A 461,373-nucleotide genomic window follows, 5' to 3' on the forward strand; every position below is an offset into this window, starting at 1 on the left:
GCTGCGGCAGTGGGTGAGAAGGGCCTCTTCAGTCAAGGAGCTGGCGTCGCGTGCAACAACATATGCAACGCCAACCTCACCCCATTTTTCATCTGCGACGCCAACCACTGCGACTTCTGCCACACCTTCGTGGCTCAACAATGCGGCTTCGACTTCTGCCGGATACACATTCTCTCCGCCACTGATGTACATGTCTTTGAGGCGGTCAGCGATGATGTGGAAACCATCGTCATCGCAGCGAACCAAATCACCTGTGCGGAACCAGCCATCTACAAATGCAGCAGCCGTTTGATCGGGCTTGTTCCAATAGCCCTTGGAAATAGATGGACCACGAATCCAAAGTTCGCCCACTTCACCTGGCTTCACATCGCCACCCTCACTCCTGACGATCTTCACGTCGATGAGTGGTGCAGGGAAGCCTACACTGCCGTGACGGGTGGATATCGCTTGATGATCAATTGGCATATGTAGAACGGTACCAGCTTCGCTCATGCCGTAGCCATTCACGAGAGCAACGCCATCCGCGAGATAGGCTTCCACCAAAGGAGGTGGCAAAGGCGCCCCTCCGATAAAGATCGCCTTCAATCGCTTCATCCGTTGCCCTGAATATCCTGGCTGATCGCGCAGGATGGTCGCCATCTGTGGCACAGCAAAATAATGGGTGACTGCGAGATCCTCGTTATTTAAACACTCGATCGTGCGCTCGGGAAGAAAGCGATCCGACACAACCAGCGTGCCGCCCATCATCAACGTCGTCCGCGCAATCGCAACGAGACCTATCGTGTGGAAGAAGGGCAAATCGCAGAACGTAACGGCCCCCGGTGCCACCTCGCCTACTACGGAAAAATTATAGGCGGAGTAAAAAAGATTAGCCCGCGTGAGGATCACGCCCTTCGGAGCGCCTGTGGTGCCGGATGTATATAAAAGAATGGCAGGTTCTTCGCCAGTTGCAGGCAATGGCGTAGCGGGTTGTGCGGCCTTGATCAGCAGTTCGAGCGAATTATCCTCCCCGAGGTAGGTAATCGCCGCCAGTCCGGTCCGTATTTTTACGATTTCAGCCGTGACGGTATTAAACTCATCTTCATAAACCAGCAGTTTCGCATTGCAATCAGTGACAATGTCAGTCAATTCCACTGCACCTAAGCGCCAATTTAACGGCACGAATATGCAGTTTACTCTTTGACAGGCAAAGGCGAGAACGAGTTGATCAATGCTATTACGGCCAAGGGCAGCGACCGTAGTTCCGGGAAGATCATCACCTAGCAAAGTCTTCAATACAGATGCGCAACGACCTATCCGCTCGTCCATCGCGCGATAAGTAATTGACTGGCCGTTCACCAAAGAATGGGCGGCGATGCGCGTTGGAGAGATCTTTGCGCGATACGATACCGGATCTCTCGCCAATAACGTTTCAGAATAATGCTGCGCAGAAAGATCCCCACTGAACATAGACATCCTTGCCTCCTCCGATTGTGATCGCCTCCACGATCATTGTATGCAACACTTACAATCTAACTTGGCGGAAGGCAAGTCTCACGGATGGTGCTCACTGCTTGTTTCGCTTACAATCACAAGTGACCGCTGTGATCTGCTTCTTCGCATGGAATGATGGATGCCCCTAAATAACGATGCAAACGACACAATCTATCCGATGGCATCACACGATTTACCGTCGCTCGATTCAAACTGGCTCAAAGGCTTGGTTGGCTACAATCTTCGAATGGCTCATGTTGCATTGCACAGAGATTTTGCGATGAACATGGGGGCTTTTGACCTGACACAGAAGCAGCTCGCGACGCTCGAATTGATCGCCGCAAATCCTGGAGCATCCCAGGGTGACGTCGCGCAAGTTCTATCGATGGATCGCGCTACCATGATGGGCGTCATCAAGCGGTTGATGGCGAAGAACCTGATCGAGAGAAAAGCTTCCCAGACAGACCGCCGCAGACATGAGATACGCCTGACGGATCATGGGAGGCACGTGTTGAGCGAGGTGCATCAAATTATTGAGCAGCACGAGAAAGAGTTTTGCTCGGTTCTTAGCGAGGCAGAATGTGCCTCGCTGGTAGATATGTTGACGCGGCTTTATAAGCGACGCGGTTGATGGGATTTAAATCGCGCTTGCCAGGCGATCTTCAATATAGATGTCTAATAGCTTGCGAGAAACTGGGCCGGGCGTTCCGTCGCCGATTATTGAGTCGTCTACCTTGACGACGGGCGTAACAAAGGCGCCGGCGGAAGTAATGAACACCTCTGCTGCATTACGCGCTTCCTCCACCGTGAAAGCGCGCTCCTCGACGGTTAGCGCCGCCTCGCGTGCAAGTTTTAGCACCGAAGCGCGTGTGATACCATGAAGGAGGGCATTGGTTAGATGCCGCGTTACGAGGTTTCCGTCTTTCGTCACAATGTGCACGTTTGACGAACTGGCTTCGGTAATGAAGCCGTCCTCAACGAGAAACGCATCATCCGCACCCGCCCGAACAGCCTCCATCTTCATCATGGAGGAGTAGAGCAATTGCACGGTTTTGATCTGTCGGTTCGCCCAACGGCCTTCCGGCATTGTCTTTGCGGCAAGCCCCGTTTTCCACTTCGGGTTATCAAGAATGTTCTTTCGCTGGGTGAACATGACAATGCTCGGCTTCATATCAGAAGCGTAGAGAAAATCGCGATCAGCCTCTCCACGGGTAATTTGCAGATAGATCAGGCCACTATCGAGATCATTGCGCGCAATAATTTCCCTGTGGAGCGCTAGAAGCTCGGCTTCAGTCACCGGAGCCGAAATGCCCAGAGATTCCAGCGAGCGCTTGAGCCGTGCCACATGGCCAGGATAATCTATGAGCTTGCGGCCAATCACAGCGGTGACCTCGTAAATAGCATCGGCAAACAGAAACCCCCGGTCGAATACAGACACCTGAGCCTGTTCTTCAGGAACCCATTTGCCGTTAACGTAGACGATGCGGGACATTTTGTTCTCCATATCTGCAAAGGGCGGACAACCGCGTGAGACCGCCAGACGATCCCACATTTAGCAACTACATGATTCGGGCAATGAAGAGGCCAATTAGATGTTCCCCGTCTGCCTTGACGCGTGCAGTCACGGCTGGAACAAAGCAGCAGAAATGGAGAAATCACTCATGCAGAACCCGATTGCGTTTGTTTCCCGGCTAAATGAGCAAGAAGAGCTGGAATGGCTGGAAGTCTTGCGGCAACGCATGCCTGCGGAAACCATCATCTCCTTCAGACAACTTAATCCTGAGCTTAAAGCACGCATAGAGCTGGCAATCGTTGCCAATCCCGATCCAGTCGAAGTCGCGCAGCTTTCATCCCTCACCTGGATTCACAGCCTTTGGGCAGGTGTAGAACGTTTGGTCACGGAACTCGGCCCTGCCGCACCGCCCATCGTTCGTCTGGTTGATCCTGAATTGGCGCGCGTGATGGCTGAGGCCGTGCTTGCCTGGACCTATTATTTGCAACGCGACATGCCAGCCTATCGCCAACAGCAGGCCCTCAGCGAATGGAAGCCGCGACCTTATCGTCACCCCTCCACGCTTCAGATCGGCTTGCTTGGATTGGGAGAACTCGGCAAGGAATGTGCACGCAAATTGCTGGAAGCGGGATTTACTGTTCAGGGCTGGAGCGCCAGCCCAAAATCGCTGCCAGGCGTCGAGGCATTGACTGGCGAAGACGGCTTAACGAAGCTTCTGTCAACAAGCGACATCACCATCTGCCTTCTGCCCCTGACACCGGCAACACGGCACCTGCTTAATCGTCAACGGTTGTCCGTGATGCCTCAAGGCGCCTCCATCATAAACTTTGCGCGCGGAGCAATCATTGATCACGCTGCACTTGTTGATCATCTGAACGCGGGACACATTGACCATGCGGTCCTTGATGTTTTCGAGCAAGAGCCCTTGCCGCAGGCCTCCCCTCTCTGGAGTCACCCACGTATCACGGTTCTCCCGCATATTTCCGCCCCCACAACGCATGAAAGTGCAGCATCTATCGTGGCGACAAACGTTGCTCTTTGGCGAAAGACCGGTTTGCTGCCGAAAACCATCCAGCCCTCCCGCGGCTATTGACCGCAACTGACGAACTCCATGGAACCAAGTGTGTCCACTTGAGTTGCCGGGAAAAGGGTGCGGCTTAGCAGGCCTCGAAAGGGAAGAAGGTTGCGTCCTTCACCTGCGACCGCTGCCCATTTCTCGATACTCATACGGAGGTGCGCCATGGCCGATCAGGACACTGTAAAATACGAAGGGCCTGCGGGCGGTTGGGGCTCGCTTCGCGGCATCACCCGTATCTTTGGCAAGGAATGGCCAACACCGGGTGTGCTTGAAACCCTTTCGCAGCAAAACAAACCGGGTGGCTTTATGTGCACATCATGCGCATGGACAAAGCCCGCCAACCACAACGCTTTCGAATTTTGCGAAAACGGTGCGAAGGCGACGCTGTGGGAACTGACCACGCGACGCTGCACACCAGAGTTTTTCTCTAAACACACTGCAACCGAATTGAAGGAGTGGAGTGACTACGATCTGGAGCAGACTGGTCGCCTTACCCATCCGATGCGCTTCGATCACGAGTCCGATCAGTATGTCCCATGCTCCTGGGATGAGGCTTTCGAGGGCATTGGCAGAGAATTAAAAGCGCTCGACCCAAAGAGCGCGATTTTCTACGCCTCTGGTCGCGCCAGTCTGGAAACCTCCTACCTCTACGCGCTGTTCGGACGGCTCTACGGTCATAATAACCTGCCAGACAGCTCCAACATGTGCCACGAAACCACATCGGTTGCGCTTAAGAAGGTCATTGGCGCTCCAGTTGGCACCTCGATCTATGATGACTTTTCCACCTGTGATGCAATCTTCTTCTTTGGGCAAAATACGGGTTCAAACAGCCCTCGCTTCCTCCACCCCCTTCAGGATGCGGTAAAGCGTGGTTGTCGGATTGTCACCTTCAATCCCGTGCGTGAACGCGGGCTTGAGGCCATGATCAATCCTCAAAGCCCAACCGAAATGCTGACCCGCCACGAAACGAAGATCTCCAGCTACTATCTGCAGGTCAAGGCAGGCGGGGATATCGCCGCCCTCATGGGTCTCTGCAAGCATGTGCTGGCAAAAGACGATGAAGCACAGGCAGAAGGAAGGCATGTTCTCGACCGAGACTTCATCAAGCAGCATACGCATGATTTTGACAGCTTTGAGCAACTGGTTCGAGGAACGTCCTGGGATGAGATTGAGGCACATTCAGGCCTCACGCGATTGGCCCTGGAAGAGGCAGGCCAGGTTTATGTCGAGGCAGAGCGTGTCATCGGCATCTACGGCATGGGCCTCACACAGCAGGTGCATGGCTTCGATAATATCGGCATGTTCGTCAATCTCCTCCTGATGAAAGGAAACATTGGCCGGGATGGGACAGGCATCTCCCCCGTTCGCGGTCACTCGAATGTGCAGGGTCAGCGCACCGTCGGCATTTCGGAAAAGCCGGAACTCGTTCCTCTCGACAAGCTGGAAGCGATGTTTGGTTTTTCCGCACCACGCGAAAAAGGTCTCAACACTGTCGATGCCTGCCACGGCATTCTGGATGGAAGCGTCAAGGCTTTCATCGGCCTTGGTGGAAACTTTGTTCGCGCCATACCAGAACAGGAAGCCATGGAAGCTGCATGGCAGAAAATGCGCCTGACGGTTCAAATTGCCACCAAGCTCAATCGCAGCCATTTGTTTAATGGTGAAGTTGCCTATCTTCTACCCTGCCTGGGACGGTCCGAAGAGGATCTTCAGGAAAGCGGCTCGCAGATTGTAACCATCGAAGATACCTTCAGCTGCATTCACGGCTCAATCGCGCGGCGAAAGCCAGCCAGCGAACATCTGAAATCCGAACTTGCGATCGTTGCGGGCATGGCAAAAGCAACCTTGTTGCCTAATCCCAATGTACGTTGGGATGAATGGGTGGGCGATTACAGCAAGGTCCGCGACCTGATCGAGCAAACCTATCCGGATCAATTTCACGACTTCAACAAGCGCGTCTTCACGCCAGGCGGTTTCTATCGCGGCAATAGCGCCCGTGAGCGAATCTGGAAAACAGAGAGTGGTCGGGCTGAATTCACCGTTCCCAAGCAGTTATCGGCTCATGGATTTGAGGAGGCGCCTGGTCGCTATCGTCTCATTACCTTGAGAAGCAATGACCAGTTCAATACGACGGTTTACGGCTACAGCGACCGGCTTCGTGGTATCGAAGGGACACGCAGCGTGCTGTTGATGAGCCCGAAGGAAATCGACGCCGCTGGCTTGCATGCAGGTCAGGTTGTTGGTCTCGCATCCGACGCAGGGGATGGGCGCAAGCGCTATGTTGGCGGTTTAACAGTCACACCATTCGATTTGCCTGATGGATGCCTGGGCGGTTATTACCCTGAGCTAAATCCGCTTATTCCTCTCGATCATCATGACCAGGCTTCCAAGACACCAGCATCGAAAGCCGTGCCAGTGAAGATCGTGACGTAACCAAAACAGGTCCGGCATGGTCGTGACGGGAGCAATGGCCAACGCCATGGCTCCCCTTGCCGTTCAACCCATACGCTCGGAAGCGTAGCTACCCGGGCTCGGCGGGAAAACGATTGTGCGGTTACCGTTGATAAATGTGCGGTGGTGGATGTGCGCATGAATCGCCCGCGCCAGCACCTGTGCCTCAACATCGCGTCCAAGCGAAACATAATCATCCGGCGACTGGGCATGGGTGATGCGTACCGTATCCTGCTCGATGATCGGGCCTTCATCCAGGTCCGCAGTCACGTAATGGGCGGTTGCACCAATCAGCTTTACGCCGCGCTGATAGGCCTGCTTATAAGGATTTGCTCCCTTGAAGCTCGGCAGGAATGAGTGGTGAATGTTGATGATCTTACCAGACATCTTTTTGCAGAGATCGTCAGATAGAACCTGCATGTAGCGCGCAAGCACGACAAGCTCCGTGCCGGTCTGCTCAACCAGGTCCAGCAACTGGGCTTCAGCGCGGGGCTTGTTTTCCTTTGTCACCTTGATGTGGTGGAAGGGAATGTCATGGTTCACCACGACTTTCTGATAATCGAAATGGTTGGAGACGACACCAACGATATCGATGGGCAGAGCACCGATCTTCCAGCGGTAAAGCAGATCGTTCAGGCAGTGGCCAAAACGCGAAACCATCAGCAGCACTTTCATGCGCTCAGCAGAATCGTGAATTTCAGCCTGCATGTGAAATGCTTCTGCAACGGGTTTCAAGCCCTCGGCAAGGGTGTCACGATCAACACCTTGCTCTGAAATAAACGAAACGCGCATGAAGAAGCGGCCGGTATCAAAATCATCGAACTGGGAAGAGTCGACGATGTTGCAACCCTTTTCCGCAAGGTAACCCGAAAGCGCGGCAACAATGCCACGGGCAGTTGGACAGGTTACGGTGAGGACGTAATTCATCGCGCAATTCCTTCAAACGCAAAGTCAGCTATGAACACCAGGGTGCCGTCCGCCTTTTGGCGTGGAGACACAGACTTGTCGAGAGCTTGAGGAGACTTCGGCGAAGGAAACAACAAACGACACTTGATGTGGCGTGTCCAATGCTCCCCTTCCGGCTCCTGCCCTATGCTTTCGATGCTATTCGGGAAAAGGGTGGCGCCTTATCCAGATATCGGCAAGGCAGAGTGCAATCACGCCAGTTTTGGTAAGAGCCCATAATTGAAAGAAGGCTGGCCACAGCGCAGCCAGCCTTCCAATGATTGAGATCGTCCAAATCGATCAAGTGCGAACCTTGGTCGGAACGTCAACGCTAGCTTTAATAGCGTTCGAATAGGGGCAGATGCCATGCGTGATTTCGACAAGCTTTTGGGCTTCTGCCTCATCCATGCCGGGCAGGTAAACTTCCAATTCAGCCGTAATGCCAAAGCCACCTTCTGAACGCGGGCCAATTCCAACCGTCGCGTTCACGGTTGAGCCGTCTGGAACCTTGGTCTTCAACTGCTGCGCGCCGACGCGAAGTGCACCGAGATAGCAAGCGGAGTAGCCAAGAGCGAACAGCTTTTCCGGATTTGCACCGTCGCCGCCCGGGCCACCGAGTTCCTTTGGAACCACCAGCTGCAGCTCCAGCGTGCCATCCGCAAGCGAAGTCTTGCCGTCGCGTCCACCGCCAGAAGCAGTTGCACTGGTCTTGTACTTTGCATCAACAGACATAGGTCTTCTCCTCAGGGTAGGCGGAATTTCTCTCTTCCGCAATTCTATTGTGCACAATCTATGTAGCTGCCGACGTCATGTCAATGCCTTGCAATTAAATTGTGCGCCAACTATATTTTCCCTATGAAACAAGCGGACAAAATCTTGGCTCCGGACGGGCTGGACCAGATGCTTTGCTTTGCCATCTATAAGGCCGAGCAAGCTTTCAACCGCGTCTATAGGATCGCGCTAGAGCCTTTGGGCCTCACGTATCCGCAATTTCTCGCTATGCGCCTTCTTTGGCGGGAGGGAAGCCTTTCTGTGGGCGAACTCTCTGAGAAACTTGGCTTGGACTCAGGGACGGTCACTCCACTTGTCAAACGCCTGAGCGCAATGGGGCTTGTGACGAAGGCGCGCCGGGCAGATGACGAACGTCGCGTGGATATTTCATTGACCGAAGAAGGTCGCGCCCTCGAGTCAAAATCCGCTACAGCACTCGAATGCGTGTCTAACGCCCTAGCTATGGACACTGAAACTGCCGCTGAAACGCTATCCACTGTCAATCAACTGACGGCCAATCTCACAGCTTCGACAGCCCCACTGCCTCCCAATCAGAAATAGTAGCATGAAAACATGAGCGCGCCTCTCTTGTTTTTCATCTAAAATATGATTTAGAAACTCCACTTACAGACGCCGGTTGAGGGGTGAGACTTGTGGAGATTTCTATGAAAATATTCGGTGCCAAGCCAACACGAATGCACGGCGCGCGCAGGCTTGCTCTGCTTGTCGCATCAACCTGCCTCGTTCAAGTCCCCGTGTCAGCGACGGCCCAACAAGGTGAGCAAACGACTGTCTTGCCAGAAGTTCTCGTGCAGGGCTCCACTTATCAAACTGATACCACCGATAGCTATACGACCGATATGATCAGTGTGGGCGATAAGGATACGCGCTCACCGAGAGAGATTCCGCAATCAACCACAGTGCTCACACGGGAGCGCTTGAAAGACGGCAACTTTACCTCGCTCGATACCGCCCTGAAGAAAACGCCGGGTGTCGTAGTTCTTTCCAACGACGATGGGCGCTCAAGCCTCTATTCTCGCGGCTTCGAATTCGACTCTCTCTATCTCAATGGCCTGCCGACGCCTCTCTCAAGCATAAACGGCACCCAACCGGATATGGCGATTGTCGATCATGTGGAAATTCTACGGGGACCCTCCGGCCTCTTCGGCGGCACCGGCGAACCGGCTGGCGCCATCAATATGAGGTTGAAGCAAGCCTCGGATGAATACCGGGCAAGTGTAGACACCATCTATGGTTCCTTCGATAACAAACGCATCGAAGGCGACATCACAGGGCCTTTGACCGAAGGCGGCGAAGTTCGCGGGCGATTGGTGGGTGCACTCTCAGCAAAGGATGGCTTTGTCGATGGCACATGGAACAAGGTCGGTCTGTTTTACGGAACCATTCAGGCAGATATCACCGACAACACCACTGCAACCCTTTCCGTCAGTCATACGGCACGTCACATCAAGCCCTTTAATGGCCTTCCCACCCTTGCCAACGGCACACTGCTCGATCTCGATCGTTCTACCTTTACGGGGGCTGATTGGAACCGCTTCGACAATAAGGTTACGAACTATCTGGCCGAAGTGGAACATCGCTTCGATGATGGTGGCCATGCGAAGATTTCCGCGCTCTACTCAAAGGTTGATGTGAACGCTCTGTATGCCTACGCAGCCGGACCTGCCAATGCTTTCGGTGTGGTGCCGAGCGGCACCGCATGGCTGGGGCGCGACTATTCGGAAGATTCATATGCCATCGATGCACATATTAGCCGCCCCTTCGAGTTGATGGGGCTGGAGAATAATATCATCGCAGGCGTTGATGTTCGCGGTACCGATAGCACCCTTTATTCACCACGTGGGACGATTGCCGGTGCGCAACGACTGAGCGACTGGAATACAGCAGTGCGCAGGCCCACCGTCAATTGGGGAACCGCAACGAAGGCGCAGAGCGATCAGTTCGGTCTTTATGGCCAATGGCGCATCAAACCTCTCGATCAGTTGACCCTTATCGGAGGGGGCCGGTTCAGCTGGTACGATGCCAAAAGCGGTTCCAGCAAAATCAGCGAGGATAGCGAATTCACGCCCTATGCTGGCATCATCTACGATCTTAACAGCTGGCTTTCGGCCTATGGTAGCTACACGGAAATCTTTCAGCCGCAAAATGTCACTGACGTGAACGGCAATATGCTCAATCCGCGCAGCGGACGCCAATACGAGGTTGGTTTGAAGGCAGAACTCCTCGACGATGCGAATGCAACGCTTGCCTATTTCAATCTCCAGGATAAGAACCGCGCTGTAGCCGATCCCAGCAATACTGGCTTTTCCATCGCAAATGGCGAGGCCAACCTGCAAGGCGTGGAAATGGAGCTATCTGGCACCATTCTTGACCGTTGGGAAGCGACTGCTGCTTACACCTATACCGACACATCTTACAAAAACACCAACCGGGCAGCGGGTTCGGAATTCTATACACCTGAGCATATGGTGCAGCTCTGGACCAAATATACCTTCGATGACCGCTTCGCCGCGCTGGACGGCTTCTTCATCGGCGGTGGCGTGAAGGTCTTCAGTTCATTCAAGAACGTGGCGCGGACTGCCGCTGGGGGTGCGACAACCATAGAAGCGCCGGGCTATGCAGTGGTGGATCTACAGGCGGGCTATAAGTTTAATGAGCATGTGACAGCAAGCCTGACCGTATCCAATGCCTTCGACAAGACCTACTATGAGCGGGTTGGCGGCACGTCAGTCTTCAATTTTTACGGTGAACCGAGAAGCGTCATGCTTCGCGTGGGCACGACCTTCTGATGAAAGCGAGTGGGATCGCGAAAGCGGTCCCTTTTCAGCTGCCATAGGCGAACAAATCGCCGGGATTCCAGACAGACAAAACGCCTACGATGCTGAAGATGACGGATAGCGCTACGAGAACGAGGAGAAGTCCGAAAATACCTTTTCTCACCGTCATGTCCTTGTCGATAACTCTGCTAATTCAGCGGAAGAGAGAACGATGGCATTCAACTCTTCCTCATGCGGCGCAATTTAGAGTGTCCCAGAACCTCATTCAACCCGGCGTATGAAATGAAATGCTCGAAAAGCAAATGTTGAAAAATCCCGCCCCGCCTGAGAAAGCGGGACGGGCAGTCAGTCACCTTAGAAAGGCGACTCGGGGAAGTAGTAGTTCTTGGAGTTGTCCTTGGTGATCAAGGTCGCATCGAGCGTGTAGGTGCCGTGAACTGGAACCTGATCGTAAATGGCGGCAGCCGTCAGTTCCATGGCCGTGCCGACCATTGATGGCGGATAGAGCACATTGACCGGCACCATCTTGTCGCCGTCCATGACCTTCTTGATCATGTCCTTTGAGCCTGCGCCACCGATGACATACTTGATATCCGTTCGCTTTGCCTGTTCGATAGCCTGCAGAACGCCCACAGCCATGTCGTCGTCCTGGCACCAGACAACATCGATCTTCGGGTATTTGGTTAGATAGTCCTGCATCACCCGGAAAGCGTCGTCACGGTTCCAGTTGCCGAACTGGCGATCGAGAACCTTCACCTTCGAACCTGCAATACCCTTGTCGAAACCATCCTGACGCTGCTGGTCAATCGGGATCGGTAGACCACGGATGACCACGACCTGTGCTTCCGGCGTATTGGCCTTTATATATTGTCCGGCGACTTCTCCAAGCGCTGGATTATTGCCCGCGACGTAGAGGTCGCGAACCGAATTGTCGTTGCTGGAAGGCGCACGATCCACGATGGAGACGAAGGTGCCCTTCCCCTTCACTTCCTTGATCGCGTTGACCAGCGGATCTGGGTCAGTCGGCAGAATGACAAGCGCATCGATGCCTTGTATCTCCAGGTCCTGAATCGCATTTGCTTGCGTTGCCGGGTCTGGTGAGGTCTTCACCACGACCTTGAGGCCCGGATGCTCCTTCATTAGCAGGTCCGCTACGCGATTGGCGTGATAGACCACACCCGCCGTCCAACCGTGATCTGCCGCCGGAATGGAAACACCGATGGTTTTTGTATCTTGCGCCAGGGCCTGAGCAGCCCCCAGCATTCCCGCCACGGCGATGGCGAGCCCAAATGCCTTTTTCATGTCATCCTCCCAATGATGCGAAAGGTCTTGATTTTACCTGCGCCGGGCGACCCTCAGGCCCGGCAGGTCAGCTTCTGCGCGCCAGCGACCGCTGTACGAGCATGGCAACGATGATGATCGTGCCCTGGATGGCGCCGATCAGATATTCGGAAATGAAATTGGACAGCAGCATGATATTGCCGACCAGTTCCAGGATGAAAGCTCCGCAAATTGTGCCCCACACACGACCTGCGCCACCCTTCAACGCTGTTCCACCGACAACGACAGCGGTAATGGCCTGAAGTTCCCAGAGAATGCCAGTGGTGGCCGAAGTGGAGCCTAGGCGCGGCACATAAAGAAGCACAGCAATCGCAACACAAAGGCCTTGGATAACGAAGGCAATCATGCGCACGCGGTCCACACCGATGCCGGAGTAGCGCGCGACATCACGGTTTGAACCGACGGCCGTGACATGGCGCCCGTAGCGTGTGCGATAAAGAATGAATGCCGCCACAAGCGTCACCGCTAGGATGACCAGAATTGGAACCGGAACGCCAAGGATGGAGCCAAAATAGACGGGTCGATAAAGCGTTTGCTGCTCGGCGGATTTTAAGGTGATTGCCCCGCCCTGCGAAAGCCAGGTCGTCAAGCCGCGATAGATTCCCATCGTTCCAAGCGTAGCGATAAAGGGTTCGATCCGCCCAACCGTGGTGATCAACCCATTTGCAAGACCACAGAGCGAACCGACGATAACCGTTAACGCCACTGCCGCCGCCAGCATGAGCGAAGGATCGGCAATAGCGCCGGAATTCATAAAGAGGATCATGAGACTGGCGACAAAGGCGACCATTGAGCCAACCGACAAGTCGAGATCGCCGGCTGAAATCACGAAAGTCGCGCCAACGGCGATAATGGCTATAAAGGCAGACCGGGTCGCGACATTGGCCAGATTGGCAATGCTGATGAAGTTCGGATTGACCAGCGCTCCGATAATCAAGAGCAGAGCAAGTGCCGCAAAAGGCGCGACTGCCCGAAGGTCGATTTCCCGCCAGCTCCGCTGTCTTCTCACCTGCGGAGTGAACTCGGTTTCCACGGTCATGATCCCCTCTTCCCTGCTGCCGAATGCATCATTTTTGTCTGCGTCCCTGCTGCTATCGGCGTAGTTGCGGCTTTGCTTAATCCTGCTGCATAGCGCATGATTACTTGCTCATTCACGTCCTCACCTTCCAGCATGCCCACAATGCGCCCCTCACGCATCACGGCGACGCGGGTGCACAGGCCGATGATCTCCGTCATCTCGGAAGAGACGACGATGATCGACCGCCCCTCACGTGCGAGTGCTGCAATGAAGTGATAGATTTGCTGCTTGGTTCCAACGTCGATACCGCGCGTCGGCTCATCGATGATGATGATGCCGGGTTCAAGCTCCATGATCTTGGCCAGAAGCAGCTTCTGCTGATTTCCGCCAGACATGCGCCCTGCCCGAACATTCTCGTCCCTCACACGAATATCGAAGCGGCGCCTGGCTCTTTGTACTGCCTGAGCTTCACTGCGCGTATCGAGATAACCATGGCGCACGTGCTGCCCGATGGATTGCAGCGTCAGGTTCACCGCCATGCCTTCACCAAGCAGCAAACCGCAGCCTTTGCGATCCTTGGTCATATAGGCAAGACCCTGTTGAGCCGCGGCGTGAAAGTCAGACGAGGAAATCGAGCGTCCACGAATTTGCACCGCGCCGGAAAGTCTAGGCTTTAAACCTGCGACTGCTTCCATCAGTTCGGTACGTCCGGACCCGATCAAGCCGGAAAAGCCCAAGACCTCCCCACGACGCAGCTCGAAGCTTGCATCCTTGACATAGCCCGTGGTCAAACCTTCGACAGAAAGAACAACCTCTTCATCGACATTCGGCTCGTGCTTGGAAGGGTAGAGGGTGGACAATTCGCGACCCACCATGAGCTGCGCGATGGCTTCGCCGTCCAGAAGCTTTGTGGGCGCTGTCTTCACCCATTGGCCGTCTCGCAACACCGTAACCCGATCGGTGAGCTCCATGACCTCGTCAAGTTTATGCGAAACGAATACGAAACTTGTACCCGTAGCGCGCAACCGCCGCACTTGGGCAAACAGAATATCGGTTTCCTGGCGGGAAAGAACGGCAGTCGGTTCATCCATAAAAATAACGCGGGCTTCTCTCGATATCGCCTTGGCGATCTCCACCATCTGCTTTTCAGCGACAGTGAGAGAGCTAATAAGCGCATCTTCATGGATCGGCGTGCCAAGCTGATCGAGGATCAGCCGGGTTTTGCGCTTCATTAGGCGCTTGTCCAAAATTCCAAACCGCGTAATTTCACGGCCCAGAAACAAACTTTCACTGACTGTCAGGTGGTCGGCGAGGTTGAACTCCTGATGGATCAGGACAACGCCCAATGCTTCAGCTGCACCGTTCGCGGGCATAGTGACGGGTGAGCCGTCCAACAAAATTCGCCCAGACGTAGGTTGTTCAAAGCCGGAAAGGATTTTGACGAGCGTTGACTTACCCGCCCCGTTCTCACCCATGAGGGCGTGAACTTCTCCGGGCTGAACTTCAAAATCCACGCTGAAGAGGACCTGAACTTCACCAAATGATTTGGAAACGCGCTCAGCCGCAAGAACAGGCGCTTGCGCACCGTCAGTAACCCCGCTCATAATGCCCTCCCGACGGCTCCTCAACCGCCTTATATGAGCAGTATGTAAACCTTTACATGAGTGATGTAAAGGTTTACATCGTTATATATCCGATTTTTGTTGAAGCAGTTCCGTTGGCACAAACTTGCGCTATAAGGGTGGGAAACGGATGGAACCCAGCAAGCGATGACAAGTCCTGCAACAATTGAAGATGTGGCGCGTCTTGCAGAAGTGTCTATCGCAACTGTCAGTCGTGCAATTCACTATCCCGAGAAGGTTGCAAAATCGACGCGGCAGCGGGTGAACCAGGCTATCGCCATCACCGGCTACACCACGAATGCAATGGCCCGTTCGCTCCGTATGGGCCGCTCCAACATGATTCTGGTTTTGGCGCCCGATATCAGCGACCCGAATTTTTCGTCGATCCTGATTGGATTGGAAAACGAGGCTCGCGCCAATGGCTACGGTGTGCTGATCGGGCATACGCAAAACGATGCGGATCGGGCGCTTGAATACTTAAAATTTGTCAGCTCCGGTCAGGCAGCTGGCCTTGTTCTTTTTACAGGCCATCAACCGTTTGGCGAGGATGCAACGATTGAACGTTTGCCGCCCGCAGTGGCCGTGTTCGAGCCTATGTTCAACAGCAGCTTGTCTTTTGTGGGCGTGGACGATCAGGCGGGTGGCCGAAAGGCGGCGGAACATCTGCTGGCGGCAGGGCATCGCCGAATTGCCTTCATCGGAGATAGCAAGACCCGCCTTGCCTATCAAAGGCGTCGCCAAGGCTATGAGGCCGCGATGGATGCCGCTCGTATTCCCTCTCAGCAAAGAATGATTCTTGGCGGCGATGGGACAACCGAAAGCGGACGTTTGGGTATGGAGCAGCTATTCATGCGCGATACTTTGCCGACTGCCTTTATGTGCGTGAACGACGCAACTGCCATTGGCGTTGTTAACGGCTTGATTGCACGCGGCTACGACGTTCCGCGCGAATTTTCGGTCATTGGTTTTGATGACATTCCGCAGGCGACGTATGTTAAACCCGCGCTCACGACGATCAGGCAACCCCGTAGCACGATTGGCAAAAAAGCCATGTCACTGCTGCTGGCAAGCCTGGAGGATCACCAAGCTCCGCCTCAGGAGCTTTTGATCCTGCCAGACCTCATTGTAAGAGGCTCTGTGAGCTGATGCTCAACGTGATCCGCGAAACGAGCCTTCGTTCATCTCGCTTGGATCATGATGAACCGGAATCTCCTTATCCGGCCCTTTCTGCCCGGGCGGAATTTTATGAGCCGTTCCATCCTCTGATCCGGTGATTACGGTGGGCTTTGCGCTTGCAACGCCGGACGCCTTCGGATCAGCCTGTGATTGAGCGAACTGGCCTTTGGCATCAGCTTCAACATTGCTCTTTGAGTGAGACATCTGAGTTCTCCCTTGGTTAGTTGTCAAACCTGGGAAGTTCATTAGGGTTCCAGCTTCTTTCAAGGCTCCTTGCTCAGGTCTGTCTGCCGATTGGAATAAACGATCATCGGCCCATAGCCGCCATGGCCAGACGTATCGCTTCGCCCCGTTGTACTCTCAAACAAACCCGCTCCCCGGCCTCCATCCAGGAAAAGTGCGTTTGGGCAGTGAAGCGCCGTCTGAAACACAGAGGCGAAATCAGCGAAATTTACCGCATCGTCGCTCACCAGGAAGCTCACCTGATTGCCTTCGCACACCCCCACGCCGCTGCGCCTGCGCTTGTCGGTTGAATTGGAAATAAAGATGGAATTTATCTTACCGTCGATCACCAGCATGGGACCTGATTGGGTCGCAAAAACCACGTCCGGTTTGGTCGCGGCAAATTGCCCCGTCGACAAGATGCCTGCCCCTTTCGCTGTCAAATAAAATACGCCATTCGGCTGTTTGTAGAAATTCGGAACTGCCCCGCCACCACCTTCAACTTTGCGAAGATTAAGTGGTGTCAGCACTTTGCCCTCCTCGACGTAGAGACCAACGGGCGAAAAGTTAGCGTCATACATGCCAGCGTTCAGAGCAAAAACGAGCTTTCGATCTCGTCCCGCCAGATCATCCGCCAACCGGGAAAAGTCTCTGAAACTTTCGCCCTTCGGGTCACGCCAGGCCAAACCCAAACCACCACTTGGCAAGGGGACGCGGCAATGGGTGTAGCGATTGCCCTCAACAACAAGGGCCTGACAAACCTCGTCCCGTTCCTCCTCGGCTGCTGCATGCGTGAAGCCAGGATACGTTTCAATTAGAAGAAATAGTACGACAATCTGCCACCAGAGATTTTGTCTCATTCTTCCCCCCTTTGAAATCGCAGTTTCACAGCCTATAAGCGCCCGAACCCTTGCGGCGCGCAATGCTTGTATCTTATACGCGCATTGTGGTGCCGAACCGAAAAAGCAAGCCAATATGCTCACAAAAAAAGGAAAATACGGCCTGAAGGCGCTCATCCATCTTGCACAGTTGGAGAGCGGCCAAACGGCATTTGTTGCGGATATTGCAACGAAGAATAATATTTCGAAGAAGTTCCTCGATACCATTCTGCTTGAGCTTCGCAATGCTGGCCTTTTGCGCTCCAAAAAGGGGCCGGGCGGTGGGTACGCGCTGTCAAAATCAGCTCAGGACATCTACATAGGGGAGGCAATTCGTGTTCTTGACGGACCGCTTGCGCCCATTCGTTGCGCCAGTAAAACAGCGTTCGAGCCTTGCGAAGATTGCGAGCATCCAGAAGATTGTCAGGTGCGTGCTGCTATGACAGATGTTCGCGACGCAATGGCGACAATTCTCGACAATATGACATTGCAGGAATTCGCCAGAAAAGGCGCAGCAGGCGCATTGCCGAAAAATTCCGAAGTGTTTTTCGCCCAACATGATGGGTAGATGCAGCGGACCATACTGCGCGCATAAAACGAAACTACGCCGCACCCTTTGGGCGGAAATACCTTTCTGCAAATCTGTTCGCTAGCGGATTGCGCGGATGAATAGCGCTGCCATCAATCACTTCAAGCTTCCCAGCGCGGTTGAGCGTGTGCAGCTTGTGACCCGGCCAATCCGAACCACCTGGCCTCAAGGAGCTGATAAGGCTCTGGGAAAATCCGACCTCGTCCAAACGGTCCACCTTCATCAGGTTCAGGCCAGTGCCATACCCATTCCGACAATCCTGTACAGGACGGAATAGCTGCCCATTTCGTTGGATGAGGTTTCCGGCAGGTCGGGCAAATCGATCGTCAACAAGGATGGGATTGTGGGGATGGGGAAGCCATGGGCCGAAGAGATCATCGGATGACCAGATAGCGAGCGTATCAGAGTATCCACCAAAGGCGGGACGCACCACGGCAAACATCCACAGACGTCCTGCATGACGTGTCAGCGTCACATCGGCAGCTTCCACGCCCTCTATAAGGGTGGCGCATGCCTCCCAGTGGAGCGGAAAATCCACGGCGCGGTATAGCGTTACCTTTCCGCTCAGGGATGATTCGGGGATCATGTAGAGTTGATCTCCCTCCTGCCACAGAAAGGGGTAGGAAAGGTGCCAAGCCTCCTCCAGAACAGGCATAAGGGGTCCCGGTTGGCCGTTTTCGTTAAAGATGCAGTACGAGATGATGCCTTTGTTCGTCTTGTACGGCAGCTCCTCCACGAAAAGGCAGGTTTTCCCTTGCCAAACTATCGGTACCGGGTCAGCCAAAAATCGCCCCGCTAGCGCCGGTAAAATGCTCCAGCGCTCTCCCCCGAGGTCATGCCGGGCCAGCACATCATTATTCTCTTCGCTAAATCGCCAGCCCACCCGCCAGTAAGGCGCGTCACAGCATAGCTTATAAAGTGCCTTGGCTGCGGCGGCAGCCACACTCTTCGTGGTGCGAAGCGCAATTTTTGAGGCTGAGATAGATCTTGGAGCAGGCAAGGACCCAACTTCGACCGAAGAATAGCCTGTTCTCGTCGCTCTGGTTTGGACGGATTTCGCGAGCAGAAGCATGGTGCGTGACCACACGGCTTCCATGGCACCGGCATGCCCATCTGCGGCTTCCAATGACGCACAGCCACAAGAACAAACAGTCTCTCTACCGTCTTCAGAAACCTCTACAACAGAGATCTCTGGCGTTCCGTGGAAAAAGAGGGCCGCTGAAAGCCCCTGTTCCCCTCGCGCACCATTGAAACGTGGTTGTAGTACTCGGAAACGGCCCTCAAGCTGTTCACCGGCAGATCGTAAATCAAGCACGATTTCCGCGTGATTCAAATCGGCCTTATCGCATAGAGAAATACTCTTGGTGTCGATAATCTCAGTCCAGCTATCAACGCGACCACGCCCGAGAACCAGCCTTTCCAAATCCAGCAGAAGTTGAAGGCTGCGATCCCGCCCCGATCCATCGCAGCCGAAAATCAGAACCTCAGTCGCGCCGCTGGCAATAAGATAATCGCGGAGCGCCAAGACCCAACGAGACAACACAGCCCGCTCGATCATAATGGCGATACGGCCTTGTACCCTGGGGAGGCCTTCCATCACTGGACCTCCGGAGACTTATCGCCGAGGATAAGGTGCCGGTAGCTGTCGACCATCGTTTCCAGCGAGTAGCGGGCAGAGAGCAGCCGCCCTGCTTCCGACAGGGCTGCGTATCTCCCGGGATCGCGCAACAATTGCTGTATTCGCTCGGCGAAAACTCTTGAATCGGTTACATCAACAAACTCAGCGCAAGAGACGCCATCGACAGCCAAAACCTCTTTCAAGACTGGCAATGGGCTACAAATCGTCGGCACGCCCGCCTGTGCAGCCTCCACCGCTGCAAGTCCAAAGGTTTCCGCAGCGCTTGGAAAGACGAATACATCAAGACAACGCAGGAAATCTCCGATCCGGGCAGCATTCATTTCGCCGGAAAAGTGAACACGCTCAGCCACATGAAGGCGCTGCGCCTGCGCCTGCAAACGCTCCTTATCTGGCCCCTGCCCCGCAATCGCGAGATGGAGGCCAGGCAGCAAGGGCAGAGTGGCAATGGCAAGCTCAATTCGCTTCAGTGGATGCAGGCGAGCAACTGTACCGATCAGGGTTCCAGGTGTCGGCAATTGAAACTTCTGCCGTGCCTCAGCTTTGGTTAAGGTGGAGTGTCTCGTCGCAAACCCATGCTCGATGTAAACCAAGCGCTGTCTGTATCGCGCTGGGTGTGTCTGATAATCTCGTAGGGTTGCCTTTGAATTGACAGTCATTGCATCGTACGTGCCTAAAAGACCGAGCCATTTGTCAATTTGCCGAACGAATGGCTTGATTGTCGCTGGTGCTGAGACATGATTGGCAATAATGCGCGGCACCTTCAAAAGCCGTCCAATCGGCGCGGTAACAATATTACCGTAATGCTGAAAGGGCAGAAGAACGTCCGGCTTGATGTTGCGGATCAAGCGAACAGTGTTCCAGATGAATTTCGCAATCTCCAAAGGTGTCTTGGGTGCTCGCTCTGCTGCGAAATGCGCATTCGGGAACTCGTCACAGCCCGCGGTTTTCCGATAGAGGAAGAGGTGATGCACCTCAAATTCTGGCCCAGCCTCTGTCGTGTAGCCACTCAACCGCTCGCCGAGAAGTCGGGAAATTTCCTGTGCCCCGGCAAGTTCAGCTTGCGTTTGCACAAATAACAATTTTCTAGGGCGACTTCGGTTGGCGACTGGCTTTTGCATCTACCCAAACTTTGCTTGTCACGCGACACTTGAGCTTGCCTTATTGCAGTCAAAGCTGAAATTTAGCTTTAACGCACATTTTGCTTCATCGCGGAGCTTGGTGCATCCAAAGCGCCAGATTGTATTGCAGCTCCCAACACCACGCCTGCGAAAGCCAGAAGAGAGGCAAGCGCCAAGGGTGCAAAATAGGCTTCCTCCTGAAAAAGGCCGTTGGTCACAACCCACAGGATGGCAAAGCCGAGACCGGCGTGAAGGGGATGACCGGTATAATCTGCAAGCTTCACAAGATGCCGCGCAATCCAGATGTAGCAACCGATAACAAGCACTGCGGAAAGGCCCATCTGGTAGAGCAGCACGCCTACCGAACTCTCAACGGGAAAAGGCGTGTAACCCAACGACTGAGCCTCTGACCAGTCAATCGTATCGAACAAGGGAGACAAGTTACCGCCAGCCCCAATGCCATGGCCGAGTGGATTGCTCAAGAATTCCCGCAGACCCGACATGAGCCCTAGGACGTGGAAGTCGCCGATCTGTCGTCCGACAACAATGCCAAGCACTGCAAAAGCGCAAGCCGCGATGCAGTGCAGACCAAGTGCCACGCGTCCGCCAAACAGTAAAAAGACGCAAAAGCTCACAGAAGCCATGAATACCGTCAAAACTGCTCCCTTCACACTGCACAGCATCAGCAGCAAAAGCAGAAGCGTCGCTTGAAGTATACGTCCGCGGAAGAGAGCAAACATGGCGAAAAGCGCCACACTGTAAGCGAAGCTGATAGCGTGCATGTTCGGCCCGAACAGGCGCATGACACGGATGCCGATATCCTCCAAAATGGGTGAATTGAAGAACGTGATGCGGAACGTATCGGTTAGGCCCGTTGCAACAATGCCGGTTTCTCGCGCCGATTTATCAAGCGCCAAAGACATCCAATTCGCGGCCCCAGTCAGATTCCAATAGGAGACTGAATTGGTGACTTCCAGCCAGAAATCCCGGTAGACGAATTCCACGAAGCCGCACATCATGGCAAGCATTCCAAGCCCAGCAAGCGGCGGACCGAGACGCACGGGATGGATGGCCAATAAGGTTATGCTGATCTGAAAAAGCAGCAGCGGCATGGCGACATTGCGCAGGTTGACCACAGCGGCCATGCCATAAAGCGTAAAACCGAGCACGAAATACAACCCGACCAAAACCAGCGCGATCATCGTCCATTTCAGGAATCGCACCAGCATCGTCGGCAAGGGTCTGTAACGCGTGCATGTTAGCACTGCCACTGTGAGCCAAGTGATACAGACAGTGAAGAAATTATATGCCCTGATCATGTCGAACTCGGTGTCGGACGCAATGTAGCCGCTCAACAGGGATACGATCAGGTTCTGAAACATAAACGAAAAGAGAATGACGATGAGCGTCATTCCAGGCATCAGGATAGCTGTGGCCGAAACCAGAACGAAAGCGAGCAAAATGCCGAGCACCGGCGAGACGATGTGACCTATTAACGGAACCGCGACGATAAAGGCGGCATAGGCAATGGCGCCTGCACCGGAGAGAGCGGCGCCGAAATGCTGCTGCAGCAGCACTGCCTTCTCGCCATGTGGTGACGCCGCAATATCCAAACCAGATTCCGTTCATTCCTAGAGGGCTGCAATGCTCTCTGCCCTCTTTCACTAGAAATTAGAATATGCACATAACCGATTGGTTAACTCGGGATTTATCTCTCGAGCGTATCTGTATTTCTTCGACTGAGCTGAAGCGATGAGGAAACTGGATGTCCGCTTGGGATAGGCCGCGTGGACGGCGCGAACCTTCACCTGCGCCGACCACACAAGGCAGTTTGCTGGCCTGGATGCCTGCCGCTGCAAATCAGGACGAAAAGCCTGCGTACCGTTACCAGAGCTATTTCGATGTATCTACACTCGCAAGCTTCGTTGTCAGTCGCCTGCGCATCATTCTGTTGCTCAGCCTCGTCTTGATGGTCGTTCTAACAGCCTTATTCCTCACAATATCCTTTCCTTTCAAAGCCTCTGCAATCGTCTTCGTCGATCCGCGTGATCAAAAAGTGACCCTCCAGGAAGAGGTAATGCCAGCGATTGGAAGCGATGCCGCCGTGCTGGAAAGCATGGTGCAAATCGTGCGCTCCGACGGTTTCCTCATCGATTTGATGCGCAAGCTGAACATGCTGGACGGCGCGGATTGGACCGGCACGCCAAAACAGCTGGAGCTATTAGGCAAGCTACGCAAACAGATTGTGATCGAGCGCATGGGCGCGACCTATCTTGTCAACGTTTCCTATCTCGGCTCAACGGGCGAAGAAGCAGCCCGCATTGCCAATGAAGTCGCAAATGCATTCGCTGCCCAACAGAACGGGCAGAGAAGCAGCGCAACGGAAGCTGCGTCTAAAGCGCTTGCCGACCGACTGGTGGACATCCGGCAGAAGTTGAATAGCTCTGAAGAGGCTGTTGCCCGCTTCAAAGCAGATAACAATATCGTTTATGTCGATCAGCAAAACACCGTACAGATGCGCCAGTTGACGGATCTTACGCAGCAACTGGCTGCCATTCGTAACGCCACGGGCGAGGCCCAAGCGCGTTATAACGAAAGCGCCTCAACCGGCACCCTCACTCGCTCCACAAATCAGGGGACTGAAGAAAGCGAGCAGCTTGCTTTTCTGCGCCGACAACTCGCGCAGTTGGAACAGATTAAGGCACAGCAAATGCAAAATCTGGGGGCGCGGCATCCGAGGTTGCAGGAAACGCAGCGGATGATCCAAGGGGTTACAGCTGAAATAAGTCGTCAATCGCAACGAATGGTTGGCCAGCTTCGCTCGGAGCGAGACATCAATGTATCGAAGCAGGAAGAGTTGCAAAAACAGATTGATGACTTGAGCGCGCGCATCGCCAAGACCGAACAAACCAAGGTGAAGTTGGCTTCATTGGAGCGTGAAGCCGCTGCTGATCGTGAAATTTATGAACAGCTTCTCAGCCGCAACAAGGCCACCTATGAGCTATCGTTCATCCCGACCGATAATGTTCGCGTCGTTTCTCCAGCAGTTGTTCCTGTGAAATCGACACGGCCTCCACTCAGCCTGCTGCTGCCTGTTTTGGCAATCCTCAGCCTCATCATTGCTTTGGCACTGGTCATTCTTGGCAATATAGACAGTCTGCGCCGCAGGGCATGAGCACTCCTTTCTATGATCAACAGGCGGCAGACGTGACGGGCACCAAAATCGAAACTGCAGCCACAGGACGAAGGGCTAAGATCTGGCGGTTGCTGCATCGCTTCGACCTCGTCAGCATGTCCGGCGCTGTCGGCATAAAAGTGGTTATGGTTGCGCTTAACTTCCTGTTGATTACGCTCGCGGCACGATCCCTGTCGACCGAGGCTTTCGGACAGTACTCGGTTTTATTCTCAGCGACTGGCTTGCTCTACATTTTCGCGACCGGTGGCCAAGAACTATTCGTCGTGCGCAGTTGGAGCGAGTTTTTCGCGAACCGCGACGAACCGCACCTGAAGGGTGCAATCCTCTTTACCACTGGCGTCGCGGTCATCGGCTCTTTGCTGGCCGCTGCCGTGTTCTTACTCTGGACACCAGGGCAAATTGGCCATGAAGAGGTCTTTGCCGCCCTCGCCTATCTCATCCTGATGGGATGGCTTCAAATTGCTTTGCATGCCGTCAGAACGGAACTTGGCGTTTTCAAAGCCGATGGACTGACCACCATCATGAGCAACAGCGCGCCCATCTTGTATCTCGTCTTGTGCCTCTTGACCGGTGAAGCAGCCACCATTGCCGGTCTTTTTGTAACCCTGGCACTGGGAAGCGCACTATCTCTCTCCATTGAAGTCACGCTGGCCCTTCGGCAAATCAGACAGAAGTTTCCTGAGCTTTCGTTGATCAAAGCCAATTATGCGTTGCGTACATGGGTCGCGCGATCAACGAAGTTCTGGCTCTCCAGTGCGCTTGAAGCTGTCAATCAGTACGTTGATGTGATTGTCATTTCTTATGTTCTAGACCCGGCAGCGGCAGGGGCATATTTCGTTACGGTGCGCCTGTCCAATTTGTTTGGCGCAGCAGCCGATGCGATCAATATATTCACGATCAGGCATCTACCCGGCCTGCTCTTTCGAAAAGATGCTGAGGCAATAGATCGCACCCTCAACAACGTCGCCTGGCTTACCTTGAGCCTCATTGTCATCGGAATGCTGGGTATTTCGGTTGGCGGTTATTTCGTCCTCGGCTTCCTGAATTCGGAATATGTGCACTATTTCGGGGCGCTTCTGGTTCTTTGTATTGGAACATGCGCTCTTGCCGCTGCCAGAACCTCTGCAATCACGTTAATGCTCACCGGTCATGAGGGGCTATATCTTGCGATCACCGCGATTTTCACTCCCATTCGCGTTCTCGGTGTTATTCTCGTTGCACCTCATTTTGGCGTGATGGGTGCAGTAACGGTGACAGCGATCTGCTTTTTTGCTCAGGCCGTTGTTCTGCGTGCAAAAGCAGCGATGTACGCTGGTTTCGATCCTTCAATTTTTCGTCTTCTTAAAATCAAAGTCCAATAGACGAAACCTATTGGTTCAAGGGTGCCTGCAGTTACGCTCCAATCCACTTGCGGAACGTGCTCGTATGCGACACATATCGTATCTGGGCGCTATGGGAGGCTGGGAATGGAGCAGGTGAAATATTCGGCACCCGCCCGTGCGTTGCACTGGATCGTGGGCTTTCTTGTCCTACTGACATGGCCGCTCGGATATCTCATCAAATTCACGGATCAAAGCGTAAAGCTAGATTTTTATCTTCTACATGAATCCTTTGGGTTCATGGTCTTCTGGTTCATGCTTGTCCGGGCTCTGGTCAAGCTAGTTTCAAGACAGCCGTCAAAGGTATCAGGCTGGGAGGGCGCTCTCGCGCGTACTGTCCATCTGCTGCTTTATGCCTCTTTGGTTTTGATGCCGCTTTCCGGCTTCCTTGCTACCAACGCTCATGGGTTTCCGCTTAAGTGGTTCGGGCTGTTACCGATCTGGAGCCCGATTGGCAAGGACGCTAACATTGCGCCGCTTTTTTCGACCGCCCATGAATGGATAGGGTGGATCATTCTCGCGCTGTTTGCGTTACATGTGTCCGGGGTCCTTTTTCATCACCTCGTTAAGCGCGACAACACATTGTATAAAATGCTTTGAGGGGGGTCATCGATGCGCCGTGTCCAGATGAGAGATGCCACTTGGTCTCACCTTCTGACCATGCGCGGACTTGCGCCTGATACCAAACGAGCTGGCACGGATGCTGCCTATGCCCTTTATGCGCCACTTGCTGCGGCCAAGGGTTCGTTCGTACTTGCACAGGTTGGCCAATCGCTTGACGGCCGTGTGGCAACACCCTTTGGCGACGCGCGAGATATCTCAGGTCCGGATGGGCTTGCACATCTGCATCGGTGCAGGGCACTGATGGATGCGGTTATCGTCGGTGCCGGAACAGTCAAGGCGGATAATCCACGTCTTTCTGTTCGAGAAGTAGAAGGCGAGAACCCTGTCCGTGTGGTTATCGATTGCCACGGACAGTTAGCGGGCGATGAGGGCCTGTTTCATGATCGCGGTGCACCGGTGATCATTATCAGATCAACCACTGCTGAGAAAAAGCCGCTGCCCGCGGAGATAATTGAACTTCCGCGCCATGAACATGGGCTTTGCCCGCGCGAAATTCTCGACGGCCTTGCGGAGCGTGGCCTTCACAGGGTTCTGGTCGAAGGTGGAGCCCGGACCATTGCCCGTTTTATCGATCAGGGCCTCGTTGACCACCTTCATGTCTGTATTGCGCCCTTGATTATCGGGTCGGGACCAGCTGGTATTTCCCTCCCACCAATCCGCCTGCTGTCGGAAGCGCAACGTCCATCAACAGAGGTTTTCAGCTTGGGAAGCGATATCCTGTTCGACTGCCGCCTAAGTGATCAGGAAACATGCTCACGCCTTCCAAGCAAGAAGATCATTGTGGCCGACCAGGCAGCTCTGGTCTCTGTCGATTTGGTCTAGCCGAAATTCGAGCCATCCTCGCACTGCACTCTCTGTAAGGCGGCCGACTTCACACACGGGCGCGACCATTCCATTCAGGAATGCACGCTGCAACTCCGCCTGTGCTGGTCCCAAAACCCAAGGGCTGGAGGCCATTTGCGTTCGGTATTGCAAGGCGCGAAAAGCACCTTCCAGATGCCCACTAGCCTGTGGACCCAACGCTAGCCCGAAACCTTTGTCACGCCGTTGATGGCTGTTGAAGTCTCGCACCACAGCATCATCCAGTTCATGTCGTGTCGCGAACTCGATCTGGCCATTGTAGTTAAGTGCCGCGTAAAATGTGGAGCCGAAGGCTGCAAGTGTCTCAGCCAACTGTTCGCAAAAGTCCGCCGAAGCAAGATCGAAGAAGGCGGAAGCCGTCAACAATGACGCGTTTTCAAGCGGCAGCGTGGAGAGATCACGCAGATCAAGCTTGAGAAATTTCGCTTCATCGACAGATTGCCGCGCCTCATTGAGCAACCGTTCATCATAGTCCACAAGCGTCCAGCGAGTGTCGCGTGGGAACAGTGACGAAAGCGTGCGATAAGTGGATCCTGTTCCGCATCCTATATCGACAACTCGTGGCTGATCGACATATGAGAGGCGCTGTGCGGCAAGATTAGCAAGTTCTCTATCACGAGCGGCTATGTCGGCGGGCTCTCTGAGAGCAAGCCAGGATGACTCAAAACCGCTCATGCAATCTCTCTCAATTTCTGGGAAATTATTGTCGCGGTATCGCTCCATGCGGGAAGCCTTGCACCTGCTTCGGCTGCAGCGTGTCCGTAGCGCTGACGCAAATCAGCATCAAGAATAAAGCTACGTAAAGCCGCACTAAAGGCTCCGACATCATCCACGTCTACCAGGATGCCAGCATCATGCGCCACAACTTCGGGAACTGCGCCTGCTCGACAAGCGACAATTGGCAAACCATGCGCCAAAGCCTCAGCAAACACCATTCCATAACCTTCGTAGCGGCTGGCCAAGGCAAAGATATCCGCCGTCGCCATCAGTTCGCGCGCATCTGGCAATTCACCTGTGATAGACACGCGGTCTTGAAGCTCGAGACTCTTTACCAATGCACGCAACTCACGCGCCGTTGCGGGGTCAAGCTTGTCACTTCCTGCGATGGTGGCGCGCCAGGAAATGTCACGCAGCTTGTTCAGCGCCTGAAGCAGGACATCATGGCCCTTGCGGCGGATCAGGCTGCCCACTGAAACGATATGTGGAACCTCATCTCGGGAGGGAACGCGTGTCGCCGGTTCTGTTCCCGGCACAGCAACCGTCAATCTCTCGCGACGCACATCGTAAGAGCTTTCCAAGGTACGGGCGGTTGCAGGTGACGTAACAATGATATGGCGCGCCGTCTTCAACGCCAGCCGCTCGCTCACTTCCAACCGCAGCTTGTCAGCGGGCTCCAAGCCCGTTTCCAAGGCAAGGGGATGATGAACCAGGGCGATTAGTTTCAGCCGCTTTTCCTCGCGCTCGGCCCATTCATGCAAGACTCCGAAGGCTAAGCCATCGATCAGGATGAGAGCGTCGTCTGGCAGGGCAGATAGCAGCCGTTCGGCCTCAAGCTGGCTGGTAGCAGAAGGAAAGGGAAAACCGGCGCCCAGCGGCAGCGGGCTCACCGTCCAGCCCAGCTTACCCAGTTCAGATATGACCTGGCGGTCATAGGCATAACCGCCGGAATTGGTGGCAATATCGCCAGGAAAGGCGAAAATCATGTTGTTGATCATAGATCCGCCTCATACCAGCCGCGTGCAGCATGGCTTTCATGCAGCAGAACACGCAGGCGGCAAATGCGCTGTCCCCCCGGTCCCATTTCGCCGTTCCGAACCGCACCGGCCAAAGCGTCGAAGATGTGCTTTGCCAGGAATTCAGTCGTGGTGACTTTTCCCTTGAACTGCTCCAGCTCATCGAGGTTTTGATAGTTGAGCGGCTTCAAGGCTTTGGAAAGCGCAGTTGTTGCAAGGCCGATATCGATAGCCAGCCCATCCTCATCCAATTCGCGGGTGAAAAAAGCCGCGTCGACCACAAAAGTGGCTCCATGCATGCCTTGAGCGGGACCGAACACCGGACGAGGAAGGCTATGGGCAATCATGATGTGATCACGGACTTCAACTGCAAACATCAAATCTCTTTCTCTAGTAGCGCACGCGATGACACAGCGTGGATGTGGTGGTTAGTATTCGGGCGTAATCCTGTGGCAAATCTGAGAACTGGCTTTCACCTGAGATCAATATATCCAGTGAAGGTTCACATAGAAGCTGCATCGCTTTTTCCAAGCGTCGTCTGTAACTCCATCGCGCTCGCTGAACCTTGGCGACATGTCCGACCTGAGAGCTAACGAGCGACAGACGCTTTGAATGAAAGGCGCCTCCCAAGGATAGGCTGACCTGACGCTGACCGTACCAGCTTGCCTCCACAATACGGGCTTCAAAACCTGCCAGATCAATTGCCTGGGACAGTGCCGCCGAGGCACCGGATGCATTGATCAGGCAGTCAAATTCGCCCTCAAGCCCGTTAGGCGATGTGAAAGCGATGCCAAGGCTCGAGGCAAGGCTTGCGCGTTCCAGATCGGGATCGACCAGTACCAGATCCACTCCTGCGATCTTTGAGGCAAGGAAGGCGACGAGTGTTCCAACAACCCCTGCTCCAAAAACGGCTACGCGTTCGCCGGGCAGAATGGATGCGTCCCATACTATATTGAGCGCTGTCTCCATATTTGCGGCAAGCACGCCCCTTTCCGGTGGCAATTCGGCAGGTAGCGGGATGAGATCAACGGTTGGAACCACGAAGAGGTTTTGGTGAGGGTGCAGGCAAAATACGGTTTGACCGAGGATATCAGCCGGGCCTTCCTGCACTTGCCCCACCGCACAGTAACCGTATTTGACCGGGAAGGGAAATTCCCCGCCCATGTGCGGCCCCCGCATCCGTTCATGCTCGCTTTCCGGTACCAGACCCTGCAAAACCGTAGCTTCCGTGCCGCGGCTGATGCCGGTGAATAGCGTTTTTACCAGAGCCATCCCCTGTTCGACAGGATGGAGCGGCTCTCGCCGAAAGGTCACATGCTTTGATGTTTCGCACCAAAGACTCGTGGCGACATTACGCTGTCTTTGCTCATCATGCAGCTTGGAATAATCTGCGGTCAATGGCATGTCCTTCATCATCGAACCACCAAAATCTAGGGTATTTTCAGTAATTTAAAGAGGCAGAACCTTCATTTTTTATTGTTCGTCTTCCCGCAAATCCGCTGAACAACTCATCACGTAAAGCGTTTCAGATCATTTCGCTGAATTGGTACAACCGGAATCTGACAGGAGACTTCAGTATGTCCATGGACAGTCCCTTCGCACGTCTTGTCGTCAACCCCGCCATTGAGATTGAACGTGCGGTTTCCGAACTTCGTTATGGACGGCCTATTGTTTTGGTAGATGGTGATAGCGCCATAGCAGTAACTGCGCTTGATAGCCTGGCTCCGGAAACATACGATCAATTTGCAGCAGTGAGTGGCGGCAAACATGAGCTGATACTGACAGCGGAAAGAGCAGGACGCCTAGGGTTGCATGCGACGGCAGCGATCAGCCTGCCGCTGCTCAATGTTTCCTTTGAGAAGGCATCCAAGCTCGCCTATGCGCTTGAGGTAGAAACGTCGATAAATGTACTTCCGGCGAGTCTGCTGATGAGCCAGTCAATGGAATTGGCGATGATTGCTTTGCTGCTGCCCGCTATGGTTTGCACAGTCATTGAACCGAAAGATGCGCGTTTTTCCGGCTGCATGACGCTTCAGGCCAACATGCTTGCTCAAGGCGGCACTGCGCGACAGAAGTTCCAGCAGGTCGCTCGCACCCCTGTTCCCTTGAAGGATCATGGGATGGCCGAATTTGTGGTGTTCCGCGGCGGTTTAGCGCAGAAGGATCAGGTCGCTATTGTCGTCGGCAAACCGGACTTTTCCAAACCGATGCCGATCCGGATTCATTCTTCCTGCATCACCGGCGACCTTTACGGCTCATTGAAATGCGATTGCGGCGATCAGCTGCGTAACGGGCTGGACCTGCTGCGTCAGGCGGGCGGCGGCATTCTGCTCTACCTCGATCAGGAAGGTCGCGGCACAGGCATTGGCGCCAAGATGCGAGCCTATGGCTTCCAGCATCGTGGCCTCGATACGATAGATGCAGATGCCGAGCTTGGACTTTCCGCCGACCATCGCCGCTACGAGGCAGCAGTTGCGATGTTGGGCCTTCTAGGCGTAAATGAAGTCATTGTCTTCACCAACAACCCCACGAAGATAGCCGCGCTCAAACAAGGCGGAATTGGAGTTCAATCCCGCACACCAGTTCTGGGTAGGGTTACGGCAGAAAATGAGAACTATCTTCGCACAAAGACGCTTCGGGCGGGCCATTTGCTTGAACTCGATAGTCTTGTGGCTGCGGAATAAGGAAGCAGAGCATGTCCTTGGCGCAACGTGATGCGCTCCCCGCATCACAACCCGGCGCAGACCACATACCCGCAGTCCTTTTGCGCAGTTCGCTAAAGGTGTTGGGGTTTGTCTACCTGATTTCGATCGGTCTTTGGTGGGTAGCGGCGCAAAAACTGCCGCTGCAACATCACGTCCCCTTTGCGGCAGGCGGTCTGCTCGCAGTGATCTATGGCTTGGTCATCTATGGGCTTCCGCGACATCGCCATACGAGTTTTGGCTATGCCAATCTAGTTACGTCGTTACGGGCAGGCTTTGTCAGCCTCGTCGGTGCAACGGTTCTCCTGTCTGAAGGCTTTGGCGATGCCCAGTCTGAAACCTTGGTTTGGGCGTTTTGCGGCGCGGTTCTGTTTGCCCTCGCTCTTGATGGGGTAGATGGCTATCTTGCACGCAAGTTTCGTCAGCAGTCTGAACTCGGCGCACGTTTCGACATGGAAGTCGATGCGCTTTTGATCATGATCCTGGCCATCGCGGCCTATGCGCTTGGGAAGGCTGGCTTATGGGTGCTGGCTATTGGAGGGATGCGCTATCTCTATTTTCTGAGCCAACAATATCTGCCTGCTTTACGAAGAGAACTCGCGCCATCCGGCCGCCGTAAGCTGGTTTGCGTGGTTCAGGTCGTTGCACTTTGTCTGGTGGCGATGCCCGTGATCCGCGAGCCACTGTCGGGATGGATCTGCCTCATCGCGCTTCTCTGTCTCATTTATTCGTTTGCAGTGGACATCTACGATCAAATGCGCGGGGCATGAACATCATCGCCGTATGAATAAGAAGAGCAGGCCGGGTGCCGCGCCAGCTAGCGCCAGTGCACCGTAGATGATGCTTGTTGCCACGCCCTGTGCGCTTGTAAGACCTGCGAGGGGCCAAAGTGCAGCAGCAGCAGCCTCCCTGGTTCCCCAGCCACCAAAGCCGCTCGGGACCACCATGGAAAGAAGCGTGAGAGGGACTATCATCAGCATTTTTCCCAGGTTCAGCGGTGCATTGATAGCCTCTGCACAGACCATGAAAAGCGCCAGATAGGACGCAGTAATCGAAAGGCTAAGTCCGAGTTGGACCCAAAGCGCACCCTTGCGCCAGAAGACATTGAGAAGAGGGCGCCGCCACGACCGGAGGCGACTAGCGAATATTGGGAGAACGACGATGCCCGCCGCAATCACCACCATGACGATAAGCACGGTGACCAGCGCCCGGTCGAACCCTAAGGACCACTCCGGCCAAAGGACGAAGCCCAGAACTGCAAAGACTAAAAGTCCGATTTGCCCCGACGCTCTCTCCAATATAACAGCGAGACCAGAACGACGTAGACCGCCTTCTTTCTCGTGGCTCGCGCGGTAGGCCCGCAATGCGTCGCCAGCGACACCCCCCGGTAACAGCTGATTGACTGCCGTCGCCACATAATATTCTCGAACGGCTTTAACAGGCGGAAGCTCGAGGCCCAAGCGGGATGCAGTGAAGCGCCAACGAAAAGCAGAGAGAATGATTTGCACCTGCACAATCAGCAGACCAACTGCGATATCGGCTGACGAAACTTTTGAGAGCGAATCCAATAGGCTGGCGAAATCGAGATGGCGAATGAGAAAAAACAGCGCTATCAGCGCAATGATAGTGCCAGCCACGCGAGCTATGCTCAAAACACTTTCCCCTTCGCCCGATGCCACTGGTGTGGTGTCAATCGCTCTTTACGCAGCTATTCTTAAACCGGACTGATGCGATGGTAAAATCCTCAAGATCGGAAGCGTTTAGAAACGCTCTGCCACGAGGCATAGGCTTTGTGCTTTTGCTTTGGCTATTGCTTGATTTGCCGGACCATCCCGGCGCATTTTCTCTAGAGGCGTTTTACCGGCTGCCTCTGGAAGTCCCTGCTATAATTTTACTACTACTGATTTGCCCTGCCAGAGCACGCAGCGCCTTTATCGCTATGCTTACGCTGCTGGCGGCGACCATCCTCTTTCTCAAGATTGCGGATATCGGAACCCAGGCTGCGTTTCAGCGACCTTTCAATCCCTATCTGGATAGCAAGATGATCCTGGATGGATGGAATGTGCTTTCTGGAAGCGTCGGGCCGTTGAAAGCGGCCATTGCGATTGCCATTGTGATGATAACTTTCGGCTGCTTTCTATGGCTTTTCAACTATACGGCGGGTTTTCTGGCCTTGACCGATCTGCAAGAGCGAAAGCCCCTGGTCGCCGTGTGCATCATACTGTCACTCACCGGGGCCGCGCTCCTTCACCTTCAGAACCAAACCCGTTGGACAGCAAACTGGCGCATCGAAGCCAATGGCCTCTTCTCTTTATCTGAAAGAAGCAGTCTCATTCTGCACTCTATTCAGGACATGCGTGTTTTCGAGAAAGATCTGATGGCAGACGATCCCGCAGCCCGCAATGACGTACTATTCAGATCAGTCCGTGGACAGGATGTTTTCGTCATCTTCGTAGAATCTTTAGGAAGAAGCGCCTTACAAGATCCGAGATATGCATCGCTCATCCAAAACCGGTTGTCTCAGGAGCAGGCCCGACTTTCTGCTGCCGGTTTTCAAACGGCCAGCACCTGGGTGCAATCGCCAACGGTAGGCGGCCTTAGCTGGCTTGCTCATGGCACTTTCATGTCGGGCCTTTGGGTGGATAGCCAAGCCCGCTATGACCGGCTCATTCGAAGCAAGCGGCAAAGCCTCAACCGGCTTTTTCAGCAAGCGGGGTGGCAAACTTTCGCAGCAATGCCCGCCATCACCATGGATTGGCCAGAAAGCCGCTATTTTGGCTATGAGACGATCTATGCCGCTAAAGATCTGGGTTATGAGGGCAAACCCTTCAATTGGATAACCATGCCTGACCAGTACACTCTTGCTGCTATCGAACGGCTAATACGCACACCCACGCCCCATCGCCCAGCTATGATCGAGACTGCGCTGATTTCCAGCCATGCGCCCTGGACGCCAGTCGCCAGCATGATCGATTGGAACTTGGTCGGCAACGGCATGATTTTCAACAATCAGGCGGAAGGTGACCAGTCTCCTTCCGATGTCTGGAAAAATCCAGACAATGTTCGTGATCACTACATTCGCACGATAGACTATAGTCTTCAGGCGGTTGGTAGCTATGTCGCGAATTATGGCCGTGATGCATTGTTTATTGTGATTGGGGACCACCAGCCTGCAGCAATTGTAACTGGTCCTAACGCTTCCAGGGATGTGCCGCTTTTCATCATGACAAAAAATTCCGATGTCATCGAAAAGTTCAAGCGCAGCGGCTTCGTGAACGGAATGCTGCCAAAAGACCAGAGCCCTTTCGGGATGGATCGCCTACGCAACCTTCTGGTTGAGACACTATCTTAGGATTGAGATAATAGAACCTCAGATAAGCATTCCGTGCGGGGCGATTTTTATATCGTCAAAGGTTAGAATTTGGTTCAATCTTAAAGCATGAGCGGGCGGTTCAGTCATTCCCATCCGAAACAATATTATGTCAGGAGCGAGAGCGTAGGGGCGAAGCTGGGTAAAATTTTTTAACAACCTGCCTTGCAATTCCTAGCTCTGACACAATCAAATGAGAGCAGATATCGGAAAATCTAAATTTGAGCTTGGATTTAGAACACGATAGCTCTATGCCGCCCTTGATTTATTCACTGTTTAATTGGGCCTGTTCGATTTATTAAATGATCAGGCTAAAATATACCTGCCGCTTTCTATTGCAATTTGACTAGGCCATTCCGTACAAAAATTACATATAAGCACCCCGTCAATTGAGAATTAATTTCTGTTTAACTACGATACTTCAATTTTTATCGTATCCGCCCCTGTCAATCATTTAGAAATGATCCACTCCGCACTATTGCAATCAGTTCGTGATTATTTCCTACTTATGATTGTATTCTTGGACGCGTGAATGATTGATTGGGAGCATAAATCCAGCCTCAAAGGGAATCGCCTCACTTGGCGCAGTTCCATTATGGGAAAAATCACGGTCTTCCTGCTTCTGGCTGTGGCGCTTGCCTATGTTTCAGGTGCCGCGACCGGCTGGTTCATGATCGAAAGCAGCCAGCGGGAGGATTGGAAGCGACAAGCCAGCACCAATGCTCAGATTGCCAGCAGCTCCATACGCAGCATTTACTCATTCGTATCCGTCGATCTGACACCCGCAGGCCAGATCGTGCGCATTGTATCAGAGCGCATGATTGGTGATGACCAATCCGTGCTCGACACCGGCTTCGTTCCCGTTGATGTGCTAGCTCTCGCCTCCATGCAAACCAAGGAGAGGCTCTGGCTGCTAGCCTGGGACGATCAGAACCACCGCATGGTATCCATGACCGATAGCGATGGCGGCTCAGCCAATGTGCCAGTTCTTCTGGATGATCTACGCAGCGCAACCTCGCAAAGTGACTTCAACTCATTCAAAACCGGCTTTGCACGGATTGGAAAAGAGAAATACTACATCTCGCTTCTGCCCATCAGCACACCGGATGGGCAGCTGCTTGGGGCGGTCGCGGCCAGCGCCGGCGAAGCTGGACGCCTTCTGGAAATACGCGACACCTTCTATAAAAACTCACTACTTTCCTTCGCCATCATCATGTCGGCAACCGGTGCCGCGATTATTTTTCTGATGCACCGCCTGTTCCATCCTGTCCCGAGACTGATCGAGGCATTGAAACGTATCGCGCGTGACGAAACCGGCATACCTACACCATTTCTGCGCCGGCGCGACGAGATAGGTCAATTGGCAAATGCAGTTGAAACCCTGCGCGAAGCGGTGGTGGAGCGGGAGCATTTGCGACAAATGCGCGAGGCCGCGCGGGAGTTGGAGCACTTGGCGCATCATGATGCTCTCACCAACCTGCCGAACAGAGCGTTCCTTCAAAAAACGCTGAGCGGTATGCTCGAGAAGCAAATCGATAGTAAGACCACGATCAATGTGATGTTGCTGGACTTGGACAAATTCAAGCCCGTCAACGATACCTACGGTCATGCAGTGGGTGATCAGGTCCTTATCCACGCCTGTAAGCGCGTCAGTATGCTTCTGGGACCAGATGACATATTCGCGCGGCTAGGCGGCGATGAGTTCGCGCTCATACAAATTGTCGCCCTCAATGCACGCAAGGAAGCAGAACGGCTTGCCAGCCGCATCATTGAGGCCATTGCACGTCCCTTCCAAATTAACGATCTGTCACTGCGCATCGGCGCCAGCATCGGCATTGCCAGCGCACCCCAGCACGGCACAACATCCAACAAGATCCTCAGCAATGCAGATGTAGCCCTTTATATGTCAAAGGGCGCCGGTCGCGGTTGTTTTCACATCTTTGAGCCAGGGATGACCATGGAAGCCTCACATCGTTCGACAGCAGAACTGGAATTGATGCAGGCCATCGGCCAAGGGGAGTTCCTTCTGCATTATCAGCCGATCATCCGAACACAGGATCAGGCTGTCTCTGGCTATGAGGCGCTTGTGCGCTGGAAACACCCTAAGCGAGGAATTGTCCCTCCAGATCAATTCATTCCTCTCGCAGAAGAAACCGGCATGATCGTGGACCTCGATCGGTGGGTTCTGAAGCAAGCCTGCACAGATATGGCAGAGCGCGACGCAAACCTTTCTATTTCTGTAAACGTATCAGCACTTGGCCTTCTGCGGACCGATCTACCGGATTTCATCCGCGCCACACTTTTTGAAAGCGGGCTCCTGGCGCATCGTCTGGAACTCGAGATCACGGAAACTAGCCGCGTGGCTGAACAAACCTGCCTATCGGTCCTCACACAGATCCGCGAGATGGGCGTCGGAATTGCCATTGACGATTTTGGAACGGGCTTTGCCTCGCTTTCTTACCTCGTTGATCTGCCGGTCACGCGCATCAAGCTCGATAGGCGTTTTGTATCAGGCGTGGTGGATAGCCAGAAATGTCTCAACATCATCTCGTCCACAGTATCACTCGCGCGCTGTCTCGATATTGAGGTCACCGCCGAAGGAATTGAAAATCATGAACAGTTTGAACTGCTGAAAGCAGCTGGATGCAAAACGTTTCAGGGTTACCTGTTTGGCAGGCCCCAACTCCTTGAGAGCCGAGACACCCGTATGCAGATCTTGGCGTAAATTATAAAGGATAGCGACATGCAGAGCAGCAGCGTTTTAGACTGGAAAGCTTTGATGAAGCGCGGTTTGGGCAAAGCACTGCCCTTTCTTTGTTTTGCTCTGACGTCGCTGACAACGACGACCGCTACTCTCGCTGCGGGAAGTGCCCAAGTTGATACGCTAAGTAAAATCCGAAAAAACGGCGTGATTGTCATCGGCTCACGCTTGGCGGAACCCCCTTTTGCCTATGTGGTCGATGGTCATGCGACTGGCTATTCCACTGAGTTATGCCAGCGCGTTGTCGAAGAACTTAGGGTGCAGTTAAATCTGCCCAAACTGGAAATCCAGTATATTCCGGTTACATCTGCCACGCGCTTTGTCATGATCCGGGCTGGCAAGATTGATATGGAATGCGCTGCCACCACAAACAATTCTGAACGTCGCAAAATGGTGGATTTCAGCTACCCGCATTTCGTAACGGCCACTCGATTTGTTTCGCTCAAGAAAAATCATTTCGACCGCATTGCCGATTTGATGGGCAGAACCGTGGCTGCCACGACCGGAACTGTGAATTTGGATCAGCTCTACTCGGTCAACAAATCGCAGAGCTTGAACATCTCCGTGTTGCTGAGCAAGGAAAACGCCGAATCCTTCTCGCTGGTCACCTCGGGAAAGGCTTCGGCATTTGTTATGGACGACATTCTGCTGGCAGGTCTCGTCGCTGCATCCACTACGCCTGAAGAATACGTAATTTCTAAAGATGCGTTTAGTCATCCTGAACCCTATGGCCTTCTTCTCCCACTAGGGGATCGGGAGTTTAAGAGAGCAGTCAACGCAAGCTTACAGAAAATATACAGAAGCGGCGAAATAGTGAAGCTGTACAAGAAATGGTTTGAAGAACCTATTCCACCTAATCAGCAAAATATGAGAATGCAAATGTCTCCAGAGCTGCGCGAAATATTTGAAAATCCTAAGGAATATTTGGATTAATCATTCAATGAAACATTTTTTTGCAAAGACTCTACTGTCTGCATTTGTTTTGATTGGCGGTTGCGCCCAGGGTGCGTCAGCACAGGAGGCAGCTGGACAGATCCAAGTGAAGCCCACAGTAGAGCGTATGCGTGAGACGGGCAAAATCATCATTGGTTATGGCACGGCACCGCCCTTTTCCTTCAAGGATGTTCAGGGCGAGGTGGCGGGATATTCCATCGATCTTTGCTCGGCCATGGTCGAAGAGATGCGCAAAGAGCTCAATCTGCCTGGACTCAAGATCGAGTATACCCCCCGCACGCCGTCAAACCGCCTTCAATTGCTCAATGACGGCACGATCGATATCGAATGCGCATCGAGCACAAATACGCCCGAACGCCGTAAGGTGGCTAATTTCTCTCAACCGCACTTCATTATGCAGACTCGGTTCGTATCACTCGCCCGTAACAACATTCATTCCATTGATGATTTGCGTGGCAAAAGCATTAGCGTGGTCTTAGGTACAATCAACATCAGCCAGATTTTGCAGATTTCGAGGGAACGCAAGCTAGGACTGGTTTCCGTACCGGTAAGTGAGGTGAAAGATGCCTTCAACCTCGTGACAATCGGCAAGGTTTCAGCATTCGCTATGGACGACGTGCTGCTCTACAATCTGGTCGCACAATCGGGCCAGCCGCAGAGTTATGTTGTCAGTTCGGAAAATCTCACTGAACCTGCACCCTATGGCTTCATGACGCGCCTCAATGATCCCGAATTCGCTGCGCTGGTGAACCGTTCGCTTTCCAAAATTTATCACAGCCCGCAGATACAGCAGATCTATGATCGGTGGTTCATGCAGCCAATTGGGGACACGAACCACATTCTCAATTTGCCAATGAGCGAGGAATTGAAAGCGTCTTTTGCCAATGCCAATTGAATAGAAAAAGGGCCGGTGCGTTGAACACCAGCCCCAAATTCGAATAATCTATTGGCTCATGCTGCCTGCATCTGAGCATCGAGTGGGATCTCAACATCGATTTCCAAAATGGAGAACCGATCGTCACGATCCATCTTCACATGCACACGGTCACTATCAAGTTCCACGTGCTTGGCAATGACAGCTAAAATCTCCTCACGCAGAAGTGCAACGAGATCATTGCTGGTTGCCACTCTTTCATGCGCCAACAGAACTTGCAGTCGTTCACGCGCCAAAGGCGCGGAAGAGCGCTGCTTGTTGAAAAGCCGGAAAATGTTCATGCGGCCCTCCGTGCGAAAATTTTACCGAACAGGCCACGCTTTTCTTCTGGCATGGTGACGGGAACGTCTTCTCCGGCCAGACGGCGTGCGGCTTCAAAATAGGCTTGGGCCGGCGCGGACTTTATGTCGGCAATCGTCACCGGAGCCCCGATGTTCGAAGCTTTGAGAACATCCATGCTTTCTGGAATGATGCCCAGCAGCGGGATGGACAAGATTTCCAACACGTCTTCGACCTTCAGCATATCGCCCCGCTGGGCGCGGTTCTGGTCGTAGCGGGTCAGCAACAAATGCTTTTCCATGCGCTCGCCGCGTTCTGCCTTTACCGTCTTGGAGTCGAGCAGGCCAATGATGCGATCCGAGTCACGTACCGAAGAAACTTCCGGGTTCGTAACGACGACTGCAATATCGGCATGGCGCATAGCGAGAGTTGCGCCCCGCTCGATACCTGCCGGGCTATCGCAAATGACCCAGTCAAAGTAGCGCTTCAGCTCGTTGATAACCCATTCCACACCTTCTGGAGTGAGATTATCCTTATCGCGCGTTTGGGAAGCTGGCAGGAGAAACAGGTTTTCCAAACGCTTGTCGCGGATCAGCGCCTGCGTGAGCTTCGCATCACCCTGAATGACATTTACAAGATCGTAAACTACGCGGCGCTCGGCACCCATGACGAGGTCGAGATTGCGCAGGCCAACATCGAAATCAACGACGACGACTTTTTCATTGCGCTGGGCCAAGGCTGCACCCAAGGCTGCCGTAGACGTCGTCTTGCCGACCCCGCCTTTGCCTGACGTAACAACAATTACCTTCCCCATCATTCTCTCCTGTCTGCGAGCCGGAAGCTCAATTAAGTTTCTCGGTCAGAATTGCATCTCCCTCGAGCCAGACTTGTACCGGTTGCCCCAGCATGTCTGTCGGAAGATCCTCCGCCATTTTATAGATCCCATCGATCGCGATCAGTTCGGCTTCAAGCTTTCGGCAAAATATCCGGGCTTGCGAATTACCGACGGAGCCCGCCATGGCCCTGCCCCGAAGCGCTCCGTAAATATGAACCGAACCACCGGCAATCACTTCTGCGCCAGAGGCAACCGATCCAACGATTGTCACATCACCTTCTGTAAAGATGATGGATTGCCCGGACCTTACGGGCTCATTGATGACCAGCGACTGCAAAGTTTGGCGCGGCTGGGTCAACACCGTGGCCTGCGCTTCGGTAGCGTCAGCCGCAGGCTTATCCGTAGGCTCTTCTGTCGCCTGAAACGCAGGCTGCACGTCCTGAACTTCAACATCGCCGGCAGGGCGACCACCCTTCAACAATGGCGGCATACCCTGCGCCATCATGGAATGACGCGCTCCTTCAATGCCCATGATGCTGACATTGCGCTCAGCCAACTGTGCCAGAAATTCCGTCAGTTGTGTACGATCTATAGCCAGATCCGTTACATCTAGAACAACCGGGCGTCCTAGGAAAAAGCCCGCAGAGCGCTTGGCAAGATCGTCCAGGCGCTCCAGCCAGTTATCCAGCGGGAGGTCGGGCGTGAGCACGACAGCCAGGAATGAGCGGCCCTTGATGCGGATCGAGCGAGCGTCTGTTTGCACTTTGTTCATCTACGTTAAGAATTCGTTTATGCTGGTAGCCGGAACTTGGTTAACAAATGGTTAACGACGCATTGGCTGCAAACTCGTGGCGCAGGGTGCATCATGACCAGTTCGAATCCACTATCCGGCCCAAACTTCATGCTCTTTCTGTCGCCCGCAAAGCTTTCGTCAAGCTTGCGGCTGCGGCAAAATCAGCCGAATGGGCCATGTCTGAGCGATCACTATTTGTTAAGAACTGACGTTAGGTGAGGCAAAGGCTCAAAAACGAAAAAGCCCGCCGCGGGAGGAGCGGCAGGCTTTTACGAATAACCGAATGGCAGCTTGGGAGGAGGAGGAGGAGCTGCCATTCCAACAAACAGGTCTGGGAGGAGGAGATGACCTGTTTGAATGCGAAGGCTGCGGGAGGAGGAGCAGCGCTTCGATGACCGCGTATATAATCCGTAATCCGACTTATCAAAGCGCAAATGCTGCACCGCAGCTATGCGCCTAGCGCAAATCAACGAGATACGCTGCCGCGAGCAACAGCGCGAATTTCGCTGCGATTAATGCCAAGGTCCGCCAGTTCCCGGCTGGACATACGACCCAGCTCATCAACGGTCTGGCGATACTTGCGCCAATTCTGGAATGTGCGTGCGAGGTTCATAACCTAGCCCTTTCTTGTTCAAAACACGAGGTGACCGGTCTTGATGACCGATCCTTCCGTCTGAACATCAAATGGGCATTGCCAGCGATGATGATAAGGCACAGCCTAACAATGCACCTATGCACTAGCAGCAAAGGTTCACGGTTGGCTAACCTCCCCAGGTTTGCCGTAGTACCCTCAGCCAATTCTCATGGGCAACTTTTCTGATCGAGGCGGTATCAAACCCGCGCAGACGAAGCAGATCCAGAAGCTTGGGAAGTCCTGCTGCATCCTTCAACTCATTGGGGACCGTCGTTCCGTCAAAGTCCGAACCGAGCGCGACGTGGTCTATGCCTATGCGTTCGGCGATATAACAAACATGGTCTGCGATAAGATCGAGAGGTGTATCGAGATTTCTGATCCCGTCGTCACGCAGGAACAGAACACCGTAATTGATGCCAACCAGGCCGTTGCTTTCGGCAATTGCATCCAGTTGGCGGTCTGTGAGGTTGCGGCTGTGCGGGCTGAGCGTATGCGCGTTGGAATGCGTTGCGACAAGCGGTGCTTCCGTTAGTTTCGCAATATCCCAGAACCCTTGCTCATTCATATGAGAGAGATCGATAAGAATACGCAGCGCGTTGCAGGCCTTCACGAGCGCCCGTCCTGCATCCGTGAGCCCTGGTCCGATGTCCGGGCTGTGCGGAAATCGAAATGGAACTCCATGGGCGAAAACATTGGGCCTGCTCCAAACCGGCCCGAGACTGCGCAAGCCTGCCTGATGAAGCACATAAAGCGCATCAAGGTCCGGACCGATCGCCTCCACTCCCTCGATGTGCAAAACGGGGGCGAATATTCCTTGGTCAATGCAGGACGAAAGCTGATCGGCCGTTCGACAGACCTTGATGCGTCCAGCCGATCTCGCTTCCAATTCAAACAGACGCCGCGCCATGCCTAGCGTCTGGCGCAGAGCGCTACCTTCTTCTGGCGGCACGAAGTTACCCTCGGCATCTGGCGCATGAGTGGGAGAAGGCACGAAGATGGCGAATAGCCCCCCTGCCAAGCCGCCAGCCTGGGCTCTTGGTAGATCAATATGACCCCGCGCTTCGCCTTCCAGAAAAGCGCCAACGGGGTCCGTCTGTGCGGGCTGCATCATGCGCAGCAGGACATCATTGTGGCCGTCGAAAATGGGAACGAGAGTGTGAGGGGCCATCGAGACCTCCGATTCTGGAAATGATGTCTTCGTCCTAAGCGAGGCCGCTCGGGAGTGCAAATACGTATCTATCAGTGAGGGCTGATACGTCCATGTTCAGCTAGGAAATCGAGTAGTGCCCTGACGCGGGAGGGAATGGGTCCTCCCTGCCCGACATAAACTGCATAAAATTCCTCCAGATCTCCTGGATTGAAAGCCTCCAATACCGGCACCAGACGACCTGATTTCAAATCATCCTGCAACAGAAAGCTGCCCATCCGGGCTATGCCGACCCCCGCCAGTGCCATTTGCCGCATAGCTTCGCCATCGTTGATTTGAACTCGCCCCGCGGGCGTGATCAGCAAATCATTCCCATCCACTCGGAATGGCCAATCGCGAACGCTACGGGAATAGGAAAAGCGTAGCAGGTCATGGCTTGCCAGATCTTGCGGATGCTTTGGCTCTCCGCGCGCAGCTATGTAGTCGGGCGAGGCAACAACCACCATATGGGTTTGACCAAGCTTCCGCGCAATGAGGCTTGAGCTTTTCAAAGGTCCTGTGCGCACCGCAATATCGGCGTGATCAGCCATGAGATCCACCACCTGATCGGTCTGCGCCACATCAAGTGTCACAGCCGGAAAGCGCGCCAGAAACCGAGGGATCAGCGGGTTGAGAACATGGACGCAATACACCGAACTCGTGTTCAACCGGATTCGGCCAACAGCCTCGACAGCTGAGGCTGCGGCCCTTTCAGCATCCTCAATACTCGCAAGTATTGCAACGGAACGCTCATAGAAATCCTGCCCCTCAGGTGTGAGCTTCAACTGACGGGTAGAACGGTTGATCAGCCGAACGCCCAATCGCCGCTCTAGCCTCGTCATGAGCTTGCTTACCGCCGACGGCGTCATCGCGAGCTGTCGCCCTGCTGCAGAAAGTCCTGCATTTTCGACAACGCTAACGAAAACTTCCATCTCCGCAGCGCGGTTCACATCCAATTTCGCCATTGTTGAATTCAAGTCATAAATGATGATCCTTCAGGCATTCTAGTTCAAGGAGCAAACCGAATCTATCTCGTTGCCATCAATTCCAACAAAAGGATGAGCGACTATGCCTCTTGCTCTCTATGCCTTGGCGGCAGGTGCCTTCGGCATCGGCGTCACGGAATTCGTCATCATGGGCCTTCTCAGGGAAGTGGGCGCGGATATGGGGGTCACGATTGCCCAGGCCGGACTTTTGATATCCGGCTATGCCTTGGGCGTGGTGTTCGGTGCACCACTGATGACAATTGTCACGGCCAAAATGCCCCGCAAGCGCGTGCTGATGGGCCTGATGCTAATCTTTATCGCGGGTAACATCATCTGCGCCGTCGTGCCGACTTATTCGCTGATGATGGCCGCTCGGATTATCACGGCACTCGCGCATGGAACCTTCTTCGGAGTGGGGTCTGTGGTCGCATCAAGTCTCGTGCCGGCTAGCAAGCGGGCCAGCGCCATTGCGATCATGTTTACCGGCCTCACCGTTGCCAATGTTCTAGGCGTGCCATTCGGCACGTGGCTTGGTCAGAATTGGGGATGGAGATCGACTTTCTGGGCAGTCGCCGCGGTCGGGATGATTGCGTTCGTTGTACTGAGTGCCATGCTGCCAAAGGATCAGACACCGCCAGAGGTGACTGATTGGCGAAAGGACTTGCGCGCCATTGCGCGCCTGCCCGTGCTTCTTGGCCTCGCCACCACCGTCTTCGGCTATGCGGGCGTCTTTACCGTCTTCACCTATATCGCACCACTCCTGACACAGACTGCCGGATTGCCGGACAGCGCAGTATCACCAATCCTCCTCGTATTTGGCGGCGGCATGATCATCGGTAACATCCTGGGTGGAAAATTGGCTGATCGGTACCTCATCGGCACGGTCGTCGGTAGCCTTGTTGCCCTTGCGCTCGCGCTTGCTGCGATGCCCTCAGCTTTTGCAGCGGCATGGTCCGCGATAGCTATCGTCGGGATTGCCGGCGTTGCGGCCTTCGCCACTGTTGCACCCTTGCAGATGTGGGTGATGGAAAAGGCAAAGGGTGCTGGTGAGGTTCTCGTCTCCAGCTTCAATATTTCCGCATTCAATCTTGGCAACGCGCTCGGTGCCTGGGCTGGCGGATGGGTGATTGAACGGGGTCCAGGGCTTCAGAACCTACCCTATGTTGCGGCTCTCTTTCCGGTTGGTGCCATACTGCTTGCAGCTTTTGCAACTTGGAAAACTGTCGCTCAGTCCACCGACGCCAGACAAGCATGCAAGCCAGCCGCTTGATCTCGGGCAGACAAGGACCATGTCCTATCTTAACTTCCATTACAAACTGGCAGTCCTTACCGACTGCCCATGCGATCCATCTAAGCGATGCCGAAAGGAACAAAAATGCACACAGTCAAAGCCAATGGCGCCAATATTCCAGCCCTCGGTTTCGGCACCTTCCGCATGTCGGGAGAAGAGGTCATGCGCGTCGTCCCGAAAGCGATACAGCTTGGGTTTCGCCATGTGGATACGGCGCAAATCTACGGCAATGAGGCTGAAGTCGGCGCGGCTATCCAACAGTCCGGTGTTTCACGCAACGAGATTTTCCTGACAACCAAGGTGTGGGTGGACAAATTCGCCCATGCAGATTTCATCGCATCCGTCGATGAGAGCCTGAAGAAGCTGAAGACCGATTACGTAGACCTTTTACTTCTTCACTGGCCCCAGAGCGATGTGCCGTTGGCAGAGCGGATGGCCAGCCTGAATGAGGTGAAGCGAGCGGGCAAGGTCAAAAATATCGGCATCTCTAATTTCAACATCGAGTTGATGAATGAGGCCGTGAAGCTGTCGGAAGCACCTGTCGCTAGCAACCAGGTTGAATTTCATCCCTATCTTGATCAGTCGAAGCTTCTCACCGCTGCGCGTCAACTGGGCGTATCACTCACTGCCTACTATTTGATGGCAGATGGCAAGGTGCCCAAGGATGCGGTTCTGAAGGACATCGGTGCTCACCATAACAAGACAGCGGCACAAGTGGTGCTGCGCTGGTCCGTCCAGCAGCAGGATGTCATAGCTCTTTCAAAAACAGCTAATGTGGAGCGCCTGCAGGAGAATTTCGATATTTTCGATTTCGAACTGACAGAGGCGGAAATGGCGGAAATTGCCAAACTGGCAAAGCCAGATGGCCGCATTGTTGACCCCGGTCATCTGCGCCCACCGCATTGGGATTGATTTTAAACAAAAGCAAGCACCCTCCGCCCATCAGGTGGAGGGTGCGCGGAATCAGCGTTTACGCACAAACTCGGTGCGCAACACTAGCCCCTTGATGGCATCGTGGCGGCAATCGATTTCTTCTGGGTTATCCGTCAGGCGAATGGAGCGGATGACGGTCCCCTGCTTCAAGGTTTGGCCAGCACCTTTAACCTTCAAATCCTTGATGAGCACGACGCTATCGCCATCGGCAAGCGAGTTGCCGGAAGCGTCCCTCGCCTGTGCTGCACTCGCCGCTTGCGCCTTTACTTCCGAGGCAGGTCGCCATTCGCCGGTAGCTTCGTCATAAATATAGTCATCATCATCAGCAGCAGGCATGGCATTCTCCTTGTTCGAACAGACCTGCCGCTTACAAGGCAAGGCTCCGAAAAGTCAAAGCGTTACGTAGATTTTGCCTGCGAAACGCCCTCAGGCTTGTCTTTCGTCAACTCAAACTGCAGTTTCATCCGCGGGAAGCATCACTATCTCGCCTCTTACGCCTATTACTGCGCCGCGTTCCATCGAAAAAGGAGGACGGCTTTCTTGCCACCCAAGCCACAAATTTCGCCATTTCGGGATCGGCCAGCAAGGCATCTACCGTGGAATAACTTGTTTCCAATTCGGCCTCCGAAAACAGAGCGTGGATTTGGCGATGGCAAATACGGTGAAGCGTCTGTGTGACGCGACCCCCGCGGCTCTTCGGTACCATATGGTGCTCATCGCGCTGATCCTCTGGAATGTCACGTCCGCATAGGGGACAGATCACCTCAGTTGGCGGATGGTACCAAGCCGCAATTTTTTCACGATGTTTTCGAGCCATGTCACACCTTTTCGTCCCCCAGATATGGTTAGAGGTGACGCCGGAAGCAATGATGGCATGGCTTGACCTTGCCTCGTGCAAGGGCTCTTTGGAATAAGCACCTGCTGACATGCAGGAGGGAGACCAATATGGATCAGCATGACCCTGCTCAAATCACTCCGCCTAATAAAGGCTGGCATGAGCTCGTTGTTGCGCCATATGGCCTGAGGCTGATGGTGATCTCGGCTGGCATTGGGCTGCACGCTTTCAATGAAGTGGCAATCGCGCCGGTCCTCCCAATCGCCCTGGATTTGTTGGGCGGCATTTCATTGCTGCCCTTCGTGTATGCGGCCTTTTTCGCATTCGTCATTGTTGGTGGTCTTTCAGCCTCTCCCTTGCGGCGACGCTTCGGTACAAGGCTAGCGCTTTCCACCGCTGGAATACTTTACCTCACGGGTATGAGTATACAGTTCACCGCTATGAACGCGCCTAGCCTGCTTCTGGGGAGAATTGCGCAAGGATTGGCGGATGGTTGGATTGTTGCCCTCTCCTACTCCCTCATTGCAGATCTTTTCCCGCCAAGGCTTGTGCCACGAATCTTCGCTGTTGAAGCCATCCTATGGGCTGCCGCTGCCGTCCTTGGTCCTTTTGCCGGCGGCTTGACAGTCCAATATTTCGGCTGGCGTACCGCGCTAGTCGTTAGCGTTCCCTTGGTGTTGGTATTGTTTTCGGTTTTGCCGTTTGCGCTTCCCAAGCAAGATGTAACGCAAGGTGCGCAAACACGACACCGGTTGCTTCCGCCAAAACTCTTCACGCTGAATTCATCTGTGGGTCGTGGCAGCTGGCTGTTGTTGCTCATGATGTGTGCACAGGAGTGTATCGACTGTCTTTCTCGCCTATACACTGCATCATCGCCTTGGTCTCGAACCCGTAAAAGTAGGTCTTGTGTTGGTAACCTTGGCGCTGAGCTGGAGTTTGGGGGCCATTCCCATTGCCAACATAGATCACTTGGAAACCCGTCAGCGGATCATGCGCATCGGTCCCTTGCTCCAGATCTTTGGCGCAGGCCTTGTATCGACCGGTCTCTATACCGGTCACATATGGCTCATTCTGCTGGGGCAGATTTCAAATGGGCTCGGCTTTTCGATGGCTTTTGCCAGCGCGAGCCAGGCTATCATCGAGGATGCGGAGCCCGAACATCGCATGACCACCAGTGCCTTGCTTCCGTCACTTGAGACCAGCGGCTTCGTCCTGGGTTCAAGCATCATCGGCGGCATCGCCTCCTTGCTCGGCGCGCAAGCCCACTTGGCGTCTACATCGCCTACTCCGGTTATATTTTATTTGTGGGGAAGTTCGGCCTTCATTTCCCTTCTCGCCTTCTTGGCAGCGCGTGGTGTGACCGTAAAAATTCGAAGTGCGTGAACAAGCTTTACATCCTTCACCAAAATCTACTCGGTTATGACGTACAATTTTTCAGCACATGCCGAGGCTTTATTCACAACTTACATGATATTCGGATAACAATGCTCATATTTTATGCAACATAAGGAAGTATCAACAATTGGCATCTATAACGGTCACTCTACCTCCTTGGCGAACGCTACAGAGTAGCTTGCCATTCCCCCTGATATATCGAGGCTAAAGTGAGCATATTCGGCAACTTGAAAATTAGCACCAGAGTTATTTTGGTTGCCGCGATCCCGATGATCGCATTGATTGGCGCAGCCATTCAGGACAATGCAAAGAGGCTGGAGCGCGCTTCCGAAGCGAAATCGGTGGCGGAAATCGCTTCCATGGCACCCGTCATTGGTGCAACAATCCATGAAATCCAAAAAGAACGTGGCGCTTCCGCAGGCTTCGTCGGCGCCAAGGGCGTCGGCGAATTCGGCCCGCTTCTCGATAAGCAGAGAGCCGCTGCGGATGCCGCAATTGCAAATTTTAAAGCACTCAACCTTGACCGGAATGATAATGCGGGCGGGCCTGCCCTTCGCGAACTGGCGCTGACAGCTCAATCCAAGATCGATAAGCTCAAGTCGATGCGCGAAGACGTTTCCTCTCTGAAAGCGGGCGTACCGGACATAGCCGCCTACTTCGCAGACACGATCGGCAGCCTGATCAAGATAATCGAGTCGATGAGTTCGCTGACCACGGACAGTTCTATTTCGAACCGCGTCATTGCATATTCTGCTCTTTTGCAGGGGAAAGAACGGGCAGGCCAGGAACGCACGATTGGCACAGCAGCCTTTGCAACGGGCAGCTTTACACCAGAAGGATACCAGCAGTTTGTGAAGTTCGGAGCGATGCAGAACGTCTACTTCTCCGACTTTAACAGCTATGCGGGCGTAGAAGCGCGCGCTGCCCTTCAGGCCGCCCTCGCAAGTGACGCAGGTAAGTTGGTTGAGAGCCAGCGCGCCGTGGCCCTCAAGAACCCATTTGGCGGGTCTATGTCCTCTGTTTCGGGGGAGGAGTGGTATAAGGCCGCGACGAACCGCATCAACGCGCTCAAGGCGGTTGAAGACCAGACGGGCCTGGAACTGAAAAATTATGCATCGGAAACGGCTGCAGCCGAACAGCAGGGCCTCATCATCTCCCTCATAATTTCGGGCTCCGTGCTCGCGCTAGTTTTGGCACTGGCGGCGCTTGTGACCCGCTCTATCACCCTACCAGTAACCAAGATCGTATCCACAATGCGTGATCTTGCATCTGGCAATGCTGATGCGCCGCTTGATGTTGTGTCCGACAGGAGCGAGATCGGCGAGATGGTGAAATCCGTGGCCGTGTTCAAGCAGAATGCGCAGGATCGCATCCGGCTTGAAGCAGAAGCGCAAGCAAACCGCTCACTTTCAGAGCGCGAGCGGCTTGAGCAGCAAAAGCGCCAGGAGCAGGAAGCCGCGGAAGTTCAATATGCGGTCGATACATTGGCTAGGGGCCTCGGAGCCATGGCCAACGGCAAGTTAAGCTATCGTATCGATCAAGCTTTTGCCTCACGGCTCGATAAGATCCGCGTTGATTTCAACGGCGCTATCGAACGTCTTGAAGACGCTATCATTGATGTCAGCGGGAATGCGCAAGCCATCGCGGCTGGATCAAACCAGATCCGTTCCGCTGCCGACGATCTGGCACGGCGCACAGAACAGCAGGCAGCTTCAGTGGAAGAGACTGCCGCCGCGCTTGAGCAGATCACAACAACGGTTGCAGATACGAGCCGCCGTGCAGAAGAAGCCGGACGTCTGGTTAGTGCCACGCGTGAGAACGCCGAGCATTCAGGCGTCGTCGTCACCAATGCCATTGGTGCAATGAAGGCTATCGAAGCATCATCCAGTGAGATCTCCACGATCATCGGCGTGATCGACGAGATTGCCTTCCAGACCAACCTGCTTGCACTCAACGCTGGTGTTGAGGCGGCGCGTGCAGGCGAGGCTGGCAAGGGCTTTGCAGTTGTTGCCCAGGAAGTCCGCGAATTGGCGCAGCGCTCCGCAAGTGCGGCCAAGGATATCAAGACCCTGATCGCCAAGTCAGGCGAACACGTGAAGAGCGGCGTAAACCTTGTTGGTGAAACAGGTGAGGCGCTTGGGAAAATCGTTGAGCAGGTAAAGGAAATCAGCTCGAATGTTCACTCGATCGTAGAAGCATCGCGCGAACAGGCGACCGGCATCAAGGAAATCAATCACGCTGTTTCGCAGATGGACCAGGGTACACAGCAAAACGCAGCTATGGTGGAAGAGTCCACAGCTGCCAGCCATTCGCTGGCAAGAGAGGCAGAGTCGCTGTTCAATCTGGTCGGCAAGTTCGAGACCAGCGGCCAACCGCATGGCGCCTTTTCATCCACCCAGAATGCGGAGGAAAGAACCTCACCAGCCAGACATCTGCTCAACCGCGTCAAGTCTTCACTGACCGGACGCGCCGCCTAGCGATTGAGTTGTTAGGATAGTTCGAAGACAAATGGCGGCAGTTTCTGCCGCCATTTAGGTATTTAAAACGCACACCGAGGCTCATCCCTCGTTCTTCAGGGAGCAGAGGATACCAGCGAAAAATGCGCACCTTGCGGATCGACGGCATTAACGATGAAGCTGCCGCCGGGCACCTCTTGCGGACCGAATATGACTTGGCCGCCCTGAGCCTTGATCTTCTCGACCAGGTTGCCCACGGATGGCACGATGACGTAGTATCCCCAGTGCGGGACCGGCACCTGAGGCGGACGTGACATCATGCCGCCCACGGCCTGCCCCTGGTGCGCGAAGATCAGATACTTGCCCATATCCCCCATGTCGATGGCATGATCGAGCGTCCATCCGAAAATCTTGCTATAAAAGGCTAAGGCTTCCTCGCCGTCATTTGCCAGAAGTTCATGCCAGCCAAACGTTCCGACCGATCCCACCGGTGCCATTGGTGACACTTCATCCCGAGGCGTCGGTGTCATAAGGCAAATGACGGCTCCGTGCGGGTCAGCAACAACTGTGAAACGTCCAACATCTGGGATATCGCTCGGGTGCTTGAGCACGGATCCGCCCTCGCGTTCGAAACGCTCGGCTATTTCATCGACATTGTCTACCGCCACATAGCCGGTCCAATTTGGGGGGACATTGCCAGCCATCTCTGCTGGAATTTTCATGTAGCCAGCAACGCCGCAATCATACTCGCCTGCTCGCGTATCGAATATTCCGTATTCCGCGCCGTATTCCCCGGGCATGGGCATCCGCTTCGTCTTCCAACCGATGATGCTCGTATAAAAGTTCTCAGCACCTTGCATGTTGGTGGTCATCAATTCGCACCAAATAAACTTGCCGTGGATGTCTGACATTACATTCTCCTCCCGATGAGATCTGCCTAAGCCCGTAATGTGCAATCTTGACATTTAGGTTGATATCAACATATATACCCTATGTCAAACGAAGCGCTGATTCCTTTTGCTACAACCATCCATGTTAGAGATCATTGCCTTTGCCTGCACGCCCAACGGGCCGCACGCGCACTCGGTCGGCGGTTTGACCAGGCTTTGAAGCCCGTAGGGCTCACAAACGGACAGTTCTCACTCTTGATGTCCCTGAACCGACCCGAGCCCGCCCCAATGGGTTCCGTCTGCGCTGTACTGGCTATGGATCGAACAACCTTGACCGCCGCTCTTAAGCCGCTTGAAAGGAGAGGTCTGGTGAGGATCATGACAAACCCTAAAGATGCACGCAGCCGTTTGCTTGCCCTCACCCGCGAAGGTCAGCAGCTTCTAGCTGACGCACTGCCCGTTTGGGTTAAAACACACGGGGAGTTAGACGAGCTACTTGGCAGCGGTGGCTCGGATGCTTTGCGTCGGGGTCTTTCTCAGATCACTTAAGCGTAAGATCTGGCAAGCGCTCGGCCACACGCGGATCGCCTCGAAAATCGCTGAGGTCAAAACCAATGCGAGCTCTTGGAAATTCACAGAGCGCCTGAACATGCCCTTCCGTGAGTAAAATACGCCAGGTTTGCCGAGCTACAGGCTCTCGTTCAGCAAAGGCATTGGCTGATAGCAGAGCTATGTTCAGCCGGCGTTGCGGGTCGCGAATAGATTGGTAAAGGATTGCTTCAATACCGGCAGCGCGCGCGTTGTCGGCCAACGCCTGGCAGGCAGCGTAATCGGTTGGGTGGGTCCAGAGCACATCATCTTCGACCAGCGGCGGTGACGACAGATTTATCGACCGCTCCGTTACCATCCGAGCGGCAAATGCCGTGTACTCACATGGGTTGGAGGGCAAGGGCGTGGCAGGAGATTCCGCAAAGAACAGCAGGCGATAAAATGCCATTTCCGCAACAGCGGTTGCTATGGTTTTTGCAGCATAGAAAACACCAAGCGTTTTTCCTGCGCGGCGGAAGCGAGAACCGTGTGGATAGACAGCGCCATAGCGAAACGGCGTGGAGAGGAGATAATCCAGACCCTGAGCTTCAGGCGGCAAAAGCGGCTTCGTATTCTCAAGAAGGCTTTCAAGCAGAACCTGCTCATCTACTGTATCGACCAGCTTCATGGTCGACACTTGGTGCTGGGCTTCCACCAAGCGCCAGAAATCGCTGTTTAGGCGCTGCGCCTCAGATAAGAGCGCGGCGGGCGTCCAGGTAGCCAAGGACATCGGTCAAACCTGTAATGGTCATGATCTTCTGCTGTGGCGAGCCGCCCAGCGCCAAGTTTTGGTTTCGAAGCCATGCGCGAGCCACCGCCTCATCTCCGCCTGTGATGGCATCCAGAGAGCGAAACAGCCGAATGAAAAGAAGGGCCAATTCAAAAGATTTTTCTTTTTGCGACAGAACAATTTCACCTCGTTTCAGGCGCGATACCGAGGCCTCAGAAAGCCCAAGGATATTACCCAGGTGGCGTCCGCTGATTTCAAGACGCTCCGCTGCACTGAGCAGAGCCTTGCAAACGACACTGCTGGCATTAATCGACAGGGCGGTTTCATGAGAAATATTCATGGCACATCCTTTCACAGGAAAGGTAATGCGCCCTAGCAATATTGGCAAGAGTGGAAACTTGGTCTTCTGCCTTGTGCTGGACCAATTTTCGACGCTATCCCCGTAATCGATATTGCTCATTCACCAGAAGGCTCGACATGCTTCGCAAACTTTATGCCTGGACCATGGCGCTAGCGGCAAAGAAAGCTGCTGCTTGGTGGCTTGCCGTCATTGCGTTTGTCGAGAGTTCGTTCTTTCTGGTGCCTGCAGATGTGCTTTTCGTACCCATGGTTCTAGCCAGGCCGCGGCGCGCATATCTCTATGCAGGAATTGCAACTGTCGCCTCCGTTCTGGGCGGCATCCTTGGCTGGATGATCGGTCACTACGCGTTTGAGGCCATCGCCAGGCCAGTTCTCGCCTTCTACGGCAAGCTGGACACCTTTCAGAACTTGGCTGGCTCGGTAAACTGGGAAACGATCCTGCTTCTTCTCGTGACGTCTGGCGCTGCACACCTGCCACCAATCAAGGTTGTGACAATCCTCTCCGGCGTTGCGAACTTTTCGCTGGGCTGGTTTATCCTTTCAGCCATTGTGGCCAGGGGTGCGCGCTTTTTCGCTCTCGCCTGGCTGTTGAACCGGTATGGCGAGGGAATGCGGCATTTCATTGAGAAGCGCTTGAGCCTTGTGACAGGCATGGCGGCTGTCACCCTGATCGCGCTTTATCTCGTCTATCACTTTTTGAAATAGGCAATGCAGCCTTTTTACCGTTTGAGGCTGCCAAGGATACCACGCACCAGCGCGCGGCCAATCTGATTGGCGACCTGACTTGCGACGGATCGTGCTGCACTCTTCATCGCTGCCTCTATTACCGTTTCGCGCTGATATCCGCTTCTTCCGCTCGCTGCCTTCTTTTTCAGTGCAGGCTCTTCTTCCCGATCGTCGCCGAAACCGGGCAAGGTCCAGCGGCCTGCGGCACTCCCGTCTTCGGTTTCTTCCTTAACCTCAACCTCGGCGCGCCTCGGAACCTCTTTTTTTCCAGCCTTCTCTGCCCGAGCCATCAGGATTTCAAAAGCAGATTCGCGGTCAATATCTTTGTCGTACTGACCCGCAACAGGGCTGCAATGAAGAACCTTCCCGCGTTCATCATCGGAAAGCGGTCCAATCCTTGCCGAGGGCGGGCGGATCAGGGTCCGCTCTACCATGGAAGGCGCACCCTTGCCCTCAAGGGTGGAGACCAGTGCCTCACCGGTACCAAGCTGGGTTATCGCATCCTCGGTCTTGAAGTCTGGATTGGCCCGGAAGGTCTCGGCTGCGGTCTTCACAGCCTTCTGTTCTCGCGGAGTATAGGCCCGAAGCGCGTGTTGCACCCGATTGCCCAATTGAGCCAACACAGTTTCCGGGACATCCAACGGGTTTTGCGTGATGAAGTAGACGCCGACACCCTTGGAACGGATCAGGCGAACCACTTGCTCCACGCGTTCAAGCAATACCTTGGGCGCTTCCGAAAAGAGAAGATGCGCTTCGTCGAAGAAGAATACCAAGCGCGGCTTTTCAGGATCCCCAACTTCCGGCAGTTCCTCAAAAAGCTCTGATAACAGCCAAAGGAGAAAGGTGGCGTAAAGTCTGGGGTTCATCATCAAGCGATCTGCGGCTAGAACGGAGATCACGCCCCGCCCATCTGGCGCAGTGCGCATGATATCTGTGATCTTTAGAGCAGGCTCTCCAAAGAAATGCTCCGCCCCCTGCTGCTCCAGCACAAGAAGACCGCGCTGGAGCGAGCCAACGGACGCTTTCGAAACGAAACCATAACGTTGGGAGATATCGCTGGCATGTTCTCCCATGTAGTTGAGCAGCGCCTGCAAATCCTTAAGGTCCAGAAGTGGCAAACCGCCTTCGTCCGCAATTTTGAAAGCGATGTTCAGCACGCCTTCCTGCGCATCGCTGGCATCCATGAGGCGGGCAAGAAGAAGAGGCCCCATCTCTGCCACTGTGGAGCGAACGCGGTGCCCCTTCTCACCGTATAGATCCCAGAAAATCGTTGGGAAGGCCGCGTTGTCGTAGTCCGCAAATTGGATCTGTTCGGCGCGCTTGAGGAGGAAATCCTTCGGCTCCCCGATTGCTGCAATCCCCGATAGGTCGCCCTTGATATCCGAACAAAACACAGGAACGCCTGCGGCGGAAAATCCTTCCGCCATGACCTGCAAGGTAACGGTTTTGCCAGTCCCTGTTGCGCCTGTCACCAAGCCATGCCGGTTGCCGAATTTCAGCGTAAGGTACTCGGCCTTCTTCAGCGTATCATCCACATGGCGGCTGCCGCCGAGATAAAGTTTTCCAGCCTCATCCATGCAACTGCCTCCTGCCTCGAAACGTTCAATGCTTTTAAAGGTATAGGGTGCGTTGAGGTGAACGGCAACGCCCAGGCGTACCGAGGATGACAAGGATGGCATATGTAATGACGGCAAAGGATAAAGCGCACGGTCGAGATGCGGAGCATCCCGGCCAAATCCCGATGAAGGGCATGAAGGATGTGCTCTACCGCGTCTACCTGTCGCTTACAACGGACCGCGTCATGCTGGTTGCCGCTGGCGTGACCTTCTATCTGCTTCTGGCGATATTCCCGGCAATGGCGGCCTTGGTATCGGTCTACGGGTTTGTCGCCGATCCATTGACCATTGCCTCACGAATTACGTTCCTTGCTCAGGTCATGCCCTCTGATGGGCTCAACATATTTCTTGATCAATTGACAGCACTTGCAACCGAACAAAAGAGCGCATTGAGTTTCGGATTGGTCTTCGGTCTCCTCGTTGCGCTTTGGAGCGCGAATAATGGTGTCAAAGCCATGTTCGAAGCTATGAATATAGCTTATGGCGAGTCCGAGAAGCGTAGTTTCATCCGTTTGAATCTAGTCTCTCTCACGTTTACTTTTGGAGCATTGATTGCAGCCATCATTCTGATAATTGCGCTTGGCGTCATTCCAGCCATGATTGCGTTCTTGAATTTGGATGAAACCGCTGAAGCTCTTTTGAGCCTTTTGCGTTGGCCCTTGCTGCTCGTACTTTCGACGCTGGGTATCTGCCTCCTCTACCGCTATGGGCCTAGCCGTGAAGCAGCAAAGATGCGTTGGTTAAGCTGGGGAGCGGCGCTGGCAGCGCTTGTGTGGCTGCTGGGCTCATTCGGGGTGACGTTCTATCTCTCGCATATCGCCAATTACAACGCGACCTACGGCACTTTGGGAGCATTGATCGGCTTTCTCTTCTGGACCTGGATTTCCGCAATCATCGTCATCATGGGTGCGGAACTGAATGCGGAACTCGAGCATCAGACAGCGCTGGATTCAACGACCGGCGAACCAAAGCCGATGGGTTCGCGAGGGGCTGTCATGGCAGACAGCCTGGGCGAAACCATATCGTGAATAGAGCGGCAGTATGCCCATTGCCACCCTTGCGCAGACAAGCGGTTTTCTTTACTTTGACGTTAACGTCAAAAAAGTGAGGAGAGGCTCATGAACGAACTGGTAACGCGCGTTGCGGACAACGTAGGCATTGCACCGAATGTGGCTGAAAAGGCCGTTGGCATGATGCTAGGTTTTCTGCAGCGCGAAGCAGATGATGCAGCAGTTGCACGCATGATCCAGGCTATTCCCGGCGCTGTTGAATTGGTTGCCCAGTTCAACGGCGAGGGTAAGAGTGGCGGCCTCTTGAGCGGCCTGATTTCCAGCATGGGTGGCGGCGTCATGGCGCTCGGCCAGCAGCTTATGAGCCTAGGTCTCGGTATGGGAGAAATCACTGCACTTGCGCGCGAGACGATTGCCGTTGCACGCGAGCATGCGGGTTCCGAAACCGTTGATGAAGTGGTGAATTCCGTTCCCGGTCTCAGTCAGTTCGTGTAATTCGATACCATATCTTTCAGCATCGTGGCCGTTCGTGAGAGCGGCCATTTGCATATTTGGAATATGTGCAGCAGTCACAACTGACTATTAACCAGAATTTGAAATTATAAAATTCTATCTAATTTTCCGCCCCACTTAGCCATTATGTGTGGTGCAGCTTTTCAAGGGGACTGGGGATGATCGATCAGGTGCGGTGTGTACGTGCGTTGTTGATGGCAACGTTGTTTGGTTTCTGCGCCTTCATTTTCGCCCTGCCCGCCCAAGCTGGCTATGCACATTTCATCATGGACGCAAATTCAGGCAAGGTTCTGGATGAGCAGAATGCGGATGTTCTGAACCACCCTGCATCACTCACCAAGATGATGACGCTCTACATGGTTTTTGAAGCCCTGCATGACGGCCGTCTGCGCTGGGATCAGAAAATCACAATGTCTGTTAATGGTGCGCGCACGACACCCACGAAACTGGGAATCCGCGCCGGGGAAACCTATACGGTTCGTGAAGCCGTCTATGGGATGATCGTTAAATCCGCCAATGATGTTGCGGAAGGCATGGGTGACCATCTTTATGGATCTGAGGATCGATTTGCCGCAGCAATGACCCGCAAAGCGCGCCAATTGGGCATGAGCCGCACGGTGTTTCGTAACGGTTCCGGCTTGCCTGACATGCAGCAGGTTACGACGGCGCGAGATATGGCACGCCTTGGCTTGGCTCTCATGCGCGATTTCCCCCAAGAATATAAGCTGTTTTCGACGCCCGCCTTCAGCTTCCGTGGCAAAACAATTCGCGGTCACAACAACCTCATGTACCGCTATCGGGGCATGGACGGCATTAAAACCGGTTACACGAATGCTTCCGGTTTCAATCTCGTCAGCGCAGTCAACGACAATGGCCGCCGGGTAATTGGAGTTGTCCTGGGCGGCAAATCTGCCAGGAGCCGCGATTCACAGATGGCAGCTCTTCTTGATAAGGCAATGCCACGTGCCGCACAGCGCGGCGGCACCCTGGTCGCATCGGTTTCTACGCCGCCCATCCAGCCGCAGGTGGAAGCCAAGGTGCGTCTGCCCCGCACCTCCGTTCCAGTGCCAGTCGCTGTGCAGACTGCTGAACCTGAATCTATTATCGAACCTTCAACAGAAGTGGCTGTTGCCGCGCCCGCCGCACCCGTGGTTTCCGAGCGCTATAAGAAGACAGGTCACTCCCTCGCTCCCGCAGAGCCTAGCAGCCCGGCCCTCGGCTTTGCCGAACCCGTGGTCACAGGCAACATTCCATTCCGTCAAGCCAGTGCACCCGGCTGGCGCATTCAGTTGGCCGCATCGGGCAGCGAAAATGATGCAATTATGCTTCTCGGTCGTGCCATGCCAAAACTGGATGGCAAATTCCAGAACGTCACTCCGTATACGGAAACTGTTCACAGCGGCGCATCCGTCCTTCACCGTGCCCGTTTCTCTGGCTTCAGCAATCAGGCAGCGGCGCAATCCGCCTGCAAGGTGCTAGCCTCCGCCAAGTTCGCCTGCCAGGTGGTTCCAGCAGGAGGTTGAGTCCGCTTTCCCTCGACGAAATCCGCTGACCCAGTTTGCTGCACGCTCTCGCATTTCGCTTAAAGTTCAGAGATAAAAAATGTATGAGGAATCCGACGCGCGCAAAATGAAACATATAATGCGCCGCGTTCTAATTTTCTTCATATTAGGACCAATCAGTGGGCGCCGAGTAAATATCATGCTCAACTTTGAAGGCGCCAAACCTTCTTATTTACTTATGAAAAGCATGAGATTTTATAATGGATTTGCATTTTCAACGCAATAAATAGATGAGAAATTGTGCATCTGCTCTATTATGCGGCTTTCCACGCAAAATATTATCAAGATGTAAACATCTGATGCCTAGATTTCACGTCACCGGCCTTACGAGGATCGGGGCTGTAATTCCGCATGACAACTGGATATGTGAACCTTCGATGTTTGCATCTCGTCATCTGGAATATTGAGGGCCTCATAAGACTGGGTCCGTCAATTCTCTGTGCCTGAGGTGCATATGACTATCCGACTCAAACTTCTTGCATGCCTATCCCTGCTTGCGACATCGATCCTCGTCATCTCTGCTTTCTCATTCTTTGCGCTGAACGCACAATCGCGTCTTACCAATTCCATTGTAGTCGACCGCGTTATTCCGATGGAGCAACTGAAGATAATCGCTGATCGTTATGCGGTGAACATCGTCGACACCGCCCACAAGGTTCGTGCGGGCACACTGACAACTGAACAAGGCATATCCAATATCCAGCTGGCTCTTCGCGACGTTGATGAGCACTGGAAAGCATACCTCGCGACCGAACTGACGCCCGAGGAAAAACAAATTGCAGATCATGTTCGCAATGTTCAGGAAGCAGCCAATTCTGCCGTGCAGGAATTGCTGCGTATCCTCAATGCAAAGGATGCTCCTGCCCTTGCCGAATTCGTCAGTATCAAACTTTATCCCGCTGTTGATCCCATCGGTAGCGATATCGGGCAGTTGATTGACCTGCAGATCCGCGTTGCGAAGGAAGGTTTGGCCGAAGGCAATGCCATTAAAGACACGATCATCTTGGTCATGATTGCTTTGTCCGCCATTGCCACGATTGTGACCGGCTTCTCGGTCTGGACTGTTATTGCTGGCGTCATCAGGCCCGTTAACTCAGTGACATCTGCAATGGATGCACTCGCCAAAGGCAATGTTGACGTGTCCATTTATGGCGAAGGCAGACGTGATGAAATCGGTGCGATGGCATCAACAGTCGCGGTGTTTCGTGATAACGCCCGCGAACGTATTCGGCTCGAAGCAGAGGTTTCGGCTAGCCGGACGCTTTCCGAGCGAGAACGTATGGAACGCGAGCGTTTACAAGCAGAGGAAGCTGCCGAAGTGCGCCTGGCCGTTGAAAGCCTTGGGCACGCGCTGGTGCAACTGTCGAATGGCAAGTTGAATTACCGGATTTCTCAAGCCTTTGCCACGCGTCTCGATCAAGTGCGTGTGGACTACAATGAGGCGGTGGCTAAGCTCGAAGAAGTCATCTTGCGGGTGGGTCAAAATGCGCAGGGTATAGCCGCAGGCTCCAACCAGATACGCGTCGCAGCCAACGATCTTTCTAGGAGAACAGAACAGCAGGCAGCCTCTGTGGAAGAAACCGCAGCAGCCCTGGAGCAGATCACCACCACTGTTACCGACTCCAGCCGACGGGCTGATGAAGCGGGCCGTCTGGTTGCTGAAACGCGCGCATCTGCAGAGTATTCCGGCGAGATCGTCAGCCGCGCCGTCGATGCCATGCGTGCCATTGAATCTTCATCTTCAGAAATCTCCAGCATCATTGGCGTGATTGACGAAATCGCGTTTCAAACCAATCTTCTGGCCTTAAACGCAGGCGTGGAAGCCGCCCGCGCAGGCGAAGCCGGTAAAGGCTTTGCAGTGGTTGCCCAAGAAGTGCGCGAATTGGCGCAACGCTCCGCCAAGGCCGCGAAAGAGATCAAAACGTTGATCGGCAAGTCTGGTGAACAGGTGAAACAAGGCGTCAGTCTGGTTACGGAAACCGGCAAGGCCCTTCAGCACATTGTCTCTCAAGTCCAGTCTGTCAGCAGCAATGTGAGTGCTATTGTCGAAGGTGCGCGTGAGCAGGCAACGGGCCTGAAAGAAATCAATAGTGCAGTGAATACCATGGATCAGGGCACGCAGCAGAATGCAGCCATGGTGGAAGAATCGACTGCGGCAAGTCATTCTCTTGCACGGGAAGCGGAAGCTTTGTTTCACCTTATTCAGCGCTTCGAAGTCAGTTCCAACAGCGGTGCGGCTGGCGCTGCAGTTTCGCAGCAGAGCTATTCCATATCTGCTGAGCGATACGCTGCCTGATGATGATGGCCGAACGGTAGCCACACCCTTGTCTGGGTCTGCTCTTGAGCAAATGGTCCCATCCTCCAGGAACCTCGGCCGACGGCCGAGGTTCGATCAATCGTGGAGGAACTGGAATGTTAAAAGGCAGCGATCCTTACGGTTCGACCGAGACGAGCACCGAATATGATGGCCAACACCAATACAGTCGGAAGGACAGACCCTCCGGCTCTCTGACGGCAGTGATCATTGCTGCCGCTTTTTTACTTATTGCAGTTGGGGGTTTTTTGTTTTGGCCCCAAGCCCCGGGTGGCGATGCATCACCTGGCGAAGCGGTCATTTTGCAAGAACCTGGCGCTGGTCCCAATAGCGAGAAGTAGGGACCGCAAAAAAGGCGCCCCGATGAGGCGCCTTTTAATCAGTTGATTAGGTGGGACTTACTGCCAGACGATGATGCGCGCCTTGTTCGGCACACGCTCGTAAAGATCGATGATATCCTGGTTCAGCATTCGCACGCAGCCCGAAGAGACAGCCTTGCCGATGGAATTCCACTCAGGATTTCCGTGCAGGCGGTACAGCGTATCCTGGCCGTTTCTGAAAATGTAAAGAGCCCGCGCACCGAGCGGGTTCATCGTGCCAGGCTCCATACCACCGGTCCCCGGCGCGTACTTTGCCAGTTCCGGCTGGCGGGCGACCATTTCTGTTGGCGGTGTCCAACGCGGCCACTTCTGGCGCCATTGGATCACACCTTCGCCAGACCATGCAAAGCCTTCGCGACCAATACCAACGCCGTAACGCATGGCAGTCTCACCACCCGGTTCGATGAGATAGAGGAAACGAGACTGCGTATCGACGATCACGGTTCCTGCCGGTTCACCGGTCGTGTTTGGCACGCGCTGGCGATAGAAGCGTGGAGGAATCTTCCAGTAGGGAACGGCGGGAATGACAAAGCCGCCATCAACCATCTGGCCATAGGTGGCATCCAGTTCGGGTGTGCGACCTGCAGGAAGTGACGGAGCGAATGCCGGCGATGTGGCGGCAATCGGCGTGAAACGTTGCGGGCCTGAGGAGGCGCAGCTTGCGAGAGTGGACACACTACCCACAGCCAGGAGGCTGAGCAGGCGGCGGCGGCTGAGGAGATCAGTTGTCATGAGGCCGATAATACTTCTTCACTTGAACGGCGGGAGGAGAGCCGAGCGGCACTCCTTGAGGAAAAACGCCAACCAACGGACGAAGGCGACTTTGGTTCCCCGAATGTGGCAACAAGGAGTATAGAGCGCCTTAATTTAGAGGATAGTGGCGCACACCACATCTCTTTGTGACCTGACTGTGATCAAGAGACCACACAATATGACTACAAGACAACAATTGGGCTGGAGGCTGGCACGCGATCATACAAATCGATCACGTCTTGGTTGAGCATGCGCACGCAGCCCGAGGATGTGCCCTTGCCCACAGATTGCCAATCAGGGGTGCCGTGAACACGGTAAAGCGTGTCCTTGCCGTCCTTGAAAATATAAAGTGCGCGCGCACCAAGGGGGTTGTTCAAGCCCGGCGTCGCGCCGCCTTCGGCTGCCGCGAATTGACGAAGCTCTGGCTGGCGCTGCACCATTTCGGAGGGCGGCGTCCAACGCGGCCACTTGGTCTTCCATTGGATAACGCCCCGTCCTGACCAGCCATAGCCATCCTTGCCGATGCCAACGCCGTAACGGATGGCCTTACCATTCGACTGAATAAGGTAGAGGAAACGCTGTTTGGTATCGACGACCAGGGTGCCCGGCGCCTCTGTGGTTTGGTAATCAACCTCTTGTCGCAGATAGCGCTGGTCGATGCGAGAATAGGGTATTGCTGGGAGCGTATGACCTTCATCACGAATGGAAGCGTAATAGGTGCGATTGACTGGGTTGGAAATCGGCAAGCCATAGGTTTGGTGGAACTGCGTCTGGTAGAGCTGCCGCTTTTGCGGAATTGGCTGAGCCTTCTGCGTCGGTTGCATCTGCGGCTCAGGCGGTGAAGACGGATTGTAGAAGACAGGAGCAGTCTGCTGCACAAACACATCCGGGTTCATCAAGCTGGTATCCTGCACGAAGAGGCAGCCAGACAGACTGCTGGACGTCATCAGGATGATGGCGAACTTGGCAAAGGGCAGCGAACGAACAGAGTGAAACAGCATGGAACAGCTTTCGGCAGGATGACGTCGAAGACGATCCTGCCAGCCGCAACTGGCGCGAAGCTGGACTGCCGATCGTTCAAGCTCCGTATTGCTTGAAGAACTTGATGCTTTCGGCGATAGCCCCCGGCACCACCCCATTATGGGTTCCCGGTAGCAGTCGATGATCGATTTTCACGCCTGCATCCCTTGCACGCTCCATGGTCAATTGATGCGCATGGTCGAAGGGCCGCTCCTCCGTTCCACGCAAGAGCAACGTTGGGCATTTGATGCTGCCGCCGAAGCAAACCGAGGAGCGCATGACGAACTCCTGCTCGTTCTTCGGGTCGAAGCGAATTTCCTTCTGGTAGCGGCCAAAATAACGCCAGGCATCAACGCCTGCGGAGATAGGCACTGCTGCCTTGAAACTTCTCACAGTCATGGAGGCAAGAATGGATAGCGTGCCGCCATTGCTGTGACCGGCAAGAAAGAGGCGATTCCTATCAATGCCGGGCAGCCCCTCGAGGTAGCGAGCAGCAGCAAGAGCGTCGGAGGTTTCATCATAGAAACCGGAATAGTTTCCTGCCTGCCCGTTCTCCCCCCGGAAGGATGGCAGCATCACCACAAAACCCGCATCGGCGTAGGCTTTCATCATTTGCCAGTGGCCCTCGCCAGTCGCATTCCCACCGTGCAGAAAAAGAACTGCAGGCTTCAGTGACGTCGAAGGCTGATACTCATTCACCCAGGCAATAAGCGGCAGCGATCCTTCCGGCCCGCCCGGATAAGTTACTCTTTGCGCGCCATCCGGCTTGCCCAAAGGCGGCGCAACCTCTGGCGCCGGTCCGTCAACGATCAACCTTGTTTTGAACCGTGCGCGTGCATCCGCATAATCCAGCTTTTCGAGCGGCGGCATTTCCGGCACCGAAAAAGGCAGTGGCTTGTCTGCCATGGGCGTTGGCTGTGCAGGCGAAACAGCAGCATTGGCCTCCGTCACATTCTGTTCCTCAGCTAAAAGCTTGCTGGGAACAGCCAAGCTCACTGCAATGGCGGAAAGAAGAAGGCGGCGGTTAATCTGCATTGAAGAGCCCTCGCACCAGATATGCATGACGTATCAGTTAAATCACGGTCCGCAAACAGGCTATGCCTGCTGTTCATAGCAACACTACGTGAGCAGCATCAGGACCGATCTACTCTAGCTCCAACTTTCGCTTCTACCATTGCAGTCAAAGTCTCGAGCCGATCGGCGTCGCGGGGAAGCTTGTCCGTACGCAGACGTGATATGCGAGGAAACCGCATGGCTACTCCAGACTTGTGCCGCGAGGAGCGATTGATCCCTTCGAAGGCCACCTCAAGAACAAAACCGAAATCTGGTTGTGCTCGCACAGACCGGACCGGGCCAAACCGCTCAACCGTGTTATCGCGCACAAACTTGTCCAGCACCTCAAGTTCCGCATCGGTGAAACCGAAATAGGCCTTGCCGACCGGCACCAGCTGCTCCGCACCGTCAATGTCAGTCCATACGCCGAAGGTAAAATCGGAGTAATAGCTGGATCGCTTGCCATGCCCCCTCTGGGCATACATCATCACGGCATCGATGTTAAATGGATCGCGCTTCCACTTGAACCACGGTCCTTTTAATCGTCCGGCCTGATAGACGCTATCTTTCCGCTTGATCATCACCCCCTCGATCACCGGATCAGGCGGATCGAGCCGTAGATGATCGAGTTGCAGCCAGCTTTCGAACGAGACTAAGGGGGAGAGATCGAAGCGATCATGCGGCGCTTGTTGGATCAGTTCAGCCAGCCGCACGCGACGCTGAACAAATGTTTCACTGCGCACATCGACATCGCTTTCAAAGAGAAGATCATAGGCCCTCACAAAGGCTGGGTAATCACTGATCATGCGGCTGTTGACCGCTTTGCGGTTCAGGCGTTGCTGGAGATCGGAGAAGGAGCGCGTCGCGCTATTGGAACGTGCGGTGCCGCCCACCAGAAGCTCGCCATCGACAACCCCTTCGAAGTTAATGGCATCGATCACATCCGGGAATGCGCCGGATATGTCATCGCCGGAGCGGGAGTAGAGCTTGCGGGTGCCGCCAAAGCTCGACATCTGGACGCGAATGCCATCCCATTTCCATTCGGCTGCATAATCGGCGGGATCGAGCTTATCCAGATCCCCATCATCCACCGGATTAGCCAGCATGACGGAATGGAAAATTGCAGGCGTTGCAAGCACAGGCTTGTCAGATCGCCCCTCAAGCCAAGAGAATAGCTCAACATAAGGTGGCTCAAGACCATGCCAGAGCGTCTCGATTTCCGTCACATCCTTACCGCTCATCTCTGCCAGCGCCTGCTTGGCGAGACGCGCCGAAACACCAATACGGAGAGACCCCGTCGCAAGTTTGAGGAATGCGAAACGGCTGGAGTGATCAAGATGATCAAGCAGATCGCGCACCGCCGCCCGCACTTCGGTACGACCGAGGCTGTTCATCCGTTGGATGACGGAACTGAGGCTTGGTTGATCCCCATCGGGCACGCGCTCCTTTTGCCCCCCATCCCAGATAAGGGAAATGGTTTCCGCCAGGTCCCCCACATAATCGTAGGAATACTGGAACAGCACCGGATCGAGCTTTTCCAGTGCAAGTTCCTTGAGGAGAGCGGGCTTGATCCCCTTCAAATCCAGTGTGCCAGCCAACGCTGCCAGACCATAGCCTCTGTCGGGATCAGGCGTTTCACGAAAGTAATCGCTCAACAAGGTGAGCTTGCCGTTGCGCGATGGAGTGAGAACCAGCCTGTCCAGTAAGGTCGCAAAGGGTTTCATCGTTTCAATCCCCCTCATCTTCATAGCCGACAAGATGCAGCGGGCGCGCGGGGATGCCCTGAAGCTCGCACAAACGCACAAGCGCTTCTTCGCGACCATGCGTTACCCAAACCTCCTGAGGCGCAATCTCGCGGATCGTTTCGAGAAGTTCGGGCCAATCGCAATGGTCAGAGATAACCAGCGGCAATTCCACCCCACCCTGCTTGGCACGTTGTCTCACCATCATCCATCCCGAAGCGAAGGAAATGAGCGGCTCGTTGAACCGGCGAGCCCAGCGTTCCTGGAATGCCGACGGCGGCCCCACAACAATGGCACCGTGGAAGGCCGAGGGATCTTTCTTTTCCAACGTGGCAGGCCGAAGCTCACCCAAATCTACGCCTTGCGACACATAGTATTCGCAAAGTCTAGCCAGTGCACCATGGATGAAAATGGGCTTGTCATAGCCGCAATCGCGGATGAGCCGGATAACCCGCTGCGCCTTGCCAAGCGAATAGGCGCCTACAAGGTGCGTTCGCTCTGGAAACTGCTTCAGGGAAGCCAACAGCTTGCGAGTCTCTGCTTTTGGATCAGGATGGTGGAAGACTGGAAGCCCGAAGGTGGCTTCTGTAATGAAGACATCGCAGGGCACTGGCTCGAAAGGCGTACAAGTGGGATCCACACCACGCTTGTAATCACCAGAAACGACAATACGCAGCCCGTCCTTTTCGATGGCGATTTGCGCGGACCCCAGCACATGACCGGCTGGATGGAAGTGTACGGTGACGCCGTTTACATCAATCCGTTCGCCCAAGGCAGCGACCTGCTCCTGAAGCGTGAAATCCTCTCCATATCTGATGGCCATGATGTCTAGCGTTTGCTGGGTAGCAAGAACACTACCATGGCCCGCTCGGGCATGGTCCGAGTGGCCGTGCGTAATTAACGCTCGCTCGACAGGCCGCACCGGATCGACATGAAATCGGCCAATCGGGCAGTACAGACCGGCCGGGGTTGGATGCAGCAGCGCCTCTGGTTTCATGAGTCATAACATAGGCGACAGAACCACCTTTGAAAGAGCCAGTTCAGCGGCTCTTTTCCGCAATTGGCAATCGCACCGGCTTCAGCATCACGGCAGCCAGCAAACCAACGGCTGCAAAGGCAGCGGCGGTGAGGAACATTGGCTCAAACGCTGCAGCATAGGCATTGGCGACAGCTTGGCGCGCAGTGTCTGGCAGCTGCGCCAATTGGTCCGGAGAAATGGCACCGGCATTGGCAACGCCAGGAATAGTGACGCCATGCATGGATGCGGAAATGATCGCCCCGTAAACGGAAATCGCTATGGCTGCTCCGCCCATGCGCGTCAGCGTCACCGCACCAGTGGCAGATCCTACGTCAGCACGCGGCGTTGCATTCTGCACTCCAATGATTGGTGCCTGTTGACCAAGACCGACTGCAAGCCCTTGGAACAGCATGATGGCAGCCACGATCCAAAGCGGCGTGCCCGCGTGCAGTTGCGAAAAGGCGACAAGCATCAGGATGTTGAGAACGAGCCCCGCTACACAGAAAGGCTTGTATCGCCCCGTGATCGAGATGAGCCGGCCTGCCGATAATGAACCGATAACGATGCCGCCAGTGATCGCAATAAAGAAGAGGCCAGCCTGTGTTGGCGACAACCCAGTGGTGGTTTGCAGGAAGAGCGCAAAGTAATTGACCATGCCAATGGCAACGCCGCCAGTCATCAACGACACGATGAGAAATAACGAAAACGTGCTGTCCTTGAAGAGACGAAGTGGCACAATGGGTTCAGGCACCCGGCGCTCTACAGCAACCCAAGCAAGTGCGGCAAGCAGACCGATGACGAACACCATGGCTGCCTGCCAAGTGAAAAGCGAGCCGAACAGGGAGATAGCGTCCGTCATTAAAACGACGCACGTGCTTGCGGCAGCGAGCAAAATCGCCCCCAAATAATCGATCCGTGGCTGACGATTTGGGCGCCGGTTTGGAAGAAGGAAAATCAGGCCTGCGAGCACCACAATGCCAATGGGTAAGTTGATAAGGAAGATGGAGCGCCATCCAAACAGGTCGCTCATTGTACCGCCGATCAGGGGACCGATGCTGCCTGAAGCCATAATCACAAGGCTGGAATAGCTTTGATAGCGAGCGCGCTCACGCGGCTCAAACAGATCGGCATTGATGGCAAAGATGGAAACCATGATACCACCGCCGCCAAGCCCCTGAAACACACGCGCTGCGATGAGCGAATTCATGGACCAGGCAAGGCCACAAAGAAGCGAGCCAATTGCAAAGATCGTGACGGCGGCGATCATGACGTACTTGCGACCGAACAGGTCGCCCAGTTTGCCATAGACAGGCATGACTGCGCTTGTTGCGAGGAGAAAGGCGGAGCCCACCCAGCCGAATCGTTCCAATTCCCCGAACTCACCGACAATCGTTGGAAGGGCTGTGGAAACGATCTGGTTATCGAGCGTCGCCATGAACATGGCGGTTAGAAGAAATGAAAAGATGACAAGCCGCATTGCGTGACTGTTCACCAAAGGCTGCGGCGGGAGGGAAGACATATCCATTGACAAATTCCTGACATTCCGAAAAGAAATGTGCTAAACGCATATAATTGTCAATGACAATAACATTAGTCGATCGTAAGCTTGAAAGTGATACCGCATTTGATAGACACACGCACATGACTGATAAGGCGGATTTGACAGCGCGGGAGTGGGACGAAGAGACTGTTCGCGTGGGTGACACCATGACGCGGATGCGCTTGATGATGGGTCGGCGTGTTATCAGCCGTCTGGCCATTGATCGCGTGTCGCCGGGTCTGGATATAACACAGCTGGACACTCTGGATAGTGTTCGCCGTATTCGGGTGGAAGGTGGAGAAGCAACCGTGGGCGCAATTGCAGAAGCAATGCGGCTCGATGCTTCCCGTGGAAGCCGCCTCGTTGCAGATTTGGTCGGGCAAGGCATTCTGGTAAGGGTCGCATGTCAGGAAGACGGACGTCGCTCTCTGGTAGAAATTACTGAGGCCGGGGAAGCACTGCTAGCAGAGGTCAGGTCGGTCAAGCAGGCAATTGTAGAGCGCGCCATGAATGAATGGACGCTTGATGAGCGGCGTCAATTCGGCATCTTGTTTGAACGCTTTATTGAGAGCTTTGAACGCATTGCCCAACCAACGGATCGCGCCGACACTTAAAGCATGTCGGAGCGCCCTTTAACGCACTATTGGCTCGGACCTGATCTAAATTTCGAACTCTGCTCCGAATGTCTGCGGACAGCGGCCTGAAATCTCAAGCGTGTCACGCCCGGCTGCCTTGGCGCCATACATTGCCGCATCCGCCTTTGCGATCAACTCTTCCGGGGTCGTGCCGTCGTTTGGGAAGAAAGCCACTCCCATACTACAGGTTGGGTTCATTTTGAGACCATCAAACTCGATCGGCGATGAAATCAACTCTCTGATTTCCCCTAGTCTGCGAATGACGCCAACTTCTTCCTGCACCGGATTACTGAAGACGATGGCAAACTCATCCCCTCCGAGCCTCACAACGAGATCGCTTGCGCGAATTGATTGCGCGATGCGCTGAGCAACGGTTTTAAGAACCTCATCGCCCATCGCGTGACCGCAGCCATCGTTGATCTGCTTGAAGTTATCGAGATCGAGATATGCGACGGTCACCTTCCGCGATTCCCTGCGTGCCTCGTGTAAAGCCCGACTGAACTGCGGCCAAAAAAGCGTGCGGTTCGGAAGGCCTGTGAGAGGATCGTGATGAGCCAGATGCTGCATCTTGCGCTCCGTATGGGAGCGCTCGATAGCGATACCGGCCAAATCCGCCGCCATCGCAGTAAAGAGCGTTTCCCTTTCTGTCGGTTCGCGAACGGTTTGAGAGTAGAGAGCGAACGTGCCGAGGCCAACGCCATCCGAGGCCAGCAGTGGAGTTGACCAGCAGGAGCGCAATCCAAATACGCCAGCAAGCTCCTTGAAATCCTCCCAAAGAGGATCGACCTGAATATCCTTGACAACGACGCCAGTACGCCGCCAGGCGGCTGTTCCGCATGACCCGACACGCGGACCTATGCGAAGGCCATCAACCAGCTTGTTGTAGGCATCCGGCAAGTCTGGAGCGGCCCCATGGCGCAAGGTTTCTCCGTCTTCATCCATCAACAGAATAGAGGCGGTAATGTCTATGAGCGCGTGCTGCACGACCCGGCAGATATTGGCAAGGATGTCGGGCAGCGGATGGCCCCGCGCGATCATATCCAGTGTCAACGCATGAGCGGACTGCAACTCCTCATGCTGCTTACGGTCGGTGATATCACGAGACATCACCATCAGTCCCACAACCTGACCATCATCATTACGCAAAGGCATGCGCGATGTCGCATACCAGATTGTGCGTCCAGTGAAGTCAATGACGCGTTCCTCACGCTCGTCCGATTGGCCGGTACTAATCAGCTGGCGCTCGAGCTCCAGGCGTTCGTCTGCATAGTGATCTGCCAGCAACTCTCCACTGAAGGCATCGGGACAGTTCCCTCGGATGCGCCTCAGGGCCGAAGCATTGGCAAAAACAAGCCGACCCGAACGGTCGGTCATGTAAACCTCTTCGCTGAACTGGTCCAAAAGGGTACGTGCATCGAGCGTTTGCATGACCAATGCGTCCCCGCCGATGTCTGAATATTCCGTCGAATTATGGATCAAGCGATGGCGCAGGTGCGTGAGTGATTTTTCCGGCCACCCAGCGGTCGCCATGCCAGCAATGCCATTCGTCATGCTTACCCTCCCCTCGCGCTCAGTCTGTCGCTTTCGGATAGACCTTCCTCTCATCATAGGGCGGTCAGGCAACTTAACTATGCACGCATCAGTCCCGTACGGGAAATTATGGAGAAGAAACCCTTCCTGTTACTTAATCGGCAAGGTAGAAAGTTGAGATCATCCCGGAAAGCCGGTCAAAAAGGTGTAGGCTCGTCTCATTATGGGATAAAATGCACCAGTAACTTATAGTCGAAGTTAATGGAAAACACACGCAACCTGCTGACACGACGGAAGTTTTTACCTCTAATCATTGCAGCAGGAGCAGTGGGTCAAGCTGCACTGGCGCAGAGCAACGGCAGCAATGGCAAGCCAGGTACAACCTCGCTGCGTGGCACAAGTGGACCGGAAAGCTTCGGCCTCGTCGCGGACGCGGGATCAACCGATACGAGACGTTTTACCGAGCTGATGCGCAGAGCCGTAGCCCAGAACCAACCTCTATTTCTATCACCAGGCACCTACGATCTATCTAAACTGGAACTGCCGGATAGATTGCAGCTGACTGGCATCCCGGGTTCAAGCCGCATACGGTTCTCCGGCGAAGGGCATTTCGTCCATGCGAGTAATCTGAATACGCTTCGCCTTTCAAACCTGGTTTTCGATGGGGGCAATCGCGCTATCAGTTCCGGTGCGAAGGCGCTGATCGAATGCCGCAATGTTTCCGATCTGACGATTGAAAACTGCGAAATCCTTGGATCAGCGACAAGCGGAATCTATCTTGAAAACTGCAGGGCCAAAGTTCGGGAAAACCGCATAGGCTTTGTCACCGACTACGCGATCTACGCTGTTGATAGCTCTCAAAGTTCCCTTACCGATAACGAGGTGAGCGATTGCGGAAACGGCGGGATATTGGTTCACCGATGGAACAAGGGCAAAGACGGAAGCGTAGTTCGTGGCAATCGCATTTCGCGCGTCCGTGCGGATAACGGGGGCACAGGCCCCTTTGGCAATGCCATCAACATCTACCAGGCCGACAATGTCATCGTAAGTGACAACCACATTGTCGACAGCGCCTTCACCGCTGTGCGTGCCAACACAGCCTCCAACATTCAAATCATCAACAATCAATGCCTTAACAGTGGTGAAACGGCCATTTACTCCGAATTCAGCTTCGAGGGAGCGTTGATTGCAAACAATCTGGTTGATGGTGCCGCGAACGGCATATCGGCTGTGAACTTCGACCAAGGTGGGCGACTATCCGTCATTAACGGCAACCTCGTGCGCAACATCCGCGATAAAGGACCCTATGTTCATGATAATGTCGGCTTTGGTTTTGGCATTGTTGCGGAAGCCGATGCAGTCATTTCTGCGAATGTCATAGAAGATATTGCGCGCTTTGGGATTTTGGCTGGCTGGGGGCCGTACCTGCGCAATGTGGTGGTCAACGGCAATATGCTAAGGCGGTCGCAAACCGGGATAGCGGTCTCTGTCGTCGAGGAGGCGGGGAAGGCCATCATCACCAACAACCTCTTTGAGACCGTACCGAAGGGTGCCATCGTCGGCTACCGCTGGCATGATGCCGTCACCCAAGACTTGGTGGATGCTCCCAAGCTGCCAGCTAATCTGACCCTGAGCGGCAACAGTAAGATCTGACACCCCTTGCTTTTTGGCAGTCTTCAATATCGTATCACGCGATCTGAAATGCAGGATCAATTATCATGGTGAAAATCTACGGTGCCTATCGTTCACGTGCCACCCGCCCGCTTTGGCTCATGGAAGAAATCGGCATGCCTTTCGAGCATGTGCCGGTTCTGCAATCCAAGCGGCTGGACAATCCGCAAGCAGCGGATGCACCGATCAACACAACCTCGCCAGCTTTCCTCGCCATCAATCCCATGGGAACCATCCCTTCACTGGAAGACGATGGATTGATCCTTCACGAGTCGCTTGCAATTACCCTTTACCTGGCCAAAAAGTACGGCGGTGATCTTGGTGCGAAGGATCTGGCTGAGGATGCGCAAATGCTTCAATGGTCACTCTTTGCCGCAACAGAAATCGAAGCTGCGGCTTTGAAAATTACGTTCTCGGCCATGGGCGAGCAGACTGCCGAGACAAAAGCCATTATTGACAACGCAGCACACAGCTTGGTGCGCCCTTTCGATGTTCTGGAGAAACACTTTTCCGATCATGAATTTTCAGTGGGTGCTCGCTTTACCGTAGCCGACATTAACTTGGCAGAAATTGTTCGCTACGCGCAGGCGAATGCGGCGCTTTTTGAGAACCGTCCGCACCTGAAGGCTTGGCTTGAACGCATGCAAGCACGGCCCGCGTTCAAGACGATGTGGAACAAGCGCACGGCTGAACCTGCATCCGGCCCGGTCTAACGGACAACCGCTTTTCTATGGTCTGACGCCTTGCGCGTCAGGCATTTGCTTCAGCTTCCAATGCGGCCTGAACTGCCGGACGCGCCAGCATACGCCGGTAATGGGCCTCAACTCTCGGAAATTCGGCGATTTCGACACCATCACCCTTTAACCAGCTAGACATGACAAAGAGATAGGGATCGGCGACAGTGTAGCGATCACCCATGACCCATTGCCCATCGAGGTCGGCTTCAATGAGGGCAAAATTAGCTCGCATCGTATCGGGAACCTTGCGCCGCATATCCTCAAATGAAGTCGGTTCGCTTGCCCAGCGATAGCCGCGCGGTCCATGAGCGTGGGCCACGTGCACGCTCGACGCAATGAAGCTGTTGAAGGACTGCAATCTGGCCAATTGAAACGCATCTTCCAAAGGCGCGAGTTGCTTGTCCGGAACCATCTGCGCGATGAATAGCAGGATCGCTGGCGTTTCCGTCAGCGTACCTTTCTCGGTTACCAAAGCTGGTACCCGGCCCTTCGGATTGATTTTGAGATAATCATCCGAACGCTGTTGGTTTTCGCCAAACTTTAGGCGTTTCAGTTCGAACGCCAGTCCGGCTTCACGAAGCGCGATATGGCTGGCAAGCGAGCAGGCGCTTGGTGAAAAGAATAATTGAAACACAACGTAACCCTCCAAACCTATAGGCATACGAGTAGCACGTTCTACTGAATGGGTGATCCAATTCCTCTGTCATCACGTCTTTAGGACCAAAATTAAGGTGACCGGAGGATACCATGATGTGCAAGCCCCGACTGGCCGTCAAACTGATGGCGATGCTGCTGGTTTCAACGCCTATCAACTTTTTTCAGGCGGCCCAAGCAGCGGATGAAGCCTTTACCGCCCCTGAGATACAGAAAATGATTATCGGCAAACGCGTTTATCTTGCCACGCCCATGGGCGGTGAATTTCCGCTGAACTATCGGAGATCCGGGGTGGTGGATGGATCGGGCGAAGCCGTTGGTCTCGGTCGCTTTGCCCAACCCAATGATAGTGGCAAATGGTGGATCAAGGGCGACCGCCTCTGCCAACAGTTCAAGACCTGGTACAAAGGCGCGCCCATGTGTTTTGAGCTTTATAGAACTGGCGAAACGACCCTACGCTGGATTCGCGACAATGGCCAAAAAGGCACAGCGCGCATCGGCGAGGGTATTTAATTCAACAGCTTTGTCGGACGGATGACGCCAACCGGTATCCCATTCCAGTTTTTTATGGTCCGGCTTGCGAGCCCTTCGAGCCTGGCACGCGTCTCGCTATTGGGCTCGAAATATCGCGCCAGCAGTGCGAAGATCATGCATTCCGCTGCACGCGTCGTGCCATCTTCGCACTTCACGGCCATGGCCAAACCCTGCTCCGGCAAAGCAGCCACGAACACTCCTTCTGCGCCGGTTTTAGCAAATATTTTACCCGGTGCGATTTGCATGACCTTCGTGCAAGCGCGATCTGTTCCGGCCACGAAAAATGGCTCGGTCATGCAGGCTTCCATAAGCCGCCTGGATGCCGTCGCCCTCAGCGCTGATAGACCGATCCCCGTCGTCATCCGGGCAAATCCGAGCGCTAGCGAATGTAGCGGCAGCGCGTAGGTTGGGATTGAGCACCCGTCCGTTCCGCAGAGGCCGGGGCTGAGCTTGGCGCCGGTTAGCTTCTCCATGACAGCTCGAATTTCTGCCTGAAGCGGGTGATCGTAATTGCTGTAACCCTCGTGCGCCCAGCCAGCATGGACACAAGTGCAGACAAAACCACAATGCTTGCCGGAGCAATTGTTGTGAAGCGATGTCGGTGCATCCAACATGCGCACCTGATTGATCAAGGTTTTCTGATCCAGCGACCAATGGGCACCGCATTCCAGCGCGCCGACATCTCGACCCGCTTTGAAAAGCATTGCTGATGCTGTTTCCACATGGGCCTGCTCTCCGGAATGAGAAGCACAAGCCAGCGCAAGCTCTCGCTGTGTCAGGCCAAAAGCGTCCGCAGCCCCCGATTCAATCAGCGGCAAGGCTTGCATCGCCTTGCAAGCTGAGCGCGGGAAGATTGGCGCTTCGACATCTCCAATCGAGAACAGGGTCTTACCACGACCATCCACCACCACGGCCATGCCACGATGCCAGCTTTCGACATACTCGCCTCTGGTCACTTCAACTGTCACGGGATTTTGCATGGAGTTGCCCACATTTCGCTGCCATTGATGCCTTGATAGCCTGAACCCAACGCCTCAACCAGTTCGTTTTGCCGGATATCCGCGTGATGACATCCATCTTAATTATAAAACGTATGGCCTTGGCAATTTTCCTTATCTATCTTCTACCTACATTTGCGTCCGCCGCTTATTGGGCATTGCAGAAACGGCCCGGACGATGGAGCGAAGCAAATTGGGGGTCGGCGAAGCTTCTGCCTGATCCTGCAACACAGCCGGATGCCGCCGTTTACGTTTTCTCGGCAACGACCGGCGGTTTAAAGGGCGCGGTGTCCAGTCATGCCTGGATCGTTATCAAGAACAAGAATGCCAGAACCTATTCCCGCTACGACAAGGTGGGATGGGGCAGTCCCATCCGGCGTAATGGCTGGGCCGCAGATGCGTTTTGGTATTCCAACGAGCCACATATCGTCGCGCAGTTCAGCGGAGCGGCGGCTGAGCGTTTGATTCCGGATGTGGAAGCAGCGATAGCGGCTTATCCCTACTCTCAGCCAGGTAGTTATACGATTTGGCCCGGACCTAATTCCAACAGCTTCGTCGCCTTCGTTCTCAGAAGTGTTCCACAACTCGGAGCGGTACTACCACCACATGCTGTCGGGCGGGATTATCTCCCCAATGGCAAATTTCTGCATGTTGATGAAGACTGGCGCGACTTCCATGTGACACTGCGCGGGTTGGCAGGCATTTCTGTGGGCGCGCGTAGCGGCCTGGAGGTGCATTTCCTCGGTCTGGTTGCCGGACTTGATCTCTCGCGGCCCGGCATAAAAATTCCGGCGATTGGACGCATCGGCATCTGAAAAAGCCTAAAACAGAAAAAGGGCCGCTTGCGCGACCCTTCCATGAGTATTGGTTCGATGACGAACCGGATGATCGCTTAGAGCAATCGATACCTTGGAGGTGAAGTCAGGTCGGGGACTGCCCCAACAAAACCGCAACCTTTCCCATGTCCGTCCTGCAAACCGCATTCTCATTAGACATCGGATCACCTCCTTTCGTTTCGTTGAACATGATCACAAGGTAGGCATCGCGGCGGCCAATTGCAAGGCACGAATTACGACAGATCGATGTGCAACGTGACAATGATTTAGAGGCGAAAACTCCTGATCTTCGCACTTCCATCCAAGACTTCGCTGAGCCCGGAAGGCTAGGATTTGCGAGTTGCCACAGGGAGAATTTCATGAAGCATATTTTAACAGGCATCGCCGGCGCCACAATTTTCCTGCTCATTCCCGCCTTGCACGCAAGCGCCGAGGATGGCGCGGCTCACAACATAGCCTTCTGCTTGAAACAGGATAGTAGGATCGATTTGACACCGCTTGGGAAAGGCGAGGTTGGCGTTATCATAACAAACGTTGGTGTCTCCTCCTCCAACATTAAGGGTAAAGTCGTCGTTAGCGCCCATAACAGGCATGGAGCAGAAAAAATTAATAGCTTCTGGAAAAGCGGGATGGCGCAAAAGCTCCCGCTTATCGGGGGTAGCTGCTACAATCTTACGGTCATCTCAAAGACCAGTGATTCAAAAGAATGGGCCTGCATGACAGTGGACCCAAATGTCAGCGGCTCCGCCATGACCTTCAGCGCAGGCGTCATATCGGGTTTCATCGGCGGCGTCAGCGATGTCAACAATGCGGCTCCTCGACTGCATTGCCCGCCACAGGATGCATAACAATTACGGGCTGCTAACCTATCTGGTTGGCAGCCCGCCGTAGCAACTATCCGTTACGGAGCACCCTGTTGTGATTATGGCACGATCCAGCGCCTGCTCCCCGCTGGTCTTTGGCTGTCTGAGCTCTCAGCCTCGCACTTTCAGCACGATCTTGCCGACGTGACTGCTGGTTTCCATCAGTTTGTGCGCATCGACAACCTGATCGAACGGAAGCAACGAGTGAATGACAGGGCTTATCGTCTCGTCGGCCAAGAGGGGCCAGACATGGGAAACGAGTTCATCGCGGATTGCTCGCTTCTCATCTGCCGTGCGTGGTCGCATGGTCGAGCCGGTGATCGTCAGCCTTTTCACCATGATGGGGCGCAGGTCTACCTTCTCGGCGATATTGCCACCAAGGAAGGCGATCATGGAGAGGCAGCCATCCTTGGCAAGAACGGATAGGTTCTTCTCAAAATAAGGCGCGCCAATCATATCCAGCACGACATCCACACCCTTGCCGCCGGTTGTATCCTTGATCACGGTGGCAAAATCTTCCGTCTTGTAATTGATCGCCTTTGCAGCGCCCAATCTCTCACAGGCGGCACATTTTTCGGCTGAACCTGCCGTGGCGTAAACGGTTGCGCCAAAAGCCTTCGCAAGTTGAATGGCCGTGGTGCCGATGCCTGATGTGCCGCCATGGATGAGGACGCTCTCACCCTCGGTCAGGACCGCCATTTGAAACAGATTTGCCCAGACAGTGAAGAAAGTTTCTGGAACGGCTGCCGCCTTGACGGCGTCGTAACCTTTGGGGAAAGGCAGCGCCTGACCGGCAGGTAAGACGCAATATTCTGCATAGCCACCGCCATTGGCCAAACCGCAAACTTCGTCGCCAATGGCAAAATCAGTCACACCTTCCCCGACAGCAACGACACGACCTGCCACTTCAAGGCCGAGAACCGGGCTTGCATCCTTAGGGGCAGGATAATTGCCCTGACGTTGCGCGACATCAGGGCGATTGACGCCCGCTGCTTCCACTTCAACCAGGATTTCATCTCTCCCCACTTGGGGTACTGGGCCGGTCGCGAAGGTCATGACCTCCGGTTCACCGAAAGTGGGCAAATCAACGTGGCGCATGGTGGATGGCAAAGACATGACTAAAATCTCCCTTTCGAGCAGGTGCGAAACATAGGGCGTGTCTCTACCCGTTGAAAGGTGGCGCATCGCCACGCTGGATCTAGCTACATGTTAGAGACGTGCAAACCGCTTTCACTGCTCTTGGCGCTCTTCTTGATGTTGGCAATTTCGGCAGACAGCCGTCCTACGTCATCCAGAAGCAGGCCTTTGGGCAGTTCCAGCACCCCGATAGAGCAACGCAGAAGCGGAAACTCGCGCTCTGTACCACTTCGGTCGTAACCACGGATGCGACCTGCCGCTCGATCCTCCGCCGAATAAAGCTGCACCACATCGTCGTGGAAGTCTGACAGCAGTCGGCCCAGGATTTCCTGGGCCTCATCCAGCGTCCAGTCCCGAAGGCCGATGAAGAAATCATCACCCCCCACATGGCCAAGGAATGCACCATCGGAGAAGAAGTAGCGCTTCATCAGGGCTGCAAACAGCGTGATTGCGTGATCGCCCATGTGAAAGCCATAGTGGTCGTTAAATGGCTTGAAGTGGTCGAAATCGCAGTAGCAAAAGAAGCGGGTCTGATCGTCGTCTCGCCCCGCCTCAAGCATGAAATCGTGAATGGCACGATTGCCTGGTAGCCCAGTAAGGGGGTTCTGGTCCTGCGCTATCTTCAACTGTTTTTCGTTGATGACACGGATGAGCGAGGCGGCTGACACGATACCGGCATAGCGCATATTCTCAGTGAGGATCACGCAATCGCTGCCATCCATATTGGCGAAAATATTCATCAGACGTTCGGCATTGGCATCCAGCCCAACGATGGGCGCGCCTTCGACGAAATGGGCGATGGAACGCTCATAGATCTTGTTTTTCAACAGGTCCCGACCAAACGGGCGATAGATGTATTCCTTCAGATGATGTTCGCTGATGATGCCGCGCGGCTCCCCATTGGCATTTAGAACCGGGAAAAAGGCTTGGCGTGGGTTGGCGCGAAATAATTCGAAAACGCTGTCGATGCTTTCGTGCTCATAGACAGTCGGTAACATCTCGATCTGCTTGCGGATCAGAATTTCATCGAGAGATTGGCTGCTGCGGCGCGCACGTCCCAAATCTGCCAGATGCGGGAAAGCGGGCTGCAACTCGCTGATAAATGTCGTGGGGCGGGCAATGAACCAGCCCTGCACCATATCGACACCGAATTCACGGCAGGCGAGGCATTCCGCCTCTGTCTCCACCCCTTCGGCAATCACGCGGATGCCAAGCACATGCGCGATGTTGACGATATTGCGAACCAAATGGCGCTTGCGCGGGCTTTCATCCAGACCGGAAATGAAGTGACGGTCGATCTTGAGATAATCTACAGGGAAATCACAGAGTAGTTTAATCTCGGCATGGCCGACGCCAAAATCATCGATGGCGAGCTTGAAGCCCGCCTTGCGCATGGTTTGCATCAGCGTGGCAAACTTCGGGGCGCTGGTATTGTCAAACCGCTCGGTGAGCTCAAAACAGACGGATGAGGGCGGGATATCTGCTTGGCGCAATTGTTGCAAAAGGCGCTCGACGATTTGTTCTCCATCCTGGATAAGTCGCCCGTCGAGATTAACGAACAGCGTGGAATGAGCGAAATCCGGCACCATGGCGAATTTCGCCAGAGCGCGGGCAGCAAGCATCTGCTCCAGCGCCAGTAAGTGCCCGCCTTCGACCGCAGTGTCGAGAAGCTCCAAAGGCGTATCGAACCCTAAGCGGTCGTGCCCCCGCATCAGCGTTTCATAGCCGAAAACCTTGCCGGTAGACAGCTCGACAATCGGCTGAAAGGCGTTTTCGATGACAAGTTTGGCCAGGTTGAGCAACTGACCATCGGCAAAGCGCCGAAAGGCAGCCGTCTCTAACGGTGCAAGCCCGGACATAACGTCATTCTCCCTGACTTCTTGTTTTATTGTGAGGGTAGATCACATCGAAAGTCTGAAAAGAGTCTTTCCGCTGCATGAAACTTTTGTGACGAAATTGCTCTCGCTCTCAGCTCGATTTTTTATTGATTGATCAGTCAATCAAAAATATATTGGCGACATTCAGGAGTCGATTATGCCCAAGCTCGGAATGGAACCTTTGCGCCGAAAGGCCTTGGTGGATGCCGCACTTAGAACCATTGGCAGCCATGGCTCGCTCGATGTGACGATGTCCGATATTGCGCGTGAGGCTGGCGTCTCGCCCGCACTGGCGCATCATTATTTCGGCAGCAAACAGCGACTGCTTATCGAGACTATCCGCAGTCTGCTGAGAGCATTGCGTGCCAATGTTGCGAAGGCGTTAGAAGAAACGGAGACTGCCCGGAACCGGGTCTCAGCCATCATCCGCGTTTCTTTTCATGCAGATCAATTCACTCCAGAAACTGTCGCGGCCTGGCTTGCCTTTTATGTCGAGGCACAACGTTCGGAAGAGACGCGGCGACTGCTCATTATCTATTCAAGGCGTCTGCATTCCAACCTCTTGCACGCCCTCAAACCTCTGACCTCAAGAGATCATGCAATACGAATTGCAGAAGGCACCGCTGCCTTGATCGACGGGCTGTACATCCGCCAATCCTTGCGCGCCGCCCCCCTTTCCATCGACGCATCCATCGCCCTGGTGGAAGACTTCGTGAACAACCAACTTACCGCCGCCGGAGATCAACCATGAAAGCACAACCCCTCGCATCTCATTTCATTGATGGGGAATATGTGGAAGATGCCGCCGGAACGGTCATCGAGAGCATCTATCCCGCCACTGGCGAAGTCATTGCCCGCCTTCATGCTGCCACGCCTGCCATAGTCGAGAAGGCGGTTGCTGCCGCAAAGCGAGCGCAAAAGGAATGGGCGGCGTTGAGCCCCATGGCGCGGGGCCGTGTATTGCGTCGCGCCGCAGACATTATGCGGGAGCGCAATCGCGAATTATCGGAACTGGAAACGCTCGATACCGGAAAACCCATTCAGGAAACCATTGTCGCGGACCCGACTTCCGGCGCGGATAGCCTGGAATTTTTTGGCGGTATCGCAGCCACGGCACTCAATGGCTCGCAAATCCCGCTCGGCGGCGATTTCGCCTATACCAAGCGAGTACCATTGGGTGTCGTCGTCGGCATCGGAGCCTGGAATTATCCGCAACAGATTGCCTGCTGGAAAGCGGCACCGGCTCTGGCTTCAGGCAATGCCATGGTGTTCAAGCCATCGGAAGTCACGCCGCTTGGGGCATTGAAAATCGCAGAAATCCTGATCGAGGCTGGACTTCCGAAGGGCGTTTTCAACGTCATCCAAGGCGACCGTGACACCGGTCCTATGCTCGTCTCTCACCCGGATGTGGCAAAAGTTTCTCTGACTGGCTCTGTTCCCACGGGACGCAAGGTTGCTGCCGCGGCAGCCGGCCAGTTGAAGCATGTGACCATGGAGCTTGGGGGCAAATCGCCTCTCATTGTTTTTGAAGATGCCGATCTCGACAGCGCAATCTCAGGCGCGATGCTTGGAAATTTCTACTCCAGCGGCCAGGTCTGTTCCAATGGCACACGCGTCTTCGTGCATGCATCAATCAGGGAGCGCTTTCTGGCCCGGCTGAAGGAGCGAGCAGAGAATATCATCATCGGTGACCCGCAGGATGAGGCAACCCAGATGGGGCCCCTGGTTTCAAAGGTACAGCAGGAGAAGGTTCTCTCTTACATCGAAAAAGGCAGGGCGGAGGGGGCTAGGCTCATAACCGGCGGCGGTATTCCAAACTCTGTCTCTGCGGAGGGATATTACCTCCAGCCGACCGTTTTTGCCGATGTGAAGGACGAGATGGCAATTTCCCGCGAGGAAATCTTTGGGCCAGTGATGTGCGTTCTGGACTTCGCGCATGAGGATGAGGTGATCTCGCGCGCCAATGCTACGGAATTTGGCCTTGCCGCCGGGGTTTTCACAAGCGATCTCAGCCGCGCGCATCGCGTCGTCGATCAGTTGGAAGCAGGTACGCTGTGGATCAATACCTACAATCTCTGCCCGGTTGAGATTCCATTCGGCGGCTCCAAGCAATCCGGCTTTGGACGCGAGAATTCCGCGGCGGCCATCGAGCATTATACCGAGTTGAAGACGGTGTATGTCGGCATGGGCAAGTGCGAAGCGCCATATTGAACCGAAGAAAGGCCATTGCCATGAACCAGGCAGACTTCGTTATCATCGGTTCCGGCTCGGCAGGGTCTGCAATGGCCTATCGCCTTTCGGAAGACGGCACGAATTCCGTCATCGTACTGGAATTCGGCGGGTCCGATATAGGTCCCTTCGTGCAGATGCCAGCGGCGCTGGCCTTTCCCATGAATATGGACCGCTATAACTGGGGCTACGTTTCCGAGCCGGAGCCGCATCTTAACGATCGACGCATGATTGCGCCGCGTGGCAAGGTGGTTGGCGGTTCTTCATCCATCAACGGCATGGTGTATGTGCGCGGCCACGCCGAAGACTTCAACCGCTGGGCCGATATGGGAGCTACTGGCTGGTCCTATGCGGATGTTCTTCCCTATTTCAAGCGAATGGAAAATGCGCACGGGGGTGAAGATGGTTGGCGCGGCACCGATGGCCCTCTTCATGTGCGGCGTGGAGAAGTTCGCAACCCGCTCTATCGAGCCTTCATCGAAGCCGGACAACAGGCAGGATTCCCGGTCACGGACGACTATAATGGATCGAAGCAGGAAGGTTTCGGCCTTATGGAGCAGACCACATGGGCCGGACGGCGCTGGTCTGTTGCCAATGCCTATCTGAAACCCGCCTTGAAGCGGCCGAACTGCAAGCTTATCCGCTGCTATGCGCGCCGCGTGACCTTTGAAGGTAAACGCGCAGTTGGTGTGGAGGTGGAACTGAATGGACGTATCGAAATCATTCGTGCTAACCGCGAAGTGATTATCGCCGCGTCTGCATTCAACTCTCCAAAACTTCTCCTTCTGTCAGGGGTTGGCCCCGCCGAGCACCTGAAAGAGATGGGCATTGATGTCGTGGCAGATCGTCCAGGCGTGGGGCAGAACCTTCAGGATCATCTGGAATACTATCACCAGTTCAAATCCAAGCTGCCTATTACGCTTCACTCGCGCAATAACTGGTTCTGGAAGGGTGTCGTGGGGGCGCAATGGCTGTTCTTCAAGAAAGGCCTTGGCACCTCCAACCAGTTTGAGGCGGCCGCGTTCATTCGTTCAGCCGCAGGCGTCAGATGGCCAGATATTCAATATCACTTCCTGCCCATTGCGGTTTCCTATGATGGAAAGTCTGCAGCTGAAGGTCATGGCTTCCAGGCGCATGTCGGATACAATATGTCCAAGTCCCGCGGGTCCGTGACGCTGCGGTCGCCTGATGTGCACGATGCCCCAGTTTTACGTTTCAACTACATGAGCGACCCGGAAGACTGGGTGAAGTTTCGCCATGCAGTTCGGATTACGCGGGAAATCTTCTCGCAACCCGCCTTTGCGCCGTATGTGGAAAGTGAAATTCAACCGGGGAGCAAGGCTCAAAGCGATGAAGAGATCGACGCTTTCCTGCGGGAACACTTAGAAGGTGCCTATCACCCTTGTGGCACAGCCAAAATGGGACGTGAAAGCGATCCAATGGCCGTTGTCGATCCGACATGCAAGGTAATCGGCGTGGCAGGATTGCGGGTGGCGGATTCTTCGATCTTCCCGCATGTCACTTACGGCAATCTCAACGGCCCCTCGATCATGACAGGCGAGAAGGCAGCCGATCATATTCTTGGTCGAGAGCCTCTACCGCGAAGCAATCAAGAGCCCTGGATCAATCCCAACTGGCAGGTCAGCGACCGGTAGGAAAAGCGCTCCGGGACCGACGGAATTGCCAAACGTCTTCGTTAAAGTGTGTGAAGACAATATCTCACCACAACGGAAGCAAGCAGGTCGATCTGTTGAACTCAGGCATATTTCCATTCATCGTCGTCGCGGCTTGCGCGGCGGGATAAAATGAGCGGTGACCCGGACGCAGAACTGGTGACGCGTGTGGCCCGGGGTGACCCTGAAGCCATGCGCATCATGGTTTCTGCAAAGTTGCCGCGCCTTCTGGCTCTTGCACAGCGCATGCTCGCCGATCGGGCAGAAGCAGAGGATGTGGCGCAAGAAGTGTTCCTGCGCATCTGGAAACACGCCGGAACCTGGCGTCAGGGTTCGGCAAAATTCGATACGTGGGCGCACCGTGTTGCGTTGAACCTTTGCTATGATCGGCTGCGCAAGCGTCGGGATCTGCCATCAGACGAACTGCCAGATCAAGTCGATCCCAGCCCTTTGCCAGATGCAGGTCTTTTGCATCAAGATGAGCAGGGACCACAAGTCGAGCGAGCGCTGCAGAAACTGCCTGCCCGGCAGCGAGAAGCCATTGTGCTGGTCTATTACCAGGATATGTCGAACCGCGAGGCTGCCGAGGTCATGAAAATCAGCGTGGATGCATTGGAGAGCCTCCTTTCGCGGGGTAGACGCAGCCTTCAGAAAACCCTGTTGGGAGAACGAGACGATGTCTGAGACACCTAAGACCGACCGGGCACTGCACGAGCTTCTCAAGAGTTACAAAGTGCCAGAACCTGATGCCGCCCTCACCGGCAAAATCCTGAGCTTCGGCACCTACCAAGCCGAAAAACGCAGGCGCATTCGCAATTGGTTGATCGGTGCCGGGTTAATCGGGGTCGGGCTGGCCGGCGGTCTCAGTGGAGCAGCAACCGTAGCCGTTGTCATCCCCGTTCAACCCTATGTACGTGCTGATCAGGAAACGGCGTTCGGCCTGGTGCAAACTGACAGCGAATCCTATCGATTTCAGGAGGAACAATGATCGAATTGAGTTTCCGAAGGATCGTCGTTGGACTTTTGGCGCTGAACACATTCCTGCTAGCAGCGGTCCTGGGTGGCGCTGGCTTCTATCTCTATGGCAACACGAGCCAGCCCCCATCGCGGCTACCGCTTGCTGGCGAGCAACTACCAACAAAGGAGCGGGATGCCTTTCAAAAGGCCTTGGCCGATGCGAGGCGCGAGCTTCGCCCGGTTCAGTTGGAAGCACGCCAAGCGCGCGTAGAGGCCGCAGCTCTTCTCGGAAAGCCGGAACTTGATGCAAAAGCACTTTCTGACGCCTTGAAACACGCACGGGATGCTGAGATTGCGGTGCGCGCCGCAGCGGAAGAAAGCGCCATTCGTTTTGCGAGCAATCTGCCGCTAGAGCAGAGACGGCGGCTTGCCGATGCCCTGATTGGGCGAGAAGCACCCAAGACACTTGCCACAAAATGACCTTGATTGAGAAGCGACGGAATTAATCCCCTTCCTCCGTTCAATGACCGATAACGAAATGGAGTTCGTATCGGCCATGGCAAACCCTAAGGATCTGGATGCTGCTTTGGCGCTTTGGCGCTTCGGCCTCGGTGCCAAGGAAGGCAGCATTTCCGCAATCAAAGATGATCCCCGCGATCTGCTTTTGCAGGAAGTAACGGAAAAAGCGGTTCCGACACCGCAAGGCGGAACACTGCGGTCCACACCAGACCTGCTCGTTTCGCTTTATGAGTTCCAGGCGCAGGAAAAAGCCGAGCGAGAGCGCCCTGCCTCACCAGCGCCTGCCATGGACCCGACAATGGCGCAGGCCAAGCCAGAAAAGCGACCTTATCTTCCGCAGCAGATCCTGCTGGATGAAGTGGATGCGCGCTTCAACGGCACAATTCACGAGCCGATGATTGGCTTTGGTGAGCGGTTGGCAATGTTCTGGTCAAACCACTTTGCAATCGCCACAGGCAAAAGCGGCGAGGTTCACATTGCGGCAGGCGCTTTTGAGCGGGAGGCAATTCGCCCGAACCTTTTCGGCACTTTCGAGGAAATGCTGATCGCTGTAGAAACGCATCCTGCGATGCTGGTCTTCTTGGATAACCGCCAGTCTGTCGGTCCCAACTCGCCCGCCAACAAAAACGGCAAGCGGGGCCTGAACGAAAATCTGGCGCGGGAAATCATGGAGCTCCACACGTTGGGGGTCGACGGGGGCTATACACAGGCCGACGTGACGTCCTTTGCCCGCATCATTACTGGTTGGACGGTGTACCGCAACGACAATAAGCCCGGCCCCCAAGGCACATTCAGCTTCAACGCGAATGCTCACGAGCCGGGCGATCATACCGTTATAGGTACAACTTATGCGGAAGGCGGCGTAGAACAAGGCAAGAAGGTGCTGCGCGATCTGGCACGCAGCCCCGCCACCGCACGGCATATTGCTTTGAAGCTGGCGCGGCACTTCGTTGCCGATGCACCGCCATCGGAACTGGTGACGCGAATGGCTGCTGCCTACACCAAATCTGGCGGCAACCTTTCCGTAGTGTATAAGGCGATGCTCACCTCTGATCAGGCATGGGAGCCCAGCCTGCAGAAATTACGCCCGCCTGTGCAATACCTTGCAGCGCTTCTGCGCAGCACGGGCTTGCAGCCCAAGCCGCAGCAGATCGTTTCGACACTTCGTGCGCTGGGTCAGCCTCTATGGGACCCTTCCGGTCCCAACGGTTTTTCCGATGTGGCTGATGGATGGGCGTCCTCCGAAGGATTGGCAACGCGCATTGATGCGGCAAACTGCTTTGCTCATCTCTTACCCGGCTCTCTTGATCCCCGCAGTTTTGCCGCAGACCGGCTCGGCCCGCTTTTGAGCGACGATACCTTGCAGGCAATTTCTCGTGCTGAGACCCGTCCACAAGGACTGTCATTGGCTTTCCTGTCACCCGAATTCCAGAGGTGCTGACTATGTTGTGCGAAAACCTCAACCCCACCCGGCGCGCTATACTTGGCGCATCCGGCGCACTCTTCGCTTGGGCTTTCATGCCGAAATTTGCTCATGCGGCTCAGGGACGCGACCCGCGTTTCGTCACGATCATCCTGCGAGGCGCGCTCGATGGGCTGACTGCCGTGCCGCCTATTGGCGATCCCGACTATGAAGCCCTTCGTCAATCGACTGCCATGCATATGGACGGCGATAATCCTGCCTTGCCGCTCGATGGCTTCTTTGCGCTGCACCCGTCCATGCCGAATTTCCAGCGCATGTTCCAATCCCGCCAAGCGGCGGTGGTGCACGCCAGCGCCACCCCCTACCGCGAGCGCTCTCATTTCGATGGCCAGGATGTACTTGAAAGCGGCTATACGGCACCGGGCCATGTGGAAAGCGGTTGGCTGAACCGACTGTTGGAAGGTTTGCCAGCTGGAGAAAAAATTGCACCCGGCCCCTCGCAAAAAGTGCGAGGCCTTTCGGTTGGCTCGACGGCACCGCTTGTCATTCGAGGTAAGGCCCCCGTTCTCGGCTGGGCTCCCTCCATTCTTCGGCAAGCCGATGGCGATCTGGCACCCCGCCTGGCAGACCTTTATGGCAAAACTGATCCCTTACTTTCAAAGCTTCTGAAAGAGGGGATCGAAACCGGCCGGATTGCCGCCGGGCTGGATATGAAGGCAAAGGGCGGCGCGGGTGATCCGAACGGCATGGAGCAGATGGCGCGTGGTGCAGCACGGCTTCTGGCACAGGAAGACGGGCCGCGCGTTGCAGCGCTCGCCTTCGAAGGTTGGGATACGCATGCTCAGGAAACCGAGCGTCTGGCGAAGCTGCTGACGGGATTGGACAATGCGCTGCTGGCTTTTCAACAGGAGCTAGGTCGCGCCTGGGCGGATACCGCGATTGTGGTCGCAACAGAATTTGGCCGCACAGCGCGTATCAACGGAACGCAAGGTACAGACCATGGCACAGCCACCACAGCTTTTCTGGCCGGAGGCGCGGTTCGCGGGGGTCGTGTTATCACGGATTGGCCTGGTCTAAAGGAGAAGCAGCTATTCGAAGGCCGCGATCTTGCCGCTACGACAGATTTGCGCGCTGTGATCAAAGGCGTCGCTGTCGATCTTTTGGGTGCAGACGCCGCTCATCTGGCTGAAGCAGTGTTTCCCGGCTCACAGAGCGTATTGCCAATGAAGGGGCTGATTACATAGCAGACAGAGAGAATTCGGATAATCCTTTCGGGCCGGTTGCACCTCCAGTGCCGGTCCGCTTTTTTGTCTTCATCAGCAATATCGAGTTGCATCTTCTGGCTTGGAGGCGTTTACAAACAGTCTCTGCCCCTGTCGGAATTAGCCATGCCCCTCATTCATCGCCGCACTCGTTTTATCCGCCGCTCACGTGTCATGCGTGGCTCTTGGAATGTGTGGAAGCCACGCATCGTCTTCTGGTTAGGCGCTATCGGCATCGGCGTGGTCAGCGTGGGTTTTGCAAAAGCGGCGGATTTTGCGCAACAGCTCTTCAAATCGATTCTGTCGTTTAACAGCGTCTCTTTCGTCTCACCTCTGGTCCTCACACCGCTCGGCTTTGCACTCTGTGCCTTTCTTGCCATTCGCTTTTTTCCAAACTCGCAAGGAAGCGGCATTCCGCAAGCCATTGCGGCGCGACATATGCATGATGATGGAGCGAGACACTGGCTGCTTTCACTGAAAGTGGCGGCTGGAAAAATTCTGCTGACCGTGATTGGTCTTTTCTGTGGAGCTTCGATTGGCCGTGAGGGGCCTACGGTTCAGGTCGGCGCGGCGCTCATGCTAGCCAGCGGGCGTATCGGCGGAATGGTTCAGGCGCGCGGCCTGATCCTCGCTGGCTCTGCGGCAGGCATTGCGGCAGCCTTCAACACGCCACTTGCTGGTATCGTTTTTGCCATCGAAGAAATGAGCCGGACGTTTGAGAGCCGCTCAAATGGATTGGTTCTTACTGCTGTCATTCTCTCAGGTCTTGCAGCACTGGGGCTCGTCGGAAGCTACACCTATTTTGGGGCAACATCTGCAGGTGCGAAAACTGGAATGGATTGGCTGCTCGTCCTGGTGTGCGGCCTGGCCGGTGGCGCTTTGGGAGCGACGTTCAGCGCCAGCGCTTTGGCCGCTGCAAAACGAATCCGCCGCTTTGCGCAACCCGCTCCCTTGAAAAGAATGGTTCTGTTTGCACTGACATGCGGCTTCGCCGTTGGTCTGATCGGAATTTTGTCTGGCGGTGAAACATTCGGAACTGGTTATGAACAGTCGCAACATATCCTGTCTGGCGAAGCTCCCGCTCCGTTATTTTTTGTAGAAAAATTTCTGACTACCTTTCTGTCCATGGCATCGGGCATACCCGGTGGTATCTTTGCCCCGTCCCTTACTGTTGGGGTGAGCCTTGGCGGTACCATTGCATCCGCTCTAGGCGGCAGCATTGCGCTTGGGGCAATACTTGGAATGGCTGGATATTTCGCCGGTGTGGTGCAGGCTCCCATGACGGCTTTTGTCATTATCATCGAAATGACAGGCAATCATGAAGCCGTCATTCCAATCATGGCTGCCTCCATGCTTGGTTATATTACTTCCCGTCTTATCTCGCCAGAGCCGCTTTACCACGGGCTATCCCGGACCTTCCTCGCGGAGGCGCTTCGCCGCCATCGCCAAGAACGCAAAAGCGATCCGCTCGTGTCTTCACAGCCATGAGAACTGGGTGTTGACGCGCTGATTCATACACAAATGGTTATAGGAAAGATGGTTTTTTTTATTTGCCGCTCCTGCCAGCATCTGTAAGCATCACACACTAACGAAGGCAGTTCCATGGCGCGTTTTATAGTTCGGGACAAGGAGGGATGGAGGCCCTCCCCGAACGGAAGCAAGCCAAAGACCGTACTTCCTGATAGCTTAAATCACTCTGGGAGGAGTTCATGTTGCGCAAGATCCTGGTCGCTGGCCTATCTATATCCGCTTTGGCCCTGACGGCCTTTTCCGCATCCGCTGCCGATGTGGTATTGAAACTGCATCAGCTTCTGCCACCGCAAGCAACAATTCCAGCAAAAGTGCTCGCGCCCTGGGCAGAGAAAGTCAAAGCAGATTCAGGCGGGCGAATTGAGGTCGAACTTTACCCGGCCATGCAGTTGGGCGGAAAGCCAAGCGATCTGGTCGATCAGGTAAAGGATGGTGTCGTCGATATCATCTGGACGCTTGTTGGCTATACGCCTGGACGCTTCCCAAAATCGGAAGCTTTTGAACTGCCCTTTATGGTCACAACGGGTGAAGCAACTTCGCTGGCGTTTTACGACTACTACGAAAAGAACCTGAAGGATGAATTCAAGGACTATCACGTCTTGGCAGTGCATACGCATGGACCGGGACTGCTGCATACAATCGCATCCAAGCCGATCAAGTCTCTGGATGACATGAAGGGCCTCAAGCTTCGCGGCACATCCAAGGTCGTGAACCAGATGCTGCAGGCAATGGGTGCAGCAGCTGTTGGCATGCCGGTCACCGCAGTTCCTGAATCGCTTTCCAAGAGCGTTATCGACGGCACGGTGGTGCCATGGGAGGTGACGCCGTCCATCAAGATCGCCGAACTTGCACCAAACCATACGCAATTTTCAGGCAAAACCGGGCTCTACACTGCCGCCTTTGTTTTTGCCATGAACAAGGACAGCTACGACGCCCTCCCTGATGACTTGAAAAAGGTGATCGACAATAATTCGGGCAAGGAACTGGCTCGCAAATTCGGCATCGCAATGGACCAGGGAGATCTGAATGGGAAGGCTATTGCCGATAAGGCCGGCAATAACACCATCACCCTTGATGAGGCTGAAACGGCCAAGTGGAAGGCGTTGGGCGAGAAAGTGACCCAGAACTGGATTGCTGAAATGGATGGCAAGGGCTTGAACGGCTCTGCACTCTATAAGGATGCGGTGGACCTCATTCAGAAGAATAGCAAGTAAGTTCCCTCAGCTCTTCGGGCGTCACGTGCGCGGGGCGCCCGGAGCTTTTTATCAAAGCACGCCCAAACATTGGGGCTCTCCATGACATCTTCACAACGCTCTGCCTTTGACCAGCTGGAAACCTTCATTTCACGCTTGGCTATCGTGCTCGTCGGCTTTAGCGGCCTCAGTCTTGTTGCAGCGTGTCTTCTGACAGGCATTTCCATCATCGGCTCCCTCAGCATACGCCCTGTACCGGGTGAGATTGAACTGGTTGAAGCACTATGCGGCCTTGCTGTTTTTGGCTTCCTGCCATTCTGTCAGCTCAAACGTGGCCATGTAGGCGTCGATCTCCTGATCAGCGCCTTCGGGCCGAAAGCGATGAATTTCACCCAGCTTATCGGTGATATCGTGATCGCTGGACTGTTCCTGCTGATCACCTGGCGACACGGAATCGGCTTGATGGACAAGTTCGGCAATGGCGAAACAACGCCGCTGCTGTTGCTGCCGATCTGGTGGGGATATGCCATTGCGATGGCTCTGCTCATCGCCAATGTCATTGTCTGTCTTTTTGTGGTGGCTGCGGACATTCGCGATATTCGCCAAAAGAAAATCATTACCGCGGCCATGGGGGCGCACTGATGACCAGCATTGAAATCGGCCTTTGGTCATTCCCGGTTCTCATTCTTCTCATTTTCATGCGCGTTCCCATCGGTGCCGCCATGCTGGCTTGCGGGGTGGTGGGCACATATCTTGTGCTAGGGCGCTGGACCCCGATTCTATCGCAACTGAAATCGGTCACCTGGTCGACCAACGTCAATTATTCGCTCTCTATCATTCCACTGTTCTTGTTGATGGGTCAATTTGCGGCCCGCGGTGGCATGAGCCAGTCCCTGTTCAATGCGGCAGCAGCATTCCTGGGGCATCGAAAAGGCGGCGTCGCTATGGCAGCGGTTGGCGCTTGCGCCGGCTTCGGTTCAATTTGCGGGTCTTCACTGGCAACCGCTGCCACCATGGCGCAAGTGGCCCTGCCGGAGCTGCGGCGTCATGGCTATGCAGGCGGGCTGGCGACAGCAACACTCGCAGCAGGCGGAACGCTCGGCATCCTCATCCCACCCTCTGTGGTCCTCGTTATTTACGCGATCCTGGCGGAACAAAACATCGCCAAACTGTTTCTTGCAGCCTTCGTGCCTGGCATTATTGCTGCGATTTCCTATCTCATCGTCATTGCTATCTATGTTCGATTGAAGCCGGAAACCGCTGGGCAAGCACCACGAATGCCGTGGAGTGAGCGCATACCAGCCGTCATAGCCGTATGGCCTGTGGCAGTGATATTCTTCCTGGTTGTGGGTGGCATCTATCTCGGCTGGTTCACGCCTACGCAGGCAGCGGCTATTGGTGCTGCGGGAGCGGGACTGGTTGCCTGGAAAGCAGGTGGCCTTGATCGGAAATCCCTTATTGCCTGTTTCAAGGAGACCGCGGTTTCCACAGGCATGATCTTCTTCATCGTCTTGGGCGCGACCGTCTTCAACTCGTTTCTTGCCTTTTCACGCCTGCCTCAGGTCGGCGCAGAATGGGTAACGGCCCAGGGCTTCTCGCCGATGACAGTATTGGTCATCATCCTGGTGCTTTACATTATCTTTGGCTGCATCATGGATTCGCTCTCCATGATCGTGCTGACCATTCCGATCTTCTTCCCGATTGTCACGGCCATGGATTTTGGCATGAGCCCGGAGCATTTTGCGATCTGGTTCGGAATTCTGGTGCTGATGGTAGCCGAGATTGGAATGATCACCCCGCCCGTGGGCCTCAATCTCTTCATCATATCAGCCATGTCTCGGGAAGTGCCGATCCGGGAGACCTATAAAGGGATCGTGCCTTTCGTCTCGGCAGATCTCCTTCGCATCATTCTTTTGACGGCGTTTCCGATTATCTCGACATTCCTGGTTTGAACGGCAGGTTTTCAAGACACCTTGCCCGGCGCTGCCATCGTCGCAATGCCGGGCATTTTTGCGTGATGCTGCTTTGTTACACGGCGCATCAAGGGGTGTAGAGATCTCGCGTTAAGCTACGACCGTTCCAAGCGCGCCTTTGAAGTTGTCCCCCAACGATACCATTGCGCACTTACGCACGAGATACTGTAGCAGAAGAGAATGTATCGCTGCGTGTATTTTCTTTATAGACACGCATTTGGTGTATTTGTATATTGCTGCTGGCTGGACGCAAGGCCAGTCTCAAATGCAATAATTTTTCAACAGGGAATTCAGAATCGGAGCAATAGATAAGCTCCACGCATATATTCGAAAGAATTTGAGAACAAATTTTTAAAAGCACTTTGTCCTTGGGGCTCGAGTGAGTGGTATCCTCCCCTTGCTCGATGAAAATGCCGCACAACCTCGGCGTTTCTACGGCTCGCCTGTCATGGGCTGCCGTCCCCTCAAGGTTGTTCAAGCTAGCGAAGAACTTAACTTTGCAGCAAAGATGCACAAGCCAGCCCAATCATCGCTTGAATACACCTTTGATACCGCCAGCGATCAGCAGCGTAACATCGCACAAAGCGCTGAGAGGAAGCGCTCCGCCTTTAGCGACCAGATAGCGAGGCTGCCACTGCGGATCGAACTTCGCCTTGAAGCTTTGCACCCCGCGGAAGTTGTATAGTTTTTCACCGTGCTCGAAAACAAATCGGCAGAGACGGTGCCACAATGGTGCGCAGGTATGGTTGGAGAGCCCAGCCAGCGGTGCCATTCCCATGTTAAGCGTCTGAAATCCATCTGCCTTCAGCTTTTCCATGATGCGCACGAACAGCAAATCCATCATTCCGCGGTGAGTTCCCGGAATATGGCGCATAAGATCAATGAACGTATCGCGCTCGCTGGAGGCTGTCATCACACTCGCAAATGCAACAATACGTCCTTCCAGACGAATGATGGCAACGGGACTTTTGCAAAGGTAATCATTATCAAACCTACCCAGCGAAAAGCCTTTTTCGGCCGCATTATGGGCATTCAGCCACATATCGGAAACCGCGCGCAGTTCTGGCAAATGGGCAGCCACCTGGTCCGCCGGTATCCAGGAGAAGGCCAGGCCATCTCGTTCTGCCCTGTTGACAGAGCGCCGCAGTTTTAGCCATTCACCGCCCTTTAGATCAAACCCAGGCAGATTGACGATGGCCTGCTCCCCCAGTTTATGAGCGACGAAACCGCATTCAATTGCCAGAGGCAGAAACCGCGACGACACCTGATAGAAGACCGGCCTGCATCCCGCAGCGCGTGCCCTTGCTATGAAAAGGCGGACCGTTTCCGGCCAATGCTCGACGGGGCCAACCGGATCGAATAGCGCAACCCAGGAACGATTTTTAACCGCATACATGATGAAGCACTGCCCTGTGGAAGACAGGATCAGTTTCTTGTCACCTAACAATGCCAATCCGGCGCTTGCATTGGCTTGGCTCTCAAGAATTTGACTGATCTGCTTGGGCTCAATCCCAAAATCATGCGCGGGCTGAAAGCGAATAGGCCGAATGAGGCGCCGGCGCCCGGCCCAAGCGCCGATGAGCGCTGCCATTGAAAGCGTGGCACCTGCACCGGGTACCATCTTCGTTTTGCCCCACAACTCGAGTGCAAGCACTCCCTCATCCAGAAACAGGTAAAGGAAAAGCCCAGTGGCAAGTAACAGCGTGGTCGCAAAGCCCACGGTCTGGGAAGAGAGGTGCCCGTTCTGAGGCGTCGCGGTAGCGCTATGCTCTGCGGTAGGGTGGTCCATGAAAGTTGTTCCGTAGGTGCTTTAACAGCAAAACTGCTGCCTTTTGACAGCTGAACCTTATCTCACGCATACGTGAAGGTTCGAATAAAGCTCACGGTTTCACACATGCTAACAAAATCCTGAATATGAGCGCGACCTGTGCCATGTAGGCCACGCTCATCTTGTCTTCAGGGCCTGTCAAAAAGAGTCCATCGGGTCGGGCGGAAGCGCAATTCTGCACCAAGCGTCACCTGCGCGTCTAGCGGCACTTCGATTTCGACGTGATGCGCCTCGCCGCCATTGCCGATGTCAATTTCTGCAATCCTTGTTCCCGCAAGACGACGGCAGGCCGTGACTTTTCCGAACAGAGCTTGGTCGTCGCCGGTTAGTTGCACATCCTGAGGACGGAAGAATAAGGTCTTTGGTCCTTTGCTGGTCTCATCGATCCCGATGGGCAGGCCGTCGAAGATAATCTTACTATCGGCTGCTTCGACCGGCAGGTGAGAGCTCTCACCAATGAAGGAAAAGACGAAAGGCGAGCGAGGATGATCATAGACATCATCAGCCGAACCGACCTGCTCGATTTTGCCTTGGCTCATCACCACGACGCGATCTGCAAGCTCCAGCGCCTCCTCCTGGTCATGCGTAACAAACACCGTTGTATGGCCGGTACGATCGTGAAACTCGCGCAACCAGCGACGAAGTTCCTTGCGCACCTTGGCATCCAGAGCACCGAAAGGTTCGTCGAGAAGCAAAATCTTCGGCTCAATGGCCATGGCGCGGGCTAATGCCACACGCTGTCTTTGCCCACCGGAGAGTTGGTTCGGGTAACGTTTCTCAAGGCCGGAAAGCTGCACCATCTCCAGAAGTTCAGAGACCCGGCGGCGGATTTCTGCTTTCGAGGGACGGGTAGCGGCGGGGCGAACCTTCAAACCGAAGGCAATGTTCTCCGCCACAGTCATATGGCGAAACAGCGCGTAGTGCTGGAAAACGAACCCGACATTCCGCTCCTGCACTGTCCGGTTCGAAGCATCTTCCTCACCGAAAAAGATTTGACCCGTGCTCGGTTGGTCGAGCCCTGCAATCAAGCGCAGCAGTGTGGTCTTGCCGGAACCTGAGGGACCGAGCAGAGCAATCAATTCGCCAGAACGAATATCCAGCGAGACATTGTTCAATGCCGGGAAGTTTGCGAATTCCTTGACGACGTTAGAGACCTTGACGTCCATGAAACAGCCTTTCAATGCCTGCGTCCGCCGGCACCGCCGGCCCCGAAGCGCAGTTCGAGAATTGTTTTGAGAGCAAGCGTCAGCAGCGCCAAAGCTGCGAGCAGGGATGCTACCGCGAAGGCCGCCACGAAGTTATATTCGTTATAGAGGATCTCCACATGCAGTGGCATTGTATTGGTCAAGCCGCGCACATGGCCGGAGACAACGGAAACGGCACCGAACTCTCCCATGGCCCGCGCATTGCAGAGCAACACACCGTAAAGCAGCCCCCATTTGATATTCGGTAAAGTGACATGCCAGAAGGTTTGCCAGCCAGAAGCACCAAGTGAAAGGGCAGCCTCCTCATCCCCGCTACCCTGATCCTCCATGAGGGGAATAAGTTCACGCGCAACAAAGGGGAAGGTGACAAATACCGTAGCTAAAACGATGCCCGGCACGGCAAACAGGATTTCAACGCCGTGGCTTTTAAGCCAAGGCCCGAGGAGGCTTTGGCTTCCGAACAGCAGCACATAAACGAGGCCAGAAATGACTGGTGAGATCGAAAAAGGCAAATCGATCAAGGTCATCAGAAAGGCCTTGCCGCGAAAATCGAACTTGGCGATGGCCCAAGCCGCCGTCACTCCAAAGATGGTGTTAAGTGGCACCGCAATAGCAGCAACCGTCAAAGTCAAGCGAATGGCGGACACAGCATCCGGGTCGGCCAAAGCAGCAAAATAATCTTCCGCACCCTTCCTGAATGCTTCCACGAATACCGCAATCAGCGGCAGGAAAAGAAAGAAGGCGAGAAAACTCAATCCAAGCAGGATCAGCAGCAGCTTGGTCAGCGGGCCTTCATCAGCGGGACTGCGAAATTTGGGGGCCGCCCGGTCAGCCATGACCATACCTCCTACGGCTCCAGATTTGGATCAGGTTGATGACCAGCAGCATGGCAAAGGAAATCGCGAGCATAATGCTGGCTATAGCGGTCGCACCTGCATAGTTGAATTCCTCAAGCCGAATGACGATGAGCAGCGGCGCAATTTCCGAAACATAGGGAATATTGCCCGCGATAAACACGACCGAACCATATTCACCAACACCACGAGCGAAAGCCAATGCGAAGCCCGTCAGGACCGCTGGGGCCAAACCGGGCAGCAGAACCTTGAACACCGTTTGAAAGCGGTTCGCGCCAAGCGTGGCCGCCGCTTCTTCCACTTCGCGGTCAATCTCTTCCATAACTGGCTGAACCGTACGAACGACAAATGGAAGACCAATAAAAATCAGCGCAATAATAATTCCCAGAGGGGTGAATGCGATGCGCAGCCCAAGTGGCATGAAAAGAGAGCCGATCCAGCCATTGGGTGCATAAAGTGCGGCCAGCGCGATACCAGCCACGGCTGTGGGCAGGGCAAAGGGAAGGTCCACCATGGCATCGATCAGGCGGCGGCCCGGAAAATCATAGCGAACCAGTATCCAACAGATCAACACGCCAAAAACCGCATTGATCAGTGCTGCAACAAGCGCAGTTCCAAAACTGATGTAAAGTGCCGCCAGCGTTCTCTCATCTGTCAGCACCGCCATAAAGGGCTGCCAGCCCATCGATGTCGTGCGCCAGACAAGCCCGACCAGCGGTATAAGAATAATGAGTGACAGATAGGCGAGCGAAAAGCCGAGTGTCATCCCGAAACCCGGGATGATACTCGGCTGCTTCAATCGCCACCGTGACGTGGTCAATGAGGCCATTCTGAAGAGACCTTTCGTTCCCCAAATTCAAGACCCCGAAGCGAAGTTCACTTCGAGGTCTTCAGTCAGTGTGTTCAGCGACCCGGCTTATAAATCTGGTCGAAGATGCCTCCATCGCCGAAGTGCTCTGGCTGAACCTTTTTCCAACCACCAAAGATGGGGTCGTCAATGGTGACGAGCTTGATATTCTCCGGCAAGGCTTTCAAAAGTTCCGGCTTTACGACGGCACGGTTGCTGGGACGATAAAAGTGCTTGGCCGCGATGTTCTGGCCCTCATCCGAATAGAGATATTGGAGATAGGCCTCTGCCACTTTGCGGCTGCCCTTTGCATCGACATTGGCATCGACGACGGCGACCGGCGGTTCTGCCAAGATCGAGATTGGCGGAACGACGATGTCGAAGGCGTCCTTACCGAATTCCTCTCCAGCCAGATATGCCTCATTTTCCCAAGCCAACAGCACGTCACCAATCTGCCGCTGAGCAAAAGTTACCGTAGAACCACGGGCGCCGGAATCCAGAACCGGAGCGCGCTTGTAAAGATCGGCAATATAAGCCTTGATCTTGTCCTGATCGCCCTTGAACTCCTCATTCGCCCAAGCCCAGGCTGCGAGGTAGTTCCAGCGAGCGCCACCAGAGGTTTTCGGGTTCGGCGTCACGATCTGAACATCGCCCTTCACCAGATCGCCCCAGTTATGGATGTTTTTCGGATTGCCCTTGCGAACAAGGAACACAATGGTCGAAGTATAAGGAGAGGAATTGTTCGGCAGGCGAGAGCGCCAGTCAGCCTTTATTTTTCCGCCATTTTCAACAATGGCGTTGATGTCGCTTTCCAGCGCCAGCGTCACAACATCCGCTTCCAGTCCATCGATCACAGAGCGGGCTTGCTTGCCAGAACCGCCATGTGATTGCTGAACGGTCACAGTTTCGCCGGTCTCAGCCCTATAGTGCTTGGCAAATGCGGCGTTGAAATCCTTGTAAAGCTCTCGGGTCGGGTCATAAGACACGTTAAGCAGAGTAGTGTCAGCAAAGACTGGCGCAATCGCGCCAAATGAAACTGCGATGCCAAGAGCCGCGCTCGCCAGTCCCTTCATCAGTTTCTTCATGACTGTTCCTCCGTGGGCTGAGGAGGTTAATGTCTACTGGATTGGTAGAGTTGACAATCACCTGTTTAACGAAGGCAAAACTAATTCCCTGACGGCATGGACTAGCGCAATAAACCGGCAAGTTTTCGAAGCAGCAACGCAAAATCAACCCAGCATTCATAATTTATTCAGAAATGTTGATCTTCTGCACGTCAGGAAAATACGTGGTTTTGCGCCTCAAACGGGTTCCAGCGACGTGGATTTGAGCGGATCTACACCGCTCAATGCATCCGCAATTGTCGTGGTGAAAAGAACCTCACGCGTGGCATCGGCCACGCGGGCAAAGACGTGGCGGATTTCGCACTGGTGCTCGCCATCGCAATCCTCACAGCGTCGATAAGCGGTCACCGACAGGCACGGCAAGGGTGCCACCGGCCCATCAATCAGGCGAAGGACCTCGCCGAAGGTGATTTCAGAAGCTGGCCGTTGCAGAAGATAACCACCCAGCTTGCCACGGCGGCTTTCGACAATGGCGTTTCGCTTCAACTCCAACAAAATCTGTTCCAGAAACTTTTTCGGAATGCCCTGCTGCGCTGCGATTTCACTGATGAGCAAAGGACGAGCGCCATCGGCCTGTGCAAGTGCCGTTAGCGCACGAAGTGCATATTTTGCTTTCTGCGAAATCATGGACGGTACGCAAACACGGAAAATCGTTGAAGGCTCAACTCGCAACAGCAGGCGGGTAGCGGCTGATGCCAGTCCTGCGAATGAGAGGGCTTTCAACGGTGCTAGCGCAACTACGGTAAAAATACAAATCCCTCATCGTTCCGCCACGGAGGGAGGCTTCGCACGTGCGCGATAGATTTACTCGCGCTACGAAAACTTGGAGACGCATTTGCTCCTTTGCCACGGCAATAGGGAAGGCCGTTTCTGGCCTGTCGAGCAAAACCGGCCGATACTTTCATCAACAAGAATGGATTGGTCCATGACACAATACGATTTCATCACAGAAGCACCGAGGCTCGACACCCAACTGGCCGCTCTCGATCTCGCCGGACGGCTTCGGCTTGCATCGGGTATTGGCCACACGGTTTTCACCACAAGCCTTGGCATCGAGGATCAGGTCATCACCGCAGCCATTGGAGCTGGAGAATTTCCCATAGAAATCGCAACCCTCGAGACTGGAAGGTTATTCCCGGAAACCCTCAAGCTCATCGATGAGACCGAGAGCAGTCTTCGTGTAAAAATTCGTCGCCACTTACCGAAACAGGACGACGTTGACGCTTATGCAGCCCAATACGGCCTGAACGGCTTTTACGATAGCGTAGAGGCCCGGCACGCCTGCTGTCATGTGCGCAAACTGAAGCCATTGGCGGAAGCTCTGAGTGGTGCGCAGATCTGGATTACCGGCTTGCGGCGTGGCCAATCTGGCAATCGGGCAACGACGCTTTTTGCGGAATTCGATGCCGAGCGCAATCTGTTGAAGATCAATCCGCTGGCCGATTGGTCGCTGGACCAAATCAATGCCTTCGTTGAAGACCACCAGGTTCCTATCAATCCACTGCACGCACGAGGCTACCCTTCCATCGGATGCGAACCCTGTACACGCGCTATAAAACCCGGAGAACCCGAGCGAGCAGGACGATGGTGGTGGGAAAACGATGAGAAGCGGGAATGCGGCCTGCATGTGCCGGAAGCATCCTCCACCATTGCTCCATCCCCCCACTGATATCCCTCTCATTTCCCTCTGCTATACGCCATCAACGCACATGGCCCCCCGCAGAGGTACCAGCGCAAGGCCGCGCCGCGGCAACAAGGACAGATAAGATCCATGCACACGCATACATCGGAATATGATCCGCATTCGAAGGACCCCGTCGTCAAGGCCCCGCTCGATCCACATCTCAAAGCTTTAGAAAATGAAGCCATCCACATCTTCCGCGAGGTGGCTGCCGAGTTCGAAAATCCTGTGATGCTGTATTCGATCGGCAAGGATTCTTCCGTCCTGCTGCATCTGGCACGCAAAGCTTTCTTTCCAGGCCGCATTCCGTTTCCGCTACTTCACATCGACACGGGCTGGAAGTTCCCGGAAATGATTGCGTTTCGCGATGAGATGGCCGAGCGCTTCGATCTCGATCTCGTCGTCCATACCAATCCGCGCGGAGCTGAAGAGGGCATTTCACCTTTCAGCCACGGATCGGCCTATCATACGGATGTGATGAAAACCGAAGCGCTACGCCAAGCCCTCGACGCTGGCAAATATGATGCAGCTTTTGGCGGCGCACGTCGCGATGAAGAGGCAAGCCGGGCCAAGGAGCGCATCTACTCCTTCCGCACGCCGGACCACAAATGGGACCCGCGCAACCAGCGTCCAGAACTGTGGAGCATCTACAACGGTATGATCCGACGGGGGGAAAGCGTTCGCGCCTTCCCTCTATCCAACTGGACCGAAGTTGACATCTGGCGTTACATTCAGGCGGAAAACATTCCCCTGCCTCCTCTCTATTATGCCAAGCCACGCAAATACGTGGAGCGGGACGGCATGTTGATGTGGGCGGAAGATGCACGCTTTAAGCCGCTGCCCGGTGAGGAAATACAGGAGGGCATGCTTCGCTTCCGCACGCTTGGTTGCTGGCCGCTGACAGGCGGCATTCGCTCCACGGCAACCACCCTGGACGAGGTGATAGCCGAACTTGAAATTGCCACCGTCTCTGAACGCCAGGGCCGCGCTATTGACCGCGACCAGGCTGGATCGATGGAAAAGAAAAAGCGCGAAGGATATTTCTGATGACCGCTCAAGCTCACAACGTTGCCGCAGGCGCCAGCAATGTCGTTCCCATCACCGATGCAGTAAAGGCAGTGCGGGATTCGCGTCCGCTTCGCCTCATCACCTGTGGCTCAGTCGATGATGGCAAATCCACGCTTATCGGTCGTCTTCTTTGGGATACGAAGGCCGTGAAGGAAGATCAGGCCGCAGCCCTTTCCCGTGACAGCGGCAAGCAGAACGATCTCGGCCTGCCGGACTTTGCGCTCCTTCTTGATGGGCTCCAGGCTGAGCGAGAACAGGGCATCACCATCGATGTTGCCTACCGCTATTTCTCGACCGACCGTCGCTCCTTCATCGTTGCCGATACGCCCGGACACGAGCAATACACTCGCAACATGGCAACCGGAGCGTCCACCGCTGATCTCGCTGTTCTGCTTGTCGATGCAAGAGCGGGCCTTCTGGAGCAAACGCGCCGCCACGCCACCATCGCATCCTTGATGGGCATTAAGCAGTTCGTGCTTGCGGTCAACAAGTTCGATCTAATTGCCTATGACAAGGCAGTCTTTGAAAAGATTGCGCACGAGTTCAAGGAGCTGGCACTTGCACTCGGTGTGCGCCAGATCACATCCATTCCAATGTCTGCCCTCAAGGGCGAGAATGTAGTGTATGGCGCAAGCGCTGCGATGCCTTGGTATGATGGCCCGACATTGGTGGAAGCTCTGGAACTGGCAACCACCCGCTCTGCTCAGGCAGGCGGCTTTCGCCTGCCGGTTCAGCGTGTTTCTCGTCCGGGTGAAAGCTTCCGTGGCTATCAGGGTACCGTCGCTGGCGGTTCGATCAAGCCAGGAGATTCCGTGGCCATTCTGCCCTCGGGCATGGTGGCGAACGTCAAGCAGATCGTCACCTTCGATCTGGTGCGGAACGCGGCGGTTGCCGGAGATGCTATCACGCTGGTGCTAGACCGGCAGGTCGATGTATCGCGTGGCGACATGATCGTTTCGCTTGATGCGCAACCTATGACAGGACTCAATTTCGATGCACAACTCGTCGCCCTGCAGCCGGGAGGCATCGAACCCAGCAAGCGCTATTGGCTGAAGGCGGGCTCAAGGCGTCAGCGGGTGACGGTAAAGCCAGTGTCCCAGTTAGAGCTTTCCACCGGCAAATGGCTGGCGCATTCAGAAGCCTTCGCCATGAATGCCATCGGCAAGGTTCATCTGAATTTCGACGAATCCGCAATCTTCGACGCCTACGATCAAAACCGTACAACGGGCGCCTTTATCCTGATTGATCCCGATACCAATAACACGGTTGCGGGTGGAATGATCACGGCCAAGCGCTCCGATCTCGGTGGTCTTCATCGCGATAGTCACCGCGTGCTGCTCTCACTGCCTGCTGACCTGGCTGAAGAGATTTTGAGTGGCGAGGCCCTGTCCAGCCGTCGCGATGAAGTTGAAATTCGTCGCGTTAGCCAACAGCAGGCAAAGGACATCTTCGAAGACCTGAACTGATTGCCCTACAGCATGTCTTGCAGCGGATTTCAGTGCAACGAAATGCGTTCAAGCAAGAGCCAAAAGCATCAGTTTCAAAACTGCACGTTAGCGATGGCGTTGTAGGTCAAAAAACACTTAAGCCCCCGCAGGCACCTGCCTTGCGGGGGCTATTCGGTTATCCAACATGTATGTAAACTATGTCAGTTGTGGGCGACTTGCTTGCTGCTACGAAAGGACCTCATCAGAAGGTGGCACCATGCGCGATCCATTAGCCTTCGTCGCTTTGCCAAACCTTTGATAAAAGACGCCTGAGCTGCTCGCGCTCGCTCAACGAGAGCCGGGCGAACGCCTGATCCTCGTGTTTTTGGAGCAGGGCCAACCATTCCTGGCACGCTCTCACACCCTGTTCTGTTGGCAATAACCGCTGCATTCGTTGGTCAAGCGGATCGGCCTCACGGGTCACAAGCGACTTGCCCTCAAGCTCTGCAAGAATGGCAACGATGTTTGCCCGCTGCATGCCCAGCACCCGGCAAATGTCGGCAGAGGTGGTGCCGGGGCGTTCGATGATTTTAACAAGCACACTCAGCGGCACCAGCCGCGTGCCCAATGGATCAAGCACGGTTGCCGCACCTTGTAGATCAATAATCGAAGCTCGGCGCAGATGGTAACCAATAAGGTCTTCCAGCCGCAAAGCCAGAGCCTCGGTTTCCTGTAATTGCATCTTTTTACTCATGCGCCACTCATATCTTTTGCTTGCAAATTTCATATCGCTATGTGATATAGCAGTCAACCGCTATGGCATATAGCGATCAAGTTCCCGGATGTCCGGGTGTAATGGGAGGAGATTACATGCAACACGTTCTTATGCGAATTGCCGGAAAGACACATTCTTCATCCAGCGGGAAGACCTTCGCAAGACAGAATCCCGTGACCGGTCAAACTGCAAGTGAAGCAGCAGCCGCTACCGTGGCCGATGCCATTGCTGCAGCAGATGCTGCTGAAGCCGCACTTCCTGCATGGTCTTCGCTTGGACCCAACGCTCGCCGCGCCGCACTCCTAAAAGCTGCGGATGCTTTGGCAGCGCGCGCTGACGCCTTCATAGCAAGCATGGCTGCCGAAATTGGCGCGACCAAAATGTGGGCTGGCTTCAACGTCATGCTGGCATCGTCCATGCTTCGTGAGGCCGCCGCTCTGACCACACAGGTTGCTGGTGAAGTTATTCCTTCTGACAAGCCGGGTTGCCTGGCGATGGCCATCCGCGAGCCTGCCGGTGTCGTGCTGGGTATTGCACCGTGGAATGCTCCGGTGATCTTAGGCGTTCGCGCTCTGGCCACCCCGCTTGCCTGCGGCAATACCGTTGTTTTCAAGGCATCGGAAATCTGCCCTCGCACGCATGGCCTGATCGTTGAAGCTTTGGAAGATGCTGGTCTGCCGGCAGGCGTGGTCAACCTGGTCACCAATGCACCGGAAGATGCAGGCGATATTGTCGGCGCACTGATCGACCACCCTGCTGTTCGCCGCATCAACTTTACCGGCTCCACCCGTGTGGGTCGCGTGATCGCAGAGCGTGCAGCCCGCCAGTTGAAGCCGGTTCTGCTGGAACTGGGTGGCAAGGCTCCCCTGATCGTACTGAAGGACGCCGATGTGGATGAGGCGGTCAAGGCTGCCATCTTCGGCGCGTTTTTCAATCAGGGCCAGATCTGCATGTCTACCGAGCGGATCATTGTTGCGCCGGAAATTGCCGATGAATTCGTGGCAAAGTTCACCGCACGCGCCTCTCAGTTGAAGGCTGGCGACCCCAGCGAAGGCAAAGCGCCACTCGGCGCAGTGGTCGACGCTCGCACCGTTCAGCGCGTGGAAGCTTTGATCGCAGATGCTGCGAAAAAGGGAGCGACCGTCACCAGCGCCGGTGCGACCGAAGGCGTGTTGATGCCTGCACAGGTGGTTGACCGCGTAACCTCTGAAATGGACATCTATTCGGAGGAAAGCTTCGGCCCCGTCGTCGCCATTCTGCGCGCCAAGGATGAAGAAGACGCCATTCGCTTGGCCAATGACAGCGAATACGGCCTTTCGGCATCCGTGTTCAGCAAGGATACCGCACGCGGCCTTTCCATCGCCCGGCGTATCCGGTCCGGCATTTGCCATGTAAACGGCCCAACCGTTCACGATGAAGCTCAAATGCCGTTCGGCGGCACCAAGGCCTCTGGCTATGGCCGCTTCGGCGGCCGTGCAGGCATTGCCGAATTCACCGAGCTTCGCTGGATCACCATGGAAACGCTCCCCGGCGCATTCCCGCTCTGATGCTTTTGAATTTAAGTTATGGAGGCCGCAATGGCCAATGATGTTGATACAGTTGCCTATGACGTTACCGATGGCATAGCCTGGGTGAAGTTCAACCGCCCGGATAAGCGCAACGCCATGAGCCCTACTCTAAACCGGGCGATGATGGAGGTTCTGGACGAACTGGAATTCCGCAGCGATGTGGGCGTTCTCGTTCTCACCGGCGAGGGATCGGCCTGGACGGCGGGCATGGATCTGAAAGAATACTTTCGCGAAACCGAAGCGGAAGGCCTGAAGGGCGTGCGCCGCTCGCAACGGGAAAGCTATGGCTGGTGGCGTCGCTTGCGCTGGTACCAGAAGCCGACCATCGCCATGGTCAACGGCTGGTGCTTTGGCGGTGGCTATGGTCCGCTCTTCGCTTGCGATCTGGCATTCGCAGCAGACGAGTCCAAATTCGGTCTTTCTGAAATCAACTGGGGCATTTTGCCAGGTGGCGGCGCCACCAAGGTGGCCGTGGAGCTACTGCCGTTCCGCAAGGCAATGTATCATGCCATGCTGGGAGAGCCGATCGACGGCAAAACAGCAGCGGAGTGGGGTCTGGTCAATGAGAGCCTGCCATTGGCGCAGCTGCGCGAACGCGTCACGACGGTTGCCAAGATCCTGCTGGAGAAGAATCCGGTTGCTTTGAAAGCCACGAAGGATGCTGTTCGCCGCGTAGGTGTCATGACCTACGATGAGGCGGAGGATTATCTGGTTCGCGCCCAAGAAGCCGCCAATTCCTACGACAACGACGGCCGCAAGGAAGGCATTCGTCAGTTCATCGACGAAAAGACCTACAAGCCTGGCCTCGGCGCTTACGACAAAAGCAAAAAAGCGAAGTAAGCCCGATAAGAACCCCGCCCCGTGCGGGGTTTTCACTGCCCAGTTCAATCAATGCAAACTTGATGCTTGAGCTGTGCCATCTCGACTCAAACCGGATATCCCGCTATCGACTGAGCCCTCCTGAAAAGAGATGGGCGATGACACAATACGATGTTGCAGTAATTGGTTTGGGCGCGATGGGCAGTGCAGCGCTGGCGCATCTGGCTGCGCGAGGATTGAAAGTCATCGGCTTTGAGCGGCAGTTCCCTGCCCATAGTCTCAGCTCCTCCCACGGCGATAGCCGCATCATACGCCTCGGTTATTTCGAAGATCCAGCCTATGTTCCGCTGTTACAGCGGGCCTATGAAAACTGGGCTGCACTTGAAAAACGTCTGGGCGAAGAGATCCTGACGATGACCGGCGTTCTGCAAATCGGCAAGCCGGAAAGCGACCTTATTCGCGGCACACTTGCGTCTTGCCAGATGCATGATCTTCCGCATGAAGTGCTGACGCCTGACGCTGTCACCGCGCGTTTCCCCGCCTTTCAAATCGACCCTGACGAAGTGGCGGTTCTTGATCCGCAGGGTGGCTACTTGCGCCCGGAGAAGGCGGTTTTAGGCCACCTTAAGCTTGCCGCGGAAGACGGCGCGGTGATGCATTTTGGCGAAACCATCCGCACAATGGAGAGTGAAGCCGATGGTCTAAATCTGACTTCAGATCTGGGCATTTATCGTGCGAAGCGCATTATTGTCGCAACCGGGGTCTGGATCAGCGAACTTGTGCCTCAAATGAAATCCATCGCGCAGCCTTTGCGGCAGGTCGTTGCTTGGTATCAGTCGAACCAGCCAGCACTGGCCGATCCCCAACGGATGCCCTGTTTCATCCGCGATGAAGGCGAGGAAGGCAGTTTCTTCGGGTTTCCGGCCATCGGACCGCAAGGGGTCAAAATTGGGCGGCACCTGCATCTCAATCAGTCTCTTGAACCTGACCGGCCGAACGCACCGATAGACGAACAGGACGAGGAACTGCTAAATCGCTTTGCAGCCAAGCGCCTGCCAGACGTTGCATCTCTAATGAGAAATGCAACGACATGCCGCTATACCATTTTACCCGGCGAACGATTCCTGATCGACTTGCACCCCGAAAACCAGAACATTGTTCTTTGTTCGGCCTGTTCAGGCCATGGCTTCAAATTCGCCAGTGTGATCGGTGAAGCGCTTGCAGACCTCGCAACACAGGGCAAGACCCAGCTTCCGATCGACATATTTGCTTATCGAACACATTTTCCCAACGGATAAATGTCTTACTGAAACGCACTGTTTCCGTCGAACATCGTAAAAGCACTTGCATTTTACCGCCTTGGCTCCCTATTTTAAGAGTGTTCTCAGGGCGGGGTGAAACTCCCCACCGGCGGTAACAGGCGCAAGCCTGAAGCCCGCGAGCGCTTGGTGGCGTCGCCATCAAGGTCAGCAGACCCGGTGCAACTCCGGGGCCGACGGTTATAGTCCGGATGGAAGAGAGCAAGCAGATAGCGTCTCCATGCCTTGTGGAGCGTGTTCGTGCCTGTTCGCCCAAGGGCAGTTTTACGTGTGCCGAAAGCACACAAGAACATAGCCGAGTTTTGGCTTAACCCTTGAAAGGCAGATGTAAATGAGTTTTTCTACCATTGACGAAGCCATTGCTTCGATGAAAGCGGGCAAGATGATTGTCGTCGTTGACGATCATGGCCGCGAAAATGAAGGCGACATCATTGTCGCCGCCGATGCCACGACATCCGAACATATCGCTTTCATGATGAGCCAGGCACGAGGCCTGATCTGCATTGCCATGGAAGATGAACGCCTCGATGCGCTTGAAATGCCCTTGATGGTGCCGAACAATACGGAGCTTCACAAAACCGCCTTCACTGTATCAGTGGATTATCTTCCCGGAACGACAACAGGGATTTCAGCGGCAGATCGTGCAGCCACCATTCGTGCGCTTGTTGATCCAGCAGCCAGGCCGGAAGAGTTTGCGCGTCCGGGTCATATGTTCCCACTACGTGCCAATGCTGGCGGTGTTCGGTCGCGTCCGGGTCACACGGAAGCAGCCGTTGAACTTGCTCGCCTTGCAGGACGCTATCCGGCTGGCGTGATCTGCGAAGTGGCCAAAGAAGATGGCACCATGGCACGCCTGCCAGATCTTGAGGAATTCGCGAAAAAGCACGGCCTGGCACTCATCGCAATTGAAGATCTGATCGCCTATCTTAACACTCGAGACGGGACACGCGCTTCTGCTGCGGCGTGAAGATGAGGCATCGGGGAGAGACTGCAAGGCTCTCCCCGGCACTTGACTACATCAGGAACTGGATATGCAGATGTCCATGATGTTGCGACGTCGAGACGTGGGCCTCGACTTTGAAGACCCGCGCAATCAGATTTTGCGTCAGCACTTGCTGGGGCGAACCACAGGCAATTAGCCGCCCCTCTTCCAGCACCGCGATCACATTACAGAAGCGAGCCGCCAGATTAAGATCGTGGATAGCAACGACGGTGGTGATCGATAGCTTCGACACGAGCTTCAGGATTTCGATCTGATGCTGGATATCGAGATGATTGGTCGGTTCATCCAAAATAAGGATGGAAGGTGACTGTGCCAAAGCCCGCGCCAACTGAACACGCTGACGCTCGCCCCCGGAAAGGGTGTGCCAAAGCTGATGCCGGCGGTTTTCAAGGCCTACATGCGCCAGGGCCTCTTCCACGATCTGTTCATCCTCCTCCGTCCAAGCAGAAAAGGCGGAACGATAAGGCGTTCTGCCGAGACGCACGACATCGAGAACGGTAACGCTGGCATCGGTGGAGGGATGTTGCTCCACAACTGAGACCTGCCGCGCCAATTCTCTGCGTCCGAAGCGGGCAATCGGACTATCATCCAGCATAACAGTACCGCCGGTCGGTGCTCGTAAACCGGCAAGCAAGCGGATGAGGGAGGATTTTCCTGAGCCGTTCGGCCCGATCAGACCCAAGGTTTGCCCGGTTTGCACATTGAGAGTGACCTCATCGACAATGATTTTGCCGCCGGATGTCCATTTAACCCGGTCTGTTCCGATGCTCATGCTTCTCTCCTTGCTCGGAAAAGAATGAGGGAAAAAAACGGAACGCCCACAAGCGCGGTAACGACGCCAATTGGCAAAACCTGCGGTGCAATGATGATGCGGCTGACAATGTCCGCAACCACCATGAACAGGGCCCCTGCCAATGCACAGGCTGGCAGAAGCCGCAAATGCTGCGGCCCGGTAACGAAGCGGACCGCATGAGGAATGACGAGGCCGACAAAGCCGATTGCGCCGACAATGCTGACAAGCGTAGCGGTCATCAGTGCCGTTGCGAGAAGCAGCAACACGCGAACGCGCCGGACCGGAATTCCCAACGAACGGGCGGCATCCTCACCAAACGTAAAGGCATCCAGAGCTCTCGAGTGCCAGAGGCATACCAACAACCCGCCGCTGACCACGACTGCTGCTGCCACCACATCCGGCCAACGAACGCCAGAAAAACTTCCAAGCAGCCAGAACATGACACTGCGGGCCTGTTCGGCATTCGCTGACGTTGAAACGATATAGGATGTCAACGCGCTGAACAATTGCGACGCAGCTACGCCCGCAAGGATCGTCCGGTCTGCAGACTGCCTCCCACGCGTCAACATGATCACGAAGAGAAAGGCCACGAGAGCGCCGCAAAATGCGCCAACGGAAAGCGATATCGTGCCTGCGCCGATGCCAAGCAGCATGACGGCGACAGCTCCCGTAGAGGCTCCAGCGGAAATGCCCAACACATAGGGTTCAGCCAAGGCATTGCGAAGCAGCGATTGAAGAATGGCACCGGACAGTGCCAGTCCCGCACCGCAGAACGTCGCCAAAAGCGCTCGGGAAAGCCGATAGTCCCAGATCACGCCATCCTGTATTCGCGGAATGACGACCGCACTTAGACCGAGACGATTGGTCATCGCAGCAATCACGGTTGCAAAGGGAATAGTCATCTCACCGATGGCAACCGCAGACAGAATGGCGACAGCGAGAGCCATCAACACCAGCACACCAACAATCACCATCAAGCCAGTTCTGGCGCGCCTCATGGTTCACCCTGCCCGAAGGACTGGGTCACCTTTCTGAATAGGCAAGCTAAAGCCACTTTAGTGCTCCAACCCGAACTGATTGATTGCCTTTGCCAGAACTTCAATTCCGTCAATGGTGCGGAGTGTCGGGTTCATGGATTGCGCATCCATCATGACAAAGCGCTTCGCTTTCACCGCCGTCATCTGACTTGTCACCGGATCTGACTGGAGAAATGCCAGTTTTACGGCAGGATCGTCCGCAGGGTAGCGGCGGCGGTCCATGGTGGCGATGACGATGACAGCCGGATCAGCCTCTGCAATGGTTTCCCAACCAACAAGTGGCCACTCCTCTTCCGTCGAGACAACATTGCGCGCACCAATGCTTTTCAGGATGTAGGCTGGAGCACTATTCTTGCCTGCGATGAAGGCATCGCCCTTCGTTTCCTTGCTGGAGAACCAGAATACGATTGGCATGTTCTTGGCCTTTGCGCCCGCAATGCTTGCCGTCGCCTCTGCTTCACGGACCTTCAGGTCCCTTATCAATGCCTGACCCTTGTCCTGCACATCGTAGATTTTCGAAAGCTCATCAATCTCGCGATAGATGAGATCCATCGTGAAAAGCTCGGCACGTACACCATCGCCCCCATTTGTATTCGTTTTGGCAACGCAATCGGCTGGCGAAATATAAGTATTGATACCAAGATCGTGAAACTGCTCACGCTTGCCAACGGAGCCCATGGGGCCAACGTGCCATTCGAATTCCGCTGTCACGAGATCAGGCTCCAACCCAACAACGGATTCAAAGCTTGGATCGTTATCCGCCAACCGCTTGATATGGCTGTTGGCCTCTGCAAATTGCGGAAGCACAGGTCCGACCCAAACGGCGGTTCCTGCAACCTTGTCCGCCAGGCCCAGCGCATAAAGCACCTCCGTCATACCCTGACCGATGGAAACGGTCTTCGACGGCGCCTTCTCAACGGTAATTGTACGGCCGCAGTTTTCAACCGTCAGCGGATATTGGGTGGATTCAGCCGAAGCCAAGCTTGGCAGTGCCGCAACAAAGGCGGCGATCAAGGCAATTCTCATATCCTGTCCTTTGAATAATCAGGTTCATAGGCAGGACTACGCCGCGCCATTGCAATGGCGTGCGCAAAACGGGCGTGCGAAATTATCGCATGCAACATCGATCTCTCTCCCTGCCGGAGCCCCTCGTCCGGATTTGGTTCGTTTTGCCACGGCAGGTCTCCTGACTTGCGGCTCTGACGCTGCCCATCCCTTCCCGATCCGAGGATCAGTGGTCATGATGGATTGCTTGCCGCTTACAGTTGCGAGGGCAGTCCCGGAATAGGTTCAGATGAACCTCACCGTGTTCCCTTTTCATCTGCGGATGCAGAACCGTAGCGACCTACTGTTAGGGGCGGCGCGGACACTTGTCCAGAAGCTTTCGCGGACGGTATGCAGATTAGACTTGCCTTCTTTCTTTGATGCTCCTTCTCTGGCAAGCCAAGTGGAACGCGTACCCAACGAGGTCAGGCGAATGAAGCACCGGAATTTCCTGAAAAGCCTGTTCAAAGCGGCCGTTGACGCAGCAGACCCCAGTAACGGCCTTTCGAAGTTCCTCCCCTCACCGCCTAATAATGGAAAAACGGTTGTTGTCGGTGCAGGCAAGGGTGCAGCACAGATGGCTGCGGCGTTCGAAAAGCTGTGGCCCGCCCCGCTGTCTGGCGTCGTCGTTACTCGATATGGCTACGGCTGCGAAACGAGGCAAATTGAAGTGGTGGAAGCCGCCCACCCGGTACCCGACGAGGCAGGGCTTAGAGCGACTGAGCGTGTTTTCTCAGCAATAACTTCGCTTGACGCCGATGATCTGGTGATCGCGCTCATCTGTGGCGGTGGCTCGGCTTTGCTACCCGCCCCGCCGGAAGGTCTTACTCTGGCCGATGAAATTGCGCTGAACGAAACGCTGCTTGCATCCGGTGCGCCCATTTCCGTAATGAACACCGTGCGCAAGCACGTCTCTCGCATCAAGGGTGGAAGACTGGCGGCAGCGACAAGGGCGCGGGTGGTCAGCTTCATCATTTCTGACATTCCGGGCGATAATCCCGCCCATGTCGCCTCTGGTCCCACGATTCCGGATGGATCGACCCGGCAGGACGCAATGGAAATGGTGGACCATTTTCGCCTTCATCTGCCGGAGAATATTCTGGCCCATCTCCGCTCAGCCGCCGCTGAGGCACCGAGGCCGGATCATCCGCTCTTTTCGCGCAACACACACCACGTTATCGCGTCGGCTGGTCTATCCCTGGAGGCGGCAGCTGGTGTCGCGAAAGCGAAAGGCTTTACGCCCTACATACTGTCGGATTCGATGGAGGGTGAAAGCCGCGATATTGCGCTTGCTCATGCCGCTCTCACTCGCGAAATTTTAACCAAAGGCCGCCCCTTTAATCGGCCTGCTGTTCTTCTTTCGGGCGGCGAAACAACTGTCACCCTGCGATCCAAGCAAGGTAAAGGCGGCCGCAACAGCGAATTTGCGCTTGCTCTTGGTCTGGCGCTCGAAGGGCAGAGCTTCAACGCGCTCGCAGCAGACACTGACGGCATCGACGGCTTCGGTGATCATGCGGGCGCTTTTTGCGACGGCACGACGGCTACGCGCCTGCGCGAACTTGAGCTCGATGGAAGGCATTACCTCGCGCAAAATGACAGCTTCGCCGCTTTTGATGCTCTTGGTGACCTCTTCGTTACCGGCCCAACGGGTACCAATGTCAATGATTTCCGCGCCATCATCATCGATTAAACCTAGGCATTGTTGCACTCACTGCAATACGCAATGAATTTTGTAGCCGATAGTCGAACCGCACCATCCAGACTATCTTCGCCGTCTAAATGCCTGAGGCCGCGAGCGCCCGAGAGACAATGCCGACGGAGAAAAGTCATGGAAAACCAGCACGAAACCGGACTGCATCATGTGACACTGATCACGCGGCGCGTTCAAAACAATGTGGATTTCTACGTTGGTTTCCTGGGTCTGCGTCTCATCAAGCAGACGGGTGGCTTTGAGGATAGCCGTCAGCTCCATCTGTTTTATGGTGACCGTACTGGCTCTCCGGGCTCAATCATCACATTTCTTGTGTGGGAGGACGGTTCGCCTGGGCGGGTTGGTAATGGGCAAGTCTCCGAAGTCGCATTCTCTGTTCCAATCCACAGCATCGGAAACTGGATGACGAAAGCGCTCTCCCATGGGCTGCGTGTTGAAGGGCCTGTCAAAGAGTTCGGCGAAACCGTATTGAGGCTCAAAGATCCGGACAGCGTCATCATTAAACTGGTCGGCGCAAATTTGCCCGCTTCAGCAGATGATGATGCCATTTCGCGGTTGAGGGGGGTTACGCTCTTGACCGAAAAACAGCCTGAGAGCATCGCATTCCTTGGCAAATTTGGATATCGCGTTGAGCAACGGACAGGCAATACGACGCGCCTTCGCTCCGACACCGACATCGTCGATATTCGCGATGCTACCGGATATGTTCCGGGCATCCCCGGCACCGGCACAGCGGATCATGTCGCCTTTCGCGCGCCCACAGTTGAGGCCGTCGCAGAGATGAAGCACGAATTGGAAGCAGATGGCTCCGGCGACATCAATTTTCATGACAGGAAATACTTCACCTCCCTCTATGTTCGGGAGCCAGGCGGGACATTGATTGAGTATGCGAGCGACGAACCAGGATTTTTGGTGGATGAAACCGAGGGGGAATTGGGACGGACGCTCTTTGTGCCCTCAAGCGATCCCGCGGAAATTGCCGCACAGCGCGTTCTGCTTCCGCAGTTCTCCCGCCCGGGTGAGCCTCGTCCACCCCATAGGGACCTACCATTCATCCATAGGCTTTGGGTGCCGGATGATCCCGATGGCAGCACATTAATCCTGCTCCACGGGTCGGGCGGCGATGAAACCGATCTTATGCCTATAGCGAACCGCGCTGCCCCCCACGCAACCCTCATCGGTGTGCGAGGCCGCGCCACCGAAGAAGGCGCACCTAGATGGTTTCGCAGACTGCCGGAAGGGCTATACGATCAGGCGGATATCGAGGCTGAGGCAGAGGCTTTTGAAGCTTTCGTGGACGGCGCGGTTGCGGGCTATGGGATTGATCGGGATCGGCTCGCCTTCATCGGCTACTCGAACGGTGCAAACTTTCTCACCGCCGTTATGGCACGGCAGCCTGATGCTGTTGAATCTGCGGCGTTACTGAGGCCGATACCCGTGCTGGAGGACTGGCGGGCAAGGTCTATGGTGGGGAAAAAGGTTTTGGTGGTCTCCGGTGGGAATGACCCCTTCATGGAAAAAGCCAGGCTGCTGCAAGACATATTGACAGCGAATGGGGCGATCGTGACCCCGACGCAAATCGTTGCAGATCATGCTCTGGTTAAGGAGGACGCCGCAGCTATCGAGGAATGGCTCCGGGCAATCAAAATCTGAATGCGTGAAAGGGCCGCTGTCGACAGCGGCCCTAATCGCTTTTATCAGCTGTTCTTTTCTGCCTGGCGCACTTCATGCTCTGCCTTGCCCTTCGTCGCGGCACTGGACCCTTCATTGGCATGCGCATCCGGTCCGGCGGTGATGACGCCGCGATCCGGGTTGTCCTTAGCCGCCTGCGGCTTACTCTGCTCGTTGCTCATCGAAATCTCCTCTTGGTTTCTTAAGTTCAACGACCTGCTGTCTGGCTTGGTTCCTCTTTGACTTATCTCTTCCCATAAAAAAACCTCCCCCGGCAACACCGGGAGAGGCTGAACAAAACCCTTAGGCGGAGGGGCTTAGTTCAGATCGAAACGGTCGGCGTTCATCACCTTGGTCCAGACGGCAACGAAGTCCTTCACGAACTTTTCCTTGTTGTCGTCCTGGGCGTAGACTTCCGCATAGGCACGCAGAACCGAGTTGGAACCGAACACCAGATCAACGCGCGTTGCTGTGTGCTTGACGGCACCCGTCTTGCGGTCACGGATTTCGTAGGTGTTGCTGCCGGTTGGTACCCAGCTATAGGCCATGTCCGTCAACGTTACGAAGAAGTCGTTGGTCAGCGTGCCTGCACGGTCTGTGAAGACGCCGTGCTGGCTGCCACCGAAATTGGTGCCGAGCACGCGCAGGCCACCAACCAGAACCGTCATTTCGTGAGCGGTCAGGCCGAGAAGCTGTGCACGGTCCAAAAGCATTTCTTCCGGGCTGACAACATAGTCCTTCTTGACGAAATTGCGGAAACCGTCAGCCAGCGGCTCAAGCGCTGCAAAGCTGTCAGCATCGGTCTGGTCTGCCGTTGCGTCGCCGCGGCCTGGCGAGAACGGAACGTTGATAGAGTAGCCCGCAGCCTTGGCAGCCTGTTCCACGCCATAGGTGCCAGCGAGAACGATAACGTCAGCAACGCTCGCACCGAATTCCGCGGCAATCGGCTCAAGAACAGCAAGAACCTTTGCCAGACGCTCGGGCTCGTTGGCCGCCCAATCCTTTTGCGGAGCAAGGCGAATGCGAGCACCGTTGGCACCGCCACGCATGTCGGAACCGCGATAGGTACGTGCGCTGTCCCAGGCTGTCGCAACCATATCCGAAATCGTCAGGCCCGACGATGCGATCTTTGCCTTCACGGCAGCAACGTCGTAATCCTTGCGGCCAGCGGGAACCGGGTCCTGCCAGATCAGGTCTTCCTTCGGCACATCCGGTCCAATCCAGCGCGCCTTCGGCCCCATATCGCGGTGAGTAAGCTTGAACCAGGCGCGGGCAAAGGTTTGCGAGAAGTAGTTCGGGTCGGCCATGAATTTCTGGCAAATGGCGTTGTAGGTTGGATCAACCTTCATAGCCATATCGGCGTCAGTCATCATCGGCATGCAGCGGATCGAAGGATCTTCAACATCTGCCGGCATATCTTCTTCTTTGATGCTGACAGGCTTCCACTGCCACGCACCAGCCGGAGACTTTGTCAGCTCCCAATCATGACCGAACAGCATATCGAAGTAACCCATGTCCCACTTGGTCGGGTTCGTCGTCCATGCACCTTCGATGCCACTCACCACCGTATCGCGGCCAATGCCTCGGCCCTTGGTGTTCATCCAGCCAAGACCCTGGAATTCAGCGCTTGCTGCTTCTGGATCTGCACTGAGGTTTGCCGCATCGCCATTACCATGCGACTTGCCGATGGTATGGCCACCAGCCGTCAAGGCTACGGTTTCCTCATCATTCATCGCCATGCGGGCGAATGTTTCACGGATCTGAGCTGCGGTTTTCAGCGGGTCGGGGTTACCGTTAACGCCTTCCGGGTTTACATAGATCAAACCCATCTGGACAGCTGCCAGCGGGTTTTCCATGGTCTCTGGCTTGGTAACATCTTCATAGCGGTTGTCAGAAGGTGCGAGCCACTCCTTTTCCGAACCCCAGTAGATGTCCTTTTCAGGATGCCAAATGTCTTCGCGACCGAATGCAAAGCCGTAAGTCTGCAAACCTGCGACTTCGTAGGCAACCGTGCCGGAAAGAACCATGAGGTCTGCCCAGGAAATCTTGTTGCCATACTTTTTCTTGATCGGCCACAAAAGGCGGCGGCCTTTATCGGTGTTGACGTTATCCGGCCAGCTGTTCAGCGGCGCAAAACGCTGGTTACCAGTGCCAGCACCGCCACGGCCATCGGCCAGGCGGTAAGAGCCGGCAGCGTGCCAGGCGACACGGGCAAACATGCCCACATAGCTGCCCCAATCCGCTGGCCACCAATCCTGGCTCTCGTTCATCAGAGCGCGAAGATCGTTCTTCAGCGCTTCAACGTCGAGCTTCTTGACTTCTTCACGATAGTTGAAGTCCTTGCCAAGCGGATTGGTCTTGGTGTCGTGTTGATGCAGAATGTCGAGGTTCAGCGCGTTCGGCCACCAAGCCGTAACCGGCTTGTCAGATGCAGTATTACCACCGTGCATGACCGGACATTTGCCAGCCGAATTTGTTTTGTGTGCGTCCATAGCGTCCTCCGACGAGCTTCATTCAAGCTTGAATTCACATATTGTACGAACTTCAAATGGTTGGCCGCATCGTGGCGGCGAACAACTGCATTACGAACTTCTTTCAATGGCGCACCGCTATCAAACGAGTTCCATAAATTCCAATTGTATCTTCTAACCACTGCGATATGTAGAGGTTATGAATGGCCTTACTATGAAACACCTTCGTTACTTCGAAGCTTTGTCGCGGTTGCGCCATTTCGGACGCGCGGCAGAAGCGTCTTCAATTTCTCAACCTGCCCTATCCGTGCAGATTCGAGAATTGGAAGACCTTATCGGGGCACCTCTTGTAGAGCGTGGTAGTCGCCAAATTCGCCTTACGGGGCTAGGAGAGGAGTTTGCCGAACGCGTGCGTACCATTCTACACCTTGTGGATGACCTTGGCGATTTGGCTCGAACGGCGAATGGCCCGTTGCGCGGTCGTCTGAGGCTAGGCGTCATACCAACTGTCGCACCCTACCTTTTACCGGATGTCATAAAAACCTTATCTTCAAACTATCCTGGTCTCGATCCACGCCCTCGCGAGGCGATAACGCAGCGCTTGATCGAAGATTTGATGGAAGGGCGCCTGGACCTTGCAATCGTTGCACTGCCCGTTTCAGAGGCATCACTCGAAGAATTCCCGCTTTTCGAAGAAGAGTTTGTGCTCGTGCGCCCAAGGGAGGATGAGCACAAGCCGGTTCCGAGTTCAGACAGACTGCAGGAGATGCGTCTCCTGTTGCTGGAAGAAGGTCACTGTTTTCGCGATCAGGCTCTTTCTTACTGCAATATCTCGAACGCACCGCCACGGGATTTGATGGAAGGCAGTTCTTTGTCCACGCTTGTCCAAATGGTAGGTGCAGGTATTGGTGTCACTCTGGTGCCGGAAATGGCGATCCCCATAGAAACACGCTCTGCAGATGTGTCGATCTCTCGCCTCGCTGAGCCTAGACCCCGCCGTCGCATCGGCATGGTGTGGCGGCGAACAAATCCGCTGTTTGCATCATTCTCTCAAATTGCCGATGTTGTTAAGCAAGTGGGCTTGCAAAAGCGTTTTACTGAACGCTAAGAGAGAAATACACAATCCAGGGATGAGGCCCTGGGTGAATTAACTTGCATGCTTTCTATAATCCTTTAGAGGAAGCTGACTTATCACCGCTCCAATAGATATTAGATACGCTGCATATGAGTAAATTTGGTCTCGATACAGACTCTGGCAGCAGCAGTAGCGAGCAGGCCAATATTCTTTTGGTGGAAGATTCCGCATCGCTGATGAATCTGATGCGCGACAAGCTTGAGAACCGCCTCAATGCTGTCGTTCATTGTCAAAAAACTCTTTTTGATACACGAAAAACGCTTGAGACACAGAATTTCACGCTGGCGATTACAGGGCTTACATTACCTGACGCTCCCAACGGAGAGATTTTGGACTTACTGGCGGAGAAGAATGTTCCCACAATCCTCTTCTCCTCATCCCTGGTAGAAGATCTTGCCAAGAATTATGCCGCACGTCGATTGATCGACTACATTGTCAAAGAGAGTCAATCCTCTATCGACCAGGTGGTATCTGCAGCGGCGAAAATCATAGAGAACCGCTCCGTCTCCATTCTTGTGGTGGACGATATGAACATCATGCGTTCAGATCTGGTTGGCTTTCTGACGCGACAGAATTTTCGTGTTCAGTCAGCTACCACCGGACGCTCGGCCCTTCAGATCATTAAGGATGATCCCTCCATAGAGCTTGTCCTCACCGATTACTTCATGCCCGATATGGACGGGTTTCAACTGACGAAAGAGATCCGCGCGCGCCACGGCTCGGACAAAATCAGGATTATTGGTATATCCTCGTCTTCGGATCGGCATCTCTCGGCGTCTTTCCTGAAAGCAGGCGCGTCCGACTTCCTCTACAGGCCCTTCTTCCCCGAGGAGCTGCAATGTCGGATCGATAACAACGTCGAGACGCTGTTGCAGTTAAAGCGACTGCGATATCTGGCGGATCGCGACCCGCTAACGAGCCTGTTCAATCGCAGGGCGTTTTTTGAACGTGCGTCGAATTACATGGCGCAGCTGAAGCAGCAAAGCGAAAGCGGTTCCATTGCCATTCTCGACATCGACCACTTCAAGCGGATCAATGACACATTCGGGCACGAAACCGGCGATCGAGTACTGAGAACCATGGCCTCGCTGCTGCGCGAGGAGGAACAGCAACGCGGCGTGGTGCCCGCCCGTCTGGGCGGGGAAGAATTTGTGCTTTTATTTCCCGAGCGACCGCCTGAAGCTGCACAAAAACAGGCCGAAAACCTGTTGAAGCGGGTTCGTGCTCACGCTTTTGCATCGCCGGAGGGCGTGTTTCACCTCACTGCTTCCATGGGCATGGTGGCACTGGTGCCAGGAGAAGCGCTCGACAATCAGCTCAATGGTGCCGATCAAATGCTCTACATGGCCAAGAAGAACGGTCGAGATCGAATTTGCAGCGATCAATCGCTTGAAGACTTCATGATCTGACCACGATCGATCAATTCGTCGCTGGCATAGATGACGCGAGTGGATCTGTAATGTAGAGGCTGAGGTGAGACAGACGTCCAGAATGTTTGAACGACGGTGTCGACACAGGCGGGATTGAGCACCGAATGAGAAAGACTGTGGCAGTTGGTAAATTTGATACTCCGGGCGAAATGGGATTGACGCTGGCGGAAAGCCTTGCAGGCCGCATTCGGGATAAAGTCGTTTCAGGCATCCTCCCCCCTGGCAGCCATCTTTCGGAAGTTGCACTTTGTGAGGAGCTTGGCGTTTCGAGAAACACTCTTCGGGAAGTTTTCCGCCTTCTCACGAAGGAGGGGCTGTTGAAGCACGAGGCCAACCGCGGTGTCTTCGTCAGTACCCCCAGCATGTCCACTATCGTCGATATCTACAATCTGCGCCGAATGATTGAATGTCAGGCGCTGGCGCAGGCCGATCCGCGACACCCCGCGGTGATAAAGATGCGGGCCTCCGTGGAAGCAGCCATTGCCCATCGGCAGAGCGGCCAATGGCTGAATGCGGGAACCGATGACATTGCCTTTCACGCGGCGATTGTCGAACTGGCAGATAGCCCAAGGCTCAACGCCTTCTTCGCACAGATTTCGCTCGAACTCAGGCTGGTTTTCGGGCTTCTGCGAGATCCGGAATATCTGCATGCACGTTACGTGGATAAAAACCAGCTGATCCTAAACCAGCTGGAAGCCGGACAGCCGGTAGAAGCTGCACAGACCTTGCGCGACTACCTGTTTGACGCAGAACGGTTTATCCTCGCCGCCTACACTCGGATCATCTCTTAATCACGTACGCTTCAACCCTTGTAGAAAAATCTCCAGAATCTTGAGCGCGCGGTTCTGCCAGTCATCACTTGGCTGCGCATAAAAGATGCCGAAGAGTGTCAGCAAGAGATCATTGGCGGTGAGATCATCTCTCAGGCTACCGCTGTGAATGGCGCGATTGAGGAGATTTTCCAAAGCCGAGACCATGCGGCCATAGGTATAGGCTTTAAGATCGGAACCATGAGTAGAGGGCTGCAAAGCCTCCATCATGCCCTTTTTGGCAGCAGTCAAACGAACGAGCGCATGTAGCCAGCGACGAAGCGCCTCAAAGGGCTCCAGTTCCTTTTCCACAAGCTCATCCGCTAGCGAGCAGATAAGTTCGACTTCATGGCGATAAACCGCCTCGAACACAGCCTCTCGCGTGGGAAAGTGCCTATACAGCGTACCGATGCCCACGCCTGCGCGTTTGGCTACGGCTTCCAACGTGGCCTGCCCTGCCTGCTCAGAAAAAACTTCCGTAGCGGCTTCCAGCAATTTCTCCCTGTTGCGGATGGAATCCGCCCGCTCTCTCCTCCTTGTCTTCTGGTTCTCAGGTTCCATTTTGAAGTTTCTGCATATAAGCCACTTGCTAAACGGAGGGTGCCTCCGTATAACTATCCTCGTTCAAACTCGTTGGCTATAGATAATCACGCCAATGATCGCACAACGGGTCATGTTCCAAAAGCGTAACTGCGTGCCTGCGGGCTCTCCTATTTCCAAGATCACTCACACTGAATGGGGCACACATGTCACTCTCCATCAGCATTACCATAAATGGTGAGGCGAAAACGATCATTCTAGACGATTTTCGCATTACACTTCTCGATCTTCTGCGCGAAAGACTGCATTTAACCGGCACCAAGAAAGCATGTGACCGCGGTCAATGTGGTGCATGTACGGTTCTGGTCGATGGACGTCGTCTCAATTCCTGCCTGTGTCTGGCTGCAAGCCTTGATGGCTCATCTGTCACCACCATTGAAGGGCTGGCGAACGGCGAGGTACTTCACCCACTGCAACAGGCATTCCTGGAATGCGACGGTTTACAATGCGGATTTTGCACGCCGGGTCAGATTATGAGTGCGGCAGGTCTGCTTGGCGAAGGACATTCTGACCTCGATATCGAAAGCGTGCGAGAACTCATGAGCGGCAATATCTGTCGCTGTGGTGCGTATCAGGGCATCACGGAAGCCGTTCTTTCCGTTTTGGATGGAGGCAAGAAGGCCTCTGAAAGGAGTGCGGCATGAACCGTTTCGATTATCGCCGTACGGCCACCCTTGAAGAAGCACTGAACGCACTTTCAGAACCCGGCACGTCCATTCTTGCTGGTGGTACCAACCTGCTGGATCTCATGAAGATTGGCGTTGCACGGCCCCAGCGTCTGGTCGATATCAGCCGCATTTCTGCACTCAACACAATCGAGTGGCAGGCGGATGGTTCTGTCAGGGTGGGTGCCATGGTTCGAAATTCCGACCTCGCCTATGACGCCCGCTTTTTAAAGACCTTCCCTATGGTATCGGAAGCGCTTCTCTCCGGTGCTTCTGCTCAACTGCGCAATGCGGCCACTGTGGGCGGTAACCTGTTGCAGAAAACGCGCTGCGCCTATTTTCAGGATACGGCCAGCCGGTGCAATCGCCGAAATCCCGGCAGCGGATGCGACGCATTGCAAGGCTTGAACCGCCTTCATGCCGTTCTCGGCTGGAGTGAACACTGCATCGCCACCCATCCTTCCGATTTTTGCGTAGCATTGACAGCGCTCGATGCCAGTGTCGAGCTCGCTGGGCCCTCAGGAACCCGTATGCTGTCGCTTGAAAGCTTCTACCGATTGCCGGGCGACCATCCCGAACAGGAGCATGAACTGGCACCCGGTGAGATCATTGTCGCGCTTTACCTTCCAGCCATTGCGGCGTCGTTCTCAGGTCTTAGCCGATATCTGAAGCTTCGTGAAAGAACGTCTTACGCCTTTGCCGTGGTCTCCGCCGCTGCGGCCCTGAAGGTGAAGAATGGCACGATAGAAGAGGCGAGGCTGTGCCTTGGCGCAGTTGCAGCCAAACCCTGGCGGGTACGGGATGCGGAAGAGTTCCTCAAGGGCAAATCGCCAAGTCCTGTTCATTTCGAAGAGGCTGCGGCTATTGCACTTTCAGGTGCCCAACCCTCCGGCCAGAACGCGTTCAAGATCGAACTTGCAAGGCGCATTGTAAACAGGGCCCTGTTGGCCGCGCATCAAGGCACGCCGGAACGCTATCCGGCCCTGCCAGCCTCACCCTTCTCCACTATTGCAGGAGATGCTCATGTCGCTTGATCCCACACTCATCGCTCCTCGGTTCGGCTCCAATGCTGGCCAACCGCTGACACGCCGAGAAGGTGCGTTAAAGGTAACCGGCACAGCACGCTATGCTGCGGATAACCATCCAGAAGACGGTCTTTACGCTGTCATGGTTCCAGCACGCATATCGCACGGTCGTGTTACCTCTCTCGATACTCACACGGCTCTTTCTCATCCGGGCGTGATCGAGATTCTGACACCTGACAACCCGCCTGAGCTTTCACACGACCCCGAAGAAAAGCTACCGCCTTTCGGCTTTCGGATCGAGGTTCTGCAAAACAATGAGGTTCGGTACGCGGGTCAGCCAATTGCACTCGTCGTGGCTGAAACACTGGAGGCCGCCACAGAAGCGGCAACCTTGCTTAACCCTGTTTATGAGATTGCGCCGGCCCGCGCGACTTTGCAGGCAGGCGAGCGCTTTCAACCCGAGACGGTCGGCGTTGGGGGCGAGCCACGCAAGGCACATGGGGACATAGAAGAAGCGTTTTCCCATTCCGAACGGGTTGTCGATGGCGACTATCACACGCCCGCCCAATACCACAACGCGATGGAACCGCATGCGGTGGTGGCTACTTGGGATGGCGTTCACTTAACCCTGGATATGCCCAATCAGGCGCTCGCTATGAGCTGCAACACCTATGCCACCTATTTTGGCATCCCGGCCGAAAATGTTGTCATACGGTCTCCGTATCTCGGTGGCGGCTTTGGTTCAAAAGCCATAGTCAATGGCCCACAAGTCCTTGCGATAGCAGCAGCCCGCAAGTTGAACAGGCCCGTAAAACTGGTGCTGTCGCGTCAGCAAATGTTTGGCCCTGTTGGCCATCGCGGCGAAACATGGCAGAACCTTCGCATTGGCTTGAAGAAGGATGGACGCATCAGCGCTATCCATCATCGAGCCTTGTCTGCGACGTCCACATTCGATGACTTTCTCGAGCCCGCCGCCAATGCATCCACGTCACTCTACGCGGCAGATGCCTTGTTGTCCGAACATGAAGGTCTGCGCCTGAATATCGGCACGCCCGGCCCGATGCGCGCACCGGGTGAAGCCAGTGGTTCTGCTGCTCTGGAGGTGGCCATGGATGAGGCTGCTGAAGCTGCAGGCATGGATCCATTGGCTTTCCGGCTTGCCAATTATGCAGAAACTGAGCCCGGCACGGGACGACCTTATTCGTCCAAGGCCCTGCGTGAATGCTATGAGCAAGGAGCGGCCAGCTTCGGGTGGTCGCGCCGTCCCTTGGCACCTCGACAAATGCGGGACGAAAATGGGTTTCTCGTTGGCTGGGGCATGGGAACTGCACTCTTCCCATGCCCTCAATTCCCGGCGGCGGCGAGAACTACGTTGCGGGCAGATGGCAGCGTGCTGGTGGAAACCGGCGGCATCGACATGGGACAGGGTGCATGGACCGCACTGGCTCAAATTGCAGCCGAAGCGCTGGGGCTCGACCCATCTCAGATCGAGTTCCGTTCAGGGGTCTCCACCCTGCCCGATGCAGGCGTTGCCGGCGGTTCCGGCCACACCGCCAGCGCTGGCCTTGCCCTCAGCAATGCAGGGCTCGATGCCATCTCGCAACTGACAGACATAGCGACCAGCGATCCTTCATCCCCGCTGTTCGGCGCAGGCAATATCGGCGTCATTGCCAAAGCTGGGCGCCTGATACGCCGAGATGATGAAAGCCGTGGCGAAAGCTTTACGGACATTCTTGCGCGGGCGGGCAAACAGGAAATTATTGGCACCGGTAAGGCCGAACGCGATCAGGATCTCGCTCAAAAGAATGCCATGTATTCTCATGGAGCGGTGTTTGCTGAGGTAAAGATCGATCCCCTTCTTGGCCAGGTCCGAACGACGCGTCTTGTCGGCGCTTTTGCTGCCGGGCGGATCATCAATCCACGCTTGGTCAGGAGCCAGTATTACGGAGGCATGATCTGGGGTATTTCATTTGCCCTGCATGAAGCGGCCAGTGTCGATCATCGTAGTGGTCGCATCATGAACGCGGATTTGGCGGAATATCACGTCCCCGTCAACGCAGATGTTCCACCCATGGAAGCGATACTGATCCCGGAGAGCGATCCTTACGTAAACCCGATCGGCGTCAAAGGCGTGGGTGAAATTGGCATAACCGGCACTGTGGGTGCCATCGCCAATGCAATCTGGCATGCGACCGGAACGCGGGTGAGGAGTTTCCCCATCCACATCGAAGATGTTCTCGATCTTTAAACACGAGGCTCCGGCTGAAAGGCCGGAGCCTCTCGAATAGACACCAGAGGTGACCGCATGTTTCTCGACCTTAAAAACTACAATCCGAGACCAGAGCCACCACCGCCGCAACCCGAAAAACCAAGCCTCACGTTGCAGCAACAAAAGATCATGGCCTGGATTATTTGCTGCAACGTTCTGCTGTTACTCATTGCTCCAATTGGCGGCGCAACCGCGATACAGGGTTTGCTATCGTTAATCATAGATTAACAGCCCTCTGAATTTACCTCATACGCTTCGTGGTAGCATCATTTCAATCAATGCGAATTTATCCGCAGTATATCTAACATTATTTATTTTCCAGAATTGCCTTGACGGCAATCGAGATTGACACATTTCCAGCGAGCCTCATGACGGGCCCCGACCGTGCAATGATTAATAACAAATTTACTTCCAGAAACTTCGAGCACGGGGAAGCTGGAGGACAGCCGAAGAGGCCGCCCTTGTCTTTCCTGAGTAATGCCAGCATTCGCACAAAAATCCTCACCCTTGTCGGCTCAATCGTGGCAGTGGGTGTTATCAGCATCGGCATTATGGCAAATAGCTATAAGAATGCCGATTCTCGCTATACCGACTTTATGTCTACGGACATGAAATCGACCATGGAAATGGCGCGTTCCACCACTTCTCTCATCGCCTCGGCAGCCGCAGCCTATGAAGTTGTGATGGTGGACGACGCCACCGCGCGACAACTCAACTCAGTACAGGCTTTTCAAGAAGGTGAAGCTTCGCTTTTTCAGCGTCTGGATAGCGCCGCAACACTAAGCCCTGAGGATGCTCAAGACATTAGAGGCTTCGCCACACGCGCCCGCTCTATCATGGACGGTTTGAAGCAGGCGATCCAACTCGATACGTCCGGTAAGGCTGCGGAAGCCGGCATGATGCTGACAAAGGTTCAGCCGCAAATTGCCGATTGGCGAAACGACCTGCGTGATTGGAACAATGCGCGTCTTGATCGACTAAATGCCAAGTCAGCTGAACTTAGCGCACAAACCGACAGCACCATTGTAACCACACTTTCGCTGGTTGCGGCTCTTTTCGCCGCGATCTTCACAGCTTCAATTTTCATTGCTTCACGCGGCATCATCAACCCGATCAATAGCTTGCGCGCACGCATGACAGCGCTTGCAGGCGGCGATACTGACAGCTCGATCAACGGGATTGATCGCGCGGACGAGGTCGGTAAGATGGCACAAGCCGTAGCCGTGTTTCGCGATAATGCGTTGGAGCGGGTGCGACTTGAAAAGGAAGCGGAAGAAAACCGTAGCCTTAGCGAAAAAGAGCAGACCGAACGGCAGGCACGTGCTGCGAAGGAAGCTGCCGATGTTCGTTTTGCGGTCGATAATATAGCCGGTGGGCTCTCACGTCTTGCAGACGGTGAGGTGACTCATCGCATTGACGCTCAGTTCACTGAGAGCCTTGACCAGGTTCGCGTTGACTTCAACAATTCGGCGGAAAAACTTCAGAGTGCCCTGCTACGCGTGGCTGAAAACGCACGTGGTATCGACGCTGGCGCCAATGAAATCAAATCCGCCGCAGACGATTTGGCAAAGAGAACAGAACAGCAGGCAGCAGCCGTGGAAGAAACCGCTGCGGCACTGGAACAAATTACCACGACAGTAAAAGATTCCACACGACGTGCACAGGAGGCTGGATCATTGGTTTCCCGGACACGCAAAGGGGCGGAAGTCTCCGGTGAAGTGGTGCGCAAGGCAATCGTCGCCATGGGCAAGATTGAGAATTCCTCGGGCGAGATCAGCAATATCATTGGCGTTATCGATGAGATTGCCTTTCAGACGAACCTGCTTGCACTCAACGCTGGCGTCGAAGCCGCACGCGCCGGAGAAGCAGGTAAGGGCTTTGCTGTTGTTGCACAGGAGGTTCGAGAACTAGCTCAACGCTCAGCAACAGCCGCCAAGGAGATCAAGGCGCTGATCGTGACATCAAACGAGCAAGTGCGCGAAGGCGTGCAACTGGTGGGAGAAACGGGCAAAGCGCTGGAAGCCATCGTTTCTGAAGTTCACGAGATCAATCACCATGTGAGCGCCATCGTTGAATCGGCTCAGGAGCAATCCTCAGGACTTCAGCAGATCAACACTGCCGTCAACCAGATGGATCAGGACACCCAGAAGAATGCAGCGATGGTCGAGGAATCTACTGCGGCCAGTCACAGCCTTGCAAGGGAAGTCGCTTCGCTGAACGCTTTGCTGGCACAGTTCCGCCTTGGTGCATCGACGCAGTCACAGCAAGCACCTCTTTCCCGACCGCAAGAAGTGCCTCACTCGCCGGCACGAGCGTTGGGTCGCCGTATTGCTGGAGCCTTCTCAGGAAATGCCGCAGTGGCCAAGCAACCAGTGGATTGGTCCGAGTTCTAACACTGCAGCGCAGGATCGTCCAAAGGCCGCGCCTGGTGACGCGGCCTTCCTGCCTCTGCCAGATTGCTGGGAACCGGCAGCATATCCAACCGTTGGCCGCTCACGCACAGCAGGAGGACGCATGAGTAAGGACGATAGAAACACTCTCGACAAGGATGAAATCTGGAAGGATTTCCAATCGGCAGTCAACATGGCTCCATCTCAATTGGAGAAATGGCTTGAAACCGACGAGAGCAAGAAAGTCGGCTACAGCGAGAACGGAGGCGAAAGCGTCGGGCACCACTCGGGCAGGCGCATCGTGGCCATAAAGCACAAAGGCCGCTCCGACCTAACCGATGACGATTATACCCATATGAAAAAGGTGATTGGATATGTGCATCGTCACCTTGCTCAAGGTGGGCCAGGTAAAGACAAACACCATTCAGCTTGGCGTTACTCACTAATGAACTGGGGGCACGATCCTATGAAGGCGTAGTGAGTTCAATAATGAATGAGGCGCCGAACACGGCGCCTCATTCAATTTCAGTGTTTTGAGCTATCCGGCTCGGACATCTTGCGATGCTGCTTTGCAAGCATTCCCGAAGGTGTGACATTGGCGGCAGCCGTCAGAAGCTTATTCTTCCAGCCGGCGACCACATCGCCTTGACCGTCCATCATTGCCTCATAGCCGATTTGGGCAACAAAAGCTGGATCGTCCTTCTTGGCCTGGCCCACAGGCGTATCCTCCATATGAGCACGTTCGAAGAACTCGGTATCCGTCGCACCCGGCATTAGGCAGGTCACGGAAACGCCCGTGTCCTTCATCTCTTCTCGTAGAGCAAAAGAGAAGGAGTTGATGAAGGCCTTTGTGGCATTGTAGACGGCTTGGAAGGCCCCGGGCATGAAGCCTGCGATAGAGCCGGTAAACAGGATGCGGCCCTGCCCTCTCGTCCGCATCTGGTTTGCGATTACGTGCACGAGATAAAGGGTACCGGTGATGTTTGTGTCCACCACGTAGTGAACTTCATTCAGATCCTGATCGAGAAAATCATTCCCAAGCCCTCTTCCTGCATTGGCAAGAAGCATGTCCACTGGTCGTCCAAGCGCTTCTATACCGGCTGTCAGACGATCAACGCCATTAGTGGTCGCAAGGTCCACCTGCATGGCCTCTACCTTTACGCCGAATTCCCTCAGCTGTGAAGCCGCCTGCATGATCCCGACCTCATTGGCTGCGATCACAAGATCGTAACCATCCTGAGCTGCGCATTTAGCGAGTTCATAGCCAATGCCACTGGAGGCACCTGTTACGACGGCCAGTCCTTTTGCAGTTTCTACAGGGTTCATGACTGTCTCCTCAGGGCTTCAGAACGACTTTGACGCAGCCGTCCTTCTTGTCGCGGAATGTCTTGTAAAGATTAGGTCCATCTTCAAGGCTGCCACGATGGGTGATGATGAATGAGGGATCGATCTGGCCTGTCTGCACCCGTTCCATCAAATTCGGCAGGTATCTCTGAACAGGCGTCTGGGCCATCTTGAAGGTGAGCCCGCGATTGATAGCAGACCCCATAGGGATCTTGTCGAGAAGACCCCCGTAGACCCCAACGATTGAGACCGTTCCGAAATTTCGGCAGCAGTGAATGGCCTGACGCAGCACATGCGGGCGATCCGTGCCCATGAAGGTTGCGACCTTGATGCGGTCGAGGCGAGAATCCCAGCTAGCGGAAGCATCAGCCTCTGTTCCGACTGCATCGATACACGCATCCGCGCCGCGACCGCCGGTCAGGTCCATGATCTTGTCATAGATATCTTCGTCGCGGAAATCGAGCGTCAGTGCTCCAGCTTGCGACGCGAGAGCCAACCGCTCCGGCACCGTATCGATAGCGATGACACGTTCGGCACCCAGCATGAAAGCAGATTTGATCGCCATAAGGCCGACCGGACCACAGCCCCATATCGCAATCGTATCTGTCGGCTGGATGTTGCAGAACTCGGCTGCCATATATCCTGTGGGAAAGATATCGGATAGAAACAGCACCTGCTCATCAGTCAAGCCATCCGGCACCTTGATCGGCCCAACATCCGCATAAGGAACTCGCAGATACTCTGCTTGTCCGCCGCTATAGCCGCCCAGGAGGTGGCTGTAACCAAACAGACCCGCCGGGCTATTGCCCCAAAGTTTGGTGACCTTTGAACGCGAAGGTTCTGGGTTGGATCGCTCACAGCCAGAGAAGAAACCACGCTGGCAAAAGAAGCATTCGCCGCATGAAATAGTGAAGGGCACGACAATCCTGTCGCCCACTTTCAGCTTCGAATTGTCCTTACCAACCTCTACAACCTCACCCATGGTTTCGTGGCCCATCACATCGCCACTATGCATATCCGGCATCACACCATCGTATAGATGGAGGTCCGAACCGCAGATTGCGCAGGCGGTAACTTTGATGATTACGTCCCGGCCATCTTCAATCTCCGGATCGGGAACGCTTTCGCAGCGAATGTCGTGTTTGCCGTGCCAGGTAAGTGCTTTCATGCGGAACATCCTCGTCGAGTGCAGCCGGTTAACATGAGGGCCGAACAGAACGCATCGTGGATGGTTCCCTTCGACTTGGGTGCACATTTGAAGATGAATTGGAACCTCCGCATTCGCTTCAGGTTCGGTGGCCGGCAAAACCACAAAGGAGAATCTGATGGTTACCATGGTCGGCAACGAATCCACTATTGAGAAGCTGGTGACGAACCTCATCTATCTGGAACGCGATGCCATTGCGGCCTACGAATCGTGCATCGAGCGACTGCGTGATCCTCAGTTGAGCAGCCAGATTGCGGCCTTTCGCCAGGATCACCTGCAGCATCTGGATGTGCTGAATGAAATGGCACGTGAACTCGGTGCCGAAGCGCCAACTGAAGGCGACATGAAGCAGATGCTGACAACAGGCAAGATTGCGCTTGCAGACCTGATGGGAGATTCCGCAATTCTCAAAGCCATGAAAACGAATGAGGATGATACGGTGACGGCCTATGAGCGTGCATCGCGCCATGAGGCTGCCATTCCCAAGTCTCGCGCCTTCTTCGAGAAGGCTTTGCACGACGAGGAGCGCCATCGCAGCTGGATGGAAAATGCTGCCAAGCAGATTTGATCTCAGGCATCAGAGCGGGGCCGCTGAGGCGGCTCCTGCTCGATCGGCCTACCTAACTTAAATGTCGGACAACTTCCTTTTGTAATATGTGGGTATTCTGAAACAAAATTACCCTCAGCACTGATAAAGTGTTGTCATTGATGAGTATGAATGGCACTTGCTGAACATGCGTCAAATGCCTCGACGCTTCAGGAGATCTCATCATGAACTTCACGCTCAATCGCCGCCAAGCCCTGATTGGCCTTAGTGCAGCCAGTGCTGCCGCATCTTTCGGATTTCCAGCACTCAGCGCTTCCAAACGCAACCTGGCTGTCCTCACGCTCGCCAGCCACGCACCTGGCTTCATTGCCTTTGAGCGCGGCTATTTCAAAGACGCGGGTCTCGATATTGAGTTGAAGTTCTTCGAAGCCGCCCAGCCTATGGCGGTTGCGATTGCCTCCGGCGATGCGGAATTTGGTGTGACGGCCATGAGCGGCGGGCTCATCAGCCTTGCGCAAAAGAACGCTGTAAAGGTCGTCGGCGGTGCCTTGACTGAGCAGAAGGGCATTGTGGGCGCGGTCATTCTGGCGTCTAACAAAGCTTACGAGGCTGGTTTGACCAGTCCAGACAAACTTGCAGGCAAGAGTTTCGGTATCACCACAGCGGGCTCCTCCTTCCATTTCATGGCCCACAAGATTGCTCAGGCGAATAATATCAAGCTAGCGGATATCCAGCTTCGCCCACTGCAGAAACTCGGTGCGATCGTCGGTGCCCTGTCGACGGGGCAGATCGATGCTTGGGCCATTCAGGCCAATGTAGCCAATAAAATGATCCGTGAGGGAGCGGCAAAACAGATCGGTCTTGTGGCCGATTATGCGCCCAATTATCAGGTCACCACTGCCTTCACTTCTACCAAGAATGCCAGCGAAAACCGCGAACTGACCACGAGCTTTATTACTGCTTATTCGAAGGCGGTGGCTGACTACAATGCTGCCTTCGTTGACAAGACAGCAAGCGCCGACGAGCAGGATGCACTGGCAAAGCTCGTCTATAAATATGTCGAGAAGGACAGCGCTTACGAAGTTGCCAAACAGAACCTGATTGAGGGAGCTATGCGGATCAATCCGGGCCTTGCCCTGTCGCTCGATAGCTGTGTCGAGCAACTTGATTGGTTCAAGAATGAAGGCATGGTGAAGGATGATATTTCCAAGGAACAGTTGTTCGACACCTCCTATGTCAAGACGATCTAAGGACCTCACGCATGTTGAAGTGCCATTTGCGGTGACGGCCTTATGGACCTGAAGCTCCAGAACATTAGTCACCGCTATGGTGCGATGGAAATCCTGCGCGATATTTCTCTTGATATCCCGCAGGGCCAAATCATCTGCCTCATTGGCCCTTCCGGCTGCGGGAAATCGACACTCCTGCGGTTTCTGGGCGGATTGGAACGCCCGGATTCAGGCCAAGTGCTTCAAGTCGGTGAGCCACCAACGGGCTGCCTCAACCCATTAACCTACGTGTTCCAGCATTTTGCATTGCTGCCGTGGCGCACGGTTGAAGGCAATATTCGTCTCGTACTTGAAGATCATGGTCTCACTGGCCATCAAATGGATGCCATTGTGACCGATGTTCTGGAGCGGACACGTCTTTCCGACTTTAGAAACGCATTGCCAAAACAACTTTCTGGTGGAATGCGCCAGCGCGTTGCCATTAGCCGCGCCCTTGCCGTGCGCCCTGCGGTGATGCTGATGGATGAGCCTCTCTCAGCACTCGATAGCCAGACACGCGAACTGCTGATGGACGATCTGATTTCGCTCTGGACACGACAACCCTTTACTTCGGTCTATGTCACGCACAATCTCAATGAGGCCGTTCGACTGGGCCACCGGGTTGTCGTGCTTTCTAGACGTCCAGGGCGTATTCGAGACGTCGTCGATATCAACATTCCGCTCGCTGAGCGACATCTGGGCGACCCCACCCTTGAGCAAAAGCAAAAACAGCTTTGGGAGCTTATGCGTGAAGAAGCCATGGCTGCGGACAAGGAACTAAGCGATGTCTGACACGAGCACGATGTCTAAAACGGCTGCGTTGCCCATGGGCGGCGAGCATGCCGTAAAGCCCGTCGTCTTCCGTGGCGGCGGTTTCTCGCCCGTGCCGGTACGCGGCGTAGCCATTCTTCTTTTTTTCTTACTGGTTGTTTTGGCTGAGATCGGAACCAGACTGGGAATCATTTCCAACCTTACTCTCCCTCGCCCTTCCGCCGTGCTGGAAACGCTTGTCGAACTTTGGAAATCTGGTGGCCTGTGGCGGCATCTCCTGCCGTCACTTCAGAGGCTTTTCGTCGGCGCAAGTCTTGGCATCGTAGCAGGCATTTCGCTTGGCGTTCTCATCGGCCTCTTCAGCTATGTGCGGGCTGGGCTGGTTCCGCTCGTTGCCGCGCTTTTCCCCATTCCAAAAATCGCGCTGCTGCCGCTGTTCGTCATCTGGTTTGGTATCGATGAAATGTCGAAATATGCCCTGATTGCCTTCGGTACATTCACGCCGACCGTGGTTGCCACCTACGGGGCAGTCGACAATGTCGATCGATCACTGATCCGCATGGGCCAGAGTTTCGGGCTAAGCTGGTGGTCCATTGTGCGCAAGATTGTGCTCCCCGGAGCCTTTCCTGCAATCCTGTCTGGATTGCGCGTGTCGATCTCCATCGCCATCATTCTGCTGGTGGCTGCGGAAATGCTGGGCGCTCAATATGGCATCGGCGCTTATATCCTTGAGGCTGGTTCGCTCTACGATCTCGAAAAACTATTTGCCGGAGTGACGATTCTTTCCACAATGGGCTTGATCGTTAACTTTCTGATTGGTCAGGTAGAGCGTATCTTCCTGAGTTGGCGGTGACGCCCGTTCCAAGAGCAAGAGTTGAAAATATTGCAGCCACACCCATGACGGATGGCGCTTTGGCGCTATCTCACCTGCACAGCCCCTGAAATAGCGAAGCGCCGTTTGATGAATAGCAAAACTGTCGGCTACCTCTACGTCCTGTCGGCAGTGATCATCTTTGCAGGGCAGGACGCCTTCTCAAAATTTCTGGGTGCCAAATATCCGCCGATCATGGTGACCATGATCCGCTTCTGGGCATTCGCGGTATTCGTGCTTGCTCTTGCGGCCACGTCAGGCGGTATTCGTCAGGCTTTGAAAACGAAACGGCCAGTCCTTCAGGTGACTCGCGGCATCCTGCTGGTCAGCGAGATTGTCGTGGTGATTTTTGCTTTTACGAAAACGGGGCTGGCCGTTAGCCAAGCCATTCTCCAATCAACGCCTTTGATCGTGACCATTCTTTCTGTGCCACTCCTGGGGGAGAAGGTAGGCATCCGGCGCGGCGCGGCTATCGTGGTCGGTCTGATTGGCGTTCTCATTATTCTGCGTCCAACGGACGTGCAGTTTGAGATGACAATGCTGATTCCCCTGACGGCGGCTTTCATGTATGCGCTTTACGGGATTGCGACACGCGCCGTGAGCCGGCACGACACCGCTATTACAAGCGTCGTTTATGCTGGTTTGATTGGTGCCGTGTTCATAAGCTTGATCGGCCCATTTTACTGGACACCGATCCACATGGAAGATTGGCCAGCGATGATCGCGCTTTGCATCTGCGGCAGTATCAGCCATTACATGCTGATAAAGGCGTATCGGCTACTGACGGCGATCGAGGTTCAACCCATCACCTATCTGCAACTGATCCTCAGCATTATCATCGCCACCACTTACTTCGGTGAGACGGTGACCTGGAATATGATCGCCGGTGCTATCATCGTGGTGGGTGCAGGACTGTTTACGGTGTGGCGGGAACACCATCTGTCAAAGAGACAACCTGCACCGGAAACCTGATCAATCATCAGCGGGTGCAAGTCCATCGAAGACCTCTAGAAGGGCATCGACAATGGCTTGCCCTAACGCATTGCCGGTCAAGCCGAGCTTGCCTTCGTCCATGTCACGTGCAGCAATGGCAAGATCACCACCTTGTTCAGCAACAATGGCCTGGGCTCGCTCAATAGCCCATTGGGCGAAATCTGCGCGGCTTTCAATAATCACGGTTTCCATGGCAGTCTCCTCGGTCTGTTAGAGCTGCCACGTCCGAAAGGTTACGACATCTCGTGATATTTATCGCGTGCAGCACTCAGGCACGCAGACGCTCGTCAAAACTTGACTTGCCGAGATCGTTTAGCGCTTCTTGGTGATGCGTTAGGAGATCGAGCAAGGTTTGCGAACCGTAAGGCTTTTCAACGAAATGACAACCGGCTGCAAGGTCTGCAGCACTTGGACGATGTGCCCCAGACGTCACAATCACAAGACTTCGGGAGTAGCAGGTAGAAACCAGCCGCATAAGGTCAAAACCATTCAACGCGCCTGGCATATCCACGTCGGTAATCACCGCGTCGATACTATCAACCTGTCCGAGGATAGCCACGGCTTCCAGCACATTGGATGCCTCGTAGACGCGGAAGCCCTCATCCTCCAGCAGCTCTGTCAAAGCGAGCCGAATAAGGATTTCATCTTCCACAACCAATACGGACTGCCGATCCTTAGCCATGTGAGCCACTCCTAACCTGTCGTCCCACAACGCCCGTAAGCAGAATTCAGTCTGGCCCCTTCCACAACTCTTTGCTAACATGTTTAATAAAATACCAAGATTTACACGTTTACTGCCTTGGCGTGCATAAACTCATGCATTCCATCGCGCTTCAGCGAGATCGACCTCCCGCACCAACCGTCTTGCCAGATCGTCGGGAAGCCGTCCTTGTCTGCTCAGGCGAAACAGCGCATCGCGCTCCGCCCTGACTGCAGCCAATCGAAGCCGTCGATCAATAAGCTCCATCGCCTTCAATTGCTCCGCCTCCTGCCCAGTTTTTGAGCGCCCCTCAATTCGCAGGCGGTAAAGCTCCATCAACCGAGCACCAGCCTGCGCGTAGAGATCAATGTCAGACCGTCCCTCACCCAGCTCATGCTGAACTTTTTCAATTGCCCGGATGGCAGCTTCTGCCGCCGTAATGCGTGCTTCATCCTCCTGTTGCTGGTGATCCGGCTCTGGGGGAAGCTGCAAATTCTTCAGCAAAGGTGGCAGGCCAATACTCGCGGCGGTCAAGGAGAGTATGATGACGCCGACGGCGAGGAAGATTGCCAGATCGCGTGCCGGAAACGGCGTGCCATTATTCAGAACCAGCGGTAAAGTGAGAATACCTGCAAGCGTGATTGCTCCCCGGACACCTGCAAGCGAGGTCGCAACAATCAGCTTCCAATGGGGCCGAACGAACTCCTGACCGCGAAGACTGGCGCGGAAAAGCGTGAAACGCAGGGATACCCATACCCATGCAAGCCGCAACAGCGCGAGTCCGACCGTAATGGCGACAACATAAACGATGAGCCAGACAGGCTCATGATGACCCGTCTCGCGAACCACACGGGCGGCACCAGAAACGATGCGCGGCAGTTGTTCTCCGAGTAGAACGAAGATGACGCCATTCAACGTAAATTGCAGCATATCCCACACGGCGGTTCGGCGTACCCGTGTCAGCGGTGTTGCGCGCCCGCGCTGTTCAGCATAGCTCATGGTGATACCTGCAGCGACGGCTGCCAGAATGCCAGAACATTTAAGATGTTCAGCAACCAGATAGGCCCCAAAGGGAATGAGGAGGCTGATCAGGATCTGTGACCCGCTTTCCTCACCGAGCTTGCGCGAAAGGTAATCCTTTGCCTGCGTGACCGTCCAGGTCAGTGCGACGCCCACGATAATGCCGCCAAGGGCCAGCCAGATGAAAGTGCCGAAGGCAGAAGAGAGCGAGAAACTGCCAGTGAGCGTCGCCGCGACAGCAAAACGCATACAGACGAGGCCAGAGGCATCATTCAACAGCGACTCGCCTTCCAGGATGTGCATCAAACGCTTCGGAACCGGCACCTTGGCAGCAATTGCGGACACGGCAATCGGATCTGTTGGCGAGATGATGGCGGCCAGCGCAAAAGCGACTGTCAACGGCATGGCGGGGATGAGCCAATGGATGAAAAAGCCCATACCCAAAACCGTGAAAACGACAAGTCCCAGAGCAAGCTCGAGGATAGTCGCCCTATCTTTGAAGAGGCCTTCCTTGGGGATGCGCCATCCGTCGAGAAACAATAGCGGCGGCAGGAACAGCAGAAAGAAAATATCAGGATCAAGTGTTACGCCAGAACCCGTTACGCCAGCTATCGCGGCACCGAGGGCAATCTGCACAAGAGGAATCGGTAAACTGATGGGAGAGAGCCGCACCACAATGGAACTACCCACCACCGCGACAAGCAGGATGAGGGCGATGCTGATGCTTTCCATAATGAATTCCAGACTTAACTTCTTAAGGACCCTTACGCTGGCGAATGTGCCGCCCATACTGAGCACGTCAACCAACAAAAGGGAATAAAGCCATAAATTGAAGAAGGCCCGCCGAAGCGAGCCTTTTCCTTTTCGTCCCTTGAACCTAAGCCCTTAAAACTCATCCCACTTTTCAGCGGCACTGCCCATGCCGACAGCACTAGCCACCTTGGCCAGCATCCTTCGCGCTGGAGAGGCCGCCGGGGCATGGCCGGATCGAGCCGCTTCAACACGTGGAGACTGCGAGCGACCATCCGTACCGCCGACCTCAAACTGTGAGATGATCTCACGTAGGCGCCGGACTTCCGAAGCAAGCGTTGCACTGGCCGCGTTGGATTCCTCCACCATGGCAGCATTTTGCTGCGTGACCTGATCCATCTGGTTCACAGCCGTGTTGACCTCGGCAAGACCCACAGACTGTTCCCGTGCCGAGGTCGCAATCGCATCAAGTTGCGTATTGATGGTGATAACCTGCTGCTCGATAACTTTCAAAGCCTCCCCGGTATCCTGTACCAGCTTGACGCCCGTGCTAACTTCATCACCCGAATTACGGATGAGGTCCTTGATTTCCTTCGCGGCCTGGGCAGAGCGTTGAGCGAGCTCACGAACTTCCTGTGCGACAACTGCAAAGCCCTTACCAGCTTCACCTGCACGCGCCGCTTCGACACCCGCGTTCAAGGCAAGCAGGTTTGTCTGGAAAGCAATCTCATCGATCACACCGATAATGTTGGAAATCTGGCTCGACGACTGTTCGATCCGCTGCATTGCGCTGACAGCACTGGAAACCACTTCTGCAGACCTTCGAGCAGATTGGTTTGCCTGAATGGCCACATGACGGGCCTCTTCCGTGCGTTTGGCGGCGTTCGAAACGTTGGTCGTGATCTCGTCCAAAGCAGCAGCAGTTTCTTCAAGCGAAGCAGCCTGTTGCTCCGTTCGCTTCGACAAATCTTCGGCACCCTGGCTGATTTCACGTGCACCACTATCAATGGAGCCGCTGGCATCCGAGACAGAGCGGAGCGTATCTGCCAACTGAATGACCGCCGAGTTGAAGTCTGTACGCAAGCCTTCAAAATCAGCCGCAAAGGGTCGATCCAGACGGAAGGTGAGGTTTCCTTGTGAAAGGTTCTTGAGGCCCTGCGCCAGGCCGGATGTAGCCTGTTCCATATCTGCCGCACGCAGGCGATCCTGCTCGGCTGTGCGTGCACGTTCGGCCTCGGCAGCAGAGCGGGCACCGGCCGCTTCACTTTCCAGTTCGCGCGCTTTTAAACCGTTATCCTTGAATACCTGGACGGCGCGTGCCATGCCACCCAATTCATCGCGGCGCTCGGTGCCATCGACTGGGGCCGTGAGATCGCCATTGGCCAGAACGCTCATTGTGGAAGCCATGGATTGTACGGGACGAACAAGCCAAGAGCGGATTGCAACGAACGAACCCAGAATGACGGCTGCGAGGCCGACAAGGAACCCGCCGATTGTCATCAAAATAGTGTTTGTAGCAACGTCACTGAGGGCATCAGAGCGTTCAGCCGCGATTTGACCAAGTTCGGTGACGGCCTTGGTCATTCCAGGTGTGATCTGAACAAAAAGCGGTTGGCAGTCCTTCAGAAAAAGAAGCTGGGATGTGACAACGTCCGCTTCACTTGTAGATTTGCGCGCGGCATCGATGGTAGGCGCGCATACCTCATTGAGGATATGCAGGCCCTGAGCCTTGAGTTCCGCAATGGCTGAATAGGATGGAAGCGCAGCGGTTGCCTTATCCATAAATTCAAGGAACGACTTCTGATTATTGGCAAGATCCTTGTTGATAGCAGCATTCTGCTCCTCAGTTCTCGCCATCAATAAATCGCCAATGGACGCTCTTGATGCCTGAAGCGCTCTGTTTGCGCGCGCGAGATAGGTTGTTGCAACAGACTCACCATACAGGAGCTTGCTATATTCAGCGTCGATGAATTTGATCTGTAAAGCAGCATAGGATGCCGCCCCGAGGGAGAAAAGGCCGAATACAGCCAGAATGGTCATGAACTTTCCGATGATCGAGACGTTCTTCAAGATCTGCTCCCAGGCAATAGAACTCCACGAATGGCCGCGCAAATCATTCACCGGACATACTGATGTAAGGCTGGATTTAAGGCATGACCTCTCCGCCGATCTCCAGCCATGAAGAGAGGTGTTCATCGATAGAGGTAGGTGTTCAATGGGAAACGAGGGTGTATGACATCACAAACCGCTGTGGAGACGATCTATTTATTCATCGTATCTCATTCGCCCATGGATTGAACTTCGTCCTCCGCCTGAGCCTTCTCCTCATCCGGGCGCCGTCCTACTTATGCGCAAAATAATTAGGCTTCTCTAATTGACGATAAGTTAACATAGAAGAACATTCAATTTCGCCAACAACATAATATAATTTTTAATTTCAATAACTTAGGTTTTGTATGTAAGTTTTCTTCTATTACAAATGAGAGAGGGGTTCTGATTGTTAGATTTCAATCTCAGCGAGGGTTTTACGAGATTAGGAGAGTAATTGAAATCAATGAACCAAAGCAATGCTTCCACTTCCAGTATAACATTGATGAAAAAGATAGCGTGTTTGACATCATTTCTCGCCTTGGGGTGGTCCTCGGGTTTGGTAGACAAGGCTTTTGCAGAGGACCATTTGGCAGAGCCTGCTTGCCTCTACTCACAGCGACAGGGCGAGCAAACGATCTGCATCCGCAAAAAATCGTTCAACTCTGATCTTTGCCAGGCGATCGAACACTACGCGCGAGAAAACCAACTACCGGCCGCCTTCTTCGCTCGGCTGATCTGGCGCGAGAGCTTATTTCGACCAGAGGCCGTTAGCGCCAAGGGCGCCGAAGGTATCGCACAGTTCATGCCCGGGACCGCGAAGCTGCGCGGTTTGCAGAACAGCTTTCACGTTCTCGATGCGCTGGAGACATCAGCACAATATTTGAAAGCGCTGGAACTACAATTCGGGAATCTTGGCTTTGCCGCCGCAGCTTACAATGCCGGTGAAAATGGGCTTTCGCGCTTTAAAGCCTCTGGACGCCTGCCGCTTGAAACCCGCGACTACGTTTTCGCAATTACTGGGAATACCATCGAAACGTGGCGAGATAAGCCGCCTGAGCAAGCAGCGCCGGAGCTGGAGGACAATCAAACCTTCGTCAAAGCCTGCGTAACGCTTGCTGAAACGCGCCGCATGAATGAACCAGTGCTGGCCAATTCTGCTGATTGGGCACCCTGGGGTGTACAGTTGGCTGCGCATCACAGACCAGCCATCGTCAACCGGTTATTCACCCTCGCAGTTAGTCGACTGCCAGCACCCTTCAATGCGGAACGCGCAGTCATCGTGCGCCAGCGAGGCGGCAATTTCGGCTTCCGCCCGCGCTATGCTGCCCGGATAGGACGCGAAACGCGCGCGGAAGCAAATGAGCTCTGCGGAGCAATAAAGGCATCCGGTGGTGCCTGTACCGTCTTTAAGAATTAGCTTGCTCTACCAGCAGCAGAAGCCGCCATCGACAAGCAGATCAACGCCCGTTACGAAGCTCGCCGCATTGGAAAGCAGGAAGACGGCAGGTCCGACCATTTCATCGACATTGGCCATGCGCTGCATAGGCGTCTGCTCCTCAAACAGCTTCGTCTGATGCACCATCTCCGGCCGCGTATTCATCGGTGTTGCCGTGTAGCCGGGAGAGATAGTGTTAACGCGAATACCGCGCCCGACCCATTCCATCGCCATGGATTTTGACATGTGTATCACGCCCGCCTTGGACGCATTATAGTGGCACTGCATCAAGCCGCGATTAACGATCACACCGGACATGGATGCGATATTGACGATCGCGCCGCGACCATGCTTCAGCATTGCCTGTGCCTCTGCCTGGCAAGAGAGGAAAACACCCTTCAGATTGATGTCCATCATCGTCTGAAATTGCTCTTCCGACATTTCTTCCGCCGGATTGGCATTGGCAATTCCAGCAGCGTTCACAGCCAGAGAAAGCGCCCCAAGTTCTGCCTCGGTGCGAGCCACAGCCTCAACCAATGAAGACTTTGACGTCACATCCGCAGCAATTTCGATTGAGCGACGGCCTGAATTTGCTATGAAATCAGCCGTCTGTTTCAAGCCATCATCGGTGCGGCGATCCAGAAGCGCTACATCCGCCCCGCACTGCGCTAATCCCATCGCAATGCGCTGGCCAATGCCGCTACCCGCGCCCGTGACCAGAGCCACCTGCCCTGACAGATCGAAAAGTTGAGGTGCATTGAGCCGAATGTCAGACATTGGGCTTCCTTTCCTTACAGTGTTGCCAATTCCATAATCGAAACATCATTCGCATGATCGTGGTCGAGAATGCCGGTCTGTTTGCCTTGGGCAAGAACTAAGATGCGATTGGAGACGCCGAGCACCTCCTCCAGATCGGAACTCACGACAATAACCGCGACGCCCTGACGCGCCAGATCAGCGATGATTTCGTAGATACCTGCGCGAGCCCCCACATCGATGCCACGTGTCGGCTCATCCAGCACCACCACTTTGGGATTGCGAATGAGCCATTTGGCAATAACGACTTTTTGCTGATTGCCCCCAGAGAGATCAGAGGCCGGTTGCTCTGCCTTGCCCTTCACGCCGAAGGCAGAGATGGCTTTCTCCACCAATGCAGATTTTTTTGAATGGGTGATCCATCCGCTATCAAACCGGTCGAGGTTGGCATAGGCGACATTCTCGCCAATCTGATGCTGGACGACGAGACCTTGCAGCTTGCGATCTTCCGGCACCATGACGAGACCTTTCGCGATCGCATCGGCAGGGCTTGAAAGTTTCAGCACCTCTCCATTCAAGCACACCTCACCGTCCAGCACAGGATCTGCGCCGCAGATGCAGCGCACCAGTTCCGTACGCCCTGCGCCGATCAACCCGGCAATGCCAAGGATTTCGCCTTCATGAACATCGAAACTCACATCTTCAAACGCGCCATCAGCTCCGCTCAGAGCCTTTACCTCGAGAACTTTGCGGGTTTTCGGTTCTGGCAAAGCGGGGAACATCCGCTCCAGCGAGCGGCCGACCATGCTTTCCACAATCGTGCGAACCGGCGTTTTGCTATCGGCAAATTCGTTAACGCGGTGACCATCGCGTAGTACCACGATGCGGTCTGCGATCTTCGCAATCTCTTCCATGCGGTGAGAGATGTAGATGATGCCGACACCTTCTGCCCGGAGTTTGCGAACCTGTTCAAACAAAGCTTCTGTTTCAGCACCGCCAAGGGCGGCGGTCGGCTCATCCAAAATCATCAGCCTGGCATTCAGTGCCAAGGCCTTGGCGATCTCAATCAGTTGCTGATTGGCAGTCGAGAGACCGGCCACTTTACGTGTCGCTGGAATATGCAGGTTGAGACGCGCCAACTGCTCCTGCGCACGCCGCACCATCTCAGCACGATCCAGAACTGCGTTCTTCATTGGCCATCTGCCAATGAAGACATTTTCAGCAATGGAGAGTTCCGGCAGAAGCTGAAGCTCCTGATGGATCAGCACAACGCCTTTGTTGATCGCTTCCCGTGGGGAGGCCGGGGCGTAGGGGTCACCGAGCCAGCTCATCGAACCTTCTGAGGGCGTTCGCGATCCGGCGATAATACCTGAAAGGGTGGATTTCCCGGCACCGTTTTCACCGAGAAGCGCAACGACTTCGCCGGGATAGATGTCCAGATCCATCTTATGCAGAACCTGCACCGGACCATAGCTTTTGCTAACGCCCTTCAAGCTCAGAAGCGGTTCCTTCACAGCATTCTCCTCAAAGCATCCGTCGCCTTCGATCAAGAAAACGGCCCCGCCATGACAGCGGGACCGTCTGGGAGGTATCAGGGATGGTTGGCGATGAAGCCTGCGACATTATCCTTCGTGGTGAGCGTCGCATCCTGAAGCTGGACCGCGGGGACCTTCTCGCCAGCCACCAGCTTTGTCGCCATCTCAACAGCCATACGACCCATCTTTTGTGTCTGCTGGGTCGCGGTCACATCGAATACGCCGTTTTTCAGGGCTTCAAGCGCCGCTGTATCGCCATCGAAACCGCCAACGACGATCTTCTGGGAAGGATTGGCTACCTTAATGGCCTGTGCGGCACCGAGAGCCAGACCATCAGCCTGCGCAAACACGATGTTCACATCCGGGTTTGCCTGCAGCATGTTCTGCATGATCTGGAAGCCTTCGTCCTGGCTCCACAGGTTCGACCACTGTTCGGCAACAATCTTCACGCCGCTGTTGGCTTTGACGGATTCCATGCAGCCCTTGGTGCGGTCGACTTCAGGAGTCGTACCCTTCTGGCCATGAATGATGACCATTTTGCCCTTACCGCCAGCTTGCTTGATAATGTAATCACATACGGCCTTTGCAGACGAAACGGAGTCCGTTGCGAGGAATGTGTCGCCCGGTGCGCCATCGGCGTTACGGTCTACGTTGACAACCGGCACCCCGGCAGCTTTTGCAAGCTTTACAGGCACAGTCGCGGCAGCAGCGCCAGCCGGGATGTAGATCAGAGCATCAATGTTCTGCGTCAACAGATCCTGAATCTGGTTGACCTGAGTGGGACCATCGCCCTTGGCATCAACAGTGATGACTTCGAGGCCGCGCTTCTTGGCTTCTGCTTCCACTGACTGCTTGATCTGGTTGAAGAAGTTTGCCTGCAGATTGGCGACTGCCAGACCAATCTTCTTGGCTTCCTTTGCCTGGACAGAGCCAAGTGAGATAGCCAGAACGGCGGCAGAGGCAAGCAGAATACGTGCGAATTTCATTATTTCCTCCTGGGGTTTAAGCGGCATGAAGGTTAGAACCTCCTCCCTCATGGCCGTTGTGACGCCCTCCCCCATTCAGGGAGGGTATTGAACGCGGAAGCCTGAAGCCGCTGGAAAGACACTAGCGGCTGCGCTTGCGCAGAGTTTCGGCAGCGACGGCGACAACAATCACGACGCCGATGATGACCTGCTGCAGGAATGGTGAGACGTTGAGAAGATTGAGACCGTTGCGCAGCACACCGATGATCAGGACACCAATCAGCGTTCCGCCAATTCCTCCAGCCCCGCCGGAAAGTGACGTCCCGCCGATTACCACGGCTGCAATCGTATCAAGTTCGTATCCAAGGCCGCTCGATGGCTGTACGGAATCCAGCCGTGCTGCAAGTACAATACCCGCAAGCCCTGCCAGCATGGAGCAGAAGACATAAACAGCGACAGTCACGCGCTGCACATTGATGCCCGCCAAACGAGCCACTTCGGGGTTACCGCCAACAGCATAAAGCATGCGACCCTCAGCCCTGAAGCGCAGGAATATCCACGCTGCAAGAGCAACGATCAACATGATGAAAACGGTTGCCGTCAAGATGCCGAAATGGCGGTCGATCGCCAGCATCATGAACCAATCCGGGAAGCCGACAATTTGCTGGCCATCCGTAATCATGTTCGCAACACCGCGCGCCACCGACATCATGGCAAGAGTTGCGATGAAGGCAGGCACCCGAAAGCGCGTGATCATAAGACCAATGGCAAGCCCGCTTATGGCAGAGGCAACAAGCGCAAACGGAATGGCAACAGCCATCGGAAGGCCTGCGACATTGGCAGTCCACCCCATCACCATCATGGAGAGCGCAAGAACTGAACTCACCGACAGATCGATACCGCCAATCAGGATCACGAAGGTCATACCAACGGCCATGATGCCGAGAACGGTGATCTGATCGAGAATATTCAGCCCGTTTCGTAACGACAGGAAGCTATCGCTCATCACACTGAGGAAGATGCAGAGCGCCAAGAGCCCCAGCAATGGCCCTGTAGCGCCAGACAACCAGGCGAGGCCTTTTCTTGTTGAAGTTCCTTGCTTTACATCCAGCGAAACCATGTGTCCTCCCGACCGATCACCGCAAGCGGCATCAGGTCTGCATAATTATTCGCGCTTGTTATTTAATTCGATAGCAATGGCAGGAGTGGCTGTCAACTCAGATATGCTGACCGTCTGTGTACCGTCTGCGAATATATTTTTTCTCCTCCGGGTTGACTCGAATCCAGTTCATGCAAAAATATCTCTAGTCGCATATTTATGCATTGAGAGGTTTTCATGCAGTCGCAAGAACTGGAGCACATGGCGCGCCAAATCCGCAGACGCGATCTTCAAGCCGTGTTTGAAGCTGGAGCAGGCCATATCGGCGGCGAGATGTCAGCCATCGATATCATGACCGCACTCTACTTTCGCGTACTGCGGATTTACCCAGACCAGCCGAAGCACCCGGATCGCGATCGCTTTGTGCTCTCGAAGGGTCATACGGCGTGTGCGCTTTATGTAACCCTCGCAAAGCGTGGCTTTCTCCCGGAAGAGGAGCTGAGCACCTTTCTTCAACCCGGCTCACGCCTGAATGGGCATCCCAACTGCAACAAGGTTCCCGGCGTCGAGACGAATACAGGCCCGCTTGGCCATGGCTTGCCGGTTGCCGTGGGCATGGCGAAGGCCGCTAAGCTTTCCGGTGCCAGCTATCATACCTATGTGATGACAGGTGATGGCGAAATGCAGGAAGGCTCCAACTGGGAAGCCATTATGGCCGCTGCGCAATTTGGCTTGAACAACCTGACGCTTATCATTGATCACAATCGGTTTCAGCAGGGTGCCGCCCTCGCCGACACCAATGATATTGCGCCTTTGCGTCCAAAGCTTGAAGCCTTCGGGTGGGAGGTTTCCGAAATCAACGGGAACCAGATGGCCGAAGTTGTCCCTGCTCTGGAACGGCGATGCGACCGTCCCCATTGCGTGGTTGCCCACACGAACAAGGGTCATGGCATTTCCTTCATGCAGGATCGCGTGGATTGGCACCACAAGGTTCCCAACCGAGAACAGTATGAAATCGCACTTGCAGAACTTTCGGAGTCGAATTGATGAACGCCCTTGCTCCCGCAAAAAATCTGCATGATTGCCGCGATGCCTTTGCAGAAACCCTCGAAAGATTGGCCGCTTCAAATGAGACAATCGTTGCGGTATGCAACGACTCCGTTGGGTCTTCCAAGCTCGGTGGCTTCAAGTCGAAATTTCCCGAACGCCTCGTCAATGTCGGCATTGCAGAGCAGAACATGGTGGGTGTTGGCGCAGGCTTGGCCAATGGTGGCCGGCTCCCCTTTGTTTGCGCTGCGTCCTGCTTCCTGACAGGGCGTGCATTGGAGCAGATCAAGGCCGATATTTCCTATTCGAACGCCAATGTGAAGCTGATCGGCATTTCCTCTGGCATGGCCTATGGCGATCTTGGTCCAACGCATCATTCCATTGAGGATTTTGCGTGGACGCGTGTTTTGCCAAACCTTCCGGTGATCGCACCCTGCGACCGGATTGAAACTGCAGCCGCGGTTGAATGGGCTGCCAGTTATGACGGTCCGTGCTTCTTGAGGCTGTCTCGTGTTGGCGTTCCTGATTTGCTGCCCGAAGGCCATACTTTCGTTCCGGGTAAGGCAAACCTGCTGCGCGAAGGCAAGGATCTAACGCTCATCGCCAACGGTACGCTCACCCATCGCATGATGAGTGCGGCTATCATGCTGGCGCAGCAGGGCATCGAAGCTCGAGTGCTGAACATGGCAACCGTGCGGCCTATCGATGAAGACGCAATTGTTGCGGCAGCAGAGGAAACAGGCGCCATTCTGACGGCAGAAGAACATTCGATCTTCGGTGGCCTTGGTTCTGCCATTGCGGAGGTGGTTGTCGATCACGCGCCGGTTCCGATGAAACGGCTGGGCGTGCCAGGCGTCTACGCCCATACCGGCTCAGCAGAGTTTTTGCTGGATGAATTTGGAATGGCTCCATCGGCAATCGTGGAAGCTGCTCTTGCTCTTTTGAAACGCAAGTAATTCAAAAGCACGAGCGGAGGCCGGTATGACTGCCGGCCTTTTATATGAATGGGAGGTTTTTCAACGTGCGGGCCATTCTTGCAATCGATCAGGGCACAACCAATTCAAAAGCTATCCTGGTTTCAGAAGAGGGCCAGATCCTGTCCCGTGGTTCATCTGCAGTGGGGATATCCTACCCGCAACCCGGCTGGGTTGAACAAAGCCCGGATCGAATTTGGGCATCTGTTTGTGAGGCCATCGCAGTCTGCCTGGAGGGAAAGGATACCGTTAACGTCGAAGCAATCGCCATTTCCAATCAGCGCGAGTCCGTCACGATGTGGGATGCAGAAACTGGCGAAGCGTTGGGTCCAGTTCTGAGCTGGCAGTGCCGCCGCACGGCAAATGACTGCAAAATGCTGTCCGATGCCGGGCATTCAGCCCGCGTGATGGAGTTGACGGGTTTGCCCCTCGACCCCATGTTCCCGGGCTCCAAAATGCGCTGGCTTCTGGAACGCGCTCCATCGGGCAGCCACGTGCGTCTGGGTACCATTGACTCATGGCTCATACACCGCTTCACGAAGGGCGCGGCGCATGCTTGCGATGCGTCCAATGCCGCCCGAAGCCAGTTTTTGGATCTGGAAAGACAGATCTGGTGCGATGAACTATGTGATCTTTTTGGTGTCGATAAATCCTGCCTGCCGACCATACAGGATAGTGCAAGCCGCTTCGGTGTTACCTCCGGCGTACCTGGTTTGAAGGACGGCATTCCAATTGCCGCAGCGATAGGCGATAGCCACGCTGCACTGTTTAGCCACGGTGCGTTCAACCCAGGCGATGGCAAAGTGACATTCGGCACCGGGTCTTCGATCATGACTACGCTATCTTCTTACGTTCCGCCGCAGGACGGCATTACCACCACGGTGGCCTGGCGTTTGAATGGAAAGCCTACCTTTGCTTTCGAAGGCAATATTCTGGTCTCTGCCGCCAGCCTGCCATGGATGACAGAAATTCTTGGGCTGCCAGACGTAGCGGCCCTTTGCGACCTGGCAGCATCGGCAGCACCAGGCGGGCCGGGGTTCGTTCCTGCCTTCGTCGGTCTTGGAGCGCCCTACTGGGATACAGCATCGCGGGCGCTTTTTTCGCAGATCAACTTTTCCACGACACGTGCGCAGATGGCACGTTCCGTTACTGACTCCATTGCTTTCCAAGTGCATGATGTGGTGCGCTGCATGCAGGCGCAGTCTCCCGAACCCATTGGTAGGCTGTTCGTTGACGGCGGTCCGAGCCAGAACCGTTTCCTCATGCAGTGTGTGGCCGACATATTAACACACAGCCTCATTCAACGCGATGCACCGGAAGCATCTGCTCTTGGTGCCGCCTATCTTGCGGGTCTTTCTATCGGCATCTGGAGCAGTCTTGATGACATTGCCGCACTTTCTGCAGGCGGTAATGTGATTGCACCAGAACAGACTGACTCCGAATTGCGTCTCACAATCTGGCGCGACGCACTTGCCCGCTCGACCTATGTCGCTCCAACCGCTAAAACGTGAATAATAATTCACGACTGGAGAGCAAGGTGGGTCGCATCAACGAGCTTAGACTAATCACGCGTGTGGCGCAGATGTATTACATCGAGCGCAAGCGACAGGCAGACATTGCCGAACACCTGCATCTCTCTCAGGCCACGGTATCGCGTATGCTGAAAAAGGCCGAAGCCGAAGGTATTGTTCGCACCAGCGTCATCCCGCCAGCTGGCACCTTCAGCCATTTGGAAGACGGATTGCGCGAACGCTTCTCAATTCCGGAAGCTATTGTGGTGGACTGCTCCGAAGATCGGGATGGAGCGATCATGTCGCGCATCGGCGAAGCTGCAGCTCATTTGCTGGAGGCGACACTTTCGCCAGGCGAGGTCATTGGCGTTTCAAGCTGGAGCCAGACCATCTTCAAGATGGTTGAAAACATTCATCCGCAGAAAGGCGCTCTCGCTAAATATGTCGTCCAGACTTTGGGTGGAATGGGAGACCCTTCGGTCCAAACCCATGCAACACAGTTGACCACGCGCCTCGCCAGGTTGACCGGTGCAGAACCTAAGCTTCTGCCGGTTCAGGGTCTTGCCTCGTCTCGGGAAGCGAAACTCTTGATGCTCTCCGACCCATTTGTGCGAGAGACCACTGACCTGTTTGGCAGCATTTCATTGGCCATTGTAGGCGTTGGCGCGGTAGAGCCTTCGGAACTTCTCGCGCGCTCCGGAAACATCTTCTCCACGCGCGAACTGTCCGATCTCGCAGAGGCCGGAGCGGTGGGCGACATATCCCTTCGGTTTTTCGACAAGAATGGCAAGTCTGTCAAAACACCTCTGGATGATCGTGTCATCGGGCTTCCCTTGGAAAACTTGAGCGGCGTGCAGCGCGTGATCGCGCTTGCGGGCGGTCAGAAGAAAACCGAGGCAATAGCCGGAGCCCTAAAAACCGGGGTTATCGACGTTCTGGTGACAGACAAATTTACCGCGGAGCGACTTGTCGCAATGCCGGGATAGACCATGAAAGGGAGGATCATGAAGCGCTTTGAAGGACAATCTGTTTTTATCACTGGTGGCAACAAGGGCATCGGCTACGGCATAGCGCGCCGGTTTGCGGAGGAAGGTGCCAAGGTTACCCTCGCGGCCATTGAGAAAGACACGGCAGACATTGCCCGCCAACTCGGTGAAGACACTGGCGTTCCTACAATCGGCCTGAGCTTGGACGTGCGCGATGCTTCTGCTGTTCGCGCTGCCTATGACGAAGCAGAAGCAAAACTCGGCCCGCTCTCCATCTCTGTTCAGAATGCCGGTGTCATTACCATTTCCAAAATCGAAGATCTCGCTGAAGACCAGTGGGATCTCAACATGGAGGTCAACACCAAGGGCGCATTCCTGTGCTGCCAGGAGGCTATTCGCCGGTTTAGAGCGAGTGGCACGAAGGGACGCTTGATCAACACGGCATCCGGCCAGGCGAGGCAGGGTTTTGTTTATACCCCTCACTATGCCGCATCCAAGTTTGGCGTGATCGGTTTGACCCAGAGCCTTGCAAAAGAAGTGGCCGCAGAAGGCATTACTGTGAACGCCATCTGCCCCGGCATCATTCACACCGACATGTGGGACTATAATGATCGTGTCTGGGGACAGATGCTTGGCAATTACGGGCCGGGCGAACTCATGGCGGAATGGGTGCGAAACATCCCCATGAAGCGGGCCGGAACGGTAGCGGAAGTTGCCGGCCTGGTTACATTCCTTGCATCACGCGACGCAGAATACATTACCGGCCAGACGATTAATGTGGATGGTGGCTTGATCATGTCGTGAGCCTGGTTGGATAGTCAGAGGATTCCCCATGCCCTAAACCTGCCCCTTCCTGTCATTTCCCGGAGATTAAGCTCTTCGATCAATCGTAAAGCGGCCCGTTGTGTGATTTGAGCTGCATCCGCCACCATCTCTGCCGAGACGACAGGTTTTGTCAGCACGATTTTTACGACCTCCGGCAATCGGGAGGAGGCGCGGCGACCGATTAGCCGCCGCTCCATCAACTGTTTCGCCAGCAGAAGGCGATCATGCTCTTTCAGTCCTTGCTCTGCAGCAAATTGAATGGCGCGCAGAAACGCTAGAAGGCGCACCTCTATTTTGCGATGGGTTCGTTCTTCACGCGGGATGGATTTAAGCCCTAGATTCAAGCTAGGTAGCAGCGAAATACTGGCCGTATTCCTTAAATTTGCTGAGACGAGAAGTCTGCCAAGCCAGGATTGCCGCTGGAAGACTTCAATCTTCTCCCAAGCATCGAGAAGAATTGCCGCCTGAAGCAGGGCCGGTTGATGGTGAACGCGGGACACGAATTGCAGCCACTCATTCAAACGCGCATCCTCATTCCAGTCGATGTCGTAAATGAGTGGATCACGTGTCCTTTGCTCCACGGTACGCCCAACTGCATCTTGCAACGTCAACTCGCTTCGGGCCAGCAATGCATCCATTTCAGCAATTTCTCGGGACAGATGATCGAGCCCCTCGTCATCTGTTGCTAGCGGCATTTGCTTTCGTTCAGGTGCGATAGCGTTTGCCGTTTCACTTGTGGCTTCCGTTTTGCCATGCCTGCGAAATGCGTTGATACTTGTCGCGCTGAAACACCAATTCTTGCATTCGCCGTCCATCCGGCGTCTGGTACGCAACACTTCGCGGGCTATTGTCAGTTCATGGCTCGGTGCCCGAACATCCTGCCCGGCATCGTGCAGAACAAGTTCCTCCGCATGAACGAGTTCACCATCAATCCAAAGCGACGCGCAAGCCTCCGCAAAGTGACTACGCTCCAGGAATCCATCCCGTATTGGAGACCGCCCTATTCTTTCATCGAGCCTCGCCAGTTCCGCTGATGCTTTGACGAGCGGATAAACGAGTTCTTCCAGTGCAAATTTGGGCAACGTGTAAGACATTGAAAACATATTAAACAAAGACTTAAACGGACGCTAGCATTCAGTTACTGTCCGCCACTGGATTAAGCCTCGTTTTTGGCTGAAGGCAGGTAAGCTGGTGACATGTGAAGCGCGTAACCTTGAATGTAAGGTGACCCTATTTCTACCAACTCCCACCGATTCGCACCACAGCATCCATTAGCTTTGTATCCATCTATCGGGTTGGGTGGGCTTTATCATGGGTGTGGTTCTCCCCTGAAGATGCAGCGCTCGTAAAAGAGACATGACAAGGGGAACCGGGGAAAAGGCTTGTCGCTCAGACCTCTTCGTCAGATCGCAGAAGTAAGCCCCGGGATTTTGGAGACTATCTGCCTTCTGTAGCATGCAACCAATTACAACAGAGGCATTGATAAGACCCATTGCTGCGATGCCGCGCTGGTATGTTGCAGCCGAGATCCCAAGCATAGAGCGCGCCAGAGATGCCGCAGAAGTCAGATCGTGCCAGTTGCTGACACTCCCTTGCGGCCCGTAGTTTGTGATGTCTGGGCAAGCTCGTAGGAGTGTGTCCAAAGGAAGAGAAGCAGTCTTATTTCCAGGCGATTTTAAATCTTCATGAGCAAAATTTGGTTGCTGCATTCTCAACGTTTGTTCGTTTTCAGATTCAGGAAGAGATTCGGATTCTGACTCCTCTTTGTGGCGGACATTTAGACCGTCATTGCCGGACAAAAGTTCGGTTTTTTGCCGATTTTCGAGGGATTTAACGACGTCAACTTTAAGCTGGACCAGTTGCTCAAGCACTGCCGTGATCTGCGACAAGTTAGCCGAACGTGGAAGCTCTGCGAGAACGCTGCTCAGCCGTGCTTCAAAGCTTTTCTGCTCGGACGTTGTCGTGATACTGAGCAGTTTGCGGATGTCGCGCCGGCATAGCGAAAGTTCGTCCTTGCGGCGCTTCAATTCCAGCCGTTTTTCCGCGACCTGTTCAGCCATATGAGAGAATTCACGCGCGCGCTTCACCAGCGGCTGCAGACTGAAACCGAAAGCAGATTGAATTGATCCCGATCTATTGCGGTGAGCATAGCGCTTGCCATTCGGGCTATCGTGCCGCTCGATAATGCCAGCATCGGTCAACGTCAAAATATTTCGCCTGAGCGTGCGACTGCTGATCCCATGCGAACGCATAGAAAGCTGCTCGTTTGAAGGGAAAACGACAAGCATGCCGTCAGCTTTCAATTCGACGTCGGGATGGAATGACAAAAGAGCGTTAAGGACCGCTAAAGCACGATCTTGCAGACCGAGCGTTTCGCGTGCTTCACAGATGTCACGGTAAACTTTCCATTTGTCGACAGCGACTTTTGCTTCGGTGTGGGAAGACACTATCTGTCTTTTCACCAAGGCAAGCGTCACCGACCGCCGCCCAAAAGGCGTCGTTATATTGCCGCTGTGCATTTTCCTTCACCTTCCACAAGGCAAAAGAAATCCGCTCACCAAAACGGTGCCAAAAACTCTTGACTGCGATTCGTGAAAATGCGATTCTCTGTCTTGCTTAAGGATGTGAGAAGGGCTTCCACGACGGAAACGTTTGGGGGCCTTTTTCTTTTGCTACTTAGCCTTTCCTGTCTGTTTCAAATATTCGCTATGCAGATGCGGCAGTTTTTCGGAAATGAATTCCGCAAAGCCCACAGACACTGCTTTGTTAAAACTGATTTTGGAGCCAGAACGCGAATGCGCGATGGTTCCTATGATCAATCCGCCTGCATGGATCTCACGTGCTCCGGATCTTTCGGAAGCAGCTTCCTGCTGAGCCTTGAGTGCGGACATGGCGAGAGTAAAGCGATCTGCACCATCTTTGGCGCGGGATAATGAAGCGTGAATGCGCTCACTAGCGGCTTCAGTCTGCTGCCAGATTTCAACCAGCTCCATCCAGCGACGACGCCCCTTATCGGGGCTACGGCCAATGAGGCGCAGAGCTTCCCCCGGAATAACCGAGGCAATCCGTATCATTTCGGAGATGTGCGACTTTCCGGTCGAGAGAGAGGCACAGATAACGTCTCGGCTGAAACCAGCTTGTTCTTGCGCGTAGGCGAAGCTGCATTTTTCGATGAAGGTTAGATCATCACGATTGGTGTTTTCTTCACCCTGGTAGATGATTGCCTGTTCATCGGTGAGCTCTTTAACAATTGCACGAAACTTGAGGCCCAAAGCGCGTGCCGCCGCCAAACGTCTGCGGCCATAGACGATTTGAAACGGCTTTGAGCCGTCTGAAACAGGGCGCACAAGACCAGGAACAATTTGTCCCTGCAGACGCATGGATTCCAAAATCTCTGCCATTGCGCCATCGTCGTAAGCGCCATCAAAGCGGTCCTGGATAGCTGACTCAGCTATCTGATCGACTTCGATCTCGGCAATGCGATCGCCTTCCTTCAACAGGCGGTCGAGAATTTCTCCCCTCTCCTGCATCTGGCGGATACCGTCTGCTACCTTCTTGAGGTGCGGCGATTGCGATGGCGGAGCCGTGGGTTGCGGTACAACTGCGGCCGGAGCCTGCATTTGCCCCAATACATTGGCAAACATGCCTTTGGAATCTTTACGGCTCATACACGCCCCCATGCAGACCAAATGAGTTTTTCGATCTCTTCGTTCGCGGCATTGAGAGATTCAATTGCACGGTCGTAGGTTTTTGGTGATGAGAAGCGACTGCGTTGCACTTCGTACAGGCTTTGCTTCCACGTGAGAGCATCCGCGACAGCTGTGGATTTGATCATCATGTTCAACAGCAGGTTCTCGCCGAAAACCTGCCGCATCAAAGCAGCCATATTGGCCTGCGGATGATCGTTCGGTTCAAACTTGGTAATTAGGAAGCGTGCAAAATCCCAGGACACTGAAGCCCCAATGTCGTTGAGGATCTGCATATAGGATGAAGCAAGCTCCAGGAATTTGCCCGTTGCGTCGACATCCAGCATATGGGCCGGCACCGGGATAATGACGCCTGTTGCAGCCGTCAGCGAAGAAAGCGTGAGGAAGTTCAGCGAAGGCGCGGAATCCATCAGGATAATATCGTAATCGTCTGCTACCTGTTCGAGCGCTTGCGATACCCGAAGCAGGAAGCTTGTGCCGCTTTTGCGCATTTCCAAGGCGACAGCCGTTTCGAACTCAGTCAGCTCAAGACCGGCGCAAATCACGTCCATACCCACGATATGGGTCTTGTGAATAAGCTCGCGCGTTGGCCTTGGATTTTCGAAGCGAATTGCGGCGTAAAATGTATCGTCGTTTCGGGGATCAAAACTAGGCAGCGTGCCGTGTAGGCTGGTGAGCGACGCTTGCGGATCGAGATCAAGTGTCAGAACACGGTAGCCCTTCAGCGCCAGATAATGTGCCAAATGGATTGTTGTTGAAGTCTTGCTGGAGCCGCCTTTAAAATTGGTAACAGAAATGATCTGGCAGCCCTCACCTTCTATGCGACGCGGGTTCATCCATTTCTTGCGACCATTCTCAGCCAGCATCATTCTCAGCTCGAGAATCTGCTCGAGGGTGTACATACGGCGGCCATTGCCGCTGACTTCCGGTGTAGGGCCTTTTTCCTTCTGCACGATCTGCCGGATATAGGCTTCCGACACGTCCAGCAGGGCTGCGACCTCTGCGGCTGGGAAAAGGCGCATCTCACGTTTGGAGTCGGGTGGATATTGCGCGAGCGTTAGGCTTTGCAAAGCGCTATCGAGCTTCGTCGAGAAGCTCTGCATAAAATCAAGGCTGCTTAGGTGGCGGTTCACGATTCGGGTCCTCGGTTCATGCGATCAGATAAAGTCAGCCTTGGTTAACAGCTCGTCAACGCAAGCGATGTTTCGGAAAATTTCGAAACTTCGCCTATTCAGCGCAACTACAAACTTATATCGATTCGGATGAGGGAGGAATGGCCCAAAAGTTCCCCGCGGGGAACTAGGGTCAAAGAGCGGGAAGCCTCCTTTTATCGGTTCCCCGCGGGGAACTGGAGTAAGATCAGACACTCGACCGGTGTGACGGGCGCTGCAAGGATGCTCAGAGGTTAGCCTGCCTCACAACCCGCCAGTCCGGTCTGCCAAGGTTCATAGGCCAAGGATGCACCTCCCGGTCGTTGAAGTATACAACTTCAGTAAGGGATGATGCAAATTCAGGGCGGACTGTGGCGTCATTCATCCAGCCTGATACATAAGCATCACCGCCTTCATAGCCGAGTTCGGCAACCCAGACTTCTTTGCCAAAGGGAGCAACGAGTTCGTAGCCTGGTCTAAGCGCCTCTGCGAAAGTGCGTGGCGCACCGAAGGCAAGCCGGTCGAATTGCTCCAACCCGAATACAGAAAGCCCGATAAGGTCGACCTGATCGTTGCCGGGATAATATCCGGTCAAGTTTGGGAGACCCTTCGGCGACCACATAAATCGAGCGCTGGGTGCTTCCTGACGAGCAATGCCAATCATCCGTCGCCAAGCGGCTTTAAACTCCTCAGGTGCCCAACCCGCCCAGGAGAAGCGGCCAGTGGTATCCTCCATCTCTTGCGCCCAGCGAATAACCACGGGGCGTGTGAGGCTGCCAGCCACTTTGGAAATCTCGCGCATATTTCCGTCATAAGTGCCGTTGAGGATACGCCGTTTCAGTTCATCGCTGGAAATGCGCCAGTTCTCGTCCCATGACCACGGCTCAATGGTGATCAGCAGGTTTCGACTACGCGCCGAGGCGTAGCTATCGGCAGCTTTAAGCGATGAAAGGTCTACATCCTCCCAGGGTAGGAAAAGTGCCTCAGTTGCAACGCCTGTTTGGCTCCCAAAATCCCCCCAAGGATCGTAGGCTCCAAAGGCAAGCCCGCCATCTCTCAACAAAGGGCGCTTGTCTCGAATGGCCTGCTTATCTGGAAGGTTGGCTATGGAGCGGCTCAGCATGCCTGAGCCTGCAAGGCCACCCGCAGTCAAGGCTAAGATAGAAAAGCTTCGTCTCGATATCCGTGGCATGATCATCACCCTTTCTGTTTGAGCCGAAGCGATTGCTGGAAACGAATGGCCGGTGCCGTGACCGTATCAGTGGCAGTGAGTTTCCGGACTTCATCAGATGCCCTGATTTTCGCGTGGCGAAAAATGTACCACTTGCCATCTGGGTGTCGGCGTTGGAAGATCACGCGCCCTGCCCGCATATGGCCAAAGCAGGTTGCGGCAGGTCCCCCGCCATCACGAGATGTCCATCGCGCGAATATGCACAGCTTGCCGTTATCATCGATTGTCCAGCGACCTACACCAATGGACGATTTACCCTTCTCAGTCGTGTAGGCGATGAACCGCATCCCTTTGAGAGAAAACCTGCCGCCGCCCGAATTCCATCGCCAGGTCTTGTCTCCGTAGAGGCTCGACAGGTCTTGCGCAGTCAGTGGCGTGACGGATTGGGAGGCCTCTGCCGCAAAAACGTCTCCGGTCGAAGTGAGAAGCGTGATCAGGGCTAGGCTTACGGCTGTTGCGTAGAATTTCATGTTCTGCCCTCCGCGGCCCACAAGCGCGAATATCCGTCATTCCTTGGGCCGACCCACTGAACGCGGAATTTATTGATTGTCGATTTGCCGCCCAGACCGGCACCGGCCACCTTAAATTGGGTCTGCGTGAGGCGCACAAAGTTCTGGCCTTCCGCTAGCGACGCAACTGCAAGCGGAGCCTGTTCCTCAAGTGTGGACAGTGGGGCGAGGAATACGAACAGTGAGGCAACAGCCGTCGCACCTATTGTCGACATGGTCGGTGCCGCTCTCAAACCCTGCTCCATGACGTGTCGTGCGAGGATGAGGTAGGCGCCACCTGCATACAGAACGATGTTGATGAATGAGAAAATGAAGAAGCCGTGTGCCGCGCCATCGGATGGTGCGCAGGCTATGACAATTGCGGTGGTTAGGGACAAAGAGAAATAAGGCGCGAGTACGTAAGGGGTTAGTGCTGAAGTTGCACCCCGCCCCTTCGGTGTGATCCGAAAATCAACGAACCCGTTGCAGAGGTGATCGCGAAGCGCAAACAGGCAACCAAGGAGCGCCCAAGGCCAGCGCAAACAAATAAAGGCAATGACTTCCCAGCCGAAAAGCTTGGCATTAGAAGGACGATAAAACCTGGTGGCCCGCCAAAAGAAAGCAGCCGCGATGAGAACTGCAGAGATAGGCAAAGAATGCAGCATGAATGCTGGCCAAGTCACCAAAGCCAGTGATCTGCCAGAGATCAGAGCCACAAGCGGCAGAGCAAAAATGACAAGCATAAACAGCGATGATAACGGATACCAAAGCTGCGCGAAGAGAAACTGAAATCGCAGCTTGGCAGGCAGGCCTCGAACGTAACGCGGCGAGTATCTCAAAAGAATTGTCGTCAGGCTTCGCGACCACTGAAATTCTTGGATTGCCAGATCAGTGAACGTTTCCGGCCCATCGCCATGCGCAATTGCATCCACAGCATGAAGCCCGCGCCATCCATGCGCATTCATCATCAGGGTGGTGGAGTGATCTTCCGCAAGTTCTGGGCCTAGGCCACCGATCTGCTTCAGTGCCTTGGTTCGGACTGCGTAATGGGAGCCAATGCAGAGGGGGGCCCAGCCGTTATTATAGCCTAATTGCAATGCCCCGTGGAGGCTTGCTTCGGCAAACAAACGACCTCGTGCTGCCCACCTTCGCGCCGCGTTCGCATCGCATATACTGGGAGCGGACACGTAACCGACTTGGGGATCGTTAAAGGCTCTGAGGACCGCCGCAAGATAGCCCGGATCAGGGGCGTGGTCAGCGTCGAATTGAGCGACGAAATCGTAACGATCGTATCCTACAGTATCGTAGAAATATGCGAGATTACCTTCCTTACAGCGTGTACGTCGCGGCCATTCACTCCGATGATAGGCAACCACGCCTTTACGGCTCGAAATGCCGACGCTATTTGCGGCACACCACGCTTTAACTTCATCGGATGGATCTTCGTCTGCCAGCCACACATCAGGCTGAATTGCGCAATTCTGCTGCATCATGGCAAGCAGCGTGCGCTTAACGACTTCGAATGGTTCGGACGGTGCCTTGGTCACTACCATCGCAACACGACCTTCAGCCAAAGGTGAAAGCGGATTGACCCGTTTGCCGAAGTAGAAAAGAAAAATGAAATAGGCTGGAACGAGGGTAATCCACGCCATGACGAGCGTGAGCAGAACAAAGGTGGACCAACGATCGATGTGCTCGGGGTTCAACCACCAGGCCCAGAAATAGGCGAGGGCGACGCACCACAGAAGAATGAAGAGCATATAGACCCGGCGCGCCCAACCCTGGAAAACCGGTAAAAGGTGCGCCGTTGTGCAGGTTGGGAGAGGGCGAACCAGCTTCATGGTCTTACCCTCAAGCCGAAACCCGGAGCTGCGGTCAAAATGATGTCCCGCAGAGTAGAACGTTCGGCGGAAAACCCCAAGGTAACCCTTGCAGCAGTTGCGTCCGCAACGAGTCTTGCCGGGTCGCCTGAACGGCGCGGCGAACACCGAATTGGTACGTCGGCTCCAATGAGATCAGTAATTGCCGTTGTTATGTCGAAAATCGAGTAGCCTTTGCCAGAGCCAAGATTGAGCCGGAGATTTCCGCCCCCGTTAAGCAAATGGTGCACAGCCGCTACATGAGCCTGCGCAAGATCCGAAACGTGCACGTAATCACGAACGCAGGTGCCATCATGCGTCGCATAGTCGGTGCCGAAAATATCGAGTGCCTCAATCTGGCCTGCTGCTGCCATCAAGGCGCGTGGAATGAGATGCGTTTCTGGATCATGCCGCTCAAACAGCTCGCGATCTGGATCAGCACCGGCAGCGTTAAAATAGCGAAGCGTGACATAGCGTTGCCCATAGGCCATCGCATAATCGTCAAGCGCCATTTCCAAAATGAGTTTGGTCCGTCCGTAGGGGTTGATGGGTACCTGGGCTGAACTCTCGCTTATCGGTAGCTGCTCGCAGAAACCATATGTAGCACAACTACTTGAAAAAACGATATTATTCACACCTGCATCAAGGCAGGATGACAGAAGACAGAGACCCTTAACGACATTATTTTCATAGTAGCGTCGGGGGTTTTCAATGGATTCTCCGACATATGCGCTGGCGGCGCAATGAACGACGGCTAAGGGACGATAGGTATCCAGGCACCCTAAAAGTCGGGTGCTATCGCCGAGGTCGGCGGTGATCAAAGGCCCCCACCGCACCTGATTAGCATGGCCGGTTGAGAGATTATCGTAAACTACGGGTGTAAAACCGGCATGGCGAAGCGCTTTGCAGATATGGCTGCCGATAAAGCCAGCGCCCCCGGTGACGAGGACATGCTGAACCATATCACGCCACCTCGAACGAGCTGTGGAAGTTGTCGGCTTGGGCCAGCACTCTTTCGAAATAACGGACTGTGCGCTTTAGCCCCTCCTCCACCTGGACAGTAGGTTTCCAATCGAGTTCGGCTTGAGCCTTGGCAATATCCGGCCGGCGCTGTCGCGGGTCGTCGACTGCTGCGGGCAAGTGCACGATACGAGAGCGTGAACCCGTCAATGCGCGAATAATATGCGCCAATTGTAGGACGGGATATTCGACCGGATTACCAAGATTGGTCGGGCCGGTCACCTGGTCATCGGTGCGGCTCATCCGAATGAAACCTTCTACGAGGTCATCGACGTAGCAAAGGGATCTCGTCTGCAGTCCGTCGCCATAGATAGTCATATCCTCGTTTTTCAGAGCCTGCACGATAAAGTTTGAAACGACGCGTCCATCATCCAGCCGCATGCGCGGGCCATATGTGTTGAAAATCCGGATCACCTTGATTTTCACCTGATGCATGCGGTGATAGTCGAAAAACAGGGTTTCTGCGCTGCGTTTGCCTTCGTCATAGCAGGCACGTGGTCCAATCGGGTTCACGTTACCCCAATAGCCTTCCTGTTGCGGGTGTTGGAAGGGATCGCCATAAACCTCGGAGGTGGAGGCTTGCACCACAACCGCACGGTTCCGTTTCGCCAGGTTGAGGCAGTTAATGGCTCCGATGACATTGGTCGTGAGGGTTCCAATCGGATCACGTTGGTAATCAATGGGTGAGGCGGGGGAGGCCAGATTGAAAATGAGCGGCGCCTCCGCTTTGAAAGGAAGGCGGACATCGTGGTGAATTGCAGTGAAACCCTGTCTTGTCGCCAGATGCGCAATATTGCTTCGACGTCCGGTGGAAAAGTTGTCAATGCAGGCGACGCTGAAGCTGTCGTTGAGCAAGCGCTCACAAAGATGCGACCCAAAGAAGCCCGCTCCGCCTAGGACCAGCGCGTCGGCTGCAACGGCAGTACCGGTTTGCTTCTGAAACCCATCTCGAACGGAAAGAATTCGACTCATAGCACCCACTCCAACACGGCTACTGCAAACATGAGGGTTCCAGCGTGGCGAAAGACGCCCCGTTCAAACCGGCGATACTGCGGAAATCATTGAGTTATTGAGCCACGAGGATAAAAGTTAATCAATAATCAATAATGTTATCACTAAAATGGAGTAGCTTAAGAACTAAGCCTAGTACTGTTGAAGCGAGCGGTATCCATAACCGCGCTCTCAACGTAGCGGGTGAGGATAAGGAGAAGGCCTTTGGCCCGAATTTCAGAATTCGTCATGCTGATGGGGATTGTGGCTACAGTCGGGTCGATTTCCTCCTGCTCATCCCTATCGCCAGATCCCGCCTCGCATGCAGCGGTCGCTCCTAAACCTTCTGCATCCGATCTCCAAAAACCAGTCCGCAAACTGAAGGTCGTGAGCGCCACTCTCATTGACCCGATGCAAACGGCAGCGCTCACGCCCGTTGAGCCACATCAGTTTTCGGCTTCACCTTATATCTGCACGCCCAGCGGGTTTGGCCAGAAGGCACGCTGCGTCCTACGCTAGCGCCATATCCTCAGCCTTCCCCATTTCGATCCATATCGAAAAAGCGAGACGCAGCTTCGGTGCGATTGCGCACGTGCATCTTTTTATAGATGTTTCGGATGTGTACCTTGACGGTGTTCTCGGATACACGGAGACGGTCTGCAATAATCTTGTTCTGCGTACCTTTACAGAGCAGATCCAAAATCTGGATCTCGCGCGCTGTCAAAGCCATTGCCCCGGAAGCAAATCGAGAGAGACTGGTTGATGGAGAGGTGTGCCTCTCAGCATCCAGGTTCGGAAGAATTGCGGGTTGGGAAGTTCGGCGCAGACGTTGCAGCAAGGCGGACGGAAAATGCTCACCGCCCTTCATCAGCAGTTGTATAGTCGCCATGAACACGTCAAGACGCATGTCCAAGGGTAGAATACCGTTGATAACGTTGTTTTCCGGCAATGAACGCAACAGATTCTCCGCGGCATCAAGGCTCTCCACCACAATTCCTACAGAGGCATCCATATCGTTCTCGTCAAATAAATCTATGATATGCAGGACGTCGCTCGCGCTTGGCCTGTAGAGCAAAATCAGTTGAGAAGACATGAGTTCCGCATGACGCTGGTCATAAACAGAACGCATGCGAAGAATTTCGTGGTCCGCAAAATTTTTGGATAGTACTTCCGTAATACATTCTGCCAGGAGATCACTTGCCGAGATCATCGCAATGGTGCTGGGCCCGATCTTGTGAGCGAAATCCCTGGTATTCCTTGGTTCGTGAGACTCTGTCATAAACATCACTGCCCCCCAATGAAACTGACGACTTGTGACTTCCCTAACTCAGCCGGCTCTTATTAATTATTTATTATGAATGTTAGACGAAAATATTGGGGGTACCAATCACCATTTTGGGTTATCTGGCTCCAACCTGTATTGCTTTCTTGGGAGTTCTCGATCTAGCGCTCTGATTCTTCGCGCTGATTTCGCATTAACTATAGTGGTATCAACCAGCGTTGATCTTCCTAAAGCAAACGGTGGGGCGCATTACGCGAACTGACTAGCCCACTCTGGTCCGTAACGATTTCACCGCCGTTTCACTCAGTGACAAGATACCACCGCTGTCACTACCTCCACTGCTAGCTAAGCCAGGGCCTCGTTTGCCGTATTGAATGGGCTAATCAGATTTCGTGTCTATCAAGACAATTCGAATTGCGGTTGAGTTGGGGCATCGGATGGAACCGCCGGTGTAACGAGTAAAGGGAATGGTTCGCTCCGATCTCAACGCCGGTAACGAAATCACGGTGCATCCGCCGCATGTATAGCTTTGCGGATTGCTTATCTGTGTCTTCTCCCCGGAAAGCATCGCCGCAGGCGTTTGTGTGAAGTGCACGCCTGCATCCCAAATTCGGAGCATTTTAAGCACAAAAGTCCCGTTGAAGATGAAAGGGATTGTGTCTGCGCTCCGGTCATCAACGAAGGAGGAATGGCATGTCTTACCCTCACGGTTCCAACGAAACAAACACCACGGCTGTTGGCGCTCTCGCAGAAGGTTTCGCCAACAGTGCTATCAACTCGACTGAAGTTGACGATGGCTCGACAGGTTATGTCGGCGGAATGGCCAATGGCGATAACCGCAACAACACCGACAACAGCGTTGATCTCGATCTTAAGGCCAATCTTGAGCTGAACAACGGTTCAAACCGCGATAACAGTTATGATTGGAGCTATGACAGCAAGTCCATCTCCGACAATGACAATATCTCGGACAATGATACCCAGATCATCACCAATACCGAGACCAAGGTCAGCTCAGATTATGACTGGAGCTATGACAGCAAGTCATTCACGCATACCAATACCGAAACCGATACGGACATTAAAACGATCACGGACAATCATTCGGTGACCGATGATCATACGGCAACGGGTAGCTTCAACAGCAGCGATACTGATTTTGCAGTGCTCGAAGATGTAAAAGACTTCGGCAATTTGGGTATCGCAGGCGGCGATCTCACCTTCAATCTTGGTGATGATTTCTCGTTTACGCTCGATGTCGACAACATCCTGAATGGCTCGCTGAATGGTGAGGGCAATGACTCAGGCTTCAGCGCGGTTCAGGCCAACCACCTCGCCGATCAGGATGCTGCTTGGGAAGTTCGGATGGAGAATTCCGGTGCGGAAAACCATCTGTCGGCCAATGCAGGCGAAGCGCATGGCGCAATCGGCATGGATATGGACGGCAAGGGCTGGGACCTCAAGACGGGCGACGACGCAACCGGCACGAGCACGGCCGATGCCTCGGCGATTCTCGCGAATTCGGGCTTCCACTTCGAGTTCGTTCAGGGTGCAAACATGCTGAGCAACGCCATCGACAGCAGTGTCATCGGCGGTGACTCGCATACAAGCAATGTCGGCGAAGACACCGGCCACTGACGTCATCCGTCAACAGCAAGACAGCCTGCACCGGCACAGCGAGGCCGGTGCAGCAATGACGTTCGAAACACGTGCACATCACCCTCGTCTTCCGTATTGGCAGTGAGGGGAGGGATCGCATCCAGGATGCGGATGAAACGTGGGAGGCGGGGACATGTACGCAGACAAGATTACCGAAATAATCGCCCATTTCATCGGCCACTTCGATCTGGTGACCGAAGAAATGAGACTTCGGCAAACCCCGAATGGCGGCGCTGTCGTCGATGATCCAGACACGCCTTCTGGGCCCATAACCCCCCTCGCACCAGGCTTTGCTTCCGATCTTGCATTGGAGGATTATAATCCGCAGGTGAATTATGTCGGCCCGCATATGAGGCTGCTGCCTGCAAAATGGGTTCCCCAGCGTCTCGACCAATTACCTGAAGAAGCACGTGGCACGCGTTACTTCTTTGATGTCGAAACCGGTACGCCTCGACCAATAGCATCACCCGTGTACGAGCCACCGGAATTTCTGAAAGTCCATGTGGGGCCGGGTTCTGCCATATCGCACATGGTTCAGGTCAACCTAATGCAAGACGATGATTTCCTTAATCTCGTTGATGACAAGCGGGATACGGTCGATCTTCAATTCGTAAATCAGCGCTTACAGGACTATACGGCACTTGCGTCAGCGCAGACCCCATTCAGTGATCTTCATCGCACGGATAATCTCGTAGAACTGAAAGACATCTGGCACGAGGGGCACGACTTCGCGCAGACCCTGCAGCAGCAAGTTCAAACTCAGTCATTGGCTTCACTGGTCACCATCGAGGAAGCACTCGAGCATGGAGAGCATTCTCTTGCGGTTTCCGGCCACACGCTTTCCGGCGTCTACATGAATGGTCAGATGGTATCTGCGCCGCCCATACTTGATGAGCTAATGCCAGAACGTGGAATTGCCGCACCACCCGAGAAGCCGGAAAAGAGTGATGTTTCGTTGGAGGAGAAGTCGCCAGCGCATGATGCGCTTGTCGTTGCCGCCGGAGCCAATGTTTCCGCGAACATTGTGAACTTGACGGACGTTGGCATCGTCTCCCCCGTACTCAGCGTCATGGGTGATTACCACCAGCTCAATGTCATCAGCCAGTCCTACGTCTATAGCGATCATGACAGTCTTTCGCATGATTCCGGCAGCGATGGTTCCAGTGATCCACTAACCGATCCTTTCCATTCGCTTGGAACGACGGCGATCAATCTCGCAACGTTTACCCATTCGGATTGGGGCCAATCCCCTGCTTCAAATAACAGCGCCGATAACGATGATCCGGTCTTTCCACAGAGTTGGCGCGTGAGCGTCGTAGATGGTGATGTCAGCTTTGTGAATTGGATCGAGCAGTATAATTTCGTCACTGATAACGATCAGATGAAGCTCACCTTCATGGGAACGGATACTTCCGTCATCATCGGGGGCAATGCAGCAGTCAATCTCGCGAATTACTTCGGCTTGAGCCTGCAATATGATCTTATCATCGTCGGCGGCCATGTGCTCGACATGAACATCATTAGTCAGATTTCCGTTCTCTATGACAATGATTGGATTTCTGCCGAGAGCTACGGAGAGGGCTTCACGGCCCAAACCGGCAATAATCTCATCTGGAATGGCGCTTCCATTCATGAGGTCGGCTCGCCAGACCGGTTCGAACCTATGGCGCAAGGGATGCGGGATGCCGTGGATGCCATTGAGGCACGCGATCCGTCCATGCCCACTTCACTAGCCCAAAACGAAAACTTCGAGGGTCTCAGCCATCTGAACGTTCTCTATATTACCGGCAATCTTTATGACGTCTCCATCATCAAGCAGGTCAACGTGCTGGGAGATGCAGATCACGTTCGGCAAATGGCGAATGATGCAGCTGCCCATTCACCGGATGCGACCATCAGCGTTGATACCGGCAGCAATGCAGTCGTCAACATTGCTTCCATCATGGATTATGACAGCTTTGGCGGAACGACCTATGTAGGCGGTCAACTCTATTCCGACTCCATCCTCATCCAGAGCGGCATCATCGAACCTGATGACACGACACCCCAAGCGACCACACCGAGACTGGCGAATGAAGTTATCGCGTTTCTCGGGGACGAGGCGGGGGAGGGCGCGCCAGCGCAGGATGGCATCATCAACGGCGGACATGACCTATCTTGGTCCCTCGCCCATCCTGTTGATGTGATGCAGACCGCAGTTGCATGAGGAATTGGAAACTAAGCGACGAGACAGCTGCGAAAACGAAGCTTTGGGGGATTTTATCGTGAACTCGCAAGTACCTCGGTGGATCACCGGAAAGCCGGTTCCGAACAGTCCGGATATGGCTCGACAACCTGCCGGCACTTCTCCATCTGATGACCAACTTACGGAGATATGCATCTCGGCTATAGACAAGGCCGTGGATGATATTCGCCAGTTGTCTAAGCCTCAAACCGAAGAAACCGCTAAGACCCCGGATGTGGATGCGCGGGTTTCGCCCACAATGCCACTTGGCAAAACGATCGAGGGTGAAAAAGGACCGCTTCAATTCAAGGATTTACGTCCCGGGTCCGGCAATGGCGATAACGGCAAAGCCACGGACGGCGGTGGTGGAGGCGGCGGCGGTGGCGGCCACAGTGGCTTTCACAAACGCAGCGGCCCTACCAATTTTGCCGCAAGCCTTGCCAAAGCCATCGCGACGATGCGGCGCAATATGGCAATTGTCATGGTCTTCACCATTGCCATCAACGTGCTGGTGCTAGCCATTCCGCTCTATTTGTTTCAAATTTCAGACCGTGTCTTGACCAGCCGTTCGATAGATACGCTGATCATGTTGACGAGCATCATCCTCGGTGCCGTTGTCCTCCAGGCCTTTCTGGATTCCATTCGACGTTTCATTCTCATGCGCACAGCAGTGGAAATGGAGGTGCAATTGGGCGCACCGATCCTCAGCGCCGCTGCCCGCGCATCGCTGCATGGCACCGGCAAGGATTATCAGACCCTGCAGGATCTGCAGCAGATACGTTCATTCCTCACCTCTGGCACGTTGGTCGCCTTTCTCGATGCACCTTTGATGCCGCTTTTCGTGATTGTCGTTTATCTCGTCCATCCGCATCTGGGACTGATCATTCTAACGTGCTGCGCAGTTCTTTTCATCATCGCCTGGCTTAACCAGAGGTTCACGGCTCGCCAATTTGCCGAGGCGAACGGATATCTCACCCGCGCCAATTTCCATCTGGAATCGATGGCGCGAAATTCGCAAATCATCAATGCCATGGCGATGATCCCCGAAGCGGTACGCATGTGGGGGCACGAAACCGCAGGTTCTCTGAAAGCGCATGTGGCGGCCCAGGATCGTAATATTGTCTTCACAGGCTTCTCAAAGGGTGCGCGCATGATCACACAGGTCGCTCTGCTTGGTTGGGGCGCGCATCTTTCGCTTTCTGGCGAGCTTACGGGGGGGATGGTTATTGCGGCTTCGATTGTTTCTGGCCGTGCGCTGGCGCCCGTGGAAGGTGCTATCGAAGGGTGGCACCAGTTCAATAAGTCAGCCGCTGCTTACGGACGTATCAAGGGACTGCTCGTCAATTCGCCTTTGAATTTTCCACGTCTGCGTTTGCCAAACCCGGAGGGAAGGCTTGAAGTTGAGCGCATTCTATTCGTTCCGCCGCCACAGAAGAAAGTCATTCTGAACGGAATTTCCTTCTCGCTGAAAAAGGGGGAGTCGCTTGCCATTATCGGTAATTCCGGATCGGGTAAAACGACACTCGGTAAGATGCTGGTCGGTTCAATTTTGCCCACTTCCGGCAATGTGCGGCTCGATCTTATGGATCTACGCAATTGGGACCAGCGGCAGTTTGGTGAAAGCATTGGCTACCTTCCCCAAGACGTCCAGTTGTTCCCCGGCACGATTAAGGCAAATATCAGCCGAATGCGCGATGACGTGGATGATCGCGAGATTTATCAGGCAGCCGTTCTGGCCGATGTGCATGAATTGATTGCAGGCTTTCCTCAAGGGTATGAAACCGTTGTCGCTGCAGATGGTGCTCCACTTTCGGGCGGCCAGAAGCAGCGGATCGCGCTCGCCCGCGCTTTCTTCGGCAACCCAAAACTCGTTGTGCTTGATGAGCCAAACTCCAATCTCGACACGCAAGGTGAACAGGCTCTCGCCAATGCACTTTTGCACGCCAAAAAGCACGGCATTACCACAGTGACGATCACTCAGCGTCCCGCTCTTCTCCAGGCGGTTGATAAAATCCTTGTTCTGAAAGATGGCTCCGTTGCCATGTTCGGTGAGCGAATAGAGGTGCTGAAGGCGCTTTCTGGAAAAACGGGAACGAGTGAGCGACCCGCACCACGACTGGAGGATCGGTAAGCGCCATGTCGGGAGGTCTCTCCGTAAAAAATGCGACAGCCCCCGAGTGGTATGCGGAGGTTCCGCGATCCATTCGGCTCCACTGTTTCATCGGTCTTTCCGTGTTGCTGGCTTCATTCGGTGGCTTTGGGGTATGGGCCAGCACGGCACCGCTTGCATCAGCCATCATCGCCCAAGGCAGTTTCGTTGCAACGGGTAATAACAAGATCGTGCAGCACCTCGAAGGCGGCATCATTCAGGATATGAAGGTAGGGGAGGGGGACCGTGTGCAGGAGGGGGATGTTCTTCTGACGCTTGATCCCACGGCCGCTCTTTCCAATGAACGTGCGTTGAAACTGCGTCGTTTACGCCTTGAAGCGGTTGTAGTGCGGCTTCGTGCGGAAGCCCAGGGCCTGAAGCAATTGACCTTGCCGGAAATCGTCACCAAAGAAGCGGCTGATCCGGATGTGGCGGCCATTATTCAAAGCCAGCAGGTGATCTTCAACAGCAAGCGGATCAAGCTCGAAGAGCAGTTGAACCTGATCGAGAAGAACATCCGGTCACTGGAATTCCGCCGTGCAGGTTATCAAGGGCAGAAAATCAGTTTTGAGCGACAGCTTGCCCTGCTTTCGGAAGAGCGAGACGCCAAAGCCAAGCTCGTAGAGATTGGCCACACCCGGAAAATGGACCTGATGGCCGTGGAGCGGGCGGTTGCAGATGCCATGGGCGAAATTTCCCGCCTCCAAGGTGAGATCAACGAAACCGAAGCGCAAATCGACAAATTCCATCAGGAAGCAATCATCGACGTAAACGCTAATAAACAGGCCGCTCTCGATGCGTTAGAAACGGCAGATGCCGATCTCGATAGTGTGCGAGAGCAAATGGTTGAGGCTGCAGGCGTACTGGAGCGCACCGTTATCCGCTCGCCTGTCACTGGAACGGTTGTGCGAGCCTACTATCACACGTCGGGCGGCGTGATTACCACTGGTAAGCCGATCATGGAAATCCTGCCAGCAGGCGTGCCGCTCATCATCGAGGCGCAGATCCTGCGCACATCCATCGACCAGATACACAAGGGTCAGCCTGCTGCTATCCGACTTTCATCCCTGAACAGGCGCACCACTCCGGTTCTTAAGGGAAAGGTGTTTTATGTCTCGGCGGATTCGGTGGAGGAAGTTTCTGTCGGCGTTCCGAAGGATGTCTATATTGTGCGTGTCGAAGTTCCGGAAAATGAGCTGACACGTGTGCATGATTTTCATCCCGTACCGGGCATGCCCGCGGATGTCCTGATCCAGACTTCAGAGCGCACTTTTTTCGACTATCTGGTCAAGCCGGTCACAGACAGTATGGCCCGCGCTTTCCTGGAGCGATAGGTCATGGGGAACGTGCCGGATATCCTTCTGAAGATAGGTCGTCTGAACTACGTTTGGACCAATACCGAAAGTCTGCTGATTTATGTCATCGCGCACTTGATGGCAGTCGATAAGGAAACGGCCGTCATTGTTTTCCTGACATTGAACACAACGCGCGCGCGGATTGATCTGGTGGAGCGGCTTGCCAAGCGCCGCTCTACACTTGCCAATGATCGCAAAGAAATTCTGGATGCTATGGGCCGTATCAAGCGGGCGTCCAAGGTGCGGAATAAATACAATCACAGCATTTATTCCTTCAATGAGCAGGGTGAAATCACAGCGACTCAACTCATGAGACTGGTCGAGACGGAGGATTCCGTTCGTTATGGCAAGGTTGAAGAGCTGGATGATCGCGAGTTGGACCAGCTGGAACGATCAATCTCTGAAATCGCCGATATTGCAAAGGCGCTTTGGCGTTTCATCCACGCCAGCCCTCGCCTGAAAGGCGAAATCTGAGGCATCGAATTCCAGGTATTTGGCTAAACTTGGTTGGGGCAGGGGAAAGCTATGTTCATCGACGTGATTGAAACTGTGCAAGGTTTGGCAGACGCAAGACGTGATTGGGAGGCAGCCTGGGAAGCAGACGCGCACGCCCACTATTTCATTTCCTGGGACTTCATGTTCCGCTTCTTGAAGTCAAAACAGAGGTGGCTGGTACTTGCTGTTCGTAGGGACAGAGATGCCGGAAGCAGTCACATCGCGTTTTTACCGTTGAGGCTGCAAACCAGGCAAAACGAAGATGGGCTATTCGTGGACGAGTTCTACATGGCTGGCAATTACGTCTGTGACTATACAGGTTTTATAGCGCAGCCTGAATTTGAGAGCGACGCCATAGAGGCTTTTGCAGGCTGGTTTTCGCAACAGAGCTGGTATCAACTCAAGTTGGATAATATTTTCGGCGCGAATGAGAGACGGGAAGCATTGGTTCAAGCGCTGCAAGGTCCTTTAGTGATGTTTCGAGATAGCGCACCGCCTCTCCGCAACGGTTTGGATAATACTATCTGTCCGGTTGTCGCGTTGCCGGATGATCTGGAACTCTACCTGACCCGCACGCTGGGAAGTCGAACCCGCAAAGAGGTGCGCCGTTACCTGCGCTGGATGGATTGCGAAAGCGAATACCGGATTACCCATAGCATGTCTGCAACGGTGGAGCATGACCTCGATATTCTGTTTCATTTCTGGCGCATTCGATGGTCGGCAGAAAAAGGAGAAAAAACCGAAGGCATGATCAAGAGCACACGCCAGATGCTGATGACGTGCCATGACGCGGGTGATCTGGATGTCGTAGTACTATGGAAGGGCGAGCGACCGCTGGGCGTCAATGTCAACATTCTCGACCGTCGCAAGCGGCGTCTTCTTTTTTATATTACCAGCCGTGACCTCACCTGGACCGCTGATCCTGCTCCCGGCCAGATGCTTCACGCGCATTGCATCCGGCAGGCGATTGCAGAAGGCTTTCACTATTATGACTTTTTGCGCGGTAATGAGCCCTACAAGTTTGCCTATGGGTCAATAGAGCAGCGCATCACGTTTACCCTGTTCCGTTCCCGCAGCAACCTGAATACCCATGGGTATTTGAACAGTCGCAGCATTCGCTTTGTCTATGAACAGGCTCTTAGGCTTTATGGAGAAGGTAAGAAAAATGAGGCGGAAATTGCGTTCGGACAGGTTTTGAAAGCAGCGCCAGGGCATCGCGGCGCTGAGTTTGGTCTTGCGAACCTTCTGTTTGATCGTGGAAAGCTACCGGAGGCGGAAGCCGCATGGCTTGCACTTCTGCCCCGTGTTGACGATCCGGTTCCCGTCTTGCTGAAACTGGGGGATGTGCGATTGGCGAGAAAGCGTTACGCACTGGCGGAGGAAACCTTCGGTTCGATCTGCAGGGTTCGCCCTTCGCATCTTGAAGCACTGTATAAGCGGGCCGTGGCACTGGTTGCCATGCATCGTAAAGAAGAAGGTTTCCTGATTTTCTCTGAGGTTGCCGGAGTGCAAACCTCTAGGCCCAGTGAACAATTTCACGTCGAGAAGGCGCGGCAAGCCCTGGTGAAGATCGCACTTTCGGAAAGCCAGAAATACACCGCCTCTATGACCCCGCTTCCGATCGCGGAACGTAAGCAGGTGGAGAACCACACGATACATTAGGCCGCACTCACAAAGAGTGACTTGATTTCAGTCAAGGCATGCTGATCATCCTTGTTTAATCTTGCCGCTGGGAGGGACGGCATCGTGATGACAGGATGAGTAATATGCTGGAAGACCGTATCAGACGCCCCTCTTTGCTGGACAAGCTTGCGACGCCAAAGGAAGCGGCAGCGCTGATCCGAGATGGGATGACCATCGGAATGAGCGGGTTTACCCGTGCCGGCGATGCCAAGGCGGTGCCGGTGGCGCTGGCCGAACGAGCGAAAACCGATCCATTCCAGATCACGCTTCTTACCGGCGCATCCTTAGGACACGATATTGATCGAATGCTGACGGAAGCGCATGTCCTTGCTCGCCGTATGCCGTTTCAAACCGATCCGACGTTGAGGGCAGCCATCAATCGCGGTGAAGTCATGTTCGTTGATCAGCACCTGTCCGAAACGGTAGAGCATCTTCGGGCAAATCAGCTTGGCCCCATTGATTATGCCATCATCGAAGCTGCTGCCATCCGCGAAGATGGAGGCATCATACCGTCCACCTCCATTGGAAATTCAGCAAGCTTTGCGATCCTTGCCAAAAAGATCATCGTGGAAATCAACCTCCTCCAGACGCTTGATCTAGAGGGTCTGCACGACATCTACATTCCAACGCGCAGACCCATGCGCGAGGCAATTCCTGTTACGGCTTGTGATAGCCGGGCTGGATTGCCTTTCATTCCGATCGATCCCGATAAGATCGCCGCCATTGTTATCACGCAGCAGAACGACAGCTTCTCGACGGTTGAAGCAGCCGATGACGACACACAGGCTATCGCCAACCATCTGATTGGCTTTTTCGAGAAAGAGGTTCAGCTCGGTCGGCTTGATCTTACCCTTAACCCCTTGCAGGCGGGCATCGGCACAATTGCCAATTCGGTCCTGGCGGGGCTTGCAGCCGGACCCTTCCATCACCTGAGGCTCTACAGTGAAGTGCTGCAGGATAGCACTTTCGATTTATTTGATGCGGGCAAACTCAGTTTCGCCTCTGGCTCATCTATCACGCTCTCATCGGCCTGCGCGGCAAGGGTCTATGAAGATTTCCGCCGTTACAAGGATCGTCTTGTGTTGCGCCCGCAGGAAATAAGCAATCATCCGGAGGTTATCCGGCGGCTGGGTGTCATTGGAATCAATACCGCACTTGAGGCGGATATTTACGGCAACATCAACTCAACGCACGTCAATGGCACGCACATGATGAACGGGATTGGTGGTTCCGGCGATTTTGCCCGTAATGCCTATCTGTCGATTTTCGTGACGAAGTCACTCGCGAAAGCAGGTCGCATCTCGTCTATCGTGCCCATGGTTTCCCATGTCGACCACACCGAACATGATGTGGACATTATCGTGACAGAGCAGGGCTTGGCTGATCTTCGCGAATTGGCACCCAGGGAAAGAGCGTTGGAGATCATCAGAAACTGCGCCCATCCGAGCTATAGTGCCGAGTTGATGGACTATTATACACGCGCTGTGCAGAGAGGCGGTCACACGCCGCATATTCTCGAGGAAGCTCTGTCCTGGCATGCTCGCGCACATCAAACCGGCTCGATGAAGGTGGCTTGATGAAGTAACGCGCGAGCGGAATGTGCGTCAGCGGTCGTCCTTCAAGGCATCCAAGGGACCTTCGAGTGCCGTTCTCGGCGCAACCAGTTGCGGCTCTACGATGCTGATTTGAGGTGCTGCTTCCTCCGATTCCAGAAGCTCGAATCCCTTTTCCAGCATCTCGGAAATGTTTGGCCGGATCATGTAGACCGGAAAAGGCAGGAAGGAACCAAACGGATCATAATCGAAACAGCCAACGACGATGTCCCCAAAAACTTCACCGTCATGTTTGCCCATGAAGCGCAAAAGGCCTTCAAAGTTTATCGATGAATTGATGAAGAAGCACCGTGGCAAGCTGCCGTGGCGATCGTAAAAGCGCTCGAACGCCAACGCGGTCATGCTCGGTGAATAGCCGGTGCTTTCCATGTCATCACCGGTGCCGCAGCCAAAAATCTCGGCCTTGGCGGAATGGAAGCCAATAATGCGCTCCCGGCTGGCGTGGTCATCACGGCCACCAAACATATAAACATCATCCGGGCTTAGCGGACCCATCTGCTGCGCATGACGGATGATTGCCGCTGTGAGCGCCTTCGCTCCTTGGCGGTTATCGGAAATCACTGAACTCGCCAGCTCCCCCGGTAGGTCGATATTGACGTGAGGAATATTTGCGCGTGCGCAAACTCTGTGAACGCCGTCTGGATCGGTGGCCCCCGCAATGAAAAGTGAATCTATGGAATAGGCTACCAATGTCTCTACCACGCGCCGCTCTTCCTCCGGATCTCGTCGCCCCGATACGACAACCGGCAAAAGACCACGATTACGCGCTTGCACCTCGAAAGTTTGGGCCATGGAAGAGAAGAAGCGCGTGTCGTAGACCGGCAGAAGCAGACCCGCCAAGCCGGACCTGGAACTGCGCAAAGCCCGCGCTTGCAGGTTGGCGGTATATTTCAACTCCTTGGCAAGAGACATGATCCTCTTGGCCGTTTCCTCTGATATCCGACGCTTGCGCCAGGTGCCATTCAGCACGGCGCTGACGGTGGATGCCGAAGCACCTGACCGGGTTGAGAGATCGTAAATCGTTGCTTTCTTTTGTTCTTTTTCGCCCATGCCGGATTCTCCCCGCTCCTGGCACTGTGTAGATCACACGCCCTCTTGACGAAAGAGAGCTTGGTGATAATGTAAGTGCACCATCGATTGTGCAAGTAAGAAATATCGATTGTGCTATGATGGTTCGCTAGAGGAGCGACGAGGGAGGAGCCTTGCGTAAGGCTTCAGGAATTAGGCCGCTGAGCATTGGCTCTGGCGGCAATGCCGTTCCGCGTCAGGGGATAAAAGAGGAGGAGGCCCCATGAAGAAAGTTCTTGCAGCCGCGCTTGGCGTTTCGCTGGCGCTTTTCGCATCCACCGCATCATTTGCTGCCGAAACGAAAATCGGCGTTGTCGTAAAGATCGGCGGCATTCCATGGTTTAACGCCATGGAGGCTGGCATCAAGGAGCAGAGCAAAAAGCTTGGCGTCAACGGCTTCATGGTCGGTCCAACCAGCGCTGATCCCGCCCTTCAGGTTCGTGCGATTGAAGACCTGATTGCTCAGAAGGTTGATTTTATCGGCGTGGTGCCAAACGACGCCAAGGTGCTGGAGCCTGTGTTGAAGAAGGCGCAGGCAGCTGGCATCAAGGTCCTCACGCATGAGTCGCCAAAACAGGCAGGTGCGGACTGGGATTTTGAGCTGGCCTCTGCAAAGGGCTTCGGTGAGGCCCATGGCAAGCTTCTCGCTGAAAAAATGGGTGGCAAAGGCTCCTACGCGGTGTTCGTAGGTTCCCTCACCGTGCCGCTACACAACGCCTGGGCGGATGCGGCCATTGCCTACATCAAGGCGAACTACCCCGACATGAAGCTGGTAGGTGATCGGTACGGTGTTGCTGAAGATCTCGACAAGAGCCGCTCGACGGCGCTGGATCTGATGTCCGCCAACCCGGATCTCGCAGGCTTCCTGGCATTCGGTTCGCAAGGTCCGATTGGTGCAGGCCGCGCCGTGGAGGAACGCCGCAAGGATGGCAAGGTTTTCGTTATCGGTCCATTCTCTCCGGGCCAGGGCGCAAAGCTGATCAAGAGCGGCGCATTGACCGGCGGCTTCATGTGGAATCCAAAGCAGGCTGGTGAGGTTTTCGTAACGCTTGCTGACCGAATTGCCAAAGGCCAGGCACCTAAGGCAGGCGAGACGATCGAGGGCCTCGGGACCATCAATCCAGACGGCAACACAATCGTGGTCGATCAGCTTTTGAAGATCGACAAGGAAAGCATCGATAAGCTTGTTTCCATGGGGCTCTGATCCTCCCTGAGCCTTGGACTGGCCGCGTGTGAAGATCGCGCGCGGCCTTCTCCTCCATGACGTCATATAGAATCGGATGACTGCCTCGATGGCGGTTAGACGAGGGAACGTATCACAATGAGCGTAGAGCCGCTTCTCTCCCTGAAAAACATCAAGGTAACCTTCGGCGGGGTGCGAGCTCTCAAAGGTGTTTCCTTCGAGGTCAATCCCGGCGAGGTGCATTGCCTGGCTGGCGAAAACGGGTGCGGCAAGAGCACCCTGATCAAGGTCATCACAGGTGTTTATAAACCTGAAGATGGTGCTGAGATTGTCTTTGACGGCCAGCCTATTGCAGCAATGACGCCGACACTGGCCCAATCACTCGGCATTCAGGTGATCTGGCAGGATCTGGCGCTGTTTGGCGAAATGTCCGTGGCTGAGAACATAGGCTTCCAACTCGCGGTAAAAGGCAAATACGGGCTGATCAACAAGCGCGCCATCGAAGAGGCGGCTGAGAAGGCATTGGCGCGACTGGGCGTAAGCCTGGATATTCATAAACCTCTTAAAGAGTTGCCCATTGCGCAGCGGCAGATCGTGGCGATTGCCCGTGCGCTGGTCGGTGACGCGCGTCTGGTTTTCATGGACGAGCCAACAGCATCGCTCACGCAATCGGAAGCGGATTATCTGATTGGCATTGTCCGCAATCTGTCGGCATCGGGTGTGGCCGTCGTTTTCGTTTCCCATCGCTTGGCGGAAGTCTTGGAGATTTCACATCGCATCACTGTGTTGCGGGATGGGGCACTGGTTGGCGTTTATCCCGTAGAAGGGATGACGCAGTCGCGTGTGACCGAATTGATGACTGGCCGCAATTTCGACAGCGCCGTCATAGCTACGGATCACGACCATGCGCCGGTGGTTCTTTCAGTCAAAAATCTTAGCCGCAATGGCGAATTCAAAGACATCTCATTTGACTTGAGGCGCGGCGAAACACTGGGTCTTACAGGTCTTTTGGGAGCAGGGCGCACCGAACTGGCTCTGACCTTGTTCGGCATGCACAAACCGCATTCCGGGGAAATCTTGCTGGAGGGACAGAAAGTCAACTTCGGTTCCAACCGGGACGCGATCCGTGCCGGTGTCGCCTATCTTTCCGAGGATAGGCTCTCGCTCGGACTCAATCAGCCGCAATCCATCGCCGATAATCTCGTGATGGCTTCATTGGACAGAATCTTGTCTGGTGGCCTGATCTCACCAACGCGCAAGGCAAATGTCGTTACCCGATGGATCAGGGAGCTCGGCGTCAAGATTGGCACTGCCGATGATCCGATCCGCACGCTTTCCGGCGGCAATCAACAACGCGTGGCGATTGCGAAGTGGCTTGCCATCGGCCCGAAGATTTTGATCCTCGATGCGCCGACCGTAGGCGTCGATGTGGGTGCCAGAGCCGGTATTTTTGAGATTGTTCGCAAGCTTGCTGCCGAAGGGCTGGCTATCATCATCATTTCCGATGAGCCACCCGAAGTCTATTTCAATGCCGATCGCGTGATCCACATGGCAGATGGTTGCTTCCAGGCCACCTTTGACCCGCGTCAAACTTCACTGACTGAATTGGAGTCCGCCGTCTATGCGTAGGCTCATCCAAGATAATACAACCGAATTCACCCTCCTAGTTGTGACCCTGCTGCTATGCATCGGCCTGTCGTTCGGTACAGATCGGTTCCTGACGATCTCCAACGCTTTTGATGTGTTGAACGTATCGGCAGTTAACATCATCTTTGCGGTCGGCTTGTTGGTCGTCCTGATTTCAGGTGGCATTGATATTTCTTTCGCCGTTGCTGCGTCCGTCGTGCAGTATGTCACCGTTCTTGCACTTGTCGCCTTGGGTGGCGGCAATTGGGCTGAGGGCTTCATCATTGCAGGTTGCGTCGGTATAGGGCTGGGCTTGATCAACGCCTTCCTGATTTACCGGCTTCAGATCATTTCAATTGTCGCGACGATATCGACCTTCAACATCTTTTTCGGATTGTTGATGTTCTTCACCAAGGGTGTGTCGATTTATAACCTGCCGGATTGGCTCTCCAACCGGGTCGTCTTCTACGAGCACGAGATGGGAGACGGCTCCTGGGTGGAGCTGACGCTGCCGGTCGTGGTGATGATTCTCTGCTGCATCGCCACATCCTTCATGATCTCCCGCACCACGACGGGGCGCAAGCTCTACGCCTTTGGCGATAATCCTGAAGGTGCAAGGCGGTTCGGCATTAACATCGGTGCCATGCATTACATTTCGTTCGGCTGGCTCGGTCTGATGGCTGGGATCGCAGGCCTCATGCAGGCGCATTATGCACAAGAGGTCGTTCCCAACGCCCTTTACGGGCGTGAACTGGATGTGCTGGCGGCAACGGTACTGGGCGGTGCTCGCCTTGGTGGCGGCAAGGGTTCGGTGCTGGGATGCGTCCTTGGTGTGTTGCTTGTCTCGATCACGCAGAACGGCCTCAACCTGATGGGTGTTTCTCCTTTTGCCTTCAAGATGATCGTCGGCGCCATCATCCTTGCCGCTATCACGCTGTCTTCCGCACGGTTCGACAAGCTTTTGCCGGACGCTCTGAAAAGCTCAGCACGTAAAGGAAATCAGCGGTCATGAAGAGCCTTATTCAGAAGTTCAACGCGACCTTCGGCGCGGATATGGGTGGCCCGGTCAGCGCCTTTATTGCGGTCATGCTGATTTTTGGGTTGGCGGCGGATAACTTCCTTTCCATGGCGACCTTCGGCTCCGTGGCCTTTCAGTTGCCGGAGCTGGGTCTGTTGACCTTAGCCATGCTGCTGCCGTTGTTGACGGGTGGGATCAACCTATCCATAACGTTTGCGGCCAATCTCTCTGGCCTTGCCGCTGCTTGGGTATTGCAGGCTCATGGCGGCGCCGATGCGCCCGCAAGCGCCTTTACGCTCGCGTGCTTGGCAGCGCTTGGCACCGGAGCCGCTGCCGGTGCGCTGACGGGCGTGGCCATTGCATACACCCGCGCGCATCCAATCCTTGTCACGCTATCGATGATGATATTCCTGCGTGGGTTGGGAGAGTTTCTCACGCGCGGTGGAGATGTTTCGGGCTTTCCAGCCTATATCGCACCCATTGGCCATGGATCACTTTTTGGCCTGCCGATACCGCTCTTGATCTTCATCGTCTGCGTAGCAGTTTGGCATGTGCTTCTGACGCGCAGCAAGCTGGGCTTTGGCCTGCTGATGATCGGTTCAAACATGGAAGCAGCAGATTATTCGGGCCTGAATACCCGAAAGATCGTGGTGCTCGTCTATACACTGTCAGGCATCATGTGTGCCGTTGCGGGCATCATTATGCTCGCCCGCTTCAACTCAGTGCGGGTCGGTCACGGTGAATCCTATTTGCTGATCACCGTGCTTGCAGCCTTTTTGGGCGGGGTCAATCCCTTCGGCGGTTTCGGCCGCGTTCTGCCGGTCTTCGTGGCTCTTATCGTTTTGCAGTTGCTCTCCTCGGGACTCAACCTGATGGGGGCAAACCAGCATCTCGCGACAGCACTTTGGGGGGTGTTGATGATCGTAGTCATGGCCGCCCGCACCCTTGCTTCAAACTATCGCATTTTCTCAAGAAAGTAGGCCTGACGTGCAGGGATTTGGTATTCACGCAATGATGTGGACCACTGTGTGGGACCACGCAGGGGCAGAACGCGCGATAGCAGGCGCGGCCCATTACTGTCAGGATTTCATCGAAATTCCCTTGATCGACCTTTCTTCCGTTGATGCGAAATACAGCCGCACCTTGCTGAAAAAGCATGAGCTACGCGCAGCATGCTCGCTTGTTATGCCGGAACCTGCCTGGCCCTCGCGACGCCCGGACGCAGCCGTTGAGCACCTGATGTCCGCGCTAAATACGGCTTGCGAAATGGGTGCGGAAGCTCTGACCGGCGTCACCTATGGCGGCACCAATGAGCGCACCGGCTTTCCGCCGACGCAAGCGGAATATGACAACTTGACCCGTGCCCTTGGCGCTGCCGCAAAGCACGCCAAAAGCCTTGGGCTTCAGTTCGGCATCGAGGCCGTCAACCGCTACGAAAACCACCTGGTAAATTCTGCGGCGCAAGCCGTTGCGCTGGTGGAGCGGATCGGCCTGGAGAACGTCTTCGTCCACCTCGACACTTTCCATATGAACATGGAGGAGAAGGGCGTTGCCAATGGCATCATCGCGGCGCGCAACCACCTCCGATACATGCACATGTCGGAAAGCGACCGCGGGACACCGGGTTACGGCAACGTACCGTGGGATGAAATCTTCTCCGCACTCGCTGCCATTGGCTTCAAGGGTGCGCTGACGTTGGAAAGTTTCGCGGCAATGCCTGTCGAAATGGCTGGTTCAATCTCTACCTGGCGCCCAGTTGCGCGCGATGCGGAAGAGGTGTTGGGAAATGGCCTGTCCTTCCTTCGCAACAAGGCCATTCAGTATGGGCTCGTTTGAAAAGGAATAGCACCATGACAAACGTGACCTCAAGCAATCTGCAAACGGCAGCCAACGCCATCGTCAATGCCTCGCTCGAGCGGTTCATTGCTCTTGGTAGACGACGCATTCTTGTCGCTATCGCTGGTGCGCCCGGCTCGGGCAAATCGACACTGGCCGAGCTTGTTGTCGAATTGCTTCAGGCACGGCATGGCATCCAATCCGCACTGTTCCCTATGGATGGCTATCACTATGACGATAGCGTCCTGACGCAGATGGGACGCCTGACATTCAAGGGGGCAATAGACACGTTCGATGCCCACGGACTGCGGCACATGCTGCAGCGGTTAAAGAACAATGAGGACGATGTTATCGCGGTGCCGGTTTTCGACCGTGCAATAGAGATTGCACGTGCCGGTGGACGGCTCATTCCCCATTCGACAGAGATCATCGTCTGCGAGGGCAACTATCTGCTTGCTCAACAAGAACCTTGGGACAGGATCAAATCCATCTTCGATTTGAGCGTCTTCGTCGATGTGCCGCTGGAAGAGTTACGGATGCGGCTGCAAGGCCGCTGGCGTCGGCTCGGTCTGTCTGCCCCTGACATCGACAGGAAGGTTGAGGAAAACGATCTGCCAAACGGCATTTTCATCACCACCAACAGCGCGGAGCCCGATCTTCGCGTCAGCAACAGCGAGTGAGGCAGCCCGAATTTCGGGCCGTTATCGATGCGTCATAATCAAAGGGAGTGTTCCATGAAGCACGGAATTTACTATTCATACTGGGAGCATGAATGGAGCGCCAAGTTCGGCCCCTATGTTGAGAAGGTCGCCAAGTTAGGCTTCGATCTTATTGAGGTCGCGGCACATCACATCAACGAATATAGTGATGCTGAGCTCGCTGACATCAAGCAAAGCGCGATCGATAACAACATCATTCTGACTGCTGGCATAGGTCCGTCGAAGAGCAAGTACCTGTCCTCGCCAGACGCAGAAGTTCGCAAAGCTGGCAAAGAGTTTTTCGAGAAGACGCTCGCGAATGTCGCCAAGCTGGATATCAAGACAATTGGCGGTGCGCTGCACTCCTATTGGCCGGTAGATTATTCACAGCCAGTTGACAAGGAAGGCGACTGGGCGCGTGGCGTAGAAGGTATTCATGGTATTGCGGATTTTGCCAATAACCTTGGCATCAACCTCTGCATCGAGGTGCTCAATCGCTTCGAGAACCACGTTCTCAACACCGCAGCAGAAGGCGTTGCTTTTGTGAAGCAGATCGGCAAGCCAAACGTCAAGGTGATGCTCGATACGTTCCACATGAACATCGAGGAAGACAGCTTCGGCGATGCGATCCGCGCGGCTGGCCCACTTCTCGGCCACTTCCACACCGGTGAAAGCAATCGTCGTGTTCCTGGCAAGGGACGGATGCCTTGGCATGAAATCGGTGCCGCTCTGCGCGAGATTAACTACACCGGAGCTGTTGTTATGGAACCCTTCGTCAAAACGGGCGGTACAATCGGCTCGGACATCCGTGTGTGGCGCGATCTGACGGATGGTGCCGACGAAGCCAAGCTGGATGAAGATGCCCGCAATTCGCTGGCCTTCTCCCGCTTTGTTCTCGGCGGCTGACCCGCACCTTCGAAACAGGCTCTCTTTCGCCATTGGATTACAAGAGGGCCAACATCATCGCTCATCGCAGATGGAAGGTTGATGATACCTTCGCGCAATGGCTGGCACCACGACATCCATCTTTGCCGAAACCGGCAAAGGTGGATGTGTCAGTTCAGGCAGCCAGCGATAATTGTATTGTTCGCTCAGCTATATTGATCTGAGCGATATGGCCCGAGGTCGGTGGTAGCGCCCACAGCGCGATCAGTTGCCAGATTCTGCCTATGGATTTGAAGTCCAAACGCGGTTGCGTCGTTTTCTCGAGCTGCAGTCCAGGTCGGTTCGTATCAACCAGACCTACATCAAACTCCCAAGTAAATGGTGCTATCTGTTCCAAATCATGAACGAAGGGTGGCTTTCGAGCCTGCTGGATACGGGTGGAAAACGTGGTTTCCCCTCCTAAGATATTTGAATATAGTAGAATAATATTCTGAATCAATGGGCTTGGGAAAAATAAGTCAAGCCCATAAAACTAGTAGTTGCGATAAATTTCGGCTCGGTCAAGGATGTGATGCGTCTGTCAAAAATAATAATTATTACGACGCTCTCAATAAGTACATTATTTTAAAAATAAGCAAGCGTATGAAGATAGATATTTTGGGCAAAAAATAAATAATATTCGATTTTATAAATTCTATATTTTGGCGAACGAATGAAAAATAAGTCAATTTCTGATGTATATGTAGGAAGTCGGTTAGGTTTGTGCGAAATAGACCGCTCCGTAGCGCTGAAATTTTTGTCGCTGGACAGCTATCACAACGATATACTTCCGAACAGTTCGCTGACTATGGGCTTGATAAGATTACTCAGCGCATTCGAACTCTTGTGCAACCTGACCATTCGCGATCAGTCGCTTGCCCATCAAGAGATAAGAGTACTTGAAAATTCGCCCCTCATGGCGCAGTTCGGCGAAATCATCCTTGGTCTTCGTGAATGGGCTCGGGGTAACGGTGAAGCGGCTCGCCCGCATTTTTGTGCCCATCTCGACTGCTATAGTGAAGATTATATCGTACTCTTCATGCTACACATGTTCGATTTCCTGCACGGCCAGCCTGATTTATACTATCAGTATCTCCTTGCGGATGCCCGAGGTGACGATCCTGACTTCGGACCATATTACAAAGGCATGGTGGCATTTGCCATGTGCGAGAACTCACAACCTGCCGAGGCTTTGCCTTTGGCGACGCAGGCGTGCAATCGCTTCCCTCTCAACGATATCTACTCAATACACGCACTTGTTCACTGCTGGCACGGGCTCAACGACCATCGTAGCGTGGTAGATTTCCTAGAGGCAAGCAAACCTCAATGGCTCGATAATCCGGGCATGAACATGCACGTCCACTGGCACCTCGCCGTTTCCAATCTGGAACTCGGTCTGATCGATAAGGCAGTCGAAAATTACTGGAGTTTCCGTAAGCTGACGTCTTGCATTCATGCCGAACAGGATCTTGATGCGGTCAATTTCTGCGTACGCATGTTTACGGCGGGCCTTCCCAGACCAGATTTTTATAATGAATACAAGATCCTGGCAAAAAACTGGGCTCCGTCTATTTATAATTCACTGTCGTACTTCAACGATGTTCACGCAGCTTTTGCCTTTTTGATGTCGGGGGAAAGAACCCTGATGCAAAAGTTGCTCGCCCGACCGAGTCTGAGCGGAGTTGGCGCTGAAACTGTGAGGACAGGCGAAGAAATTCTGCGATCCATTTCAGATTTTATGAATGGCAATTTTTCGGCCTGTGTAGATCGGCTAACGGCAACGCGCCCCTACTGGCACCGAATTGGCGGTAGCCAGGCGCAGCGGGAAATCCTTGATCTGCTCTGTAATGCCGCCGAGGCAATTATGCGGATGGGTCAATGGAGCCACTATCCGAGATCATCCGCCGTACGCATACATACTTCCTAAGGAGATGCTTAATGAATATGACCATGGAGCGCCGCTCCGAATATTTTGCCGTGGATTCGACGGTTGGCATACTGCAACAGCTGCTGGCTGAAAGCGCCACCAATGGTGAATTCTGGGGGCGCCTGTCGCAAACCTCAATCCGTCCGGAAGCGCCGGTTGAGACATTCATTGAAGTTTCCGATGATATTCAGGGGCACCTAGTCCAGTTAAAGGGTTTGCTGACGATCACTTTTCCAAAAGAGACCACCGCGCGTATCATCGTTGTTGGCGGTGGAATTCAGATTACCTCAGTGGATGACACGAGCAACTTTCTCAAGCTGGGTGAACAGTCAGAGCAGATCGCCGATACCACGATGACTATAACCCCGGTAAGTGGATACGGTGACTGCTGGATTCTCGTGCTGTACGAAGGCGATGCCCCGGTAATGAGCCTAGCTGAAGGCGCAGCGACTGTCGCCGCGCCCTATTACTGGGGTTATGACAAACGCTATGCACAGACTTATGAGGCTGGCGGCGAGACTTGGGAGGCGATGGAGCCGAATGAGGTCGTGACGCGGTTCATCGGACAGCTTATCCCGGATAAGTCTGCTGGACGAATTATTGACCTGGGCTGCGGTGAAGGACGGGATAGCCTCTGGCTGGCGGCCCAGGGTTACGATGTCACCGGCGTGGACGTGGCTGCCGCGGCACTTGATCGGGCTCGCAGCTTGGCGAGGGCCCAGGGTTTGACGCCGCTCTTTCTAGAGCGCGATGTCTGCTACCTTCGCGGTCTTGCACCCGCCCATTATGACGTTGCCTTCAATATGGGCTGCCTGCACATGATGGACGACCCAACGGACCGTAGCCGCCACCTCAGGCGCGTGTACGAAGTGCTGAAGCCCGGTGGCACACTTGTAGTCAACCACTGCAAGGAGAACTGGTTGAAGGGCTTCTGGTCCATCGAGGATTATGAAGCCGTGAAAACTGCAGTCCCTGGTGATGTGATCCCGCGACGTATCCGGTTATCAGACGGATCGATCAAGGTGGTCGAAATGGAAATGTTGCACCACAAGGCAAGTCCGGCGGAAGAGCTCGTTGAGGAGTTCCGCGCTGCGGGTTTCATCGACATTGAAATTCTCGATGAGAACCATTTCACCTTCGGAAACTCGGCTATCCTATTTTGCAAACGGCCCGCCCAATGATCAACACATTCCTGTTTCTCATCCTTTGCCTGAGTTGGGGATCGACCTGGATTGCAATCAAGGTGGGAGTTGAAACTGTTCCCCCGCTCTTTTTTGCAGGCAGCAGGTTCCTCGCCGCTGGAATTCTGATCATTGGGGTAACCCGCCTGCTCAAAGGCCCAACAGAGGTCCGTATTGCACGAGCTGATATCTGGCCATTGACGATCATGTCGGCGCTCGTCGTATCCATATGCTTCGCGTTGATTTTCTGGGGAGAACAGTATGTCTCGGCCAGCGTTACTGCGATCGTGGTTCAGGGTATGATTCCTATTTTCCTGCCTTTCTTTGCGACGCTGCGTGGCTACGAAGAGCTGACCGGATCGCGCAAGCTGTCTATTATCCTTGGCTTAGGGGGGCTTGCGTGCATATTCGCGCCAGGGTTTAGCGCTAGTGGCACTGGCGAGGCGAATATTGGCCTCGAAATAGCAGGTCTCATGGCTATCGTTGTAGGCACGACTGCCTATTGCTATGGCTCCGTCTGGGGCCGTCCCATACTGAGCCGCAATTCCGCGGTGGCTGTTGCGGGCTGGCAGAACCTTTTAGGAGGCATCATTGTGCTGGCGATATCCATCCCGCTTGAATTGCCGTTCGCTCAGCCTGGCGCTTACGCTTCCCTTCTTGTTCCCAAGATCGCGTTTGCCTGGGTCTGGCTTGTTGTCATTGGGTCGGCGGTCGGCTTTGTGCTCTTCATCGTTCTGTTAAAAGCCTGGGGCGCAAGCAAGGTTTCCCCCTATGCTTTCGCAACTCCGATTGTCGCCATTGTGTTGGACTACTTGTTGTTCGACCGCGTTATCGGGCATATCGAGTTCGTTGGTCTGGTTATTATTTTCGCGGCTATGGGTGTTGCCTTTTACAAGCCAAAGGCGAAGGCTGCCCAGAAGATTTGAAGCGGAATAAAAACAGCCCTACCGGAATACTGGCTGTGGCGGTCAAGACATCGCCACAGTGTGGCTAAGCCTTATGGAGAATCATATTTGATAGGACGTCGAGAAGGCTCTCATGAAATGAGCGTGAAGCCGCAAGGCATTGGCAATGACCTCGGCTGGAACAGGGTGAGCATTCCGAAAAATACGCGGCTCTGTGATCATGCTGTCAATTGAAATTCAATCTGCAGGGTCCATAAATGCCACGCACGCTTTGGCGATAGAAAAAAATTGGGCGGCGCAGAGTGCCGGCATCGAGCTTGATATCGCCGTCCGCGGCGTGCAGCAGTGCACCGATGAGGGTTGCGTCGTTGCCAGCCTTGAAGTTGATGCCGTGGGCGGGAACGATGTTGGATCCTGAGGGCCATGCCTTCAGGCCGCCTTCAAAGCGTGCTCTGGAAATCTGCACAGCTTGAGTAAGTGGAATATCTGCCTAGCTTCAGCTTGGATGCCAGGGCCAGAAGATATCATGACGAGACGAAGCGCCAGAACCTTAGCCCGGCTTTCAAGGCAAAAAGTGTCGCTCGCCGCCAATCGCGGGGAGCAGAGGCTGGTTGTCCAGCCCGACGAATGATGTCGACAGAAGCCATGGTTGTGCAGAAGCTCTCGAATACCGTCGGAGGTAGTCAAGCAGGCAAGCCGTTCCCGCACGTCGAACCTGCATCTTCCGCCTGCTGTTCACAGAACGGAAACGCAGAGTTTCGCCGCCGATCCCATGCACCCTGTCGTACCACTGATGCGCAAGCGCGTCGCAACTGCTATGTCCGTCCATGTTTCCCAAGGCATTACCCCAGAGCCTGACCATTATGTAATGCTCATCGAATTCGTTACCTGCCCTTGGCTTGTAGCCCTGCAAGGTAATCCGGCGCAAGGCGGCACGGCGCGCGCCAGGGGCTTTGAACTCCACGATGACCGGAATCCTGCGTGCTCTTCTGTTCTCGGAAGTTAAGCCAGAAGTCCATTTCAGGGCACGGGCTTTGGACGAAGAACGCGCCTATACCGGGCTGGGACATGCAGAATGAGCTTTGAAAGCCAGTGCCAGCTGCTTGTCGAGCGGTTCTGGTTTATATATGTCTCTACCGTTGTAAATGGCGAATATAAATGAAACCTAGCAAATTACTCATTGCTGGCGCGGGCGGTCTGGGGCGGGAGGTTCTCGCTGTTCTCACTGCCTCAGGCAAAGTTGTCGGTGGATTTCTTGTTGAGGCAGGCTACCCAGAAAGCGAGGTAGCCGGTCTTCCCGTTTTTTCTGATCCGGGAATATGGGCCTCGGCTGATTTAATTGCATTGGCAATTGGAGATGTGAGGGTTCGCAGAAGGTTATATTCTCTGTTTTCAAATAAATACCTAACTGTTATACACCCTGTAGCCAATATCGGACCACGTGTGTCTATCGGAGACGGCTCCCTGATATTGGGCTTGGTAAATATCACATGTGATGCTCAGGTTGGCGCACATGTTCTGATAAATCCCGGGTGCACTATCTCACATGATTGCAGCATTGGGTCGTTCTCCAATCTCGGCCCCAACGTTGCCCTAGCTGGCAATGTCGTCATCGGCGAAAACGTCAACTTGGGTACCGGTGCCATCGTTCTTCCCGGTTGCCGGGTAGGCGATAATGCGACTGTAGGAGCGGGCGCAGTCGTGGTTACCGATGTCGCTCCGGGATTAACCGTGTATGGTGTGCCGGCCAAACCGCCTTTGAAAAGTTGACTTGCACGGCTCAGCTTAAAGCTCTAGTGCGATAAAGAGACCGTTTATTATCTGCGGAGTACCCTGTGATACCAGTGCTTGTGCCCAAGCTGCCTGAAGTTGAAGCTCTCATTCCATACCTTCGGCTAATCGACGACTCACGCACGTACAGCAACTTCGGCGCTCTTCACCGCAAGTTCGCAAGCCGACTAGGGGATCTTACCAATGCTGCAGCCATTGCCCTTACCTGCAACGGTACAATCGCAATCGAATTAGCATTGCGTGCATTGGATCTGCCCCGCGGTGGGTATTGTTTCATGCCAGCATACACATTTATCGCCAGCGCCCATGCGGTCGTCAATGCCCGCTTGACCCCCTATTTTCTCGATGTTGATGAGAACAGCCTCATGTTAACGCCGGAAATCGTGAAGCAAGCACTTCGGGACGGGAGCGAAAAGCCAGCCGCTATTCTTGTCGTAAGTGCTTTTGGTGCGCCCCTGGAGATAGACGCTTGGGACGCGTTTTCTGAGGAATATGGCATACCCGTAGTCTTTGATGGCGCTGCGGCAATCACATCCATCACCGAAGTCGGCAAAAGCACTATATGCGTTAGTCTTCATGCCACAAAGACGCTCGGCATAGGCGAAGGAGGAGCGATCCTTACCTCAGATAGCAAGCTGGGCGCTCGCATCACTTCAATGACAGGCTTTGGCTTCATGGGTGGCGATAGAATGTCACACATTCGAGGCGGCAATTATCGTATTTCGGAGTATGCTGCAGCGGTCGGGCTGGCGGCTTTGGATACCTTACCTGATCGAATATTGCAGTTGAAAGCTGCGACTGATTTGTACAGGGCTGAGTTGCCAAATAAGAAGGCTTGCTTGCAAAATGGCGCTGGCGAAAATTGGGTGTCATCGACCTTAAATATCCGAATTCCCGGAGTCGATGTTGACGAAACCATCAAACGACTCAACGCAGCCGAGATATCATGGCGCCGTTGGTGGGGCCGTGGATGTCACACCCATCCAGCGTTTGCGATGTTACCTCGAGCAGAACTCGAGGTAACTGATATCGTTGCGGAGCAGATTATCGGTCTCCCATTCTACCATGACATAACCCAGAACCAAGTCAGGGAGGTTGTCCAGTGCCTGCGGTAAGTGCTCCGCCTCTTTTGAGCTTTATAATTCTATCTTACAATTACGAAAATTATATTGCATCAACTATTGACAGCATCTTACGGCAAACAATTAGAGACTTCGAAATTATCGTTGTAGATGATGCTTCTACTGATAACTCTCGGGCTGTCGTAGAGCAATTCAAGGATCCCCGCATCCGTTTGTACTGCAATGAAGTTAACTTGGGCGGAGCACGTTCGTACAATCGAGCTGTGGAGTTGGCTCAGGGGGATTGGCTTGTTAATCTTGACGCGGACGACTGGATTGCTCCGGAAAAATCAGCGGCGCAACTTGCGGCAGTCCACGCCAAACCAGACGTTGATATTATCGGCAGCCATGTGTCGTTTTTTGACGAGAACGGCAACCCGCATCCGGACAGGATAAAGTTTGAGCAGTATAGCAATTCGGGGATAGATCTAAACCTCTTGGACTCGTGGATTGGCCGAAACACGCTGTGCAGGTCATCAACCATGGTTCGCCGGTCTGCTCACCTGCGAATCGGGCTCGACGATGCGGATATGGTGCGGGCTCCGGATTATGAACTGTGGACCCGGGCCCTGAGATTGGGATGTCGTTTTGACATTGTCCCGGAAAAGCTGACATTCGCTAGAATTCAGCGCAGAGGCGTTACCCATGGCGACCCGATAGGTGCAATGTTGGAGAAAGCGTGGATTGGCATTCGTAATCTTCGCCCTCACGCAGAAGCAATTGCGGCTTGGCCTAGTTTTGAAAATCTCGTCCGAGCAGTAGCTCACGATCCCGTTCTTTCGGCCGTTGATACCAAGAGCCGTTATCGGCTTTTTGCCGCGCTGTTCATGGATCTGAATTTGGAGAATTTCGCGGAGTTTAGCGTTTTTTTGAAAAGCGATAATCCTCAGTTAGAGATGATTGGGAAAAGGATGCTCGCTGTTTCTCTTGGAGTCGATAGCGGTAAGGATCGTCTAATAGAAAAACTTTATAGCGATATCAGCCAGTACATCGAGGCACGCGATTACTGGAAAGCGTTTGCAGAGGCGTCCCCCAGGAACCCAACGCTGCTGAAGGGAAATTGGCTCGGAAGGTTCCTCCGTAACACCATGCGCGGTCTCGCCCGATGACCTCTCATCAAGAAGGAAAGAAATCGGATGAGTGACAGGAAATCGGTCATCGCACTCTTGCCATTTCTCGTGAAAGGCGCCCTCTCACTGATCGTATTGCGCGCGATGAGGGACCGTGGGTTCGACATCACTATTGGCTATTACATGCCGAAAGCCGAAGGCTATAGTTCGGACGATTGCACTGATTTCAGGGACGCGGGTCGCATCTTGAACCTGGTTGATTTGGCGCCGTCAGAAGCCGTTAACCTGATAGTCCAGACTTGTCGGGAAAGAGACACACATCTCCTTCTGCAAATCGGCGCTCCGCATGCCTATAGGCAAATCCCGTATATACGGGAGAGAGTGCCAAGTCTGCAGATTTACGACCTACTGTATAATCCGATAGGTCATACGGTGAACCACTTTCTCTACGAGGCAACATTTGACGCGGCGTTGGTCGAGAGCCGCGCGATGGAGAGGTTCATTCGTGAAAATACGACGCTGTCAAACAAGACGATCTATGTCGTAGAGAGCGGTATTGATCTCACCGATTTTATCCCGCCCAATAATCCCGCAGGAAATCAGAACGAGTTTGTCGTTGGCTATGTCGGTCGTATGTCGCCGGAGAAAAATCCTTTGGGCTTCATCGAGCTTGCTGAACAGCTAGTATCTAGAGTACCCAACTTGCGGTTCAGCATGTTTGGTGAAGGTCCACAATTAAAGGAGGTGGAGGAACGCATCCGATCGAGCCCAGCATCTGCCCTCATCACGCTCGAGGGCTATATCGCCCATGTTCGAGATGCAATGTACAAGATAAATTGCCTTGTTGTGCCTTCAAAGCTTGACGGACGCCCCAATATCATAATGGAAGCGAATGCATGTGGCATACCTGTCATTGGCGCCCCCGTGGGAGGTATACCAGAGCTGATAGAGGAAGGCGTCAACGGTTATCTACGATCCCCGTTAGATGTTGATAGTATAGCGTCTGTACTTTCGGATTTGATCGCCGATTCGTCTCTGCGTTTGTCGGTGATGTCGAATAGCCGGTCGGTTGCGACAAAACGGTTTGATCGTCTTAGAATGTTTGACGATTACGCCAAGGCCCTCGCTTCGCCTTCTTGATCTTTCAGTTTGAAGGGCGTGGCTTGATACAATTTGTTAATGCAATATGACGGCTTCAGGTCGACGACAGGAGGCCCAGCCTGTTGCCGTTGTAGCCTTCTCTCAAGGGTGCCCACCACCATTCGTTCGCAAGATACCAGTGAACCGTCTTCTCTATGCCGCTGTCAAAATTTTCCAATGCTTTCCATTCTAATTCCGTTTCGAGCTTTGTGGCATCGATAGCATACCGCGCATCATGGCCGGGCCTGTCAGGAACATAGGTAATCAGTTCTTGATGATTCCGTCCCTCGGGCCGAATCTCATTTAGCAAAGTACATATGCGGTTGACGACGTCGATGTTCCGACGCTCGTTACGGCCGCCAACGTTATACGTTTCGCCGACGCGGCCACGCTCTGCAATGATATCCAAGGCTCTGGCGTGGTCCTCCACATAGAGCCAGTCACGGATATTGCAGCCGCTTCCGTAGACGGGAAGAGGTTTTCCTTCCATCGCGTTTAGAATTGTTAAGGGAATAAGCTTTTCAGGAAAATGATAGGGTCCATAGTTGTTTGAACAGTTGGACACAATGACTGGCAGTCCATAGGTGCGTGCCCAGGCTTTCGCTAGATGATCAGATGCGGCTTTCGAAGCGGAATATGGTGAGCTTGGATCATAAGGCGTTTCTTCGTTAAAGAGTCCCTCAGAGCCGAGCGATCCATAAACTTCGTCAGTCGAGACATGGAGAAAGCGGAATTGTTCCTTAGGCTGTCCCCGAAGACTACTCCAGTACCTGCGGGCACATTCCAGCATCGTAAAGGTACCAGAGACATTCGTTTCAATGAAAGCTTGGGCGCCGGTAATTGAACGGTCAACATGGCTTTCTGCCGCCAAATGCATGACCCGGTCGGGTCGAAAGGCTTCAAATGCAGCGCTGATTGCGTTGCCATCCACAATATCCGCTTTGAGGAAATGATATCCGGGATTACCATTAACCGTCTGAACCGAGCTGAGGGTACCCGCGTAGGTAAGCTTGTCAATGTTGAGAACACTGAAGCCCTTTTCCAGGACTAGATGGCGCACAACCGCCGATCCGATAAAGCCAGCACCGCCGGTTACCATCACTCTCATGCAAAAATCGCTCTTCTCATCTTATGGCTTGCCTCTCAAATGCACCCTTATCAATGCGGTTGTAATAGCGCAACATTCAGTGAACGCACAGATTCCTGTGCCAGAATGTGTGGCGCGGGACGTCGAATTAGATCTCAGCTGAATTCAGGTGCACTTGTATTGCAAACGCCCGGCGCTCACGTCAAGTGTTGCTTAAAATGATCGGCTTGGAATTCAGGGGCAAAAAACGAAGCCGCACATCAAGGATGGTTGCTGTAATGTGCATCATCAACAGATAGATGGTCAGACGCAATAAAGCTGCATATTTAGCAAAAGTGCTTCCAACATTGGCGTTTCGGGCCAAGCGGATCGGTGTTAAGCACCATCAAAAGTGAGCTGGGCTTGGACAGTGAAATACCATAAGATCTCACTGTTTTACGTGGGTTACCCATAACTTCGCGGATCAACTTGGTATGCGTCAGAGTAAAGAAGTTCGAACCATCCGAGATGCATGTTTCGAGCTTAATTATCTGAAAAAGATGACAGGTTAGCAACGCGATAGGCGAGCTTGGAGCGGCAGGTCATCGTTGGCCAAAGCCATATTTGAGGTACGATAACGCTGCTTCGTACGTCAGCGACTTGTCAAAGCATACCTAAGCAAACTAAATGCCGTCGTGAATATGAAATTATCTGGTGATGTCAGCGTGATGAGTTTCTATAGATCGTACTCTGCCGGCTCTGCCGAGTTTATGGATGGTATCAGGAGCTGGCGCATATGGCACTTGCTCGGGACAGCAGACCTGCGTCGTAGGCACTCAAGGTCCAAGTTTGGGCAACTTTGGATAACGCTTTCTACTGGGGTGACCATCTTGTCGCTTGGGCTCGTCTGGTCCTTGCTCTGGCGAATGCCAGTTTCTAGCATTATGCCCTATATAACCGTGGCTATGATAGTTTGGGGATTTATTTCCAGCACATTGACCGAATCCACTGGAGCGCTAATCTCCATCGGCAATCTATTTCTTAATCAAAAGACAAGTTTCTCTGTCGCAATATATTCTCTAATTTACCGCAATTTGATTACCGTAGGGTATAATTCCGTAATCATAGTAGTCGTTTTTACCTTTTTTCATGTAATGCCAACGTGGCAGATCTTCTTACTGTTTCCCGGACTTTTGCTGACATTAATGTTCCTGCTCCCTGCTTGCTATGTGCTTGCGCTCATCACTACTCGTTTTAGAGACGCCGCTCCCTTGACGCAGAGCATCATACAGATTGGTTATTTCATAACCCCCGTTCTCTGGCAACCTGAGTTCATCCCCCAGAACTATCAGTGGATCAACCTGGTAAACCCGTTTTCCGTGTTTCTATCGCTTGTCCGTGATCCGCTTCTGGGGGTGGAAACGTCAGTGTCCGTGTGGCTTGTTGGATTTGCCTACACTGCTACAACTTGGCTGGTAGGGTTGCCCATCATCGGTGCGTACCATAAACGCGCGATTTACTGGATCTGACACATGGCACACATCCACCTCAATAACGTTTCCATCTCCTACCCAATCTTTAACTCGCATTCGAGGTCGCTTAGAACAGCGGTGTTTTCCAAGCTCGGTGGCAACATTGTTTCGCACAACAATACAGTGGTTGTCGACGCGATCAAGGATCTCACTCTGAATCTGGAGAATGGTGATCGTATCGCCTTACTGGGCCACAATGGTGCCGGTAAGACTACTCTTCTGCGGACATTTGCGGGGGTTTACCCGCCGCTGAGAGGCACGGTGGATATTGAGGGGCGTATAAGTTCGTTTACCGACATTACGCTCGGTATGGACATGGAAGCCAACGGCTGGGACAATATTATCTTCCGATGTGCATTCATGGGGCTCACCTTCAAGGAAGCCTCCGAACTCGCTCCGTCCATTGCCGAGTTTTGCGAGCTTGGAGACTTTCTGGATATGCCAGTACGCACCTATTCCTCCGGAATGTTTGTACGGCTGGCATTCGCCATCTCGACTTCCATCGAACCGGACATCGTCATCATGGATGAAATGATCAATGCGGGCGACGCTCAGTTTATTACCAAAGCAAGAAAACGCATTGAAAAAATCCTCGGTAATGCAAGCGTTTTTGTGATCGCGTCCCATGATATTTCGATTACTAAACAGTTCTGCAAGACAGCTCTCTGGTTGGATAAAGGTGTCGCAAAAGCGATTGGCCCTGTCGATGAGGTGACGCAGGCTTATTTGGCATCGAGAGAGAGCCAGGCATGATGCTTATGCACCCGATCCCTCCGAGGCACGCGATTCAGCAATGATAGTAACTTTCATATTGGATCTCACGCGGTGAGGCCAAACCGGATCAACAGAATGAGATCGATTCTCCGCGCGCGCGTTATTCGCGCGCTTCACCTGCTGAGGACAGCTTTAGTGCTGGTTTGTAGCGGTCGGCTGGATGTGATCTATGTTACGCTGCGCCGCAAGTTTGCTTCCGTCCAACTAGCGCCGATCGAGTATTTGACTGTCGATGCGGACGATATTTCTTCAATAGCGGCTAGACCTCTGCTTGAAGGATCTGGATCACAGACGAACGACAACGCAGACAGTCCGCTGTTATCCGTTATTATTCCCTGTTTCAACTATGGCCGATATCTGGAAGGAGCCATCGCTTCCATTCTCAATCAAACGTTCCAGGATCTTGAGATCATAGTTGTGGAGGGCGGATCTACGGATGGCGAAACCCCCGAGATTGTCAGAAAGCTGCAGACACCAAAAACTCGTGTCATTGTCCATGATAAGCCGACCCTTGTTGGGGCAAACCGCAATGCGGGGATTTTGGCTGCGAAAGGAAGATTAATCTGCTGTCTCGATGCCGACGACACGTTGGATCCTACATACCTCGAAAAAGCCGCTTATCTTCTGGAGGCACATTTTTACGACATTGTCTCCACCGGCATAAATTTTACCGGTGCCCGCACGGGTAAGATCGATGTGATGGAATCGCCTGATCTAGAGGCCATGGTAAATGGTAACCATATCACCACCTGCGCTGTCTTTCGTAGAAGTCTTTGGGAGCAGGTCGGAGGCTATTTCGATACCGGAAAGGGTCAAGACCACGTTGCTGAAGACTGGGATTTTTGGTTGCGTTGTGTGGCCGCCGGTGCTCGGGTTCGCAATATTACGGGCGAACATCTTTTCAATTACTTTGTCCATGACAGAGGGTCGTTATCATCCTCGGACGTCCGAAGCATAGCCTATCAGCGAAAATCAATCATGAACAGGAACAAGGTGCTACTCACAGCGGATGCGATGACACGTTCCAAATGCAACGCATTGCGCCGGCAGATTCGCGTCCCTGAAGGAAAGCTCCCTCTCTCGTGGAAGAGGTCAGCCGGTCGGTCTTTGCTGGTTGTAGTTCCGTTCATGATCATTGGAGGTGCCGAGAAGCTTCTTGCGTCAGTGATCCGCTACCTTGTCAATGAGGGGTGGAGTGTGACAGTCGTTTCTACGCTACCGCAGCAGGGGCTCGATGACGCGAGCGCGTGGTTCAAAGAAATTACGAATGAAGTCTATTTGCTCCCACGATTCTTACATGAATGGGAGTACGGAAGCTTTTTTCATTACCTTATCCGGTCCCGCCAGTTTGATGTGGCATTGCTGGCCGGAAGCCGCGTTTTTTACGAACTTCTCCCGAATCTTGCGGCGACTTACCCAAAAATGGCTGTCGTGGATCTGTTGTTCAATACAGAAGGTCATACACATTCTCATATTGAATTTCGGCCGTTCCTGACATCGGCCATAGCAGAAAACCCTGAAGTCATTTCTTGGATGAAGAAGCAAGGCTGGGCAAGCGAGCAAATACACCTGGTTGAAAGCGGTGTCGATGTGGCAGCTTTTGATACTGAACGTTCGCACAGGTTGGTAAATGAACTCGCCCTTCAGGATGACGATATTGTCATAGGGTTTTCTGGTCGGTTGGCCGACGAAAAGGCGCCTGACATTTTTGTTCAACTCGCTGCTGCACTCAGCGATGAGCCATCGCTGCGCTTCATTATGACGGGTGGGGGGCCGCTCAAAGACGAGATCGAGACAGCAATCAGCAAACTACCTATATCTTCTCGATTTCAGTTTTTGGGAATGGTCGATAGCACAAAAGAATACTTTGCAACCTACGACATTTTTGTGTTGCCATCCCGTATTGATGGCCGCCCAATTGCATTGTTGGAAGCTTTGTCATCGGGTTGCGCCGTGATTGCGTCAAGCGTTGGCGGCGTTCCGGCGCTGATTGAAGGATCGGGTGCCGGCATCCTTTGCGCGCCTGCTGATAAGTCCAGCTTCGTAGACGCGATACGTTTGCTGATTTCTGATAAAGTCAAATTGGCATCCATGAAAAGAGCAGCGCGAGCGCGCGCCAATCAGCTATTCTCCGTGCAGAAAATGGGCTGCGATTACGTCAATGCCCTTGAAGCCGCAATAGAAGCAAAACGCGGGGTCAGTAGTCGGAGCGCAGTCGGCGGAGACATTGAAGGGCAAGTCGGCGCATAAACTTCATGACTGTCCAGACGACCAAGACATAATATTGAGGCGTCCTAATTAGCCCCTTCTGCCTTAAAAGTTGATGCGTTCGTATCTCACCAAGCTGCATGTCGAGCATCTTCGAACTTAGGCCGCTTGCTCCAAAAGCTGCTTTATGCGCCCTTGCTAGTACAAGATTGATCTTGCTGCCTGAGATACCTGTCAACAAATTGGCCGCAACGAATGCATAATCTTCACCAGCATACCATTCTGGGAACATGAAGCGAATTGCATCGCGCCGGATGAAGACTGTCGATATCGAGGCGGGATTTTTTAACAAGATTTCGGTGCGGCTAAAGCCGGAAACGCTGACGGTTGTCAGCACTGGCCATTGTTTTCCAGAAAATGACTTCAGGTGGGCAGTTAGCGCAGGCTGTTGCGGCGCTTGCATCAGCCGCATCTGCAGCTCGATTTTCTCTGGATGCCATTCGTCGTCGGCGTCAAGAAATCCGATATAGGGTTGACAACCAGCCGCTATACCTACGTTGCGCGCTCCACCCGGCCCAAGATTTTGCGTCAGCGTCAAAAGCTTAATTGGCAGATGTGCGAAGGCCGGCAGAATTTTCGCGCAGGTGTCGTCGCTACTCGCGTCATCCACAACAATGATTTCCGCTGGTGGCCTTGTCTGGTTTTCAACAGATGACAATGCCCTCGCGAGGGCATTTCCATCCCGGAATGTGGGTATGACAACGGTTAGCGGGGCCGCAGTCACAGGCCGCGCGTCCTTAACCTTCGCGTTCATGCGAAAGCATCGCAGAGAGAATTCCCTTAATGTCAGGCATTGCCACGTTAAGTCCAAGCGCGGCAAGCTTTTCATTGCTTCCGATCACTACGTCGAGATCGCTTGTACCGCGAAGATGACCTTGCAGCTGGTGCTCAACGTTCAAACCGGATGACGCTATCAATTGTGCAACGATATCCTCTAACTTCAGCCCCGCGCCACTGCAAATGTTGAATACCTGACCTTGTGTCCCGGGAAGCCGAGGCAACTCCGCTATTACTCGTGCGGCCTCCGACACGTCGACGAAGTCGCGTACGCTGTGGAGGGACCCTGTCCTTAAAACGCCACCGCCGTCCTTCATGGCACTTATCTGACGCACGAAACTACCCAACGCAGTGCTTGCTGGTGCGCCGGGACCGATCGGGTTGAACAGGCGTGCCACGGTGACGTGCAAACCCGATCCGCTTGCGGCCATGCCGTTAAGTGTTTGTGCCAGTTTGGAGATACCATATGGCGACAAAGGACTGCAGACGTCCGTCTCGCGCGCAGTCATATCAGGCGAAACGGGTTTTCCGTACTCCGCTGCGCTGCCGATGAGAACGACTTTGGGCTTGACGCGCGTTAGCGATGCACCAACCAAAATTCTATGCGCATAGATGACGTTCGCCTGATAAAGAGCTTCTAAGTCAGAAGCATCACTCTTCCCGGCAAGATGATAAATGAAATCTACACCCATCTTGTCGAGTGCCGCGGAGATTTCGACTGCCGTTGAATTCGACGAAAGCGGCAAACCTGTGATTGTTTGGCCCGTCTGATTGCGAATGAGAGGAATGACTTCGTCGCCCCTTACAACGAGCTCTCGGCAGAGATGCTTGCCTAAAAAGCCGTTGGCACCTGTTACTAGGGCTACAGCCATCTTTATGCCTTTAGAAAAAGACTTCGTTGCGTCTCGAACAGCTCCTGTGCCGAGGCGTAGTCGTCTGGGCGACCGATGTCCAGCCATATGCAGTCCTGCTGCTGACATTGGACAGTCTTTCCGTTTGCCTGGAGTGTCTGCATCAGGTCCGGCATATCCAGACGCTTGCCGATCTCAAGATGAGGCGCGATGGCATCCCTGTTCAAGATGTAGAGCCCCATGCTTACGAGGTGAGAGTAGGAAGGCTTTTCCTTATAGCCGATTAACCGCATCTGCTCGTCGACTTCCACGAGGCCGAAATCAATCTTGAGCTTACGTTCATAAACGGCAATTGAGGCGCTCGCCTTACTGTCTTCATGCTTCCGTCTCATCTCCTCAACTGAGAAATTTGTAAGGAGATCGCCGTTGGTGACGATAAAATTTTCACCAGCCTGGTCAAGGATCGCTGCAATGGGTCCTGCTGTGCCCAGTGGGGTGTCTTCCAATACGTAGTCAATGTTCAGACCGAATGCGGAACCATCGCCGCAGAAGGCACGAATGAGGTGATGGAGATGGTTTACAGCCAGAATTACGTCTTCTACCCCAGCCGCTTTTAACTGCCGTAGCAAGAGCTCCAGCACCGGCATGTCTCCCAACGGGACCAGGGGTTTGGGAAAAGACGCGGTAAACGGCTGCAGCCGCGTACCCTTGCCTCCAGCCATGACGACAGCTTTCATCGGGGGGCCTCTCTCTGCTATTAGACGGTATATTCAGAAGGACGGTAAAGCCCGATGTTTCTTTCTACGAACGAAATTGTTTTCCTTAAGCCGTCTTCCGGGGATGTGGCCGGGCTCCATCCGAGCAATCGTTTCGCTTTACTGTTATCGGAGACGAGCTTGAGCACTTCACTTTCGGCAGGTCGCAATCTTTTCTGATCCTGCGTTATGGGCTTGTCACAATTCATCAACTTCAGGATGGTGGTTGCAAAATCGCCGATGGATGCCGTGGTTCCAGTTCCCAAGTTGATTGTCTGGCCATCAATCCCGCTTGTTGCACCCGCCAGAAGAAAGCCGGTCACGGTGTCATCAACAAAAGTCATGTCCCGCATTGGATCAAGTGCGCCTAGCTCGATGATATCCCGCGTGGCAGCTTGAGAAATGATTGTGGGGATAAAGGCGCGCGCTGACTGCCGCGGTCCAAATGTATTGAATGGACGCAGGGTAACGACAGGCGTTGCGAAAGATCGAAAATAGCTTTCTGCAATCTTGTCAGCACCAATTTTGGAAGCGGAGTACGGCGACTGACCTTGCAGCGGATGATCTTCATCAATTGGTTCGCGCAGGGCAGTACCATAGACTTCGGAGGTGGAGGTATGCACAACTCGGCTCGTTCCAAGGCGACGTGCAGCTTCAACGACGTTCAGCGTGCCCTCGACATTGGTGCGTACATAACTTCTAGGCGCGACATAGGAGTAAGGGATCGCAATCAACGCAGCCAAGTGAAAGACAACATCTTTAGCCTGGCAGACATTCATCACAAAATCGGAGTCCTCCACATTTCCGGCAACCACGTGAAGTGTACGCTTGATCTCCGCGTCAGCGTGCTCAAGATTTCCCCAGTGGGACGAAGAGCCATATTTAATCATGGCTGTCACGTTTGCACCAAGTCTGGCCAGAGCTTCGGCCAAGTGGCTACCGATAAACCCCCCTGCACCCGTTACAAGTACGTTCTTACCACTGTAAAAGCTCTGGAGGTCGATCATTTGCAAAATTCTCTTCTTCTAATGGCTGCAATGCCGCAATTAGCGCATGTCGGGACTTCTCACAAGATTTAAATAGATGGCAGTAATTCGGGGAACGATGTTCTCGGTGGAAAATTTTCGTTCGAAATCCGAGCGAGAGATCAATCCCATCTGCTTCCGCATTTCTTCGTCACGAGCAAGCCTGATCAAAGCCGCCGCAACAGCTTGGATGTCTCCTGCAGGAGCTAAAAACCCGTTCAATCCGTCTTTGACGATAGACCGGCACCCCGCCACATCATAAGCAACCATCGGCAACCCCGTCGCGGCTGCCTCCAGAAGAGAACGTGGCATTCCCTCACGCTCCGAAAGAAGGATCGCAATATCAGCACGCTGCCAGATTTCTGACACATCGGCTGCCCATCCATGCCATGTTATTCCGTTCAGCTTGGAATATTCCAAGAGCTGGCTTTCTGTCAGGCTGGTTATATTCTCAGGGTCGGGGGTACCCCAGAGCTCCAGGTTTAAGTCCTCAGTCTTTCTAGCTAACTGAACCGCTTTAATGGCTTGGTCTATTCCCTTCGCCTTCAACATTCTGCCAAGGTAAAGCACTGTTACAGGCAACTTGCCGTCGCGATTATCCTTGACCCGAAATGTATCAACGTTAATGCCCCATCCGCCGATCACGACCTTATGCGCCAGTTTAGGAAATTCGCTCGCGTCATCATCATTCTCGAATGTGAACACAGCCCGAGATCGCAGGGGAAGCAAGGAGAGGGCAAGCCGAACCATAGCTCGCGCCATCCTTAACGACAGCGCTTTTCCACTCCAGAGGTAGCCGAGCCCAGTAAGAGAATATATTCCAGGAACGGCGGCACCCAGAACATTGGCAAGCCCTCCCAGAATTACTGATCGAAGCGCGATTGCATGAATAACATCTGGCCGCTCCTGCATGAGAATTGATCGTAGCCGGTAAACTGTTAATAGAAGTGAGGCTAAGCCGACTGAGGATCGATTCGCCGAGAGGTTGATCAACCGGAACCCGTCGCGTTCCAGTTTATCGGTATCGTTACCAAACTTGGTCACAATGACGACTTCAAAGCCAGCGTCGCGAGCGGCTCTTGCTATCGGCAGGAAGTGGGTAGTAAAAAACCATTGCTCTGTGACAATATAAACAAGCCGGAATTTTCTTTTTCCAAATGTCACGCGATCGCCTTGGATTTGAGAAGAGACATTATGGATGCTTGGCAGTCCCGCTACAGAAGGCCTCACCAAGTGAACCGACTACGCAGGCTGCCGATAACAAGAGCACTCCCATCAAGCCTTGAAAAATCATTCAACCAAATCATTCCAGAGCCACAGACGACCATAGGCTTATTGTTTTCAATTCGCCATATTTTACCGGGCTGTCTAACCTCAAAGACTATGTCATCGACGACGGATGCGGAACGGATTCGAATTGCTTCACCGTTCAGAACGGTCTTAGCCCCATCGTAGGGGTAGCCTGTTGCGGCAACAAACCGGGCGACCTGATCAGCGGACCAAGACCAGTCAATGAAAAAATCGTGATCGTCTCGCCAGATCGAATACGTTGCAGCTGAATGGTCCTGCTCCTTGGCAGTTATATGACCAGATAACCAAGATTGAGCAATTTCCTTAGACATATCTGCCATCGTGGATGCTTGTCGTGTCAATGCTTCCTTTATGGTACAAGGGTAGGTTACTTCAAACGCCGCCTGTGACACAATAGGGCCGGCGTCTACCTCGTCAACAGGGAGAAGCGCAGTAACTCCGATTTGGCCTTCTCCGCGGACGAGTGCCGTGACCGTGGGCGCAAATCCTCTGTACCTCGGTAGCAGGGAATCGTGAAACACCACTGTCGATGGGGTTACGGTTGGAAAAAGGTACTGCCAGCCAACAACGAAAATCAATTCGTCTGCCGTGAACTGCGGCTTTTTGGTGATCTCCACCTCAACTCCGGCAGAAATTGCCGTTTGACGAATATCTGAGAATGAAGCTGAAATGTCGTCGCTCTGGTTGTACGTAATAACTTTCGACACCGGGATACAGAGCTCTAATGCCCGCTTAAGATATACAGAACCCTTCAGGCCTACCAAGCAACAGGTGACGCGGGGATTGTTCTGCTTGCGGCTCATAATGCAGTGTCTTCCAGTCCATTGCCTTCGATAAACCGGTCAACAATGTAAACGGGACGGCCCTTTGACTCTATGAGCGCACGCCCAATGTACAGCCCGGTCAGTCCTAGGCCAAAGATTATATATCCGCTAAGAAACCAAAGGGATAGCATGACGCTGGTCCATCCTTCAACGCGAAACACGCCATTGAAGTGCAAGATAAGCAGAAGAATGGAGCCAACAAATGTGAGCAGCGAGATCAGCATCCCAGACAATGTCATGAGTTTAAGCGGCTTGTCTGAAAAGCCGATAATGATGTTCGTCGCGAGGCCGAGTAGCTTCCTGAAGGTATAACTGGATTGTCCTTCAAATCGTCCTGCATGTTTTATTTCGATAGACGTCTGGTTGAAACCAATCCATTCGATCATTGCGGGGAAATATTTTGATTGCTCGGTCCAGCGATTGAATTCACGAATAGCGCGACTGTTATAGACGCCAAAGTTGGCAATTTCAGAACTTTGATGGGTGTCGGTCAGAAAACTGAGTAGGGAATAAAAGGCTTTTGACGCCGTTCTTCTGTAAAGGGAATCACTACGATTGGTCCGGCGTGCTCGGACGATATCATAGGAACCAAGAGTGGCTTTGTGCAATAGGATTGGCACTTCCTCAGGTTGATCCTGAAGATCGCAGTCCATTACTACAATCCATTCACCCTTGGCTCTCATAAGCCCTGCCTGGATCGCCGCATGCTGTCCAAAGTTACGTGACAAACGCAGCCCTTTAATGAACTGGCTTTCCTTTACGAGCTTCTCGATGACGACCCAGGAGCCTTTCGGGCACCTGTCGTCGACCAATACGATCTCATAGGAGCGCCCAAGGGAACGGCAGACAGAATCAATCCGCTCTGTCAACGGAACTAGGCTGTGTGGAGAGCCGTACACCGGGATCACGAATGATAGAGAGCACATTTTACCAATCCCGGAAGAACTTTAATATCTTCTCAATGATCTCTGACTGAAATTCATCAACGCCAACGAACATTGGTAGGCGTATCAAGCGGTCACTAGTGTCATCCGTCACATCAAGAGATCCAGCAGCGCGTGACAGCTGCTTTCCAGCAGGCGATGAGTGCAACGGGATATAGTGGAATGGAGCATTAATGCCATCAGCCCGCAGTCGAGCGACCAGCGCATCACGCTGGTTTCTTCCCGAAGTCAGCAGATAATAGAGATGCCCGTTATGCACGCAATTGCCCGGTATAATGGGTCGGCGAACCGCGCCTTGCGCTTCCAGAGCCTCAAATGCATTGTGATACGTGTTCCAGCCCTCAACCCGCCGGGATGTAAAGTCTCCGGCGCTCAAAAACTGTGCCCAAAGGAACGCCGCCGTCACCTCGCCGGGTAGGTATGATGACCCGATATCAACCCATGTGTATTTATCAACCACCCCGTTGTGGAACGCGGTCCGGTTGGTACCTTTCTCTCGTATTATATCAGCCCTGTCGCAAAGTTCGACTTTATTGACTAGGAGCGCTCCTCCCTCGCCGGAAACAACGTTTTTCGTTTCGTGAAATGAGAAGCACGCAAGATCGGAAAGGCGGCCGGCTGGCACGCCCGCATAAGAAGAGCCAAGCGCCTGGGCAGCATCTTCAATGAGTGTGAGCCCATGCCGGTTGGCAATTGCAGAAATCGCGCTCATTTCTGCACAGACACCGGCATAATGAACGACCATTATTGCTTTTGTTCTTGAAGTAATCGCTGCCTCGATTTTCGTCTCGTCAATATTCAGCGTATCTGGGCGAATATCGACGAACACGGGAATTCCACCACGAAGGGCAACAGCGTTGGCGGTTGAAACGAATGTAAAGGAAGGCATAATGACTTCATCGCCAACGTCTATGCCAGCGAGTATGGCAGCCATTTCCAAAGCGGCAGTACAGGAATGAACAAGCCGGGCAAAGGGAGAACCTACGCTCTCTTGCAGCCACTGCTGGCAAAGCTTCGTGTAGCGCCCATCACCAGAAAGGTGCCTCTGCTGCAAGGCGTCGGCGATGAATTCCAATTCTTGACCTGTTAACGGGGCTATGTTGAAGGGCACGGGCATCTTTTGGACAAAGTTCCTTTGCGTTTCGACAGCAGAAGCCATACAGAATGCTGCCGTGCCGTTGAAACAGGTTCGGAATTGCATTTCAAGCCTTGTTTTGACAAGGCATCGGTTAAGGAACCGAAATGGAGATCAGATTGCTGCTCAGTGAATTGACCATCCCTTGGAGATTGTATGGACGGCTTATAAAGCCATTTGTACTAATCGTCTTTTTGGGTGTCCTCTCCCGTGGACAAACGATTTTCTTTCCGTTTCTTTCAATCGATACTTATGAAGTTGCAGCGGCTGGCGATCCCTCAGTCAAATATCAGACACTCATTCAACAAGGCCGTTTTGGCCTGATGGCGTTGTGGTGGCTCAGGGGAGAGCTAGGCATCTGGGGGCCGGCTGCGAACTCGTTTTCACTGGTTCTATCCGTTCCGGTGCTAACTCTGTCGGGTCTCATTTTCGCGTTCGCAATTTCTCGGTCGATGACAGTTACAGCAGCGACGATTTTAGCTGCGGTTTATTGTCTTCATCCGTACCTGACAGAAATATATTATTTTTCTGACGCCGCCTTCAATATCTTCTTTGCGATGCTTCTCAGCGCCATCGGGTTGCTATTCGCATTGCAGGAAGATCGGCAGCCAGCGGCATGGGGTATAGGCGTAATATCTATTGCCGTCTCTATATCGATTTATCAGTTGGTGGTCGCCCATCTTGGTACCGCATGGCTTTTATCGGTTGTTGCCCGAAGCCTTCGGGAAAGCGATGATGAATTTTCGATTATTCGGCGATATCAGCGCCAGATTCGGGCGCTGGCTATCATGGCGGTTGCGCTGGCACTTTATTTGTTGATGGCATCTCTTGTAGCTCGGTATACCGGGTGGGAACTGGATGGGCGAAACGGCTTCTCAGGGTTACTCGATATCCGTACGAAGGCAGATGCCATTCGTCAGGCGCTTAGCCTAGGCTATTATCCATCTGCGCAACTCGTGCCGAAACTTGCAACCAACCTTCTGTTAATCATCCTCCCAATCAGCGCAACTTGCCTGGTTTTGAAAGCATGGTTGAGGCGTGGATTTTGGATCTCAGGGGCGGTTTTTTTATGTCTCGTCGTGGCGTTCGTCTGGTCTGCCAGCGCATCGGCGGCAGGTAATATCATATGGATCGTTCCACGTGTTGTCTCACCCGCATCCCTATTCGTTGGAGGTGTTCTGGCTCTTGCCATGCAGGAACTTAACCTCACAGTGAGACGTGTCCTTCTGGCGCTCGTCGCTGTCATTCTTATCTGCTACATCGGCGCGTCCAATGCCATTTTGTATGACCAGCGCCGTATCAATTTATGGGATGCGCAACAGGCAAACAGGATTGTTTCACGCCTGGAGCTGCAGCCGAGATTCGCCGAAATGAACAAGGTGGCGTTTGTTGGCGGTCAATGGTGGCGTACAACACCTTTGCCGACAGCAATTGGCGACATGAATGTGTCTGCGCTTGCAGTGGGTTGGGCAAAGGTGCAGCTAATCTCCCAGGCAACGGGATACCGCTATCCATCGTTGACTGAGACAGAGCAGGCCGCCGCCGAGCGTAAATGTCAGGATCGTCCTGTTTGGCCGGATATCAATTCGGTCTTCATCGACGGTGATACGGGCATCGTATGCCTCACCCGGCCGAAATGATGCCTCGTTTCTTGGTTTCCAGAGGAAATCCGATCTTGGCTCAAACATTATTCAAATTATATCTGCGGTTTCGGGAGGTTATTATCTTCGGCCTTGTCGGGATAGTCACAAACCTTTCCTTCTTGCTATTGTTCGTCATCCTAACGAGGCTCGACACCCTGCCTCAGACAGCTGCAACAATTTGCTATATCGGGGCTCTGTTATGTGGATATGTCTTGAACCGGTCGTTGTCATTTAGGGACGAGGCGCCGTTAAAGCAGACCATAGGGAAATACATAGCCCTATATGCCATTGGCTATGTTCTCGTTATGGCCATGCATCATTATCTTCCTGTGTTTGGCCTCTCTTCCGGTGGTATTCAAGTACTTGCGATCTTCATTGTTACTGCGTTCAACTTCCTCGTGATGAAGTTTCTCATTTTTACAGGTCATGACCATGCTTGACATTGCTGCATTCATTCGCCGCTCCTTTACAAACGCAGAGCAGATAGGTGACCTACGCTGGGTGGGCCCGCACACTCAAAAAATTGCCTATGACGAGGACTTGCATGGGCAGCATGCCGTGTTCGAAGAAGAATCGTTCTGGTTCAGGCACCGTAATGCTGTATTCGCCGACCTTATCCGCGAATTCAAGCTTCAGCAGCCCTTGGTCGATATGGGCGGCGGTACTGGCATTGTCTGCAAAGCCCTGCAAAAGCAGGGCTTTGCAGCACTGAACCTTGAGCCAACAGAATTTGGAGCGTTGCAGTCTGTCAGACGCGGCGTGCCGACAGTGCAGGCGACGATGCAGGAGGCAGGCGCCGCAGCCAACTCCCTCCCGAGTGTGGGTCTATTTGATGTTCTTGAACATATCGCTGATGACGCTAAGACACTGAGGGGTATCTTTGATGCGCTGGAGCCCGGAGGTTTCCTCGTCGTTGCGGTTCCTGCTTATAGTTGGCTTTGGTCAAACGAGGACATCAGAGCTGAACACTGCCGCCGCTATACGAAAAATAAACTTGTTGAAGATTTACGCGCCGTAGGATTTGACGTCCCATTCAGTTCCTACTTGTTCTGCTTTCTTGTTCTGCCAGTATTTTTGCTGCGTACCGTAACAAGCATGGGCGGCAGGATAAGGAGAGATGTGCCTGAGAACACCGAGCGCCGACATGTCCCAGGACGATTTTCCCGATTGGTCGTGGATTGGATGTTGCGTACTGAAAGAAAGCGTCTCGCTAAAAGATTGACGCTTCCTTTCGGCACCAGTGTTCTGGCAGTCGCGCAAAAACCATTGTTATGAAGACTATCTTTCGTTGAGAACTTTCAAGAGGTAGTCCCTATAGCTGGCGCTTGGAATAGCCTTTATTGTTTCAAGCAGCTGATTTTCCGAGATCAGTTCGGAGCGGTAGGCAACTTCCTCCGGGCAGTAGACTTTCAACCCCTGACGCTTCTCGATAGCATGCAAGAAATTTCCCGCTTCCATGATCGACTCAGGCGTGCCGGTATCAAGCCAAGCAGTACCGCGACCAAGTTTGATGGCATGTAAACGGCCTTCTGCTATATATTGACGATGGACTTCGGTAATTTCCATCTCGTTGCGGCTGGATGGAACAACTCTGAGAGCATGTTCGGGGGCATCACCAGGAAAGAAGTAAACACCAATGGAAGCCCATGTGGACTTGGGAGAAGATGGCTTTTCCACAACCTCAGCGACACTTGAATCGGCGTTAAACGTTATCACTCCAAAATTCTGAGGATCCGATACCCTGTAACCAAATATGACGGCAGCATTGTTTTCCAGCACCAACCTCTGAGCATCCTGCATGGCTCCGCGGACATCTTGGCCGAACAAGATGTTGTCACCTAATAGGAAGCAGAAAGGGCTACCATCGAGGAAGTCCTTAGCCAGAGATAGGCCGTCCGCTATCCCTCGCGGTTGATCTTGCGTGATATACGAAAACCTGGCGCCAAACTGCTCTCCAGTACCCAGCAGCCGCTGCATTGGCTCCAGATCCTCAGGATTCGTGATAAAGAGGATATCACTAATTTTTTGAAGCAATAAAAGTGATAAGGGGTAATGGATCATCGGCTTGTCGAAGACGGGTAGCAATTGTTTACAGGCGATCAGCGTTGAGGGATACAGTCTCGTACCTCTTCCGCCCGCCAGTACCACTCCCTTTAAATTTCTCGTCACCAGATATGCTCCATGTTACACGCACCGCCATCAAACGTGGCTTCGACACGCGGCTGAGCACGTGCCTCGAAAGGCTGGATACCGCAATTCTTGCGGAAATTCCACGGTGCGCCTGCATCTTTTCTATTTGTAGGAGCGTTGCATGAAGTTGGCGTTGCCCTCAAAATTCCTGATTAAGATTTGTGTTTGACGATTGTAGTGCTTGCGGGATGATTGGTATTCGCAAGCATGTATAATTCCGCTCCGCATTGCGCACGTATCCAATCTTGCGCGCGTTTGCATTGCTGGCAATTTGAATTTGTATGGCTAACATCTGTCAGGCACTGGCGGTGGCAAGCTCAACGCGCTCACGGGCACTATCTAGGTGGAGATGCGGCCATTACTGTGGCCAAGGCAGCAAGGACAGCCTCTGTGAGGGCGGGGAACGATGGCTCAATCGTCGTCAAATTTTAGGAAGCTACGCCGCTTGCGGAATGTTATCGAAGCCGATGATGGAGAGACCATCTGGCACCGAGCGATCATCAACTTTTCTCGCGGAAACAAGAAACCTTGCGTCACAGGTCTGTTACATAGATATCCACGTCAATTTTCGCTTTTCGCAATAGAGCTTTGGCTGCCTCCCGTCCAGTATGCGGTGGGGCGTTCGCTCCAATGAAAAAACTTCGTCGCCGTTCTCTAGATTGTCTCTTCAAAAGCCGTTGTTCGTCTGACGTGGGTAGAGCGAAGACTGCCTCTGTAACGACGGCGATCTTGTTAGCAACGGGCAAAGATCGGACGTTTAGCAGCAAGGCAAGACCCGATGATGCCATCGCTGAGAATGACATCAAGGTCGGCACGGTTGGCATTGCGATTGACCAAGATTAGCTTGGCGCAATTAGCAAGACACTGGTCAACGATTGATACCGGAGGTTCTCCATACAGCACGGCAATAGCTCGTACTCGATACTCGAATATCAGTTCGATCAGATGCACTAATGTTGCTTCTGGCATCGGCGGCATTAAGAAGCAAGCATCGCTGGCCTCGTCGCAACAGACCGAGGCTCAACCTCACCCGCTGTTTTGCAATAGATGGCGAGGACAAACTAGCGCCCACAACTCCTTTCAGGTTGAAGCTCGAGATATTTAAGGTTTGCGCCAGGCTGTTTACCCTGTAGCCGAGTTCCTCTGCCGCCTTCATCATACGTTGGCGCACATCCGGTGAAACACTTGCACCACGCGTAAACGTTCTTAAACTGCCGAACGTGAAACGCCAGCTTTCTGCGCAACATCTATTGACCTTACAAAGCTCTTAGCCATCAAGGTGCTCGTTGTCCTTATGAACCCGAACCTGTACTAGGGTTGATTGAAGCCTTGCAATGCACTCGCGTGCATCTCTTGTGATGCCGGGATGCCCTTTTGAACCTTCGGAAGCATGTCGGTAACCAGAGATGCTGATAAGGTATTTTTAGCATGCAAAGGTGTTCGCAGCACTTTGATCGAAAATAAGACTTCATCTTTCCGCACCAGCAAATCCCGCGGCACAGCAAAACGAAGTCGATTCGAAGTGCTTGAATAGGCCCCCACATACTTGAAAACCGCCTTTCGTGTCAGAAACGAAGCCGCGCATTGTCCTTGACATTTTTCATCACAAAGAAGGTTCGGGTTTGTCTAACGCCTGGTAAGGCGATGAGCTTTTGACCGTGAAGCTTGTTAAAATCGGCCATGTCTCTTACCCGTATTTTCAAGAGGTAGTCGAAGTCGCCCGCGACCAGGTTGCAATCAAGAACCTCCTTCAGTTCCAATACGGCACCTTCGAATGCCGCAAAACTTTCAGGTGTGGAGCGGTCCAAGACGACGCCAACCATCACCAGAGCTGCGAGACCAACGGGCTCAGGCGCGATTTCTGCACGTACCCCCGTGATAAAGCCCTCGTCAAAGAGACGTTGTGTGCGCCTATGACAGGTGGCCGCACTCACGTTCACACGCACCGCCAGTTCCGCGTTGGTCAATCTTCCTTCGGCCTGCAATGCCCGAAGAATACGCAGATCAATACGATCCAGAACCGTGCTGGAAGAATCTTCCATTATTGATGCTCATAATTGCTAAACAAGCGAAGTTTACCCCCAAAAGGTTCCAGTTGGCAACAGTTGGTGCCCAAGAACGAGAGCACCTTTCACCGCAAATCCGTTAGCGTTTAGTCGCAATGTGGGGCAGGTTGAAGGAGTTATGCATGTCACTTCTTGCTAAATTTGAGCGATATCCACTTACGTTCGGTCCAACGCCGATCGAGCATCTCCCACGCCTTAGCGCCGCTTTGGGCGATGAGGTTCAAATCTTTGCTAAGCGAGATGACTGCAACTCAAGTCTTGCCATGGGGGGCAACAAACTTCGTAAGCTCGAATATATTATTCCAGACGCGATTGCATCTGGCGCTGACACTCTCGTTTCCATTGGTGGTGTTCAGTCCAACCACACGCGAATGGTGGCAGCGGCAGCTGCGAAGATCGGTATGAAATGCGTTGTTATCCAAGAGAAATGGGTGCCACATTACGATGCGGTCTATGATCGCGTGGGTAATATAATGATGACCAGGCTCATGGGAGCCGACTCGCGACTTGTAGACGACGGTTTTGACATTGGTATTCGCAAGAGCTGGGAGGACGCCATTCAGTCTGTCAAGGATGCAGGCGGCAAGCCGTATGCTATCCCCGCTGGCGCTTCGGTTCATAAGTACGGAGGTCTTGGTTATATCGGCTTTGCCGAAGAGGTGGCTGAGCAGGAGAAGGTACTTGGATACAAATTCGATTATATCATCGTTTGCGTCGTTACAGGTTCAACACAGGCGGGCATGATTGTTGGCTTTGCCGCGCAAAATCGCGCTGGCCGCGTAATAGGTATCGATGCATCAGGAACTCCGGACCAAACCAGATCACAGGTGCGAGCCATCGTGGACAGTACTTCGAAACTAGTAGGACTGGGACGCGAAGTCCGAGACGAAGAAATCATCATCAATCCTGATTATGCTTATCCAGCCTATGGTGTGCCCTCGGACGAAACCAATGCAGCTATTCGACTGGCGGCTCGGACTGAGGCGATGATCACAGATCCGGTATACGAAGGTAAATCCATGCAGGGATTGATCGACCTTGTACGCAAAGGTTATTTCCCGAAAGGCTCCCGCATACTTTATGCGCACCTTGGAGGCGCTCCGGCGATTAATGGCTACAGCTATTATTATCGCGAGGGTTGAGAACGCTTGAGGCTCAAATTCACTTAGATCCAAGACGGATAAAGCCTTATGAGCTGGGATCCGCGTTGAATCAAAGGCCCGCAGAGTACAAACTGCGGGCCAAGTGAAAAATCAGGATTCGCCGATCAGCAGTTCCGCACAATAGCTCGGTCCCTTTGCGCCTGGGCGGTCAGCCACGATGCGAATGGACTGAATACGGTATTGCGAGTCAGCGGTAATCTGAGCGCTGCAGCTTACGCTCAACGTGCGGCCTTCCTTTGTCTTGATGCGGTTAAAGCCACCGCGCCAGTTGTAAACTGTCTGCGAGCCGCTTTCGCTATCGCTGTAAGGAGGCGCGAACCGGGCGAAGAAGGAACCAGCAGACTTGCCTTTCCAATAGGTTTCAACCGGATTGGTAGCTACTGGCCCTGCCGTCGTACAACCTGATACGAGACCAGCCAGTACTGCCACCGCGATCAAACGATAGTTCATGTATACACCCTTGTTACAGCTGCCGCAGCTTTCATGCGCCGCCTATAGAGATCGGAGAGAGAGCAGCTATTGCACCGCTCTTGCAACTGCAACTACCCATTTTTTACCATGGTCGCGAGAGGTCTGCGCTTAGATGAAAAAAATTCCTTTTCACGTGAGATTTCTGCCACGGTTGCGGCCAGAGCATCTTTACGACAATTGAGTTTTGTTAAGGAGAAGCTAAATAAATGATTTCGACTTCTTGCTATGGCAAAACGTGATAGCTAAAATTAAACATCGTAATACATCTTCTGTGTGTGTAGGTTGGCGACTCTACAATCAGGGGCGATTTTCGCCTGGGTTGTAAAACTTCGTGATAAGGTAATACAGAGTGCGACGCGGACGATCAGAGCGAACAACGCTATTTGACGTGGCTAAGAAAGCCGGGGTTAGCCCCATTACCGTTTCACGCGTTCTGCGAGATCCGGCAAAGGTTTCAGCAGAACTCCGGGGACGCATCCTTGAGTTGATCGAAGTCATGGGTTACGTGCCGGATCAAGCAGCACGTGCCCTTGCAAGCAAACACAATTCAACCTTCGGCGTGCTTGTGTCTGCAATGACAAGCCCTGCCTTCGTCAGCTTTATGCGCGGCATCGAGGAGCGCGTTCGAGATACGGACTTTCGCGTACAATACGCAAACACTCATTACTGTGTAGAGGAAGAAAAGCGGCAGGTACGGTTGCTTCTTTCACAAAACACAGCGGGCATCATACTGGCGGGTATGGAAGGTTTGGACCAGGTTACGGCACTTCTCAGTCAGGCGACCTGTCCAGTCGTTCAGGTGGTGGACGTGAACCTGGAAACGGCCGGTGCGTCAATTGCCATTGACCACATAGAGGCTGCTGCGACAGCAACGGAATATCTCCTTAAATGTGGCTATCGCCGTATCGCCTTTTTTGGAGGCACGACAGACGAGCGGGGACGCCGGCGGTCGATTGGTTATTCTCGCACCATGAAAAACGCTGGCCTCTTCGATGAAGCGCTTATCTATAGCGACAATAATAGCAGTGCCCCCACCGGGGTGAAATTGTTGCACCAGGCACTTCACGACCATCCCGACCTGGATGCCGTTCTGTGTCAGATCGATGAATTAGCTCTCGGCGTTCTTTTCGAAGCTCAGCGAATGGGTAAGAGGGTTCCGGAAGAGCTCGGTATTTGCGGTTATAACGACTTGCAGTTCGCTGCGGTCATGCAGCCCCCGCTGACCACTATACGTGTTCCCCTGTTCGAGATGGGCTATCGCGCCGCGGACATGATCATCCGCGATATACATGGCACATCGCAGCCACGACCTGTCGTAAATCTCGGTTTCGAACTCATTGCCCGAGGGACCACGAGGCCCCTGCAGGTCTGAATAGCGTTTGCTCCGGTTTAGTCGTCAGATTGGAAAGCAGCGCGTCCCCTGGTTAAGTCCTTCAACAGTGTTAGTGTCTTATCCCGGTGTTCCTCCGGAATGCTGAAGGTGATGAGTGCGCCTTCAGAATGAAAGTCTTCCGAGCATATCTGGACATTGGCCAAAGCAAGCAGGCGTGCTTTGCACAGAGCAAGATCACCAAATGGGACATCGACGGATAGGCTTACAGACGGAATAATGAGTTGTTTTGCGGCTGCTTGAAGACAGGCTGTCGCCGCGCCGCCATAGGCTCGCATCAAGCCGCCGCTTCCCAGTAATATTCCGCCGAACCACCGGGTCACCAAGACGCAGGCCTGATCGAACTCTGCCCCCTCTATGGCTTTGAGAATCGGCTTTCCGGCAGTTCCAGAGGGTTCGCCATCATCGCTGAAGCGATAATTGCTGCCCAAACGCCAAGCCCAGCAATTGTGGTTGGCATCGGCCTGTGCATTGGCTTGCAGAAAAGCCTTCGCTTCTTCTTCATCGGCGATCGGAGAAGCGACAGCCAGGAACCGGCTGCGCTTGACCTCTTGTGTGACGCTGCATGTCTCAGTGAGACGAAACACTGCTCATTTCCTTCCTGGCGGATTGAGCACCATCTCTACGTTCGCAACGTCTATTCGTCTATGGTGAAGCGATAACCCACCCCAGGTTCGGTCGTGACGATCCGCGGCTGGGTCGCGTCCTTTTCGATCTTCTGTCGAAGCTGGCCAATAAACACGCGCAGGTAATGAAGGTCATCGCCGTGCGCCGGTCCCCATACAGAAGTTAAAAGCGTGCGGTGGGTGACTACGCGGCCCGCATGGCGTGCGAGCAAAAGAAGAAGATCATATTCCTTTGGCGTGAGGTGGATAGTCTCTGAACCACGAAGCACGACGCGCCGGACCGGATCAATGGTCAATCCATCGGCTTCGATGGTGGTAGGGATGGCATCCGCCTTATTGCGGTGCCTAAGCGCCGTGCGCATTCGCGCTGTCAGTTCTCCGATGCTGAATGGTTTTTCCACATAATCATCCGCGCCAAGATCAAGCGCCGCAATCTTTTCGCTCTCCCGATCGCGGGCAGAAAGGATGATGATGGGAATATCGCTCCAGCCACGGAGCTGGCTGACTACATCTTTGCCGTCCATGTCCGGTAAGCCAAGATCGAGAATAACGAGATCGGGAGCCAGTGTCGCCACAGCCTTCATGGCATCCGAACCGTTGGCGGCTTCCAGAACGTCATAGCCTGCAGCCGTCAGCGCAGGCTTCAGGAAGCGTTGAATTTGCGGCTCATCATCCACGACCAGAATGCGTGAAAGGCTCATGATAATTCTGCCGTCGGTTTGCATGAAACTGGGAAACGCATGACGATACGGGTGCCTCGTTTGCGAATGGCTGGGCTTTCTGCGTGGATTGTGCCGCCCATCGCTTCCACAAAGCCTCTCGCAATAGAGAGGCCGAGACCGGTGCCGGGGGCGCGCCCATCCGGTTTGCCGCGTCGGTAAAACTTTTCGAAGACGCGCTCAAGATCTTCGCGCGGAATGCCCTTGCCCATGTCCGTCACGGAAATCTGAACTTCCTTGTCGCCTCTGCGCACGAATACGCTGATCGGATCAGTACCACCATATTTCACGGCATTGTCGAGAAGGTTGAACAGGACCTGTCCCAAGAGAACTCCGTCAGCCTGAATGAGTGGCACATCTGTTGCGATACTGGTCTCTATCTGGCGTTCAGGCATATAGCGGCGTGTCCTCTCTACAGCAGCCTGAACCACATCAGTGGGGTCCACCCAATCCCGTTTGGGCGCAAGCGTTCCTGCTTCGATGCGCGTCATGTCCAGCAGGTTTGCGACGAACCGGCTCATCCTCCCACTTTCTTCCTCAATGGATTGAAGAAGATCGTCACGGCTTTCCTCGCTCATATGTTGACCGAGTTGGCGCAGGCTGGTGACAGCGCCGGTAATGGTAGAAAGCGGCGTGCGCAAATCATGCGAGATTGAAGAGAGGAGGGCCTCCCGATAGCGCTCACCTTCCAGGCGCGCCGCCTGCACGACTGTTTCATTGGCCAGCCGTGCACGATCAAGTGCTATCGCGGTTTGGTCGAGAGCTGCGGCCACTGCGCGTTCTTGGTTAGGATCGAGATCTACTTCGCTGCGGGCAATGCCGCAAACGCCAACGAGCCCATGCGGGCCGAGCAGAGGGCGAAACTGGAAACGGCTATTGGGCAGGGTGCCAGTACGGTAACCAGCCTGTTCTCGCTTTTCTTGCGTCCATCGTGCGGCAGCCAGATCCGTCACATCCAATTCGATATCAGGTGGCCACGCGCCCGCGACCTGAAGCTCTCTTCCCTGCTCCGTCAACATTACCACCTGGCGCTTTAACCCGGACTGCAGTTGGGACACAGCCAGCCAGATTGCGTCTTCTGCCTTCTCCGCGCCAGCAAGCTTGCGGGAAAATTCGTACAAGGATTGCAGCGCCTTTGCTCGCGTTTGGGCGATATCTGCCTGTTCGCGAATGCGCGAGGCAAAACCGCCTGCAACCATGGCAACGATCAGGAACATGAAGAGCGCAAACACCTCGTGCGGAGCAGCAATGGTGAAGGTGTGGACGGGCGCGATAAAGAAGAAGTTATAGGCAAGCGTGGACAGGATGGCGGCACCAAAGGCTGCTATGTAGCCACCCGTCATCGCTGAGCCGAGTACAGCCAGAAGATAGACGATGGATATATTCGGCAGATCAATGATGTTCTCTATGGCGCGACCGATCACCGTCATGACGGAGACGAAACCACACGCAATGAGCGGAGAGATACCGAGAGCGGGCATCTTCAGATTTGGAATAAAAGAGGGATTGACCTCGAGGTCTCTCTCGTCCGGCGTGATGATGTGTAGTGAAATGCCGGAGGATTGCGCCTCCAGAGCCGCTGCAAGCGTTTTCGAGAAAAAGCGGAGGGGATTGCGACGGGAGGCGGCGCCAATGACGATTTGTGTCACATGCTCGCGACGGGCAAGTTTCAGGATTTCCTCAACGAAGTCCTTGCCAATAAGACGGCGGCTCTCTGCGCCCAGCTCCTCGGCAAGGCGAAAAATGCGCTCGATCCTTTGCAGCCGGTCACTGGTTTCCGTTTCGCGGTCTGCCCTTTCTGCGGAGACCACGATCCAGGGTGCATTGAGGCCTGAGGCCAGTCTACCCGCGACCCGCACCACCTTTTCCGATAGGGCGTCTGATCCTACGCAAACGAGAAGCCGCTCCCCCGTTGCCCAGGGGCCATCAATGGCGTTCTGCTTGAGGTAGTCGACCATCTGATCATCGACGCGATCAGCCGTGCGCCGGAGCGCCAATTCACGTAGGGCCGTTAGGTTGCCGAGCCGGAAGAAGCGATCAATCGCACGCGCTGCGCTATCCGGCAGGTACACTTTACCGGCCTTCAGACGCTCGATCAATTCAGTCGGGGGAAGGTCCACCAGCAGCACTTCATCTGCACGCTTTAGCACTATATCGGGAACGCGTTCTCGCACCGTAATGCCAGTTATCTGTGCCACAAGGTCCGCAAGGCTTTCTAGATGCTGGATGTTAAGTGCAGTCCAGACATCGATGCCAGCCGAAATCAGCTCTTCAATATCCTGATAGCGCTTGGGATGGCGACAGTCTTCCGGGTTCGAATGGGCAAGTTCGTCCACCAGAATGATCCGGGGCTTGCGCGCGAGCGCCGCATCCAGATCAAATTCCTCTAGCGTGCCGCCCCGATGTGTAATCGTGCGGCGAGGAAGCATTTCGAGCCCTTCAAGAAGGGCCGCTGTTTCGCTGCGACCGTGCGTTTCCACAAGGCCAACAACGATATCCTCACCATCTGTCTTCAAGCGTCTGGCCCGTGCCAGCATGGCATAGGTTTTTCCAACACCGGGTGCTGCCCCCAGAAAAACTGTCAACTTGCCCCGGCGGTCTTTGTCCGCCAGGGCAAGCAATGCATCCGGGTCTGGTCTGCGGTCGAACTTGCGGTCTTCTTTGTCCGCCATTCAAATACTCATGGTTTCATGGCGTCCAAGGCCATATTCAGCTGTAGCACATTGATGCGAGGTTCACCGACAATCTCAAGGCTTCTGCCTTCCGTTTGTTGTTGCACCAGAGCCGCAATCTTGCTGGCATCAAGCCCACGTGCCTTCGCAACACGCTCCACCTGCTCCTTTGCGAATGCGGGCGAGATATGCGGATCAAGACCGGAACCGGAAGTCGTAACCCCGTCGCCAGCAACCGGTGCTGCAATGCCAGCAGCCACAAGCTTCTGCACATCGCCGTTTACACGATCATGCAGCTTGATCGATGTCGGGCCAAGGTTGGAGCCTGAGGATGAGGAAGCATTATATGCATCCGGGCCTGTAGCGGATGGCCGAGACCAGAAGTAGCGATCAGACGTAAAATTCTGCCCGATGAGCGTCGAGCCGATGATCTTTCCGTCCTTTTCGATGAGCGAGCCATTTGCCTTGAAGGGCAGAGCTGCCTGTGAAACGCCTGTCACGGCAAGGGGGAAAGCGAGACCAGTGACGCCAGTCATGAGCACAACAAGAGTAAAAGCGGGGCGGATGTGGTTAAGCATGGTTACACCAGATGAAGAGCGCTGACGGCAATATCGATGATCTTGATGCCGGCAAAGGGCAATGCGAGTCCACCCAAGCCATAGATCAGAAGATTACGGCGCAGGAGTACGGCAGCACTTGCGGGTCGATAGGCAACGCCACGCAGTGCAAGCGGAATGAGCGCGACGATGATCAGGGCATTGAAGATAACGGCTGACAGAATGGCGGATTGGGGAGATGCAAGGCCCATGATGTTGAGTGTTGCGAGCGCCGGGTAGGTCGCCACGAACAAGGCGGGGATGATGGCAAAATATTTCGCGACGTCATTGGCAATGGAGAAGGTCGTCAGCGAACCGCGTGTCATCAGCAATTGCTTGCCTATTTCCACGATTTCAATCAGCTTGGTCGGGCTGGAATCCAAGTCCACCATGTTGGCAGCTTCACGGGCAGCTTGGGTGCCTGTCTGCATGGCCACGCCCACATCGGCTTGCGCAAGTGCTGGGGCATCGTTGGTGCCGTCCCCGCACATGGCGATCAAGCGTCCACCCTGTTGCTCACGGCGGATATAGGCAAGCTTGTCCTCCGGCGTTGCCTGGGCGAGATAATCATCCACACCCGCTTCCGAGGCAATAGCTGCTGCTGTGACCGGATTGTCCCCTGTAACCATCACAGTGCGGATACCCATGGCGCGCAGAGCGGCAAAGCGTTCCTTGATGCCGGGTTTTACCACGTCTTTCAGGTGAATGACGCCGAGGAGGTTTTCTCCATCGGTGACTCCGAGTGGCGTGCCGCCACTGCGCGCAATCAAATCGACAGATTTCAGGAAATCCGAAGGTGCGTTTTGTTGTGTCAGTCCGGCGAACTTCAGCACCGCATCCACGGCACCCTTGCGCAGCGAACGCGCTCCCACATCGACACCGGAGAGACGTGTTTCAGCGGTGAAGGCGATGACAGCATCTGGAACGATGTCCTTGGCTGAGACACCGAAATCACCTGTGGCCAAGGCAACGATAGAGCGGCCTTCTGGCGTTTCGTCGGAAAGGCTGGCTAGAAGCGCGGCTTCGGCCAATTGCTCACGGGTCACGCCCGGCACTGGCAGAAAATCACTGGCCATGCGATTGCCATAGGTAATGGTGCCGGTCTTATCGAGCAGAAGCGTATCCACGTCACCTGCCGCTTCGACTGCGCGACCAGAGGTCGCAATCACATTGAAACGAACAAGGCGATCCATCCCCGCAATGCCGATGGCGGAAAGAAGGCCGCCGATCGTCGTTGGGATCAACGTTACCAGCAGAGCGGCCAGAACCGTCACCGAAACCGGGGTACCGCTGTAGCCTGCCAGGCCCCAGATCGTGACGCAGACGAAGAGGAATATTAGCGTGAGTCCGGACAAAAGGATCGACAGTGCGATCTCGTTGGGCGTTTTCTGACGCTGCGCACCTTCGATCAAGGCGATCATCCGGTCAACGAAGGATGAGCCCGGTGCAACCGTGATGCGGATTCGGATTTCATCGGAGAGAACCTGGGTACCGCCCGTGACAGCGGATCTGTCGCCGCCAGATTCACGAATGACCGGAGCAGACTCACCCGTGATGGCGCTTTCGTTGACCGATGCGACACCTTCGATGACTTCGCCATCACCAGGGATGAGTTCGCCAGCCGCGACCAGAACGATATCGCCGATCTTGAGGTTTGGTGCGGCTATGGTTTCCGTGCTGCCATCGGCTTTAAGACGTCTGGCAACCAGTTCGGATTTGGTCTTCTTCAGGCTGTCTGCCTGCGCACGTCCACGGCCCTCTGCGACAGCTTCCGCAAAGGTCGCGAAGAGAACGGTGAACCATAGCCATGCGGCAATCTGGCCTGAAAAAGAGGCGGAGCCGCCGATTATCAAATCGCGAACGAACAGGATAGTCACCAGTGCCGCCACGGTCTCTGTGACAAAAATCACCGGGTTACGGAGCAACAGCCTGGGATTGAGCTTCCGGAAGGCATCGCCAATGGCCGGAAACAGGATAGATCTATCGAAAAGACCGGGAGCTTGATGGTCTTTGGACATAGGATTTCCTTTAGAAGGTTTGGCCAGCCAGCATTGCAAAATGTTCTGCAATGGGGCCCAAAGCGAGTGCCGGGAAGAACTGAAGGCCGCCAAGGATGAGGATGATGCCGATCAAAAGGCCGACGAAGAGCGGTCCATCGGTAGGAAAGGTGCCGGCGGAAGCTGGCGTCTTTACTTTTCCCGCAAGAGAACCTGCAATTGCCATGACTGGTACGACATAGGCAAAGCGACCGAGCATCATCGAGATACCAAGTGTGCTGTTATACCAGAGGGTATTGCCTGAAAGGCCTCCGAAGGCAGAACCGTTGTTGCCCGCGGCGGAGGTAAAGGCATAGAGAATTTCCGAGAGCCCATGGGGACCTGCCGTGCCGATACTTGCGACTGCTGCAGGCAACATGGCGGAAATGGCCGAGAAGCCGAGGATAACTAAAGGCAGGACAAGCACCGCCAGCATGGCGAAGGTCATTTCGCGCCCTTCGATCTTCTTGCCGAGAAATTCGGGCGTACGACCGACCATCAGACCAGCGACGAAGACGGAAAGCAGTGCGAAAATCAGCATGCCGTAAAGACCGGACCCCACACCGCCGGGCAGAACTTCACCCAGTTGGATCAGGAACATTGGTACGAGACCACCAAGTCCGGTAAAGGAGCCGTGCATGCCATTGACGCCACCATCCGACAGGCCGGTGGTCACGGCAGCATAAAGCGCTGTCATGGCCTGACCGAAGCGAACTTCCTTGCCTTCCATATTGCCGAGGGAAGGATCGACACCGAGAGAGGTGAGAATTGGATTGCCTTGCGTCTCGGCCCAATAAATGACGCCGACCCCGGTGATGAGCAGCACGGCCATGGCCGTGATCAAGGCCCAGCCCTGGCGGCGATTTCCGACCATTTCACCGAATGCATAGACCATGGAAGCGGCGATCCATAGCATGGCAAATATGTTAAGATAGTTAGACCAAGCCGTTGGGTTTTCGAAAGGATGCGCCGCATTGGCGTTAAAGAAGCCGCCACCATTGGTACCAAGCTGCTTGATGGCTTCCTGAGAGGCGACTGGCCCAAGCGAGATGACCTGCTTTGCACCTTCCAGCGTTGTGGCTTCCACAGAGGCTTGCAGTGTTTGCGGCAATCCCATCGCCACAAATGCCAGGGCCACGACTACGGCGATAGGCAAGAGGATGTAAAGCGTGGCACGTGTGCTATCGACCCAAAAGTTTCCAAGTGTCGATGCCTTGGAGCGGGCCAGAGCGCGCGTCAAAGCCACGGCCAATGCCATGCCGGTTGCGGCAGATAGGAAGTTCTGCACGGTGAGGCCCGCCATTTGGCTGAAATGGCTCAACGTGCTTTCGCCGCCATAGTTCTGCCAGTTCGTATTCGTGACGAACGAAACAGCCGTGTTGAAGGCGAGATCCGGTGTCATGCCTGCGAAACCTTGCGGGTTCAGTGGCAAGTAAGCCTGAAGCCGCAGGATTGCATACAGCGCAAGAAAGCCCGCAATAGAAAAGGCAAGCATGGACAGCGTATAGGCTAGCCAACCTTGCTCTCTATCGGCGCGGATGCCAGCGAGGCGATAAAAACCGCGCTCCATCCAACCAAGCAGAGGGGAAAGGAATGTGTTTTCGCCATGGAAGACCTTCGCCATATGGAGCCCCAAGGGCTTAATGGTAAGGAGAACGGCAGCGAAAAGGAGGCCGATTTGCAGCCACCCGATAATGGACATGATGTTCTCCTGAAGTCAGAAGCGCTCGGGCCGCAAAAGCGTAACCACGAGATAGATGCCGAGAGCGATGGCGACGAAAAGGCCAAATAGGGGTTCGAGCATGATGGCAGCCTTTAGAACCGGTCGAGCGCACGGGCGTATAAGGCCAGCAGCAACAGAGTGCCGCAGCCGAGTGCGATGAAGATGAAGTCGAGCATGTGTCTACTCCTGTAGGGACAGGAGTTTGGATATGCTTTCTGATGGTCAGAATTCGATTGGGAAGCCGTACCAGTGATATAAGGAAAAGATAAAGACGCCGCTTATGCGCGCCTTCAACTTGGCTTGGATGCAGGGAGCGGCCTTCCACGCCGTTTCAAATTGAAGAGGTTGCCCACCACGATGAGGGCAGCACCCGCTGCGGTAAATCCGTCTACTGCTTCCTGATACAAAAGATAACCTATGAGAGCAGAGGCGGGAACGCGCAGGTAATCCATGGGCATGACGACCGTCGCATCGGCATAGCCAAGCGCGCGCGCCATGCAGAAATGCGCGAATGTGCCGCTGAAGGCGATGAGGAATATCCAAGGCCAGATCTCGGCGGACGGCCAAACCCAAACGCGCAGAGCCGGTACCAAACCGAAGATCGACTGGATGATGAGCATCCAGAATATGATCTTCGTTGCACTGTCTGTCCCGGTCAGGAACTTCGTCATGATGAAGGAGATGGCGAAAACGAAGGCAGCGCCCAGCACAATGAGATGCCCCGGATTGAGCGCAGTCGTTCCAGGATGGACAATCAGCACCACGCCTGTCAGGCCAAATACAATGGCGATGGCTTTACCAATCGTAATGCGCTCTGAAAGAAAAAGCGCCGCCATAATTGCGGCCCAGATCGGAGCCGTAAATTCAATGGCAATGACCTGTGCCATCGGGATCATTGTGAGGCCCATAAGCCATGCAAATTGCCCGATATAATGGGCAGCATTGCGTGCAATGTGGCTTGGCAAAACGGGTGTTTTCATAGCCCGAAATCCACCCTGGCGCAGGACGAGAGGAATGAGCATGAAGAAGGCGATGACGGAGCGCATCTCCATAACCTGAAACACATCAAGCTCTCGGGTGATTGCCCGGCCTGAAATAGCCATAAGCAGCAGCAGGCCAATGGAGGCAAGCATCCAGATTGCTGCCTTAAGAGCGTTGGACGGCGCTGCCTGCATTTCAATTACCTTTCCCATTTCGTGCCGCACAACCTGCATGTGAGGGACATGCGAGGGTGTAAAAATGCGCGCGTTTCTCCTTAAACGATTTTCCAGCTCTTGCCGCACAAAAAGCGGCGCGTTCTATTTCCGTCGATGACGGTGATTTGAGAACTGAAATTAATGGAAAATTATCGGCTACACTGCTTCTTTGGATGTGAAGTGCGAATATAATCAGATGAATACAGGGTTCGCTGTCCATCTCCACGGAGATCGCAGGCTCTAGGCGGGTATTATGCTTGTTTTTCTCATTGATGACAGTCGGTCCATGCTCTCTGCGATGCAGGATGCTCTATCGAATGTCGAAAATTGCAGAATTCAGGCATTTCTAAACCCGCGTGATGCACTCAAAGCCCTTACGCATATTACGCCTGATCTCGTTCTGGTGGACTACGCCATGCCGGAAATGAGCGGCATCGATGTCATTTCGGCAATCCGCCGCAACGCCGCCAGCGCAACGGTGCCCGTCATCATGATTACATCCAACACTGAACCAGCCATAAAGCTGAACGCCATGGCTGCGGGCGCTACCGAGTTTTTGAGCAAGCCTGTCGATCATGTTGAACTCAGCCTTCGCGTGCGTAACCTGCTGAGCATTCGTGCCGAGCAAATTGCACTTGCCTGTAAAGCGCAGGAACTTCAGACAAAATTTGAAGAGGCATTGGCACGCGTTGAACGGCGTGAGGAGGAGATCATTTGGCGGCTTTCACGGGCAATCGGCTGCCGGGATCGTGAGACAGGAAATCACCTTGATCGCGTTGCGCTGATGTCCCGTATGATTTCCGAGGAACTTGGTTTCGATAAGCGGCAGGCTCGAATTATATTTCTGGCAACCCCTTTGCACGATGTAGGCAAGCTCGCGGTTCGCGATGCTATTTTGATGAAGCCAGGACGCTTGACCGCGGATGAGTTCATCGAAATGCAAATGCATACGGAATTTGGCGCAGACATTCTCAAAGACAGTGCCAGTGAACTGATCCAGACCGCGCAGCGCATCGCGGCCAGCCATCATGAGCGTTGGGATGGCTCCGGTTATCCTCGGGGTTTAAAGGGAACCGATATCCCAATCGAAGCCCGTATTGTTGCGGTTGCCGATGTGTTCGATGCCCTCTGCTCAGAACGCCCTTACAAAACGGCTTGGCCTGTCGAGAAGGCATTTGAGGAAGTCCTGAAAGGCAGCGGAACCCACTTCGACCCATCTTGCGTTGCAGCCTTCCGTCGTCGCTGGCAGGAAATTCAGGTGCTGTTTTCGTCAATCGATGAAGAGGATGTTGACGAGGCCGTGCCAATTCGTAAGGCCGCCTCAGCCTGATCAAATCCTGAAGCTACCTAGAACCGTCAGATTTTCATTACGCTTTAAGTTCTTGTTTTACGGCACGTCGTAATGGCAAAATCGCCGCAGAATTTCGCGCGAGATGCTGTAGCACCATGTTGATCATGGTGCCGTTTGTCATTGATCTGTCATAATATACTGGACCTTGCGCAAAATCATCATTAAGCGAAGACAGAAGACGGCTTTAGCTCAGCGTGAATGGGCGCGAAGGCCAGGTTGTGCCATGGGCAATCGCGCTCATGGCAAGTTGGGATTTTGTCAGGTTCACAATGGTTGTCATGCGGTCGCACGAAAATGCGGTTGTACAGGAACTTCGGCAGCGGATGGCTTTGCAGAGAGAGCCGGCGCGCGTGGAGCGTATGGACCTTCAGGGGCAGACTTATTGGATCAAAAGGCCTGAGCATCATTCATTTCTCTGGCGCCTGCGTAAGGGCGATCCGCTTAAATCTCTGCATAGGGAAATTTTTGGCTACCAGCAGTTGAATTCCTTGGGGTTGGCCGCTGCGCCGTTGGTGGATTCAGGCGATGATTATTTCATCACTGCAAATGCGGGCGTCTCCATTGCTACTCTCTACCACGATCAGAAGGAGACCAACGAGGAACGCGGGCGCGCGTTATGTACTGCCGCGAAAGCTCTTCGCGATATTCATTCGGCTGGCATGGCGCATGGTCGTCCAAATTTGAAAGACATGTTGTGGGACGGCCAGAAGGTCTACTTCATTGATTTCGAAATGTTTGGCGTCGTTCGCAATCCGCGCCGCGCGCAGATTCTGGATCTCCTTATGTTCGCGCTGAGCTGCTTTGCCATTGCCAATAATTCACCGCCCCAAACGCGTGAGGCGCTACTCGCTTACCGCGACCTTGATAACGGCGGCATTTGGCAGGGGGCGGTTACCTGGCTTCGTCGTCTTCAGCCGGTACGGCTTCTGGTCAAACCTTTGTTGCGCAGCAAAAAGCGTCTGCGCGACGTTCGCGCTTTTTGCGCGATGATGGATATGATGCTTTCGATCGAAGAAGAGGCACGATAATCCGTCTGATTGTGAATTAGCGTTTTAGCACATCGGCAGCATTTAAAAAATGCAGTCTGCCGCAAACTTGTGCAATGCGCTAAAGACAGGGAGTAGTCGCTTCTCGGAAATTCATGATGTCCTTTCTTCAGCGTTTAAATCCCGCCATTGTGCCTGTCAGTTTGAAGGAGCGGCTGAGAGCATCGCTCGGCGCGTTGACGGGCATCTTGCTGACAGGGTTCGTGAGTTCGCTGGCTGTCGATTCTCACGCCGCGGTGCCGTTATTGGTTGCGCCCATGGGGGCCTCCGCAGTCTTGTTATTTGCCGCACCAGCTAGTCCTTTGGCCCAGCCATGGTCGATTCTGGGTGGCAATACGGTAGCGGCCTTGATCGGGGTGACCTGCGCTCTGCTTATTCCCCATCCGCTGCTGGCGGCGTGCGGTGCAATTGCCGCGGCCATTGCGGTCATGCTGATGTTGAACTGCCTGCATCCGCCAAGTGGTGCCGTTGCGCTCACGGCGGTTCTCGGAGGGCCTGCAATTCAGCAGGCCGGATATTGGTTCGTCCTGTCGCCAATCGCCATTAATTCCATCATTCTCCTTCTGGTGGCCTTGCTGTTCAATAATCTCACAGGGCGTCGTTATCCGCACATCGTGTCAAAACCATCTAGTGCGCCAGTGACCACCGACCCTTTGCCCAGCCACCGGTTGGGTGCTACGCAGGAGGATATCGAGGCTGCCATTCGTGACATTGATGAGGTTGTTGATGTCAGCGCTGACGAGTTGGACGAGTTGTTTCACAAGGCGCAAATTCGCGCTTTTGAGAGACACGCCGATGTGGTTACCTGTGCGGACATCATGTCGCGTGATGTGGTGACTGTCGCCAGCAGTAGCGATTTGAAGGCGGCGTGGCGGCTTCTGATGGCGCGTCATGTGAGAGCTCTGCCGGTCATCAGAACCGACGGAACCTTGGTGGGAATCGTAAGCCTTGACGACTTCCTGCGAAACTCCATGCTTTCGGATGCGGGAACTCTTAATCTCGGCTTTCGGCGGCGTCTCTCAGCCTCGCTGAAGCGCGAGGCCCTGCCGAAAACAGTCAACGATATTATGAAAAGCAAGGTCCAATCGGCACTTCCCGACACCAGAATCAGCCGACTTGTCTATCCCCTCGTGGATCAAGGGCTTGATCAAATCCCGGTCGTCGATGATCAAAATCGTTTGGTCGGGGTGGTTTCTCAATCAGACCTGCTTGCTGCTCTGTTTCAGCAGCGTCTGGACCAGACGGTCGCGTTTTGACCGGTTGTCGTCCCGCACATCTATGGTCGGGCATTAAACCTCCTGTTGTACGATTTTCAATCTCTGATATAGCAACTTAATATTAGAATTTACCGAATGTTAACCATAGCTATGGGTAAGTGACAGGATATCACGAATCGCCTTGAGCATCCAAAAAGGCGTTCCATGTTCGAACCTGTCCTTAAGGAAACGCTGTGGTTGAGGTCCGTTTGACTTTGGTGGCGCTTTTAATAGCCTTAGCTGGATGCAGCACGACCGGCGGAGTGAAAACACCAAGCGGACCGGAACTTGTTGCCGCCGACAAGGCACTCCTGATGCCGCCACCGGGTGGGCCAGCCATTGTCGGCGTGGTTCAGAATGCACACGGCAATGGCACGGAGCAGACAATTTCGCTGGCAACCAACAGTCGCGTTCCCGGGCAAAACTACTTCAAGGTTACCTTCAACGGCGGGCGGCAGGCGGGCGAGCCAACAAACATTGCCTATAGACCGGTCAGTGAATCGTCCATTCGTCGGGAGATTGCGCAGGCTGCTCCAGGTGTCCGTCTCAATCGCTCGTCGCTATACCTTCAAAATGCTTATGGACCTTTTGGCTATGCATCTGGACACACACGCACGGGCGATATGTGTCTTTATGGCTGGCAACAGGTCCGCTCTCGCAGCACGGGTAGTGGAATTGGGCGCGATTTCGGCATGATCCAGGTTCGCCTCCGGCTTTGCGATGCACGTGCGACTGAGAATGAACTATTAAGTGTACTCTACGGATACACTATTGTCGGTACGTTTCAGGGCGAAATTTGGAATCCCTACGGCAGCCCGGCGCCGGTTGATCCAAGGCTAGGGCAGGGCGGACAGCCAATCTATCCGAACCCGAATGTGGCAGCACGCAACATGGCGTTTGGATATTCGACGCCAGAACTTGTGACGACATCATCCATAAAGCCAACAGGCGCCAGGGCCAAGATGACACGGGTTGCGCCATCTCCGGTTGCCCCAATCGCGCAAAATATCAATCCTTCACAACCTGTCCAACCTACGCAGAACCTAAGCATGGGCGTCACAGTTAGGGTTCCAGCTCCGCCTACATCTGCGGTTACTACCAGTCCGAGAGGAAACGTAACTTCCGTTACGATCCCATCACCTGAATGCATAGGCAGTGAAGCCGCTGCGGCTAGCTGCAACAACAAGGGCAATCCTGCGCCCGCCTTCTGAGGGGGTGGGTTGTTGCCGAAGGAATGACGATGCGCAATGTGCCAAGCATTATTCTTTGGGCATTTATGGCCATCTGCGTGATCGGCTTGATCACCTTGCCAGTGAACCTGCAGACGCAGCTCATTCTGAGCATCACTGTCGTGACCATTATGGGAGTGTTGAAAATCCTGGATATTGGCGGGCGGTGGCGGCTGGTAGCTCTCGCATTCGGCATGGCCATTGTTTGGCGCTATGTTTACTGGCGCACAACCGAAACACTTCCTCCTATCAATCAGCCAGAGAATTTTATCCCAGGCCTGCTTCTCTATCTGGCAGAAATCTACAGCGTCATGATGTTGGCGCTCAGCCTGTTTATTGTCGCGATGCCGCTGCCGTCTCGCCCATCACGGGCCGACAGCCAAAAAACATTCCCTTACGTCGACGTCTTCATCCCCACATATAATGAGGATGCGGTTCTGCTTGCCAACACATTGGCTGCCGCCAAAGCGATGGATTATCCCGCTGACCGGCTTACCGTCTGGCTGCTGGATGATGGTGGAACAGTTCAGAAGCGAAACGCGCCGGATGTGCGCGAATCCGAATCTGCCATCGCCCGTCATGCTGAACTCACGGAACTGTGTCGCGCACTCGGCGTGAATTACCTGACCCGCGAGAAAAACCAACATGCGAAGGCGGGAAATCTCAATAATGGTCTTGCCCACTCAACGGGAGAGCTTGTTGCCGTATTCGATGCCGATCATGCTCCAGCCAGAGACTTCCTTTTGGAAACAGTCGGCTATTTTGAGGAAGACCCAAAACTCTTTCTCGTGCAAACGCCCCATTTTTTCCTGAACCCAGATCCACTGGAGAGAAACCTTAGAACTTTTGAGCGGATGCCAAGCGAGAATGAAATGTTCTACGGCATTATTCAGCGCGGGCTGGATAAGTGGAATGCGGCGTTCTTCTGCGGCTCCGCAGCGGTTTTGAGCCGCAGAGCGCTCGAAACGACCAAGGGCTTCAGCGGTCTGAGCATCACGGAAGATTGCGAAACAGCGCTCGAACTGCACAGTGCGGGCTGGAACAGCATCTATGTCGATAAGCCCCTGATTGCCGGTCTGCAGCCAGCAACCTTCGCCAGCTTTATTGGACAGCGCAGCCGTTGGGCCCAAGGAATGATGCAAATTTTGCGTTTCCGTATGCCCTTTCTCAAGCGCGGGCTCTCCTTGCCGCAGCGGTTCTGTTACATGTCCTCAACGCTGTTTTGGCTATTTCCTTTTCCGCGCACGATCTTCCTCGTCGCGCCATTGTTCTACCTCTTCTTTGATCTGGAAATTTTCACGGCCTCCGGCGGTGAGTTTCTGGCCTATACGCTGGCCTACATGCTGGTGAACCTGATGATGCAGAACTACTTGTATGGTTCTTTCCGTTGGCCTTGGATTTCAGAGCTTTACGAGTTCGTGCAGACGATCCATCTGCTTCCGGCGGTGATCTCTGTCATGCTCAACCCTCGCAAGCCGACTTTTAAGGTTACGGCGAAGGATGAATCTGTATCGGTCAGCCGCTTGTCAGAGATCAGCCGCCCGTTCTTTATCATTTTCGCAATCCAGATCATTGCCGTTCTGGTTACAATCTACCGCATTTATACCGAGCCATATAAGGCAGACGTTACACTGGTTGTCGGCGGCTGGAATCTCATCAATCTCATTCTGGCTGGCTGCGCACTTGGCGTGGTCTCAGAACGTGGTGAGAAATCCTCTTCGCGGCGAGTGCGCGTGCGCAGGCGCTGCGAATTTGGCATCGGCGATCAGTGGTATTCGGCATCCATAGAAGATGTGTCCGTCGGCGGCACCGGATTGCAGGTTTTTGGAAGGGACATGGCAAGTGTCGCCCCTGGAACCGAGGCGGCCATTCGCTTTCGCCCCCATGGTAGCACCGAGATGGCAACACTACCTCTCGTTGTTCGCGGGATCACGAATTCTGGAGATGTCTCGCTGTTGGGTTGCCAATACAGGCCGCGAAGCCCACAGGACCATCGCTGGATCGCCGATTTGATTTTCGCCAACTCCTCTCAATGGGAGGAATTCCAGAAGGCACGGAGATACAATCCCGGCATTCTGCGAGGCACCATATGGTTCTTAGGCCTCTCTCTTTACCAGACCAGCCGTGGACTGCTGTACTTCTTCCGCGGAATGGGGAGAAGCACATGATCAAGCGTCATCGCTTCTTCGCAGCGCTCTACGCCTTGACGTTTTCGTTCTCAATGGCATTCATCGACTCGGCTTGGGCTGAGCCATTTGACATGTCGCCGGAACGACCTGCGGCATCCCCAACCGCCCCCCAGTTCCCGACTCCAGATTTAAGGTCGCTTCAGAGAACCCAGCCCACAGCCGTCTCGCCACAGCCACAGCCGCAGCCGGTTGTAAAACAGGAGGGTGCAGCCCGGCGCTATTTGATACCCACCGACGAGATGACGCTGGCTGGCGAATTCTCCCGTAATGCCTGGACAATTTATTTAACGGAAGGTGAGGCAAGGCTGCCAGCGAGGCTCAATCTCAGCTATCGCAGCGCTGTAGTCATTGCCCCTGAAGCGTCGCGCTTTTTTGTTTTCATCAATGGCCGAAAGCTGGTCGAGGAGCCAATTGCGGCAGCAGATGCGTCCAAGGCGCTCACTGCCGATGTTCCAGCCGGGATGTTGCAGGCAGGTGCCAACCGCATCGAGATGCGTGTCGATCAACGCCATCGAACAGATTGTGACGTGCGCTCCACTTACGATCTCTGGACTGAAGTTGATCCGGCAGAGACGTTCCTGGCTTTTGACGGGAAGGTAGAGAGCGAACCTCCAATAGCTGAAGCAATTCGTGCTGTTGGGGTAGATCAATCAGGCAATACAGAATTCCATATCGTTCTGCCTGCGCTGGGTCAGCCAGTTTCCGTCGCGCCGCTCCTTCGCCTCACGCAAGGCTTGTCGCTTTTGGCTGCAATGCCGAACCAGAATTTAACCTTCAGCCAAACGGGTCTTGGCACCGCATCTGCCGGAAAGATGGAGGTTTTGGTTGGAACGGCGGCTGAGCTGCAGCCCATTTTTCCTGCCCTGCCTGACATTGCTCAACGTTCAGGTATTGCAGTTCTCGTGCCCCACCCGAATTCGAACCAAAGCATGCTGCTCGTATCTGGCCCGAGCTGGGGAGAGATCAAGACTGCCATCGAAGGTCTCGTCGCACCACTCGACCGTGCAGCCAATGTACGGCGCGATGTGATTAACACACAGCGTTGGGCAGCTCCGGATGCGCCCCTTCTCTTTGGCGGTGAGCGCTTGCCTCTGTCGCAGCTTGGCGTCGATACCATTGAATTTCCCGGGCGGCGTTTTCGAACCTCGTTCAACATCGCTGTCCCTGCCGATTTCTATGCGAATGCCTATGGCGAAGCCAGACTGCTGCTAGATGCGGCCTTCGCGAATACGGTCCTGCCGGGGAGTCACGTCGATGTTTATGTTAATGGAAACATTGCCTCCACCGTTCCGATTACCTCCACAAAAGGAGGTATTTTCCGGCACCTTCCAATCAAGGTTGCACTCCGTCACATTCGCGCAGGTGTTAACACCATTGAATTGGAGGCTGTTATCCTGACGAAGGAAGATGCAGCTTGCGCGCCCGGGGCCACTGCCTCCGCAGAGCCCCGCCTAGCTCTGTTCAACACTTCTGAATGGGTGATGCCGAAATTTGCCCGGATTAGCCAGAATCCCAATCTCGTTGCTCTTTCAGGTACAGCTTTACCTTATGCACGGGCCGCGGATCCACTCATGGTTTCGATGGACCGTTTCGATGCTGAAACGCTGGGAGCGGCTTCCACATTTCTGGGAAAACTGGCGCTGATGGCTGGGCACCCTGTCGCGACGGATCTTCTAGCGTCCGTAACAGCCATCGGCGAACGAAATGCGATCTTCTTCGGATCGATTTCGCAAATGCCGCCCAAGCTCCTCACCCAGATCAACCTATCTCCCGACATAGCTACAACCTGGCGACCGGGAACCAATGTTCAGGCTCAGACGACCGAGACCTCTCAGACATTCGATAAGTGGCGTTCAAGAGTGAGCGGTGGAATATGGAGCGGGCAAGTCAGCGTTTTACAAGAATGGCTCCTTCGCAATTTCGACATCTCGTCCTCTTCGTTACAATTTATTCCAGGTGCTGATACTCCTTTCGCACCCTCGACCAATCAGAGCCTGCTTGTGGCTCAAGGTCCAAGCCCTGAAGGAAGAGCAAGCTGGACAGTGGTCACGGCACCCACTGCGAGCGATCTGAGAGAGGGACTAACAGCGATTTCGCAGCAGCATCGCTGGTTGCAAATTGCAGGTCGTGCGACGGCATTCATGGCAAAGACAGATGAGGCACAGGTGGTTCCTGCTTCTCACATCGAGTATGTGCGAACAGGCCCATTGTCTTTTGCAAACTATCGGCTCGTGCTCGCCAACTGGCTGTCGACCAATGTTTTGTTCTATGCGATACTTTTGGTTGTATTCACCGTCCTATTCGGGCTTTTGACAGCGTCCGTGCTGCGCCGGCTGGGGAGGGACAAATGATCTTGCGATTAATTGCTATGATGATGACCTTGCTTATTGGCACGATATCCCATGCGGCTGAGGCAACCATAACGGCCTCCGAGTGGTCTGCATACAAAGCTAAGTTTCTGGATGCGAGCGGACGCATCGTCGATAACGGCAATGGCGGTATCAGCCACAGCGAAGGCCAGGGCTATGGTCTACTGCTTGCCTATCTTGCAAACAGCCCCTCAGATTTCGAGCAGATATGGTCGTTTACACGTACAGAGCTTTTGCTCCGAGACGATGGATTGGCAGTTTGGAAATGGGACCCTTCGACCACGCCGCATGTCAAAGACATCAATAACGCGACAGATGGCGATTTGCTGATTGCCTATGCGCTTGCCCTTGGCGGTGCGCAGTGGCAGCGGATGGATTATGTCGAGGCGGCTGCACGTATTGCGCGAGCGGTCCTGAACCATACCGTTATCGCAGCCAGCGGGCGAACGATATTTTTGCCAGGCGTTCTCGGTTTCCGGGCCGAAGATCGTGACGATGGTCCTGTCGTGAATCCATCTTACTGGCTTTTTGAAGCCATGCCTGTCATGAAACTGCTCGCACCTTCTGATCAGTGGGACAAGCTTACTCAGAGCGGGCTGTCTATTCTCAAAGATCTTGGCATAGGTCCAACCAAGCTTCCGCCGGAATGGGCAAGTCTTCGCCAAAAACCAAAGGCTTCGACTGGGTTCGAGCCGCAATTTTCTTACAATGCCATCCGAGTGCCGCTCTATCTGGTTAGAGGTGATGTGCAGGATTCCGATCTTCTGAGACGTATTATGAATGGGATGGTGGATGGCAATGGGGTGGTCTCCATCATCGACCTGCCGAGCGGGAAACCCGTCGAGCAATTGAAGGACCCCGGCTACCAGATCGTGCATGATCTGGCCGAATGTGTGCTGGATGGAAAGCGTCTGCCAGAAACAGCACAGCAATTTCAGCCGGAATTCTACTATCCTGCTACGCTTCAATTGCTCAGTCTGGCATATGTTAGGGAGAACCGTCCCACGTGTCTTTGAAACTCCCAATCGCGCTTTTCACGGTAGCAGCCATCGGTGGCGGCGTCATGACTTCGCTGAAGCAGAACCAACCCGCTCCATTGCCTACAGAATTGGTACAATCAACGGCGCATGAGCGGCAGCCGAGGCTAGCCTTGGCTTCCTCCATCGATGATCCGGCATCCGTTGCGGAACAAATTCGTAGTGTTCAGGCGAAGCCCGCTGCGCCCCAAGCTTCCGTCGCCACTCCTTTCGCGGACGAGTTGGAATTGAGCCAAGTGAACCGCTCAGCGCCGACACCACAGCCCGCATCACCTGCTCCGGCACAAACACCCACTCAGACGCAGTCCAATCCCGGGCCGGATCTTTCCGCTCTGCGTTACTTTGCAGCACGCGGCGATACTGCACGGCTTCAAGCGGAAATTGCGCGCCTGCGATCCCTCTATCCTAACTGGACCCCGCCCGATGATCCCTTGGCCGTCCCCGTTGGCCGTGATGAGCGTCTCGAAGCGATGTGGAAGCTCTATGCGGATGGCAAATATGCAGAAGTGCGAAAGGCTATCGCAGACCGCCAAGCCAGCGAAACCGGCTGGCAGCCGCCACAGGATTTGCTTGAACGCCTGACCGTGGCCGAAACGCGTATTCGACTGGTTAATGCTTCCGATCTGAAGCAGTATGAAACAGTGATTGATCTTGCTGCCCAAACGCCGAGCTTAAGAACTTGCAGCGATGTGGATGTGCTTTGGCGTCTGGGGGAGGCATTTGCGAAGACGGACCGTGAGGACCGTGGCGTGGCCGTCTACCGCTACATCCTGGATAATTGCGATGACAAAGAGCAGCGTCTCGCGACAGTGCAAAAAGCGTCAACCGTTCTGAGCCCGCAAGCTTTCGCGCCTTTGCTGGCGCTTGAGAAGAATGATGAGTTTGCTTCTATTCGGGATGATCTGTCTCGCGACAGAGTTGCCGCCGCCAATGACAAGCCGGGCACGGATGTGGCGGATGAGGATCTTGCCAGGCTCCGCGCTCTAGCGGAGAAACAGGGCAAAGCCTCAGATGCGCTGCTGCTGGGTTGGTATGCGTTGCGGCATAACAATATTGAAGATGCCGAGAAATGGTTCCGAAAGGCTCACGCCACTGAAGATACATCGTCAGCCTCCCAAGGCTTAGCTCTAACGCTTATCCAGCTGAAGCGCCCGGTCGAGGCGGAAGATGTAATGTACAAATGGCGAAACGACTCTGAGGAGGCAACGGCTACATATCTTGCAACAACCGCCAACCTTTTGGCAGGCGATCCGCCGCCACAGTTAGAGGAAGAGGTTTTGGCTCGTGTGGCGCAGATGGTCGTTGAGAAAAAATATGTTCCGACGGCCCAGCAGCTGGGCTGGTATGCGCGTGCATTCAATCAACCCCAGACTGCTATCCAATGGTTCCAGACAGCTCTCAGCTGGAAACCGGATGATGAGCCGTCCGCCTATGGACTTGCGATCACCCGACAGCAAATGAACGATGCAGCTGGAGTGGCAGAGATCCAGCGCGCATGGGCGGCGCGGTCGCAACGTATTGCAAATCTTGGCATGATATCGACAACTGCATCCAATGTCGGTGTTGCGCCTGCTGGGCAAGTTGCTCAATCCGTGTCTCAATATGCGGCACCGGTGCAACAGATGGCGAAAACCGCGCCGCCGACTGCGGTGCGTAACGAGCCTCGTGCCGTGGGAAGAAGTGCTGCCTCGGGTTCCTCGCCACGGCAGGCATGTTCGATCAGTTCCAACCCAGCAGGGTTGTCTACGTCCTCCGCTCTGGCGCAAGGGTGGTGCCTGATGGAGTTGAACCGCCCCTTGGAGGCTGCAAACTCTTTCGAGGCAGCACTGTCATCCACTGACAGCAAGGTCCGTCAGGACGCTGCCTACGGCCAGAGCCTTGCCTATCTGCGCCTCGGTCTCACGAGCAAAGCAGCGGTTTCTGCTGCCAAGGCACCACAACAGGCCAATCGATCTGCCGAACTGCAAATTGCAATTCTTGCAGATCGCGCCAACGCTGCCTTCAATTCCGGTCGCTTCCGTGAAACACTCGTATATCTCGATCAACGAGCCACGCTCCAGCCGGAAAGCACGGACCTCATGGTGCTGCGCGCCTATGCCATGATGAATCTTGGACGCCCCAGCGATGCTTTGCGCATTTTTGAGGCTGTAGCGGAAACGGGCAATCGCGATGCCGCAAGGGGCATGGGCGAAGCGCGGGTGGCGATGGGTCTGCGAGAGAATTGACGATCAGGCCCCAGCGCGAGGCGTAGACCCAGTGATTTTGCGATAAGCGCGATAGAATGCGCTGGGTTCGCTATACCCCAGTTGATTTGCGATATCGGCAATGTTCAACGTCTGCTCCTTCAGCAGACGTTCTGCAAGAGAGGCTCTGATTTCGTCTTTGATTGCTCCAAAGCTCTGCCCCTCTGCCTTCAGGCGCCTTCGCAAAGTTGCGGGGGCAAGCTTTAGAGTAAGCGCCACCTCTTCAAATTTTGGCCATTCCAGCGGCGTCATGGCGAACAAAATTTGACGAATTCGCCCTGTTAATCCTTGGTCATGTCGATAACGAACCAGAATATTGGCTGGTGCATCCCGCAGGAATTGCTTTACGGCCTGTTCGTTGCGAACGACCGGCAGGCGAAGCAGCGCGGCATCAAAAACTAATCGTGTCTGCCTGCTATCGAAATACACCGGCGCGCCGAAAAACTGATGGTAGTCCTCGCGCTTCTCAGGCGCTGCACAGGCAAATTCCAGCCTGCGTAGGGGCAAGCGGCGGCCAACCAGCCAACTGGTGACACCCATGAGGATCAGCCAATAGGTGCGGAAGGCAAAGGCGCTTCTTGGTTCGATACAGCGGAGCCAAACTTGCGCTTCTGACCCCGAACGGACGAGTGAGCCGCGCGGGTCGTCTAGAACCACATCAAGAAACAGCAGGGCACGCTCAATGGCCTCTTCCAGAGTTTTACAGCTCAAAACGCAATAGCAGAGCAAAGCAAAACTACCAGGGCGCATGGGGCGGGCACCAAGGTTGAAGAATTCATCCTGCACTTCCGATGCAATTCGCCACCACAATTTCCCATAAACCGCGTTCGAAACGGGCTCTGAGGATTGGGAAGTCAACCCGCATTCCTCCAACAGAGGAAGCGGATCAATGCCTTCATCCCGCAAGCATTGCAGAGCATCCTCCACAAAACCAGAGGATATCATTCGCCGTTCCATAGCCGCACCTATTGCAAAAACGATCATGCAAGATGTTGCATCCCGCCATTGTTTGCAATGCAGGGCGAATTAAATTTCGTCTGTTGATCGGTTCTGGAGGGGACCGGACACAAGGGAGGTATTGCAGAATGCACGGTAAGGACGCCAAGTCTGGCTTGCCATCTTACGAAGAAGCCATAAGTGGCTTTTCACTTGCGGAGTGGGTTGAGCGCCTGTCAGGACATTTCGAGCAGGGCATCAATGCATGCGTGGAATGCTGTGATCGCCACTGCGGCGGAAATCGAACAGCTCTGCGGTACATCGCGCCAGATGGTCACCTGGAGAGCTTCACGTTCGAAGACCTGAGGGAAATGGCGTGCCGTATCACAAATGTTCTGGCCAAGGCAGGTGTCAAACCGGGTGATACGGTGGCAGCCATGCTGCCACGCACGCCAATCTTGCTCGCATCCATTCTCGCGGTGTGGCGGATGGGTGCAGTTTATCAACCGCTCTTCACGGCCTTTGGACCGCTTGCCATTTCTCAACGGCTAAAGACCGGCGAAACCAAGGTTTTGATCACCAATGGTGCGAACCGTGCCAAGGTGGACGACGTGGATCGTCCCGTGCAGGTGCTTTTCGTGACCAATGGAGAGGAACAGGCACCGGAAGGCGATATCGACCTTCGTGCGGCGATGACGCTAGCACTGCCAAGTTTCGAGCCTGTTATGCGGCGCGGCGATGAGCTTATGATGTTGATGTCAACATCTGGAACCACCGGCACGCCGAAGGGTGTTCCCGTGCCTTTGAAGGCACTTCCTTCGTTCGAAGCCTATATGCGCCGCGCTGTTGATCTGCGAGAAAGCGATGTATTCTGGAATGTGGCTGATCCGGGTTGGGCCTATGGCCTCTATTACTCCGTGACCGGGCCGCTCCTGATGGGATGCGCAACGACCTTCACCGAAGCTCCCTTCAATGCCAAGCAATTCAACGATGTCGCTCACCAAATTGGTGTCACAAATGTTGCCGGCTCGCCAACCGCTTTCCGGCTGCTGATGGCCGCCGGGCCGCAAGCATTCGCGCCGCTGAAGGGCCAGCTTCGTGTGGTGAGCAGTGCGGGCGAGCCCTTGAACCCAGAGGTCATCCGATGGTTCGATGCGCATCTTTCGGCTCCCATTTACGACCACTACGGACAAACAGAGCTTGGCATGGTGGTGAACAACCATCACGGTCTGGCACATCCGGTTCGGCATGGTTCCGCGGGCTTCGCCATGCCGGGTTACCGGGTGGCCGTCCTTGATGATGAGGGTCAAGAGCTTGGCCCGAACCAGCCCGGCATCCTCGCTATCGACATGCGCAATTCACCGCTTCTCTGGTTTTACGGCTATCACCGGCAGGAGACCCCCGCCATCTCAAATGGCTTCTATAGGACAGGCGATACGGTGGAATTGGAGGATGATGGTTCCGTCAGCTTTATCGGTCGTGCGGATGATGTGATTACGTCATCCGGCTACCGCATCGGGCCGTTCGAGGTGGAAAGCGCACTCATCGAGCATCCGGCAGTGGTCGAGGCCGCAGTTATAGGCGTGCCTGACCCGGAGCGGACGGAGATCGTCAAAGCCTTCGTGGTCCTGGGGCGCGGCTATAATGCGGCATCTGAATTGGCGGATGAATTGCGCCAGCACGTGCGCAAGGCGCTTTCGGCCCACGCCTATCCCCGCCTTCTCGATTTTGTCGATGAGTTGCCGAAGACGCCAAGTGGCAAGGTGCAGCGCTTCATTTTGCGCAAGGCGGAAATTGAAAAAATGGCCAAGCAGGAAGGTTCAGCAGCATGAGGATTGAGAACCGCGTTTTTCTTGTAACGGGTGCAGGTTCCGGTCTCGGCGCAGCCACAGCCAGACTTCTGGTCGATAACGGTGCGAAGGTTGTTCTTCTCGATATCAATCAGGATGCAGGCATCAGCATGCAATCCCACCTGGGTGAGGCAGCGCGTTTCAAAAAAACAGATGTCACCAAGGCTGAAGATGGTGTCGCTGCCATCGATTTTGCCCGTACGGAATTCGGTCATATCGACGGACTAGTCAATTGTGCCGGTGTTGCGCCGGGCGAGCGCATTGTGGGGCGAAGCGGGGCGCACGGGCTCGATTCCTTCGCACGTGCGGTTTCCATCAATCTTATCGGCACCTTTAATATGCTGAGACTGGCTGCCGAAGCTATATCCGCCCAACAACCGGATGAGACTGGCGAGCGTGGCGTGATCATCAACACGGCCTCTGTTGCAGCTTTTGATGGGCAGATAGGGCAGGCCGCCTATGCAGCATCCAAAGGTGGTGTGGCTTCGCTCACCTTGCCGGCGGCAAGAGAGTTGGCGCGACATGGCATTCGTGTCGTAACAATCGCGCCAGGCATTTTCGAAACACCGATGATGGCTGGAATGCCGCAGGAGGTTCAGGATGCTCTCGGTGCATCGGTTCCGTTCCCGCCACGCCTGGGCAAACCCCATGAATACGCATCCCTCGTTCAGCACATAATCGAGAACCAGATGTTGAATGGCGAAGTAATTCGTCTTGATGGCGCATTACGGATGCCGCCGAAGTGACAGGATCAGGAGACAAGACCATGAATAAGCAAGATCCGGTTGTTATAGTGGGCATGGCGAGAACGCCGATGGGTGCGTTTCAGGGCGAGCTTTCTTCGCTCAGCGCCAGCGAGCTCGGCGCTGCCAGCATCGCGTCCGCTATTGAGCGTGCTGGTGTCTCGGCAGAATCGGTTGAGGAAGTTCTCATGGGCTGCGTACTGGCTGCGGGCCAGGGACAAGCACCGGCACGGCAGGCAGCGATCAAGGCGGGTATTCCACTGAGTGCGGGTGCCACCACCATCAATAAAATGTGCGGCTCTGGCATGAAAACGGCAATGCTTGCGCATGATCTGCTGCTGGCGGGCAGTGCCGATGTTATCGTTGCAGGCGGCATGGAGAGCATGTCCAACGCGCCATATCTGTTGCCGAAAGCCCGTTCCGGCTATCGCATGGGCCATGGGCAGATGATCGACCATATGTTCCTGGATGGGCTGGAAGACGCCTACGATCGCGGCAGGCTGATGGGGACATTTGCGGAGGACTGCGCCCAAGCCTATCAATTCACTCGCGAAGCTCAGGACCAGTATGCCCTTGGCTCTCTCGACAAGGCACAAAAGGCCATCGCATCCGGCAAATTTAGCCAGGAAATTGCGCCAGTGGGTGCCAGAGCCGGGAAGGGGGATGCTACCGTAGCGACGGATGAGCAGCCGGGAAAGGCGCGTCCGGACAAAATTCCCACTCTCAAGCCAGCCTTTCGTGAGGGCGGCACGGTGACAGCAGCGAATTCCTCATCCATTTCCGATGGTGCAGCAGCACTGGTGCTCATGCGTGCGTCAGAAGCGGAGAAGCGTGGCCTGACGCCTTTGGCACGGATCATCGGCCATGCAACTCATGCCGACCAGCCAAGTCTATTCCCTACAGCGCCAATTGGTGCCATCCGTAAGCTCATGGAAAAGACCGGCCTTTCAACGGATGAGATCGATCTTTTCGAGATCAACGAGGCTTTCGCGGTTGTTGCCATGGCTGCAATTCGAGATCTGTCGTTGCCTGAAGATCGGGTGAATGTGCATGGCGGGGCCTGTGCACTTGGGCATCCCATCGGTGCATCCGGCGCGCGCGTTCTTGTCACCCTTCTTTCGGCGCTTCAAACCTACGATCTGAAACGTGGCGTGGCCTCACTTTGCATCGGTGGCGGAGAAGCAACGGCTATGGCAATTGAACGAGTGAACTGATTCACTTGTAAAGCACCACCAGAAAGCCTTGAGCTATTCCTTCACCGATATTGGCGATGGAATGGTACACGTCTGCGGGGTAACGTGCCGTCTCCCCACCTTTGAGCCTCACGGTGCTTTCGGCGCTCGTCACCTCAATGCCGTCGGTCAGGGCAGTGAAATGCTCGAAAGTCCCCAAAGCATGGGGCTCACTTTCAAGCTTGCCGCCTGGCTCAATTTCTACTTGATACCATTCCGACTGGCCAGCCAACCGCGGAGAGCTCAGAATCTTAAGGCGACAAGAGCCGTCTGCGCTGCGGATTTCCGGCGTGTGGGATGCGGAGGTGACTTCGATCTGCTCGCTTGCAATGGCCGAAGCGCTAGCGCCGATCAGCTCAGAGAAATCGATTTCCAGCGCTTGCGTCAGGCTCCACACGACGGCAAAGGTTGGATTGGCCTCTCCACGCTCTATCTGGCTCAGCATGGATTTTGAAACACCGGATTGAAGCGAAAGCTGCTCTAATGTCAGCTTTCTCTGCTTGCGTTGTTTTTGAATGGCTGGGCCAATGCGCGGTGTCTTTTTCGACATGTGAAACCTTCAATGTGTGCCCGCTCAATATCACGTTTCCGCTATGGTGGAAATCAACTCCCCAGTTCGCAAGGAGTGGATTGACAAAAAATCCGATATAACGGATTTGTACATTAAATCGGAAATCGGGAGGTTCCATGAACAGGGATTTCAACACGCGCATCTCGTCTATCCTGTCGCAGATCGAGGCTGATGGGCTTTACAAGCGCGAGCGGCAAATCACCAGCCAGCAGAGCGGTGCGATCCGCATCGCTTCCCCAGACGGCGAGCGGGATGTCGTTAATCTCTGCGCCAACAACTATCTCGGATTGGCGAACCATCCTGAGGTTATGGAGGCTGCCAGGCAGGGCTTGGAACAGTACGGCTTCGGCATGGCCTCCGTGCGCTTCATTTGTGGCACCCAAACGCTCCATCGGGAGCTTGAAAAGCGCATTGCGGATTATCTGGGTAAAGACGATGCCATCCTGTTCGCAGCATGCTTCGACGCCAATGGCGGCGTATTCGAACCTTTGCTGGAAGCTGAGGACGCCATCATTTCCGATTCGCTCAATCATGCTTCGATCATCGATGGGGTGCGCCTTTGCAAAGCAAAACGATACCGGTTTGCCAATGGCGATATGAACGAGCTGGAAGACCGTTTGAAAGAGGCTGACAAGGATGGCGCGCGCTTTAAGCTGATTGCCACCGACGGTGTGTTTTCGATGGATGGCTATGTCGCAGACTTGAAGGCTATCTGCGATCTTGCGGAGAGCTATAATGCACTGGTGATGGTGGATGATTGCCATGCGACCGGACATTTGGGAGCACAAGGACGTGGCACGCCTTCGCTAACAGGTGTGAATGATCGGGTCGATATCGTCACTGGGACTTTGGGCAAAAGCCTTGGCGGTGCCATGGGTGGATTTGTTGCGGCCTCTCAGCCAGTCATCGATCTCTTACGTCAGCGTGCGAGGCCGTACCTGTTCTCTAACAGCCTTGCACCTGCCGTTGCCGCTGGCTCGTTGAAAGCCATCGACATTGCTGAGGAGGCTGACGACCGCCGCGCGATCCTCGCAAGTCATTCGGCACGGTTTCGTGCAGGTCTTGAGAAGGCGGGCTTCGAGCTGCTGAAGGGCGAGACGCCAATTATTCCGGTTATGCTGCATGAAGCGCAACGCGCGCAGGCCATGGCCTGCGCGCTGGATGAGCGCGGTGTTTACGTGGCTGGCTTCTTCTTTCCCGTCGTGCCGAAGGGCAAAGCCCGCATCCGCACACAGATGTCTGCCGCACTCACCGAAAGGCAGGTCGATTTCGCCATTGATGCCTTCACCGATGCCGGTAAAGCGCTGAAGATTATCTAAGGTTTTAGGAAAAGGCATAGCCATGAAGGCACTTGTGAAGGCAAAGGCTGAGCCGGGTCTCTGGCTTGATGAACGTCCGATCCCGGAAATTGGCCCGGATGACGTGCTGATCAAGATCAACAAGACTGGTATTTGCGGAACCGATATTCATATTTACGCTTGGGATGAGTGGGCGCAACGGACCGTGCCTGTGCCAATGATCGTGGGCCACGAATATGCGGGCGAGATCGCTGAGGTTGGGGCGAATGTCCGCAATCTGAAGATCGGTCAGCGCGTTTCAGGGGAAGGCCATGTGATCGGCATGAACAGCCGTGCTGCACGCGGCGGCCGTTTCCATCTTGACCCAGAAACTAAGGGCGTAGGCGTGAATATTCCAGGCGCATTTGCAGAATATCTGCGCCTTCCAGCCTTCAATGTCGTGCCTTTGCCAGATGCTATCGACGATGAGCTGGGTGCAATACTTGATCCGCTCGGCAATGCCGTGCACACAGCTCTATCCTTCGATTTGGTGGGGGAGGATGTACTCATCACAGGTGCTGGCCCTATCGGCATTATGAGTGCTGCCGTGGCCCGTCATGTTGGCGCACGCCACGTTGTCATCACCGATGTCAATCCCGCCCGCCTTGAACTTGCAGGGAAGGTTGCGGACGTGACGCCGGTGAATGTTGCTTCGGAAGACCTGCAGTCCGTTATGGCTCGGCTTGGCATGAAGGAAGGCTTCGATATTGGCCTTGAAATGAGCGGCGCGCCTTCCGCTTTCGACCAGATGGTCGATAGGCTTGTTATGGGCGGCAAGATTGCCATGCTGGGCATTCCCTCGCGGCCTGCCACGGTTGATTGGACGAAGGTTGTCTTCAAGATGCTGACCCTGAAGGGCATCTATGGCCGCGAAATGTTCGAGACCTGGCACAAAATGCTGGCGATGCTGGAAAGCGGCTTGGACATTCGCAAGGTGATCACGCACCGCCTGCCTATTAAAGATTTCAAGGCAGGATTTGACGTGATGCAGAGCGGCAATAGCGGAAAGATCGTCCTCGATTGGACGAAATAATTCGACAGGTAGCGGCCCCGCGGCATCCGAGGGGCCGCTACCCTTTAGTGACTGGTCAGGCGTTCTGACGCTCCTGGTTTATTGTGAATGCCGAGCCTGCCTACGATAGATTGACTTGCTTCGTTCATCCCAACGAGTTCCACCTCCGCCCCCCGCTGACGAAACTTGAGCACAATCGTATCCAGCGCTGCGACGCTGGAAATATCCCAAATATGCGCGTGGGTAACATCAATCGTCACCTTTTCAACGGGCTCGCGCAAATTGAAGGATCTGTTGAAGTCATCCGCAGATGCAAAGAAAATCTGGCCTTGAATGGTGTAGGTGCGACGTTTTCCGTCTACCGAGAGATCAGAATTCACCTTGAACAAATGAGCGATTTTCCAGGCAAAGAAGAGGGCCGACAGAACAACGCCAATTAAAACACCAATGGCCAGGTTATGGGTGTAGAGCACGCCCGCTACCGTTGCCAGCATGACCACAGATGAGGAACGCGGATGATGCTTGAGGTTCTTGAGCGAACCCCATGAGAAGGTTCCGATGGAAACCATGATCATGATCGCAACCAGCGCTGCCATGGGGATCTGGCGCACGAGATCGCCTAAAACGAGGATCATGAACAGCAGGAATACTCCTGCTGCGAGAGTGGAAAGCCTCCCCCTGCCGCCTGATTTCACATTGATCATAGATTGGCCGATCATTGCGCAGCCTGCCATGCCCCCAATAAAGCCAGTTATGAAGTTCGCAATTCCCTGCCCCATACATTCGCGATTTTTGTCGCTCGGTGTATCGGTCAAATCATCGACGATCTGGGCCGTCATCAGCGATTCCAGCAGTCCAACAGTTGCCACTGCGATGGAGTAAGGCAGGATGATCATCAGCGTATCGAGGTTGAGCGGTACCTGTGGAATGAGGAAGGCCGGTAAGGCCGAAGGCAATTCTCCCATATCTCCGACCGTGCGAACCTGTAAGCCGAAGTAGATTGAAAGGCTCGTCAACACGATGATGCAGATGAGAGGTGCTGGAATAGCGCGCGTGACATAGGGGAAGAGGTAAATAATCGCCAGTCCGCCTGCCACCATCCAATAGGTCAGAACCGGGACATTGGTGAGTTCGGGAAGCTGGGCCAGGAAAATTAGGATCGCCAGCGCGTTCACAAAGCCGGTCATGACCGAGCGGGAGACGAAACGCATCAGATTACCGAGCTTTGCCATACCCGCCAAGACCTGCAAAACGCCTGCGAGTACGGTCGCAGCCAGCAGATATTGCAAGCCGTGATCCCGTACCAACGAGCCCATCAATACGGCGGTTGCAGCCGTTGCGGCGGAAATCATTGCAGGGCGTCCGCCTGTAAATGAAATGATGACCGCAATCGAAAAAGAGGCATAAAGCCCCACCTTTGGATCAACGCCAGCGATGATGGAAAAAGCGATGGCTTCTGGAATGAGGGCGAGTGCAACGACCAGCCCAGACAGCAGGTCATTTCTAACGTTTTCAAACGGGGAGATTTTGGGTTTGATGGATGTGAAATTTTGCAAATTGAAATCCTCACACCTTGGCGTCTTCGCAACGGCCTAAGGCGGATCGAAATGATGTATGACGTAGAAAGCCTGGTCCAATCAGGTGACGTCAGCGAATGCATCGCGCGTATGCGCGATCGGAAGATCGTTCAGCAACTAAAATTCATATGAGAAGGTCCAAGCGGAATGCTCTCTTAACTGAAAAGGTCAGCCACTGGAGAAAGCAATTGGTTGCCGAGGGATAGGCGCCCGGAGAAGCCACCTGCTCAAGCAGGTCCGGTTAGTAGTTGTATAACTGAACGCAAACGGTGACAAATTCAAGCTAAAAATGAATGTGTCGGCTTACAGTGATGAAGCTACCTGACGCGAAGTTGACCGCTGCTCGGCTGATGTTGTGCCTTAATTTCAGATCTGGTCTGGATTTTCCCATCCATGCTGTCTAATTCAGAGACGCATTGTTGGTGAGTTGTTCACCAACATTAGGGAAGGATGCCAAACATCTCAGAGTTACAGGCGCGCTCGGACTTGCGAACGAAGCTTGCCCGCCAAATGGTGCTCATGTGCCAATTGGCGTTGTTGCTGCTTGGTCTGGGTATCGTTGCACGACCTGACCTTCCAATTGATCATTCGTCTCACACACAGACTGCGTCTGACCTCGTACTTGCGATTCACCCCGGAGATCGCCGGGATGAGCTGAGGGTGTATTTCACCACTGAAAAGCGAACGGCGAAGAAGTGGCGATTTGAACCCCAGCATGATCTCCTTGCTGCGAAATGTCTCGGATGCGTCGAACCATCGGGATTTGCCTGGGCAGCGAACACCAGACTTGCGTATGTGCCTGAAGGTTCAAGCGCACGCGTTTACGAACCGCGCGCGCCACCCGTTTTCCTGATCTGACCCTTAGCCTCGAAGATTATCCCTTCGATCACAGGATAGCTTGCGTGTTACTGCACGTAAGGTCGATCAGGATTGAGATATATGAAAAATTCCATCTGGAAGGTGGCAGTCTATTTGACCGTCATCATCGCCGGGATACTCGTCACGCTGCCTAATGTTCTGCCGGAAAAAACGCTGGCACGCTGGCCGTCATTCCTTCCCCATCAACAGGTATCGCTAGGGCTTGATCTTCGAGGTGGCTCTCACCTCGTTTTGGAAGTAGACCGCACCTCGCTGGAAAATGATTGGCTGCAGAGCCTTCAGCAAGAGGTTCGAACCACGTTGGATCGGGATGGAGTAAAAACCGCATCCGTACGCCGCTCCGATAAGACAGTTGAAGTTCAAGTTGCGGATGCCGGTCAGGCAACAGCAGCCGAAACGGCACTCAAGGCGATTGCGAATGAAGTTCAATCCGGGGCTTTGACGGCTTCTGATCTGACGGTTCAGCGCGTGGGAAACGATCGGGTTCGGATATTACCGTCGGAAGCTGGCCTTGACCACCGCATGTCGCAGGCGGTTGGACAAAGCTTGGAAATCATCCGCCAGCGCGTGGATCAGGTGGGTGTTGCAGAACCCACTATTCAGCGTGTGGGTGGTGATCGCGTACTGGTGCAGCTACCAGGTGAACAGGACCCTTCGAACCTCAGACGCCTTCTTGGTTCGACCGCCAAGATGAGCTTCCACATGCTTGGCCGGGAAGGTGAACCAGGCATCACAATGATGCCGGATGAGGAAGGTCGCAGCTACCCAATCCAGAACCGGGTGCTAATTTCCGGTGATCGTCTGACAGATGCGCGGGTCGCCTTTGATCCCAATAATAACGAGCCAGTCGTCTCCTTTCGCTTCGATCAAGCTGGTGCCACGCGGTTTGCAGAAGTGACCCGCCAGAACGTCGGTCAGCCCTTCGCGATTGTGTTGGACAACAAGGTGCTCAGCGCCCCTGTCATTCGGGAACCAATTACAGGTGGTGCGGGACAGATTTCCGGTACTTTTTCCGTTTCAGAGGCGAATACCCTTGCGGCTCTTCTGCGTGCTGGTGCGCTTCCAGCAAAGCTTAACGTGATCGAAGAGCGCACTGTGGGAGCAGATCTCGGCAGCGATGCCATCGCAATGGGTATTGAAGCCGGGCTTGGTGGCTTCTTGCTGGTGATGCTGTTCATTCTGGCCCTTTATGGAAGCTGGGGCCTTTTGGCGATTGCTGCACTGGCGCTGAACGTCATCCTGACTTTTGCGGGTCTTACACTTTTAGGCGCAACGCTGACACTTCCCGGTATTGCCGGTATCGTGCTGGGCATAGGTCTTGCGGTCGATGCAAACGTGTTGATCAATGAACGTATCCGCGAAGAAAGCCGCAAGGGAAAAAGCGCGTTCGCGGCAATCGATCTCGGCTTTAACAAGGCCTACTCCACGATTATCGACAGTAACGTAACGGCTCTGATCGCCACAGCTCTTCTGTTCTGGTTCGGCTCTGGCCCGGTGCGTGGCTTTGCCGTAACCATGGGTCTTGGCATTGCCATCTCCATGTTTACTGCCGTTTCGGTGGTCCGCGTTCTGATGGTTGAGATCGCCAGCCGCAAACGCCTGAAGAAGATTGATATCAAGCCACTCCTGCCAATCCGCCTTATTCGCGATGGAACCACCATCGATTTCATGAAGGCGAGAATGGCCGGTTTGGCGGTCTCGGCCTTTCTGTCTATTGGCTCGATTGCATTGCTGTTTACACACGGCCTCAACTTTGGTGTGGATTTTAAGGGCGGCATTCAAGTGGAGGTACAGACCTCAGCGCCTGCCGAGCTTTCGGCGTTTCGGAGCGGTCTAAACAATCTTGGACTTGGCGAGGTCGCTTTACAGGAGTTCGGCAGCAGTGACAGGCTGCTCATTCGTCTGGAGCGCCAGGCGGGGCCGGAAACTCGCCAGACGGAAGCCGTCGAGCAAGTGCGAACAGAAATCCAGAAAATTGATCCGGGCGCTACAATTCAACGCACGGAAGTCGTTGGGCCAAAGGTGAGCGATGAACTCGCTACCGCGGGCATACTATCGGTCGTGTTCGCCAGTATCGCGATGCTGATTTACATTTGGGTGCGCTTCGAATGGCCGTTTGCAGTTGGTGCTATTGCTACTCTCATCCTGGACGTTACCAAAACAATCGGCTTCTTCTCGTTAACGGGGCTTGATTTCAACCTCACAGCCATCGCAGCCCTGCTCACGCTGGTGGGCTATTCCGTCAACGACAAGGTGGTTGTCTATGATCGTATGCGTGAGAATATGCGGCTCTATAAATCTATGCCATTCCGGGATTTGATTAATCTCTCAATCAACGAAACGCTGGCACGAAGCCTCTATACGTCAGCAACAGCGTTCCTGGCGATGATTCCTATGGCGATTTGGGGTGGAAGTGCAGTGGAAAGCTTCGCAATCCCAATGGTCTTTGGAATCTTCATCGCCGCTTCCTCATCCGTTTTTATCGCTGCACCGATTCTCCTCTTCCTTGGCGACTGGCGCACACGCCGCCGCCAAAGCCAGCAGCAAAATGCTGCAGTGGCTGGTGGCTAGTTAGAAGAAAAGGCGCGGGTGGGTTTGCCCGCGCCTTTTCAACGATGAACAGCAAATTCTAATTTACGGCCGGAACCGGTGGGTCTGTTCTGCATTATCGAAACAGTCAATGCAGGAGCCTGAGCCTTGAAATCGCTTGCTAAATTGTTTCTCAGCATCACTGTGGCAGTCACGCCGCTGTTGATCGGCCTGACACTCGCCGATCAAGCCATGAAGCCTACGCAACAGATCGCAAGGATGAATATGAATGCGCCTGCGCTTTGGACGTCTGAGCCTGTGACTGTGACCGACAAATTGGCGTATGAGCGCGTTCCCGGGGTGACGGTGGCGGAAGAGCCAAAAGCTTATGCTGATAACCGAAAGGCAAAGCCACCCATCGAAGTCGCCTCGAATAGTGGTGCTATACCCATGAACTCAGAGATATTGGCGGAAACTGACCGCGGACGGCCTGTTGATTTAGCCGGCATTGAGGCTTGCAGTGCGAAATACAGGTCGTACCGTGCAGAGGACAATACTTACCAGCCGTATGGCAGCAGCAGCCGACGGCTCTGCGAGCTTCGCAACGACGCGCCAGCCATTGAAAATGCCAGGGCTAACAGCGGCAACGACTTCCAGTCCGCATCCCTCATGAGCGATGAAACCGCTGGCACGGACACTTTATTTGCCCATGAACGCTGGTGCCAGACGCGCTATGCATCCTATGATTCGTCAACAGATACATACCAACCATTCAGCGGCCCGCGCGCCAATTGTGTGTCACCTTACAACTAGGGTGCTTCCGGCGAAAGTTCGGTAAGCGGAAAATACTCTACCGGTTTATTGGCGCAAGAAGTCCCCAGACAAGACAGTAGACGCATTTATTACCGGGCCTGATCTGGAATTGTGCGACGGATTTCAGCAATGTCCGGCGCGGGCGGTCGCCATCATCGAAATCTTTTCTGGCGTCAGCGCACCCGAAAGTTCGTCCTGCAAATTGGTTACGAGTGAGCGTCTGGCGGCATCGATGTGCATTGCAGCAGATTTCGCGCCCAAGGTTTCTGCAATGGACAGCGCATAACCAATCATATTGATCAGTGCGAAATACTCTTCCCGACGCTCGTCAGACTCGAAATTCGTATTCATGATGTTCATGGCGGTGCCCTTGTTATCGCTTATAGCGGCAACATGGCACACTGACGCGTTGCAGGCGCGTTGCAAAAGCGTTGCACACGTCGAGCGCGTTATCACTTGTTTCTGATAAAGCGTCGATTGTTCGCATTTGCTAAAATTTCGCGCATGGCTTGCGTTTCGTTGAGCCTCCATCCGTTAAGGTTGATGGGTTGCGGATCTACGTTATTGATTTTTCTCAACAGAAGAAGCGCATCTTCGCGCTTCTGATCGACTTCGGCCATCTGCAAAATGGAGGAAAACCTCTCCCACGTAAGTTCTGCCTTTCGGCAAATTCGTTTCCAAGTGCGTTGCTTGAAAAAGATGGAGCGTGCAACGGCCGAGAGGTTGCCTGCTTCAAACTCACTGATAAGCGAAAGATTAAGAGCCTGACCAAGGGTAGCGTCCACATTCACAAGTGGAACCGTCAAGGGGGCGAAATCCATGTCCTCGGGTCCGTGCTGCAAGGCAACGTCACCGTCGTCAACACGTATGCCATTGAGATAGTCTTCAAATATCGCACCGATGCCTATCATCCCAAAAGGCGCACATTCGACGGCTCGCAAAGCACCCATGCTGCTGGCTCCAAGAACGGCACAGCCTCGGCTCAGCGCAAAGAGAATCTCCTTGTGCCAGACGGATGCCGCGTGCTCGAATACGCCGTCGATGATGCCGACAACTTTTGCACCGGACAGGACGCTTTCAACCACATCCCCTTGAGCCGCAGGTGGCATGAGGCAAATATCCTTGTCCGCAAAGCGGAGTGCATCTGGCAAGCTTGGGCCGACAAAAACAACCTTCATCTCAGTCTCCGCATCAACGCCCGAAGACCAAATCTTTGCCTTCTCTGACCTTCTGGATTTTCAAGTTCGGGTGCGACGACTTTTACGACCTTGACGGGCAGCCAATCTGGCGAAAGGTCCACCGCATAAAGCCGTTCAAAGCCAAGAGATGCCATGATGCCTAAAAGGTGTTGCAGGGCTTCCTGGGTCGTACATGCGGGCAAATTCAATAGATCTCGTGCGTGGCGAACTGGAGGGCAGTCGAAGCCTGCCAGGCTTATGTTGTCAGGAGGTTGTCGGTATACTTCCGGGGAAATGTCATCGCGAGCACCAGCAATGAACGTCATGCGTGATTGTGCGGCCTCGGTAATGGCACGAATGGCCGCATCCACCGGGTCGAAACCAGCGCCAGCCCCTGCCGTGACTTCAACGAAACGCATCGCACCGACGGGAATGCGGGGGGCAAGAACAGCAAAAATGCAAGGTACAGGGATGTTGGAGGAAATATCGAACAGAGCGATCTGGAGGTTTTCCGCCTCTAGCCGATCCAGAAGATTCTTAATATCGAGACTGGAAAAGCTTTCGGCATTTATGCGCGTTGCTTGGCGTTCACTGCGCTCCATCAATTCCCAAAGTGTCAGCGCATCCCGCTCTATCCGCTCCAAAAGGCCGTGCAGGATGGCCTCTTCCACGGTGTTGCCGGAAGCTAATCCGTCCGAGGTCTGCCAATAGGTATTTCGCCGCCGACTTCGATCCATGGTAACCGCATCACGAGGAAGAAGCAGCGAGGCGCCAGTCTGTAGACGTACGCCCTCTACCCAAGGCGTATTATCCGATAGCCTTGGAAGAGGCATCCCCTTTGCAAGAAATTCGCTCAACTCGTCATAGGCAATTCCCTCGGCACGCAGTGCTTGTGCCGTGGCAAATGTAACGCGCTTTGGAGTTTGACTGGCAACGCTGCGTTCAATGGCTTCCATGACAGCGGAGGTGCGCGCTGCCTCGTCATCCAGCCCCTTGCCGTTGCTCACGACAATGCCGCGCGAATTTGGAGTGAAGGCGCACCAGACAGGAATGCCCAGATGATCAAGGCCGGTTTGACGGGCGACCCTGGTAATACCCAGCCGTGATAGAAAAGGGGAGACCTTCAAGAAGGTCTCCCCTGGCGAGCATGCTCGCAATTCGGACACGAGTTTTGTCTCTCTAGCTTTCGAGGAAGCTGCCGGCGACTGGGGCCGGTCCCGTCAGCGAAATTGCGAAATCAACGCCTTTGGTAACAACAGCGCCGGATTTCCGGAGCTGACCCAAGGATGCTGCTTCTGCCGGAAGCCCGTCAGTCAAAGGCGTGACGGTTCCTGCTTCGATATCTATCATATATAGTCCGGTTTCACCCTGCACGCCCAGAACGATTACATTCGCCATCAAAAAAACCCTTGGTCAGAAGCCAGCCTTTAATAGTCCTTCGCGGTATATATCCAGTTGCCACTGCTCCCTGAGCGGAAGAACGGAAAGCCAGCGTTCTACATCGAACGAGGGATTTTCTTTCAACACGCGCAGCCTGAAAGTTCGCGCTTTGGTCGAATCTCCAAGCATGGCCCAACTTGCAGCAGCAAGACGATCCGCCGGGCGACTGTCTCTCATTCTTTCAATGTAATCAAGAGCCTGACGATACCGTCCTAGAAAGTAGGATGCCCCGGCAGCTGCCCAAAAATAGGGATCGGGTGGTAAAGGGTTGAGATATATGGAGTTTTCAATCTTAGCGAGCGCTTCGGCTGGTCGGTTCGCATGCACGAGACTATCTGCGTGGCTGAACAACACATCCGCATAATGTGGGCTGAGTTCTTCAGCAGTGGCAAGAGCCTCGAGACTTTCATCGATCTGTCCGATAAAGAGTTGGCTCACGCCGAGTTCCTTGAAAGCGCCAGCGGAAGCGTTGTTTTCTGTCACTGCCTGATCGGCCAGACGCATTGCCTCCAGCAGCAGTTCGCTATCTCCGCGCGCAGTTAATATCCATTCCATGCTGTAGGTTCTCGATAGCCCAGCAAGGGCAGAAGCAAAGCCCCTATCCTGATCCAGCGCCTCTCGGAAGTGCTTGCGTGCTCTACGCATCGAGGGAAGCGCCATTGTGGCCAAATCCTGCAGTCCACGAAGGTACGAAACATAGGCGCCCGGTCGCTTGCTATAGTCGAGTGCCATCTGACTACCGCTCGACATACGATCAATCAAAGAAGTTTGAACCGCTTGCGTAATGACCGAGCGTTGCTGAACAATTTGCATCGGATCAAGCCGAAAGCGATCGGCCCAGACCACTTCATCTGTCGGTAGAAAGATCAGTTGGACGAACAATGAATCATCAGTGCGCTGGCTATCAAGAACGTAAGTGATCTTGTGCCGCTCGAGGATGGAAGCTTTATCACGCGAAGCTCGTATTCGTTCAGATGTATAGGGTGCCACCACGGAAACTGCGCGTTCCGAGCACAGCCCGATTGTGAGATCTTCGATCAAAGCATTCGCGATCGAGCCGGACTTTTGCGCGGTGAGTGATGTTTCGGGCGGCAGAAGCGCGATCCGTGGCGCTGTCCAGATTGACACGCCGGTCGTCGGTAAGGGCGAGACCGGCGTTTGCGTATCGGCGAATAGGCTAGGTAAGGTGACGGAGGCGGGCACTTTCGTCGGCCTCGCTCTATCTCCCGAAATTCTGCTTCGGATTTCTTCGTCGGCTGGATCGTGTTCCAGCAGAAGCACGGCGGCACGGCGGAGAGACGAGCGCGAAGGGCCATTCGCTGCGGAGGCATCTGTAGCTAGAAAAAGCTTTCGCAAGAGACTGAGATGGTGCTGCCGCACATCCCGTACCCAAAGATCAAGAGCGGTTACGCCAGAGCCCGCGGAGGGCAGAAAGGGATGCGCTACAGCATCGCTTATCAGTTCCAGGTTGTCTTCCCCGACAGCCATCGCCTCAAATTCGAGATCGCACGAAAGCGCGCCGTAATTTAGGCTCAAACTGTTACCATTCGAAACAACACAGGAAGTACGTGGAGCTTCTGCTTTTGCCAAACGCAGCAACGCAGACCTGAGATTTGTCGTCGCCGATTCCTTGTTTCCTGGCCAAAGCAAAAGAGCCATATCGCGACGCGCCACCGGTCTTTCCGCCCGATAGAGATAGGCCAAGAGTATTAAAGACAAATAAGGCGCGGCAATCGCTTGCCCCGCCTCATCTTCCAGCCGGCAACCGCCAAGCGTGGTCAGTCTCAGTGCCATCTGAAAAACTCAGTGGGCTGCTAAAGCTAGATCACTCGTCTCCGAAAGGGCAGAGGGATCGCGCGAAAGGCTGCGGACGAGGCTCAGGATCGACTGGCGTACGCGCTTGTCTTCGATAGCAGAGAAGGCAGCGGCCAAAGCTACGCATTCCTTCGAATTCATGAAATCGGCAGAAGAGGACGCGCCTTCGTCGTCCATCGAACCCGGACTGCCTTCGAAGAAGAAGGGAATCGGCACATTCAATATTTCAGCAATATGCTGCAGACGGCTGGCACCAACGCGATTGGCACCTTTTTCATACTTCTGAACCTGCTGAAAGGTAATACCGAGACTATCGCCCAACTTCTCTTGGCTCATTCCAAGCATCGTACGGCGAAGTCGGATACGCGATCCAACATGAACATCAATGGGATTTGGTGATTTCTTTGTCATTTCAGTTCCAAGGGAAGGTAAACTCGGGATGATGTTGCTCTATTTCGGAGAAAGAAGCAACTATTTTTCGTTGACGTAAAGGGAGCTTCACTCTCCCATGTTGCAGTGGAGCTTGGACAAACAACACATCAACTCATGATAAAATCAAGTCAACATAAGGTTTTAGCCAAGCATTCTGATCATTAACGTATTTGTGGCAAAAGTAGTATTTTACCCCGAATTTTGATGTGGAATTTTGCTCTAGCCGCAACAACAATACCGAACAAGATTACTGCTCATATTTTTGTAGATCATGTGAGCCTTGCGTGTTTGCAAAGCGCCGCCGATTTGCCCGGGAAAATGCGATTTAGAGAAGTTATCTCACATTCATTGAAATAAACCAACGCGAATATCGTTTAGACCGAAATCAACCTGTAGGTGTGAATGAGGTCCCTATCAATAAAACTTTACCGAAACTTAATTTTTGCCCGTCACCAATGTGTTACTCAATCAGGTGTCTCATGCTGCATAAGCCTCTTTTCCGCCGCGCGGATGATCTTGACGAATTCGTCGATCTCGCTTCCGTTCCGCGACATCGCTACATCCACAATCATCCCTTCGTTCTGCGGTTACGGCGGGCGGTTGAATTCGACTACGTAACTATCAGTGGACTGGATATCGATCGTTTTCGTTTTGGTAGCGCGCAATCTGTCGATACAGATTTTCCGCCAGCTTTCATTGAAGCCTATTACGAAGGACGCTTTCACCTCAGCGACCCCTATATTCTCGCCTCGAAAGATGCGCGTGATGTCGTGATCGAGTCGGAGGTAGCGAAGCCAGAGGTGCCCAATGAAAGGTTGGATTACCTGTTGGAAACGTTCAACATTAAGAACCGAACGCTTTTCCCTATTCGGCGAGGAGATATTGTCTACGGCGCAGTGGCGTTTTCGCGTACCACTCCCTTTAACGATGACGAGATTAGCTTCTTAAGGGATATCGCTCAAGCTGCACACGAGGCTATCACTGGGCGTCTTATGCGCCGTTTTGCTGCGGCTGAACTGCGTTTGTCGGCGGGTGAAGTTTTGTGCCTGCGGTTAGCCTCTTCCGGATTAACGAGCGAGCAGATCGCACAGGAAAGCGGATATCAGGTCGACACAGTCAACACTTATATCAAGAACGCAACCAAGAAAGTGGGTGCAAGCAATCGCACCCAAGCGATTGCGGAGGCCATACGGCGCGGGCTCATCGATTAGTACGTCGTGTGCGATTTTGGAAAGCTAATTCAGGATATGCCGTTTACAATCGCGGCAGTGCCATTATCTTTAGCCTCAACACGTTGCTCGCGCCGTATGGCGTAAGCTTTCAGAGGAGGGTGCTTTCGTAGCCCTCAAGCCCCTGATCCTGGAGAATTGGTTGACCGCAACGGATGACGATCTTGAGGCTTGCGCTCGCGAGCCGATTCACATTCCTGGTGCCATACAGCCACACGGTGCTCTCGTCGTCTTGCGACCTGGCGACTGGCTCATCCTGCAGGCAAGCCGCAACATCTCGGACTATTTCGGTTCCGAAATGCGTATCGGTCAAAAGCCGGTCCACGGATTGGCTGATGTCATTGAGCAGATAGAAGCTTGGTATAGGACGCCCGAACCCTTTCTAGCTTTCTCCTGTGTCGATCTTGGACTAACGGGACTGGCGCATCGATCAGATGGCCTCGTTATCGTAGAGGTCGAAGAGAGTGAAGCCCGGCCGCTGGATCAGGTATTTACGTCGTTGCGCGCTTTCACGCAGCGCCTTGGTGCCGAGCAGGACATCAGCAGCTCCTTGGAGACTACCGCTCAATTCATTCAATCTCTCACAGGCTTTGACCGCGTTCTGGTCTATCGCTTTGATGGAGACTGGAACGGTCACGTGGTGGCTGAAGCAGGCAACGGCAATCTGCCGTCATATCTGGACCTGCGCTTTCCCGCCTCCGACATTCCTGCGCAAGCGCGGGCCCTCTATGCGTCAAACAGGTTGAGGATCATTCCCGATGCTGGTTATACACCAGTCCCGCTTGAGCCTGTCCTCAATCCGTTGACGGATAGGCCGCTCGATCTCAGTTTCTCGCAGCTTCGAAGCGTCTCTCCCGTGCATCTTGAATATATGAAAAACATGGGCACTGGCGCTTCAATGTCGGTGTCCATCATGATGGAAGGGCAACTGTGGGGGCTCATCTCATGCCACAGTGCCGGAAGCCATCGCGTGTCGCAGCCAGTGCGTGAAACTTGCGATTTCGTAGCGCAATCACTGGCCATGCGCATCGGCGCGCTGGAGCGGGCGGAGAAAGCAGCCAAAAACGTAGAACTAGGTGCCATCACCAATCGACTGCTAGCCACCATGGCATCCGCCCCCAACTGGAAAGAGGGGCTGATTGCCGAGCCGCAAGTACTGCTCTCCCAAGTTGACGCTGCAGGTGTCATCATCGTGGATGAGGACATGATCCAGTCGACAGGCGAAGTGCCGGGGGAGACAGATGTTCGAGCGCTGGTTGCCTGGCTGAATCAGAAACAAGATCTCGATTACGTTGCCACGCATAGCCTTGCGACCGATATGCCGGAAGCCGAACGCTTTGCTGCCTCCGCAAGCGGAATACTTGCCGTCCGGATTTCCGAATTCCGATCCAGTTGGCTGGTTTGGTGTAGACCAGAGCTGGTGAAAACGGTGAAGTGGGGCGGAAATCCCCACAAGGCCGTGCAGGAAAGCGGGCGCATCCACCCGCGAAAATCTTTCTCAGCCTGGCGTGAACTTCTGAGGATGCAATCAAAGCTGTGGGACGAGGCGGAAATCGCTGCGGCGCTGAATTTGCGTCGGGCAATTGTTGGCATAGTTCTGCGCAAGGCAGAAGAACTTGCACAGCTCTCGAGTGAATTGCAGCGCTCGAATAAGGAGCTTGAAGCATTCTCCTATTCTGTATCGCATGATCTGCGCGCGCCGTTCCGCCATATCGTGGGCTTCGCCCAGTTGTTGCGTGAGCGAGAAATGAACCTGGATGAGAAATCGCAGCACTACCTTCAAACCATCTCTGATGCAGCGGTATCTGCTGGACGACTGGTCGATGACCTTTTGAATTTTTCGCAACTGGGCCGGGCATCCATCTCTCCAAAGCCTGTTGATATGAACAAGCTGGTCGCCGAAGTTATCAAGTCCCTGAAAATGGATACTGAAGGGCGCCAGATCGACTGGATTATTGCACCTCTTCCTGATGCATGGGGCGATGCGACGCTGTTGCGTCAGGTTTGGTACAATCTTCTGGATAATGCGGTGAAGTACACCCGTCCCAAATCCTCCGCCAAAATTGTGGTTGACGGTCATCGTGAAGGCGAAATTGCCCGCTATCGAGTTGAAGATAACGGTGTCGGATTCGACATGACCTATGTAGGGAAACTGTTTGGCGTCTTTCAGCGTTTACAGCGCGCGGAGGACTTTGAAGGCACCGGAATTGGTCTGGCGCTGGTGCGTCGCATCATTGAACGGCACAATGGCTCGATAAGAGCCGAAGGCAAAGTGGATGAAGGCGCTGTCTTCACCTTTGCACTTCCCGTGCAAATGAGAAAGGGGCGAGCGATTGCCTGATATACGTCCAATCCTTCTCGTCGAGGACAGCCCTCGCGATTTGGAACTTACGCTTGCGGCGCTGGAGAAGTGCCAGTTGGCGAATGAAATTGTCATAACGCGCGATGGTGCTGAAGCCCTCGATTATCTCTCATCTGCAGGCGCATATCAGAATAGGCAGGCTGGCGATCCGGCTGTCGTGCTTCTGGATCTGAAACTTCCCAAGATGGACGGGTTGGACGTGCTGGAGCGCGTGAAGCGCAACGACGCCTTACGGCATATTCCTATTGTCATGCTCACATCGTCTCGCGAGGAACAGGATCTGGTTCGCAGTTATGAACTGGGCGTCAATGCTTTCGTGGTAAAGCCAGTCGAGTTTACCGAGTTTTTCAAGGCAATCCAGGATCTTGGAGTTTTCTGGGCTTTGTTGAATGAACCACCTCCGGGATATTCTCGAAATGTCAAATCCTGAATACAGCGCTCATCCCGCCCGCATCCTTCTGCTGGAGGATAGTTTTCTGGATGCCGAACTAATCTGTGAACATCTGCGTCAACTCCAACCCGAGCCTGAAGTTCATCGCGTTGCCAAGAAAGCCGAATATTTGACGGCGCTGGATGAGATGGAGTTTGATGTCATTTTGGCAGACTTTTCCCTGCCGGATTTCGATGGGATGGCTGCTCTGGAAATTGCCCACGTGCGCGTGCCGGATACGCCCTTCATCTTTGTATCAGGTGTTTTGGGTGAAGAGGCCGCAATTGAGAGCTTCCGCCGGGGGGCCACTGATTACGTCTTGAAACAGCGCATGATACGGCTCTCCGCCGCTGTCGAGCGTGCACTGAGTGAATCTCGCGAGCGTGCCGAGCGCAAGCGGATCGAACAGCATCGTGAGCTTCTGGTGCGCGAACTCAGCCACCGGGTGAAGAACACCATGGCTATGGTCATGTCCATCGTTCGGCGCACGACCAAAGGCAGCTTCACGGTGGATGAATATGTCGAGAACCTCATGGGGCGTTTGCGGGCCATGGCGGATGCGCATGCTCTATTGTTTGAGACAAATTGGAGCGATGCTGCCCTGGAAGATGTCATCCATAGAACGATTGCCGCCTATATTCGTAGCGTGAATCGGGTCATCATTGGCGAGACCGTACCAGTCACGCTCGATCCGCGAGCGGCAGTAGCCTTCAGCATGGTCTTGAACGAATTGGCGACCAACGCGCTAAAGTATGGAGCATTGCGCCATGAGGATGGGCGCATTTTCCTCGACTGGTCAATCGGGACCAGAGAAGATGGGGAGCAAGAGGTTCGCTTTCGCTGGCAGGAGCAGGATGGCCCTGCTATTCGCCCTCCTGAAAATCAAGGGTTTGGGACCACTCTGATCAGCCGTACGATTGAGTACGAGCTACAAGGTAGCGTTATACTTGATTATGCGGAAACTGGGCTGATTTGCGAGATGACCTTTCCGCTTCGCAGCGCCGGTCTCGATGCTACGCTAACGCCTCTAGGTCTTGGTAGGGCAAGGGGTCAGGAAGACCTCACGCATTAAGCTATCCAATTTTTCCGGGCGCCAAGGTTTACCAAGCATCGGCACGCCCTTCAGGCGTGCTCTCAGCTCTGGAAGTTCGACGTAGCCGCTGCATACGATGACGGGAATGTTCCGGGATTTCAAAAGCTCAATAACCGGGAACGAGAACTCACCATTGAGGTTGAGGTCAACAATTGCGCCGGTAATTTCAAGAGAAGGGATGGCGCGGAGGGCGTCGTCGACGCGAGCGTAAGGGCCTTGGACCGTAAAACCTTGGTCTAGAAGATAATCTTCCATGTCCATCGCCAGAAGCATGTCATCTTCTAACACCAAAACTGACGGCGACTTCCGCGGGGAGATCGTATCCACGCACTCACTCTCTCATTTCAAATGCAATCAATGTCATGCGCGACTTGGCGCTGGCACGACAGAATTCAAGAGGCTGATGCCTCGAATTCAGTCTCGAACCTTCGTATTTGCTTAATTTGTTATTGCTTAACATCGCTTCGTTGAAGTCTGTCAACCGAACGTGAGGTAAATGCAGATGACAGAAGCAGCAAGTCCCGCACCCAGAAGACGTATGCTGAAGGGCGTGCAGCTGGTTTTCAACAATGGGTGCTGCGTGATGAGCGGTGTCCTCAAGGACATGTCCGATACAGGCGCCAGGGTGAGTGTCGAAAATTCAGTGTCTCTTCCGCAAAGCCTGGCATTGGTCTTCGACGACGGGTCCAAGCGAATGTGCGAAATCGCTCGGCGCGAATTACGGGAGATTGGTCTGCGCTTTACTGACGGCTAGTCTTGCCATCAGTTTGTTTTTCCGGAGCCGCTTTGCCGTCTTGGCGAGCAAGTTCGCGCTCAATGACGTCCCGATCTCCTTCCGCAGGCGCTTGTTCGGGCTTCTTAACGTTGTCTATCATGGCAATCTCCTCTGCTTGAAACCCGAACAGGTGCCTTTGGTATTGGTTCCCGTTTAATCAGCAGGCTGCTTATCAAATCGCGGGACGCGCCAACTGCTTTTCATTGGGTGCAAGGCATCGCGCAATGCGGGTTCGCCCGACATCGATGACATGGCGCATGGCGCTAACGGCCCTGTCGGGATCGCGCGAGGCAATGGCATGGACAATTTTAAGGTGGTTGTCGGCAACCTCGTCAATAGTGGAGGGAGAGGATGCAGGAGAAGAGAGCCGGAACGAGATGGCCAAGGCGGCTTCAATCAGAGCGCTGGCCGATCGCATGAATGGGTTGCCCGACATTCGCGCAATGGCGAGATGGAATTCCAAGTCTACTTTGGCAATTGTTTCGGGAGTGTGGGAAACGTCATCAAATTGTGCGGCGATGGCGTAAAGCGCTACGATGTCGTCACTTGTTGCGCGAAGGGCTGCTGCCGCCGCCGCTGCGGGCTCAAGGGCCAGACGCATCTCCGCAATATATTCAATAAAGGCAAGGTCTACACCTGCATCGCAACGCCATCCCAATACATCTGGGTCGAAGAAATTCCATCTATCACTGGGTAAGACGCGAGTTCCAACTTTCGCCTTCGGCTCAATCAAACGTTTGGCCGCCAGCGTCTTCATCGCCTCGCGCAGCACAGTGCGAGACACGTTGAAGCGTTGAGATAATTCAGCATCTCCCGGAAGGATCGATCCCTCTGGAAGCTTACCAGAAACGATTGCGCTACCGAGTTCGGTTACGACATGCGCGTGGCTGCTGCCGCGTTTCTTACCCGTTATCGTCGTTTCGAGAAGGCTCACTCAAATCCCCTTGGCTGCGCTCTTCATGGCGCGAGAACTGGAATACCAGATGATGCTGCGTTGCAGCGCAATAAATACAAAAAGCAGGATGCCAATAACGATTTTCGTCCACCAAGACGAGAGGGTGCCATCAAACACGATGTAGGTTTGTATCAGTCCTTGGATGAGGATGCCGACCAATGTTCCAGCAACGAGCCCGGAACCGCCTGTAAGAAGTGTTCCACCGATGACCACGGCAGCAATCGCATCCAATTCAACCCCCACAGTCGCCAGCGAATAGCCGGATGACGTGTAGAGTGTGTAAGCAATGCCAGCGAGCCCGGAAAGAAACCCGCTGAGCGCATAGATGCCGATCAATGTACGCCCGACCGGAACACCCATCAACTCAGCCGACTGTGGATTTCCCCCCAGTGCATAAACGTTAGCGCCAAACCGAGTGCGGCTGGCGATGAGGCTGCCCAGCGCAAAGATGATGAGCATCAGCATTGCCATGGCAGTTAAGCGACCGCCGCCCGGAAGACGTACGGAGAGGTTCTGAATTGCATCGATAAAGGGATGCGAAATGGGCACGGATTGGGTGGAGACCAGGTAGGCAGCACCGCGCGCAAGGAACATGCCGGCGAGCGTGACAACGAAGGGTGGGATGGACAGAAACCGGATCATCGCGCCCATGCCAGCGCCGAACGCGGTGGACATGCAGAGTACCAGAATGAACGCGGTCATGGGATGGAGACCGAGGGAGCCTACGGTAACGGCAACGAAGACGCTCGTGAAGGCGATAACCGAACCGACGGAGAGATCTATGCCGCCGGAGAGGATGACGAATGTCATTCCCACCGCCGCAATGCCCAGGAAAGCATTGTCCGTCAGTAGGTTCGCGATGACGCGGGTCGAAAACATGCCCGGAAATTGCGAGACACAGACGGCATAAGCCAGAAGAAAGACCACCAGGGTTGCGTAAAAAGGCAGATTGCGGGAGTTGCTCACGAGGTGGTCTCCTTCGCATGCGACTGCACAGTGGAATTCTTGGCTTTCGGTGACTTCAGAAATGTCGTGAGAAGGCCAAGCGCAGGCGATTGCAATGTCAGTACGATGATGATGATGACAGCTTTGATGATCAGGTTAAATTCAGGCGGAAAGCCTGAAACCAGAATGCCGGTATTGATCGACTGAATGATCAAGGCCCCGATGAGAGAGGCAACGAGAGAGAAGCGCCCGCCGTTCAACGAGGTTCCACCGACGACCACAGCCAGAATGGCGTCCAGTTCCAGCCATAGACCAGCATTATTCGCGTCAGCACCGCGAATATCGGCAGTGACAATCAATCCTGCGACGGCTGCCGTGACGCCAGATACCGCGTAGACAAAGAAAAGAAGCGCTCTTGCCTGAATGCCAGCCAGCATGGCGGCGCGACGGTTGATGCCAATTGCTTCGATGAGGTATCCAAGCGCCGTTTTTCGCACCAGAAGGCCAACCAGAATTCCGGCCAGTAACCAAAGAATGACAGGCACGGGGACACCGGCAAATGATCCAGAGCCGAGAGTGGAAAAGCTGTCATTGTTGAAGGTGAGGATCACACCCTCGGTAATCAACTGCGCGATACCGCGCCCAGCAACCATCAGGATGAGAGTTGCGATAATGGGCTGAATATCAAGAAGAGCAACGAGAACCGCATTCCAGAGACCACAAGCAAGTCCGACGAGAAGGGCAACTGTGATGACCACGGTCAATGGGTAGCCGTCCGCGATCAGTGTGGCAGCGACTGCGCCGCAAATTGCGATGACGGCCCCGATGGAGAGATCTATGCCGCGCGTGGCAATAACCAGCGTCATGCCAATCGTGAGCAGCGCAACGGGTGCTGCACGTACCAGGATATCAATCAAACTGCCGTAGAGACGACCGTTTTGAACTGTAATGGACAGGAAGCCGGGTGAGATCGCCGTGATCAAGCCCAGGATAACGGCGAGAGCCACCAGTTGCGGTGTGATGCGCCGGAAAAGCGCGAGCGCACTGCTCATTCTGCGGCCTCCATTTGCTGCGGCTTTGCAATGGCCTGCATGATATTGTCTGCGGTAATTTGCGACCCTGACAGTTCGGCTACGTGCTGGCGGTCCGCCAGAACGATGACCCGGTGCGCCACAGCCGTGAGTTCCTCAAGTTCGGAAGAAATGACCACGAGAGACATGCCTTGCTCGCAGAGCCTTTCGATCATTTTTAAGATCTCAGTGTGTGCACCGATATCGATGCCGCGTGTTGGCTCATCCAGTATGAGAAGCCGAGGTTCCGTTGCAAGCCAGCGGGCAAGAATAGCCTTCTGCTGATTGCCGCCGGACAGGAATTTGATTGGCCTGTGGGGATCGGGCGGCCGAATATCCAGTGAGCGGATATAGTCCTGGGCCAATTCGAGCTGTGCTTTATGGGAAATGGGCTTGGCCCAGCCCTGTCTACCCTGCAGAGCCAGAGCGATATTTTCAGCAATGGAGAAATCGCCGATAATGCCATCTGTCTTTCGTTCTTCCGGACAAAACCCGAAGCGTTGCGCTATCGCCGCTTTAGGGGATGTGAGAGAAACGGTTTGTCCGTCGACCAGCGCTTGTCCAGAATCCGGCTGATCGATGCCGAACAGCAGGAAGGCCGTTTCTGTGCGCCCTGATCCCAACAATCCAGCAATGCCGACCACTTCACCAGGACGGACTTTGAGGTCGAAAGGCGCAACGCTCCCCCGTTTTCCATAGCCCTCGAAACGGAAAGCCGCCGGTGCTGCGTCCTGTTCTTCCACTTGAACGGGAGCGGCCTCATGTGTGAGGAATTCGAATTCGCGCCCGAGCATCATGGAAATCAGTTCCAGGCGTGGAAGATCGCGAAGATTTCTCGTGCCGACTAGCTTTCCGTTGCGAAGGACCGTTGCACGGTCAGCTATTGCATAGACCTGGTTGAGAAAGTGCGTGATGATAACAATGCCAAGCCCTTCGCTGCGCAACTGGCGAAGCACGGTAAACAGCATCTCCACTTCCTGCGCATCAAGGCTGGCGGTCGGCTCATCCAAAACCAGAACTTTTCCTGAAAGATCGACAGCGCGTGCAATGGCGATGATCTGCTTCACTGCAACGGAATAGCTGGAAAGAAGTGCATCAACATCGATATTCAGGCCATAGCGAGCAAGCAACGCCCGCGACTGTTCGCGCATGGCGCGGCGATCCACCATGCCGAAGCGGCGAGGCTGCCTTCCAAGGAAGAGGTTTTCTGCAACAGACAGGTTCTCAAGGAGGTTCACCTCCTGATACACCGTACCGATGCCCAAGGACTGCGCATGCGCAACATCAACGGGCGAAATCTCATGGCCGTCGAGCCGAATGGTGCCCTGATCGCGCTTATAAACGCCGGTCAAAATTTTAATGAGAGTGGATTTACCTGCACCGTTTTCGCCAAGCAGCGCGTGCACTTCGCCCCGCAAAAGTGAAAAGTCGACATTATCGAGGGCGGTATTGCCAAGGAAGCTTTTGCCGATGGCCCGGGCTTCCAGGAGAGGTGTCTGATCGGACATGTGTTCGACCCATTCTATGAGCGCCATGGCGGATCGGCTATTAGGGGATGCCGGTCAGCTTCATGTTCGCTCCAGCCAGACTGGTAACGGAAAAGGCGCAGGTCAGCGCGCCTTCACCACACAGCAAAGGCGAATGCGGCAGTGGGAATATCGAATTCTCACCATCGCAAGCCGGGTGAACAATCTTAGTAGCCGAGGCCCTTCTTGGCTTCGTAGACCTTCATCGGGTCATCCTTGGCTGTATAGAGCTTGGATTCAGTCTGAATCCACTTTGGTGGCTCTTTCTTGTCCTTCAAATACGCCATCAGCGCATCGAATGCTGGACCCGCCATGTTTGGCGTCAGTTCCACGGTGGCATTGGCTTCGCCAGCAGCCATGGCCTTGAAGATATCTGGAACCGCGTCGATGGAAACGACCTTGATATCGGTGCCCGGCTTCAAGCCAGCTTCCTTAATAGCTTGGATCGCACCAACGGCCATGTCATCATTATGGGCATAGACTGCGCAAATGCCCTTGCCGCCACCTTCCGCCTTGATGAAGCTTTCCATGACTTCCTTACCCTTGGTACGGGTGAAGTCGCCGGTCTGCGAACGGACGATCTTGATGTTGTCGTGACCCTTGATGGCTTCTTCAAAGCCCTTCTTGCGGTTGATAGCAGGCGAAGAACCCGTTGTGCCCTGAAGCTCAACAACCTTGCAGTCCTTGCCTGCAACATCCTTGACCAAGTAATCGCCGGCAACCTTGCCTTCATGCACCGTGTCAGATGTTACGGCCGTTAGGTAAAGGTCTTTCGGAGCCTCAACTTCGCGGTCGAGAAGGATCACAGGAATTTTCTCTTCCTTGGCTTCCTTCAAAACAGCATCCCAACCAGTCGCCACGACTGGCGCAACGAAGATCGCATCGACCTTCTGCGCAATGAAGCCGCGAATCGCCTTGATCTGGTTTTCCTGCTTTTGCTGCGCGTCAGCGAACTTCAAGGTTACGCCGCGCTTTTCGGCTTCCTGCTTGGTAACCGTCGTTTCAGCAGCTCTCCACCCCGATTCCGAACCGATCTGCGAGAAGCCAACCGTCATGGCGTGCGCCGAAACGCTAGCTGCCAAAGAAATGGAAAATGCTGTCGCAATCGTTGCGAATGCCCGTTTCATCTTTATCCTCCCAGAGATGATCAGCAGTGAACGGCGAGAGAAAGATCATATAATAATACTTTTGAGAAGTGCTAATTTGTGAATCCCTCAAAAAAATAGTGTGACTCTGAACTTAAATCGATATAAATCCCTCACAACGCCTTAAAGACCTGTACTGGTATGGGCTCCATGCGGTGCCAGGGCCATAGGTGACGTGCTTGACAAGGGGTCTCTGCACCTAATAGTCATATTTTTGAAATCGCGCTTCGCGCAGGGAGGTGCCGCAGTTCGCTGTGGCTTCAAAAAGACGGACATCGGGTTAAAATGTTGAGACTTCTGCAGGTTCTGGTCGATGGGCAGCCGCGCGTGGTTGCTTGGGATGGTGAGGGTGACGCTCTCATCGTTGAGGGTGTGTCTTCTGTCTATGATCTGGCTTCGAAAGCCATTTCGGCAGGGCGTTCGTTTGCAGAGCAGATTGATGCGCAGCCGAAAGGTGCTGTGGTTGATCTGGAAAAGGCGCAGGCTGAAAAGCGTTTGCTCATTCCCGTCGCGCATCCCGATCCTGCCCATTTCATCGTTGCCGGTACAGGCCTCACGCACCTCGGTTCTGCCGACGGTCGCGACAAGATGCACAAGGCTGCTCAATCCGATGAAAAGCCTACTGATTCCATGCGGATGTTCCTCATGGGTGTCGAAGGCGGAAAACCAAAAGCTGGCGAAACCGGTGTTCAGCCTGAATGGTTCTACAAGGGCGATGGCAGCCAGTTACGTGCCACGGGTGAAGAGCTTGTTTCCCCATCATTTGCGTTGGATGGTGGTGAAGAGCCGGAGCTTGCAGGTATCTACATGATTGGCCCGGACGGCACGCCCTTCCGCCTCGGCTTCTGTCTTGCCAACGAATTTTCGGATCACGTCACTGAAAAGGGCAACTATCTCTGGCTTGCGCATTCGAAGCTACGTCAGGCAGCGCTTGGAGCCGAGTTGCTGATTGGTGATCTGCCCGATCACGTTGAAGGCACGTCACGCGTTCGTCGCGGCGATCAGGTGATCTTTGAAAAGCCGTTCCTGTCCGGCGAAGCCAATATGTCGCACACGATTGCTAACCTGGAATATCATAACTTCAAGTATGATCTCTTCCGCCGCCCCGGCGATCTGCATGTGCACTTCTTCGGCACGGCAACCCTGTCTTTCTCCGAGGGTGTGAAGACTGAAGTGGGTGATGTGTTCGAAATCTCAGCAGCGCCGTTCAAGCTGACGCTTTCCAATCCTCTGGCTGCTGCGAAGGAAACGCCAGTTTCCATTCGCAAGCTTTGATTGGAGGTGAATATGCCATCCATTCGTCTTGCCATTGTTGGCCTGGGTAAGATTGCGCGAGACCAGCATCTGGGTGCTATCGAAGCGACTGAGGGAGTCGATCTCGTCGCTGTTGCCAGCCGCAATGCAGCTCTCGATGGCGTTGCCTGCTTTGCGGATATTGATGCGCTGCTCGCCGCCGACATTGAAATCGATGCCGTTTCGTTGTGCACGCCGCCGCAAGGCCGCTTTGAGCAGGCTCGGGCGGCTCTCCTGGCAGGCAAGCATGTCATGCTGGAAAAGCCTCCGGGTGCTACCATTGCGGAAGTGTTTGCTCTGGAAGCGCTCGCCCGCAAACAGGGCGTTTCCCTGTTTGCTACCTGGCATTCCCGCGAAGCAGCGGCCGTTGAACCGGCGCGTCGTCTTCTGGCTGAGCGCAAGGTTCGTTCAGTAGAAGTCGAGTGGAAAGAAGATGTTCGCCACTGGCATCCCGGCCAGGCCTGGATATGGGAGCCGGGTGGTCTTGGTGTTTTCGATCCCGGCATCAATGCGCTGTCCATCGTGACGCGGATCATGCCGGAAAGCTTCCGTCTCGTTTCTTCCGAATTGTCCTTCCCGGCCAATCGGGCTGCACCAATCGCTGCGGACCTCGACTTTGAAAGCGAGAGCGGCATCAAGGTAACAGCGGCGTTCGACTGGCGTCAGACTGGGCCGCAGACCTGGGATATTCGTGTTGAAACGGAAGAAGGTTCTGTTGTCCTGACCCATGGCGGCAGCCGCCTGATTGTCAACGGCGAGGCACAGATCGTCGAAGAAGATCGCGAATACCGCAATCTCTATGGTCGCTTTGTCGAGTTGGTCACGGCTGGCCGCTCGGATACGGATTTTTCACCGCTGGTGCATGTTGCAGATGCATTTATGTTGGGCCGACGAAATATCGTTGAGTCCTTCGAAGACTGATCGCGCTAGCTGAACCCAATTCCTGCTTGAGAAGACAATCATGAGCAACTCAGACAATCTTCCTTCCACAACCGGCCCGAATGGCAAGCTGCGTTCGAGAGCCTGGTTCGATAATCCTGCCAATGCGGACATGACTGCGCTTTATCTTGAGCGCTACATGAACTTTGGCCTGAGCCAGGCTGAACTTCAGTCCGACCGCCCGATCATCGGTATCGCACAAACTGGCTCTGACCTTTCGCCGTGCAACCGCCATCATCTGGAACTGGCCAATCGTCTTCGTGAAGGTATCCGTGAGGCAGGCGGTATTGCGATTGAGTTCCCGGTTCACCCGATCCAGGAAACCGGCAAGCGCCCGACGGCTGGTCTGGACCGCAACCTCGCCTATCTCGGTCTCGTTGAAGTTCTCTATGGTTACCCGCTCGATGGTGTGGTTCTCACCATCGGTTGCGATAAGACGACGCCTGCCTGTCTCATGGGAGCCGCTACAGTCAACATTCCGTCCATCGCCTTCTCCGTTGGCCCCATGCTGAACGGCTGGTTCCGTGGCGAACGCACAGGATCCGGCACGATTGTCTGGAAAGCGCGTGAACTTCTCGCAAAGGGCGAGATCGATTACGCTGGCTTCGTCAAGCTCGTTGCATCGTCCGCTCCATCCACCGGCTATTGCAATACGATGGGTACGGCCACCACGATGAACTCGCTGGCTGAAGCTCTCGGGATGCAGTTGCCAGGATCTGCCGCTATTCCAGCGCCTTACCGCGACCGACAGGAAATGGCTTATCTCACGGGCCTTCGCATCGTTGAGATGGTAAAGGAAGACCTGAAGCCTTCCGACATCATGACCAAGGAAGCCTTCATCAACGCGATCCGCGTCAATTCCGCGATCGGTGGTTCCACCAATGCACCGATCCACCTGAACGGTCTGGCTCGTCACCTGGGCATTGAACTGACCGTTGATGACTGGCAGACCTATGGCGAGGAGGTACCACTTCTCGTCAACCTACAGCCTGCTGGCGAATATCTCGGCGAAGACTATTATCACGCCGGTGGCGTTCCGGCTGTCGTCAACCAGCTGATGCAGCAGGGCCTCATTAACGAGAATGCGCTCACCGTCAATGGAAAGACCATTGGTGAAAACTGCCGTGGGGCCGTGATCGAAGACGATAAGGTTATCCGTCCATTCGATCAGCCTTTGAAGGAGCGTGCAGGCTTCCGCGTTCTGCGTGGCAACCTCTTCTCGTCTGCGATCATGAAGACGAGCGTCATTTCGCCGGAATTCCGCAATCGTTATCTTTCGAACCCCAATGATCCCGATGCCTTCGAAGGCCGTGCGGTCGTTTTCGACGGTCCGGAAGATTACCACCACCGTATCGATGACCCGGCACTGGGCATTGATGCCAATACGGTTCTCTTCATGCGTGGTGCAGGCCCCATCGGCTATCCCGGTGCGGCAGAAGTCGTGAATATGCGCGCCCCCAGCTATTTGCTGAAGGAAGGCGTTACATCCCTGCCGTGCATTGGCGATGGCCGTCAGTCCGGAACCTCCGGTAGCCCATCCATTCTTAACGCCTCGCCCGAAGCGGCAGCGGGCGGTGGTCTGGCTCTGCTGAAGACGGGTGACCGCGTTCGCATCGATGTGGGTCGTGGCAAGGCTGACATTCTTATTTCCGACGAGGAACTCGCGGAACGCCGTCGCGAATTTGAAGCGAACGGTGGTTACAAGTATCCGAAGCACCAGACGCCGTGGCAGGAAATCCAGCGCGGCATCGTGGGGCAGATGGAGACCGGGGCCGTTTTGGAACCGGCTGTGAAATATCAGCGCATTGCGCAAACGGAAGGTATTCCGCGCGACAATCACTGATAGAAAAGAACAGGCGATTCTTGCGGAGAGCAGGAATCGCTTGCGAACACTGGCGGGCTCGTTGGGGGCCTCGACCAAGGAGGAGAGCAAATAATGAATATGATGAAATACCTGACGACTGCTGCAATGTTTGCCGCCATGGCATTCGCAGCACCTGCTGGCGCTGCCGACAAGGGCCTGGTTGGCGTTGCAATGCCGACGAAGTCTTCGGCTCGCTGGATCGCTGACGGCGATAACATGGTCAAGGTTCTGAAAGAGCGCGGCTATGATGTCGACCTGCAGTACGCAGAAGACGACGTTCCGAACCAGCTCTCCCAGATCGAAAACATGATCACCAAGGGTGCCAAGGTTCTCGTTGTTGCTTCCATCGACGGCACAACGCTTTCCGACGTTCTGCAGCAGGCTGCTGACCAGAAGATCAAGGTTATCGCTTACGACCGCCTGATCCGCGACACGCCGAATGTGAGCTACTACGCGACCTTCGACAACTTCCAGGTTGGCGTGCTGCAGGCAACGACGCTCGTGAAGGCTCTGAAGGCTGACACTGAAAAGGGTCCGTTCTACATCGAACTCTTCGGTGGCTCGCCGGACGATAACAATGCGTTCTTCTTCTACAACGGCGCGATGAGCGTTCTGCAGCCGCTGATCGACAAGGGCGTTCTGAAGGTTGGTTCTGGCCAGGTTGGCATGGACAAGGTTTCCACACTGCGTTGGGACGGTGCAACCGCTCAGGCTCGTATGGATGCTATCCTGTCTGCATTCTATGCCGACAAGAAGCTGAACGCCGTTCTGTCTCCTTATGACGGCATCTCCATCGGCATCATTTCCTCGCTCAAGGGCGTAGGTTACGGTTCTGGCGACATGCCTATGCCGTTCGTATCCGGTCAGGATGCTGAAGTTCCGTCCGTCAAGTCGATTATCGCTGGCGAACAGTACTCCACAATCTTCAAGGACACGCGCGAACTGGCGAAGGTTACCGTGGACATGGTTGATGCCGCGATGAACGGCAAGGAACCAACTGTCAACGACACCAAGACCTACGACAACGGCAAGAAAGTCGTTCCTTCCTACCTGCTGAAGCCAGTAGCAGTCGACAAGTCCAACTGGAAAGAAATCCTGGTTGGCAGCGGCTACTACAAGGAAGACCAGCTGAAGTAATTCTATCATCACAGTGCGGCGGCGCGTTTGTTCGCGTCGCCGCATTCTTTGTTTCCCATCGGAGATGATGGCATGCTCGCACCTGTCACTACGGCCGAGCGCCCACCGATCCTGGAAATGCGCGGCATCTCCAAATCGTTCGGCGTGGTCAAGGCCTTGACCGACGTCAGTTTCACCGTTCGCGAAGGAGAAATCCACGCGCTCGTCGGTGAGAATGGCGCTGGCAAGTCCACCCTTATGAAAGTTCTATCCGGCGTCTATCCGCATGGGTCCTATGAAGGCTCCATTCTGTTTGCGGGCGAGGAGCGGCAGTTCCGCAACATCAACGATTCCGAAGCACTCGGCATCATTATCATTCACCAGGAATTGGCTCTCATTCCGCTGATGTCGATTGCCGAGAATATCTTTCTCGCCAAGGCTCCATCGCGTTTCGGCGTGATTGACCGTTCGGAGGTTCACGAGCGTACGAAGGCGCTGCTGGCCAAGGTTGGCCTGAGCGAGCAGCCGGATACTCTCATCACCAATCTCGGCGTCGGCAAGCAGCAGCTTGTGGAAATCGCCAAGGCGCTTTCTAAAGATGTGCGACTGCTGATCCTGGACGAACCAACTGCATCGCTCAACGAAAAAGACAGTGCCGCGCTTTTGGAGCTCCTGAAAGAGTTCCGTAATCAGGGCATCACCTCTATCCTGATCAGCCACAAGCTGAACGAGATTTCTGAGGTTGCCGATCAAATCACCGTTCTGCGCGATGGCCGCTCCGTTGGAACGATGGATTGTCATGCCGGTGAGATTTCGGAAGACGAGATCATCCGCCGCATGGTCGATCGCGATATGGAGAGCCGTTACCCCAAGCGCGAGCCCAAGATCGGCGAAGTCATCTTTGAGGTCGATAACTGGTCCGTCTACCATCCGCAGCATTCGCACCGTCAGGTGGTCAAGAATGTCAGCATGAAGGTGCGCGCTGGCGAAGTCGTAGGTATTTCCGGTCTCATGGGTGCTGGTCGTACTGAATTTGCCATGAGCATCTTCGGCCGCTCCTGGGGGCGCCATATCACAGGCTCTGTCCGTATGAAGGGACAGGAAGTCGATGTGTCGAACGTCAACAAGGCAATCGATGCTGGCCTGGCTTACGTCACGGAAGACCGGAAGCATCTCGGTCTGATCCTGGCGGAAGATATCCGCAAGAACATCTCACTTGCCAACCTCCAGGGTGTCTCAAACCGTGCTGTCATCGACGATATTTCCGAGATGAAGGTAGCGCAGGAGTTCCGTGCTCGGATGCGCATCCGCAGCCACAATGTCTATCAGGAAACTGGCAAGCTTTCCGGCGGGAACCAGCAGAAGGTGGTTCTCTCGAAGTGGCTTTTCACCGGCCCTGATCTGCTCATTCTCGACGAGCCGACACGCGGTATCGATGTCGGCGCAAAATACGAAATCTATTCCATTATCAACGAACTCGCGGATGCCGGAAAGGCAGTCGTGGTGATCTCCTCCGAAATGCCGGAGCTGATCGGGATCTGTGATCGTATCCTGGTCATGCATGAGGGTGAATTCGTCGGCGAAGTTGCCGGTGAAGGTGCCACGCAAGAGAACATCATGCGCGCCATTATGCGCCGCAAGGGGAGAGACGAATGACCACGAACGAAACCTCAGCGCCCGCGCGCCCCTCGGCGGCGGCCTTCCTGAAGGACAATCTGCGCGAATACGGGATGCTGCTATCGCTGCTCGTCATCGTGATCTTTTTCCAGGTTGCAACCGGCGGCATTCTGTTGAAGCCGCTGAACCTCACAAACATCATCATGCAGAACAGCTATATCGTCATCATGGCGCTGGGTATGCTGATGATCATCGTAACTGGGCATATCGACTTGTCCGTCGGCTCGGTGGCGGGCTTCATCGGCGCTGTCGCAGCCATGATGATGGTGCAGTACAATTTTGATTTTGTGACAGCCAGCATCATCTGCCTTGTCTTGGGCGGCGTCATTGGTGCGATCCAGGGCTATTTTGTCGCCTACTTCAAGATCCCGTCCTTCATCGTGACGCTTGCAGGTATGCTCGTGTTCCGCGGCTTCATGATTGCGGTTCTGAGCGGTCGCTCAATTGGTCCTTTCGATCCAACATTCCAGAAATTGTCTTCAGGCTTTATTCCTGAATTCATCACATCTGAAGGTGGCCTCTACATCACCTCGCTGATCCTGGGTGTAGCTCTTGCCCTTTTGCTTGTCTGGCAGAACTTCCGCAGCCGCGCACGTCATATCGCGCATGAGGTAGAGACGGAGCCCTTTGGCTTCTTCGTTGCCAAGAACATCCTGACCTTTGCGGCCATCGGCTACGTTGCCTATCTGATTGCTTCGCATCGCGGCATGCCGAATGTTCTTATTATCATGGCTATCCTTGTTGCGGCTTATGGTTTCTTCACCAATCGCACGATTATTGGACGCCAGATTTATGCCGTTGGCGGCAACGCTCGCGCTGCAGAGCTTTCCGGCATCAAGACTGTACGCCTGGTGTTCTGGACCTTCGTCAATATGGGTGTGTTGGCAGCTCTCGGCGGCCTTGTGGTCGCAGCGCGCCTGAACAGTGCTACACCAAAGGCTGGCGCAGGATTTGAGCTGGACGTCATCGCGGCCTGCTTCATTGGCGGTGCATCTGCTTATGGCGGCGTTGGAAAGGTAACCGGTGCAGTCATCGGTGCCTTCCTGATGGGGGTCATGAACAACGGTATGTCCATCCTCGGTATCGGTATTGACTATCAGCAGGTCATCAAGGGCTTGGTTCTACTCGGCGCTGTGTGTGTCGATGTTTATAATCAGCGCCGCTAATTGAGCTACACATTACGCATGACCGCAGTCTCCCTGGAGGCTGCGGTTTTTTATTGCGCTGGCAACCGAATTCTCGGTTGCGCGACCTAATCACACTTTGTGTTGGTTGTATTCGGAAATACGAACTTAGTTATCTTCAATGCACGTGCATGTTTTAAGCTTGTTCAATACTGAACGGTTAAAAAAATTATATCATTCTTAATAATGGCAAATGCTAAATGCGTACGAATGCAGGTTTCATACTTGCAGTTCTGCTATCGGAGCAAGCCGTGCCACGCCTCAACATAAACAACCTGATTCTATCATTTGCAGTTATTGTTACAATTGGCCTTATTCTCGGTATAGGATTGCAAACAGTCACCTTTGAAAAATTACGCGTGAAGGGCCCTGTTTACGATCAGATTGTCGACGGCAAGGATCTTGTTGCAGATATTCTTCCGCCGCCGTTGTTCATCGTAGAAGCCTATATGCTTGCCAATGAAGGTGCTATCGAGCCCTCTTTGATGTCCCCCAACATGACACGGATTGCAGAGCTTGCTGAGGCCTATCGCCAACGCCAAGAATTCTGGTCCAAAAAGGCTTTGCCGCCGGAAATCCGCAGCGGGCTTGATGATGTGCTCACAAAGGGCAACGCGTTCTGGCAAATCATGAATGGTGATTTTCGCCAGGCAGCTACCGAAGCAAAGCCGCAGGCGGTACAACAAACTCTCGCTAAACTTCGCGATGCGTTTAATGCTCATCGGGATGCTGTGATCGCTCTTGCAACGACCTCGGACAAGTGGCTGGCAGGCTCTGAGGCCACCGCTACCGAAACAGGACAGCAGCTGAAAACGCTGGCGCTTTCGGGCAGCGCACTTTCCGTCATCGTTTTTCTCGCGGGTCTCTGGTTGGTTCGCCGCCGCGCCATCACACCGCTTCTGGTACTGGCTGAAACTATGCGTCAGCTTTCGGGAGGCAAACTTTCGATCAAGGTGCCGTTCCTGGCACGCCAGGATGAGATTGGCACCATCGCTGCTTCCGTCGATGTTTTTAGAGCATCAGGCATTGAGCGCGAGCGTATGCAAGCTGAGATCGACACACGACGCCAGGAGAATGAGCTTGTTCTGGCGGAACAGGCAAGGTTGCAGGCGGAAGAGGCGGCACAGTTGAAGATCGTCACCGAGGCTTTGGAGACTGGTCTGAAGCGGCTCGCAGATTGCGATATAAATTTCGACATCGACACGCCGTTTGAACCAAGGTTCGAATCTCTCCGCAAAGACTTCAACCAAACCATCGCCACCTTCCGTGCGACCTTGCAGCAGGTTTTGTCGCGCACATCGCATTTGGAAGAGCGGGCATCCGCAATGCGGGAAGCTGCGGCGCAGCTTGCCCGGCGGACCGAACAGCAAGCAGCGGCAGTGGAGCAGACATCAGCCTCGTTGGAGCAGGTGACGGCCAATGTCCATTCGTCAGCCGAACGGGCTGAAGAGACTCGACTTCTTGTTCGCGAGGCCAAGGAATCGGCTAGCGCCTCCACCGCCATTGTACATGATGCCGTTGGTGCGATGAAGCGGATTGAGAGTGCCTCAGGACAAATTGGACAGATCATCGATTTGATTGATCAGATCGCGTTTCAAACCAACTTGCTGGCCCTGAACGCTGGCGTAGAAGCGGCGCGTGCTGGGGAAGCGGGTAAGGGATTTGCTGTCGTGGCACAGGAGGTACGGGATCTAGCGCAACGTTCTGCTGCCGCGGCACATGAGATTACCGCGCTTATCCGCAATTCTGCCTCTGAAGTTTCATCAGGCGTGGCGCTTGTGGGACAAGCGGGTTCAGCGCTAGGCCGTATCAACCACTTCGTTGCAGAGATCGATCTTAAAATGAATGCGATTACCAACGCATCCAAGGAGCAGTCTACCGGCTTGCGGGAGATCAGCTCCGCTGTCAGTTCGATTGATCAAATGACTCAGCAGAATGCGGTTATGGTGGAAGAAACATCCGCTGTTAGCGAGTCAGTGGCTGCTGATGCCTCCAACCTTGCTGTCCTGGTCGGGCGCTTCCAGATCGGACAGCATTCTGGCCATACGCTGCCGGTTTCTCAGTTTCGCCGGGCTAGTTGATAGAGCACGCAAACTCCATCAATATCCTCTCTATGAAGTCCGGTCCTGATGGGCCGGATTTTTTGATTCTCGGAAGGGCCGCCAAAGACATTGCTTTGGTTTTATTTCACGCCAGCCCTCGGATTGTTTCGAACTATGGCGCAAACGCGCATAACAAAGCGCGGACATTTCGCGGCAGACTGCCATACACTCTCTTCAACAAGCGGAGGTTTTTTCGTCGAGGAGGGCGGAAAAACGATCATGCAAAGCTAGTGCGTCGAGGAGGAGACTTTGCCGCACCAGCTGCCCCCGCTTCATCCCGAATGCACTTCTTTGGAGGAGAAGAACGTGACTTCGCATTGCAAGCTCAATTTTGCGCATCCGCCTGCACGCCCAGGTGAAAAGCCAGATTTTTCTTCTCATGACATTCCTGACGCAGGCACGCTTCCGGTTTTGCCGCTTGATGTGCAGGCCTCGGACTGTATCGACCACGCCAATTCCCTGATCCGCGTTATGAACGAGCAGGGTGAGGCGGTTGGACCCTGGGCAGACTATTTGGGCGAGCCGGACATCGACCTGCTAAGAGCGGGCCTCAAGGATATGATGACATCTCGAACCCTGGATATGCGTATGCTGAATGCGCAGAGACAGGGGAAGATGTCCTTCTACATTCAGGCTGTGGGGGAAGAGGCAATTGCCTGCGGTTTCCAGCGCAATCTGCGAGCAGGGGATATGAACTTTCCCACCTATCGGCAGCAAGGGCTTCTAATCGCTGGCGGCTACCCGTTGGAAAAGCTGATGGGCCAATTTTATTCCAATAGCTTCGACCCTCTGCAAGGACGACAACTGCCAACGCTGCACTCCGCTCGCGACTATGGCTATTTCACCGTGTCTGGCAATCTAGGCACGCAATATGTTCATGCCGTGGGCTGGGCTATGGCCAATGCGCTGACGGCGAAGGATAACGTGACAGTCGGCTGGATCGGTGATGGCTCGACAGCCTCGAACGATTTCCATACAGCCCTGCTGTCGGCCTCGTCCTATTGGCCACCGGTCATCCTCAATGTCGTGAACAACCAGTGGGCTATATCGACCTATACAGGAGTAGCACGGGGCCATGGCCGGACTTATGCCGCCCGCGCGCTTGGCTACGGCATCCCAGCGATCCGTGTGGATGGCAACGATTACCTTGCCGTATTGGCAGTCTCCAAATGGGCAACTGAACGCGTCCGGGCCGGTCACGGCCCTGTCCTCGTCGAGTGGTATACCTATCGTGTGGGTGCGCACTCCTCCTCCGACGATCCAAGCGCTTACCGTGCCAAGGATGAAGCGAAAGAGTGGCCGCTTGGTGACCCCATCGAGAGGTTGAAGCAGCATCTAATCACTGTTGGGGAGTGGAGCGAGGAGCGCCATGTCCAGGCTGAGGCGCAGATATTGGCTGAGGTGGTGGAGATCCAGAAGCGGGTGGAAGCGGCAGGAACTATGATTGATCCGCAGCCCATTCCGGGCGCCAGCATCTTCAAAGGCGTCTATTCGGATATGCCTGAGCATATTCGTCGTCAGCGGCAGGAATCAGGGGTCTGACATGGGCAAGATGACAATGATCGAAGCCTTACGCGATGCCATGGATGTTATGCTCGCGCGCAATCCGAGGGTCGTAATTTTCGGGGAAGATGTCGGCTATTTTGGCGGTGTTTTTCGCTGCACATCCGGACTTCAAAAGAAATACGGTGAAGAACGCGTGTTCGACACGCCAATCAATGAGAGCGCGATCGTCGGCCTTGGCATCGGCATGGCAGCGCAGGGGATGAAGCCTTGCGTGGAAATCCAGTTCGCGGATTACGTTTACCCGGCCTATGACCAGATCACCCAGGAAGCGGCTCGTATCCGCCATCGCTCCAACGAGGATTTTACCTGCCCTATCGTGATCCGTATGCCGACCGGTGGCGGCATTTATGGCGGTCAGACACATAGCCAGAGCCCGGAAGCGCTGTTCACGCATGTGGCGGGTTTGAAGGTGGTGCAGCCTTGTACGCCGTATGATGCGAAAGGCCTCTTGATCTCCGCCATGGAAGGCGACGACCCGGTAATTTTTCTGGAGCCGAAGCGACTTTATAACGGTCCCTTTAACGGAGATCACAAGGCCCCGGCGCAGAACTGGAAAAGCCATGCGTTGGGCGAGGTGCCGGAAGGCCACTATTCCGTTCCCATTGGCAAGGCACGCATTCACCGGGAAGGCGATGCAGTAACAATTCTGACCTACGGCACGATGGTTTTCGTAGCGGAAGCTGCTGTTGAGACGCTCGGTATCGATGCGGAAATCATCGATCTGCGCTCCCTGCTGCCCCTCGATCTGGAAACGATTGAAGCGTCCGTTCGCAAAACCGGTCGCTGTGTGGTGTTGCATGAGGCGACCAAAACCTCTGGTCTGGCGGGGGAAATCATCGCCTGTGTCCAAGAAGCTTGCTTCTATCATCTCGAAGCACCGATCCAGCGCGTTACAGGCTGGGATGCGCCTTATCCACATGCACTCGAATGGGATTATTTCCCGGGCCAAGAGCGCGTGGCCCGCGCTTTGCAAGCAGTGATGGAGGCTTGAGATGGCAATTCGTACAATCAGGCTGCCGGATGTCGGCGAAGGTGTGACTGAGGCCGAACTGACTGAAATTCTCATCAAGGAAGGTGATGTGGTCCGTGAAGACGATCCAATCGCCGCCGTGATGACCGACAAGGCAACCATTGAAATTACCTCTGCCTATAGCGGCAAGGTGATATGGATCGGCGGTGAGGTCGGCAAAAGCATGGCTATTGGTTCGGACCTTGTCCGGATCGAGGATGATGCAAACTCATCAGCACCAATCCTTGAATCCTTGTCTGAAACTCCACTGGTGGAACAGCCTAAAGGGTTGAAGGTAGAAACGAAACAGGTCTGCCCCCTTCAAGATGAGGCGTCGCGACCTGCAGTAGCGGCTTCGAAAGTCTCACCTCCTGCAGCCGCCATTTCTGTTCGGGCGGAAGGCGCGTCAGTTTTGGCGTCGCCAGCGGTGCGGTCGAGAGCAAGGAGCGGGGGCATCGATCTTCGCGCTGTTACCGGGACTGGACCCGCCGGACGCATCACCCATGACGATCTCGACCGCTTGTTCAACCAGGCAGGTTCTGCCGCGCCTGCCCCTGGGAAGGTCACGCACAAGGAAGTGGTGGAAACGGTCAAGGTGGCGGGTCTGCGCAAGATGATCGCCAAGCGCATGAGTGAGGCCAATGCCGCTATTCCGCACATTACCGTTGTGGAAGAAGTTGACGTTACCGAACTCGAGGCGCTTCGCGCCAAACTCAACGAGACGAGGGGTGACAAGCCGAAGCTCACGCTTTTGCCCTTGATGGCTGCAGCGCTCGTGAAGGCCAAGGACAGCTGCCCCAAGATTTTTGCGCGCTATGACGACGAGGCGGAAGAGGTTCACTACTCAAGCGCCGTTCATATCGGCATCGCCACCATGACGGATGCTGGCCTGATGGTACCGGTGTTGCGGGATGCGCAATCGGCAGGACTTTTTGAAATTGCTTCAGAATTGACGCGCCTTTCAGAGGCCTGCCGCACGGGCAAGGCCAAGCGGGAGGAGCTTTCCGGCTCAACCATCACCATCACCTCTCTGGGGCCCCTAGGAGCGATTGCCACGACGCCGATTATCAATAAGCCGGAAGTTGCCATCCTTGGCGTCAACCGCATGGCGGTTCGACCAAGCTGGAACGGCAGCGCCTTCGTACCGCGCACCATGATGAATATATCGGCCAGCTTCGACCATCGTATCATTGACGGATGGGACGCAGCGGTCTTCGTTCAGAGAATGAAGACCCTTCTCGAAACGCCAGCACTGATCTTCATGAAGGACTGACGGAATGACTGATCTTTCATGCAAAGTTCTGGTGCTTGGAGCCGGTCCAGGTGGCTACGTCTGCGCCATCCGTTGTGGTCAGTCGGGACTTGATACCATCATTGTGGAGAAGGCTGCACCCGGTGGAACCTGCCTGAATGTGGGCTGCATCCCGTCCAAGGCATTGATCCATGCGGCAGAGCAGTTTCATTCGGTGAAAGCCGCAGCGGAGGGCCATTCGGCACTTGGAATTACCACCAATCAACCTGCCATTGATCTTGCAAAGACAGTGGCCTGGAAGGATGGCGTGGTGAAGCAACTCACCGGTGGCGTGTCCGGTTTGCTGCGCAAGGCAGGTGTGCGCAAAGTCGAGGGCACGGCCAGAATTCTAGACGGTAAAAGCGTAGAAGTCGAAACTGCGGACGGCTTGGTGCGTATTGGTTGCGAGAACCTGATCGTTGCTACGGGGTCTCGAGCAATCGAACTGCCGTCTCTACCCTTTGGTGACAATATTCTATCTTCTACAGAAGCGCTTTCCCTCACGGAGATGCCGAAAAGCCTTGCCGTGGTAGGTGGAGGCTATATCGGGCTGGAAATCGGCACTGCTTACGCCAAGCTAGGCGTAAAGGTCTCCGTATTCGAAGCGCAGTCACATATTCTGCCGCAATATGATGAGGAGCTTTCAAAGCCAGTTTTGGCGCGGTTGAAGGCTCTTGGGATAATGGTGCATCTGGGTGCAGTTGCCGAGAACTACGACCCGACGACCCGGATGCTGACGACGCGAATGAACGGTCAACAACATCAAACGGAGGCGGAAAAAATACTTGTGACTGTGGGCCGCAAGCCGGCCCTGGATGAGGCAGCCGTCAATGTGTTGGGCCTCGATATGAACGGCCGCTACCTTCGCATCGACCAAAAATGCCGCACCTCCATGCGTGGGGTCTATGCCATTGGGGATGTAACAGGTGAACCTATGCTGGCGCATCGTGCCATGGCGCAAGGCGAGATCGTCGCGGACGTTCTGGCGGGGCATGATGTAGTTTGGGATAAGCGTGCCATGCCCGCAGTCTGCTTCACAGACCCGGAGCTAGTTGTGGTCGGCCTTCTGCCGGATCAGGCGAAAGCAGCAGGTCATGATGTTCAATCCGCCCTCTATCCGCTTCGCGCCAATGGCCGGGCTCTGACGCTGGAGCGTCAGGATGGTTTCGTGCGCATTGTGCATGAGCGCCAGTCCGGCCTTGTGCTTGGTATTCAGGCAGTCGGTGCAGGATTTGCGGAAATGGCCGGTGAGTTTTCGCTCGCTATCGAAATGTGCGCGACGGTGACCGACATAGCCGCTACGGTCCACGCGCATCCGACACTGGGAGAGACCGTTCAGGAAGCAGCGCTGATGGGTTTGGGAAAAGCCCTGCACGCTTGACATGATAAGGAATTGACATGGATTTTTCGTTGTCTGAGGAACAGATTGCCATTCGCGAAATGGCCGAGAGCTTCGCGTCGGAGCAGATCGCGCCAAATGCTGTAGAATGGGATCAGAACCGGCACTTTCCTGTGGATGTGATCGTTCAAGCTGCGAGCCTCGGCCTCGGCGGTATCATGGTGTCGGAAGAATTCGGCGGCTCCGGCCTCGGCCGTGTGGAGGCCGTTCTGGTTTATGAGGCGCTTGCGAAAGGTTGCCCCGCCATTTCGGCCTATCTCTCCATCCACAACATGGTTGCCAGCATGATCAACAAGCATGGCAGCGCGTCACAGAAGCAAAGCTACCTGCCGCGTCTTTGCGCTGGGGAACTCTTGGCCTCCTATTGCTTGACGGAGCCAGCTTGCGGTTCCGACGCTGCGGCGCTGACGACCCGTGCCGAGAGGGATGGTGAAGCCTACGTCCTCAGTGGGCAGAAGATGTTTATCTCAGGCGCAGGTTCGACCGATCTTTACGTCGTCATGGCTCGCACTGGTGGTCCCGGTGCCAAAGGTATTTCAGCATTTTTAGTCGAGAAAGATGCGGAAGGCCTGTCTTTTGGCGCCAATGAGAAGAAAATGGGATGGAGCGCCCAGCCAACCCGCACCGTCATGCTGGACCGGGTTAAGGTATCCGCTGATGCCATGCTGGGACCGGAAGGTGCTGGCTTCAAGCTTGCCATGGAAGCGTTGGATGGCGGGCGCACGTCAATCGCGGCCTGCTCGCTGGGCGGTGCTCAATCTGCTTTTGATAAGGCGCTGGCCTACACGAACGAGCGCAAGGCTTTTGGGCAAAAACTCAGCGAATTTCAGGCCTTGCAATTTACGTTGGCGGAAATGGCCATTGATCTGGAAGTCTCCCGCACCTTCCTGTGGCGGGCAGCGCACGCGCTGGATGCTGGCAGTAACGAGGCAACGCGGCTTTGCGCCATGGCCAAGAAGCATGTGACCGACGCTGGTTTTGAGGTTGCCAATCGCGCGCTGCAACTTCACGGTGGCTACGGCTATCTTGCGGATTATGGGGTGGAAAAGATCGTGCGCGATCTGCGCGTTCACCAGATCCTAGAGGGCACGAATGAGATCATGCGGTTAATTGTGGCTCGATCGGTTTTAGCCGAAGCCTGAGATTGCCACACGCAACGGAGGACCAATTTTATGAGCTATCAGACACTTCTAACCGAAAAGCGCGATAATGTTCTATTGGTTCGACTGAACCGCCCGGAAGCACTGAATGCGCTCAATTCTACCGTGGCGCAGGAATTGATTGCCGTGAGCGCGCAAGCCGATGCGGATGAGAGCATCGGCTGCCTCGTGTTGACCGGCAGCGAGAAAGCGTTTGCGGCAGGGGCTGATATCAAGGAAATGCAGCCACTGACGTTTCAAGATGTTGCGGTGACTGACAAGTTTGCCGAATGGTCGCTCTTTACAGGGCGTCGCAAGCCAATCATCGCTGCGGTTGCAGGCTACGCGCTGGGTGGTGGTTGTGAGCTTGCCATGATGTGCGATTTCATTCTGGCAGCTGATAGCGCCAAGTTCGGTCAACCGGAAATCAAGCTCGGCACCATCCCTGGCATGGGCGGCTCCCAGCGCTTGACCCGCTTTGTCGGCAAATCCAAAGCGATGGATATGGTTTTGACAGGTCGCATGATGGATGCCGCCGAGGCAGAACGCTGCGGCCTCGTATCTCGTGTGATCCCGGCAGCGGAACTGGTGGAAGAGGCGGTGAAGGTTGCCGCGGTCATTGCTTCTATGTCTCAGCCCGTTGCGGCGATGGCCAAGGAAGCCGTTAACCGTGCCTTTGAGACCACTTTGACGGAAGGTCTGATCGCGGAGAGACGCCTGTTCCACTCCACCTTCGCCCTGGATGATCGCAGCGAAGGCATGGCCGCTTTTGTGGAGCGCAGAACGCCGGACTTCAAGAACCGCTGAAGCTCTGAGCCACAGCCGTCAGTCGGTTCTTCGTGAGCCGACTGACGGAACAGCAATAGACATACGATCTTTGGGAGGAGATTGCTGTGTTTCATTCCAGCATGACATTCGATCTGGGCGAAGATATCGCTGCTCTGCGTGAGACGGTTCACGCCTGGGCTCAAGAGCGAGTAAAGCCCATGGCGGCGGAGCTTGATCGCAGCAACAGCTTTCCCAATGAACTGTGGAAGGACATGGGTGAGCTCGGGCTCCTCGGCATTACTGTGGGTGAGGAGTTCGGTGGTGCTGGCATGGGTTATCTGGCCCATACCGTGGCAGTGGAAGAGATTGCTCGCGCATCGGCATCTGTAAGCCTGTCCTATGGTGCGCATTCCAACCTCTGCGTCAATCAGATCAAGCTCAACGGTTCTGAGGCGCAGAAGCAGAAGTATCTGCCAGCGCTTATCTCCGGTGAGCATGTAGGTGCCTTGGCGATGTCAGAACCGTCAGCCGGTTCAGACGTGGTGTCGATGAAGCTGCGGGCTACCAAGCGAAACGGCTATTATGTTTTGAAGGGCAACAAATACTGGATCACCAACGGCCCGGATGCCGATACGCTCGTGGTTTACGCCAAAACCGCCCCAGAGGCGGGATCGAAGGGAATTACCGCCTTCATCGTTGAGAAGAGCATGAAGGGCTTTTCCACCAGTCCTCATTTCGACAAGGTCGGAATGCGTGGCTCCAACACGGCAGAGCTCATCTTCGATGATGTTGAAGTTCCATTTGAGAATGTTCTGGGCGAGGAAGGCCGCGGCGTTCGTGTGCTCATGTCCGGTCTCGATTATGAGCGCGTGGTGCTTTCCGGCATCGGTCTCGGCATCATGGCGGCCTGCCTGGATGAGGTCCTGCCCTACGTGGCAAGCCGGGAACAATTCGGCCAGCCGGTTGGCAATTTCCAGCTCATGCAGGGCAAGATTGCCGATATGTATGTCGCGCTCAATACGTCTCGCGCCTATGTCTACGAAGTGGCAAAGGCTTGCGATCGCGGGCAGGTGACGCGGCAGGATGCAGCGGGGGCCGTGCTTTATGCAAGCGAACAGGCCATGGTTCAGGCGCATCAGGCGGTGCAGGCGCTGGGCGGCGCTGGTTACCTGAATGACAGCGCGGTCAGCCGCCTTTTCCGGGATGCAAAGCTGATGGAAATCGGCGCAGGCACGTCTGAAATCCGGCGCATGCTGATCGGTCGCGAGTTGATGGCAGCAATGCCCTGACGCGAGGAAGAGCGGCAGGAGGAGCCGATGAAATTAAAATCCCAACACATTGCCAGATCGGAGAGCGCGAAGAAAAATCGCACCCGGCATCTTGCTATGCTGGAGACCATCCGTGCTGCTGCAGCCTTTGCCGCAGAAGGCGGTGGAGCAGAGGCACGCAGCCGCCATGTCTCGCGAGGTAAAATGCTGCCTCGCGAGCGAGTGGCAAATCTCCTTGATGTCGGCTCGCCTTTCCTTGAAATCGGCGCCACCGCAGCTTTCGGAATGTACGGCGATGCCGCCCCCTCTGCCGGGCTGATTGCTGGCGTTGGACGGGTCGAGGGACAGGACGTGATGGTCGTTGCCAATGATGCGACCGTGAAGGGCGGCACCTATTATCCCATGACCGTAAAGAAGCATCTTCGCGCTCAGGAAATCGCAGAGGCCTGTAACCTGCCCTGCATTTATCTGGTGGATAGCGGAGGGGCCAATCTTCCCAATCAGGATGAGGTTTTCCCGGATCGCGAACATTTTGGGCGCATCTTTTATAATCAGGCACAGATGAGCGCGAAAGGGATCGCGCAGATCGCGGTCGTCATGGGATCGTGCACGGCTGGTGGTGCATATGTGCCAGCCATGTCCGATGTCTCGATTATCGTTCGTGACCAAGGCACGATCTTCCTGGCGGGGCCGCCACTCGTCAAAGCCGCCACGGGCGAAGTGGTGAGTGCAGAAGATCTAGGTGGGGGCGATGTGCACACGCGCCTTTCCGGCGTTGCGGATTATCTGGCAGAGGATGACGCCCATGCGCTGGCTTTGGCACGGCGTGCTGTTGCCAACTTAAACCGGATGAAGCCTTCCAGTGTTCAGTGGGCAACGCCGGAAGAGCCAGCCTATGATCCGGCTGAAATGTTCGATGTGGTTCCAGCAGATCAACGCACACCCTACGACATTCGCGAAGTCATTGCCCGCATTGTTGATGGCAGCCGGTTTGATGAATTCAAGGCACGGTTTGGCGAAACCTTGGTCACTGGCTTTGCCCATGTGCTGGGTTGTCCGATTGGCATTGTTGCTAATAACGGCGTGCTGTTTTCCGAAAGTGCTCAGAAGGGTGCGCACTTCGTGGAGCTTTGCTCACAGCGTGGCATTCCGCTGGTGTTCCTGCAAAACATCACCGGCTTTATGGTTGGTCGGAAATACGAGAATGAAGGCATTGCGCGCCATGGCGCCAAAATGGTGACCGCCGTTGCCACGACCTCAGTTCCGAAAATTACTATGCTCGTTGGTGGCTCCTTCGGTGCTGGCAATTATGGCATGGCTGGCCGTGCTTTCTCACCGCGTTTTCTCTGGACCTGGCCCAATTCCCGCATCTCTGTGATGGGTGGGGAGCAAGCGGCTGGCGTTTTGGCAACTGTGCGCCGCGAGGGCATTGAGCGGAAAGGCGGTCAATGGACTGCCGATGAGGAGGCGGCGTTCAAGAAGCCGACACTCGACATGTTCGAGGAACAGAGCCATCCGCTCTATGCCTCAGCCCGGCTCTGGGATGACGGTATCATCGATCCACGCCGCACGCGCGACGTGCTGGCACTTTCCCTTTCCGCCAGCCTGAACGCGCCGATTGAAGAAACGCGCTTCGGCCTTTTCAGAATGTAACGCGCGAGCGGGAGAGCTTCAGATGTTTCGCAAGATCCTGATTGCCAATCGCGGGGAAATTGCCTGCCGTATTATCAAAACTGCGCGTCAACTAGGCGTCGCGACCGTCGCCGTTTATTCTGATGCGGATCGGCTTGCCATGCACGTCACGGCGGCGGATGAGGCCGTGCACATCGGTGGTTCGGCACCGAGGGATAGCTACCTCAATGGCCCGGCCATTATTGATGCCGCGCTGAAAACCGGGGCGGAGGCCATACATCCCGGCTATGGCTTTTTGTCGGAAAATCCGGATTTCGTTGATGCTTTGGCCGCGGCTGGCCTCATCTTCATCGGTCCATCTGCCTCGGCCATTCGCGCCATGGGGCTCAAGGATGCGGCCAAGGTTCTGATGGAAGAGTCGGGTGTGCCTGTCGTTCCCGGCTATCATGGCGAGCGTCAGGACCCAGATTTCCTGCACATGCAGGCGGAAAGGATCGGTTATCCGGTTTTGATCAAGGCCGTGGCGGGTGGCGGCGGCAAGGGCATGCGTCGGGTGGATGAGCCTTCCGCATTCACGGAGGGCCTGCGTGCAGCAAAGGCCGAAGCGGCGAACGCCTTTGGCAATGATGCCGTGCTGATTGAAAAATGTGTCGCCTCGCCAAGACACATCGAGGTTCAGGTCTTTGGCGATGGGGCGGATGCCGTCCATTTGTTCGAGCGCGATTGTTCCCTTCAGCGACGCCACCAAAAGGTCGTCGAAGAGGCGCCGGCTCCGGGCATGACGGCTGAAATGCGTGAGGCCATGGGTTCAGCCGCAGTGCGAGCCGCGAAAGCGATTGGCTATTCCGGTGCTGGCACCATTGAGTTCATTGTTGACGGGTCGGAAGGGCTACGGCCAGACCGCTTCTGGTTCATGGAAATGAACACACGACTGCAGGTGGAGCATCCTGTCACGGAAGCTATCACCGGGCTAGACCTCGTGGAATGGCAGTTACGTGTGGCCAGCGGTGAGCCGTTGCCCCTGAAGCAGGAGCAAATCCAACTCCACGGCCATGCGTTTGAAGCGCGTCTTTACGCTGAAGACGTTCCGGCCGGGTTTCTGCCCGCGACCGGCAAACTTGCGCATTTGCAATTTCCATCAAACTGCCGCGCCGATACAGGGGTGGGAACAGGCGACACGATCTCCCCTTGGTACGATCCAATGATCGCCAAGATCATTACCCATGGCGCAACACGCGATATCGCTCTGGCTAAATTGTCCCGCGCTTTGGAGGAAACTCAAGTCGCCGGTACTGTCACCAACCTCACCTTTCTCACGGCACTTTCGCGCCATCGCGGCTTTCGGACAGGCATTGTCGATACCGGCCTCATTGGACGCGATCTGGATTTTCTGCTGGGCGAGAACTCAAATCCAGGTTTGGAGGCAGCCATGATGGCCAAGGCGGCCCTACATGCCGCCAAACTGCCCGACGACCCTTTGGCAGGTTTTTCTCTTTGGCAGCCGCTGCGGCAAAGCATTTGGTTGGAACGCAGGGACGAGGTTCTCCCGGTCTTCTTGACATTCCTCACGACAGATAAATGCCAGGTACACGTGAGAGAGCACAGCTTTACAGCGATAAGAACAGGTTCTGAATGGCGCATGGAAGGCGAGCCGGATCTGTCTGTAGTGGAAGCAAATGGCATACACGTCTTTGCCGCCGGTCGCAGTGTGAGTGTTCAACTGCATGATCCGCTGCAACGCGAAACCGCGGGAGGAAAAGGCAGCGATGTGACGCTCGCACCCATGCCAGGTCTTGTAAGAGTAATATCGGTGGAGGTTGGGCAGGCTGTTAAGGCTGGTGATCCTCTATGTATTCTGGAAGCGATGAAGATGGAGCATACGCTGCGGGCATCGCGTGACGGCACAGTCGCGGAGGTGCTGGTCAGCGAAGGTGTGCAAATCGCGGCTGGCGATCCGCTCGTTCGTCTGGAAGCGGAAGAGAACATTAATGGCTGAGCAAGTCGAAATCTATGAGGTCGGCCCTCGTGACGGGCTGCAGAACGAACCTGATTGGATTGCAACAGACGACAAGCTCACGCTGATTACAAAGCTCGCCGGGTGCGGGTTTCGGCGCATCGAAGCGACGAGCTTCGTCAGCCCGAAATGGGTGCCCCAAATGGCGGATGCGGCGCAAGTGATGGCAGGTGTCCCGCGTCGCCATGGTCTGTCCTACGCGGCGCTTGCGCCGAACAATAAGGGCTATAAGGCAGCAAAATTGGCCAAAGTGGATGAGGTAGCCATTTTTGTCTCGGCATCCGAAGGCTTTAGCCGTGCAAACCTCAACGCTACTATTGCTGAAAGCATCGAAAGGCTGGAACCTGTGGCTGAAGCCGCTATCGCCGATGGTGTAAAGCTGCGCGGCTATGTGTCGGTCGTAGTTGATTGCCCCTTCGATGGCCCTGTTCCGCCACATCAAGTCGCAGGCGTGGTCAACCGGCTTCTGGCTCTCGGTTGTCACGAAATCTCGCTCGGTGAGACTTTGGGACGTGCAAGGCCTGAGGCAGTGAAAGCGATGCTGGAAGCCGTTCTTGGCTCTGCGCCGCCGCATATTCTGGCTGGCCATTTTCACGATACAGGCGGCATGGCACTGTCCAATATCGATGTCGCGCTCGATGCAGGCCTGCGAGTATTCGATGCCTCCATCGGCGGGCTCGGTGGATGCCCTTATGCACCAGGTGCGGCTGGCAATGTTGCGACCGAGGCTGTGGCCAGACATCTGCATTCTCTAGGGTTTGAAACCGGACTGGATCTCGACCTACTCGATGAAACAGCCAGATACGCGAGAAGGCTACGGAGAATGCCATGACGAATACCATTAAGGTTGAGGTCGATTATCGCGGCATTGTATTGCTCACTCTCAGCCGTCCAGAGAAGCGAAACGCGCTTTCTGCCGAAATGATTGCGGAACTTTCCGATTTTGCGAACAAGGCAGTTGGAGAGCACGATTGGCGGGCAGTTATTTTGTCCGGCGCGGGGGATGTGTTTTGTGCTGGCGGCGACCTGGAATGGATGCGCCAGCAAATGGGTGCAGACCGTCAGACGCGAATGTTGGAAGCGCGCAAGCTGGCAACCATGCTGAACCTCCTGAACAGCCTGCCTTTGCCGTTAATTGGAGCTGTCCACGGTAGCGCCTTCGGTGGTGGGGTTGGCATGGCATCAGTGTGCGATGTTGTTTTCGCCAGCCCGGAATGCCTTTTTGGGCTGACCGAAACGCGGCTGGGTATTATTCCAGCCACCATCGGGCCTTATGTGCTTGCCCGATTGGGCGAGGGACGCGCGCGCCGCATCTTCATGTCTGCCAGGCGTTTCACAAGTGCTGAGGCCGTCGAGTTAGGCTTGGTTTCCCGTGTGGTGGAAAGATCTGGCCTTATGGCTGCGGCGCAGCAGGAGGCGGAGTGTTATCTGGCGACTGCGCCCGGTGCCGTTGCAACGGCAAAGGCGTTAGCGCGGTCGCTTTCTCGCTCGCTTGATCCCGATCGCATTGAGGAAAGCATCACAGCCTTGGCGAATACTTGGGAGCAAGAGGAGGCTCGAGAAGGCGTGGCGGCCTTCTTCGAGAAACGCAAACCCGTTTGGGACCGTTCGAATAAAGGATGATGAAGGACATGGATATGAGCAATTCCGATCTGACGGTGCGCGTCGAAGGACGAGTTGGCTATATTACGCTGACCCGTGCCAAGGTACTAAATGCGGTCAACCAGACAATTGTATCCGTGATGACGCAAGCGCTGACACGCTGGGCAACCGACCCGCAGATCAGCATGGTCATGATCGATTCAGATTTTGAACGCGCCTTCTCTGCCGGCGGCGATCTGAGCGCCATGTATCACTACGGCAAAACAGGTGAGTATGAGGCAGGCAATGCCTTCTGGCGGGAGGAATATTGCCTCAATGCCATGATCGCCCGCTACCCTAAGCCCTATGTCGCTTTCATGGATGGCATCGTTATGGGCGGCGGCGTGGGGCTATCCGCGCATGGGTCGCATCGCATCGTGACAGAACATTCCATAGTTGCCATGCCGGAAGCTGGCATTGGTCTTATCACCGACGTAGGCGGCACATATCTATTGAATCAGGCTCCGGGCCACGTTGGGGAATATCTCGGTCTCACCGGTACGCGCATGAATGGGGCGGATGCGATCCACGCCAACATGGCTGATTACCTCGTTCCGCGTGAGCGTTTGAACGAGCTAAAGGCACAACTCATTGCCACAGGCGATGTTCGGGAGATTGAAAAGTTCGCTGTGAAAGATGCTCAATCGCCACTCGCAGAACTTCAGCCAAAGATAGATGCCGTCTTCGCAGCCGACACCATCCAGGACATACGCAAGGGATTGTCCAATGTTTCAGAAGAGTGGGCGCGCAAGGCTGAGGACGTCATCGCTAAGGCTTCCCCCATCTCTCTGCTGACGATTCTTGAAGCTGTTCGTCACGCTGATACGCTGGAAGTTGCCCTTCAGCATGAATACCGCTTCGTCTCGCGTGTGTTGGAGCATGGCGATTTTGTTGAAGGCATTCGTGCGGTGATCATCGATAAGGACCGGAACCCAAAGTGGCGCTACTCCCAAGTTGAAGATGTGCCACAGGATCTGCTCCATCTTTTTGCCGCGCCAGTCGATGGCGGCGATCCAGTCTTTTGAAGCAATGTTTTATTGACACCCGCCGCCAATACCTCTTAGTTGGAATTGGTCAGACAATCTGACCAAGTAACAGGAGGCGAGGATGTTCGTAGCACTGGAGCCGCGCCGGCTGTATCGACAGGTTGCGGAACAGATTCGGGGCCTGATCGAAACAGGTGAGCTAAAGCCAGGTACTCGGCTCCCGCCGGAGCGGGAGCTGGCAGAGCGGTTTGCGATCTCCCGTCCGACAGTGCGTGAAGCACTGATCGTTCTGGAGGTTGAAGGCCATATCCAGATACGCATGGGCTCTGGAGTCTATGTTAGTCAGCGCCCCGCTAGACAAATTATTGAAGTGTCCGCGGAAGATGAGGCAAGCGGCCCTTTTGAAGTTTTGCAAGCTCGGTGCCTGATAGAAAGCGGGATAGCCGAGGAAGCTGCCCGTGTCGCTACGGCTGACGCTATTGCAAAGTTGGATGCCAACCTCAGCCGGATGGAGGAGGTGCTGGACGATTCAGTGGCGGCATTAGGCTGCGACCGTGAGTTTCACACCGCCATTGCGGACATGCTTGGAAACTCTGCGCTCAACCACTTTACCGGCTTGATCTACGATTGGCGCATGTCCCCATATTTCAAGAAACTCGCCAGCTATTTTGAAGGCCCGCACACCTGGAAGTCGGCCCTGGACGAACATCGCCTCATTCGAGACGCGATTGCGACCGGCGACCCTATCGCGGCGCGTGAAGCTATGCGCTCTCACCTGACGCTTGCACAAAAGAGGTTTTCGGAAAGCTTCGGCGAGGACGCAAAGTAGATGAGACATACTTGGCGCTGGTTTGGACCGATCGATAAAGTCAGCGTGCGCGATGCTGCACAGGCTGGCGCAAAAGGCATTGTTAGTGCACTGCATCACATCGCTACGGGCGATGTTTGGCCGGATGAGGAGATTGCCAGGCGCCACGAGGAGATCCGCCAGGGCGGGCTTGTGTGGGACGTAGTAGAGAGCGTTCCGGTCTCGGAGGCAATCAAGACTCAGACAGGCGATTGGAAGAACCACATCCTGAACTGGCAGGAGACATTGCGGCGGCTTTCAAGGTCCGGCATTGAAACTGTCTGCTATAACTTCATGCCAGTGCGGGATTGGACGCGAACCGATTTGCGTTGGGACACACGCCATGGCGCGAAAGCCATGCGGTTTGATCTAACAGAATTTGCGGCCTTTGACCTCTATATTCTGAAACGCCCGGGCGCTTTGGAAGACTATTCGGAAATGCTGCGCGAAAAGGCAGCTCGTTCTTTTTCTGCAATGTCTGATGCCAAGATTGCTGCGCTGGCCAAAAATATCGGTGCAGGCTTGCCTGGATCGGCGGATGGCTACACGCTCGATCAGTTGCGGGAAAAACTCCTCATCTATGAGGGTATCAAGCGTGAGCGCTTGCAGCAAAATCTGGTGGATTTTCTGACCGAAGTAGCACCCGTTGCGGAGCAGGTCGGCATCAATATATGCGCTCATCCAGATGATCCGCCGTGGCCGCTGCTCGGTCTTCCGCGTATCCTCTCCACAGCAGATGACTATGCTTATATGCTGGGACAGGTCAACAGTCGGGCCAATGGAATGACCTTCTGTACCGGCTCACTCGGTGCACGCGCGGATAATGATTTGCCAGCGATGGTGCGGCGTTTCGCTGATCGAATTCATTTCGTGCATTTGCGCAATGTCACGCGCGATATGGATGATCTTCCCTGCTCCTTTTTTGAGGATGAGCATCTGGAAGGCGGCACGGATATGGTCGCAGTCATTGCCGAATTGCTGAGAGAAGAAGCGCGCAGGCGCAAGCTTGGTCGTGCCGACCATCAAATCCCTATGCGACCCGACCATGGGCAGGAAATTCTGGACGATGTCATGCGGGATGCGCAGCCGGGTTATCCGGCCATTGGCCGCTTGAAGGGGCTTGCTGAGCTACGCGGAATAGAGCGGGCGCTAGCGCATCCGCAATTTAGATTGAGGAACTGAAATGCAAAGATTATCCAATGCGGCGGCTGTTTCCCCGGAAGTCCGTCAGCCAGCATATGATCGTCAGAAACTTGCGCCCGGCATTGTCCATCTCGGTCTTGGCGCTTTTCACCGGGCACATCAGGCGGTTTATACGCAGCGCGCTTTGGAGGCCGAATTTGGGCCTTGGGGCATCGTCGCGGTCAACCTTCGTTCACCAGAACCCGTTGAAGCCCTCAAGGAGCAGGATGGGCTTTATTCTCTCACGGTGCGCAGCGAGGCTGGGGATAGTTCTGAGATTATCGGTGCAACAGTCGATTGGATTTGCGCGGCAACCGATAGAAAGCGAGTGCTAGAATATCTGGCCTGCCCTGAGATCCAAGTTGTTACCATGACGGTATCGGAAAAAGCCTACGGTCTCGACGCTGTTTCTGGAGGGTTGGATCGCAACCACCCATCCGTAAGGGCTGATCTTGCCGCGCCGGAAGCTCCTGTCGGCGTGTTGGGGTTTCTAGTGGAGGGCCTTGCGCGCCGCAGACAAGCGGGTCTTCGCCCCTTTACGGTTCTGTGCTGTGACAACCTGCCTTCCAATGGCAGGGTTGTTCGCCGTCTGGTTCTGGAAATGGCAAAGGAGCGGGACGAGGCGCTGGCCGATTGGATTGCGAGGGAAGGCGCATTTCCCTGCTCGATGGTTGACCGAATTGTGCCAGCCGCGACGGATGAAACCCGCCAACGTGCAGAAACGCTTTTAGGCGTTGCAGATGCACTCGCGCTTGATACAGAGCCCTTCCTTCAATGGGTGATCGAAGATCACTTCGTCGATGGTCGGCCCGCTTGGGAGGCGGGAGGAGCTATTTTTGCGCAGAATGTCGAGCCGTATGAAAAGATGAAGTTGCGGCTGCTGAACGGTGCCCATACCCTTCTCGCCCATTTGGGCATCCTAGCAAACCTTGAGTATATTCGCGATGTCATGGCCGTTCCCGAACTGGCGGCTAAGGCGAGGCAACACATGGAAGAAGTGGTCAGCACCCTCGACCCTGTGCCGGGCATAAACATTCCTGCCTATATTGAGGAGCTTCTGGCCCGCTTTTCGAATCCCACGATTGCCCACCGCAACATCCAAATTTCTCTCGATACAACGCAGAAACTACCCCAGCGTCTGCTGATGCCTGCTGTGGATGCCTTGGCGAGTGGAGAGGCGGGGGCGGCGACAGCCTATGCGGTTGGCGTGTGGATGGCAGCCGTGCGCAAGCGCGGCGATTGTGATGACCCGCGTCGTGAGCAGGTGCTTGAGGCAGTATCAAGAATGGAGAAAGCAGATCCGTCAGCGCCCTTCTTCGCAATTCCTGGCCTTTTCCCCGATATCCTTTCCAGTTCAATGCTTTGGCGAGAGAAGGTCAACCAGGCTATCCTCCAGAATTGGTAGGGTATCTCAGATCTTACGGCGGCTCTGATTCAGGCCATTGCATAGGAAGTGATCCTGATCGGCGGCAACGATGTCCCGCAGGAAACTGATCATGGAGCGGATGCGGCCCGACTGCACAAGATCGTTGTGACAAACCAGCCAATAGTGCCGGTCCAGTTTCAATTGGGACAGAACGGGCTGTAGCTCCGAGTATTGGCGAGCGATGAAAAAAGGCAGTACGCAAAGGCCAAGCCCGTTACGGGTGGCTGTCAACTGCGCAAAAATGCTGGAGCTCTGAAGGCCCGGTTGGATTTTGGGGTGAATATCACCCAGGTAATCAAGGCCCGGCGCAAAAATCATGTCCTGAATATAACCGATGAACTTATGATGAAGCAGTTCTTCCCGGCTCTGCGGCGCGCCATGTCGCGTCAAATATTCATTGCTCGCGTAGATTTGCAGAGCATAATCTGTCAGCTTCTCGACATGGTACGGACCAGCCTTCGGAGGATCGAGCACTACCGCCAGATCAGCCTCTTTTTTGGAGAGAGCCATGATCTGCTGGATCGTCACCAGTTCCAGCGCCATGTTTGGGTGCCGCTCCGTGAGCTGACCGAAACGCCGCGCGAGGAAGAAATTGGAAAACCCTTCAGGTGCCGAAAGTCGCACGACGCCCTGCTGAGCCGGCCCGCTTCCGGCCAGTTCAGCCTGAAGACGTTCTGTCTCCTGCTCAACACGTTCTGCCGTTTCCACGAATCGCTGCCCAACCTGCGTCAAAACATAGCCGCGGGGATTGCGCTCGAAGAGCTTGATCTTCAGCGCAAACTCCAGTCGGTCGATGCGACGGGACACGGTTGCATGACTTGTCCTCAGTTTCTTTGCAGCCGTAGAGAGTTGCCCGGAACGCGCAACAGCCAGAAAAAACTGCAGATCGTCCCAGGTGAAATGGGGCTTGTTCATCCGTCCTCCTCCAGTTCTGTTCAAAAACGAACAGAGCCTGTTTGAAATTATTCCGCTCAATTGCTTGCGCAAGCGGATTTTTAAGAGAAACTTGAAGTCCTGTGCGTGGACTTTGAGGAGGGTTCACGGGCAGTTTTTGCACAGGCCACCTTCGACAGGCTTGTATGAGCTTCGCGTTATCTTGGGAGGATAATGATATGCGCGGTACCATCATCGCATCTATGGCAGCCCTTTTTGCCAGCACGTCCATTGCGCTTGCCGCATCTGCCAGCGATGGCAAGGTCAAGATCGGTATCTTAAATGACCAGTCTGGCGTCTACGCGGATTTTGGCGGCAAGGGCTCGGTGGAAGCCGCCAAGATGGCTGTTGAGGATTTCGGCGGCAAGGTGCTGGATTCTCCAATCGAAATTGTCGATGCCGACCATCAGAACAAACCGGATATTGCCTCCAATATCGCTCGCCAGTGGTTCGATACCAACCAGGTCGATGCGATCATGGAATTGACGACGTCATCCGTCGCACTCGCGGTGCAGGCCATCGCCAAGGAAAAGAAAAAGATCGATATTGTCACCGGTGCCGCTACGACGGAGCTGACTGGGAAGCAGTGCAGCCCCTATGGCTTCCACTGGGCTTACGATACACATGCGCTGGCTGTCGGCACAGGCGGCGCACTCGTTAAGCAGGGCGGCAAGAAGTGGTTCTTCCTGACGGCTGATTATGCCTTCGGTTACTCGCTCGAACAGCAGACATCCGATTTCGTAAAGGCGAATGGTGGTGAAGTGGTTGGCTCTGTTCGTCACCCGCTCAGCAATGCCGATTACTCGTCATTCCTGTTGCAGGCACAGTCTTCCGGCGCGAACGTGATTGGTCTTGCCAATGCCGGTGCGGATACACAAAACGCGATCAAGCAGGCTGCAGAATTTGGCATCACGCAGGGCGGGCAGCGCTTGGCAGCTCTCCTCTTCACGCTGGCTGAAGTACATGGTCTCGGTCTTGAAGCGGCCCAAGGGTTGACGCTGACAGAAGGCTTTTATTGGGACCGCGATGATAAGAGCCGCGAATTCGGTGAGCGCTACATGAAGCGCACGGGCAAGATGCCGAACATGATCCAGGCTGGCACCTATTCTGCAGTTCTTCAGTATCTGAAGGCGGTGCAAAAGGCTGGCACGGATGAGACTGAGGCCGTTGCGAAGCAGCTCCACGAAATGCCGGTGGATGATGCCTTCGCGCAAAACGGCACGGTTGGCCCGAACGGTCGCATGTTCAAGGACATGTATCTGCTGGAAGTAAAGAAGCCTGGCGACAGTAAGAAGGATTGGGACTACTTCAACGTGCTGGCGACCATTCCCGGCAAGGAAGCTTACCTCGATCCGGCCAAGAGCGGCTGCAATCTCGTCAAGTAAGCGAGATCAATCATGATTGCACCAGCCCCACATGATGAGGTGCATGCGGTTCTATCCGCACGCGGCCTTACCCGTCGCTTTGGCGGATTTCTTGCGGTGAACAATGTCGATATCGATGTACACCATGGCGAAATTCACGCGCTTATCGGCCCCAATGGGGCCGGTAAAACCACCGTCTTCAATCTCTTGACCAAGTTCTTGCAGCCCACGTCCGGGCGGATCAGCCTGATGGGTCAGGATATCACTGCCACTCCGGCGGATCGTGTGGCGCGCATGGGGCTGGTGCGATCTTTCCAGATTTCCGCCGTGTTTCCGCATTTGACCGTGCTTGATAATGTTCGCGTTGCCTTGCAGCGACCGAACGGATTGGCGCACCAGTTCTGGCGGCCAATGTCCGCGCTTGATCAGTTGACGAGCAAGGCCGAAGGGCTTCTCTCGACAGTTGGCCTGACGCGGGAAAGAGATGCGCTGGCTGCCGATCTTTCCTATGGCCGAAAGCGCGTGCTGGAAATTGCGACCACGCTGGCGCTCGACCCGAAGGTGCTGCTGCTCGATGAGCCGCTGGCCGGCATGGGCCAGGAGGATATAGCGACCATTGCCGGGCTAATTCGCAATGTAGCGGAAACCCGCGCCGTCTTGATGGTGGAGCATAACCTCTCTGTCGTTGCCGATATCTGCGACCGCGTTACCGTTCTGCAACGGGGCGAGATTTTGGCCGCAGGCGATTATGAGACGGTGGCCCAGAACCCTGAGGTGCGCACGGCCTACATGGGGCGGGAGGAGGATTGAGATGGGCGCACTCCTTGATATTGGCAATCTGAATGCCTGGTACGGCGAAAGCCATGTGCTGCATGGTGTCAACATGCAGATCCAAGAGGGGGAAACTGTAACCCTGCTGGGCCGCAACGGTGTTGGAAAAACCACAACGTTGCGCACTATCATGGGGATTATCAGACAGCGTAAAGGCACTTTACGCTTTGCAGATCGGGATATGCTTCCGGTTCCCCTTCACAAGACAGCGCGTCACGGCCTCGGTTTTGTGCCGGAAGAACGCGGGATCTTCGCAAGCTTGAGCGTGATGGAAAACCTCATGCTGCCGCCGCAGATTGCCAAAAACGGCATGAGTGTGGATGAGATTTTCGAACTGTTCCCGAACCTGCATGAACGCCGTAACAGCAGCGGCACGAAGCTTTCCGGGGGTGAGCAGCAAATGCTAGCCATTGCCCGCATATTGCGCACAGGCGTTCGCATGCTTCTGCTGGACGAGCCGACAGAGGGGCTTGCTCCCGTCATCGTGCAGCGTATCGGCGATGTTCTGATCCGCCTAAAGCAACGGGGGATTACTGTGCTTTTGGTTGAGCAAAACTTTCGTTTCGCCAGCAGGGTGGCTGATCGCTTCTACCTGATGGATCACGGGCAAATTCAATCGGAGTTTCCAGTTGGCCAGCTCGGCGAACGCATGGGCGAGCTCAACAAGGTTCTGGGGGTGTAGGCCATGACGATGATATTCGGTGTGCCGCTTCCAGCCCTGCTTGGCCAGTTGCTGATCGGTCTGATCAACGGTTCCTTCTACGCGCTTTTGTCGCTTGGCCTTGCTATCATTTTCGGCCTCTTGCGAATGATCAACTTTGCCCACGGCGCGCAATATATGCTTGGAGCGTTTACAGCCTATCTGCTGCTGCATTTCGCGGGCATAGGCTATTGGCCAGCGCTCATCCTCACGCCCTTGATCGTTGGTGTCTTCGGTGCGGTGGTGGAGCGCCTCTTTCTTCGCCGGCTTTACGGTCTCGATCCGCTTTACGGACTGCTCTTTACCTTTGGTCTAGCTCTGACATTGGAAGGTATCTTCCGTTATTATTACGGCGCGTCGGGTCAGCCCTATGCTACGCCGCCGTCGCTGGCGGGCGGAACCAATCTTGGCTTCATGTTCCTCCCCAATTACCGCGGGTGGGTCGTTGTTGCCTCGCTGGTCGTGTGCATTGGTACATGGCTCGCAATCGAGAAAACCAAGCTTGGCGCCTACTTAAGGGCTGCAACGGAAAATTCCACACTGGTTCAGGCGTTCGGCGTGAATGTGCCGGTGCTGTTGACGCTGACCTATGGACTGGGTGTTGCATTGGCTGCGTTTGCGGGCGTGCTGGCGGCACCCATCTATCAGGTCTCGCCCCTTATGGGCTCCAACATCATTATCGTTGTGTTCGCCGTCGTCGTGGTGGGCGGCATGGGTTCGATCCTTGGTGCCATTGTCACCGGCTATGTTCTGGGCATCACCGAGGGATTGACGAAGGTCTTTTACCCAGAGGCGTCTAACACGGTGATCTTCCTGATCATGGCAATTGTACTGCTTGTCCGGCCAGCCGGATTGTTCGGACGGGAGTGAGCACAATGACTGATATTCAAACCACGGCAGTTCCCTCCGATACGCTTGAACATCGCGGTGTGACGAAGGCGGAAATGAATGCGCGGCGCATTGCACTGGTCATCGGAATTGGCGTTCTTTTGTCCGCACCGCTTTTCGTGTATCCGGTTTTTATTATGAAGGTTTTGTGCTTTGCGCTTTTCGCTGCGGCGTTCAACCTTTTGATTGGCTATACGGGTCTTCTTTCTTTCGGCCATGCAGCCTTCTTCGGCGGTGCTGCTTACTTCACAGCCCATGCCGTGAAGGAGTGGGGCTTTCCACCGGAAATGGGTATCCTCATCGGCGTCTTGGGCGGCGCTGGCTTGGGCCTTGTAATGGGATTCTTCGCTATCCGTCGCCAGGGCATCTATTTCTCGATGATCACCCTGTCGCTGGCGCAGATGTTCTTCTTCTTCTGCCTGCAAGCCGGCTTCACGCACGGGGAGGATGGTATCCAGTCCGTACCGCGAGGTTATCTGTTCGGATTCATCGATCTCAGCAATCCGTTTGCCATGTATTACACAGTGGCAGGAATATTCCTCATCGGCGTCTTCATCATATGGCGGTTCGTGCACTCACCCTTTGGCATGATCTTGAAGTCGATCCGCGAAAACGAGTTGCGGGCCACGTCACTTGGTTATTCCGTAGCTCGCTATAAGCTCGGTGCTTTCGTCATGTCGGCAGCACTGGCCGGATTGGCAGGTGCGACGAAAGCGCTGGTTTTTCAATTTGCCACTCTGACAGATGTTTCCTGGCAAACGTCGGGCGAAGTGATCCTGATGACGCTGCTCGGTGGCATTGGCACCATGGTAGGGCCTGTCATCGGCGCGGGTATTGTCGTCATGCTCGGTAATTACCTCGCCACGACAGGATTTCCGGTCACCATCATCACAGGCGTCGTCTTCATGGTCTGTGTGCTTCTGTTCAGGCGTGGCCTGATCGGTGAACTGGCGGTTTCTCGCTTTGGTCGTAAATTTGGCCTCTCGCGCTGGCTTTGAGCCAGCGCCTGATTTTCAATGAGCTAAATCATGAATAGTTACGATTACATCATTGTGGGCGCCGGAACCGCAGGCTGTGTGCTGGCCAATCGACTTTCGGCAGACGGCAAGAATACGGTTCTCCTGCTGGAAGCTGGTGGCAACGACAACTACCACTGGATTCACATTCCCGTTGGCTATCTTTATTGCATCAATAATCCCCGCACCGACTGGTGTTTTATGACAGAGGCGGAACAGGGCCTCAACGGTCGCGCCCTCAACTATCCTCGCGGCAAGGTGCTGGGTGGATGCTCTTCTATCAACGGTATGATCTACATGCGCGGGCAGGCTCGTGATTACGACCAGTGGCGGCAAATGGGTTGCACCGGCTGGGGATGGGATGATGTACTGCCGCTCTTCCGCAAGTCTGAGGATTTCTACCGTGGCAAGGACGATATGCACGGGGTGGGCGGTGAATGGCGCGTGGAAAAAGCGCGTGTGCGCTGGGCCGTACTCGACGCTTTTCAGCAGGCAGCACTTGAAGCTGGTATCCCTAAAACCGAAGATTTCAATCGCGGCACCAATGAAGGCTCCGGCTATTTCGACGTAAATCAAAGGTCCGGTATTCGCTGGAACACGGTGAAAGCCTTTTTGCGCCCAGCCATGCGGCGCGGAAACTTGCGCGTACTGACTAAAGCGCAGGCAAAAAAGCTGATTGTTGAAAACGGTGAAGTTCAAGGAGTTGAGGTCTTCGTCAACGGCCAAACACAACGCTTTCATGCACGGCGGGAAACCGTTCTCGCGGCAGGTGCTATTGGATCTCCGCATTTACTGGAGCTTTCCGGCATCGGGCGTGGTGATGTTTTGAACAGAGCAGGCGTGGGTGTGGTAAAAGAAGTGGCTCAAGTAGGTGAAAACCTGCAGGATCACCTTCAACTGCGCCTGACTTTCAAGGTCACCGGAGTGCCGACGCTGAATGAGAAGGCCTCATCACTGTTTGGCAAAATGGCAATTGGGCTTGAATATCTGGCCAAGCGCTCTGGCCCCATGGCCATGGCTCCCAGCCAGCTTGGCATCTTCACGCGGTCTGGCCCGGAAAAGGAAATGCCGGATTTGCAATATCATGTGCAGCCTGTTTCGCTCGATAAGTTTGGTGATCCGGTTCATTCCTTCCCGGCCATCACTGCGAGTGTATGCAATCTGCGGCCAGATAGTCGCGGCTACATCCATCTTCGCAGCCCCGATTTTGCCCAGCAGCCAGCTATCCAGCCGCGCTATCTCTCGACCGAAAGCGATAAAGCCGTTGCCGTCTCAGCCATTCGGCTCACGCGAAATATTGTGTCGCAGCCGTCCTTTGCGCGCTACCATCCGCAGGAACACAAACCGGGCGCGGCCTATGAAACAGACTCAGACCTGATGAAAGCCGCAGGTGATATTGGAACGACCATCTTCCATCCGGTTGGAACCTGTCGGATGGGGGTGGATGAGGCAAGTGTAGTGGACCCGCGTTTAAAGATGCGCGCATTGGGAAAATTGAGAATTGCGGACGCCTCGATCATGCCCACAATTACATCGGGCAATACCAATTCACCCACGGTCATGATTGCCGAAAAGGCAGCAAGCATGATCCTGGAAGACAGTCGAGCCTGAAGCCCACTCGGAGGAAACATATGACGGAAATTGCATTTATCGGCTTGGGCAACATGGGTGGTCCAATGGCGGCGAATTTGGCCAAGGCTGGCCATAAGGTTATCGGCTTCGATCTGTCGGAACAGAGCAGGAAGACGGCTGAAGAAAATGGTGTCGCTTGTGTTGCGAGTCTTAGCGAGGCGATGACCGGTGCCAAGGTAATCGTCACGATGCTGCCGAAAGGCGAACATGTCCTGTCCGTGTGGACCGAAATGAAGGCGATGCTCGCGGCTGGTACGCTTTTGATCGACTGCTCGACTATTGATGTGGAATCGGCCGGCAAAGCGCACGCACTTGCCGCAAGCGCGAAGTGCCATTCTCTCGATGCCCCTGTTTCCGGCGGTATCTCTGGTGCAGCTCAAGCAACGCTTACCTTCATGGCTGGCGGTGAGCAAAAAGCCTTCGATGCTGCAAAACCGATTCTTGAAGCTATGGGGAGACGTATCGTGCATTGTGGGGGACCGGGCGCCGGTCAAGCCGCAAAAATCTGCAACAACATGCTGCTCGGGATTTCAATGATTGGCGCTTGTGAAGCGTTTGCGCTCGGCGAGAAATTGGGTCTGACCCATCAGGCCCTATTCGATGTGATCTCCACCTCCTCCGGCCAGTGCTGGTCGGTCAATACCTACTGCCCGGTTCCCGGACCTGTGCCGACTTCGCCAGCGAACCGCGATTACCAGCCGGGTTTCGCCGCTGCCTTGATGTTGAAAGATCTTCTGCTTTCACAGGAAGCTGCCAGCAGCGTCAGCGCGCAGACGCCGCTTGGTCAAGCCGCCTCCGACCTCTATCGCCAGTTCGAGCAGGCAGGCAATGGAATGAAGGATTTTTCCGGCATCATTGAGATGCTTCGCGGCGCCTGACTTATTGCAGCGCAAGTGCCGCAAGCGATAGGATGAGAGCCGGGAACATCACCACGAAACCCAACTTGAGGAAGCTCCACGCACCCATGTGGAGCCCCTCACGACGAAGGGCTGCGAGCCATAGAATTGTGGCAAGCGAGCCGGTGACGGATAGGTTAGGGCCGAGGTCAACGCCGATCAGAACCGCACCAGCTACGGCATCTGACACATGCGCTGCCTGAACGGCACTTCCGGCAAACAGTCCCGCCGGGAGATTATTGACGAGGTTCGAGACGATGGCCACGCCAAAGCCTGAAATGGCAATGGCGGCGGGCTCCGACTGAGCAGCCAGTTGCGCCAGACGCTCCGATAGCATGGCTGTGAGGCCGGTTTTGTTCACGGCTTCAACGACCACGAAAAGACCCGCGACCAGCGGCAAGACACTCCAGCTAATGCCGCGGACAATCTCCATTGGCCCCTGGCGCGTAAGCAGAAGCACCCCTGCAGTGGTCAAGCAGCCTGCAATGAACGTTGGAACACCCAAGTCCATATGCAGGGCTGATGCCGCGACGAGAATAACGGCGGTGAGGCTAAGACCAATGCCAGCAAGTCGTGCGGCGCGGGTCAACTCGGGTCGCTCCACATCGGTAGCCAATTCATCTTGCGCCAATGCCTTGCGCTGCGTCCAGTACAGACAGGCCAAAGTAGCCAGGATGGCTACGATGGATGGGAACAGGAATGTTGCAAGCCAGCGAGAGAGGGGCGGCATGTCGCCACCTGCAAAGATTACCAGATTAGCTGGGTTGGAAATAGGGAGAACGAAGCTGGCAGCATTGGCGATGAAAGCGCAGATGAGCAAGTAGGGCAGTGGGTCTTTTACCTTGGCTGCACGACATGCCGCATAGACGGCGGGCGTGAGGACTACTGCGGTGGCGTCATTGGACAGAAAGACAGTGACGACGATACCCACGACATAGATCAGCAGAAAAAGGCGTTTGGACGATCCTCCAGCCTGTGCCGTTGCGACGGCCGCAATCCAGTCAAACAAGCCTTCGCGGCGTGCAAGTTCGGACAGCAGCATCATGCCGATGAGGAATAAGTAGACATCAAAGCCTTTCGCTACTCCAGTCCATACATCACTTGATGTAATGACACCGAGGGCGAATAGCAGTAGCGCACCGGCCACTGCCCACACAGCCTCTGGCCAGCGAAAAGGACGGGTGACAACACCAAGTGCCGTCAACCCGGCAATGCCCCATGTCAAAGCGGTAGCGGTCATGCACAAACTTTCTGAAAATGCTGGGTACTGGCGTTAGTTCATGATGCGAATATCAGGCTCAACACTGCCCTCAACGATCGCAATTCCATTTGGAATATCGTTCTCGTCGAGCTTGCGACGAATGCCTTCTTCATCCAATCCGTAGAAGAACCAGCGCTCCCGCAGACGACGGCGCAATTCTTCGACCGGTACGTCCACGAAGACCTTCAGGTCGAAGCATGCGTAGAGGCGATCCCATGGTGACTGCTTCATAAGAAGGTAGTTGCCTTCGCAAACGATGATGCCGGTGTTGCGGCTGATCAGCCGCCCTCCAGCTCGAGCGATCTCAATCGAACGGTCGAAAACTGGAACCGCGACGGTCTCGTCTTCATTGGCTTTGAGGCGCTCAAGCATGTGGCGCAAACCATGAACATCGAACGTATCGATGGCACCTTTGTTTGCCAGCCGCCCCCTTTCACGCAAAACAGCATCGTCATAATGGAAGCCGTCCATGGGGAAAACGGCGGCAAGATCAGGTCTTGCGCGGTTGATCTCATCGACAATCGCATCCGCAAGAGTGGATTTGCCTGATCCCGGAGCACCAGAGACGCCAGCCACGATGCGGCTACCATCATAAAGATCCAACAGGCGTGCCGCCAATTGACGGGCATTCTCGGCAAGAGCTGTCATGAATAATCCTTCGGCTCGAATCGGGCCAAACTATCCAGTTTATCTATTGGCAGGATGCAAAGCCGAGGCGGCTCAGCAAATCAAGCAATTTAAGTTTGTAAGTATGCAGTCAGATCATGAAAAAGCGCCCGCCGAAGCGGACGCTTAGAGAATGCTTGGGAGTACCTGCCTTTTAGCTGGCAGGCGTCAACGTCATGGACGTTCCAGTTGCAGCAAGGTTGAGGCCGAGCTGTCCCTGAACACTTACGGTTTGCAGATGGATGGAGCCGGATGTGCCACCAATCAGGATGTTCGCGCCAACGCCCGCAGCGACCGTCACTTCCGCTGTTGCGCCCTGATAAAGACCGGCGAGTGAACCATGGTGATAGCCAGCAGTCGGTGCGAATACGGCCCAGACCATACGGCCACGCGTGGTGAAACCGATATCGACGCCCATTTTGCGAACAACGCCGGTGTAACGATCAAGCGGTTCACTGCCCATGGCAGAACGGAACACGCAATCCGCTTCCTTCGCAGAACCCAGAACGTAGCCAACGCCACCGCCGATGTTGCAATCCAGGTAACCGATGCGCACACCATTGCGCTGATCCTGCTCCTCATAGGCGGGAGCCCGGTCATAGCGAGAAATTGCATCGGCAGAGAAAGCAGTACCTGCGCTGGTGAGGATGGGTAGGGCAGCGATTGCTACTGCGAGGGTCTTTTTCATTGAGTTCACTCCTTGGGTAGTTCAGCCGCGATCATCGCGGTTCATTTCGAATCCATCTGCGGATTGCATCGTTAACGCGGATGGCAAAAAAATGATCCGATCATGGCTATTCACATCCTCCGTATTTTTGTGACACGAATTCTTATTGCGTGATGGCAATTGCATCTCTTGCCGGAGGAAGATGATGCCCACATTTCTCTCGCAGTTCACAACGTGCGCAGGTTGCCATGTCCGATACACCTCCGGTGCCCAAGATTAACCGTTTGGTACTACAAAGCTTGATCGCAGGACTAACCGACGGATTGATCCTGGTTGAGCCGGATGGACATTTGAGTTGGGCCAATGATGCAGCGCTGCAGATGCACCGGGTCGAACGTGTTGAGCAATTGGGCGAGACTGTTGCGGATTATCGTCGCAATTTCACGCTTCGCTATCGCAACAATCACACGCTTGATGAGGGCCAGTATCCACTGGAGCGTCTTCTGGCAGGCGAAGAGATCAATGGCGTCACGGTTGAGGTGTCTCCCGCAAGCGATCCTGACCTAGTCTGGGTGCATGTTATTCGTACGCTGGTTCTGGAGGACGGCGGTGCAAAGCCCGATGTGCTGGTATTAGTTCTGCGCGATGAAACACCCCGCTATGAGGCAGAGAAGCGGTTCGAAAAGTCATTCAATGCAAACCCCGCTCCCGGTCTGATCTGCAGGCTGGATGACCAGAGGTTCATTCGCAGCAACGAAGGTTTCGCAGAAATGACAGGCCTGACGCGGGAGGACGTGGTGGGCCGCACTGTCGAGGAAATCGGCCTCTTCTCCAACTGCGAGACCGGCGAAGACGCGATGCAAAAGCTTTCGGAAGGTCGCGTCATTCGCCAACGAGAGGCGCTGGTGCCATTGCCTGATGGAAGTGACAGACTGGTCATCGTCGCCGCAGAGCCTATCCCTGTCGGTGAAGTGCCGTGCATGTTGTTCACGTTCGCCGATCTGGACGGACGCCGTAAAGCACAGAATGCACTTCGGCAAAGCGAGGAGCGATTCTCAAAGTCGTTCAAGCTCTCACCCGCGCCCGCCGCCATCTCCCGACTGGACGATTTTGTCTTCCTTGAAGTCAATGAGGCATTTCTCTCTCTCAGCGGCCGCAAGCTGGAAGAAGTGGTTGGAAAAACCGCAAGCGAACTCCAGCTTTGGGAAGATGTTAAGGCCCGGAAGGCACTGGAGCAGCAGTTGCGTGACAACATCCCCGTAAGGGAAGAGCAATTGCGAATGCAGCTCAAGAATGGCGATACAGCCGAGTGTCTCGTTTCGGCTGAAAGGGTCGAAATCAACGATCAACAATGCGTCCTTTGGGCCTTGCAGGACGTGACGGAGAGACGCCGTTCAGAGATGGAGCTTATCGAGGCCATTGAAAGCGTTATGGCGGATACGTCCTGGTTCAGCCGCACGATTGTTGATCGATTGGCAACCCTTCGCCACACCTCAAAAGGCAAGGCAAATACGGCCGAACTTCGCGATCTGACCGAACGGGAAACTGAAATCCTCGGGCTCATTTGCGATGGTCTGAGCGACGCGGATATGGGTGAGACGCTGCACCTTTCGCGCCATACCATCCGTAACCATGTGGCGTCGCTCTACAACAAGATTGGAGTGAACCGCCGTGCGCAAGCTGTTATCTGGGCGCGAGAACGTGGCTTTGCTGGCAAGGGCGCCGGCTCCTCAAAAAAAGGGGGCAATCCATCATAAAAAAGGTCAATAGCTACTAGATGAACTAGTAGATCCTTCTCTGCTTTCTCTATCCCGCCCGTTCTAATTTCTATCCCGTGGCGCAGGTGATGCGTCCGATAAACAGATTGAGACAAGGAACAGACAATGGATAAGAGCAGAATTGAAGGTGCTGCCCGTCAGGCCAAGGGTTCCATCAAGGAAGCTGTCGGCAAGGTCACCGGTAATCGCGAGCTGGAGCTTGAAGGCAAGGCGGACAAGGTTGCGGGCGAGGCGCAAAGCGCCGTCGGCAAAGCCAAGGACGCTGTTAAATCCTCCTTCAAGTAATTCAGTCTCTCAGCCTTTATCGCGAGGCCTACTTATGATCCTGGCACAGGTACGTTCACAGATTAGCGGAAACCCACAGGACTGCAGTCTTTGCGCTGCTTTGCGTTCTATTCTTGCATACGCCCAAGGCCTGGAGCGTAGCACCATAGAGTGCAGCAGCGAAGGTGGCCGCATTTTTCTGTCAGGGGAAGTCGATTCGCTTGATGCTTTGGAAACAGCCATTGCAGTGGCGGAAGTCTTTTCTGGCCGCACTGTTGTTGCCGATCTTTCTATCCAGCCCAGGGTCCGTTCGCCCCGGTTGCGAGCTGCGAACGATATCTGTGTAGATCATCTAGGCGACCATCTGAAAGGATGACAAAATGAAAAAACTCATCTCCATCGCCGTTGCCGCCACGTTTGCCCTTGCACCTTCCGCCTTCGCGGCAGGTAGCCACCACAGCAATGCGCACGCAAAGGCGCGTAATGTTGCCGCAGAACCGGGCCAGCGGGTTGGCGCGCTGAGCTGTGTGATCGATGGCGGTCTTGGTCTGATCCTCGGTTCCAGCCGCAAGATCAATTGTGAGTTCCGCCAGTCCAATGGCAAGGTAGAACGCTATACCGGATCGATCGGTAAGCTCGGGCTCGATATCGGTATCTCCGGCAAAAGCTACCTGAACTGGATGGTCGTAAGCACCGCCGCTTCCCGCGTTGGAGAAGGAGCGCTGGCTGGTAGCTATGTGGGTGCGTCTGCGTCGGCTGCTGTTGGCATCGGTGTTGGCGCGAATGCGCTGATTGGCGGAAGTGCCAAGAACTTTGCCTTGCAGCCGGTCAGTGCCCAGGCAGGTACTGGCTTGAATGTGGCCGCGGGTGTTTCCCGCCTTCAGTTGCAGCGTGCAAGCTAAACTTCAACTGAACTTGGGCGGCGGCTTTAGGTCCGCCGCCCTTTTATGCGGGCCGCAGCCGTCGTCTATACTGTACCGGCTTTTCTTTAAAGCGGCGCTGGAATGCCTCATAAAAGGTGGAAAGCGATCCAAAACCGGATTCGTACGCGACTTCTGTGATCGGAAGGTCTGTGGCAATGAGCAAAGATTGCGCCGTATCCAGTCGATGACGAACAATTGCCTGGTTAATTGTCATGCCCACGGCCTTACGGAAAAGGGTCATCGCATAGTTGGGATGCAGCCCGGCCGCTTTGCCGACGTCTTCGACCGAAATATCGTCCAGTGCGCCTTCGCCGATAAAGCGAAGCATTTTTTCCACATGTAGAACCCAGTCGGCATCGCGCTGACCGAGGCTTGCGATGGCGTCCCCCTGTTCTCGAAGGTCACGCCAGCCTTCACGCTCGATACGCATGACACGCGCTGTCAATTCCGATCGGACAATCTCCATCAGTTCCGCATCGCCTGACAGCAATTCGTTGCGCCAGCGCTGGAAAACCTCGCTCTCCCAACTTTGCATGACCATCGCTTCAATTACTGCGCCACGAAAGACAGCATTGCGAAACCGGCTGAGGTTGGGGAATCCGAGCAAAACCGACATCGGAATATAGAGACAAACGAACTGCGTACCTTCGGCCCTATCAATGACCTGATGCGGGATCATGCCCCAAAACAGGCATAAGCGATTTTGGTCGATCGTCAGTTGTCGCCCATCGAACCAGTAATCCATCCGCCCTCGAAGGACAAAATTGAGCTCGATCTGGCTGTGCATATGTGGCCCCGCCATACGCTGCACGTCCATTAGATTACCTGCACAAAACTGGTGGTCGCCGAAGACCACCAGAGGGTGTGACGGATCGTGTTCCGGGTGGGCTGGCGTCGCTCCAAGATGGTTAATATTGGCAGCGCGGTTCGACACTGTGTGGCTCCAATCTTAGGATTTCGGAATTTTAACCCGGAATTTCGGAGGAAAGTTGCGGCTTCCTGCATCAATGTCAACAGGCGTCTGCGGGAGAGGCGGACGCAGACGCATGAAGTGGCATGCATTTAGCAATTGCCCAACGGGAGGACTCGATGAAATCTCTGAAAGTCATGTCCGGCTTAGCCCTTGGCTATGCCCTTACAATGTCCACGGCTTTTGCCGGTGAACTCGTTATCAACTCCGATCAGTCTGACCCCGCGCCGAAGAAGGCTATGAAAGCCCTGATCGCGGATTTCCAGACCGCGCATCCTGATATCAAGGTCAAGTGGAACAATTTCGACCATGAGGGCTACAAGTCCGCGATCCGCAACTTCCTGACCGCTGATCCGCCGGATGTCGTTTCCTGGTACTCCGGTAACCGAATGGCCCCTTTCGTCAAGGCTGGCCTGTTTGCAGATGTCAGCGACATCTGGGCTGAAGGCGATCTCAACAACCAGCTGAAGTCTGCCACCAAATCGATGGAAATCGATGGCAAGAAGTGGGGTATTCCATACTCGACCTATCAGTGGGGCATCTACTACCGTAAAGATATCTTTGCCGAAAAGGGCATTGCGCCGCCAAAGACCTGGGCTGAACTGATTGCTGCCTGCGAAAAGCTGAAGGCCGCTGGCATTACGCCTTTCACCATCGGCACCAAGGCGCTTTGGCCAGCCGCGGGTTGGTTCGATTATCTCGACTTGCGTATCAATGGCTACGAATTCCATATGCAGTTGACTGACGGCAAGGTGCCTTACACCGATCCGCGCGTGAAGGCCGTGTTCGAGAAGTGGGGGGAGTTGGTTAAGCCCGGTTACTTCAATGCCAACCATGCTGCTATCGACTGGCAGGATGCTGTTCCGCTGATGGTGCAGGGCAAGGCCGCGATGTATCTCATGGGTAACTTCGCTGTTGCAACGATGAAGGACGGTGGCCTGAAGGAAGAGCAAATCGGCTTCCTCCAGTTCCCGAAGATCAACGATGTTCCAATGGCGGAAGATGCGCCGACGGAATCCTTCCACATTCCGGCTGGCGCAAAGAACAAGGCAGATGCAAAGACCTTCTTGGCCTATCTGGCAAAACCGGAAACACAGACCAAAATGAACGCGATGCTGGGCCAGTTGCCGATCAACAACAAGGCCACAAAATCCAACGATCCGTTCCTTGCTGCCGGTTTCGACATGCTGACCAATGCTTACGCATTGGCTCAGTTCTACGACCGTGATGCCCCAGCCGATATGGCGAAGGCAGGCATGGAAGGCTTCCAGGAGTTTATGGTCAAGCCGGACAAGGCCGACGCCATTCTCGCTCGCCTCGATAAGATCCGCCAGCGCGTCTACAAGTAATCTTTTATCCTCCCGGAAGAGGGCAGTCGTGGCTCGAAAGAGCTGCGACTGTCCCATCCCTCATCATGTTTACAAGACAGAGGTGCTGCAATGGCTGAGGCTGTCTCTTCATCCACGGGATACTGGAAAAGGAACCAGCGCAAGCTTGCGCCCTGGCTGTTTCTCGCGCCAGGCATGTTGATGTTCCTGATCTACGTGCTTCTGCCGATCTTCGAGTCAATCTGGATCAGCTTCCATGATTGGGATGGCTTAGGCGAGAAGGTCTGGATTGGTCTTGGCAATTATTCTGAATTGCTGGGTGACGACTCGTTCTACACCTCGCTTAAGAACAATGTCCTCTGGCTTATCCTCTATCTGCTTTCGATTCCCGCCGGATTGATGGTCGCGCTTTTTCTGAATCAGACGGTGACAGGAATACGCCTCTACAAATCTCTTTTCTTCTTTCCCTTTGTGCTCAGTCAGGTCGTCGTTGGCTTGATCTTCACCTGGTTTTACGCGCCTGATTTTGGCCTGTTCTCAAAGCTGATCGAGACGCTGACGGGCCAGCAGATCGCTATTCTGGCTGACGAACGCTTCGTGACGTATGGCATCATTGCTGCCGGGCTCTGGCCGCAGACGGCCTATTGCATGATCCTTTATCTGACTGGCTTGAACAACATCAACCCGGAGCAGGTAGAAGCCGCGCGCATGGATGGCGCCAAGGGTATCAAGCTTCTGTGGTATGTGATCCTGCCGCAACTCGCACCTGCGACTTTCATCGCCATGGTCGTCACGGTTATCGGGTCGCTACGGTCATTCGATCTCGTGTCTATCATGACGGCAGGTGGGCCTTACGGCTCCAGCCAGGTTCTCTCCTACTTCATGTATGAGCAAGCTCTCTCTGAATACGGATATCGCATGGGTTATGGCGCGGCCATTGCCGTGGTGCTGTTCCTCATCATGATGATTTTCATCACCATGTTCATCGTGCGCATGCTGATGCAGGAAAGGAACAACTGATGTTTCCGACTCCGATCCAGAAAGCATCGCCTCTGGTGCAGACCGGCTACAAGGTCATTCTGCCGATCGCCCTTATCGTCTGGCTTCTACCGCTCATTGGCGTCGCTATTACCTCCGTTCGTCCAGCCAGTGATTTGGCTGCTGGCAACTATTTCGGCATTCCCTCCGGGTTTGCTGGTGTTGAGAACTATACCGCTGTCTTTCGCGATAGTCCCATCGGCATCTACATTCTCAATTCTTTCAAGGTGACGATCCCGACCGTTATAGGTGCTGTGGCGCTTTCATGCCTCACCGGCTTTGCGCTCGCGGTTTATAATTTTCGCGCCAACCTGCTCGTTTTCTTCCTTTTCGTGGCAGGTAACTTTATTCCCTTCCAAATCCTCATGGTGCCGGTGCGCGACATGACGCTGAGGGCGGGGCTTTATGACACGACACTCGGTCTCGTGCTGTTTCATGTGGCGTTTCAAACCGGGTTCTGCACGCTCTTCATGCGCAATTTCATCAAGGGATTGCCCTTTGCCCTGATTGAATCCGCCCGTGTCGAGGGGGTCTCCGAATGGAGGATTTTCCGCTACATCGTGCTGCCACTGATGCGTCCAGCCATCGCAGCACTTTCCGTGCTCGTCTTCACCTTCGTTTGGAATGATTACTTCTGGGCAACCGTGCTTGTTCAAGGCCAGCATGCCATGCCAGTCACAGCAGGTCTTTATGCCTTGAACGGCCAATGGGTTGCTGCTTGGCACCTCGTATCTGCCGGTTCCATCATCGCGGCCCTGCCGCCCGTGGCCATGTTCTTCCTCATGCAGAAGCATTTCATCGCAGGCCTGACACTCGGAGCGACCAAAGGATGAAAAATATCGTAAGCCTCGGCTCTGAAGCTTTCGCCATAAGCCTGCGCCTGCCAGAAGTTGGTATGCCTGAAATATTGAGCTTTGGTAGCCCCAAGACTGCTGGCGACACATTGTTCGAGATAGAGCGATCAAGCCGCATCAATGGCATGGATGTCGCCGTTCCATCTGCCGTGCTTCTTCCAACTGGCGGCATGGGTTATTTCGGATGGCCAGCGATAACTGGCCATCGGCAGGGCAAGGATTTCATAGCCCAATTTGGTAACTGGACAGCCGCTACCGACGGTGACACAAGCACGCTCGCTGGAACGGACCCCGTTGCGAAACTCTCGCTGACCATTCACTTGAAAGCCCATTCTTCTGGCTTGATCTCCATATCGAGCCGGTTGACCAATGACGGCGAAGCGGATTATCAGCTCGACCGCTGCATGGCAGGAAGCTTTCTGCTGGATGCACCAGATGCCGTGCTGACAAGCTTCACCGGCATGTGGGGGCGCGAATTCCAGACGCGCACTGAGATGCTCGGAAACGGCATCTGGTCGCAAGAAAGCCGGCGCGGTCGCACATCCCACGATCGCTTGCCGATGCTCTTTGTCGAGGGGGCGGACCAACGCTTCGGCGTTACCCTCGGCTGGAGCGGAGGCCATCAGATCGTTATCGATCGATTGGATGATGGCAGACGCCTGATCCATATCGGCGAGTTGTTCGAGCCCGGCGAAGTCATTCTGAAAAGAGGCGAAAGCTACGAAAGCCCGCTTGCCTATGCGGGAGCGGATAGTGCTGATTTCCATGCCTTCGTTCGGAATGAATTGACCACCTGGCCGCAAGGCCACATGGCCCCACGCCCGGTGACATTGAACACCTGGGAAGGCAATTACTTCGATCATCAGATGGATTCGCTGAAGGCGCAGGCGAGTGCGGCGGCTGAGCTGGGTATCGAGCGCTTTGTGCTGGACGATGGCTGGTTTGGAAAGCGAGATGACGACACGACGAGCCTTGGCGACTGGGATATCGATGCACGAAAATATCCGGACGGCCTAAAGCCACTCGTTGATCATGTCACGGGCCTCGGCATGCAGTTCGGTATCTGGTTCGAGCCGGAAATGATCAACCCGGATTCTGACCTTTTCCGTGCTCACCCCGATTGGGCTTTGCAGGTGGAAGGCAGGCCACTTCTCCTTTCCCGCAATCAGCTCGTACTCGATCTCACGCGTCCCGAAGTTTCTGATTACATCTTTGGCAAGATCGATGCGGTTCTGGCGAACCACGCCATGTCCTACGTGAAGTGGGATATGAACCGTGACCTGACCCATGCGGGCGGTCGCGACGGCAAGGCCGCAATCGCAAAGCAGGCACGTGCTGTCTACGCACTGATGGATCGCGTGCGCGCCACGCATCCGAATGTGGAGATCGAAAGCTGCGCCTCTGGCGGCGGGCGCATTGATTATGGTGCTCTTGCCCGGACCCATCGTGTTTGGACATCCGATTGTACGGATGCACTGGAGCGGCTGGAAATTCAGCGGGGTGGCTCGCTGTTCGTGCCTCCGGAAATTCTAGGAAGCCATATTTCGGCAAGCCCCAACCACCAGACAGGGCGGCGGCACTCGCTATCGTTCCGCGCCCTTGTTGCCATGGCCTATCACATGGGCGTGGAGCTGAACCCGCTGGAATTGGACGAAGATGAACGCCGCGAACTGAAGATTTACATCGACGCGTACAAGCGATTCCGCGATCTGCTGCATGCACCGAATGCCAACTTCCAGTTGGACCCAGTGGATGGCCGCTATGCCTGGGGTGCGGCCAAGGAAGATCATGTTCTTCTTTTCGTGGCTCAAGGGCCGCAAATGTTGGCCGAGCAACCCACGCCGCTCAAACTGCCGAATGTTGTTGCGGAGTATGTTGGCAAGTGGCGCGTGAAGACGGTGTTACCGGAAGAGCCGGATTTTATTCGCATATCTGAAGGGCAGAAGAAGCTTTTGGGTGGAGAGGTGGCTTTCGATATGGCCAGCGCGGTCCATGCGGGATTGCCCTTGCCCATGCTGCGCCCGGAAAGCGCACTTCTGCTCGAACTCGTACCCATGGAAGGAGGCGAAAGCCATGGCTGATGTCAGCCTTCGCAACGTCAAAAAGCAATTTGGGGCTCTCAGCGTCATCAAAGGCGTAGATCTCGAGGTCAAGGACGGAGAGTTCTGCGTGTTCGTCGGTCCGTCCGGCTGCGGAAAATCCACGCTGTTGCGTATGATCGCGGGACTTGAGGAGATTACCTCCGGCTCTCTTGCCATCGGCGGGAAAGACATGACGAGTGTCGGACCATCCGAGCGCGGCGTGGCTATGGTGTTCCAGTCTTATGCGCTTTATCCGCATATGACAGTGGCGGAAAATATCGGCTTTGGCCTGAAGATGACGGGTCATCCGAAAAGCCTGATTGCCGAGCGCACCGCCATGGCCGCCAAGATGCTGCAACTGGATGCGCTTTTGCAACGCAAGCCGGGCCAACTTTCCGGCGGCCAGCGTCAGCGCGTCGCCATTGGCCGCGCGATTGTTCGCAACCCGGAAGTTTTCCTTTTTGACGAACCACTTTCGAACCTTGATGCGGCACTTCGTGTGCAGATGCGTTCTGAGCTTTCCAAGCTGCATCAGGATTTGAAAGCAACCATGATTTACGTAACCCACGATCAGGTGGAAGCCATGACCATGGCCGATAAGATCGTGGTGCTTTCTGCCGGAAAGATCGAGCAGGTTGGATCGCCGCTGGAGCTTTACCACAGGCCCAACAACCTTTTCGTGGCTGGCTTCATTGGCTCGCCGAAGATGAATTTCTTGGAGGTGGAAGTCTCAGCGGGCGAGGGCGGAACCGTTTTGGCAAAGCTGCCAGGTGGCAGTGTAGCGCTTGACGCGCAAGGCAAGTCAATCACGCCCGGCACTATGACGTTCGGTCTGAGACCAGAGCATATCGATGCGGGCGGCAAGGGTGATGCCACGATTGAAGCTACGGTTCGCCTCGCGGAATATCTGGGCTCGGAGACGCTGTTTTTCGTAAACCTGAGCGACGGCACGGAGATTGCGGTGAAAGCCGATGGGCTGGCCGGTGCAAAGCCGGGCGATACCTTGAAGATCGGCATCAATGCCAAAGCCTGCCACCTGTTCAATAGGGACGGCCAAGCCGTCATCAATGGGGATTTGACACGATAATGCTGGGCGTATGCTATTACCCGGAACACTGGGATGAATCGCGCTGGGAAAAAGATGCCCGGCGCATGCGGGAACTTGGCATTTCCTTCGTTCGCATTGGCGAATTTGCCTGGTCACGTCTTGAGCCATCGCGTGGCGAATTCCACTTCGACTGGCTGGACCGTGCCATGGACATTCTGGCGAAAGCCGGATTGAAAATCGTCCTGGGTACGCCGACCGCCACCCCGCCGAAATGGCTGGTGGATGAATGCCCGGATATTATTCCTTATGACAAGGACGGAAATCCGCGCGGGTTCGGATCGCGCCGTCATTACACATTCTCTTCCCAGACCTGGTGGAAAGAGAGTGCGCGCATTGTTGAAATCATTGCGGAGCGATATGGCAAGCATCCGGGTCTCGTTGGTTGGCAGACGGATAACGAATACGGTTGTCACGATACGGTCAAATCTTGGGGGCCGGAAGATCTGAAGGCGTTCAAGCAATGGCTGCGCCTGCGATACCAAACACCTGATCAACTGAACGACGCTTGGGGTAACGTATTCTGGTCGATGGAGTTGAAGAGCTTCGAGGACGTGGTGCTGCCCAACCTGACGGTGACAGAACCCAATCCGGCAGCGCGGCTGGATTTCTGGCGCTTCCAGTCAGATCAGGTCGCAGCCTATGACAAGATGCAGTGCGAAATCATCCGCAAACACTCTCCAGATCGGTGGATCACCCATAACTTCATGGGCTTTGTGCTCGATTTCGATCACTTCAAGGTGGCTGACAATCTCGACCTTGCTTCTTGGGATAGCTACCCGATCGGTTTCGCAGAGAAATTTCCCTTCTCTGAAGAAGAGCGCAATCGCTGGGCTGAAACGTCGCATCCCGATATTGCTCCGTTCCACCACGATCTTTATCGCGGCGTTGGACGCGGTCGTTTCTGGGTCATGGAGCAGCAGCCCGGACCTGTGAATTGGGCGCCTTGGAACCCTGTCCCCAAACAGGGGATGGTGCGCCTCTGGACGTGGGAAGCTTTGGCTCATGGCGCGGAAGTGGTTAGTTATTTCCGCTGGCGTCAGGCTACATTTGCGCAAGAACAGATGCATGCGGGCCTAAACCTTGCTGGTCTTGATGAGCTTTCGCCGGGTGGTTTGGAAGCCAAGCGCGTTGCCGAAGAGTTAGCCGCGTTAGGCAATTTGCCTGAAACGGGCAAGGCGTCGGTCGCGCTCGTCTTCGATTACCAGAGCTATTGGACGACCAATATCCAACCTCAGGCGAAGGACTTCCGCTACGAAGAGCTTTGCTTCCGCTGGTATGAGGCGGCGCGCCGCTTGGGTCTTGATGTTGATTTCGTTCGGCCCGGTGCCTCGCTTGAAGGTTATCCGCTTGTACTTGTTCCATGCATGACGGAAATTGACGGCTCAGCCCAGCAGGCGCTGGAAAAAGCTGATGGCATGGTGCTGATCGGCGCGCGGAGCGGATCGCGGGATCGAAACTTCAAGCTGCCTGAAAACCTGCCGCCAGGCCCGATCGCGGAGATGACCGGCAACCGCGTCTATCAGGTCTCGACACTTCGGCCCGGCGTTTGCCATCCGGTGAATGGCGAGGTTTCAGGCCAAGGCACGCGTTGGAGAGAGTATCTGCAGACCAACGCTTCCGTTCTCGCCACGTTTGCCAATGGCGATGCGGCGCTGACGCGCAAAGAGGATATTTTCTATCTCTCCTGCTGGCCAGATGAAGAGCTCCTGCACAAGACTATGAGACTGGTGGCGGACGCAGCCGCACTTCCTACCATGGATGTCCCAGATCACATCCGCCTGCGTCGTCGCGGTGAGTGGGTGTTCGCCTTTAATTATGGTGACCAAGATTGGCAGCTTCCGGCCATGGGGAACTTGGTACTTGGTGATCGCACAATGAAACCACAGGATGTGGCGATCTGGCGCGCGTAGTGCGCGTGAGACAGGATCAGCTTGTAAGAGATTCGAAAGCCGGCGATGAAGCCGGCTTTTTACGTTCAGGTAAGTGCTGTGGAAAACAATTCTGCCCAGCAGAAAGGAAGCGCGACATTTTTGCTAAAGCTATCAGCGTGCGCAAGAAAATTTCCAAAAGTACTATTTTTCTTTCCGGTTCTGATCAATTGGTTAAAATATGGCGGTTTGGCGGCTTTGTGATGTCGCAGCCATCTTTACAAGGGTGGTCTAATGGATATGACAGATACCGTACTGCAAACGCGATATCCGTTCCCTTGCACGCAGTGGGAGTTGACGGGCAGGATGCGGTAGTGGTCACTCTTGTCAGGGATTGCGCGACAAAACAATAAGTTGAACAGCGGGCGCGAATTCACATTCACAAAAATGGCAAAGATTGCTTTGCCGATGGGAGACATCGATGAAATTGAAACTGGGTTTTGCTGCAGCGCTGCTCGCAGCTTCTTTCCTTTCCACGGGCGCGAGCGCCAAGACGTTCGTGTTCTGCTCGGAAGGTTCACCTGAGGGCTTTGATCCCGGCCTCTACACCGCCGGCACGACGTTCGATGCCTCTGCGCATCCGGTTTACAACCGTCTCTTGGAATTCCAGCCAGGCACCACAAAGCCAGTTGCAGGACTTGCTGAAAGCTGGACCGTTTCTGACGACGGCAAGGAATATGTCTTCAAGCTTCGTCCGAATGTGAAGTTCCAGACGACTGAGTTTTTCAAGCCATCGCGTACACTGACCGCTGATGACGTCGTGTTCTCGATCGACCGTCAGATCAACAAGGAAAACCCGTGGAACCAGTATGTTGCTGGCGCTTCTTGGGAATATGCAGCCGGCATGGGCTTTCCTGAGCTGATCAAGTCCATCGAAAAGGTTGATGACCTCACAGTCAAGATCACCCTGAACCGTCCTGAAGCACCTTTCCTGGCGAACCTTGCCATGCCATTCGCTTCGATCGTTTCGAAGGAATATGCTGATAAGCTGAAGGCTGACGGCAACATGGCGCAGCTGAACCAGATGCCAGTGGGCACAGGTCCGTTCACCTTCGTTGGCTATCAGCAGGATGCGGTTATCCGTTTCCAGAAGAATGCCGATTTCTGGGGTGAGGCTCCGAAGATCGACGATCTGGTTTTCGCCATCACCACGGATGCAGCTGTTCGCTATCAGAAGCTGAAGGCCGGCGAATGCCACCTGATGCCTTATCCGAACGCAGCAGACGTTTCCTCGATGAAGGCAGACAAGAACCTGACCGTCATGGAGCAGGAAGGCTTGAACATTGCTTATCTCGCCTACAACACGACACAGGCACCTTTTGACAAGCCGGAAGTGCGCAAGGCGCTGAACAAGGCGATCAACAAGAAGGCTATTGTTGAAGCGGTATTCCAGGGCATGGCAACACCTGCCACAAACCCTATTCCGCCAACCATGTGGTCCTATAACAAAAGCGTTCAGGACGATAGCTACGATCTCGAAGCGGCAAAGAAGATGCTCGCTGATGCAGGCGTCAAGAACCTTTCCATGAAGGTCTGGGCGATGCCGGTTTCGCGCCCTTACATGTTGAACGCGCGCCGCGCTGCCGAAATCATCCAGGATGATTTCTCCAAGATCGGAGTCAAGGTTGAGATCGTGTCCTACGAATGGGCAGAATATCTCGAGCGTTCGAAGGCTAAGGACCGTGACGGTGCTGCCATGCTCGGTTGGACCGGCGACAACGGTGACCCAGACAACTTCCTTGATACGCTGCTGGGCTGTGAAGCTGTTGGCGGTAACAACCGTGCGCAGTGGTGCAACAAGGAATTTAACGACCTCGTGAAAAAGGCGAAGGTTACGTCTGATCAGGCAGAGCGCACGAAGCTCTATGAGCAGGCTCAGGTTGTCTTCAAGCGTGAAGCGCCTTGGGCAACGCTTGACCACTCCTTGTCCATCGTTCCTATGCGCAAGGAAGTAAGCGGTTTCGTTCAGAGCCCGTTGGGTGACTTCACCTTCGAAAACGTCGACATCGCCGAATAATTCGGCTACTCGTTCATCATTGGGCCGTGGGGTGGTGTCATCCCGCGGCTTTTTACCAGGATAGACGGCGAGTGGCCGTCAGACGAGGAATGGCATTCCCGACGGCCGACTCCGCGGACAGCCAAACCAAACTCCAAAATAATAAGCAGGTCTATCCATGTTTGGCTTTCTTCTACGGCGGCTTGCCGTCCTGATCCCGACATTTATCGGGGTTTCGATTATCGCATTTGCCTTCATTCGCCTTCTTCCGGGCGATCCCGTTGCGCTGCTTTCAGGCGAGCGCGTCATGTCACCGGAGCGTCATGCGCAGATCAGCGCCCAGCTTGGGCTTGATCGTCCGATGGTCATGCAGTATCTGGATTACCTCGGTGGTGTCCTGACTGGCGATTTTGGCACGTCCATCGTTTCCAAGTCCCCCATTCTCAAGCAGTTCCTGGCGCTGTTCCCGGCGACGGTTGAGCTGTCGTTCTGCGCAATCATCATTGCCGTGGCCCTTGGTATTCCAGCAGGCGTGATTGCGGCCATCAAACGCGGTTCCGCTATCGATCAATCGATGATGGGTGTGGCTCTCGTGGGTTATTCCATGCCGATTTTCTGGTGGGGCCTGCTGCTGATCATCCTGTTTTCCGGTATTCTTCAATGGACGCCGGTCTCGGGCCGTATCTCTCTCATGTATTTTGTAAAGCCGGTCACAGGTTTCATGTTGATTGACTCGCTGCTTTCAAACCAGAAGGGTGCGTTCACCTCGGCGGTCAGCCATCTCATTCTACCCTCCATCGTGTTGGCGACCATTCCGCTCGCCGTTATTGCGCGCCAAACCCGTTCGGCGATGCTGGAAGTCTTGTCTGAAGATTACATCCGCACCGCACGCGCCAAAGGTCTGTCACCATTCCGCGTTGTCAGCCTTCACGCACTGCGCAATGCGATGATCCCGGTTATCACAACCATCGGTCTTCAGATCGGCGTCATGCTGGCAGGCGCGATTTTGACGGAAACAATCTTCTCCTGGCCCGGTATCGGCAAGTGGATGGTCGATAGCGTCTTCCGCCGAGATTATCCGGTGATTCAGGGAGGATTGCTGTTGATTGCAGGCATCATCATGATCGTCAACCTGATCGTTGATCTGCTGTATGGCTTGGTCAACCCTCGTATCCGCCATTAAGAAGGAGAAAATCCCATGGCAGACACAGCTCAGATCCAGCCAGTGAGCAGCGCGGCTCTCCGCCGCCAGATGCTCAAGGAATTCTGGTTCTATTTCTCAGAAAATCGCGGCGCGGTCATTGGCCTTATAGTATTCGTTGCCCTCGTCTTTGTGGCCGTTTTCGCGTCTATCATCGCCCCGCATTCGCCGTTCGAGCAGTATCGTGATGCTATTCTCGTTCCGCCTGTCTGGCTGGAAGGTGGCCGTGCAAGCTACCTGCTTGGGACGGACGCAGTGGGACGGGATATTTTGTCCCGGCTAATTTTCGGTGCGCAGTACTCGCTGTTCATCGGCCTGTTTGTCACGACACTATCTCTGACAGGCGGCATCCTGGTGGGCTTGATCGCGGGCTACTATCGCGGCTGGATCGATACCGTCATCATGCGATTAATGGATATCATTCTTGCCTTTCCGTCCTTGCTGCTGGCACTCGTGCTGGTCGCGATCCTTGGGCCGAGCTTGACCAATGGTATGATTGCCATTGCCTTGACCCTTCAGCCACATTTCGTGCGCCTGACCCGCGCGGCTGTCATGGCTGAGAAATCGAGAGACTATGTCACAGCCGCACGTATCTCTGGGGCAAGCCCTTTCCGGCTCATGTTCCGGACCATCTTGCCAAACTGCACGGCTCCGCTGATCGTGCAGGCCACGCTTTCCTTCTCGAACGCTATTCTTGATGCAGCTGCTCTTGGCTTCCTTGGCATGGGTGCGCAACCGCCGGCTCCTGAGTGGGGTACGATGCTTGCCGAAGCGCGTGAGTTCATTCTGCGTGCCTGGTGGGTTGTAACGTTTCCGGGTCTTGCCATCCTGATCACAGTTCTCGCCATTAACCTGATGGGCGATGGATTGCGTGATGCGCTTGATCCCAAGATGAAGAGGTCCTGAACATGGCGCTTCTCGAAATTGAAAATCTGACCGTTCAGTTCCAGACGTCAACTGGCTGGTTCAAGGCTGTCGACGGTGTTTCCTTGTCAGTCAATGAGCGTGAAGTTCTTGCCATCGTTGGTGAGAGCGGTTCCGGCAAGTCAGTATCCATGCTGGCCGTCATGGGGCTTCTGCCGTGGACGGCGAAGATTACCGCTGATAAGATCGAATTTCGTGGTCGCGATATTCGCAATATCCCCGATACTGAACGGCGCAAGCTGATTGGCAAGGATATGGCGATGATCTTCCAGGAGCCCGTCGCCAGCCTAAACCCTTGCTTCACGGTCGGCTTCCAGATTGAGGAAGTGTTGCGCATTCATATGGGGTTGGGGAAGGCCGAGCGCCGCGCCCGTGCCATCGAGCTGTTTGAACAAGTTGGCCTGCCCAATCCGGCAGAGCGGCTCAACCACTTCCCGCACCAAATGTCTGGTGGGCAGTGTCAGCGCGTCATGATAGCCATGGCAATTGCCTGTAACCCCAAGCTGCTGATTGCCGATGAACCCACGACTGCGCTGGACGTGACAATTCAGAAGCAGATTCTCGATCTTTTGATGAAGCTTCAGGCCGAGCATGGCATGGGACTTATCATGATTACCCATGACATGGGCGTTGTGGCTGAAACAGCAGATCGTGTGATTGTTCAATACAAAGGCCGGAAGATGGAGGAGGCAGATGTGCTTTCCCTCTTTGAAGCGCCTAAGAATGCCTATACCCGGGCGCTGCTGGCCGCTTTGCCGGAAAATGCGACGGGAGATCGATTGAGCACTGTGTCAGACTTTGTTTCCGCCGCAGAACTTTCGGGAGGTGCTCAATGAGCGAATTGAATTCCACAAGCACTCCGATGCTGGAAATCCGTAATATCAAGCAGGATTATCATGTCTCGCAGGGTCTCTTCAAACCGGAGAAGATCGTTCATGCGGTGAAGGGGGTTTCATTCAAGCTGAATGCGGGTAAGACGCTCGCTATCGTTGGTGAAAGCGGCTGCGGCAAGTCTACACTCGCACGCATCCTTACCTTTATTGATGAGCCGACCGCCGGTGAGCTTTTCATTGATGGCGACAAGATCGATACGCGGCCCGGTCACCTCACGGCTGACATGCGCCGGAAAGTTCAGATCGTTTTCCAGAACCCATACGGGTCCTTGAACCCGCGACAGAAGATTGGTGATGTGCTCGGCGAACCGCTGGCGATCAACACCAATATGTCCGCTGCGGAAAGACGCGAACGTGCGACCGAAATGCTGATAAAGGTTGGCTTGGGTGCCGAGCACTACAATCGATATCCGCATATGTTCTCCGGCGGTCAACGACAGCGCATCGCCATCGCCCGCGCTTTGATGCTCAATCCAAAGCTTCTGGTGTTGGACGAGCCTGTTTCAGCACTCGACCTCTCCGTTCAGGCGCAGGTTCTGAACTTGCTGGCGGATTTGCAGGAAGAGTTCGGGCTAACCTACGTCTTCATTAGCCATGACCTCTCGGTCGTGAAATACATCGCAGATGAAGTGATGGTGATGTATTTCGGTGAAGCGGTAGAATACGGAACGCGCGAAGAGGTGTTTTCGAACCCTAGCCACCAGTACACGAAAACACTCTTTGCAGCGACGCCAAAAGCAGACGTTGAATCCATCCGCCAACGTGTGGCTCGCAAGGCAGCAGGTTGACAAAAATCGTAATCAAGTGAGTGCGGCCGGTTTGGCCGCACTATTTTGTTGTTGTTACTAATGTCAGAGGTCAGCGCCTTCGCCGGGTGCAACGCTGTCAAAACCTTTAACCGAAGCAAGAGCCTGGTTCTTCACCTTCGAGCCGTGCAGATAACCTCGCCCATCTGAAATCGAAAATAGCGGCTGATAGTCAGGCAAATCTTTATCTGCCAGAACCTGATCGCGGCGGTTGTCCAGAATGAAGTGCTTGTCCTGCACCTTCACCGACAAGATGGCGTGATAAAAATGGCGTTTCGTATCATACAGTACAACAATCGCCATATCTTTGAGTGAGATACCCTCAGCTGCCAACGCGGCCATTTTCAGAAGAGCGTAATCTTCGCAGTCACCTTTTTGCGACGCCAAGGTCATGCTTGGTTCTGCCCAAATATCCTGTTTTCCGTAATTCTCGATATCAGTCGTATAGTGGATGGTGGAATTGACCGCTACATTCACGGCGTTCATTTTGTCACGAATAGAGGCGCCGCTGACCCTGCCGAGCGTCTTTTCAAGTGCTGCGGTTTGAGGTTTGCACTTGGAATTATCGCAGGTCAACGCTGTGCCTGCTGCTATTGCTTCAAACGTGGACTTGGCTTTGCTGAGCGCACTGAGCTTCTTAAAGGGAATTGCCACAGAACCAAATACGTCAGTGGTCTCAGGCGAGGTAACGTCTCGCGAAATCGAAGCAGTGGTGACGCTGCCATCCACGAGGCTGCTGTTTCCTATGCGTAAAGTGATCTGCTTGGAGACCTCGCTCAATCCGATTGGGATTTGAACGGGCAGCGGTTTCATCAAAACTTGTGACAGCCCCGAGGCCCAATTGGCGCATGTCTGAAGGCAGCTATACGCAAGATTGCTCACCGGAGCGGCTTGTGACGGGACAGCCGCACTTATCAGTGTTGCAGCGAGAACTAGACTTGCGAATGTAAAGCTCAGACGGTTCTGCACAGGATATCCTCTTGTTCACAAGAGCAATATCCCCGAAATATTTGAATTTCGAGTGCATAATACTGGATAACGACAAGTATATTTAAGTATAGGTATTTGAATAAAATTCGATATAAATTTGAATGGCCAGTTGCTCGCAGGCTATCCCTCAGCACAGTTCCTCGGAACGCTCTCACTCATGATGCGTTGATGTTGAAGATGAAGTCATTAAAGCCGGGGCGGTCTGAGCGTATGAACCACATAGCGATTATAGGAACTGGGCCCACTGGTATTTATGCGCTTAAACATTTGATCGAGTGTGACAATCCACTCAAGATCACGATATTCGAGCGAAATGCCGATCCGGGAAAGGGTACGCCCTACCACCCGCATGCAAATGATCGGGCAATGCTTGCTAATATTGCTAGTATCGAAATCCCACCGATTGGCCTCTCCCTCCTCGAATGGCTGAGGAGCTTGGACCCGACCGATCGACAGGCAATGGGTGTACTAGACAGCCAATTGCATGACCGGGAGTTCTTTCCCCGTATCGTCCTTGGAGACTATTTTGCGTCTCAGTTCGAAGCACTTCTGCTTCATGCTTCTGAAGCCGGTCACGAAGTGACTGTTCTAGCAAATGAACAGGTATTCGATATCGAGCCAATACCGAGCTGTGTGCAGGTGTATTCCCGTAATGCAGCCGGTCAAACGAGCCTTGCCCGCTTTGATCACGTGATTCTGGCGACTGGACACCGTTGGGAAGAGAAAACGGAAATTCATCCCGGATATTTCATCTCGCCTTGGCCTGCGAGCCAATTGGAAACCGTTGGAAACTGTGAGGTCGCTGTTCTCGGAACCTCTCTATCTGCCATTGATGCTGTTGTGAGCCTCGCTACGCGCAAGGGCATGTTCATCCGTGATCAGTTCGGCGAACTGATTTACAGCCCAGACGCTGGAAGTGAAGATTTCCGTCTCGTGATGATGTCACGCAAGGGTATATTGCCCGAAGCTGAATTTTACTGCCCGCTGCCCTATCTGCCACTCAAGATCTGTACTCCCTCTGCGATGGATGACCTGGTCGCGAAGGGTCCTATTGGCCTGCTCGATCAGGTTTTTGATCTCTTTAAGCAGGAATTACTCCTGGCGGACCCAGATTATGCACATTCCGTCGGTCTGTCGCTCAGGACTGTCGAGGACTTCGCTTCTGCCTTCTTTGCGGATCGTCAATCCACTGATCCTTTCTTATGGGCCGCACAAAACCTGGCGCAAGCGAAGCAGAATATGGCGCAAGAATACACGGTGCCTTGGCGATATGCCATTTTGTGCATGCACGAGGTTATTCTTCGCGCCATTCCGCACTTACACAGCCGGGATCTAGAGCGATTTCACCATTATCTGAAGCCGATATTTGTCGATGATTACGCAACGGTCCCGCATCAATCCATTGAGCGTTTGCTGGCCCTCCACCGCGTCAAAAAGCTGCGGATTGACGTTCTAGGAGATGATTACACGCTTGAGCGCGATCTCCCATTGGGAGCAGCGGTTGTGGTGAAGGGTGCGCGCAAGGAGTACAAAGCCTTTGTTGATGCTACTGGTCAATCGTCCTTAAACGCAGAAGATATGCCATTTCCGCGATTGGTGCAGGCTGGCCTCTTGAAACGTGCCTCTACGGCGAGTGGAGCTGAGTTAATATTTCTGAGTGGTGAGAGACCAAGTGTCGATACGGGTGGTGTCGAGATCGATGCGCAGTTCCGGCCTCTTTTTCTCAAGCCGGTTTCAAACAATATCTACTGTCTCGCCATTCCATTTTTGCTTCATAAACTACCCTTTGTTCAAGGCATAACCAGTTCTGCTGCCATGGCACAGCATGTTGCCAGGTATATCGTTGGCGAATTCGAGAAAGGGGTTCCAATAATGGAAAGCGTAAGCGCGTGAAATTGCCCATGATCATGCGCAAAACCCTTGGACAATTGCCCTTGCGCCCCATATGACACCGAAAGATTTTCTTTTTCGGTGATCCTAATGAATTTGCAGGTCGTTTCTTCGCACTGGCCCGTTGGCGGTGGCGAAACGGGTGAACTGATCCGTCGCTTTGACTGGTCGCAGACGTCACTTGGGCCCATTTCAAAATGGCCGGACCACCTACGCATCAAGGTCAATTCCATCGTGAATTCGCCCATACCCCAAGTGTTGATGTGGGGCGCTGATCACGTAATGCTGTACAATGACGCTTACGTTGAAATTGCGGGCAACTATCATCCTCGTGCACTGGGTGCGAAAGTACCAGACGTTTGGCCTGAAATCTGGGATTGGAACCAACAAATTCTGGAAGCAGGCTTTCGCGGTGAAGTGCAGTCTTTCCGCGATCAGGGTATGACCCTTTATCGGCATGGCGCCGCGGAGGATGTGGTCTTCGACCTCTTCTACACCCCCATTTACAATGATGAGGGCGGTGTTGACGCTGTTTTATGCACCGTGTTGGAAAACACCGAAAAGGTTCAGGCCGTTAAAGCGCTCGCTGAAAGCCGCGAAGAACTTCGGCAATTGATGGATGCCATGCCGATCCTCGTCGGCTATCTGGATCATGACCATGTCTACCGCTTTGCCAACCAAGGCTACTTGGAGTGGTTCGGGCGGGACCCTGCCAACGTTCGTGGTCGCCACGCTCGGGAGATCATCGGGGAATCCTATTACGAAAAAAGAAAGTCGCTACTAGATCGTGCCTTGGCTGGCGAATTGATTGTTACTGACACTGTGATTCAAAGGCCTGATGGTCAAGACCGCACCGCGGAGGTGCGCTATATTCCGCGGCGAAATGGCGAAGGTGTCGTCGAAGGCATCTATATTCTCATTATCGACATTGATGATCGCAAACAGGGTGAACACGCTCTGAGGCGGAGTAATGACCGCTTCCGGGCGGCCATGCATGCGGTTCATGGCGTTCTCTGGACCAACAGTCCTGATGGCCGAATGCTGGGAGAGCAGCCAGGATGGCAGGCTCTGACCGGCCAAACTCAACAAAACTATCAAGACTACGGCTGGGCGGATGCTGTTCATCCGGAGGACCGTGCAGGTTCTATTGCCAGCTGGCGTGAGGCGGTCGCCGCCAAATCGACCTATATCTGGGAGCACCGTGTTCGTCGGCACGATGGGCAGTACCGAACGTGCATGATCCGAGCCATCCCGATTTTAGACGCTGACGGTGAAATTGAGGAGTGGGTGGGCGTCCACACAGACATCACGGAACAGCGAGCGGCTGAAACAAGCCTTCAGGAACATGCGGCCAATCTGGAGCGGCAGGTTCGGCATCGTCAGCGGGCGGAAGAACAGCTGCGTCAGTTGAATGAGACCCTGGAAGCCCGTGTGGAAACTGAAATGGCCGAGCGTCGCCATGCGGAGCGCGCGCTACAGCAGGCCCAAAAGATGGAAGCGATTGGCCAACTCACCGGCGGGGTCGCGCATGATTTCAACAATCTCCTACAGGTCATTCAGGGCAATTTGCAGCTATTGGTAAAGGACGTGGCAGGCAATGCGCGTGCTGAACGTCGTGTGACGAATGCATTGGCTGGCGTCAGCCGCGGCGCAAAACTTGCAAGCCAGTTGTTGGCATTCGGTCGTCGACAGGCGCTCGAGCCGCGCGTCATCAATATTGGCCGCTTCATAAACGGCATGGACGACCTTTTGCGTCGTTCACTGGGTGAAGCAATCGAGATCGAGGTCATCACCAGTGGAGGTCTTTGGAACACATACGCTGATCCAACACAGGTTGAAAACGCTCTTCTGAACCTGGCCATCAACGCGCGCGATGCGATGAACGGTTCAGGCAAGCTGACCATTGAGGTCGGTAATGCCAGCCTGGATCAAGATTATGCCCGCACCCATTCCGAGGTCGTGGCCGGTCAATATGTCCTGCTGGCTGTAACGGATACCGGGTCAGGCATTCCCGCTGAGGTGTTGGAAAAGGTTTTTGAACCTTTCTTCTCAACCAAGCCTGAAGGCAAAGGAACAGGGCTCGGGCTTTCCATGGTTTACGGATTCGTCAAGCAATCTGGTGGCCATGTCAAAATTTATAGCGAAGTCGGGCAGGGGACGACGGTCAAGATATATCTGCCAAGGTCCGTGGCCGATGAAGATCGCGAAGTTGTCATCCAGAACGGGCCAGTGGTCGGCGGTTCAGAGACTATTCTTGTTGTAGAGGACGATGAAGAAGTGCGCAGCACCGTGGTGGAAACACTGACGGATCTCGGTTACCGCGTACTGACTGCGAAGGATGCCCAGGCTGGTTTGAACGTTGTTGAAAGTGGCATGCCCATCGACGTCATATTTACCGATGTGGTGATGCCGGGACCGATGAAAAGCCGTGAAATGGCACGTCGGGCCAAGGAACGCCTGCCGCAACTCGTTGTGTTATTCACTTCCGGGTACACGGAAAACTCCATCGTGCATGGAGGCATTCTCGATGCTGGCGTAGAGCTTCTTTCCAAGCCCTATACACGCGAAGCTTTGGCCCGCAGGTTGCGCCATGTCATCGCAAACCAGAAACAGATTGAGATTGCGCAATCTCTGGCGCCAGCGACGGATCTGAGAAGGTCGGAAGAGAAGAGTGATAAGCTCGTCCTGCTCGTTGAGGATGATGTGCTGATCCGTTCCAACACTGCTGAGATGCTAGAGGATCTGGGCTATCAGATCGCTGAGGCGGGAACTGGTTCCGAAGCGCTATCCATCCTTGCACGGGAAGCCGTTGATGTGCTCATTACTGATATTGGACTGCCGGATATAGACGGGGGTACACTGGCGAAACGCGCAGTTGAGCATAACCCGGGCTTGGCTGTCGTGTTTGCAACCGGCGAAAATCATTTGCCCGCTGGTGTGAATGAGGGCGCTGCGCTTCTACAAAAGCCCTACGATCAGTCAGCGTTGAAGGCGATCATGGATGGGATTGGCAAACGCTAGGCGAAACCAGCCAACAGGCGTTAGCGGTCTCGCGTGTGATGGCGTCGTTCGATGATGTTCAGCTACGCCACATAGCCGGAAGTTTTCTGGAAACCATAGTCTTTCCGACCGCGTCTGTCCTATGGCGCAAACGGAGGATAGCGCTTAAGAAGATTATAATAACTTTGCTCAGAAAACGCGGTTTCCATGGTTCTTTACTCGCAGTCTGGTTCCTCTTCGCGTGCATCCATGACATTTGGGGGAGAGCTTCGTGACCCGAAGCTGGAGCAGGCTTACTGTGATGCATCCATCGAAAAGAGTCGGTCGAGTGCCAAGCTTTCGGTAGTTGCGATTACGGTTGCAAGTGTTTCATTCGCGCCGATGGACATTATACTTATTTCGGCGCCGAAGCTTTTTATTTTCCTTGCCATAAGATTGATCATTGCGATCATTGGGATTGGCACATTGATGCTGTTGAGCCGAGCTCAAACATGCCGCGCGATTGTGCGGCTAAGCTACGCCCAGGCCATTATATTCTTCTTCTTGAATGCGCTTATCTTCAATCATCCATCGCTTGTTCGTCACGGCGGCATTCTTATTCCGTTGATCGCAATCGCGCTGCCCATGTATCTGCCGGGCCGAAGCCTACCTGCAGCCCTGATCAGTGCTTATGGTGCGCTGATCAGCCTGCTTTTTTGGGGTGTTTTACGGCCAGACCCCGAACAGCCGATCGACATCGCCGTCATTCTGTTGATGGCAAGCGTGGCATTTGTGGTGGGGAATGCGTTTCGCATCCAGCTCAGTCGAATCCGTCGGGAAGAGTTTCTGCAAATCGAGCAGATCAACCAGATCAACCGGGAATTGACAACGGCCAAAGAGCAAGCCGAGGCGGGGGAGCGTATTAAGGGCGAGTTCCTGGCCGTTATGAGCCATGAAATTCGCACACCCATGAACGGCATTCTGGGCATGATCCATCTCTTGCTCAGAGAGCATATGCGACCTTCTTTACGTGAACGTTTGGAAGTTGTGCGACGATCCGCAGACGCGCTTCGTACCATCTTGGACGATGTGCTGGATCTATCCAGCTTGGATAAGACATCCCAGCCCTTGACGCTTGCGCCGTTGGATATGCCGAAACTGGTCGCCGATGTGGTCAACCTTATGGCACCGCGCGCGCGTGAAAAGAATATTCAGCTCAGCCTCGTGCAAGAACATGGAAGTATTGGCTGGGTGACGGGGGATGCTGCCCGCATTCGTCAGATACTGCTCAACCTCATCGGCAATGCTGTGAAATTCACAGATCATGGCCGCGTCGATGTTCAGATGGTCGCGACTACGGAACATCTTAACGGTATCGATGGGCCTGTGGTGAAGCTCAGCATTTCCGACACCGGGATAGGGATTTCCGAAGAGGAAATTGCAACCGTCTTTAAGCCTTTCGCGCAAGCGGATGCCTCCATCAGGCGGCGGTATGGCGGTTTGGGTATTGGTCTAGCTATCTCAAAGCGCCTGATCGATGTGATGGGCGGTGAAATTTCTGTCGCCAGTGTTCCTGGGCAAGGCAGTACATTCACCATTCTTTTGCCTTTGGAGCCTGCTGATGCAGCCGCCCAGACTTCTATTGCGGCGGAACCGCCAGCCCAGAACGACCGTGCTGCCCCTAAGCTGAAGATTCTTGTGGTTGAGGACAATGCCATCAACCAGAAAGTTGCGCGTGGCCTCTTGGAAATTGAGGGTCACGAATGTGAGGTGGCGGAGAATGGGCGAGAAGCCATTACGGCAGTTCAACGTGGAAATTTCGATGCGGTACTCATGGATCTGCAAATGCCCGAAATGGATGGTTTCGAGGCTACGCGCCGCATTCGTCAGCTCGGTGGGCGCTATGCTTTCATCCCCATCATCGCTCTGACTGCTAACGCTATGCGGGAGGATGTGGAGCGATCCAGGCAAGCTGGAATGAACGGCCATTTAAGCAAGCCAATCAGTGTCCCCCAATTGTTGATTACCCTTACTAGCATTACGCCGGACTCAGGTCACGAGAGGCCCTTTCTGTCACCGTTCCTGCTGCCGGGTTCGGATGTGATGGTTGTCGGCGCAACGCCACAGAACTTGCAAGCGACGCTGCGCAGACTTGATCTGCGGATATTCCCCGTTGCGGATATGTCCGCCGCGCGCACCATGATGCTTTCTAAAACATTCCCTGCGGTTTTTCTGATTTCCCCCACCATTGCTCAGATTGAGCAGTTCCGGGCTCAGATGGGACCCTCTTTACGAATCATTGTCTTTGATGAAAACGCGGCATCTGCTGCAACGCAAAGCCGAGCTGCTGGCGCAGATGTCGTTCTATCCATGGATGCAACGAGTGATTTGCTGACGGCTAACCTATTTCCGGGGGAGGAGCGAATGAACCCGATGGAACTCCTCGAACCAGAAGCTCGAGAAAAAATAATGCAACTATTTCTAGAAAATTTAAATCAACAGGCGTTGAAAATTGAGAAAGGCATGATGTCTTCTGAGGCGCTACACGCTATTGCTCATCGGATAGCAGGGAGTGCATCGAACATGGGCTTCCAAGAACTCGCTGATGTTGCGCAGGATGCGTTGACGGCAGGCGAAAGCAATATGATACAAGCAAAGAATAATTTAAGAGATGCAATCCAGTATACGATCAACTCTATTGAGTGCGATCGCAAACACGCGGTTGATCGGGGGTAGAGAGGTCGGGGCGGGGAATGGCTGACACTGTTCTTGTTGTAGAAGATGCGCCTGATAATCTGGAGATGATTTGTAGCTTTCTGGAGCAAAATGGTTTCCACACCATTGCGGCCCGGTCGGCGGCCGAAATGCGGCTCAGGTTGCAATACAAGCAGCCCGATATCGTGCTTCTAGATGTCAATCTACCAGATGGAGATGGCATCCAGATTGCATCACAAATGCGTCTTGGCGAAAGGTTCGGCCTGATTTTCGTGACCGGACGCGCGTCCGATGAAGATGTATTGGCTGGCTTGGAAGCGGGGGGCGACGATTATGTTACCAAGCCGGTAAATCTGCGAACATTGCTTGCAAGAATTCGCAGCGTTTTGCGCCGTTCACGGGAGCCGATCATCACGTTTGACGGATGGGTTCTGGACGTCGTGCGGCGGGAGTTATTCAAGCCGAACGGCCAGCTGCTTGAATTGACAGCGGGCGAGATGAATATCTTGGTTGCGCTTGCCTCGCGTCCTTCGCAAGCTCTTTCCCGAGACTTTCTCTTGGACGTTATTGCGAACCGTGATCCGCGCTCAATCAGCGGGCATACCGTTGACAACCTGATTGCACGTTTGCGTCGTAAGATGCAGCACGATGGGCGGGATGCTCCCATCGTCACAGTGCGTGGAATTGGCTATGCGCTTTCCCCCGGCGAGCGGCCAGTCGAAGCCTGATTGCCTGCCGTAGCAAGGGCCGCTGTAGCAGCAATTCCAACCGGGCAACCTCCTGACCCGATAAACTCCACACCTCCATCTTCGAAGGCGTGTCGCAACTGTGCCTCTGTGGACCGGTGGACATCGTGGCGACTGCCTTCATAGTCCCGTATGGTGCTACGAGAAACGCCGGAGCGATCAGCAAGCTCGGATTGTGTCCAGTCCAGCAGACCCCGCGCTGCCCGACAGAGAGCTGGTGTCAGAATTTTAGCCGTTTCCGCTTGACCCATGTGCTAATACTGCCCATATTGGTTGATATTGACCATATAGACTGATTTAAAACGTTCCGCCAGCTTGAAGTTTGAGGGTGGCAGAGTGTGTTGATCGTTGCCGCAGTAAAGGAACCAAGGCATTGGGATAACATCTGGCCCTCTCATTCTCATTGCTTTAATTGCGCTGCCGTTTTTGGGCAGTATTGCTTCGGCCTTTATCCTCAATACAACCTCGCGTGATTTGCCTGTCTCCGTCGCAGGAATTGTAACAGCTCTTTGCTTCGTTTTATCGGCGTGTGCTTATCCTTTCGTGACCGAAGGCAATGTACTACGGTACGAAATCGAATGGCTTCCGCAGTTCGGGCTTAATCTCACTTTGCGGATGGACGGTTTCGCCTGGATTTTCTCAACTTTAATTGGGGCGATTGGTTTTCTGGTCGTCCTTTACGCGCGATATTACATGTCGGACGAAGATCCTATTCCCCGGTTCTTCTCATTTCTGCTTGCCTTTATGGGCGCAATGCTCGGCATCGTGATCTCCGGAAATATCATCCTGCTCTCGGTTTTCTGGGAACTGACCAGCATCTTCTCTTTCTTGCTGATCAGTTATTGGCATCACAACGCCGCTGCCCGGGACGGCGCGCGTATGGCCTTGACTATCACTGGTATCGGCGGGTTCTGTCTGTTGATAGGCATGCTGCTGCTGGGCAACATCACCGGCACCTATGATCTGGATAAAATTCTGGCATCTGGCGATGCGATCCGTGCGCATCCGCTTTATCTGCCAACTCTCATCTTCATTCTGCTGGGCGCACTCACCAAAAGCGCTCAGTTTCCGTTTCATTTCTGGCTGCCGAATGCCATGGCTGCTCCCACGCCTGTATCGGCGTTCCTTCACTCGGCAACCATGGTCAAGGCCGGCGTGTTTCTGCTGGTGCGCCTCTGGCCCGCGCTGTCGGGGACCTATGAATGGTTTTTCCTGGTTGGCATCGCGGGTATCCTGACGCTTCTGCTTGGTGCGTATTTCGCGATGTTCCAGCAGGATCTCAAGGGCCTGCTTGCCTATTCGACAATCAGCCATCTCGGGCTCATCACTACTCTTTTGAGCCTGGGTAGTCCGCTTGCCACTGTGGCCGCCATTTTTCACATGTTGAACCACGCGACCTTCAAGGCTTCGCTGTTCATGGCCGCCGGGATCATTGATCATGAGACTGGCACGCGAGATATGCGAAAATTAAGCGGACTGTTCAGATATCTGCCAATTACCGCCACGCTTGCCATGGTGGCGAGTGCGGCCATGGCTGGCGTTCCGCTGTTGAATGGCTTTCTCTCCAAGGAAATGTTTTTTGCAGAAGCGGTAGAAACTCACGCAGATTCATGGCTTGATCGCATTCTACCCTATGTGGCGACATTGGCATCGGCTTTCAGCGTGGCCTACTCGCTGCGCTTCATTCACACCGTTTTCTTTGGCCCTAAGCCAACGGAACTGCCGAATGCGCATCCTCACGAGCCGGCGCATTGGATGCGCTTTCCCATCGAGTTTCTCGTGGTCGTTTGTTTGATCGTCGGTATTGCGCCAGCTTTTTCAATCGCGCCATTTCTATCAACTGCCGTGCAGAGTGTGCTGGGGTCACAAACGCCGGAATATAGTTTGGCCATATGGCATGGCTTTAATCTGCCTTTGCTGATGAGTGCGATTGCACTCGTGGGCGGAACGGTCATTTACTTCGTTTTGCGACCTTACCTTCTTACGTGTGATGATGGCCCTCCTCTCATTCGTCGTCTGCGGGGACAGCGAATTTTCGAGCGAGTGATTGTCACTGTCTCCTGGCGATGGGCAAGGTGGGCAGAGGCGCGGCTGGGCACGCGAAATCTTCAACCGCAATTGCGATGGATTGTAGCCGTCGGCTTCTTCGCGGGCCTGTTACCTCTTTGGGCATCCGGGTTTGAAGCCCGTCCCTTTGTCTTTACCGGTGTCGACCCGGCGTTCGCTCTCTTGTGGGTTCTGGGAAGTTCGCTTGCTTTGGGGGCTGCGTTTCTCGCCAAATATCATCGTTTAGCAGCTCTGGTCTTGCTAGGCGGCGTGGGCCTCGTCGTGTGCATCACCTTTGTCTGGCTATCGGCTCCCGATCTGGCGATCACCCAATTGCTTGTCGAAATCGTCACGACGGTTCTTATCTTGCTCGGTCTACGCTGGTTGCCAAAGCGCAATGCAGAAATGCCGGACCAAATGACAATCCGTGCGCGTGCAAGACGGTTTCGTGATCTGGTTCTGGCAATTGCATGCGGAGTGGGCATGTCTTTCATTGCTTTTGCCGTGATGACTATGCCTGTGCCTGATGCAATTGCGAACTACTTCTTGGAGAACGCATACACGCAAGGCGGCGGACGGAATGTCGTGAATGTCATTCTCGTCGACTTTCGTGGTTTCGACACTATGGGCGAGATTGCGGTTTTGGGGGTCGTGGCGCTCACCGTCTATGCACTGCTGCGTCGCTATCGTCCTGCGCCCGACAGTATCGCTCTGCCGGAACAGCAGGAAATTCAAAACAGGTTCGACAGAGAGCGTCCCGAGCGTTCTCTCGGCGACACGGTGCGGGACTACCTGCTTATTCCGTCGATCATCATGCAGTGGCTCTTCCCGGTCGTTATTACCTTTGCTGTATACCTTTTCATGCGCGGGCATGACATGCCGGGCGGAGGTTTTTCCGCCGGTCTAACAATGTCTATCGCATTTTTGCTGCAATATCTGGCGGGCGGCACTCGCTGGGCTGAGGACCGAATACGAATACTGCCCTTGCGCTGGATGGGCATGGGCCTTCTCGCCGCTATGCTGACAGGCATGGGCGCCTGGGCTCTGGGCTATCCCTTCCTCACATCGCACTTCCAGTATCTGGAGCTGCCTCTGGTTGGCAAAGTTCCCGCTGCCACGGCGCTGCTTTTCGATCTCGGTGTGTTTCTGCTGGTGGTCGGCTCGACCGTACTCATCCTTGTTGCTCTAGCTCACCAGTCCATCCGTATCAATCGTCTGCGTGCTCAGGATGCGGCGCGAGGGGAGGAGGCCTGATGGAACTCATTCTATCGCTTGCTATTGGCATCATGACGAGCTGCGGTGTCTGGTTGATCCTTCGCCCCCGAACCTACCAAGTCATTGTGGGATTGGCGCTTCTATCTTACGCCGTGAACCTATTCATATTTGGCGTCGGGGGTGTGAAAAGTAATCTGCCACCAATTCTTTCTGACGACGTCGTTGCCTCCCACCTTTCCGATCCGGTACCGCAAGCGCTCGTGCTCACTGCAATCGTCATCGGTTTTGCAACAACAGCACTCTTCCTCGTGGTGCTGCTGGCTTCGCGCGGTTTGACAGGCAACGACCATGTTGACGGTCGGGAGGAGACGAAATGAACGGCTGGGCGCACCACCTCATTATTGCTCCCATTCTGGTTCCGATGCTGGCAAGCGCGATTTTGCTTTTTATCGATGAGCGCAATCGCGTCACAAAAGCGATGATAAGCCTCAGTGCGACGGTTCTTCTTGGCTTTATCGCCTTTGCACTGTTGCAAATTGAAAGTGGACCGAATGATTTCGAGGGTGTTTATCTGCTTGGCAATTGGGCAGCACCATTCGGTATAGTTCTCGTGTTGGACGGCCTTTCGGCACTGATGCTGATGTTGACCGCACTCCTCGCGATTGCCGCACTCGTCTTTTCCCTGGCGCGCTGGCATGGCATGGGCGCGCATTTTCACAGCATGTTCCAGTTGTTGCTTGCGGGTCTTAACGGGGCGTTTCTAACCGGCGACCTCTTCAATCTCTTCGTATTCTTCGAGGTCATGCTTGCGGCTTCCTATGGCCTCATGTTGCATGGCTCCGGGCCGCTTCGCGTCAAGGCGGGCATGCATTACATCGCAGTCAATCTCGTGGCGGCGCTCTTTTTTCTTATCGGCGTCAGCCTGATTTACGGAACCGCTGGGACGCTCAACATGGCAGACCTTGCGGCGCGTTTGCCGCAGATCGAACCGGATCGTCTTATGCTGCTTCAGGCTGGGGCAGGTGTCCTTGGGGTCGCATTCCTGATCAAGGCAGGCATGTGGCCACTCTGCTTCTGGCTGCCAACGGCTTATAGTGCCGCTGCGGCACCGGTTGCGGGCATCTTTGCCATGCTCAGCAAGCTTGGTATCTATGTCATTTTGCGTCTCACCATGCTTCTGTTCGGTGAAGGCCCTCTTGCTGGCTTCGGTGCGACAACACTTCTCATCGGTGGGCTGCTTACGCTCGTATTCGGAATCATTGGCGTTCTTGCGTCGCAAGCTCTCGGTCGCTTGGCAGGCTATTCCGTGCTCGTTTCCTCGGGAACGCTGCTGATGGTTTTGGGCATCAACGATGGCGTCGTATCCTCCGGTGCATTGCTTTATCTCGTCAGCTCGACCTTCACCATTGCCGCCTTCTTTATGCTGATCGAACTTGTTGAACGCGGCCAGGATGCCGGTGCAAACGTGCTTGCTGTTACCATGGAAGCTTATGGCGCGGGAGATGAGGACACATTCGAGGAGGAGCAGGGTGTTGCAATGCCCGGCACAATGGCCATTCTCGGAACATGTTTTGCCATGTGCGCCATCCTGCTTGCAGGACTTCCACCGCTCTCGGGTTTCATCGCCAAATTCGCTATGTTGTCTGCCATGATGGGCGCAAGTGCGATCGGGGTTCCTCCTACTGCGGCGGTATGGACACTGATTGTGCTCGTCATCCTTTCAGGTTTGGCCTCACTCATTGCTATGACACGCGTCGGCATCCGCACATTTTGGGGATCGCTGGAAGGTACGGTCCCCCGCGTCTTGGTCATTGAGTTGGTGCCGGTCATGTTCCTGCTCGCATTGACTTTACTGTTATCCATCCAGGCAGGCCCTGCCATGCGTTATATGGATACGACCATTCGCGTGCTTGCTGCGCCGTCCAATTACATCAATGCGGTGAAGGATGCTTATCAAGTACCGCCACCGGTACAGAAGAACGTCGAGGGTGAGCGTTGATGTTGCCATTTCCCTTGATGACGATTTGCCTGACCTTTATGTGGATGCTGCTTAACAGCTTTACCTTGGGCCATTTTATACTCGGCACCATCGTCGCTGTCGTTTCTGGCTGGGCATTGGCTTCATTGCGCCCCGAAAAGCCGCGGTTCAAGAAGTGGTACTTGTTGCCCAAGCTGATCAGCATTGTGCTTGTGGATATTATCCGGTCGAATTTTGCGGTGGCGCGGTTAATCGTGATGGGCAAGCGTCAGCAAACCACCTCTGGCTTCCTTTTACTGCCTTTGGAAATCCAGAGCCCATTCGCACTGGCCATTTTGGCGGTGATCCTGACGTCAACTCCAGGTTCGGCTTGGCTGGAATACGACTCGCGAGCGCGCACCGTTCTCATTCATGTTCTGGATCTGATCGATCAGGAGGAATGGATCGCCATGATCAAGCATCGCTACGAATCCTTGCTGATGGAGATTTTCGCATGAGCGCCGTCATCTTGCTGACAGCCGTTTCCTTGGCGCAAGTCATTTTCGGTCTCGCCATGTTTCTTGCATCGATCCGGATGTTTCGCGGCCCGCGCGCGCAAGATCGTATTATCGGCCTGGATGCGCTCTATATAAATGCCATGCTTCTGCTCGTCACCTTCGGGATTGGCACAGGAAGGACCGTGTACTTCGAGGCGGCACTGGTGATTGGAATGCTGGGCTTTGTTGCCACTGTGGCACTCGCCAAGTTTCTGATGCGGGGAGAGGTGATCGAATGATGCAGTCTGTTGTAGATCTTCCAGTCTGGGCTGCTTTGCTCGTTGCCTTCTTCCTGCTTTTAGGCGCTATTCTTACATTGATTGGCAGCATCGGCTTTCTGCGACTTCCGACTTTTTACGAGCGACTGCATGCGCCAACCCTAGGGACGAGCTGGGGTGTGGGTGGGACGATGCTTGCCTCGATGATCTATTTCTCGGTTGTCTCCTCCCGCCCCGTGTTTCACGAAATTCTCATCGGTGTCTTCGTAACGGTGACAACTCCGATCACGTTCATGTTGTTGGCGCGTGCTGCCCTTCATCGGGATCGGGCGGAGCAAAACGGGAATGTGCCGGAAAAAGCAGAGGTGTCGTTGACTGAGGAGTCTGGCGATAACAAGCAATAAATTTAAGCCTGCACACGCTAAATTTGAGTTCCTGAGATTTTCTTCAATTCAATATTCACTGAGTCCAGCATCCACGCCACCCTCAGAAAGGCTGTGCGGAATAGTGCTCAATATAGCTACCATCTAAATTTAGACGCACTTCAGATGTAGCGCAGCATTATTGCAAGCCGAAAATTTTTGATTTAAGCAGCGCCCCAGCGTTTGGTCCAAGCAAGACCGGGCGGAAGGCTCCCAGTCCCCTGATACGGCTCCAGCTTCATTTCAGGTTCGCGTCAGAATTCGCGCACAGAGCCAGTTGCAGGAAATGGTCAGCCGGTTTTGCCGGTGAGAGGGAAAGACTTTGGGCCTGAAAGATAGTTTAATGAGGCGGCCGCAGATCGGTAGCATCACGCTTTGCGTTCTGGTCGCGGTTTACGTTCTGCTGTTACTGAACCACACGTTCTGGCGCAAGACAGGCGAAATCCTTGCCGGTCAGCCAGGTGCATTCGCTGTTTTCATCATCGCTATCTCAGCTGCATTTGTAGCCCTTCTGGTGACCTTTTCCGTCAAGTACCTGATCAAGCCTTTCCTAATAGTATTCATCTGCTGGGCTGCATCATCTGCTTGGTTCATGGACCAGTTTGGCGTCATCATTGATGATGACATGATACGAAATGCTGTTGAGACCAATACCGCAGAAGCTGGCCATTTGATCACCGCTGGCTTCCTCACGCATTTAGCAGTTTATGCATTGCTGCCATCGCTGTTGATTTGCTTTGTAAAAGTCGGACACCATCCCTTTTTTAAGAAGTTCAGAAATAATGTGGCGGTCATCATCCCAGCGCTGCTGATATTTGCGCTTGGTGCTTACTCGTATGCTGGGGTGTATACCTATGCGAAAAGGCAAAATCGCGATTGGTTGGAAACTATGAACCCGGTTTTCCCAATCGCGAACGCCATTCACTTCTTGCAGAAGGCGACGGAGGAAAAGCATATCGCTGTTCAGCCCTATGGACGCGATGCGAAGGTGGCGGATGCTGCGACAGCGAGGGATCGCAAGCCAAGGGTCACGATCATCGTTGTCGGCGAGACGGCCCGGGCCGCCAATTTCCAATTGGGTGGCTACGAGAAACCCACCAATCCCGAACTTTCCAAACGGGATATTTTCTATTTTCCTCACACAACGAGCTGCGGCACTGCGACCGCCATTTCCGTTCCTTGCATGTTTTCTGCGCTCCAGCACTCAGGTTACGATCACAAGAAAGCTCTGGCGCAGGAAAACCTCATGGATGTATTGGTTCACGCAGGCATTCGTGCTGAATGGTGGGACAATAACACCGGCGATAAAGGCGTTGCGGACCGCATTCGCTATAAGGAGCTCTTCACCTCAAAGGACGAGCGCTTCTGCCACAATGGCGAATGCTGGGATGACATTCTTTTAGACAAGTTCGATGAGTGGTTGTCTTCGGTCAAGGAGGACAGCGTTCTTGTCATGCACCAACTTGGCAGTCATGGCCCTGCCTATTATGCACGCTATCCAGATGCGTTCCGCAAGTTTCAACCGGATTGCCGCTCTTCCGAATTCTCCAAGTGTCATCGGGAGGAAATTATCAATGCCTATGACAACTCCATCCTTTATACGGATCACATCTTATCGACCGTCATCGACAAATTGACCGCACAACAGGATCATATTTCACCGACCATGATCTACATGTCAGATCACGGCGAGTCCTTGGGCGAAAAAGGCCTTTTCCTTCATGGTGCACCATGGCTTGTTGCGCCAGAGCAGCAAACTCATATTCCATTTGTTCTGTGGCTAGGCCAGGATGCACGTGCGAACATAGATTCGAATTGCCTGAAGCAGACTGAACAGCAGCCTGTTTCACACGATAATCTTTTCCACACGGTTCTCGGCATGATGAATGTGGAGACCAAGGTGCGTAACCCTTCGCTCGATATCTACTCGAGCTGTGAGTTGAACAAGAATGCACGGTCCTGATCTTCCACCGGGAAAGGTGGATGGCATACGCCATCTCTTCGCGGCGCAACGTTATTCCTATGGTGGCTTCCTGCGCCTTCTGCGGGAAGCAGCCTTTCGCCATGAGTTGCTGGCGTTTGCAGCTGCCGTGCTATTGTTCCTAGCCATTGATGCGGGGTTATTGAGGACACTGATCCTCATCGCACTGTTCCTCTTTGTGCTGGCGCTGGAGGCATTGAATACGGCTATCGAGGAATTGGTCGACCGGGTTTCACCTGAATATTCCTTGACGGGTCGACACGCCAAAGATCTCGGTTCGTTCGCCGTGTTTTGCGGCTTGGTGATCTGCGGAATATTCGTGCTCTACACATTGGTAGAAAAGTTTGGGTTGCTGGCCTAGTGCGTAAGTCGAAAACCCTAACGTAGCAATTCGGCGTAGTATGCGGCGGTTCAGTCGTCTTGTTGTACGCCTACGGCTTCAAGGCTTTTGGGGTCAAAGTAGGCTTTGACTTTGTGGCCGGTCGAATTGATGGCGTGTGCATCATAGCAACCATTTTCTGCGTGGATGGATTCCACCTGCCAGCCGTCGTGCTCCAGCTTGCTTTGCAGCAGGCTTCTTGGCTTCCACTCTTCAACGGGCGCATCGCATCTTCGGTTGAGTGCCTGCGCCGATGTGCAGCTAAACGCCAGCGCTGCGACAGCCCACAGATAGTGCATCGACGACTCCTTTTTGCTGTCATAACCTTGGGTCATCGCCCTGACATCAAGCTGAATTGTGATGAAGAATATCTATAGCCTTTATGCCGAATGGCCAGATGTGCTTGCATGGGTATAGTAGCCGAAACTTTGATGAGGGTGTTGGTGTGCGCGTGCTGCTCGTGGAAGATGATGCAATGCTGGGAGACGCAGTTCGAACGCATGTGACGCGAGGCAGTCATGCGGTTGATTGGGCAAGAGATCAGGAAAACGCGCTCGCCTGTTTAGCCGCAGTTGATTACGATGTGGTTCTGCTCGACTTGCGTCTGCCTGACGGTAGCGGCCTCAATATTCTCAAGTCACTGCGAGCGAAGAAGATAAACACGCCTGTAATTATATTGACTGCACACGATCAGATTTCCGATCGTATCGCAGGATTGAATGCAGGCGCCGACGATTACCTCGTTAAACCATTCGATCTGGGTGAGTTGGAAGCCCGGATTCACGCGGTTGCTCGAAGGTATGGAGCACATCAAAGCCCGATGGTTGAACTTGGAGAGTTCCAGGTTCACCTTTCTGAGCGTCGTCTGATGCACAGGTCAGGACAGTCGGTCGAGTTGTCTTCGCGGGAATGGGCTGTCCTTGAGTGCCTGCTGGCGCGCAAAAACGCCATCGTCTCCAAGTCACAGATAGAAGAAGCGCTCTACCAGTTTGGAGCTGAGATTGAGAGCAATACTGTCGAAGTCTATGTGAGCCGTCTTCGTCGCAAACTCGGCAAAAGCAGCGTCGCCACCATCCGTGGCCTGGGTTACCGGATAAGTGATCAGGATGTTTAAGCGGCCCCATAGCATTTCCCGGCAATTGCTGTTTGGTCTGGGCGCAACCGTCCTTATTTTCTGGGCTGTCGCCTCAGCGCTCGCTTACAACGTCATGCGGGAGGAGATGGGCGAGGTCTTCGATAGCGCTCTTCAGGAAACGGCTGAGCGTCTAGCCCCTCTCGTCATCAGTGATCTCTTCGCGCACGACGATAACGAAGGCGTCCCGCGCCGTGTTACAGCACTTCGTTCCAGTATTCCGGATGAATATCTGACATACCAGGTGCGCGATGATAGCGGGCGTGTCCTGCTCCATTCCCACAACGTATCCGCCAAACCCTACGAAGCGCCGCTTCAAGCCGGGTTCTGGGATGGAGAGCATCAGCGCATTTTCACGACATCTGCCGTCAGCGGAACCATATTCGTGCAAGTGGCGGATTCGTTGGACCATCGGCAGGAGGCCGCGCTTGAGGCAGGCGGTGCTCTGCTGCTACCGCTCATTCTACTTCTCCCCTTGGTCCTCTTTGCGGTTGGCTGGCTCGTTCGCCGAAATATTTCGGAAGTGGATCGTCTCAGAAGTATGATTGCCTTTCGCGATGGCGGTAATCTCACACCGCTCGATTTGAAGGATCTGCCTCTAGAGCTTTTGCCCATCCAGCAATCAGTCAATCTGCTTATCCAGCGGGTCGCTCATGCGCTGGACGCTGAACGTGTTCTTACTGCCAACAGCGCCCATGAATTGCGGACACCGATTGCTGGAGCCATGGCGCAAAGTCAGCTTCTGATATCCGAACTGTCACCCGGTCCGTCGCTGGTGCGGGCGCGGCAGGTTCATGCCTCGCTCCAAACGCTCTCAGCTCTTACGGAAAAACTGCTTCAGCTGGCCAGGGCTGATGCAGGGATTGGCCTGGCGGCGGAAGAGAGTGATCTAGCCTCGGTACTGAAGCTGGTCATCGATGAATTTTCAAGGTTCGGTCACGGTGGCAAGCACATCGTATTTGAGCAAAAGGAAGCTCGCTCTCTTTTAAAGAGGGTTGATGCAGATGCTTTTGCCATCGCGGTCCGAAACATTTTGGAAAATGCAATAAAGCATGGATTAGAAGACGAACCCGTTACGGTCCAACTCAGGCCGGACGCAGTCACAGTTGTGAACGTCACGGAAACGCAGGAGTTTCCGCCTGTCGAAAGTCTCAAAGAGCGTTTCGTCCGAGGAAAAACCTCAACCCCTGGATCAGGCTTGGGCCTGGCCATTGCTGATCGGCTGGCTGAGCAAATGGGCGCGAAACTGGAGTTGAAGGTGACGAACCTGCCAGCGGGGCGAAGCCAATTCGCGGCGACAATTCTGTTTCCTTCATAGATTGCGACGCGATGGTTCTTGCAGATGGCAGCTCAACGGAGATGCGTCATCAACGCGTTGAGGGGATAGTGATTTATCGAGCCCCGTGGAAAACCCTGCAGGAATAACCTTCGTCGCTTTCCTAAACCGTTGCGGCTATTACAGGGGCAGTTTTCAAGGCGCAGTGGAATGGCACTTGGGCGATGCCCAAGTGCCAGATGTAATCATGTTCTCGCCGTCACAACCGCTTCCGCGATCTTCAGAAAATCTCCTGCTGAAACCTTCGCGGGCTCGTATGTTGTTTTCCCAAGATTTCTCGCGATGGCAAATTCATCTGTGACTGCTCGGCGATGGACGATGACGGTGTCGATGGCGGGCAGGCACAATACGAATTGCCCGAAATTGCCGTTCATCAGATATGCGCCCTTGAATGCCGGATCGTTTGATGTTGGTATCCACCAAAGATAGGCATATCCGAGCCCTTCCTTGCTTTTGGTCTGCTCGGGCGTGAACCGCATTTTGGTGCTTTCCGCGATCCAATTCTCTGGCACGATGGTCTTTCCGTTCCATTTGCCACCCTGCAGCATCAGCTGCCCCAGCCGCGCCATGTCTCGCGCGGAAAGGAACAGGTGGTAAGCAAGGTACCGCGACTGGTTTTCATAACCCATCATTCGCTGGCGGCTTATGTCGAAGTCTTCGAAACCCAGCGGGTCCGCCAGATCTTCCTTTAGCGCCTGGAATACTGTCTTGCCCGTCCGCTTCTCGAAGATAGCCCCAAGGACGTTGAAGTCCCAGTTATTGTAGAGGAAAACGGAACCTGGCTTTGTTTTACCGCGCTCCGGCGTGTTTTCATTACCGCCTGGACTTCCTGCCGCATGATAAACGCCGGAACTTGATGTCAGCAGGTCTTTCACTCTAGCTGTCTTTTCCAACGGCAAAAGACCGTCGTCTTCGTCGATGCCAATCTCGCCGATCGTCATGTCCAGATCGATCTTGCCTTCCGCTACATAGCGACCGAACAGTATGGACAAAATACTTTTTCGAGCCGAGGCCAGGTAACTTACGTCGGATAAATTACCGTATCGATAGACGATCTCCCCACCCTGCACGACCATCATAGATGTGGTTGCCATGGGGTAGAGCTTGGCTTCCATTTCTGCAAGCTTCGTTGAAGACCATCCGGCGGATGCCGCGTCGGTCGTCGTTTTCCAAGGTTGGCCAGAAGCTGTGCATGGTGCTGTATTTGCCGCTGACGCTGTTCTCCCAGATAGGCTGACAGCAGCAATGGTCGATGCTGCTGACACCGCCAGAACGGCACGTCTCGATAAATTAGGTCCTCTTGTCACTCTATTCCTCCCACTGAATACTCATTGTCTTTTTGGCCGCGGCAGGCCTAATCCCGGGCGCAGCTGAAATTCGAGGCAAGTTGGATGTCACCAGTGCCCCTGTATTTCGGCCAGGCGGGATATTCACACAGTGGTCTGCTGCGACCCTTGCTGGATGATTTGGTCGCGTCAACGACGACCGGATTGATGGGCGGCACTCCGTGTTCCACCCAATTATCAAGGGCACTCAGATTGTCCCATGTGGGCGAAAAGCGGCCGCCACCGTGAGCTAAACCTGGTACAAGGTAGAAGCGCATGAAGCTTTTGACCTTTTCCTCGCCCATCTTTGCAACTGTCGCTTCAAACAGCTTGGCATTCCCCAATGGGCTGACGCTCGGATCGTCATTGCCTTGTAGCCAGATGATTTTGCCGCCTCGATCGCTGAAAGCGGACCAATCCGTTCGTGTCGCGCCAACTATATCGGACAGCTCAACAATCCGGTCCTTGAGTTTGCCTGGGTTGCGTATGTCGAACGAAAGAGGATTAAGCGGTTGATCACGTTGCACAAAATTCTGCAGGAACTCGAATGAGCGGCTTGAGTGATGCGCGTTCGGCCCGGAGACTGGCGGCATTCGCATCTGTGGCTCTGACCCAAGCTGCATCATGATACCCTCCAAGCTGTTATAGCCGGGATAGGTATCGATGCCGTTTGCCAGTTGATACGGCAGCGAATAACCTTCGTGGTAGATCTTCAGGGTTCGATCAATCTGATCCTTTGTGAGGCAGTCCTCGGGGTTTCCGGTCACCTCAAGCTTGCAAGCAAGGCTTTCCACCAGAATCTCTGATCGCGCACGACATTTCTGAATATTGCTTACAAGGCCATCTTCTGCACCATCAAGAGCATCGCATGAATGAATGGCATCCTTAGCAATCCTCTCAACAAGCTTGGGTGGGATCCATCCTGCAGAATTGTCGTCGTAAACGGCACGCGCCAAGCCTGCTCCCCATAAGCGAAGCCCAACGAAGTTTGCGGTCGGGTAATTGGTCAATATGCCGTCGTAAGATTCTGGCCAGCGCGATGCCGCCGTCAATCCTTCGCGTCCACCGGTGGAACCGCCTTGAAAATAGACGCGCGTCACGGGCTTCTCATAACGCTCGGCCACGAGAAACTTCGCCACATCAAGCACTTTCTTGATGTGCATAAATCCGTAATTCAGCATTGCCTCATCATTCTTTGCGAAGGAGGCGTCGTCTGCGTTTGGAGCCTGATGGCCGGAATCACTGCCGAACGTGACGTATCCTTGCGCCAAAGGCGTTGGAATGAAATCGAGGCCTAGCGTGGTTTTTTCCGTTGTAGGAGGTAAGCTGCCGTTGTACCCGCCGCCGCCATACTGCAGTAGTTTCCCGTTCCAGGCAGTTGGCAGATTGACCTGCCAGATGATATCCGGTGCTTTCGGATCGACAGGTTTGATCTGACCTGTCACTTTGCAATATTCGCCATTTTGATTGTTTTGATCGGCCGAGGCGACTAGCGTTGCCGATACTATTTTTGCTCCACTTGTAGGTAAACTTATTCTGGCAGCCGAGATTGATAGTGTGGCGATCGCCGAACATGAGGCAGCCGCATCTTGTTGTACAGCGAGCACAGATGATGCTGGCATATAGGCGAGCGAGATCGTCATCACAGTGCGTGATGCTGCTCCAAGCAACGATTTCATGTATCCTCCCAAGCCGCAATCACATCTTGAGGACAGCGGCGATTTCCATGGGTTAGGCTTAGCTGAAAGCTGTTCTCGTTGTGAAATGCAAATAATGGGCAGATTATTGCATAATGCGCATGAGTGGGACGTCTGCTTGTTATGTGGAGCAGGATTGTTTCGGGTGCCAGAATCTACATAGGGGCACGTAACACTGCATCCTGTAGTTCACACGCTGCATCTCTCAAAACTCAGGAAATCCGTTTGCCGCCCGTCGACCGATTTCGTCCTCGATTTGTAAATCACGAATTGCATTCCCATGAAAATAAAGGCATCTTTGGTTTGTGAAGATTACAACAAGGAAATAGTTCGTGCTCGTCATTGTTGCCGATGATCTTACCGGTGCATTGGATACGGCCGCTCCTTTCGCAGCGCGTGGGCTGCATACCGAAATCGCATTGACGGCTGCAGCCGTAGAAAAGGGGCTTGCCTTAGCCCCGGATGTGCTCTCGGTTAATTTGGCCTCACGGGAGAAATCAGCTGAAGCGGCGTTCCGGTTGATGCATGAGGTCGTGCGGCTTCTCCCGCCCCACGTGCGCCTGTTTAAGAAGATTGATTCACGGCTCAAGGGGAACGTCTCCGCAGAACTGGATGCGATTGCCTACAGGCGAGCTTTAGTAGCACCCGCTATCCCTTCGTTTGGCCGCGTTGTGAAAGACGCCAATATCGATGGCTTCGGTGTGGCGGCGCCCATCTCGATCGGCAGTGCGCTGAAGCATCATGCGAGCCGTGCGATCATCCCGGACACACTAACGGAAGAAGACATTCATACAGCGCTGTTAGCGGACGAAGGGGGCGATGTCGATCTGCTTGTCGGAGCGAGAGGGCTCGCCGAGGTCCTCGCCTATCAGATGACGGGAAACGCGATTGGCGGGCTAGTAGCTCCGCCGTCGGGACCGGGTCTTTTTGTGATTGGTTCACATGACAGGATTACGCTCGAACAGGTGGAGCATCTGCGCAACAGTGATGCGGTCGAATATCATCCTGCCCCCAATGGTGTGATGGCGGATATATCGTCGGCAACCTCCCCAGTCACTGTGGTTCAGGCGACGGGAGGATCCACACGTATATCGTCCGAAGACGTTTCGGAAAACCTCGCAAAAAGCGTTCATCCGCGTTTGACAGCTGGCGCACGCACCATGCTTCTTTGTGGCGGCGCAACAGCTGAAGCTGTTTTGGCGCGAATGGGAATAGAATGTTTTCGCCTGGAGGGGGAGTGTTTGCCTGGCCTTGGACTGGCCTATGCGAGTGGCCAATGTATCATTGCAAAGTCCGGCGGGTTTGGGACGCCGGACACTTTGACGAACCTTGCGGGTAAATTGCGCGAGGGCGGGAGCTGAAAATGGGACTGCAAAGTGGAACGACACGTAAGAGCCTGGCGGATCTCGTATTCGAGCGCATGCACAGAGCAATCAAGTCTGGTTCCTACAGGCCCGATGAAAGGTTGCCGACTGAGCATGATCTTGCAATAGAGTTCGAGGTCTCGCGTCCTATTGTTCGCGAGGCGCTGCGGCGATTACGCGATCAAGGGCTGATTTATTCCCGCCGCGGAGCCGGTAGCTTCGTGCGCTCCCTTGGTATGAAACAGCCGCTCGGTTTCGGCCAGCTCGAGAACGTTGCCGATCTGTTGAACTGTTACGAGTTTCGCTTGACGCTCGAGCCAGCTGCAGCAGAGGCCGCCGCGATCCGTCACACTCCTGTCGCGTTGGCTGCGATCCGTGAGGCGCTCGAATTAATGCGCGACGCAACCAATAGGCAGGCCCACCGCGAGGATGCTGATTACCAGTTTCATCTTGCCATCGCCAAAGCTGCTAAGAACAATTATTTCTCCACCGCCATGGAGGCTCTTAAGGATCATATCGCGGCTGGCATGCGCTTCCATGGAGTATCGGTTAAGCGCGATAATACCGGCCTGTCACGTGTCTTCAGTGAACATGAGGCCATTGCCTCGGCAATCGCTCACGGAGAAGGTGCCCAAGCACGCGAATTGATGCATGCGCATCTCACCGGATCACGTGCACGTCTTTTCCAGACAAGCGCCTCAATTGCGGGAAACGCCGAGGTGGAAGAACTTTCTATCCCTTCCAGCAAATAGCGAGACCAGATAGCCGAATCTGACCGCTTGTCTGGTTACCCGCTTTTTCTTTGCTCGTTTAGTAAGCGGCGCGGTAAATGGCCAGCACATCCTCGACCGCCATGTCGGCAGGATTGTTGTCCATAAGGCGGCGATTGGCATGAGCCTCTGCCGCATACTGCGCGAGTGCCTCTTCCTGAGCTCCGTGATGGGAAAGCCGCATCTCTATTTTGAGATCGGCACAGAAACGGCGGGCGTTATCCAAGAGCGCTCCCGGTGTTTTAGGTGAGAAGCCAAGGGCTTCTGCAACCTCGGCTGTCTTCTCATGTGTGACAGGCTGATTGAACGCGAGCACATGCGGAAAGATGATCGCGTTGGCCAGCCCGTGCGGTAGGCCGAGACGAGTGCCGAGCGGATATGCAATGGCGTGACCTGCAGCCGTGTTAACGGGGCCCAAACAGATGCCGCCATAATAGGAGGCGAGCATCATTCCTTCCCGCGCTTCGGTGTCAGATCCATCCTTCACGGCACGGGCCAGATATTTGCCGACAAGCCGGAATCCCATACGGGCGAAGCCGTCGATCATCGGATGGGCGCGTTTGTTGGTAAAGGCCTCAACGCAATGAGCCATGGCATCAATGCCTGTCGCTGCCGTAACGGCTGGCGGAACGCTGAATGTGAGCTCAGGATCAAGCACAGCAATATCGGCGATCATATGCGGGCTTTCGACCGCAATTTTTGCGCCTTTGACAGGATCGGTGATCAAAGACCGAATCCCTGCTTCAGAGCCGGTGCCTGCCGTTGTTGCGATCTGGATCAGAAAGCTCTTGCGGCCAGCCACGCGGTTAGGACCGGCGACATCACCAAGCGTCTGCTCGCTGTCCCAAAGAACTGCGACGAGTTTGGCAACGTCGAGTACCGATCCACCACCAAGTCCCACCACGACCTGCGGCCTCACGCGTCGGGCAACCGCCAGCGCAGCCTCAAGTGTGGCCACATCAGGTTCGCCCGGAATTGCGTCGAAGACTTCAACTTTGCCATTGATCTGCAGCCGATCAATGAAGCCAGCGGTAAGTGGGGTTGCAATGACGAGCACTGCCTGGGCATCGGCGACAAGACCGCCGACCTCCCGGATCGTTCCTGCACCAATGAGAAGGCGACGTGGCTGATGAAGGGTGATGGATGCGGTCATAGGTGTCATCCTTCCTTGGTTTTGCCAGCGACCAGCTTGCGTGCATAAGCAATGGCGGAGTTCATATTCCCGTGGTTGGCGATGCCTTTGCCGGCAATGTCGAAAGCCGTGCCGTGGTCCACAGATGTACGATCAATTGGCAGTTCTACCGAGACATTCACAGCCGTATCGAAAGCCACCAGCTTAATTGGGATATGGCCTTGGTCATGATACTGCGCGACCACCAAGTCGAAGTTGCCGGCATAGGCGCGGTAGAAGACGGTGTCGGCTGAGATCGGCCCTTGCACATCGATACCTTCGGCGCGAGCGGTTGCTACGGCCGGTGCGATTTGATCGTCGTCCTCCGTTCCAAAGAGACCGTTCTCTCCACAGTGTGGATTGACACCCGCGACTGCGATGCGTGGCCTATCATAGCCGATGCGTTTCAGGTGATCGTTTCCGGCTCGGATTGTCGCCAGCACGCGCTCAGTCGTAGCGCGGCGGATTGCCTCCTGCAGCGAGACATGGGTTGAGACATGAATGACCTTAAGTCGCTCGGATGCGAGCAGCATATAGGCGGCCTTAGAGCCGGTCAGGCTCCGTAGCATGCCGGTATGGCCATCATAGTGATGGCCAGCAAGGTTGAGCGCTTCCTTGTTGATCGGAGCTGTGACGATGCAGCCAATGGCTCCCGATTCGGCATCGCGCACGGCTTTTTCAATGAAGCGAAAGGCTGCATCACCCGCCACAGGGCTCAAGCTCCCCCAAGGCAGCGGCGCGCCCTCGACCTCGATATCGATGACGTAAGGCCGGAGATCGATCGACAACGCCAGCGCATCGCGCGCCGCATTCAACGTCGCGAGATTGCCGTAGATCCGAGTTGCCGCGCGATCCTCGGCAGACATCTCGCATAACGCACGGACCGAAATCTCAGGGCCAACCCCGCAGGGGTCTCCCATGGTGATGCCAATGATGTCGCTCATGTCATTCTCCGTTTTCGGGACGATCCCAACCCGGAGCTAGCCGGACATATTTGATCGCGCGTCGATGGTAAGTGTAGGCGATATGCAGGCTTCCATCGGGTTCAGCCAGCAGCCAGGGATAGGACATTTCCTTGTTCCGTCCATCCGTTGAGTCGTTGGACAAGCAGGTGCCCGGACCATTCTCAATCTCGATCCGTTTTGGAAATGTCATGCCGCCATCGCTCGAGATGCAAACCGTGACCGGCGCACGCGGCACTCCCCATACAGGGGCGCAGCCGCCGCTAGGATCTGCTTCCGGCCTGTCGTCATTATCTCCGAGCTCGTCATAAAGCGATGTACGGCGATCCTGGGAGGCCGTGCCGTTGATTGGATTGCAGATGACTGCAATGCGTCCGTCAGCCAAAGTGATGGCTGCGATGGAGGAATTGTTGTTCGGCAGGTCGGTCGGCTCAGGGGTGCTCCAGGTTCCGCCGTCGTCGGTACTTTGGGTTCGGTAGACAAAATCAGCCTGCCGTCTACGGAAGAAGGCCGCATGACCGCCAGCACGAAATAGGACAGGCGACATATGCACGCAGCCGATCGACTGCTCCAGTTCCTCAAGTCGCCAGGTTGCGCCACCATCTTCGCTGATGCCGAGCGCAGCCGTATCGTGGCTGCCGTTCCACTTTTGACCGGGACGCTGCACACAACGGAAGATAGGCAGTAGCCAAGCGCCATCTTGTCGCACCGTCAGGGGAGCGCGCACGAAGCAGCCGCGTGGCAGATCCAGATAGCTGCCTTTCGATGCGCGCAGACTGGTGGCGTCAGCCGGATCAAGTGCAACCTCCGCCATGCGGATGCGGCATTCATCCTGATTTCCTGAGGGCTGAGAGGTGTGGAAAAGGAGCAGCCGGCCATCGGGAGCTTGAAAGAGCACGGGATTTTGCTCCGAATGATCGGGATCGAAGCTCAATCGCTGCGGGCTTCCCCAGCGTAACGCGCCGCTCGTGAGAACCGAGGCGTAAATGGAAATATCGGCCTTGCCTTCCAAAGAGCCCCCGAACCAAGCGCAGATCAATGTTCCGTTTGCCAGTCGGTGCAGAAAGGCCGCATGGTTCTGTATCATTGGCGAAGGCAGGAACGCTTCGATGCGGCCGGGGCCAACATGCGCCAGCGTACCGGTCATCTGCCTTGCGATGTCTTCTGGGGTCATAGGAAGCTCCTCTCACCCATGTGAGATTTGCCATTTCAAAAAAGTTGTCAAGTTTGTTTATGTCTTAGTGAAACCCGTTATCATGATATGTCGAAAATATATATCTGAAAAAATTGGCTTTTTTCATATGTCGTGCCATAATTAATTTTTACAATCGGATTTTATTTGACAAAGTCCGCTTGGGTGTAGATGTTTTTGTGTGTGTTGAGGAGAGCGGCCGGGCAGTGGTGTTCCTCCTGCCTTATGCCTTATCGGCATCTGGTAGCGGCCGCTGTGCCAGGCTGCGGCCTGTCGTCTGGAATTCATCTGGGAGGAGAACGAAGATGAAACGAAATGCCTTATCTTGTGCGTTGGCTGTTAATACTCTTCTGATGTCGGCAGTTGTGCCGGCTTATGCGGGTTCCGGCCCAGTAAAAATTGTCCTCGCAGAAGAAGCCGATCTGCTTGAGCCGTGCATGGCTACTCGTTCCAATATCGGCCGTATCATCATGGAGAATGTCAGCGAGACACTGACTGAGCTCGATGTGCGCTCCGGCAAGGGCGTCATGCCGCGTCTGGCGGAGAAGTGGGAGCAGAATGGCGATGGAAGCTGGCGCTTTCATCTTCGTAAGGGGGTAAAATTCTCCGACGGAACAGGCTTTGACGCGAAGGATGTCAAACACAGCTTTGACCGTATCATGAGTGACAAGAACGCCTGCGAATCCCGCCGCTATTTCGGTGGCATGACCGTTTCGCCAACAATTGTCGATGATTATACAATCGACTTCAAGGCAGACCCTGTGCAGCCGATCCTGCCGCTCCTGATGACGCTGGTGACTATCGTACCTGAAGAAACTCCGCTCGAATTCATTCGCGAACCAGTCGGTACCGGCCCATATAAACTCAGCAACTGGACGCCAGGCCAGAAGATCGTGCTGACGGGCCGTAACGACTATTGGGGAAGCAAGCCTGAGGTAACGGAAGCCACCTACCTTTTCCGGGCTGATCCTGCCGTTCGCGCCGCCATGGTGCAGGCTGGCGAAGCTGATTTGTCGCCGTCAATCTCGCAGCTCGACGCCACGAACCCTAAGACCGACTTCTCCTATCTTGACAGTGAGACCGTCTATCTGCGCCTTGATCATAACATCGCGCCGCTCAACGATGTGCGCATACGCCGTGCACTCAACTTGGCTATTGATCGCAAGGCCTTCCTTGGCACTTTGGTGCCCGAAAGCGCGGTTCTCGCAACTGCGATGGTGCCGCCGACAACGTTGGGCTGGAACAAGGATGTCAAGGTGTTCCCTTACGATCCGGAGGGCGCCAAGAAGCTGATCGAGGAAGCCAAAGCCGATGGCGTGAAAGTCGATACGCCTATAACCATCATTGCACGCTCTGCCAATTTCCCGAATGTCACTGAAATAATGGAAGCAATTCAGCAGCAGTTGCAGGAGGTCGGACTGAAGGTTGACCTGAAGTTCGTTGAGGTGGCCGAACACGAGCGTTACTATTCGAAGCCCTTTGCCAAGGATCGGGGTCCGCAAATTGTCGCTGCCATGCACGATAATTCCAAGGGCGACCCGTCGTTTTCGATGTTCTTCAAGTACGCAACAGATGGAACGCAGTCGGGTTTCTCCGACCCGAAAGTCGATGACCTGATCAAGCGAGCATCCGCTGCTGTCGGTGACGAGCGTGCCAAGCTGTGGTCGGAGCTGATTGCCTATCTGCATGACGATGTTGTTGCAGATGTGCTGCTCTTCCACATGGTTGGCTTCGCCCGGGTGGCCGAGCGCCTCGAGTTCAAGCCCACCATTGCGACGAACTCAATGCTGCAGCTCTCGGAAATCAAGATCAAGTAGACGCAACAGCTGGGGGCAGGGCAGCCAGTGCTGCCCCTCCCTCACAATGGTGCGGGCGGATGATCCGCCGCACCGCTTTCTACGAGGGTGCCATGCTGGGCTTCATTCGAAAACGTGCCTTGGCAAGTCTGATCTCGCTGATCGGGCTGATTGTCATGGTCTTCTTCCTCTCCCGCCTGACGGGCGATCCGGCGGCGCTCTTTCTGCCAGTCGAAGCCTCTGCCGAGATGAAGAACCAGTTTCGCGAACTGCATGGCCTGAACGACCCGCTGCTGGTGCAGTTCGGTCGCTATGTTGGCGATGTGGCGACCGGGAATTTTGGCGAATCCTTGCGCAAAGCGCGGCCAGCGCTTGACGTTGTGCTTGAAGCTTTCGTCTGGACCGTGTGGCTTGCGGTGATTACGATGAGCCTGGTGACAGTTGCCGCTATTGTTGTGGGCTCTTTGGCCGCTTTCCGGTCAGGCGGATTTTTCGACCGTTTTTCTTCTATCGTATCTCTGATAGGTGCTTCGGTACCGGATTTCTGGCTGGCGATCGTTGCCATTGTCGTCTTTGCTGTCAATCTCGCTTGGCTGCCGACCTCCGGCACTGGTTCTATCTGGCACTGGATCCTGCCCATTGGGGTCCTGTTCGTGCGGCCTTTCGGTATCATTGTACAGGTGGTGCGTGGATCAATGTTGACAGCGCTATCCTCAGCTTACGTTAAGACAGCCCGCGCTAAAGGCGTAAAATCCACGCCGATCATCTTCATTCACGCCCTGCGAAACGCGATGTTGCCAATCATTACGGTGCTCGGCGATCAGGCTGCGAGCCTATTAAACGGTGCTGTTATTATTGAAACGATCTTCGGCTTTCCGGGTGTTGGCAAGCTGATGATCGACAGTATCTTGCAGCGCGATTTCAACGTGGTGTTGGCGGCGATCCTGGTCACTGCCGTGGCAATCTTTATCATGAACCTCTTGATCGATTTTGCCTATGCGTTGCTCGATCCGCGTATACGGCGCTGAGGAGATAATGATGACTGATACGACCATTGTCGCCGATATCGCTCATGAACCGCCCTTCTATCAACGCATGTTTCGCATGCTGCTTGCCGACAAGTTCGCCTTGTTCGCGGCCATCTTTCTTATCATCATCTTGGTCATGGCGATCATCGGTCCGAGCTGGCTGGGAGAACTTGCCACCAAGCAGAACTTACGGGGAAGAAACGCTGCGCCGTTCGACTTTGAGAAGGCTTGGGTGTGGTGGATGGGCGCGGATGCGCTAGGACGGCCACTTTTTGCACGCATCATCGTCGCAACACAGAACACTATTATGATCGCCGCTGGTGCTGTGCTCATTTCAGCCGTCATGGGCACGCTTCTGGGCCTTATTGCCGGTTTTTCTTCCGAGCGTGTCAACCAGATCATCATGCGGCTGGCGGACGTTATCATGTCCTTCCCCTCGCTGCTGATCGCGGTCATCGTTCTCTATATTCTCGGCTCATCCATCCTCAACCTGATGGCGGTGCTGGCTATTACTCGTATCCCCGTCTATCTGCGCACGACCCGGGCGGAGGTGCTTGAAATCCGCGAACGCATGTTCGTGCAGGCAGCCCGCGTCATGGGTGCCTCCAGTAAACGCATTCTTTTTCGACACATTCTGCCGGTGGTCCTCCCAACGCTTACAACGCTTGCCACTCTTGATTTCGCGTATGTCATGCTGGCGGAGAGTGCTCTTTCATTCCTTGGTATAGGCATCCAGCCGCCGGAGATAACCTGGGGCCTCATGATCAGTCAGGGACGGCAATATCTGACCAATGCCTGGTGGCTATCCTTCTGGCCAGGGCTGGCCATCATCCTCACCACTATGTCCTTGAATCTGTTATCCAACTGGTTGCGTATCGCGCTTGATCCTGTGCAGCGATGGCGCCTTGAAATGAAAGGTCGCAAAAATGGCTGATCATTTGCTTGAAGTTCGCAACCTTTCTGTTGAATTCCATACCGTCAACGGCGTGGTGAAGGCGGTGCGTGGTATCTCCTACCACCTCGATCGCGGTGAGACACTTGCCATCCTTGGCGAAAGCGGTTCCGGCAAGTCCGTCTCGTCTTCCGCAATCATGAACCTTATCGACATGCCGCCCGGCCGCATCTCTTCTGGTGAAATCCTGCTCGACGGCGTTGACCTGTTGAAGATGCCGCCCTCTGAGCGGCGCAAGGTCAATGGACGGCGCGCAGCCATGATCTTCCAAGATCCGCTCAGCCACCTCAATCCGGTTTACACGGTCGGCTGGCAGATCCGAGAGGCGCTGACTGTACATGGAACGAGCCATGAGCAGGCGCAGGCCGAAGCACTTCGCCTGCTCGGTCGCGTTGGCATTCCTGACCCAAAAGTCGCGCTCGACAAGTATCCGCACGAGTTTTCTGGAGGCCAGCGCCAGCGTGTCATGATCGCCATGGCGCTGGCACTCAGGCCCGACCTGTTGATCGCTGACGAACCCACTACAGCTCTCGACGTGACCGTGCAGGCGGAAGTGCTAGCGCTGCTCAAGGAATTGCAGCAGGAAACCGGCATGGGTGTGCTGATCATTACCCACGATCTCGGGGTCGTCTCTGAAATTGCCGACCGGGTAGTGGTGATGGAAAAAGGTGCGCTGGTGGAGCAGGGCACAGTGCGGCAGGTCTACAAGAACCCGCAGCATCCCTACACAAAAAAATTGATTTCCGCCGCGCCCGGAAAGGGTGAGATGCATGCGCCGGTCTCAGATGCCGCGCCTGTGCTCAGTGTACACGAGGTGCGCAAGAACTACGGTGCTTTTGAAGCGCTGAAGGGTGTTTCTTTCGATCTCATGGCTGGCGAAACCATGGCGGTGGTTGGCGAGAGCGGATCGGGCAAATCAACGCTCGCACGCATTCTTCTGCGCCTGGATGAGCCCGATTCTGGCTCGGCTCTTTGGAAGGGCAGGGACCTGTTCACCTTGTCGCCTGCTGAACTCTACAAGTTGCGCCGCGATCTGCAGATGGTTTTTCAAGATCCCACGCAGTCACTCAATCCGCGCATGACTGTCTACCAGCTTATTTCCGAAGCTTGGGTTATCCATCCTGATATTCTCCCTAAGGCCAAGTGGCGCGCACGCGTTGCCGAACTGCTGACGCAGGTAGGGCTGGGGCCAGAACATATGGGTCGCTATCCGCACCAGTTTTCCGGCGGGCAGCGCCAGCGCATCGCCATTGCGCGAGCTCTGGCGCTCGAGCCGCAACTGATAATTTGCGACGAGGCGGTTTCCGCGCTTGATGTCTCCGTGCAGGCTCAGGTTATCGCTCTCCTCGACAAACTACGACGGGAGATGGGGATCGCCTTCATCTTCATCGCCCATGACCTGCCTGTTGTGCGCGATTTCGCTGATCATGTCATGGTCATGAAAAAAGGCGAGGTGGTGGAGCTGGGAACGGTGCGCGAGATTTTCGAGACCCCGCAACAGGCCTATACGAAAGCCCTGCTTGCCGCCGGGCTTGATCCCGATCCCGATGTGCAGGCGCAGAACCGAGCCGATCGCCTCCGCCGCGCCTTGTAAACGAAATAAATTGGGAGGATTCCAGTATGTCGAAAAAGGCCTTTGTCGCACTCGTCACCTGCTTCAATGAGGACGAGACGATCAACTTTGAAGCTACACGCGCACAGGTGCGGCGTCAGGTGGCTGCCGGCAACAACATCATGTGCGCTGGTACCAACGGTGATTTCACCGCACTTACTTTCGATGAAAAGGTAAAGCTGGCAGAGGCAGTTGTAGATGAGGTTGCCGGCAAGGCCGATGTCATCGTGAATGCAGGGATGCCGGCTACGTTTGAAACGATCAAATTGGCGAAGGAATTTGATAGGATTGGGGTAACGGCAATTGCTGTCATCACACCCTTCTTCATCGCTTGCACCCAAGATGGCTTGATGAGGCATTTTTCGACCGTTGCCGATGCTGTGACAACGCCAATTTATCTCTATGACATTCCCGCACGGACGCAGAACCACATCGAGCTGGATACGGCACGGGCGTTAGCGGCGCATGGCAACATTGCTGGCATCAAGGATTCGGGTGGTGCCAAAGAAACGCTGGAAGCCTATCTTTCGATTGCTCGCGAGATGCCTGCCTTTAAGGTTTATTCCGGGCCTGATCATCTGGTGCTCTGGGCTCTGCAGAATGGAGCAGCTGGCTGCATTTCCGGTCTAGGCAACGCGCTTCCAGACGTATTGGCGAGCATTTTCAAGCGCTATAACACTGGAGACATCGCCGAAGCCGAACAGCAACAGGCAATCTTCACCGCCTTCCGAACTGATCTCTATGCTCTCGGCTTCGCACCCGCTATGGTGAAGCGGGCGCTCTTTCTTCAGGACTCTTCGGTCGGTGCAAGCCGCCAGCCAGCGCTTCTCCCAGATGCTGAACAAGACGCGAAGATCGCGGCCATTCTTAACCGTTATGGCATGGCAGGCAGGGGCTGATCGGCACATTCGCAGTCCGCGTCGTCGGGCTGCAGTCGACCGTATGGATGTGACCCGTTCCGCCGTCAGCCAAACCGTTCGCAAGCTTGAAGGAATGCTAGGCATCGCTTTGTTCAGCCGATGAACCTATGTTAGCTGCCTATCTGAATGCGAACCCAAACTTGAAGCTTCACGTGACCGTAACCGACGAGGAATTTGATAACGTAGCGCACGGATACGATCCTGGAGTGGGGCGCGGGGAAGTGATAGCTCAGGACATGATCGCCGTGCCCTCTCAGACGAACATTGTCAGGTGGCTAGGGAGTTGCTGTCTTACCTCGGGCACTTCGGGCACGCCACTGCATCCGGGCAAGCTTGCATCCCGCCGATGTGTTGGCCTGCGACCTGGGAATCACCTCGCGCCATACAGACAGGAATTTGCCCGAGCGGCCGTGAATTTTCGATCCTGGCGGCTGACACAGTTATGACATCGGATATGGGTCTGATGATCAAGTTGGCCGTCGCAGGCGTCGGTATTGGTTTAGGATGGAAAAGTGCATCCGACAAGCGATCGCCACGCGGTTAACTCCGGAGGCATTCTGTCCGCGCTTCCTTGCTTCTACCTTTTCTATGAGGGCCATCTTGTGGCCAAAGGCGAAGATAAAGGTTTTGATATAAGATGCTCAAACAGCCATAGCCAAAACGCATACGAACTAGATAAAATACGTGTCGCTATAGCTATATGGCGGAGAGGGTGGGACTCTCCGCCAATTAGGCCCGCGATACCTGAGAAACAAGGGTTTCTCGTAAGCCTCTGCTCCCGTTCGGGAAATTACGATACCCGCAGGTGTACCACACGCGATACTCGGATCTCAAGGACCTCATTTTCTACGTCGTTACGAGGCATGAAACTTCCCGATCGGGGTGATTTTTTTAGTGTTCTCCCCTTGCTTCCCGATCGGGAAGCATCACCTTGATTTCAGAGAAATCTTCCTGTACGGTAAGCCACCTCGGGAGAAGCTTGATGTTCAGGTCTGCACGCGATTTCGGCGCTGCTATCAGGGAGAAACGCAAGGCGCTTGGTTGGACCCAGACCGAGCTTGCTGCACGTTCCGGCACCGGAGAACGATTCATTGTTGAGCTCGAATCCGGCAAGCCAAGCTGCCAGCTTGAAAAGTCCCTGATCGTAGCGCGCACTGTCGGCATCGAGATCGGCGATCTGAGGACGGTCCAAGCAGCGACGACCTCGCCTGACGATGACCTGGGCTTCTTACCGACCTTCGGTGAAGGTCGATGACGACGATCTTCTACGAAACCTTCCCCGTCGCCCATCTGACCTTCGACAGCGAGTGGCGACTGGATTATGACCCGAGCTGGGAAGCGCGCCGCTCAGCCTTCCCGGTATCGCTCACCATGCCGCTCCGTTCAGGCCCGGTTGCTGCCGACAGGCTGCTGCCCTGGCTCGCCAATCTGCTCCCGGAAACCCATCTCGCTGAAATCGGCCAGCGGCTGAAGGTGTCCCCCCAGGACATCGTTGGCCTGCTCGGTCACATAGGGAGGGACACGGCCGGCGCATTGTCGATTGGTGCTCCCCGTAAGCCGGGTATTCATCTCCAGCCCCTGCCGGATCTAGGGGCATTGGAGCGCATCCTGGACGAGCTTCCGGCAAAGCCTTTCCTGGTCGGCGAACGCGGCGTCTCGATGTCTCTCGCGGGCGTTCAAGAGAAGCTGCCGGTCTTCGTGGATCAGGGCGGTGCCATCTCCATTCCTGTCGATGGGACACCCTCGACCCATATTCTGAAGCCGGATTCAAAACGGCTTGCAGGCAGTGTCGAGAACGAAGCCTTCTGCCTTGCCCTCGCCCGCGCCTGCGGGCTGGACGCCGCTGAAGCGACAATCGGCGTCACGGGCAGGCGGCGCTATTTGCTGGTGAAGCGCTATGACCGTTTCACCGATCCACAAGGCGAGATCCGTAGGCTGCATCAGGAAGATCTTTGCCAGCTAACAGGTCACTTCCCATCCCGAAAGTACGAGCACTCCTCGACAGGACGCGGCGTGACCGCGAAAATGATGTTTGATGCCATCAGCGATTTGGTCTCGCCTTCCGAGCGCCTGAAGCTTCTCGACGCAGTGATATTCAATGTGCTGATCTGCAATTCAGATTCGCATGCCAAGAATTATTCCGTTCTGATCGGTTCCGGCGGGTCGGCGAAGATGGCGCCGCTCTATGACCTGATGTGTGCGGCCGTGTACCGCCAGGTTGATCAGAGTTTACCACAGGGGATAGCCGGCCGGTTCAGTGCTCCGGATCTGCGGCGAGCGGATTGGCAGGCGCTGGCCGACGAACTCGGATTAAGCGGCGCATCGACTGTACGACGCGTGGAAGAGCTTACGGAGCGTATCAGCGTCGCGTGCGATGACGTGGCGCCTCAAGTCGAGGCTTTCGCTGGCGATCCGGCGAGAATCTTGGAGAAGATTGTCCACTCCATCCGGAAGCGGTGCCGAAGAATTCAGGTGCAGTCTCGCGGGTGAGGAGAACCGAACGAGGGCGGAAATTATTTCCGCTTTGCGCCTCCATGCACGAACCCGCTACGCGGGAGGGCGTGCGCGGCGAGTTTCGCATGATTATCTGAGGTTCTAGGCAGGCTGTTGGTGTTGCCTGACCATGACGTTCCCTTCAACGAGAGGAACGTTCAATGGCCAGCTTTCAACACGATGCCCCGATCACACCGCTCCGCCAGCGCATGCAGGAAGACATGCTGATGCGAGGGTTGGGATCTCACACTCGGCAGGACTACATCCGTCACGTTCGGCGCTTCGCTACGTTTCTTGGGCGCGCCCCGGACACCGCGACGGTCGAGGACATACGACGTTTCCAGTTGCATCAGCATGAGAACGGCGTAGGTCCTGCGACGATCAACAGCACTGTTTCGGCGCTACGCTTTCTGTTCACGGTGACGCTGAAGCGGCGGGATCTGGCGCGGGCGCTGGTGATAACGCGCAATCCGCGCAAGCTGCCGGACGTGCTCAGTATTGAGGAAGCTGCCCGCTTACTGGAGGCGGCACCTGGCATCAAATACAAGGCGGCCCTCGGTGTGGCCTATGGTGCAGGCTTGCGCGTCTCCGAGGTCGCCCATCTCAAGGTCGATGACATCGACTCCAAACGCATGCTGATCCGGGTTGAACAAGGCAAGGGACGCAAGGATCGCAATGCCATGCTGTCTCCGCAGCTCCTCGAACTGCTGCGGCTTTGGTGGCGTGAAGGAAAGCGGCGCGGTGTGATGCTGCCTCACGGCTGGCTGTTTCCGGGGCGTAGCCGCACCGATCCGATCTCGTCGCGGCAACTTCATCGCGCGGTTCAGGAAGCTGCCGATGTTGCCGGCATCCACAAGCGCGTCAGCCCGCATACCTTGAGGCACAGCTTTGCCACCCATCTTCTGGAGGATGGCACCGATATCCGTGTCATCCAGGTTCTGCTCGGTCATAGCAAGCTGGAGACGACGGCTCTCTATGCGAAGGTCTCCACCCGAACCATTCACGCGGTCGCCGGACCTCTTGATCGGCTGATGGCACTGATGGAAGGCAAAACGCCCGGCGGCTGAACTATGCGCACCTCGATCCAGGTCGCCGATATCTTCCGTGCTGCCGGGCGGAACTATCGGAAAGCCCATACGGGACATCTCAGCTTGAGCCAGCTCAAGGTTATGTCGGCGGTCGAGCACTGCCGCACGGCGGCACTGGGCGGACATGTCGAGGCCTGCCAGGATTGTGGAGAGTGGCGCATCGCCTACAATTCCTGCCGCAACCGGCACTGCCCGAAGTGTCAGGGCGCCGCTGCACGCACATGGCTTGCCGAACGAGAGGCCGATCTCCTGCCTGTCGGATACTTCCACGTCGTCTTCACATTGCCAGCCGAGGTCGCCGCCATTGCCTTCCACAACAAGGCGCTGGTTTACGATCTGCTCTTTAAGGCCGCATCCGAGACGATGCTGACGATCGCCGCCGATCCGAAGCATCTCGGCGCGCGCATCGGCATTACTGCCGTCCTGCACACATGGGGATCGGCCATGACCCATCATCCCCATGTTCATATGATCGTGCCAGGTGGTGGCATCGCGCTCGATGGATCACGCTGGATATCGTCACGTCCGGCATTCCTCCTGCCGGTTCGTGTGCTCGGCAAGCTCTTCCGGCGCTTGTTCCTGACCCGGCTGCTCCAATTCCACGATGGCGGGCGGCTCACCTTCTTCGGTTCGGCTGCGCCTCTGGCTGATCGCCGAGCATTTGTAAGATACCTGTCGCCAGTCCGCAGGAAGCGCTGGATCGTCTATGCCAAGCCACCCTTTGCGGGGCCGGAAGCAGTGCTTGCCTATCTGTCGCGCTACACGCACCGGGTCGCCATCTCGAACAGTCGCCTGATCGCGTTCGATGAAACGGCCGTCACCTTCCGCTACAAGGATTACCGCCGTGACGGCTGCGATCGGCAGCAGGTCATGACGCTCGCGGTCGACGAGTTCATCCGCCGTTTTCTGCTCCATGTCTTGCCGCGTGGCTTCCACCGCATCCGGCATTACGGCCTGCTCGCCGGCGGTTCTCGGAAGATGAGCATCGCTCGTGCCCGCGAGCTCCTCAACGCTGCCCCGCCGCCCTCTGCCGAGGCGGACGACGAACCGACCGACATCCGGCCGCCATGCCCATGCTGTGGCGGACGCATGGTCGTCATCGAAGTGCTCAAGCGCTGGCGGCAACCACGTGGACCACCATACGAGACAGCAACGAACCGGGAGAGTGCGTCATGACCCGGCATGGCCGATCCATTCATATGGTCTACTCACCGCAGAGCTGGCCAACGGGTAGGGCTGTGCCAGCCCCTATGGCGAGGGCATTCAGCGCGGCAAACGTGCGCTCATTCACTCCGAAAATCCGGAGAACTATACATGCAATCCCCGCCCTCGAAGCGCCGGTACTGGCAACTGTCACTGCTATTGGCCGCCCGCTGGAAGCGACAATCCACAAAACCCCATAGCTCAACAAGTGCAGACCGCGGGTTCCTGCATGAAAGGCTTTCGTACGCCTGACGGCACCCGAAACCCTCCACCAAGTCGGTCATTTGATGCCGTTTATGATGATCCCAAAAGCGGCCTTCAGTTCATGTTCTAACCGCCGCATCTGCTCAGTATGTATGGTTAGTCGACGCCGCACGGAGCTTGTCCTGTCCGAGCCTACCGCCTGCGTCCCATGCGTCTCTTGGAGCGCCATTCCTCGCGCCACTTAGAGTAGAGGAATTTTGTCTCTTCGGTGATCTCTTCGTTGCCATTGTGCCAATATTTGCTCGCAAATCCGAGAGGCTCTCCGTACTCATTTTCCTTACTCAATTCACGCTTGCTATCTGCTACAAGATTCTCCGATGGGCTGCTGCGCGGCAAAAAGGCATTTATTAGGCACGATTGAAATGGCAAAAACCAACCTTGTTCGCCCCAGCCGCGATGGTGATCAGTTTCATTACCTCTGGGCAGCGCGACGATGCTTGAAGCTATTGTCCGCCACCAGCGACCTGGTGGCAGTCACTATTGAGGGAATATCACCGACAGAAGCTGGTAGCGGCGAAACCGTTACGGCCGGAGAAGACGTTATCGATATCGCCGAGTACTTCGGCAGCGAGGATTTTGCTGACGCACGGCTCGTGCGTTACATGCAACTCAAGCATTCAACCTTGCACGCGCATGAACCGTGGACGGCCAGCGGACTAGAGAAATCAATCACGGGCTTCGCCGAGCGGTACAGGGAGTTGCTCAAAACCTTTCTTAAAGATGTCCTAGCCGAAAAGCTGGAGTTTTGGTTTGTCACGAATCGGCCAATTGGCGATGCCTTCGCTGAGACCGTCGAAGACGTTGCGGAAGGGCGTATCGTTCGCCACATCAAAGAAGGCGAGAAGATTGAGCGCTTCGCAGGCCTTTCCGGCGATGATCTTGCGGCGTTCTGTAAGCTTATACATTTTGAAGGGCGACAGGATGACTATTGGGATCAACGCAACATTCTATTCCAGGATGTTGGTGGCTATCTCCCTGCTGCAGACGTGTATGGTCCCCTGAAGCTAAAAGAGCTTGTCACGCGGAAGGCGCTGTCGGAGGGAGAGCGCAATCCTTGCATTACAAAGATGGACGTGTTCCGCGCTTTGGATACCGATGAGAGCGCCCTCTTTCCGGCTCCCAACCTCATTGAAAAATTGGACGGCTCGCTGGCTCGGGATCAAGAGCTTGCCCTCGTCGCCGAAATTGTTGCGGCCAAAGGCCCAGTGGTGATTCATGCGCCTGGCGGTATCGGCAAGACGATCTTCGCCAATAGAATTGCAGGCAGTCTTCCCAGCGGCTCGAATTGCATTCTTTACGACTGTTTTGGAAACGGGCAATATCGTAATGCATCCGGCTATCGCCACCGGCACAAGGACGGTTTGGTACAAATTGCAAATGAGTTGGCGAGCAAAGGGCTCTGCCATTTGCTCATTCCGACAATTCATGCGGATTCGGCTTCTTACGTCAGAGCCTTCGTTCATCGCATAGGGCAAGCTTCCGACTTCATACGGCTTCAAGACCCCAAAGCGCTGCTGTGTATTGTAATCGATGCCGCAGACAACGCCCAGATGGCTGCTGAAGAGATTGGAGAAAAGAAATCATTTGTGCGCGACATTATCAGGGAAAAGATGCCGGATAACGTCCGGTGTGTATTCCTTTGTCGCTCACATCGCCAGCACCACCTCGACCCACCTAGCGAAGCGTTGAGTCGTGAACTGGAACCATTCAGCCGCGCAGAAACGGCAGCGCATCTTCGACTGCGTTTTCCCGAAGCCAATGAACATGATGTGGACGAATTTCATCGCCTAAGTTCATGCAACCCCCGCGTTCAAGCCCTTGCCCTGTCTCGTAACGAGACCCTGCCCATTACACTTCGCTTGCTTGGTCCCAACCCCAAATCAGTTGAAGACACTATCGGCAGCTTGCTCGAAGCAGCTATAGAGAAGCTGAAAGATCACTTGGGGCCATTAGAAAGATCTCAGGTCGATAGTATATGTACCGCGCTGGCCGCGCTTCGCCCGCTCATCCCCTTGTCGGTCTTGTCTGCGATTTCGCACGTTCCCGCATCAGCAATAAAAAGCTTTGTCATAGACATCGGAAGGCCGCTGCGTTTGGCAGGCGATTCTGTACAGTTTTTCGATGAACCTGCAGAGACATGGTTTCGAGAGAGGTACAAGCCAACGAGCGCCTCGATGGGCGGCTTCATCAGTGTTCTGTATCCGCTCGTCTCAAAAAGCCCCTATGTTGCATCTGTTTTGCCGCAATTGATGCTCGATGCCGGGCAATTCTCGAATCTTGTTGACCTTGCATTGAAGTCCGATGCTCTCCCAGAGACGAGTCCCCTAGAGAGACGCGACATCGAACTGCAGCGACTACAATTCGCGCTGAAAGCAGGACTACGTTCGAAACGCTATCTTGATGCGACCAAACTCGCGCTGAAAGCGGGTGGTGAAACGGCGGGAGACGACAGGCAGAGGAAGATTTTGCAGGCCAACACTGACCTGTCTTCGACGTTTCTCGACGTTGACCTAATTCAGGAAATTGTGTCGCGAGGAACATTCGGTTCAGGCTGGCTTGGATCGCATCATGCCTACGAAGCAGCTCTAATGTCAGGGTGCCCGGCTTTGGTGGGCGATGCTCGGAGCCGTCTGCGCATGGCATCCGAATGGCTTAGGAACTGGAGCAGACTGTCTGAGGAAGAGCGAGAGAAGGAACGAATTTCGGACGAAGACATCGTTGCATTGACCTTTGCCGAAATTAATATCCATGGTGCCGAAGCTGCGGCACACAGCCTTGGCCGCTGGACACCAAGGGAAGTTTCGTTCCGCGTAGGGCTTGCGGTTGCCAAACGACTTATCGATCACAACCGCATAGATGATTTGAATGCGTTCGCGGTAGCCGCTGACAACAATCTGTGTTTGGTGCTGGGGATCGCCGTAGCATTGCAGCGAATTCGAAAGGTACCGCCTCTCGAAGTGACGCAAAGAGCGTTCCGATTGCTTGCCAGCACCCGAATAAGCCTTAGCGATGGCGGTTCGTTCACTGATCGCTATTCTGCCCTGAATGCAGTGGTTATTCTCGTGGAAGCGGCTTTAGAGCACTCACTTTGTTCTAAAACGGAGGCTGCATCGGTCCTTTCGCGCTACCTGCCAAGTGAGCCTCCGTCAGATATTGCATCCCGTTTCTCTAACACGCGATCTCACCTCCTGCGTGGCTATAGCCTGCGCGCTACACTGATGAATACAACCCTCGAACTCGTGGATCTTGCGCATGGCTCACTTCGACAGGAATTAGAAGGGAAAAACCAACATTCAACGTCTCGCGATCTTCAAGAATTCAAAGAGGACATCGGCGCGCTCCTGCCTTGGCACAACCTCAGGGCAAGGGTTGTTTGCGGGATCGTTACCGGCCCGACACTGAATGACGAGCTTGCCTTAGCACGTGAAGCATCAAACAAGGCCGCTCGAATTCATTACCGGGACGACCATTACACTTCGAACGAGATAGCCTTGGTATGGTTCGAGATCCTATTCAGACTGCAGGCAGTTGACGCGACAACGCTTGGCGCTTTCTCCAATTGGAAGAGCAGTTTGAAACGACCGCTTTTCACGCCCACTTTGACCGCCCTAGCAAGGCTATGTTGCGAAAACTCCAATGCTAGGAAAAACGCGCTCGAGTTTGCGTTGGAGGCATTCAATCTTACCAATGGTCAAAGATCCGATGCTGAACAGAAGTCGGATGGCTTTATCGATGCGTCACGTGCGATTCTTTGCCTTAGCAAAGGGGAAGCCCACGGATATTTCAACGAGGCGGTGGAAGTCGCGAGTAAAATCGGCGATGAGAATTTATCACGGTGGGATGCCATACTGGATCTGGCTGATCGATCAGTTCGCACAGACCGCCCCGTTCCAGAGACGGCGTACCGCTTCGCGCGCTGCGCGGAGCTAACCTACGACTATGTTGTTCGAGACAAGCATTTCGACTGGCATGCAACTATTGAGGCATTGACCGGGCTATGCCCTCCTTCATCACTTGCAATTCTTAGCCGTTGGCGGGACCGTGGTTTTGGATGGTCAGAACGAATTGTACCTGTCGCAGTAACAAAGCTCATTGAACGCGGAGAATTAAATCCACTAAACGCACTCCCATTGATAGGTTTTCGGGGGCGCTGGCGATATGAAAAGCTGCTTGACGAGGCGCTGAACGCTTGCAAGTCCTCAAACGAAAAAGCAGATATAGCCGCTCATCTCTTCCGCTATTCTCGATTTAATTCTGGCGACTTTAAAGAACTGCAAGAAGTCATACGCCGCCACGGGGTACTGTTGGAAGGGCTCGACGAAGCCGTTCGCTTCACTGGCGACGTGGAACTCAAGCGAAATTCGCGGAAAGTGGAAGAAAATGGCATCAACGTGGACGCTGTTTCGGTAAAGAGCAACGATTGGAACAGCGTTTTCGACGGGATAAACTTGGCTAATGCCAACGGTATTTCCGAGAGCTACAGGAAATACAAGGCTTCAGAGCGCCCTTGGTATCACGAGCATTTCTTCCAGCAAGCGCTCATCAGGGTACCTATTGGTTCGGAAGTTGAATTCATCCTGTCGTTTGGCGAAGTGCCCGAATTTGAGCTCTATCATCTGAGAGTTTTCTTGGAGCAATGTCCGAGGGAGTGGAGTCAGCGTCCAGCAGTCAAGCGCGCTTTCGAGACTATCCTCAGGAAGCTTTGCCGACGGTATTGCCTTAACGTAGCAAAGTATCGGCATTACGAGGTTTTTCCGTTCAAGACCGCGTGCCTTCTCAGCGGAGCGGACGAAGCCGATATTGTCGAGGTCGTCCTGGATGGTATCGGCGAAACAGCAGACTTGGCTGACGCAGCGCGACTATTTTCGCTAGTCGGGCTTTTGGCAATCAAGCTCTCAGAAGACGATGCGTTAGAAGCGCTCGATTTCGGCCTAGAACTTTTCTCCAGCTCATTGGAAGATAAAGATGGCGATGGTTCTTGGTCGACTAATCTCCTGCCACCTTCAGACATCAATGCCGCCTTGGCGGGTTATGTGTGGGCCGCAATGGCAGCACCAGAGGCCGTCACGCGTTGGGAGGGCGCGCATGCGGTGCTGGGCTTTGTCGCGCTTGGACGGAAAGACATATTAAAGCACCTGTTCAACTTCAGCTCTGAGAATGTAGGAGGCCCATTTGTCGATGCCAAATTGCCGTTCTACAGCCTGCACGCGCTCCAGTGGTTTCTGATCGGCGTAACTCGAGGAGCAATGGCAAACCCTGCGGCGCTGGCACCATATGGCCAACGTCTCATGGACTTGGCATTGAAAGGAGAGCCACACATCCTCATCAGGCTGTTCGCAGCTCGGGCGGTCCGCATATTGATGGACAACGAAATAGTCGATGATCAAGCCGATCTCCGGCACACTTTGGAGCACGTCGCCAAATCGCCATTTCCTGCCGTGGAATCGAAATCCTATGATCGTTTCACCAGAAGCGATGAGGCAGGAGATGCGAACGATGATGACAGCTTCTATTTTAGCTTGGACATCGGACCGTATTGGTATGCACCATTGGGAAGAGTGTTCGGTTTGTCGCAAGGGCAAATCGAATCAGAAGCACTGGCCGTTATCCGGGGCCAGTTAAAGTTTGCTGGCCGCGGACGTTGGGATGAGGACGAAAGATCTCGCCGTAAGCTGTACCAAGAGGTCCACACCTACCACTCACACGGTTCTTACCCTCGTGCAGATAGTCTCAATTTCTATCAGGCATACCACGCTATGCTGATCGTCGCGGGCAGAAATCTGGCATCCAGGCCCGTTCATTGCGACTCGGGATACGGTGTCACGGATGAATTTGCTGATTGGCTGGAGAGGCATGACCTGTCACGTCAAGATGGACGCTGGCTTTGGGACCGGCGAGACCCAGAACCGCTCGAACAGCCATCTTGGTTGGATTGCGACAAGACAGACGAAAACTATAACCTCATTACGAAAACTGATTTTGATGAGGCATTACAAGGCGGTGCGATGACCAACATTTGGGGTCATTGGACGACAGCAAATTCCGAGCGCGAGCAGTCGGTCGATATCCACAGCGCCATGGTATCTCCGAAGAACTCGGAGGCCTTATTACGTGCATTGAGCACGGCCGAGAGCAGGTATGATTACGCTATTCCCGGCGCTGAGGGCGATATGGAAATCGATGAACATGGATACTCGCTCAAAGGCTGGATCATCGGCCGCAGCAGCGACAGCGGGTTGGATAGCCAAGATCGGTGGGCGGGAGGTGTCAGCTACCCAGCCCCACGCCCGGCGGAGAACATACGCGAGTTGATGGGTTTGCAAGCGGATGTTGATCAACGGACATGGACAGATAAGGATCATTCAACTGCGATGATATCCCAGGTCTGGGGGCACTTCGATGAGGGCAACCGGCATGAGAACGTGAGCCCGGAACGTGGAGGTCGCATCAATGCATCACACGACTTCCTGAAAGCACTCCTTGGCACGCTGCAGCGCGATCTGATTATCGCGGTAAACATCGATCGTCGACGACGTTACAGATCATATGAAAGCAGTATTGAAAATGACAAAGACAGAATCCCAGCAAAGTCAAGAATCTACCTGCTCAAAGCCGACGGGAGCTTGCACACAATCTGATGCAATACTGGCTTTAGGTCGAAAGCTGGTGGAGGCAATGGATGTCGACGGACCTGCCGATACGCTTGGCAGGTGGATGGCCCACTATGTTGCAGAGCTGATCGATGAAGCAGAAAGAATCACTGGTCCCGAGAAAGCAGTAGCTCAGGACAGGTGCTTTGCGGCAATTCTTGAACTATGGAGTCACCGAGCGGATTTTCCTAGAGGAAAACGGCCGCACCAGGAGTTGGAACCGATCTTGCGGGTCGTACAAAGTCTCGACATCGCGACCGAATACCCAAGGTATTACCCATCCGCGCAACCATCGGAGAACGATCCTCATAGCGCTGAAGTGGAAAAGTGGCTCGATCTGGCTCGGGGAGTGGACTATTCCGCAAAACTCCTGATCAGGCACTGCCTATGTCAGGCGGCCGCATTGGAGACGAACAAATCGAAAGAGTGGGTAAAGCTCGCAGAAGCTGCGGGAGCCAACTCCGGTGTCTCCGAAATTTTCGTCCGTTTCATATCCACAATCGAGGATCTGGACGATGAGGGCAAAGTCAACAAAGGGCTGCGAAAAGATCTTGAGGATCGGTTGCAGCGCCTTAAAGGATTTAGGAGGTTAGCGGAAGGGTTGGCCGAACATCTTCAGGCTGAACTCGATAAATTGCCGCAGGTGGATGACGCAAAGGAAGATGAAGTGCGCATTTCCTTGCACTCCTCTCCAGCCTTGCTAGATTCAAACCTCGACTAATGGGCTCTATGGTGTAGAAGCTAGGCCGAAAGCTACGCTGAAGCAGAGACGGGATCCCATATACGGGATTACCTGGACAACCTCAAGGCGCAGGTTGTCGGCCGTCTCGCTCCGATAAATCGAACTTCCGCCGTAGCAAGCGTACCGCTGGGCGATTTTGCTGTGTCCCATTTAGAGTCGAGCGCCTGAAAGTTTACTGTCCGCTTGCGGCCTCAAATCACTCACCTCTTCGCACAGCGCAGGCGTCTCCGGTAAATACGCCTTGGCTGCTGTCGCCCCGAAGCGGCCGATTGCGTCTCTACGCTTATTTTGCCGTCAACGGCAGCTATATTGCGAAGGCAACTCGTAACCCGTCAGTCCGCAATCGGCCCCATATCGGCCATTACGACGAGCAGAGCCTTGAGCCTGGTGTAGGTGGTCGTTGGTGCGATCCTGAGAGCGGGCAGTGCGGCTCGCGGCCCCTAAGCCAGGGGAAATAATTTCCGAAATTGCACATTTCATTCTCTATTCGTGCCACAACTCTAGTTTGCCTGCTCCCTTAACGTGTGGCATGTTCCGCCAAAGAGCATTGCAAAGCGTCTGGGTGGGGCATTGTCTGCGAATTTCGATCATCTGAAGGAACTCAGTCCTGAGCTCCATCGTCTTGGCGTGCTTGCAGAACGCTTCTTCACCGAGGATGCCAATACCTCGCTGATCAAGAGCCGCCAGTTCGGCGAATACATGGTCAAAGAGATTGCGGCGCTTTCCGGTGCCTACGATCCCTCTGCGCGAGACACGACCCATGATCTGCTTCGCAAACTTTCGGCGCAGCAGGTTCTTCCGCGGGAAGTCGCCGATATTTTCCATGCGATTCGTACACGCGGTAATAATGCCGCTCATAGCCTGGGCGGATCGCCTGCGGAGGCGCTGGCTGCGTTGAAGTTCTGCAGCGCGTTGGCCACCTGGTATCGCCGTACCTATGGGCGCGATCCAAACTTCAAGCCGGGTCCTTTCGTCCCGCCAAAGGCGTCGGCCGATACCGACCACGCGACGCAAGCTGAGCTTGCCGCCCTGCGTGCACAGGTTCGTGAGACGGAAGCGAGGTTAGCGGCCGCCCATGCCTCTGCCGAAGGGCTCGCCAAGGCTCGCGCCGCCGCGGAAGAACTGGCCCGCCAGGCGTCCAGTGAGAGTGCTGTCTGGGAACGGACGGCTGTCGAGATGGAGGCAAACCAGGCTGCCCTTTCCCGCAAGCTCGCCGAATTGCAGAAGGCAGCAGAAACCCAGTCCGCACAGATCCGGATGGAGTTCAAGCAGGCGGGCCTGGAGGCCGCGAGCCGCCTGGAACTCGATGAACGCCAGACCCGCCGCCTCATCGATGTCCAGCTTGTTGATGCCGGATGGGAGGCTGACAGCGACAACTTGACCTACCAGAAGGGTGTGCGCCCGGAGGAAGGCCGCAACCTCGCTATCGCCGAATGGCCGTCCGAAGGTGGCCGGGCGGATTACGCCCTCTTTGTCGGCCTCACCTGCGTCGGCGTCATCGAGGCCAAGCGCGAGAGTGCAGATGTGCCGTCCACCCTGCAGCAAGCCGAGCGCTATGCACGCACGATTACGCTGCCTTCAGAGAGCCAACATTCCTATGGCCCGTGGAAACATGGACTGGATGAGCCCTTCCGTGTCCCTTTCGTTTTCGCCACCAATGGCCGACCCTATGTGCGCCAGTGGTTGAGCAAATCCGGTATCTGGTATCGAGATGTCCGGCGCGACACCAACCACGCGATTGCCATGCCAAGCTGGTTCTTCCCTAAGGATCTCCTCGACAAGCTTACCACCGACGTCGACACTGCCGCCCAAGGGTTGGCGGAAGAGAGCTTCGGCAAGGGCCGCATGCGTCCCTATCAAGAAGAGGCAATCGCCGCGATCGAGGCTGCCGTGGTCGCGGACCAGCGCGACATCTTGATTTCCATGGCGACAGGCACCGGCAAGACGCGCACGGCGATCGCGCTGATGTATCGCCTGCTCAAACACAAGCGCTTCCGCCGCATTCTCTTCCTCGTCGACCGCAAGGCGCTGGGGCGGCAGACAAGCGACGCGCTGGACACCACCGAGATCGAGGGCATGCTGAACTTTGCCCAGATCTACAAGGTTGCCGGGCTCGAGCAGAAGCTGCCCGAGGACGAGGACCAGGTGCAGGTGGCGACCGTCCAGTCGCTGATCGCCCGCATCCTCAATGAGCCCGATCCTGCCAAGCGCCCCACGCCCGGTACCTTCGACTGCATTATCGTTGACGAAGCCCATCGCGGCTACACGCTGGATGCCGAGCTGCGCGAAAGCGATATCGGCTTCCGCAACATCGATGACTACCAGTCGGCCTACCGTCAGATCCTCGATTACTTCGACGCCGTGAAGGTTGCGCTGACGGCGACGCCTGCGCTTCACACCCGCGAGATTTTTGGCCACCCGGTCTTCCATTACGGCTATCGCCAGGCCGTCGTCGAAGGCTATCTCAACGATCACCTGCCGCCGAAGCGCATCACCACGGCTCTGTCGGAAGCCGGCATCCATTTCGAGGGTGGCGAGGAGGTCGAGATCATCGACCGCAAGACAGGCCAGATCGATCTCTTCGAATTGCCGGATGAAGTCTCCCTCGATTACGACCTCGCCGACTTCAACAGGCGCGTCTACTCAGAATCCTTCAACCGCATGGTCTGCCGCGCAATCGCCACCGAAATCCCGCCGTCGAAAACCGGCAAGACACTGATCTTTGCCGCCCGCGATGCCCATGCAAACGACATCGTGCGCCTGCTGATCGAGGAACTGCAGGAGGAATACGGCACGGAAAACGTGCCGCATGGCATAGTGATGAAGATCACCGGCACGGTCGACAAGGCCGATGATCTGATCCTGAAGTTCAAGAACGACCCCTATCCGAAATACGTCGTCACGGTGGACCTGCTGACGACAGGCGTCGACGTGCCCTCCATCTCCAATCTCGTGTTCGTCCGCCGGGTCAAGAGCCGCATCCTCTACGACCAGATGATCGGCCGCGCCACGCGGCTCTGCCCGGAGATTGGCAAGGAGCATTTCCGCATTTTCGACGCCGTCGATCTCTATGCCGAGCTGCAGGAAATGAGCGACATGCGCCCAGTCGTCGTCAAGCCGGACATTGCCCTCGGCCAGCTCGTCACGGATCTGCAGGCGGCGGAGACGGAAGAGGACAAAAGCTGGGTCGCAGCCCAGGTCATCGTGCGCATGCGCAGCCTGGTGAAGCGCATGGATGCCGAGACCCGTGAAAGTTTTGAGCGCCACACGGGCGAAAGCGCGGACATGGCGCTCCAGCACCTTTCCACCCGCTCCGGTGCCGAACTGCAGCAGTGGCTGGCCGACCATTCCCGCGCCGTCGAACTGCTGGAACGCCGGCCGCTCTCCACCGACAAGAGTGATGGTGTCATCATCTCCACCCATGCGGACGAGCTGCTGCGCATCGAGGAAATTTTTGGCAAGAACACGACGCCGGAGGATTACATCACCGGCTTCGAACGTTTCGTGCGCGACAACATGAACCAGGTCCCGGCGCTGATCGCCGTCACCCAGCGGCCGCGCGATCTGACCCGCAAGGAACTGTCGGAACTGGCGGGCCTGCTGGATGAGAAGAACTATTCCGAAGCCATGCTGCGCGCTGCTTACGGTCGCGCCCGCAATGCCGATATCGCCGCCCATATCATCGGCTTCGTCCGTCAGGCAGCTTTGGGCGATCCCTTGATCCCCTATGCCACGCGCGTCGACAAGGCGATCGTCAAGATCGAGTCCTCGCGGCCCTGGACGCAAAAGCAGAAGGAATGGCTGCGTCGCATCGGCCGGGCGCTGAAGGACAAGCCCGTGGCCGACCCGACCCTGCTCGATCAGGGCGCCTTTGCCGACAAGGGCGGCTTCAAACGCATCGCGCAGGAGTTCGACGGCGAACTCGATGAGGTGCTGCACGCCTTCAACGAGGCGATCTGGGCGCCGCCCGCCGCCTGATCCATCAGGCTGTCGTTGACCATCGACTGCTGATCGCTAAAACCGCAATCACGATTCTCGATCCGAAAAGAACCACGCCATGAATGCCAATGCCATCGTCCAGAAACTCTGGCGCCTCTGCACGGTCCTGCGCAAGGACGGCATCACCTATCAGCAATATGTCACCGAGCTGACCTATCTGCTGTTTCTGAAGATGATGGCCGAGCGCAACCGCGAGACGGGCAGCCTGCCCAAGGGCATGCGCTGGGCTGATCTGGTAGCGGCAAACGGTCTGGCGAAACTTGAGCATTACCGCAAGGTCCTCGTCACCCTCGGTGCCGCCAGCTCACGGCTTGGCGAAGACGATGTTCTCCTCTCGCCTCCCGGAGAAGGTGCCAGCCCGGAAGAGCGCAAGCGCTATGCCGATGCCCGGCCATTGCCTGACATGGTGCAAAAGATCTTCGACAATGCCTCTACCTTCCTGCGCGAGCCGCAGAACCTGACGACGCTGGTCACCGCCATCGACGAGCTCGATTGGTTCTCCGAGGAGCGTGACCAGTTCGGCGATCTCTATGAAGGCCTGTTGCAGAAGAACGCGGAAGAAACCAAGCGCGGCGCGGGCCAGTATTTCACCCCCCGCGTGCTGATCGAGCTTCTCGTGCGCCTCATGCAGCCACAGCCCGGCGAGGTCATCCAGGATCCTGCCGCCGGCACTGGCGGCTTCCTGATCGCCGCCGATCGCTACATGAAGGCGCGCACCGACGACTATCTCGATCTCGGCGAAAAGGAACAGGACTTCCAGAAGCGCCGCGCTATCCACGGCATGGAAAACGTGCCGGGCACGCTACGCCTGCTGCTGATGAACCTTTATCTGCACGATATCGACGGCGATCATGTCGATCTCGGTGACACGCTCTCCGACAAGGGCAAGGGGCTCGGTCGCGCCAATCTCATCCTGACGAACCCGCCCTTTGGCCCGGCAGGCGGCGCGCCGACCCGCGATGACCTCTCGGTCACCGCAAACGTCTCCTCCTACCAGCTTCCCTTTGTCGAACACTGCATCCGCGCGCTTGAGCCCGGTGGCCGCGCGGCGATCGTCGTGCCGGACAATGTGCTGTTCGAAGACGGGCGTGGGCGCGAACTGCGCCGCATGATGATGGACTGGTGCGACCTGCACACCATCCTGCGCCTGCCGACCGGCATTTTCTATGCGCAAGGGGTGAAGACCAATGTCATCTTCCTGACGCGCGGCAAGAGCGAGAGCGACAACACCAAATCCGTCTGGATCTATGACCTGCGCGCCCAGATGCCGAAATTCGGCAAGACGACGCCACTGACGGAAGCGCATTTCGAAGGGTTCGAACAGGCCTTCGGCAAAGATCCATACGGCAAGGCGCGCGGTCCGGACGAAGGCGAAGCCGGCCGCTGGCGCATGTTCACCCGCGAGGCAATCGCCGCCCGTGGCGACAATCTCGATATCGCCTGGCTGCGCGAGGCAGAGGAAGAGGCCGAAGAAGGCCTCATCGAACCCGACGACATCGCCGCCGCCATTTTGGGCCATCTTCAGGCCGCGACGCTGGAGATCGAGGCGCTGATGGCGGAGCTCAGCGATGACCTGCCGGAGGCGGCGGAATGAGCGAGCTGCCGAAGGGGTGGTCTAGCCTCACACTTGCTGATGCGGTGCAAAATGACGCGCCGATTATATACGGCATTCTGCAGCCGGGTCCGGATATCGATCGGGGAGTTCCTTATGTGCGTCCCACCGAGATTCAGCAGGGCAGGATAGTGCAGCGTGAGTTGAGGAGGACCTCACGGGAGATCGCAGAACGATACAGGCGCTCAACGTTGGCTGCTGATGACCTCATACTCAGCATCGTGGGTACCATTGGAAAGGTTGCAGTCGTCCCAGAGGAGCTGGAAGGGGCCAACATTACTCAATCCTCCTGTAGGATTAGGGCGGATAAGCAGATCTGTGAGCGCGACTGGATGAAATACTTCTTGGTCGGTCCGCTGGCAGGTAAACACTATGTGGACAACAAACTCGGTACAGCGGTTCCGCGTCTAAACCTTGAAGATGTGAGGCAGTTTGTCCTGCCCCTCCCACCCCTGGCGGAGCAAAAGCGCATCGTGGCCAAGCTGGATGCGCTGAACGCGAAATCCGCCCGCGCCCGCACCGAACTCGCCCGCATCGAAACCCTCGTCTCCCGCTACAAGCAGGCCGTGCTCAGCAGGGCGTTCAGCGGGGAGTTGACGTCAGCAGAGGTCTCCAATTGGGCTTCGTGTACCCTTGGGGATCTAGCACTCGATGTTAGGTATGGAACCGCAGAGAAATGCACCTATGCGCCAGATCTGACACCCGTTTTGCGCATACCAAATGTAGCCAATGGCCGGATCGACCTGTCGGATCTCAAGCACGCCTCGTTCAATGAAAAAGAACTCACGAAGTTGGAGCTGTTGGAAGGGGATCTGCTTATCATTCGATCGAATGGTAGCCTCGATCTCGTTGGGCGTTCCGCAGTCGTTGATGCGGCAGCCGCCGGAATGCTTTTCGCGGGCTATCTCATTAGGGTGCGGCTCGCCTTGAGCAAGGCTATGCCCTCCTTCATTCAATACTGGATGCAGTCTTTCGCCGTTCGTCGCACAATCGAAGACGCAGCAAAATCAACGAGCGGCGTCAACAACGTGAACAGCCAGCAACTTCAGGCTTTGCAGCTCAAGCTGCCACCCCTCGAAGAACAACACGAAATCGTCCGCCGCATTGAATCCGCCTTCGCCAAGATCGACCGGTTGGCGAAAGAGGCCAAGCGCGCGCTGGAGCTGGTGGGCCGGCTGGACGAGGCGATCCTGGCCAAAGCCTTCCGCGGCGAACTGGTCCCCCAGGACGAAAACGACGAACCCGCCGAACACCTACTCGCCCGCATCCGCGCCGAGCGCGAGGCGGCCCCGAAAGTGAAGAAGAGAGTAGTGAAGCGGACGAGCGCGATGTTGACAGCGAGAGATTTCCTGAATGCGAAACTTCCAAACTGGCCCCACGACGGTATCAGCTTCCAGGACCTGAGGAGCGAGTTTAGCGGAAGCTATGACGACCTGAAGGACGCGGTGTTCAACTTGCTCTCTGATGAAAACGCGATGTTGCGTCAGGTTTTTGACGAAAAACGGTCCATAATGAAGCTAAAAAGGCACGAGCAATGAAGATCGTTCGAGTAAAGATCTTCGAGGCCGCCAGTTGCGGAGGGCTGCTCGACGGTATGGATATCGACTTGCTCCGCCCTCGCGGAGAGAGTGAAAATGCTGACTTTCTGCCAATGTGCCTTCTTGGCAGAAACGGAACTGGAAAATCTCAGTTTCTTCAGATCATTTCAGAGATTTTCCAATCCGCATGGCATGAGCATCGGCCGGAAGAAGAAGCCACGATCGCTAACCCAAGCCTGCTTTTCGAGATCATCTATGAGGTGATGGTTGAACCCGATGCTGCTGGTATCAAACGTGTAAAACTCAGCAGAGCGCGGGACCCGTCTGGCCGTATCGGCAAGATGCGAATGGAGATTAGGGGGGAGGACGGATACGAACAATTGGACGACAATACTGATCCTGAGTTCGGTCGACACCTTCCTACGCTGGTCGTGGCCTATACATCTGGCGACAATGAAACTTTGAGTCTCCCTTTTTATATCAGTCGTTCAGGATATGCGGCCTCGGTTGCGAATGCGGCAATGAAACAGGCTGACGCCCTCGTTCCAGACAACCGCTTGGTACTCCTCGACTATTCAACTCACCTTGAGGTCCTGATCGCCAACTTGATGGTCGCACCAGCAACTGTGCAATCCGAGCTGGTCAGACATGCAAATCTCTCCTCCTTGCGCTCTTTCCGTCTGGTAATCCAATTTAACCATCCGCAGGCTCCTAAGATTAAGGGACAGAACCCTGCGCGAAAGGGTATACAGCTCACGGATGAGTTGGAGCGTTACGTGCGCCAACTTTGCGACGCCGCAACCTGCTGGGACTACGATATCAAGCAGGAACTCTACACACTCGATTATTTTGTCGACGACGAAAGCCACAAAGCTTTCGAGACATTTTGGCCCAGCGCAATTGAGCTCTATCGATCGCTTCACAAGCTAGCGATGCTCAATGATCTGATGATTCCGAAACCGGCGCGAGTGCGCTTGAAGAAGAACCTAAAGAGCCGGAAGTTTGCCTCGAAGCTTCCTGAGCCTCAGGACGAACTCAAGGTCTTTAAGATCGAGGAAGTGCGGTTCACGAAGATTGGGCCTTCCGGGCAGACGTCGGACGTTGACTACGTATCGCTTTCCGATGGTGAGCACCAACAGGCACAGCTTTTTGGCATAGTTGCCATGTTCCGAGACGCAAACACCTTGTTCCTGCTTGATGAGCCTGAATCTCACTTTAATCCGCAGTGGCGCGCGAAGCTGGTCACACGGATTATGTCCCTTCCAGTCCAAGGTCTGGGAGATCAAGAGTTCATTTTAACCACCCATGCCCCGTTCGTGCCCTCAGACATGCACCGAGACCAGGTACGAATATTCTCGAAGGTGGACGACAAGCTTACGGCTCGCAAACCGGAAATTGAGACGTTCGGGGCGACTTACGACACTATCCTGAGCCACTGCTTTGACGTGGATCCTCCCATTTCGGAACTGGCGCAGGATACGATCCAAAAACTAAAACAGTCCGGATCCATTGAAGACATAGAGCGCGAAATGCCTCGGCTAGGGTCATCGGTAGAGAAGGCATTGCTTGCCGATCGTTTGTTCGAGCTTAAGGGCAGACGATAGTATGTTCTTCAAGTACCCGTTGACCGCTTGCGCTGACAATTGGATCAGTTCTACCCTCCTTGACGTACTTCAGACGGCAATATCAGCTCTCCAGCGGGGCGATGAGCCTCCTACGTTTCAGCAGGGCGTGCCAGAAGGTTACCTGCCCGAGTTCAGCCGTGGGGACAGCTTTACCGAGCTGTACGACAAGTTCGTCGCTTGCTGCCGGCCTCTGACGAACGTGGAAAGGGAAATGGTCATTGAGGCAATGATCGACCAAAACAACCTGCCAGCCGTGTTTTCGTCAGGCGTCCGGTGCTCAACTGTAAAAGGCGTCAGCGAAAATGTGCATGAAGCAGGCAAGGAGCTGTTTAAATACGCCTTTCGGCGGCTTTCAGCGCTCAGGACGCCCGGCTCCACTCAGGCAATTCGCAGCAGCTACCATCAGCAAGTTTATCCTTCGCTTGGGAACGGCTGCTGTCCATTTTGCGGATTAGAACTGGTTGACGCGCCTGACGAGGACTTAGCTGATCCGGACTGGGATCACTATCTCCCGGTGTCAATTTATCCGTTTGCAGGCGCGAATCTCCGCAACCTGACGGTCATGGGGACGTCGTGTAATCGCACATACAAGGGTGCGATGGACGTGCTGTATGATGAAGATAATCAGAGGGTGGATTGCCTCGATCCATATGGTGACGAGTCCGTATCAATTTCTCTCGAAGGGAGTTCCTTGTTGAGCGCTGAAGGCGGAGGCCCGTCTTGGAGCATTAGTATTTTCCCCGTCAATAAGGCGCAGAATTGGAGAAGAGTTTTCAATCTCGATGCGCGTCTCAGGGCAAATGTGCTCGATGCTCAGTACCAGATATGGCTTGAACGACTCGTAAAACATGCCAAGAAGCGGGGAGGAGAGGTTACCACGCTGCAGGGGGCACTGGCTGCGGTGCGTAGCTATAGAGACGAGTGCGAAGATGAAACACTGATCGCAGTCAGTATTTTGAAGAAGCAGTTCTTGGAATTGGTTGAAAGGGAACTCTTGGATCCAAACGCTGGCGCCAGAACGCTCAACTTCCTGAACGCCCTCTCTGAAAATTATCCGCCACCAATTATTGTAGAGGCCGAAGCTTGATACCCGATTATCAGTCTTTGATGCTCCCAGTGCTAAGCTTCGCCGCTGAGGGAGAGATGCGGGTGGCCGAGGTGGCAGAACGCATTGCCGATGACCTGCGGCTCACGGAAGCGGAGCGTGAACAACTCCTGCCGAGCGGTCGCCAGCGCTTGCTACACAATCGCATCCACTGGGCCAAATTCTATATGAGCAAGGCCGGGCTGATTGCCTCGCCCGCACGCGGTCGCTTTGTTGCGACCGACAAGGGCAAGGCGCTGCTGGCGACTTCCCCGGAACGCATCGAAGTGGCTCTTCTGATGCAGGAGCCTGAGTTCCGCGAATTCTACAGGAACGAAGGCGCGGCCGCAGAAGACAACGGCGTTCCTGTTAAAACCGTCCAAGACGCCTCTGCTAGGACGACGCCGGAAGAGCAGATTGATGCCGCTCACGAGTCTATTCAGGCAGCCCTGCGCGATGAATTGCTTCAGCGCATCCTCTCCAACAGTTCCGCCTTCTTCGAACAGCTTATCGTCGATCTTCTCGTTGCCATGGGCTATGGCGGCAGCCACAAGGATGCCGCGGCACAGCTCGGCCGCTCCGGTGACGGCGGTGTAGATGGCATCGTCAACGAAGATCGTCTCGGCCTTGACCGCATCTATGTCCAGGCCAAGCGCTACGCGCCTGGCAATCCCGTCGGCCGTCCGGATGTCAACGGCTTCGTCGGTAGCCTCGTCGGCCTCGGGGCCACCAAGGGCGTTTTCGTCACCACCTCCACCTTCAGCCAGCCAGCTCGAGACTACGTCAGGCACCTGTCCCAGCGGGTCATCCTCATCGATGGGCAGGAACTGGCCGACTTGATGATCGAGCACGGCGTCGGCGTCCGCAGCTATCGAACGGTCCAGTTCAAGCGGCTGGACGAGGACTTCTTCGGCGAGGAATGAGGGCCGGCTTCTCGGGCGGAAATAATTTCCGCCTCGTCACCCCTTCAACACCTTCTCGCGGTGATATTGCAGGAATTGGGAATGCGGTCGATCGTCCGGGCGTGGCGGCACAAGCAGACGTCGCCTCGGATTGATAAGCCGCGTGATCGTATCGGGCACGCCGCAATTTACGATCAGCAGGCTGTAATCATCATCGACTGAAATCAGACCGTGATCGAACATCCAATGTGCGGTGCCGGTCAACGCGCGGCCGTTCCGAACGCTGTTCGGCCTGGATCGGCCACAGGGCGGATATGTGCCGCCTGTACCTCGGTCAGCATATCGTCTGCGCCCTTGCGAGCCACGGCTGTCTTGATGATGGTGTCAGATTTGTTTGCTGGGCCGCAGCGCTGAGAATACCACCAAAGGTTGCTATTGAAGTAAAAAATTGTTTTTGCCGTCATTTCTCGACGAAATATGATGGATTCCGCAGTAGTGCATGTATTTATTGAAGTAAAAACAGACAATATAGGATGTCTGAAACGGCGCAACCTATTGTAATCATTGAGATATTAGCCAGTGTATGCTATAATGTGATCATCAGTCGCATTGTGTGGCTGTGTTGAGTACTGTGAAAACAGGGATGTTTGACATGAAGAAGATGAAGAACGCGCTGGCGTCGTCAGCGCGCATGGGCTTCGACTACTCCGCGCACGAAATCTCCCCGGAGATCTCGGCGGAACTCGAGGCGAAGGCGAAGTCGCTGACCGATCTCGGGCGCAAAGAGACGGATCACATTTTCCAGCTCGGCGCCTTGCTCGAAGAGGCGAGCGCTCATATTCCGGACGGGACGTTCGGAAAGTGGGTCGAGGCGCGGTGCAATATTACTGCGCGGACGGCACGCAACTGGCGCGGCGTCCACCGCAATCTCTGTGGCTACCGGGACCGAGCGGTTGAACTGGCAGTCGGGCCAACGGTCCTGATCCAGTTGATCTCGGCGCCGGCGGAAAAGATCGAAGCGGCGTTCGCGTTCGCTGAAGATCAAGGTCGGATCCAGGTTGCTGACGTGAAGGCAATACTGGCGGGCGACGAACTATCAGGCGAGGGCGAGACCGAGGTCGACGTCATTGATCTCGGTGGTGTCCATGGCCTGAAAGCCATGGTCGAAGCACGGACGCGAGACAGCCGAACGGCTCTCCTGCGCAATCTCGTGAATCTTCTGAAGATCTTCTCCGGTGCTCTGGCGGAAGCGGAGAAGACTGGCAAGAGGATCAAGAAAAGCCGGATTGCACCGAAGGCTGAGGTTCATGCCTACCACGCCTATGAGCTGCTCAGCAGCCTTGGCACCGGCGTCGGTCCGCAAGGGGACGGCAAATCGACAATGAAGGTCGGTCTGCCATCGGCGTCTCGCTGGAAAAAGGTCGAGGCGCTGCTGTGGAGGCTTCGTGACAGCACGAACTGGGCGAAAGTCGATAGCCTGGAAACATGGCTGGAGACGGCCGTGATCCCAATGCTCATCTGGGCGACGTCGAAAGAGAAGTCGCCGGCGTGGCCACTGCCAGAAGAGCCGTCGTCGCCGCGGGTCACGATCGTAGCGACATCCTCCGGCGAATCTGAGATCGAAATTGACGATGATGACGACCTCGATGAGGAAAGCGAGGCTGCCGAGATGTTCGAAGCCGAAGCGCTTTCCGATGTTCAGGCCGAAATGGAAGCAGACGTTAGCAACCCGGTTGCTGCCCTGCTTTCCGCGACCCGCGGCCCACGAAGAGGATCGGGCCGGCACAAGCTGGAACTGGTCACGAACTGATTGCTACGAGATGAGAAGGGGCTTTCTAGCCCCTTTTCCGATTCCAGCTTCTGGATTCGGCCCCGTGAGCTCGCCGTTAACCGTGTTCAGGATCTGTTCTCTTTTAGCCAATCGGATCCTTGAGATCCGGTCCGGGTCCTGTCAGGTATCAGTGGCTCCACGCGATTGAGCAAGCGGCCCAAGCCGGTGCTACCAACACCGACAAGGGCCTGACCCTCAGCCTTCTGTTGAAAGGAATCGGGCTTTGACCAACCTACACGTTTCATCCCCTGCCGGGGAAGTTCTCCACGTCGCTTCTGCGGCATCCTCCACCATCTCTTCGCTCGCCGGCTCGACGTCGCGCCGCCACTTCGGGGAGCGCTTTGCTGTTCAGGCTGAACCGCCAGTGTTGCGCCGCCACCCGAATCTGGTGCGCTACACGCAAGTCGAGGCCGACTTCGACCTCCTGATCGACAAGGCCATCGTCGCGATCGCTGACGGCGAGCCGGTCGAGGACGAGATCCTCGGCCACTATGTCAACGTCGCCTCACTGGTCAGGGCAGTGAGTTTCCGTGAAGGCAAGCTTCTGGAGCAGGCCGTCGAGCGGCTGGCCAAGGCCAATCCAGATCTGGTCGTGCTGATGCAGTCGATCAAACTGCCGTTGGTGAAGGCAGCGATCGAGGCGGTGGCCGGGAATGACTGGCGCCAGCTTGAGGGCGTCCGTCTTGACTGCGAAGCACCAGCGAAGGGCAGCTACACGCCGGACCTCATCGTCGTAAACCGCACTAAGCACGCCGCCTTCGTGCTGGATCTGAAACGGTCGCTCGCCTCCTATGGCGACACTAGCCGGCTTGAAGAGCTGAAGCTCAAGATGCTGGCGTCGGCCATGGTGCTGCCGGACTGGCTCTACAAGACGCAGAAGCGGATGATGGTCGAGACGGTCGGTGTTGCGATCATCGATGGCGCTAGCCGTCCGAGCGATCATGCGGCGGGTGTCTGGGCGCTCTCCGAAATTGACGCTCTTCTCGAGATCGATGGTGCCGCTGCCTGCATGGCGGAACTGCGTCTGCGCTTCGGAAAGCGTGTGCAGCAGCTTCTTGAGGTCGAGGCCCGTCGGGCGCTCGGTCTCCCGGAGACGCCGACGGTGACGGCGGCCCCACCGCTCGCCGCTGCTGCCTCCACAGGGGCGCTCCCGGTGCGTAGGTTCGGTGTGCTGCAGGCAATCCCGCGCGTGATGATGTGCGAGGATGCTACGAACGACACCAGGGATCACGGGCCCGGATGCCGCTGTGGCTCCTGCGAAGACCCGAGCTTCGATGATGATGACGACGGCCGCGAGGATCCGGAGGCACTGGCAGATGCCCCAGTCTCCTGGCCGCCCGAGCATATCCGCATTGGCTTTGCCCGGCGTCTGCTCGACGCCTGAGGCGACCCCACCTTCGCTGAGATAAGGCCATAGCTGCGGCGCGTGACGCCGCGGCAGCCTTTTCCGTTTCCATCATGATCTGAAAACGCCGTCCGCTGAAGTCGGACGGCGAGGAGACCCTGCATGTCCGCAGACATCATGTCCACCCAAGCACCATCGACGTTACCCCGTCCCAAACGGACCAGCGCGAGAGCTTCCAAGACTAATCAGCAACCTCTGGCTCCGTCTCCGCAAGACGACCCGGCTCTGATTATCGGCCTGGTGCTTGCGTTTGCCCGGCAAGGTCCGGGGGACACACGTGCCATTCCCTCAGTTGTGCTCGACCGGCTCCGCCACCATGCACGCACAGGCGATCCCGCTTGCCGGTTGGTTCTCGACTGCCTCAAGAGGAGGGCCGGCGCTGGTCATCGCGCTGCCGCTGATCAAAACGTGCAAACGGAAATTGTTTCCATTCACCCAGCCATGAAGGAGGACCGATGATGGATCGTCTGTCTTCTTTCCTGATGCGCCGCCTGGCCCATGTCGAGTGCCGGGCTATCCGGCGTCTCGCGGTCCGCAGCGGCCTGCTGACGATGAGTACTGCCATCGTTGATGGTCACGTTGTCGGCCGCTTTAGCCCCGCCTTTGATCCCTCCCATCTGACCGGTGATGGGGAGCGGGACCGCCAGTGGGTGCGGGATCATCTCGCAGGCTTTCTGATCGATGCACCGCAGGACGAGCATGGCCGACCTGTTCTCGCTCCGGCCGTACCAGTGTGGCCGGCGCATCTCGCGCGGCGTTTTGCGAATGAAGATGGCACGGCGCAGGCCACACTTGCCTACGCGGTCCGTGTGGTTGCCGACGCCGGTTACAAGCCGAGCATCAAACCCATGGCCACGCTGCTGCTGCTTGCTGCGGCCATGGAACAGTCAGGTATCTCGCTGCGCGATCTGGGCGGGGTCCTGCGCCAGCCCGCCCCCGTCTTCTCCGTGGCGGTCCTCGCCGACGGCTTCGAGAGGGCATTGCCGCAGCTCATCGAAAACACCGATATCGTACCGTTCGGTCCTTATAACGGCGTGGCGGCGGACTTTGCCTTCAACGACGATCTCTGGCGTTGGGTAGACGCCGAGACTCGGCGCGTGTTCCTGCAGGTCCCGGCAGGTGAGACCAATCGCCCGAGTCGGGCCGCACTGCGTGGGCAATTGCTGCGGGCCTTGGCGGACGGCACGCCGGTTCTCGCGGTCTCCGAGACACACAATGGCGTTCCCGATCAGGTCGATCTGACCTGCGACATTAGACTGACGGGCGCCGGGATCGATCGGCTGTTGATCGCCGACCTGCTGGAAGCTGTCTACGGCAGCGAAGCGGTCATCCGCCATGACAGCAGTATCGCGAAACTCGATGCCGGCGCGCTCACGCTCGACGATCTCGCCATCGCAATCAGGCCCGGCCGTCCGATCCTGTCGAGCCTCGATGCGCTCGTCGGACTGGCGGCGCTGAACCGCGAGGACAAGGAAGACGGAAACGCTGACAAAAACGCGGGTACCTCGCGGCGGCTGATCACACAGAGCCCAAGCGAGCGCAGAGGAGAGAACTCCGGGGATGGCAACGGGTCGGACGGTCGCGCATCGTCGTCAAAGGACAAGCGCAAGGATAGGTCCCGACAGAAGCCAACGGGCGCAGAAGTAATTCAGCCGGAACCCGATGATGGTGTATCGGCGCCGACCGCGCTGCGTGTCGAGACGCTGACGGGCTATGGTGCCGCCAAAGAATGGGCACTCAACCTGAAGGCGGATCTTGCGGATTATCTCGGGGGTGAGCTGCCGTGGTCGGACATGAGCACGAAGCTACTCCTCTCTGGACCGCCGGGGACCGGCAAGACGACCTTCGCACGGGCGCTTTGCAACACGCTACAGATTCCGCTCGTCGTCACATCCGTCTCGACCTGGCTGCAGGGCGAGTATCTGCATGATGTGCTGGACCGCATGGCAAACACTTTTGCTGAGGCGAGAACGCAGGCGCCGTGCATCCTGTTCATCGACGAGATCGATGGAATTGGTCAGCGTGCCTCGGCGTCGCGACCCTACGCAGACTATTGGAATGCGTGCGTCAACAAACTGCTCGAGCTGCTCGATGGCGCCATCAAGACCGATGGCGTTATTGTTGTCGGCGCCACGAACCGGCCGGACCAAATCGACGAGGCGATCCGCCGCTCGGGGCGGCTGGAAACGCACATCGAGATCCCGCGGCCCGACATTCCCACAATCGCCGGCATTCTCGCTCATCATCTGGGCAGCGACCTTGATGCCGTGACCGCGCCGAACGGTCAGGTGGGAGGTCTGCCATGACGGGCAACACCAAAATTGGCGGCTCGACGGACGAGATCGAGGTCATCCTGGAGGATGGCGACAAGCCCGACGGCGGAAGGCCGGAGGCAATCACCGGTGACAGCCCGGCTGCTGAGACCCTCCGGCGCCTTGCGACGCGGGCCATGGGTCTGACCGGCGCCGACATTGAACGGATCGTGCGCGAGGCGAGGCTCAAGGCAAGGCGCGAGAAGCGCCTCCTGACTTATGCCGATCTGGAAGCTGGCATCCGCGGTCACCGGCCGCCAGTCCCGTATGATGTCCGCTGGCGTCTGGCGATCCACGAGTCCGGCCATGCGGTCGTTCATCACGCTCTGCGTCTCGGCTCGATCCTAGGTCTGACGATCGACACCAAGGATGGCGGCCACAACGCAGTGACCTTTACGACCAACGCACCGGATACCGAAGCTTGGTACGAGCGAGTGCTGATGATGCTGATGGCTGGCCGCGCGGCGGAACGGATCGTGCTCAAGACCGTCTCTGGAGGCTCCGGCGGCGCCGAAGAGAGCGACCTTGCACGCGCAACTCGCATTGCGCTCGACATGGAGCAGGTGCTCGGCTTCGGGGGTCGCCATCCGCTGCTCTATCTCGAGCACAAGCATCCCACCGCAATTCTTAGTCGCGACGCCGATCTGGCAGAGCGGGTACATTGGCGGCTGAAGTTCGCACAGGCACATGCCACGGAGGTGATCCTGGAGAACCGGCAGGCCTTCGACCGGCTGGTCCGCGCACTCTTCGACGCCCAGGCGCTCGATGGCCGGGCGGTTGATGCGATCCTCAACGTCTCGGCGTAGCACCCCGACGATCTGCCGCCGTGCCGAGCATGGAGGCAGACCGTGCGAAGGTCATTGTCCTCGGCATCAAGTTGCCCGCACTTTGACTCGATGTGCCTCGCGTTACCGACAACCTGAAACAAATTGCGGTCATTGGATTCAGAGCTATCGAGCCGCGATTCAAAGCTCCGGGCGGGTGATTCCATTCCCGAAACTTCTGTTTCCGATCTCGAAGCGACCGATTCCGAGTTCGAGAAATCCGATTCAGGCGATCAGTTCGGTCGGTACTGCGGCGTCCGGTGGCGTCGCCAGATTGCCCGACATGGTGATGGATCGGTTGCTGACAACGGCATTCAAAGTGCCAGCAACCCGAAACAAATTGCGCTCATCCGATTCGAAACTCCGGAATTCCGATTCAAAACACAATGATTCCGTTTCGGCGACAAACGGCTTGCGCCGTGCAGCCGGTTCTCTGACCATGAAAGTGCCATCAACGAAAACAGGGGGGACATCATGGCACGACAGACCCAGGAGGAGCGAAACGCCAAGCAGCGGGAACGGCAGCAGCGGCTGAGGGACCGGCATCGGGGCGAGCGGCGCCCGGACCGCGACGACGTCGCGCGGGCCATGCTGTTCTGGGCGATCACCGGCTATTTGAAGGAAGGCCGGCCCGAGCGGATTGATCAGCTCGCTGACGCCGTGACTGCCTTGCTGGCCGAGCAGGGCTTTGACGAGCGGGCAGCCTATGAGGTCTTCGATGAGCTCGTTGATCGCTACGCTCGCGATGACCAGCCCTTCCGGAGTAAGCGTCACCTGCGGGGCTGACGACTTCTCGCCATCTGATCTGCTTGATCACCAACTTTTTGCAAACGGCGTTATCATCAGGGACTTCGTCCCCCGTTACTTCGTGAAACGCCGTTTGCAACTGAATCGCTTTTCTTGAACATTTTGAGCACGCAGCGGCGCAGTTCACCCAGGTGAGGGTCCGACTTCGCGCTCCGACACTCTATCTTTACGATGCGGATCGCAGGAAATCATTTCCGCTTCGGCGGTCCCGCCACCCGCTTGCGCTTGGCGATCGCATCGAAATCCAGATCACGAAAGATCGAATAGTCGATCTCGGAATCGAGAGGCAGGACTTTCAGCTTGCGCGCTTCCTTTTCCGTCGCAACGTCGAAGCCATAGAGGTCGTGCTCGTCGCTTCCCGCACTGTGGCCCGCCTGCACGCGGCGTTCGCGCGGATCGACGCCCGAGTCGCGCATGTCCTGGATGTTACCGCCGCGAAGCGAGTGGAAGACCTCGCGACGGCCGACGGTCTCCTCGCCAGCCTTTGGCTTGATCCCTGCTTTCTTGAACAGCCGCTGCATATAGGAGGAGCCGCTCTTGCTCGGGTCCACAAGCTTCATGATGTTGGGAAACAGAAAGTTCGAACCCTGGCGGCTCGCCCAGTCGACGAACCCGATTTCCTTCAGGAAGTCGTGCAAAACGAAGTAGCGTTCGCTATCTTGTGTCTTGACCGGGACGGTGGTCCAGACGCCATTGATCTGCGAAAGACGCGTCACTTGCCCCACCCAAACCTCCGGGAACTGTTCGCGAATGTCATTTCCGCGCAGATGGATCAGTAGACCCAGACGTCGAGAGGTGAGATGGCCAAGGAGAGGCAGCATGATGTCCTCCATCAGCCCGGACTCAATACCCGTTCGGAACAGGGTATTCATTTTCGAAGTTCCGATGGGTGTTGCCTTGCGCGGGCTGGCCGCCGTCTTCGGAATTCTGATCTTTGCCCCGGCGAAAGGATCGGTGAAACCGCCGGAAGTAATCTCGGAGCGGATCGCTGCCTTGATGACGGCCAGATAGCCTTCCTGGAGCGTTTTCTCGGCCAGTGGTTTCAGATGAAGATCCTTGTTGTTCTCGATGACCTGCCAGGGCGTCATATCCGGATCGCGTTGGTTGTTGTCCCCCGGCCAGTACTGCATGAAATTGACGAAGGCCTGAAGGTCCGCGGGGACATAGGTATCGACGGGGTGGTCGCCGATCAGTTCGATGAAGAGAGCGAGCCGGCTTTCTGCTGTCGAAAGGTCGCGGGCGATATTGGCTCCGCCGGAGTTTCTCCGGGCAGACAGATATGTCGGAATGACGTCGCTCAGGCGCTTTTTCTCTGACTTTGGCCGCCACACCGTCCGGCGGTCCAACTCGAAGGCGGGGATCAGTCTCCCATTGGCGTCGCGAGGATCTTCTGGTGGTCTTGCTGGATTGCTTTCGGGCGGGATACTTGGCTCGACGTTTGCTGCGGTTTGAGGTGACATCGACATGGAGCTTGCGCTTCGTATCGGTTGCTGGGCAGGATCCGAGAGCGCAGACGACGCCGAGAGCTTTGCGATCGCCGACTGCTTCAGTACCTCCGCGTGGCCGACGACAAGTTCGTTGAACGGCTCGCCTCCAGCTTGCTTTTCCAACTCGCGGTTCACGCTGACGAGGTCGCGAATGCCCACGGCTTCTCTCATCTCCGCGACGGGGATCGGTGCATCCGAGCGATCGATCATCCGAAGATAGGCCTTCAGCTCGCCCTTCATCTCGATGACGGTTTCAAGTGCCCGCATCTCGCTGTCGTCGTCGTCCTGCATGCCTCTGCCGTGCCTCATCTCATCGAACATCAATCTGGCCTTCGCCGCCAGAAGGTCGGCCAGGAGCCTCGCGCGCCGGTGAGAGCAGGCGCCGAGACTGAGCCGCAAGGGAGGGATGGCACGCGTGCCGCCGCTCGTCTTCGGCATCTTAATCTGGAAGATGTAAACGGACCCTGATTTGGCGAGGTATGGACCAGGCCCCCTACTTTTGGGCTTTGCAGATGGTGTCTGATTCGACGGCTCGGGCGATACCTCGACGTGTACCGGAAGGTGTACCGGGCGCGATACCTGCATGATTTTCACTCCTCAAGGGCCGCTGGCGAGCAGAGGTTTTGCGAGGAAATCCAAGTTCTTGCAGGTAATTGGCGGAGAGTGAATACAACCTGGCGGAGAGGGTGGGATTCGAACCCACGATACGGTTGCCCGTATGCCGCATTTCGAGTGCGGTGCTTTCGACCACTCAGCCACCTCTCCGGTCAATCTGGTCGGCACCGTTGAGGTGCGGAGCGGTTCTTACCCACGAATGAACTCACTGGCAAGGGGCTATGCGAACTTTTCCGCCAGCGATAGTTTTGTATAGAAAAAGATCATCCCTACCGCAAAATAAGGGTGGGAGGGATGATGAGGAGGTTAAAGTTCGGAAATTGGATTACCTTTTAAATCTCTGAACGGCACCTGGCAATCGGCTCCATTCCGCATACCAAGCATTGAACAAATTGAACTGAGCGGTCACATAGCCGCGCTGGCTTTCGGTTAGCTCGTCCGTTGAGTTGAAGTGCAGCGCATATTCTTCTTCACCTTTGAGGACGAGCATGTGTTTGAAGTAGAGAACGAGGTCCGGGCCTTCATCAAATGAGGAGAGTACTGCCAGAGCCTGCTCAAGTTCATGAGCTCGCATGCGCGCATCCGCATCGCCCTTGGCTGCAGCTTCTGAAAGGCTGCATAGGTGCAGAATCTCTTTGGGAAGTACATTGCCGATGCCAGTTATTGCACCGCTTGCGCCACAAGTGACGTAGCCGTGGACAACAGCGGTATCGACCCCGATCATAAGCGTCACATCATCATCTCGACTGGTAATATTTTCCGCGGCATAGCGAAGATCGGCGAGGCCGCCAAATTCCTTGAAACCAACCAGATTCGGATGTTCGGAGCGGAGCGCGAAGAACAGGTCAGCTCTCGTGGCAAAGCCATAATAGGGGCTGTTATAGATGACGGCTGGAAGCTCTGGCGCTGCTGAGAGAATAGCCTTGAAGTGTGCTTTTTGCGCTGCGAGCACCGTTCCTCTGGAAAGGACGCGCGGGATAACCATCAGCCCTTTCGCCCCTACCTTTTGAGCATGGTCTGCATGAGCGACTGCGCTTGCTGTGTTGACTGCGCCTGTTCCAACAATGACTGGGATGCCGGCCTCCGTTAGACGCGCTATACCTTCCATGCGTTGAGCATCTGTGAGGAGGGGCCAATCCCCCATGGAGCCACAGTAGACGACTGCTGACATTCCGGCTTCTATTAGCGATTGAGCCTTTCTGACCAAAGCGTCGAAATCCGGTTTGCGATCCGGTGTGCATGGCGTCATCAGGGCTGGAACTACGCCCGAGAAGATATCCGTTTTCATATCAATGTATCCCGTTTTGGGCTGGAGCAAGCAGCCTCTTCAATCGGTAGAATACAGAACCGCAAACTCTTGTCGACAAAAAAAATACAAATTAAAGGGATATGGAATTGCGTTGATAGTTGCTAAGCCAACGCCCGATCTGCTCGACAACCTGCTCTGCATGCACTCGTCCTAGATGGTCGCACTCCTCGCAATTTCCGCGCGCCAACGCAGCGATCATCTCTTCGTGTTCGTTCACAAAGCGGCGTGGAAGTCTGTCCTCATAGGATTGGTAGTACAGCCGCAGAAGCCTTCGTCCCTCATTCAGCAAGCGCTGGAAAAACGAAACATAATATGAGTTTCCACCCGCCCGGGCTATCGCGAGATGGAAATCGACATTCGTGGCGATCATGTGCAGTGCATCCTGCTGCTCCACGGCCTCGGAAAAAGCAGCCTGCGCTTGGCGAATATTGGCTATGTCAGCTGGCTTGGCGTTTTGCGCCGCAAGTCTCATCGTGACGCGATACAACAGAACCAACGCGTCGAAATACGCGGGCATGTTCAGGAAGTCGATGTTTGAGACAATGGTCGATCTATTAGGAAGCGTTTCGATCAGGCCTTCGCTTTCCAGGCGCACAAGCGCCTCACGAATTGGTGTCCGTGACATTCCAAAACGATTTGCCAGTTGTACTTCATCGACCGCGCTGCCAGGTGGCAGCCGAAGATCAAGAATTTCGTCGCGAAGCGCTTCATATACGATCCTCACCCCCGATCCGCGTTTTCGATCCGTCGTGGCAGGGAGTTCGTCCTCAGTCATGCTGTTCTCCAAAAAAGATTGCAATTTACGGTATTGGCTCTCGCAAAAACAGGTGAGGAACCCATTGATAGCGGACGTTATCGCTTGGGGTGTGTTCAGTTCCGCATTTTGTTGACCTTGCGATTAACATTCGTGACAGCGTGATCGATACGGCAAATCTGACAGAACATGGTCAATCTCCGCTGGTCAGAATGGGTGAAACCGCAGTTAACTGTAAGTGAATTCTCAATGACCGTTGATTGGTTCAATACTACGTTTCAGCTATTGGTAGGCCGTCGTTTGAAGAGGGTGACTCGAACGGGTGATTTCGGTTTTCGACGTGATATTAATGAGTAAAATCTCATCTAGTATAAGAAATCCGATATTTCGTCACAAATTGTATAGTTGCTCGTGAATATAACTAGGTATCCTGTTTCGGTTATTGTTAATCTAGTGTTGATCGCACTAAGATTAAGCTTGTTTAAGCCGCTTGGGTAAGTGTATTCAGTTGCAACTTTAGGGGCCTAAGAGGGGTGGACATGTTTTTGAAGCGTAGCGGGCTTATGGCCCTTCTGGCGGCATCTGTTGCAGTGGGCGCGGTTATGCAGACGCCCGCATCAGCTATGTCGTTGCAAGAGGCTGTTGCAAAAACTCTTCAAACCAATCCGCAAATTCTGGAAGCGTCCAAGAATCGCGAAGCGGTGGAGTTTGAATTGCGGCAAGCCCGCGGACTTTATTTGCCGTCTGTGGATCTTGAAGCTGGCTACGGCAATCGTCGTCTTTCCAATGCTTCCACCGGAACCTTGACCAGGAACGACGAAACCTATGTGCCCGCGGATGTGGGACTGACAATCACCCAGCGTCTTTATGATGGCGGCGCCATCCGCTCGCAAGTTGAACAGCAGTCCTCGCGTGTCGATAGCGCGTCCTTCCGCGTCTTGGAGCGATCTGAAACATTGGCGTTGCAGGCGACTCAGGACTATCTTGAATATATCCTGCAATCGAAAATTGTGGGCATCGCTAAACAGAACGTCGATTTCCATAATCGAATCATTGGCGATATTAATGAAGGCATCAAGGGTGGTGCTTTAACGGATGTTGATCGCGTTCAAGGTCGCGAACGACTTGAAGCTGCCAAGGCGCGGTTGCGCGAGGCGCAGCAAGAACTGGAAGCGACCAAAATCCGGTTCTTGAAGACGGTTGGTGAACCTATTCAAAACGCTAGCCTGCCGCCTTCATTGGCCAAATATGTTCCAAAGTCGTTGGATGAGACGATTTCCATTGCCAAGGTTAATAACCCAGGCATGCATGCGGCCCTTGCTGACATTGATGCAGCTGATGCGGCGGCGCGTGGCGCTCGTGCAGGCTATGCACCCAAGGTTGACCTTGAAGGCAATGCACGAGTTGGCCGCGATATCAATGGGAGCCTTGGCAACACGAACGACGTTCAGGTTCGCGTTGTAGCGCGCTGGAACCTCTACCGTGGCGGTATCGATCAAGCGCGTGAGCAAGAACAGATCCGCCGGGCGAGTGAGCAGCGTTATTCGTCGCACCAGACAATGCGGGAAATCGAAGAGTCGGTTCGTAGCGCTTGGAATGAGCGCTCCAGCCGAAGTGAAATCGCCAAAATCATTTCGACGCAATCGGCTCAGAATGCAACTCTGGTCTCCTCTTATGGAGAACAGTTCAAGGTTGGCCAGCGCTCTCTGCTCGATGTGCTGGATGCTCAGAACACAAGATTTAACACCAGCATTCTTGCAGAGACGGCGCGCTTCGCCGCATTGTTCGCTGAATATAAAATTCTTGCTGCCTCCGGTTCGCTGCTCAAGTCAATGAATGTCAAGCCGGTTCGTCAAGTTGAGGCTTATGCCCGCAACGAGTTTTCCGTGAAGTCGAACGCTGGCGATCCCGGCTATCGAGAGCGGAATTCGCGTCAGAGCGCGGGCTTGCCAATGGATCTCACAGCGCCGCTAGAATAGCGGGTAAAGCGTAAGGCAATATGCTGAATGTAAAACTGGACTCGGCAGACCCCATGGTCTGCCGGACCTTTAAGGCTGCTTTTTCTTCTGTTGCAGCTTTCTATGGTCGCACAACCGCAGAAACTGTTCTCTTTTCCGGTCTCCCCGATGACGTTGTGGAGTCGTTGGAAACTGATGACGTCGAGATGATCTGCGAGCGTATCGGCCTTCAGGCGCTTCAATTGGACGATCGGGCCTGCCGCGAGGGCGATTTCGACTGTCCCGCAATTCTCCGTCTTCCAGACAATACCTTTTTGATTTTGCTGGAAAGCGATGAGGCTGGAACGTTCACCGCGAGCCTCGACCCAAACAATGCGCAGACTTACAAATTAACAGCTACGGACTTGTTTAAGTGCCGCCCTGTCTTGGGTTATGCATTCACCCAGCATTATGTGAATGCTTCGGAAGATGCGCTTGTAGGGCATGCAGCAGAAGTTGAACGTCGCCATTGGCTGACGCGTGCATTGGCGCCTTATTGGCGAAGCTATATCCGCGTTGTTGTGGCAGCGCTTTTCATCAATCTCATTGCGCTCGCTTCTCCGCTTTTCACCATGAACGTCTACGACCGCGTGCTACCCAACAAAGCGGTTGAGACATTATGGGTGCTCGCTCTCGGTATCACGCTTGCCTATAGTTTCGATTATCTTCTGAAAGCAGCGCGCTCAGCGTTAATCGACCACGCTGGACGAAAGGCCGATCTTCGGCTTTCGCAGATGATCTTCGACAAGGTCCTCAATGCGACACTGTCGTCACGACCTTTGTCGACGGGTGAATATGCAAATCGTGTCATGCAGTACGAATTCGTGCGTGAGTTCTTCACCTCGAACACGATTGGCTTGATGATCGACACCCTGTTCGTATTTGTCTTCCTCATTGTTATTTATCTGATTGCAGGATGGCTGGTGGTCATTCCATCAATCGCTTTCCTGCTGTCAATTGCCATTGGCTTTCATGCTCAGGCACGGATAGGGCATCGCATGGCCGCGGCGGCCAATGAAGCCTCCCTGCGTCAATCTTTGCTTGTCGAGACCATCTCCACCATCGAAACCGTCAAAAGTCTGCGCGCTGAAGCGCCTATGTTGCGGCGGTGGCAGGAGTTGATGAAAGGTTCCAGCCGAACCAGCGAGGACATCAAGCATATTTCCTCCAACGCAATCTATCTGACTGGATTCGTGCAGCAGATGGTTAGCGTCTTGATCGTGATTGCTGGCACCTACGAATTTGCTGATGGTAAGCTCGCCATGGGTGCGATTGTAGCCACGGTTATGCTTTCGGGACGCGCAGGTGCGCCGCTGGGCCAGCTTGCCATGACTTTGGCACGCTTCCGTCAAGCAACCATGTCGCTACGTATTCTCAACGCTGTGATGGAACAGCCGGAAGATCGTCCCAACACGGTTGGCTTTGTGAACCGTGAAATCCGTCAGGGCAGTTTTTCCTTCCAGAATGTTTCCTTTGCCTATCCAGGCGCCGATGTGCCGGTCATCAAGGAATTCAATCTAACTGTCGCACCAGGGGAGCGCGTCGGCATTATCGGCCGTATCGGTTCTGGGAAAACAACCGTCGGGCGTCTGCTTGATGGGCTTTATCTTCCAACGGGCGGCCGTATCCTCATCGATGGCGTGGATATGCGGCAATATCATATGGCTGAGGTTCGTTCGGCCGTTGCGGTTGCTGGCCAGTCCTCCGACCTGTTCTCCGGCACGGTCAAAGAGAACCTGCTTTTCGGGCGGCAAGATGCGACGGATGAAGAACTTCTCGCGGTTGCACGCATGACCGGAGTGGAGGAGTTTGTTTCCAGCCATCCACGCGGCTTTGATATGCCGGTTGGCGAGCGCGGCAATCATCTGTCTAGTGGTCAGAAGCAGGCGCTTACGATAGCGCGGTTGCTGCTGGCAAAACCCAAAATCGTTTTCCTCGATGAGCCATCCGGAGCCATGGATCTTGCGAGCGAGAGACATCTGATCCAGCGGCTATCCACGGCCTTTGACCGCAACACGACCCTTCTGATCGCAACTCACCGCTTCAGCATGCTGGACCTGGTGGACCGAATTGTCGTGATTGACAAGGGCAAGGTTGTGGCAGATGGGCCAAAAGCTGCTGTTATGGAGGCAATGCAGAGAAAGGGGCAGCGGCAATGAGCAGTCGTTCCCATGATGCACCTCCATTCCTTGCGCGAATGATTGTGGCGGTGCTGTCTGCGCTGATCATCACCTTTGTGGCTTGGGCGGCGATTGCTGAAATCGATGAGATCGCGCGCGGTGAGGGAAAAGTCATTCCCGTTTCCAAGACGCAGATCGTTCAGTCGTCAGAGGCTGGAGTTGTCCAGCAGATTGCTGTTCAGGTCGGACAGATCGTGCATAAAGGCGATCTCATCGTACAATTGAATAATACAACAACAGAATCCTCGTTGGGTGAGGCGGTGGCAAAGGCGCGTGCGCTCGGTGCAAAGGTCGCGCGATTGGAACTTGAAGAGAATGGCCGCTATGATGAGGCCTTCATCTGTCCTGCCGATGTTGCAGCGGTCGCTAAAGCAGTTTGCGATAACGAAGAACGTCTGTTCGCCGCCAACAAGGCAAGCTATCAGAACAAGCTGAATGTGCTGCAGGAGAGATTGCGCCAGCGGCAGAACGAAATGACCGAGGCCGAGGCCAACATCAAGCGGCTGGATCAGAACATTACCGGGGCCACACGCCAATTCGATCTCATCAGCCCGTTGGCCAAGAAGGGCCTTGTCGCACAGACAGAAGTCATCAAGACGGAACGTGAGCTGACAGATCAGAAGGGTCAGCGCACTGTTTATGAGGAAAGTCTTGGTCGTCTGAAAGGCGCTATTGAAGAATCAAAGCTACAGATGAATTCGCTTGCGCTGGAACTGCGCCAGCAGGCGTTGACCGAAAAGGCTCAAACTCTGGCCGAGCTTTCGGTGATGGATGAAACCATTCGTGGTGCCTCTGACCGCGTGAAGCGTACCGACATTCGCTCACCGGTGGATGGCATCGTCAATACACTCGAGGTCAATACGCTTGGTGCCTATGTAGATCCAGGTAAAGTCGTCGCAGGCATCGTGCCGACTGCCGATACCTTGCTCATTGAGGCGAAAATTTCTCCGCGCGATGTGGCTTTCGTGCGCCGCGGACAGCCCGCAGTTGTCAAAGTCACGGCCTATGATTTCTCTATATTCGGCGGGTTGGTGGGTGAGGTGACCAATGTCTCGGCGGACAGCATCATCGAAAAGGAAAAGGGCGAAACCTTTTATCTCGTGCAGGTGAAAACCGATAAATCGGCGCTTGAGCGCAATGGGCGTAGCTACCCGATCATTCCTGGTATGATCGCCTCGGTTGAAATCATGACGGGCCGGAAAACAATTCTCAGCTATATGATGAAGCCCATCAATAAAGCTCGTTCTGTTGCATTGACGGAGCGCTGAAATGGTTCAAATCGTGCGGCAGGGGGAGGTGCAAGGAGGTGGTGACGGGCAAGTATTCCCCATCATTGCCGATATGGACGCAGAGCCCCGTTTCCGTGCGGTATCGTCCAAGGCTGGTGAGCGCAGAGGCATCAGGCTGGAAGGGATTTATTGGGATGCCCTTGCGCGGCTCTCGGCTGAGACAGGCTTGACCCTGGCCGAAGTGATTGAGCTTGCTGCTGGGCAGCTGCCTGCCAATGGCAATCTTGCCTCGTGGTTGAGAGTTCTCGCGGTCAAATGGTCCATGTCGCGCCTGGCTTATGCGGAAACTGTCGCATCGGCAGATCGCCTGAATGCCCTTGTTCAAGCCTCGCCAATCCCGACGGTAGCATTAACCCAGGATAAGCGGCTTCGCTTCTTCAATGAAGCGTTCTTGACTATGTTACGTCAACGTTTGTCGCTGCCCAATGTAACACAGCTGACGAGAAGCCTACGTTTCTCAGTGGAAATGCAGATTGCTGATGCTATCGGTGTCTTGGAGGCAAATCCCGGTCGTCCGCTTGCAACCGGCTTCAGCGTAAGTTGCGGAGGCGCGACACTTCGCGGTCAGATCAATATCGCTCTTGCTCCGGATTGTGAGCAGAAAATGGTGCTTGGCTACGTCTCGCGTTATTGAAAATATCATGCGGAAGGCTCGATAACGGGCCACCGCGCCATTTCACTCAACGTCGATAATCCTAAATCGGTGGCTGTTAGTGTTGGTTTCTTCTTCGTCATAGATTGAGGAACGGGCGAAGGGCAGAAAAGCGTTAGCAAATTGTGCGATATGGCACCGACCCGTTCATCCGCGATGAAATAGAACATCTGGCGCGATCCCCGGGCGTTTGGGCTGGCTAGGCATTTGCAGGTGCAGCATGGGATGCAGACATGGTGGCTGCCCTTCTGGCTGACGTCCTATTTGGGGCTGGTTATTTTCACGGGAATGCCAATCCTGTTTGTCAACGGGTCCTCTCTTCTTGCTGTTCCCGCGTTTGCCCTGACGACCACAGTCAACTACGCGCTTTCCGGCATGTCGATTTGCCGCTTGGTAGTCTCTTTGTTGGGGGGGCGCTCGGACGTGTGGCTGGGAGCATGCTCGCAAGACACCCTTCTATGTGCAAAGGTGCTTCGAATACGGCGTTGGCGGGGCTTCTATTCGCGCTTGCAATCTACATGCTTTACCGTGGCTCTCAGAGCCTTTGTTCCGAAGCTAAACTCCAACGTTTAAAGCAAGCGACCACTCGTCTTTCGAGAGAGGCAATGTCTACAATTTGCGGAATTGCTCATGCTGCAGTGCATCCTTGGCTTGAAATGAAGTGAAAAGTCCCACTATCATTCAGCTTGGGTTCTCGCCCTCACACAAAATCCCCAGAGAAGGAACGAGGAAATGACGTATCGTAACCGCCTGCGCCCTTGCGCAGTAGCGCTTGGCTTGGTTTTGGCAGGTGCAGTGAATGCATCGGCACAGACCAAGACGCTCACCATTTCATGGTGGGGTTACAATGGTGACAAGCTCAACGCGAATGTCATCGAGCCATTCAAAAAGATTTGCGGTTGCGACATCGTGTTTGAGACTGGCAACAATGCTGACCGCTTGAATAAGCTAAAGCTGCGTGACGGCAAGGGTGTCGATGTCATCTACCTTACGGATAGTTTCTCCCAGCTCGGTATCGCGCAAGGTTTGTTCCAGAAGGTTGATGCTACGAAGCTGCCCAATCTCGCCGAACTTTATGATATCGCCAAAGACCCGCAGGGCGGCTATGGTCCAGCCTACACCATCGGTCGCGTTGGTATCGTTTACGATAGCGCAAAGGTGAAGCCGCAGATCACCTCCTGGAACGATCTGTGGCGCGATGATCTGAAGAGTGCGATCACGCTACCGGGCATTACGACGACTGCTGGGCCGATGGTCGTTCTGCAGGCGGGCAAACATGCGGGTGCTGATGCGTTTAACGATACGGACACGGCGTTCGAAGCAATTGAAGCGCTGAAGCCCAACACCGCCAAGAACTATAATACCGGATCGGAGATGGTGAACCTCATTTCTACCGGCGAAGCCAAGGTTGCGATTGCGCAGGATTTCACACTTGCTTCGCTCAAAGGTGCAGTCCCGACCATGACCTGGGCCACTTTGTCTGATGGCGACATCGCCACGCTGAACACGGTCAATATTCCAAAAGGTTCTGAAAACGTTGAACTAGCTCACCAGTTCATCAACTTTGTGCTTTCAAAAGAGGTACAGCAGCTTGAGGCAGAACAAGGTGTCGATGCGCCTGTGAATAGCAAAGTGCAGCTTACGCCTGAGCAGGCAAAAATGTGGACGTACGGCGCAGAGATGATCGCCAAGCTAAACCGTCTCGATTACGAAAAACTCAATGAGGCGAAGACTGATTGGATTGACCGCTGGAATGAAATCTTCAGCCAGTAATCATGGGAAATAAGCCCATTGTCTCTACCGGCCGGGACAATGGGCTTGAATGTTGCCTGTTTATCCGGCAACGTTCATTTGCTAAGCAATGTAGCGAAAACTCCACATACTCATTCCATCGCCGTATCCGCGTCGAGAATGTCCACGGAAAGAAAAGCCTCAGATCGGCATGATTAAACGTTTAAGCCCCTGGTTATTGGTTGCGCCAGCTAGCGCTTTGGTGCTTCTGTTGCTGATACTTCCCGTTGGAACCACCTTGGTGGCAACGTTCACGGATGCCAAAGGCTGGCTCGCGCCTTACCTCGCCTTTTTCAACAGCGGTTTTCGGCGCAACGTGCTTTATCGCACGATCGAAGTCTCCCTTATCACCACCTTCATTTCTGTCATTCTGGGGTTTATCGCGGCCTATGTCGTGGCGCACATGCCAGGACGGTTGAAGAGTGTGATGATTATCGCCGCTGTCTTTCCGCTTCTCACTGGCGTTGTGGTTCGATCTTTCGCCTGGCTCATCCTCTTGGGCAAGAACGGCATAGTAAATAGTGCTCTCTTATATGTAGGCATTATTTCAGAGCCACTTTCAATGCTTTACACCGAAGGTGCTGTTATTGCCGCCATGGTCTATCTGTTCGTGCCTCTGATGATATTGACACTGGCTGGCGTTCTGGAAGGAATTCCAAAGGATGTGCTGGAGGCTGCATCCTCCCTTGGTGCTGCGCCTTTTGCGGTTTTTAGACAGGTTATCCTGCCACTCGCGATGCCCGGCATCATCATTGGGGCCGTTCTTGTGTTCACAGGTAGCTTCACATCCTATGCCACCCCGCAGCTTTTGGGTGGCGAGCGCCAAATGATGATGGGCACCTTCCTTTATCAGCGAGCCATGGTGACCTTTGATTGGACGGGCGCTTCCACAATCGCTGCAATCATGGTTGTCGTCACCATCGCAATCGTGGTGTTGATGACGCGGCTTGCGCGCCGCATGAACCCGATGGCGGCTTGAACGATGCAGACGAAACTTCATCCCGCACTCATTGGCATAGCCAGCATCATCTTCATAATCCTCATCGCACCGCTTTTCATTATTCTCGGCGCTTCGGTCAGCGATACGAGCTATCTCACCTTTCCCCCGCAAGGCTTCACCTTTCGTTGGTTCATCAATATTTTCGATATTACAGCGTTCAAAACCACGGCTCTCACCAGCTTGCAGATTGCTTTCGGTGGTACTTTCCTAGCGCTCTTGATTGGCATTCCGGCAGCTTACGCCCTGAACCGGTTCCGTATTAAATTACCGACCTGGCTCTCCAACGTTTTTGTTCTGCCTATTCTTGTGCCGGAAATCGTGCTCGGATTTTCGCTGATGAAATCGGTGACCATTGGTCTGGACCTGCCAATCTTCACGACGCTGCTTCTCGGCCATACGCTCTTGGTATTACCGTACGCGGTGCGCGTTGTGGGGGCGAGCCTCGCCTCCTTTGACTTTTCCATCGAGGAGGCTGCCATCAGTCTCGGCTGCCCGCCGTTCAAGGCGTTCCTCACAGTCGTTTTGCCAAATATCGGGGCAGGGGTTGTTGCTGCCTTCATTCTCGCCTTCATCACATCGATCAACGATGTTTCCATTTCGCTGTTTCTGACTGGCCCCGGCGTTTCCACGCTTCCCATTCAGATTTTGGCGCATATGGAGCAGTTCTTCGATCCCACTATCGCATCCGTATCCGTTCTCCTCATGCTCCTGACCGTTGGTGTTATGGCTATCGTCGAAGCCACACTCGGCTTGACATTCCTGACAAAGTGAACCGCCCGTGACAGTATCTCTCACCCTCGAAAATGTATCCGCCCATTACGGCTCCACGCAGGTTCTGAAGGATCTTTCGCTTTCGGTTCAGGCAGGCGAGCTTGTATCGCTGCTAGGCTCGAGCGGTTGCGGCAAAACCACCACGCTGAGGTTGGTGGCAGGCTTTCTGCAGCCCAGTGGAGGCACAATTCGACTCGGCGAAAGGGATCTCACCCGCCTTCCAGCGCATCAGCGGGACATCGGGCTTGTTTTCCAGAATTACGCCCTGTTTCCGCATCTGTCGGTGCGAGACAATGTTGCCTTCGGCTTGAAGCAGCGCGGTATCGCAGCCGCTGACAGGAAGCGCCGCGCAGACGCGATGCTGGAACTTGTGGGGCTAGCCTCTTTCGCAGATCGTATGCCTGCCGCATTGTCTGGCGGGCAAAAACAACGTGTCGCTCTTGCCCGTGCCTTGGTCATAGAGCCGCCGCTCTTGATGTTCGATGAGCCGCTTTCCAATTTGGATGCCAAGTTGCGTGTTGATATGCGCGTGGAAATTCGCCGTTTACAGCGGGCCAATGGCACCACGTCCCTTTATGTTACCCACGATCAGGAAGAGGCATTTTCCATCTCCGACCGCGTGGCGATCATGAATGCAGGCCGCATCATGCAGTTGGATACGCCGGAAGTGCTCTATCAGCGACCCGCCAACAGCTTTGTCGCCCGTTTCGTAGGCTTCGAGAATCTCATCGAAATGAAGACAATCGCTCGGGATGGGGAAATGATTGTGGCCGAAACGCAGGATGGTGCGAAGCTTCGTCTTTCTCAGGATAGACTTGGCGCGATCCCCGACCGCTTCATCCTCGCTGCACGACCGGATGGATTGATGGTGGCAAGAGAAGGTGAGGGAATGCCAGTGACGCTCGGCATCCGTACCTATCTGGGCCGTGCTTATCAATATCAGAGCTCCACTGCTTCTGGCACTTACTTGGCCAATGGATCGTTAGCGGAACCTTTGGAAACAGCAACATCTGCGGTGCTGATACCGGTGGCAGAGCAGTGTTGCATTCTGCCGGCTGAGACTGCTTGATCAGAAAACGACTGGCTGAACTTCACCGGTCTGCACATTCACCAGTCCCTGAGGCGCATAATCGCTGGGTGCCACAAGCACCCAACGCCATGGCGCGCAGGTGAGTGTCGCAAAGGCAAGGCGTTCCGGGAAGCCAGGGAACCAGCGGGGACTGAATGTCGGCTCATACATCCAGTCGATCTTTTCCCCCTCGGCGTAAAGCGTCTGCATCTCTTCATGCAAAACCTCCGGTGGACGGCAGGTCATAAGGCCAGCGACCTCATAGCGTACGGTTGCGACGAGATGACCTTCGCGCACCAGCGCCCAACCACCATCATTTGCTGCGATGGCGTTGACAGCTTTGGCCATCGCTTCATCCGATGAGCCGACACACCAGATGTTATGCTTGTCATGTGCCATGGAGCAGGCGAGTGCGGTGTCCGGTGTTCTCGGACCGCACCCCACCCAGAACATTTTCGAGACCGCCGCATTGCCTGAAAACCGATCAATGACGGAGAACTTCGTGATGTTGCGGCTTTCGTCTCGTTGAACTTCTCCGTTCATCACCGGTAGCTCGTAGGTGAGGAAATGATCGTCCCAGTGAAACGGGCGTAGAACCGCGGCCTGCATGGTTTCGCGCCCAGGTTCGGCGCGAATGGCAAAGTCTTCGACAGTCAATGCCCGGCCAATATTGATCGTCTTCGTTGCCCATTCCGGCCAATCGATTTTCGGGACGTCCGGCAGATAGCAACTGCCATCAGAAACTTGTCTTCCATCTGCCCAAACCTTCGCGATCTCGAAACGCTGAACATCCGAGAGAAGGACGATATCCGCGTAGCGACCGGGTGCAATTGCCCCGACCCAGGGGGTGAGCCGCATATGCCGCGCCGGGTTGATGGTTACGCATTGAATGGCAATTTCAGGTGCGAGCCCTGATTCAATTGCAAGGCGTACATTGTAATCGGTGGCGCCCATTTTGAGCGTGTCCGATGCGCTGCGGTCGTCTGTGGTGAAAGCAATTTGAGACCAATCCTGCAAGCCCTTGTTCAGAAGGCCGCGAATAACCTCCGGCAGGCTGTGGGGTCGCAGCTCCATGAAGAGCCCATGGGTCAACTTGTCCCAGAACTCTTCGAAAGTCCAAGCTTCGTGGTCGGATGCAAGGCCTGCTGCTGCGAAAGCATTGATCGTCGGGAGGTCGCGAATGCCGGCGGCATGGCCTTCAACGACACCACGCTGCTCAATGGTGGCCCGGATCATGCCCCAGAGCCGTTCATAGGAAGGATTTTCCCGATTCCAAACGGCAGGCCAATCCATGACCTCATCAAGACCCGCGACCGTCAAGCTCTGTTTAAGAAAGGTTTTCTGCTCGTCATATCCAAGATAGCCGCCGCCATGCTCATAGCCCGTAGGCGGAACTGCCGAGCCAGGCAGAGGGAAGATCTTAAGCGGAGAACCGGCTTCGCGCGCCTTCAGCCAGAACTCTAGCGTCTTCGCCCCATTCACGTTGGAAAATTCGTGGCTTGCCTCACATGTCCACGTATTGCCGCGCGGCAGAACCAGTGCTGCCTCATATTCCGGCGTCAGGTGTGAGCTTTCAATATGCTTATGAACCTCGCCCAGACCGGGAATGGCCGAAAGCTGAGGCTCATGAATGCGGTGCGCCACTTCACCGGGATAACTGCCGGCTGGCCCGACATAGGCAATGCGGCGGCCTTTGATGATGATTTCCTGATCCTCAGCCCATGTTCGCGTCGCGACATCGAGCAATCTGCCAACACGCAGTGCGACATCCGCTGGACGTTTGCCGAGTGCAACAAGGGTTAGCTCCTGACGTATAGCAACTTCCGTTGCTGCATCCGGATTGATGTCAGGTGAGGGGAAAGTCATGGCAGCCGCTCCCTTTTGAAGGTGCGCAAAAACTAAAAATTCTCGTTACTCAAAGCACATAGCGGCATTGAGCCGGAGCCGCAACGCCGCTTGCTGTAATTCTTCGCTGCGATTGAGGAACATCAAATATGATGGATTTGAACGCCTGGTACAGTCGCCTTCGCGATGTCGCAGAGGTGGCGATGGTGGGTAAGGTAGACGACCTGACCAAGCTGCGAGACATTGCCGAGAAGACGGAAAACTTCCTCGGACCGCGGCTCATCAAAGCTTTCCATGATGTCATCTGCGATAAAGGGAACGGAGGGGCGGACCGCAGCAAATTCTTCGTAGCCCGCCAGCCTCAACGCGAGATAGAGCTGGTACCGCGTCCCGGTGGACATCACTTCGGACAGCTTCGAACCGCCTTCCTTAGTCACGCCTATCAGGAGTTCCTTGCTACCGTCAGGGATGGAGCTTAGGCCGCTATACTCTCCCCTTGTCATTTGGCTGAATGCAGCCGAAGCGCGGGTCATCATGGAACTGCGATGCTTGTCGCGATAGATGGATAGCGCATTCTCCGCCGCCAGCGTTCCGGCTCGCAGCCTCAGATAGTGAATTGCGAGTTCCTCAAGCTCTACGATAATGGTCGAGCGTTTGGCTTCAAGGCGGGCGACCGCATCATCGCCTCCAACCGCGTCAATCTGATCTTGTGCTTTGGTCAAATCGACGAACCGCTCGCGGCTACGTTGCGCGAGGTTCTCAATCTTTTCCGCAAGCTGCTCGCTTTCGTCGCGGGTCGTATCCAGATCAAGCGTTGAAATTTGTTCGATGGCCTCGGCGAGATCACTAACGGCGAGTTCCGAAACCAGTTGCTGCTCGAATTCGGCTTTACGGCCCTCCAGTCGGTCTCGCTCGGCCACATCGTCCAACTTGCGGCTTATTTCATCAAGCGTAGAAACCTCGAAGAAAGTGGCGAATTTTTCCTGCTGTGCGGCATGACCGGCAATACGAAGCTCGAGTTCCTGCCATTCGTTGTGGAGGGCGGTGAGTTCCGCCAACTTGGTCTGTCGCTGCTCTTCAGCTTTTTCCATATCGAGCCTTGCACGGATCAGCCGTTCTGCCAAAGCCGATGTTGGCAAATCGGCTGCCCGCCACCCGATGTCTGCTGCGGTTTTTTGAACGGCTTTCTGGAAGGAGGCAATATTCTGCTCCATCAGCGATACACGGTGGCTTAGCTGGTCCTTCTGGGCAAGGATTGCCGGAAGTTCACTCAACGTATCGAGTATGGCACGAACGGAAGAAGGATCACTTTCCTGACCGAACCAGGCTTGGGAACGCGCCTCCTGCCATTGGGCTTGCCAGGTTAACTCGGCTTGTTTTGCGGATTCGGCATCGCGCTCGCGCTCACGAATCTCCCGGTGCAATTCCTCCAATCGCCGTTCCAAATGCTCTCGTTCACCGCGCTGTCGCTTTGCAAGCTCCAACCAGTCCACGATGGCAGCAAGCTTTTCCGCCTGGGGTAAATCAAGGTCCAGATCGATAGGCAGGCGACGGACGAAACTGTCGAACGCATCCACCTCTTGGGTAAGCTCCGCTTGCAGCGCTACCTGTCGTTCCTCAGCCTCATGAAGCTGCTTGAGGCTTGCAAGATGTCGCTCCCGAGCTTGCTGCCACCTCTCGCAAAGGCTCAATAGCGAGAAGGCATCAATTTCGCGATCCAGTTGGAAGGGAAGGCTTGATCTGATGTGGGCAAGAAGGTCGCGGCGCTGTTCAATAAGATGATGAACGGCATTTTCCGCCTGCTCCAGTTTTGCCTTGAACGCCGCGATTTCCTGGCGAAGATGACGCAGTTCCACTACTTCGCCGGATCGGGAAAGGCGCAACTCGGAGATGCGATCATCAGCCCGCATGGACTGCTCGAAAGCGTTAGCCGTTTCCGCATCCAACATTGTCAGGTGACGTATCCAAGCCTCTTCCCGCTGCCTCCGCAAAGTGGCTGCCGTGTCATCATCGAAGCTGTCCGACAGACCTTGCTGTGTGCTCACGCGGGCTTGAGCCTGCGCAAGCAATGTTTTTGCCTCTTGCACCACCTCACGCGCGCGTAGGAGTTGGCGATCGAGCTCCGTTGCCTGCATGCGCAGATTTTCGATCTGGCGAACATCTGGCAGCTGGAGGGATTGCAATTCGTCCTCGTCACCTTCCCAAGGCAAAAGTGCCGATGCAGTCTGCTCGACCTCCTTGCGCAGGCGCGATAATCCCCTTGCTTCCATGGCAATAAGCGCGGATTTATCGCTTCGGCTCAAACGCTCAACAGCAGTCTGAAGACGAGCAATGTCTGTTGGCGTTTGCTCACTTTCTTCCAGCGCGTCAAGCTTCTGGCGAAGATCGGCCTCTGCCTCCTGAGCTCGTTCAAGCTCACGCGCGCTGGAAGTTAATGAGGCCGCAATGCCAGAGCGCGTCTCAATCAGGTCCCTGAGCTTACCCGTAAGGGCCGCTGGCAGAACAAGGCGATGGGGGTCTTCTTCCAGGCTGCGACCGAGCGATTTCAGATGCTGTGCCAGCACTGTCTCGCTTTCACGAAGCTCAAGATGACGGCGAGGTAGGTCATCTTCCATGCCGTTGATTACGCCGTGTTCTTTTGCAAGGCGGGCAATCACATCGGCAGCGGACCGAACCTTTTCATCGATCTCGATTTCATCCAGTTCGCGCTCCAATCGTGCAATCGCGCTGGCCTTCGTCGCTTTCAAAGTTTGAAGGCGCGTTTCGTCGCGGATCATGTCCGGCAGCAGAGATTGCCACTCACGGGGCGGCTTTGGCAAGTTCGCAAAGTTCTCCAATTCGCGCGCAAGGCGCTGCACTTCCAGAGAAAGTGGGTATGCGCGAAGCTTGGCTTGCAGTTCCGCTTGTCGGGTGCGGGCAGATCCTAACTCTGTCAGCGCATCATCATAATTCTTCTGGGCCTGATCCCTTGTCGCCAGCAAAGATGTGTAGGTAGCAGCATAGGTATCGATTTGATCGCGCTCTTTACGAACATCGGCGAGCTTCTGCTTCAATTCAGCAAGCTGCGTCGATCTCGCTCGCTTTTTGTGGAACTGCTGAGCCTCTTCACTTACGCGGTTCAGCACGGCACCAAGTTCGGCCAGGCCAGCACTTGCGGAAAAAAGCAATTCGCCGAGATCGCCACGGCTTTCCACAATAGACCGTCCACCCTCTTGCAGTGAATGCTCATCGAGCGAAAACATGGCCCGATAGGATTCGCGCGTTAAACCACCGAGCGCGGATGTGATCAGCGCCTCCGGCAGGGGCTGGCCGGTTGTGTCCAGAAGCGAGTTGCTGCGCTTCTTTATGCGGGCGAATTCATGCTCTTTCCCGTCAATCTCCAGCCGGGCGCCAATCTGCATCGTGTTGTAAGCGTGCAGGAAGTCGTAAGGTGACTTGTCATGAATGCCGAACAAGAGGTCGAGATAGGCAGCAAAGGCTGTGGATTTCCCTGCCTCGTTCAGCCCGTAGACAATGTGCAGATCAGGCGAACCCGGTGTCTTGTCGCCGAAGTCCAGAATGCGGCCAGTGAATTTTCCGTAGCGGGTCAGGTCCAGGCGGCGAAGTCGCATCAGTCGTCCTCGCTTCGCGCTTGCGCCATTCTGGCAACCAACTCTTCTCCGCCTTCTGCAATAAGAGCTTGCAGAAAGGCCTCACGTTCAACGTCGTCCTTGCCAGCAATCTGTCGGGCCTCCGCGGGAAGATCATCCAAGAGCGCTTGAATCATCTCCCGAACCTGTTCCCGATAACCAGCCGAGACCATCACTTGGTCACGCATGATCTCGTTTAACTCAAGAATCGGGTCGGTTCCGGTTGATGGTTGCTCGACACCAGTAGCCCGGAGGTCGAGCTCGATTTTTTCAATCCACGTCTTGCCGATGCGCTCGCCCCGCTGCTCCGCCTCGGTGCGAAGCAGGTCGAGATCGCGCCGGATTGTCCAGGAAAGAGGAGTAGATCCTTTCAGTTTCAGACGAGCAACCAGATGCTCCGAGCGAGTAATCGATCTCCGGTTCTGCAAAGCCTCGCCAATCCGTTCAACAACCTCGATCCAATTCGTTGTGCCAGAGACATCGACGCTGATCCGCTCGAATTGTGCGATGCTTGTCAGCCGTTCCTCAACGGTGACGTTGCCATCGTCGTGCACCGTGACAAGGCTCACACTTTTTTCGCCAGCTTCGTTGATGTCACGGCCTTGCGGCATGCCCGGCATGATGACTTTACGCGACCCAGCGTGGTCGCTGCGCTGGTGAATATGACCTAGCCCCCAATAATGAAAACCCGCCGCATGAAGGTCGGCGACCGAGCAGGGGGCGTATTGGTCGTGCCCCGGCGCACCGGCGAGGCTTGTATGCATGAGCCCGATATTAATGGCACCCGGGATGGCTGGCTTGTACTTGGTGAGCAGGCTTTCCGGCGCATGGGGCTTGGTAAAACTCAAACCATGGACAGCGACAGTTTGGCCGTGATGCTTGAACTCCACCGCCTCCGCCCGACCCGTAAACACCTTCACCGACGGCGGCAGCACCAGTTCCTGCGTAATGCGCGAAAGCGCATCGTGATTGCCCCGTATCTTGAAGACCTTGATATTGGCCTCATGAAGGCGCTCCATCTGATTTGCCAGAAAGCGCGCCGTTTTCATGGAGGTCTGGTCGCCATCGTAGAGGTCGCCAGCAATGATCAGGGCATCCACTCGCTCCTCCAGACACAGACCCACAATATGGATGAGTGCCTGGCGCGTGGCATCGCCAATCAATGCGGCAAGCTCCGGGTTTCGCAGCGAAAGCGAACGGAGTGGAGAATCAAGATGAATATCTGCGGTATGAACGAACCTGAAGGCCATGCCCTGATCTAGTCCGCTTCGCGCTTCTGTTCAATGTCGTTATATTGCCCTGCACAACCTCTAGTCATTCGTATCCTTCATGACGAACCTGTCGTCTGCGTTGACATGTTGGCCCGCTTACCTTTAGGTGAAGCTATTCCGAGGGGAGCACCAGACGGTGCTGAGATGGCGGTGAGCCGGACCCTTGAACCTGATCCGGGTTATACCGGCGTAGGAACGGAAAATCGCAACGCCAGCGCTGTTTCGCTTCATCGCCTGACCCGACATCAATTTGGGCAGGAGTTATTGAGCGATGGCGCGTCCATCCACCATTGTTGAAACGTCGCTTCGGCAGTCCCAGGTGCGGCGATGACCCTGCGTCAGGCGCTGGTTTCTCTCATGATGCTTCTGCTCTTTTGGCAGGCGATCATTATACTCACCGCGCCACCGCGTTATCTGCTGCCGTCTCCGCAGGCTGTTCTCCACGTCTTTCTGAACCAGCCCTTTTTCCTCTTCCAGCATAGCTTGTTAACTGCGACCGAAATGATCACTGGCCTTCTCTTTGGGTCGGTGCTCGGTGCAGCCACAGCCGTTGCAATTGCTGCTTTCCCCAAAGCGGGCCGGATTGTTTGGCCACTGATGCTGGTCTTGCAGGCCTTCCCGGTGTTTGTGCTGGCGCCGTTGCTCGTCATCTGGTTCGGCTTCGGCCTTGCCTCCAAGGTGGCTATGACAATCATTATTATTTTTTTTCCTGTCGCCTCCGCCTTTTATGATGGCTTGCGACGCACCGACGCCACCGTTCTGGATGCCGCAGCTTTAACTTCGGCCAGCCATCTGCAAACGCTGCGTCTGCTGCGCATTCCGCTTGCCTTGCCTTCACTGATTTCCGGTCTGCGCATTGCTGCGCCTCTGGCACCGCTGGGCGCAGTAGTGGGTGAATGGGTCGGCGCATCTGGGGGACTTGGCTTCATCATGATGCAAGCCAATGCGCGGCTGCAAACCGATGTGATGTTCGCTGCCATGGCAATACTGGCCATTTTTACAGTGCTTCTCCGGTTCATGACTGATCGGCTGACAATCAATCTGGTTCCCTGGGCTCGGGAAAACGCCTCTTTGCGCCATGCCTCACTTCATTCAGGAATGCTCTCATGAAAGCCAAGCTTCTTGCACTGTTCAGTGCAATCTTCATTCTTCTCAGTTGCAGTAGTTCACTGGCAGCAGACAAATTGAATGTCCTGCTGGAATGGTTCGTAAACCCGGATCATGCCCCTTTGGTCGTGGCGCAGCAGAAGGGCTATTTTCAGGAAGCAGGGCTCGATGTAACCCTCATCCCGCCGTCAGACCCCTCCGCCGTTCCGCGCCTGGTCGCGACAGGGCAGACGGATATCGGCATTCACTACCAGCCCAATCTCTATCTGGATCATGCAGCAGGGCTACCGCTTGTGCGGTTTGGCACGCTTGTCGAGACACCGCTCAACACAGTGACTGTGCTTTCAGATGGTCCGATCAAAAGCTTGAAGGACCTGAAGGGGAAGAAGATAGGCTTTTCCGTTTCGGGCTTCGAAGATGCCATGTTGAAGCGCATGCTGGAAACGGACGGCATTTCGCTTTCGGATGTTGAGCTGGTCAATGTTAACTTTTCGCTGTCGCCATCGCTGATTGCTGGCAAAGTGGATGCCACGATTGGCGGCTTCCGCAATTTTGAGATCACCCAAATGCGCCTTGAAGGCCACAAGGGTATCGCCTTTTTTCCTGAAGAGCATGGCGTACCAATCTATGACGAACTCGTCTTCGTCACCCGCAAGGATCTGATCGCTGATCCCCGCCTGCCGCGCTTTCTGCACGCCGTGGAGAAGGCTTCCATTTTCTTGACCAACCATCCGCAAGAGGCGCTGCAACTTTTCTTGAAAGCCTATCCTGACCTCGATAACGAACTGAACCGCCAAGCTTTTGCAGATACTCTGCCACGTTTTGCCAAGCGTCCGGCGGCGCTCGATACTCTCCGCTATCAGCGGTTTGGCACTTTCATGGCGGAGAGCGGTCTAGTTGCAAAAGCACCGGATGTCAGAGAACTGGCGGTGGAGTTGAAATGACCATTCAGAAACCCTTGCCCACGCCAAGTGACGTGGCTGAATTGCTGGCGAAAGTGCGAGCACGCCGTCCGCGGGTCCACTGCCTGATGAATACGGTGGTGCAGAAATTCACAGCCGATGGCATTACAGTTGTGGGGGGAATTCCCTCCATGACATCGTCACGGGATGAGATTGCTGATTTCGTCGCTAAAGCGAACGCTCTGACAATCAACCTCGGCACGCTGGATGCGGAGCGTCGCGCTGTGATCCGTATCGCAGTGGAAATCGCCAATGCGTCAGGAAAGCCGTGGATCGTTGATCCTGTTCACTGCGATTACTCGCGAGGTCGCCTGGAGTTTGCTCGTGAACTGATTGCACTGGGGCCAACAATAATACGTGGCAATGCAGCGGAAATGGAGTTGATCACGGACACCCGCGCCAGCCTTCGCATCCAGACCGGACCTGTCGATGTGCTTTCTGATGGACATCGTTCCGTCAGCATTCGCAACGGCCACCACTGGATGGCGCAAGTCACTGGTACGGGCTGCCTCTCCGGCGGCGTCATCGCAGCTTTCATGGCTGTTGAGCAGGATGCTCTTCTTGCCGCCGCCTCCGCTTTGGTGGTCACCGGTTGCTCTGCAGAAATTGCCGCGCAGGATGCAAAGGGTCCAGGTAGTTTCGAACCGGCTTTTCTCGATGCGTTGGCGAACCTGACCTCTCAGGACATCCTAAAAAGGGCGAGGATCGATCATGAGACCCGTTGATTACCGGCTGAACGCAATCGTCGACGCATCGCTGCTGGACATCGCGCCACTAGCGGAACTGGCGGCTCACGCTGTACGGAATGGTGCGACGATCATTCAATATCGCGATAAAACTGCGTCGACGCGGCTGATGATCGAGCGCGCCATCGCCATTGGCCAGGCCATTGCTGGCACAGGCGTGCCTTTCGTCATCAATGATCGGGTCGATGTTGCGCTTGCTGCGAATGCCGACGGCGTGCATTTGGGCGCTGATGACATGGAGCCTCACATCGCAAGGCAAATTCTTGGGTCCGAAGCGATTATCGGCGTCACGGTCAAGAAGCTGGCCGATGCGGAAACAGCCGGAACAGCCTCCGTAAACTATGCCTGCATCGGCGGAGTCTTCGAAACACTCTCCAAGGTCAATCCCGATCCGCCTGTTGGTCTTGAAGGGCTGCGGACGCTGCGTCGTCATATTTACCTTCTCAATCCAAGTCTTCCCGTCGGTGCCATTGCCGGCATAACGCAAGAGAAAATCAACGATGTAATTGGGGTCGGGGCAGATGGTGTTGCGGCCATCTCGGCACTTTTCCGGGTCTCAGATGTAGCAGCAACCGTCACCGCATTCCGCCAACGGATCGATGAATGCTTGAAGGGGGGCGCGCAATGACTGCGATAGCCTTGACCATAGCGGGCTCGGACAGTGGCGGCGGTGCGGGTATTCAGGCCGATCTCAAGACATTTTCTGCCTTAGGTGCATACGGTGCTAGCGTCATAACGGCTGTAACGGCGCAAAATACCCGTGGTGTCACTGCGGTTGAAGATATTTCGAGTGGCGTCATCGCTGCGCAAATGCAGGCTATTTTCAGCGATCTCAAAGTTGATGCGTTGAAAATTGGCATGGTTTCGCGAACCGAGACGATCAACATCATTGCGGATGAACTTGCTGCGTTCAGCGGCCCAATCATTGTCGATCCGGTTATGGTCGCGACCTCAGGGGATCGGCTGCTGCGCGAGGATGCAATTGATGCCCTCAAAAGCCGTCTTATCCCCAAAGCCTATGTGGTGACGCCCAATCTGCCGGAGGCGGCGCTGTTGACGGGGCTTTCCGTTGCAAGTTCGCAGGAGGATATGCTGGAGCAGGCAAGACGTATTCTCGCGCTTGGTCCACAGGCAGTTCTGATGAAAGGCGGCCACGGAAGAGGTACCGAAAGCATTGACTATCTGGTTGCCGCTGACGGCGTGACGGCTTTCAGTGCAGAGCGGATCGATACCAGAAACGATCATGGCACCGGGTGTACTTTGGCAGCAGCAATTACGGCGGGACTTGCAAAGGGCTTTAGCCTGAGAGAGGCGGTCTCAAAGGCAAAATCTTATTTGCATGAGGCTTTAAAAGCGGGACGAAATTTGCAGGTCGGTCAAGGTCGCGGCCCGGTCCATCATTTTCATCCTTGGTGGCAACCTTGATTGCTAGGGTAAAGTCAGGTCTGGATCGCCTGATTGGTTCAGTGTTGGCTGTGCTTCTCGCGGTTCTGCTGTGTCTTGTGCTTGCAAATGTCGTTGCGCGCTATGCGTTTCATGCGAGCTTCCTGGGGCAGGAGGATCTGGCAATCTGGCTTCACCTGGCGCTGATATCGCTCGGAATGCCCCTTGCATTTCGCGGGCCGCTCGCCATGCGTTTTGATGTGCTCAATCGGTATGTCGGGAGTACGGGGAGCAAGCTGTGCGCTGTGGCAGCGGATTGCTTTACCGTCATTGCAGCAATGGTTCTGGCTGGCGGCGCAGTGGGTACGGTCGCTTCCGTGGGTGGGGTTTCTCCAACGCTGGGTTTCCCGGAATGGATACGGTTTACCTTTGTCATCATAGGCGCGGTTCTCTTGGTGCTGCTTCTTATTCTGGAACGTTTGGCAGAGAATAAGCCAGTCACGCTGACGCTATCGCTGTTGCTCGGGTTTATGCTCTACTGGTGCAGTCAGTCCCTGATCATCGAAACCGAATGGTCACCCAGTTCTTACATGGCCATTTTCGCGGGGATCGGCATTCTTTGCGGTGCGCCAGTGGCTCATGCATTTCTGGCGGCCGCTAGCATTGCCACCGCGTTTGGAAGCAGCCTTGCTGAACCGGCACTCGTCTCCTCCACTGTTAACGGCATGTCGCGCTTTCTGCTGCTTGCGATACCCTTCTTTTTGCTGGCTGGTTCGTTGCTCACGATCTCAGGGGCAGCAGAGCGACTCGTCACCTTCGCCGCGGCCATGGTCGGACATCGTCGCGGAGGTCTGGCGCAGACTGTTCTTCTGACCAGCGCGATCTTTTCCGGCGCATCCGGCTCCTCAGTCGCCAACGCAGCGTTCGGCGCATCGACCTTTCAGCCGCAATTGGTCCGCAACGGCTATCCCCCAGCACAGGCAGGGGCCATTATCGCTGCCTCGTCTGTGCTGGATAATGTCATTCCGCCCTCAATTGCATTTCTCCTGCTCGCAGCAGCTACCAATCTCTCTGTTGGCTCGCTTCTCACAGGAGGTTTCGTGGCGGGTGGTTTGATGGCGCTTTGTCTGGCCATTGCTATTCGATTTTCGGTGAAGGCCAGTGCCGGTGCGGGACCAAAACCAGCAACGGCGCGCGAAAGATTGAAGGCCGCGCATGCTGCTATCCCTGCATTCGGGCTTGGAATTATTGTGGTGTTCGGCATCCGTTTTGGGCTTGTCACACCTACGGAGGCGGCGGCTCTAGCGGCTGGGTTCACGTTCCTGCTTGCGCTTTTGTCAAGGCGTCCAGGCGGAGATTTGGTAGCGAGCTTCCGCCAGTCGGCGCTTGAAGCCAGTGCTATCGGGCTGTTGATTGGGTCGGCTGCTCCCTTTGCATTCCAGTTGGCGGTTGACGGCGCTTCCGACAAGCTGACCGATCTTGTCCATATCTTCGGCAGTAGCCCGTGGGTTGTACTCCTCATCGCCAATTTCATCCTGTTAATTGCCGGACTGATCCTGGATATTGGCGCAGCCATTCTTTTGATGGGGCCGATCCTCGTTCCGGCTGTGGCCTCGGTTGGTATCAACCCGATCTATTTCGGCGTCATTCTCGTGGTCAATCTGATGATCCATGGGCTCACGCCGCCGCTCGGCATTTTAGTTTATGTCGTCTCGGGCGTTACAGGCGTGCCGCCTTCAGCCCTGTTTAGCGCTGTTCTTCCCTATCTCGGCGCGCTGCTCGTTGCCCTTGCTGTTTTGTGCGCAGGCGCGCTGCTCTTCTGAAAGGTTCATGCTGATGATCGCTGCCAATCGCCGCTCATTCCTCAAGCTTGCCGTGGGCACAACGTTGACGATGCCCGCTCTTTTGAGACCGGCATTAGCGCGCGCAACCAGCGTGACGGTTGCCTCGCTCCTTAGCGAAGATAAGCCAGAAACAAAGATTTGGAGGCACATCCAAGAGCAGGTTGAGGCAAAGCTGCCAGGGCGCTTCCGATTCAACATCGTTGCAAACGGTGCGTTGGGCGGAGAAAAAGAAGTGGCTGAGGCCAGTCGGCTCGGATCTGTTCATGCCAGTCTGTCCACTGTCTCGGCTCTGTCGGGCTGGGTGCCGGAATTGCAGGTGCTGGACCTGCCGTTCCTGTTTCGCGATGGAGATCACCTTCGTCGCGTGGTGACTGGACAAGTGGGCGCTGACTTGCGTGAAAAACTGAAAGCGCAAAATTTTTTTGCATGTGATTTCATCGATTACGGTGCACGCCATCTGCTGACAAAAGAGCCTGCAATGGCGCCGGAAGATATACGTGGCAAGCGCATTCGCGTCATTCAAAGCCCGCTCCACACAAAACTCTGGAGTTCGTACGGTGCGGCCCCAGTCGGGATCCCGATCACAGAAACCTACAATGCGCTTTCCACAGGCGTGGCGGATGCAATGGATCTCACCAAATCTGCCTATGCTGGCTTCAAGCTTTACGAGGTTGTTCCTTATCTGACTGAGACGGCCCATATCAGGGCATCTGGCGTCGTTTATTTTTCCGCCACGTTCTGGAACAGGTTAAATGCGCAAGAGCAGGAAGTTCTCTCTGCCGCTGCGCAATCGGGCGCTCACTATTTCAATCAGTTGATGACTGAGGACGAACTACGCTCCATGGAAACGGCCAAGCAGAACGGTGGCCATGTATTGGAACCGCAAAATCTGGAAGCTTGGCGCCAAGGGGCGCAATCCGTTTGGCAGGATTTCGCGTACGCAGTTGGTGGCATGGAAAAGATCAGTGCGATAGCGGCATCATAGAGGCCGTATTTTGCATACTGCGTTCGAAGCGGTTACCAATTCTCCATGGCTGATGACACTCATTTTCCCGATTCGATGGCGGAGCCATCTTCCGTGCCGACGGCGCGCATGCTGGCTTGGGCGAAGAATTCTGCGGCCTATCGCCTCTCCAAGCGCATGATGACAGAGAAGCAGTTGGCGGACGCTATAAGCCGGAAAGCAAAGCAGAAGTTCGAGGATATTTCGGACGAGCAGGTGTCCGCTTTGGTCCAGGTGGCCGTAACGTTTGGCTACGATGTGAAGGCGCTGGATGACACGGCGTATGCGCATGTTCGTGCGCGCTCCTCACAACGGGTTGGAAAGTCCAAAAGGGTCATTCGGCAAACTCTGGTGCAGAAAGGTGTATCCCGAGAGATTGCGGATGAAGCCACCAGCGATGCCGACGATCTCCAATCCGCAGTCATCTATGCCCGACGCCGCGCTTTCGGTCCATTCAGACGCGTAGCAGTGGACGAAAAGCAGAAAGCCAAAGAACTCTCCGCTTTCGCCCGTCAGGGATTTTCCTTTGAGATTGGAAGCCGGATTTTCTACATGGACCGTGATGAGGCGGAGGAACTTCTGATCGATAGGCCAATGTTCTAAGTAGGCGCAGAGGCTTAAAGGGTCACCATAATCCGACAAATAATTTTATATATAAACATCAATAGCATAAAGATATTTTCCTTGAGTTTTCAGGGGTCTCCCACCGGGACCTCGTCGCGAGGCGAGGGCTTTTCTAAAGGAGCCATTAACCTTTATTTTTTACTACATAGTGGTGCCATTTTGTACGCGGTCGGTATCATGCAGTTTAATAGAACGAACTATTCCAATCCCTCCGAGAACGAAGCTTCGCAGGATCACGATCCTCGCGAGCAGTTTTCGCACGAGGCAAAGGTGACACCTGCCGTTGATCCCAACCAGGCCAATGTTGCCCAAGCGCCTTGGCAGGCGGCTTTCAAGCTTGCACCCAATGTACGTTTTACGCGTACGCCGGAAAGTGCGCTGGCAAAGTCCAAGCAACGAGCAGAAGTAGGCCCGGTTGCGCCAGAAGAGCGTATGCCAGCGGCGCAAAGCAGATTGGTTGAACCACTGGATATGAATGCCGCACAACAGCCGCGCGCCGAAGCGCTCGCACCGGAATTGTTGGTAAATGCTTTGCAAGGTGCGGCTCAAGCCATGCAGCAGCCAGCCCTGCCGACCGCTCCCAAGGTTAAACCGCAGCCTTCCCCGCGTGCGCTCATCGTGAAGCGTGCGCGGCCAAATTATAATCCTGTTGAGGAAGCGGTCGCTCCGGTTCAAACCGTTCATGAACCTCTTCCAGCGCCTGTTCAGCCGGTCGAAGCAGTGCCAATCGCGCTCGGCGCAGCCGATACTCCGATCTCGCAGCCCGTTTCTCCCTGGTTGTCGGACTTTGCTTTCTTTGAAGGTGGCTTCGATGCATCTGTGCTTTTGGAGCCAGCCCAGGCATCATTTGCTATGTCGCAACAGTCTCTACAGCCTGTCATTGCTCCTTCTCCACAGCCTCGCTTCCCTGGTCGACGTCCAGCACAAATCATTCGTCAGCCGCTCCCATCGCTGCGGGATTCTGTTGTCTCGCTTTATCGGGAAGTTCGCCGTGTCGAACCTTCCGCTCCGGTGCAGCAGATTGTTGACGCGCCGAAGGCGGAGCCTGAAGCTGAGGCGCGTCCTGTGTCTCCGCATCAAATCACGCCGGTTGGAGGCACGCCTCCCTTCATGCTAACGCAGCCATGGGCGCCTTTGCTTCCTGTGCAGCCTGAAGCTGCGCTGGAGACGGCTGTCGCGTCTGAAGCTCTTGACATTGTGGGTGAGCAGCCTGCTGTTATTGCTCCGGTGACGCCTGCTCCTGTACGCAACATAGTTTCCATCAGCCCGCGCGCTCAGGTCGGTCTGCCGGGACTGGGTGATATTCGCACCGTTCGCCCAAGCGATGAGACATATGAGTTCCCGCCGATTTCCCTTTTGCAGGAGCCATATGGTCAGCAAACTGAAGCGATGCAGCCTGATACGCTGCAGCAAAGCGCAGGCTTGCTGGAAAGCATTCTGGAAGATTTTGGCGTCAAGGGTGAGATTATCGATGTCCGCCCGGGTCCGGTTGTCACTCTGTATGAGTTCGAACCTGCGCCCGGCGTGAAGTCCTCTCGCGTAATCGGCCTTGCAGATGATATTGCCCGCTCCATGTCTGCGCTTTCGGCTCGTGTCGCTGTGGTGCCTGGACGCAATGTGATTGGCATTGAACTGCCAAATGCAGTTCGTGAAATGGTATTCTTCCGCGAGCTTATCGAGTGCGAGGATTATTGGGAAACCAAACACCGTTTGCCGCTTTGCCTTGGTAAAACTATTGGTGGTGAGCCGGTCATTGCTGAACTGGCCAAGATGCCACACCTTCTGGTCGCGGGCACCACGGGCTCCGGTAAATCCGTTGCGATCAATACCATGATCCTGTCGTTGCTCTACCGCCTTCGTCCGGAAGAGTGCCGCTTGATCATGATCGATCCGAAGATGCTGGAGCTTTCTGTTTATGACGGTATTCCGCACCTGTTGACGCCAGTGGTCACTGACCCGAAAAAGGCGGTGCTTGCCCTGAAATGGGCCGTGCGAGAAATGGAAGATCGTTACCGCAAGATGTCGCGTCTCGGTGTGCGGAACATTGATGGCTACAACACACGGGCGGCACAGGCGCGGGAAAAGGGTGAGACGATCACAGTCAGTGTTCAAACCGGGTTCGACCGCAATTCGGGTGAGATTGTCTACGAAGACCAGGAACTCGACCTTTCACCAATGCCTTATATCGTCGTCGTCGTCGATGAGATGGCTGACCTGATGATGGTGGCTGGCAAGGAGATTGAGGGCGCAATCCAGCGTCTGGCGCAGATGGCACGTGCTGCGGGTATCCACCTTATCATGGCGACCCAGCGTCCATCGGTCGATGTTATTACCGGCACGATCAAGGCCAACTTCCCCACGCGCATTTCCTTCCAGGTGACCTCCAAGATCGACAGCCGTACAATCCTTGGCGAACAGGGTGCGGAGCATCTGCTGGGGCAGGGCGATATGCTGCACATGGCAGGCGGCGGACGCATCATGCGCGTTCATGGCCCATTCGTTTCAGATGCCGAAGTCGAGCATGTTGTAACGCATCTCAAGGCACAGGGCCGTCCGGATTATCTGGGCACTGTCACGGAGGATGAAAGCGAGATTGACGATGAGGCTGATGATGATGCAGCCGTTTTCGATCGCACCGGAATGGGCTCTGAGGATGGCGATGATCTTTACGAAAAGGCTGTGAAGGTGGTGATGAAGGATCGCAAGTGCTCCACATCCTACATTCAGCGGCGTCTTTCCATCGGTTACAACCGTGCAGCATCCTTGGTGGAGCGCATGGAACAGGAAGGTCTCGTCGGTCCCGCAAACCATGTGGGCAAGCGCGAAATCATTGCTGGTAAAGCCGGTCCAACGACGGATGATTGAGTAAATAGTGATGAGACTGTCAAAGTAGCGTGGCTACTGTTGTCAGGCCTTTATGAAGCTAAAGTAACACACTGAGCGAAAGTTTGAGGGGGCGGGCTGCATAAGCTCGCCCTTCTTTCGTTGGCCCTTTATTCGGGAACCTATATATGTCGTCCGTTATAACGCCTTCCGCTGCTCGCGTGCTGCGGAACATTTGATCACGATGACAAGCCTCTGATGGAACGCAACCTACTGAGTTATATCTGGAAGCACACCCGGCGGCAGCAGGTGTTTGTGCTCGCCATCGTGTTGCTATCCATGATTCCGTATTTTGCCGCCTTCGACCTGCCCAAACAGATCATCAATGGGCCCATCCAAGGAAGCGGCTTCGAGACGCCTGACTCGACAGAGATCTTCGGTGCCTTCGAACTTTCCGTGCCTTACACTGGCTTGAGCTACCATTTTCCCGGGTTTGAGCTGAACCGCATGTCGATGCTGATGGCATTGAGCGGCGTATTTCTGCTGCTCGTGGTCATCAATGGCCTCTTCAAATTCTACATCAACACCTACAAAGGTCGACTGGGCGAGCGGCTTTTAAGGCGTATCCGCTTCGAATTGGTCGATCGGGTTTTGCGCTTTCCGCCCAGTGCGCTCAAGCAGGCGCACGGGGCAGAAGTTTCCACAATGGTGAAGGATGAGGTGGAGCCGTTTGGCGGCTTCACCGGGGATGCCTTCGTGCAGCCGGTGATGCTGGGTGGACAAGCCGCCGCTGCACTATTCTTCATCTTCCTGCAAAGCCTCTGGCTCGGCTTGATTGCTTTCGTCATGGTAGCGATTCAGGTGGGCATTATTCCGAAAATGCGGCGGCGGCTTATCGACCTAGGTCGGCAGCGGCAGATCACGGCACGCCATCTGGCTGGCAAGGTCGGTGAGATAGTCGATGGTATTGATACCATTCATGCCTATGACACCAGTAATTACGAGCGGGCAGATATCGCGCGTCGCCTGGGTCATATTTATAAGATCCGCTATGAGCTTTATCAGTGGAAGTTTCTGGTCAAATTCGTCAATAACTTCCTGTCACAACTCACGCCGTTCCTCTTCTATTCCATTGGCGGTTATTTCGCACTGCGCGGTTCATTGGACGTTGGACAGCTAGTGGCTGTTATCAACGCCTATAAAGACTTGCCGGGTCCGTTGAAGGAATTGATCGACTGGGACCAATCGCGTCAGGACGTTCAGGTAAAATATGAGCAGGTGCTGGAGCAATTCGAACCGGGCCAACTGGTTGATCCCGCCCTCCACCAAGTCAGCCCTGTCACGCCGACCTACTCGGCAGATGCGGTCATCGTCCAAAACCTGATCGTCGCAGACGGCAGCGGCGCGCGCACGCTGGACAACGTAAGCATGCGAATTGAGCGCGGTGAAACGGTTGCGCTCATCGACAATTCCGGCAATGGGGCGGAAAGCCTCGCTGAAGCACTTGCTCGTATCGTCTGGCCTGTTTCGGGGCGGGTGACGCTCGGAGACGCGGACATATTGGAATTGCCGGAGGCCGTGTCGGGAAGGCGTGTGACTTATGCTTCCGCAGATGGATATTTTTTTCACGGTAGCCTCAAGGATAACTTGCTCTACGGGCTAAAACACGCACCGACGACGACGGTTAGTTATTCGGGTGAAGATGCTGCCACGCGCCGTTGGGAGGTTCGGGAAGCAGAGCTTGCCGGAAACTGTTCCTATGACCTCAACGCGGACTGGATCGATCGGCGATCTACCTCCGTCCTCAAAGGGTTTGACGACGATCTTAAACAGTCTCTTTTGCGCGCACTGGATGCCGTGCAATTGACATCTGACGTTATGGAGTTGGCGCTACATTCCTACCTGGACCCGGAAGACAATCCTGGGCTTGCAGAACGGGTTGTTGAATTGCGCCACGCCCTGCGTGAGGCGCTTCAGGCGGAAGGCGCTGCCAATATTGTCGCTCACTTTGATCCATCCGCCTATAATGTGGAAGCGACGGTGGCGGAAAATCTGTTGTTTGCAGCGACACGTATGTCAGGCGCGACAGATCGTGACGTGACAGATAGCGAATATTTGTTCGAAGTCTTGGAGGCGACACGCCTCTTTGACATGCTTTATGCCATGGGTTTGAAAATTGCCGAGGATATCGTCGAAATATTTGCCGATCTGCCGCCGGAGCATCCCTTCTTCCAGCAGCTGGAGCGGATAACTCCAGACGATATTGCCCAGTATCAGCAGCTTCTTCAACGTATGCAATCCCGCGGCGATGCCACGATGTCGGAAGAAGAAGCTCGATCAATCGTTCGGCTCAGCCTCCATTACATAGAGCCGCGCTTTCGCTTTGGCGTGCTGACACAGGATATCATGGATGCGGTTGTGGCGGCTCGCGACAACTTCTATGCCAATCTACCGACTGAACTACAGGATCGCGTTGAGCGCTATGATCCGCATCGGTACATGGCCGCTGCAACGCTCAGAGAAAATGTTCTTTTTGGAAAACTATCGCATCGGGTAGCGGATGCGCCGGCACGAATTCGCAAGATTGCTGGCGAGATCATGCGTGAAAAAGGCCTTTTTGAGAGCTTTATCGGGCTTGGTTTGAGTTTTGAAGTGGGAACCGGCGGGCGCCGATTGACCCTTACCCAGCGTCACAAGCTTAGCCTTGCGAGAGCATTGGTGCGCCGATCCGATTTCTATGTCTTTAATCGGGCTCTTCCGGGGCTGGATCGACGTGTTCAGGAGGAAATTGTTAAGTCTGTCCTCGATTTTCTGAGGGAACAGGACAATGACCCCACCATTATTTGGGTTCTCTCAAATACTTCTCTGTCACGATTGTTTCATCGAGTGGTCGTATTTGACCGCGGTAAGGTCGTGGAAGACGGAAGTTTCGAAACCCTTGACCGGGAAAGTGGAATATTCAAATCGCTGGTCGCTTGATGTGAGCTTGGCTGGCGGTGATGGGAGTAACCGGTTTCATGTTGCTGAAGGACGAAGTGGAACTGCTGCGGAAAGTCCCGTACTTTAGCCGTGTTGATCCGTGTAAGCTTAAACTTCTGGCATTCGCTTCCCAGCGCATATGCTATCAGCCTGGAGAAGTACTTTTCCGTCAGGGCGAAACGTCTGATGCCGCCTTTGTGGTGCTGGATGGCTCGGTTCAAATCACGCCCACGCAAGACGCGCATGACGTTGGCTGCATCGGCAGCAGTGAGATGCTCGGAGAAATGTGCCTGCTCTCCGATCAGCCGCGTGCTGCCACAGCAACTGCCAAAACAGTCGTTGAAGTGCTGCGGATAGGGCGAGATTGCCTCCTGAAGCTCGTGACGGATAACCCCAGAATGAGCTTTGAAATCAGCCGTGTGCTGGCCCAGTCGCTTCGCGACAGAGTAGGGCGGTTTGGCGAAGAGGCAGTCTCCGCGGACCAGCAATCATTCGCCAATTAAGCAACAACCCGCAGACAGGCTGTCAACGCCGACGATAATAGAAATAGCGGCCTTCGGCGATTGAGGGCAACCGCGGCAACTCTTCGAGATCGGCGTGAATGAGCGGTAATCCGCTGACGGCAATGCCGCCATGGGCAAGAATGTCCACCACCAATTGCGGAAGCCAGCGAAGCGTTAGCGCATCCTTGTCGTCGTATCCTGTCCCGATATCGGCATGAACCAATGCAGCTTCGGCCCCTATAAAGGCTCGCGCCGTTTCGTTGATCTCACCTTCCACAAAATCTTTCGCATCGGGCGTGGCGGACGCATGCGAGGCTAGCTTGCGATCGAAGGCCACAATGCGCCGGTTGGGAAAGTTTTCCCGCAGATGGCTATAGGTACGCCCATTGCCTAATCCCACCTCCAGTACGATACCATCTGGCAGCGCGAGATGATCGCGCACATGATTGAGCAGATCGCGTTGCGCACTCATGCGATTGATGAAGCTATCCAGTCTGCTCAACAGCTTGATTCCTTGAAATTTCGCCGCTCAGGCTTTGACAATATTGTCCGAGGTGAGGCCGCGGCGCGCAAAAACATTGCGGGTGTCGACAACCAGAGGCACCCGTGATGCCAAGGCAGCATAGTCAATATCATCATGATCCGTTGCGATGACAGCTGCATCGAGTTTCGACAACATGTCCGTACTCAACGTGCACGAACGCCGGCCCTTCAGATGTCCGTACTCCCGAGTGCGCGGCACTTCATCAATAAATGGATCGTGAAATTCGACCTCAGCGCCGCGTTCTATCAACAGTTCCATCAAACGAAGCGATGGGCTTTCCCGAATGTCCGGCACGTTCTTTTTGTAAGCCAAACCCATGATGAGGATGCGGGAACGGCTCAAAGCCTTGCCAAGGCGCCGATCCAAGGCTTCAGCCAACTTTTCGACTACATAGCGTGGCATGGATGTATTGATCTCGCCAGCGAGTTCAATGAAGCGCGTTGGCTGTTCGAATTCACGCGATTTCCATGTCAGGTAAAACGGATCGATGGGAATGCAATGGCCGCCAAGTCCGGGACCGGGATAGAATGGCATGTAGCCAAATGGTTTTGTCTTCGCCGCTTCGATCACATCCCACACGTCAATACCCATCGCATCGTAGACAAGCTTCAACTCATTCACGAGCGCAATATTGACCGCACGAAATATGTTCTCCGTCAGCTTTACAGCTTCGGCAGTGCGAACGCTGGAAACAGGCACGATTGTATCGACCACCGCGCCATAGAAGGCTTGCATCATGCTATCGGCGAGGTCTCCATCTCCGGCAACAACTTTGGGAATGGTGGATGTATTGAAGTCGCGATTGCCGGGATCTTCACGTTCAGGCGAATACCCAAGGTAGAAATCCTCACCAGCCTTCAAGCCTGTCTTTTCCAAGATAGGACGCATCACCTCTTCGGTCGTGCCGGGGTACGTCGTTGATTCAAGAACGATCAGTTGCCCCTTGCGCAGTGTCTTGGCAATTTCGGTGCAAGTGTTTTCGACATAGGAAAGGTCGGGGTCTCGGTAACGGGTGAGCGGCGTTGGAACGCAGATCGCGATGACATCGCATTCCTTTAATCGACCGAAGTCAGTGGTTGCAGAGAACCGATTGGAACTGGTTTCTGCCGCCAGTACATCATCCGCCACCGCTTCGATATAACTTTTTCCCGCATCGATCCGTAGGATCTTCTCCGGGTCGATATCGAAACCGAGTGTCTCGAAGCCAGCCCGTGAAATGCTCATGGCCAAGGGGAGACCAACATAGCCGAGACCAATAACGCCCGCCTTGATTTTCTTGTCGCGAATGGCCGCGATAAGCGGGTGATTCTGTTCCGGTTCGTGTTTCACACGGGTCTCCGCAATGTTGTCTTTGTGAGCGATCAGTTGAGGTTCGAAAGCGCTTATGTCAAGTGCGTCGCATATGTGGGCTCGCGCAGCCGGAAACAAAAAGAGCCGCGCCCTCTTGCAAAATGTGGCTTGGATGCGCCTATCTCCGCCTATGAAGATTGCTTTCTATGCGCCGCTGAAATCCCCTCATCATCCTGTGCCATCCGGCGACCGCCTGATGGCTCGCCAGTTGTGGCGTGCGCTGGAAATGGGTAGTCATGAGGTGCGACTTGTGTCTGAGTTGCGGAGTTTTTCCGCAACACCAGATGTCGACAAAGAGCTTTATACATCTGCCGATCAAGAAATCTGCAGGATCGCGACTGATTTTGAGATTAATGGCAAACCAGACCTGTGGTTTTGCTATCACCCTTATTACAAAGCGCCTGACCTTTTGGGACCAGCGCTTTGCCGGAAATTCGACATTCCTTATGTGACCGCGGAAAGTTCCTATTCACAGCGTCGCAACATTGGTGATTGGGCTCGTTCGCAACATGAAGTGCTCGAAGGAATCCGGCTTGCTGCGCTTAACATCTGCCTGACGGAGCGGGATCGCCTTGGCTTGTTACAGGCGGAACCGACTGCAAACTGCGCCTATGTTCCGCCGTTTATCGATGCAGAGCCCTTGATCGAACGCGATTATAAGCCTGTCGCTCATCATCTTATGACGGTGGCTATGATGCGGGAAGGCGATAAGCTTTCCAGCTACCGGGCTTTGGCCCGGGCGCTATCACTCATATCTGATGAAGACTGGACACTGACGGTGGTCGGCGACGGACCCATGGGAGATGCAGTCCGAGCTGCGTTTGATGCGTTCGGTGAACGGGTTAGATTTCTGGGACAGTTGGCACCTGAGCATGTCGCTGAGGTATTTGAAGCAGGATCGATCTATCTTTGGCCAGGCCATGGAGAGGCCTATGGCTTGGCCTATCTTGAGGCACAAGCAGCCGGCTTACCTGTTGTGGCAGAACGGGTCGCGGGCGTGCCGGAAGTGGTGCACCATGAGCAGACTGGTTTGCTGACACCGGCTGGCGACAAGGAAGCATATGCCCAGGCGATCAGGCGCTTGCTTCGCGACGGAATCTATCGAGACCGCCTTTCAGCACAAGCGCGAGAGGTTGTGATGGAACGTCACTCGCTGATGGCTGCATCACGCACCGTAAATCGGCTTTTGGCAGAGGTATTGGGATCCGGGAATGAGTGAGATTGAGTGGTTGAAAGAGCTGGATAGTCTGGCCGAAGCAGGCAAGACAATCAACCTGTGGCTGCGAGATGACGATGCGGTAGATGTTACGCCGCCGTTGGAGCGCCTGCTCACCTTGACGGAGGCACATGGTGTGCCGCTAACTTTGGCTGTCATTCCCGAAAAGACCGGGTTTTCACTGGCGCAGCATTTAACTGGCTACCCCAAGGTCACTGTCGCGGTCCACGGCTGGTCGCATCTGAGTTTTTCAAAGCCGCCCGCCAAGACGCAAGAACTGGGCGACGAGAGGCCGCTGCCTGTGGTGTTGAACGAGGTGCAGGCGGGATTGCAAAAATTGAAGGCTCTGCATGGCGTTCGGTTTCAACCGGTTATGGTGCCGCCGTGGAACAGGATCTCATCCAAAATAACGGAGCAGTTGCCCAAGCTAGGTTACGAGGCTTTGTCCGTATTCGGTCGTGAGAAAGATGCGGCCTTGCCGCTCGTCAACACGCACGTCGACATTATAGACTGGAAGGGAAGTCGCGGTGGGCGCGGTCTAGAAGCGGTCTACGCCGATCTGCTAGCCTATACCAAAGAGCCGGTGCCCGCGCTTGGCATTTTGACCCATCACCTGGTTCACGATGAAAACGCCTGGCATATTCTTGAGCGTGTATTTCAGCAGACAAAGCGCCATCCTGCCTGCCGCTGGCGCTCTCTGGCTGACATCATGCCTGCCTGAGGCTCACCAAGACTTCCAGCCGATCAATAAGCCGGCTTTCTCTTGAGCGGCTTTTCGCTGGATTTCTTCAACAGCCTCAATTGGAGCGCGGCGCGGCAAACTCGCGGCAACAATGGAAGCATCCGGCACACTAAAAACCGTCTGGCGGAAAAGCAGCGTCATGATCAAAGGTCCGGTAGACCACCACGCAGGCCCGTCCGGCAAGCGGCGCGTTGCCTCTGGCAAAATATCAAGAAGCCGCGAAAAAATGGGATGGCGCGGCGGCGCGGCGATAAATGAGTTGGTTAGCAACAGACTGCCCACGCCTGTTTCTCGTGGTGTGTCTTCGGCTAAGGCCGTAAGCCCGATCAGCGGAAGAAGATCAGCAAAGCTTGCGCAGTCGCGGGCGGGGTACCAATCGCAATCCAGATAGATTCCGCCTTGCGCATGCAGAATGAAATAGCGAGCCACATCCACAGCGCCAGGAAAATCGCCTGCTTCCATCATATCGAGAAAGGCAGGATGACGCTGAACGCCGAGCGCCTCCAGATCGTTCTCCCGCCAAAGTTTATAGGCGAAGCCGTTTTTGTCCGCATGTTCCTGCCATTGTGAAGCGGCGTGCGGAACGGGCAGATGTCCCAGCCAAATCTGATGTATAATGTGCGGCACCGGCTGGCGGTTGAACGCATTCATCTCCTGGCGTTCGTCAGGGGAAATGACGCATAGCGGAAGAAGCACATCATGCTGTGGGACCAGATGATGCTGAAGGCCAGTTCTGGCAACAATATCACCGCGCTTTTTTGCGATTTTCAGCATGGCGGAATGCACCTTCCGGGGCCAGCCCAGCAAGGTGAGGCTACCCAATCGCGCTGCGAGCCCGTCCACGTTGGAACTGACGATCTGCCTCAATGCCTTTTCGGCATCGTCGAGCCTGCCTGCTTCAATCAAATGCCGTGCTGTCTCCAGCGTTTGGCGCGCGTCTTTGGAGCTGAGGCTATCTTTCGTCATCTCTGTTCTTTCGATGGCGGCGAATTATATGTCTAATTTCAGATACCAGGCAGAATTTGCTGGAAACGTCATCTTCCCGAAATGTTTGCACTGCACATGCCGAACTGCGCCAATTCTTTTAGGCATTCAAGATAGACAGAGGCAATATGCTGCGTTACGGTCGACCAAAAGAGTGGGAACCTGCCTTATTGCATTTTGCAATCAAGGTATCCGGGAATAATAGTGAATGACAGAGCAGTCGGATTTGCTCCGCGTTGAGGGGCTTTCCGTAACCTTTCCCTTGTGGGGCGGCAGTATCCATGCGGTCAAAGACATCAGCATGCGCATACAGCCTGGAAAGGTAACGGCACTGGTTGGCGAATCTGGCTCGGGAAAATCCGTGCTAGGCCGTGCTATCATGGGTATTGAAGCGCCTGCCGCTCAAACACTTGGAAAGGTCATTTTCAACGATCCTGATACCGGCGAGTCCATTGACTTGCTGTCTCTCCCCCATGAGGGGCGAAAGATGCGTGTCATTCGTGGCAACCGCATCGGCATGATCTTCCAAGAGCCGATGACCTCATTCTCTCCGGTTCACACAATTGGCAATCAAATCGAAGAGGTTCTGAAGACACACACTGTGTCGTTACCCAAAGAGCGGCGGGAGCAGTGCGAAGAGATGCTGTCTCTCGTCGGCTTTGCTGATCCCGGCCGCGCCTTCGATATGTATCCGTTCGAACTGTCGGGCGGCATGCGCCAGCGTGCGATGATTGCGATGGCATTGATCTGCCGTCCATCGCTATTGATCGCGGACGAGCCGACAACCGCACTTGACGTGACGATTCAGGCGCAAATCCTCAAATTGTTGAGGGACCTGCAATCGCGGCTTGGCATGGCTATGCTCTTGATCACGCATGATCTGGGTGTCGTGGCGTCCATGGCGGATGAGGTGGTGGTTGTCTATCGTGGTGAGGTGATGGAAAGCGGCCCAGTGGACGCGATTTTCCGAAATCCCGGTCATCCGTACACCAAGGGACTGATGGCAGCCGTGCCGGACTTCGAGATGCCGCGCGACGCAAGATTGAAGCCTCTGCGCGAGATCGAGGTCCACGCTGCGGGGTTGGTGGATCGCCGGGAGCAGAGGAACGCCTCGTCGGATGTTGTTCTCAGTGTGCGTCACGTTTCCAAATCGTTCATTACCAAACGCAGTGCTGGCTTTGGATCATCTCCGAAAACACTCGCGGTGAACGATGTCAGCTTCGATATCAAGCGTGGAGAAACGCTCGGTCTGGTTGGCGAGAGCGGCTGCGGAAAGACGACCCTCAGCAAAATACTCATGCGCGGTGTATCTGCGGATGAGGGGGAAGTATCGTTCCAGTCAGAAAATGGACCGATTGATGTTTTGCGCGCTAAAGGCGATGAGCTGAACATCTTGCGTCAGCGAATCCAGATGGTGTTTCAAGACCCCATTTCTTCTCTGTCTCCCCGCATGACTGTTCGTAACATCGTCGGTGAGCCGCTTCAAATTCACAGTCGTGGAGATAGCAGCAAGCGGCTCGAAGCCGTTCGGCGTCTGATCAAGGCCATTGGCTTGCCGGACAGCACCATGAGCCGTTATCCGCATAGTTTCTCAGGCGGACAACGCCAGCGCATCGGTATCGCGCGTGCCTTGGCGCTTGGCCCGGACTTGCTCATCTGTGATGAGCCGGTATCAGCGCTAGATGTGTCGATCCAGGCCCAGATCCTGAATTTGATGAAGGATTTGAAGCGGGACCTTGGACTTACCTACCTCTTCATTTCGCATAATCTTGCTGTAGTGAACTATATGGCGGATCGCGTGGCAGTTATGTATGCGGGCCGTATCGTTGAGATTGCGCCTTGCGACATTATCATGCGCAATCCGGTGCACCCCTATACAAAGAAGCTTCTGGCTGCCGTGCCAACGCCTAATCTCGATAAGCCTTTGGACTTTGCCGCAATTGGTCAACCCAGTGCTGAAGCGAAGAAGCTCTGGGCAAGGCAGTTTCTGGAGGAAACACCGGGCGATCTCGCCCATGCAGACTTAGGGCAGGGGCATCTGGTTTTAGCTCGCCGCAACGTGGATGTGCGGGAGTTGCAGTCATGATCAAGCGCCGCCATGTTCTTGGTCTTCTCGCGGGCTCTCTCATTCCTGTCAGGAGCTTTGCCGCTTATCAAGACTCCGATTACTTCAAGACAGTGAAGGGTCCAGAGCCGCTTCCGCCAGTGGAAGAGAGGCTTCCGAAGGTCCCCCGCGTCGTCAAACTAAACGAAGGCGGCAAAGCGGCGGGCCGCCATGGCGGCACCGTGCGCATGTTGATCGGCGGTCAGCGCGATATTCGCTATATGCCAATCAACAGTTACGCGCGACTGGTTGGCTATGACGAGCACCTTCAACTGCAACCGGATCTGGTTGAAAGCTACGAGGTCAGCCAAGACAGGATCTTTACCTTCCATCTTAGGGAGGGGCATCGCTGGTCCGATGGAAGCGAGTTTACCGCCGATGACTTCCGCTATGTGTGGGATGACATGTTCCACAATAAGAAGCTTTATAAGGGCGGCGTACCTGCTGGTTTGAAGGTGAACGATAAGCCGCCACGGTTCCAAGTGCTGGACCGTTTGACGATACGATATAGCTGGGATGATCCAAATCCGGATTTCATGGCCGATATTGCCTCGCCATCTCCCGTGCGGTTGATGCATCCAGCCGCGTATCTCAAACAGTTTCATGCAAATTATCAGGACAAGGATAAGCTTGCGAGCCTGATCAAGGAACAGGGCGTTGAGGATTGGGTGGCTCTGCACCAAAAGATGTCACGTACTGTGCGACCGGAAAATCCCGATCTTCCGACACTTGACGCATGGCGGCCGAGAACTGCGCCTCCTGCCGGTCGCTTCGTTTTTGAGCGTAATCCCTATTATCACCGCGTGGATGAGAACGGGTTGCAGCTGCCATATATCGATCGCATTTTGATGGACGTGAGCTCATCTGACCTGATTGCCGCCAAAACGGGTACGGGTGAAAGTGAGCTTCAGTTTTCCAACCTAGACTTCGCCGATTACACCTTCCTCAAAAATGCAGAGCAGCGGTACCCACTGACAGTCGATCTCTGGAAGCGAATTCAGGGAACGCGCGTCTGTCTCATGCCCAACTTGAACTGCAAGGATGAGGTATGGCGGAAGCTATGGTGGGATGTGCGCGTTCGGCGAGCGCTTTCCCTTGCCATCAATCGTCGTGAGATCAACAAGGCCGCCTTCTTTGGATTGGCGCGAGAAAGCTCGAATACGATCCTACCGGAAAGCCCCTTGTTCAAGGCCGAATACAGAGAGGCATGGTCTGCCTATGATCCGGCACTTGCAAGCAAGCTACTGGATGAAGCGGGCTTGGACCGCAGAGGAAGTAGCGGCGAGCGCCTGCTTCCCGACGGTCGCTCTGCGCGGATAATCATTGAGACCGCTGGCGAAAATACCGTCGAAAGTGATGTCCTGGAGCTCATCCGCGACCATTGGTATGAAGTCGGGATCAAGATCTTCGTGCGCGTGTCGCAGCGCGAATTGCTACGTCGCCGTGTAAAGGGCGGCGAAACGATTATGACGGTAGCGCAAGGCCTTGATAACGGCGTGCCGACGGCGGATATGTCGCCGAAAGAGCTTGCTCCTACATCGGACGACCAGATGCATTGGCCACTCTGGGGCCTTTATCATCAGTCTGCCAACAATGATGGACACCCGCCAGAACTTCCTGAAGCCCTCATGCTCTACAAGCTGTTTTCGAACTGGCGCGCTGCCGGCGATCATGAGACGCGCGAGAGGATATGGCACGAGATGCTGAATCTCTACACGGACCAGGTTTTCACCATCGGCACGGTCAACGCTACCTTGCAGCCAGTGGTTCATTCAAGCCGCCTGCGCAACATTCCGAAGGATGGCCTTTACGGCTTTGATCCCATGTCCTATCTCGGCGTCTATATGCCGGATACTTTCTGGTATGACGACCATGCGTGAGATGCTTCGTTACATCGCGTGGCGCTTCATGGTGATGATCCCCACGCTGATCCTCATTTCCATGTTGATCTTCACCATTATCCAGCTTCCTCCTGGCGACTACTTCGAGAGTTACGTGGAGGAATTGAAGGCTATCGGCGAGAAGGCCGACATGCAGGAGATTGAGGATCTGCGTGCCCGTTACGGCTTCGATAAACCGATGCCGATCCGCTACTTGAACTGGGTAGGTGGCATGGTGACGGGCGATTTCGGCTATTCTTTCGAATACCGGATGCCAGTGTCCGATGTGGTCGGTGATCGCCTCTGGCTCACCATCATGGTTTCGACCGTGACAATCATACTCACATGGTTGATCGCATTCCCTATAGGGATCTATTCCGCCACACACCAGTATAGCTGGAGCGATTACGGGCTTACGCTTCTAGGGCTTATTGGTCTGGCTGTTCCCAATTTCGTGTTGGCGCTCGTTCTGATGTATCTCGCAAACATCTGGTTCGGCACCTCCATTGGCCATTTGATGGATCAGAAATATCTCTCAGCTCCCATGAGCTGGGACAAGTTCAAGTCCATTCTGGAGCATCTCTGGATACCTGTCATCATCATCGGTACGGCGGGTACTGCATCAATGGTGCGACGTGTGCGCGCCAATCTCTTGGATGAATTGCATAAGCAATATGTCATGACTGCCCGCGCAAAGGGGTTGCACCCGTTCAAGGTGCTGATGAAATACCCCTTACGAATGTCGCTGAACTTTTTCATATCCGACATCGGTTCGATCCTGCCAACCGTTATTTCCGGTGCGGAAATCACCGCGGTGGTTCTGTCATTGGAGACAACCGGTCCAATGCTTATTCGTGCTTTGCAGAGCCAGGATATGTATCTCGCTGGCTCCTTCCTGATGTTCCTCGCTTTCCTGACCGTAGTCGGGGTTCTCGTTTCCGATATTGCTCTTGCTATCCTTGATCCTCGTATCAGGTTGCGCGGAGGGAGCACGAAATGAGTAATAGCCATCCAACTAGCGAAACCACTTTGCCGCATTACGTTCGTAACGCACCGTTCGATCCTTATGCAGACGACAACGCCGGTGCATCAACGCTTGATGAGGCTTCTCAATTGCGATTGATGTGGTGGCGTTTTAAACGCCACAGGCTGGCGCTGATTTCCGGTATCGCGCTTCTGCTTGCATATTTCGTGATCGTGATCGTGGAGTTCCTGGCACCTTATAAGGTCCATACCCGAAATATCGATCACATATTTGCACCGCCCCAATCAGTGCATCTGTTTCATGACGGCAAGCTTGTTGGGCCTTTTGTCTATGGTTTGAAAATGAACCTCGACATGACCACGTTGCGTAGAGTCTATAGCGAAGACACAACGAAGGTTCAGCCGCTCCGCTTTTTCTGCCACGGTGAGCCCTACAAGTTCTGGGGACTGGTGGAGGCAGACTTTCACCTTGTTTGTCCGGCAGAAGATGGTCAGTTCTTCCTGATGGGCACTGATCGTCTTGGCCGCGATATCTTTTCACGCATCCTTTACGGAGCGCGGATTTCGCTTACCATCGGTCTTTTCGGCGTCGTCACCAGCTTCGTTCTTGGCATCGTCATTGGTGGGCTTGCTGGCTATTGGGGTGGCTGGTTCGACTTGATCGTGCAGCGCGTGATTGAGATGCTGCATTCTATCCCGACCATTCCGCTTTGGCTGGCGTTGGCTGCCATCATGCCAGCCGATTGGAGCCCACTGCTTGTCTATCTCGGTATTACCTTCATCCTCGGCCTCTTGGATTGGACGGGATTGGCGCGCGCTGTGCGATCTAAATTGCTGGCGCTGCGAGAAGAAGATTATGTTCTTGCGGCACAGCTTATGGGTGCTAGCAGCGCACGCATCATCGGTCGCCATCTTGTGCCGGGCTTTATGTCGCACTTGATTGCGAGCGCCACACTCACAATTCCCAGCATGATCTTGGGTGAAACCACGTTGAGCTTCCTTGGGCTGGGTCTACGCCCGCCGATAACCAGTTGGGGTGTGCTGCTTACTGAAGCGAGATCGGTCAGCGTTCTGGCGCTTTACCCTTGGCTTCTTTTGCCAGTGGTGCCGGTAATTTTTGTCATCCTCGCCTTCAATTTTTTGGGCGACGGGCTTAGAGATGCTGCTGACCCCTATAAGTAAATGCTCACGGATGGCGCGGGGGAGGCGTTTTCCGGCCAAAGGATTGTTCAAGGAGAAGACCTGAAGCCCATGCCGAGACGCCTTGGAAACGCTCGTATTCTTATGTACAGCCACGATACGTTCGGGCTAGGTCATTTGCGTCGCTGTCGCACTATCGCCCACTCGCTAGTGGAGGATTATCGCGGCCTCAACGTGCTTATAATTTCGGGCGCCACCATCGCTGGCGCATTCGATTATCGTGCGCGCGTTGATTTCGTGAAAATTCCAAGCGTGATTAAATTGCGCAATGGCGAATATACCTCGATGGATCGCCATATAGATCTTCAGGAAACCCTGAAGATGCGCCAATCCATCATTCGCCATACGGCAGAAACATTCGAACCCGATATATTCATCATCGACAAGGAGCCGCTTGGCTTGCGGGGAGAGGTGGAAGATACGCTCGTCTACCTCAAGACCATTGGAACGACGCTGGTGCTTGGGCTTCGCGATGTGATGGACGCTCCGCATTTGCTGGAAGCGGAATGGAAGCGCAACGACGTATTGCGCAAGATAGGTCAACTTTACGATGATATTTGGGTTTACGGCCCGCCGGATTTCTATGACCCGCTCTCAGGGATCGACGTTCCACAGTCGGTTCGCTCGAAAATGAATTTTGTCGGGTTTCTTCAGCGCAAGGCCTCGCTGGAAGCAACCACGCCAAACAACAATCGCGAAGATTACCTGCTCGTGACAACGGGCGGCGGCGGCGATGGGGTCGATCTGGTGCGGGATGTGATCGCAGCATACAAGGCTGATCCATCCCTCACCATCAAAGCGAGCATTGTTCTGGGGCCTTATATGGCGGCTGAACAGCGCAACGGCTTCCGGCAGGCTTGTGAGGGCCATCCCCTCTTGGAAATTATTGAATTTGACAACAGGATGGAAGATCGTATCGCTGGAGCCAAGGCCGTGGTCGCCATGGGTGGCTATAATACTTATTGCGAAATTCTTTCCTTCGACAAGCCGGCCTTGATCGTGCCAAGAACACAGCCACGCGAGGAGCAATTAATCCGTGCGACACGCGCTCAGGAACTCGGCCTTGTGGACATGCTTTCGGCAGACGATTCGGCTGATAGTCTGCGCTTTGCTGCAGCCATCAAGGATTTGCTGAAACGTCAGCCACCGTCTGTCAGCGCGCCTGGTATGCATCTTGAGGGTCTTCCGACCATTTCCCGCATTGTGGCCGATAGCTTCAAGCGCAAGGGTGAGCACCATTTGTCCGTCGTGCAAGGCTGAGTATCCGTGGATCACAAAAAGAAAATTCTGGTTCTATTGAAGGGATATCCGCGCCTTTCTGAAACCTTTATCGCACAGGAATTGCTGGGACTGGAGAGGGCGGGCTACCCACTGGAATTGGTCGCTATGCGTCGCCCGACGGACAAAAAGCGCCACCCTGTCCATGACGAGATCAAGGCTAAGGTCTGGTATCTGCCTGAATATCTGCATGAAGAGCCTCTTCGAGTGGCCAAGGCTCTTTTCTCCTGCCTCCGTCACCCCGGCTTCTTCTCTGCGGTTTACTCGTTCTCGAAGGATCTGAAACGGGATTTTTCGCGCAATCGGTTCCGCAGATTTGGCCAGGCGGCTGTTCTGGTGTCGGAATGGCCGATTGATGCGCGTTGGTTGCATGTCCATTTCATCCATACCCCCGCATCGGTTGCACGCTATGCAAGCATGATTAGCGGAACACCTTGGACAGTTTCCGCCCATGCCAAAGACATTTGGACCTCCGAAGACTGGGATCTTGAGGACAAGCTTCAGCATGCGCATTGGGCGGTTACGTGCACGCGTGTCGGCTTTGATCAGCTGACGGAGCTTTCGCGTGGCAAAAACAACGTGCATTTAAGCTATCACGGCCTTGATCTAGACCGGTTCCCGCACTTTGACGGAATTCGACACCCGCGAAATGGCGCTGACCAAGCAGATCCCGTTCGCTTGCTGAGTGTCGGACGGGCAGTGAAAAAAAAGGGTTATGATGTTCTGCTGAAGGCGCTGGCGAAGCTTCCTCCCGATTTAGCTTGGCATTTTACCCATATCGGAGGTGGTGACGAGCTCAAACCATTGAAGGCTCTTGCAGCCAAACTCGGCCTTGAAGGGCGAATAACTTGGAAAGGTGCGCTCGATCAACGTGATGTGCTGGAGCATTATCGCAGCAGCGATGTTTTTGCCCTTGCTTGCCGCGTGACGTCGGATGGTGATCGTGATGGATTGCCCAACGTGATGGTGGAGGCAGCAAGCCAAGGTCTGCCGGTGGTTTCTACGGTTGTGTCTGGCATCGTAGAGCTATTCGAAAATGAAACGAACAGCCTGCTCGTCGCCTCCGAGGATGAGGTCCAACTGGCTCAGGCACTAGAGCGGATGATGCGTAATCCAGCGCTTCGCCATCAGCTTGCCGCAGCTGCTGAGGCAAAGGTGCGCAGCGATTTCGATTACCACAACAGTATTCGCGATCTCGACCGTCTGTTCTCTGAAAGTGGTGTTTAAAGGCTTAAGCAATATGAAAACGGAAAGCCGCAAACGCGTATTCTTTTACGTTCAGCACCTCTTAGGAATAGGCCATCTTGTGCGCGCCAGCCGGATCGCCCAAGCCATGCACGTCGCTGGCCTGGACGTGACAATGGTGACAGGAGGAAGTCACGTCGAGGGCTTCCCAGGCGAGGGTATTCGGCACGTACAATTGCCGGAGGTCTTTGCCTCTAATAGCGGTTTTTCTGGGCTAGCCGATGCCAATGGACAGCCGGTGGATGAGGCGTTTAAGGCGAGACGTGTGGCGATGCTGCTGAAAGCATTCCAGGACTGTCAGCCCCATGCGGTTATTATTGAAGCCTTCCCTTTTGGTCGGCGTCAGATGCGGTTTGAACTTTTACCGCTGTTAGAAGCTATCGAGCACACCTCACCCAAACCGCTGCTTTTTTCTTCCGTTCGAGACATTTTGCAGGAAAATCGCAAGCCGGGCCGCGATGAAGAAACCGCATCCACTATCGAGCAGTACTTTGACGGTGTCCTTGTGCACGGGGATGAGAATTTCGTCCGGCTCGAAGATACTTTTCCCTTGGCTCAGCGGATTGCCGATAAGGTGCATTACACGGGTTTGGTTTTGCCTGAGCCTGCCGTGCCCGCGCCGGATCGCTACGATGTGGTGGTGTCTGCAGGCGGCGGCGCAGTCGGGATTGAGCTAATCCGGGCTGCCTTGGATGCGCGCAATCTTTTGCAGGATCAACGAAGCTGGTGTGTCATCACAGGTCCCAATCTTCCGGCTCAAGAGTTTGAGATTTTGCGGCAGACAGTGCCGCCAGAAGTGAGCCTCGTTCGTTTCCGCAAGGATTTTCCCGGTCTGCTGATGAACGCTAAACTTTCCATCTCACAAGCCGGCTATAACACCGTGGGAGATTTGCTACGTGCTGGTTGCGCTAGCGTGCTCGTTCCCTTCGCCTCTGGCGGAGAGACGGAGCAGACTGTGAGGGCCGAGAAGCTCGCCGCTCTTGGCATTGCGGTAGTGATGCCGGAGTCAGAATTATCAGCTGAGACCATGGCGCACGCGATGCATAAGGCGGAGTCTCGGGATACACGAACCGCGCTCGATATATCCACTGACGGTGCTGCGAAAACGGCTACCATTATCTTAAGCTGTATAAATTGATTTGCTACATCAGACTTCCGTAAGGCTTGCCCATCCTGCTCTGCCGTCTATGTTGAAGAAAAAGACAATGCGATGACAGCCGCGAATTGGGGAAGGGTGCAGCAATTTTCAAGAAATATGGCTGGCCAGTCATTGGCCTTCTGGTGGTGGCAATATCCATTTGGCTTCTTTATCGTGAGGTGAGGGGGCTTTCACTTGAAGATCTCGGCGATAGCTTCGCAGCAATCACGATGTCACATTGGCTGCTTGCAGGCGCTGGCGCAATTTTCGCCTATATCGCACTGGCTGGCTATGATGCTTTGGCGCTGCGCTACTTGGGGCGAAAGGTGGACCGCCTTTTCATCACGCTCACCTCATTCACTACCTATGCACTGTCCCACAATATCGGAGCCTCTGTTCTTTCCGGCTCCCTCATTCGATATCGTGCTTACTCTTCTAAAGGCTTATCAGCTATTGAGATTGGTCAGCTCATAGCTTTCTGCTCTTTCACGTTTGTACTTGGCACGATTGTTCTGACAGGTTTCGTCCTCGCATTGGACCCGACAATTGCCGTCCGCCTTGCCGATGGCATGTCGCCACATCTGGCCAGATCAATCGGCATTGTCCTTCTTCTCGCTGTCGCCATCTATGTGTTCGGAAGCTGGAAGCAGTTAAGACCGCTGAAGATTGGGCCGGTTAAAATTGAATACCCTAATTTGAGAACGGTTGGTTGGCAGTTAGTGATTGGACCGCTTGAACTCATTGGGGCTGCGGCTATCATTTATTTTGCCTTGCCAACTGCGGTTAATCCGGGCTTCTTCACAGTCCTTGGCATCTTTTTGATGTCGTTTTCGGCGGCTCTTATTTCCAGTGCTCCCGGCGGCCTGGGAGTTCTTGAACTTCTATTTGTTGCGGCTCTACCTGAAGTGCCGCCGTCTGACCTTCTTGCGGCGCTCATTGTTTTCCGGCTGCTCTATCTGCTGATCCCGTTTGCAATTTCAATTGTGGTTGTATTGCTTTTCGAACGGCAAAATTTGAAATCGCAGGCTGCCGATCCTTGATTTCAGGTCTCGGCCTGTCGCCGCGCCCAGGTAACAGCCGCTTCGATACCGCCTAGCGGAAAGAGGTGAAACTGTTCAATAAGGCTTGAGGAATTCGTCTGCTTGAAGCGTTCCAGTTCCAGTGCAAGTTCGGTCGGCTCATAGGGTAGCAGAAGGCGCCGCACATCCATCGCCCGTTTTTGCAGCACCTTGAGCGATGGGCCAACACCGCAGGTGATAGCGTATTTGATCAAAGTTTGAAGTTTCGCTGGTCCCGCCAGCCCTATATGGATGGGAAGGTCTACGCCAAGCTCTGAAATTCGTCGGCTCCAGGTGATGATTGTGTTGGCGTCAAATGCAAACTGCGTAGAAATAACGATGCTACAGTCCGTTCGCTCACGGAACGTCTGCTTGCGCAAAAGTGCGCTATCAATCAATTCATGCCCGCTATTTGCCTGGATGTCCCGGTTGCCTTCAGGGTGGCCAGCAATATGCAACTGCTTGAAGCGAGCGGAGTCAAATAAGCCGGTCTCAATAAGATCAAACGTGTCTGCGAACTCGCCGCGCGGGCTCATGGCCCCGCCCGCTAACAGCAGAGCGTGCGTGACATTTGCCTCGCCTTGATACTTCTCAATCAAATCACGGAGAACCAGACGATTCTCAATGGATCGCGCTGGGATGTGCGGCGTGACGGAAAACCCTTCACGCGCAAGCCGACGGGCCGTAGACACCATGTCTTCAAGCGGCGTGCCATCGACATGCGCCAGAAATACCTGTGTCCCAGACGGCAATAACTGGCGGAAATCTGCAATCTTTGCAGCTGTGCGCGGAAGGACTTCGATGGACCAACCGTCGATCAGCCGTTTTTCAAGCTGCGGCAGATGACTGGAGGATGCCACGGCAGTCGTCAATTCCATATTGCCTCACCTTGTGCCATCAATGGCCATTGCGCAGGGCAATAGGCAATTTTTCCCTTATTGTCATCGGGCAAAAGGTGCAAGCCGGCGCAGCAAGCTTATGGTGTACGGTATCAGCCACCTCAAGCGCGGTCTTGTTGCGACATCGGCTGTTCTTTTGAGCGGTCATGCTGAGCTGCCGCCTGCATTCCAAGCCGCGCCAGCAAAGCCTCATCTTTTTCTCGCTCGGGGTTGCCGGTCGTGAGTAGTTTTGCGCCTGTGAAAATAGAATTTGCTCCTGCGAGGAAGCAGAGTGCCTGCATCTCATCGCTCATGGCGTGGCGACCGGCAGAGAGACGCACCACGGACTTTGGCATCATGATGCGAGCCAGGGCCACCAAGCGAACGAATGCAATGGGATCGACCGGTTCGGCAGTGGATTGCACAGGAACGCCGTCGATTTCGTTCCACATGTTCAATGGCACGCTATCAGGATGCGGCGTGAGAGATGAAAGCAGAACCAGCATGGATATGCGGTCCTCGATGGTTTCACCCATGCCAACGATACCGCCAGTACAAACCTTGATGCCGTTGGAACGTACCCGCTGCAGCGTTTCCAGGCGATCTTCCATTGAGCGGGTGGTGACTATCTTCGAATAGAATTCCGGTGAAGTATCGACGTTGTGATTATAGTAATCCAGCCCAGCCTCTTTTAGCTTCTCGGTTTGAGCTTCAGACAACATGCCAAGCGTGACGCAGGTTTCAAGGCCGAGTGACCGCACGCCCTCTATCATCTCGCATACCGCGTCGAGATCGCGGTCTTTCGGTGAACGCCAAGCCGCGCCCATACAGAATCGTGTCGCTCCTCCGGCCTTGGCTTCCGAGGCAGCTGACAGAACTTCGTCTACAGCCATAAGTTTGCTAGCCTTCAGGCCAATTTTGTGATGGGCACTTTGTGAACAATAGCCGCAATCTTCCGGACAGCCTCCGGTTTTGATGCTGAGAAGAGTGGCGGTCTCCACGGTAGTTGGATCGAAATTGGAACGATGGACTAATTGTGCACGGAAGACTAGTTCCGGGAACGGACGATTATAGATAATATGAGCTTGAGCCACTGCCCAGGCATCTTGTTTCCCGGATATGGATGAAGATTTGATGGGTTCCGCGCTCTGTCGTCTGATATCAGTGTTCATCCCTCGGCCTTTTATAGATAAAATGATCTGTCGGGAAGCTAAGCGGCGGCATGAAAAGGAGTCAAGTCAATATTATAGATAATATTAGCCGATGATGGCGAATGCGGAGTGCGTCGTACCATTGGCGGATCGAAGATTTCGGTGCCCAATCCATTGAACATGTCGGGAAAGAGTGGCGCAGGCTGTGTCCAGGTCGCCTTTTCTCAGAGCGAGAAGAATTGCTCTGTGATCGTGGTCCGTCTGCACTTCCCAATTGGCTTGCCAAGCTACGAAGAGAAAACGGGCGCTGGCCGCATGAAGGTCATCGATGGTTGCAAGAAGCCGTGGCATATTACAGGGGGTAAGAATAGTGCGGTGGAAGCGTCGGTTGGCTTCCTCCCACTCGCGCACATCGCGTGAGGCATCGCCAGCTTTTATGGCTTGCTCTGCCAGATCGAAAGTGCTGCTCGTCAGGTTAGGCGCGGCGTGACGTAGCGCCAGCACTTCCAACGCAGCGCGCATTTCGGCGACTTCCTTCACTTCTGTCAGTTGAAAAGTTGCCACCCGCACGCCTTTACGTGGCTCACTTACCGCAAGACCTTGCGCTTCCAGACGCCTGAAGGCTTCCCGAACAGGAACGTGGCTGGCGCCGAACTCCGAGGCAATGTGGTCCTGCCTGAGCTTCGTTCCGGGCGCGATTTCACCAGCAACGATCCTGTCTGCCAGAACCCTGCTGATGCGCACCGCCAAAGTATCTTCTTTGCGTTCTTTCATGAGAACTTGATAGGTTGGAGTTAGGCCGTTGTCGATCAACAAGATTATGCGCGAGCGCGATTTCCGCCAGTCTTATGCATCCTTGGCAATAAAAATTCAGGTATCGCACAAAACGCCAGCTCGCACTGACAATCTGACTGGGATGCTGTGCATATTTGTCAGTTCGAACCATTCTGATCGTCATGCAGTTATGCTTTTCTTGCGCGTAATGGAGGCCATTTATGCATTGTAAACTCATCGGAATCCCTCTTCAGGATGGCGCATCGCAGCTAGGTTGTGAAATGGGGCCAAGCGCGCTTCGCACAGCAGGCATCGCAACCGCATTGACGGACCTTGGACATGAAGTTCATGACATTGGGAATTTGTCCATCAGCAAGCCTGAAGACAAAGACCACCCCAATCCGAAATTGCGCAATCTGGGAATCATTGCGGAGTGGACTCGAGTGATTGCCGAGGCAGCATACCGTGAAAGCAAAGAGGGGATGCCGATTTTCTTAGGCGGTGATCATGCGCTCTCAGCGGGCAGCGTTTCTGGTCTTGCGCGCCGTTCAGCGGAGGTCAACCGACCCCTCTTTGTATTGTGGCTTGATGCCCATACTGATTTTCACACACTGGACACCACCGATAGCGGCAATCTGCACGGCGTCCCTGTGGCCTATTTTACCGGGCGTCCCGGCTTCGATGGCTACTTCCCGCAGCTAGAAACCCCGGTTGATCCTGCCAACGTCTGCATGATTGGAATTCGAAGCGTGGATAGTGCGGAGCGGAAAGCTATCCAGCAGACCGATATCTTGGTCCATGATATGCGCGCCATCGATGAAAATGGCGTGGCTGTGCTCTTGCGCAGCTTCATTGAACGGGTTGAGGCGGCAAACGGCCTTCTGCATGTCAGCCTGGATGTCGATTTCCTTGATCCGGCAGTCGGTCCGGCGGTGGGAACGACAGTGCCTGGAGGCGCGACATTCCGCGAGGCTCATCTCGTGATGGAAATGCTGCATGATAGCGGGCTTGTTACGAGCCTTGATCTGGTCGAACTAAATCCGTTCCTGGACGAGAGGGGACGGACGGCAACACTTCTCGTTGATTTGACTGCTAGCCTGATGGGCCGGAAGGTTCTGGACCGGCCGACCCGGCGTTTCTGATCAATAAGACTTGCCCGGAAGATCAACCTGCGGCCGCTCTCCACGGTCGCGGGCTGCCTTCAATTCGCGATATTGGGCGACTGCTGCACTAGCCGCATCTCGCAGCAGTGCAACATTGTGTGGCCCGACGATGAAGCGGTAGCCGCGATCAAGTAGATCGTTGACGGAAGCGCCAGCGCTTGGCACCGTCCCAAGCACTTTGCCTGCGCTCAGCACAGCCTGCTCTGCGCGCTTCGCCATAGCCTGCACTTCAGGATGGCCCGTCTGGCCCAAGAAGCCCATGTTTCCAGCGAGATCATTGATGCCGATGAACACAATGTCTGCGCCATCCAGCGCGGATATTTTGGCAGCGTTTTCTACAGCGGTGACGGATTCCAGCTGAATGGCGATCAGCATGTTTTGGTTGGCTTTATGGATGTAGTCGGTCTCTACACCAAAAGTCGATGCCCGCACGACGGAGGCAGCGTAGCCACGTATGCCCGCTGGCGGATAGTAGCAGGCGCGAATAGCGTCGCGTGCTGCTTCAGCCGTGTCTACGGAGGGGATCATGACGGATTGAACGCCGCCGTCTAGCACCCGCTTCAGTAAAACATGATCGTTCCATGCCACGCGCACCATCCCTGGCGTTGGTGTGGTCTCAATGGATCGCAAGGCATCTACGACGTCACGGGTGTCGCCAATACCATGTTCGAAATCAGCGAGCACGAAGTCGAAGCCAACATGGCCGAGAATCTCGCATTCGGTCGGTGTGCCGCCTGATACCCAACATCCATAGGCGGTTTCGCCTGCCAAAAGTTTCTGCTTGAGAGTATTAGGGCGGAACATGGCAACACCTTCAGAAAATTAAAGCGCGGGAGTGGCCTCCCGCGCCGCAGCTTATCGATGAGCGAAGGGCTTTCCTATTGTTATTTGCCGAAGCCCAGTGTGCAACGGACGGCCGATTCCCACCCATCCACCAGCTGCTCGCGCTCGCCAGCCTCCATGGATGGCGTAAACTGGCGGTCGCGGTGCCACTCCGCAGCAAAACCTTCCTGATCTGGCCAAATGCCTGCACCGTGGCCAGCCAGCCAAGCGGCACCCAAAGCTGTCACCTCGGTCGATGAAGAGCGATCCACCGCAACGCCTAGAATGTCGGAAAGCCGCTGCATGGTCCAGTCATTTGCCGACATGCCGCCATCGACGCGTAGCAGCGTATCCGTCTGGCCGCTCCAATCCTTATGCATGGCCCCGAGCAGATCGCGTGTCTGGAAGCAAACGGATTCCAGTGCCGCTCGTGCAAATTCTGCCGGGCCGGTGTTCCGGGTCATGCCAAACATGGCACCACGCGCTTCCGCATCCCACCAAGGTGCGCCCATCCCGGTAAATGCCGGTACGAGATAGACTCTCTGACCTGGATCGGCCTTTGCGGCTAGTTCGGCAGTTTCAGAGGCTTTGCCGATCATCTTCAAGCCATCGCGAAGCCACTGTACGGCAGCGCCCGCAATGAAGATGGAGCCCTCAAGTGCATAGTGGATTTCACCATTCAGCCGGTAGGCAATCGTCGTCAGAAGGCGGTTTTGCGAGGCAACACGATCTTTGCCGGTGTTCAGCAGAGCAAAACAGCCAGTGCCATACGTAGACTTGACCATGCCGGGCTTGAAGCAAGCTTGCCCAATAACTGCTGCCTGTTGATCGCCGGCCACACCTTTGATTGGGATCGAGCCATCAAAAAGCGAAGGTTCAGTATCACCAAAGTCATCAATGTTTGAGAGGATTTCGGGCAACATGCTACGAGGGACTTTGAAGAGCTTTAAGAGCTCATCATCCCAGTCAGCCGTGCCGATATTGCACAGCATGGTGCGGGAGGCGTTGGTCACATCGATGACGTGTCGCTTGCCGCCGGTAAGCTTATAGACCAACCAACTGTCGACAGTCCCGAAAGCTAGATGACCAGCCTCGGCAGCTTCGCGCGCGCCTGAGACATTTTCCAGCAACCAAGAAATCTTGGTGGCGGAGAAATAGGGATCGATCAGCAAACCAGTCCGTTCGGCCACCAGATTTGAATGGCCATCCGCACGAAGCTTGGCGCAGAGTTCTGCTGTGCGACGATCCTGCCAGACGATTGCCTTGTGAATGGCTTTGCCGGTGCGGCGGTCCCAAACAACCACCGTTTCGCGCTGGTTTGTGATGCCAATTGCGGCAATCTTGGCGGCGTCCACGCCTGCCTGTTTCATGGCTTCGCGCGCCGTTTCCAGCGTCGTCGTCCACAGGTCTTCCGCCTCGTGCTCCACCCAGCCGGAATGCGGGAAATGCTGCTGAAACTCATGCTGACCGGAGCCGATATTTTTGTACTGACGGTCGAAAATGATGGAGCGAGTGGAGGTCGTTCCCTGGTCGATGGCGAGAATGAAGTCCTTCATGCAGCTGTTCCCGTTTCAGTCATGTCTTCCAGATAGGCCGAAAGCGCCTGACGTTCTGCCTGGTTCAGGCGAAGGCCAAGCTTGGAACGCCGCCAAAGAATATCATCGGCTTCGCGCGCCCATTCGTGGGTGACGAGGTAGCGAACCTCGTTCTCACCCAGATCCGCACCGATGATCCTCCCCAGATCTCCCTCGCTCCCGACAATGAGGAAGGCCTTCGTACCATAGTTGCGTGCAAGTCGTCTCAGTGTCGTTTCAGCAATTTTTGGTGCTCTGCTTTTCAATTCGCTGACCAGCTTCTCAAAGCCATCGGTTGCGAAATCGCCGCCCGGCAAGGGACCAGTGGCAGTCCAAGGCTTGCGGCTTTCATTCAGGTGGCGGTTGATTTCCTCAAGGGCAGATTCTGCCAGCTTTCGATATGTGGTGATCTTGCCACCGAACACGTTGAGAACGATCCCTGTTTCCTTTGTGCCATCGCTGCGCAGGACGTAATCTCGCGTCGCTTCCTGAGCTGAACCTTCGCCACTGTTAAAGAGGGGACGGATGCCGGAATAGGTCCAGACGATATCGTCTTTGCGGATAGGCTGCTTGAAATATTCACTCGCTGCCATGCAGAGATAGTCTGTTTCTTCAGGGGTGATCGCGACTTTCGACGGATCGCCCTGGTAATCGCGGTCCGTGGTGCCGATCAGGGTGAAATCATTCTCATAGGGAATGGCAAAGATGATGCGGTTGTCTGCATTCTGGAATATGTAAGCGCGGTCGTGGTCGTAGAGTTTTGGCACAACAATGTGGCTACCCTGCACGAGGCGTACATGACGTGCATTGTTGTTGCCGGTCGTGTTGCCGATAACCTCATCCACCCAAGGACCAGCCGCATTGACCACGAGACGGGCCGTGGCTCTTGAAGCCGCCCCTGTGCGTTGATCGCGCATAAAGGCGACAAAGCCGCCTCTTTCCCGCTCAATGCGGGCAACCTTTGTGCGCGTTCGAATAACGGCTCCACGATCTGCTGCATCGCGTGCATTCAACGCCACCAGACGCGCATCCTGCACCCAAGCATCGGAGTATTCAAACGCCTTTGCGTAATCACCTTTTAGAGGTGCGCCACATGCATCCGTCTGAAGATTCAGTGCCTTAGTTGCGGGAAGCAGCTTTCTGCCGCCTATATGGTCGTAAAGGAAAAGACCGAGCCGCAGCAACCAGGCGGGGCGCAATCCCTTGTGGTGCGGCAGCACAAACCGGAGCGGCCAGATGATGTGTGGCGCGATTTTCCATAGCACCTCGCGTTCCATAAGCGCCTCGCGCACGAGACGAAACTCATAGTGCTCAAGATACCGCAAGCCACCATGGATAAGCTTGGTAGAGGCAGATGATGTGCCGCTCGCAAGATCATTCATTTCAGCCAGCAGGACTTTGTAACCTCTGCCTGCGGCATCGCGCGCAATGCCGCAGCCATTGATACCGCCGCCGATGATCAGGATGTCGTAATCAAAGGAACTCATGGCTCGAACCTCTTGGGAATTAAGCTGCTTGGCTTGCGAGTTTGATGATGGCTGGTAGTGCTAGCGAGACGCCAGACAGAAACAGCAGAGCGAAGGCTGCGCGGCGCATGGCGAGTGGCGAAAGAGGAGGCGGGAACCGTTTAGCCAGATAGGTGGAGACAATGACCACCGGTACGGCTGTAAGCCCCCACCAGAATGATTCCGATGGCATATTTCCAGTGCCCGCAACCATACCAAGACGGATCAGCGCATTGGTCGCGAAAATAGCCACCAACGTTTCCCGCACCGCGGAAGGCTTCAACGGTTGACGGTAGAAGTGGTAAATTAGCGGTGGTCCGGCAGTGGAAAAGAGACCGCCCATCACACCCGCAACAGCGCCAAAAAATCCGAAGGAGGCGGGGCCTGACATCTGCATCAGTGGCTCTGGCTTCAGGGAAAGCTGAATACTCGATATGACAATGACCAGACCCAGTATGATTTTCAGCCAATCCAGCGAGGCGGATACCATCAGTCCGAGGAGCCAATAGCCAAGGCCGAGGAAGATAAGGCTAGCAAGAAGAGCTGGAACAAATTGCCTGAAGGCAATGCTTCGCCAGCCTTTTACCAGTACCTGAACCGCGTTCACCACCACCAGGATGCTGACAAGAACAGCGGCATCCGGCAGAGGCACAACCCCCGTGAGGCCGACCCCACCCATCATGATGAGGCCGAGGGCGAAGCCTGTGAGCGTTTGCATATAGGCGGCAATGAAGGCGATTGCCAGCAAGCCCGCCAGACCATGCGGTTCCATTGCTAGAGTGTCCGAATTGCTTCAAACAGCGCCGTATCATTCGCCGAGGTGCGATAGAACACCGGCGGCTGACCGAGTGGTGCAGGCACCGTTACCGATTGGCCTCCCTCGTAGTGTTCGCCTGTCCACACATGCACCCAGGTCTCGCCTTCCGGCAGATAGGTGTCCCGCTCAGTCTCGCCCGCTTTCCAGACAGGTGCGACAAGCAGGTCGGGACCATAGAGGTAGCTGTCCTGAATGGCATAGGTGTTGCGGTCATTCTCATAATGCAGGAATAGTGGACGCTGAACTGGCAAACCAGTTGCTGCAGCCTCTTGCGAAAGCTTTCGCAGGTAAGGAGCGAGGTGCACGTAGATCGCCGTCATGCGGGCGAAATGCGCAAGAACATCCGCATCCTGATCAATCTGCACGTTGTCCCGGGGCCGGTTGCCCTCATGGCTGCGCATAACAGCGGTAAATGCCGCCATCTCTGCCCAACGCATGATCAGTTCCGGCGTGCGAACATTGCCGAACAGGCTAGTGTAACCACCGATATCAGAGTGATGGTAAGCATTGCCTAAAAGGCCAGAGGAAAGCGCGCCGCACATGACGGTCACCAGACCGTCGTGGCGTGAGAAATCCACGGACTGATCGCCGCCCCAAAGCAGCGGGCAATGTGCCTGAACTCCGGTGAAGCCGGCTCGCATGAAGAACAACGCATCGCCAGTCTTGCCACGACTTTCTACCGCTTTGGCATTCACTTCTGCCCAAAGCGTTGGCCAGGCATTGTGCATCAGTTTGGCGTCAACGCCATTCGCTAGTTTCACATCGATCGGCAGATATTCACCAAAATCTGCCATCCAACCGGACAGGCCGTAATCAAGCATGTTTTTAGCAATAACTTCTTCCGCAAACCAGGCGGCAGCGTCTGGATTGGTGAAGTCCACCACTCCACAGTCAAACTCACCAAAATCGACAAGTGCTGTCTTGCCTGCCTCGTCCTTGGCGAAATAACCCTTTTCGTCGGCAACCGGATAAAGCGGGCCATCCACGCAGAGGTAAGGGTTCACATAGCCGAGGAATCGGATGCCTTGATCATTCAATTCGGCGATCTTCTGGCGAAGATTAGGGTAGCGTGTTTCATTGGCCTGCCAATCCCAAAAGAGACGAGCACCAAAACTGGTGTGCCGAAGGCCAACCCAATCTTCACACCAAATGCCCGACACTTTAACGCCAGCATCGCGCATTTTTTCCATTCGGGTGAAGGAGTTTTCGCCGTCCTTCAATCCGAGAATAGCGCCGCCATAAACCCATTCCGGCAGCTGCGGCTGGCGACCAAAGCGGTTGGAAAGCTCACCAACCAAACCAACGAAGCTATCAGCCGCAAACAACTCCAAACGTTCCGGCACTGCCCAGATTTCGATTTCGTGGAAACCTTCACGGCGGAAATCAAAAACGGAATAGGCCGTTGTCTCCACGTGCAGTGCATATTTGCGAGAGGAGATATAGGTCGGCTGCGGATAGTTGGTGTGGTAGTAATCGCCGCCGGCCTTGCCGCTGACATCGGACTTGAACGTGATTTCAGTTGTCTTGTCTCGACCAACGCCCGGTTCAGAGGTCCAGAGCGGAAAGCGGCGGCCCTTCATGTCGAAGTAAGACATCTGCTCGCCGCCGCCCCAGACATGCTCGTCGGGTTCGGCGGTTATGCGCAGCCACACGCGGTTGATCGTGCTATCTTGGGCTTCGGTTTTGATGTGGTTGCCATCGATAATGATGGAGAAGCGAACGGGCATACCATCTGCGACGGCAAACTCGATTCGGTTGCCTGTTACCTGCGCATGGGCAAGAGCGGAGCGCTCCACCACGTAATCTTCGATGTCGAAGTTTCCGCGATACATATCCATGCGCTCTTCGCCCTTGCCCACGAAAAGCGCAGGCGTGGTAGCGGTGTGACGCAGAATCTCGCGGCCCTGAAGGGAAAGCGTGAATCCGCCTGGGATGAGATCGAGTTGCATGGGCGTATCCTTAATTCTGTGTCAGACCGGCATCGACGACGAAGTTTGCGCCAGTGCAGCCATTGCTTTCGTCGGAACCGAGGAAGAGGGCGAGGCGAGCCACATGGCTGGCATCCAGGCGAAACTTCAGGGCTTGCAGATCGATAAACTGCTGGTTCTGTTCAGGGCTGGTCCAGAGCTTCAACTGTCGCTCGGTCACAATCGCGCCCGGCACGATGCAGTTCACGCGAATGGCGGAGGGGCCAAGTTCCCGCGCCAGTGTCTTCGTCATGCCGTTGATGGCTGCCTTGGAGGTCGTGTAGCCGATCATGCCAGGACGCCCGCGCATCCATGAAATTGAGCCGAACATGATAACGGAGCCGCCACCTGCCTCAGCCATCTTTTTTTGAACAGCCTGTGTCACGAAGAATTGGTGGTCGAGATTAAGCGCAAGGGCGCGACGCCAATAGTCCGGCTCCACCTCATCCATGGCATGACGATCATCCTTGCCAGCATTGTTGAGCAGAACGCTGACTGCGCCGTGATCATTTTCGAGGCGAGCGACGGTGTCGCGCAGCAGCGCAACATCAGTCAGGTCGCAAGGATAGAAGCAAGCGCCGGTCGCCGCTGCTGTGGCGGCGCCTGCGGTCTCATCGATATCGATGAAGGAAACACGTGCTCCTTGAGCGCGGTAAGCTTTCACCATTTCCTCGCCGATGCCTGAAGCGCCGCCGGTAATTAAAACATGGCGATCTTCAAGTGAGCGATACAGAACGGTGTCATAGGAAGCGGACATGGATGCAGTTCTCAGGATTCTGGATTGAAAAGAGGCTTCGCCAAGCCGGGAACATCCGTGCGCATGGAGAAAAGCGCACCCGAAAGCGGATATTCAGCGAGTTCGTCTTCCGGGCGGCCAATGCTGGCGCTGGTGCAATACAGCGTTTTCATATCAGGGCCGCCGAAGGTAATCATCGTTGGGCATTTGGCTGGGGCAGGATATTCGCCGATCAAAGCGCCATCTGGCGTATAGCGCTGAACCCGTCCACCCTCAAACAAGGCGGTCCAATAGCAGCCCTCGACATCGACCGCGCCGCCGTCCGGCCGGCCTTTGTCTGTGTCGGAACCAAACTTGGCGAATAGCTGCCGGTTCGTCGCTTCCCCGGTCGAGACATCATAATCGTAGGTAAACAGCGAGTAGCGCAGGGTATCGGAGTGATAGAGCCGCTTGCCATCAGGAGCAAAGGCGACGCCATTCGACGTCAGTAACCCGCCAGCCAGTTTTTCAAGTCCCTTCGCATCGCAACGATAAAGGCTGGCAATGCCCTGCTCGCGTGTTTCATCGACGGTACCTGCAATGAAACGACCCGCCGGATCGACCATACCATCGTTGAAACGACTGATCGTCTGATCTTCCGGGTTGCTGGCCAGTTTGCGCAGCAATTCGCCGCGATTTGAAATCAGCCAGATGCCGGAGCGAAGACCGGCGACGAAACCGCCGCCTTCGACAAGCCCAATGCAGCCCACTTCCTCAGGCAGAGTTAGCGTGTCCAACGCCTTTGAACTCGGGTCAAACCGATGAATGCGGCTCTTCTTGATATCGACGAAATAGAGCACTTGTTCTTCGACAGACCACAATGGGCACTCACCCAATGCGGCCTTCACATCCAGAACAAGTTCAAATCGGGCTTGCACGATGAATGACCTCAGTAAGCTGCTGTTGGTGCGGCGGCAGGCTTTTCTTCACCCTTCATCTGGCCCAGCCAGTCATTTGCACGGCCCGTCATCATGGCAATATCGGATGCGATGGCGGCGTAGTCGTAGCCATAGCCGATGAAGCGCTTCACCATATCCGGGTTAGGTCCAACGATGCCAACGGGCTTGCCAGCGGCATGGGCATCCCTTGCAGCTTTTTCGATGAGAGCCTGCACTTCTGGATGAGCGATATTGCCGATATGGCCCATGGCAGCGGAGAGATCGCCAGGACCGACAAACAGCGCATCGATGCCTTCAACAGCGGCGATTTCCGGCAGGCGTTCAATCGCCTCTGGTGTTTCAAGCTGCACGATGGTGCACACATCGTCATTCGCGCTTTTCAGATAGTTCGGAATAGTGCCGAACTTGGAGCCACGGTGAACAGCGGCCACGCCACGAATACCATGGGGCGGATAGCGGGTATAGGACGCTGCGGCCTTTGCCTCTTCCGCGTTCTGGACGAAAGGCAGCATGACTGTGCGTGCGCCGGCATCCATGCAGCGCTTGACCAGTACCTGATCGTTCCAGGCCAAGCGAACGACAGCATCGGCAGGCGTGCATCCAATGGCACGCAGGATATGAGCCAGATCGGACACTTCGATCGGCACATGCTCCATGTCCACGACGAGGAAGTCGAAACCGGAATAGCCAAGCGCTTCAGCACTTGCGGGTGCAGCGGCCATCAGCCAGGTGCCAAGAGGCGTTGCACGGTTCTTATCGGACAACCAGGATTTGAAAGGGTTGAGCTTGCTCATCATTGTGTCCTTTAGAAAATGACCGGATCAGGCACGGTCTTCGTGCCGCTCAGGAAGTCGAAATCGCAGCCCTCATGAGCTTGGCTTACATGTTGCTGGTAAAGTGCTGCAAAGGAGCGTTCATAAATACGAGCTGTAGGCTTCCAATCTGCCCGGCGAGCGGCCAACTCTTCTTCGCTGACCTTCATGTTGATGGTGCCTGCGACAACATCCAGCTCGATCAGATCGCCAGTCTTCACCAATGCCAAAGGCCCACCGACAGCCGCTTCGGGAGAAACGTGCAGAATGCAGGTGCCGTAATGCGTGCCGCTCATACGACCGTCGCAGATGCGCACCATGTCGCGAACGCCCTGCTTCAACAGCTTTTTCGGGATCGGCAGGTTACCCCACTCAGGCATTCCCGGCGCGCCAACAGGTCCGGCATTACGAAGGATGATGACCGTATCCTCGGTGACGTCTAGGTCTGGGTTGTCCAGCGTCTTGTTCATGGTCGCTGGGTCATCGAAGACGATCGCCGGGCCTATATGCTTCAGGAACTTGGGGTTAGCCGCGGATGATTTCATCACCGCACCATTCGGAGCCAGGTTTCCGCGCAGGACTTCCAGTGTCTTGCCCTTGGAGAGCGGTACGACCGGGTTGCTTTCATCGCGAATGACTTCGTCATTCCAGCATTCAGCATCGGCGATGTTTTCGCCAATCGTCTTGCCGTTCACGGTTGGACGAGAAAGATCGAGATGATGAGAGAACTTCTTGAGAAGCGCGTTCAGTCCGCCCGCGAAGTAAAAATCTTCCATCAGATATTCGCCTGATGGGAAAACATTAGCCGCTACCGGAACCTTGCCTGCCATGGCTGACATATCGTCCAGCGTCAGTTCAACGCCTGCACGCTTTGCCATGGCAACAAGATGAACCGCAGCATTGGTAGAGCCGCCGAGCGCCATGTAGGCAACGAGGCCGTTGAGGAAGGTTTCCTTGCTCAGGATGTCTGAAGGCTTCAGATCTTCCCAGACCATCTCGACAATGCGCGTGCCGCATAACGACGCCATGCGTGGATGACCAGAATCCGTGGCCGGAATGGATGAGGCACCGGGCAAGGTCATACCCATGGCATCCACGATCGACGTCATGGTGGAGGCCGTACCGATGGTGTTGCAGGTGCCAGCTGAGCGGGTCATCCGGCTTTCCAGATCGACCCAGTCATCCTTGGTGATGTTACCTGCGCGAAGCTCATCCCAATATTTCTTGGTGTGAGTGCCTGCACCAGTCTTGATCCCGCGCCATTGACCGTTCGACATAGGCCCAGCAGGGCAGTAGATCACCGGCAAGTCCATGGAGAATGCACCCATCAGCAAACCGGGTGTGGACTTGTCGCAGCCGCCCAGAAGCACTGCGCCATCAATTGGGTGAGACCGCAGCAATTCTTCGCATTCCATGGCGAGGAAGTTACGGTAGAGCATGGTGGTAGGCTTCACCATGACTTCGCCAACCGAAAGAGCAGGCATTTCGACGGGATAACCGCCAGCCTGCCACACGCCGCGCTTGACTGCTTCTGCTCGGTCTCGCAGATGCGAATGGCACGGGCTCATCTCACTCCAGGTGTTGATGATCCCAATAACCGGGCGGCCCATGAATTCTTCGCGGCGCATACCCATCTGCTGCGTGCGCTGACGGTGGGCGAAACCGCGCATGTCATCGGAAGCGAACCAGCGCTGGCTGCGCAGTTCGGATAATTCTTTTCTCTTTGTCATTGCAATTATCCCTTGATGCCGCCCGCGGTGAGGCCCGAGACCACGCGCTCCTGGAAGATGACGATCAAGACTGCGACGGGGACGATGCCAACGACCAGCGCGGCCGAAATGACTGGCCATGGAAAGGCGAACTCGCCCTGATAAAGCTGGATGCCGACTGGAAGCGTACGCAGCGAGGGGTTCGAATTGAAGGAGAGCGCCAGCAGGAACTCATCCCAGGCATTTACGAAAGCTAGAATACCAGCGGTAAAAACACCCGGCGCACAAAGCGGAACGACGACCTTGAACAGGGCACCGAGACGAGTGCAGCCGTCAATCATCGCAGCATTTTCAAGATCACGCGGAATGCCTTCGAAGAAGGAGACGAGCATCAGCGTGCAAACCGGAAGCGAAAGCACTGTATAGGGCAAGATGAGCGCAATCCAGCTGTTCAAGAGGTTGAGTGCGCGCATGATTTCAAACAAAGGCACCAGCAGCGTGACCAGAGGGAAGGTGGACACCGCAATGATCAGCGAGAGGATAAGACCGCGATATTTGAGGTTCAGACGCGCCAGAGCATAGGCCGCGAGCACCGAGACTAGCAGGGTCAAGCAGGTGGAAAGCAACGCGACCATGAAGCTGTTGAACAGGAAGATATGCAGCGGTTGATCCGAAAAGGCCTGCATATAGTTGGCAAGGGTCGGCTGATGCGGAAACCAGGTAATGGGCTTTACCGTCAATTCCGCTTCCGTCTTCAGCGAGGTGAAGAGGATCCAGAGCGCCGGGAACATGCCGTTGACCAGAAGAATGGCAGCAGCGATGAAACGCAGCGGCTTGCCGGAAAAGAAAGAGGTGGAGCCGGAGGAGGCGACTTGGCTCATGAGTTTACTCCTTGGTCCGGATGATGCGGAGATAGACCGCTGTTACGCACATCGAGAGGGCAAACATGACGACGGCGAGTGCGGAGCCGTAACCCAGATCCAGGAACGACACGGTGTTCTGGTGGATGTACATAGCAAGCGTTGCCGTTGAAGTGCCGGGGCCGCCGCCGGTCATCATGTAAGGAATGTCAAAGGTCTGCAGGGCCGTGATCGTACGGAAGATGAGCGCGACCACGATGGAAGGCTTGAGAAGCGGAAGCGTGATCTCGAAAAACTGGCGGATACGGCCAGCGCCATCAACATCGGCAGCCTCGTAAAGCGAACGTGGAATTGTCTGCAAACCGGCCAGAATGATCAGCGCCATAAAAGACGAAGTCTTCCAGATGATGGTGAGACAGATCGCAGCAAATGCCAGGTTTGGAGAATTGAACCAGATCACGCCTTCAATGCCGAAACGAGCAAGAACATCGTTCACCACGCCGTATTCCGAGTGGAAGAACCAGGCAAAGATCAGGCCGGCGAAGGAAAGAGGAAGCGCCCATGGAATAAGAAGGGACAGGCGCACCGGCCACTGAACACCAAAAGGAAGGTTTGCAAGCAGCGCAAGCGCCAGACCGACGAAAAGCGCTCCGGGTACGGTGATCAGTGTGATCAGCACCGTGTTCCAGGTGGTTTCCCAGAACACCGGATCGGTGAACATCAGCTGATAGTTTTCGAAGCCTACAAATTCCGCTGGCAGGCCAGACGTCAGCGAGAGGCTGAAGAAACTCGTATAGGCCAGTCGGATAACCGGATAAACAATGATCAGCGACAGAAGAATGGCCGCCGGAGCCAGTAGCAGGATTGCAAGGGCGCGATCGCTAAGATCGAGAAACTTCACCCAACCCGGCTGCTGTTTTTCAATCCGTTGATTATTGGCGATGGTTTGAGTGTTCACCTTGGCTGCTCCCGGCAAGACTCGTCGGCAAAAGAAACCCCTCGCAATCCCAAATGAGATTGCGTGAAAGGGATATTGGGAGGAGAGGGCAAGACGCCCTCGCCTGATACTTTAAACTTGATTCCGTATCAGCGAATGATGCGGCGAAGACGTGCTTCGATCTGTGCTGCACCATCTTCCGGTGTAGTCACGCCAGCCAGAACCGCATTGACGGTCGTGCGGATGACTTCGCTGACTTCGTTATAGCGTGGAGTAACCGGACGCGGCTTTGCAGTTTCAACAACCTGCTTTGCATCAGCAAACCAAGGGGCCGCCTTCACAACGTCGGCATCCTGATAGAGCGCCGGGTAGGTTGGCAGCAGCGAGCCGTTCACAGCCATGTACTTGGAAGCTTCCTGGCTGGAGAGATATTCAACCAGCTTCTTGGCGGCATCCTGGTTTTTGGAATAGGCGGAAACACCCCATTCCCAGCCACCGAGGCAGGTCGTCTGTTCGCCGCCGGTCACAGCCGGAAGGCGGGTCACGCCAACCTTGCCAGCAACCGCCGATTCCTTGCCTTGAGCCTGCGCCCATGCATAGGACCAGTTTACAGCGAACACAGCATTACCGGCCTGAAATTCCTTGCGGGTGTCATCCGTTGCGACTTCTGCAATGTTCTTCTTGGACACGCCTTCATCCACGAAGCTCTTCCACAGCTTCAAGGACTTCACGGCAGCATCCTTGTCGAATGTCAGTTTGCCGTTGTCGACGAGGTTTTTGCCCTGGCTCCAGTATGGCAGCAAGAAGGTACAAACTGCACCTTCAATTGCTTTCCCTTGGAACGAGAGACCCTGCAAGTCAGCCTTGTTCTCACCGCCGTTGATTTTTTTGACGGCAGCCTTCAACTCATCCCAGGTCTTAGGCGGCTCAACGCCATACTTTTCCAGAAGATCCTTGCGGTAGTAAAGGAACATTGAGTCCGCAAAGGCGGGCAGGGCAACAACCTTGCCATCAACCGTGTTGGCTTCTGCATAGGCTGGAAGGTAGACCTTCATGTCCTTGCCTTCGAAAGGCGAGGTCCAGCCAGCGGCTGCAAATTGCGCCGGGCGGATAACGTCGAGGATCAGAACATCCAGCGAGCTGTCTTTCGCGGACATGATGGTGTTGAGATACTGAGCCTGAGCTTCGGACGTGTTGCCGCCAGTCTCAATCGTGACCTTCGTGCCTGGGTTGGCAGCTTCGAACTGGTCCAAAACCTTGCGCCAAACCTGAGGCTGGTGCTGGCTGGAAATGTAAACTTTCAGTTCTGTATCGGCAAAAGCCGGAGCCGCAAGGCCTAGAATGCTGGCAGATAGAAGGGCGCCAGCCAAACGCTTGATCATCATGGTCTCTCTCCCAAGTATTACGAGTTCTAAACGGGTGCTGCTCCCCCGTCTGGAGTTCAAACGATGGCGCGTTCCGTTGCGGCATCGAAAAGATGAACCTTCGTGGGGTCAAGCCCCAGACGAAGTTCCGTGTTCGGCTCCGGGCGCATTTCCGGCGGCATACGCGCCGTCAGGGTTTCACCACCAATAGCAAAATGCACGAGCGTATCCGAACCTAGAGGCTCGACGACCTGGACCTTGGCGGTCAGGGTCATGGCCGGGTCTGCCACCGTCACGAAATGCTCCGGGCGGATGCCGACTATCACGTCGCGGCCGTTTTCAACACTCTGCTTGTCTGCAGCAAGGGCGGATAGAGGAATTCGGTCGCCATTAGCGAATACAAGTGCACCATCCTGGGCTTTAGCCTTGGCAAAATTCATCGCGGGCGAGCCAACGAAGCCGCCAACGAAAACGCTCTGAGGCTTGTTGTAAACTTCATCCGGCGTGCCAACCTGCTCGATATCGCCGCCACGCAAGATAACGATGCGGTCTGCCAGCGTCATGGCTTCTACCTGATCGTGCGTCACGTAGATAATCGTGGTGCCGATTTGTTGGTGCAAACGCTTTATTTCGGTGCGCACCTGGCCACGCAGCTTGGCATCAAGGTTCGAAAGCGGCTCATCGAAGAGAAAGACCTGCGGACGGCGAACGATGGCGCGACCCATTGCGACACGCTGGCGCTGGCCGCCAGACAACTGGCCGGGGCGACGATCCAGCAGATGGGCAATGCCCAGCATTTCTGCGGCTTCGTTAATGCGTCCTTCGGCATCCTTTACCGATACGCCACGAACCTTCAGGCTGAACCCCATGTTTTCGCGCACAGTTTTGTGCGGGTAAAGTGCATAGTCCTGGAAAACCATAGCAATATCGCGCTCGCGAGGCGCAAGCTTGTTGACCACGCGCTCGCCAATGCGGATTTCGCCGCCACTGATCGTTTCTAGACCCGCCACCATGCGCAAGGTCGTGGATTTGCCGCAGCCGGAAGGGCCTACAAAGACAACAAATTCGCCATCCTGAATCTCAAGGTCGATACCTTTGACGATTCGCAGCGAGCCATAGCTCTTTTCGAGCTTGCGAAGGCTGACAGAAGCCATGAAATCCCTCCCAGCACGGCGCAAACACCGACGCCGCATCATGCAAATTTTCGCCAATCATAGCGCTACGATTTGCAAACGCAATCCCCGTCTGCAGTTTTCCTTTTATTCTTTCTAAATGGCTTGATCAAACGCTTTTATGGCGAAAAATCGTTGCCATCTCGCGTTATTCCTGCAAAATGAACATGCCAACGACGCCATAAACGGATATCCGGTATTTCGCAGCGCTACGTAGGAGGGGGTATGGCAGACCAAATTAAGGGGGCTATCTCTCGTCCGCAGCGGCAACGCCGTAAGATGCAGAGCGTCACCATGATGGATGTGGCAGAGCAAGCCAAGGTTTCGCCATCCACGGTTTCCCTGTATCTTCGCCGACCAGAGGCTGTCTCTGCAAGTGCAGGAAGCGCAATCGCGCGTGCTATCGACAAGTTGAATTATGTGCCGAATCTGGTTGCTGGCGGGTTGGCCGCCGCCTCCTCGCGCGCCGTCAGCATCATTGTTCCATCAGTTCGCAATGCATTCTTCGCCGAAACGGTGGCTGCCATGCAAACTGCTCTTCGCAAAGAACGCCTTCAGGTCATTCTCGGACACACGGAATATGACGAGAAGGAAGAGGAAGATCTCGTTCGGACCGCTTTGTCATGGGCTCCAGCGGCTGTCGTTTTAACGGGTCTTTCCCATAGCGAAGCTACCCGCAAGATGCTGGCAAAAACGAGTGTTCCGGTCATTGAGATCTGGGAGCTTGGTGGTCCGCAGATCGATACGGCTATTGGCTTTCATCACGACCAAGTGGGCGTGGCGTCTGCTCGTCATCTTATTCAGGAAGGGCGGCGAAACCTGCTGTTCCTCGGGGCGCGAATGCATGAAGACCGGCGCGCGCGCCAGCGCTGCGATGGTTTCGTTTTGTCAGCGAAGGAAGCTGGCGCGAAGGTAGATGTGGTTCAGCACCCGGCTCCATCTTCTGCCGAGGTGGGAGCCATGCTGCTGGCGGAAGCGCTGGAAATGCATCCTGATGTAGACGGCATTGCTTGTTCGAATGATCACGTCGCTTTGGGTGCCTTGTTCGAGTGTGAGCGATTGGGTATCTCTGTGCCTGATCGTTTGGCTATTATTGGCTTTGGTGACTTGAGCTTCAGTGGTGCTTGCAATCCGTCGCTCAGTACGATCAGACCTTCTGGCGATCTCATTGGGCGCGAGGCTGCCCGCCTGATCGTGGATCACATGGCGGGCAAGGACATGGAGCGCAACGCTTCGATTGATACGCGCTTCACGCTGCTGCACCGACGCAGCAGCTGAGGTTGCCTAAGTACTCTTCAGAATCTCTGCCACCAGCACTCCCCCGGTACCGCGCAAATTTATCCCGCTTTCATAAGGTTCGAGGAGGATGGCGTCATGCTTCTTGAGGCTTTCTCCATTCAGTTCGGCCGCGTCGTCCAGGCATAACACCAGCCGCAGATATTGGGATGGCTGCAATGCGAGCGGCAAAATTTCCCGCCTGACAGAGTGACTGCATATGCCTCGCCTTGTCATAACATTGAAATCAACCACAGTTGCGTTGGAAAGTCGCGCAGTTGTTGGAGTATCCGCTGGGAAAGACAAGGGATCAGAAGCGGGCGATAAGATAACCTCATCTTTGCCTTCGATGTCCAGTTTCATTCCGTCACCAGAGAGGATCGTCAAGGTTCGATCGATCCCAGGAAAGGTCGAAAAAGGGCCGTCCACAGCGACAGTCGCCATGCTGATCCGCCAGTGAAAGCTGGAAAGATCGGCATCCGGTGGAAAGACGGCGATTTCCGCCGTCTCACCGCCGCCGTTTTTCCAGGGCATGCGCCTATAATCCGCTGCCTTGAGGATTTTCACTTCAATTTCCCAAAATGCCAGGAAGCCGCAGACCCTTTTCCTTGGCGCAATCCAATGCAATGTCATAGCCTGCATCCGCATGGCGCATGACACCAGTAGCTGGGTCATTCCACAACACGCGCTCCAGACGACGCGCCGCATCGTCCGTGCCGTCTGCGCAGATCACCATGCCGGAATGCTGGGAAAAGCCCATGCCCACACCGCCACCGTGATGGAGTGACACCCAAGTTGCACCCGATGCGCAGTTGAGCAGCGCATTCAGCAGAGGCCAATCGGAAACTGCGTCAGAGCCGTCTTTCATAGCCTCCGTTTCTCGGTTTGGAGACGAAACAGAGCCTGAATCGAGATGGTCGCGTCCGATAACAACTGGCGCTTTCAGTTCGCCGTTCCGCACCATCTCATTGAAGGCCAGGCCCAGCTTGTGCCGATCACCCAGACCGACCCAGCAAATACGTGCCGGAAGACCTTGGAACGAGATGCGTTCGCGTGCCATGTCCAGCCAGTTGTGCAGGTGCTTGTTATCAGGCAGCAGCTCCTTCACCTTGGCATCTGTCTTGTAGATATCTTCCGGATCGCCTGAGAGCGCTGCCCAGCGGAATGGGCCGATACCCCGGCAGAACAGTGGACGAATATAGGCAGGAACGAAACCTGGAAATGCAAAGGCATCTTCCAGACCTTCTTCCTTGGCAACCTGACGGATGTTGTTGCCATAATCGAGTGTCGGCACACCCATGTTCCAGAAATCCACCATGGCCTGAACATGAACCTTCATGGACGCACGCGATGCCGCTTCAACCGCTTTTGGGTCAGACTCCTGCTTGGCGCGCCATTCGGCGACTGTCCATCCCGAAGGAAGGTAGCCGTGGATTGGGTCATGCGCAGAAGTCTGGTCGGTCACGATATCCGGCTTCACGCCACGGCGAACGAGTTCTGGAAATATCTCTGCCGCGTTGCCCAGCAGGCCTACAGACTTTGCTTCGCCTGCTTTGGTCCATTGATCAATGAGCGCCAGCGCCTCGTCCAGTGTATGCGCTTTAGCGTCAACGTAACGGGTGCGAAGGCGGAAATCGATCCGGGTTTCATCGCACTCTACCGCCAGGCAGCATGCTCCTGCCATGACTGCGGCGAGTGGCTGTGCACCACCCATACCACCCAGG

Annotated in this window: 390 protein-coding genes, 1 tRNA gene, 2 pseudogenes, 3 riboswitches and 1 other annotated feature (2 of these 397 running past the window's edge); of the genes and pseudogenes, 238 read left to right on the forward strand and 155 right to left on the reverse strand. The window is 54.8% G+C overall.

The window, feature by feature from the left end:
* Positions 1 to 1,449, reverse strand: partial view of an AMP-binding protein gene (locus AC0JZ1_RS00105; RefSeq protein ID WP_471880887.1) — the 5' portion only. It extends 108 nt beyond the left edge of the window; the window shows 1,449 of its 1,557 coding nt (coding positions 1-1,449); it begins with the start codon at positions 1,447 to 1,449; its stop codon lies off the left edge, out of view.
* A gap of 163 nt (positions 1,450 to 1,612) precedes the next feature.
* On the opposite strand from AC0JZ1_RS00105, the gene AC0JZ1_RS00110 reads away from it, so the two are divergent.
* A complete protein-coding gene (locus AC0JZ1_RS00110; protein WP_471880411.1) occupies positions 1,613 to 2,104 on the forward strand; it encodes a MarR family winged helix-turn-helix transcriptional regulator in 492 nt (163 codons plus the stop codon).
* Between the two features lie 6 nt (positions 2,105 to 2,110).
* Here the strand turns inward: AC0JZ1_RS00110 and AC0JZ1_RS00115 are convergent, their stop codons facing one another.
* Positions 2,111 to 2,965, reverse strand: coding sequence for a D-amino-acid transaminase (locus AC0JZ1_RS00115; protein WP_471880412.1), 855 nt, complete (start codon positions 2,963 to 2,965; stop codon positions 2,111 to 2,113).
* Between the two features lie 169 nt (positions 2,966 to 3,134).
* Between AC0JZ1_RS00115 and AC0JZ1_RS00120 the strand changes: the two genes are divergently transcribed.
* Positions 3,135 to 4,079, forward strand: coding sequence for a 2-hydroxyacid dehydrogenase (locus AC0JZ1_RS00120; protein WP_471880413.1), 945 nt, complete (start codon positions 3,135 to 3,137; stop codon positions 4,077 to 4,079).
* Between the two features lie 147 nt (positions 4,080 to 4,226).
* Positions 4,227 to 6,497, forward strand: a complete 2,271-nt coding sequence (locus AC0JZ1_RS00125; RefSeq protein WP_471880414.1) for an FdhF/YdeP family oxidoreductase — start codon at positions 4,227 to 4,229, stop codon at positions 6,495 to 6,497.
* 63 nt (positions 6,498 to 6,560) lie between these two features.
* Here the strand turns inward: AC0JZ1_RS00125 and purU are convergent, their stop codons facing one another.
* Together purU and AC0JZ1_RS00135 are read right to left on the reverse strand one after the other, a co-directional pair.
* Entirely contained in the window at positions 6,561 to 7,442 is an 882-nt protein-coding gene (gene purU, locus AC0JZ1_RS00130) for a formyltetrahydrofolate deformylase (RefSeq protein ID WP_471880415.1), read from the reverse strand.
* A 318-nt stretch (positions 7,443 to 7,760) separates the two neighbouring features.
* Positions 7,761 to 8,192 carry an organic hydroperoxide resistance protein gene (locus AC0JZ1_RS00135; protein WP_471880416.1) on the reverse strand — a complete coding sequence of 144 codons (432 nt, stop codon included), beginning with the start codon at positions 8,190 to 8,192 and terminating at the stop codon, positions 7,761 to 7,763.
* Between the two features lie 144 nt (positions 8,193 to 8,336).
* Between AC0JZ1_RS00135 and AC0JZ1_RS00140 the strand changes: the two genes are divergently transcribed.
* Complete coding sequence (locus AC0JZ1_RS00140) at positions 8,337 to 8,792, forward strand: MarR family winged helix-turn-helix transcriptional regulator (protein ID WP_471880417.1); 456 nt, start codon at positions 8,337 to 8,339, stop codon at positions 8,790 to 8,792.
* A gap of 104 nt (positions 8,793 to 8,896) precedes the next feature.
* Positions 8,897 to 11,041, forward strand: coding sequence for a TonB-dependent siderophore receptor (locus AC0JZ1_RS00145; RefSeq protein WP_471880418.1), 2,145 nt, complete (start codon positions 8,897 to 8,899; stop codon positions 11,039 to 11,041).
* 34 nt (positions 11,042 to 11,075) lie between these two features.
* Here AC0JZ1_RS00145 and AC0JZ1_RS00150 read toward each other — a convergent pair whose 3' ends face one another.
* The 4 genes from AC0JZ1_RS00150 to AC0JZ1_RS00165 form a co-directional block, all read right to left on the reverse strand.
* On the reverse strand, positions 11,076 to 11,198 hold the full coding sequence (locus AC0JZ1_RS00150) for a hypothetical protein (protein ID WP_471880419.1): 123 nt from the start codon (positions 11,196 to 11,198) through the stop codon (positions 11,076 to 11,078).
* 185 nt (positions 11,199 to 11,383) lie between these two features.
* Positions 11,384 to 12,331 (reverse strand): substrate-binding domain-containing protein, encoded by a 948-nt coding sequence (locus AC0JZ1_RS00155; protein WP_471880420.1) that lies wholly within the window; start codon positions 12,329 to 12,331, stop codon positions 11,384 to 11,386.
* A gap of 67 nt (positions 12,332 to 12,398) precedes the next feature.
* On the reverse strand, positions 12,399 to 13,409 hold the full coding sequence (locus AC0JZ1_RS00160; protein ID WP_471880421.1) for an ABC transporter permease: 1,011 nt from the start codon (positions 13,407 to 13,409) through the stop codon (positions 12,399 to 12,401).
* Positions 13,406 to 14,992, reverse strand: coding sequence for a sugar ABC transporter ATP-binding protein (locus AC0JZ1_RS00165; RefSeq protein WP_471880422.1), 1,587 nt, complete (start codon positions 14,990 to 14,992; stop codon positions 13,406 to 13,408). Before AC0JZ1_RS00165 ends, AC0JZ1_RS00160 begins: the two co-directional genes overlap by 4 nt.
* 165 nt (positions 14,993 to 15,157) lie before the next feature.
* Here AC0JZ1_RS00165 and AC0JZ1_RS00170 point away from each other — a divergent pair, with 165 nt between their 5' ends.
* Complete coding sequence (locus tag AC0JZ1_RS00170) at positions 15,158 to 16,156, forward strand: LacI family DNA-binding transcriptional regulator (protein WP_471880423.1); 999 nt, start codon at positions 15,158 to 15,160, stop codon at positions 16,154 to 16,156.
* A gap of 3 nt (positions 16,157 to 16,159) precedes the next feature.
* On the opposite strand, the gene AC0JZ1_RS00175 is transcribed toward AC0JZ1_RS00170, so the two are convergent.
* Both AC0JZ1_RS00175 and AC0JZ1_RS00180 read right to left on the reverse strand, forming a co-directional pair.
* A complete protein-coding gene (locus AC0JZ1_RS00175) occupies positions 16,160 to 16,390 on the reverse strand; it encodes a hypothetical protein (protein WP_471880424.1) in 231 nt (76 codons plus the stop codon).
* A 59-nt stretch (positions 16,391 to 16,449) separates the two neighbouring features.
* Positions 16,450 to 17,268 (reverse strand): phosphodiester glycosidase family protein, encoded by an 819-nt coding sequence (locus AC0JZ1_RS00180; RefSeq protein WP_471880425.1) that lies wholly within the window; start codon positions 17,266 to 17,268, stop codon positions 16,450 to 16,452.
* Between the two features lie 115 nt (positions 17,269 to 17,383).
* Here AC0JZ1_RS00180 and AC0JZ1_RS00185 point away from each other — a divergent pair, with 115 nt between their 5' ends.
* Positions 17,384 to 17,854, forward strand: coding sequence for an RrF2 family transcriptional regulator (locus AC0JZ1_RS00185; RefSeq protein WP_471880426.1), 471 nt, complete (start codon positions 17,384 to 17,386; stop codon positions 17,852 to 17,854).
* A gap of 34 nt (positions 17,855 to 17,888) precedes the next feature.
* On the opposite strand, the gene AC0JZ1_RS00190 is transcribed toward AC0JZ1_RS00185, so the two are convergent.
* From AC0JZ1_RS00190 to AC0JZ1_RS00200, 3 genes are all read right to left on the reverse strand, one after another.
* The gene (locus AC0JZ1_RS00190; protein WP_471880427.1) at positions 17,889 to 19,472 is read right to left on the reverse strand and encodes a glucosamine inositolphosphorylceramide transferase family protein; all 1,584 of its coding nucleotides are present in this window, start codon (positions 19,470 to 19,472) and stop codon (positions 17,889 to 17,891) included.
* Positions 19,472 to 20,584 (reverse strand): glycosyltransferase family 4 protein, encoded by a 1,113-nt coding sequence (locus AC0JZ1_RS00195; protein ID WP_471880428.1) that lies wholly within the window; start codon positions 20,582 to 20,584, stop codon positions 19,472 to 19,474. Before AC0JZ1_RS00195 ends, AC0JZ1_RS00190 begins: the two co-directional genes overlap by 1 nt.
* A gap of 116 nt (positions 20,585 to 20,700) precedes the next feature.
* Positions 20,701 to 22,245 carry a hypothetical protein gene (locus AC0JZ1_RS00200; RefSeq protein ID WP_471880429.1) on the reverse strand — a complete coding sequence of 515 codons (1,545 nt, stop codon included), beginning with the start codon at positions 22,243 to 22,245 and terminating at the stop codon, positions 20,701 to 20,703.
* A 152-nt stretch (positions 22,246 to 22,397) separates the two neighbouring features.
* On the opposite strand from AC0JZ1_RS00200, the gene AC0JZ1_RS00205 reads away from it, so the two are divergent.
* From AC0JZ1_RS00205 to AC0JZ1_RS00220, 4 genes are all read left to right on the forward strand, one after another.
* Positions 22,398 to 23,807: a GumC family protein gene (locus AC0JZ1_RS00205; protein WP_471880430.1), complete on the forward strand. Its 1,410-nt coding sequence runs from the start codon at positions 22,398 to 22,400 to the stop codon at positions 23,805 to 23,807.
* Positions 23,804 to 25,189 (forward strand): lipopolysaccharide biosynthesis protein, encoded by a 1,386-nt coding sequence (locus tag AC0JZ1_RS00210; protein ID WP_471880431.1) that lies wholly within the window; start codon positions 23,804 to 23,806, stop codon positions 25,187 to 25,189. The genes AC0JZ1_RS00205 and AC0JZ1_RS00210 overlap by 4 nt, the downstream gene beginning before the upstream one ends.
* 105 nt (positions 25,190 to 25,294) lie before the next feature.
* A complete protein-coding gene (locus AC0JZ1_RS00215; RefSeq protein WP_471880432.1) occupies positions 25,295 to 25,807 on the forward strand; it encodes a cytochrome b in 513 nt (170 codons plus the stop codon).
* Between the two features lie 12 nt (positions 25,808 to 25,819).
* The gene (locus AC0JZ1_RS00220) at positions 25,820 to 26,653 is read left to right on the forward strand and encodes a RibD family protein (protein WP_471880433.1); all 834 of its coding nucleotides are present in this window, start codon (positions 25,820 to 25,822) and stop codon (positions 26,651 to 26,653) included.
* Here AC0JZ1_RS00220 and AC0JZ1_RS00225 read toward each other — a convergent pair.
* From AC0JZ1_RS00225 to AC0JZ1_RS00240, 4 genes are read right to left on the reverse strand one after another with little or no spacing between them, the layout of a single operon-like run.
* On the reverse strand, positions 26,585 to 27,367 hold the full coding sequence (locus AC0JZ1_RS00225; protein WP_471880434.1) for a class I SAM-dependent methyltransferase: 783 nt from the start codon (positions 27,365 to 27,367) through the stop codon (positions 26,585 to 26,587). The two genes, AC0JZ1_RS00220 and AC0JZ1_RS00225, sit on opposite strands and share 69 nt — an antisense overlap.
* On the reverse strand, positions 27,364 to 28,407 hold the full coding sequence (locus AC0JZ1_RS00230; RefSeq protein WP_471880435.1) for a glycosyltransferase family 4 protein: 1,044 nt from the start codon (positions 28,405 to 28,407) through the stop codon (positions 27,364 to 27,366). The genes AC0JZ1_RS00225 and AC0JZ1_RS00230 overlap by 4 nt, the downstream gene beginning before the upstream one ends.
* Positions 28,404 to 28,802, reverse strand: coding sequence for a 6-pyruvoyl trahydropterin synthase family protein (locus tag AC0JZ1_RS00235; RefSeq protein ID WP_471880436.1), 399 nt, complete (start codon positions 28,800 to 28,802; stop codon positions 28,404 to 28,406). The genes AC0JZ1_RS00230 and AC0JZ1_RS00235 overlap by 4 nt, the downstream gene beginning before the upstream one ends.
* Before the next feature lie 13 nt (positions 28,803 to 28,815).
* Positions 28,816 to 29,829, reverse strand: coding sequence for a zinc-dependent alcohol dehydrogenase (locus tag AC0JZ1_RS00240; protein ID WP_471880437.1), 1,014 nt, complete (start codon positions 29,827 to 29,829; stop codon positions 28,816 to 28,818).
* A gap of 173 nt (positions 29,830 to 30,002) precedes the next feature.
* On the opposite strand from AC0JZ1_RS00240, the gene ribA reads away from it, so the two are divergent.
* Together ribA and AC0JZ1_RS00250 are read left to right on the forward strand one after the other, a co-directional pair.
* The gene (gene ribA / locus AC0JZ1_RS00245) at positions 30,003 to 31,109 is read left to right on the forward strand and encodes a GTP cyclohydrolase II RibA (RefSeq protein WP_471880438.1); all 1,107 of its coding nucleotides are present in this window, start codon (positions 30,003 to 30,005) and stop codon (positions 31,107 to 31,109) included.
* Positions 31,110 to 31,120: 11 nt separating this feature from the next.
* On the forward strand, positions 31,121 to 31,897 hold the full coding sequence (locus AC0JZ1_RS00250) for a CDP-alcohol phosphatidyltransferase family protein (protein ID WP_471880439.1): 777 nt from the start codon (positions 31,121 to 31,123) through the stop codon (positions 31,895 to 31,897).
* A 3-nt stretch (positions 31,898 to 31,900) separates the two neighbouring features.
* Here AC0JZ1_RS00250 and AC0JZ1_RS00255 read toward each other — a convergent pair whose 3' ends face one another.
* The gene (locus AC0JZ1_RS00255; protein WP_471880440.1) at positions 31,901 to 32,779 is read right to left on the reverse strand and encodes a lysylphosphatidylglycerol synthase transmembrane domain-containing protein; all 879 of its coding nucleotides are present in this window, start codon (positions 32,777 to 32,779) and stop codon (positions 31,901 to 31,903) included.
* 287 nt (positions 32,780 to 33,066) lie between these two features.
* Between AC0JZ1_RS00255 and AC0JZ1_RS00260 the strand changes: the two genes are divergently transcribed.
* The 4 genes from AC0JZ1_RS00260 (at position 33,067) to AC0JZ1_RS00275 (ending at position 39,107) form a co-directional block, all read left to right on the forward strand.
* Positions 33,067 to 34,479 carry a sulfatase-like hydrolase/transferase gene (locus AC0JZ1_RS00260; RefSeq protein WP_471880441.1) on the forward strand — a complete coding sequence of 471 codons (1,413 nt, stop codon included), beginning with the start codon at positions 33,067 to 33,069 and terminating at the stop codon, positions 34,477 to 34,479.
* A gap of 613 nt (positions 34,480 to 35,092) precedes the next feature.
* A complete protein-coding gene (locus AC0JZ1_RS00265) occupies positions 35,093 to 37,222 on the forward strand; it encodes an EAL domain-containing protein (RefSeq protein WP_471880442.1) in 2,130 nt (709 codons plus the stop codon).
* Positions 37,223 to 37,240: 18 nt separating this feature from the next.
* The gene (locus tag AC0JZ1_RS00270; protein WP_471880443.1) at positions 37,241 to 38,191 is read left to right on the forward strand and encodes an amino acid ABC transporter substrate-binding protein; all 951 of its coding nucleotides are present in this window, start codon (positions 37,241 to 37,243) and stop codon (positions 38,189 to 38,191) included.
* 7 nt (positions 38,192 to 38,198) lie between these two features.
* Positions 38,199 to 39,107, forward strand: a complete 909-nt coding sequence (locus tag AC0JZ1_RS00275; protein ID WP_471880444.1) for an amino acid ABC transporter substrate-binding protein — start codon at positions 38,199 to 38,201, stop codon at positions 39,105 to 39,107.
* Between the two features lie 56 nt (positions 39,108 to 39,163).
* Here AC0JZ1_RS00275 and minE read toward each other — a convergent pair whose 3' ends face one another.
* The 6 genes from minE to AC0JZ1_RS00305 form a co-directional block, all read right to left on the reverse strand.
* A complete protein-coding gene (gene minE, locus AC0JZ1_RS00280) occupies positions 39,164 to 39,427 on the reverse strand; it encodes a cell division topological specificity factor MinE (protein ID WP_471880445.1) in 264 nt (87 codons plus the stop codon).
* Positions 39,424 to 40,239: a septum site-determining protein MinD gene (minD, locus tag AC0JZ1_RS00285; protein ID WP_471880446.1), complete on the reverse strand. Its 816-nt coding sequence runs from the start codon at positions 40,237 to 40,239 to the stop codon at positions 39,424 to 39,426. The genes minE and minD overlap by 4 nt, the downstream gene beginning before the upstream one ends.
* A 28-nt stretch (positions 40,240 to 40,267) precedes the next feature.
* On the reverse strand, positions 40,268 to 41,032 hold the full coding sequence (gene minC, locus AC0JZ1_RS00290) for a septum site-determining protein MinC (RefSeq protein ID WP_471880447.1): 765 nt from the start codon (positions 41,030 to 41,032) through the stop codon (positions 40,268 to 40,270).
* Between the two features lie 487 nt (positions 41,033 to 41,519).
* Complete coding sequence (locus AC0JZ1_RS00295) at positions 41,520 to 41,666, reverse strand: DUF1127 domain-containing protein (RefSeq protein WP_471880448.1); 147 nt, start codon at positions 41,664 to 41,666, stop codon at positions 41,520 to 41,522.
* A gap of 148 nt (positions 41,667 to 41,814) precedes the next feature.
* Positions 41,815 to 42,855 carry a dipeptidase gene (locus AC0JZ1_RS00300; protein WP_471880449.1) on the reverse strand — a complete coding sequence of 347 codons (1,041 nt, stop codon included), beginning with the start codon at positions 42,853 to 42,855 and terminating at the stop codon, positions 41,815 to 41,817.
* Between the two features lie 71 nt (positions 42,856 to 42,926).
* Positions 42,927 to 43,838, reverse strand: coding sequence for a LysR family transcriptional regulator (locus tag AC0JZ1_RS00305; RefSeq protein WP_471880450.1), 912 nt, complete (start codon positions 43,836 to 43,838; stop codon positions 42,927 to 42,929).
* A 103-nt stretch (positions 43,839 to 43,941) separates the two neighbouring features.
* Between AC0JZ1_RS00305 and AC0JZ1_RS00310 the strand changes: the two genes are divergently transcribed.
* On the forward strand, positions 43,942 to 45,129 hold the full coding sequence (locus AC0JZ1_RS00310) for an MFS transporter (protein ID WP_471880451.1): 1,188 nt from the start codon (positions 43,942 to 43,944) through the stop codon (positions 45,127 to 45,129).
* A 105-nt stretch (positions 45,130 to 45,234) separates the two neighbouring features.
* Positions 45,235 to 46,062: an aldo/keto reductase gene (locus tag AC0JZ1_RS00315; RefSeq protein WP_471880452.1), complete on the forward strand. Its 828-nt coding sequence runs from the start codon at positions 45,235 to 45,237 to the stop codon at positions 46,060 to 46,062.
* 51 nt (positions 46,063 to 46,113) lie between these two features.
* Here AC0JZ1_RS00315 and AC0JZ1_RS00320 read toward each other — a convergent pair whose 3' ends face one another.
* Positions 46,114 to 46,419 carry an alkylphosphonate utilization protein gene (locus AC0JZ1_RS00320; RefSeq protein WP_471880453.1) on the reverse strand — a complete coding sequence of 102 codons (306 nt, stop codon included), beginning with the start codon at positions 46,417 to 46,419 and terminating at the stop codon, positions 46,114 to 46,116.
* A 693-nt stretch (positions 46,420 to 47,112) separates the two neighbouring features.
* Between AC0JZ1_RS00320 and AC0JZ1_RS00325 the strand changes: the two are divergent.
* The 3 genes and pseudogenes from AC0JZ1_RS00325 to AC0JZ1_RS00335 all read left to right on the forward strand — a co-directional run.
* Positions 47,113 to 47,730, forward strand: a pseudogene (locus tag AC0JZ1_RS00325) (MFS transporter); the annotation flags it as partial.
* A 13-nt stretch (positions 47,731 to 47,743) separates the two neighbouring features.
* Entirely contained in the window at positions 47,744 to 48,301 is a 558-nt protein-coding gene (locus AC0JZ1_RS00330) for an MFS transporter (protein ID WP_471880454.1), read from the forward strand.
* A 281-nt stretch (positions 48,302 to 48,582) separates the two neighbouring features.
* Positions 48,583 to 50,790, forward strand: a complete 2,208-nt coding sequence (locus tag AC0JZ1_RS00335; RefSeq protein ID WP_471880455.1) for a methyl-accepting chemotaxis protein — start codon at positions 48,583 to 48,585, stop codon at positions 50,788 to 50,790.
* A 95-nt stretch (positions 50,791 to 50,885) separates the two neighbouring features.
* Here the strand turns inward: AC0JZ1_RS00335 and AC0JZ1_RS00340 are convergent, their stop codons facing one another.
* A complete protein-coding gene (locus AC0JZ1_RS00340; RefSeq protein ID WP_471880456.1) occupies positions 50,886 to 51,680 on the reverse strand; it encodes a VOC family protein in 795 nt (264 codons plus the stop codon).
* 81 nt (positions 51,681 to 51,761) lie between these two features.
* Here AC0JZ1_RS00340 and AC0JZ1_RS00345 point away from each other — a divergent pair, with 81 nt between their 5' ends.
* On the forward strand, positions 51,762 to 52,208 hold the full coding sequence (locus tag AC0JZ1_RS00345; RefSeq protein ID WP_471880457.1) for a MarR family winged helix-turn-helix transcriptional regulator: 447 nt from the start codon (positions 51,762 to 51,764) through the stop codon (positions 52,206 to 52,208).
* Here the strand turns inward: AC0JZ1_RS00345 and AC0JZ1_RS00350 are convergent.
* Together AC0JZ1_RS00350 and AC0JZ1_RS00355 are read right to left on the reverse strand one after the other, a co-directional pair.
* Positions 52,201 to 52,977 carry an RES family NAD+ phosphorylase gene (locus AC0JZ1_RS00350; RefSeq protein ID WP_471880458.1) on the reverse strand — a complete coding sequence of 259 codons (777 nt, stop codon included), beginning with the start codon at positions 52,975 to 52,977 and terminating at the stop codon, positions 52,201 to 52,203. The genes AC0JZ1_RS00345 and AC0JZ1_RS00350 overlap by 8 nt on opposite strands.
* On the reverse strand, positions 52,937 to 53,317 hold the full coding sequence (locus AC0JZ1_RS00355; protein WP_471880459.1) for an antitoxin Xre/MbcA/ParS toxin-binding domain-containing protein: 381 nt from the start codon (positions 53,315 to 53,317) through the stop codon (positions 52,937 to 52,939). Before AC0JZ1_RS00355 ends, AC0JZ1_RS00350 begins: the two co-directional genes overlap by 41 nt.
* A 137-nt stretch (positions 53,318 to 53,454) precedes the next feature.
* Between AC0JZ1_RS00355 and AC0JZ1_RS00360 the strand changes: the two genes are divergently transcribed.
* Complete coding sequence (locus tag AC0JZ1_RS00360) at positions 53,455 to 54,042, forward strand: YqaA family protein (RefSeq protein ID WP_471880460.1); 588 nt, start codon at positions 53,455 to 53,457, stop codon at positions 54,040 to 54,042.
* Between the two features lie 14 nt (positions 54,043 to 54,056).
* On the opposite strand, the gene AC0JZ1_RS00365 is transcribed toward AC0JZ1_RS00360, so the two are convergent.
* Positions 54,057 to 55,640 carry a helicase HerA-like C-terminal domain-containing protein gene (locus AC0JZ1_RS00365; RefSeq protein WP_471880461.1) on the reverse strand — a complete coding sequence of 528 codons (1,584 nt, stop codon included), beginning with the start codon at positions 55,638 to 55,640 and terminating at the stop codon, positions 54,057 to 54,059.
* 95 nt (positions 55,641 to 55,735) lie between these two features.
* On the opposite strand from AC0JZ1_RS00365, the gene AC0JZ1_RS00370 reads away from it, so the two are divergent.
* The 4 genes from AC0JZ1_RS00370 (at position 55,736) to AC0JZ1_RS00385 (ending at position 61,060) form a co-directional block, all read left to right on the forward strand.
* Positions 55,736 to 56,707 (forward strand): YihY/virulence factor BrkB family protein, encoded by a 972-nt coding sequence (locus AC0JZ1_RS00370; protein ID WP_471880462.1) that lies wholly within the window; start codon positions 55,736 to 55,738, stop codon positions 56,705 to 56,707.
* Positions 56,708 to 56,797: 90 nt separating this feature from the next.
* A complete protein-coding gene (locus AC0JZ1_RS00375; RefSeq protein ID WP_471880463.1) occupies positions 56,798 to 57,184 on the forward strand; it encodes a hypothetical protein in 387 nt (128 codons plus the stop codon).
* Positions 57,185 to 57,396: 212 nt separating this feature from the next.
* Entirely contained in the window at positions 57,397 to 58,725 is a 1,329-nt protein-coding gene (locus AC0JZ1_RS00380) for a serine hydrolase (RefSeq protein ID WP_471880888.1), read from the forward strand.
* A gap of 493 nt (positions 58,726 to 59,218) precedes the next feature.
* Positions 59,219 to 61,060, forward strand: coding sequence for a methyl-accepting chemotaxis protein (locus AC0JZ1_RS00385; protein ID WP_471880464.1), 1,842 nt, complete (start codon positions 59,219 to 59,221; stop codon positions 61,058 to 61,060).
* 416 nt (positions 61,061 to 61,476) lie between these two features.
* Here the strand turns inward: AC0JZ1_RS00385 and AC0JZ1_RS00390 are convergent, their stop codons facing one another.
* The 6 genes from AC0JZ1_RS00390 to AC0JZ1_RS00415 all read right to left on the reverse strand — a co-directional run bounded on the left by AC0JZ1_RS00390 (position 61,477) and on the right by AC0JZ1_RS00415 (position 68,569).
* A complete protein-coding gene (locus tag AC0JZ1_RS00390; RefSeq protein WP_471880465.1) occupies positions 61,477 to 62,190 on the reverse strand; it encodes a L,D-transpeptidase in 714 nt (237 codons plus the stop codon).
* Positions 62,191 to 62,393: 203 nt separating this feature from the next.
* Positions 62,394 to 63,158 carry a L,D-transpeptidase gene (locus tag AC0JZ1_RS00395; RefSeq protein ID WP_471880889.1) on the reverse strand — a complete coding sequence of 255 codons (765 nt, stop codon included), beginning with the start codon at positions 63,156 to 63,158 and terminating at the stop codon, positions 62,394 to 62,396.
* A gap of 130 nt (positions 63,159 to 63,288) precedes the next feature.
* Positions 63,289 to 64,137 (reverse strand): alpha/beta hydrolase family protein, encoded by an 849-nt coding sequence (locus AC0JZ1_RS00400; protein ID WP_471880890.1) that lies wholly within the window; start codon positions 64,135 to 64,137, stop codon positions 63,289 to 63,291.
* A 227-nt stretch (positions 64,138 to 64,364) separates the two neighbouring features.
* Positions 64,365 to 66,008, reverse strand: coding sequence for a cisplatin damage response ATP-dependent DNA ligase (locus AC0JZ1_RS00405; protein ID WP_471880466.1), 1,644 nt, complete (start codon positions 66,006 to 66,008; stop codon positions 64,365 to 64,367).
* Between the two features lie 4 nt (positions 66,009 to 66,012).
* On the reverse strand, positions 66,013 to 67,023 hold the full coding sequence (locus AC0JZ1_RS00410) for a ligase-associated DNA damage response exonuclease (RefSeq protein ID WP_471880467.1): 1,011 nt from the start codon (positions 67,021 to 67,023) through the stop codon (positions 66,013 to 66,015).
* A 43-nt stretch (positions 67,024 to 67,066) separates the two neighbouring features.
* Positions 67,067 to 68,569, reverse strand: a complete 1,503-nt coding sequence (locus AC0JZ1_RS00415) for an MDR family MFS transporter (RefSeq protein WP_471880468.1) — start codon at positions 68,567 to 68,569, stop codon at positions 67,067 to 67,069.
* 116 nt (positions 68,570 to 68,685) lie between these two features.
* On the opposite strand from AC0JZ1_RS00415, the gene AC0JZ1_RS00420 reads away from it, so the two are divergent.
* Positions 68,686 to 69,198, forward strand: coding sequence for a MarR family winged helix-turn-helix transcriptional regulator (locus tag AC0JZ1_RS00420; RefSeq protein WP_471880469.1), 513 nt, complete (start codon positions 68,686 to 68,688; stop codon positions 69,196 to 69,198).
* A 45-nt stretch (positions 69,199 to 69,243) separates the two neighbouring features.
* Here the strand turns inward: AC0JZ1_RS00420 and AC0JZ1_RS00425 are convergent, their stop codons facing one another.
* Positions 69,244 to 70,770 carry a diguanylate cyclase domain-containing protein gene (locus AC0JZ1_RS00425; RefSeq protein WP_471880470.1) on the reverse strand — a complete coding sequence of 509 codons (1,527 nt, stop codon included), beginning with the start codon at positions 70,768 to 70,770 and terminating at the stop codon, positions 69,244 to 69,246.
* Between the two features lie 240 nt (positions 70,771 to 71,010).
* Between AC0JZ1_RS00425 and AC0JZ1_RS00430 the strand changes: the two genes are divergently transcribed.
* A complete protein-coding gene (locus AC0JZ1_RS00430) occupies positions 71,011 to 72,402 on the forward strand; it encodes a TIGR03808 family TAT-translocated repetitive protein (RefSeq protein WP_471880471.1) in 1,392 nt (463 codons plus the stop codon).
* A gap of 65 nt (positions 72,403 to 72,467) precedes the next feature.
* The gene (locus AC0JZ1_RS00435) at positions 72,468 to 73,133 is read left to right on the forward strand and encodes a glutathione S-transferase family protein (RefSeq protein WP_471880472.1); all 666 of its coding nucleotides are present in this window, start codon (positions 72,468 to 72,470) and stop codon (positions 73,131 to 73,133) included.
* A gap of 37 nt (positions 73,134 to 73,170) precedes the next feature.
* On the opposite strand, the gene AC0JZ1_RS00440 is transcribed toward AC0JZ1_RS00435, so the two are convergent.
* Positions 73,171 to 73,791, reverse strand: coding sequence for a glutathione S-transferase family protein (locus AC0JZ1_RS00440; RefSeq protein WP_471880473.1), 621 nt, complete (start codon positions 73,789 to 73,791; stop codon positions 73,171 to 73,173).
* Between the two features lie 113 nt (positions 73,792 to 73,904).
* Between AC0JZ1_RS00440 and AC0JZ1_RS00445 the strand changes: the two genes are divergently transcribed.
* Entirely contained in the window at positions 73,905 to 74,324 is a 420-nt protein-coding gene (locus tag AC0JZ1_RS00445) for a hypothetical protein (protein WP_471880474.1), read from the forward strand.
* Here the strand turns inward: AC0JZ1_RS00445 and AC0JZ1_RS00450 are convergent.
* A complete protein-coding gene (locus tag AC0JZ1_RS00450) occupies positions 74,321 to 75,325 on the reverse strand; it encodes an asparaginase (protein ID WP_471880475.1) in 1,005 nt (334 codons plus the stop codon). The genes AC0JZ1_RS00445 and AC0JZ1_RS00450 overlap by 4 nt on opposite strands.
* Before the next feature lie 95 nt (positions 75,326 to 75,420).
* Here AC0JZ1_RS00450 and AC0JZ1_RS00455 point away from each other — a divergent pair, with 95 nt between their 5' ends.
* On the forward strand, positions 75,421 to 76,158 hold the full coding sequence (locus AC0JZ1_RS00455; RefSeq protein ID WP_471880891.1) for a DUF3750 domain-containing protein: 738 nt from the start codon (positions 75,421 to 75,423) through the stop codon (positions 76,156 to 76,158).
* A 269-nt stretch (positions 76,159 to 76,427) separates the two neighbouring features.
* A complete protein-coding gene (locus AC0JZ1_RS00460) occupies positions 76,428 to 77,027 on the forward strand; it encodes a hypothetical protein (RefSeq protein WP_471880476.1) in 600 nt (199 codons plus the stop codon).
* A 126-nt stretch (positions 77,028 to 77,153) separates the two neighbouring features.
* Here AC0JZ1_RS00460 and AC0JZ1_RS00465 read toward each other — a convergent pair whose 3' ends face one another.
* Both AC0JZ1_RS00465 and AC0JZ1_RS00470 read right to left on the reverse strand, forming a co-directional pair.
* Positions 77,154 to 78,158, reverse strand: a complete 1,005-nt coding sequence (locus tag AC0JZ1_RS00465; RefSeq protein ID WP_471880477.1) for an NAD(P)H-quinone oxidoreductase — start codon at positions 78,156 to 78,158, stop codon at positions 77,154 to 77,156.
* Positions 78,159 to 78,244: 86 nt separating this feature from the next.
* Entirely contained in the window at positions 78,245 to 80,038 is a 1,794-nt protein-coding gene (locus AC0JZ1_RS00470) for a bifunctional diguanylate cyclase/phosphodiesterase (RefSeq protein ID WP_471880478.1), read from the reverse strand.
* A 175-nt stretch (positions 80,039 to 80,213) separates the two neighbouring features.
* Here AC0JZ1_RS00470 and betI point away from each other — a divergent pair, with 175 nt between their 5' ends.
* The 12 genes and pseudogenes from betI to AC0JZ1_RS00530 all read left to right on the forward strand — a co-directional run bounded on the left by betI (position 80,214) and on the right by AC0JZ1_RS00530 (position 92,794).
* Positions 80,214 to 80,807 (forward strand): transcriptional regulator BetI, encoded by a 594-nt coding sequence (betI, locus tag AC0JZ1_RS00475; RefSeq protein WP_471880479.1) that lies wholly within the window; start codon positions 80,214 to 80,216, stop codon positions 80,805 to 80,807.
* Positions 80,804 to 82,267: a betaine-aldehyde dehydrogenase gene (gene betB / locus AC0JZ1_RS00480; RefSeq protein ID WP_471880480.1), complete on the forward strand. Its 1,464-nt coding sequence runs from the start codon at positions 80,804 to 80,806 to the stop codon at positions 82,265 to 82,267. Before betI ends, betB begins: the two co-directional genes overlap by 4 nt.
* A 20-nt stretch (positions 82,268 to 82,287) precedes the next feature.
* Complete coding sequence (gene betA, locus AC0JZ1_RS00485; protein WP_471880481.1) at positions 82,288 to 83,940, forward strand: choline dehydrogenase; 1,653 nt, start codon at positions 82,288 to 82,290, stop codon at positions 83,938 to 83,940.
* 138 nt (positions 83,941 to 84,078) lie between these two features.
* A pseudogene (locus tag AC0JZ1_RS00490) lies at positions 84,079 to 84,642 on the forward strand (RNA polymerase sigma factor); the annotation flags it as partial.
* Entirely contained in the window at positions 84,635 to 84,946 is a 312-nt protein-coding gene (locus AC0JZ1_RS00495; RefSeq protein ID WP_471880482.1) for a hypothetical protein, read from the forward strand. The pseudogene AC0JZ1_RS00490 and the gene AC0JZ1_RS00495, both read left to right, overlap by 8 nt.
* On the forward strand, positions 84,943 to 85,395 hold the full coding sequence (locus AC0JZ1_RS00500; protein ID WP_471880483.1) for a periplasmic heavy metal sensor: 453 nt from the start codon (positions 84,943 to 84,945) through the stop codon (positions 85,393 to 85,395). The genes AC0JZ1_RS00495 and AC0JZ1_RS00500 overlap by 4 nt, the downstream gene beginning before the upstream one ends.
* Before the next feature lie 76 nt (positions 85,396 to 85,471).
* Complete coding sequence (locus tag AC0JZ1_RS00505) at positions 85,472 to 86,875, forward strand: DUF1800 domain-containing protein (protein WP_471880484.1); 1,404 nt, start codon at positions 85,472 to 85,474, stop codon at positions 86,873 to 86,875.
* Positions 86,876 to 86,877: 2 nt separating this feature from the next.
* Positions 86,878 to 88,101 carry a DUF1501 domain-containing protein gene (locus AC0JZ1_RS00510; RefSeq protein WP_471880485.1) on the forward strand — a complete coding sequence of 408 codons (1,224 nt, stop codon included), beginning with the start codon at positions 86,878 to 86,880 and terminating at the stop codon, positions 88,099 to 88,101.
* 144 nt (positions 88,102 to 88,245) lie between these two features.
* Entirely contained in the window at positions 88,246 to 89,607 is a 1,362-nt protein-coding gene (locus tag AC0JZ1_RS00515; RefSeq protein WP_471880486.1) for a chloride channel protein, read from the forward strand.
* A gap of 221 nt (positions 89,608 to 89,828) precedes the next feature.
* Entirely contained in the window at positions 89,829 to 90,863 is a 1,035-nt protein-coding gene (locus AC0JZ1_RS00520; protein ID WP_471880487.1) for a TRAP transporter substrate-binding protein, read from the forward strand.
* A gap of 81 nt (positions 90,864 to 90,944) precedes the next feature.
* Positions 90,945 to 91,484 carry a TRAP transporter small permease gene (locus AC0JZ1_RS00525; protein WP_471880488.1) on the forward strand — a complete coding sequence of 180 codons (540 nt, stop codon included), beginning with the start codon at positions 90,945 to 90,947 and terminating at the stop codon, positions 91,482 to 91,484.
* A complete protein-coding gene (locus AC0JZ1_RS00530; RefSeq protein WP_471880489.1) occupies positions 91,484 to 92,794 on the forward strand; it encodes a TRAP transporter large permease in 1,311 nt (436 codons plus the stop codon). Before AC0JZ1_RS00525 ends, AC0JZ1_RS00530 begins: the two co-directional genes overlap by 1 nt.
* 547 nt (positions 92,795 to 93,341) lie before the next feature.
* Here the strand turns inward: AC0JZ1_RS00530 and AC0JZ1_RS00535 are convergent.
* The 6 genes from AC0JZ1_RS00535 to AC0JZ1_RS00560 all read right to left on the reverse strand — a co-directional run bounded on the left by AC0JZ1_RS00535 (position 93,342) and on the right by AC0JZ1_RS00560 (position 99,300).
* Positions 93,342 to 94,604: a phosphatidylglycerol lysyltransferase domain-containing protein gene (locus tag AC0JZ1_RS00535; RefSeq protein ID WP_471880490.1), complete on the reverse strand. Its 1,263-nt coding sequence runs from the start codon at positions 94,602 to 94,604 to the stop codon at positions 93,342 to 93,344.
* Positions 94,605 to 94,771: 167 nt separating this feature from the next.
* Positions 94,772 to 95,809 carry a sulfate/molybdate ABC transporter ATP-binding protein gene (locus AC0JZ1_RS00540; protein ID WP_471880491.1) on the reverse strand — a complete coding sequence of 346 codons (1,038 nt, stop codon included), beginning with the start codon at positions 95,807 to 95,809 and terminating at the stop codon, positions 94,772 to 94,774.
* Between the two features lie 11 nt (positions 95,810 to 95,820).
* Positions 95,821 to 96,690, reverse strand: a complete 870-nt coding sequence (cysW, locus tag AC0JZ1_RS00545; RefSeq protein WP_471880492.1) for a sulfate ABC transporter permease subunit CysW — start codon at positions 96,688 to 96,690, stop codon at positions 95,821 to 95,823.
* The gene (gene cysT, locus AC0JZ1_RS00550) at positions 96,677 to 97,531 is read right to left on the reverse strand and encodes a sulfate ABC transporter permease subunit CysT (protein WP_471880493.1); all 855 of its coding nucleotides are present in this window, start codon (positions 97,529 to 97,531) and stop codon (positions 96,677 to 96,679) included. The genes cysW and cysT overlap by 14 nt, the downstream gene beginning before the upstream one ends.
* Positions 97,532 to 97,605: 74 nt before the next feature.
* Positions 97,606 to 98,634 (reverse strand): sulfate ABC transporter substrate-binding protein, encoded by a 1,029-nt coding sequence (locus tag AC0JZ1_RS00555; protein ID WP_471880494.1) that lies wholly within the window; start codon positions 98,632 to 98,634, stop codon positions 97,606 to 97,608.
* Positions 98,635 to 98,850: 216 nt separating this feature from the next.
* Positions 98,851 to 99,300 (reverse strand): RrF2 family transcriptional regulator, encoded by a 450-nt coding sequence (locus AC0JZ1_RS00560; RefSeq protein ID WP_471880495.1) that lies wholly within the window; start codon positions 99,298 to 99,300, stop codon positions 98,851 to 98,853.
* Positions 99,301 to 99,598: 298 nt separating this feature from the next.
* Here AC0JZ1_RS00560 and AC0JZ1_RS00565 point away from each other — a divergent pair, with 298 nt between their 5' ends.
* From AC0JZ1_RS00565 to cysN, 3 genes are all read left to right on the forward strand, one after another.
* Positions 99,599 to 100,342 (forward strand): phosphoadenylyl-sulfate reductase, encoded by a 744-nt coding sequence (locus AC0JZ1_RS00565; protein ID WP_471880496.1) that lies wholly within the window; start codon positions 99,599 to 99,601, stop codon positions 100,340 to 100,342.
* Between the two features lie 102 nt (positions 100,343 to 100,444).
* Positions 100,445 to 101,401: a sulfate adenylyltransferase subunit CysD gene (cysD, locus tag AC0JZ1_RS00570; protein WP_471880497.1), complete on the forward strand. Its 957-nt coding sequence runs from the start codon at positions 100,445 to 100,447 to the stop codon at positions 101,399 to 101,401.
* A complete protein-coding gene (cysN, locus tag AC0JZ1_RS00575) occupies positions 101,401 to 102,888 on the forward strand; it encodes a sulfate adenylyltransferase subunit CysN (RefSeq protein WP_471880498.1) in 1,488 nt (495 codons plus the stop codon). Before cysD ends, cysN begins: the two co-directional genes overlap by 1 nt.
* Positions 102,889 to 103,138: 250 nt before the next feature.
* On the opposite strand, the gene AC0JZ1_RS00580 is transcribed toward cysN, so the two are convergent.
* Complete coding sequence (locus AC0JZ1_RS00580; protein WP_471880499.1) at positions 103,139 to 103,636, reverse strand: MarR family winged helix-turn-helix transcriptional regulator; 498 nt, start codon at positions 103,634 to 103,636, stop codon at positions 103,139 to 103,141.
* Positions 103,637 to 103,719: 83 nt separating this feature from the next.
* On the opposite strand from AC0JZ1_RS00580, the gene AC0JZ1_RS00585 reads away from it, so the two are divergent.
* The 4 genes from AC0JZ1_RS00585 (at position 103,720) to ribB (ending at position 108,297) form a co-directional block, all read left to right on the forward strand.
* The gene (locus AC0JZ1_RS00585) at positions 103,720 to 105,171 is read left to right on the forward strand and encodes an aldehyde dehydrogenase (RefSeq protein ID WP_471880500.1); all 1,452 of its coding nucleotides are present in this window, start codon (positions 103,720 to 103,722) and stop codon (positions 105,169 to 105,171) included.
* Between the two features lie 30 nt (positions 105,172 to 105,201).
* Positions 105,202 to 106,032 carry a p-hydroxycinnamoyl CoA hydratase/lyase gene (locus tag AC0JZ1_RS00590; protein WP_471880501.1) on the forward strand — a complete coding sequence of 277 codons (831 nt, stop codon included), beginning with the start codon at positions 105,202 to 105,204 and terminating at the stop codon, positions 106,030 to 106,032.
* A 137-nt stretch (positions 106,033 to 106,169) separates the two neighbouring features.
* On the forward strand, positions 106,170 to 107,309 hold the full coding sequence (solA, locus tag AC0JZ1_RS00595; RefSeq protein ID WP_471880502.1) for an N-methyl-L-tryptophan oxidase: 1,140 nt from the start codon (positions 106,170 to 106,172) through the stop codon (positions 107,307 to 107,309).
* 78 nt (positions 107,310 to 107,387) lie between these two features.
* A riboswitch (FMN riboswitch) is annotated at positions 107,388 to 107,537 on the forward strand.
* 124 nt (positions 107,538 to 107,661) lie between these two features.
* On the forward strand, positions 107,662 to 108,297 hold the full coding sequence (ribB, locus tag AC0JZ1_RS00600; protein WP_471880503.1) for a 3,4-dihydroxy-2-butanone-4-phosphate synthase: 636 nt from the start codon (positions 107,662 to 107,664) through the stop codon (positions 108,295 to 108,297).
* Positions 108,298 to 108,343: 46 nt separating this feature from the next.
* Here ribB and AC0JZ1_RS00605 read toward each other — a convergent pair whose 3' ends face one another.
* The 3 genes from AC0JZ1_RS00605 to AC0JZ1_RS00615 are packed head-to-tail and all read right to left on the reverse strand — an operon-like array spanning position 108,344 to position 111,189.
* Positions 108,344 to 109,105: an ABC transporter ATP-binding protein gene (locus tag AC0JZ1_RS00605; protein WP_471880504.1), complete on the reverse strand. Its 762-nt coding sequence runs from the start codon at positions 109,103 to 109,105 to the stop codon at positions 108,344 to 108,346.
* Positions 109,102 to 110,124 carry a FecCD family ABC transporter permease gene (locus AC0JZ1_RS00610; RefSeq protein ID WP_471880505.1) on the reverse strand — a complete coding sequence of 341 codons (1,023 nt, stop codon included), beginning with the start codon at positions 110,122 to 110,124 and terminating at the stop codon, positions 109,102 to 109,104. Before AC0JZ1_RS00610 ends, AC0JZ1_RS00605 begins: the two co-directional genes overlap by 4 nt.
* 57 nt (positions 110,125 to 110,181) lie before the next feature.
* On the reverse strand, positions 110,182 to 111,189 hold the full coding sequence (locus AC0JZ1_RS00615) for an ABC transporter substrate-binding protein (RefSeq protein ID WP_471880506.1): 1,008 nt from the start codon (positions 111,187 to 111,189) through the stop codon (positions 110,182 to 110,184).
* A gap of 133 nt (positions 111,190 to 111,322) precedes the next feature.
* A riboswitch (cobalamin riboswitch) is annotated at positions 111,323 to 111,518 on the reverse strand.
* A gap of 122 nt (positions 111,519 to 111,640) precedes the next feature.
* Between AC0JZ1_RS00615 and AC0JZ1_RS00620 the strand changes: the two genes are divergently transcribed.
* Both AC0JZ1_RS00620 and AC0JZ1_RS00625 read left to right on the forward strand, forming a co-directional pair.
* A complete protein-coding gene (locus AC0JZ1_RS00620) occupies positions 111,641 to 112,897 on the forward strand; it encodes a glycerate kinase type-2 family protein (protein WP_471880507.1) in 1,257 nt (418 codons plus the stop codon).
* Positions 112,898 to 113,035: 138 nt separating this feature from the next.
* A complete protein-coding gene (locus AC0JZ1_RS00625; RefSeq protein ID WP_471880508.1) occupies positions 113,036 to 114,571 on the forward strand; it encodes a VOC family protein in 1,536 nt (511 codons plus the stop codon).
* 44 nt (positions 114,572 to 114,615) lie between these two features.
* On the opposite strand, the gene AC0JZ1_RS00630 is transcribed toward AC0JZ1_RS00625, so the two are convergent.
* Positions 114,616 to 114,771: a hypothetical protein gene (locus AC0JZ1_RS00630; RefSeq protein WP_471880509.1), complete on the reverse strand. Its 156-nt coding sequence runs from the start codon at positions 114,769 to 114,771 to the stop codon at positions 114,616 to 114,618.
* A 135-nt stretch (positions 114,772 to 114,906) separates the two neighbouring features.
* Positions 114,907 to 117,081, reverse strand: a complete 2,175-nt coding sequence (gene katG, locus AC0JZ1_RS00635) for a catalase/peroxidase HPI (protein WP_471880510.1) — start codon at positions 117,079 to 117,081, stop codon at positions 114,907 to 114,909.
* A 178-nt stretch (positions 117,082 to 117,259) separates the two neighbouring features.
* On the opposite strand from katG, the gene AC0JZ1_RS00640 reads away from it, so the two are divergent.
* The 3 genes from AC0JZ1_RS00640 (at position 117,260) to AC0JZ1_RS00650 (ending at position 120,416) form a co-directional block, all read left to right on the forward strand.
* Complete coding sequence (locus tag AC0JZ1_RS00640) at positions 117,260 to 118,168, forward strand: LysR substrate-binding domain-containing protein (protein ID WP_471880511.1); 909 nt, start codon at positions 117,260 to 117,262, stop codon at positions 118,166 to 118,168.
* A gap of 116 nt (positions 118,169 to 118,284) precedes the next feature.
* The gene (locus AC0JZ1_RS00645) at positions 118,285 to 119,604 is read left to right on the forward strand and encodes a GGDEF domain-containing response regulator (protein ID WP_471880512.1); all 1,320 of its coding nucleotides are present in this window, start codon (positions 118,285 to 118,287) and stop codon (positions 119,602 to 119,604) included.
* A gap of 125 nt (positions 119,605 to 119,729) precedes the next feature.
* Complete coding sequence (locus AC0JZ1_RS00650; protein ID WP_471880513.1) at positions 119,730 to 120,416, forward strand: GntR family transcriptional regulator; 687 nt, start codon at positions 119,730 to 119,732, stop codon at positions 120,414 to 120,416.
* Here AC0JZ1_RS00650 and AC0JZ1_RS00655 read toward each other — a convergent pair whose 3' ends face one another.
* Positions 120,417 to 120,995 carry a TetR/AcrR family transcriptional regulator gene (locus tag AC0JZ1_RS00655; RefSeq protein WP_471880514.1) on the reverse strand — a complete coding sequence of 193 codons (579 nt, stop codon included), beginning with the start codon at positions 120,993 to 120,995 and terminating at the stop codon, positions 120,417 to 120,419.
* Between the two features lie 185 nt (positions 120,996 to 121,180).
* Between AC0JZ1_RS00655 and AC0JZ1_RS00660 the strand changes: the two genes are divergently transcribed.
* The 5 genes from AC0JZ1_RS00660 to AC0JZ1_RS00680 all read left to right on the forward strand — a co-directional run bounded on the left by AC0JZ1_RS00660 (position 121,181) and on the right by AC0JZ1_RS00680 (position 127,861).
* Complete coding sequence (locus AC0JZ1_RS00660; RefSeq protein WP_471880515.1) at positions 121,181 to 121,678, forward strand: (2Fe-2S)-binding protein; 498 nt, start codon at positions 121,181 to 121,183, stop codon at positions 121,676 to 121,678.
* Positions 121,675 to 122,733 (forward strand): FAD binding domain-containing protein, encoded by a 1,059-nt coding sequence (locus AC0JZ1_RS00665; RefSeq protein WP_471880516.1) that lies wholly within the window; start codon positions 121,675 to 121,677, stop codon positions 122,731 to 122,733. The genes AC0JZ1_RS00660 and AC0JZ1_RS00665 overlap by 4 nt, the downstream gene beginning before the upstream one ends.
* Entirely contained in the window at positions 122,723 to 124,972 is a 2,250-nt protein-coding gene (locus AC0JZ1_RS00670; RefSeq protein WP_471880517.1) for a xanthine dehydrogenase family protein molybdopterin-binding subunit, read from the forward strand. Before AC0JZ1_RS00665 ends, AC0JZ1_RS00670 begins: the two co-directional genes overlap by 11 nt.
* A 482-nt stretch (positions 124,973 to 125,454) precedes the next feature.
* Complete coding sequence (locus AC0JZ1_RS00675; RefSeq protein WP_471880518.1) at positions 125,455 to 127,386, forward strand: methyl-accepting chemotaxis protein; 1,932 nt, start codon at positions 125,455 to 125,457, stop codon at positions 127,384 to 127,386.
* A gap of 121 nt (positions 127,387 to 127,507) precedes the next feature.
* Positions 127,508 to 127,861 (forward strand): DUF3140 domain-containing protein, encoded by a 354-nt coding sequence (locus AC0JZ1_RS00680; RefSeq protein WP_471880519.1) that lies wholly within the window; start codon positions 127,508 to 127,510, stop codon positions 127,859 to 127,861.
* A gap of 47 nt (positions 127,862 to 127,908) precedes the next feature.
* Here AC0JZ1_RS00680 and AC0JZ1_RS00685 read toward each other — a convergent pair whose 3' ends face one another.
* Positions 127,909 to 128,709, reverse strand: coding sequence for an SDR family NAD(P)-dependent oxidoreductase (locus AC0JZ1_RS00685; RefSeq protein WP_471880520.1), 801 nt, complete (start codon positions 128,707 to 128,709; stop codon positions 127,909 to 127,911).
* A gap of 10 nt (positions 128,710 to 128,719) precedes the next feature.
* Positions 128,720 to 129,895, reverse strand: a complete 1,176-nt coding sequence (locus tag AC0JZ1_RS00690) for a zinc-dependent alcohol dehydrogenase (RefSeq protein WP_471880521.1) — start codon at positions 129,893 to 129,895, stop codon at positions 128,720 to 128,722.
* Positions 129,896 to 130,052: 157 nt separating this feature from the next.
* On the opposite strand from AC0JZ1_RS00690, the gene AC0JZ1_RS00695 reads away from it, so the two are divergent.
* The 5 genes from AC0JZ1_RS00695 (at position 130,053) to AC0JZ1_RS00715 (ending at position 134,363) form a co-directional block, all read left to right on the forward strand.
* Positions 130,053 to 130,502, forward strand: a complete 450-nt coding sequence (locus tag AC0JZ1_RS00695) for a DUF892 family protein (RefSeq protein ID WP_471880522.1) — start codon at positions 130,053 to 130,055, stop codon at positions 130,500 to 130,502.
* 203 nt (positions 130,503 to 130,705) lie between these two features.
* Positions 130,706 to 131,731: an ABC transporter substrate-binding protein gene (locus tag AC0JZ1_RS00700; protein WP_471880523.1), complete on the forward strand. Its 1,026-nt coding sequence runs from the start codon at positions 130,706 to 130,708 to the stop codon at positions 131,729 to 131,731.
* Positions 131,732 to 131,773: 42 nt separating this feature from the next.
* Entirely contained in the window at positions 131,774 to 132,541 is a 768-nt protein-coding gene (locus tag AC0JZ1_RS00705) for an ABC transporter ATP-binding protein (RefSeq protein WP_471880524.1), read from the forward strand.
* Positions 132,534 to 133,373: an ABC transporter permease gene (locus AC0JZ1_RS00710; protein WP_471880525.1), complete on the forward strand. Its 840-nt coding sequence runs from the start codon at positions 132,534 to 132,536 to the stop codon at positions 133,371 to 133,373. The genes AC0JZ1_RS00705 and AC0JZ1_RS00710 overlap by 8 nt, the downstream gene beginning before the upstream one ends.
* Positions 133,374 to 133,481: 108 nt before the next feature.
* Complete coding sequence (locus tag AC0JZ1_RS00715; protein WP_471880526.1) at positions 133,482 to 134,363, forward strand: DMT family transporter; 882 nt, start codon at positions 133,482 to 133,484, stop codon at positions 134,361 to 134,363.
* Here the strand turns inward: AC0JZ1_RS00715 and AC0JZ1_RS00720 are convergent, their stop codons facing one another.
* The 4 genes from AC0JZ1_RS00720 to AC0JZ1_RS00735 all read right to left on the reverse strand — a co-directional run bounded on the left by AC0JZ1_RS00720 (position 134,364) and on the right by AC0JZ1_RS00735 (position 138,924).
* On the reverse strand, positions 134,364 to 134,576 hold the full coding sequence (locus AC0JZ1_RS00720; protein WP_471880527.1) for a hypothetical protein: 213 nt from the start codon (positions 134,574 to 134,576) through the stop codon (positions 134,364 to 134,366).
* A gap of 76 nt (positions 134,577 to 134,652) precedes the next feature.
* Positions 134,653 to 135,066 (reverse strand): response regulator, encoded by a 414-nt coding sequence (locus AC0JZ1_RS00725; protein WP_471880528.1) that lies wholly within the window; start codon positions 135,064 to 135,066, stop codon positions 134,653 to 134,655.
* Positions 135,067 to 135,198: 132 nt separating this feature from the next.
* On the reverse strand, positions 135,199 to 136,836 hold the full coding sequence (locus AC0JZ1_RS00730; RefSeq protein ID WP_471880529.1) for a Na+/H+ antiporter: 1,638 nt from the start codon (positions 136,834 to 136,836) through the stop codon (positions 135,199 to 135,201).
* 153 nt (positions 136,837 to 136,989) lie between these two features.
* On the reverse strand, positions 136,990 to 138,924 hold the full coding sequence (locus tag AC0JZ1_RS00735; RefSeq protein ID WP_471880530.1) for a methyl-accepting chemotaxis protein: 1,935 nt from the start codon (positions 138,922 to 138,924) through the stop codon (positions 136,990 to 136,992).
* A gap of 523 nt (positions 138,925 to 139,447) precedes the next feature.
* Between AC0JZ1_RS00735 and AC0JZ1_RS00740 the strand changes: the two genes are divergently transcribed.
* A complete protein-coding gene (locus AC0JZ1_RS00740) occupies positions 139,448 to 140,362 on the forward strand; it encodes a transglycosylase SLT domain-containing protein (RefSeq protein WP_471880531.1) in 915 nt (304 codons plus the stop codon).
* 6 nt (positions 140,363 to 140,368) lie between these two features.
* On the opposite strand, the gene AC0JZ1_RS00745 is transcribed toward AC0JZ1_RS00740, so the two are convergent.
* The 4 genes from AC0JZ1_RS00745 to AC0JZ1_RS00760 form a co-directional block, all read right to left on the reverse strand.
* Positions 140,369 to 141,157 carry an SDR family oxidoreductase gene (locus tag AC0JZ1_RS00745; protein ID WP_471880532.1) on the reverse strand — a complete coding sequence of 263 codons (789 nt, stop codon included), beginning with the start codon at positions 141,155 to 141,157 and terminating at the stop codon, positions 140,369 to 140,371.
* Positions 141,158 to 141,171: 14 nt separating this feature from the next.
* Positions 141,172 to 142,650 carry a sugar ABC transporter ATP-binding protein gene (locus AC0JZ1_RS00750; RefSeq protein WP_471880533.1) on the reverse strand — a complete coding sequence of 493 codons (1,479 nt, stop codon included), beginning with the start codon at positions 142,648 to 142,650 and terminating at the stop codon, positions 141,172 to 141,174.
* A gap of 77 nt (positions 142,651 to 142,727) precedes the next feature.
* Complete coding sequence (locus tag AC0JZ1_RS00755; RefSeq protein WP_471880534.1) at positions 142,728 to 143,657, reverse strand: substrate-binding domain-containing protein; 930 nt, start codon at positions 143,655 to 143,657, stop codon at positions 142,728 to 142,730.
* Between the two features lie 121 nt (positions 143,658 to 143,778).
* Positions 143,779 to 144,756, reverse strand: coding sequence for an ABC transporter permease (locus AC0JZ1_RS00760; protein ID WP_471880535.1), 978 nt, complete (start codon positions 144,754 to 144,756; stop codon positions 143,779 to 143,781).
* A gap of 216 nt (positions 144,757 to 144,972) precedes the next feature.
* Between AC0JZ1_RS00760 and AC0JZ1_RS00765 the strand changes: the two genes are divergently transcribed.
* The 5 genes from AC0JZ1_RS00765 (at position 144,973) to AC0JZ1_RS00785 (ending at position 150,057) form a co-directional block, all read left to right on the forward strand.
* Positions 144,973 to 145,782: a transketolase gene (locus AC0JZ1_RS00765; RefSeq protein ID WP_471880536.1), complete on the forward strand. Its 810-nt coding sequence runs from the start codon at positions 144,973 to 144,975 to the stop codon at positions 145,780 to 145,782.
* A complete protein-coding gene (locus tag AC0JZ1_RS00770) occupies positions 145,782 to 146,738 on the forward strand; it encodes a transketolase family protein (RefSeq protein WP_471880537.1) in 957 nt (318 codons plus the stop codon). Before AC0JZ1_RS00765 ends, AC0JZ1_RS00770 begins: the two co-directional genes overlap by 1 nt.
* Before the next feature lie 65 nt (positions 146,739 to 146,803).
* Positions 146,804 to 148,267, forward strand: a complete 1,464-nt coding sequence (locus AC0JZ1_RS00775) for an FGGY family carbohydrate kinase (RefSeq protein WP_471880538.1) — start codon at positions 146,804 to 146,806, stop codon at positions 148,265 to 148,267.
* Between the two features lie 26 nt (positions 148,268 to 148,293).
* Entirely contained in the window at positions 148,294 to 149,253 is a 960-nt protein-coding gene (locus tag AC0JZ1_RS00780) for a sugar-binding transcriptional regulator (protein ID WP_471880539.1), read from the forward strand.
* A gap of 18 nt (positions 149,254 to 149,271) precedes the next feature.
* On the forward strand, positions 149,272 to 150,057 hold the full coding sequence (locus AC0JZ1_RS00785) for an SDR family oxidoreductase (protein WP_471880540.1): 786 nt from the start codon (positions 149,272 to 149,274) through the stop codon (positions 150,055 to 150,057).
* Between the two features lie 14 nt (positions 150,058 to 150,071).
* Here the strand turns inward: AC0JZ1_RS00785 and AC0JZ1_RS00790 are convergent, their stop codons facing one another.
* The 10 genes from AC0JZ1_RS00790 to AC0JZ1_RS00835 form a co-directional block, all read right to left on the reverse strand.
* Positions 150,072 to 151,172 (reverse strand): RHE_PE00001 family protein, encoded by a 1,101-nt coding sequence (locus AC0JZ1_RS00790; RefSeq protein ID WP_471880541.1) that lies wholly within the window; start codon positions 151,170 to 151,172, stop codon positions 150,072 to 150,074.
* Positions 151,173 to 151,349: 177 nt separating this feature from the next.
* A complete protein-coding gene (gene repC, locus AC0JZ1_RS00795) occupies positions 151,350 to 152,597 on the reverse strand; it encodes a plasmid replication protein RepC (RefSeq protein WP_471880542.1) in 1,248 nt (415 codons plus the stop codon).
* Between the two features lie 153 nt (positions 152,598 to 152,750).
* Positions 152,751 to 153,746 (reverse strand): plasmid partitioning protein RepB, encoded by a 996-nt coding sequence (repB, locus tag AC0JZ1_RS00800; protein ID WP_471880543.1) that lies wholly within the window; start codon positions 153,744 to 153,746, stop codon positions 152,751 to 152,753.
* On the reverse strand, positions 153,743 to 154,918 hold the full coding sequence (repA, locus tag AC0JZ1_RS00805) for a plasmid partitioning protein RepA (RefSeq protein ID WP_471880544.1): 1,176 nt from the start codon (positions 154,916 to 154,918) through the stop codon (positions 153,743 to 153,745). Before repA ends, repB begins: the two co-directional genes overlap by 4 nt.
* Before the next feature lie 265 nt (positions 154,919 to 155,183).
* Positions 155,184 to 156,134 carry a glycosyl hydrolase gene (locus AC0JZ1_RS00810; RefSeq protein WP_471880545.1) on the reverse strand — a complete coding sequence of 317 codons (951 nt, stop codon included), beginning with the start codon at positions 156,132 to 156,134 and terminating at the stop codon, positions 155,184 to 155,186.
* Entirely contained in the window at positions 156,134 to 156,637 is a 504-nt protein-coding gene (locus AC0JZ1_RS00815; RefSeq protein ID WP_471880546.1) for a DUF995 domain-containing protein, read from the reverse strand. The genes AC0JZ1_RS00810 and AC0JZ1_RS00815 overlap by 1 nt, the downstream gene beginning before the upstream one ends.
* Positions 156,634 to 158,496, reverse strand: coding sequence for a glycosyltransferase family 2 protein (locus tag AC0JZ1_RS00820; RefSeq protein ID WP_471880547.1), 1,863 nt, complete (start codon positions 158,494 to 158,496; stop codon positions 156,634 to 156,636). Before AC0JZ1_RS00820 ends, AC0JZ1_RS00815 begins: the two co-directional genes overlap by 4 nt.
* Positions 158,493 to 159,476, reverse strand: coding sequence for a UDP-glucose 4-epimerase GalE (gene galE, locus AC0JZ1_RS00825; RefSeq protein WP_471880548.1), 984 nt, complete (start codon positions 159,474 to 159,476; stop codon positions 158,493 to 158,495). The genes AC0JZ1_RS00820 and galE overlap by 4 nt, the downstream gene beginning before the upstream one ends.
* 1 nt (position 159,477) lies before the next feature.
* Positions 159,478 to 160,506, reverse strand: a complete 1,029-nt coding sequence (locus AC0JZ1_RS00830; protein WP_471880549.1) for a UDP-glucuronic acid decarboxylase family protein — start codon at positions 160,504 to 160,506, stop codon at positions 159,478 to 159,480.
* Positions 160,507 to 161,053: 547 nt separating this feature from the next.
* Positions 161,054 to 161,809 carry a LuxR C-terminal-related transcriptional regulator gene (locus tag AC0JZ1_RS00835; protein WP_471880550.1) on the reverse strand — a complete coding sequence of 252 codons (756 nt, stop codon included), beginning with the start codon at positions 161,807 to 161,809 and terminating at the stop codon, positions 161,054 to 161,056.
* A gap of 690 nt (positions 161,810 to 162,499) precedes the next feature.
* Here AC0JZ1_RS00835 and AC0JZ1_RS00840 point away from each other — a divergent pair.
* From AC0JZ1_RS00840 to AC0JZ1_RS00870, 7 genes are all read left to right on the forward strand, one after another.
* Complete coding sequence (locus AC0JZ1_RS00840; RefSeq protein ID WP_471880551.1) at positions 162,500 to 163,444, forward strand: fibrinogen-binding protein; 945 nt, start codon at positions 162,500 to 162,502, stop codon at positions 163,442 to 163,444.
* 154 nt (positions 163,445 to 163,598) lie between these two features.
* Positions 163,599 to 165,671: a hypothetical protein gene (locus AC0JZ1_RS00845; protein WP_471880552.1), complete on the forward strand. Its 2,073-nt coding sequence runs from the start codon at positions 163,599 to 163,601 to the stop codon at positions 165,669 to 165,671.
* Between the two features lie 115 nt (positions 165,672 to 165,786).
* The gene (locus AC0JZ1_RS00850) at positions 165,787 to 167,820 is read left to right on the forward strand and encodes a type I secretion system permease/ATPase (RefSeq protein WP_471880892.1); all 2,034 of its coding nucleotides are present in this window, start codon (positions 165,787 to 165,789) and stop codon (positions 167,818 to 167,820) included.
* A gap of 5 nt (positions 167,821 to 167,825) precedes the next feature.
* Positions 167,826 to 169,172: an HlyD family type I secretion periplasmic adaptor subunit gene (locus AC0JZ1_RS00855; RefSeq protein ID WP_471880553.1), complete on the forward strand. Its 1,347-nt coding sequence runs from the start codon at positions 167,826 to 167,828 to the stop codon at positions 169,170 to 169,172.
* Positions 169,173 to 169,175: 3 nt separating this feature from the next.
* On the forward strand, positions 169,176 to 169,667 hold the full coding sequence (locus tag AC0JZ1_RS00860) for a hypothetical protein (RefSeq protein WP_471880554.1): 492 nt from the start codon (positions 169,176 to 169,178) through the stop codon (positions 169,665 to 169,667).
* Between the two features lie 51 nt (positions 169,668 to 169,718).
* Positions 169,719 to 171,350 (forward strand): GNAT family N-acetyltransferase, encoded by a 1,632-nt coding sequence (locus AC0JZ1_RS00865; protein ID WP_471880555.1) that lies wholly within the window; start codon positions 169,719 to 169,721, stop codon positions 171,348 to 171,350.
* Positions 171,351 to 171,454: 104 nt separating this feature from the next.
* Entirely contained in the window at positions 171,455 to 172,948 is a 1,494-nt protein-coding gene (locus tag AC0JZ1_RS00870; protein WP_471880556.1) for an acetyl-CoA hydrolase/transferase family protein, read from the forward strand.
* A gap of 27 nt (positions 172,949 to 172,975) precedes the next feature.
* Here AC0JZ1_RS00870 and AC0JZ1_RS00875 read toward each other — a convergent pair whose 3' ends face one another.
* Positions 172,976 to 174,034 carry a LacI family DNA-binding transcriptional regulator gene (locus AC0JZ1_RS00875; protein WP_471880557.1) on the reverse strand — a complete coding sequence of 353 codons (1,059 nt, stop codon included), beginning with the start codon at positions 174,032 to 174,034 and terminating at the stop codon, positions 172,976 to 172,978.
* 241 nt (positions 174,035 to 174,275) lie between these two features.
* Here AC0JZ1_RS00875 and AC0JZ1_RS00880 point away from each other — a divergent pair, with 241 nt between their 5' ends.
* The 11 genes from AC0JZ1_RS00880 to AC0JZ1_RS00930 all read left to right on the forward strand — a co-directional run bounded on the left by AC0JZ1_RS00880 (position 174,276) and on the right by AC0JZ1_RS00930 (position 185,768).
* A complete protein-coding gene (locus tag AC0JZ1_RS00880) occupies positions 174,276 to 175,256 on the forward strand; it encodes a substrate-binding domain-containing protein (protein WP_471880558.1) in 981 nt (326 codons plus the stop codon).
* Between the two features lie 117 nt (positions 175,257 to 175,373).
* On the forward strand, positions 175,374 to 176,864 hold the full coding sequence (locus AC0JZ1_RS00885) for a sugar ABC transporter ATP-binding protein (RefSeq protein WP_471880559.1): 1,491 nt from the start codon (positions 175,374 to 175,376) through the stop codon (positions 176,862 to 176,864).
* Positions 176,857 to 177,873, forward strand: coding sequence for an ABC transporter permease (locus AC0JZ1_RS00890; RefSeq protein WP_471880560.1), 1,017 nt, complete (start codon positions 176,857 to 176,859; stop codon positions 177,871 to 177,873). Before AC0JZ1_RS00885 ends, AC0JZ1_RS00890 begins: the two co-directional genes overlap by 8 nt.
* Positions 177,870 to 178,859, forward strand: coding sequence for an ABC transporter permease (locus AC0JZ1_RS00895; RefSeq protein ID WP_471880561.1), 990 nt, complete (start codon positions 177,870 to 177,872; stop codon positions 178,857 to 178,859). Before AC0JZ1_RS00890 ends, AC0JZ1_RS00895 begins: the two co-directional genes overlap by 4 nt.
* Before the next feature lie 7 nt (positions 178,860 to 178,866).
* The gene (locus AC0JZ1_RS00900) at positions 178,867 to 179,715 is read left to right on the forward strand and encodes a sugar phosphate isomerase/epimerase family protein (protein ID WP_471880562.1); all 849 of its coding nucleotides are present in this window, start codon (positions 178,867 to 178,869) and stop codon (positions 179,713 to 179,715) included.
* Positions 179,716 to 179,729: 14 nt separating this feature from the next.
* Positions 179,730 to 180,395 (forward strand): nucleoside/nucleotide kinase family protein, encoded by a 666-nt coding sequence (locus AC0JZ1_RS00905; protein WP_471880563.1) that lies wholly within the window; start codon positions 179,730 to 179,732, stop codon positions 180,393 to 180,395.
* Between the two features lie 54 nt (positions 180,396 to 180,449).
* On the forward strand, positions 180,450 to 181,319 hold the full coding sequence (locus tag AC0JZ1_RS00910) for a D-psicose 3-epimerase (RefSeq protein WP_471880564.1): 870 nt from the start codon (positions 180,450 to 180,452) through the stop codon (positions 181,317 to 181,319).
* Between the two features lie 691 nt (positions 181,320 to 182,010).
* A complete protein-coding gene (locus AC0JZ1_RS00915; RefSeq protein ID WP_471880565.1) occupies positions 182,011 to 183,264 on the forward strand; it encodes a tetratricopeptide repeat protein in 1,254 nt (417 codons plus the stop codon).
* An 11-nt stretch (positions 183,265 to 183,275) separates the two neighbouring features.
* The gene (locus AC0JZ1_RS00920; RefSeq protein WP_471880566.1) at positions 183,276 to 184,445 is read left to right on the forward strand and encodes a class I SAM-dependent methyltransferase; all 1,170 of its coding nucleotides are present in this window, start codon (positions 183,276 to 183,278) and stop codon (positions 184,443 to 184,445) included.
* Entirely contained in the window at positions 184,442 to 185,371 is a 930-nt protein-coding gene (locus AC0JZ1_RS00925; protein ID WP_471880567.1) for a DMT family transporter, read from the forward strand. The genes AC0JZ1_RS00920 and AC0JZ1_RS00925 overlap by 4 nt, the downstream gene beginning before the upstream one ends.
* A gap of 199 nt (positions 185,372 to 185,570) precedes the next feature.
* A complete protein-coding gene (locus AC0JZ1_RS00930) occupies positions 185,571 to 185,768 on the forward strand; it encodes a hypothetical protein (RefSeq protein ID WP_471880568.1) in 198 nt (65 codons plus the stop codon).
* Positions 185,769 to 185,912: 144 nt separating this feature from the next.
* On the opposite strand, the gene AC0JZ1_RS00935 is transcribed toward AC0JZ1_RS00930, so the two are convergent.
* Positions 185,913 to 186,314 (reverse strand): hypothetical protein, encoded by a 402-nt coding sequence (locus AC0JZ1_RS00935; RefSeq protein WP_471880569.1) that lies wholly within the window; start codon positions 186,312 to 186,314, stop codon positions 185,913 to 185,915.
* 194 nt (positions 186,315 to 186,508) lie between these two features.
* On the opposite strand from AC0JZ1_RS00935, the gene AC0JZ1_RS00940 reads away from it, so the two are divergent.
* The 4 genes from AC0JZ1_RS00940 (at position 186,509) to AC0JZ1_RS00955 (ending at position 190,472) form a co-directional block, all read left to right on the forward strand.
* Positions 186,509 to 187,120: an acetyltransferase gene (locus AC0JZ1_RS00940; protein ID WP_471880570.1), complete on the forward strand. Its 612-nt coding sequence runs from the start codon at positions 186,509 to 186,511 to the stop codon at positions 187,118 to 187,120.
* Between the two features lie 65 nt (positions 187,121 to 187,185).
* Positions 187,186 to 188,256 carry a DegT/DnrJ/EryC1/StrS family aminotransferase gene (locus AC0JZ1_RS00945; RefSeq protein WP_471880571.1) on the forward strand — a complete coding sequence of 357 codons (1,071 nt, stop codon included), beginning with the start codon at positions 187,186 to 187,188 and terminating at the stop codon, positions 188,254 to 188,256.
* Positions 188,244 to 189,371 (forward strand): glycosyltransferase family 2 protein, encoded by a 1,128-nt coding sequence (locus AC0JZ1_RS00950; RefSeq protein WP_471880572.1) that lies wholly within the window; start codon positions 188,244 to 188,246, stop codon positions 189,369 to 189,371. The genes AC0JZ1_RS00945 and AC0JZ1_RS00950 overlap by 13 nt, the downstream gene beginning before the upstream one ends.
* A gap of 27 nt (positions 189,372 to 189,398) precedes the next feature.
* Positions 189,399 to 190,472 carry a glycosyltransferase gene (locus AC0JZ1_RS00955; RefSeq protein WP_471880573.1) on the forward strand — a complete coding sequence of 358 codons (1,074 nt, stop codon included), beginning with the start codon at positions 189,399 to 189,401 and terminating at the stop codon, positions 190,470 to 190,472.
* Between the two features lie 55 nt (positions 190,473 to 190,527).
* Here AC0JZ1_RS00955 and rfbB read toward each other — a convergent pair whose 3' ends face one another.
* Positions 190,528 to 191,580, reverse strand: coding sequence for a dTDP-glucose 4,6-dehydratase (gene rfbB / locus AC0JZ1_RS00960; RefSeq protein WP_471880574.1), 1,053 nt, complete (start codon positions 191,578 to 191,580; stop codon positions 190,528 to 190,530).
* A 728-nt stretch (positions 191,581 to 192,308) separates the two neighbouring features.
* Between rfbB and AC0JZ1_RS00965 the strand changes: the two genes are divergently transcribed.
* The 3 genes from AC0JZ1_RS00965 to AC0JZ1_RS00975 all read left to right on the forward strand — a co-directional run bounded on the left by AC0JZ1_RS00965 (position 192,309) and on the right by AC0JZ1_RS00975 (position 196,094).
* Positions 192,309 to 193,067: an ABC transporter permease gene (locus AC0JZ1_RS00965; protein ID WP_471880893.1), complete on the forward strand. Its 759-nt coding sequence runs from the start codon at positions 192,309 to 192,311 to the stop codon at positions 193,065 to 193,067.
* Between the two features lie 3 nt (positions 193,068 to 193,070).
* Positions 193,071 to 193,823 (forward strand): ABC transporter ATP-binding protein, encoded by a 753-nt coding sequence (locus AC0JZ1_RS00970; protein WP_471880575.1) that lies wholly within the window; start codon positions 193,071 to 193,073, stop codon positions 193,821 to 193,823.
* A gap of 96 nt (positions 193,824 to 193,919) precedes the next feature.
* Positions 193,920 to 196,094, forward strand: a complete 2,175-nt coding sequence (locus tag AC0JZ1_RS00975) for a glycosyltransferase (protein ID WP_471880576.1) — start codon at positions 193,920 to 193,922, stop codon at positions 196,092 to 196,094.
* On the opposite strand, the gene AC0JZ1_RS00980 is transcribed toward AC0JZ1_RS00975, so the two are convergent.
* The 8 genes from AC0JZ1_RS00980 to rffA all read right to left on the reverse strand — a co-directional run bounded on the left by AC0JZ1_RS00980 (position 196,042) and on the right by rffA (position 203,758).
* On the reverse strand, positions 196,042 to 196,866 hold the full coding sequence (locus AC0JZ1_RS00980; RefSeq protein WP_471880577.1) for a glycosyltransferase family 2 protein: 825 nt from the start codon (positions 196,864 to 196,866) through the stop codon (positions 196,042 to 196,044). The genes AC0JZ1_RS00975 and AC0JZ1_RS00980 overlap by 53 nt on opposite strands.
* Positions 196,850 to 197,761 carry an NAD-dependent epimerase/dehydratase family protein gene (locus tag AC0JZ1_RS00985; RefSeq protein ID WP_471880578.1) on the reverse strand — a complete coding sequence of 304 codons (912 nt, stop codon included), beginning with the start codon at positions 197,759 to 197,761 and terminating at the stop codon, positions 196,850 to 196,852. Before AC0JZ1_RS00985 ends, AC0JZ1_RS00980 begins: the two co-directional genes overlap by 17 nt.
* Positions 197,762 to 197,763: 2 nt before the next feature.
* On the reverse strand, positions 197,764 to 198,477 hold the full coding sequence (locus AC0JZ1_RS00990) for a nucleotidyltransferase family protein (RefSeq protein ID WP_471880579.1): 714 nt from the start codon (positions 198,475 to 198,477) through the stop codon (positions 197,764 to 197,766).
* Positions 198,478 to 198,497: 20 nt separating this feature from the next.
* Positions 198,498 to 199,502 carry an SDR family NAD(P)-dependent oxidoreductase gene (locus tag AC0JZ1_RS00995; RefSeq protein ID WP_471880580.1) on the reverse strand — a complete coding sequence of 335 codons (1,005 nt, stop codon included), beginning with the start codon at positions 199,500 to 199,502 and terminating at the stop codon, positions 198,498 to 198,500.
* A 39-nt stretch (positions 199,503 to 199,541) separates the two neighbouring features.
* Entirely contained in the window at positions 199,542 to 200,684 is a 1,143-nt protein-coding gene (locus AC0JZ1_RS01000; protein WP_471880581.1) for a glycosyltransferase family 4 protein, read from the reverse strand.
* 62 nt (positions 200,685 to 200,746) lie between these two features.
* Complete coding sequence (locus AC0JZ1_RS01005; protein WP_471880582.1) at positions 200,747 to 201,634, reverse strand: methionyl-tRNA formyltransferase; 888 nt, start codon at positions 201,632 to 201,634, stop codon at positions 200,747 to 200,749.
* Entirely contained in the window at positions 201,631 to 202,581 is a 951-nt protein-coding gene (locus tag AC0JZ1_RS01010) for a glycosyltransferase family 2 protein (protein ID WP_471880583.1), read from the reverse strand. Before AC0JZ1_RS01010 ends, AC0JZ1_RS01005 begins: the two co-directional genes overlap by 4 nt.
* A 1-nt stretch (position 202,582) precedes the next feature.
* Positions 202,583 to 203,758: a dTDP-4-amino-4,6-dideoxygalactose transaminase gene (rffA, locus tag AC0JZ1_RS01015; protein ID WP_471880584.1), complete on the reverse strand. Its 1,176-nt coding sequence runs from the start codon at positions 203,756 to 203,758 to the stop codon at positions 202,583 to 202,585.
* Between the two features lie 95 nt (positions 203,759 to 203,853).
* On the opposite strand from rffA, the gene AC0JZ1_RS01020 reads away from it, so the two are divergent.
* Genes AC0JZ1_RS01020 through AC0JZ1_RS01030 form a run of 3 tightly spaced genes read left to right on the forward strand, consistent with a single transcriptional unit; the run spans position 203,854 to position 206,652 of the window.
* Positions 203,854 to 205,374, forward strand: coding sequence for a glucosyltransferase domain-containing protein (locus AC0JZ1_RS01020; protein ID WP_471880585.1), 1,521 nt, complete (start codon positions 203,854 to 203,856; stop codon positions 205,372 to 205,374).
* Positions 205,375 to 205,409: 35 nt separating this feature from the next.
* On the forward strand, positions 205,410 to 205,817 hold the full coding sequence (locus AC0JZ1_RS01025) for a GtrA family protein (RefSeq protein WP_471880586.1): 408 nt from the start codon (positions 205,410 to 205,412) through the stop codon (positions 205,815 to 205,817).
* Positions 205,810 to 206,652, forward strand: a complete 843-nt coding sequence (locus AC0JZ1_RS01030; protein ID WP_471880587.1) for a class I SAM-dependent methyltransferase — start codon at positions 205,810 to 205,812, stop codon at positions 206,650 to 206,652. Before AC0JZ1_RS01025 ends, AC0JZ1_RS01030 begins: the two co-directional genes overlap by 8 nt.
* Positions 206,653 to 206,655: 3 nt before the next feature.
* Here the strand turns inward: AC0JZ1_RS01030 and AC0JZ1_RS01035 are convergent, their stop codons facing one another.
* Positions 206,656 to 207,546, reverse strand: a complete 891-nt coding sequence (locus tag AC0JZ1_RS01035) for a sugar nucleotidyltransferase (RefSeq protein WP_471880588.1) — start codon at positions 207,544 to 207,546, stop codon at positions 206,656 to 206,658.
* 1,586 nt (positions 207,547 to 209,132) lie between these two features.
* Positions 209,133 to 209,609 carry an Lrp/AsnC family transcriptional regulator gene (locus AC0JZ1_RS01040; RefSeq protein ID WP_471880589.1) on the reverse strand — a complete coding sequence of 159 codons (477 nt, stop codon included), beginning with the start codon at positions 209,607 to 209,609 and terminating at the stop codon, positions 209,133 to 209,135.
* 146 nt (positions 209,610 to 209,755) lie between these two features.
* Between AC0JZ1_RS01040 and AC0JZ1_RS01045 the strand changes: the two genes are divergently transcribed.
* Positions 209,756 to 210,775 (forward strand): 1-aminocyclopropane-1-carboxylate deaminase, encoded by a 1,020-nt coding sequence (locus AC0JZ1_RS01045; RefSeq protein WP_471880590.1) that lies wholly within the window; start codon positions 209,756 to 209,758, stop codon positions 210,773 to 210,775.
* Positions 210,776 to 210,886: 111 nt separating this feature from the next.
* On the opposite strand, the gene AC0JZ1_RS01050 is transcribed toward AC0JZ1_RS01045, so the two are convergent.
* Positions 210,887 to 211,246, reverse strand: a complete 360-nt coding sequence (locus tag AC0JZ1_RS01050) for a hypothetical protein (protein WP_471880591.1) — start codon at positions 211,244 to 211,246, stop codon at positions 210,887 to 210,889.
* A gap of 409 nt (positions 211,247 to 211,655) precedes the next feature.
* Between AC0JZ1_RS01050 and AC0JZ1_RS01055 the strand changes: the two genes are divergently transcribed.
* Positions 211,656 to 212,639: a LacI family DNA-binding transcriptional regulator gene (locus AC0JZ1_RS01055; protein ID WP_471880592.1), complete on the forward strand. Its 984-nt coding sequence runs from the start codon at positions 211,656 to 211,658 to the stop codon at positions 212,637 to 212,639.
* 17 nt (positions 212,640 to 212,656) lie between these two features.
* Here AC0JZ1_RS01055 and AC0JZ1_RS01060 read toward each other — a convergent pair whose 3' ends face one another.
* The 8 genes from AC0JZ1_RS01060 to AC0JZ1_RS01095 all read right to left on the reverse strand — a co-directional run bounded on the left by AC0JZ1_RS01060 (position 212,657) and on the right by AC0JZ1_RS01095 (position 222,222).
* Positions 212,657 to 213,244: an IMPACT family protein gene (locus AC0JZ1_RS01060; protein WP_471880593.1), complete on the reverse strand. Its 588-nt coding sequence runs from the start codon at positions 213,242 to 213,244 to the stop codon at positions 212,657 to 212,659.
* Positions 213,245 to 213,294: 50 nt separating this feature from the next.
* Positions 213,295 to 213,984: a response regulator gene (locus tag AC0JZ1_RS01065; protein ID WP_471880594.1), complete on the reverse strand. Its 690-nt coding sequence runs from the start codon at positions 213,982 to 213,984 to the stop codon at positions 213,295 to 213,297.
* Complete coding sequence (locus AC0JZ1_RS01070; protein ID WP_471880595.1) at positions 213,981 to 216,674, reverse strand: ATP-binding protein; 2,694 nt, start codon at positions 216,672 to 216,674, stop codon at positions 213,981 to 213,983. Before AC0JZ1_RS01070 ends, AC0JZ1_RS01065 begins: the two co-directional genes overlap by 4 nt.
* Positions 216,675 to 216,682: 8 nt before the next feature.
* Positions 216,683 to 217,252, reverse strand: a complete 570-nt coding sequence (gene kdpC / locus AC0JZ1_RS01075) for a potassium-transporting ATPase subunit KdpC (protein WP_471880596.1) — start codon at positions 217,250 to 217,252, stop codon at positions 216,683 to 216,685.
* A 2-nt stretch (positions 217,253 to 217,254) separates the two neighbouring features.
* Positions 217,255 to 219,288, reverse strand: a complete 2,034-nt coding sequence (kdpB, locus tag AC0JZ1_RS01080) for a potassium-transporting ATPase subunit KdpB (protein WP_471880597.1) — start codon at positions 219,286 to 219,288, stop codon at positions 217,255 to 217,257.
* Between the two features lie 10 nt (positions 219,289 to 219,298).
* A complete protein-coding gene (kdpA, locus tag AC0JZ1_RS01085; protein WP_471880598.1) occupies positions 219,299 to 221,008 on the reverse strand; it encodes a potassium-transporting ATPase subunit KdpA in 1,710 nt (569 codons plus the stop codon).
* A 15-nt stretch (positions 221,009 to 221,023) separates the two neighbouring features.
* The gene (gene kdpF / locus AC0JZ1_RS01090) at positions 221,024 to 221,110 is read right to left on the reverse strand and encodes a K(+)-transporting ATPase subunit F (protein ID WP_113377767.1); all 87 of its coding nucleotides are present in this window, start codon (positions 221,108 to 221,110) and stop codon (positions 221,024 to 221,026) included.
* Positions 221,111 to 221,319: 209 nt separating this feature from the next.
* The gene (locus AC0JZ1_RS01095) at positions 221,320 to 222,222 is read right to left on the reverse strand and encodes a DMT family transporter (protein ID WP_471880599.1); all 903 of its coding nucleotides are present in this window, start codon (positions 222,220 to 222,222) and stop codon (positions 221,320 to 221,322) included.
* Between the two features lie 256 nt (positions 222,223 to 222,478).
* On the opposite strand from AC0JZ1_RS01095, the gene AC0JZ1_RS01100 reads away from it, so the two are divergent.
* The 8 genes from AC0JZ1_RS01100 (at position 222,479) to AC0JZ1_RS01135 (ending at position 234,927) form a co-directional block, all read left to right on the forward strand.
* A complete protein-coding gene (locus AC0JZ1_RS01100) occupies positions 222,479 to 223,555 on the forward strand; it encodes an HD-GYP domain-containing protein (RefSeq protein ID WP_471880600.1) in 1,077 nt (358 codons plus the stop codon).
* A 344-nt stretch (positions 223,556 to 223,899) separates the two neighbouring features.
* Complete coding sequence (locus AC0JZ1_RS01105) at positions 223,900 to 224,604, forward strand: lipopolysaccharide kinase InaA family protein (protein ID WP_471880601.1); 705 nt, start codon at positions 223,900 to 223,902, stop codon at positions 224,602 to 224,604.
* A gap of 116 nt (positions 224,605 to 224,720) precedes the next feature.
* Positions 224,721 to 225,878, forward strand: a complete 1,158-nt coding sequence (locus AC0JZ1_RS01110; protein WP_471880602.1) for an HPP family protein — start codon at positions 224,721 to 224,723, stop codon at positions 225,876 to 225,878.
* Positions 225,879 to 226,072: 194 nt separating this feature from the next.
* Positions 226,073 to 227,089 (forward strand): cellulose biosynthesis protein BcsN, encoded by a 1,017-nt coding sequence (bcsN, locus tag AC0JZ1_RS01115; protein WP_471880603.1) that lies wholly within the window; start codon positions 226,073 to 226,075, stop codon positions 227,087 to 227,089.
* Between the two features lie 29 nt (positions 227,090 to 227,118).
* Positions 227,119 to 229,275 carry a UDP-forming cellulose synthase catalytic subunit gene (gene bcsA / locus AC0JZ1_RS01120; RefSeq protein ID WP_471880604.1) on the forward strand — a complete coding sequence of 719 codons (2,157 nt, stop codon included), beginning with the start codon at positions 227,119 to 227,121 and terminating at the stop codon, positions 229,273 to 229,275.
* Positions 229,272 to 231,647 carry a cellulose biosynthesis cyclic di-GMP-binding regulatory protein BcsB gene (locus AC0JZ1_RS01125; protein WP_471880605.1) on the forward strand — a complete coding sequence of 792 codons (2,376 nt, stop codon included), beginning with the start codon at positions 229,272 to 229,274 and terminating at the stop codon, positions 231,645 to 231,647. The genes bcsA and AC0JZ1_RS01125 overlap by 4 nt, the downstream gene beginning before the upstream one ends.
* Positions 231,644 to 232,681: a glycosyl hydrolase family 8 gene (locus AC0JZ1_RS01130; RefSeq protein ID WP_471880606.1), complete on the forward strand. Its 1,038-nt coding sequence runs from the start codon at positions 231,644 to 231,646 to the stop codon at positions 232,679 to 232,681. Before AC0JZ1_RS01125 ends, AC0JZ1_RS01130 begins: the two co-directional genes overlap by 4 nt.
* The gene (locus tag AC0JZ1_RS01135; protein WP_471880894.1) at positions 232,678 to 234,927 is read left to right on the forward strand and encodes a tetratricopeptide repeat protein; all 2,250 of its coding nucleotides are present in this window, start codon (positions 232,678 to 232,680) and stop codon (positions 234,925 to 234,927) included. The genes AC0JZ1_RS01130 and AC0JZ1_RS01135 overlap by 4 nt, the downstream gene beginning before the upstream one ends.
* A gap of 3 nt (positions 234,928 to 234,930) precedes the next feature.
* Here the strand turns inward: AC0JZ1_RS01135 and AC0JZ1_RS01140 are convergent, their stop codons facing one another.
* A complete protein-coding gene (locus AC0JZ1_RS01140; protein WP_471880895.1) occupies positions 234,931 to 235,902 on the reverse strand; it encodes an AraC family transcriptional regulator in 972 nt (323 codons plus the stop codon).
* Positions 235,903 to 236,030: 128 nt separating this feature from the next.
* On the opposite strand from AC0JZ1_RS01140, the gene AC0JZ1_RS01145 reads away from it, so the two are divergent.
* Genes AC0JZ1_RS01145 through AC0JZ1_RS01155 form a run of 3 tightly spaced genes read left to right on the forward strand, consistent with a single transcriptional unit; the run spans position 236,031 to position 239,688 of the window.
* Positions 236,031 to 237,713: an AMP-binding protein gene (locus tag AC0JZ1_RS01145; protein ID WP_471880607.1), complete on the forward strand. Its 1,683-nt coding sequence runs from the start codon at positions 236,031 to 236,033 to the stop codon at positions 237,711 to 237,713.
* The gene (locus tag AC0JZ1_RS01150; protein ID WP_471880608.1) at positions 237,710 to 238,477 is read left to right on the forward strand and encodes a 3-hydroxyacyl-CoA dehydrogenase; all 768 of its coding nucleotides are present in this window, start codon (positions 237,710 to 237,712) and stop codon (positions 238,475 to 238,477) included. The genes AC0JZ1_RS01145 and AC0JZ1_RS01150 overlap by 4 nt, the downstream gene beginning before the upstream one ends.
* 20 nt (positions 238,478 to 238,497) lie before the next feature.
* Positions 238,498 to 239,688, forward strand: coding sequence for an acetyl-CoA C-acyltransferase (locus AC0JZ1_RS01155; RefSeq protein ID WP_471880609.1), 1,191 nt, complete (start codon positions 238,498 to 238,500; stop codon positions 239,686 to 239,688).
* Position 239,689: 1 nt separating this feature from the next.
* Here AC0JZ1_RS01155 and AC0JZ1_RS01160 read toward each other — a convergent pair whose 3' ends face one another.
* Positions 239,690 to 240,256, reverse strand: a complete 567-nt coding sequence (locus AC0JZ1_RS01160; RefSeq protein ID WP_471880610.1) for a helix-turn-helix domain-containing protein — start codon at positions 240,254 to 240,256, stop codon at positions 239,690 to 239,692.
* Between the two features lie 137 nt (positions 240,257 to 240,393).
* Here AC0JZ1_RS01160 and AC0JZ1_RS01165 point away from each other — a divergent pair, with 137 nt between their 5' ends.
* The gene (locus AC0JZ1_RS01165; protein ID WP_471880611.1) at positions 240,394 to 241,596 is read left to right on the forward strand and encodes a glycine C-acetyltransferase; all 1,203 of its coding nucleotides are present in this window, start codon (positions 240,394 to 240,396) and stop codon (positions 241,594 to 241,596) included.
* A gap of 22 nt (positions 241,597 to 241,618) precedes the next feature.
* Positions 241,619 to 242,647 carry an L-threonine 3-dehydrogenase gene (gene tdh, locus AC0JZ1_RS01170; RefSeq protein WP_471880612.1) on the forward strand — a complete coding sequence of 343 codons (1,029 nt, stop codon included), beginning with the start codon at positions 241,619 to 241,621 and terminating at the stop codon, positions 242,645 to 242,647.
* A 44-nt stretch (positions 242,648 to 242,691) separates the two neighbouring features.
* Here the strand turns inward: tdh and AC0JZ1_RS01175 are convergent, their stop codons facing one another.
* A complete protein-coding gene (locus tag AC0JZ1_RS01175) occupies positions 242,692 to 244,164 on the reverse strand; it encodes a SulP family inorganic anion transporter (RefSeq protein ID WP_471880896.1) in 1,473 nt (490 codons plus the stop codon).
* Between the two features lie 228 nt (positions 244,165 to 244,392).
* Positions 244,393 to 244,445 (reverse strand) — a sequence feature (sul1 is cis-regulatory element that is thought to sense ions involved in sulfur or methionine metabolism; They are found in Alphaproteobacteria).
* A 697-nt stretch (positions 244,446 to 245,142) separates the two neighbouring features.
* On the opposite strand from AC0JZ1_RS01175, the gene secD reads away from it, so the two are divergent.
* A complete protein-coding gene (secD, locus tag AC0JZ1_RS01180; RefSeq protein WP_471880613.1) occupies positions 245,143 to 247,653 on the forward strand; it encodes a protein translocase subunit SecD in 2,511 nt (836 codons plus the stop codon).
* Between the two features lie 126 nt (positions 247,654 to 247,779).
* The gene (locus AC0JZ1_RS01185) at positions 247,780 to 248,424 is read left to right on the forward strand and encodes a BA14K family protein (protein ID WP_471880614.1); all 645 of its coding nucleotides are present in this window, start codon (positions 247,780 to 247,782) and stop codon (positions 248,422 to 248,424) included.
* Between the two features lie 123 nt (positions 248,425 to 248,547).
* Here the strand turns inward: AC0JZ1_RS01185 and AC0JZ1_RS01190 are convergent, their stop codons facing one another.
* The 6 genes from AC0JZ1_RS01190 to AC0JZ1_RS01215 all read right to left on the reverse strand — a co-directional run bounded on the left by AC0JZ1_RS01190 (position 248,548) and on the right by AC0JZ1_RS01215 (position 253,268).
* Positions 248,548 to 248,784 (reverse strand): hypothetical protein, encoded by a 237-nt coding sequence (locus AC0JZ1_RS01190; protein WP_471880615.1) that lies wholly within the window; start codon positions 248,782 to 248,784, stop codon positions 248,548 to 248,550.
* A gap of 92 nt (positions 248,785 to 248,876) precedes the next feature.
* On the reverse strand, positions 248,877 to 249,602 hold the full coding sequence (locus AC0JZ1_RS01195; protein WP_471880616.1) for a TfuA-like protein: 726 nt from the start codon (positions 249,600 to 249,602) through the stop codon (positions 248,877 to 248,879).
* A complete protein-coding gene (locus AC0JZ1_RS01200; RefSeq protein ID WP_471880617.1) occupies positions 249,599 to 250,768 on the reverse strand; it encodes a YcaO-like family protein in 1,170 nt (389 codons plus the stop codon). The genes AC0JZ1_RS01195 and AC0JZ1_RS01200 overlap by 4 nt, the downstream gene beginning before the upstream one ends.
* A 13-nt stretch (positions 250,769 to 250,781) precedes the next feature.
* Complete coding sequence (locus tag AC0JZ1_RS01205) at positions 250,782 to 251,000, reverse strand: hypothetical protein (RefSeq protein WP_471880618.1); 219 nt, start codon at positions 250,998 to 251,000, stop codon at positions 250,782 to 250,784.
* Between the two features lie 15 nt (positions 251,001 to 251,015).
* Positions 251,016 to 252,836, reverse strand: coding sequence for a hypothetical protein (locus tag AC0JZ1_RS01210; RefSeq protein ID WP_471880619.1), 1,821 nt, complete (start codon positions 252,834 to 252,836; stop codon positions 251,016 to 251,018).
* A gap of 9 nt (positions 252,837 to 252,845) precedes the next feature.
* Complete coding sequence (locus AC0JZ1_RS01215) at positions 252,846 to 253,268, reverse strand: helix-turn-helix domain-containing protein (RefSeq protein WP_471880620.1); 423 nt, start codon at positions 253,266 to 253,268, stop codon at positions 252,846 to 252,848.
* Positions 253,269 to 253,768: 500 nt separating this feature from the next.
* Between AC0JZ1_RS01215 and AC0JZ1_RS01220 the strand changes: the two genes are divergently transcribed.
* From AC0JZ1_RS01220 to AC0JZ1_RS01235, 4 genes are all read left to right on the forward strand, one after another.
* A complete protein-coding gene (locus AC0JZ1_RS01220) occupies positions 253,769 to 254,500 on the forward strand; it encodes a helix-turn-helix transcriptional regulator (RefSeq protein WP_471880621.1) in 732 nt (243 codons plus the stop codon).
* Positions 254,501 to 254,660: 160 nt separating this feature from the next.
* Complete coding sequence (locus tag AC0JZ1_RS01225; protein ID WP_471880622.1) at positions 254,661 to 256,859, forward strand: ATP-binding protein; 2,199 nt, start codon at positions 254,661 to 254,663, stop codon at positions 256,857 to 256,859.
* Positions 256,852 to 257,310 carry a response regulator gene (locus AC0JZ1_RS01230; protein ID WP_471880623.1) on the forward strand — a complete coding sequence of 153 codons (459 nt, stop codon included), beginning with the start codon at positions 256,852 to 256,854 and terminating at the stop codon, positions 257,308 to 257,310. The genes AC0JZ1_RS01225 and AC0JZ1_RS01230 overlap by 8 nt, the downstream gene beginning before the upstream one ends.
* Positions 257,297 to 258,382 carry a sensor histidine kinase gene (locus tag AC0JZ1_RS01235; protein WP_471880624.1) on the forward strand — a complete coding sequence of 362 codons (1,086 nt, stop codon included), beginning with the start codon at positions 257,297 to 257,299 and terminating at the stop codon, positions 258,380 to 258,382. Before AC0JZ1_RS01230 ends, AC0JZ1_RS01235 begins: the two co-directional genes overlap by 14 nt.
* Here AC0JZ1_RS01235 and AC0JZ1_RS01240 read toward each other — a convergent pair.
* Positions 258,338 to 258,730, reverse strand: coding sequence for a response regulator (locus tag AC0JZ1_RS01240; protein ID WP_471880625.1), 393 nt, complete (start codon positions 258,728 to 258,730; stop codon positions 258,338 to 258,340). The genes AC0JZ1_RS01235 and AC0JZ1_RS01240 overlap by 45 nt on opposite strands.
* A gap of 175 nt (positions 258,731 to 258,905) precedes the next feature.
* Here AC0JZ1_RS01240 and AC0JZ1_RS01245 point away from each other — a divergent pair, with 175 nt between their 5' ends.
* Positions 258,906 to 259,157, forward strand: coding sequence for a PilZ domain-containing protein (locus tag AC0JZ1_RS01245; RefSeq protein ID WP_471880626.1), 252 nt, complete (start codon positions 258,906 to 258,908; stop codon positions 259,155 to 259,157).
* Here the strand turns inward: AC0JZ1_RS01245 and AC0JZ1_RS01250 are convergent.
* The 6 genes from AC0JZ1_RS01250 to ytfQ all read right to left on the reverse strand — a co-directional run bounded on the left by AC0JZ1_RS01250 (position 259,144) and on the right by ytfQ (position 264,801).
* Positions 259,144 to 259,278, reverse strand: coding sequence for a hypothetical protein (locus tag AC0JZ1_RS01250; RefSeq protein ID WP_471880627.1), 135 nt, complete (start codon positions 259,276 to 259,278; stop codon positions 259,144 to 259,146). The genes AC0JZ1_RS01245 and AC0JZ1_RS01250 overlap by 14 nt on opposite strands.
* Positions 259,279 to 259,350: 72 nt before the next feature.
* Positions 259,351 to 260,112: a FadR/GntR family transcriptional regulator gene (locus tag AC0JZ1_RS01255; RefSeq protein WP_471880628.1), complete on the reverse strand. Its 762-nt coding sequence runs from the start codon at positions 260,110 to 260,112 to the stop codon at positions 259,351 to 259,353.
* Positions 260,113 to 261,099 (reverse strand): galactofuranose ABC transporter, permease protein YjfF, encoded by a 987-nt coding sequence (gene yjfF, locus AC0JZ1_RS01260; protein WP_471880629.1) that lies wholly within the window; start codon positions 261,097 to 261,099, stop codon positions 260,113 to 260,115.
* Positions 261,096 to 262,130 carry an ABC transporter permease gene (locus AC0JZ1_RS01265; protein WP_471880630.1) on the reverse strand — a complete coding sequence of 345 codons (1,035 nt, stop codon included), beginning with the start codon at positions 262,128 to 262,130 and terminating at the stop codon, positions 261,096 to 261,098. The genes yjfF and AC0JZ1_RS01265 overlap by 4 nt, the downstream gene beginning before the upstream one ends.
* Positions 262,127 to 263,656, reverse strand: a complete 1,530-nt coding sequence (locus AC0JZ1_RS01270; RefSeq protein WP_471880631.1) for a sugar ABC transporter ATP-binding protein — start codon at positions 263,654 to 263,656, stop codon at positions 262,127 to 262,129. The genes AC0JZ1_RS01265 and AC0JZ1_RS01270 overlap by 4 nt, the downstream gene beginning before the upstream one ends.
* A gap of 185 nt (positions 263,657 to 263,841) precedes the next feature.
* Positions 263,842 to 264,801, reverse strand: coding sequence for a galactofuranose ABC transporter, galactofuranose-binding protein YtfQ (gene ytfQ / locus AC0JZ1_RS01275; RefSeq protein WP_471880632.1), 960 nt, complete (start codon positions 264,799 to 264,801; stop codon positions 263,842 to 263,844).
* A gap of 303 nt (positions 264,802 to 265,104) precedes the next feature.
* On the opposite strand from ytfQ, the gene araD1 reads away from it, so the two are divergent.
* The 22 genes from araD1 (at position 265,105) to AC0JZ1_RS01385 (ending at position 293,141) form a co-directional block, all read left to right on the forward strand.
* Positions 265,105 to 266,094, forward strand: a complete 990-nt coding sequence (gene araD1, locus AC0JZ1_RS01280) for an AraD1 family protein (RefSeq protein ID WP_471880633.1) — start codon at positions 265,105 to 265,107, stop codon at positions 266,092 to 266,094.
* A gap of 12 nt (positions 266,095 to 266,106) precedes the next feature.
* A complete protein-coding gene (locus AC0JZ1_RS01285) occupies positions 266,107 to 267,033 on the forward strand; it encodes a Gfo/Idh/MocA family protein (RefSeq protein WP_471880634.1) in 927 nt (308 codons plus the stop codon).
* Between the two features lie 40 nt (positions 267,034 to 267,073).
* The gene (locus AC0JZ1_RS01290; protein ID WP_471880635.1) at positions 267,074 to 268,894 is read left to right on the forward strand and encodes an IlvD/Edd family dehydratase; all 1,821 of its coding nucleotides are present in this window, start codon (positions 267,074 to 267,076) and stop codon (positions 268,892 to 268,894) included.
* Between the two features lie 102 nt (positions 268,895 to 268,996).
* The gene (gene chvE, locus AC0JZ1_RS01295; protein ID WP_471880897.1) at positions 268,997 to 270,052 is read left to right on the forward strand and encodes a multiple monosaccharide ABC transporter substrate-binding protein; all 1,056 of its coding nucleotides are present in this window, start codon (positions 268,997 to 268,999) and stop codon (positions 270,050 to 270,052) included.
* A 72-nt stretch (positions 270,053 to 270,124) separates the two neighbouring features.
* Positions 270,125 to 271,687, forward strand: a complete 1,563-nt coding sequence (mmsA, locus tag AC0JZ1_RS01300) for a multiple monosaccharide ABC transporter ATP-binding protein (RefSeq protein ID WP_471880636.1) — start codon at positions 270,125 to 270,127, stop codon at positions 271,685 to 271,687.
* Positions 271,684 to 272,874: a multiple monosaccharide ABC transporter permease gene (mmsB, locus tag AC0JZ1_RS01305; RefSeq protein WP_471880637.1), complete on the forward strand. Its 1,191-nt coding sequence runs from the start codon at positions 271,684 to 271,686 to the stop codon at positions 272,872 to 272,874. The genes mmsA and mmsB (AC0JZ1_RS01305) overlap by 4 nt, the downstream gene beginning before the upstream one ends.
* 218 nt (positions 272,875 to 273,092) lie before the next feature.
* The gene (locus tag AC0JZ1_RS01310) at positions 273,093 to 274,973 is read left to right on the forward strand and encodes a methyl-accepting chemotaxis protein (protein WP_471880638.1); all 1,881 of its coding nucleotides are present in this window, start codon (positions 273,093 to 273,095) and stop codon (positions 274,971 to 274,973) included.
* Positions 274,974 to 275,300: 327 nt separating this feature from the next.
* Positions 275,301 to 276,536, forward strand: a complete 1,236-nt coding sequence (locus AC0JZ1_RS01315; protein ID WP_471880639.1) for a thiamine pyrophosphate-dependent enzyme — start codon at positions 275,301 to 275,303, stop codon at positions 276,534 to 276,536.
* Position 276,537: 1 nt separating this feature from the next.
* Positions 276,538 to 277,551 (forward strand): alpha-ketoacid dehydrogenase subunit beta, encoded by a 1,014-nt coding sequence (locus AC0JZ1_RS01320; protein WP_471880640.1) that lies wholly within the window; start codon positions 276,538 to 276,540, stop codon positions 277,549 to 277,551.
* Between the two features lies 1 nt (position 277,552).
* A complete protein-coding gene (locus AC0JZ1_RS01325; protein WP_471880641.1) occupies positions 277,553 to 278,842 on the forward strand; it encodes a dihydrolipoamide acetyltransferase family protein in 1,290 nt (429 codons plus the stop codon).
* A gap of 4 nt (positions 278,843 to 278,846) precedes the next feature.
* A complete protein-coding gene (lpdA, locus tag AC0JZ1_RS01330; protein WP_471880642.1) occupies positions 278,847 to 280,241 on the forward strand; it encodes a dihydrolipoyl dehydrogenase in 1,395 nt (464 codons plus the stop codon).
* A gap of 17 nt (positions 280,242 to 280,258) precedes the next feature.
* Entirely contained in the window at positions 280,259 to 281,401 is a 1,143-nt protein-coding gene (locus AC0JZ1_RS01335; RefSeq protein ID WP_471880643.1) for an acyl-CoA dehydrogenase family protein, read from the forward strand.
* Between the two features lie 30 nt (positions 281,402 to 281,431).
* Positions 281,432 to 282,205, forward strand: a complete 774-nt coding sequence (locus AC0JZ1_RS01340) for an enoyl-CoA hydratase (protein WP_471880644.1) — start codon at positions 281,432 to 281,434, stop codon at positions 282,203 to 282,205.
* 101 nt (positions 282,206 to 282,306) lie between these two features.
* On the forward strand, positions 282,307 to 283,455 hold the full coding sequence (locus tag AC0JZ1_RS01345) for an isovaleryl-CoA dehydrogenase (protein WP_471880898.1): 1,149 nt from the start codon (positions 282,307 to 282,309) through the stop codon (positions 283,453 to 283,455).
* Between the two features lie 27 nt (positions 283,456 to 283,482).
* Positions 283,483 to 285,087 carry a carboxyl transferase domain-containing protein gene (locus AC0JZ1_RS01350; RefSeq protein ID WP_471880645.1) on the forward strand — a complete coding sequence of 535 codons (1,605 nt, stop codon included), beginning with the start codon at positions 283,483 to 283,485 and terminating at the stop codon, positions 285,085 to 285,087.
* A gap of 22 nt (positions 285,088 to 285,109) precedes the next feature.
* Positions 285,110 to 287,062: an acetyl/propionyl/methylcrotonyl-CoA carboxylase subunit alpha gene (locus AC0JZ1_RS01355; RefSeq protein ID WP_471880646.1), complete on the forward strand. Its 1,953-nt coding sequence runs from the start codon at positions 285,110 to 285,112 to the stop codon at positions 287,060 to 287,062.
* On the forward strand, positions 287,055 to 287,912 hold the full coding sequence (locus tag AC0JZ1_RS01360; protein WP_471880647.1) for a hydroxymethylglutaryl-CoA lyase: 858 nt from the start codon (positions 287,055 to 287,057) through the stop codon (positions 287,910 to 287,912). The genes AC0JZ1_RS01355 and AC0JZ1_RS01360 overlap by 8 nt, the downstream gene beginning before the upstream one ends.
* On the forward strand, positions 287,909 to 288,703 hold the full coding sequence (locus AC0JZ1_RS01365) for a crotonase/enoyl-CoA hydratase family protein (protein WP_471880648.1): 795 nt from the start codon (positions 287,909 to 287,911) through the stop codon (positions 288,701 to 288,703). Before AC0JZ1_RS01360 ends, AC0JZ1_RS01365 begins: the two co-directional genes overlap by 4 nt.
* A gap of 8 nt (positions 288,704 to 288,711) precedes the next feature.
* Positions 288,712 to 289,746: an enoyl-CoA hydratase/isomerase family protein gene (locus AC0JZ1_RS01370; protein ID WP_471880649.1), complete on the forward strand. Its 1,035-nt coding sequence runs from the start codon at positions 288,712 to 288,714 to the stop codon at positions 289,744 to 289,746.
* Between the two features lie 82 nt (positions 289,747 to 289,828).
* Positions 289,829 to 290,536 (forward strand): FadR/GntR family transcriptional regulator, encoded by a 708-nt coding sequence (locus AC0JZ1_RS01375; RefSeq protein ID WP_471880650.1) that lies wholly within the window; start codon positions 289,829 to 289,831, stop codon positions 290,534 to 290,536.
* On the forward strand, positions 290,537 to 291,736 hold the full coding sequence (gene uxuA, locus AC0JZ1_RS01380; protein WP_471880651.1) for a mannonate dehydratase: 1,200 nt from the start codon (positions 290,537 to 290,539) through the stop codon (positions 291,734 to 291,736).
* Between the two features lies 1 nt (position 291,737).
* Complete coding sequence (locus tag AC0JZ1_RS01385) at positions 291,738 to 293,141, forward strand: mannitol dehydrogenase family protein (protein ID WP_471880652.1); 1,404 nt, start codon at positions 291,738 to 291,740, stop codon at positions 293,139 to 293,141.
* A gap of 6 nt (positions 293,142 to 293,147) precedes the next feature.
* Here the strand turns inward: AC0JZ1_RS01385 and AC0JZ1_RS01390 are convergent, their stop codons facing one another.
* Complete coding sequence (locus AC0JZ1_RS01390) at positions 293,148 to 294,077, reverse strand: LysR family transcriptional regulator (RefSeq protein WP_471880653.1); 930 nt, start codon at positions 294,075 to 294,077, stop codon at positions 293,148 to 293,150.
* A 197-nt stretch (positions 294,078 to 294,274) separates the two neighbouring features.
* Between AC0JZ1_RS01390 and AC0JZ1_RS01395 the strand changes: the two genes are divergently transcribed.
* The 7 genes from AC0JZ1_RS01395 to mmsB (AC0JZ1_RS01425) all read left to right on the forward strand — a co-directional run bounded on the left by AC0JZ1_RS01395 (position 294,275) and on the right by mmsB (AC0JZ1_RS01425) (position 301,404).
* Positions 294,275 to 295,480, forward strand: coding sequence for an ABC transporter substrate-binding protein (locus AC0JZ1_RS01395; protein WP_471880654.1), 1,206 nt, complete (start codon positions 294,275 to 294,277; stop codon positions 295,478 to 295,480).
* 9 nt (positions 295,481 to 295,489) lie between these two features.
* Complete coding sequence (locus tag AC0JZ1_RS01400) at positions 295,490 to 296,269, forward strand: ABC transporter ATP-binding protein (RefSeq protein ID WP_471880899.1); 780 nt, start codon at positions 295,490 to 295,492, stop codon at positions 296,267 to 296,269.
* Position 296,270: 1 nt separating this feature from the next.
* Positions 296,271 to 296,972, forward strand: coding sequence for an ABC transporter ATP-binding protein (locus AC0JZ1_RS01405; RefSeq protein WP_471880655.1), 702 nt, complete (start codon positions 296,271 to 296,273; stop codon positions 296,970 to 296,972).
* Positions 296,973 to 296,975: 3 nt separating this feature from the next.
* Positions 296,976 to 297,860, forward strand: a complete 885-nt coding sequence (locus AC0JZ1_RS01410; RefSeq protein WP_471880656.1) for a branched-chain amino acid ABC transporter permease — start codon at positions 296,976 to 296,978, stop codon at positions 297,858 to 297,860.
* Between the two features lie 74 nt (positions 297,861 to 297,934).
* Positions 297,935 to 298,876 (forward strand): branched-chain amino acid ABC transporter permease, encoded by a 942-nt coding sequence (locus tag AC0JZ1_RS01415; protein ID WP_471880900.1) that lies wholly within the window; start codon positions 297,935 to 297,937, stop codon positions 298,874 to 298,876.
* A 30-nt stretch (positions 298,877 to 298,906) separates the two neighbouring features.
* The gene (locus tag AC0JZ1_RS01420; protein WP_471880657.1) at positions 298,907 to 300,505 is read left to right on the forward strand and encodes a GMC family oxidoreductase; all 1,599 of its coding nucleotides are present in this window, start codon (positions 298,907 to 298,909) and stop codon (positions 300,503 to 300,505) included.
* A gap of 20 nt (positions 300,506 to 300,525) precedes the next feature.
* Positions 300,526 to 301,404 carry a 3-hydroxyisobutyrate dehydrogenase gene (gene mmsB / locus AC0JZ1_RS01425; RefSeq protein ID WP_471880658.1) on the forward strand — a complete coding sequence of 293 codons (879 nt, stop codon included), beginning with the start codon at positions 300,526 to 300,528 and terminating at the stop codon, positions 301,402 to 301,404.
* A 1-nt stretch (position 301,405) separates the two neighbouring features.
* On the opposite strand, the gene AC0JZ1_RS01430 is transcribed toward mmsB (AC0JZ1_RS01425), so the two are convergent.
* From AC0JZ1_RS01430 to AC0JZ1_RS01440, 3 genes are all read right to left on the reverse strand, one after another.
* On the reverse strand, positions 301,406 to 302,662 hold the full coding sequence (locus tag AC0JZ1_RS01430; RefSeq protein WP_471880659.1) for an arsenic transporter: 1,257 nt from the start codon (positions 302,660 to 302,662) through the stop codon (positions 301,406 to 301,408).
* 33 nt (positions 302,663 to 302,695) lie between these two features.
* A complete protein-coding gene (locus tag AC0JZ1_RS01435) occupies positions 302,696 to 303,331 on the reverse strand; it encodes a nucleoside/nucleotide kinase family protein (protein WP_471880660.1) in 636 nt (211 codons plus the stop codon).
* A 172-nt stretch (positions 303,332 to 303,503) separates the two neighbouring features.
* The gene (locus AC0JZ1_RS01440; protein ID WP_471880661.1) at positions 303,504 to 304,037 is read right to left on the reverse strand and encodes a DUF992 domain-containing protein; all 534 of its coding nucleotides are present in this window, start codon (positions 304,035 to 304,037) and stop codon (positions 303,504 to 303,506) included.
* A gap of 227 nt (positions 304,038 to 304,264) precedes the next feature.
* Here AC0JZ1_RS01440 and AC0JZ1_RS01445 point away from each other — a divergent pair, with 227 nt between their 5' ends.
* The 4 genes from AC0JZ1_RS01445 to AC0JZ1_RS01460 all read left to right on the forward strand — a co-directional run bounded on the left by AC0JZ1_RS01445 (position 304,265) and on the right by AC0JZ1_RS01460 (position 306,960).
* Complete coding sequence (locus AC0JZ1_RS01445; RefSeq protein WP_471880662.1) at positions 304,265 to 305,773, forward strand: helix-turn-helix transcriptional regulator; 1,509 nt, start codon at positions 304,265 to 304,267, stop codon at positions 305,771 to 305,773.
* A 126-nt stretch (positions 305,774 to 305,899) separates the two neighbouring features.
* A complete protein-coding gene (locus tag AC0JZ1_RS01450) occupies positions 305,900 to 306,079 on the forward strand; it encodes a CsbD family protein (RefSeq protein WP_471880663.1) in 180 nt (59 codons plus the stop codon).
* Positions 306,080 to 306,113: 34 nt separating this feature from the next.
* On the forward strand, positions 306,114 to 306,434 hold the full coding sequence (locus tag AC0JZ1_RS01455) for a BON domain-containing protein (RefSeq protein WP_471880664.1): 321 nt from the start codon (positions 306,114 to 306,116) through the stop codon (positions 306,432 to 306,434).
* 4 nt (positions 306,435 to 306,438) lie between these two features.
* The gene (locus tag AC0JZ1_RS01460; RefSeq protein WP_471880665.1) at positions 306,439 to 306,960 is read left to right on the forward strand and encodes a DUF992 domain-containing protein; all 522 of its coding nucleotides are present in this window, start codon (positions 306,439 to 306,441) and stop codon (positions 306,958 to 306,960) included.
* A gap of 43 nt (positions 306,961 to 307,003) precedes the next feature.
* On the opposite strand, the gene AC0JZ1_RS01465 is transcribed toward AC0JZ1_RS01460, so the two are convergent.
* Positions 307,004 to 307,915, reverse strand: a complete 912-nt coding sequence (locus AC0JZ1_RS01465; RefSeq protein WP_471880666.1) for a helix-turn-helix domain-containing protein — start codon at positions 307,913 to 307,915, stop codon at positions 307,004 to 307,006.
* A gap of 155 nt (positions 307,916 to 308,070) precedes the next feature.
* On the opposite strand from AC0JZ1_RS01465, the gene AC0JZ1_RS01470 reads away from it, so the two are divergent.
* The 12 genes from AC0JZ1_RS01470 to AC0JZ1_RS01525 all read left to right on the forward strand — a co-directional run bounded on the left by AC0JZ1_RS01470 (position 308,071) and on the right by AC0JZ1_RS01525 (position 322,090).
* Positions 308,071 to 309,300 carry an ABC transporter substrate-binding protein gene (locus AC0JZ1_RS01470; protein ID WP_471880667.1) on the forward strand — a complete coding sequence of 410 codons (1,230 nt, stop codon included), beginning with the start codon at positions 308,071 to 308,073 and terminating at the stop codon, positions 309,298 to 309,300.
* 90 nt (positions 309,301 to 309,390) lie between these two features.
* Entirely contained in the window at positions 309,391 to 310,299 is a 909-nt protein-coding gene (locus tag AC0JZ1_RS01475; RefSeq protein ID WP_471880668.1) for a carbohydrate ABC transporter permease, read from the forward strand.
* Complete coding sequence (locus AC0JZ1_RS01480) at positions 310,299 to 311,150, forward strand: carbohydrate ABC transporter permease (RefSeq protein ID WP_471880669.1); 852 nt, start codon at positions 310,299 to 310,301, stop codon at positions 311,148 to 311,150. The genes AC0JZ1_RS01475 and AC0JZ1_RS01480 overlap by 1 nt, the downstream gene beginning before the upstream one ends.
* Positions 311,147 to 313,252, forward strand: coding sequence for an alpha-galactosidase (locus tag AC0JZ1_RS01485; RefSeq protein WP_471880670.1), 2,106 nt, complete (start codon positions 311,147 to 311,149; stop codon positions 313,250 to 313,252). Before AC0JZ1_RS01480 ends, AC0JZ1_RS01485 begins: the two co-directional genes overlap by 4 nt.
* Entirely contained in the window at positions 313,245 to 314,339 is a 1,095-nt protein-coding gene (locus AC0JZ1_RS01490) for an ABC transporter ATP-binding protein (protein ID WP_471880671.1), read from the forward strand. Before AC0JZ1_RS01485 ends, AC0JZ1_RS01490 begins: the two co-directional genes overlap by 8 nt.
* Positions 314,339 to 316,270: a beta-galactosidase gene (locus AC0JZ1_RS01495; RefSeq protein WP_471880672.1), complete on the forward strand. Its 1,932-nt coding sequence runs from the start codon at positions 314,339 to 314,341 to the stop codon at positions 316,268 to 316,270. Before AC0JZ1_RS01490 ends, AC0JZ1_RS01495 begins: the two co-directional genes overlap by 1 nt.
* A gap of 5 nt (positions 316,271 to 316,275) precedes the next feature.
* Positions 316,276 to 316,641, forward strand: coding sequence for a hypothetical protein (locus AC0JZ1_RS01500; protein WP_471880673.1), 366 nt, complete (start codon positions 316,276 to 316,278; stop codon positions 316,639 to 316,641).
* Between the two features lie 68 nt (positions 316,642 to 316,709).
* Positions 316,710 to 318,305: an ABC transporter substrate-binding protein gene (locus tag AC0JZ1_RS01505; RefSeq protein ID WP_471880674.1), complete on the forward strand. Its 1,596-nt coding sequence runs from the start codon at positions 316,710 to 316,712 to the stop codon at positions 318,303 to 318,305.
* Positions 318,306 to 318,462: 157 nt separating this feature from the next.
* Positions 318,463 to 319,467: an ABC transporter permease subunit gene (locus AC0JZ1_RS01510; protein ID WP_471880675.1), complete on the forward strand. Its 1,005-nt coding sequence runs from the start codon at positions 318,463 to 318,465 to the stop codon at positions 319,465 to 319,467.
* A 15-nt stretch (positions 319,468 to 319,482) separates the two neighbouring features.
* A complete protein-coding gene (locus AC0JZ1_RS01515) occupies positions 319,483 to 320,391 on the forward strand; it encodes an ABC transporter permease subunit (RefSeq protein WP_471880676.1) in 909 nt (302 codons plus the stop codon).
* 2 nt (positions 320,392 to 320,393) lie between these two features.
* Positions 320,394 to 321,245: an ABC transporter ATP-binding protein gene (locus AC0JZ1_RS01520; protein WP_471880677.1), complete on the forward strand. Its 852-nt coding sequence runs from the start codon at positions 320,394 to 320,396 to the stop codon at positions 321,243 to 321,245.
* Complete coding sequence (locus tag AC0JZ1_RS01525) at positions 321,242 to 322,090, forward strand: dipeptide ABC transporter ATP-binding protein (RefSeq protein WP_471880678.1); 849 nt, start codon at positions 321,242 to 321,244, stop codon at positions 322,088 to 322,090. The genes AC0JZ1_RS01520 and AC0JZ1_RS01525 overlap by 4 nt, the downstream gene beginning before the upstream one ends.
* Positions 322,091 to 322,153: 63 nt before the next feature.
* On the opposite strand, the gene AC0JZ1_RS01530 is transcribed toward AC0JZ1_RS01525, so the two are convergent.
* Positions 322,154 to 323,077, reverse strand: a complete 924-nt coding sequence (locus AC0JZ1_RS01530) for a transglutaminase-like cysteine peptidase (RefSeq protein ID WP_471880679.1) — start codon at positions 323,075 to 323,077, stop codon at positions 322,154 to 322,156.
* A 189-nt stretch (positions 323,078 to 323,266) separates the two neighbouring features.
* Here AC0JZ1_RS01530 and AC0JZ1_RS01535 point away from each other — a divergent pair, with 189 nt between their 5' ends.
* Both AC0JZ1_RS01535 and AC0JZ1_RS01540 read left to right on the forward strand, forming a co-directional pair.
* A complete protein-coding gene (locus AC0JZ1_RS01535; RefSeq protein ID WP_471880680.1) occupies positions 323,267 to 324,991 on the forward strand; it encodes an FAD/NAD(P)-binding protein in 1,725 nt (574 codons plus the stop codon).
* Positions 324,992 to 325,078: 87 nt separating this feature from the next.
* On the forward strand, positions 325,079 to 328,009 hold the full coding sequence (locus AC0JZ1_RS01540) for a hybrid sensor histidine kinase/response regulator (RefSeq protein WP_471880681.1): 2,931 nt from the start codon (positions 325,079 to 325,081) through the stop codon (positions 328,007 to 328,009).
* Positions 328,010 to 328,693: 684 nt separating this feature from the next.
* Here AC0JZ1_RS01540 and AC0JZ1_RS01545 read toward each other — a convergent pair.
* Positions 328,694 to 328,921 (reverse strand): hypothetical protein, encoded by a 228-nt coding sequence (locus AC0JZ1_RS01545; RefSeq protein ID WP_471880682.1) that lies wholly within the window; start codon positions 328,919 to 328,921, stop codon positions 328,694 to 328,696.
* 15 nt (positions 328,922 to 328,936) lie between these two features.
* Between AC0JZ1_RS01545 and AC0JZ1_RS01550 the strand changes: the two genes are divergently transcribed.
* The gene (locus AC0JZ1_RS01550; RefSeq protein WP_471880683.1) at positions 328,937 to 330,703 is read left to right on the forward strand and encodes a response regulator; all 1,767 of its coding nucleotides are present in this window, start codon (positions 328,937 to 328,939) and stop codon (positions 330,701 to 330,703) included.
* A gap of 17 nt (positions 330,704 to 330,720) precedes the next feature.
* Complete coding sequence (locus AC0JZ1_RS01555; protein ID WP_471880684.1) at positions 330,721 to 331,410, forward strand: response regulator transcription factor; 690 nt, start codon at positions 330,721 to 330,723, stop codon at positions 331,408 to 331,410.
* Here the strand turns inward: AC0JZ1_RS01555 and AC0JZ1_RS01560 are convergent.
* A complete protein-coding gene (locus AC0JZ1_RS01560; protein WP_471880685.1) occupies positions 331,371 to 331,679 on the reverse strand; it encodes a helix-turn-helix transcriptional regulator in 309 nt (102 codons plus the stop codon). The two genes, AC0JZ1_RS01555 and AC0JZ1_RS01560, sit on opposite strands and share 40 nt — an antisense overlap.
* Before the next feature lie 127 nt (positions 331,680 to 331,806).
* On the opposite strand from AC0JZ1_RS01560, the gene AC0JZ1_RS01565 reads away from it, so the two are divergent.
* The 8 genes from AC0JZ1_RS01565 (at position 331,807) to AC0JZ1_RS01600 (ending at position 340,185) form a co-directional block, all read left to right on the forward strand.
* The gene (locus AC0JZ1_RS01565) at positions 331,807 to 334,728 is read left to right on the forward strand and encodes a monovalent cation/H+ antiporter subunit A (RefSeq protein ID WP_471880901.1); all 2,922 of its coding nucleotides are present in this window, start codon (positions 331,807 to 331,809) and stop codon (positions 334,726 to 334,728) included.
* The gene (locus AC0JZ1_RS01570) at positions 334,728 to 335,066 is read left to right on the forward strand and encodes a Na+/H+ antiporter subunit C (RefSeq protein ID WP_471880686.1); all 339 of its coding nucleotides are present in this window, start codon (positions 334,728 to 334,730) and stop codon (positions 335,064 to 335,066) included. Before AC0JZ1_RS01565 ends, AC0JZ1_RS01570 begins: the two co-directional genes overlap by 1 nt.
* Positions 335,063 to 336,688, forward strand: a complete 1,626-nt coding sequence (locus tag AC0JZ1_RS01575) for a monovalent cation/H+ antiporter subunit D (protein WP_471880687.1) — start codon at positions 335,063 to 335,065, stop codon at positions 336,686 to 336,688. Before AC0JZ1_RS01570 ends, AC0JZ1_RS01575 begins: the two co-directional genes overlap by 4 nt.
* On the forward strand, positions 336,688 to 337,164 hold the full coding sequence (locus AC0JZ1_RS01580) for a Na+/H+ antiporter subunit E (protein ID WP_471880688.1): 477 nt from the start codon (positions 336,688 to 336,690) through the stop codon (positions 337,162 to 337,164). Before AC0JZ1_RS01575 ends, AC0JZ1_RS01580 begins: the two co-directional genes overlap by 1 nt.
* Positions 337,161 to 337,442, forward strand: coding sequence for a K+/H+ antiporter subunit F (locus AC0JZ1_RS01585; protein ID WP_471880689.1), 282 nt, complete (start codon positions 337,161 to 337,163; stop codon positions 337,440 to 337,442). Before AC0JZ1_RS01580 ends, AC0JZ1_RS01585 begins: the two co-directional genes overlap by 4 nt.
* Positions 337,439 to 337,825 carry a monovalent cation/H(+) antiporter subunit G gene (mnhG, locus tag AC0JZ1_RS01590; RefSeq protein WP_471880690.1) on the forward strand — a complete coding sequence of 129 codons (387 nt, stop codon included), beginning with the start codon at positions 337,439 to 337,441 and terminating at the stop codon, positions 337,823 to 337,825. The genes AC0JZ1_RS01585 and mnhG overlap by 4 nt, the downstream gene beginning before the upstream one ends.
* 361 nt (positions 337,826 to 338,186) lie before the next feature.
* Positions 338,187 to 339,806 carry a phosphoethanolamine transferase gene (locus AC0JZ1_RS01595; protein WP_471880691.1) on the forward strand — a complete coding sequence of 540 codons (1,620 nt, stop codon included), beginning with the start codon at positions 338,187 to 338,189 and terminating at the stop codon, positions 339,804 to 339,806.
* Positions 339,793 to 340,185, forward strand: a complete 393-nt coding sequence (locus AC0JZ1_RS01600; protein ID WP_471880692.1) for a diacylglycerol kinase — start codon at positions 339,793 to 339,795, stop codon at positions 340,183 to 340,185. Before AC0JZ1_RS01595 ends, AC0JZ1_RS01600 begins: the two co-directional genes overlap by 14 nt.
* 50 nt (positions 340,186 to 340,235) lie before the next feature.
* Here AC0JZ1_RS01600 and AC0JZ1_RS01605 read toward each other — a convergent pair whose 3' ends face one another.
* On the reverse strand, positions 340,236 to 340,538 hold the full coding sequence (locus tag AC0JZ1_RS01605) for a PepSY domain-containing protein (protein ID WP_471880693.1): 303 nt from the start codon (positions 340,536 to 340,538) through the stop codon (positions 340,236 to 340,238).
* A 110-nt stretch (positions 340,539 to 340,648) separates the two neighbouring features.
* Here AC0JZ1_RS01605 and AC0JZ1_RS01610 point away from each other — a divergent pair, with 110 nt between their 5' ends.
* Both AC0JZ1_RS01610 and AC0JZ1_RS01615 read left to right on the forward strand, forming a co-directional pair.
* Positions 340,649 to 341,317, forward strand: a complete 669-nt coding sequence (locus AC0JZ1_RS01610; RefSeq protein ID WP_471880694.1) for a response regulator transcription factor — start codon at positions 340,649 to 340,651, stop codon at positions 341,315 to 341,317.
* Entirely contained in the window at positions 341,310 to 342,653 is a 1,344-nt protein-coding gene (locus tag AC0JZ1_RS01615) for a sensor histidine kinase (protein ID WP_471880695.1), read from the forward strand. The genes AC0JZ1_RS01610 and AC0JZ1_RS01615 overlap by 8 nt, the downstream gene beginning before the upstream one ends.
* A gap of 203 nt (positions 342,654 to 342,856) precedes the next feature.
* On the opposite strand, the gene AC0JZ1_RS01620 is transcribed toward AC0JZ1_RS01615, so the two are convergent.
* Both AC0JZ1_RS01620 and AC0JZ1_RS01625 read right to left on the reverse strand, forming a co-directional pair.
* Complete coding sequence (locus tag AC0JZ1_RS01620) at positions 342,857 to 343,978, reverse strand: serine hydrolase domain-containing protein (protein ID WP_471880696.1); 1,122 nt, start codon at positions 343,976 to 343,978, stop codon at positions 342,857 to 342,859.
* A 47-nt stretch (positions 343,979 to 344,025) separates the two neighbouring features.
* The gene (locus AC0JZ1_RS01625; protein WP_471880697.1) at positions 344,026 to 345,441 is read right to left on the reverse strand and encodes a tannase/feruloyl esterase family alpha/beta hydrolase; all 1,416 of its coding nucleotides are present in this window, start codon (positions 345,439 to 345,441) and stop codon (positions 344,026 to 344,028) included.
* 584 nt (positions 345,442 to 346,025) lie between these two features.
* On the opposite strand from AC0JZ1_RS01625, the gene AC0JZ1_RS01630 reads away from it, so the two are divergent.
* Both AC0JZ1_RS01630 and AC0JZ1_RS01635 read left to right on the forward strand, forming a co-directional pair.
* Complete coding sequence (locus AC0JZ1_RS01630; protein ID WP_471880698.1) at positions 346,026 to 347,054, forward strand: four-carbon acid sugar kinase family protein; 1,029 nt, start codon at positions 346,026 to 346,028, stop codon at positions 347,052 to 347,054.
* Positions 347,055 to 347,056: 2 nt separating this feature from the next.
* Complete coding sequence (locus tag AC0JZ1_RS01635; RefSeq protein WP_471880699.1) at positions 347,057 to 347,809, forward strand: FadR/GntR family transcriptional regulator; 753 nt, start codon at positions 347,057 to 347,059, stop codon at positions 347,807 to 347,809.
* Positions 347,810 to 347,867: 58 nt separating this feature from the next.
* Here AC0JZ1_RS01635 and AC0JZ1_RS01640 read toward each other — a convergent pair whose 3' ends face one another.
* The 3 genes from AC0JZ1_RS01640 to AC0JZ1_RS01650 are packed head-to-tail and all read right to left on the reverse strand — an operon-like array spanning position 347,868 to position 351,134.
* Positions 347,868 to 348,980, reverse strand: coding sequence for an iron-containing alcohol dehydrogenase (locus AC0JZ1_RS01640; RefSeq protein ID WP_471880700.1), 1,113 nt, complete (start codon positions 348,978 to 348,980; stop codon positions 347,868 to 347,870).
* A gap of 5 nt (positions 348,981 to 348,985) precedes the next feature.
* Positions 348,986 to 349,942, reverse strand: coding sequence for a 4-hydroxythreonine-4-phosphate dehydrogenase PdxA (gene pdxA, locus AC0JZ1_RS01645; protein ID WP_471880701.1), 957 nt, complete (start codon positions 349,940 to 349,942; stop codon positions 348,986 to 348,988).
* Between the two features lies 1 nt (position 349,943).
* Positions 349,944 to 351,134 (reverse strand): sialidase family protein, encoded by a 1,191-nt coding sequence (locus AC0JZ1_RS01650; RefSeq protein ID WP_471880702.1) that lies wholly within the window; start codon positions 351,132 to 351,134, stop codon positions 349,944 to 349,946.
* A gap of 323 nt (positions 351,135 to 351,457) precedes the next feature.
* Here AC0JZ1_RS01650 and AC0JZ1_RS01655 point away from each other — a divergent pair, with 323 nt between their 5' ends.
* From AC0JZ1_RS01655 to AC0JZ1_RS01740, 18 genes are all read left to right on the forward strand, one after another.
* Positions 351,458 to 352,969, forward strand: a complete 1,512-nt coding sequence (locus AC0JZ1_RS01655; protein WP_471880703.1) for an ABC transporter substrate-binding protein — start codon at positions 351,458 to 351,460, stop codon at positions 352,967 to 352,969.
* Between the two features lie 92 nt (positions 352,970 to 353,061).
* Positions 353,062 to 353,976, forward strand: a complete 915-nt coding sequence (locus AC0JZ1_RS01660) for an ABC transporter permease (protein ID WP_471880902.1) — start codon at positions 353,062 to 353,064, stop codon at positions 353,974 to 353,976.
* Between the two features lie 10 nt (positions 353,977 to 353,986).
* A complete protein-coding gene (locus AC0JZ1_RS01665) occupies positions 353,987 to 354,910 on the forward strand; it encodes an ABC transporter permease (protein ID WP_471880704.1) in 924 nt (307 codons plus the stop codon).
* Positions 354,903 to 356,522 (forward strand): ABC transporter ATP-binding protein, encoded by a 1,620-nt coding sequence (locus AC0JZ1_RS01670; protein ID WP_471880705.1) that lies wholly within the window; start codon positions 354,903 to 354,905, stop codon positions 356,520 to 356,522. The genes AC0JZ1_RS01665 and AC0JZ1_RS01670 overlap by 8 nt, the downstream gene beginning before the upstream one ends.
* A 26-nt stretch (positions 356,523 to 356,548) precedes the next feature.
* The gene (locus tag AC0JZ1_RS01675) at positions 356,549 to 357,439 is read left to right on the forward strand and encodes a dihydrodipicolinate synthase family protein (protein WP_471880706.1); all 891 of its coding nucleotides are present in this window, start codon (positions 356,549 to 356,551) and stop codon (positions 357,437 to 357,439) included.
* Positions 357,417 to 357,563, forward strand: coding sequence for a helix-turn-helix domain-containing protein (locus tag AC0JZ1_RS01680; RefSeq protein WP_471880707.1), 147 nt, complete (start codon positions 357,417 to 357,419; stop codon positions 357,561 to 357,563). The genes AC0JZ1_RS01675 and AC0JZ1_RS01680 overlap by 23 nt, the downstream gene beginning before the upstream one ends.
* Positions 357,564 to 358,442: 879 nt before the next feature.
* The gene (locus AC0JZ1_RS01685; protein WP_471880708.1) at positions 358,443 to 358,715 is read left to right on the forward strand and encodes a helix-turn-helix transcriptional regulator; all 273 of its coding nucleotides are present in this window, start codon (positions 358,443 to 358,445) and stop codon (positions 358,713 to 358,715) included.
* Positions 358,712 to 359,950 (forward strand): HipA domain-containing protein, encoded by a 1,239-nt coding sequence (locus AC0JZ1_RS01690; protein WP_471880709.1) that lies wholly within the window; start codon positions 358,712 to 358,714, stop codon positions 359,948 to 359,950. Before AC0JZ1_RS01685 ends, AC0JZ1_RS01690 begins: the two co-directional genes overlap by 4 nt.
* 164 nt (positions 359,951 to 360,114) lie before the next feature.
* Complete coding sequence (locus AC0JZ1_RS01695; protein WP_471880710.1) at positions 360,115 to 361,020, forward strand: tyrosine-type recombinase/integrase; 906 nt, start codon at positions 360,115 to 360,117, stop codon at positions 361,018 to 361,020.
* Between the two features lie 3 nt (positions 361,021 to 361,023).
* Positions 361,024 to 362,217 (forward strand): IS91 family transposase, encoded by a 1,194-nt coding sequence (locus tag AC0JZ1_RS01700; protein ID WP_471880711.1) that lies wholly within the window; start codon positions 361,024 to 361,026, stop codon positions 362,215 to 362,217.
* A gap of 653 nt (positions 362,218 to 362,870) precedes the next feature.
* Positions 362,871 to 369,146, forward strand: a complete 6,276-nt coding sequence (gene avs3a / locus AC0JZ1_RS01705; RefSeq protein ID WP_471880712.1) for an AVAST type 3 anti-phage nuclease/ATPase Avs3a — start codon at positions 362,871 to 362,873, stop codon at positions 369,144 to 369,146.
* Positions 369,073 to 369,879: an AVAST type 3 anti-phage proein Avs3b gene (avs3b, locus tag AC0JZ1_RS01710; protein WP_471880713.1), complete on the forward strand. Its 807-nt coding sequence runs from the start codon at positions 369,073 to 369,075 to the stop codon at positions 369,877 to 369,879. Before avs3a ends, avs3b begins: the two co-directional genes overlap by 74 nt.
* Before the next feature lie 591 nt (positions 369,880 to 370,470).
* On the forward strand, positions 370,471 to 373,878 hold the full coding sequence (hsdR, locus tag AC0JZ1_RS01715; protein ID WP_471880714.1) for a type I restriction-modification system endonuclease: 3,408 nt from the start codon (positions 370,471 to 370,473) through the stop codon (positions 373,876 to 373,878).
* Between the two features lie 79 nt (positions 373,879 to 373,957).
* A complete protein-coding gene (locus AC0JZ1_RS01720; protein WP_471880715.1) occupies positions 373,958 to 375,493 on the forward strand; it encodes a class I SAM-dependent DNA methyltransferase in 1,536 nt (511 codons plus the stop codon).
* A complete protein-coding gene (locus AC0JZ1_RS01725; RefSeq protein WP_471880716.1) occupies positions 375,490 to 377,049 on the forward strand; it encodes a restriction endonuclease subunit S in 1,560 nt (519 codons plus the stop codon). Before AC0JZ1_RS01720 ends, AC0JZ1_RS01725 begins: the two co-directional genes overlap by 4 nt.
* Positions 377,046 to 378,653 carry a restriction system-associated AAA family ATPase gene (locus AC0JZ1_RS01730; RefSeq protein WP_471880717.1) on the forward strand — a complete coding sequence of 536 codons (1,608 nt, stop codon included), beginning with the start codon at positions 377,046 to 377,048 and terminating at the stop codon, positions 378,651 to 378,653. The genes AC0JZ1_RS01725 and AC0JZ1_RS01730 overlap by 4 nt, the downstream gene beginning before the upstream one ends.
* Position 378,654: 1 nt before the next feature.
* Positions 378,655 to 379,761, forward strand: coding sequence for a hypothetical protein (locus tag AC0JZ1_RS01735; RefSeq protein WP_471880718.1), 1,107 nt, complete (start codon positions 378,655 to 378,657; stop codon positions 379,759 to 379,761).
* A gap of 20 nt (positions 379,762 to 379,781) precedes the next feature.
* Positions 379,782 to 380,681 carry a restriction endonuclease gene (locus AC0JZ1_RS01740; protein ID WP_471880719.1) on the forward strand — a complete coding sequence of 300 codons (900 nt, stop codon included), beginning with the start codon at positions 379,782 to 379,784 and terminating at the stop codon, positions 380,679 to 380,681.
* A gap of 36 nt (positions 380,682 to 380,717) precedes the next feature.
* Here AC0JZ1_RS01740 and AC0JZ1_RS01745 read toward each other — a convergent pair whose 3' ends face one another.
* Positions 380,718 to 380,924: an HNH endonuclease gene (locus AC0JZ1_RS01745; protein WP_471880720.1), complete on the reverse strand. Its 207-nt coding sequence runs from the start codon at positions 380,922 to 380,924 to the stop codon at positions 380,718 to 380,720.
* Positions 380,925 to 381,312: 388 nt separating this feature from the next.
* On the opposite strand from AC0JZ1_RS01745, the gene AC0JZ1_RS01750 reads away from it, so the two are divergent.
* From AC0JZ1_RS01750 to AC0JZ1_RS01765, 4 genes are all read left to right on the forward strand, one after another.
* Complete coding sequence (locus AC0JZ1_RS01750; RefSeq protein ID WP_471880721.1) at positions 381,313 to 382,470, forward strand: hypothetical protein; 1,158 nt, start codon at positions 381,313 to 381,315, stop codon at positions 382,468 to 382,470.
* A 244-nt stretch (positions 382,471 to 382,714) separates the two neighbouring features.
* Positions 382,715 to 383,875: a hypothetical protein gene (locus AC0JZ1_RS01755; RefSeq protein WP_471880722.1), complete on the forward strand. Its 1,161-nt coding sequence runs from the start codon at positions 382,715 to 382,717 to the stop codon at positions 383,873 to 383,875.
* Positions 383,876 to 384,351: 476 nt separating this feature from the next.
* Positions 384,352 to 386,202 carry an AAA family ATPase gene (locus AC0JZ1_RS01760; protein ID WP_471880723.1) on the forward strand — a complete coding sequence of 617 codons (1,851 nt, stop codon included), beginning with the start codon at positions 384,352 to 384,354 and terminating at the stop codon, positions 386,200 to 386,202.
* Positions 386,199 to 387,014 (forward strand): ATP-dependent metallopeptidase FtsH/Yme1/Tma family protein, encoded by an 816-nt coding sequence (locus AC0JZ1_RS01765; RefSeq protein WP_471880724.1) that lies wholly within the window; start codon positions 386,199 to 386,201, stop codon positions 387,012 to 387,014. The genes AC0JZ1_RS01760 and AC0JZ1_RS01765 overlap by 4 nt, the downstream gene beginning before the upstream one ends.
* Positions 387,015 to 387,257: 243 nt before the next feature.
* On the opposite strand, the gene AC0JZ1_RS01770 is transcribed toward AC0JZ1_RS01765, so the two are convergent.
* The 5 genes from AC0JZ1_RS01770 to AC0JZ1_RS01790 form a co-directional block, all read right to left on the reverse strand.
* Positions 387,258 to 387,806 carry a hypothetical protein gene (locus AC0JZ1_RS01770; RefSeq protein ID WP_471880725.1) on the reverse strand — a complete coding sequence of 183 codons (549 nt, stop codon included), beginning with the start codon at positions 387,804 to 387,806 and terminating at the stop codon, positions 387,258 to 387,260.
* Positions 387,807 to 388,027: 221 nt separating this feature from the next.
* Positions 388,028 to 389,764 carry a hypothetical protein gene (locus AC0JZ1_RS01775; RefSeq protein WP_471880726.1) on the reverse strand — a complete coding sequence of 579 codons (1,737 nt, stop codon included), beginning with the start codon at positions 389,762 to 389,764 and terminating at the stop codon, positions 388,028 to 388,030.
* A gap of 237 nt (positions 389,765 to 390,001) precedes the next feature.
* Positions 390,002 to 390,091 (reverse strand) — tRNA-Ser (locus AC0JZ1_RS01780).
* 175 nt (positions 390,092 to 390,266) lie between these two features.
* Positions 390,267 to 391,229, reverse strand: coding sequence for a dihydrodipicolinate synthase family protein (locus AC0JZ1_RS01785; RefSeq protein ID WP_471880727.1), 963 nt, complete (start codon positions 391,227 to 391,229; stop codon positions 390,267 to 390,269).
* Between the two features lie 91 nt (positions 391,230 to 391,320).
* The gene (locus AC0JZ1_RS01790) at positions 391,321 to 392,025 is read right to left on the reverse strand and encodes a GntR family transcriptional regulator (protein ID WP_471880728.1); all 705 of its coding nucleotides are present in this window, start codon (positions 392,023 to 392,025) and stop codon (positions 391,321 to 391,323) included.
* Between the two features lie 518 nt (positions 392,026 to 392,543).
* Here AC0JZ1_RS01790 and AC0JZ1_RS01795 point away from each other — a divergent pair.
* The 8 genes from AC0JZ1_RS01795 (at position 392,544) to AC0JZ1_RS01830 (ending at position 402,753) form a co-directional block, all read left to right on the forward strand.
* Positions 392,544 to 393,983 (forward strand): TolC family outer membrane protein, encoded by a 1,440-nt coding sequence (locus tag AC0JZ1_RS01795; protein ID WP_471880729.1) that lies wholly within the window; start codon positions 392,544 to 392,546, stop codon positions 393,981 to 393,983.
* 20 nt (positions 393,984 to 394,003) lie between these two features.
* Entirely contained in the window at positions 394,004 to 396,160 is a 2,157-nt protein-coding gene (locus tag AC0JZ1_RS01800) for a type I secretion system permease/ATPase (RefSeq protein ID WP_471880730.1), read from the forward strand.
* Positions 396,157 to 397,449: an HlyD family type I secretion periplasmic adaptor subunit gene (locus AC0JZ1_RS01805; protein ID WP_471880731.1), complete on the forward strand. Its 1,293-nt coding sequence runs from the start codon at positions 396,157 to 396,159 to the stop codon at positions 397,447 to 397,449. Before AC0JZ1_RS01800 ends, AC0JZ1_RS01805 begins: the two co-directional genes overlap by 4 nt.
* A 1-nt stretch (position 397,450) precedes the next feature.
* Complete coding sequence (locus AC0JZ1_RS01810; RefSeq protein WP_471880732.1) at positions 397,451 to 398,104, forward strand: ribbon-helix-helix domain-containing protein; 654 nt, start codon at positions 397,451 to 397,453, stop codon at positions 398,102 to 398,104.
* A 750-nt stretch (positions 398,105 to 398,854) separates the two neighbouring features.
* A complete protein-coding gene (locus tag AC0JZ1_RS01815) occupies positions 398,855 to 399,895 on the forward strand; it encodes an ABC transporter substrate-binding protein (RefSeq protein WP_471880733.1) in 1,041 nt (346 codons plus the stop codon).
* Between the two features lie 172 nt (positions 399,896 to 400,067).
* On the forward strand, positions 400,068 to 400,892 hold the full coding sequence (locus tag AC0JZ1_RS01820) for an ABC transporter permease (protein ID WP_471880903.1): 825 nt from the start codon (positions 400,068 to 400,070) through the stop codon (positions 400,890 to 400,892).
* A 3-nt stretch (positions 400,893 to 400,895) separates the two neighbouring features.
* Entirely contained in the window at positions 400,896 to 401,684 is a 789-nt protein-coding gene (locus AC0JZ1_RS01825) for an ABC transporter permease (protein ID WP_471880734.1), read from the forward strand.
* A gap of 7 nt (positions 401,685 to 401,691) precedes the next feature.
* On the forward strand, positions 401,692 to 402,753 hold the full coding sequence (locus AC0JZ1_RS01830; protein WP_471880735.1) for an ABC transporter ATP-binding protein: 1,062 nt from the start codon (positions 401,692 to 401,694) through the stop codon (positions 402,751 to 402,753).
* Here the strand turns inward: AC0JZ1_RS01830 and AC0JZ1_RS01835 are convergent, their stop codons facing one another.
* From AC0JZ1_RS01835 to AC0JZ1_RS01845, 3 genes are all read right to left on the reverse strand, one after another.
* The gene (locus AC0JZ1_RS01835; protein WP_471880736.1) at positions 402,754 to 404,619 is read right to left on the reverse strand and encodes an adenine deaminase; all 1,866 of its coding nucleotides are present in this window, start codon (positions 404,617 to 404,619) and stop codon (positions 402,754 to 402,756) included.
* A gap of 122 nt (positions 404,620 to 404,741) precedes the next feature.
* Entirely contained in the window at positions 404,742 to 408,209 is a 3,468-nt protein-coding gene (locus AC0JZ1_RS01840; RefSeq protein ID WP_471880737.1) for an ATP-binding protein, read from the reverse strand.
* Positions 408,209 to 409,477 (reverse strand): metallophosphoesterase family protein, encoded by a 1,269-nt coding sequence (locus AC0JZ1_RS01845; RefSeq protein WP_471880738.1) that lies wholly within the window; start codon positions 409,475 to 409,477, stop codon positions 408,209 to 408,211. The genes AC0JZ1_RS01840 and AC0JZ1_RS01845 overlap by 1 nt, the downstream gene beginning before the upstream one ends.
* Before the next feature lie 131 nt (positions 409,478 to 409,608).
* Positions 409,609 to 409,711, forward strand: a riboswitch (TPP riboswitch).
* A gap of 114 nt (positions 409,712 to 409,825) precedes the next feature.
* On the opposite strand from AC0JZ1_RS01845, the gene AC0JZ1_RS01850 reads away from it, so the two are divergent.
* The 11 genes from AC0JZ1_RS01850 to AC0JZ1_RS01900 all read left to right on the forward strand — a co-directional run bounded on the left by AC0JZ1_RS01850 (position 409,826) and on the right by AC0JZ1_RS01900 (position 423,472).
* Positions 409,826 to 410,608, forward strand: a complete 783-nt coding sequence (locus tag AC0JZ1_RS01850) for an ABC transporter permease (RefSeq protein ID WP_471880739.1) — start codon at positions 409,826 to 409,828, stop codon at positions 410,606 to 410,608.
* Positions 410,605 to 411,549, forward strand: coding sequence for an ABC transporter substrate-binding protein (locus tag AC0JZ1_RS01855; protein WP_471880740.1), 945 nt, complete (start codon positions 410,605 to 410,607; stop codon positions 411,547 to 411,549). The genes AC0JZ1_RS01850 and AC0JZ1_RS01855 overlap by 4 nt, the downstream gene beginning before the upstream one ends.
* Positions 411,546 to 412,292 (forward strand): hydroxyethylthiazole kinase, encoded by a 747-nt coding sequence (locus tag AC0JZ1_RS01860; RefSeq protein WP_471880741.1) that lies wholly within the window; start codon positions 411,546 to 411,548, stop codon positions 412,290 to 412,292. The genes AC0JZ1_RS01855 and AC0JZ1_RS01860 overlap by 4 nt, the downstream gene beginning before the upstream one ends.
* Positions 412,279 to 412,941 carry a thiamine phosphate synthase gene (gene thiE, locus AC0JZ1_RS01865; RefSeq protein ID WP_471880742.1) on the forward strand — a complete coding sequence of 221 codons (663 nt, stop codon included), beginning with the start codon at positions 412,279 to 412,281 and terminating at the stop codon, positions 412,939 to 412,941. The genes AC0JZ1_RS01860 and thiE overlap by 14 nt, the downstream gene beginning before the upstream one ends.
* On the forward strand, positions 412,938 to 413,738 hold the full coding sequence (gene thiD, locus AC0JZ1_RS01870) for a bifunctional hydroxymethylpyrimidine kinase/phosphomethylpyrimidine kinase (protein WP_471880743.1): 801 nt from the start codon (positions 412,938 to 412,940) through the stop codon (positions 413,736 to 413,738). The genes thiE and thiD overlap by 4 nt, the downstream gene beginning before the upstream one ends.
* Complete coding sequence (locus AC0JZ1_RS01875) at positions 413,726 to 415,519, forward strand: TRAP transporter large permease (protein WP_471880744.1); 1,794 nt, start codon at positions 413,726 to 413,728, stop codon at positions 415,517 to 415,519. The genes thiD and AC0JZ1_RS01875 overlap by 13 nt, the downstream gene beginning before the upstream one ends.
* A 13-nt stretch (positions 415,520 to 415,532) precedes the next feature.
* Positions 415,533 to 416,525, forward strand: coding sequence for a TRAP transporter substrate-binding protein (locus AC0JZ1_RS01880; protein ID WP_471880904.1), 993 nt, complete (start codon positions 415,533 to 415,535; stop codon positions 416,523 to 416,525).
* Positions 416,526 to 416,570: 45 nt separating this feature from the next.
* Positions 416,571 to 417,146 carry a recombination regulator RecX gene (recX, locus tag AC0JZ1_RS01885; RefSeq protein ID WP_471880745.1) on the forward strand — a complete coding sequence of 192 codons (576 nt, stop codon included), beginning with the start codon at positions 416,571 to 416,573 and terminating at the stop codon, positions 417,144 to 417,146.
* Between the two features lie 198 nt (positions 417,147 to 417,344).
* The gene (locus AC0JZ1_RS01890) at positions 417,345 to 420,032 is read left to right on the forward strand and encodes a DNA translocase FtsK (protein WP_471880746.1); all 2,688 of its coding nucleotides are present in this window, start codon (positions 417,345 to 417,347) and stop codon (positions 420,030 to 420,032) included.
* Positions 420,033 to 420,248: 216 nt separating this feature from the next.
* Positions 420,249 to 422,969, forward strand: a complete 2,721-nt coding sequence (locus AC0JZ1_RS01895) for an ABC transporter transmembrane domain-containing protein (protein ID WP_471880747.1) — start codon at positions 420,249 to 420,251, stop codon at positions 422,967 to 422,969.
* 38 nt (positions 422,970 to 423,007) lie between these two features.
* Complete coding sequence (locus AC0JZ1_RS01900; protein ID WP_471880748.1) at positions 423,008 to 423,472, forward strand: cyclic nucleotide-binding domain-containing protein; 465 nt, start codon at positions 423,008 to 423,010, stop codon at positions 423,470 to 423,472.
* Positions 423,473 to 423,494: 22 nt separating this feature from the next.
* On the opposite strand, the gene AC0JZ1_RS01905 is transcribed toward AC0JZ1_RS01900, so the two are convergent.
* Together AC0JZ1_RS01905 and AC0JZ1_RS01910 are read right to left on the reverse strand one after the other, a co-directional pair.
* The gene (locus AC0JZ1_RS01905; RefSeq protein ID WP_471880749.1) at positions 423,495 to 423,974 is read right to left on the reverse strand and encodes a class I SAM-dependent methyltransferase; all 480 of its coding nucleotides are present in this window, start codon (positions 423,972 to 423,974) and stop codon (positions 423,495 to 423,497) included.
* A gap of 27 nt (positions 423,975 to 424,001) precedes the next feature.
* Positions 424,002 to 425,345 carry a nucleotide sugar dehydrogenase gene (locus AC0JZ1_RS01910; RefSeq protein ID WP_471880750.1) on the reverse strand — a complete coding sequence of 448 codons (1,344 nt, stop codon included), beginning with the start codon at positions 425,343 to 425,345 and terminating at the stop codon, positions 424,002 to 424,004.
* Between the two features lie 151 nt (positions 425,346 to 425,496).
* Here AC0JZ1_RS01910 and AC0JZ1_RS01915 point away from each other — a divergent pair, with 151 nt between their 5' ends.
* Both AC0JZ1_RS01915 and AC0JZ1_RS01920 read left to right on the forward strand, forming a co-directional pair.
* Positions 425,497 to 426,585, forward strand: a complete 1,089-nt coding sequence (locus AC0JZ1_RS01915; protein WP_471880905.1) for a glycosyltransferase family 4 protein — start codon at positions 425,497 to 425,499, stop codon at positions 426,583 to 426,585.
* Positions 426,578 to 427,303 carry a polysaccharide deacetylase family protein gene (locus AC0JZ1_RS01920; RefSeq protein WP_471880751.1) on the forward strand — a complete coding sequence of 242 codons (726 nt, stop codon included), beginning with the start codon at positions 426,578 to 426,580 and terminating at the stop codon, positions 427,301 to 427,303. Before AC0JZ1_RS01915 ends, AC0JZ1_RS01920 begins: the two co-directional genes overlap by 8 nt.
* A 3-nt stretch (positions 427,304 to 427,306) precedes the next feature.
* On the opposite strand, the gene AC0JZ1_RS01925 is transcribed toward AC0JZ1_RS01920, so the two are convergent.
* Positions 427,307 to 428,290: a glycosyltransferase family 32 protein gene (locus AC0JZ1_RS01925; RefSeq protein WP_471880752.1), complete on the reverse strand. Its 984-nt coding sequence runs from the start codon at positions 428,288 to 428,290 to the stop codon at positions 427,307 to 427,309.
* Between the two features lie 226 nt (positions 428,291 to 428,516).
* Between AC0JZ1_RS01925 and AC0JZ1_RS01930 the strand changes: the two genes are divergently transcribed.
* From AC0JZ1_RS01930 to AC0JZ1_RS01965, 8 genes are all read left to right on the forward strand, one after another.
* Positions 428,517 to 430,394, forward strand: coding sequence for an ABC transporter ATP-binding protein (locus AC0JZ1_RS01930; protein WP_471880753.1), 1,878 nt, complete (start codon positions 428,517 to 428,519; stop codon positions 430,392 to 430,394).
* The gene (locus tag AC0JZ1_RS01935) at positions 430,391 to 432,292 is read left to right on the forward strand and encodes an ABC transporter substrate-binding protein (protein ID WP_471880754.1); all 1,902 of its coding nucleotides are present in this window, start codon (positions 430,391 to 430,393) and stop codon (positions 432,290 to 432,292) included. Before AC0JZ1_RS01930 ends, AC0JZ1_RS01935 begins: the two co-directional genes overlap by 4 nt.
* A gap of 1 nt (position 432,293) precedes the next feature.
* Positions 432,294 to 433,292 (forward strand): ABC transporter permease, encoded by a 999-nt coding sequence (locus AC0JZ1_RS01940; protein WP_471880906.1) that lies wholly within the window; start codon positions 432,294 to 432,296, stop codon positions 433,290 to 433,292.
* Positions 433,289 to 434,458 (forward strand): ABC transporter permease, encoded by a 1,170-nt coding sequence (locus tag AC0JZ1_RS01945; protein WP_471880755.1) that lies wholly within the window; start codon positions 433,289 to 433,291, stop codon positions 434,456 to 434,458. Before AC0JZ1_RS01940 ends, AC0JZ1_RS01945 begins: the two co-directional genes overlap by 4 nt.
* Positions 434,459 to 434,527: 69 nt before the next feature.
* The gene (locus AC0JZ1_RS01950) at positions 434,528 to 435,736 is read left to right on the forward strand and encodes a glycosyltransferase family protein (RefSeq protein ID WP_471880756.1); all 1,209 of its coding nucleotides are present in this window, start codon (positions 434,528 to 434,530) and stop codon (positions 435,734 to 435,736) included.
* Positions 435,737 to 435,742: 6 nt separating this feature from the next.
* Positions 435,743 to 436,981, forward strand: a complete 1,239-nt coding sequence (locus tag AC0JZ1_RS01955) for a glycosyltransferase family 4 protein (protein WP_471880757.1) — start codon at positions 435,743 to 435,745, stop codon at positions 436,979 to 436,981.
* A 13-nt stretch (positions 436,982 to 436,994) separates the two neighbouring features.
* Entirely contained in the window at positions 436,995 to 438,137 is a 1,143-nt protein-coding gene (locus tag AC0JZ1_RS01960) for a glycosyltransferase family protein (RefSeq protein WP_471880758.1), read from the forward strand.
* An 86-nt stretch (positions 438,138 to 438,223) separates the two neighbouring features.
* Positions 438,224 to 439,177 (forward strand): lysylphosphatidylglycerol synthase transmembrane domain-containing protein, encoded by a 954-nt coding sequence (locus AC0JZ1_RS01965; protein ID WP_471880759.1) that lies wholly within the window; start codon positions 438,224 to 438,226, stop codon positions 439,175 to 439,177.
* 2 nt (positions 439,178 to 439,179) lie between these two features.
* On the opposite strand, the gene AC0JZ1_RS01970 is transcribed toward AC0JZ1_RS01965, so the two are convergent.
* The 3 genes from AC0JZ1_RS01970 to AC0JZ1_RS01980 form a co-directional block, all read right to left on the reverse strand.
* Positions 439,180 to 440,073, reverse strand: coding sequence for a methylenetetrahydrofolate reductase (locus AC0JZ1_RS01970; protein ID WP_471880760.1), 894 nt, complete (start codon positions 440,071 to 440,073; stop codon positions 439,180 to 439,182).
* Positions 440,074 to 440,195: 122 nt separating this feature from the next.
* A complete protein-coding gene (gene bioB, locus AC0JZ1_RS01975) occupies positions 440,196 to 441,245 on the reverse strand; it encodes a biotin synthase BioB (protein WP_471880761.1) in 1,050 nt (349 codons plus the stop codon).
* A gap of 84 nt (positions 441,246 to 441,329) precedes the next feature.
* Positions 441,330 to 441,998: a GntR family transcriptional regulator gene (locus AC0JZ1_RS01980; protein ID WP_471880762.1), complete on the reverse strand. Its 669-nt coding sequence runs from the start codon at positions 441,996 to 441,998 to the stop codon at positions 441,330 to 441,332.
* 221 nt (positions 441,999 to 442,219) lie between these two features.
* Here AC0JZ1_RS01980 and rocF point away from each other — a divergent pair, with 221 nt between their 5' ends.
* On the forward strand, positions 442,220 to 443,140 hold the full coding sequence (rocF, locus tag AC0JZ1_RS01985; protein ID WP_471880763.1) for an arginase: 921 nt from the start codon (positions 442,220 to 442,222) through the stop codon (positions 443,138 to 443,140).
* On the opposite strand, the gene AC0JZ1_RS01990 is transcribed toward rocF, so the two are convergent.
* The 13 genes from AC0JZ1_RS01990 to AC0JZ1_RS02050 all read right to left on the reverse strand — a co-directional run bounded on the left by AC0JZ1_RS01990 (position 443,141) and on the right by AC0JZ1_RS02050 (position 458,356).
* Positions 443,141 to 443,965: an HpcH/HpaI aldolase family protein gene (locus tag AC0JZ1_RS01990; protein ID WP_471880764.1), complete on the reverse strand. Its 825-nt coding sequence runs from the start codon at positions 443,963 to 443,965 to the stop codon at positions 443,141 to 443,143.
* Positions 443,966 to 444,045: 80 nt separating this feature from the next.
* A complete protein-coding gene (gene glpK, locus AC0JZ1_RS01995) occupies positions 444,046 to 445,539 on the reverse strand; it encodes a glycerol kinase GlpK (RefSeq protein WP_471880765.1) in 1,494 nt (497 codons plus the stop codon).
* Positions 445,536 to 447,044, reverse strand: a complete 1,509-nt coding sequence (glpD, locus tag AC0JZ1_RS02000) for a glycerol-3-phosphate dehydrogenase (RefSeq protein ID WP_471880766.1) — start codon at positions 447,042 to 447,044, stop codon at positions 445,536 to 445,538. Before glpD ends, glpK begins: the two co-directional genes overlap by 4 nt.
* Positions 447,045 to 447,063: 19 nt before the next feature.
* Entirely contained in the window at positions 447,064 to 447,834 is a 771-nt protein-coding gene (locus tag AC0JZ1_RS02005; protein WP_471880767.1) for a TSUP family transporter, read from the reverse strand.
* Positions 447,835 to 447,836: 2 nt separating this feature from the next.
* Complete coding sequence (locus AC0JZ1_RS02010; protein ID WP_471880768.1) at positions 447,837 to 449,828, reverse strand: alpha-glucosidase; 1,992 nt, start codon at positions 449,826 to 449,828, stop codon at positions 447,837 to 447,839.
* A 10-nt stretch (positions 449,829 to 449,838) separates the two neighbouring features.
* Positions 449,839 to 450,603: an SDR family NAD(P)-dependent oxidoreductase gene (locus AC0JZ1_RS02015; RefSeq protein WP_471880769.1), complete on the reverse strand. Its 765-nt coding sequence runs from the start codon at positions 450,601 to 450,603 to the stop codon at positions 449,839 to 449,841.
* Positions 450,604 to 450,614: 11 nt separating this feature from the next.
* Entirely contained in the window at positions 450,615 to 451,499 is an 885-nt protein-coding gene (locus AC0JZ1_RS02020) for an SMP-30/gluconolactonase/LRE family protein (protein WP_471880770.1), read from the reverse strand.
* A gap of 11 nt (positions 451,500 to 451,510) precedes the next feature.
* Positions 451,511 to 452,314: an HpcH/HpaI aldolase family protein gene (locus AC0JZ1_RS02025; protein WP_471880771.1), complete on the reverse strand. Its 804-nt coding sequence runs from the start codon at positions 452,312 to 452,314 to the stop codon at positions 451,511 to 451,513.
* A gap of 11 nt (positions 452,315 to 452,325) precedes the next feature.
* Positions 452,326 to 454,062, reverse strand: a complete 1,737-nt coding sequence (gene araD / locus AC0JZ1_RS02030) for an L-arabinonate dehydratase (RefSeq protein WP_471880772.1) — start codon at positions 454,060 to 454,062, stop codon at positions 452,326 to 452,328.
* Positions 454,063 to 454,067: 5 nt separating this feature from the next.
* Positions 454,068 to 454,922: a carbohydrate ABC transporter permease gene (locus AC0JZ1_RS02035; protein WP_471880773.1), complete on the reverse strand. Its 855-nt coding sequence runs from the start codon at positions 454,920 to 454,922 to the stop codon at positions 454,068 to 454,070.
* Positions 454,923 to 454,926: 4 nt separating this feature from the next.
* A complete protein-coding gene (locus AC0JZ1_RS02040) occupies positions 454,927 to 455,859 on the reverse strand; it encodes a carbohydrate ABC transporter permease (protein ID WP_471880774.1) in 933 nt (310 codons plus the stop codon).
* Between the two features lie 128 nt (positions 455,860 to 455,987).
* Positions 455,988 to 457,223 (reverse strand): ABC transporter substrate-binding protein, encoded by a 1,236-nt coding sequence (locus AC0JZ1_RS02045; protein ID WP_471880775.1) that lies wholly within the window; start codon positions 457,221 to 457,223, stop codon positions 455,988 to 455,990.
* 56 nt (positions 457,224 to 457,279) lie between these two features.
* On the reverse strand, positions 457,280 to 458,356 hold the full coding sequence (locus AC0JZ1_RS02050; RefSeq protein WP_471880776.1) for an ABC transporter ATP-binding protein: 1,077 nt from the start codon (positions 458,354 to 458,356) through the stop codon (positions 457,280 to 457,282).
* A 243-nt stretch (positions 458,357 to 458,599) separates the two neighbouring features.
* Between AC0JZ1_RS02050 and AC0JZ1_RS02055 the strand changes: the two genes are divergently transcribed.
* Positions 458,600 to 459,652: a LacI family DNA-binding transcriptional regulator gene (locus tag AC0JZ1_RS02055; protein WP_471880777.1), complete on the forward strand. Its 1,053-nt coding sequence runs from the start codon at positions 458,600 to 458,602 to the stop codon at positions 459,650 to 459,652.
* A gap of 6 nt (positions 459,653 to 459,658) precedes the next feature.
* Here the strand turns inward: AC0JZ1_RS02055 and AC0JZ1_RS02060 are convergent, their stop codons facing one another.
* Both AC0JZ1_RS02060 and hutU read right to left on the reverse strand, forming a co-directional pair.
* On the reverse strand, positions 459,659 to 460,297 hold the full coding sequence (locus AC0JZ1_RS02060) for a HutD/Ves family protein (protein WP_471880778.1): 639 nt from the start codon (positions 460,295 to 460,297) through the stop codon (positions 459,659 to 459,661).
* Positions 460,218 to 461,373, reverse strand: partial view of a urocanate hydratase gene (gene hutU, locus AC0JZ1_RS02065; RefSeq protein WP_471880779.1) — the 3' portion only. It continues 518 nt past the right edge of the window; 1,156 of the gene's 1,674 nt are visible here — the last part of the coding sequence; its start codon lies off the right edge, out of view; it ends in the stop codon at positions 460,218 to 460,220. Before hutU ends, AC0JZ1_RS02060 begins: the two co-directional genes overlap by 80 nt.

The organism is Affinirhizobium capsici (assembly GCF_977018625.1).

Bases quoted from the DNA above. Each gene is read 5' to 3' on its own strand.
- AC0JZ1_RS00110 (WP_471880411.1), top strand. From the start codon at position 1,613: ATGCCCCTAAATAACGATGCAAACGACACAATCTATCCGATGGCATCA.
- AC0JZ1_RS00115 (WP_471880412.1), bottom strand. From the start codon at position 2,965: ATGTCCCGCATCGTCTACGTTAACGGCAAATGGGTTCCTGAAGAACAG.
- AC0JZ1_RS00120 (WP_471880413.1), top strand. From the start codon at position 3,135: ATGCAGAACCCGATTGCGTTTGTTTCCCGGCTAAATGAGCAAGAAGAG.
- AC0JZ1_RS00125 (WP_471880414.1), top strand. From the start codon at position 4,227: ATGGCCGATCAGGACACTGTAAAATACGAAGGGCCTGCGGGCGGTTGG.
- purU (WP_471880415.1), bottom strand. From the start codon at position 7,442: ATGAATTACGTCCTCACCGTAACCTGTCCAACTGCCCGTGGCATTGTT.
- AC0JZ1_RS00135 (WP_471880416.1), bottom strand. From the start codon at position 8,192: ATGTCTGTTGATGCAAAGTACAAGACCAGTGCAACTGCTTCTGGCGGT.
- AC0JZ1_RS00145 (WP_471880418.1), top strand. From the start codon at position 8,897: ATGAAAATATTCGGTGCCAAGCCAACACGAATGCACGGCGCGCGCAGG.
- AC0JZ1_RS00150 (WP_471880419.1), bottom strand. From the start codon at position 11,198: ATGACGGTGAGAAAAGGTATTTTCGGACTTCTCCTCGTTCTCGTAGCG.
- AC0JZ1_RS00155 (WP_471880420.1), bottom strand. From the start codon at position 12,331: ATGAAAAAGGCATTTGGGCTCGCCATCGCCGTGGCGGGAATGCTGGGG.
- AC0JZ1_RS00160 (WP_471880421.1), bottom strand. From the start codon at position 13,409: ATGACCGTGGAAACCGAGTTCACTCCGCAGGTGAGAAGACAGCGGAGC.
- AC0JZ1_RS00165 (WP_471880422.1), bottom strand. From the start codon at position 14,992: ATGAGCGGGGTTACTGACGGTGCGCAAGCGCCTGTTCTTGCGGCTGAG.
- AC0JZ1_RS00170 (WP_471880423.1), top strand. From the start codon at position 15,158: ATGACAAGTCCTGCAACAATTGAAGATGTGGCGCGTCTTGCAGAAGTG.
- AC0JZ1_RS00175 (WP_471880424.1), bottom strand. From the start codon at position 16,390: ATGTCTCACTCAAAGAGCAATGTTGAAGCTGATGCCAAAGGCCAGTTC.
- AC0JZ1_RS00180 (WP_471880425.1), bottom strand. From the start codon at position 17,268: ATGAGACAAAATCTCTGGTGGCAGATTGTCGTACTATTTCTTCTAATT.
- AC0JZ1_RS00185 (WP_471880426.1), top strand. From the start codon at position 17,384: ATGCTCACAAAAAAAGGAAAATACGGCCTGAAGGCGCTCATCCATCTT.
- AC0JZ1_RS00190 (WP_471880427.1), bottom strand. From the start codon at position 19,472: ATGGAAGGCCTCCCCAGGGTACAAGGCCGTATCGCCATTATGATCGAG.
- AC0JZ1_RS00205 (WP_471880430.1), top strand. From the start codon at position 22,398: ATGTCCGCTTGGGATAGGCCGCGTGGACGGCGCGAACCTTCACCTGCG.
- AC0JZ1_RS00210 (WP_471880431.1), top strand. From the start codon at position 23,804: ATGAGCACTCCTTTCTATGATCAACAGGCGGCAGACGTGACGGGCACC.
- AC0JZ1_RS00215 (WP_471880432.1), top strand. From the start codon at position 25,295: ATGGAGCAGGTGAAATATTCGGCACCCGCCCGTGCGTTGCACTGGATC.
- AC0JZ1_RS00220 (WP_471880433.1), top strand. From the start codon at position 25,820: ATGCGCCGTGTCCAGATGAGAGATGCCACTTGGTCTCACCTTCTGACC.
- AC0JZ1_RS00225 (WP_471880434.1), bottom strand. From the start codon at position 27,367: ATGAGCGGTTTTGAGTCATCCTGGCTTGCTCTCAGAGAGCCCGCCGAC.
- AC0JZ1_RS00230 (WP_471880435.1), bottom strand. From the start codon at position 28,407: ATGATCAACAACATGATTTTCGCCTTTCCTGGCGATATTGCCACCAAT.
- AC0JZ1_RS00235 (WP_471880436.1), bottom strand. From the start codon at position 28,802: ATGTTTGCAGTTGAAGTCCGTGATCACATCATGATTGCCCATAGCCTT.
- AC0JZ1_RS00240 (WP_471880437.1), bottom strand. From the start codon at position 29,829: ATGCCATTGACCGCAGATTATTCCAAGCTGCATGATGAGCAAAGACAG.
- ribA (WP_471880438.1), top strand. From the start codon at position 30,003: ATGTCCATGGACAGTCCCTTCGCACGTCTTGTCGTCAACCCCGCCATT.
- AC0JZ1_RS00250 (WP_471880439.1), top strand. From the start codon at position 31,121: ATGTCCTTGGCGCAACGTGATGCGCTCCCCGCATCACAACCCGGCGCA.
- AC0JZ1_RS00260 (WP_471880441.1), top strand. From the start codon at position 33,067: ATGCTTACGCTGCTGGCGGCGACCATCCTCTTTCTCAAGATTGCGGAT.
- AC0JZ1_RS00265 (WP_471880442.1), top strand. From the start codon at position 35,093: ATGGGAAAAATCACGGTCTTCCTGCTTCTGGCTGTGGCGCTTGCCTAT.
- AC0JZ1_RS00270 (WP_471880443.1), top strand. From the start codon at position 37,241: ATGCAGAGCAGCAGCGTTTTAGACTGGAAAGCTTTGATGAAGCGCGGT.
- AC0JZ1_RS00275 (WP_471880444.1), top strand. From the start codon at position 38,199: ATGAAACATTTTTTTGCAAAGACTCTACTGTCTGCATTTGTTTTGATT.
- minE (WP_471880445.1), bottom strand. From the start codon at position 39,427: ATGAACATTTTCCGGCTTTTCAACAAGCAGCGCTCTTCCGCGCCTTTG.
- minD (WP_471880446.1), bottom strand. From the start codon at position 40,239: ATGGGGAAGGTAATTGTTGTTACGTCAGGCAAAGGCGGGGTCGGCAAG.
- minC (WP_471880447.1), bottom strand. From the start codon at position 41,032: ATGAACAAAGTGCAAACAGACGCTCGCTCGATCCGCATCAAGGGCCGC.
- AC0JZ1_RS00295 (WP_471880448.1), bottom strand. From the start codon at position 41,666: ATGAACCTCGCACGCACATTCCAGAATTGGCGCAAGTATCGCCAGACC.
- AC0JZ1_RS00300 (WP_471880449.1), bottom strand. From the start codon at position 42,855: ATGGCCCCTCACACTCTCGTTCCCATTTTCGACGGCCACAATGATGTC.
- AC0JZ1_RS00305 (WP_471880450.1), bottom strand. From the start codon at position 43,838: ATGGCGAAATTGGATGTGAACCGCGCTGCGGAGATGGAAGTTTTCGTT.
- AC0JZ1_RS00310 (WP_471880451.1), top strand. From the start codon at position 43,942: ATGCCTCTTGCTCTCTATGCCTTGGCGGCAGGTGCCTTCGGCATCGGC.
- AC0JZ1_RS00315 (WP_471880452.1), top strand. From the start codon at position 45,235: ATGCACACAGTCAAAGCCAATGGCGCCAATATTCCAGCCCTCGGTTTC.
- AC0JZ1_RS00320 (WP_471880453.1), bottom strand. From the start codon at position 46,419: ATGCCTGCTGCTGATGATGATGACTATATTTATGACGAAGCTACCGGC.
- AC0JZ1_RS00335 (WP_471880455.1), top strand. From the start codon at position 48,583: ATGATCGCATTGATTGGCGCAGCCATTCAGGACAATGCAAAGAGGCTG.
- AC0JZ1_RS00340 (WP_471880456.1), bottom strand. From the start codon at position 51,680: ATGTCAGACATCCACGGCAAGTTTATTTGGTGCGAATTGATGACCACC.
- AC0JZ1_RS00345 (WP_471880457.1), top strand. From the start codon at position 51,762: ATGTCAAACGAAGCGCTGATTCCTTTTGCTACAACCATCCATGTTAGA.
- AC0JZ1_RS00350 (WP_471880458.1), bottom strand. From the start codon at position 52,977: ATGTCCTTGGCTACCTGGACGCCCGCCGCGCTCTTATCTGAGGCGCAG.
- AC0JZ1_RS00355 (WP_471880459.1), bottom strand. From the start codon at position 53,317: ATGAATATTTCTCATGAAACCGCCCTGTCGATTAATGCCAGCAGTGTC.
- AC0JZ1_RS00360 (WP_471880460.1), top strand. From the start codon at position 53,455: ATGCTTCGCAAACTTTATGCCTGGACCATGGCGCTAGCGGCAAAGAAA.
- AC0JZ1_RS00365 (WP_471880461.1), bottom strand. From the start codon at position 55,640: ATGGATGAGGCTGGAAAACTTTATCTCGGCGGCAGCCGCCATGTGGAT.
- AC0JZ1_RS00370 (WP_471880462.1), top strand. From the start codon at position 55,736: ATGGCATATGTAATGACGGCAAAGGATAAAGCGCACGGTCGAGATGCG.
- AC0JZ1_RS00375 (WP_471880463.1), top strand. From the start codon at position 56,798: ATGAACGAACTGGTAACGCGCGTTGCGGACAACGTAGGCATTGCACCG.
- AC0JZ1_RS00380 (WP_471880888.1), top strand. From the start codon at position 57,397: ATGGCAACGTTGTTTGGTTTCTGCGCCTTCATTTTCGCCCTGCCCGCC.
- AC0JZ1_RS00385 (WP_471880464.1), top strand. From the start codon at position 59,219: ATGACTATCCGACTCAAACTTCTTGCATGCCTATCCCTGCTTGCGACA.
- AC0JZ1_RS00390 (WP_471880465.1), bottom strand. From the start codon at position 62,190: ATGACAACTGATCTCCTCAGCCGCCGCCGCCTGCTCAGCCTCCTGGCT.
- AC0JZ1_RS00395 (WP_471880889.1), bottom strand. From the start codon at position 63,158: ATGACGTCCAGCAGTCTGTCTGGCTGCCTCTTCGTGCAGGATACCAGC.
- AC0JZ1_RS00400 (WP_471880890.1), bottom strand. From the start codon at position 64,137: ATGGCAGACAAGCCACTGCCTTTTTCGGTGCCGGAAATGCCGCCGCTC.
- AC0JZ1_RS00405 (WP_471880466.1), bottom strand. From the start codon at position 66,008: ATGAAACCCTTTGCGACCTTACTGGACAGGCTGGTTCTCACTCCATCG.
- AC0JZ1_RS00410 (WP_471880467.1), bottom strand. From the start codon at position 67,023: ATGAAACCAGAGGCGCTGCTGCATCCAACCCCGGCCGGTCTGTACTGC.
- AC0JZ1_RS00415 (WP_471880468.1), bottom strand. From the start codon at position 68,569: ATGGATATGTCTTCCCTCCCGCCGCAGCCTTTGGTGAACAGTCACGCA.
- AC0JZ1_RS00420 (WP_471880469.1), top strand. From the start codon at position 68,686: ATGACTGATAAGGCGGATTTGACAGCGCGGGAGTGGGACGAAGAGACT.
- AC0JZ1_RS00425 (WP_471880470.1), bottom strand. From the start codon at position 70,770: ATGACGAATGGCATTGCTGGCATGGCGACCGCTGGGTGGCCGGAAAAA.
- AC0JZ1_RS00430 (WP_471880471.1), top strand. From the start codon at position 71,011: ATGGAAAACACACGCAACCTGCTGACACGACGGAAGTTTTTACCTCTA.
- AC0JZ1_RS00435 (WP_471880472.1), top strand. From the start codon at position 72,468: ATGGTGAAAATCTACGGTGCCTATCGTTCACGTGCCACCCGCCCGCTT.
- AC0JZ1_RS00445 (WP_471880474.1), top strand. From the start codon at position 73,905: ATGATGTGCAAGCCCCGACTGGCCGTCAAACTGATGGCGATGCTGCTG.
- AC0JZ1_RS00450 (WP_471880475.1), bottom strand. From the start codon at position 75,325: ATGCAAAATCCCGTGACAGTTGAAGTGACCAGAGGCGAGTATGTCGAA.
- AC0JZ1_RS00465 (WP_471880477.1), bottom strand. From the start codon at position 78,158: ATGTCTTTGCCATCCACCATGCGCCACGTTGATTTGCCCACTTTCGGT.
- AC0JZ1_RS00470 (WP_471880478.1), bottom strand. From the start codon at position 80,038: ATGTCCGGGCTTGCACCGTTAGAGACGGCTGCCTTTCGGCGCTTTGCC.
- betI (WP_471880479.1), top strand. From the start codon at position 80,214: ATGCCCAAGCTCGGAATGGAACCTTTGCGCCGAAAGGCCTTGGTGGAT.
- betB (WP_471880480.1), top strand. From the start codon at position 80,804: ATGAAAGCACAACCCCTCGCATCTCATTTCATTGATGGGGAATATGTG.
- betA (WP_471880481.1), top strand. From the start codon at position 82,288: ATGAACCAGGCAGACTTCGTTATCATCGGTTCCGGCTCGGCAGGGTCT.
- AC0JZ1_RS00495 (WP_471880482.1), top strand. From the start codon at position 84,635: ATGTCTGAGACACCTAAGACCGACCGGGCACTGCACGAGCTTCTCAAG.
- AC0JZ1_RS00500 (WP_471880483.1), top strand. From the start codon at position 84,943: ATGATCGAATTGAGTTTCCGAAGGATCGTCGTTGGACTTTTGGCGCTG.
- AC0JZ1_RS00505 (WP_471880484.1), top strand. From the start codon at position 85,472: ATGGCAAACCCTAAGGATCTGGATGCTGCTTTGGCGCTTTGGCGCTTC.
- AC0JZ1_RS00510 (WP_471880485.1), top strand. From the start codon at position 86,878: ATGTTGTGCGAAAACCTCAACCCCACCCGGCGCGCTATACTTGGCGCA.
- AC0JZ1_RS00515 (WP_471880486.1), top strand. From the start codon at position 88,246: ATGCCCCTCATTCATCGCCGCACTCGTTTTATCCGCCGCTCACGTGTC.
- AC0JZ1_RS00520 (WP_471880487.1), top strand. From the start codon at position 89,829: ATGTTGCGCAAGATCCTGGTCGCTGGCCTATCTATATCCGCTTTGGCC.
- AC0JZ1_RS00525 (WP_471880488.1), top strand. From the start codon at position 90,945: ATGACATCTTCACAACGCTCTGCCTTTGACCAGCTGGAAACCTTCATT.
- AC0JZ1_RS00530 (WP_471880489.1), top strand. From the start codon at position 91,484: ATGACCAGCATTGAAATCGGCCTTTGGTCATTCCCGGTTCTCATTCTT.
- AC0JZ1_RS00535 (WP_471880490.1), bottom strand. From the start codon at position 94,604: ATGGACCACCCTACCGCAGAGCATAGCGCTACCGCGACGCCTCAGAAC.
- AC0JZ1_RS00540 (WP_471880491.1), bottom strand. From the start codon at position 95,809: ATGGACGTCAAGGTCTCTAACGTCGTCAAGGAATTCGCAAACTTCCCG.
- cysW (WP_471880492.1), bottom strand. From the start codon at position 96,690: ATGGTCATGGCTGACCGGGCGGCCCCCAAATTTCGCAGTCCCGCTGAT.
- cysT (WP_471880493.1), bottom strand. From the start codon at position 97,531: ATGGCCTCATTGACCACGTCACGGTGGCGATTGAAGCAGCCGAGTATC.
- AC0JZ1_RS00555 (WP_471880494.1), bottom strand. From the start codon at position 98,634: ATGAAGAAACTGATGAAGGGACTGGCGAGCGCGGCTCTTGGCATCGCA.
- AC0JZ1_RS00560 (WP_471880495.1), bottom strand. From the start codon at position 99,300: ATGATTTCGCAGAAAGCAAAATATGCACTTCGTGCGCTAACGGCACTT.
- AC0JZ1_RS00565 (WP_471880496.1), top strand. From the start codon at position 99,599: ATGACACAATACGATTTCATCACAGAAGCACCGAGGCTCGACACCCAA.
- cysD (WP_471880497.1), top strand. From the start codon at position 100,445: ATGCACACGCATACATCGGAATATGATCCGCATTCGAAGGACCCCGTC.
- cysN (WP_471880498.1), top strand. From the start codon at position 101,401: ATGACCGCTCAAGCTCACAACGTTGCCGCAGGCGCCAGCAATGTCGTT.
- AC0JZ1_RS00580 (WP_471880499.1), bottom strand. From the start codon at position 103,636: ATGAAATTTGCAAGCAAAAGATATGAGTGGCGCATGAGTAAAAAGATG.
- AC0JZ1_RS00585 (WP_471880500.1), top strand. From the start codon at position 103,720: ATGCAACACGTTCTTATGCGAATTGCCGGAAAGACACATTCTTCATCC.
- AC0JZ1_RS00590 (WP_471880501.1), top strand. From the start codon at position 105,202: ATGGCCAATGATGTTGATACAGTTGCCTATGACGTTACCGATGGCATA.
- solA (WP_471880502.1), top strand. From the start codon at position 106,170: ATGACACAATACGATGTTGCAGTAATTGGTTTGGGCGCGATGGGCAGT.
- ribB (WP_471880503.1), top strand. From the start codon at position 107,662: ATGAGTTTTTCTACCATTGACGAAGCCATTGCTTCGATGAAAGCGGGC.
- AC0JZ1_RS00605 (WP_471880504.1), bottom strand. From the start codon at position 109,105: ATGAGCATCGGAACAGACCGGGTTAAATGGACATCCGGCGGCAAAATC.
- AC0JZ1_RS00610 (WP_471880505.1), bottom strand. From the start codon at position 110,124: ATGAGGCGCGCCAGAACTGGCTTGATGGTGATTGTTGGTGTGCTGGTG.
- AC0JZ1_RS00615 (WP_471880506.1), bottom strand. From the start codon at position 111,189: ATGAGAATTGCCTTGATCGCCGCCTTTGTTGCGGCACTGCCAAGCTTG.
- AC0JZ1_RS00620 (WP_471880507.1), top strand. From the start codon at position 111,641: ATGAAGCACCGGAATTTCCTGAAAAGCCTGTTCAAAGCGGCCGTTGAC.
- AC0JZ1_RS00625 (WP_471880508.1), top strand. From the start codon at position 113,036: ATGGAAAACCAGCACGAAACCGGACTGCATCATGTGACACTGATCACG.
- AC0JZ1_RS00630 (WP_471880509.1), bottom strand. From the start codon at position 114,771: ATGAGCAACGAGCAGAGTAAGCCGCAGGCGGCTAAGGACAACCCGGAT.
- katG (WP_471880510.1), bottom strand. From the start codon at position 117,081: ATGGACGCACACAAAACAAATTCGGCTGGCAAATGTCCGGTCATGCAC.
- AC0JZ1_RS00640 (WP_471880511.1), top strand. From the start codon at position 117,260: ATGAATGGCCTTACTATGAAACACCTTCGTTACTTCGAAGCTTTGTCG.
- AC0JZ1_RS00645 (WP_471880512.1), top strand. From the start codon at position 118,285: ATGAGTAAATTTGGTCTCGATACAGACTCTGGCAGCAGCAGTAGCGAG.
- AC0JZ1_RS00650 (WP_471880513.1), top strand. From the start codon at position 119,730: ATGAGAAAGACTGTGGCAGTTGGTAAATTTGATACTCCGGGCGAAATG.
- AC0JZ1_RS00655 (WP_471880514.1), bottom strand. From the start codon at position 120,995: ATGGAACCTGAGAACCAGAAGACAAGGAGGAGAGAGCGGGCGGATTCC.
- AC0JZ1_RS00660 (WP_471880515.1), top strand. From the start codon at position 121,181: ATGTCACTCTCCATCAGCATTACCATAAATGGTGAGGCGAAAACGATC.
- AC0JZ1_RS00665 (WP_471880516.1), top strand. From the start codon at position 121,675: ATGAACCGTTTCGATTATCGCCGTACGGCCACCCTTGAAGAAGCACTG.
- AC0JZ1_RS00670 (WP_471880517.1), top strand. From the start codon at position 122,723: ATGTCGCTTGATCCCACACTCATCGCTCCTCGGTTCGGCTCCAATGCT.
- AC0JZ1_RS00680 (WP_471880519.1), top strand. From the start codon at position 127,508: ATGAGTAAGGACGATAGAAACACTCTCGACAAGGATGAAATCTGGAAG.
- AC0JZ1_RS00685 (WP_471880520.1), bottom strand. From the start codon at position 128,709: ATGAACCCTGTAGAAACTGCAAAAGGACTGGCCGTCGTAACAGGTGCC.
- AC0JZ1_RS00690 (WP_471880521.1), bottom strand. From the start codon at position 129,895: ATGAAAGCACTTACCTGGCACGGCAAACACGACATTCGCTGCGAAAGC.
- AC0JZ1_RS00695 (WP_471880522.1), top strand. From the start codon at position 130,053: ATGGTTACCATGGTCGGCAACGAATCCACTATTGAGAAGCTGGTGACG.
- AC0JZ1_RS00700 (WP_471880523.1), top strand. From the start codon at position 130,706: ATGAACTTCACGCTCAATCGCCGCCAAGCCCTGATTGGCCTTAGTGCA.
- AC0JZ1_RS00705 (WP_471880524.1), top strand. From the start codon at position 131,774: ATGGACCTGAAGCTCCAGAACATTAGTCACCGCTATGGTGCGATGGAA.
- AC0JZ1_RS00710 (WP_471880525.1), top strand. From the start codon at position 132,534: ATGTCTGACACGAGCACGATGTCTAAAACGGCTGCGTTGCCCATGGGC.
- AC0JZ1_RS00715 (WP_471880526.1), top strand. From the start codon at position 133,482: ATGAATAGCAAAACTGTCGGCTACCTCTACGTCCTGTCGGCAGTGATC.
- AC0JZ1_RS00720 (WP_471880527.1), bottom strand. From the start codon at position 134,576: ATGGAAACCGTGATTATTGAAAGCCGCGCAGATTTCGCCCAATGGGCT.
- AC0JZ1_RS00725 (WP_471880528.1), bottom strand. From the start codon at position 135,066: ATGGCTAAGGATCGGCAGTCCGTATTGGTTGTGGAAGATGAAATCCTT.
- AC0JZ1_RS00730 (WP_471880529.1), bottom strand. From the start codon at position 136,836: ATGGAAAGCATCAGCATCGCCCTCATCCTGCTTGTCGCGGTGGTGGGT.
- AC0JZ1_RS00740 (WP_471880531.1), top strand. From the start codon at position 139,448: ATGAAAAAGATAGCGTGTTTGACATCATTTCTCGCCTTGGGGTGGTCC.
- AC0JZ1_RS00745 (WP_471880532.1), bottom strand. From the start codon at position 141,157: ATGTCTGACATTCGGCTCAATGCACCTCAACTTTTCGATCTGTCAGGG.
- AC0JZ1_RS00755 (WP_471880534.1), bottom strand. From the start codon at position 143,657: ATGAAATTCGCACGTATTCTGCTTGCCTCTGCCGCCGTTCTGGCTATC.
- AC0JZ1_RS00760 (WP_471880535.1), bottom strand. From the start codon at position 144,756: ATGGTTTCGCTGGATGTAAAGCAAGGAACTTCAACAAGAAAAGGCCTC.
- AC0JZ1_RS00765 (WP_471880536.1), top strand. From the start codon at position 144,973: ATGCAGTCGCAAGAACTGGAGCACATGGCGCGCCAAATCCGCAGACGC.
- AC0JZ1_RS00770 (WP_471880537.1), top strand. From the start codon at position 145,782: ATGAACGCCCTTGCTCCCGCAAAAAATCTGCATGATTGCCGCGATGCC.
- AC0JZ1_RS00785 (WP_471880540.1), top strand. From the start codon at position 149,272: ATGAAGCGCTTTGAAGGACAATCTGTTTTTATCACTGGTGGCAACAAG.
- AC0JZ1_RS00790 (WP_471880541.1), bottom strand. From the start codon at position 151,172: ATGTCTTACACGTTGCCCAAATTTGCACTGGAAGAACTCGTTTATCCG.
- repC (WP_471880542.1), bottom strand. From the start codon at position 152,597: ATGCACAGCGGCAATATAACGACGCCTTTTGGGCGGCGGTCGGTGACG.
- repB (WP_471880543.1), bottom strand. From the start codon at position 153,746: ATGAGCCGTAAAGATTCCAAAGGCATGTTTGCCAATGTATTGGGGCAA.
- AC0JZ1_RS00810 (WP_471880545.1), bottom strand. From the start codon at position 156,134: ATGATCATGCCACGGATATCGAGACGAAGCTTTTCTATCTTAGCCTTG.
- AC0JZ1_RS00815 (WP_471880546.1), bottom strand. From the start codon at position 156,637: ATGAAATTCTACGCAACAGCCGTAAGCCTAGCCCTGATCACGCTTCTC.
- AC0JZ1_RS00820 (WP_471880547.1), bottom strand. From the start codon at position 158,496: ATGAAGCTGGTTCGCCCTCTCCCAACCTGCACAACGGCGCACCTTTTA.
- galE (WP_471880548.1), bottom strand. From the start codon at position 159,476: ATGGTTCAGCATGTCCTCGTCACCGGGGGCGCTGGCTTTATCGGCAGC.
- AC0JZ1_RS00830 (WP_471880549.1), bottom strand. From the start codon at position 160,506: ATGAGTCGAATTCTTTCCGTTCGAGATGGGTTTCAGAAGCAAACCGGT.
- AC0JZ1_RS00835 (WP_471880550.1), bottom strand. From the start codon at position 161,809: ATGTTTATGACAGAGTCTCACGAACCAAGGAATACCAGGGATTTCGCT.
- AC0JZ1_RS00840 (WP_471880551.1), top strand. From the start codon at position 162,500: ATGTCTTACCCTCACGGTTCCAACGAAACAAACACCACGGCTGTTGGC.
- AC0JZ1_RS00845 (WP_471880552.1), top strand. From the start codon at position 163,599: ATGTACGCAGACAAGATTACCGAAATAATCGCCCATTTCATCGGCCAC.
- AC0JZ1_RS00850 (WP_471880892.1), top strand. From the start codon at position 165,787: ATGGCTCGACAACCTGCCGGCACTTCTCCATCTGATGACCAACTTACG.
- AC0JZ1_RS00855 (WP_471880553.1), top strand. From the start codon at position 167,826: ATGTCGGGAGGTCTCTCCGTAAAAAATGCGACAGCCCCCGAGTGGTAT.
- AC0JZ1_RS00860 (WP_471880554.1), top strand. From the start codon at position 169,176: ATGGGGAACGTGCCGGATATCCTTCTGAAGATAGGTCGTCTGAACTAC.
- AC0JZ1_RS00865 (WP_471880555.1), top strand. From the start codon at position 169,719: ATGTTCATCGACGTGATTGAAACTGTGCAAGGTTTGGCAGACGCAAGA.
- AC0JZ1_RS00870 (WP_471880556.1), top strand. From the start codon at position 171,455: ATGCTGGAAGACCGTATCAGACGCCCCTCTTTGCTGGACAAGCTTGCG.
- AC0JZ1_RS00875 (WP_471880557.1), bottom strand. From the start codon at position 174,034: ATGGGCGAAAAAGAACAAAAGAAAGCAACGATTTACGATCTCTCAACC.
- AC0JZ1_RS00880 (WP_471880558.1), top strand. From the start codon at position 174,276: ATGAAGAAAGTTCTTGCAGCCGCGCTTGGCGTTTCGCTGGCGCTTTTC.
- AC0JZ1_RS00885 (WP_471880559.1), top strand. From the start codon at position 175,374: ATGAGCGTAGAGCCGCTTCTCTCCCTGAAAAACATCAAGGTAACCTTC.
- AC0JZ1_RS00890 (WP_471880560.1), top strand. From the start codon at position 176,857: ATGCGTAGGCTCATCCAAGATAATACAACCGAATTCACCCTCCTAGTT.
- AC0JZ1_RS00895 (WP_471880561.1), top strand. From the start codon at position 177,870: ATGAAGAGCCTTATTCAGAAGTTCAACGCGACCTTCGGCGCGGATATG.
- AC0JZ1_RS00905 (WP_471880563.1), top strand. From the start codon at position 179,730: ATGACAAACGTGACCTCAAGCAATCTGCAAACGGCAGCCAACGCCATC.
- AC0JZ1_RS00910 (WP_471880564.1), top strand. From the start codon at position 180,450: ATGAAGCACGGAATTTACTATTCATACTGGGAGCATGAATGGAGCGCC.
- AC0JZ1_RS00915 (WP_471880565.1), top strand. From the start codon at position 182,011: ATGAAAAATAAGTCAATTTCTGATGTATATGTAGGAAGTCGGTTAGGT.
- AC0JZ1_RS00920 (WP_471880566.1), top strand. From the start codon at position 183,276: ATGAATATGACCATGGAGCGCCGCTCCGAATATTTTGCCGTGGATTCG.
- AC0JZ1_RS00925 (WP_471880567.1), top strand. From the start codon at position 184,442: ATGATCAACACATTCCTGTTTCTCATCCTTTGCCTGAGTTGGGGATCG.
- AC0JZ1_RS00930 (WP_471880568.1), top strand. From the start codon at position 185,571: ATGCTGTCAATTGAAATTCAATCTGCAGGGTCCATAAATGCCACGCAC.
- AC0JZ1_RS00940 (WP_471880570.1), top strand. From the start codon at position 186,509: ATGAAACCTAGCAAATTACTCATTGCTGGCGCGGGCGGTCTGGGGCGG.
- AC0JZ1_RS00955 (WP_471880573.1), top strand. From the start codon at position 189,399: ATGAGTGACAGGAAATCGGTCATCGCACTCTTGCCATTTCTCGTGAAA.
- rfbB (WP_471880574.1), bottom strand. From the start codon at position 191,580: ATGAGAGTGATGGTAACCGGCGGTGCTGGCTTTATCGGATCGGCGGTT.
- AC0JZ1_RS00965 (WP_471880893.1), top strand. From the start codon at position 192,309: ATGGATGGTATCAGGAGCTGGCGCATATGGCACTTGCTCGGGACAGCA.
- AC0JZ1_RS00970 (WP_471880575.1), top strand. From the start codon at position 193,071: ATGGCACACATCCACCTCAATAACGTTTCCATCTCCTACCCAATCTTT.
- AC0JZ1_RS00975 (WP_471880576.1), top strand. From the start codon at position 193,920: ATGAGATCGATTCTCCGCGCGCGCGTTATTCGCGCGCTTCACCTGCTG.
- AC0JZ1_RS00980 (WP_471880577.1), bottom strand. From the start codon at position 196,866: ATGAACGCGAAGGTTAAGGACGCGCGGCCTGTGACTGCGGCCCCGCTA.
- AC0JZ1_RS00985 (WP_471880578.1), bottom strand. From the start codon at position 197,761: ATGGCTGTAGCCCTAGTAACAGGTGCCAACGGCTTTTTAGGCAAGCAT.
- AC0JZ1_RS00990 (WP_471880579.1), bottom strand. From the start codon at position 198,477: ATGAAAGCTGTCGTCATGGCTGGAGGCAAGGGTACGCGGCTGCAGCCG.
- AC0JZ1_RS00995 (WP_471880580.1), bottom strand. From the start codon at position 199,502: ATGATCGACCTCCAGAGCTTTTACAGTGGTAAGAACGTACTTGTAACG.
- AC0JZ1_RS01005 (WP_471880582.1), bottom strand. From the start codon at position 201,634: ATGAGCCGCAAGCAGAACAATCCCCGCGTCACCTGTTGCTTGGTAGGC.
- AC0JZ1_RS01010 (WP_471880583.1), bottom strand. From the start codon at position 202,581: ATGTGCTCTCTATCATTCGTGATCCCGGTGTACGGCTCTCCACACAGC.
- rffA (WP_471880584.1), bottom strand. From the start codon at position 203,758: ATGGCTTCTGCTGTCGAAACGCAAAGGAACTTTGTCCAAAAGATGCCC.
- AC0JZ1_RS01030 (WP_471880587.1), top strand. From the start codon at position 205,810: ATGCTTGACATTGCTGCATTCATTCGCCGCTCCTTTACAAACGCAGAG.
- AC0JZ1_RS01040 (WP_471880589.1), bottom strand. From the start codon at position 209,609: ATGGAAGATTCTTCCAGCACGGTTCTGGATCGTATTGATCTGCGTATT.
- AC0JZ1_RS01045 (WP_471880590.1), top strand. From the start codon at position 209,756: ATGTCACTTCTTGCTAAATTTGAGCGATATCCACTTACGTTCGGTCCA.
- AC0JZ1_RS01050 (WP_471880591.1), bottom strand. From the start codon at position 211,246: ATGAACTATCGTTTGATCGCGGTGGCAGTACTGGCTGGTCTCGTATCA.
- AC0JZ1_RS01065 (WP_471880594.1), bottom strand. From the start codon at position 213,984: ATGAGCCTTTCACGCATTCTGGTCGTGGATGATGAGCCGCAAATTCAA.
- AC0JZ1_RS01070 (WP_471880595.1), bottom strand. From the start codon at position 216,674: ATGGCGGACAAAGAAGACCGCAAGTTCGACCGCAGACCAGACCCGGAT.
- kdpC (WP_471880596.1), bottom strand. From the start codon at position 217,252: ATGCTTAACCACATCCGCCCCGCTTTTACTCTTGTTGTGCTCATGACT.
- kdpB (WP_471880597.1), bottom strand. From the start codon at position 219,288: ATGTCCAAAGACCATCAAGCTCCCGGTCTTTTCGATAGATCTATCCTG.
- kdpA (WP_471880598.1), bottom strand. From the start codon at position 221,008: ATGTCCATTATCGGGTGGCTGCAAATCGGCCTCCTTTTCGCTGCCGTT.
- kdpF (WP_113377767.1), bottom strand. From the start codon at position 221,110: ATGCTCGAACCCCTATTTGGCCTTTTCGTCGCCATCGCTCTCGGCATC.
- AC0JZ1_RS01095 (WP_471880599.1), bottom strand. From the start codon at position 222,222: ATGGGAAAGGTAATTGAAATGCAGGCAGCGCCGTCCAACGCTCTTAAG.
- AC0JZ1_RS01100 (WP_471880600.1), top strand. From the start codon at position 222,479: ATGCTTGTTTTTCTCATTGATGACAGTCGGTCCATGCTCTCTGCGATG.
- AC0JZ1_RS01105 (WP_471880601.1), top strand. From the start codon at position 223,900: ATGGCTTTGCAGAGAGAGCCGGCGCGCGTGGAGCGTATGGACCTTCAG.
- AC0JZ1_RS01110 (WP_471880602.1), top strand. From the start codon at position 224,721: ATGTCCTTTCTTCAGCGTTTAAATCCCGCCATTGTGCCTGTCAGTTTG.
- bcsA (WP_471880604.1), top strand. From the start codon at position 227,119: ATGCGCAATGTGCCAAGCATTATTCTTTGGGCATTTATGGCCATCTGC.
- AC0JZ1_RS01125 (WP_471880605.1), top strand. From the start codon at position 229,272: ATGATCAAGCGTCATCGCTTCTTCGCAGCGCTCTACGCCTTGACGTTT.
- AC0JZ1_RS01130 (WP_471880606.1), top strand. From the start codon at position 231,644: ATGATCTTGCGATTAATTGCTATGATGATGACCTTGCTTATTGGCACG.
- AC0JZ1_RS01140 (WP_471880895.1), bottom strand. From the start codon at position 235,902: ATGGAACGGCGAATGATATCCTCTGGTTTTGTGGAGGATGCTCTGCAA.
- AC0JZ1_RS01145 (WP_471880607.1), top strand. From the start codon at position 236,031: ATGCACGGTAAGGACGCCAAGTCTGGCTTGCCATCTTACGAAGAAGCC.
- AC0JZ1_RS01150 (WP_471880608.1), top strand. From the start codon at position 237,710: ATGAGGATTGAGAACCGCGTTTTTCTTGTAACGGGTGCAGGTTCCGGT.
- AC0JZ1_RS01155 (WP_471880609.1), top strand. From the start codon at position 238,498: ATGAATAAGCAAGATCCGGTTGTTATAGTGGGCATGGCGAGAACGCCG.
- AC0JZ1_RS01160 (WP_471880610.1), bottom strand. From the start codon at position 240,256: ATGTCGAAAAAGACACCGCGCATTGGCCCAGCCATTCAAAAACAACGC.
- AC0JZ1_RS01165 (WP_471880611.1), top strand. From the start codon at position 240,394: ATGAACAGGGATTTCAACACGCGCATCTCGTCTATCCTGTCGCAGATC.
- tdh (WP_471880612.1), top strand. From the start codon at position 241,619: ATGAAGGCACTTGTGAAGGCAAAGGCTGAGCCGGGTCTCTGGCTTGAT.
- secD (WP_471880613.1), top strand. From the start codon at position 245,143: ATGAAAAATTCCATCTGGAAGGTGGCAGTCTATTTGACCGTCATCATC.
- AC0JZ1_RS01190 (WP_471880615.1), bottom strand. From the start codon at position 248,784: ATGAACATCATGAATACGAATTTCGAGTCTGACGAGCGTCGGGAAGAG.
- AC0JZ1_RS01195 (WP_471880616.1), bottom strand. From the start codon at position 249,602: ATGAAGGTTGTTTTTGTCGGCCCAAGCTTGCCAGATGCACTCCGCTTT.
- AC0JZ1_RS01205 (WP_471880618.1), bottom strand. From the start codon at position 251,000: ATGGCGAATGTAATCGTTCTGGGCGTGCAGGGTGAAACCGGACTATAT.
- AC0JZ1_RS01210 (WP_471880619.1), bottom strand. From the start codon at position 252,836: ATGGCACTGAGACTGACCACGCTTGGCGGTTGCCGGCTGGAAGATGAG.
- AC0JZ1_RS01215 (WP_471880620.1), bottom strand. From the start codon at position 253,268: ATGACAAAGAAATCACCAAATCCCATTGATGTTCATGTTGGATCGCGT.
- AC0JZ1_RS01220 (WP_471880621.1), top strand. From the start codon at position 253,769: ATGCTGCATAAGCCTCTTTTCCGCCGCGCGGATGATCTTGACGAATTC.
- AC0JZ1_RS01235 (WP_471880624.1), top strand. From the start codon at position 257,297: ATGTCAAATCCTGAATACAGCGCTCATCCCGCCCGCATCCTTCTGCTG.
- AC0JZ1_RS01245 (WP_471880626.1), top strand. From the start codon at position 258,906: ATGACAGAAGCAGCAAGTCCCGCACCCAGAAGACGTATGCTGAAGGGC.
- AC0JZ1_RS01250 (WP_471880627.1), bottom strand. From the start codon at position 259,278: ATGATAGACAACGTTAAGAAGCCCGAACAAGCGCCTGCGGAAGGAGAT.
- AC0JZ1_RS01265 (WP_471880630.1), bottom strand. From the start codon at position 262,130: ATGAGCAGTGCGCTCGCGCTTTTCCGGCGCATCACACCGCAACTGGTG.
- AC0JZ1_RS01270 (WP_471880631.1), bottom strand. From the start codon at position 263,656: ATGTCCGATCAGACACCTCTCCTGGAAGCCCGGGCCATCGGCAAAAGC.
- ytfQ (WP_471880632.1), bottom strand. From the start codon at position 264,801: ATGAAACGGGCATTCGCAACGATTGCGACAGCATTTTCCATTTCTTTG.
- araD1 (WP_471880633.1), top strand. From the start codon at position 265,105: ATGTTGAGACTTCTGCAGGTTCTGGTCGATGGGCAGCCGCGCGTGGTT.
- AC0JZ1_RS01285 (WP_471880634.1), top strand. From the start codon at position 266,107: ATGCCATCCATTCGTCTTGCCATTGTTGGCCTGGGTAAGATTGCGCGA.
- AC0JZ1_RS01290 (WP_471880635.1), top strand. From the start codon at position 267,074: ATGAGCAACTCAGACAATCTTCCTTCCACAACCGGCCCGAATGGCAAG.
- chvE (WP_471880897.1), top strand. From the start codon at position 268,997: ATGAAATACCTGACGACTGCTGCAATGTTTGCCGCCATGGCATTCGCA.
- mmsA (WP_471880636.1), top strand. From the start codon at position 270,125: ATGCTCGCACCTGTCACTACGGCCGAGCGCCCACCGATCCTGGAAATG.
- mmsB (WP_471880637.1), top strand. From the start codon at position 271,684: ATGACCACGAACGAAACCTCAGCGCCCGCGCGCCCCTCGGCGGCGGCC.
- AC0JZ1_RS01310 (WP_471880638.1), top strand. From the start codon at position 273,093: ATGCGTACGAATGCAGGTTTCATACTTGCAGTTCTGCTATCGGAGCAA.
- AC0JZ1_RS01320 (WP_471880640.1), top strand. From the start codon at position 276,538: ATGGGCAAGATGACAATGATCGAAGCCTTACGCGATGCCATGGATGTT.
- AC0JZ1_RS01325 (WP_471880641.1), top strand. From the start codon at position 277,553: ATGGCAATTCGTACAATCAGGCTGCCGGATGTCGGCGAAGGTGTGACT.
- lpdA (WP_471880642.1), top strand. From the start codon at position 278,847: ATGACTGATCTTTCATGCAAAGTTCTGGTGCTTGGAGCCGGTCCAGGT.
- AC0JZ1_RS01335 (WP_471880643.1), top strand. From the start codon at position 280,259: ATGGATTTTTCGTTGTCTGAGGAACAGATTGCCATTCGCGAAATGGCC.
- AC0JZ1_RS01340 (WP_471880644.1), top strand. From the start codon at position 281,432: ATGAGCTATCAGACACTTCTAACCGAAAAGCGCGATAATGTTCTATTG.
- AC0JZ1_RS01345 (WP_471880898.1), top strand. From the start codon at position 282,307: ATGACATTCGATCTGGGCGAAGATATCGCTGCTCTGCGTGAGACGGTT.
- AC0JZ1_RS01350 (WP_471880645.1), top strand. From the start codon at position 283,483: ATGAAATTAAAATCCCAACACATTGCCAGATCGGAGAGCGCGAAGAAA.
- AC0JZ1_RS01355 (WP_471880646.1), top strand. From the start codon at position 285,110: ATGTTTCGCAAGATCCTGATTGCCAATCGCGGGGAAATTGCCTGCCGT.
- AC0JZ1_RS01360 (WP_471880647.1), top strand. From the start codon at position 287,055: ATGGCTGAGCAAGTCGAAATCTATGAGGTCGGCCCTCGTGACGGGCTG.
- AC0JZ1_RS01365 (WP_471880648.1), top strand. From the start codon at position 287,909: ATGACGAATACCATTAAGGTTGAGGTCGATTATCGCGGCATTGTATTG.
- AC0JZ1_RS01370 (WP_471880649.1), top strand. From the start codon at position 288,712: ATGGATATGAGCAATTCCGATCTGACGGTGCGCGTCGAAGGACGAGTT.
- AC0JZ1_RS01375 (WP_471880650.1), top strand. From the start codon at position 289,829: ATGTTCGTAGCACTGGAGCCGCGCCGGCTGTATCGACAGGTTGCGGAA.
- uxuA (WP_471880651.1), top strand. From the start codon at position 290,537: ATGAGACATACTTGGCGCTGGTTTGGACCGATCGATAAAGTCAGCGTG.
- AC0JZ1_RS01385 (WP_471880652.1), top strand. From the start codon at position 291,738: ATGCAAAGATTATCCAATGCGGCGGCTGTTTCCCCGGAAGTCCGTCAG.
- AC0JZ1_RS01390 (WP_471880653.1), bottom strand. From the start codon at position 294,077: ATGAACAAGCCCCATTTCACCTGGGACGATCTGCAGTTTTTTCTGGCT.
- AC0JZ1_RS01395 (WP_471880654.1), top strand. From the start codon at position 294,275: ATGCGCGGTACCATCATCGCATCTATGGCAGCCCTTTTTGCCAGCACG.
- AC0JZ1_RS01405 (WP_471880655.1), top strand. From the start codon at position 296,271: ATGGGCGCACTCCTTGATATTGGCAATCTGAATGCCTGGTACGGCGAA.
- AC0JZ1_RS01410 (WP_471880656.1), top strand. From the start codon at position 296,976: ATGACGATGATATTCGGTGTGCCGCTTCCAGCCCTGCTTGGCCAGTTG.
- AC0JZ1_RS01415 (WP_471880900.1), top strand. From the start codon at position 297,935: ATGAATGCGCGGCGCATTGCACTGGTCATCGGAATTGGCGTTCTTTTG.
- AC0JZ1_RS01420 (WP_471880657.1), top strand. From the start codon at position 298,907: ATGAATAGTTACGATTACATCATTGTGGGCGCCGGAACCGCAGGCTGT.
- mmsB (WP_471880658.1), top strand. From the start codon at position 300,526: ATGACGGAAATTGCATTTATCGGCTTGGGCAACATGGGTGGTCCAATG.
- AC0JZ1_RS01430 (WP_471880659.1), bottom strand. From the start codon at position 302,662: ATGACCGCTACCGCTTTGACATGGGGCATTGCCGGGTTGACGGCACTT.
- AC0JZ1_RS01435 (WP_471880660.1), bottom strand. From the start codon at position 303,331: ATGACAGCTCTTGCCGAGAATGCCCGTCAATTGGCGGCACGCCTGTTG.
- AC0JZ1_RS01440 (WP_471880661.1), bottom strand. From the start codon at position 304,037: ATGAAAAAGACCCTCGCAGTAGCAATCGCTGCCCTACCCATCCTCACC.
- AC0JZ1_RS01445 (WP_471880662.1), top strand. From the start codon at position 304,265: ATGTCCGATACACCTCCGGTGCCCAAGATTAACCGTTTGGTACTACAA.
- AC0JZ1_RS01450 (WP_471880663.1), top strand. From the start codon at position 305,900: ATGGATAAGAGCAGAATTGAAGGTGCTGCCCGTCAGGCCAAGGGTTCC.
- AC0JZ1_RS01455 (WP_471880664.1), top strand. From the start codon at position 306,114: ATGATCCTGGCACAGGTACGTTCACAGATTAGCGGAAACCCACAGGAC.
- AC0JZ1_RS01460 (WP_471880665.1), top strand. From the start codon at position 306,439: ATGAAAAAACTCATCTCCATCGCCGTTGCCGCCACGTTTGCCCTTGCA.
- AC0JZ1_RS01470 (WP_471880667.1), top strand. From the start codon at position 308,071: ATGAAATCTCTGAAAGTCATGTCCGGCTTAGCCCTTGGCTATGCCCTT.
- AC0JZ1_RS01475 (WP_471880668.1), top strand. From the start codon at position 309,391: ATGGCTGAGGCTGTCTCTTCATCCACGGGATACTGGAAAAGGAACCAG.
- AC0JZ1_RS01480 (WP_471880669.1), top strand. From the start codon at position 310,299: ATGTTTCCGACTCCGATCCAGAAAGCATCGCCTCTGGTGCAGACCGGC.
- AC0JZ1_RS01485 (WP_471880670.1), top strand. From the start codon at position 311,147: ATGAAAAATATCGTAAGCCTCGGCTCTGAAGCTTTCGCCATAAGCCTG.
- AC0JZ1_RS01490 (WP_471880671.1), top strand. From the start codon at position 313,245: ATGGCTGATGTCAGCCTTCGCAACGTCAAAAAGCAATTTGGGGCTCTC.
- AC0JZ1_RS01495 (WP_471880672.1), top strand. From the start codon at position 314,339: ATGCTGGGCGTATGCTATTACCCGGAACACTGGGATGAATCGCGCTGG.
- AC0JZ1_RS01505 (WP_471880674.1), top strand. From the start codon at position 316,710: ATGAAATTGAAACTGGGTTTTGCTGCAGCGCTGCTCGCAGCTTCTTTC.
- AC0JZ1_RS01510 (WP_471880675.1), top strand. From the start codon at position 318,463: ATGTTTGGCTTTCTTCTACGGCGGCTTGCCGTCCTGATCCCGACATTT.
- AC0JZ1_RS01515 (WP_471880676.1), top strand. From the start codon at position 319,483: ATGGCAGACACAGCTCAGATCCAGCCAGTGAGCAGCGCGGCTCTCCGC.
- AC0JZ1_RS01520 (WP_471880677.1), top strand. From the start codon at position 320,394: ATGGCGCTTCTCGAAATTGAAAATCTGACCGTTCAGTTCCAGACGTCA.
- AC0JZ1_RS01525 (WP_471880678.1), top strand. From the start codon at position 321,242: ATGAGCGAATTGAATTCCACAAGCACTCCGATGCTGGAAATCCGTAAT.
- AC0JZ1_RS01535 (WP_471880680.1), top strand. From the start codon at position 323,267: ATGTTGAAGATGAAGTCATTAAAGCCGGGGCGGTCTGAGCGTATGAAC.
- AC0JZ1_RS01540 (WP_471880681.1), top strand. From the start codon at position 325,079: ATGAATTTGCAGGTCGTTTCTTCGCACTGGCCCGTTGGCGGTGGCGAA.
- AC0JZ1_RS01545 (WP_471880682.1), bottom strand. From the start codon at position 328,921: ATGGCTCATAACGGCCAGGAACTCGCCCTTAATACGCTCCCCCGCCTC.
- AC0JZ1_RS01550 (WP_471880683.1), top strand. From the start codon at position 328,937: ATGAACGGCATTCTGGGCATGATCCATCTCTTGCTCAGAGAGCATATG.
- AC0JZ1_RS01555 (WP_471880684.1), top strand. From the start codon at position 330,721: ATGGCTGACACTGTTCTTGTTGTAGAAGATGCGCCTGATAATCTGGAG.
- AC0JZ1_RS01560 (WP_471880685.1), bottom strand. From the start codon at position 331,679: ATGGGTCAAGCGGAAACGGCTAAAATTCTGACACCAGCTCTCTGTCGG.
- AC0JZ1_RS01570 (WP_471880686.1), top strand. From the start codon at position 334,728: ATGGAACTCATTCTATCGCTTGCTATTGGCATCATGACGAGCTGCGGT.
- AC0JZ1_RS01575 (WP_471880687.1), top strand. From the start codon at position 335,063: ATGAACGGCTGGGCGCACCACCTCATTATTGCTCCCATTCTGGTTCCG.
- AC0JZ1_RS01580 (WP_471880688.1), top strand. From the start codon at position 336,688: ATGTTGCCATTTCCCTTGATGACGATTTGCCTGACCTTTATGTGGATG.
- AC0JZ1_RS01585 (WP_471880689.1), top strand. From the start codon at position 337,161: ATGAGCGCCGTCATCTTGCTGACAGCCGTTTCCTTGGCGCAAGTCATT.
- mnhG (WP_471880690.1), top strand. From the start codon at position 337,439: ATGATGCAGTCTGTTGTAGATCTTCCAGTCTGGGCTGCTTTGCTCGTT.
- AC0JZ1_RS01595 (WP_471880691.1), top strand. From the start codon at position 338,187: ATGAGGCGGCCGCAGATCGGTAGCATCACGCTTTGCGTTCTGGTCGCG.
- AC0JZ1_RS01600 (WP_471880692.1), top strand. From the start codon at position 339,793: ATGCACGGTCCTGATCTTCCACCGGGAAAGGTGGATGGCATACGCCAT.
- AC0JZ1_RS01605 (WP_471880693.1), bottom strand. From the start codon at position 340,538: ATGACCCAAGGTTATGACAGCAAAAAGGAGTCGTCGATGCACTATCTG.
- AC0JZ1_RS01615 (WP_471880695.1), top strand. From the start codon at position 341,310: ATGTTTAAGCGGCCCCATAGCATTTCCCGGCAATTGCTGTTTGGTCTG.
- AC0JZ1_RS01635 (WP_471880699.1), top strand. From the start codon at position 347,057: ATGGGACTGCAAAGTGGAACGACACGTAAGAGCCTGGCGGATCTCGTA.
- AC0JZ1_RS01640 (WP_471880700.1), bottom strand. From the start codon at position 348,980: ATGACCGCATCCATCACCCTTCATCAGCCACGTCGCCTTCTCATTGGT.
- pdxA (WP_471880701.1), bottom strand. From the start codon at position 349,942: ATGAGCGACATCATTGGCATCACCATGGGAGACCCCTGCGGGGTTGGC.
- AC0JZ1_RS01650 (WP_471880702.1), bottom strand. From the start codon at position 351,134: ATGACCCCAGAAGACATCGCAAGGCAGATGACCGGTACGCTGGCGCAT.
- AC0JZ1_RS01655 (WP_471880703.1), top strand. From the start codon at position 351,458: ATGAAACGAAATGCCTTATCTTGTGCGTTGGCTGTTAATACTCTTCTG.
- AC0JZ1_RS01660 (WP_471880902.1), top strand. From the start codon at position 353,062: ATGCTGGGCTTCATTCGAAAACGTGCCTTGGCAAGTCTGATCTCGCTG.
- AC0JZ1_RS01665 (WP_471880704.1), top strand. From the start codon at position 353,987: ATGACTGATACGACCATTGTCGCCGATATCGCTCATGAACCGCCCTTC.
- AC0JZ1_RS01670 (WP_471880705.1), top strand. From the start codon at position 354,903: ATGGCTGATCATTTGCTTGAAGTTCGCAACCTTTCTGTTGAATTCCAT.
- AC0JZ1_RS01675 (WP_471880706.1), top strand. From the start codon at position 356,549: ATGTCGAAAAAGGCCTTTGTCGCACTCGTCACCTGCTTCAATGAGGAC.
- AC0JZ1_RS01680 (WP_471880707.1), top strand. From the start codon at position 357,417: ATGGCATGGCAGGCAGGGGCTGATCGGCACATTCGCAGTCCGCGTCGT.
- AC0JZ1_RS01685 (WP_471880708.1), top strand. From the start codon at position 358,443: ATGTTCAGGTCTGCACGCGATTTCGGCGCTGCTATCAGGGAGAAACGC.
- AC0JZ1_RS01690 (WP_471880709.1), top strand. From the start codon at position 358,712: ATGACGACGATCTTCTACGAAACCTTCCCCGTCGCCCATCTGACCTTC.
- AC0JZ1_RS01695 (WP_471880710.1), top strand. From the start codon at position 360,115: ATGGCCAGCTTTCAACACGATGCCCCGATCACACCGCTCCGCCAGCGC.
- AC0JZ1_RS01700 (WP_471880711.1), top strand. From the start codon at position 361,024: ATGCGCACCTCGATCCAGGTCGCCGATATCTTCCGTGCTGCCGGGCGG.
- avs3a (WP_471880712.1), top strand. From the start codon at position 362,871: ATGGCAAAAACCAACCTTGTTCGCCCCAGCCGCGATGGTGATCAGTTT.
- avs3b (WP_471880713.1), top strand. From the start codon at position 369,073: ATGACAAAGACAGAATCCCAGCAAAGTCAAGAATCTACCTGCTCAAAG.
- AC0JZ1_RS01720 (WP_471880715.1), top strand. From the start codon at position 373,958: ATGAATGCCAATGCCATCGTCCAGAAACTCTGGCGCCTCTGCACGGTC.
- AC0JZ1_RS01725 (WP_471880716.1), top strand. From the start codon at position 375,490: ATGAGCGAGCTGCCGAAGGGGTGGTCTAGCCTCACACTTGCTGATGCG.
- AC0JZ1_RS01730 (WP_471880717.1), top strand. From the start codon at position 377,046: ATGAAGATCGTTCGAGTAAAGATCTTCGAGGCCGCCAGTTGCGGAGGG.
- AC0JZ1_RS01735 (WP_471880718.1), top strand. From the start codon at position 378,655: ATGTTCTTCAAGTACCCGTTGACCGCTTGCGCTGACAATTGGATCAGT.
- AC0JZ1_RS01740 (WP_471880719.1), top strand. From the start codon at position 379,782: ATGCTCCCAGTGCTAAGCTTCGCCGCTGAGGGAGAGATGCGGGTGGCC.
- AC0JZ1_RS01750 (WP_471880721.1), top strand. From the start codon at position 381,313: ATGAAGAAGATGAAGAACGCGCTGGCGTCGTCAGCGCGCATGGGCTTC.
- AC0JZ1_RS01760 (WP_471880723.1), top strand. From the start codon at position 384,352: ATGATGGATCGTCTGTCTTCTTTCCTGATGCGCCGCCTGGCCCATGTC.
- AC0JZ1_RS01765 (WP_471880724.1), top strand. From the start codon at position 386,199: ATGACGGGCAACACCAAAATTGGCGGCTCGACGGACGAGATCGAGGTC.
- AC0JZ1_RS01775 (WP_471880726.1), bottom strand. From the start codon at position 389,764: ATGCCGAAGACGAGCGGCGGCACGCGTGCCATCCCTCCCTTGCGGCTC.
- AC0JZ1_RS01785 (WP_471880727.1), bottom strand. From the start codon at position 391,229: ATGAAAACGGATATCTTCTCGGGCGTAGTTCCAGCCCTGATGACGCCA.
- AC0JZ1_RS01790 (WP_471880728.1), bottom strand. From the start codon at position 392,025: ATGACTGAGGACGAACTCCCTGCCACGACGGATCGAAAACGCGGATCG.
- AC0JZ1_RS01795 (WP_471880729.1), top strand. From the start codon at position 392,544: ATGTTTTTGAAGCGTAGCGGGCTTATGGCCCTTCTGGCGGCATCTGTT.
- AC0JZ1_RS01800 (WP_471880730.1), top strand. From the start codon at position 394,004: ATGCTGAATGTAAAACTGGACTCGGCAGACCCCATGGTCTGCCGGACC.
- AC0JZ1_RS01805 (WP_471880731.1), top strand. From the start codon at position 396,157: ATGAGCAGTCGTTCCCATGATGCACCTCCATTCCTTGCGCGAATGATT.
- AC0JZ1_RS01810 (WP_471880732.1), top strand. From the start codon at position 397,451: ATGGTTCAAATCGTGCGGCAGGGGGAGGTGCAAGGAGGTGGTGACGGG.
- AC0JZ1_RS01815 (WP_471880733.1), top strand. From the start codon at position 398,855: ATGACGTATCGTAACCGCCTGCGCCCTTGCGCAGTAGCGCTTGGCTTG.
- AC0JZ1_RS01825 (WP_471880734.1), top strand. From the start codon at position 400,896: ATGCAGACGAAACTTCATCCCGCACTCATTGGCATAGCCAGCATCATC.
- AC0JZ1_RS01835 (WP_471880736.1), bottom strand. From the start codon at position 404,619: ATGACTTTCCCCTCACCTGACATCAATCCGGATGCAGCAACGGAAGTT.
- AC0JZ1_RS01840 (WP_471880737.1), bottom strand. From the start codon at position 408,209: ATGCGACTTCGCCGCCTGGACCTGACCCGCTACGGAAAATTCACTGGC.
- AC0JZ1_RS01845 (WP_471880738.1), bottom strand. From the start codon at position 409,477: ATGGCCTTCAGGTTCGTTCATACCGCAGATATTCATCTTGATTCTCCA.
- AC0JZ1_RS01850 (WP_471880739.1), top strand. From the start codon at position 409,826: ATGACCCTGCGTCAGGCGCTGGTTTCTCTCATGATGCTTCTGCTCTTT.
- AC0JZ1_RS01855 (WP_471880740.1), top strand. From the start codon at position 410,605: ATGAAAGCCAAGCTTCTTGCACTGTTCAGTGCAATCTTCATTCTTCTC.
- AC0JZ1_RS01860 (WP_471880741.1), top strand. From the start codon at position 411,546: ATGACCATTCAGAAACCCTTGCCCACGCCAAGTGACGTGGCTGAATTG.
- thiE (WP_471880742.1), top strand. From the start codon at position 412,279: ATGAGACCCGTTGATTACCGGCTGAACGCAATCGTCGACGCATCGCTG.
- thiD (WP_471880743.1), top strand. From the start codon at position 412,938: ATGACTGCGATAGCCTTGACCATAGCGGGCTCGGACAGTGGCGGCGGT.
- AC0JZ1_RS01880 (WP_471880904.1), top strand. From the start codon at position 415,533: ATGATCGCTGCCAATCGCCGCTCATTCCTCAAGCTTGCCGTGGGCACA.
- recX (WP_471880745.1), top strand. From the start codon at position 416,571: ATGGCTGATGACACTCATTTTCCCGATTCGATGGCGGAGCCATCTTCC.
- AC0JZ1_RS01890 (WP_471880746.1), top strand. From the start codon at position 417,345: ATGCAGTTTAATAGAACGAACTATTCCAATCCCTCCGAGAACGAAGCT.
- AC0JZ1_RS01895 (WP_471880747.1), top strand. From the start codon at position 420,249: ATGGAACGCAACCTACTGAGTTATATCTGGAAGCACACCCGGCGGCAG.
- AC0JZ1_RS01900 (WP_471880748.1), top strand. From the start codon at position 423,008: ATGTTGCTGAAGGACGAAGTGGAACTGCTGCGGAAAGTCCCGTACTTT.
- AC0JZ1_RS01915 (WP_471880905.1), top strand. From the start codon at position 425,497: ATGAAGATTGCTTTCTATGCGCCGCTGAAATCCCCTCATCATCCTGTG.
- AC0JZ1_RS01920 (WP_471880751.1), top strand. From the start codon at position 426,578: ATGAGTGAGATTGAGTGGTTGAAAGAGCTGGATAGTCTGGCCGAAGCA.
- AC0JZ1_RS01925 (WP_471880752.1), bottom strand. From the start codon at position 428,290: ATGACGAAAGATAGCCTCAGCTCCAAAGACGCGCGCCAAACGCTGGAG.
- AC0JZ1_RS01930 (WP_471880753.1), top strand. From the start codon at position 428,517: ATGACAGAGCAGTCGGATTTGCTCCGCGTTGAGGGGCTTTCCGTAACC.
- AC0JZ1_RS01935 (WP_471880754.1), top strand. From the start codon at position 430,391: ATGATCAAGCGCCGCCATGTTCTTGGTCTTCTCGCGGGCTCTCTCATT.
- AC0JZ1_RS01940 (WP_471880906.1), top strand. From the start codon at position 432,294: ATGCTTCGTTACATCGCGTGGCGCTTCATGGTGATGATCCCCACGCTG.
- AC0JZ1_RS01945 (WP_471880755.1), top strand. From the start codon at position 433,289: ATGAGTAATAGCCATCCAACTAGCGAAACCACTTTGCCGCATTACGTT.
- AC0JZ1_RS01950 (WP_471880756.1), top strand. From the start codon at position 434,528: ATGCCGAGACGCCTTGGAAACGCTCGTATTCTTATGTACAGCCACGAT.
- AC0JZ1_RS01960 (WP_471880758.1), top strand. From the start codon at position 436,995: ATGAAAACGGAAAGCCGCAAACGCGTATTCTTTTACGTTCAGCACCTC.
- AC0JZ1_RS01970 (WP_471880760.1), bottom strand. From the start codon at position 440,073: ATGGAATTGACGACTGCCGTGGCATCCTCCAGTCATCTGCCGCAGCTT.
- bioB (WP_471880761.1), bottom strand. From the start codon at position 441,245: ATGAACACTGATATCAGACGACAGAGCGCGGAACCCATCAAATCTTCA.
- AC0JZ1_RS01980 (WP_471880762.1), bottom strand. From the start codon at position 441,998: ATGAAAGAACGCAAAGAAGATACTTTGGCGGTGCGCATCAGCAGGGTT.
- rocF (WP_471880763.1), top strand. From the start codon at position 442,220: ATGCATTGTAAACTCATCGGAATCCCTCTTCAGGATGGCGCATCGCAG.
- AC0JZ1_RS01990 (WP_471880764.1), bottom strand. From the start codon at position 443,965: ATGTTCCGCCCTAATACTCTCAAGCAGAAACTTTTGGCAGGCGAAACC.
- glpK (WP_471880765.1), bottom strand. From the start codon at position 445,539: ATGAAGGACTTCATTCTCGCCATCGACCAGGGAACGACCTCCACTCGC.
- glpD (WP_471880766.1), bottom strand. From the start codon at position 447,044: ATGAGTTCCTTTGATTACGACATCCTGATCATCGGCGGCGGTATCAAT.
- AC0JZ1_RS02005 (WP_471880767.1), bottom strand. From the start codon at position 447,834: ATGGAACCGCATGGTCTGGCGGGCTTGCTGGCAATCGCCTTCATTGCC.
- AC0JZ1_RS02010 (WP_471880768.1), bottom strand. From the start codon at position 449,828: ATGCAACTCGATCTCATCCCAGGCGGATTCACGCTTTCCCTTCAGGGC.
- AC0JZ1_RS02015 (WP_471880769.1), bottom strand. From the start codon at position 450,603: ATGTCCGCTTCCTATGACACCGTTCTGTATCGCTCACTTGAAGATCGC.
- AC0JZ1_RS02025 (WP_471880771.1), bottom strand. From the start codon at position 452,314: ATGAGCAAGCTCAACCCTTTCAAATCCTGGTTGTCCGATAAGAACCGT.
- araD (WP_471880772.1), bottom strand. From the start codon at position 454,062: ATGACAAAGAGAAAAGAATTATCCGAACTGCGCAGCCAGCGCTGGTTC.
- AC0JZ1_RS02035 (WP_471880773.1), bottom strand. From the start codon at position 454,922: ATGAGCCAAGTCGCCTCCTCCGGCTCCACCTCTTTCTTTTCCGGCAAG.
- AC0JZ1_RS02045 (WP_471880775.1), bottom strand. From the start codon at position 457,223: ATGATGATCAAGCGTTTGGCTGGCGCCCTTCTATCTGCCAGCATTCTA.
- AC0JZ1_RS02050 (WP_471880776.1), bottom strand. From the start codon at position 458,356: ATGGCTTCTGTCAGCCTTCGCAAGCTCGAAAAGAGCTATGGCTCGCTG.
- AC0JZ1_RS02055 (WP_471880777.1), top strand. From the start codon at position 458,600: ATGGCAGACCAAATTAAGGGGGCTATCTCTCGTCCGCAGCGGCAACGC.
- AC0JZ1_RS02060 (WP_471880778.1), bottom strand. From the start codon at position 460,297: ATGCGGATGCAGGCTATGACATTGCATTGGATTGCGCCAAGGAAAAGG.